The sequence below is a fragment of the Roseomonas sp. TF40 genome (assembly GCF_057219975.1).
In genome coordinates, this window is the sequence record NZ_JBXVVR010000001.1 from 679,203 (window position 1) to 1,129,483 (window position 450,281).

The 450,281-nt window shown below is 70.4% G+C and carries 410 protein-coding genes, 4 tRNA genes, 1 other RNA gene and 1 pseudogene (2 of these 416 cut by a window edge); 158 read left to right on the forward strand and 258 right to left on the reverse strand.

Annotated elements, in window-relative coordinates:
• A protein-coding gene (locus AC2D9U_RS02795; protein ID WP_484746268.1) for an IclR family transcriptional regulator domain-containing protein crosses the window boundary here: on the forward strand, nt 1–88 show its end. It extends 743 nt beyond the left edge of the window; 88 of the gene's 831 nt are visible here — the last part of the coding sequence; the start codon falls outside the window, past its left edge; the stop codon is at nt 86–88.
• On the opposite strand, the gene AC2D9U_RS02800 is transcribed toward AC2D9U_RS02795, so the two are convergent.
• The 11 genes from AC2D9U_RS02800 to phnD (AC2D9U_RS02850) all read right to left on the reverse strand — a co-directional run bounded on the left by AC2D9U_RS02800 (nt 89) and on the right by phnD (AC2D9U_RS02850) (nt 12,547).
• Complete coding sequence (locus tag AC2D9U_RS02800; protein ID WP_484746270.1) at nt 89–1,225, reverse strand: NAD(P)/FAD-dependent oxidoreductase; 1,137 nt, start codon at nt 1,223–1,225, stop codon at nt 89–91.
• Entirely contained in the window at nt 1,222–2,910 is a 1,689-nt protein-coding gene (locus tag AC2D9U_RS02805) for an FAD-dependent oxidoreductase (RefSeq protein WP_484746272.1), read from the reverse strand. The genes AC2D9U_RS02800 and AC2D9U_RS02805 overlap by 4 nt, the downstream gene beginning before the upstream one ends.
• Nucleotides 2,907–4,469 (reverse strand): aminomethyl-transferring glycine dehydrogenase subunit GcvPB, encoded by a 1,563-nt coding sequence (gene gcvPB / locus AC2D9U_RS02810; RefSeq protein ID WP_484746274.1) that lies wholly within the window; start codon nt 4,467–4,469, stop codon nt 2,907–2,909. Before gcvPB ends, AC2D9U_RS02805 begins: the two co-directional genes overlap by 4 nt.
• Complete coding sequence (gene gcvPA / locus AC2D9U_RS02815; RefSeq protein WP_484746276.1) at nt 4,466–5,866, reverse strand: aminomethyl-transferring glycine dehydrogenase subunit GcvPA; 1,401 nt, start codon at nt 5,864–5,866, stop codon at nt 4,466–4,468. Before gcvPA ends, gcvPB begins: the two co-directional genes overlap by 4 nt.
• 12 nt (nt 5,867–5,878) lie before the next feature.
• On the reverse strand, nt 5,879–7,012 hold the full coding sequence (locus tag AC2D9U_RS02820; RefSeq protein WP_484746277.1) for an ATP-NAD kinase family protein: 1,134 nt from the start codon (nt 7,010–7,012) through the stop codon (nt 5,879–5,881).
• A gap of 49 nt (nt 7,013–7,061) precedes the next feature.
• A complete protein-coding gene (locus AC2D9U_RS02825) occupies nt 7,062–7,394 on the reverse strand; it encodes a hypothetical protein (protein WP_484746279.1) in 333 nt (110 codons plus the stop codon).
• Between the two features lie 64 nt (nt 7,395–7,458).
• On the reverse strand, nt 7,459–8,937 hold the full coding sequence (gene glpD, locus AC2D9U_RS02830) for a glycerol-3-phosphate dehydrogenase (protein ID WP_484746281.1): 1,479 nt from the start codon (nt 8,935–8,937) through the stop codon (nt 7,459–7,461).
• Nucleotides 8,934–9,734, reverse strand: a complete 801-nt coding sequence (gene phnE / locus AC2D9U_RS02835; RefSeq protein ID WP_484746283.1) for a phosphonate ABC transporter, permease protein PhnE — start codon at nt 9,732–9,734, stop codon at nt 8,934–8,936. The genes glpD and phnE (AC2D9U_RS02835) overlap by 4 nt, the downstream gene beginning before the upstream one ends.
• Before the next feature lie 8 nt (nt 9,735–9,742).
• The gene (phnE, locus tag AC2D9U_RS02840) at nt 9,743–10,531 is read right to left on the reverse strand and encodes a phosphonate ABC transporter, permease protein PhnE (protein WP_484746285.1); all 789 of its coding nucleotides are present in this window, start codon (nt 10,529–10,531) and stop codon (nt 9,743–9,745) included.
• 157 nt (nt 10,532–10,688) lie between these two features.
• Nucleotides 10,689–11,447 (reverse strand): phosphonate ABC transporter ATP-binding protein, encoded by a 759-nt coding sequence (gene phnC / locus AC2D9U_RS02845; RefSeq protein ID WP_484746286.1) that lies wholly within the window; start codon nt 11,445–11,447, stop codon nt 10,689–10,691.
• 11 nt (nt 11,448–11,458) lie between these two features.
• A complete protein-coding gene (phnD, locus tag AC2D9U_RS02850; protein WP_484746288.1) occupies nt 11,459–12,547 on the reverse strand; it encodes a phosphate/phosphite/phosphonate ABC transporter substrate-binding protein in 1,089 nt (362 codons plus the stop codon).
• A 149-nt stretch (nt 12,548–12,696) separates the two neighbouring features.
• Here phnD (AC2D9U_RS02850) and AC2D9U_RS02855 point away from each other — a divergent pair, with 149 nt between their 5' ends.
• Together AC2D9U_RS02855 and AC2D9U_RS02860 are read left to right on the forward strand one after the other, a co-directional pair.
• Nucleotides 12,697–14,331, forward strand: a complete 1,635-nt coding sequence (locus AC2D9U_RS02855) for a gamma-glutamyltransferase family protein (protein ID WP_484746290.1) — start codon at nt 12,697–12,699, stop codon at nt 14,329–14,331.
• Nucleotides 14,332–14,382: 51 nt separating this feature from the next.
• The gene (locus AC2D9U_RS02860; RefSeq protein ID WP_484746292.1) at nt 14,383–14,727 is read left to right on the forward strand and encodes a hypothetical protein; all 345 of its coding nucleotides are present in this window, start codon (nt 14,383–14,385) and stop codon (nt 14,725–14,727) included.
• Nucleotides 14,728–14,793: 66 nt separating this feature from the next.
• On the opposite strand, the gene AC2D9U_RS02865 is transcribed toward AC2D9U_RS02860, so the two are convergent.
• Nucleotides 14,794–25,611 (reverse strand): SdrD B-like domain-containing protein, encoded by a 10,818-nt coding sequence (locus AC2D9U_RS02865; protein ID WP_484746294.1) that lies wholly within the window; start codon nt 25,609–25,611, stop codon nt 14,794–14,796.
• A gap of 266 nt (nt 25,612–25,877) precedes the next feature.
• Here AC2D9U_RS02865 and AC2D9U_RS02870 point away from each other — a divergent pair, with 266 nt between their 5' ends.
• The 7 genes from AC2D9U_RS02870 to phnE (AC2D9U_RS02900) all read left to right on the forward strand — a co-directional run bounded on the left by AC2D9U_RS02870 (nt 25,878) and on the right by phnE (AC2D9U_RS02900) (nt 33,809).
• Nucleotides 25,878–26,906 carry a putative 2-aminoethylphosphonate ABC transporter substrate-binding protein gene (locus AC2D9U_RS02870; protein ID WP_484746296.1) on the forward strand — a complete coding sequence of 343 codons (1,029 nt, stop codon included), beginning with the start codon at nt 25,878–25,880 and terminating at the stop codon, nt 26,904–26,906.
• Nucleotides 26,907–26,914: 8 nt separating this feature from the next.
• Nucleotides 26,915–28,039, forward strand: coding sequence for an ABC transporter ATP-binding protein (locus AC2D9U_RS02875; protein ID WP_484746298.1), 1,125 nt, complete (start codon nt 26,915–26,917; stop codon nt 28,037–28,039).
• On the forward strand, nt 28,032–29,783 hold the full coding sequence (locus AC2D9U_RS02880) for a putative 2-aminoethylphosphonate ABC transporter permease subunit (protein WP_484746300.1): 1,752 nt from the start codon (nt 28,032–28,034) through the stop codon (nt 29,781–29,783). The genes AC2D9U_RS02875 and AC2D9U_RS02880 overlap by 8 nt, the downstream gene beginning before the upstream one ends.
• An 85-nt stretch (nt 29,784–29,868) precedes the next feature.
• Nucleotides 29,869–31,254 carry an esterase-like activity of phytase family protein gene (locus AC2D9U_RS02885; RefSeq protein ID WP_484746302.1) on the forward strand — a complete coding sequence of 462 codons (1,386 nt, stop codon included), beginning with the start codon at nt 29,869–29,871 and terminating at the stop codon, nt 31,252–31,254.
• Nucleotides 31,255–31,276: 22 nt separating this feature from the next.
• Complete coding sequence (gene phnD, locus AC2D9U_RS02890; RefSeq protein ID WP_484746303.1) at nt 31,277–32,188, forward strand: phosphate/phosphite/phosphonate ABC transporter substrate-binding protein; 912 nt, start codon at nt 31,277–31,279, stop codon at nt 32,186–32,188.
• The gene (phnE, locus tag AC2D9U_RS02895) at nt 32,185–33,048 is read left to right on the forward strand and encodes a phosphonate ABC transporter, permease protein PhnE (protein WP_484746305.1); all 864 of its coding nucleotides are present in this window, start codon (nt 32,185–32,187) and stop codon (nt 33,046–33,048) included. The genes phnD (AC2D9U_RS02890) and phnE (AC2D9U_RS02895) overlap by 4 nt, the downstream gene beginning before the upstream one ends.
• A complete protein-coding gene (gene phnE / locus AC2D9U_RS02900; RefSeq protein ID WP_484746307.1) occupies nt 33,045–33,809 on the forward strand; it encodes a phosphonate ABC transporter, permease protein PhnE in 765 nt (254 codons plus the stop codon). The genes phnE (AC2D9U_RS02895) and phnE (AC2D9U_RS02900) overlap by 4 nt, the downstream gene beginning before the upstream one ends.
• A gap of 1 nt (nt 33,810) precedes the next feature.
• Here phnE (AC2D9U_RS02900) and AC2D9U_RS02905 read toward each other — a convergent pair whose 3' ends face one another.
• From AC2D9U_RS02905 to AC2D9U_RS02920, 4 genes are all read right to left on the reverse strand, one after another.
• Nucleotides 33,811–36,246 (reverse strand): cellulase family glycosylhydrolase, encoded by a 2,436-nt coding sequence (locus AC2D9U_RS02905; protein WP_484746309.1) that lies wholly within the window; start codon nt 36,244–36,246, stop codon nt 33,811–33,813.
• A gap of 142 nt (nt 36,247–36,388) precedes the next feature.
• Nucleotides 36,389–37,843, reverse strand: coding sequence for a M81 family metallopeptidase (locus AC2D9U_RS02910; RefSeq protein WP_484746311.1), 1,455 nt, complete (start codon nt 37,841–37,843; stop codon nt 36,389–36,391).
• Nucleotides 37,840–38,571 (reverse strand): aspartate/glutamate racemase family protein, encoded by a 732-nt coding sequence (locus AC2D9U_RS02915; RefSeq protein WP_484746313.1) that lies wholly within the window; start codon nt 38,569–38,571, stop codon nt 37,840–37,842. The genes AC2D9U_RS02910 and AC2D9U_RS02915 overlap by 4 nt, the downstream gene beginning before the upstream one ends.
• A gap of 3 nt (nt 38,572–38,574) precedes the next feature.
• The gene (locus AC2D9U_RS02920) at nt 38,575–39,558 is read right to left on the reverse strand and encodes a TauD/TfdA family dioxygenase (protein WP_484746315.1); all 984 of its coding nucleotides are present in this window, start codon (nt 39,556–39,558) and stop codon (nt 38,575–38,577) included.
• Nucleotides 39,559–39,620: 62 nt separating this feature from the next.
• Here AC2D9U_RS02920 and AC2D9U_RS02925 point away from each other — a divergent pair, with 62 nt between their 5' ends.
• Nucleotides 39,621–40,760 carry a M20/M25/M40 family metallo-hydrolase gene (locus tag AC2D9U_RS02925; RefSeq protein WP_484746317.1) on the forward strand — a complete coding sequence of 380 codons (1,140 nt, stop codon included), beginning with the start codon at nt 39,621–39,623 and terminating at the stop codon, nt 40,758–40,760.
• A 73-nt stretch (nt 40,761–40,833) separates the two neighbouring features.
• Entirely contained in the window at nt 40,834–41,310 is a 477-nt protein-coding gene (locus AC2D9U_RS02930) for a hypothetical protein (protein ID WP_484746318.1), read from the forward strand.
• A 74-nt stretch (nt 41,311–41,384) separates the two neighbouring features.
• Here the strand turns inward: AC2D9U_RS02930 and AC2D9U_RS02935 are convergent, their stop codons facing one another.
• Both AC2D9U_RS02935 and AC2D9U_RS02940 read right to left on the reverse strand, forming a co-directional pair.
• A complete protein-coding gene (locus AC2D9U_RS02935; protein WP_484746320.1) occupies nt 41,385–42,140 on the reverse strand; it encodes an SDR family NAD(P)-dependent oxidoreductase in 756 nt (251 codons plus the stop codon).
• Nucleotides 42,137–43,198: a ketopantoate reductase family protein gene (locus tag AC2D9U_RS02940; protein ID WP_484746322.1), complete on the reverse strand. Its 1,062-nt coding sequence runs from the start codon at nt 43,196–43,198 to the stop codon at nt 42,137–42,139. Before AC2D9U_RS02940 ends, AC2D9U_RS02935 begins: the two co-directional genes overlap by 4 nt.
• A gap of 125 nt (nt 43,199–43,323) precedes the next feature.
• Here AC2D9U_RS02940 and AC2D9U_RS02945 point away from each other — a divergent pair, with 125 nt between their 5' ends.
• Both AC2D9U_RS02945 and AC2D9U_RS02950 read left to right on the forward strand, forming a co-directional pair.
• Nucleotides 43,324–44,187, forward strand: a complete 864-nt coding sequence (locus AC2D9U_RS02945; protein WP_484746324.1) for a DMT family transporter — start codon at nt 43,324–43,326, stop codon at nt 44,185–44,187.
• Nucleotides 44,184–45,104 carry a DMT family transporter gene (locus AC2D9U_RS02950; protein ID WP_484746326.1) on the forward strand — a complete coding sequence of 307 codons (921 nt, stop codon included), beginning with the start codon at nt 44,184–44,186 and terminating at the stop codon, nt 45,102–45,104. The genes AC2D9U_RS02945 and AC2D9U_RS02950 overlap by 4 nt, the downstream gene beginning before the upstream one ends.
• Here AC2D9U_RS02950 and AC2D9U_RS02955 read toward each other — a convergent pair.
• Nucleotides 45,035–45,454 (reverse strand): gamma-glutamylcyclotransferase family protein, encoded by a 420-nt coding sequence (locus tag AC2D9U_RS02955; protein ID WP_484746328.1) that lies wholly within the window; start codon nt 45,452–45,454, stop codon nt 45,035–45,037. The genes AC2D9U_RS02950 and AC2D9U_RS02955 overlap by 70 nt on opposite strands.
• A gap of 47 nt (nt 45,455–45,501) precedes the next feature.
• Here AC2D9U_RS02955 and AC2D9U_RS02960 point away from each other — a divergent pair, with 47 nt between their 5' ends.
• The 5 genes from AC2D9U_RS02960 to AC2D9U_RS02980 all read left to right on the forward strand — a co-directional run bounded on the left by AC2D9U_RS02960 (nt 45,502) and on the right by AC2D9U_RS02980 (nt 50,632).
• Nucleotides 45,502–46,896 carry an L-lactate permease gene (locus AC2D9U_RS02960; protein WP_484746330.1) on the forward strand — a complete coding sequence of 465 codons (1,395 nt, stop codon included), beginning with the start codon at nt 45,502–45,504 and terminating at the stop codon, nt 46,894–46,896.
• A 107-nt stretch (nt 46,897–47,003) separates the two neighbouring features.
• Nucleotides 47,004–47,978, forward strand: coding sequence for a DctP family TRAP transporter solute-binding subunit (locus tag AC2D9U_RS02965; RefSeq protein ID WP_484746332.1), 975 nt, complete (start codon nt 47,004–47,006; stop codon nt 47,976–47,978).
• 94 nt (nt 47,979–48,072) lie between these two features.
• The gene (locus AC2D9U_RS02970) at nt 48,073–48,681 is read left to right on the forward strand and encodes a TRAP transporter small permease (protein ID WP_484746334.1); all 609 of its coding nucleotides are present in this window, start codon (nt 48,073–48,075) and stop codon (nt 48,679–48,681) included.
• Entirely contained in the window at nt 48,678–49,955 is a 1,278-nt protein-coding gene (locus AC2D9U_RS02975; protein ID WP_484746335.1) for a TRAP transporter large permease, read from the forward strand. Before AC2D9U_RS02970 ends, AC2D9U_RS02975 begins: the two co-directional genes overlap by 4 nt.
• Nucleotides 49,956–50,041: 86 nt before the next feature.
• On the forward strand, nt 50,042–50,632 hold the full coding sequence (locus tag AC2D9U_RS02980) for a DNA-3-methyladenine glycosylase family protein (protein WP_484747321.1): 591 nt from the start codon (nt 50,042–50,044) through the stop codon (nt 50,630–50,632).
• Here the strand turns inward: AC2D9U_RS02980 and AC2D9U_RS02985 are convergent.
• Complete coding sequence (locus AC2D9U_RS02985) at nt 50,619–51,797, reverse strand: FAD-binding domain-containing protein (RefSeq protein ID WP_484746336.1); 1,179 nt, start codon at nt 51,795–51,797, stop codon at nt 50,619–50,621. The genes AC2D9U_RS02980 and AC2D9U_RS02985 overlap by 14 nt on opposite strands.
• 39 nt (nt 51,798–51,836) lie before the next feature.
• On the opposite strand from AC2D9U_RS02985, the gene AC2D9U_RS02990 reads away from it, so the two are divergent.
• On the forward strand, nt 51,837–52,739 hold the full coding sequence (locus tag AC2D9U_RS02990; protein WP_484746337.1) for a metallophosphoesterase: 903 nt from the start codon (nt 51,837–51,839) through the stop codon (nt 52,737–52,739).
• Here the strand turns inward: AC2D9U_RS02990 and AC2D9U_RS02995 are convergent.
• From AC2D9U_RS02995 to AC2D9U_RS03005, 3 genes are read right to left on the reverse strand one after another with little or no spacing between them, the layout of a single operon-like run.
• The gene (locus AC2D9U_RS02995) at nt 52,708–53,181 is read right to left on the reverse strand and encodes a (2Fe-2S)-binding protein (RefSeq protein WP_484746339.1); all 474 of its coding nucleotides are present in this window, start codon (nt 53,179–53,181) and stop codon (nt 52,708–52,710) included. The two genes, AC2D9U_RS02990 and AC2D9U_RS02995, sit on opposite strands and share 32 nt — an antisense overlap.
• Nucleotides 53,178–53,918 carry an FAD binding domain-containing protein gene (locus tag AC2D9U_RS03000; RefSeq protein ID WP_484746340.1) on the reverse strand — a complete coding sequence of 247 codons (741 nt, stop codon included), beginning with the start codon at nt 53,916–53,918 and terminating at the stop codon, nt 53,178–53,180. The genes AC2D9U_RS02995 and AC2D9U_RS03000 overlap by 4 nt, the downstream gene beginning before the upstream one ends.
• The gene (locus AC2D9U_RS03005; protein WP_484746341.1) at nt 53,915–56,212 is read right to left on the reverse strand and encodes a xanthine dehydrogenase family protein molybdopterin-binding subunit; all 2,298 of its coding nucleotides are present in this window, start codon (nt 56,210–56,212) and stop codon (nt 53,915–53,917) included. The genes AC2D9U_RS03000 and AC2D9U_RS03005 overlap by 4 nt, the downstream gene beginning before the upstream one ends.
• A gap of 61 nt (nt 56,213–56,273) precedes the next feature.
• Here AC2D9U_RS03005 and AC2D9U_RS03010 point away from each other — a divergent pair, with 61 nt between their 5' ends.
• Entirely contained in the window at nt 56,274–57,431 is a 1,158-nt protein-coding gene (locus AC2D9U_RS03010; RefSeq protein ID WP_484746343.1) for an NADH:flavin oxidoreductase/NADH oxidase, read from the forward strand.
• Between the two features lie 12 nt (nt 57,432–57,443).
• Here the strand turns inward: AC2D9U_RS03010 and AC2D9U_RS03015 are convergent, their stop codons facing one another.
• From AC2D9U_RS03015 to AC2D9U_RS03030, 4 genes are read right to left on the reverse strand one after another with little or no spacing between them, the layout of a single operon-like run.
• Nucleotides 57,444–58,472 carry an ABC transporter substrate-binding protein gene (locus AC2D9U_RS03015; protein WP_484746345.1) on the reverse strand — a complete coding sequence of 343 codons (1,029 nt, stop codon included), beginning with the start codon at nt 58,470–58,472 and terminating at the stop codon, nt 57,444–57,446.
• Nucleotides 58,473–58,521: 49 nt separating this feature from the next.
• Nucleotides 58,522–60,237, reverse strand: a complete 1,716-nt coding sequence (locus tag AC2D9U_RS03020; RefSeq protein WP_484746347.1) for a cation:proton antiporter — start codon at nt 60,235–60,237, stop codon at nt 58,522–58,524.
• 50 nt (nt 60,238–60,287) lie between these two features.
• Nucleotides 60,288–61,826, reverse strand: a complete 1,539-nt coding sequence (locus AC2D9U_RS03025) for an amidohydrolase family protein (RefSeq protein WP_484746350.1) — start codon at nt 61,824–61,826, stop codon at nt 60,288–60,290.
• Between the two features lie 33 nt (nt 61,827–61,859).
• Entirely contained in the window at nt 61,860–63,512 is a 1,653-nt protein-coding gene (locus tag AC2D9U_RS03030; RefSeq protein WP_484746352.1) for a GMC family oxidoreductase, read from the reverse strand.
• Nucleotides 63,513–63,751: 239 nt separating this feature from the next.
• Between AC2D9U_RS03030 and AC2D9U_RS03035 the strand changes: the two genes are divergently transcribed.
• The 3 genes from AC2D9U_RS03035 to AC2D9U_RS03045 all read left to right on the forward strand — a co-directional run bounded on the left by AC2D9U_RS03035 (nt 63,752) and on the right by AC2D9U_RS03045 (nt 66,026).
• A complete protein-coding gene (locus tag AC2D9U_RS03035) occupies nt 63,752–64,177 on the forward strand; it encodes an FAD synthase family protein (protein ID WP_484746354.1) in 426 nt (141 codons plus the stop codon).
• Nucleotides 64,167–65,450, forward strand: coding sequence for a LicD family protein (locus AC2D9U_RS03040; RefSeq protein WP_484746356.1), 1,284 nt, complete (start codon nt 64,167–64,169; stop codon nt 65,448–65,450). The genes AC2D9U_RS03035 and AC2D9U_RS03040 overlap by 11 nt, the downstream gene beginning before the upstream one ends.
• An 84-nt stretch (nt 65,451–65,534) precedes the next feature.
• Nucleotides 65,535–66,026, forward strand: a complete 492-nt coding sequence (locus AC2D9U_RS03045; RefSeq protein ID WP_484746357.1) for a GlcG/HbpS family heme-binding protein — start codon at nt 65,535–65,537, stop codon at nt 66,024–66,026.
• A gap of 27 nt (nt 66,027–66,053) precedes the next feature.
• Here AC2D9U_RS03045 and AC2D9U_RS03050 read toward each other — a convergent pair whose 3' ends face one another.
• The 4 genes from AC2D9U_RS03050 to AC2D9U_RS03065 form a co-directional block, all read right to left on the reverse strand.
• Nucleotides 66,054–68,450 carry a cytochrome c3 family protein gene (locus tag AC2D9U_RS03050; RefSeq protein WP_484746359.1) on the reverse strand — a complete coding sequence of 799 codons (2,397 nt, stop codon included), beginning with the start codon at nt 68,448–68,450 and terminating at the stop codon, nt 66,054–66,056.
• A gap of 16 nt (nt 68,451–68,466) precedes the next feature.
• On the reverse strand, nt 68,467–69,345 hold the full coding sequence (locus AC2D9U_RS03055; RefSeq protein WP_484746361.1) for a porin family protein: 879 nt from the start codon (nt 69,343–69,345) through the stop codon (nt 68,467–68,469).
• A 19-nt stretch (nt 69,346–69,364) separates the two neighbouring features.
• Complete coding sequence (locus AC2D9U_RS03060; RefSeq protein WP_484746363.1) at nt 69,365–71,857, reverse strand: sulfatase-like hydrolase/transferase; 2,493 nt, start codon at nt 71,855–71,857, stop codon at nt 69,365–69,367.
• A 121-nt stretch (nt 71,858–71,978) separates the two neighbouring features.
• Nucleotides 71,979–72,947: a helix-turn-helix transcriptional regulator gene (locus AC2D9U_RS03065; RefSeq protein ID WP_484746365.1), complete on the reverse strand. Its 969-nt coding sequence runs from the start codon at nt 72,945–72,947 to the stop codon at nt 71,979–71,981.
• A 197-nt stretch (nt 72,948–73,144) separates the two neighbouring features.
• Here AC2D9U_RS03065 and AC2D9U_RS03070 point away from each other — a divergent pair, with 197 nt between their 5' ends.
• From AC2D9U_RS03070 to AC2D9U_RS03090, 5 genes are all read left to right on the forward strand, one after another.
• Nucleotides 73,145–73,972 carry an ABC transporter permease gene (locus AC2D9U_RS03070; protein ID WP_484746366.1) on the forward strand — a complete coding sequence of 276 codons (828 nt, stop codon included), beginning with the start codon at nt 73,145–73,147 and terminating at the stop codon, nt 73,970–73,972.
• 4 nt (nt 73,973–73,976) lie between these two features.
• A complete protein-coding gene (locus AC2D9U_RS03075; RefSeq protein WP_484746369.1) occupies nt 73,977–75,032 on the forward strand; it encodes an ABC transporter ATP-binding protein in 1,056 nt (351 codons plus the stop codon).
• A gap of 33 nt (nt 75,033–75,065) precedes the next feature.
• Entirely contained in the window at nt 75,066–76,109 is a 1,044-nt protein-coding gene (locus AC2D9U_RS03080; RefSeq protein ID WP_484746371.1) for an extracellular solute-binding protein, read from the forward strand.
• Nucleotides 76,109–76,981, forward strand: coding sequence for an ABC transporter permease (locus tag AC2D9U_RS03085; protein WP_484746373.1), 873 nt, complete (start codon nt 76,109–76,111; stop codon nt 76,979–76,981). Before AC2D9U_RS03080 ends, AC2D9U_RS03085 begins: the two co-directional genes overlap by 1 nt.
• A 603-nt stretch (nt 76,982–77,584) precedes the next feature.
• Nucleotides 77,585–79,807, forward strand: coding sequence for an ATP-binding protein (locus AC2D9U_RS03090; RefSeq protein WP_484746375.1), 2,223 nt, complete (start codon nt 77,585–77,587; stop codon nt 79,805–79,807).
• A gap of 4 nt (nt 79,808–79,811) precedes the next feature.
• On the opposite strand, the gene AC2D9U_RS03095 is transcribed toward AC2D9U_RS03090, so the two are convergent.
• On the reverse strand, nt 79,812–80,765 hold the full coding sequence (locus AC2D9U_RS03095; RefSeq protein WP_484746377.1) for a DNA cytosine methyltransferase: 954 nt from the start codon (nt 80,763–80,765) through the stop codon (nt 79,812–79,814).
• A gap of 117 nt (nt 80,766–80,882) precedes the next feature.
• Here AC2D9U_RS03095 and AC2D9U_RS03100 point away from each other — a divergent pair, with 117 nt between their 5' ends.
• Nucleotides 80,883–81,146 (forward strand): hypothetical protein, encoded by a 264-nt coding sequence (locus AC2D9U_RS03100; protein ID WP_484746379.1) that lies wholly within the window; start codon nt 80,883–80,885, stop codon nt 81,144–81,146.
• 362 nt (nt 81,147–81,508) lie between these two features.
• Here AC2D9U_RS03100 and AC2D9U_RS03105 read toward each other — a convergent pair whose 3' ends face one another.
• A complete protein-coding gene (locus AC2D9U_RS03105; protein ID WP_484746381.1) occupies nt 81,509–81,814 on the reverse strand; it encodes a hypothetical protein in 306 nt (101 codons plus the stop codon).
• A 9-nt stretch (nt 81,815–81,823) separates the two neighbouring features.
• Between AC2D9U_RS03105 and AC2D9U_RS03110 the strand changes: the two genes are divergently transcribed.
• The 7 genes from AC2D9U_RS03110 (at nt 81,824) to AC2D9U_RS03140 (ending at nt 87,978) form a co-directional block, all read left to right on the forward strand.
• Nucleotides 81,824–82,303: a very short patch repair endonuclease gene (locus AC2D9U_RS03110; protein ID WP_484746382.1), complete on the forward strand. Its 480-nt coding sequence runs from the start codon at nt 81,824–81,826 to the stop codon at nt 82,301–82,303.
• Nucleotides 82,304–82,440: 137 nt separating this feature from the next.
• Nucleotides 82,441–83,925, forward strand: coding sequence for a DNA cytosine methyltransferase (locus AC2D9U_RS03115; RefSeq protein ID WP_484746384.1), 1,485 nt, complete (start codon nt 82,441–82,443; stop codon nt 83,923–83,925).
• Between the two features lie 91 nt (nt 83,926–84,016).
• Complete coding sequence (locus AC2D9U_RS03120; protein ID WP_484746385.1) at nt 84,017–84,313, forward strand: hypothetical protein; 297 nt, start codon at nt 84,017–84,019, stop codon at nt 84,311–84,313.
• Nucleotides 84,314–84,396: 83 nt separating this feature from the next.
• Nucleotides 84,397–85,701 (forward strand): protein NO VEIN domain-containing protein, encoded by a 1,305-nt coding sequence (locus AC2D9U_RS03125; protein ID WP_484746387.1) that lies wholly within the window; start codon nt 84,397–84,399, stop codon nt 85,699–85,701.
• 125 nt (nt 85,702–85,826) lie between these two features.
• Nucleotides 85,827–86,795, forward strand: a complete 969-nt coding sequence (locus AC2D9U_RS03130; RefSeq protein WP_484746389.1) for a hypothetical protein — start codon at nt 85,827–85,829, stop codon at nt 86,793–86,795.
• Nucleotides 86,796–86,806: 11 nt separating this feature from the next.
• Entirely contained in the window at nt 86,807–87,586 is a 780-nt protein-coding gene (locus AC2D9U_RS03135; protein WP_484746391.1) for a hypothetical protein, read from the forward strand.
• Between the two features lie 71 nt (nt 87,587–87,657).
• A complete protein-coding gene (locus AC2D9U_RS03140; protein WP_484746393.1) occupies nt 87,658–87,978 on the forward strand; it encodes a hypothetical protein in 321 nt (106 codons plus the stop codon).
• Between the two features lie 12 nt (nt 87,979–87,990).
• Here the strand turns inward: AC2D9U_RS03140 and AC2D9U_RS03145 are convergent, their stop codons facing one another.
• Together AC2D9U_RS03145 and AC2D9U_RS03150 are read right to left on the reverse strand one after the other, a co-directional pair.
• Nucleotides 87,991–88,824, reverse strand: coding sequence for a pPIWI-associating nuclease domain-containing protein (locus tag AC2D9U_RS03145; protein WP_484746395.1), 834 nt, complete (start codon nt 88,822–88,824; stop codon nt 87,991–87,993).
• 214 nt (nt 88,825–89,038) lie between these two features.
• Entirely contained in the window at nt 89,039–89,749 is a 711-nt protein-coding gene (locus AC2D9U_RS03150) for a hypothetical protein (RefSeq protein ID WP_484746397.1), read from the reverse strand.
• A 437-nt stretch (nt 89,750–90,186) separates the two neighbouring features.
• Here AC2D9U_RS03150 and AC2D9U_RS03155 point away from each other — a divergent pair, with 437 nt between their 5' ends.
• A complete protein-coding gene (locus AC2D9U_RS03155) occupies nt 90,187–90,420 on the forward strand; it encodes a hypothetical protein (RefSeq protein WP_484746398.1) in 234 nt (77 codons plus the stop codon).
• Nucleotides 90,421–90,753: 333 nt separating this feature from the next.
• Nucleotides 90,754–91,056: a hypothetical protein gene (locus tag AC2D9U_RS03160; RefSeq protein ID WP_484746400.1), complete on the forward strand. Its 303-nt coding sequence runs from the start codon at nt 90,754–90,756 to the stop codon at nt 91,054–91,056.
• Between the two features lie 123 nt (nt 91,057–91,179).
• Here AC2D9U_RS03160 and AC2D9U_RS03165 read toward each other — a convergent pair whose 3' ends face one another.
• The 6 genes from AC2D9U_RS03165 to AC2D9U_RS03190 form a co-directional block, all read right to left on the reverse strand.
• A complete protein-coding gene (locus AC2D9U_RS03165; RefSeq protein WP_484746402.1) occupies nt 91,180–91,311 on the reverse strand; it encodes a hypothetical protein in 132 nt (43 codons plus the stop codon).
• A gap of 103 nt (nt 91,312–91,414) precedes the next feature.
• Nucleotides 91,415–92,095 (reverse strand): hypothetical protein, encoded by a 681-nt coding sequence (locus AC2D9U_RS03170; protein ID WP_484746404.1) that lies wholly within the window; start codon nt 92,093–92,095, stop codon nt 91,415–91,417.
• Between the two features lie 688 nt (nt 92,096–92,783).
• Nucleotides 92,784–94,931: an AAA family ATPase gene (locus AC2D9U_RS03175; protein ID WP_484746406.1), complete on the reverse strand. Its 2,148-nt coding sequence runs from the start codon at nt 94,929–94,931 to the stop codon at nt 92,784–92,786.
• 126 nt (nt 94,932–95,057) lie between these two features.
• Nucleotides 95,058–95,408, reverse strand: coding sequence for a hypothetical protein (locus AC2D9U_RS03180; protein WP_484746407.1), 351 nt, complete (start codon nt 95,406–95,408; stop codon nt 95,058–95,060).
• A 71-nt stretch (nt 95,409–95,479) separates the two neighbouring features.
• Nucleotides 95,480–95,881 carry a hypothetical protein gene (locus AC2D9U_RS03185; protein ID WP_484746409.1) on the reverse strand — a complete coding sequence of 134 codons (402 nt, stop codon included), beginning with the start codon at nt 95,879–95,881 and terminating at the stop codon, nt 95,480–95,482.
• A 751-nt stretch (nt 95,882–96,632) separates the two neighbouring features.
• Complete coding sequence (locus tag AC2D9U_RS03190) at nt 96,633–96,809, reverse strand: hypothetical protein (protein ID WP_484746411.1); 177 nt, start codon at nt 96,807–96,809, stop codon at nt 96,633–96,635.
• Nucleotides 96,810–97,447: 638 nt separating this feature from the next.
• Here AC2D9U_RS03190 and AC2D9U_RS03195 point away from each other — a divergent pair.
• On the forward strand, nt 97,448–99,475 hold the full coding sequence (locus tag AC2D9U_RS03195) for a hypothetical protein (protein WP_484746412.1): 2,028 nt from the start codon (nt 97,448–97,450) through the stop codon (nt 99,473–99,475).
• A gap of 285 nt (nt 99,476–99,760) precedes the next feature.
• Here the strand turns inward: AC2D9U_RS03195 and AC2D9U_RS03200 are convergent, their stop codons facing one another.
• A complete protein-coding gene (locus tag AC2D9U_RS03200; RefSeq protein WP_484746414.1) occupies nt 99,761–100,282 on the reverse strand; it encodes a hypothetical protein in 522 nt (173 codons plus the stop codon).
• Between the two features lie 494 nt (nt 100,283–100,776).
• On the opposite strand from AC2D9U_RS03200, the gene AC2D9U_RS03205 reads away from it, so the two are divergent.
• Nucleotides 100,777–101,100, forward strand: a complete 324-nt coding sequence (locus AC2D9U_RS03205) for a hypothetical protein (RefSeq protein WP_484746415.1) — start codon at nt 100,777–100,779, stop codon at nt 101,098–101,100.
• Nucleotides 101,097–101,741: an IbrB-like domain-containing protein gene (locus AC2D9U_RS03210; RefSeq protein WP_484746416.1), complete on the forward strand. Its 645-nt coding sequence runs from the start codon at nt 101,097–101,099 to the stop codon at nt 101,739–101,741. Before AC2D9U_RS03205 ends, AC2D9U_RS03210 begins: the two co-directional genes overlap by 4 nt.
• Before the next feature lie 61 nt (nt 101,742–101,802).
• On the opposite strand, the gene AC2D9U_RS03215 is transcribed toward AC2D9U_RS03210, so the two are convergent.
• The 8 genes from AC2D9U_RS03215 to AC2D9U_RS03250 all read right to left on the reverse strand — a co-directional run bounded on the left by AC2D9U_RS03215 (nt 101,803) and on the right by AC2D9U_RS03250 (nt 106,530).
• A complete protein-coding gene (locus AC2D9U_RS03215) occupies nt 101,803–102,450 on the reverse strand; it encodes a hypothetical protein (RefSeq protein ID WP_484746418.1) in 648 nt (215 codons plus the stop codon).
• Between the two features lie 123 nt (nt 102,451–102,573).
• A complete protein-coding gene (locus tag AC2D9U_RS03220; RefSeq protein ID WP_484746420.1) occupies nt 102,574–103,263 on the reverse strand; it encodes a phosphoadenosine phosphosulfate reductase domain-containing protein in 690 nt (229 codons plus the stop codon).
• Nucleotides 103,260–103,937 (reverse strand): hypothetical protein, encoded by a 678-nt coding sequence (locus AC2D9U_RS03225; RefSeq protein ID WP_484746422.1) that lies wholly within the window; start codon nt 103,935–103,937, stop codon nt 103,260–103,262. Before AC2D9U_RS03225 ends, AC2D9U_RS03220 begins: the two co-directional genes overlap by 4 nt.
• Nucleotides 103,934–104,896 (reverse strand): hypothetical protein, encoded by a 963-nt coding sequence (locus AC2D9U_RS03230; protein WP_484746424.1) that lies wholly within the window; start codon nt 104,894–104,896, stop codon nt 103,934–103,936. The genes AC2D9U_RS03225 and AC2D9U_RS03230 overlap by 4 nt, the downstream gene beginning before the upstream one ends.
• Before the next feature lie 22 nt (nt 104,897–104,918).
• Nucleotides 104,919–105,221: a hypothetical protein gene (locus AC2D9U_RS03235; RefSeq protein WP_484746426.1), complete on the reverse strand. Its 303-nt coding sequence runs from the start codon at nt 105,219–105,221 to the stop codon at nt 104,919–104,921.
• Between the two features lie 48 nt (nt 105,222–105,269).
• Nucleotides 105,270–105,395: a hypothetical protein gene (locus AC2D9U_RS03240; protein ID WP_484746428.1), complete on the reverse strand. Its 126-nt coding sequence runs from the start codon at nt 105,393–105,395 to the stop codon at nt 105,270–105,272.
• The gene (locus tag AC2D9U_RS03245; protein ID WP_484746429.1) at nt 105,395–105,742 is read right to left on the reverse strand and encodes a hypothetical protein; all 348 of its coding nucleotides are present in this window, start codon (nt 105,740–105,742) and stop codon (nt 105,395–105,397) included. The genes AC2D9U_RS03240 and AC2D9U_RS03245 overlap by 1 nt, the downstream gene beginning before the upstream one ends.
• A complete protein-coding gene (locus AC2D9U_RS03250) occupies nt 105,742–106,530 on the reverse strand; it encodes a hypothetical protein (RefSeq protein ID WP_484746431.1) in 789 nt (262 codons plus the stop codon). The genes AC2D9U_RS03245 and AC2D9U_RS03250 overlap by 1 nt, the downstream gene beginning before the upstream one ends.
• 362 nt (nt 106,531–106,892) lie before the next feature.
• Between AC2D9U_RS03250 and AC2D9U_RS03255 the strand changes: the two genes are divergently transcribed.
• The gene (locus tag AC2D9U_RS03255) at nt 106,893–107,387 is read left to right on the forward strand and encodes a hypothetical protein (protein WP_484746433.1); all 495 of its coding nucleotides are present in this window, start codon (nt 106,893–106,895) and stop codon (nt 107,385–107,387) included.
• Nucleotides 107,388–107,414: 27 nt separating this feature from the next.
• Here the strand turns inward: AC2D9U_RS03255 and AC2D9U_RS03260 are convergent, their stop codons facing one another.
• From AC2D9U_RS03260 to AC2D9U_RS03305, 10 genes are all read right to left on the reverse strand, one after another.
• Nucleotides 107,415–107,924, reverse strand: a complete 510-nt coding sequence (locus AC2D9U_RS03260) for a hypothetical protein (protein ID WP_484746435.1) — start codon at nt 107,922–107,924, stop codon at nt 107,415–107,417.
• Nucleotides 107,924–108,184: a hypothetical protein gene (locus AC2D9U_RS03265; RefSeq protein ID WP_484746437.1), complete on the reverse strand. Its 261-nt coding sequence runs from the start codon at nt 108,182–108,184 to the stop codon at nt 107,924–107,926. The genes AC2D9U_RS03260 and AC2D9U_RS03265 overlap by 1 nt, the downstream gene beginning before the upstream one ends.
• A 1-nt stretch (nt 108,185) precedes the next feature.
• Complete coding sequence (locus AC2D9U_RS03270) at nt 108,186–108,443, reverse strand: hypothetical protein (RefSeq protein WP_484746438.1); 258 nt, start codon at nt 108,441–108,443, stop codon at nt 108,186–108,188.
• Nucleotides 108,443–108,772: a hypothetical protein gene (locus AC2D9U_RS03275; protein WP_484746440.1), complete on the reverse strand. Its 330-nt coding sequence runs from the start codon at nt 108,770–108,772 to the stop codon at nt 108,443–108,445. Before AC2D9U_RS03275 ends, AC2D9U_RS03270 begins: the two co-directional genes overlap by 1 nt.
• 231 nt (nt 108,773–109,003) lie before the next feature.
• Nucleotides 109,004–109,342: a hypothetical protein gene (locus tag AC2D9U_RS03280; RefSeq protein ID WP_484746441.1), complete on the reverse strand. Its 339-nt coding sequence runs from the start codon at nt 109,340–109,342 to the stop codon at nt 109,004–109,006.
• Between the two features lie 14 nt (nt 109,343–109,356).
• Nucleotides 109,357–109,566, reverse strand: coding sequence for a hypothetical protein (locus AC2D9U_RS03285; RefSeq protein ID WP_484746442.1), 210 nt, complete (start codon nt 109,564–109,566; stop codon nt 109,357–109,359).
• Nucleotides 109,563–110,132: a DUF1937 family protein gene (locus AC2D9U_RS03290; protein ID WP_484746444.1), complete on the reverse strand. Its 570-nt coding sequence runs from the start codon at nt 110,130–110,132 to the stop codon at nt 109,563–109,565. Before AC2D9U_RS03290 ends, AC2D9U_RS03285 begins: the two co-directional genes overlap by 4 nt.
• 1 nt (nt 110,133) lies before the next feature.
• Complete coding sequence (locus tag AC2D9U_RS03295; protein ID WP_484746445.1) at nt 110,134–110,322, reverse strand: hypothetical protein; 189 nt, start codon at nt 110,320–110,322, stop codon at nt 110,134–110,136.
• The gene (locus AC2D9U_RS03300) at nt 110,322–110,714 is read right to left on the reverse strand and encodes a hypothetical protein (protein ID WP_484746447.1); all 393 of its coding nucleotides are present in this window, start codon (nt 110,712–110,714) and stop codon (nt 110,322–110,324) included. Before AC2D9U_RS03300 ends, AC2D9U_RS03295 begins: the two co-directional genes overlap by 1 nt.
• Before the next feature lies 1 nt (nt 110,715).
• Complete coding sequence (locus AC2D9U_RS03305; RefSeq protein ID WP_484746449.1) at nt 110,716–111,009, reverse strand: hypothetical protein; 294 nt, start codon at nt 111,007–111,009, stop codon at nt 110,716–110,718.
• A gap of 165 nt (nt 111,010–111,174) precedes the next feature.
• Between AC2D9U_RS03305 and AC2D9U_RS03310 the strand changes: the two genes are divergently transcribed.
• The 5 genes from AC2D9U_RS03310 to AC2D9U_RS03330 all read left to right on the forward strand — a co-directional run bounded on the left by AC2D9U_RS03310 (nt 111,175) and on the right by AC2D9U_RS03330 (nt 114,788).
• Nucleotides 111,175–112,020 (forward strand): helix-turn-helix domain-containing protein, encoded by an 846-nt coding sequence (locus AC2D9U_RS03310; protein ID WP_484746450.1) that lies wholly within the window; start codon nt 111,175–111,177, stop codon nt 112,018–112,020.
• A 159-nt stretch (nt 112,021–112,179) separates the two neighbouring features.
• Nucleotides 112,180–112,425, forward strand: coding sequence for a hypothetical protein (locus AC2D9U_RS03315; RefSeq protein ID WP_484746452.1), 246 nt, complete (start codon nt 112,180–112,182; stop codon nt 112,423–112,425).
• Between the two features lie 68 nt (nt 112,426–112,493).
• Nucleotides 112,494–112,973, forward strand: a complete 480-nt coding sequence (locus AC2D9U_RS03320; protein WP_484746454.1) for a hypothetical protein — start codon at nt 112,494–112,496, stop codon at nt 112,971–112,973.
• 151 nt (nt 112,974–113,124) lie between these two features.
• The gene (locus tag AC2D9U_RS03325) at nt 113,125–113,757 is read left to right on the forward strand and encodes a helix-turn-helix domain-containing protein (protein ID WP_484746455.1); all 633 of its coding nucleotides are present in this window, start codon (nt 113,125–113,127) and stop codon (nt 113,755–113,757) included.
• Nucleotides 113,676–114,788 carry a tyrosine-type recombinase/integrase gene (locus AC2D9U_RS03330; protein ID WP_484746457.1) on the forward strand — a complete coding sequence of 371 codons (1,113 nt, stop codon included), beginning with the start codon at nt 113,676–113,678 and terminating at the stop codon, nt 114,786–114,788. The genes AC2D9U_RS03325 and AC2D9U_RS03330 overlap by 82 nt, the downstream gene beginning before the upstream one ends.
• 10 nt (nt 114,789–114,798) lie before the next feature.
• Here AC2D9U_RS03330 and AC2D9U_RS03335 read toward each other — a convergent pair whose 3' ends face one another.
• From AC2D9U_RS03335 to AC2D9U_RS03345, 3 genes are all read right to left on the reverse strand, one after another.
• Nucleotides 114,799–115,680 (reverse strand): hypothetical protein, encoded by an 882-nt coding sequence (locus tag AC2D9U_RS03335; protein ID WP_484746459.1) that lies wholly within the window; start codon nt 115,678–115,680, stop codon nt 114,799–114,801.
• Nucleotides 115,681–115,852: 172 nt separating this feature from the next.
• Nucleotides 115,853–115,944, reverse strand: a tRNA-Ser gene (locus tag AC2D9U_RS03340).
• 83 nt (nt 115,945–116,027) lie between these two features.
• Complete coding sequence (locus tag AC2D9U_RS03345; protein WP_484746461.1) at nt 116,028–116,657, reverse strand: glutathione S-transferase family protein; 630 nt, start codon at nt 116,655–116,657, stop codon at nt 116,028–116,030.
• Nucleotides 116,658–116,772: 115 nt separating this feature from the next.
• On the opposite strand from AC2D9U_RS03345, the gene AC2D9U_RS03350 reads away from it, so the two are divergent.
• From AC2D9U_RS03350 to AC2D9U_RS03360, 3 genes are all read left to right on the forward strand, one after another.
• Nucleotides 116,773–117,057, forward strand: coding sequence for a hypothetical protein (locus tag AC2D9U_RS03350; protein ID WP_484746463.1), 285 nt, complete (start codon nt 116,773–116,775; stop codon nt 117,055–117,057).
• A gap of 366 nt (nt 117,058–117,423) precedes the next feature.
• Nucleotides 117,424–117,912, forward strand: a complete 489-nt coding sequence (locus AC2D9U_RS03355; protein ID WP_484746465.1) for a putative pterin-binding protein — start codon at nt 117,424–117,426, stop codon at nt 117,910–117,912.
• Nucleotides 117,913–117,921: 9 nt separating this feature from the next.
• Nucleotides 117,922–120,255, forward strand: a complete 2,334-nt coding sequence (locus AC2D9U_RS03360; RefSeq protein WP_484746467.1) for a putative bifunctional diguanylate cyclase/phosphodiesterase — start codon at nt 117,922–117,924, stop codon at nt 120,253–120,255.
• 12 nt (nt 120,256–120,267) lie between these two features.
• On the opposite strand, the gene AC2D9U_RS03365 is transcribed toward AC2D9U_RS03360, so the two are convergent.
• The 5 genes from AC2D9U_RS03365 to AC2D9U_RS03385 all read right to left on the reverse strand — a co-directional run bounded on the left by AC2D9U_RS03365 (nt 120,268) and on the right by AC2D9U_RS03385 (nt 125,594).
• Complete coding sequence (locus tag AC2D9U_RS03365) at nt 120,268–121,140, reverse strand: dioxygenase family protein (protein ID WP_484746468.1); 873 nt, start codon at nt 121,138–121,140, stop codon at nt 120,268–120,270.
• A gap of 69 nt (nt 121,141–121,209) precedes the next feature.
• Nucleotides 121,210–122,178: a tripartite tricarboxylate transporter substrate binding protein gene (locus tag AC2D9U_RS03370; RefSeq protein WP_484746470.1), complete on the reverse strand. Its 969-nt coding sequence runs from the start codon at nt 122,176–122,178 to the stop codon at nt 121,210–121,212.
• Between the two features lie 11 nt (nt 122,179–122,189).
• The gene (locus AC2D9U_RS03375; RefSeq protein WP_484746472.1) at nt 122,190–123,764 is read right to left on the reverse strand and encodes a sulfatase-like hydrolase/transferase; all 1,575 of its coding nucleotides are present in this window, start codon (nt 123,762–123,764) and stop codon (nt 122,190–122,192) included.
• Nucleotide 123,765: 1 nt separating this feature from the next.
• Nucleotides 123,766–124,713, reverse strand: coding sequence for a Bug family tripartite tricarboxylate transporter substrate binding protein (locus tag AC2D9U_RS03380; protein WP_484746474.1), 948 nt, complete (start codon nt 124,711–124,713; stop codon nt 123,766–123,768).
• A gap of 5 nt (nt 124,714–124,718) precedes the next feature.
• Complete coding sequence (locus AC2D9U_RS03385; protein WP_484746476.1) at nt 124,719–125,594, reverse strand: fumarylacetoacetate hydrolase family protein; 876 nt, start codon at nt 125,592–125,594, stop codon at nt 124,719–124,721.
• A gap of 58 nt (nt 125,595–125,652) precedes the next feature.
• Between AC2D9U_RS03385 and AC2D9U_RS03390 the strand changes: the two genes are divergently transcribed.
• On the forward strand, nt 125,653–126,300 hold the full coding sequence (locus tag AC2D9U_RS03390; RefSeq protein ID WP_484746478.1) for a GntR family transcriptional regulator: 648 nt from the start codon (nt 125,653–125,655) through the stop codon (nt 126,298–126,300).
• Nucleotides 126,301–126,363: 63 nt separating this feature from the next.
• Here the strand turns inward: AC2D9U_RS03390 and AC2D9U_RS03395 are convergent, their stop codons facing one another.
• Together AC2D9U_RS03395 and AC2D9U_RS03400 are read right to left on the reverse strand one after the other, a co-directional pair.
• The gene (locus AC2D9U_RS03395) at nt 126,364–127,365 is read right to left on the reverse strand and encodes a Bug family tripartite tricarboxylate transporter substrate binding protein (RefSeq protein WP_484746480.1); all 1,002 of its coding nucleotides are present in this window, start codon (nt 127,363–127,365) and stop codon (nt 126,364–126,366) included.
• Nucleotides 127,366–127,443: 78 nt separating this feature from the next.
• Complete coding sequence (locus AC2D9U_RS03400) at nt 127,444–128,610, reverse strand: diaminopropionate ammonia-lyase (RefSeq protein WP_484746482.1); 1,167 nt, start codon at nt 128,608–128,610, stop codon at nt 127,444–127,446.
• Between the two features lie 64 nt (nt 128,611–128,674).
• On the opposite strand from AC2D9U_RS03400, the gene denD reads away from it, so the two are divergent.
• Both denD and AC2D9U_RS03410 read left to right on the forward strand, forming a co-directional pair.
• Nucleotides 128,675–129,661 carry a D-erythronate dehydrogenase gene (gene denD, locus AC2D9U_RS03405; RefSeq protein WP_484746484.1) on the forward strand — a complete coding sequence of 329 codons (987 nt, stop codon included), beginning with the start codon at nt 128,675–128,677 and terminating at the stop codon, nt 129,659–129,661.
• A gap of 104 nt (nt 129,662–129,765) precedes the next feature.
• On the forward strand, nt 129,766–130,728 hold the full coding sequence (locus AC2D9U_RS03410) for a tripartite tricarboxylate transporter substrate binding protein (protein WP_484746485.1): 963 nt from the start codon (nt 129,766–129,768) through the stop codon (nt 130,726–130,728).
• A 3-nt stretch (nt 130,729–130,731) separates the two neighbouring features.
• On the opposite strand, the gene AC2D9U_RS03415 is transcribed toward AC2D9U_RS03410, so the two are convergent.
• From AC2D9U_RS03415 to AC2D9U_RS03440, 6 genes are read right to left on the reverse strand one after another with little or no spacing between them, the layout of a single operon-like run.
• On the reverse strand, nt 130,732–131,154 hold the full coding sequence (locus AC2D9U_RS03415; RefSeq protein ID WP_484746487.1) for an acyl-CoA thioesterase: 423 nt from the start codon (nt 131,152–131,154) through the stop codon (nt 130,732–130,734).
• 10 nt (nt 131,155–131,164) lie between these two features.
• Nucleotides 131,165–131,554, reverse strand: coding sequence for an acyl-CoA thioesterase (locus tag AC2D9U_RS03420; RefSeq protein ID WP_484746489.1), 390 nt, complete (start codon nt 131,552–131,554; stop codon nt 131,165–131,167).
• Nucleotides 131,554–132,723, reverse strand: a complete 1,170-nt coding sequence (locus AC2D9U_RS03425) for a M20 family metallopeptidase (RefSeq protein WP_484746490.1) — start codon at nt 132,721–132,723, stop codon at nt 131,554–131,556. The genes AC2D9U_RS03420 and AC2D9U_RS03425 overlap by 1 nt, the downstream gene beginning before the upstream one ends.
• Nucleotides 132,724–132,727: 4 nt before the next feature.
• Nucleotides 132,728–133,699 carry a tripartite tricarboxylate transporter substrate binding protein gene (locus tag AC2D9U_RS03430; RefSeq protein WP_484746492.1) on the reverse strand — a complete coding sequence of 324 codons (972 nt, stop codon included), beginning with the start codon at nt 133,697–133,699 and terminating at the stop codon, nt 132,728–132,730.
• Between the two features lie 23 nt (nt 133,700–133,722).
• Nucleotides 133,723–134,607 carry a fumarylacetoacetate hydrolase family protein gene (locus tag AC2D9U_RS03435; protein WP_484746493.1) on the reverse strand — a complete coding sequence of 295 codons (885 nt, stop codon included), beginning with the start codon at nt 134,605–134,607 and terminating at the stop codon, nt 133,723–133,725.
• Between the two features lie 11 nt (nt 134,608–134,618).
• Nucleotides 134,619–136,046: an amidase gene (locus AC2D9U_RS03440; RefSeq protein ID WP_484746495.1), complete on the reverse strand. Its 1,428-nt coding sequence runs from the start codon at nt 136,044–136,046 to the stop codon at nt 134,619–134,621.
• 91 nt (nt 136,047–136,137) lie between these two features.
• Between AC2D9U_RS03440 and AC2D9U_RS03445 the strand changes: the two genes are divergently transcribed.
• Genes AC2D9U_RS03445 through AC2D9U_RS03455 form a run of 3 tightly spaced genes read left to right on the forward strand, consistent with a single transcriptional unit; the run spans nt 136,138 to nt 138,909 of the window.
• Entirely contained in the window at nt 136,138–137,034 is an 897-nt protein-coding gene (locus AC2D9U_RS03445) for a polysaccharide deacetylase family protein (RefSeq protein WP_484746497.1), read from the forward strand.
• On the forward strand, nt 137,031–138,527 hold the full coding sequence (locus AC2D9U_RS03450; RefSeq protein WP_484746499.1) for a TRIC cation channel family protein: 1,497 nt from the start codon (nt 137,031–137,033) through the stop codon (nt 138,525–138,527). Before AC2D9U_RS03445 ends, AC2D9U_RS03450 begins: the two co-directional genes overlap by 4 nt.
• Nucleotides 138,528–138,555: 28 nt before the next feature.
• Complete coding sequence (locus tag AC2D9U_RS03455; RefSeq protein WP_484746501.1) at nt 138,556–138,909, forward strand: hypothetical protein; 354 nt, start codon at nt 138,556–138,558, stop codon at nt 138,907–138,909.
• Nucleotide 138,910: 1 nt separating this feature from the next.
• Here AC2D9U_RS03455 and AC2D9U_RS03460 read toward each other — a convergent pair whose 3' ends face one another.
• The 22 genes from AC2D9U_RS03460 to AC2D9U_RS03565 form a co-directional block, all read right to left on the reverse strand.
• Nucleotides 138,911–139,552, reverse strand: coding sequence for a GOLPH3/VPS74 family protein (locus tag AC2D9U_RS03460; RefSeq protein WP_484746503.1), 642 nt, complete (start codon nt 139,550–139,552; stop codon nt 138,911–138,913).
• A gap of 70 nt (nt 139,553–139,622) precedes the next feature.
• The gene (locus AC2D9U_RS03465) at nt 139,623–140,615 is read right to left on the reverse strand and encodes a Bug family tripartite tricarboxylate transporter substrate binding protein (protein WP_484746504.1); all 993 of its coding nucleotides are present in this window, start codon (nt 140,613–140,615) and stop codon (nt 139,623–139,625) included.
• 119 nt (nt 140,616–140,734) lie between these two features.
• The gene (locus tag AC2D9U_RS03470) at nt 140,735–141,379 is read right to left on the reverse strand and encodes a GOLPH3/VPS74 family protein (RefSeq protein WP_484746506.1); all 645 of its coding nucleotides are present in this window, start codon (nt 141,377–141,379) and stop codon (nt 140,735–140,737) included.
• On the reverse strand, nt 141,376–142,944 hold the full coding sequence (locus AC2D9U_RS03475; RefSeq protein WP_484746508.1) for a gamma-glutamyltransferase: 1,569 nt from the start codon (nt 142,942–142,944) through the stop codon (nt 141,376–141,378). The genes AC2D9U_RS03470 and AC2D9U_RS03475 overlap by 4 nt, the downstream gene beginning before the upstream one ends.
• An 11-nt stretch (nt 142,945–142,955) precedes the next feature.
• A complete protein-coding gene (locus tag AC2D9U_RS03480) occupies nt 142,956–143,897 on the reverse strand; it encodes an SLAC1 family transporter (RefSeq protein ID WP_484746510.1) in 942 nt (313 codons plus the stop codon).
• Nucleotides 143,894–144,775 (reverse strand): PhzF family phenazine biosynthesis protein, encoded by an 882-nt coding sequence (locus tag AC2D9U_RS03485; RefSeq protein WP_484746512.1) that lies wholly within the window; start codon nt 144,773–144,775, stop codon nt 143,894–143,896. Before AC2D9U_RS03485 ends, AC2D9U_RS03480 begins: the two co-directional genes overlap by 4 nt.
• Entirely contained in the window at nt 144,772–145,587 is an 816-nt protein-coding gene (gene thiD / locus AC2D9U_RS03490; protein WP_484746514.1) for a bifunctional hydroxymethylpyrimidine kinase/phosphomethylpyrimidine kinase, read from the reverse strand. Before thiD ends, AC2D9U_RS03485 begins: the two co-directional genes overlap by 4 nt.
• Before the next feature lie 2 nt (nt 145,588–145,589).
• Nucleotides 145,590–146,981, reverse strand: a complete 1,392-nt coding sequence (glmM, locus tag AC2D9U_RS03495; protein WP_484746515.1) for a phosphoglucosamine mutase — start codon at nt 146,979–146,981, stop codon at nt 145,590–145,592.
• 9 nt (nt 146,982–146,990) lie between these two features.
• On the reverse strand, nt 146,991–148,061 hold the full coding sequence (gene folP, locus AC2D9U_RS03500; RefSeq protein ID WP_484746517.1) for a dihydropteroate synthase: 1,071 nt from the start codon (nt 148,059–148,061) through the stop codon (nt 146,991–146,993).
• An 86-nt stretch (nt 148,062–148,147) separates the two neighbouring features.
• Nucleotides 148,148–150,070 carry an ATP-dependent zinc metalloprotease FtsH gene (ftsH, locus tag AC2D9U_RS03505; RefSeq protein ID WP_484746519.1) on the reverse strand — a complete coding sequence of 641 codons (1,923 nt, stop codon included), beginning with the start codon at nt 150,068–150,070 and terminating at the stop codon, nt 148,148–148,150.
• Nucleotides 150,071–150,179: 109 nt separating this feature from the next.
• Nucleotides 150,180–151,382 (reverse strand): tRNA lysidine(34) synthetase TilS, encoded by a 1,203-nt coding sequence (gene tilS / locus AC2D9U_RS03510; RefSeq protein WP_484746521.1) that lies wholly within the window; start codon nt 151,380–151,382, stop codon nt 150,180–150,182.
• Nucleotides 151,383–151,437: 55 nt separating this feature from the next.
• The gene (locus tag AC2D9U_RS03515) at nt 151,438–152,283 is read right to left on the reverse strand and encodes a tetratricopeptide repeat protein (RefSeq protein WP_484746523.1); all 846 of its coding nucleotides are present in this window, start codon (nt 152,281–152,283) and stop codon (nt 151,438–151,440) included.
• 55 nt (nt 152,284–152,338) lie between these two features.
• Nucleotides 152,339–152,818: a peptidoglycan-associated lipoprotein Pal gene (gene pal, locus AC2D9U_RS03520; RefSeq protein ID WP_484746525.1), complete on the reverse strand. Its 480-nt coding sequence runs from the start codon at nt 152,816–152,818 to the stop codon at nt 152,339–152,341.
• A gap of 124 nt (nt 152,819–152,942) precedes the next feature.
• Nucleotides 152,943–154,307, reverse strand: a complete 1,365-nt coding sequence (gene tolB, locus AC2D9U_RS03525; RefSeq protein ID WP_484746526.1) for a Tol-Pal system beta propeller repeat protein TolB — start codon at nt 154,305–154,307, stop codon at nt 152,943–152,945.
• Complete coding sequence (locus AC2D9U_RS03530; RefSeq protein ID WP_484746528.1) at nt 154,304–155,473, reverse strand: hypothetical protein; 1,170 nt, start codon at nt 155,471–155,473, stop codon at nt 154,304–154,306. The genes tolB and AC2D9U_RS03530 overlap by 4 nt, the downstream gene beginning before the upstream one ends.
• A 4-nt stretch (nt 155,474–155,477) precedes the next feature.
• Nucleotides 155,478–155,951 (reverse strand): protein TolR, encoded by a 474-nt coding sequence (gene tolR / locus AC2D9U_RS03535; RefSeq protein ID WP_484747323.1) that lies wholly within the window; start codon nt 155,949–155,951, stop codon nt 155,478–155,480.
• 19 nt (nt 155,952–155,970) lie between these two features.
• Nucleotides 155,971–156,729: a protein TolQ gene (tolQ, locus tag AC2D9U_RS03540; protein ID WP_484746531.1), complete on the reverse strand. Its 759-nt coding sequence runs from the start codon at nt 156,727–156,729 to the stop codon at nt 155,971–155,973.
• 46 nt (nt 156,730–156,775) lie between these two features.
• Entirely contained in the window at nt 156,776–157,210 is a 435-nt protein-coding gene (locus AC2D9U_RS03545; protein WP_484746532.1) for a YbgC/FadM family acyl-CoA thioesterase, read from the reverse strand.
• Nucleotides 157,207–158,253: a Holliday junction branch migration DNA helicase RuvB gene (ruvB, locus tag AC2D9U_RS03550; RefSeq protein WP_484746534.1), complete on the reverse strand. Its 1,047-nt coding sequence runs from the start codon at nt 158,251–158,253 to the stop codon at nt 157,207–157,209. Before ruvB ends, AC2D9U_RS03545 begins: the two co-directional genes overlap by 4 nt.
• Complete coding sequence (ruvA, locus tag AC2D9U_RS03555) at nt 158,250–158,873, reverse strand: Holliday junction branch migration protein RuvA (protein ID WP_484746536.1); 624 nt, start codon at nt 158,871–158,873, stop codon at nt 158,250–158,252. The genes ruvB and ruvA overlap by 4 nt, the downstream gene beginning before the upstream one ends.
• A 130-nt stretch (nt 158,874–159,003) precedes the next feature.
• Entirely contained in the window at nt 159,004–159,528 is a 525-nt protein-coding gene (ruvC, locus tag AC2D9U_RS03560; protein WP_484746537.1) for a crossover junction endodeoxyribonuclease RuvC, read from the reverse strand.
• 163 nt (nt 159,529–159,691) lie between these two features.
• On the reverse strand, nt 159,692–160,441 hold the full coding sequence (locus tag AC2D9U_RS03565; protein WP_484746539.1) for a YebC/PmpR family DNA-binding transcriptional regulator: 750 nt from the start codon (nt 160,439–160,441) through the stop codon (nt 159,692–159,694).
• A 185-nt stretch (nt 160,442–160,626) separates the two neighbouring features.
• Here AC2D9U_RS03565 and AC2D9U_RS03570 point away from each other — a divergent pair, with 185 nt between their 5' ends.
• Nucleotides 160,627–162,387, forward strand: coding sequence for a putative bifunctional diguanylate cyclase/phosphodiesterase (locus AC2D9U_RS03570; protein ID WP_484746541.1), 1,761 nt, complete (start codon nt 160,627–160,629; stop codon nt 162,385–162,387).
• 9 nt (nt 162,388–162,396) lie between these two features.
• Here the strand turns inward: AC2D9U_RS03570 and ada are convergent, their stop codons facing one another.
• Genes ada through glcF form a run of 4 tightly spaced genes read right to left on the reverse strand, consistent with a single transcriptional unit; the run spans nt 162,397 to nt 166,233 of the window.
• Nucleotides 162,397–163,482 carry a bifunctional DNA-binding transcriptional regulator/O6-methylguanine-DNA methyltransferase Ada gene (gene ada, locus AC2D9U_RS03575; protein WP_484746543.1) on the reverse strand — a complete coding sequence of 362 codons (1,086 nt, stop codon included), beginning with the start codon at nt 163,480–163,482 and terminating at the stop codon, nt 162,397–162,399.
• Between the two features lie 48 nt (nt 163,483–163,530).
• Entirely contained in the window at nt 163,531–164,112 is a 582-nt protein-coding gene (locus AC2D9U_RS03580) for a tetratricopeptide repeat protein (RefSeq protein WP_484746545.1), read from the reverse strand.
• A gap of 31 nt (nt 164,113–164,143) precedes the next feature.
• The gene (locus AC2D9U_RS03585; RefSeq protein ID WP_484746546.1) at nt 164,144–164,914 is read right to left on the reverse strand and encodes a class I SAM-dependent methyltransferase; all 771 of its coding nucleotides are present in this window, start codon (nt 164,912–164,914) and stop codon (nt 164,144–164,146) included.
• Nucleotides 164,914–166,233, reverse strand: coding sequence for a glycolate oxidase subunit GlcF (glcF, locus tag AC2D9U_RS03590; RefSeq protein WP_484746548.1), 1,320 nt, complete (start codon nt 166,231–166,233; stop codon nt 164,914–164,916). Before glcF ends, AC2D9U_RS03585 begins: the two co-directional genes overlap by 1 nt.
• 115 nt (nt 166,234–166,348) lie before the next feature.
• Between glcF and AC2D9U_RS03595 the strand changes: the two genes are divergently transcribed.
• Nucleotides 166,349–167,173 (forward strand): bestrophin-like domain, encoded by an 825-nt coding sequence (locus tag AC2D9U_RS03595; protein WP_484746549.1) that lies wholly within the window; start codon nt 166,349–166,351, stop codon nt 167,171–167,173.
• Nucleotides 167,174–167,392: 219 nt separating this feature from the next.
• The gene (locus AC2D9U_RS03600; RefSeq protein ID WP_484746550.1) at nt 167,393–167,602 is read left to right on the forward strand and encodes a hypothetical protein; all 210 of its coding nucleotides are present in this window, start codon (nt 167,393–167,395) and stop codon (nt 167,600–167,602) included.
• Nucleotides 167,603–167,610: 8 nt separating this feature from the next.
• Here the strand turns inward: AC2D9U_RS03600 and AC2D9U_RS03605 are convergent, their stop codons facing one another.
• Both AC2D9U_RS03605 and AC2D9U_RS03610 read right to left on the reverse strand, forming a co-directional pair.
• Complete coding sequence (locus AC2D9U_RS03605) at nt 167,611–168,303, reverse strand: SDR family NAD(P)-dependent oxidoreductase (protein WP_484746552.1); 693 nt, start codon at nt 168,301–168,303, stop codon at nt 167,611–167,613.
• A 65-nt stretch (nt 168,304–168,368) separates the two neighbouring features.
• Nucleotides 168,369–169,058: a glutathione S-transferase N-terminal domain-containing protein gene (locus AC2D9U_RS03610; protein WP_484746554.1), complete on the reverse strand. Its 690-nt coding sequence runs from the start codon at nt 169,056–169,058 to the stop codon at nt 168,369–168,371.
• Between the two features lie 154 nt (nt 169,059–169,212).
• Between AC2D9U_RS03610 and AC2D9U_RS03615 the strand changes: the two genes are divergently transcribed.
• Nucleotides 169,213–170,514: a M20 family metallopeptidase gene (locus tag AC2D9U_RS03615; RefSeq protein ID WP_484746555.1), complete on the forward strand. Its 1,302-nt coding sequence runs from the start codon at nt 169,213–169,215 to the stop codon at nt 170,512–170,514.
• Nucleotides 170,515–170,547: 33 nt separating this feature from the next.
• Nucleotides 170,548–171,000: a large conductance mechanosensitive channel protein MscL gene (gene mscL, locus AC2D9U_RS03620; protein WP_484746556.1), complete on the forward strand. Its 453-nt coding sequence runs from the start codon at nt 170,548–170,550 to the stop codon at nt 170,998–171,000.
• On the opposite strand, the gene AC2D9U_RS03625 is transcribed toward mscL, so the two are convergent.
• Complete coding sequence (locus AC2D9U_RS03625) at nt 170,997–171,890, reverse strand: BMP family ABC transporter substrate-binding protein (protein WP_484746558.1); 894 nt, start codon at nt 171,888–171,890, stop codon at nt 170,997–170,999. The two genes, mscL and AC2D9U_RS03625, sit on opposite strands and share 4 nt — an antisense overlap.
• Before the next feature lie 2 nt (nt 171,891–171,892).
• Complete coding sequence (locus AC2D9U_RS03630) at nt 171,893–172,867, reverse strand: Bug family tripartite tricarboxylate transporter substrate binding protein (RefSeq protein WP_484746561.1); 975 nt, start codon at nt 172,865–172,867, stop codon at nt 171,893–171,895.
• A gap of 422 nt (nt 172,868–173,289) precedes the next feature.
• Between AC2D9U_RS03630 and AC2D9U_RS03635 the strand changes: the two genes are divergently transcribed.
• From AC2D9U_RS03635 to AC2D9U_RS03675, 9 genes are read left to right on the forward strand one after another with little or no spacing between them, the layout of a single operon-like run.
• A complete protein-coding gene (locus AC2D9U_RS03635) occupies nt 173,290–173,643 on the forward strand; it encodes a hydroxyisourate hydrolase (RefSeq protein ID WP_484747325.1) in 354 nt (117 codons plus the stop codon).
• The gene (locus AC2D9U_RS03640) at nt 173,640–174,578 is read left to right on the forward strand and encodes a polysaccharide deacetylase family protein (RefSeq protein WP_484746563.1); all 939 of its coding nucleotides are present in this window, start codon (nt 173,640–173,642) and stop codon (nt 174,576–174,578) included. The genes AC2D9U_RS03635 and AC2D9U_RS03640 overlap by 4 nt, the downstream gene beginning before the upstream one ends.
• On the forward strand, nt 174,575–175,297 hold the full coding sequence (locus AC2D9U_RS03645) for an aspartate/glutamate racemase family protein (RefSeq protein WP_484746565.1): 723 nt from the start codon (nt 174,575–174,577) through the stop codon (nt 175,295–175,297). The genes AC2D9U_RS03640 and AC2D9U_RS03645 overlap by 4 nt, the downstream gene beginning before the upstream one ends.
• Nucleotides 175,298–175,349: 52 nt before the next feature.
• On the forward strand, nt 175,350–176,318 hold the full coding sequence (locus AC2D9U_RS03650; RefSeq protein WP_484746566.1) for a Bug family tripartite tricarboxylate transporter substrate binding protein: 969 nt from the start codon (nt 175,350–175,352) through the stop codon (nt 176,316–176,318).
• A complete protein-coding gene (locus AC2D9U_RS03655) occupies nt 176,318–177,991 on the forward strand; it encodes a gamma-glutamyltransferase family protein (protein ID WP_484746568.1) in 1,674 nt (557 codons plus the stop codon). Before AC2D9U_RS03650 ends, AC2D9U_RS03655 begins: the two co-directional genes overlap by 1 nt.
• A gap of 1 nt (nt 177,992) precedes the next feature.
• The gene (locus AC2D9U_RS03660; RefSeq protein ID WP_484746570.1) at nt 177,993–179,282 is read left to right on the forward strand and encodes an MATE family efflux transporter; all 1,290 of its coding nucleotides are present in this window, start codon (nt 177,993–177,995) and stop codon (nt 179,280–179,282) included.
• A gap of 30 nt (nt 179,283–179,312) precedes the next feature.
• Entirely contained in the window at nt 179,313–180,437 is a 1,125-nt protein-coding gene (locus tag AC2D9U_RS03665) for an acyl-CoA dehydrogenase family protein (RefSeq protein WP_484746572.1), read from the forward strand.
• Nucleotides 180,434–181,201 (forward strand): 3-ketoacyl-ACP reductase, encoded by a 768-nt coding sequence (locus AC2D9U_RS03670; RefSeq protein ID WP_484746573.1) that lies wholly within the window; start codon nt 180,434–180,436, stop codon nt 181,199–181,201. The genes AC2D9U_RS03665 and AC2D9U_RS03670 overlap by 4 nt, the downstream gene beginning before the upstream one ends.
• Nucleotides 181,198–181,644: a MaoC/PaaZ C-terminal domain-containing protein gene (locus AC2D9U_RS03675; protein WP_484746575.1), complete on the forward strand. Its 447-nt coding sequence runs from the start codon at nt 181,198–181,200 to the stop codon at nt 181,642–181,644. The genes AC2D9U_RS03670 and AC2D9U_RS03675 overlap by 4 nt, the downstream gene beginning before the upstream one ends.
• Here AC2D9U_RS03675 and AC2D9U_RS03680 read toward each other — a convergent pair.
• The 3 genes from AC2D9U_RS03680 to AC2D9U_RS03690 are packed head-to-tail and all read right to left on the reverse strand — an operon-like array spanning nt 181,635 to nt 184,121.
• On the reverse strand, nt 181,635–182,378 hold the full coding sequence (locus AC2D9U_RS03680; RefSeq protein ID WP_484746576.1) for a DNA alkylation repair protein: 744 nt from the start codon (nt 182,376–182,378) through the stop codon (nt 181,635–181,637). The genes AC2D9U_RS03675 and AC2D9U_RS03680 overlap by 10 nt on opposite strands.
• Nucleotide 182,379: 1 nt before the next feature.
• Nucleotides 182,380–183,396 (reverse strand): Gfo/Idh/MocA family protein, encoded by a 1,017-nt coding sequence (locus AC2D9U_RS03685; protein WP_484746578.1) that lies wholly within the window; start codon nt 183,394–183,396, stop codon nt 182,380–182,382.
• Entirely contained in the window at nt 183,393–184,121 is a 729-nt protein-coding gene (locus AC2D9U_RS03690; protein ID WP_484746579.1) for an enoyl-CoA hydratase/isomerase family protein, read from the reverse strand. The genes AC2D9U_RS03685 and AC2D9U_RS03690 overlap by 4 nt, the downstream gene beginning before the upstream one ends.
• A gap of 64 nt (nt 184,122–184,185) precedes the next feature.
• Between AC2D9U_RS03690 and AC2D9U_RS03695 the strand changes: the two genes are divergently transcribed.
• The 6 genes from AC2D9U_RS03695 to AC2D9U_RS03720 all read left to right on the forward strand — a co-directional run bounded on the left by AC2D9U_RS03695 (nt 184,186) and on the right by AC2D9U_RS03720 (nt 190,943).
• Entirely contained in the window at nt 184,186–185,730 is a 1,545-nt protein-coding gene (locus AC2D9U_RS03695; protein ID WP_484746581.1) for an acyl CoA:acetate/3-ketoacid CoA transferase, read from the forward strand.
• The gene (locus AC2D9U_RS03700) at nt 185,727–186,155 is read left to right on the forward strand and encodes a MaoC/PaaZ C-terminal domain-containing protein (RefSeq protein WP_484746583.1); all 429 of its coding nucleotides are present in this window, start codon (nt 185,727–185,729) and stop codon (nt 186,153–186,155) included. The genes AC2D9U_RS03695 and AC2D9U_RS03700 overlap by 4 nt, the downstream gene beginning before the upstream one ends.
• 85 nt (nt 186,156–186,240) lie before the next feature.
• Nucleotides 186,241–187,239, forward strand: a complete 999-nt coding sequence (locus AC2D9U_RS03705; RefSeq protein WP_484746585.1) for a TRAP transporter substrate-binding protein — start codon at nt 186,241–186,243, stop codon at nt 187,237–187,239.
• 71 nt (nt 187,240–187,310) lie between these two features.
• Nucleotides 187,311–187,826 carry a TRAP transporter small permease gene (locus AC2D9U_RS03710; protein ID WP_484746586.1) on the forward strand — a complete coding sequence of 172 codons (516 nt, stop codon included), beginning with the start codon at nt 187,311–187,313 and terminating at the stop codon, nt 187,824–187,826.
• Nucleotides 187,826–189,145, forward strand: coding sequence for a TRAP transporter large permease (locus AC2D9U_RS03715; RefSeq protein WP_484746587.1), 1,320 nt, complete (start codon nt 187,826–187,828; stop codon nt 189,143–189,145). The genes AC2D9U_RS03710 and AC2D9U_RS03715 overlap by 1 nt, the downstream gene beginning before the upstream one ends.
• 37 nt (nt 189,146–189,182) lie before the next feature.
• A complete protein-coding gene (locus AC2D9U_RS03720) occupies nt 189,183–190,943 on the forward strand; it encodes an ABC transporter transmembrane domain-containing protein (RefSeq protein ID WP_484746588.1) in 1,761 nt (586 codons plus the stop codon).
• On the opposite strand, the gene AC2D9U_RS03725 is transcribed toward AC2D9U_RS03720, so the two are convergent.
• From AC2D9U_RS03725 to AC2D9U_RS03735, 3 genes are all read right to left on the reverse strand, one after another.
• Nucleotides 190,936–191,859: a LysR substrate-binding domain-containing protein gene (locus AC2D9U_RS03725; RefSeq protein ID WP_484746589.1), complete on the reverse strand. Its 924-nt coding sequence runs from the start codon at nt 191,857–191,859 to the stop codon at nt 190,936–190,938. The two genes, AC2D9U_RS03720 and AC2D9U_RS03725, sit on opposite strands and share 8 nt — an antisense overlap.
• A gap of 61 nt (nt 191,860–191,920) precedes the next feature.
• Nucleotides 191,921–192,226: a P-II family nitrogen regulator gene (locus tag AC2D9U_RS03730; RefSeq protein WP_484746591.1), complete on the reverse strand. Its 306-nt coding sequence runs from the start codon at nt 192,224–192,226 to the stop codon at nt 191,921–191,923.
• 8 nt (nt 192,227–192,234) lie between these two features.
• Nucleotides 192,235–193,206, reverse strand: a complete 972-nt coding sequence (locus AC2D9U_RS03735; RefSeq protein ID WP_484746592.1) for a sodium-dependent bicarbonate transport family permease — start codon at nt 193,204–193,206, stop codon at nt 192,235–192,237.
• A 93-nt stretch (nt 193,207–193,299) separates the two neighbouring features.
• Here AC2D9U_RS03735 and AC2D9U_RS03740 point away from each other — a divergent pair, with 93 nt between their 5' ends.
• The 4 genes from AC2D9U_RS03740 to AC2D9U_RS03755 are packed head-to-tail and all read left to right on the forward strand — an operon-like array spanning nt 193,300 to nt 197,252.
• The gene (locus tag AC2D9U_RS03740; protein WP_484746594.1) at nt 193,300–194,265 is read left to right on the forward strand and encodes an aminotransferase class IV; all 966 of its coding nucleotides are present in this window, start codon (nt 193,300–193,302) and stop codon (nt 194,263–194,265) included.
• Nucleotides 194,262–195,284 (forward strand): extracellular solute-binding protein, encoded by a 1,023-nt coding sequence (locus tag AC2D9U_RS03745; protein ID WP_484746596.1) that lies wholly within the window; start codon nt 194,262–194,264, stop codon nt 195,282–195,284. Before AC2D9U_RS03740 ends, AC2D9U_RS03745 begins: the two co-directional genes overlap by 4 nt.
• Before the next feature lie 4 nt (nt 195,285–195,288).
• Nucleotides 195,289–196,473 carry an ABC transporter permease gene (locus AC2D9U_RS03750; RefSeq protein WP_484746598.1) on the forward strand — a complete coding sequence of 395 codons (1,185 nt, stop codon included), beginning with the start codon at nt 195,289–195,291 and terminating at the stop codon, nt 196,471–196,473.
• Nucleotides 196,474–196,475: 2 nt separating this feature from the next.
• Complete coding sequence (locus AC2D9U_RS03755; RefSeq protein WP_484746599.1) at nt 196,476–197,252, forward strand: ABC transporter permease; 777 nt, start codon at nt 196,476–196,478, stop codon at nt 197,250–197,252.
• A gap of 1 nt (nt 197,253) precedes the next feature.
• Here the strand turns inward: AC2D9U_RS03755 and gloA are convergent, their stop codons facing one another.
• From gloA to rpsB, 15 genes are all read right to left on the reverse strand, one after another.
• Nucleotides 197,254–197,649 (reverse strand): lactoylglutathione lyase, encoded by a 396-nt coding sequence (gloA, locus tag AC2D9U_RS03760; RefSeq protein WP_484746601.1) that lies wholly within the window; start codon nt 197,647–197,649, stop codon nt 197,254–197,256.
• On the reverse strand, nt 197,646–198,524 hold the full coding sequence (locus AC2D9U_RS03765) for an LpxI family protein (RefSeq protein WP_484746603.1): 879 nt from the start codon (nt 198,522–198,524) through the stop codon (nt 197,646–197,648). Before AC2D9U_RS03765 ends, gloA begins: the two co-directional genes overlap by 4 nt.
• Entirely contained in the window at nt 198,521–199,363 is an 843-nt protein-coding gene (lpxA, locus tag AC2D9U_RS03770; protein ID WP_484746605.1) for an acyl-ACP--UDP-N-acetylglucosamine O-acyltransferase, read from the reverse strand. The genes AC2D9U_RS03765 and lpxA overlap by 4 nt, the downstream gene beginning before the upstream one ends.
• 14 nt (nt 199,364–199,377) lie before the next feature.
• A complete protein-coding gene (gene fabZ / locus AC2D9U_RS03775; protein WP_484746607.1) occupies nt 199,378–199,860 on the reverse strand; it encodes a 3-hydroxyacyl-ACP dehydratase FabZ in 483 nt (160 codons plus the stop codon).
• A 76-nt stretch (nt 199,861–199,936) separates the two neighbouring features.
• Entirely contained in the window at nt 199,937–200,956 is a 1,020-nt protein-coding gene (gene lpxD, locus AC2D9U_RS03780) for a UDP-3-O-(3-hydroxymyristoyl)glucosamine N-acyltransferase (RefSeq protein WP_484746610.1), read from the reverse strand.
• Between the two features lie 3 nt (nt 200,957–200,959).
• A complete protein-coding gene (locus AC2D9U_RS03785) occupies nt 200,960–201,736 on the reverse strand; it encodes an OmpH/Skp family outer membrane protein (RefSeq protein WP_484746612.1) in 777 nt (258 codons plus the stop codon).
• 22 nt (nt 201,737–201,758) lie between these two features.
• Nucleotides 201,759–204,098, reverse strand: coding sequence for an outer membrane protein assembly factor BamA (gene bamA, locus AC2D9U_RS03790; RefSeq protein WP_484746614.1), 2,340 nt, complete (start codon nt 204,096–204,098; stop codon nt 201,759–201,761).
• 175 nt (nt 204,099–204,273) lie between these two features.
• Nucleotides 204,274–205,383 (reverse strand): RIP metalloprotease RseP, encoded by a 1,110-nt coding sequence (gene rseP, locus AC2D9U_RS03795; RefSeq protein WP_484746615.1) that lies wholly within the window; start codon nt 205,381–205,383, stop codon nt 204,274–204,276.
• Between the two features lie 74 nt (nt 205,384–205,457).
• A complete protein-coding gene (gene dxr / locus AC2D9U_RS03800; RefSeq protein WP_484746617.1) occupies nt 205,458–206,627 on the reverse strand; it encodes a 1-deoxy-D-xylulose-5-phosphate reductoisomerase in 1,170 nt (389 codons plus the stop codon).
• Between the two features lie 30 nt (nt 206,628–206,657).
• Nucleotides 206,658–207,518: a phosphatidate cytidylyltransferase gene (locus AC2D9U_RS03805; RefSeq protein ID WP_484746619.1), complete on the reverse strand. Its 861-nt coding sequence runs from the start codon at nt 207,516–207,518 to the stop codon at nt 206,658–206,660.
• Nucleotide 207,519: 1 nt separating this feature from the next.
• Entirely contained in the window at nt 207,520–208,266 is a 747-nt protein-coding gene (gene uppS / locus AC2D9U_RS03810) for a polyprenyl diphosphate synthase (RefSeq protein ID WP_484746621.1), read from the reverse strand.
• A gap of 25 nt (nt 208,267–208,291) precedes the next feature.
• A complete protein-coding gene (frr, locus tag AC2D9U_RS03815; protein WP_484746623.1) occupies nt 208,292–208,864 on the reverse strand; it encodes a ribosome recycling factor in 573 nt (190 codons plus the stop codon).
• A gap of 13 nt (nt 208,865–208,877) precedes the next feature.
• Nucleotides 208,878–209,600, reverse strand: a complete 723-nt coding sequence (gene pyrH / locus AC2D9U_RS03820) for a UMP kinase (protein ID WP_484746625.1) — start codon at nt 209,598–209,600, stop codon at nt 208,878–208,880.
• 142 nt (nt 209,601–209,742) lie between these two features.
• Nucleotides 209,743–210,651: a translation elongation factor Ts gene (gene tsf / locus AC2D9U_RS03825; RefSeq protein WP_484746627.1), complete on the reverse strand. Its 909-nt coding sequence runs from the start codon at nt 210,649–210,651 to the stop codon at nt 209,743–209,745.
• Between the two features lie 111 nt (nt 210,652–210,762).
• Complete coding sequence (gene rpsB, locus AC2D9U_RS03830) at nt 210,763–211,566, reverse strand: 30S ribosomal protein S2 (protein ID WP_484746628.1); 804 nt, start codon at nt 211,564–211,566, stop codon at nt 210,763–210,765.
• A gap of 222 nt (nt 211,567–211,788) precedes the next feature.
• On the opposite strand from rpsB, the gene AC2D9U_RS03835 reads away from it, so the two are divergent.
• Genes AC2D9U_RS03835 through AC2D9U_RS03845 form a run of 3 tightly spaced genes read left to right on the forward strand, consistent with a single transcriptional unit; the run spans nt 211,789 to nt 217,360 of the window.
• A complete protein-coding gene (locus AC2D9U_RS03835) occupies nt 211,789–214,119 on the forward strand; it encodes a glycosyltransferase (RefSeq protein ID WP_484746630.1) in 2,331 nt (776 codons plus the stop codon).
• Nucleotides 214,116–215,273 (forward strand): glycosyltransferase, encoded by a 1,158-nt coding sequence (locus AC2D9U_RS03840; RefSeq protein WP_484746632.1) that lies wholly within the window; start codon nt 214,116–214,118, stop codon nt 215,271–215,273. Before AC2D9U_RS03835 ends, AC2D9U_RS03840 begins: the two co-directional genes overlap by 4 nt.
• Nucleotides 215,270–217,360 (forward strand): DUF6212 domain-containing protein, encoded by a 2,091-nt coding sequence (locus tag AC2D9U_RS03845; protein ID WP_484746633.1) that lies wholly within the window; start codon nt 215,270–215,272, stop codon nt 217,358–217,360. The genes AC2D9U_RS03840 and AC2D9U_RS03845 overlap by 4 nt, the downstream gene beginning before the upstream one ends.
• A gap of 53 nt (nt 217,361–217,413) precedes the next feature.
• Here the strand turns inward: AC2D9U_RS03845 and AC2D9U_RS03850 are convergent.
• From AC2D9U_RS03850 to thrS, 12 genes are all read right to left on the reverse strand, one after another.
• A tRNA-Arg gene (locus AC2D9U_RS03850) sits at nt 217,414–217,490 on the reverse strand.
• Nucleotides 217,491–217,560: 70 nt separating this feature from the next.
• The gene (gene leuB, locus AC2D9U_RS03855) at nt 217,561–218,673 is read right to left on the reverse strand and encodes a 3-isopropylmalate dehydrogenase (protein ID WP_484746635.1); all 1,113 of its coding nucleotides are present in this window, start codon (nt 218,671–218,673) and stop codon (nt 217,561–217,563) included.
• A gap of 130 nt (nt 218,674–218,803) precedes the next feature.
• The gene (gene leuD, locus AC2D9U_RS03860; RefSeq protein ID WP_484746637.1) at nt 218,804–219,415 is read right to left on the reverse strand and encodes a 3-isopropylmalate dehydratase small subunit; all 612 of its coding nucleotides are present in this window, start codon (nt 219,413–219,415) and stop codon (nt 218,804–218,806) included.
• A complete protein-coding gene (gene leuC / locus AC2D9U_RS03865) occupies nt 219,415–220,830 on the reverse strand; it encodes a 3-isopropylmalate dehydratase large subunit (RefSeq protein WP_484746638.1) in 1,416 nt (471 codons plus the stop codon). The genes leuD and leuC overlap by 1 nt, the downstream gene beginning before the upstream one ends.
• A 63-nt stretch (nt 220,831–220,893) precedes the next feature.
• Nucleotides 220,894–221,274, reverse strand: a complete 381-nt coding sequence (gene rplS / locus AC2D9U_RS03870) for a 50S ribosomal protein L19 (RefSeq protein ID WP_484746640.1) — start codon at nt 221,272–221,274, stop codon at nt 220,894–220,896.
• Between the two features lie 27 nt (nt 221,275–221,301).
• Nucleotides 221,302–222,057: a tRNA (guanosine(37)-N1)-methyltransferase TrmD gene (trmD, locus tag AC2D9U_RS03875; RefSeq protein WP_484746641.1), complete on the reverse strand. Its 756-nt coding sequence runs from the start codon at nt 222,055–222,057 to the stop codon at nt 221,302–221,304.
• Nucleotides 222,054–222,560 (reverse strand): ribosome maturation factor RimM, encoded by a 507-nt coding sequence (gene rimM / locus AC2D9U_RS03880; RefSeq protein WP_484746643.1) that lies wholly within the window; start codon nt 222,558–222,560, stop codon nt 222,054–222,056. The genes trmD and rimM overlap by 4 nt, the downstream gene beginning before the upstream one ends.
• 41 nt (nt 222,561–222,601) lie before the next feature.
• Nucleotides 222,602–222,934 carry a 30S ribosomal protein S16 gene (gene rpsP, locus AC2D9U_RS03885; RefSeq protein WP_484746645.1) on the reverse strand — a complete coding sequence of 111 codons (333 nt, stop codon included), beginning with the start codon at nt 222,932–222,934 and terminating at the stop codon, nt 222,602–222,604.
• A gap of 21 nt (nt 222,935–222,955) precedes the next feature.
• Complete coding sequence (ffh, locus tag AC2D9U_RS03890) at nt 222,956–224,341, reverse strand: signal recognition particle protein (protein WP_484746647.1); 1,386 nt, start codon at nt 224,339–224,341, stop codon at nt 222,956–222,958.
• A gap of 175 nt (nt 224,342–224,516) precedes the next feature.
• Complete coding sequence (locus AC2D9U_RS03895; RefSeq protein ID WP_484746648.1) at nt 224,517–225,413, reverse strand: class I SAM-dependent methyltransferase; 897 nt, start codon at nt 225,411–225,413, stop codon at nt 224,517–224,519.
• A gap of 63 nt (nt 225,414–225,476) precedes the next feature.
• Nucleotides 225,477–225,989: a translation initiation factor IF-3 gene (gene infC / locus AC2D9U_RS03900; RefSeq protein WP_484746650.1), complete on the reverse strand. Its 513-nt coding sequence runs from the start codon at nt 225,987–225,989 to the stop codon at nt 225,477–225,479.
• A gap of 93 nt (nt 225,990–226,082) precedes the next feature.
• Complete coding sequence (thrS, locus tag AC2D9U_RS03905; RefSeq protein WP_484746652.1) at nt 226,083–228,026, reverse strand: threonine--tRNA ligase; 1,944 nt, start codon at nt 228,024–228,026, stop codon at nt 226,083–226,085.
• Between the two features lie 119 nt (nt 228,027–228,145).
• On the opposite strand from thrS, the gene AC2D9U_RS03910 reads away from it, so the two are divergent.
• Nucleotides 228,146–229,717: an NYN domain-containing protein gene (locus AC2D9U_RS03910; protein ID WP_484746654.1), complete on the forward strand. Its 1,572-nt coding sequence runs from the start codon at nt 228,146–228,148 to the stop codon at nt 229,715–229,717.
• Here AC2D9U_RS03910 and AC2D9U_RS03915 read toward each other — a convergent pair.
• From AC2D9U_RS03915 to speB, 12 genes are all read right to left on the reverse strand, one after another.
• Nucleotides 229,704–230,594 (reverse strand): glycosyltransferase family 9 protein, encoded by an 891-nt coding sequence (locus tag AC2D9U_RS03915; RefSeq protein WP_484746656.1) that lies wholly within the window; start codon nt 230,592–230,594, stop codon nt 229,704–229,706. The genes AC2D9U_RS03910 and AC2D9U_RS03915 overlap by 14 nt on opposite strands.
• Entirely contained in the window at nt 230,591–231,712 is a 1,122-nt protein-coding gene (locus AC2D9U_RS03920; protein WP_484746657.1) for a glycosyltransferase family 4 protein, read from the reverse strand. The genes AC2D9U_RS03915 and AC2D9U_RS03920 overlap by 4 nt, the downstream gene beginning before the upstream one ends.
• Before the next feature lie 7 nt (nt 231,713–231,719).
• Entirely contained in the window at nt 231,720–232,652 is a 933-nt protein-coding gene (locus AC2D9U_RS03925) for an isopenicillin N synthase family dioxygenase (protein WP_484746659.1), read from the reverse strand.
• Between the two features lie 32 nt (nt 232,653–232,684).
• Nucleotides 232,685–233,575: a carbohydrate ABC transporter permease gene (locus AC2D9U_RS03930; RefSeq protein ID WP_484746660.1), complete on the reverse strand. Its 891-nt coding sequence runs from the start codon at nt 233,573–233,575 to the stop codon at nt 232,685–232,687.
• Complete coding sequence (locus AC2D9U_RS03935; RefSeq protein WP_484746662.1) at nt 233,572–234,510, reverse strand: carbohydrate ABC transporter permease; 939 nt, start codon at nt 234,508–234,510, stop codon at nt 233,572–233,574. The genes AC2D9U_RS03930 and AC2D9U_RS03935 overlap by 4 nt, the downstream gene beginning before the upstream one ends.
• Nucleotides 234,510–235,847, reverse strand: a complete 1,338-nt coding sequence (locus AC2D9U_RS03940; RefSeq protein ID WP_484746664.1) for an extracellular solute-binding protein — start codon at nt 235,845–235,847, stop codon at nt 234,510–234,512. Before AC2D9U_RS03940 ends, AC2D9U_RS03935 begins: the two co-directional genes overlap by 1 nt.
• A 99-nt stretch (nt 235,848–235,946) precedes the next feature.
• The gene (locus AC2D9U_RS03945) at nt 235,947–236,687 is read right to left on the reverse strand and encodes a FadR/GntR family transcriptional regulator (protein WP_484746665.1); all 741 of its coding nucleotides are present in this window, start codon (nt 236,685–236,687) and stop codon (nt 235,947–235,949) included.
• Nucleotides 236,688–236,738: 51 nt separating this feature from the next.
• The gene (locus AC2D9U_RS03950) at nt 236,739–237,617 is read right to left on the reverse strand and encodes an alpha/beta hydrolase (RefSeq protein ID WP_484746667.1); all 879 of its coding nucleotides are present in this window, start codon (nt 237,615–237,617) and stop codon (nt 236,739–236,741) included.
• Nucleotides 237,614–239,230, reverse strand: a complete 1,617-nt coding sequence (locus AC2D9U_RS03955; RefSeq protein ID WP_484746669.1) for an ABC transporter substrate-binding protein — start codon at nt 239,228–239,230, stop codon at nt 237,614–237,616. The genes AC2D9U_RS03950 and AC2D9U_RS03955 overlap by 4 nt, the downstream gene beginning before the upstream one ends.
• Nucleotides 239,231–239,288: 58 nt before the next feature.
• Nucleotides 239,289–240,707 (reverse strand): homospermidine synthase, encoded by a 1,419-nt coding sequence (locus AC2D9U_RS03960; protein ID WP_484746671.1) that lies wholly within the window; start codon nt 240,705–240,707, stop codon nt 239,289–239,291.
• A gap of 28 nt (nt 240,708–240,735) precedes the next feature.
• Nucleotides 240,736–241,899: a type III PLP-dependent enzyme domain-containing protein gene (locus tag AC2D9U_RS03965; protein WP_484746672.1), complete on the reverse strand. Its 1,164-nt coding sequence runs from the start codon at nt 241,897–241,899 to the stop codon at nt 240,736–240,738.
• A gap of 602 nt (nt 241,900–242,501) precedes the next feature.
• A complete protein-coding gene (gene speB, locus AC2D9U_RS03970) occupies nt 242,502–243,404 on the reverse strand; it encodes an agmatinase (RefSeq protein WP_484746674.1) in 903 nt (300 codons plus the stop codon).
• Between the two features lie 114 nt (nt 243,405–243,518).
• Between speB and AC2D9U_RS03975 the strand changes: the two genes are divergently transcribed.
• The 6 genes from AC2D9U_RS03975 (at nt 243,519) to AC2D9U_RS04000 (ending at nt 251,364) form a co-directional block, all read left to right on the forward strand.
• A complete protein-coding gene (locus tag AC2D9U_RS03975) occupies nt 243,519–245,225 on the forward strand; it encodes a methyl-accepting chemotaxis protein (RefSeq protein WP_484746676.1) in 1,707 nt (568 codons plus the stop codon).
• A gap of 170 nt (nt 245,226–245,395) precedes the next feature.
• Nucleotides 245,396–246,481 carry a TRAP transporter substrate-binding protein gene (locus AC2D9U_RS03980; protein ID WP_484746678.1) on the forward strand — a complete coding sequence of 362 codons (1,086 nt, stop codon included), beginning with the start codon at nt 245,396–245,398 and terminating at the stop codon, nt 246,479–246,481.
• Between the two features lie 3 nt (nt 246,482–246,484).
• Nucleotides 246,485–246,988 carry a TRAP transporter small permease subunit gene (locus tag AC2D9U_RS03985; protein WP_484746680.1) on the forward strand — a complete coding sequence of 168 codons (504 nt, stop codon included), beginning with the start codon at nt 246,485–246,487 and terminating at the stop codon, nt 246,986–246,988.
• 7 nt (nt 246,989–246,995) lie between these two features.
• Nucleotides 246,996–248,321 (forward strand): TRAP transporter large permease, encoded by a 1,326-nt coding sequence (locus AC2D9U_RS03990; protein ID WP_484746681.1) that lies wholly within the window; start codon nt 246,996–246,998, stop codon nt 248,319–248,321.
• 78 nt (nt 248,322–248,399) lie between these two features.
• A complete protein-coding gene (locus AC2D9U_RS03995; RefSeq protein WP_484746683.1) occupies nt 248,400–250,298 on the forward strand; it encodes a hypothetical protein in 1,899 nt (632 codons plus the stop codon).
• Between the two features lie 70 nt (nt 250,299–250,368).
• Nucleotides 250,369–251,364, forward strand: a complete 996-nt coding sequence (locus tag AC2D9U_RS04000; protein WP_484746684.1) for a quinone oxidoreductase family protein — start codon at nt 250,369–250,371, stop codon at nt 251,362–251,364.
• A 6-nt stretch (nt 251,365–251,370) separates the two neighbouring features.
• Here the strand turns inward: AC2D9U_RS04000 and AC2D9U_RS04005 are convergent, their stop codons facing one another.
• From AC2D9U_RS04005 to AC2D9U_RS04045, 9 genes are all read right to left on the reverse strand, one after another.
• Nucleotides 251,371–252,234: an isocitrate lyase/PEP mutase family protein gene (locus AC2D9U_RS04005; RefSeq protein WP_484746686.1), complete on the reverse strand. Its 864-nt coding sequence runs from the start codon at nt 252,232–252,234 to the stop codon at nt 251,371–251,373.
• Between the two features lie 75 nt (nt 252,235–252,309).
• A complete protein-coding gene (locus AC2D9U_RS04010) occupies nt 252,310–253,755 on the reverse strand; it encodes a class I adenylate-forming enzyme family protein (protein WP_484746688.1) in 1,446 nt (481 codons plus the stop codon).
• On the reverse strand, nt 253,752–254,618 hold the full coding sequence (locus AC2D9U_RS04015; protein ID WP_484746690.1) for an amidohydrolase family protein: 867 nt from the start codon (nt 254,616–254,618) through the stop codon (nt 253,752–253,754). Before AC2D9U_RS04015 ends, AC2D9U_RS04010 begins: the two co-directional genes overlap by 4 nt.
• A complete protein-coding gene (locus tag AC2D9U_RS04020) occupies nt 254,615–255,751 on the reverse strand; it encodes an acyl-CoA dehydrogenase family protein (RefSeq protein ID WP_484746692.1) in 1,137 nt (378 codons plus the stop codon). Before AC2D9U_RS04020 ends, AC2D9U_RS04015 begins: the two co-directional genes overlap by 4 nt.
• A complete protein-coding gene (locus AC2D9U_RS04025) occupies nt 255,748–256,566 on the reverse strand; it encodes an ABC transporter permease (protein WP_484746693.1) in 819 nt (272 codons plus the stop codon). Before AC2D9U_RS04025 ends, AC2D9U_RS04020 begins: the two co-directional genes overlap by 4 nt.
• A gap of 2 nt (nt 256,567–256,568) precedes the next feature.
• Nucleotides 256,569–257,363, reverse strand: coding sequence for an ABC transporter ATP-binding protein (locus AC2D9U_RS04030; RefSeq protein WP_484746695.1), 795 nt, complete (start codon nt 257,361–257,363; stop codon nt 256,569–256,571).
• The gene (locus tag AC2D9U_RS04035) at nt 257,356–257,985 is read right to left on the reverse strand and encodes a cysteine hydrolase family protein (RefSeq protein ID WP_484746697.1); all 630 of its coding nucleotides are present in this window, start codon (nt 257,983–257,985) and stop codon (nt 257,356–257,358) included. The genes AC2D9U_RS04030 and AC2D9U_RS04035 overlap by 8 nt, the downstream gene beginning before the upstream one ends.
• The gene (locus tag AC2D9U_RS04040) at nt 257,985–259,004 is read right to left on the reverse strand and encodes an ABC transporter substrate-binding protein (protein ID WP_484746699.1); all 1,020 of its coding nucleotides are present in this window, start codon (nt 259,002–259,004) and stop codon (nt 257,985–257,987) included. Before AC2D9U_RS04040 ends, AC2D9U_RS04035 begins: the two co-directional genes overlap by 1 nt.
• A gap of 70 nt (nt 259,005–259,074) precedes the next feature.
• Entirely contained in the window at nt 259,075–260,190 is a 1,116-nt protein-coding gene (locus AC2D9U_RS04045) for an NAD(P)/FAD-dependent oxidoreductase (RefSeq protein ID WP_484746700.1), read from the reverse strand.
• 151 nt (nt 260,191–260,341) lie between these two features.
• On the opposite strand from AC2D9U_RS04045, the gene AC2D9U_RS04050 reads away from it, so the two are divergent.
• Nucleotides 260,342–272,743 carry a beta strand repeat-containing protein gene (locus AC2D9U_RS04050; protein ID WP_484746701.1) on the forward strand — a complete coding sequence of 4,134 codons (12,402 nt, stop codon included), beginning with the start codon at nt 260,342–260,344 and terminating at the stop codon, nt 272,741–272,743.
• Between the two features lie 141 nt (nt 272,744–272,884).
• On the opposite strand, the gene AC2D9U_RS04055 is transcribed toward AC2D9U_RS04050, so the two are convergent.
• The 3 genes from AC2D9U_RS04055 to gltS form a co-directional block, all read right to left on the reverse strand.
• Nucleotides 272,885–274,270, reverse strand: a complete 1,386-nt coding sequence (locus AC2D9U_RS04055; protein ID WP_484746703.1) for a L,D-transpeptidase scaffold domain-containing protein — start codon at nt 274,268–274,270, stop codon at nt 272,885–272,887.
• Between the two features lie 687 nt (nt 274,271–274,957).
• Complete coding sequence (locus tag AC2D9U_RS04060; protein ID WP_484746704.1) at nt 274,958–276,418, reverse strand: TAXI family TRAP transporter solute-binding subunit; 1,461 nt, start codon at nt 276,416–276,418, stop codon at nt 274,958–274,960.
• A 5-nt stretch (nt 276,419–276,423) separates the two neighbouring features.
• The gene (gltS, locus tag AC2D9U_RS04065; protein WP_484746706.1) at nt 276,424–277,605 is read right to left on the reverse strand and encodes a sodium/glutamate symporter; all 1,182 of its coding nucleotides are present in this window, start codon (nt 277,603–277,605) and stop codon (nt 276,424–276,426) included.
• Between the two features lie 113 nt (nt 277,606–277,718).
• Between gltS and lhpI the strand changes: the two genes are divergently transcribed.
• From lhpI to AC2D9U_RS04100, 7 genes are all read left to right on the forward strand, one after another.
• A complete protein-coding gene (gene lhpI, locus AC2D9U_RS04070; protein ID WP_484746708.1) occupies nt 277,719–279,458 on the forward strand; it encodes a cis-3-hydroxy-L-proline dehydratase in 1,740 nt (579 codons plus the stop codon).
• A 99-nt stretch (nt 279,459–279,557) separates the two neighbouring features.
• Nucleotides 279,558–280,466 carry an aminotransferase class IV gene (locus AC2D9U_RS04075; RefSeq protein ID WP_484746710.1) on the forward strand — a complete coding sequence of 303 codons (909 nt, stop codon included), beginning with the start codon at nt 279,558–279,560 and terminating at the stop codon, nt 280,464–280,466.
• A complete protein-coding gene (locus AC2D9U_RS04080; RefSeq protein ID WP_484746712.1) occupies nt 280,463–281,161 on the forward strand; it encodes a GntR family transcriptional regulator in 699 nt (232 codons plus the stop codon). The genes AC2D9U_RS04075 and AC2D9U_RS04080 overlap by 4 nt, the downstream gene beginning before the upstream one ends.
• Nucleotides 281,158–282,135, forward strand: a complete 978-nt coding sequence (locus AC2D9U_RS04085; RefSeq protein ID WP_484746714.1) for a Bug family tripartite tricarboxylate transporter substrate binding protein — start codon at nt 281,158–281,160, stop codon at nt 282,133–282,135. Before AC2D9U_RS04080 ends, AC2D9U_RS04085 begins: the two co-directional genes overlap by 4 nt.
• Before the next feature lie 10 nt (nt 282,136–282,145).
• Nucleotides 282,146–283,363, forward strand: a complete 1,218-nt coding sequence (locus tag AC2D9U_RS04090; RefSeq protein WP_484746715.1) for a metal-dependent hydrolase family protein — start codon at nt 282,146–282,148, stop codon at nt 283,361–283,363.
• A 76-nt stretch (nt 283,364–283,439) separates the two neighbouring features.
• Nucleotides 283,440–283,658 carry a hypothetical protein gene (locus tag AC2D9U_RS04095; RefSeq protein WP_484746717.1) on the forward strand — a complete coding sequence of 73 codons (219 nt, stop codon included), beginning with the start codon at nt 283,440–283,442 and terminating at the stop codon, nt 283,656–283,658.
• A 233-nt stretch (nt 283,659–283,891) separates the two neighbouring features.
• Nucleotides 283,892–285,247, forward strand: coding sequence for a tyrosine-type recombinase/integrase (locus AC2D9U_RS04100; protein WP_484746719.1), 1,356 nt, complete (start codon nt 283,892–283,894; stop codon nt 285,245–285,247).
• Nucleotides 285,248–285,260: 13 nt separating this feature from the next.
• On the opposite strand, the gene AC2D9U_RS04105 is transcribed toward AC2D9U_RS04100, so the two are convergent.
• The 5 genes from AC2D9U_RS04105 to AC2D9U_RS04125 all read right to left on the reverse strand — a co-directional run bounded on the left by AC2D9U_RS04105 (nt 285,261) and on the right by AC2D9U_RS04125 (nt 295,998).
• Entirely contained in the window at nt 285,261–287,483 is a 2,223-nt protein-coding gene (locus AC2D9U_RS04105) for a GmrSD restriction endonuclease domain-containing protein (protein WP_484746721.1), read from the reverse strand.
• A gap of 526 nt (nt 287,484–288,009) precedes the next feature.
• Nucleotides 288,010–290,913: a DEAD/DEAH box helicase gene (locus tag AC2D9U_RS04110; protein WP_484746723.1), complete on the reverse strand. Its 2,904-nt coding sequence runs from the start codon at nt 290,911–290,913 to the stop codon at nt 288,010–288,012.
• Nucleotides 290,895–292,184: an EH signature domain-containing protein gene (locus tag AC2D9U_RS04115; RefSeq protein ID WP_484746725.1), complete on the reverse strand. Its 1,290-nt coding sequence runs from the start codon at nt 292,182–292,184 to the stop codon at nt 290,895–290,897. The genes AC2D9U_RS04110 and AC2D9U_RS04115 overlap by 19 nt, the downstream gene beginning before the upstream one ends.
• 152 nt (nt 292,185–292,336) lie before the next feature.
• Nucleotides 292,337–293,626, reverse strand: coding sequence for a hypothetical protein (locus AC2D9U_RS04120; protein ID WP_484746726.1), 1,290 nt, complete (start codon nt 293,624–293,626; stop codon nt 292,337–292,339).
• Nucleotides 293,627–293,628: 2 nt separating this feature from the next.
• Complete coding sequence (locus AC2D9U_RS04125) at nt 293,629–295,998, reverse strand: hypothetical protein (RefSeq protein WP_484746727.1); 2,370 nt, start codon at nt 295,996–295,998, stop codon at nt 293,629–293,631.
• 64 nt (nt 295,999–296,062) lie between these two features.
• Between AC2D9U_RS04125 and AC2D9U_RS04130 the strand changes: the two genes are divergently transcribed.
• From AC2D9U_RS04130 to AC2D9U_RS04150, 5 genes are all read left to right on the forward strand, one after another.
• Nucleotides 296,063–297,088 carry a hypothetical protein gene (locus AC2D9U_RS04130; protein ID WP_484746729.1) on the forward strand — a complete coding sequence of 342 codons (1,026 nt, stop codon included), beginning with the start codon at nt 296,063–296,065 and terminating at the stop codon, nt 297,086–297,088.
• A 168-nt stretch (nt 297,089–297,256) separates the two neighbouring features.
• Complete coding sequence (locus tag AC2D9U_RS04135) at nt 297,257–297,769, forward strand: hypothetical protein (RefSeq protein WP_484746731.1); 513 nt, start codon at nt 297,257–297,259, stop codon at nt 297,767–297,769.
• Between the two features lie 125 nt (nt 297,770–297,894).
• Complete coding sequence (locus AC2D9U_RS04140; protein ID WP_484746733.1) at nt 297,895–298,383, forward strand: hypothetical protein; 489 nt, start codon at nt 297,895–297,897, stop codon at nt 298,381–298,383.
• A 424-nt stretch (nt 298,384–298,807) separates the two neighbouring features.
• Nucleotides 298,808–299,536, forward strand: a complete 729-nt coding sequence (locus tag AC2D9U_RS04145) for a hypothetical protein (protein WP_484746735.1) — start codon at nt 298,808–298,810, stop codon at nt 299,534–299,536.
• Nucleotides 299,493–299,858 carry a MerR family transcriptional regulator gene (locus AC2D9U_RS04150; RefSeq protein ID WP_484746737.1) on the forward strand — a complete coding sequence of 122 codons (366 nt, stop codon included), beginning with the start codon at nt 299,493–299,495 and terminating at the stop codon, nt 299,856–299,858. The genes AC2D9U_RS04145 and AC2D9U_RS04150 overlap by 44 nt, the downstream gene beginning before the upstream one ends.
• 83 nt (nt 299,859–299,941) lie before the next feature.
• On the opposite strand, the gene AC2D9U_RS04155 is transcribed toward AC2D9U_RS04150, so the two are convergent.
• Nucleotides 299,942–300,085, reverse strand: a complete 144-nt coding sequence (locus AC2D9U_RS04155) for a hypothetical protein (RefSeq protein WP_484746738.1) — start codon at nt 300,083–300,085, stop codon at nt 299,942–299,944.
• 45 nt (nt 300,086–300,130) lie between these two features.
• On the opposite strand from AC2D9U_RS04155, the gene AC2D9U_RS04160 reads away from it, so the two are divergent.
• Nucleotides 300,131–300,469 (forward strand): hypothetical protein, encoded by a 339-nt coding sequence (locus AC2D9U_RS04160; RefSeq protein ID WP_484746740.1) that lies wholly within the window; start codon nt 300,131–300,133, stop codon nt 300,467–300,469.
• Nucleotides 300,466–303,171, forward strand: coding sequence for a DUF927 domain-containing protein (locus AC2D9U_RS04165; RefSeq protein WP_484746742.1), 2,706 nt, complete (start codon nt 300,466–300,468; stop codon nt 303,169–303,171). The genes AC2D9U_RS04160 and AC2D9U_RS04165 overlap by 4 nt, the downstream gene beginning before the upstream one ends.
• 353 nt (nt 303,172–303,524) lie before the next feature.
• Here the strand turns inward: AC2D9U_RS04165 and AC2D9U_RS04170 are convergent, their stop codons facing one another.
• The 14 genes from AC2D9U_RS04170 to def all read right to left on the reverse strand — a co-directional run bounded on the left by AC2D9U_RS04170 (nt 303,525) and on the right by def (nt 317,438).
• On the reverse strand, nt 303,525–303,848 hold the full coding sequence (locus tag AC2D9U_RS04170) for a hypothetical protein (RefSeq protein ID WP_484746744.1): 324 nt from the start codon (nt 303,846–303,848) through the stop codon (nt 303,525–303,527).
• Between the two features lie 18 nt (nt 303,849–303,866).
• Complete coding sequence (locus tag AC2D9U_RS04175; RefSeq protein ID WP_484746746.1) at nt 303,867–304,616, reverse strand: hypothetical protein; 750 nt, start codon at nt 304,614–304,616, stop codon at nt 303,867–303,869.
• 90 nt (nt 304,617–304,706) lie between these two features.
• Nucleotides 304,707–306,599, reverse strand: a complete 1,893-nt coding sequence (locus AC2D9U_RS04180) for a restriction endonuclease subunit S domain-containing protein (protein ID WP_484746748.1) — start codon at nt 306,597–306,599, stop codon at nt 304,707–304,709.
• Nucleotides 306,596–308,074 (reverse strand): class I SAM-dependent DNA methyltransferase, encoded by a 1,479-nt coding sequence (locus tag AC2D9U_RS04185; protein WP_484746749.1) that lies wholly within the window; start codon nt 308,072–308,074, stop codon nt 306,596–306,598. Before AC2D9U_RS04185 ends, AC2D9U_RS04180 begins: the two co-directional genes overlap by 4 nt.
• The gene (locus AC2D9U_RS04190) at nt 308,071–308,619 is read right to left on the reverse strand and encodes a hypothetical protein (RefSeq protein WP_484746751.1); all 549 of its coding nucleotides are present in this window, start codon (nt 308,617–308,619) and stop codon (nt 308,071–308,073) included. The genes AC2D9U_RS04185 and AC2D9U_RS04190 overlap by 4 nt, the downstream gene beginning before the upstream one ends.
• Nucleotides 308,619–312,179, reverse strand: coding sequence for a type I restriction-modification system endonuclease (hsdR, locus tag AC2D9U_RS04195; protein WP_484746752.1), 3,561 nt, complete (start codon nt 312,177–312,179; stop codon nt 308,619–308,621). Before hsdR ends, AC2D9U_RS04190 begins: the two co-directional genes overlap by 1 nt.
• A gap of 257 nt (nt 312,180–312,436) precedes the next feature.
• Nucleotides 312,437–312,512: transfer RNA gene (locus AC2D9U_RS04200), tRNA-Phe, on the reverse strand.
• A 247-nt stretch (nt 312,513–312,759) separates the two neighbouring features.
• A complete protein-coding gene (locus tag AC2D9U_RS04205) occupies nt 312,760–312,942 on the reverse strand; it encodes a hypothetical protein (protein WP_484746754.1) in 183 nt (60 codons plus the stop codon).
• A 12-nt stretch (nt 312,943–312,954) separates the two neighbouring features.
• Entirely contained in the window at nt 312,955–314,403 is a 1,449-nt protein-coding gene (locus AC2D9U_RS04210) for a DEAD/DEAH box helicase (RefSeq protein ID WP_484746755.1), read from the reverse strand.
• Between the two features lie 309 nt (nt 314,404–314,712).
• The gene (locus AC2D9U_RS04215) at nt 314,713–314,988 is read right to left on the reverse strand and encodes an acylphosphatase (protein WP_484746757.1); all 276 of its coding nucleotides are present in this window, start codon (nt 314,986–314,988) and stop codon (nt 314,713–314,715) included.
• Nucleotides 314,985–315,689 carry an ATP12 family chaperone protein gene (locus tag AC2D9U_RS04220; RefSeq protein ID WP_484746758.1) on the reverse strand — a complete coding sequence of 235 codons (705 nt, stop codon included), beginning with the start codon at nt 315,687–315,689 and terminating at the stop codon, nt 314,985–314,987. Before AC2D9U_RS04220 ends, AC2D9U_RS04215 begins: the two co-directional genes overlap by 4 nt.
• On the reverse strand, nt 315,686–316,192 hold the full coding sequence (locus tag AC2D9U_RS04225; protein WP_484746759.1) for a hypothetical protein: 507 nt from the start codon (nt 316,190–316,192) through the stop codon (nt 315,686–315,688). Before AC2D9U_RS04225 ends, AC2D9U_RS04220 begins: the two co-directional genes overlap by 4 nt.
• 143 nt (nt 316,193–316,335) lie before the next feature.
• Nucleotides 316,336–316,920, reverse strand: a complete 585-nt coding sequence (locus tag AC2D9U_RS04230) for a COQ9 family protein (RefSeq protein WP_484746761.1) — start codon at nt 316,918–316,920, stop codon at nt 316,336–316,338.
• Entirely contained in the window at nt 316,917–317,438 is a 522-nt protein-coding gene (gene def, locus AC2D9U_RS04235; RefSeq protein WP_484746763.1) for a peptide deformylase, read from the reverse strand. Before def ends, AC2D9U_RS04230 begins: the two co-directional genes overlap by 4 nt.
• Nucleotides 317,439–317,629: 191 nt before the next feature.
• Here def and rpsU point away from each other — a divergent pair, with 191 nt between their 5' ends.
• Complete coding sequence (gene rpsU / locus AC2D9U_RS04240; protein ID WP_482000301.1) at nt 317,630–317,833, forward strand: 30S ribosomal protein S21; 204 nt, start codon at nt 317,630–317,632, stop codon at nt 317,831–317,833.
• 205 nt (nt 317,834–318,038) lie between these two features.
• Here the strand turns inward: rpsU and AC2D9U_RS04245 are convergent, their stop codons facing one another.
• Genes AC2D9U_RS04245 through AC2D9U_RS04255 form a run of 3 tightly spaced genes read right to left on the reverse strand, consistent with a single transcriptional unit; the run spans nt 318,039 to nt 321,006 of the window.
• Entirely contained in the window at nt 318,039–319,445 is a 1,407-nt protein-coding gene (locus tag AC2D9U_RS04245; protein WP_484746764.1) for an NAD(P)(+) transhydrogenase (Re/Si-specific) subunit beta, read from the reverse strand.
• A 4-nt stretch (nt 319,446–319,449) separates the two neighbouring features.
• The gene (locus tag AC2D9U_RS04250; RefSeq protein WP_484746766.1) at nt 319,450–319,848 is read right to left on the reverse strand and encodes a proton-translocating transhydrogenase family protein; all 399 of its coding nucleotides are present in this window, start codon (nt 319,846–319,848) and stop codon (nt 319,450–319,452) included.
• 12 nt (nt 319,849–319,860) lie between these two features.
• A complete protein-coding gene (locus AC2D9U_RS04255; RefSeq protein WP_484746768.1) occupies nt 319,861–321,006 on the reverse strand; it encodes a Re/Si-specific NAD(P)(+) transhydrogenase subunit alpha in 1,146 nt (381 codons plus the stop codon).
• 113 nt (nt 321,007–321,119) lie between these two features.
• Here AC2D9U_RS04255 and AC2D9U_RS04260 point away from each other — a divergent pair, with 113 nt between their 5' ends.
• Together AC2D9U_RS04260 and AC2D9U_RS04265 are read left to right on the forward strand one after the other, a co-directional pair.
• Nucleotides 321,120–321,890: a DUF3891 family protein gene (locus AC2D9U_RS04260; RefSeq protein ID WP_484746770.1), complete on the forward strand. Its 771-nt coding sequence runs from the start codon at nt 321,120–321,122 to the stop codon at nt 321,888–321,890.
• Between the two features lie 6 nt (nt 321,891–321,896).
• Nucleotides 321,897–322,751: a class I SAM-dependent methyltransferase gene (locus tag AC2D9U_RS04265; RefSeq protein WP_484746772.1), complete on the forward strand. Its 855-nt coding sequence runs from the start codon at nt 321,897–321,899 to the stop codon at nt 322,749–322,751.
• Nucleotides 322,752–322,761: 10 nt separating this feature from the next.
• Here the strand turns inward: AC2D9U_RS04265 and AC2D9U_RS04270 are convergent, their stop codons facing one another.
• The 3 genes from AC2D9U_RS04270 to AC2D9U_RS04280 are packed head-to-tail and all read right to left on the reverse strand — an operon-like array spanning nt 322,762 to nt 325,485.
• Nucleotides 322,762–323,739, reverse strand: coding sequence for a tripartite tricarboxylate transporter substrate-binding protein (locus tag AC2D9U_RS04270; RefSeq protein WP_484746774.1), 978 nt, complete (start codon nt 323,737–323,739; stop codon nt 322,762–322,764).
• A 20-nt stretch (nt 323,740–323,759) separates the two neighbouring features.
• Nucleotides 323,760–324,629 (reverse strand): substrate-binding domain-containing protein, encoded by an 870-nt coding sequence (locus tag AC2D9U_RS04275; protein ID WP_484746776.1) that lies wholly within the window; start codon nt 324,627–324,629, stop codon nt 323,760–323,762.
• Nucleotides 324,622–325,485, reverse strand: a complete 864-nt coding sequence (locus AC2D9U_RS04280; RefSeq protein ID WP_484746778.1) for an amidohydrolase family protein — start codon at nt 325,483–325,485, stop codon at nt 324,622–324,624. Before AC2D9U_RS04280 ends, AC2D9U_RS04275 begins: the two co-directional genes overlap by 8 nt.
• A 94-nt stretch (nt 325,486–325,579) precedes the next feature.
• Here AC2D9U_RS04280 and AC2D9U_RS04285 point away from each other — a divergent pair, with 94 nt between their 5' ends.
• Nucleotides 325,580–326,404, forward strand: a complete 825-nt coding sequence (locus tag AC2D9U_RS04285) for an IclR family transcriptional regulator (protein ID WP_484746779.1) — start codon at nt 325,580–325,582, stop codon at nt 326,402–326,404.
• On the opposite strand, the gene AC2D9U_RS04290 is transcribed toward AC2D9U_RS04285, so the two are convergent.
• From AC2D9U_RS04290 to AC2D9U_RS04325, 8 genes are all read right to left on the reverse strand, one after another.
• The gene (locus AC2D9U_RS04290) at nt 326,365–327,399 is read right to left on the reverse strand and encodes a beta/alpha barrel domain-containing protein (RefSeq protein ID WP_484746781.1); all 1,035 of its coding nucleotides are present in this window, start codon (nt 327,397–327,399) and stop codon (nt 326,365–326,367) included. The genes AC2D9U_RS04285 and AC2D9U_RS04290 overlap by 40 nt on opposite strands.
• Nucleotides 327,400–327,478: 79 nt before the next feature.
• Nucleotides 327,479–327,811, reverse strand: coding sequence for a cupin domain-containing protein (locus AC2D9U_RS04295; RefSeq protein ID WP_484746783.1), 333 nt, complete (start codon nt 327,809–327,811; stop codon nt 327,479–327,481).
• Nucleotides 327,808–328,767 carry a Bug family tripartite tricarboxylate transporter substrate binding protein gene (locus AC2D9U_RS04300; RefSeq protein WP_484746785.1) on the reverse strand — a complete coding sequence of 320 codons (960 nt, stop codon included), beginning with the start codon at nt 328,765–328,767 and terminating at the stop codon, nt 327,808–327,810. Before AC2D9U_RS04300 ends, AC2D9U_RS04295 begins: the two co-directional genes overlap by 4 nt.
• The gene (locus AC2D9U_RS04305) at nt 328,767–329,477 is read right to left on the reverse strand and encodes a class II aldolase/adducin family protein (protein WP_484746786.1); all 711 of its coding nucleotides are present in this window, start codon (nt 329,475–329,477) and stop codon (nt 328,767–328,769) included. Before AC2D9U_RS04305 ends, AC2D9U_RS04300 begins: the two co-directional genes overlap by 1 nt.
• Nucleotides 329,474–330,439 (reverse strand): Bug family tripartite tricarboxylate transporter substrate binding protein, encoded by a 966-nt coding sequence (locus AC2D9U_RS04310; RefSeq protein ID WP_484746788.1) that lies wholly within the window; start codon nt 330,437–330,439, stop codon nt 329,474–329,476. Before AC2D9U_RS04310 ends, AC2D9U_RS04305 begins: the two co-directional genes overlap by 4 nt.
• A 30-nt stretch (nt 330,440–330,469) precedes the next feature.
• The gene (locus AC2D9U_RS04315; protein ID WP_484746790.1) at nt 330,470–332,032 is read right to left on the reverse strand and encodes a hydantoinase B/oxoprolinase family protein; all 1,563 of its coding nucleotides are present in this window, start codon (nt 332,030–332,032) and stop codon (nt 330,470–330,472) included.
• Nucleotides 332,029–334,119: a hydantoinase/oxoprolinase family protein gene (locus AC2D9U_RS04320; protein ID WP_484746792.1), complete on the reverse strand. Its 2,091-nt coding sequence runs from the start codon at nt 334,117–334,119 to the stop codon at nt 332,029–332,031. The genes AC2D9U_RS04315 and AC2D9U_RS04320 overlap by 4 nt, the downstream gene beginning before the upstream one ends.
• A 104-nt stretch (nt 334,120–334,223) precedes the next feature.
• A complete protein-coding gene (locus AC2D9U_RS04325; protein ID WP_484746793.1) occupies nt 334,224–335,204 on the reverse strand; it encodes a hydroxyacid dehydrogenase in 981 nt (326 codons plus the stop codon).
• A 137-nt stretch (nt 335,205–335,341) separates the two neighbouring features.
• On the opposite strand from AC2D9U_RS04325, the gene AC2D9U_RS04330 reads away from it, so the two are divergent.
• A tRNA-Glu gene (locus tag AC2D9U_RS04330) sits at nt 335,342–335,417 on the forward strand.
• Between the two features lie 270 nt (nt 335,418–335,687).
• Here the strand turns inward: AC2D9U_RS04330 and AC2D9U_RS04335 are convergent.
• Together AC2D9U_RS04335 and AC2D9U_RS04340 are read right to left on the reverse strand one after the other, a co-directional pair.
• Complete coding sequence (locus AC2D9U_RS04335; protein ID WP_484746795.1) at nt 335,688–336,077, reverse strand: HEPN domain-containing protein; 390 nt, start codon at nt 336,075–336,077, stop codon at nt 335,688–335,690.
• Nucleotides 336,078–336,092: 15 nt separating this feature from the next.
• Entirely contained in the window at nt 336,093–336,302 is a 210-nt protein-coding gene (locus tag AC2D9U_RS04340; protein ID WP_484746797.1) for a hypothetical protein, read from the reverse strand.
• 92 nt (nt 336,303–336,394) lie between these two features.
• Here AC2D9U_RS04340 and AC2D9U_RS04345 point away from each other — a divergent pair, with 92 nt between their 5' ends.
• Together AC2D9U_RS04345 and AC2D9U_RS04350 are read left to right on the forward strand one after the other, a co-directional pair.
• A complete protein-coding gene (locus AC2D9U_RS04345; protein ID WP_484746798.1) occupies nt 336,395–336,547 on the forward strand; it encodes a hypothetical protein in 153 nt (50 codons plus the stop codon).
• Between the two features lie 17 nt (nt 336,548–336,564).
• Nucleotides 336,565–339,918, forward strand: a complete 3,354-nt coding sequence (locus AC2D9U_RS04350; protein ID WP_484746799.1) for an AAA domain-containing protein — start codon at nt 336,565–336,567, stop codon at nt 339,916–339,918.
• Nucleotides 339,919–339,955: 37 nt separating this feature from the next.
• Here the strand turns inward: AC2D9U_RS04350 and AC2D9U_RS04355 are convergent, their stop codons facing one another.
• Genes AC2D9U_RS04355 through AC2D9U_RS04365 form a run of 3 tightly spaced genes read right to left on the reverse strand, consistent with a single transcriptional unit; the run spans nt 339,956 to nt 342,080 of the window.
• The gene (locus tag AC2D9U_RS04355) at nt 339,956–340,303 is read right to left on the reverse strand and encodes a hypothetical protein (protein ID WP_484746801.1); all 348 of its coding nucleotides are present in this window, start codon (nt 340,301–340,303) and stop codon (nt 339,956–339,958) included.
• Entirely contained in the window at nt 340,300–341,628 is a 1,329-nt protein-coding gene (locus AC2D9U_RS04360) for a recombinase family protein (protein ID WP_484746803.1), read from the reverse strand. Before AC2D9U_RS04360 ends, AC2D9U_RS04355 begins: the two co-directional genes overlap by 4 nt.
• The gene (locus tag AC2D9U_RS04365; protein WP_484746804.1) at nt 341,625–342,080 is read right to left on the reverse strand and encodes a DUF2924 domain-containing protein; all 456 of its coding nucleotides are present in this window, start codon (nt 342,078–342,080) and stop codon (nt 341,625–341,627) included. Before AC2D9U_RS04365 ends, AC2D9U_RS04360 begins: the two co-directional genes overlap by 4 nt.
• Between AC2D9U_RS04365 and AC2D9U_RS04370 the strand changes: the two are divergent.
• The 4 genes and pseudogenes from AC2D9U_RS04370 to AC2D9U_RS04385 all read left to right on the forward strand — a co-directional run bounded on the left by AC2D9U_RS04370 (nt 341,994) and on the right by AC2D9U_RS04385 (nt 350,134).
• Nucleotides 341,994–343,351 (forward strand): annotated as a pseudogene (locus AC2D9U_RS04370) (IS3 family transposase). The gene AC2D9U_RS04365 and the pseudogene AC2D9U_RS04370 sit on opposite strands and share 87 nt — an antisense overlap.
• Before the next feature lie 263 nt (nt 343,352–343,614).
• The gene (locus tag AC2D9U_RS04375) at nt 343,615–344,934 is read left to right on the forward strand and encodes a DUF6361 family protein (RefSeq protein WP_484746806.1); all 1,320 of its coding nucleotides are present in this window, start codon (nt 343,615–343,617) and stop codon (nt 344,932–344,934) included.
• The gene (locus AC2D9U_RS04380) at nt 344,931–346,916 is read left to right on the forward strand and encodes a hypothetical protein (RefSeq protein ID WP_484746807.1); all 1,986 of its coding nucleotides are present in this window, start codon (nt 344,931–344,933) and stop codon (nt 346,914–346,916) included. The genes AC2D9U_RS04375 and AC2D9U_RS04380 overlap by 4 nt, the downstream gene beginning before the upstream one ends.
• On the forward strand, nt 346,913–350,134 hold the full coding sequence (locus tag AC2D9U_RS04385; RefSeq protein ID WP_484746809.1) for a hypothetical protein: 3,222 nt from the start codon (nt 346,913–346,915) through the stop codon (nt 350,132–350,134). The genes AC2D9U_RS04380 and AC2D9U_RS04385 overlap by 4 nt, the downstream gene beginning before the upstream one ends.
• Nucleotides 350,135–350,223: 89 nt before the next feature.
• Here AC2D9U_RS04385 and AC2D9U_RS04390 read toward each other — a convergent pair whose 3' ends face one another.
• From AC2D9U_RS04390 to AC2D9U_RS04410, 5 genes are all read right to left on the reverse strand, one after another.
• The gene (locus tag AC2D9U_RS04390) at nt 350,224–351,825 is read right to left on the reverse strand and encodes a hypothetical protein (protein WP_484746811.1); all 1,602 of its coding nucleotides are present in this window, start codon (nt 351,823–351,825) and stop codon (nt 350,224–350,226) included.
• A 243-nt stretch (nt 351,826–352,068) separates the two neighbouring features.
• Nucleotides 352,069–353,340 carry a hypothetical protein gene (locus AC2D9U_RS04395; protein ID WP_484746813.1) on the reverse strand — a complete coding sequence of 424 codons (1,272 nt, stop codon included), beginning with the start codon at nt 353,338–353,340 and terminating at the stop codon, nt 352,069–352,071.
• Between the two features lie 337 nt (nt 353,341–353,677).
• Entirely contained in the window at nt 353,678–354,112 is a 435-nt protein-coding gene (locus tag AC2D9U_RS04400) for an acyl-CoA thioesterase (RefSeq protein ID WP_484746815.1), read from the reverse strand.
• Nucleotides 354,099–355,337 carry a thiolase family protein gene (locus AC2D9U_RS04405; RefSeq protein WP_484746817.1) on the reverse strand — a complete coding sequence of 413 codons (1,239 nt, stop codon included), beginning with the start codon at nt 355,335–355,337 and terminating at the stop codon, nt 354,099–354,101. The genes AC2D9U_RS04400 and AC2D9U_RS04405 overlap by 14 nt, the downstream gene beginning before the upstream one ends.
• Nucleotides 355,334–357,133: a feruloyl-CoA synthase gene (locus tag AC2D9U_RS04410; RefSeq protein WP_484746818.1), complete on the reverse strand. Its 1,800-nt coding sequence runs from the start codon at nt 357,131–357,133 to the stop codon at nt 355,334–355,336. The genes AC2D9U_RS04405 and AC2D9U_RS04410 overlap by 4 nt, the downstream gene beginning before the upstream one ends.
• Nucleotides 357,134–357,293: 160 nt before the next feature.
• On the opposite strand from AC2D9U_RS04410, the gene AC2D9U_RS04415 reads away from it, so the two are divergent.
• The 3 genes from AC2D9U_RS04415 to AC2D9U_RS04425 are packed head-to-tail and all read left to right on the forward strand — an operon-like array spanning nt 357,294 to nt 359,331.
• On the forward strand, nt 357,294–357,782 hold the full coding sequence (locus AC2D9U_RS04415) for a MarR family winged helix-turn-helix transcriptional regulator (RefSeq protein WP_484746819.1): 489 nt from the start codon (nt 357,294–357,296) through the stop codon (nt 357,780–357,782).
• Nucleotides 357,782–358,570: a crotonase/enoyl-CoA hydratase family protein gene (locus tag AC2D9U_RS04420; RefSeq protein WP_484746820.1), complete on the forward strand. Its 789-nt coding sequence runs from the start codon at nt 357,782–357,784 to the stop codon at nt 358,568–358,570. The genes AC2D9U_RS04415 and AC2D9U_RS04420 overlap by 1 nt, the downstream gene beginning before the upstream one ends.
• Nucleotides 358,571–358,572: 2 nt before the next feature.
• Nucleotides 358,573–359,331 carry an SDR family NAD(P)-dependent oxidoreductase gene (locus tag AC2D9U_RS04425; protein ID WP_484746822.1) on the forward strand — a complete coding sequence of 253 codons (759 nt, stop codon included), beginning with the start codon at nt 358,573–358,575 and terminating at the stop codon, nt 359,329–359,331.
• A gap of 4 nt (nt 359,332–359,335) precedes the next feature.
• On the opposite strand, the gene AC2D9U_RS04430 is transcribed toward AC2D9U_RS04425, so the two are convergent.
• A complete protein-coding gene (locus AC2D9U_RS04430; RefSeq protein ID WP_484746824.1) occupies nt 359,336–360,535 on the reverse strand; it encodes a mandelate racemase/muconate lactonizing enzyme family protein in 1,200 nt (399 codons plus the stop codon).
• Between the two features lie 64 nt (nt 360,536–360,599).
• On the opposite strand from AC2D9U_RS04430, the gene AC2D9U_RS04435 reads away from it, so the two are divergent.
• The 6 genes from AC2D9U_RS04435 to lexA all read left to right on the forward strand — a co-directional run bounded on the left by AC2D9U_RS04435 (nt 360,600) and on the right by lexA (nt 365,617).
• A complete protein-coding gene (locus tag AC2D9U_RS04435; RefSeq protein ID WP_484747326.1) occupies nt 360,600–361,190 on the forward strand; it encodes an anthranilate synthase component II in 591 nt (196 codons plus the stop codon).
• Nucleotides 361,187–362,215: an anthranilate phosphoribosyltransferase gene (trpD, locus tag AC2D9U_RS04440; protein WP_484746826.1), complete on the forward strand. Its 1,029-nt coding sequence runs from the start codon at nt 361,187–361,189 to the stop codon at nt 362,213–362,215. Before AC2D9U_RS04435 ends, trpD begins: the two co-directional genes overlap by 4 nt.
• Complete coding sequence (trpC, locus tag AC2D9U_RS04445) at nt 362,212–363,027, forward strand: indole-3-glycerol phosphate synthase TrpC (protein ID WP_484746827.1); 816 nt, start codon at nt 362,212–362,214, stop codon at nt 363,025–363,027. The genes trpD and trpC overlap by 4 nt, the downstream gene beginning before the upstream one ends.
• A gap of 1 nt (nt 363,028) precedes the next feature.
• A complete protein-coding gene (moaC, locus tag AC2D9U_RS04450) occupies nt 363,029–363,505 on the forward strand; it encodes a cyclic pyranopterin monophosphate synthase MoaC (RefSeq protein ID WP_484746829.1) in 477 nt (158 codons plus the stop codon).
• Nucleotides 363,505–364,722, forward strand: a complete 1,218-nt coding sequence (locus AC2D9U_RS04455) for a molybdopterin molybdotransferase MoeA (protein WP_484746830.1) — start codon at nt 363,505–363,507, stop codon at nt 364,720–364,722. Before moaC ends, AC2D9U_RS04455 begins: the two co-directional genes overlap by 1 nt.
• Nucleotides 364,723–364,873: 151 nt before the next feature.
• The gene (gene lexA, locus AC2D9U_RS04460; protein ID WP_484746833.1) at nt 364,874–365,617 is read left to right on the forward strand and encodes a transcriptional repressor LexA; all 744 of its coding nucleotides are present in this window, start codon (nt 364,874–364,876) and stop codon (nt 365,615–365,617) included.
• Between the two features lie 47 nt (nt 365,618–365,664).
• Here the strand turns inward: lexA and AC2D9U_RS04465 are convergent, their stop codons facing one another.
• Together AC2D9U_RS04465 and AC2D9U_RS04470 are read right to left on the reverse strand one after the other, a co-directional pair.
• A complete protein-coding gene (locus AC2D9U_RS04465; protein ID WP_484746835.1) occupies nt 365,665–365,811 on the reverse strand; it encodes a hypothetical protein in 147 nt (48 codons plus the stop codon).
• A 59-nt stretch (nt 365,812–365,870) separates the two neighbouring features.
• Nucleotides 365,871–368,090, reverse strand: coding sequence for a ComEC/Rec2 family competence protein (locus AC2D9U_RS04470; protein ID WP_484746837.1), 2,220 nt, complete (start codon nt 368,088–368,090; stop codon nt 365,871–365,873).
• A gap of 119 nt (nt 368,091–368,209) precedes the next feature.
• Here AC2D9U_RS04470 and gltX point away from each other — a divergent pair, with 119 nt between their 5' ends.
• The 3 genes from gltX to AC2D9U_RS04485 all read left to right on the forward strand — a co-directional run bounded on the left by gltX (nt 368,210) and on the right by AC2D9U_RS04485 (nt 376,868).
• Nucleotides 368,210–369,604: a glutamate--tRNA ligase gene (gltX, locus tag AC2D9U_RS04475; RefSeq protein ID WP_484746839.1), complete on the forward strand. Its 1,395-nt coding sequence runs from the start codon at nt 368,210–368,212 to the stop codon at nt 369,602–369,604.
• 115 nt (nt 369,605–369,719) lie between these two features.
• The gene (locus AC2D9U_RS04480) at nt 369,720–370,427 is read left to right on the forward strand and encodes a hypothetical protein (RefSeq protein ID WP_484746841.1); all 708 of its coding nucleotides are present in this window, start codon (nt 369,720–369,722) and stop codon (nt 370,425–370,427) included.
• A gap of 111 nt (nt 370,428–370,538) precedes the next feature.
• The gene (locus AC2D9U_RS04485) at nt 370,539–376,868 is read left to right on the forward strand and encodes a hypothetical protein (RefSeq protein WP_484746843.1); all 6,330 of its coding nucleotides are present in this window, start codon (nt 370,539–370,541) and stop codon (nt 376,866–376,868) included.
• 54 nt (nt 376,869–376,922) lie between these two features.
• Here AC2D9U_RS04485 and AC2D9U_RS04490 read toward each other — a convergent pair whose 3' ends face one another.
• A complete protein-coding gene (locus AC2D9U_RS04490) occupies nt 376,923–377,615 on the reverse strand; it encodes a hypothetical protein (protein WP_484746845.1) in 693 nt (230 codons plus the stop codon).
• 102 nt (nt 377,616–377,717) lie between these two features.
• On the opposite strand from AC2D9U_RS04490, the gene AC2D9U_RS04495 reads away from it, so the two are divergent.
• On the forward strand, nt 377,718–378,692 hold the full coding sequence (locus AC2D9U_RS04495) for a Bug family tripartite tricarboxylate transporter substrate binding protein (protein ID WP_484746846.1): 975 nt from the start codon (nt 377,718–377,720) through the stop codon (nt 378,690–378,692).
• Nucleotides 378,693–378,702: 10 nt separating this feature from the next.
• A complete protein-coding gene (locus AC2D9U_RS04500; RefSeq protein ID WP_484746848.1) occupies nt 378,703–379,296 on the forward strand; it encodes an HD domain-containing protein in 594 nt (197 codons plus the stop codon).
• Here the strand turns inward: AC2D9U_RS04500 and AC2D9U_RS04505 are convergent.
• The 6 genes from AC2D9U_RS04505 to AC2D9U_RS04530 all read right to left on the reverse strand — a co-directional run bounded on the left by AC2D9U_RS04505 (nt 379,274) and on the right by AC2D9U_RS04530 (nt 384,275).
• Nucleotides 379,274–380,038 (reverse strand): alpha/beta fold hydrolase, encoded by a 765-nt coding sequence (locus tag AC2D9U_RS04505; protein WP_484746850.1) that lies wholly within the window; start codon nt 380,036–380,038, stop codon nt 379,274–379,276. The two genes, AC2D9U_RS04500 and AC2D9U_RS04505, sit on opposite strands and share 23 nt — an antisense overlap.
• A complete protein-coding gene (locus AC2D9U_RS04510; RefSeq protein WP_484746852.1) occupies nt 380,035–380,898 on the reverse strand; it encodes a DMT family transporter in 864 nt (287 codons plus the stop codon). The genes AC2D9U_RS04505 and AC2D9U_RS04510 overlap by 4 nt, the downstream gene beginning before the upstream one ends.
• An 82-nt stretch (nt 380,899–380,980) precedes the next feature.
• The gene (locus AC2D9U_RS04515) at nt 380,981–382,333 is read right to left on the reverse strand and encodes an NAD(P)H-dependent oxidoreductase (RefSeq protein WP_484746854.1); all 1,353 of its coding nucleotides are present in this window, start codon (nt 382,331–382,333) and stop codon (nt 380,981–380,983) included.
• A gap of 13 nt (nt 382,334–382,346) precedes the next feature.
• Nucleotides 382,347–382,544 carry a hypothetical protein gene (locus AC2D9U_RS04520; protein WP_484746856.1) on the reverse strand — a complete coding sequence of 66 codons (198 nt, stop codon included), beginning with the start codon at nt 382,542–382,544 and terminating at the stop codon, nt 382,347–382,349.
• On the reverse strand, nt 382,541–383,254 hold the full coding sequence (locus AC2D9U_RS04525; protein WP_484746857.1) for an SDR family NAD(P)-dependent oxidoreductase: 714 nt from the start codon (nt 383,252–383,254) through the stop codon (nt 382,541–382,543). Before AC2D9U_RS04525 ends, AC2D9U_RS04520 begins: the two co-directional genes overlap by 4 nt.
• 19 nt (nt 383,255–383,273) lie before the next feature.
• Nucleotides 383,274–384,275: an NAD(P)H-quinone oxidoreductase gene (locus tag AC2D9U_RS04530; RefSeq protein WP_484746859.1), complete on the reverse strand. Its 1,002-nt coding sequence runs from the start codon at nt 384,273–384,275 to the stop codon at nt 383,274–383,276.
• Nucleotides 384,276–384,420: 145 nt separating this feature from the next.
• Here AC2D9U_RS04530 and AC2D9U_RS04535 point away from each other — a divergent pair, with 145 nt between their 5' ends.
• On the forward strand, nt 384,421–385,656 hold the full coding sequence (locus AC2D9U_RS04535; RefSeq protein WP_484746860.1) for an ABC transporter substrate-binding protein: 1,236 nt from the start codon (nt 384,421–384,423) through the stop codon (nt 385,654–385,656).
• Nucleotides 385,657–385,940: 284 nt separating this feature from the next.
• Here the strand turns inward: AC2D9U_RS04535 and AC2D9U_RS04540 are convergent, their stop codons facing one another.
• On the reverse strand, nt 385,941–386,888 hold the full coding sequence (locus tag AC2D9U_RS04540) for a 4-hydroxy-tetrahydrodipicolinate synthase family protein (RefSeq protein ID WP_484746862.1): 948 nt from the start codon (nt 386,886–386,888) through the stop codon (nt 385,941–385,943).
• 98 nt (nt 386,889–386,986) lie between these two features.
• Between AC2D9U_RS04540 and maiA the strand changes: the two genes are divergently transcribed.
• The 3 genes from maiA to AC2D9U_RS04555 all read left to right on the forward strand — a co-directional run bounded on the left by maiA (nt 386,987) and on the right by AC2D9U_RS04555 (nt 389,723).
• Nucleotides 386,987–387,637: a maleylacetoacetate isomerase gene (maiA, locus tag AC2D9U_RS04545; protein WP_484746863.1), complete on the forward strand. Its 651-nt coding sequence runs from the start codon at nt 386,987–386,989 to the stop codon at nt 387,635–387,637.
• Nucleotides 387,638–387,690: 53 nt separating this feature from the next.
• The gene (locus tag AC2D9U_RS04550) at nt 387,691–388,662 is read left to right on the forward strand and encodes a Bug family tripartite tricarboxylate transporter substrate binding protein (RefSeq protein ID WP_484746865.1); all 972 of its coding nucleotides are present in this window, start codon (nt 387,691–387,693) and stop codon (nt 388,660–388,662) included.
• A 71-nt stretch (nt 388,663–388,733) separates the two neighbouring features.
• Nucleotides 388,734–389,723: a substrate-binding domain-containing protein gene (locus tag AC2D9U_RS04555; RefSeq protein WP_484746866.1), complete on the forward strand. Its 990-nt coding sequence runs from the start codon at nt 388,734–388,736 to the stop codon at nt 389,721–389,723.
• Nucleotides 389,724–389,729: 6 nt separating this feature from the next.
• On the opposite strand, the gene AC2D9U_RS04560 is transcribed toward AC2D9U_RS04555, so the two are convergent.
• The 5 genes from AC2D9U_RS04560 to AC2D9U_RS04580 form a co-directional block, all read right to left on the reverse strand.
• The gene (locus AC2D9U_RS04560) at nt 389,730–389,936 is read right to left on the reverse strand and encodes a hypothetical protein (protein ID WP_484746867.1); all 207 of its coding nucleotides are present in this window, start codon (nt 389,934–389,936) and stop codon (nt 389,730–389,732) included.
• A 214-nt stretch (nt 389,937–390,150) separates the two neighbouring features.
• Nucleotides 390,151–390,837, reverse strand: a complete 687-nt coding sequence (locus AC2D9U_RS04565) for an SCO family protein (protein WP_484746868.1) — start codon at nt 390,835–390,837, stop codon at nt 390,151–390,153.
• Between the two features lie 63 nt (nt 390,838–390,900).
• The gene (locus AC2D9U_RS04570; RefSeq protein ID WP_484746869.1) at nt 390,901–391,971 is read right to left on the reverse strand and encodes a ribonucleotide-diphosphate reductase subunit beta; all 1,071 of its coding nucleotides are present in this window, start codon (nt 391,969–391,971) and stop codon (nt 390,901–390,903) included.
• Nucleotides 391,972–391,995: 24 nt separating this feature from the next.
• Nucleotides 391,996–392,193, reverse strand: coding sequence for a hypothetical protein (locus tag AC2D9U_RS04575; protein ID WP_484746871.1), 198 nt, complete (start codon nt 392,191–392,193; stop codon nt 391,996–391,998).
• Complete coding sequence (locus tag AC2D9U_RS04580; RefSeq protein ID WP_484746873.1) at nt 392,190–394,046, reverse strand: ribonucleoside-diphosphate reductase subunit alpha; 1,857 nt, start codon at nt 394,044–394,046, stop codon at nt 392,190–392,192. The genes AC2D9U_RS04575 and AC2D9U_RS04580 overlap by 4 nt, the downstream gene beginning before the upstream one ends.
• Before the next feature lie 372 nt (nt 394,047–394,418).
• Between AC2D9U_RS04580 and AC2D9U_RS04585 the strand changes: the two genes are divergently transcribed.
• The 3 genes from AC2D9U_RS04585 (at nt 394,419) to AC2D9U_RS04595 (ending at nt 396,497) form a co-directional block, all read left to right on the forward strand.
• Entirely contained in the window at nt 394,419–395,423 is a 1,005-nt protein-coding gene (locus AC2D9U_RS04585; RefSeq protein WP_484746875.1) for a Bug family tripartite tricarboxylate transporter substrate binding protein, read from the forward strand.
• Between the two features lie 134 nt (nt 395,424–395,557).
• Nucleotides 395,558–395,941: a hypothetical protein gene (locus tag AC2D9U_RS04590; protein ID WP_484746876.1), complete on the forward strand. Its 384-nt coding sequence runs from the start codon at nt 395,558–395,560 to the stop codon at nt 395,939–395,941.
• 58 nt (nt 395,942–395,999) lie between these two features.
• Nucleotides 396,000–396,497 carry a cupin domain-containing protein gene (locus AC2D9U_RS04595; RefSeq protein WP_484746877.1) on the forward strand — a complete coding sequence of 166 codons (498 nt, stop codon included), beginning with the start codon at nt 396,000–396,002 and terminating at the stop codon, nt 396,495–396,497.
• A gap of 4 nt (nt 396,498–396,501) precedes the next feature.
• Here AC2D9U_RS04595 and AC2D9U_RS04600 read toward each other — a convergent pair whose 3' ends face one another.
• Entirely contained in the window at nt 396,502–397,482 is a 981-nt protein-coding gene (locus AC2D9U_RS04600) for an NAD(P)-dependent alcohol dehydrogenase (RefSeq protein ID WP_484746879.1), read from the reverse strand.
• A gap of 87 nt (nt 397,483–397,569) precedes the next feature.
• On the opposite strand from AC2D9U_RS04600, the gene AC2D9U_RS04605 reads away from it, so the two are divergent.
• Nucleotides 397,570–398,481 (forward strand): LysR family transcriptional regulator, encoded by a 912-nt coding sequence (locus AC2D9U_RS04605; protein WP_484746880.1) that lies wholly within the window; start codon nt 397,570–397,572, stop codon nt 398,479–398,481.
• 52 nt (nt 398,482–398,533) lie between these two features.
• The gene (locus tag AC2D9U_RS04610; RefSeq protein ID WP_484746881.1) at nt 398,534–399,508 is read left to right on the forward strand and encodes a tripartite tricarboxylate transporter substrate binding protein; all 975 of its coding nucleotides are present in this window, start codon (nt 398,534–398,536) and stop codon (nt 399,506–399,508) included.
• On the opposite strand, the gene AC2D9U_RS04615 is transcribed toward AC2D9U_RS04610, so the two are convergent.
• The 7 genes from AC2D9U_RS04615 to AC2D9U_RS04645 are packed head-to-tail and all read right to left on the reverse strand — an operon-like array spanning nt 399,509 to nt 406,153.
• Nucleotides 399,509–400,372, reverse strand: a complete 864-nt coding sequence (locus tag AC2D9U_RS04615) for a CoA-binding protein (protein WP_484746883.1) — start codon at nt 400,370–400,372, stop codon at nt 399,509–399,511.
• Nucleotides 400,369–401,496 carry an ATP-grasp domain-containing protein gene (locus AC2D9U_RS04620; protein ID WP_484746885.1) on the reverse strand — a complete coding sequence of 376 codons (1,128 nt, stop codon included), beginning with the start codon at nt 401,494–401,496 and terminating at the stop codon, nt 400,369–400,371. Before AC2D9U_RS04620 ends, AC2D9U_RS04615 begins: the two co-directional genes overlap by 4 nt.
• The gene (locus tag AC2D9U_RS04625; RefSeq protein ID WP_484746886.1) at nt 401,493–403,100 is read right to left on the reverse strand and encodes an AMP-binding protein; all 1,608 of its coding nucleotides are present in this window, start codon (nt 403,098–403,100) and stop codon (nt 401,493–401,495) included. Before AC2D9U_RS04625 ends, AC2D9U_RS04620 begins: the two co-directional genes overlap by 4 nt.
• Nucleotides 403,100–403,846: an enoyl-CoA hydratase/isomerase family protein gene (locus AC2D9U_RS04630; protein WP_484746887.1), complete on the reverse strand. Its 747-nt coding sequence runs from the start codon at nt 403,844–403,846 to the stop codon at nt 403,100–403,102. Before AC2D9U_RS04630 ends, AC2D9U_RS04625 begins: the two co-directional genes overlap by 1 nt.
• Entirely contained in the window at nt 403,843–405,039 is a 1,197-nt protein-coding gene (locus tag AC2D9U_RS04635; protein WP_484746889.1) for a CaiB/BaiF CoA transferase family protein, read from the reverse strand. The genes AC2D9U_RS04630 and AC2D9U_RS04635 overlap by 4 nt, the downstream gene beginning before the upstream one ends.
• Nucleotides 405,036–405,671, reverse strand: coding sequence for an enoyl-CoA hydratase/isomerase family protein (locus tag AC2D9U_RS04640; RefSeq protein WP_484746891.1), 636 nt, complete (start codon nt 405,669–405,671; stop codon nt 405,036–405,038). The genes AC2D9U_RS04635 and AC2D9U_RS04640 overlap by 4 nt, the downstream gene beginning before the upstream one ends.
• Nucleotides 405,668–406,153: a MarR family winged helix-turn-helix transcriptional regulator gene (locus AC2D9U_RS04645; RefSeq protein WP_484746893.1), complete on the reverse strand. Its 486-nt coding sequence runs from the start codon at nt 406,151–406,153 to the stop codon at nt 405,668–405,670. The genes AC2D9U_RS04640 and AC2D9U_RS04645 overlap by 4 nt, the downstream gene beginning before the upstream one ends.
• A gap of 80 nt (nt 406,154–406,233) precedes the next feature.
• On the opposite strand from AC2D9U_RS04645, the gene AC2D9U_RS04650 reads away from it, so the two are divergent.
• The 3 genes from AC2D9U_RS04650 (at nt 406,234) to AC2D9U_RS04660 (ending at nt 408,696) form a co-directional block, all read left to right on the forward strand.
• The gene (locus AC2D9U_RS04650; RefSeq protein ID WP_484746895.1) at nt 406,234–407,172 is read left to right on the forward strand and encodes a hydroxymethylglutaryl-CoA lyase; all 939 of its coding nucleotides are present in this window, start codon (nt 406,234–406,236) and stop codon (nt 407,170–407,172) included.
• Nucleotides 407,169–407,978, forward strand: coding sequence for an alpha/beta fold hydrolase (locus AC2D9U_RS04655; protein WP_484746897.1), 810 nt, complete (start codon nt 407,169–407,171; stop codon nt 407,976–407,978). Before AC2D9U_RS04650 ends, AC2D9U_RS04655 begins: the two co-directional genes overlap by 4 nt.
• 76 nt (nt 407,979–408,054) lie before the next feature.
• Nucleotides 408,055–408,696 (forward strand): M35 family metallo-endopeptidase, encoded by a 642-nt coding sequence (locus AC2D9U_RS04660; RefSeq protein ID WP_484746899.1) that lies wholly within the window; start codon nt 408,055–408,057, stop codon nt 408,694–408,696.
• 10 nt (nt 408,697–408,706) lie between these two features.
• Here AC2D9U_RS04660 and AC2D9U_RS04665 read toward each other — a convergent pair whose 3' ends face one another.
• Nucleotides 408,707–409,681, reverse strand: coding sequence for a Bug family tripartite tricarboxylate transporter substrate binding protein (locus AC2D9U_RS04665; protein ID WP_484746900.1), 975 nt, complete (start codon nt 409,679–409,681; stop codon nt 408,707–408,709).
• A 124-nt stretch (nt 409,682–409,805) separates the two neighbouring features.
• Between AC2D9U_RS04665 and AC2D9U_RS04670 the strand changes: the two genes are divergently transcribed.
• Entirely contained in the window at nt 409,806–411,143 is a 1,338-nt protein-coding gene (locus AC2D9U_RS04670) for an MmgE/PrpD family protein (RefSeq protein WP_484747328.1), read from the forward strand.
• Here AC2D9U_RS04670 and AC2D9U_RS04675 read toward each other — a convergent pair.
• Nucleotides 411,140–411,574: a hypothetical protein gene (locus tag AC2D9U_RS04675; RefSeq protein WP_484746902.1), complete on the reverse strand. Its 435-nt coding sequence runs from the start codon at nt 411,572–411,574 to the stop codon at nt 411,140–411,142. The two genes, AC2D9U_RS04670 and AC2D9U_RS04675, sit on opposite strands and share 4 nt — an antisense overlap.
• Complete coding sequence (locus tag AC2D9U_RS04680; protein WP_484746903.1) at nt 411,571–412,308, reverse strand: DUF7168 domain-containing protein; 738 nt, start codon at nt 412,306–412,308, stop codon at nt 411,571–411,573. The genes AC2D9U_RS04675 and AC2D9U_RS04680 overlap by 4 nt, the downstream gene beginning before the upstream one ends.
• Before the next feature lie 45 nt (nt 412,309–412,353).
• Here AC2D9U_RS04680 and ggt point away from each other — a divergent pair, with 45 nt between their 5' ends.
• Together ggt and AC2D9U_RS04690 are read left to right on the forward strand one after the other, a co-directional pair.
• Nucleotides 412,354–414,048, forward strand: coding sequence for a gamma-glutamyltransferase (gene ggt, locus AC2D9U_RS04685; protein WP_484746905.1), 1,695 nt, complete (start codon nt 412,354–412,356; stop codon nt 414,046–414,048).
• A 14-nt stretch (nt 414,049–414,062) separates the two neighbouring features.
• Entirely contained in the window at nt 414,063–415,025 is a 963-nt protein-coding gene (locus AC2D9U_RS04690; protein WP_484746907.1) for a 2-hydroxyacid dehydrogenase, read from the forward strand.
• Nucleotides 415,026–415,115: 90 nt separating this feature from the next.
• Here AC2D9U_RS04690 and AC2D9U_RS04695 read toward each other — a convergent pair whose 3' ends face one another.
• From AC2D9U_RS04695 to AC2D9U_RS04715, 5 genes are read right to left on the reverse strand one after another with little or no spacing between them, the layout of a single operon-like run.
• Complete coding sequence (locus tag AC2D9U_RS04695; RefSeq protein ID WP_484746909.1) at nt 415,116–415,928, reverse strand: creatininase family protein; 813 nt, start codon at nt 415,926–415,928, stop codon at nt 415,116–415,118.
• Nucleotides 415,929–415,944: 16 nt separating this feature from the next.
• Nucleotides 415,945–416,910 (reverse strand): oligopeptide/dipeptide ABC transporter ATP-binding protein, encoded by a 966-nt coding sequence (locus tag AC2D9U_RS04700; RefSeq protein ID WP_484746910.1) that lies wholly within the window; start codon nt 416,908–416,910, stop codon nt 415,945–415,947.
• Nucleotides 416,907–418,721, reverse strand: a complete 1,815-nt coding sequence (locus AC2D9U_RS04705) for a dipeptide/oligopeptide/nickel ABC transporter permease/ATP-binding protein (protein ID WP_484746912.1) — start codon at nt 418,719–418,721, stop codon at nt 416,907–416,909. Before AC2D9U_RS04705 ends, AC2D9U_RS04700 begins: the two co-directional genes overlap by 4 nt.
• Nucleotides 418,718–419,668, reverse strand: a complete 951-nt coding sequence (locus tag AC2D9U_RS04710; RefSeq protein WP_484746914.1) for an ABC transporter permease — start codon at nt 419,666–419,668, stop codon at nt 418,718–418,720. Before AC2D9U_RS04710 ends, AC2D9U_RS04705 begins: the two co-directional genes overlap by 4 nt.
• Complete coding sequence (locus AC2D9U_RS04715; protein ID WP_484746916.1) at nt 419,668–421,197, reverse strand: ABC transporter substrate-binding protein; 1,530 nt, start codon at nt 421,195–421,197, stop codon at nt 419,668–419,670. Before AC2D9U_RS04715 ends, AC2D9U_RS04710 begins: the two co-directional genes overlap by 1 nt.
• Nucleotides 421,198–421,352: 155 nt before the next feature.
• On the opposite strand from AC2D9U_RS04715, the gene AC2D9U_RS04720 reads away from it, so the two are divergent.
• The gene (locus AC2D9U_RS04720) at nt 421,353–423,095 is read left to right on the forward strand and encodes a ShlB/FhaC/HecB family hemolysin secretion/activation protein (RefSeq protein WP_484746917.1); all 1,743 of its coding nucleotides are present in this window, start codon (nt 421,353–421,355) and stop codon (nt 423,093–423,095) included.
• Here the strand turns inward: AC2D9U_RS04720 and AC2D9U_RS04725 are convergent.
• Nucleotides 423,092–424,468: an ABC1 kinase family protein gene (locus tag AC2D9U_RS04725; RefSeq protein ID WP_484746920.1), complete on the reverse strand. Its 1,377-nt coding sequence runs from the start codon at nt 424,466–424,468 to the stop codon at nt 423,092–423,094. The genes AC2D9U_RS04720 and AC2D9U_RS04725 overlap by 4 nt on opposite strands.
• A 4-nt stretch (nt 424,469–424,472) precedes the next feature.
• Entirely contained in the window at nt 424,473–426,269 is a 1,797-nt protein-coding gene (locus AC2D9U_RS04730) for a M3 family oligoendopeptidase (protein ID WP_484746921.1), read from the reverse strand.
• Between the two features lie 93 nt (nt 426,270–426,362).
• On the opposite strand from AC2D9U_RS04730, the gene AC2D9U_RS04735 reads away from it, so the two are divergent.
• Nucleotides 426,363–428,078, forward strand: coding sequence for an AMP-dependent synthetase/ligase (locus AC2D9U_RS04735; RefSeq protein ID WP_484746922.1), 1,716 nt, complete (start codon nt 426,363–426,365; stop codon nt 428,076–428,078).
• 9 nt (nt 428,079–428,087) lie between these two features.
• Here the strand turns inward: AC2D9U_RS04735 and AC2D9U_RS04740 are convergent, their stop codons facing one another.
• The 5 genes from AC2D9U_RS04740 to AC2D9U_RS04760 form a co-directional block, all read right to left on the reverse strand.
• The gene (locus AC2D9U_RS04740) at nt 428,088–428,780 is read right to left on the reverse strand and encodes an SDR family oxidoreductase (protein ID WP_484746924.1); all 693 of its coding nucleotides are present in this window, start codon (nt 428,778–428,780) and stop codon (nt 428,088–428,090) included.
• On the reverse strand, nt 428,777–429,457 hold the full coding sequence (locus AC2D9U_RS04745) for a flavin reductase family protein (RefSeq protein ID WP_484746925.1): 681 nt from the start codon (nt 429,455–429,457) through the stop codon (nt 428,777–428,779). The genes AC2D9U_RS04740 and AC2D9U_RS04745 overlap by 4 nt, the downstream gene beginning before the upstream one ends.
• Nucleotides 429,426–429,719 carry a DUF2312 domain-containing protein gene (locus AC2D9U_RS04750; RefSeq protein WP_484746927.1) on the reverse strand — a complete coding sequence of 98 codons (294 nt, stop codon included), beginning with the start codon at nt 429,717–429,719 and terminating at the stop codon, nt 429,426–429,428. The genes AC2D9U_RS04745 and AC2D9U_RS04750 overlap by 32 nt, the downstream gene beginning before the upstream one ends.
• A gap of 69 nt (nt 429,720–429,788) precedes the next feature.
• Nucleotides 429,789–430,094, reverse strand: coding sequence for a DUF1244 domain-containing protein (locus AC2D9U_RS04755; protein WP_484746929.1), 306 nt, complete (start codon nt 430,092–430,094; stop codon nt 429,789–429,791).
• 38 nt (nt 430,095–430,132) lie between these two features.
• Nucleotides 430,133–431,212 (reverse strand): tartrate dehydrogenase, encoded by a 1,080-nt coding sequence (locus AC2D9U_RS04760; protein ID WP_484746930.1) that lies wholly within the window; start codon nt 431,210–431,212, stop codon nt 430,133–430,135.
• Nucleotides 431,213–431,266: 54 nt separating this feature from the next.
• Between AC2D9U_RS04760 and AC2D9U_RS04765 the strand changes: the two genes are divergently transcribed.
• The 3 genes from AC2D9U_RS04765 (at nt 431,267) to AC2D9U_RS04775 (ending at nt 434,813) form a co-directional block, all read left to right on the forward strand.
• Nucleotides 431,267–432,565: a glycerate kinase type-2 family protein gene (locus AC2D9U_RS04765; protein ID WP_484746931.1), complete on the forward strand. Its 1,299-nt coding sequence runs from the start codon at nt 431,267–431,269 to the stop codon at nt 432,563–432,565.
• Nucleotides 432,566–432,856: 291 nt separating this feature from the next.
• Nucleotides 432,857–434,290 carry a pyruvate kinase gene (gene pyk, locus AC2D9U_RS04770; protein WP_484747330.1) on the forward strand — a complete coding sequence of 478 codons (1,434 nt, stop codon included), beginning with the start codon at nt 432,857–432,859 and terminating at the stop codon, nt 434,288–434,290.
• Between the two features lie 37 nt (nt 434,291–434,327).
• Entirely contained in the window at nt 434,328–434,813 is a 486-nt protein-coding gene (locus AC2D9U_RS04775; RefSeq protein ID WP_484746933.1) for a hypothetical protein, read from the forward strand.
• 9 nt (nt 434,814–434,822) lie between these two features.
• Here AC2D9U_RS04775 and AC2D9U_RS04780 read toward each other — a convergent pair whose 3' ends face one another.
• From AC2D9U_RS04780 to AC2D9U_RS04800, 5 genes are all read right to left on the reverse strand, one after another.
• On the reverse strand, nt 434,823–435,644 hold the full coding sequence (locus tag AC2D9U_RS04780) for a TIGR00282 family metallophosphoesterase (RefSeq protein ID WP_484746935.1): 822 nt from the start codon (nt 435,642–435,644) through the stop codon (nt 434,823–434,825).
• Nucleotides 435,641–436,207, reverse strand: coding sequence for a 5-formyltetrahydrofolate cyclo-ligase (locus AC2D9U_RS04785; RefSeq protein WP_484746936.1), 567 nt, complete (start codon nt 436,205–436,207; stop codon nt 435,641–435,643). Before AC2D9U_RS04785 ends, AC2D9U_RS04780 begins: the two co-directional genes overlap by 4 nt.
• A 239-nt stretch (nt 436,208–436,446) precedes the next feature.
• A non-coding RNA gene (ssrS, locus tag AC2D9U_RS04790) (6S RNA) lies at nt 436,447–436,603 on the reverse strand.
• Between the two features lie 9 nt (nt 436,604–436,612).
• Entirely contained in the window at nt 436,613–436,942 is a 330-nt protein-coding gene (gene zapA / locus AC2D9U_RS04795) for a cell division protein ZapA (protein ID WP_484746937.1), read from the reverse strand.
• A 2-nt stretch (nt 436,943–436,944) separates the two neighbouring features.
• Nucleotides 436,945–437,184 carry a hypothetical protein gene (locus AC2D9U_RS04800; protein ID WP_484746939.1) on the reverse strand — a complete coding sequence of 80 codons (240 nt, stop codon included), beginning with the start codon at nt 437,182–437,184 and terminating at the stop codon, nt 436,945–436,947.
• 80 nt (nt 437,185–437,264) lie between these two features.
• Here AC2D9U_RS04800 and AC2D9U_RS04805 point away from each other — a divergent pair, with 80 nt between their 5' ends.
• Nucleotides 437,265–437,711, forward strand: a complete 447-nt coding sequence (locus tag AC2D9U_RS04805; protein WP_484746941.1) for a hypothetical protein — start codon at nt 437,265–437,267, stop codon at nt 437,709–437,711.
• Between the two features lie 55 nt (nt 437,712–437,766).
• The gene (locus AC2D9U_RS04810; RefSeq protein WP_484746943.1) at nt 437,767–438,687 is read left to right on the forward strand and encodes a class I fructose-bisphosphate aldolase; all 921 of its coding nucleotides are present in this window, start codon (nt 437,767–437,769) and stop codon (nt 438,685–438,687) included.
• Nucleotides 438,688–438,745: 58 nt separating this feature from the next.
• Here AC2D9U_RS04810 and AC2D9U_RS04815 read toward each other — a convergent pair whose 3' ends face one another.
• Complete coding sequence (locus tag AC2D9U_RS04815; RefSeq protein WP_484746945.1) at nt 438,746–439,906, reverse strand: aminotransferase; 1,161 nt, start codon at nt 439,904–439,906, stop codon at nt 438,746–438,748.
• A gap of 173 nt (nt 439,907–440,079) precedes the next feature.
• Between AC2D9U_RS04815 and AC2D9U_RS04820 the strand changes: the two genes are divergently transcribed.
• Nucleotides 440,080–441,891 carry a calcium-binding protein gene (locus AC2D9U_RS04820; protein ID WP_484746946.1) on the forward strand — a complete coding sequence of 604 codons (1,812 nt, stop codon included), beginning with the start codon at nt 440,080–440,082 and terminating at the stop codon, nt 441,889–441,891.
• Between the two features lie 2 nt (nt 441,892–441,893).
• On the opposite strand, the gene AC2D9U_RS04825 is transcribed toward AC2D9U_RS04820, so the two are convergent.
• Complete coding sequence (locus tag AC2D9U_RS04825; protein WP_484746948.1) at nt 441,894–442,559, reverse strand: DNA-3-methyladenine glycosylase family protein; 666 nt, start codon at nt 442,557–442,559, stop codon at nt 441,894–441,896.
• Nucleotides 442,560–442,790: 231 nt separating this feature from the next.
• On the opposite strand from AC2D9U_RS04825, the gene AC2D9U_RS04830 reads away from it, so the two are divergent.
• The 3 genes from AC2D9U_RS04830 to AC2D9U_RS04840 all read left to right on the forward strand — a co-directional run bounded on the left by AC2D9U_RS04830 (nt 442,791) and on the right by AC2D9U_RS04840 (nt 445,732).
• Nucleotides 442,791–443,519 carry a response regulator gene (locus tag AC2D9U_RS04830; protein ID WP_484746950.1) on the forward strand — a complete coding sequence of 243 codons (729 nt, stop codon included), beginning with the start codon at nt 442,791–442,793 and terminating at the stop codon, nt 443,517–443,519.
• The gene (locus AC2D9U_RS04835; protein ID WP_484746951.1) at nt 443,516–444,871 is read left to right on the forward strand and encodes an ATP-binding protein; all 1,356 of its coding nucleotides are present in this window, start codon (nt 443,516–443,518) and stop codon (nt 444,869–444,871) included. The genes AC2D9U_RS04830 and AC2D9U_RS04835 overlap by 4 nt, the downstream gene beginning before the upstream one ends.
• A 195-nt stretch (nt 444,872–445,066) precedes the next feature.
• Entirely contained in the window at nt 445,067–445,732 is a 666-nt protein-coding gene (locus AC2D9U_RS04840) for a DUF4189 domain-containing protein (RefSeq protein ID WP_484746953.1), read from the forward strand.
• Here the strand turns inward: AC2D9U_RS04840 and AC2D9U_RS04845 are convergent, their stop codons facing one another.
• Nucleotides 445,733–445,942 (reverse strand): hypothetical protein, encoded by a 210-nt coding sequence (locus tag AC2D9U_RS04845; protein WP_484746955.1) that lies wholly within the window; start codon nt 445,940–445,942, stop codon nt 445,733–445,735.
• A 118-nt stretch (nt 445,943–446,060) separates the two neighbouring features.
• On the opposite strand from AC2D9U_RS04845, the gene AC2D9U_RS04850 reads away from it, so the two are divergent.
• The gene (locus tag AC2D9U_RS04850; protein ID WP_484746957.1) at nt 446,061–446,720 is read left to right on the forward strand and encodes a hypothetical protein; all 660 of its coding nucleotides are present in this window, start codon (nt 446,061–446,063) and stop codon (nt 446,718–446,720) included.
• Here AC2D9U_RS04850 and AC2D9U_RS04855 read toward each other — a convergent pair.
• The 4 genes from AC2D9U_RS04855 to AC2D9U_RS04870 all read right to left on the reverse strand — a co-directional run.
• Complete coding sequence (locus AC2D9U_RS04855) at nt 446,707–447,324, reverse strand: cysteine peptidase family C39 domain-containing protein (RefSeq protein WP_484746958.1); 618 nt, start codon at nt 447,322–447,324, stop codon at nt 446,707–446,709. The genes AC2D9U_RS04850 and AC2D9U_RS04855 overlap by 14 nt on opposite strands.
• A complete protein-coding gene (locus AC2D9U_RS04860) occupies nt 447,306–448,340 on the reverse strand; it encodes an ABC transporter ATP-binding protein (RefSeq protein ID WP_484747331.1) in 1,035 nt (344 codons plus the stop codon). Before AC2D9U_RS04860 ends, AC2D9U_RS04855 begins: the two co-directional genes overlap by 19 nt.
• Nucleotides 448,341–448,351: 11 nt before the next feature.
• Nucleotides 448,352–449,335, reverse strand: coding sequence for an ABC transporter ATP-binding protein (locus AC2D9U_RS04865; protein ID WP_484746960.1), 984 nt, complete (start codon nt 449,333–449,335; stop codon nt 448,352–448,354).
• Nucleotides 449,336–449,477: 142 nt separating this feature from the next.
• Nucleotides 449,478–450,281, reverse strand: partial view of an ABC transporter permease gene (locus AC2D9U_RS04870; protein ID WP_484746961.1) — the 3' portion only. 120 nt of this gene lie beyond the right edge of the window; only the last 804 of its 924 coding nucleotides appear in the window; its start codon lies off the right edge, out of view; its stop codon occupies nt 449,478–449,480.

Consider the following 450,281-nt stretch of genomic DNA (forward strand, 5'->3'; position numbering starts at 1 on the left):
CAGCCGCGTGCCGATCGAGGATCTGCGCACGCGCTTCGTGGCCGAGATGCTCGATGCCGCCGCGCGGATCCAGGCTGCGCTCGACTGATCAGGCGAAACGCGCGGGCGTGAATCGCGCGATGTCGAAGCCCCCGTCGCGCCCGAGCAGCGCTGAGGCCGCCAGCCGGCCGACGAGCGGGCCGAGCGTGTAGCCGGCATCGCCCGGCACGGCGAAGAACAGGCCGCGCTGCTGCGGCGATTCGCCCAGGATGCACTGCCCATCGGCGGTCGTGTTCACGCCCGCCCAGCTGCGGATCAGCCGCAGACGCCCGACCTTCGGCACCAGATGCTGCGCAAGCCCCAGATTGCCGAAGAGGCTGCTCGCCTCGACCTCCGGATGGCCGTCGCCGGGCGCCAGTCGCGCGGGCCAGCCGCCGCCGATCACCACCTGGCCGGCGGCGAGCTGCTTCATCGTGATCATGCGCTCCGCATGCTGCACGAGATGCGTGACCAGCGGCGCCGTCGCCTCCGTCACGTTCATGTGCAGCGGCTCGGCCACAGTGGGCACGGTCAGGCCGAGCGGGGCGACCAGCGCGCCCGTCCCCGCCCCTGCCGCCACCACGACGCGCCCGGCGCGCCACGTCTCGCTTGCCGTCTCGACAAGCCATCCGCCCCCCTCGGGCGCGAGCCTCGTGACGCGCGTCTCGGGGCGATGCACCACGCCGGTGGCGATCATCGCGCGACGCACCGCCTGGTTGGCCAGCAGGGGGTTGAGCTTGCCTTCGTGCTCGCACAGTTCCGCACCGATCACGGCCGGGCCGAGATAGGGCGCGATGCGTTCCAGCTCGGCGCGGCGCAGCATGTGCACACGCAGGCCCAGCGCGGCCTCTCGCGCGCATTTCGCGCTCAGGAAGGCGAAGGCCGTCTCATCCTCCGCCACCATCAGCCCGCCGCTGGCGCGCAGCTCGAAATCCGCGCCGAGATCGGCCGCGAGTTCCGCCCAGAGCGCCGCGGCGGTGACATACATCGGCAGCGAGGCCTCGAGCCCCGGCACCTGCTCGGGGTACATACGGATGAAGCGAGACTGCATCTGCACATGCAGGCTGCCGGCATTCGCCGTGGTGCCACTGTGCCGGCCGTCATCGAGCACGACCACGCCCCGCCCCGCCCGGGCGAGGTCGAGGGCAGTGCACAGACCCACGATGCCGCCGCCGATGACGGCGACATCCACCTCCTGCCGCCTCATCGCTGCCCGAGCGCCACGATATCCGCGATCGCGATGGGCTTCACCGGTGCACGCGGCGCGAAGAGGGCACGGTCGTCGAGCGGGCGGCCCTGCGCCTCGGCCAGCCATTCGGCCAGTACGGGTGCGCAATAGCGGCCCTGGCAACGGCCCATGCCGCAGCGCGTGCGCCGCTTCACCTCGCCGATCGCGGGGTCGCCATCGGCCAGCACGGCGGCGATCTCGCCCTTCGTCACCTCCTCGCAGCGGCAGATCAGCGTCGCCTCATCCGCGAGCGAGAGACCGGGACGTTGGGCCGCGAAGAAGCGCCACAGCGCCGCCTGGAAGCGGCGATGCCGGAGGAGACGCGCGCGCGCCGCCGCTTCCTGCTGCGCCAGATCGGGCGGAATCGCCTTACCGAGGCGGCGTGCAGCGGCCAGCGCGGCGATCACGCCCTCTTCACGCGCGGCCGGCGCACCGCCGAGCCCGGCGCAATCGCCGATGGCGTAGACGCCCGCGAGCGTCGTCATCATGTCGGCGTCGCGGCGCATCACCAGATGCCCGCGCGCGGCATCGTGATCCGCCGCCGCGCCGAGCGCGCGCAGCACCTCATTCGCCGGCAGGAAGCCATAGCCCATCAGCACCGCATCGACGCCGAAAACCTGCTCGCCCCGCGCATCGCGCAGCGTGGCGCGCAGCCCCTCGCCTTCCTGCGCCACGCGCACAAGCTGCGCGCCGCGCCGCAAGGCGATGCCATGCCGGCGCAGCGCGGCGAGGTAGCCCAGGCCGCGCAACGCCAGCGCCGGATCGGCCGCCGCCATGCCGATGGAGGCGCCGAGGTCGCGCATCGGCGCGGCCTCCGCAACCGCAACGACCTTGCAGCCGGCCTCCGCCAGTTCGACGGCCACCTGCAGGTTGAGCGGGCCATTGCCCGCCACCAGCACGCGCTGGCCCGGTGTCGTGCGGTAGCTGCGCCAGAGCGTCTGCGCCGCACCCACCGTCATCACGCCCGGCAGCGTCCAGCCGGGCAAGGGCAGGCCACGCTCCTGCGCGCCGGTGGCGACGATCAACGCGCGCGGTGCGACCAACCTCGTGGTGTTGCCATCGAAGATCGCGAGGCTGTCGGGGGCGAAGGCGGCCCACAATTCCGCGCCGCGCAGCAGCCGCGCGCCGGAGGCCTCGGCCGTGGCGACCAGAGCGGCGCCCTCCTGCTGCTGCGCGTCCAGCGGCGCGGCGGCGAGGCCCGGCGCGGCCTGCTTGTAGTACTGCCCGCCCGCCGCGCTGCGCTCATCGATGAGCAGCACCTCGAGCCCCGCGCGGCGCGCGGTGATGGCGGCGGTGAGTCCCGCCGCGCCGCCGCCCAGGATCAGCAGATCCACCGCCTCGACCGAAGGCATGGTGGGCGCTTCACCGGGCGGAATCGCGGCCTCGCGCGGCAAGGCGGGCGCGCCGGGGAAGGCCTGCTGCGCGACCTCGAGGCCGGGCTTCGCCTTGGTCATGCAGGCGCGCTGGTTCGGCTCGCCCTCGACCACGACGAGGCAATCCTGGCAGACGCCCATGCCGCAGAAGACGCCGCGGCCGGGCCCCGCGCGCCGCGTCTCACGCAGCGTGCGGATGCCCGCCGCGGTGAGCGCGGCCGCGATGCTCTGGCCCTCGCGCAGCGGCACCTCCTGCGTGCCGGCCGCGCTGGTCCATCGGAAGCTGCTCACTCCGCCGCCTGGCGGGCGGCGTCGCCATGCTTGCGCTGGAAGGCGCGCCAGGTGGTGGCCCAGCGCGCGGGATCCTCGCAGCCCTCGGCCAGCACCTTGCCGATGGCGGCGTGGTGCGGCGCGTTCTTCACGATCTCCGGATCGCTGTAGGCTTCCTCGCAGACCTTGGCGACGACGGCGACCCAGGTGTCGATATCCTCCTTCGACCAGAGTTCACCGGCCTCGGGCGTGAAGGGCTCGGGCACCACCCAGGGCTCATGCGAGAGCCAGGGCGCGTCGATGCCGTAATCGGTCATGCGGTTGCCCAGTTCGACCACGCCGATGCCGGTGTCCTGCTTGAGCGGACCGACGCCATAGCGCGTCATCTCCATGCGCGGGCCCGCGACATCGGGGTTGGAGACGGCGACGCCGCGAATCGCGCTCAGCCCCTTCTGCATGTAGTTGTTGGCCAGCACCGAGAGGTCCGAGGCCTCATGGATGCCGGCCGCGCCCATGCCGCGCGCCCAGGCATAGGCGCGCATCACGATGTGCACATTGCCGAGGAACTCCCGCACCTTGCCCACGCTCTGCGCCGGCACGTCGAGCCCGAAGCTGCCATCCGCCTGCTTCGTGACCAGCGGCTTCGGCAGGAAGGGTTCGAGCTCGGCCGAGCAGCCATAGGCACCGACCGCCGGCCCGCCGCCGCCCTTCGGCCCGCCGAAGGTCTTGTGCAGCATGAACATGCAGGCATCGAAGCCGAGGTCGCGGGCGCGGATCTTGCCCATCACGCCGTTGAAATTGGCGTGGTCGTAGAAGGCGAGCGCGCCGGCCTCCTTCGTCAGGCGCACCCACTCCTTCATCTGCGGGTTGTAGATGCCCATGTCGTCGGGGTTGTTGATCATCAGCGCCGCGGTGCGCGGGCCGAGCGCGGCCTTCAGCGCCTCCAGGCTCGGATAACCGCCCTCCTCGAGCGGCAGGGTGATGACCTTGAAGCCCGCCGCGGCCGCCGTGGCAGGGTTGCAGGGATGCGCCTGGATGGAGGTCACGATCTCATCGCGCACGCCGAGTTCGCCGCGTGCCGCCAGCCAGCCGCGGGTGACGCAGACATGGGTATAGGCCGCATCCGCCCCGCCCGCCGCCTGGAAGGTGAAGCGATCCATGCCCGAGAGCGCGCGCAGGATCTGGTCGAAATTCCACAGGATCTCGAGCACGCCCTGCAACGTCGAGGGATCCTGAAGCGGATGCAGCGCGGCCATCTGCGGGCGCAGGCCGAGCGCTTCCGACATGCGCGGATTGTACTTCATGGTGCAGGTGCCAAACAGGCTGATGCCGACCATGCCGAGGATCTGCTGCGACAGGCGCAGATAGTGGCGCAGCGTGTCGTGCTCGGTCATCTCGGGCAACGCCGGCGCGCTGCGGCGGCGCATGCCGGCAGGCACCAGCGCGGCCGCATCGCCCACGGCCGCGACCTGCGGCTCGACTTCGGGGAAGAGGATGCCGCGGCGGCCCGGCGCGCCGAGCGCCATCACCACGGGTTCATGCCAGCTCGCCTGGCGATAGAGCTTGGGCGCGGGGCTCATGCCACGATCTCCGTCAGCGTGGTGGCGAGGCGCTGCACATCCTCGGCCGTATGGATCTCGGTGAAGGCGTAGAGGGCGCAGCCCGCGAAGCCGGGCATGTCGGACAGGTCGCGCCCGCCGAAGATGCCCCGCATCAGCAACGCCTTGTTGATGTCGGCGACGCTCTTCCCTGTCGCGGTGAAGTCGAAGACCACTTCCTTGAAGAGCCCCTGGGTGAAGCGCGGCCGCACGCCCTTCACGCCGCCGAGCAGCTTCGCCGCATGCGCCGTGCGCTGCAGGATGCGCTCCCCGATCTCGGCGAAGCCCTGCGGCCCCATCAGCGTCATGTAGGCGCTGGCGGCGATGGCGTTGAGGTAGACGGAATTGCCCGTCCAATCCTTGCCTTCCTCCCGCATGCCGTAGCTCGACTGGTGCGCGAGGCTGAGCGCGAAGCCCCACTCGCCCGCATTCACGGTGGGCGCGATGGAGATGTTCAGCGTCGGGTATTCGCGCGCATAGCGTTCCTCATCGCGCGAGGCGATGAAGCCGCCCGCGCCGCCGCCGCAGCTCATATGCACGCCCAGCGTCTGGATCGTGCCCACCACCATGTCCGCGCCGTAGTCGGCGGGCGGGGCGAGCACGCCGAGCGAGATCGGGTCCACGCCCACGATGCACTCCGCCCCCACTGCGCGCGCCAGCGCGGAGATCGCCGCCCCTTGCGTCTCGATCACGCCCAGGAAGCCGGGATTCTCGAAATAGACCGCGCTGGTCCGCTCGGAGATCTTGCTTTTCAGGTCGGCAAGATCGAGCAACCCGGTCGCCGCATCGAAGGCCACCGTCACCACCGCGATATGCCCGCCCGAGCCTTCGGGCTCGGCATATTGCCGCAGCACGTCGAGGCGTTCCGGATCCATGCTGGCGGGCACCAGCACCTCGCGCCGCCCGTTCATGCGCGCGGCCATGCGCACCGCGTAGCCGATGGCGCAGCCCCAGGAATAGACGGGCAGTCCCACGAACTCCATGCCGATCAGCTCGCCAAGCTGCGAGCAGAATTCGAACCAGGCCTGGTTGCGGCCATGGTCCGACATCGGCGTGCCCCAGACATTCGTCAGGAACTCGCTGCGCCCGGCGATCTCATCCACCACCGCCGGCACATGGTGCTGCCAGATGCCCGCGCCGAGGAAGGAGAGGTTGGTCTCGCAATCCGCGTTCTTCTTGAGCAGGCCGAGCATGTGTCGCTTCAGCGCGACCTCCGAGGTCAGCGCCGGCGGCAGGTCGAGCGTGCCGCGGAAGCGGTGATCCTCCGGGATCTGCGCGAAGAGGCTCTCGATGCTCGGCGCGCCGATCGCGCGCAGCATCGCGGCCTTCGCCTCGGGCGTTGAATTCGCCATCCATGGATGCGCGCTCTCGCCTGCCATCGGTCTTTCTCCCTATGCGATCTTCATCATCATCCGCTGGCCCGGCGCGGTGTGCACGCCGATATAGCCCGCGAGTTCACGGTCGAGCTCGGCATCGCCGGTATCGACATGCAGCACCGGCGGGTCGAGCGCGATGAGCTTCTGCGCGCCCGTCACCACCATGATGTTCGCCCGACCGACGCGGCGCAGCACCGCGGCGCTGATCTGCTGGTTGCCGCGACCGAACAGGAAGCCCTGCCCGCCCGTCGCGCTGACCACGATGGTGGCCTCGGCCCGGTCGAGCAGGTTGAGCAACTGGCTCTCGGTCGCATCGGCCGCGATCAGCCGCCCGCCGAGCACGACATCGACGCCGAGCAGCGTGCCCTCGATCCCCATGGCGCGCTTGAGGCGGCGCGTCGTGGTGCCGCAGCCGAAGATCAGCAGCCGGTCCGCCGGCCATTCGCGCGCGAGGCGCCGGGCGAGGGCCTCCAGCGCCTCCTCGTCGCCGGGCATGGCGGGGCCCTTGCGGCACTGCACGCCGCGGCGCGCGCGCGGCACCATCGCCGTGCCGAAGAGCCGCGCGGCCACACGGCCCTGGCGCAGCGCCTCCTCATCCAGGTCCATCACCTCGGCCTCGGTGAGGCCCGCCCCCGCGCGCAGGAATTGCGCGGCGACCTCGCCGGCCGTCTCCGGCGTGGTGGCGAAGACCGCGGAATGCATCTTCACCCCCGTCGGGATGCCCAGGATCGGCACGCGCGTGCCGAGCGTGGCGACCAGATCCCGCGCCGTGCCGTCGCCCCCGGCGAAGAGGATCAGTTCCACCCCCGCCGCCTGCATGCGCGCGGCCGCCTTGCGGGTCTCGACGGCGGAGGTCTCGGCCGGAGGCGTGCCGGGCAGGGTCTCGAAGGCGAGGCCGGCGCCGCGCAGGGCGGATTCGCCCATCGCCCCCGGCGCGGCCAGGATGGCGCCGGCATCACCCAGGCGTTGCAAGGCCCGGATGGCGCGGCCTTCCGCCAGGGGCTCGGCGCCCAGCGCCCGGGCGCGCGCGAGCGTGGCGGCGCCGTCGGTGCCCTTGAGCCCGACCCGCCCACCCATGCCCGCGATGGGGTTCACGATGACCCCGACCCGCCCCTGCACGCCATTCTCCCGTGTCCGCGATGCGAACATGATGTCGCCTCGCGCACAGTCTAGGGGCTAGATCGATGCGCGCAACCGGTCAGCTCACCGGGGGGCCGCAGCGCCGCCAGACGGGCTCGATGGTGCCGGCGCTGGCCTGGGCGCGCACCAGCGTGTCGCCCTGCAGGCGCAGGCTGACGCGCCCGCCCGCGCCGGGCTCGCCCGCCGGCGCGTCATAGGCGAAGCCGTGGCGGTCGTAGTCGCCGGTCAGGTTGCGTCCGCCGGGCGAGACCAGGCGCGGGCCCTGGATGGTCAGGCGCAGCCCGCCTTCGGTGCACCAATGCCCGTCGATCGCGTCGGCCCGCGCGGCGGAAGGTGCCAGCCAGGCCACCGACCCGACCAGCAATGCCGCTGCCAGAAAGCGTGTGCCCATCATCCACCCTTCCCCTCGATGCGGCGGGAAGGCTAACGCGCAGCGCGCGGGGAGCGCCAGTTTTTCACGCGCCCATCGCATCGGCCACCGCCGCCCGCTCGGCCATGCTCATGTGCAGGCCAAGCCGCGAGCGGCGCCAGAGGACATCCTCGGCCGTCTCGGCCCATTCCTCGCGCCGCAGCCAATCGATCTCGCGCGCCGTCAGCCCGGCGCCGAAATCGCGGCCGAGATCCGCGAGGCCCTGCGCATCGCCGAGCAACTCCGCCGTCTCGGCGCCATAGGCGCGCAGCAGGCGCGCGCGCAGGGAGGCGGGCAGCCACGGGTAGCGGGTGGCGAAGCCGGCCTCGACGGCGGCAAGGCTGCGGCCCGCGAATTCGCCGCCGGGGAGCGGCGGGCTGTCGGTCCAGCTTCGGCCCGCCCGGCCCAGCGCGGCGCCGAGCTTGCCCACCGCCTCCTCCGCCAGCTTGCGGTAGGTGGTGATCTTGCCGCCATAGACCGAGAGCACCGGCGCGGCCTCGGTATCGAGCTTCAGCACATAGTCGCGCGTGACCGCCGAGGGGTTGTCGGCGCCATCGTCATAGAGCGGGCGCACGCCGGAATAGGACCAGACGATGTCCGCGGGCGTGATCGGGGTGCGGAACTGCTTCGAGACGGCGTCGCACAGATAGGCGGCCTCCTCGGCCGTGCAGTGCGCGGTGCCGGCATCGCCCTCATGCGGCACGTCGGTGGTGCCGACCAGCGAGAAGCGGCCCTGATAGGGAATGACGAAGACCACGCGCCGGTCGTCATTCTGCAGGATATAGGCCTGCTCCCCGGCATAGAGCGCGGGCAGCACGATATGGCTGCCGCGGATCAGCCGCACACTGCCGGCGGGGCGCGCATGGGCGGCATCCTGCGCGCCGAGCACCCAGGGACCGGCGGCATTGGCCAGGGCGCGGGCGCGCAGCGTGCTCTCCTGGCCCTGCGCGTCGCGCAGCCGGCAGGTCCAGCCTTCCGCGTCGCGCTCGGCGCCGATGAAGGCGGTGCGGGTGCGGATGCTGGCGCCCCGCCGCAACGCATCCTTGGCGTTGAGCACCACGAGGCGCGAATCCTCGACCCAGCAATCGGAATAGGCGAAGCCGGCGGTAATGGCCGGGCTGAGCGGCGCACCATAGGCATGGCTGCGGAAATCGATGCCCTCCGCCCCCGGCAGGCTGACGCGGCGCGCGAGGTGGTCATAAAGGAACAGCCCGGCGCGGATCATCCAGCGCGGGCGCATCTCGGGCCGGTGCGGCAGCACGAAGCGCATCGGCCAGACGATGTGGGGCGCGATGCGCAGCATGACCTCGCGCTCGGCCAGCGCCTCCCGCACCAGGCGGAACTCATACTGCTCCAGGTAGCGCAGCCCGCCATGGATGAGCTTGGAGGAGTTGGAGGAGGTCGCGCCGGCCAGATCCCCGCGCTCGACCAGGCAGGTGGCGAGCCCCCTGCCCTGCGCGTCGCGGGCGATGCCCACGCCATTGATCCCGCCGCCGATGACGAGAAGGTCGTAATGGTCGGTCATATCAGCCGCGTGCGGATCCGCGTGACGACGATCTCGGCCACCACCACGACGGCAAGGATGGCGAGCAGCACGGTCGCCACCCGGTCCCATTGGAAGAAGTTGATCGCATCATCCAGCACCACGCCAATGCCCCCGGCGCCGACCAGCCCCAGCACCGCACTCTCCCGCACATTGATGTCCCAGCGGAACAGCGCAATCCCCCAGAAGGCGGGCTGCACCTGCGGCCAGACCGCCTTGAGCATCTTCTGCGGCCAGGGGGCGCCGGCGGCGGTCAGCGCCTCGACCGGCCCGGCACTGGTCTCCTCCAGCGCCTCGGCCAGCAGCTTGCCGACGAAGCCGATGCTGCGGAAGGCGATGGCAAAGGTGCCCGCCGCGGGGCCGGGGCCGAAGATCGCCACGAACATCAGCGCCCAGACCAGCGAATTGACCGAGCGCGAGGCCACCAGCACAAGTTGCGCCGCCGCATTCACCGCGCGGTTGCGGCAGATGTTGCGCGCGGCGAGCAGCGCCACCGGCACCGCCAGCACCAGAGAGAGGATGGTGCCCAGCGTTGCGATGTGCAGCGTCTCGATCAGCGCTGCATGCACCGAAGGGTAGTAGTGGCCGGCATCGGGCGGCCACATGCGGATCAGCAGGTCCGCCATCTGCTCCGGCGCATCGGCCAGGAATTCGGGGATGATGTCGATGCTGCGCACGGCCCAGATCGTGGCCGCGACCACGGCGAGCCAGACCAGCCAGCGCCCGATCGCCTCGCCCGGCGTGTGGCGCTGCCATTCCCGTGCCAAGGCCGTGCTCATCGCCCCACTCATCGCAGAGCCGCCCGGATCCGGCCCGAGACCAGCTCCGCCACGAAGATCAGTGCGATGATGGTCAGCAGGATGGCGCAGACGAAATCATAGTCGAAGCGCTTGAAGGCGGCGAAGAGCGTGCCGCCGATGCCGCCCGCGCCCACGATGCCCACCAGCGTCGAATTCCGCAGGTTGGAATCGAGCTGGTAGAGCGAGAAACCCACGAAGCGCGAGGCCACCTGCGGCAGCACGCCATAGAGCAGCACCGCCCCCGGCCCCGCCCCCGTCGCGCGGATCGCCTCCACCTGCTTCATCGAGATCTCCTCGATGGCCTCGGCGAAGAGCTTCGCGACGAAGCCCATGGAGGCGATGGTCAACGCCGCCACCCCGGCCAGCGCGCCGAAGCCGATCGCCTTCACGAAGAGGATCGCGACGATCACGTAGTGCAGGCTGCGGCAGACCGCGATGAAGCCACGCACCGGCGCGCTGATGATCGCCGGCGCCAGGTTGCGCGCCGCGAGCAGGCCGAGCGGCAGGGAGAGCAGGATGCCGAGCACGGTGGACAGCACCGCGATCTGCAGGCTCTCGAGCATGCCTTCCAGCAGCAATTCCCAGCGCGTGAAGTTCGGCGGGAAGAGCCGCGCGATGAAGCGCGCCCCCTCCCCGATGCCGACCGAGAGCCGCGCCCAGCCGAGGTCGAGCTGCGCGGCCGCGTAGGCCGTGTAGAGGGCGACCGCCCCCAGCGCGGCGCGAGCCTGCCAGTTCGGCGCGAAGGCGCGGCGCGCGGCCTCCTGCGCCCCGCTCATGCCAAGGGTCACTTGCCGTGACCCTTTGGCATGTTGTCTTGGGCCTCAAACGCCGGCGCGCCATCCGGCGCTTGGCTTGCGCGCCACGGGGCGCGGCGGCCATTCGGCCGCTCGGCCAGCTTCGCTGGCCGCAGCCCCGTCAATCCGGGCTTCTGTCTCACAGCCAATCCTCCCCGCCATAGATCTGGCGCAGATGGTGCGGCTGCAGCGCCTCGGGCGGGCCGTCGAAGACCACCGAACCGCTCTCCATGCCGATGATGCGCGTGGCGAAGCGCTTCGCGAGCTCGACATTGTGGATGTTGACCACCACCGGCACGCCGGCCGCGCCGGTGAGGCGGGCGAGGAGTTCCATCACCTCCACCGCCGTCTTGGGGTCGAGCGAGCTGGTGGGCTCATCGGCCAGCAGCAGGGCGGGGCGCTGCATCAGCGCGCGCGCGATGCCCACGCGCTGGCGCTGCCCGCCGGAGAGGGCATCGGCGCGGCGCGTCGCATGGTCGGGCAGGCCGACCGCGTCGAGCAGTTCGAAGGCGCGGGCGATGTCCTCGGCCGGGTATTTCCGCAGCCAGGCGCGCCAGAGCGGCACATAGCCGAGCCGGCCGGAGAGCACGTTCTCCATCACGCTCAGCCGCTCGACCAGGTTGTATTCCTGGAAGACCATGCCGATGCGCCGGCGCGCGAGGCGCAGCGCCTGGCCGCGGATGCCGGTGAGGCGGTGGCCATCGAGCGTGATCTCGCCCTTCGTTGGCTCCACCAGGCGGTTGATGCAGCGGATCAGCGTGGATTTGCCGGTGCCGGAGGGGCCGATGACGGCCGTCATCCCCTCCGGCGCCAGGTCGAGGTCGATGCCGCGCAGCACGGGCTTGCCCGGCACGTATTCCTTGGTCAGGCCGCGGATCGAGAGGCCGCGGCCGTTCAACGCACCATCCCTCACTGCGTGCGCGGCGGCGTGGCCGGGGCCTGCTGCTGCTGCTGCTGCTGCTGCTGGCGCTGCTGGTTGCGGCGCTGCTCGGCCTCCAGCTCGCGGCGGCTCTCGGCGTCGAAGGCGGCGCGGTTGTAGGGCGCGTTCACGGCATCGGCCACGGCACGCACCGGCGCCCAATCCTGCGCGTAGGTCGCGGGCCAGAAGCGGTCATTGCCGCCCAGGTCGCGGCGCATCGCCTCGGGGAAGCGGAAATCGTAGAAGCACTGGCGGATGCGCTGGGCGAGTTCGGGGCGCAGATCATGCGCGAGCGCGAAGCTCGAGGTCGGGAAGGGATCCGACTGCCAGATGACGCGGAAATTCTCCCGCCGCACCTGGCCGCGCGCGATCATGCGGTTGAACACGTCCGAGGCCACGGGCGCGGCGTCGTAGTCGCCGGAATTCACGCCCATCACGCTGCGGTCATGCCCGCCGGAATAGACCACGCGGTAATCGGTATCCGGCGTCAGCCCCTGGCCGGGGAAGAAGGCGCGCGGGGCCAGGTTGCCCGAGTTCGAGGTGGCGGAGGTATGCGCCACGCGCTTGCCCTTCAGGTCGGCCAGCGTCTGGAAGGGGCTGTCGGCGCGCACGATGGTGACCACGCGATAGCTCTCATAGGCCTCGGGCCCGCCCTTCACGGCGAAGGGCACCGCGCCGGCGAGATTGACCGCGAAGGCGGTGGGGCCGGTGGAGAAGCCGCCGATATGCAGCCGGCCCGAGCGCATCGCCTCGACCTGCGCGGCATTCGAGGTCACCTGGAAATACACCACGCGCTTGCCGGTGCATTGCGTCAGATGGTCCAGCAGCGGGCGGAACTGCGTGGCGTAGAGGGCGGGGTCCTCGACCGGCGTATACGCGAAGACGAGCGTCGAGGGGTCGCGCAGCCGCGCCGCATCGCGCGGCGCATCGGCCACCATGTCCCGATTCTCGTCGCAATAGCTGTCATCGAGCGAACCGCGGAAGCTGCAGGCAGCCTGCGCCTCGGCCTGCTGCGTCCAGGGCATGGCGGCCATCAGCGCGGCGGCGAAGCCGATCGCGGGCACCAGTTTACGCACCATGGCGATGTTCTCCCTCTCCGTTCTTGTGGCGGGCTGTGACGCCCCGCCATGAATCTGTCAAATCTGGCGCTTTCGGGCCGGCGCGTCCACCGCCCGGCTCGCCGGCTCGGGCGCGGCGGGTATAGCCTCGGGCCGAGGAGACCGCCGCCATGACACGCCCGCCCCGACGCCTGCCCAGCCCCCGCGCCATGATCGTCGCCCCCCAGCCGGAGGCCGCCGAGGCCGGCGGCGCGGTGCTGGCGGCCGGTGGCAGCGCGCTGGATGCGCTGCTCGCCTGCGCCCTCACGCAGGGGGTGGTGGACCCGCTGATGTGCGGCATCGGCGGGCTCGGCGTGCTGCAGCTGCACGACCCGCGCAGCGGCCAGACCACGGTGCTGGATGGCCTCTCCACCTGCCCCGCCGCCTGCACGCCCAGGATGTGGGAGGCCGCCTTCCAGCGCGAGGCCGCGGATGGCTACGGCTACATCCTCGCCAACCGGGCCAATGAGATCGGCCACAGCGCCGTGACCACGCCGGGCATCCTGCGGCTCTTCGCCACGGCCCATGCCCGCTGGGGGCGCCTGCCCTGGCAGAGCCTCTTCGCGCCCGCGATCGACTTCGCGGAGAGCGGCTGGATCATCCGCCCGCATGTCCACACCATGATGACGGCGAACGAAGCGGCCTATGGGCGCCTCGACTTCACGCAGAAGCTGGCCTTCACGGCGGAGGGTGCCGCGCTCTACCTCCGCCCCGACGGCACCCCCAGGCGCCCCGGCGAGGCGGTGCGCAACCCGGCCCTGGCGACGACGCTGCGCGACCTGGCACGGGATGGGGTGGAGAGCTTCTACACCGGCGCGCTGGCGGCGCGGATCGTGGCCGAGATGCAGGCGCAGGGCGGGCTGCTTTCGGCGGCGGACCTCGCCGGGTTCCGGGTGAGCGAAAGCGCGCCGCTGCTGATCCCCTATCGCGGCTACACCGTCTCGCTGCCCGCCCCGCCCTCGGGCGGCATCGTCATCGCGCAGATGCTGCGAATCCTGGCGCAGTTCGACCTGGTGGGCATGGGGCACAACAGCGCGGCCTATATCCGCACCCTCGCCGCCGCCATGCGGATCGCGCTGGCGGATCGCGAGGCGCATATCGGCGACCCCGCGCTGCAGCCGCCGCCGCTCGACTGGCTGCTGGGCGATGCCTATGTCGCCGAATGTGCGGCGCGCATCCGCGCCGGCACCGCGCTGCCCATGCCCGCCCTGACCGCGACGGCGAAGGACACCACCACCATCTCCTGCATCGACGCCGAGGGCATGGTGGCGAGCCTGACGCATACGCTGGGCGTGCCCTCGGGCGTGATCGTGCCCGGCACCGGCTTCATGCTGAACGGCGCGATGAACTGGTATGATCCGCGCCCGGGCCGGGCGGGCTCCATCGCGCCGGGTAAGAAGCGCTTCTCTTCCATGGCGCCGACCATCGTCTTCCAGGAAGGCAGGCCCGTGGCCACGCTCGGCGCGCCGGGCGGGGCGTGGATCGGCATCGCCCTGCTGCAGACGCTGGTGAACATGCTGGATTTCGGCATGGGGATGCAGGAAGCCGTGCAGGCGCCGCGCTTCGCGGCAACGGGGCCGGCCATCGACATCTCCAACCGCATCCCCCGCGCGGTGGAGCGGGAACTGGTCGCGCAGGGCGAGACGGTGCGCCGCGCCTTCCACTCCTACCCCTTCGCGGCCCCGCACGGCATTTCCGCCTGGGGGGGCGCGCTGGAAGGCGGCGCGGATCCACAGCGCGATGGCATGGCCGTGGGCATCACCTGAAGCGCGGCCCCCACCCCTCCCCGCGCGCGCGGCCCGTGCTACACCGCGCGCATGGAACTCACGAACGACCAGGTCCGCGCCGCGCGCGCCGCGGGCTGCACCTTCATCGCCGCCACCCCCGACCAGGTGGCCCGCCTGACCATGCAACGCCGGATCTTTCTCGTCGACGGCACGCCGCATCTGGTGCGTCGCCCCGGCGCGGGATTCTTCGAAACCTATGGCACGCTCGCGCCCCTGATCGCCGGCGCACCGCCACCGCCGCTGGAGACCCCGCAGGAAGCGGCCGAGGCCGATGCCAGCACGGCGCGGGAGATGGAAGCCGAGGGCAACGTGGTCCGTGGCGGCGGCGGCGCCAAGGTGGTGCGGCGCGGGAGGCCGCGGGTGACCCGCGTCTGATTGCTCAGCGCAGGCCACCCGCGGGATAGGACCGCCCACCGCCCCCGCGGCAGGCGGCCCTAGTCTTCAAAGAACGAAGTCGCCGGCCACGAGGCTGTGCAGCCCGACGAGGCGGATCACCGCCTCGGCCGCGCCGCCATTGCCCTGGTCGATCTCGATCATCGTATCGCCCGCGTTGTGCGTGGTGCGGATCGAGCCCTGCCCGCCCCCGGCGAAGGCTGCGCCGCCGACGAATAGGAAGGCCTGGTCACCGGCCAGGGCGAGGTTCGCATCGATCCCCGACAGGTCGATCCGGTCACCCTGCGCCCAGGCGAAATCGGCGATCGCATCCGGCGCGGCCACGGCGCTCTCGGACAGCGCGCCCCAGATGAAGCGATCCGCCCCCAGGCCACCGGTGAGCGAATCCTGGCCCGCGCCGCCAAGCAGCTGGTCGTCCCCCGCCCCGCCCAGGATCGTATCCGCGCCGGTGCCGCCGACGATGCGGTTCGCGGCGCCATCGCCGGTGAGGCGATCGTCGAAGTTCGAGCCCACAAGGTTCTCGACATCGATGATCACATCGCCGGCGGCGAAGGCGCCCGTAGCCGGCCCGCCCGCCAGGGAGACGACAACCGCGCCCGTGGCGTTGTTGTAGCTGACCGCGTCGATGCCCGCGCCGCCATCGAGCACATCCGCGCCCAGACCGCCGAAGAGCCAGTCATTGCCCGCATCGCCGCGGAGCGTGTCGGCGCCGGCATTGCCGACCAGCGTGTCGTTGCCCTGCATCCCCTCGATCAGGTCGTTGCCCGCACCGCCGACGAGGCTGTCCGCGCCGACACCGCCCATGATCGCGCCGCGCTCGGCGGGGATCTCGGGTGCGGCCAGCGTGCCGGGCACGAAGGTGATGCCCGGGAAGGGCCCCGCCAGGCTTGTCGCCGGATAGGGCTGGTTCAGCACGATGGCGCTGTTCACGCCCAGATAGAGCACCGTCTGGCCGTTCAGGGTCTCGAGCGCCGCGAAGCCGGCATGGCCGTAGATGGTCAGCGTGTCGCCGGTCAGCGGGTTGAAGTCCGGCAGCCAGTCCACGCCGTCGCCGCGCTGATAGATGAAGCGGTCGGCGTCGCCGTCACCGAACACGGTGTCGCCGAGCACGAGACCGCTGATCTCGCCGCCGAGCAGGCTGACACGGCCATTGTCGGTCCCGCCGCCGATGACGTCATTGCCCTCATGCCCGGACACCGTGTCGTTGCCCGACCCGCCGAAGACCGTGTCATTGCCCTGGTTGCCGACGACGATGTCGTCGCCCGCCCCGCCGAGCACCACATCGTCGCCGGCCTCGCCCTGCATGTTGTCGTTGCCGGCCCCGCCTTCGAGCCAGTCATTGTCGTTGCCGCCCTCGATCACGTCATCGCCGTCGCCGCCGAAGATGTGGTCGCGCCCGTCATTGCCATGCAGGTTGTCGTTGCCGCGGCCACCCTGGATCTTGTCGTTGCCGTCATGGCCGTTGATGGCGTCGTCGCCGTCATTGCCGATCAGGCAGTCATCGCCGCCAAGCCCGTGGATGTTGTCGTGGCCCGCCAGGCCATCGACATGGTCGCCTGCCGCGGTGCCGCTGTAGCCGTCATTGGCCGGGGTCAGCAGCGTCGTCGGCAGGTCGCAGGTGCCCACCACATCCGGCACGAAGCCGGCATCGACGGTACGCACATGCTGGCCTGCGCTGAGCGAGATCACGGTGGTCCGGCCACCCGCCGCCGCATCGCTGTCGGTCGCATCGGCGCCGATATTCGCGACGGTGGGCGTGTGACCGGCGGGCGTGACGAACTCCACCACATAGCCGGCCGGGCGAAGGTCGCCGAAGCTGTAGAAGCCCGAGGCATCGGTCGTGGTGGTTGCCACAACCGTGGTGCCCTCGCGGTTCAGCAGGCGCACCGTGGCGCCGGCGATGCCCGGCTCCTCCTCATCCTGCTGGCCATCGCGGTCCCGATCGGCCCAGACACGATCGCCGATCGAGGCGCCGATGATCAGGCCGGCATCGAGCGTGCTGTCGATCTGGCCCGAGGTCAGCGTGACCTGCGGGGTGCGGCCCGTGGTCATGTTGGCGTCGCTGTCGGCGGCATCATCGGTGCCGCGGTTGTGCTGGGTGAAGACCGTGCCAATCGGGGCGACGAACTGCACCGCATAGCTGCCCGGCAGCAGGTCGCGGAACATGTAGGCGCCGCCGAGATCGGTGACGGTCGTGGCGATCTCCTCGCCATCCGCATCCAGCAGACGCACCGTGACGCCGCGTGCGCCCGTCTCGGTCGAGTCCTGCACGCCGTCGCGATCCGTATCCAGCCAGACCCGATCGCCGATCTGCACACGCCGGAACAGGCCGGCGTCCAGATCCGTGCGCGCATCGCCCGAGAAGAGCATGGTCGGCGCGATCACGCCGGCGCTGTTCGCATCGCTGTCGCGCGCCTCATCCGCCGTGCGGTCGCGCTGGGACAATTCGAAGCCCGTGGGGCGCAGCACGCGCACCCCATAGGAGCCGGGTGCGAGATCGCCGAAGCCGTAGAGGCCGCTGGCATCGGTGGTGTCCGTCGCCAGCACCGTGACGCCATCGGCCGCCAGCAGCTGCACCGTGACATCGGCAAGGCCCGGCTCATCGCCATCCTGGATGCCATCGGCATCGAGGTCATGCCACACGCGGTCGCCCAGCGAGGCCGGCACATAGACGCCCGCATCCACGTCGCGCGTCGTCTCCGCCGGGAAGACCGAGACGAGCCCGGTGATGCCCGCGCTGCCGGTCGGATCGCTGTCGATGGTCTCATCGCCGGGGACGTTGGGCAGGGTCAGCTTCAGCCCCGGCGGGATCACGAACTCGACGCGGTAGTCGCCGGCGACGATGTCCTCGAACAGGTAGACGCCATCCGGACCGGTGCTGGCGGTCCGGCCGGTGAAGCTGCCATCGGCGTTGAGCAGGCGCACCTCGATGCCGGCGCGGGAGGCTTCGCCGGCCTCCTCGCGGCCATCGCCGTCGCGATCGACCCAGACGCGGCCGGTAAGGTCGCCGAGTTCGACGATCGCCGCATCCACCGTCTCATCCGTCTCGCCGGAGACGAGGGTGACGACACCTGTGCGGCCCTGCGCGTTCACGTCGCTGTCGGCGTCGTCCGCCGCCTGGTCCTGCTTGCCGAAGGCGCGGTTGGCGGGGGGAATGAACTCCACCCGATAGTCGCCAGGCGCGAGATTGCTGAAGCCGTAGAGACCGTTCGGCCCCGTCACGGTGGAAAGCCCCGTCGGCGTGCCATCCGCCCGCAGCAGGTTCACCGTGATGCCGGCAAGGCCCTCCTCGCCCGGATCCTGGAACCCGTCATTGTCGGCATCGAGCCAGACCCGGTTGCCCAGCGCGGCCGGACGATAAAGGCCCGCATCAACCGTGTTGTCGGTCTCGCCCGAGATGAGGTTCACCACATCGGTGCGACCATCCGTGCCGATGTCGCTGTCCACGCCATCGGCCGCCGCATCGCGCCGCGTCGGCGTGAAGCCGGGGCGCGTGACCTCCACCCGGTAGTCGCCGGGGGCGAGGCCGGTGAAGGCATAGGCGCCATCGGCACCCGTGACGACGGGACCAACACCCGAAACCGCCGTGCCATCGGCATTGAGCAGGCGGACCGTGGCGCCGGCAAGGTTGCCCTCGCCCTCATCCTGCCGGCCATTGCCGTTCACATCTTCCCAGACGCGATCGCCGATCGCGGCGGGGCGGTAGATGCCCGCATCCAGGCTGCGGTCATCGCCACCGCTCGTCAGCGTCACCTGCTCCGTGCGGCCGGTGCCGGGGTTGGCGTCGCTGTCCTGCTCGTTGCTCGGGCCGATATTCGCCTTGGTGAAGGGCGTGGCCGCATCGGGCACGAAGCGCACCGAATAGGTGCCCGGCGCGAGCGTATCGAACAGGTAGTTGCCCTCGGCGTCGGTGATGGCGGTGCGCCCGGTCGGGTTGCCCGCGCTGTCCAGCAACTCGACCAGCCGGCCGGAGACGCCGCCCTCGCCGGGGCCGCCCTGCAGCCCATCGCCATTCACATCCTCGAAGAGCGTGCCGCCCAGCCTGGCCCCGCGATAGAAGCCGGCATCCACCCGGCTCTCACTCTCGCCGCTCTCGAGGTTGAAGGTGTCGCTGCGGCCGTTCACATTGACGTCGCTGTCCGTCGCCTCATTGGCGTTCGCGCCGACATTGCGCTTCGTCGCGATGTAGCCGCCGGGCGGCACGCTGATGGAATAGTCGCCCGGCACCAGCCCGGTGAATTCGTAGAAGCCATCCGCCCCCGTGACCGTGCGCGTCACCTCATTGCCGAGAGCGTCGAGCAGGCGAACGGTGATGCCGGCGATCCCCGTGGCGCCGTCATTCTGCAGGCCGTCGCCGTTCATGTCCTCCCACACCCGGTCGCCCAGGCGCGCGAGCTGGTAGAAGCCGGCATCGACGTTGCGCACATTGTCGCCGCTGGCGAGCGTGTAGACGCCGGTGATGCCGCTGCCCTGGTCGGCGTCACTGTCGGTGGTGTCGAGGCCGACATTGGCGAGGGTGCGCTCATTGCCGCCGACCTCGTCGAAGCGGACGCGATAGCTGCCGGGGATGAGGTCGTCGAACAGGTAGCTGCCATCCGGGCCAGTGACCGCGGTGAAGCCCGTGGGCGTGCCATCGGCGTTGAGCAGCGTCACCGGGATGCCGGCGAGCACCGTGTCACCGGCCTCGCGCACGCCATCGCCATCAACGTCGCGGAAGGCGATGCCGCCGAGCGAGGCGCGCACCACCGTCACCGCCTCATTCTCGGTCACCGTCGTGGCGGAGGAGCCGGGTGTCACGCCGTAGACATTCACCGGCGCGGCCGAATCCACCGCGCCCACATTGGTCAGCACCTTGCCGGCCGTGTTGCCGGCGATGTCGGCCACCTTCGCGACCACGCGGAACACCACCTGGTCGGCGGCGTTGCTGATGTTGTCGAAGGGGTTGGTGATGTCGCCCAGATTGAAGGAGAGCGTGCGCGTGCCGGCGTCATAGACACCATCCGCGCCGATCGCGAGCGCCGAGCCGGTGATGCCGCCAAGCGAGACCAGTTCGCTGTCCACGAAGTCGAGACCCGTGGGCAGCACGTCGCGCAGCACGATGCGCTGCGCGCCTTCGCCCAGGGTCGCGGTGACCAGGAAGGTGACTTCCTCGCCAATGCCGACCGCGCTGCCGATGGTGCCGAGGAAGCTGGTGCCCTCCAGCGTCTTCACCACGCTGTTGACGATGTCGGTGGTGACCGTGGCGGGATCGCTCTCGGTCGTGGAAACACCCAGCACAGGGGCGGAGCTGTAGGTGACCTGCGCCGTGTTGGTGATGGACTGGCCATCGACGATGTTGCCCGCGAGGCGCGCCTGATAGGTGATCGTCACCGGCGGCGCGCCCAACAGGAACTGGTTCAGCGTGAAGCCGATGGTCCCGCCGCTCTCGGTGATCGTGCCGGCCGAGGCCTGGGCCGAGCCGGCCACCAGCGTCACGCCCGCGGGCAGGATGTCGGAGAGGTTCACCAGATAGGCGGGCGCGGTGCTGCCCGCCGCATGGCTGAGCGTGACGGTATAGGTCACGAGGTTGCCCGCATCCCCGGCCGCGCCCGGCGCCGCATCCTTCACGATGACGAGGTCGGGCCGCACCACATCGATCTTCGCGTCGTCGGTCACCGTGACCAGGCCCGGCTTGCCGCCGCCGGGGGCGAAGGTCTCGGCCTGCGCCGTGTTCGTCAGCGTCGTCCCCGCCGTCGCGGTGGTGGCGACGCGGCCGGTGACGAGGATGGTCACCGTATCCCCGGCGTCGCGGTCATTGTCGCCGGCATTCACGATGGTGCCGAAATCGAAGCTGTAGGCGCCGCCCGAAACCGAGGTCGCCGCCGCGCCGACCGCGAGCGAAGAACCGGTGATGGTGGCCCCGATGCTCTCGACAGTCGCGCTCTGGAGGATCAGGCCGCTCGGCAGGCTGTCGGAGACGATGAGGCGCTGCGTGCCCTCGCCCACCGTCACCGTCAGGCGATAGGTCACCGTCTCGCCGGGCGCCGCATCGGGATTTCCGGCATTGACGAAGCCGCTGGCCGTATTGCTGTCACCCGTCGCGATCACCGATTTGTCGATGGTCGGCGCCAGCGCGACCGTGCGCGTCTCGGTGTCCTGCGCGGCGTAGCTGCGGCTGGCGAGGTCCTCTTCCGCGGTGGGGTTGAGCGGATCCACCGGATCGGCCGGGTTGCTGTCATAGACCAGCCGCGCGGTGTTCGAGAGCAGCTGCGCCGGCGTCACGCTGTCGAGCAGGCGCGCCTGGTAGGTGATGGTCACCGCCGGCGCACCCAGCAGATACTGGTCCGCGCGCCAGGCGATGGCGTTGCCGATGTGGCTGATGGTGCCGGCACTCGCGAGCAGCGTGCCGGCGACCAGTTCCATCCCCGTGGGGATGAGATCGGTCAGCGCGAGGTCATAGGCCGGCGCGTCCGAATTGCCGCTGTGCTGGATCCTGATCGAGTAGTTCACCAGCGCACCGGCATCCAGCGCCGCACCGCCGACGATGCTCGAGGATTTGTCGATGGTCAGGTCGGGTTCCACCACATCCACGCGCACGGTGTTCGTGCCAGTGGTGGCGGGCGTGCCGGTGGTGCCGGTGTCGTAGCGGCCGGTATTGTCCAGCACGTCGGCGTCGTTGTTCTGCGCGAGGTCGTTCACCACCGCCTTCAGGCGGATGACGATGAACTCCTCGTTGTTCGCCGGATCATAGGCGATTTCGCTGTTGTTCGTGCTGTTGCGGACATCGCCGAAGTTCAGCACCACGCGGTCGTTGTTGGCGAGGCCGCCGGCATTGTCCACGACCGGCGTGGGCGTGGGCAGCGCGGCCCCGGTGAAGGTCTTCAGGTTGCTGCCGATCGAGACGATCTCGACCGAGCCCGGGATGAAGGTGAGCGAGCCATTGCCCGCCGAGTTCAGATCCTCGAGCAGGTCGGTGATACGCAGGTTCGGGCTGTCGCCCTCCGGCAGGCGGACGCGGATCTCGTAGGTGACTTCCTCGCCGATGCGCAGATCCACATTGCCGCCGTGGCGATTGGCGGGCCCCGTGCCTTCGCTGCTCGGCCCGCGGGTGTTGGGGTCGGAGGTTGCGACGATGACCTTGCTGACGCTGGGCGAGGCGATGGTCACGCGCTCATCATCGGCATCGCTCTTGACGCGATCCCACGGGTCGGTCGGCGTGGCGCCAGGGCCATCCAGCGTGCTGCCCTCGACCGTCGCCCGGTTGTCCAGCCGCTCACCCGCATCGGCGTCGGCGTCGATCACGACATCGAGGGTGATGGTGATCTTCTCGCCCGGATCGAGGTAGTCGATCAGGAAGTCGACATCCTTGAGGCTGCCCGGCGTCACGTCGGTGATGCGCCCGGCGCTGACGCCGCTGATCGTCACATTGCCGGTGACGGTCGCATCCAGCAGCACATCGGCCAGCAGGTCCTTGATGCTGACATCCCAGGCACGGGCGGAGAAGTTCGCATCCGCCCCGGCGCCGGGCACGCCCTTGTTCTCGACCGTGATGGTGTAGCGCACCGTATCGCCCGCATCGGCGCTCACCGGCGCGCTGCCGGCGGTGGGGGCGATGCGCGCGGCCGTCTTGATGATGTCGAGGTTGGGTTCCACCACCTCGATGTCCACGCTGGCGCGGCTCTCCACCCGCCCGCCCGGCGCATCGGGATCGGCGGCGCTGACGACCACGGTGTTGGTGAGCCTGTCACCCGCGACATTCGCCGCGTTGTTGTTGACCCGCGCATCGATCTCGAGCGTCACGGTCGCGGGCTGGGTGGCGGTGGTGTTGGCCGTGTTCAGCACCGTGCCGAAGTCGAAGCGGGCGCGGTCATTGCCGTTGAGCCCGTCGCTGTCGATCAGCGTGATCACCGGCGTCGTGTCGAAGACGCTGCCGCCGCCCAGGCCGGTCACGCCGACGAAGCGCGCCGCCAGCATGGTCATCACGCCACCACCGGCGGCGTTCGAGGTCGGCAGCCAGTCCTCCACGCGGAAGTCCGTCATCGCGCCTTCCGGCACGGTCACGGTGATGGTGTAGGTCACCGTCTCGCCGATGGTGAGGTCGGTCAGGCCGTCATTGCCCGCCAGCGTGCCGGTATGCGCCTCGCTCGTGGCGGTCACGACCTTGGCGGGCGTGGGCGCCTGGGTGCGGACGAAGGCGGTGTCGGAGAGATCGCCGGCCGGGGTGTAGGTGGTGCGGTCGATCCCGCCTTCCATCGCGGCGAAATGCTCGATGGTCGCCGTATTGACCAGATCGGCGCCGAAGGCGGCGACGGTGTCGATCAGCTCGAGGTCATAGGTGATGACGACGATGTTGTCGCCGCTGGTGGCGCTGTAGGCGCCGATGGCGCCGCTGTTGGTCGCATCGCCCAGCCGGATGCCGCCGGCCGGGTCGAAGATCGAGCTGCCCTCGATGGTGAAGGGCAGCGCATGGCCCGCACCATCGGTGACGCGCAGGTTGAGCCCGCCTGCCGGGATCTCGAAGCCGGGGGGCAGCGTGTCGCGGATCAGCACGTCGAAAGCGCCCCGCAGCGAGCTGCCCGTGTTCTCCACGACAATGGCGAAGGAGACGCGGTCCCCGGCATCGGCGCCGGTCAGGTCGGCATCGATCAGGCGGGTGTCGAGCGCGTTGGAGCTGATCGTGCCGGTGAAGCGGTTGCCCGCACTCCCCGGCGCCGTGAAGGTGATGCCGGCCGGGCCGACAGCCGTCGTCGGGTTCGCGTTCGGGTTGCTGTCGGCGATCACGCCCTTGGTGATGTTCAGCTCGGGCTCGCCGAGCACGAACTGCACGATGGCATTGTCCTCGGAGATGTCGCCGAAGCTGTTCGTTTCGGTGCTGGTGACCTGGTTGGTCAGCAGCAGGCCATCGCCGAATTCCTCATCCTGCACCACCACGGTGAAGAGCAGGTCGATGCGCGAGGAAGGGTTGCCCGGCGCCACCGCATCGCCGAAGTCGAATTTCAGGGCGTTGCTGACCGGATCGAAGGAGATCGCCGGCGTGGTTGTGGGGTCGCCCGAGCTGTCGAAGGTCGCCCCGGGGCCCCACTTCGCCTGGTTCGCGCCCGGCGCGGCGGCGCTCACCGTATCGGTGAAGCTCATGCCCGCGATGGCCTTGAGCACCGGCAGCGGCAGGAAGTCGCTGAGTGCCACGTCATGCGCGCCGGTCAGCGGCATGTCGAGGGTGAGGCGGAAGGTGATGGAATCCCCGGCCGCGACCTGCACCATGCCCGGCGGCAGCACGGTGCTGCCGTTGATCGCGTAGATGCTCTTGCCCACCGTGCTGACCGGCAGGGTCACGCCCGCGGCGCTGTCATCGGATTTCGCGTTGTCGTGCTCGTCCACCACACCGCCGAAGCCGACGTCGTTGACCAGCGGGTCGCCCTGGTCCACCAGCGGTTCGTTCGACGGCGCCGGATTGGTGGCGAGGTAGCGCTCCTCGATGGTGGACTGGAACCTCACCAGCACCGTCGCCTGGTTCTCCACCCCGCCGGGGCGGCCGTTCAGCACGTCATCGATGCCGCGGTCGCGCATCTCCTTCGAGATGTCGAAGCGGATGGTGGAGATGCCGGTCAGCGGATCGCGCGTGACGCTGATGTTGGCGGGGTCGATGGTGCCGCTGAACAGCGTGGCACCGCCCTCTCGCATCGTGATGGTGACAGGCACCGTGCTGTCGAAGACCTGCCCGTCGCCGAGCGTGTCGATCAGCTCCAGGTCGTCCATGTTGAAGTAGTTGGAGACCTGCCCGTCCAGCGTCCATTGCAGGTTCTCGCCGGCCTTCAGCGTCGTGACCGGCGAGACCGATTTCTGCACCGCGATGGATTTCGCGGTGATGATGTCCTCCGGCCCGGCGGGGTCGATGGCGAAGACCTCGACCGGGTCGCGCCCGTCCAGGGGGGTCCAGGTGGCGTCGAGGCGCGCTTCGTTCTCGAGCACGCGGAAGGCGCCGGTCACCGGGTCGAGCACCGGGGTCACGCCGTCGCGCAGGAATTCCGGGACATAGAACTCGATCTTGAGCGTCGGCGCGCCGCCCACCCCGCCCGTATAGCTGCCGGTGAAGTTCGCCTCGACCAGGCCGGTCGCGTTGTCGAAGCTGGTGGTACCGGTGCCGTTCACGATGGCGACGGATTTGATGAAGGTGCCGTCCGGCATCACGTCGGTCAGCTTGAGGCCCGTCACGGTCTGGCCATCGGCGATCAGCGCCTTGACCAGCCATTCGCGCGGATAGGAGGGGCCGGTCGCCGTCTCCTGCTCCGGGCCGACATAGACCTTGTCCAGTTCGATGACGGTGGGCGTGAGCGTCAGCGTGGTGGAAGGGCCGAAGACCGGGGCGTCGGCGACGGGGTTGAGCAGCGGGTCGCGCCCATAGGCGAAGCCGCCACTGGCCTGGAGCGTCAGCGGCGTGCCGAGATCGGCGAGGTCCGAGACCTCGAGCCGCACTTGCACATCCGCCGCCGTCTGGCCCTCGGTGAAGCTGCCGAAGGGCAGGCGCAGCACCACCAGCGTCTCGCCCGGCGTGCCGGTGACGACCACCGGATTGCCGAGGGCATCGGTGGTGAAGGGATGCGTCACCTGGCCCGAGGCCGGGAATTCCAGCACCCAGTGCTGCAGCGCCACGCCGAGATAGGTCGCACCCAGGAAGGCCACGCCATCATTCGGCACCGCATTGCCCGCGCCTGCGCCATCCGCGCCATTGGTCGGCAGGATCAGGTTCACATAGGGCGAATAGCCGACCGAGCCTCCAGGACCGGCATCGGGGATGTTGTCGAAGCGCAGGGTCAGGCTGCGTTCGCCGCCGATGGGGGCGCTCAGCGCGGCGCCGTCCAGGAAACTGACGATCGGTTGGGCAGACATTCTTGAGGCGTCTCCTGCGGGCGGCCGCGGGGGCGACCGGGGGGATCCCGCTGCGCTCACATTCGCGTGATTTCGATACGCAGGCAAGCGGAATTCGCCTTTACATCACATTTTTTTATTTTTTGGACAGCCCCGGCCTTCCATCCACCACCTTGACGCCAAACCGAAACGCAATCGTCACACCACCGTCGCCGAGATCGGGCATTGCTCCGCCCCGGCGCCGTGTTCCCGCGGCGCAGGACCAACCGGCGAAAGGCTTCCCCCCGATGGAACGACGCGGCCTGGCGGCGCTCTGCCTCTCTTTGCCCCTCCTGCTCGGCGCCCTGCCGGCCGAGGCGCAGCCGCGCACCCGGCTCACCGTCTACACGGCGCTGGAGAATGAGCAGCTCGCCCCCTTCAAGCAGGCCGCCGAGGCGGCGCTGCGCGATGTCGAGATCGCCTGGGTGCGCGATTCCACCGGCGTCATCACCGCCCGGCTGATCGCCGAGCGCGCCAACCCCCGCGCCGATGTCGTCTGGGGCCTCTCGGTCTTCTCGCTGCTGCAGATGGAGGCGCTCGACATGCTCGAGCCCTACACGCCGCGCGGGGCGGAGGCGCTGCGCCCCAACATGCGCAGCGCCCGCAGCCCGATGACCTGGACCGGCATGGACGCCTTCGTCTCCGCCGTCTGCTTCAACACGGTGGTCGCGCAGCAACGCAACCTGCCGAGGCCCTCGACCTGGGCGGACCTGCTGGACCCGCGCTTCCGCGGCCAGATCGTGATGCCGAACCCGAATTCCTCCGGCACCGGCTTCCTCACCATCGCCGGCTGGATCGGCGCGCAGGGCGAGGCCAATGCCTGGACCTTCATGTCCCGCCTGCATGAGAACATCCAGCAATACACCCATTCCGGCAGCGCGCCCTGCAACAACGCCGCGCGCGGCGAGTTCGCCGTGGGCCTGTCCTTCGACATGCGCTCGGTGACCCTGAAGAACCAGGGCGCGCCGATCGACATCATCATCCCCACCGACGGCGTGGGCTTCGACCTCGAGGCCACGGCCATCCTGCGCGGCACCCGCAACCTCGAGGCCGCGAAGCGCCTCGCCGACTTCACCGTCTCGCGCGCCGCCGCCGAGCTGTATGGCCGCTACTACGCCATGCTCGCCCTGCCGGGCGTGGAGCCCTCGGTGCGCGGCTACCCGGCCGAATTCGCCCAGCGCCTGGTCAACGCCGATTTCGCCGAGATCGCCGGCCAGCGGGAGCGCATCCTGCGCGAATGGGCCGCGCGCTTCGACGGCAAGTCGGCGCCGCGCTAAGGCCAGGCATGTCCACCGCCCTCGACTCCCTGGCCGAGGGCGGCGCGCGCATGCCCGGCAGGCCCGGCGCCTTTCTCGACATCGTCGCGCTCGGCAAGGTCTTCGGCACCTTCACGGCGCTGAAGGATGTCTCGCTGAGCATCCAGGAAGGGGAGTTCGTCTCCTTCGTCGGCCCTTCGGGCTGCGGCAAGACCACGCTGCTGCGCGCCATCGCGGGGCTCGACCCCGCGACCACCGGCCTGATCACCCAGGCCGGGCGCGAGATCACCGGCCTGCCGCCGGCGGCGCGCGATTTCGGCATCGTCTTCCAGTCCTACGCGCTCTTCCCGAACCTCAACGTCACCGAGAATGTCGGCTACGGGCTGCGCGGCCCGGCCTGGCCGGCGCCCCGGCGCCGCGCGCGGGTGGATGAGCTGGTGCGGCTGGTGGGCCTTGCCGAGCATGCGCACAAATACCCCGCCCAGCTCTCCGGCGGGCAGCAGCAGCGCGTGGCGCTGGCCCGCGCCCTGGCGCCCGAGCCCGGCCTCCTGCTGCTCGATGAGCCGCTCTCGGCGCTGGATGCCATCGTGCGGCTGCATCTGCGCCAGGAGATCCGCGCCCTGCAGCGCCGCCTGGGCGTCACCACCATCATGGTGACGCATGACCAGGAGGAGGCGATGGGCGTCTCCGATCGCCTGGTGGTGATGAGCCGCGGCCGGGTCGAGCAGGTCGGCACGCCAGAGGAGGTGTATCGCCGCCCCGCCAGCGCCTTCGTCGCCGGCTTCGTCGGCCGCTCCAGCGCCTTCGACGCGGTGGTGGAAGCAAGCCCCGGCACCATCCGCGCCGGCGGCCACCTGCTGCCGGCCGAGGCCGCGCGCGGGCAGCTCTATGGCACGGAGTTGCGCGTCTTCGTCCGGCCGGAGGATGTGCGCCTGGGTCCCGCCGCGGCCGGCCTGCCGGGCGCGCTGGAGATGGAGGTGGTGCATCTGGAATTCCTCGGCGCCACCTGCCGCATCGCGCTCGAGGCGCCGCGGCTGCGGCTGGAAGCCGAGGCCGCGCCCGACCGGGTGGCGGCGCTGGGCGCGCTGCCCGGCACGCGGCTGCCGGTGGCGGTGCCGGCGGACCGGCTGATGGTCTTCAGGGCCGATGTCTGACGCGGTGCTGGGCGAGCGGCTGGAAGCACCGGGCCCGCGCCGCGGCGCGCCGCTCGGCCAGCCGGTGCGGCTGCACGTCTCGCTCGACCAGCGGCTGATGCAGGCAGGGCTCGGCCTTGCTTTGGTCTTCCTGGGCGTGGCGCTGGCGCTGCCCATGGGCGTGCTCCTGCTGCGCGCCTTCGAGGATGCGCGGGGCGACTTCGTCGGCCTGGCCAATTTCGCCGCCTATGTGACCACGCCGGCGCTGCTGCACTCGGCCTGGAACAGTGTCTGGACGGCGGGCGTCACGACGGCGCTGGTGGTGCCGCTGGCCTTCGCCTACGCCTATGCCCTGACGCGCGCCTGCATCCCCGGCAAGGCCTTCTTCCGCGCGGTGATGCTGCTGCCGATCCTGGCCCCCTCGCTGCTGCCGGCGCTGGCGCTGATCTACCTGTTCGGCAACCAGGGGATGCTGCGCTGGCTGCTGCCGGGCGAGAACATCTACGGCGCCCCGGGCATCATCGTGGCACAGGTCTTCTACACCTTCCCCTCGGCGGCGATCATCCTGAGCGTGGCGCTGGCCACCGCCGATGCACGGCTCTACGAGGCCGCGGAGGCGCTGAAGGCCGGCCGGGCGCGCATCTTCGCCACCGTCACGCTGCCCGGCGCGCGCTTCGGCCTGGTATCGGCCGCTGTCGTCGTGTTCACGCAGGTGGTCACGGATTTCGGCATCCCGAAGGTGATCGGCGGGCAGTTCCAGGTGCTCGCCACGGATGTCTACAAGCAGGTGGTCGGGCTGCAGGATTTCAACATGGGCGCCGTGGTGGGGCTCGTGCTGCTGCTGCCCGCGCTCGGCGCCTTCGCCCTGCAGCGCTGGGCCGAGGGCAAGCGCAGCTTCACCCTCACCGGCCGCGCCGTGCCCTATGTGCCGCGCCCGCGCCGGCAGCGCGACCTGCCGCTGCTGGCGCTCTGCCTGCTCACCGCGGGCGCGCTGCTGGGCATCGTGGGCGTTGCGGTCTGGGGCTCGCTGATCCGCTTCTGGCCCTATAATCTCAGCCTCACGCTCGACAATTACGATTTCGCCCGCTTCGACAGCGCGGGCTGGGGCGCCTTCCTCACCTCGCTGCAGATGGCGGGCCTCAGCGCCTGCCTGGGCACGGTGCTGATCTTCGTCATCGCCTATGTGCTGGAACGCGGCCCGCGGCTTGGCCGCACGGCGCGCTGGCTGCGCGGCGCGGTGGGGCTGCTGGCCACGGCGCCGCTGGCGATCCCGGGTCTCGTGCTCGGCCTCGCCTACATCCTGTTCTTCAATCACCCGGCGAACCCGCTGGGCTTCCTCTACGCCACGCTGGGCATCCTGGTGCTGAATTCGCTGGTGCATTTCTACACGGTGGGCCACCTGACGGCGACCACCGCCATCCGCCAGCTCGACCCGGAGTTCGAGGCCGTCTCGGCCAGCCTGCGCGTGCCCCTCTGGTCCACCTTCGGCCGCGTGACGGTGCCCATCTGCCTGCCCGCGATCATGGAGGTCTGGGTCTATCTGTTCGTCAACGCGATGACGACGGTGAGTGCCGTGATCTTCCTCTACGGGCCCGACACCAAGCCGGCCTCGGTCGCGGTGGTGCACATGGATGAGGCCGGGCAGGCGAGTGCCGCCGCCGCCATGGCCTGCGCCCTGCTCGCGGCGACGGTGACGGTGAAGCTCGCGCAATTGCTGCTCGCGCGGCGGCTGGACAGGCTGACCCAGCGCTGGCGCCAGCGCTGACGCAAGACCGTCACGGCACCGTCAAGCGCGCGCAATGACGGGGCGTTAAGGGCAGGCCGTGACCAGCCCAGGGAATCCCCCGACCATGCGCGCCTTTCTGCTTTCCGCCTGCGCCGTGCTTGCGCTCTCCGCCGCCGCGCGCGCCGACCAGCGCCTGGAGGCCACCCTCGCCGGCCATGCCATCCTGCCCGCGCTGACCCTCGCCCTGCCGCCGGCCGATGCGCCGCGCGATGCGCTGGTCTCGGGCAAGTTCGCCGGCCCCGGCAATCTGCGCAACGACCGCCCGGGCAGCGTCATGGGCGACACCGGCCCGCTGCATGGCAGCCGGCCCACGGGCATCGCCTTCCCCTTCATCGGCCAGGCGGTGCAGGGCTTCTCGGGCATCAAGCCCGTGGCCGGCGCGCCCGGCGAATTCTGGGTGCTGACCGACAACGGCTTCGGCAACAAGCGCAACTCGCCCGACAGCCTGCTCTTCTTCCACCGCATCCGCGCCGATTTCCGCACCGGCACGGTCAGCGTACTCGCCACCACCTTCCTCACCGACCCGGCCCGCCGCGTGCCCTTCCGCATCGCGCATGAGGGCACCGAGGCGCGCTACCTGACCGGCGCCGATTTCGACCCCGAGAGCCTGCAGCCCCTGCCCGATGGCAGCTTCCTGATCGGCGAGGAGTTCGGCCCCTTCCTGATCCATGTGGATGCGCAGGGCCGCGTGCAGCGCGTGGTCGAGACGCGCCTGGGCGAGGAAGCGATCATGTCCCCCGACCACCCGGCGCTGCAGGTCGCACCCTCCCCCACCGCGCCGGTCGCCTATCGGGCGCGTCGTTCGGGCGGCTATGAGGGCATGGCCCTGACCCCCGATGGCCGCACCGCCTGGGCGATGCTGGAGCAGCCGCTCTTCGCCGCCGGCTCCAACCAGCCCGAGGGCGCCTTCCTGCGCGTGCTCGAATTCGATGTCGCCCGCATGGCCTGGACCGGCCGGCATCTTCGCTACCGGCTCGAGCCGGGTGCCACCGCGATCGGCGACTTCAACATGGTGGACGCCACGCGCGCCCTGGTGATCGAGCGCGACAATGGGGAGGGCGACCCCGGCCTCGCCTGCGCGCAGGGCGTGGCGCCCAGCGCCGCCGCCCCCTGCTTCCCGCTGCCCGCGCGCTTCAAGCGCATCTACCTCATCGATCTCGCCCAGGCCGATGCCGAGGGGCATGTGCGCAAGATCGCGCATATCGACCTGATGAACATCCGCGACCCCGAGGGCCTCGCGCGCCTGCGCGGCGACCTGCCGGCGAACGCGCCGCCGGGGCGCTTCACCTTCCCCTTCTTCACCATCGAGAACGTCGCGATGGTGGATGACGACCACATCATCGTCGGCAACGACAACAACCTGCCCTTCAGCGCCGGCCGGCACTTCTTCCAGGCCGACAACAACGAGCTGATCCTGCTGCGCGTGCCCGAATTGCTGCGCGCGCGCTGATCGAGCGGAAAGGAGACCCAGGATGATCACGCGCCGCACCGCGCTGCTCGCCAGCGTCGGCCTGCTCGCCACCCCGGCCATGGGCCTGGCCCAGGCCGATTGGCGCAGCCGCTTCCGTGAACTCCGCTACGGCGTCATCGGCGCGGAGAATGAGCGCGACGCGATCGCGCGGCTGCAGGGCCTCTCCGCCCATGCCGAGCGCAAGCTCGGCGTGCCGATGCGCATCTTCCGCGGCACGGACTACGCCGCGGTGGTCGAGGCGCTGCGCGCCGAGCAGCTCGAATTCGCGCATCTCGGCCCGGCCGCCTATGCGCTGGCGCGGCGCGCGATGGGCGAGGGCGTGGTGCCGCTGCTGCGCCATCAGAGCAACGATGGCGCCGAGGGCTACTACTCGGTCGTCTTCGTGAAGGCCGACAGCCCCTTCCAGTCGCTGGCCGACCTGCGCGGGCGTTCCTTCGCCTTCGCCGATCCCAACTCGGCCTCCGGCTTCGCCGCGCCGAGCTACTTCATGCGCAAGGAAGGCATCGACCCGTCGCGGCATTTCGGCCGCACCGGCTTCTCGGGCAACCATGAGCAGAGCGTCATCGCCGTGCTGAACGGCACCTACGACGCCGCGGCGACCTTCTGGAACAATGAGCGTTCGGGCAACATCCAGCGCATGATCGAGAAGGGCATGATCCAGCCCGGCACGACGCGCATCATCTGGCGCAGCCCGCTGATCCCGAACTCGCCCACCGTCACCCGCGCCGGCGTGCCGGCCGATCTGCGCGCCGCCTTCGTGCAGATGATGACGAACCTGCATGTCGAGGCGCCGGAAGTGCTGGCCCAGATCAGCACCAACACCGCCCGCTTCGTGCCCGCGCGGCATGAGGACTATGCCGACGTCATCGCGATGACCGAGCAGAACCAGGCCCAGCGGCGCAACCGCTCTTGAGCCTGACCGCCGAGACCGTCGCCGCCCGCTGGCGGGCCGAGCGCCGCGCCGGGCGGCAGCGGGCGCTGTTCTGGGGGGTGCTCTTCCTCGCCGCCACCTGGCTCGCCGCCTGGGTCGGCCAGGTGGATGCCGCGCGGCTGCTGGCCGGACTGCCGCGCGCGGCAGATTACGTCGCGCGCACCCTGCCCACGCTGCGCCTGGACAGCTTCGTCGCGGATCTCGCCGAGTGGTTCTGGGGTATCGATGTCTGGCTGGCGCTGCTGCTGGACACGATCCTGATCGCCTATGCCGGCACGGTGCTGGGCGGTGCGGCGGCGCTGCTGCTGAGCTTTCCTGCAGCCGCGACCCTGGCCCCGCCCTGGATCGTGGCCGTCGCGCGGCGCGTGGCGGAATTCGCGCGCACCGTGCCCACGCTCGTCTTCGCGCTGATCTTCGTCTACGCCTTCGGCCTCGGCCCCTTCGCGGGCATGCTGGCGATCGCGCTGCATACCTTCGGCGCGCTCGGCAAGCTCTTCGCCGAGGTGCATGAGAATGCCGACCTGCGCAGCGTCGAGGCGGTGCGCGCCGCCGGCGGCACCTGGGCCGAGGGCATGCGCTATGGCGTGCTGCCGCAATCGCTGCCGGGCGTGCTCTCCTTCAGCCTGTTGCGCTTCGAGATCAATGTGCGGGAGGCGAGCGTGCTCGGCATCGTCGGCGCGGGCGGCATCGGGGAGGAACTGTATCTCGCCGTGCGGCAGTTCGAATACCCGGACATCTCGGCCATCCTGCTGCTGATCCTGCTGACGGTGACGCTGATCGATGCGCTGACCACGCGGGCGCGCCATCGCATCCTCGGCGCCGAGAGCATGACCGCGACATGACCCTGTCCCGCACGCCACTCCTCTTCGCGGGCGGCCTCGTGCTGCTGCTGGTCGGGCTCTGGCGCGTCGATGCCACGCCCGCACGGCTGCTGGAGGGGCTGGGCAAGCTCGGCTGGCTGGTCGCGCTGATGTGGCCGCCCTCACCGGGCGGCGCGCTGATGGAATTGCTGCATGCCCTGGCCGAGACGGTGGCCATGGCCTTCTTCGGCACGCTGCTCGCCGCCCTTATCGCGCTGCCGCTCTGCTTCCTGGGCGCGGGCAATGTGGTGGCCAGTGCGCTGCTGCGCTTCACGGTGCGGCGCAGCTATGACGGGCTGCGCGGCATCGACAGCCTGGTCTGGGCGCTGATCTTCGTCTCCGCCGTCGGCATGGGTCCTTTCGCCGGCATCCTCGCCCTGGCGGTGCCCGATATCGGCCTGCTGGCCAAGGTCTTCTCCGAGGCGCTGGAATCAGCCGACCGGCGGCAGGTGGAGGGCGTGCGCGCAAGCGGCGGGTCACGCCTGCACGCCATCCGCTTCGGCCTGATCCCGCAGGTGGCGCCGCTGATGCTCTCGCAGATCCTCTACACCTTCGAGAGCAACACCCGTAGCGCCACCATCCTGGGCGTGGTGGGGGCGGGCGGCATCGGGCTTGCGCTCGGCGATCGCATCCGGCTCAACAACTGGGACGAGGCCGCCTTCATCGTCCTGCTGATCCTGCTCACCGTCGCGGTGATCGACAACCTCAGCCGGCGCATCCGGCTGCGCCTGATCAGGGCCTGAGTCAGAACGCCCAATCGTTGCCGAGCCGCGCCGACACGCCGTCATCGTCGAGGATCTGCGCCACACCCAGCCGGTCCGCGAAGACGGCGCCCTCCACCGTGGTGAGCTGCACCGAGAAGCTCTCCGTCGCCTCGGCGATGTCGTCGGGGCGAAGCAGGATCTCCACGGCCTTGCGCGTCTCGCCCGGGGCAAAGGTCAGCGTGCCGGTGGCGGCGACGTAATCCTCGCCCGTGGCCGTGCCGGCGACCGTGCGCCAGCCCACCGTCACCGCCGCCGCCGAGGCGGCGTCGAGCGTCACCTCGAAGGAGACCTGGCGCGGCGCCTCGGCCTCGTCGGGCAGCAGCGGCTCGAGGGCGGCGATCTTGTTCGTCAGCACCGTGCGCCAGTCATCGGCCAGCAGGCCGCCGGTGTCGGAGGAATTCGGGTTCCACGACCACCAGGCGAAGGAAGGTCCGATCTCGGCATGGTCGATCGTGCCGTTGTTGTCGGTGTCGCCCTGCAGGTAGCTGCGCAGCGCCTCGAACCAGGCGATGTCCTTGGGCTGGGTCATGCGCGTGCCCCACTCGCCCAGCAGCACGGGGGCGATGTTCTCGCTCCAGAGATAGCCCCAGAACTTGTCGAAGATTCCCGGCATGTTGTTGGGGAAATCGGCCGCGTAGAAGAAGGGCTGCGGGTAGATCGAGTTCGGGTAGTCGTGCGGCGAATAGACCAGCTTGTTGTCGAGGATCAGGTCCACCGGCCGGTCGCGCGCGCCGATCAGGTTGCCGCCCCACCAATAGGACTGCCCGGCATGGGAGGAGACGCCCTCGACCACGATCAGCCAGTCGGGATTGACGGCGAGGATGGCATTGCCCGCGCGCTCGGCCGCACTCGCCCAGGCGTCCCAGCTCGCGGCATGGGGTTCGTTCTGCAGGTCGGCGCCGATCACGGTGGGGTTGCCGCGGTAGCGCAGGGCGAGGTCCTCCCACATGTCGATCCAGCGCGCCTCGGTGAAGCGGCCATCATACCACAGCCCGTTGCCGTTGGGCCCGTCGCCGGCGAAGCTGCGGTGGTGGTCGAGCAGGATGCGCAGCCCGATCTCCCCGGCATAGGCGATGATCTTGTCCATCAGCTGCAGGGAGTTCAGCCCGACGAGGTCGGGGTTCAGGTGGAAATCGATGCCGTTGGGCGTGCCGTTCTCCAGGATCGCCTGGCCGGAGAAAGGCAGGCGGATGGCGTTGAAGCCCTGCTCCGCCATCTGGTTCATCATGTCCTTCCAGTTGCGCGTGTGCAGCCCGTGCGGCGCCATCGTCGCCGTCTCCAGGCCGAACCAGTTCACCGCGGCGATGCGCACCGGCGTGCCGGTGGCGTCGATGATCTGGTTGCCGCGCGTGGACAGCACGCCCTGCATGGCGTGGCCCTCACCCGGGTCGCCTTCCGTCACCGGCTGGGCGTCGGCGATGCTGATGCGCGGCAGGTCGTTGTTGCGGATGGTGCCCTGCGCCTCGCCATCGGCGATGACACCGCGCACGGGGTCGTGCAGCCGCACGAGGAAGGTCTCATCAGCCTCGGCCAGCCGATCGCCGCGGATGGCGATGGATATGGTCTTCTCCACCTCGCCGGCCGCAAAGATCACGCCACCGACGCGCCCTAGATAGTCGCTGCCCGACAGGGCGGTGACATCGGCGGTGCTGAACTTCACGCCGACGGAGGTCGTGACGGCGTGCGACAGGCTGAGCGTGAAGCGCAGGATGGCGGTGCCGGTATCGCCCTCGATCATGGCGGCATCGGCGATGCTGATGCGCGGCGCATCGTCGTCGATGATCGTGCCCAGGGCGAGCGGGTCGGGCGCGGTGGCGCCGGTCACCTCGCTCAGGCGCAGGGACAGCTGCTCGCGGCTCTCGATCGCCGCATTGTCCACCAGCGCGACGCGGATCTCCTTGCGCGTCTCGCCCGGCGCGAAGGTGAAGATCTGGTCGAGCGCCAGGAAATCCGCGCGCACCCGCGCGGTGCCCGCCTCGGTCACGGCGCGGAACTGCACCGGCGTGGCGCTGGCATGGGAGAGGGTGACGACGAAGGTGAGAAAGCCATCAGCCTCGGTTGCCGTCGCATCGGCGAGCGCGATGGCCGGCAAGGCCGGCGGCAGGGGGGGTTCCTCGATGATGCCGGGATTGAGGACGAAGCCGGTGGGATCGGCCGCGCTGCCGGCGTAATTCGCCTGGAAGCCGAAGCTGACGCTGCCCGAGGCAGCGACCTGCGCCGTCCAGTCCAGGCTGCGTACAACATAGCGCGTTCCGGTGTGGCTGACGATCTGCGCGCCCCAGATGTTCACGATGTCGAAGCTGGCGTCGAAGGCCAGGGTCCAGCCGGAAAGTGCGGCGTCGGGCGTCAGGGTCACATAGCCGACCAGGCCATGTCCCCAATCATCGGCGCGGCGGAAACGGAAGCTGGTGGCCATCGATGAGCCTCGGTGATCAACACTCTGTTAACGACTGATCTCATCTCACGCAGCGATTCATCCGGTCAAGCGACTGATTCCGCACGGAATGTCTGCTTTTGTCATCCGTCCGGCGACACAGGGCGACAATCCGGGCGCGAAGCTAGCCCCGGCGCCAGTCCAGCGGGACGTGGCGGAAGGGCAGCCCCGCCAGATCTAGCGCCGCCGGGCCGGGGCAATCGGCCTCGATGATCGCGCTGCATCGCCCGGCGAAGGCGGCCCGGAAATGGTTCTTCGCCTTGTTGGCGAGCAGCCGCGTGGCGCCGAGATCGATGCCATGCAGCGCGAAGAAGGCCGGGTCCACCGCCGCCTCCTTGCGGCTGGTGACGATGATGGCAAGCCGCCCCGCGCGCAGCACGCAGCTCGGCCCGAGATCCACCGGCGCGCCGCGCTCCATCGGGCCTTCGTTCACGAAGCGCCCCTCGGTGAGGCGTTCGACCACCGCCTCCAGCGCCACGGGGGGGCCGAAGGCAGCGGTGCTGCGCCCGCCAAGTCGGAAGGCCGCGCGCCCGCCCTGCCCCGTCGCCACCGCCCGCGCCACCGTCTCGGGGTCGTGCAGGAAGGCGAAGACCGTCTCCACCGGCGGGCCGGCCGCAACCAGGGTGCGCAGCAGGCCGGGCGTATCGGCGACGCCGCCCGAGAGCGGGTTGTCCGCCGGGTCGAGCAGCGCGACCAGGCCGGGCGGCGCGGCCAGCGCCGCGGCGAGTGCGGCCTCCGGCCCCGGCAGCGTCACCGCGAAGCGCGCCCGGCGCGCCGCGATGGCCGCCGCGATGCGCCCCGCCGCCGCCTGCGCGGCCGCCGCCGTGCGTGCCCAGGCCATGCCGGAGGGGCCGGCATGGGGGGTATCGCCCCAGGCGAAGCCGCCGAAGGGGGCCGCTTCCAGCACCGTGTCATCCTCGAGCGCCGCGGCTTCTGCCCAGACCTCGGCCATCGGGCCCGCTGCCGAGCGCATGTGGAAGGAATGCAGCACCACGGGCAGTTTCACGAGGGCGCCGTGCAGCGCCTCACCGGCAAGACGGCGCTCCAGCAGGCGCAGCGCGCGCGTCGCCGTCTCGGCCATGTCGAGATGCGGATAGCTGCGATACACGCTCGCGCCATCCAGCAGCGCCGCGATCTCGGGCGCCATGTTGCCGTGGAAATCGAAGCTCGCGACCAGCGGCGTGGGGCCGATCGCCGCACGCACGGCGCGAAGGATGGCGAGGTCCGCCGCCGGCTCGCCCACCGCCACGCAGGCGCCGTGCAGCGACAGATACACGCCATCCCACGGTGCGCCCGCGCGCAGCCCCGCCAGCACCTCGGCCAGCCAGCCGCCGAAGGCGGCCTCGGTCAGCGGCCCGCCGGGCTGGGCGGAGGTGCAGCGCAGAATGCTCGCCTGCCAGTGCGGCCGCTCGGCCAGGAAGGCGGCCAGTCCGCCGAGTTCCGTCGCCGTGCCGGCATAGCGCGCCAGCATCGCCGCGCCCTCGCCCCATTCCCGGGACTGCAGTTCGGGCAGGCCGGTCAGGCTGGGGGAGAAGGAATTGCCCTCGAACCACAGCCGGGCGACGGCGATGCGCGTCATGCGCCCTTCAGCAGCGCGCCCAGCGCCTCGGACAGGCCGAGCGCGCTGCGGCCCTGCGGCGGGGCGTAGCTGCCCGCGCGCGGCTTGGGCGCGCCGAGGCCGACCAGCATCTCGGCCAGCTTCACGCCGCAGGCGATGCCATCGAGCAGCGGCAGCGCCGCGCGGTCCTGCAGCACGCGGTCCATGCCGGCCAGCACCGCACCCGCCAGCACCACGCTGTCGCAGCGCGCGGCCATCGTGCCGATCGCCTCCAGCAGCGCGCGCGCGGCGCCGTCGGGGTCTTCCAGCACCTGCGGCGGGGCGATGGGCAGGCCGCGCACCTCGGCGCAGCGCGCGCTCAGCCCGTGCCGCGCCACCAGCTCCTCATAGGGCGTGACCTGGCCCAGGGTGAGCACGCCGAAGCGCCCTCCGAGCAGGCAGGCGGTGAGGCAGGCGGCCTCGGTCATGCCGACCACCGGGCAGGGCATCATCTGCCGTGCGGCCTCCAGCGCCGTGTCGTGGCTGACGGCCAGCACCACGGCATCGACGCGCCCGGCATGCTCGGCCAGCGTCTCGAGCAGCGCGTGGCCCGCAATGGCGTTCTCCACGCGGGTCGAGATCACGGACGGGCCGAAGCTCGGCGTCGCGCCGACGATGACCGTGCCGATGCCCGCCGCCTGCCGCGCGGCCGTCACGCAGGCCTGGGTGATCGCCTCGGTCGTATTCGCATTCGCGACAAGGATACGCATGCGCTAGCCCCCCACCATGCCCGGGGAGGTGCCGGGGGCCGCGGCGGCCTCCGGCGCTTCGCCCAGCGTCACCAGCCCGCCCGGCAGGGCGCGCGAATTCGTCGTCAGCAGCATCAGCCGCAGCGCCTGGCGCATCGGCGCGTCGCCCTCGGCCTCGCCGGCCGCCTCGGCGCGGCGCTTCCAGACCTGCAGCGGGTTGAACAGCAGCACGTCGCCTGGCCGCACCTCGAGCCGCAGGGCGAGGCCAGGCTCGGCGCAGATGGCATCGAGCAGGTCGAGCGCCTCGACCTGCGCGGCGGTGAGGCGCGGTGTCTCCGGCAGGCGCTGCGCGGCCTCGATGGCGTCGCGCGCATAGCGGCCGATGAAGGCGCCCGAGGCCGAGGAGAAGACGGGCAGATCCACCACCCCGGCCGCGCCGGGCACGGCATGGGGCAGCGGGCGATGCAGCACGTCCAGCGCGGCGCGGTCGCGCTTCATCATCTCATTGTGAACGGAGGCCGCGGCGACGAGCATGGCCGGGTCCACCTCGCTGGGCTGGCGCAGCACCAGCAGGGCCACGATGTCGGCCGCATCGGCATGGAAGCGCCAGCGCAGCGCACCGCCGGCCGGGCTGTCCAGCCGCTGCACGAGGCCCTGGCCCTGCGGTGCGACGGCGCGGCCGAGATGCGCGCCGAGCGCGCAGAGCACGCCCTCCAGCCGCTCCTCACCCAGCCGCTCCAGCGGCAGGCCGCGCAGCAGCACCAGCCCGCGCCCGCTATCGAGGCGCTGGCCGGCATCGCGCAGCACGGGCGCAAGGCTGGGCAGCGGCGCCTCGGCCACCTGCATCGGCGCGCGGCCGCCCAGCGCGGTGAGCGCGGCCTCCAGCTCCGCCGCATGTTCGGCGCCCAGCGGCACCATCCAATCGGCCGGGCGCAGATCGGCGGCGCGCCAGGCGGCGGGACCGGCCTGGGGCACCAGGCGCGGGCGGGGGGGTGTGGTGCCACTCATCGCCCCTACCCTAGCAGGCATGGCGCGCTGTGCCACACTGCCGCCAGACACGGAGACCGCCCATGGATATCGCCGCCCTCAACCTGCCCTTCGACCGTGAGGCCATGCTGGCCGGGCTGCGGGTCTGGGTGGAGTGCGAAAGCCCGACCTTCGACACGCCGGCGGTGAACCGGATGATGGACATCGTCGCGCGCGACCTCGCGATGATGGGTGCGCGGATCGACCGCATCCCCGGCCGCATGGGGCTTGGCGATTGCGTGCGCGCGAGCCTGCCGCATGCCGCGCCGCCGGGCACGCCGGGCGTGCTGATCCTGGCGCATCTCGACACCGTGCATCCCATCGGGACGCTGGCGAAGCTGCCCTGGCGGCGCGAGGGCGGGCAGTGCCGCGGCCCGGGCATCTTCGACATGAAGGGCGGCACCTACCTCGCCGTCGAGGCCGCGCGGCAGATGCTGCGCGCCGGCCTGCCCACGAAGCTGCCCGTCACCTTCCTGTTCACCTCGGATGAGGAGATCGGCAGCCCGTCCACGCGCGACCTGATCGAGGCCGAGGCGGCGCGCGCGCGCTGCGTGCTGGTGCCCGAACCGGCGCGCCCGGATGGCGGGGTGGTGACCGGGCGCTATGCCATCGCGCGCTTCAACCTGCGCACCGTCGGCCGCCCCAGCCATGCCGGCGCCACGCTGTCGGAGGGCCGCTCCGCGATCCGCGAGATGTGCCGCCAGGCGCTGGCGATCGACGCCATGACGACCGAAAGCTGCACCTTCTCGGTCGGCGTCATCCAGGGCGGGCAATGGGTGAATTGCGTCGCCACCGAATGCCGGGCGGAGGTGCTCTCCATGGCCAAGCGGCAGGCCGATCTCGACGCCGGGGTGGCGGCGATGCTCGCCCTCGCCCCGGGCAGCGGCGATGTGGTGCTGGAGGTGAGCCGCGGCGTGACGCGGCCGGTCTGGGAGCCCGATGCCGGCACCATGGCGCTGCACGCCCAGGCCGCCGCGCTGGCCGGGCAGCTCGGCTTCGCCCTGCCGCACCAGAGCTCGGGCGGCGGGTCGGACGGCAATTTCACGGGGGCGATGGGCATTCCCACCCTCGATGGGCTGGGCGTGGCCGGGGCCGGGGCGCATACGCTGGACGAGCATATCCTGGTGGACAGCCTGGTGCCGCGCGCGCGGCTCTTCGCCGGGCTGCTGGCCACGCTGGCGTGACCCGCGCAGCCGGCGCTTGCATCCGGGGCCCCGACTTCACACCATAGGCGTAACCGATCCGAGGAATGCCCCCATGCGCCGACTCGCGCTCTCTGCCCTCGCCCTGTTGCTGCCCAGCCTGGCGCTGGCGCAGAGCAACCCGACCACCGGCTTCAGCTCCGGCGTGGTGCATGGCCAGCGCCCCGACATGCGCCAGGACCTGCACAACGCGCCGGGCGCGCCCACGGCGGGCGGCGGGCCGAACACGCCGCAGGCGCCCCAGACCCGCACCCAGCAATTGCGCCAGCGTTCGCAGACCACCGAGCAGCAGCGCCGCACGGCCCAGCAGCAGCAGCGCCGTGCCGCGCAGCAGCAGCGCCACGCCCAGCAGGGCCAGGCGGCCCGCGCCCAGCGCACCGGCGGCGGCACGCCAGCCGGCCGCACGCCCGATCCCATCGCGGCCCAGGAAGCCCGCATGGCCGAGGCGCGGCGCCGCCAGGCCGAGGCCCAGCGCCAGGCCGCCGACGCGCAGGATGGCGTGGCGCTCGGTCGCCGGCCGCTCGGGCAGTAGGGCCGGCAGGCGTTCGCGGCCGCCATAGGCGGCCGAGGCGCCGAACGGCGCCCGGCGCTTGCGGGCAGAGAAAGCTAGGTCCCGCCGTCCACGGGCAGGATCTGGCCCGTCACCCAGCCGGCGAGCGGCGAGGCGAAGAACAGCACGGCATTGGCGATGTCCTCCGGCTGGCCGAGCCGGCGCATCGCGATGCCTTCCAGCATCACGCGCTGGCCTTCCGGCCCGTAGCTGTCGAACTGCTTGATCGAGGCCGGGTTGGACAGCACGAAGCCGGGTGCGACGGAATTCACCGTCACGCCATGCGGGCCGAATTCGCGCGAGAGCTGGCGCGTGAGCCCCACCAGCGCGTGCTTCGCCGAACAATAGGCCTGGATGCCGGTGCGGCTGGCCTTCAGCCCCGCGCCGCTGCTGATGGTGATGATCCGCCCCGCCTTGGCCTTCTTCATCCCCGGCGCCACGGCGCGGGCGAGGGCGAAGGCGGCATGGGTGTTGATGTCGAAGATGGCGTGCCAATCCTCGATCGGCACCTCCTCGATCGGCCGGTTCACCTGCCCGCGCACGCCGCCCGCATTGCAGACCAGCACGCCGACGGGCCCGCCGGTCTGCTGCTCGATCCCCGCGATCCAGGCCGCGGCGGCGCCCGGCGCCGTCAGGTCGAAGGCGCTGGTCGCGATGGTGGTGCCGCGCGCCGTCTCGGCCAGTTCCTCGGCCGAGAGGTCGCAGGCGAAGACGCGCCCGCCAAGGGAAGCGAAGCCCTGTGCGATGGCGCGGCCGAAGCCATGCCCTGCCCCCGTGACCGCCACCGTCACGCCGTCGAAACGCAGATTCATCGCATCAACTCCAGGAGATTGTCGTCCGACATGGCGCGCACCCCGCGCTCACATTCGTGGATCATGGCGATCAGGCGCTCGAGGGTCGGGCAGGCCAGCCCATGCGCACGGCCGATCGGCGGCACGGCGCCGATCTGCGCATCCGCCGGCGTCGCGCGCTTGCGCACCCACAAATCGCGCCAGATGCCCGAATGGGTCTTCGCATTGGGCCGGTTGAAGGCCTCCATCGCGATCATCGAGGCCCGCGCCGCGGCCTCGCTGCCCGTGGCACCGAAGGCAGCGGGGTCGAAGCCGTTGAAGCCGAGCGGCGTGACCCCCTCGGCGCGCGCGACATCGATCACCTCGCCGCACAGCGCACGCACCAGCGGCAACAGCTCGGGCCGGGCGAGCGTGTCCGCGATGCCCTTCGCCGCCAGCCCCTGCGCGTAGAGCAGGCTGGAATAGGCCAGCTTTCCCCAGAGATAGCCCCAGATATTGGGGGTCAGCACGGCATCGGGCTCGAAGGTCTCGCGCAGCAGCGCGTGCAGCGCGGCGAGGCGCGGCGTGGTCGCGCCATCCAGCTCACCCACCACCACCGCGCCGCGATTGCCGTAGAGGATGCGCCCGGGCTCCAGCCAGTCCGCGCCGAAATTGACGAAGGCGCCCATGGTGCGGCCGGTGCCGCAGACCTCGGCGATGGTCCGCTCGCACAGCCCGTTCTGCAGCGACAGCACATAGCCGTCGGGGGCGAGATGCGGCAGCAATTGCCGGCAGGCGGCCTCGGTATCGTGCGTCTTCACGCAGAGGAAGATGCGGCGGAACACGCCCTGCAGCGCGCCGGGCAGGAAGGCGGGGGCGACCACCTTCATCTGCGCGACCGGGCCCTCGATCGTCAGCCCGCGCGCCGGATCGGCGATGGCGGCCACATGCTCGGCCACGACATCGACGAAGACCACCGCATGGCGCGCCCGCACCAGATGGGCGCCGACCGTGCCGCCGATGGCGCCCGCGCCCCAGATCAGGATCGGTCCGCGATCGACGGCTTCGCGCGCCGCCGCCTGCTCGGCTTCCTTCGCCACCTGTGATCCTTTCCACAACCCGGCCATGCAACAATGACAGCTTGCGCCCAGGCCCGGCACGCGCCCACCCTGCCCTGCACGCTAGCCGGGACACGCGCAGGGTCAATGCGCCCAACGAGATCGTTTTGAACACGAAGCCCGACAATCTGCGTGGCGCGGCCCTGATGGCCGCCGCCGCGCTGATCTTCGCGCTGGAATTGCTGTTCATCCGCTGGATGAGCGAACGCGGCATCCCCACCGAGGTGCAGGTGACGGCGCGCGCGGCGGGGCAACTCGTCTGGGTCGCCCCCACCATCCTCGCCACCGGGCTCGCCGTGTTCCGCACGAAGCGGCTCGCGCTGCACCTGCTGCGCGGCGGCTCCTCGCTGCTCACCTGGGCGCTCTACTACTTCTCCTTCACGCGGCTCGACCTCGCGACGGGCACGGTGCTGTCCTTCACCAATGTGATGTTCACCACCATGCTCGCCGGCCCCCTGCTGGGCGAGCGCGTGGATCGCTGGCGCTGGGCGGGCACGCTGGCGGGGCTTGTCGGTGTCGCGGTGATGCTGCGGCCGGGCAATACGCTCGACCCCATCGGCGCGGCGGCGGCGATCGGCGCGGCGGTGGCGTGGTGCGGCATCACGCTGACCAGCCGCGTGCTGACCGCGACCGAGAGCACGCGCACCGTCATCGCCTATGTCGGGCTGGTGACCACCGCGGGCGCGCTGCCCTTCGGCGTGATGGCCTGGGTGCCGCTCGATCTCGCATCGTGGCTGCTGCTGATCGCCTTCGGGCTGATGGCGCCGGGCATCATCTACCTGGTGACCGAGGCGCTGCGCTTCGGCGAGGCCAGCGCCATCGCGCCCTTCCAGTATCTGCGCCTCGTCGTCGTGGCGGCTGCGGGCTGGCTGATCTGGGGCGAGGTGCCCGACCTCTTCGGCTGGATCGGCGCGGCCATCATTCTCACCGGCGCGTTGATCATCACCATCGCCGAGGCGCGCAAGCGATGAGCCAGATGGTCCGCGCCGTGCTGCTCGCCGTCGCCGCGGCCTTCTGCTTCACGCTCGAGACCATGGCGGTGAAGCTGATCACCGAGGTGCCGCTGGCCACCATCGTGCTGGCGCGCGCACTCGGCCAGTTGCTCTGGACGGCGCCCGCCTTCGTGGCCGACCCCATCAGCGTCATGCGCACCCGCGTGCTGCCGCTGCAATTGCTGCGCGGCCTGCTCTCCATCACCGCCTGGTATCTCTATTTCTTCGCCTTCGCGGGCCTGCCGCTGGCGACCGGCACGGTGCTGTCCTTCACCTCGGTGCTCTTCGTCACCGCGCTGGCCGGGCCGATCCTGGGCGAGCGCGTGCGGCTGCGCCGCTGGAGCGCGACTCTGGTCGGTTTCGCCGGCGTGGTTGTGATCCTGCGCCCCGGCGGCCTGCCGCTGGACTGGGCGGTGGCGTCGAGCATCAGCGCGGCGCTGATGGGGGCGGCGATCCTGCTGCTGACCAAGATGCTCTCGCGCATCGAGCGCACCGAGACGATCATGTTCTACATCGGCGTGGTCGCCGTGGCGGTCTCCCTGCCCATCGCCCTGCCGGGCCTCGCCTGGCCGGGCTGGGGCAATCTCGGCCTGCTGGTGCTGGCGGGCCTCTGCGGGCCGCTGGCGATGCAGTTCTGGATCACGTCGCTGCGCCTGGCCGATGCCTCCTTCCTCGCGCCCATCAGCTATGTGCGGCTGGTCTTCGCGGCCGGCTTCGGTATCGTCCTGTTCGATGAGATGCCGGATTGGGGGCTGGCGGTCGGGGCGTCGCTCATCATCGGCAGCGCGATCTACATCACGCGGCGCGAAGCCCAGTTGGCGCGGGTTCAGCCGCGGAAGCCGGACTCCGCGATCACGGCCTCCAGCACCGACGAATCGAACCCGAAGGCGCGATAGCCTTGCCGCAGATGCGCGACATAGGCCGCGCCGGGCGGCCCCGGCCGGTCCAGCGCCTCGACATAGGTCCAGGCCTCGCCGCCTTCGGGAAGGGTGATGCGCAGGCGCCGATAGGCCCCCAGCGCCACGCCTTCCGCCCGGTCGAGCGCGGCGAGATGCGCGGCATTGATTCGCCACAGGCCGAGCGGCACCTGCGCCCCCGCCGCCTCGACGATGCTGGCGTAGCGGCGCAGGCGCAGTCGCCAGCCGGGCAGCATCGCGCCGCCGATCGGCTCGGCACCGAAGCAGCGCGCGCGCATCCGCGTGGGGTCGAGGTTGCTGCCATAGGCGGCATAGGGAATATCGAGCATCGCGCCGCAGGCTGGCGCGCCGCGCGGCTTGGGGCAAGGAGGCACCGTTGATCCTGCTGGTCCAGGCCGCGCCGCTGGTGCTGCTGCTGGCGCTGCTGCTGAGCGGGCGTGCCGGCCCCGTGCCGGCCGTGCTGGCCGCCCTTGTGCTCGCGGTGCCGGCGGCGCTGCTGAGCCTGCCCCAGGCGGTCGCTGGCCTGCCCTTCCTGGTCGAGGAGACGCTGCGCGGCGCCTTCCTCGCGGCCAAGCCGATCGGCGTGGTGGTGGGCGGGATGCTGTTCCACGCCGCCGTCACGCGCCCCGCCACGGCCGCGCCGCGCGCGCCGGAGCCGCGGCGGATCTTCGCCGCCACGTTGCTCGCCGGCACCTTCCTGGAAGGGGTGACGGGCTTCGCGGTGGGGGCGGTCTTCGCGCTCTCGGCGCTGCGCGGCATGGGCCTCGGTGGCGCGCCGGCCGGGGCGCTGGCGCTGCTTGCCCTCACCATGGTGCCCTGGGGCGGGCTTGGGCCGGGCACGGCGCTCGGCGCGGCGCTGATCGGCCAGCCGGCCCAGGCGGTGGCGGCCGCGACATCATGGCCGAACGCGGTGTGGCTGCTGCTGCTCGGCCCGGTCTTCTGGCGGCTCTGCGGGGCCGCCGGCGTGGCGGTGCCGGGGCGCGAGAAGGCCATCCAGATGGCCATCCTCGGCGTGATGGCGGCGCTGCTCGTCGCCGGTCACCGCGTGCTGCCCTTCGAGGTGGTGGGGCTGGTGGCGGCGGGCATCCCGCTGCTTGTGGTGCTGTGGTGGCTGGACCCGCCGCGCGACGCGCCCGGCTGGCGCGCGGCGCTGGCGCGGCTGGCGCCCTATCTGGGGCTGACGGCCGCGCTGCTCGGCGCGCGACTGATCCCCGGCGCGCCAAGCTGGACACCCTTCGCCGACCTGCCCGGATTCGCCCTGACCCATGTGGCCGTGGTGCTCTGGGTGGTGGCCATCGGCCTGCTGGCCCGCCGCCCGGATGGCGCGACGGCCGCGCGGGCGGCCTTCGCGCGGGCGAGGCGGCCGGTCCTGGCCATGCTGCTCTACGTCATCCTGGCGCGCTGGATGGCGGGCTCGGGCGCCTCGGCCGCGCTGGCGGAGGCGGCGGCAGGCGGGCTGGGCGACCTCGCCCCCTATGCGGTGCCCGTCCTGGGGCTGGTCTCGGGGCTGGTGACGGGGAGCAATGTGGGCTCGAACGCCGCGCTGATGCCGGTGCAGGCCGCGCTGGGCGTGGCGGCGGGCCTGCCGGCGCTGGTCGCGCCCGCGCTGCACAACTTCGCGGGCTCGGCCGGGGCCGGCATGTCGTTCGCGGTCACGGCGCTGATCTGCGGGCTGCTGGCCGACGGCACCCGCCCGGCGCAGCTCTGGCGCCTGCTCGCGCCCGCCCTGGCCGGCGTGCTGCTGGTGGGCTGGATGATGCTGGCACTGTGATGAGCCACGCCTCCGGCAGGACCGCGCCCCGGCGAGGCCACCCGGATTGCCCGCTTCCCGTTACCTCGCCTACAAGCAGGGTCCAACCAAAAGGGGAGCAAGCTTCCATGTCCATTGCACGCCGCCTCGCACTCGGCACGGCGCTCGGCCTCGGCCTCGCCGCGCCTGCCCTGGCGCAGACCCAGGTAACATTCCAGCACCCGATCGGCATCAACAGCCACTACGGGGCCGGCACGACCGCGTTCAAGGAAACCTTCGAACGCATGACCAACAACCGCTTCCGCGTCGTCTATCAGCGCAACGACAATGAGCGCGAGACGATCGAGGCGGTGCAGATCGGCACCATCGAGTGCACGATCACCTCGACCGGCCCGGTCGGCAATTTCGTGCCCGAGACCCGCAACCTCGACGTCCCCTTCCTGTTCCGCGACACGGCGCATGCCCGCGGCGTGCTGGACAGCCAGATCGGCCAGGACATGCTCGGGCGCTTCCCGGCGCGCGGCATCACTGCGCTCGCCTGGCTCGAGAACGGCTTCCGTCACATGACCAACAGCCGGCGCGAGGTGAACACCCCCGCCGATGTGCGCGGCCTGAAGGTCCGCACCATGGAAAACCCGGTGCATATGCGCGCCTTCCAGACGCTCGGCGCGCTGCCGACGCCGATGGCGTTCTCGGAACTGGTGCCCGCCCTGCAGCAGGGCACGGTGGATGGCCAGGAGAACCCGATCCCGGTGATCCTGAACAACAACCTCAACCAGGTGCAGCGCTTCCTGACCCTGACCGGCCACGTCTATTCGCCGGCGCTGCTGCTGTGCAACCCGGGCTTCGTCGGCCGGCTGAACGCCGCTGACCGCGCCGCGCTGACCCAGGCGGCGCGCGACGCCGCGGTGGCGAACCGCGCGCGCGTGACCTCCGACGAGCAGACCGGCGTCGAGGAACTGCGCCGCCGCGGCATGACCGTGGTGACGCAGGTGGACAGCGCCGCCTTCCAGGCCGCCCTCGCCTCCGGCTCCGCGCAGATCGAGGCGGGCCTCGACAGCGCGCTGATCCGCCGCATCCGCGAGTGGCGCCCGGGCAGCTGAAGCCCCGCCTCTGGGACGGACAGGGCGCGCGGGGGCATAGCCCCCCGCGCCCTTCTTTTTTCAGCCCCCTCCCCGTTTTCGGCCAGGAGACGCCATGAACGCGATGAACGTCATGCCCCTGCAGGTCACGGTCGCCGCCACCGCCGTCGCGGTCGGCGTTGCGCTTTGGGCCGGCAGCGGGGATGCCCAGGGCCGCGGACCGCGCGCGCTGCTGCGGCGGGTGGTCCTCGCGGCCGATCGCATCTCCACCGAGATCGCCTCGATCATCGCCTGCCTCGCACTGGCGGTCGCGGTCTCCGCCGGGGCCTGGCAGGTCTTCTCGCGCTTCGCCACCAACACGCCCTCCCCCTGGTCGGAGGCGCTGGTGCGCGTGGCGCTGATCTGGATGTGCTATCTCGGCGTCGCGGTGGCGCTGCGCGTGGGCGCGCTGGTTTCCATCGACGTGCTGCATCGCTACGCCCGCGGCGCCCTGCGCCGCGCGGTGGAGGCGATGATCCTGGCCTTCGTGCTCTCCTTCATGGGGGTGATGTTCTGGTTCGGCTGGTCGATGACCGAGCGCGTGCAGTTCCAGACCATCGCGGGCCTCGAATTCTCGATGGCCTATGCCTATGCCGCCATCCCGCTGGGCGCGCTCTTCGCCATGCTGGGCGCGGTGGCGAACTTCCTCGACCGGCGCGCCGAAGAACTGGAGAACGCGGTATGAGCGGTGCCATGCTCACCGTGATGCTGGTGCTATTCGCCGCCAGCATCCCTGTCGCGGTCGCCATCGGCGTGGCCGCCGTGGTCGGCATCGCCGGCTACACCAATTTTCCGCTGATCGTTGCCGCGCAGCAGCTCTTCGTGGGCATCGACCGCTTCCCGCTGGCCGCCATCCCCTTCTTCATCCTCGCGGGCAACCTGATGGATGTGGGCGGCATCTCACGCCGCCTGGTGGATTTCGCGAAATCCATCGTCGGGGGCATCCAGGGCGGCCTGCCCGCGACCTGCGTGCTGACCTGCATGATCTTCGCCGCCATCTCCGGCTCCTCGGTCGCCACCACCTTCGCGATCGGCGCCATCATGATCCCGGCCCTGGTGCGGGCGGGCTATCCGGTGGGCTTCGCCGCGGCGCTGCAGGCCACGGCGGCGGAACTGGGCGTGATCATCCCGCCCTCCATCCCGATGATCCTCTACGGGGTCAGCACCCAGACCTCGATCCCGGAGCTGTTCATCGCCGGCTTCGGCCCGGGCATCCTGATCTCGGGCACGCTGGTGACGACGGTGCTGATCTGGTGCCGCCTCAGGGGCTGGGGCAAGCGCGATGGCGAGGGCCGCCTGCCCTTCCTGGTGGCGACGAAGCAGGCGGGCTGGGCGCTGCTCATGCCCGTGGTCGTGCTGGGCGGCATCTATGGCGGCATCACGACGCCGACCGAGGCCTCGGTCGTTGCGGTGTTCTACGCGATCTTCGTGGGCATGCTCATCCATCGCGAGATCGGGCTGCGGGATCTCTACCCGATCTTCCGCAAATCGGTGATCAGTTCGGCGGTGATCATGTTCATCATCGCGGCGGCGACGCTGTTCTCCTGGCTGCTCAACCGCCAGGGCGTGCCGGACCTCGCCGCCGAGTGGCTGGTGGAGGCCTTCGACAGCGCGGGCTGGTACATGCTGGGCGTGAACCTGTTCCTCTTCGTGGTGGGCATGTTCGTCGAGACCTCGGCCTCCATCATCGTCCTCGCCCCCATCCTGGCCGAGGCTGCCGGGCGGCTGGGCATCGATGGCGTGCATTTCGGCACGATCATGGTGGTGAACCTCGCCATGGGCATGATCACGCCGCCCTTCGGTGTGAACCTCTTCGCCGCGGCGCAGGTGGCGGGCACCAGCATCGACAAGATGATGCGCTACCTGCCGGTGTTCATCGGCGTGATCTTCGCCTGCCTGCTGGTCATCAGCTACGTGCCCTGGATCGTGCTGGCGCTGCCCAACCTGGTGTTCAGGTGACGCCGCCCGCGCTCTCGCCCCGCACCCCCCGCCCGGCCCCCGTGGTCGGCGGGGCGGCGGCGATCGCGCATCTGCGGCGCGATCCGATGTTCAAGACCATCATCCGCGCCGCCGGGCCCTGCACGCTGCGCCCGGTGCGGCGCGAGCCCTATGAGGCGCTGGTGCGCGCCATCGCGCACCAGCAGGTGCATGGCCGCGCGGCGGAGGCGATCCTCGGCCGCTTCATCGCGCTGTTTCCGGGCCATGACTTCCCCCCGGCCGAGGCGGTGCTGACCGCCCACGCCGAGGCACTGCGCGGCTGCGGGCTTTCGGGCAGCAAGGTCGCCGCGATCCGCGACATCGCCGAGAAATCCGTGGGCGGGCTGGTGCCCACCCGCAAGCTCGCCGCGCGCATGGCCGATGAGGCGCTGATCGAGCGCCTGGTGCAGATCCGCGGCGTCGGGCGCTGGACGGTGGAGATGTTCCTGATCTTCACCCTCGGCCGGCCCGATGTGCTGCCGGTGGACGACTTTGGCGTGCGCGAGGGGTTCCGGGTTTCCGCCGGACTCGAGGAACAGCCGAAGCCGCGTGACCTGGCGACGATCGGCGAGGCCTGGGCACCCTATCGCTCCGTCGCCGCCTGGTATCTCTGGCGCGCCGCCGATGCGGCGAAGGCGAGCAGGTTCAAGCCGCAATAATGCGGCAGAGGTCCGGGATGCCGGCCTTGAAGGGGAAGAACCCCTTGGTCGCGCGCGGCCAGCAGGCGCTGTCCCAGTCGCGGCGCAGCCGCAGCAGCTTCGCCCCGGCCAGGGCTTCCGCCGTCCAGCCCACAGGCGCCCAGGGACTCACCACCGGCACGGATTGCTGAGCGATCCAGCCCGCGACCTCGCGGGGCGTGAGCAGCGTCGTGGGCGCGTTGAAGTGCGCGCCGGCACGCGCCAGGCCATCGCCGAGCGCCGCGCGCACATAGGCCGCGACGCGCTCCGAACAACCGAGCGGCGAGCGTGCCTCCGGCACCGCGACACCGGCGATGGCGGCCACAGGCGTGCCGGGCGGCAGCAGGCTTTCGGGATGCAGGTCATCCTCATGCAGCAGCAGCGCGACGGGGCCCGCCGGCAGCGCATCGGCCGGGCGCAGCGGGCGGAGCGGCGGCAGGGGCGGCGCTTCGAGCGGCAGCGGGTTCTCGTCCAACTCGCCCGCCGGATCGAAACGTCCATTGGTGTAGCGGGCGATGTTCTCGGCCCGCGCGACATAGTGCTTGCCCGCCGTCTGCATGCCCGCGACCCAGCGCCAGGAGAGCGTGTTGGAGGCCGCATCGCCATCCAGCAGGTGCCGCAGGAAGAGATCCGCCCCCAGCGTCCAGGGCAGGCGCAGGGTGAAGATCCAGATGCTCGCGAACCACATGCGCGCGTGGTTGTGCAGCCAGCCCGTCTCGCGCAGTTCCGCCATCCAGGCGTCGAAGCAGGCGATGCCGGTCTGCCCCGCCTCGGCACGCTCGACCGCACGGCGCAGCCCGCCCTGCGTGCGCAGGCCCATCAACGTGTCCGCCAACGCCGCCTGGTAGCCGGTCCAGAGCCCGGGGCGGAGTTCGAGAAACCCCTTCCAGTAGCTGCGCCAGAAGACCTCCTGGATGAATTTCTCGGCGCGATCCAGGCCGTGCCGCTCAAGGGCGAGGCGCACCACCTCGGCCTCGGTCAGCAGCCGGTGGCGCAGCGCCGGTGAGAGGCGCGAGACATCGGGGCGCTGGCCCGGCCCGGCATCGGTGTTGCGCCCGGCGGCATAGTGGGGCCCCATGCGCGGGGCGAAATCGGCCAGCCGCCGCAGGGCGTCGGCACGATTGTCGGCAAAGGTTTCGAGGCTCATGCCACGCAGATCGTGTGGCGCGGGAGGAAGGCAAGCGAGATGGCAACACGGCGGCTGTTCCTGAAGACCCTGGGTGGGCTGACCGTGGTGGGTGCGGCGGCCGGCGCCTATGGCTTCTGGTTCGAGCCCGCCTATCGGCTCTCCATCGCCGAATACCGCCCGCGCCTGCCGCTCTGGCCTTCCAGCACGCCCATCACCATCGCGGCCCTGGCCGACATCCACGCCAACGAACCCTACATGCCGCTCGAGCGCATCGCGCAGATCGTCGAGGCGACGAATGCGCTCAACCCTGATCTTGTCGTGCTGCTCGGCGATTATCCCGGCACCGGGCACATGATCACCCGCGCCATCCCGGTGGCGGAGACGGCGCAGGTGCTGAAGGGGCTGCGCGCGCGCCATGGCGTGCACACGGTGCTCGGCAACCATGATTGGTGGGACGACGCGCAGGTGCAGCGCTTCCGCCGCGGCGTGCCGCGCATCGCGCAGACGCTGGCGAATGCCGGGCTCTCCGTGCTGCACAATGCGGCGACCAAGACCGGCTTCCGCGGCCAGGGCTTCTGGGTGGCGGGCTGCGGCAGCCTCTGGGCCTTCAATGAGGGGGGCGGCAACTACCTCGGCGCGAACAACCTCGAGCGCACGCTCGGCGCCGTACAGGACCGCGACCCGGTGATCCTGCTCTGCCATGAGCCGGACATCTTCCCGAGCGTCCCGCGCGAGCGCGTGGCGCTGACCATCTGCGGACATACGCATGGCGGGCAGGTGCGGCTGTTCGGCTGGTCGCCGATCGTGCCCTCGGCCTACGGCAATCGTTTCGCCTACGGCCACATCGAGGAAGAGGGCAAGCACATGATCGTCTCGGGCGGGCTCGGCACGGCGATCCTGCCGGTGCGCCTGGGCGTGCCGCCGGAGATCACGCTGATCCGGCTCGGCGGAGTCGCTTAGCCGCCCGCAGTATTGCGGCGACAATGCCGTCATAGCCCGTGCAGCGGCAAAGCTGGCCCGAAAGACCGGCGCGGATCTCGGCCGCATCGCGCGCCCGTCCGCGCAGGATCAGGTCGCGCGCCGCGATCAGCATGCCGGCCGTGCAATAGCCGCATTGCAGCGCGTGTTTCGCCTGGAAGGCCTCACGCAGCGCGACCATCACGGGGTCGTCGCGCATCCCTTCGAGCGTGGTCACGGGCCGCCCCTCGGCGAGCGGCGCCGGCACGAGGCAGGCGCGCGCCGGCTCACCGTCCAGCAGCACGTTGCAGGCACCGCAACTGCCCTGCGCGCAGCCGACGCGCGTGGCGTGCAGGCCAAGCCGCTCGCGCAGCACATGGGCGAGGCTCTCGCGGGGCTCCGCCGGCACATCCTGCTCGTTGCCATTCACGATGAGGCGGATCATGCGGCCGCTGCCTCCGCCCGGCGCAGGGCGGCCGCGCGCAGCCGTGCGAGGTAGGGGTCATCCGGCTCGGCTGCCGCCGCGAGAAGCCGCGCGCCCCTCGGAGAGGTCACGGCGATGCGCGGCGCCGCACCCGGCACGCGCAGCACGGCCGCCGCGGCCTCTGCGAAGGCGCCGGGCGCGGGGGCAAGCTTGCACCAGCCGAAACGTGCCCCGGCCACGGGCCGGGGAATCTCGACGGCCGCCAGCACCTCGCCGGGCTCGAGCGCGGTCGCGAAGGCATCGGTCAGGAAGGCATCGAGCCGCAGCCGGCGCACCGCCGCACCGCGCCGCAGCGCCACCACGGCGCCAAGCGCCAGCAGCGCCACCGGCCAATCCGCGGCCGGGTCATGCAGCGCGAGGCTGCCACCGACCGTGCCGCGATTGCGGATGGGCCGATAGGCGATGCCGGACGCCACATGCGCGAGCCAGCCGCGCAGCGGCTCGGCCCCGATTCCGTCCTCCAGCGCCGCATGCGTCACGCCGGCGCCGAGCCGCAATTCGGCGCCGGCGGCATGGCTGGAGCGGAAGCCGGGCAAGGCATCCAGCGCGACCAGTAAGGGCGGTTCCGCGACCCGCAGCGCCAGCATGGGCATCAGCGATTGCGCACCCGCCACCGGCATCGCACCCGGCGCGGCGAGCAATTCCGGCAATTCCTCCCACGCCGTGGCGCGGCGGAAGGCGAAGGGCGCCGGCGTCATGGCAGCAGCCCCAGCAGGCGGCGCGGCGTGATCGGCACGGCGTCGATCTTCACGCCGAGATCGCCCAGGGCCTGTTCCACCGCCGAGGCGATGGCGGCGGGCGGCGCGATGGCCCCGCCCTCCCCCACCCCCTTCGCGCCCTGCACCGTGCCGCGCGCGGGGGTGACCAGATGCCGCACGCGGATCTCGGGCAGGGCGCTGGCCTCCGGCAGGTGGTAGTCGGCGAAGGTGGTGCAGAGCGGTTGCGCCTGCGCATCGAAGCGCAGCTCCTCGGTCAGGGCCGTGCCGATGCCCTGCGCCACGCCGCCCTTCACCTGGCCATCGACGATCAGGGGGTTGATCATCGTCCCGCAATCCTCCGCGACGCAGTAGTCGAGCAGCGCGACCGCGCCCGTCTCGGGATCGACCCGCACCACCGCGGCATGGGCGGCGTAGCTGAACACCCCACCTTCATCCGGCGGCGCGTAGGTGACATGCGCCTCGAGACCGGGGGGCTCGCCGGCCGGCAGGCGTTCCTGACGCAGCAGCGCGGCATGGGCGAGATCGACGAGCGGGATGGAGGCAGGGCCGGCATGCGCCGCGCCGTCGCGCAGCACGATGCCGCTGGCCTCGGCCTGCAGGAAATGCGCGGCGAGGCGCTTCAGCTTCGCGCCCAGTTCCCGCGCCGCCTTCTCCGCCGCCCCGCCCGCGAACACCAGGCTGCGCGAGGCGAAGGTGCCGAAGCCGAAGGGCGAGAGCGCGGTGTCGCCATGGCGCACGGCGATGCGGTCCGGATGCAGGCCGAGTTCCTGCGCCACGATCTGCGCCAGGCTCGTCTCCAGCCCCTGGCCGTGGCTCTGGATGGCGGTCAGCAGCGTCAGCGACCCATCGGGATGCATCCGCAGCGTCGCCGATTCATGACCCGGCACCACGCGGTTGCGTCGCCCGGCCCATTCGCTTGTGCCATGCCCGGATTGCTCGGTGTACATCGCGACGCCCACGCCGATGCGCTCGCCCCGGGCGCGGCGGGCGGCGATGTCGGCGTCATCGACCATGCCCTCCACCAGGTCGAGCGCGGCGCGATAATCACCGCTGTCGAGCTGCAGCCCGGCCACGTTGGTCAGCGGCAGCGCATCGCGCGCGATGAGGTTGCGTCGGCGGATCTCGCTGCGGGAAATCCCGGTTTCATCCGCCAGCGCATCGAGCAGCCGCTCGATGGCGAAACACGCGCCCGTGCGGCCCACGCCGCGATAGGGCCCCATGGGCGGCTTGGTCGTGGCGATGGTGTGGTGCCGCACATCGACATGCGCGATGGCGTAGGGGCCGCAGATGTTGCGCGCCGCCATGCCGGCCTCGGCGAAGGCGCCGGTCGGCCAGAGCGCATAGGCGCCCGCATCCACCCAGAGCTCGCCCGAGACACCCAGCGCGATGCCCGCGCGCGTGGCGTGCAGCGTCAGGTCGTAGAGATGTTCACGGGCCTGGGCGCCGGCCATCAGATGCTCGCGCCGATCCTCGACCCAGCGGATCGGGCGGTCGAGGCGCAGCGCCAGCGCGCAGGCCACGACTTCCTCGGGCATCAGCCGGTTCTTCGCGCCAAAGCCACCCCCCACATCCGGGGCGACGACGCGCAGGCGCGATTCCTCCAGGCCGAGCATCGCCGCGAGCGCATGGCGCAGCGTGTGCGGCCCCTGGCTCGAGATGTGCAGCACCAATTCGCCCGTGCGCCGATCCGGCACGGCGAGCATGGCGCGGGGTTCCATCGGCGCCGCGGATTGCCGGCCCAGGCCGAGCCGGCGGCGCAGGCGCAGCGGCGCGTCGAGGCCGGCGATGTCGCCCCCCTGCACGCGCCCGCTGCCATAGGCGTTGTGGGCCCAGCCCGGATGCAGGATCGGCGCGCCAGGCGCGAGCGCGGCCGGCACGTCGCGCAGTGCCGGCAGGGTGTCGATCTCGGCCTCGCAACGCGCCACCAGATCCTCGGCGGCGAAGCGGCTTTCGGCGAGGCAGGCGGCGATGGGCTGGCCCACGAAGCGCACCACGCCCTCGGCAAACGGCGGATAGGGCGCCTGCCGGAAGCCGGGCATGTCCGGCCCCGCGGGCAGCAGCGTGACCGGCCCGATCTCATCGGCCGCGAAGACCATCGCCCCCGCCGGGCGATGCAGCGCCGTGATCCGCCCATGCGCGACGGGGCTGCGCAGGAAGGCGAGTTCCAGCATCCCCGGCGCGGTGAGGTCGCCGGCGAAGACGCCCTGGCCGCGCAGATGCCGCGCATCCTCGCGCCGCGGCAGCGCCGCGCCGATCCAGCCTGTGGTTTCCATCGCACGCATCTTGCATGCTGGCCGCAGGCGCCGAAAGCGGCGCGCCCATCCGGAGCCTTGCATGTCAGACCAGCCCACGCCCCTTCTGCTCACGCCCTATGCGATGCGTGGCGTCACCTTGCGCAATCGGATCGTCGTTTCGCCCATGTCGCAATACAGCTCCGAACCGGGGGGCATCGTCGGCGACTGGCACCTCGTGCATCTGGGGAAATTCGCGCTGGGTGGCGCGGGGATGGTGTTCTGCGAGGAGACCTCGGTCTCCGAACGCTCGCGCAAGACCTATGACTGCCCGGGCATCTACACCGATGCGCAGGCCAAGGCGTGGAAGCGCGTCACGGATTTCCTCCGCGCCCATGGCGCCGTGGCGGCGATGCAGATCGGCCATGCCGGCCGCAAGGTCGCCACCCGCGCGCCCTGGGATGGCTTCGCGCCGCTGGGGGCCGAGGACGCCGCGAAGGGCCGCCCGCCCTGGTCGGGCCTGGCGCCGAGCCCCATCCCCTTCAAGGAAGGCGCGATGGTGCCGAAGGAGATGGATGCGGACGACATCCGATACGTCATCGCCCTGCATGTGGAGGCCGCGAAGCGCACGCTCGATGCCGGCTTCGACGTGCTCGAGGTGCATGCGGCGCATGGCTACATCATCCAGCAATTCCTCTCGCCCGCGACCAACCAGCGCAAGGATGGCTATGGCGGGGATCGTGCCGGGCGGATGCGATTCGGGCTCGAACTGATCGAGGCGGTGCGCGACGCCTGGCCGGCCGACAGGCCCCTGCTGGTGCGCGTCTCCTGCGTCGATGGCGGCGGCTGGACGCTGACCGACACCATCGCGCTGGCCGCCGAGTTGAAGGCGCGCGGCGTGGATCTGCTGGATTGCTCCTCCGGCGGGATCGAGGGGCCGCTGACGCTGCATCTGGTGCCGCGCGTGCCCGGCTATCACGTGCCCTTCGCCGAGGCCGTGCAGAAGCAGACCGGCCTGCCCACCATGGCGGTCGGCCTGATCACCGAGGCGAAGCAGGCGGAGTCCTACCTCCAGGCGGGCTCCTGCCAGCTCATCGCCCTGGCGCGGGAGATGATGTGGAACCCGAACTGGCCGATCCACGCGGCGGCCGAACTCGGCGGCGACCCCCTGCCCCTGATGCCCGAAAGCTATGCCTGGTGGCTGAAGCGGCGGATCGAGGCGCGCAAGCTCTACCCGACCGGGCTGGAGGCCGCGGAGTAGCGCGGCAACCGCTCAGGCAAGGCGGAGCCGGCGCTCCGCCGCGCTGGGCATCACGTTCGGGTTGAACACCTGCTCCACGCTCGGCGCGGTGGCGAGTTCGAAGCCATCCTTCACCATGGCGATCGATTCCGCCACGCGCTGGGCGCTGATGTAGCCCAGCCCCTCGGCGCGGGTGCGCGGCGTCACGATCAGATTGTCGCGGATGAAGGTGATGCGCTCGGCCTCGATGCCCTCATCCAGCAGGGGAAAGAGCCGCTTGAGCTCGGCCGCGGCCTGCGCCGGGTTGGCCATCACCTCATGCCAGCAGCGCGTGCTGGCGGCGGCGAAGCGGCGCACCACGTCAGGCTTCTCGGCCAGGAAGGCGCGGCCGGCGATGATGCCGTTGCCGGGCAGATCCATGCCGAAATTCGCGTAGCGCATCATGCGGATGGTGTCCGGGGCCACGCCATTGGCCTTGAGGTTGAAGAACACCGTCTGGTCGAAGCCGGTCACGGCATCCACCTGGCGCGTCAGCAGCATCTGGTCGCGCAGCGCGGGCGTCACCTGCTGGCGGCTCATCGAGGCCATGTCCACGCCGTTGATGCGGCAGAAGGCGGGGAACATGCGGCTGGTCGCATCCGCGGCCCCCTGGCCGATGCGCTTGCCCACCAGGTCCTGCGGCCGGTTGATGTTGGAATGCGCGAGGCTGATGATCGCCTGGGGCGAGACATCGTGCAGCGCGGACACGAAGACCGGCGCGGAGGCCGGGTTGCGCGTGTAGAACTCGACCAGCGTCGAGAGATCCGCCGTGCCGATCTGATACGCCCCCGAGGCCGTGCGCGTCACCGCGTCGCCCGACCCGCCCGAGCCGTCGATCGTGACCTCGAGCCCGACCTCGCGGAAATAGCCGCGCGAGAGCGCCAGCAGGTAGCCCGCCGTGCCGCCATCCTGGCGGAAGTTGAGGATCACGCGCAGCCGCTCCGGCGCCTGCGCATGAAGCAGGCCGGGGGCGGCAAGGCTGCCCATGGCGGCGGCAAGAAGGGTCCGGCGGGCGAGCGTCATGCGTGGATCTCCCAGCGTCGTTCGCCCGGGCCAAGCAAGCGCGGTGCCATCACCCGCCGCGGCGCAGCCCTTCCACCGTGCGCGCCGCCAGCGCCAGCGGCACGCCCAGCGCCGTCAGGCTGTAGCCGGCGATGCCGAGCGCGATCTCGCGCTCGCCCATCACCACGAGGCCCATGCCATCCTGGCCCTCCAGCGCCGCCGCGGCCTCCGCATCATGCGCGCGGGCCGCGGCGAGGATGGCGGGGTTGGCGGCGCGGGCGAGCTCCAGCGCGCGATGCCCGGCGGCGACATCGGGCGTGGCGAGGATGATCAGCCGCGCATGCTCGGGCCGCGCCGCCTGCATCACCTCGGGGCGCGTCGCATCGCCCCAGACCACCGCAATCCCCTCGGCGCGGATCGCCTCGGCCAGGCGATGATCGGCCTCGATCGCCACATGCGCCTGGCCATGCGCGCTCAGCGCCGCGCCGACGAGCCGGCCCACCCGCCCATAGCCGACGATGATCACATGCTCCCGCAGCCCCGCCGGCAGGGCGGGCCAGGCGCGCGCGCCACCGCGCCGCGCCTCCCAGGCGCGGAAGCGCCGCTGGCCGGTCACCCAGCGCGCCAGCCGGTCGGCCAGGGAGAGGCAGAAGGGCGTGGCGACGATGGTGCACACCGCCGCGGTCAGGATCGGCCCGCGCACCTCGGCCGGCAGGATGCCCTGGCGGATGGCAAGTTCCTGCAGCACGAAGCTGAACTCGCCGATCTGCGCCATGCTGCCCGCGACCGTCGCGGCCGTCGGCAGGTTCACGCGCAGCAGCGTGAGCAGGACAAGGATGGCGATGCCGGTGCCCAGCAGCACGACAGCCAGGGTGGCCAGCGACAGCAGCGGGGTCGCCAGCACCACCAGCGGGTCCACCATCATGCCGACGGAGACGAAGAACAGCGCGACGAAGATGCGCTGCAGGGGCACCGAATCCGCGGCCGCCTGATGGCCCAGATGGCTCTCCGCCAGCAGCACGCCGGCGAAGAAGGCGCCGAGCGCGGGCGAAACGCCGAACAGCAGGGCCGAGCCGAAGGCCGCGCCCAACGCCGCCATCACCACGGCGAGGGTGAACAATTCGCGCGATCCGGTGCTGGCGACCAGCGCGATCAGGCGCGGCAGCAGCACGCGCCCGACAAGACCCATGGCGATCAGGAAGGCCACGAGTTCGCCCACCGTGCGCAGCACTGCCGCGCCCAGCCCGCCCGCATCGGGCGCGCCGGCACCAAGGGCCGGCACCAGCACCAGCGCCAGCACCACCACCAGGTCCTGCATCACCAGCCAGCCGAGGGCGAGCCGCCCGGCCTCACCCGCCAGCCGGCCGCGCTCCTCCAGCGTGCGCGTGGCGACGGCGGTGGAGGAGATCGCGAGCGCGAGGCCGAACACCAGCGCCGGGCCGAGGGCGAGGTCGAAGGCGAGCCGCCCCAGCGCACCGCCCAGCACCGTGCCGGCGAGGATCTGCGCCAGCGCGCCGGGCACGGCGACCCGCCAGACCGCCAGCAGGTCGCGGGCGCGGAAATGCAGGCCGACGCCGAACAGCAGCAGGGCGACGCCCACCTCGGCCATCGCCGCGGTCATGCCCGGATCGGCCACGAAGCCCGGCGTGTGCGGCCCGATGGCCAGGCCCGCCAGGATGTAGCCCAGCAGCGGCGGCAGGCGCAGCAGCCGCGCCGCCAGCCCGAAGACGAAAGCGAGCGTCAGGCCGATCACCAGGGTGGCCAGCGGCAGCGGCATGTCGTGCATCGGCCGAGCCTAGGCGCGGGCCACAGGGCGGGCGAGAGCGGCGGCGCCGCTCACCGCAGGCGCGGCAGGCGATCGATGTCGATCGGCGCCTCGTCCATCATCGCCTGCGCCGTGTCGAGCCAGGGCTGGAGGCGGGCGATGCGCGCGGTGATCTCGGCGAAGTCGCGCCGGAAGCCGGGCATCACCGCCTCGACCTCCGCGAAGAGCGCGGCCTCATCCACCGTGGTCACGCGCCGGTCGCGCAGGATGAAGCGGCCATCGACCATCACATGGCGCACGGCGCGCCCGGCCTCGATGTTCACCAATTGGCGCGCCGCGCTGTTCAGGGGCACGAAGCTGGGATCGGCCAGATCGAGGAAGGAGAGATCCGCCCTGTAGCCCGCCGCGATGCGCCCGATCTGGTCGCCAAGCCCCACGGCCGCGGCCCCGCCTTCGGTCGCGGCCTTCAGCGCGGGGATGGAGGGCGGCGGGCCCTTCATCACGTCGCTCACCGTCGCCAGCAGCGAGAACAGCTTCATCGAGGCGAACATGTTCTGCGCGTCCGAGCAGGAGCAATTGTCGCAGCCCAGCGCGATGCGCACGCCCGCCTTCATCATCTGGCGGATCGGCGGGATGCCGCACTTCATCTTCAGGTTGCCCTGGAGATTGAGCACCGTGCCCGCGCCCGTCTCGGCCAGCAACGCCACCTCCTCCGGCGCCAGCCAGACGCTGTGGGCGAAGTTCATCTCCGGCCCGAGTGCGCCTTCCGCATGCAGCCGGCGGATCAGCGAGCCGCCATATTGCGCCAGTTCGTGCCGCGCCTGCAGCGCCATGCCCTTCGATTCATAGAGATGCGAGAAGACCGGGATGCGATGCCGGCGCGCCATGTCCATGGTGCGCGCCATGAGTGCGGGCGTGCAGCGCTCGGGGGCGGAGGGGCCGAGCGCCCAATGCACGCGCGGGCGCGGCGGCGCCTTCAGGCAGGTCGCCTCGAAATGGCCGAGCAGGTCGAAATTCTTCTCGGGCTCGGCGGCGGAGGAGAGCAGGCCATGCAGCTCGGGCGGAAAGACCTCCTTCCAGAAGGGCACGGTGTCGAGCCCCTTGCGGTCGCCATATTGCAGGGCGAAGACCACGCGGATGCCAAGCTGCTCATAGGTCTCGAGCACCACGTCGAGATTGCCCGGCTCGAAGGGATAGAGCGTGAGCATGTCCTGCACCGTGGTCATGCCCGAGCGCAGGCATTCCAGCGCGCCCAGCATGGTGCGCGCGCGCAGTTCCGCCCTGGAGCGCGGCGGGTATTGCGCGGGCAGCGCGTAGAGCCGCCATTGCTCGAGCGGCACCTCCTCCAGCGTGCCTTTCGCCAGCACGTCATGCGAGTGGTAATGCGCGTTGACGAAGCCGGGCAGCACCAGCAGGCCGCGCGCCTCCAGCGTCTCGGGCGGCGCGCGACCCGCGGCGGGCGCATAGGCCGGCGCGCTGCCCAGGATGCGATCGCCGCCGATCGCGATGTCGGCGATCGGCGGGTGATGCCAATCGGCCTCAGGCAGCAGCACGGCCGCGCCCTTGATAAGCAGGGTGGTGCCTTCGGGCAGGGGCGCGGGGGCGTGCATCAGGAATGGGGCCTTTTCGTCTCGGCGGCGGTATCAGGACTCGGCGGCGCTCTCCCGGCCGCGGATGAAATCCGCCCCGCGCTCGGCGATCATCATCGTGGTGGCATAGGTATTGGCCGAGGGCATGCTCGGCATGATCGAGGCATCGATCACGCGCAGCCCCGCCAGGCCATGCACCCGCAGCCGGTCGTCGACGACCGCGGTGGGATCGGTCTCGGGGCCCATGCGCGCCGTGCCGATCAGGTGATAGGTCGTGCTGCCGTTGCGCTTGGCGAAATCCAGCAACTCGTCGTCGCTCTGCGCCTGCGGCCCCGGCAGCGTCTCGCCCTCGAGCATGCGGGAGAGCTCCGGCGTGCCGAGCATCCGCCGCAGCAGGCGCATGCCGCCCAGATGCACGCGCACATCCATCGGGTCCGAGAGGTAGTTAGGATTGATCTCCGGATCCTCGAAGACATTGGCGCTGCGCGCGCGCACCCAGCCCGTGCTCTCCGGCCGGTGCTGCCAGGCGCCGGCGGTCACCCCCGGATAATCGTCCAGCACATAGACCTTGCCCTCGGCATAGGAGCCGGGCGTGAAGACGCATTGCAGGTCGGGCTGATCGAGCCCCTCGAAGCTCTTCCAGAAGACATGCACATGGGAGGGCGTGGTGGCGAGGATGTTGGGCCGGCCCACCGCCCAGCGCGCGATCTGCGCGCCGAGCTTCAGCCCGCGCGACAATTCGTTCAGCGTCTCCACCCCCTTGCGCGCGCGCATGACGAAGCGCGAGGCGTAGTGGTCGCGGAAATTGGCGCCCACGCCGCGCAGCTCATGCACCACCGGCACGCCGAGGCGGCCCAGCAGATCGGCCGGGCCGATGCCCGAGACCTGCAGCAGCCGCGCGGTGTTGACCGTGCCGGCGGAGACGATCACCTCGCGCCGCGCGCGCACCTCACGCCCCGGATCGCCGGGGGCGCCGACATAGCGCACGCCGACCGCGCGCCGGCCTTCAAAGAGGATGCGGCTGGCGCGCGCCTCGGTCCGCACCTCGACATTCGGGCGCGCCATGGCGGGCTTGAGGAAGGCGCGCGCGGCGGAGACGCGCCGGCCCTTGTGGATGGTGCGCTGGTAATAGCCCACGCCGGCCTGCTGGCCGCTGTTGTAGTCGGGCGCGCGGGGAATGCCGAGGCCGAGACAGCCCTGGATGAAGGCCTCCGACACCGGGTTGATCCAGTCCATGTCGGTAACCGGGATGGCGCCCTCGTTGCGGCCGCGCGTCTCGCCGACCGCCGCGCCATCGCCGGCCATGCGGTTCTCGCTGCGCCGGTAATAGGGCAGGCAATCGGCATAGCCCCAGCCGCGATTGCCGCGCTGCGCCCAGGAATCGAGATCCGCCGGCTGGCCGCGATTGTAGATCATCCCATTGACGGAGGAACCGCCGCCGATGGTGCGCCCCTGGGTGGTGCTGATGCGCCGCCCGCCGGTCATCTCCAGCGGCTCGGTCTTGAACTGCCAGGTCACGCCGGGATCGGCCAGCGTCTTGATGAAGCCGGCGGGGATATGGATGAAGGGGTTGGTGTCCCTAGGCCCGGCCTCGAGCACGCAGACGGTGACGGAAGGGTCGGCGCTGAGCCGGTTCGCCAGCACCGAACCGGCCGCGCCGGAGCCGATGATCACGTAGTCGAAACTGTCCGGCGTGGCCGCGGTCATGGTCTGCCTTTCCAGGGTGGGCGCCGCGCAGACTACGAAGGGCGCGACCTGGCCGCCAGTCGCCGGCGGCATGCGCAGGCCATCGGGGCAGACGGGGCGAGATCGCACGGGGGCAGGAACGTATAAAAATTGACTTGAAGCCATCTAAAAATTTACTTATTTCTGTATTCTTGTTGTAACCTGCGCGCCATGATTCCTGCTGGCGAGAGACAGGGCGGCGACACGAAAGGCAGCGGCGCATGGGCATCCGGGTCGGCTACACCGCAGGCGTCTTCGACATGTTCCATGTCGGCCACCTCAACATCATCGAGCAGACCCGCGCCCTGTGTGACCACCTCATCGTCGGGGTCGCCTCCGACGCGCTGGTCATGCGCCTCAAGGGCAAGACCCCGGTCATCGGGGAGCTGGAACGCATGGCCATCGTCACCGCCATCCGCGGCGTGGATGAGGTCGTGCTGCAGGAACACACCGACTACATCCAGGACTGGCACGCGCTCCGCTACGACATCCTGACCAAGGGCGACGACTGGAAGGGCACGCCGAAATGGCTGGCGATCGAGGCCGAACTGGCCACCTTCGGCGCGCGCGTGGCCTTCATCCCCTACACGCGCAACGTGTCCAGCACCCTGCTGCGCCGCGCGCTCGAGGATGTCCATGGAGCGTAGCCTCACGCTCGGCCGGCGCGAGCTGTCGGCCATGCTCTCCCGCGCCAACGCCCATGCCAGCGTCTTCGACTTCGAGACCGCCGAAGTCCTGGCCCGCACCATCGACCTGCTCACGCGGGAGTTGCCGGAGCTCGACTGGCACCGCCGCAGCGCGGGGCGCCTGCTGGATGCGATCCGTCACAACCGCGGCAGCCACCTCCATGCCATCGCCCAGCGGCATGGGGCGCCGCGCCATGCCGGCGGGATCGACACGCCCCCCGCCCTCGGCGGCTACTTCAAGGTCACCGAGACGCGCAGCCGGATGGTCGTGTCCGGCGTCGTGACGGAGGGGCGAGAACGCGTCTTCGTCTTCGTCCACGACCTGCTGCTGGGCATGGTCGCGACCGAGCCTGGCACGAACCCGCTGCTGCACGGGCTACGCCGCTTCCGCTTCGAGATCGCCGCCAGTGCGCTGAAGCTGTTTCCCAAGGCCGAGAAGCTGCGCATCGGCCTTTCCACCGGCGACCGCCTACTGGCGCAAAGCCAGGGTGACATCTGCCACTGGTATGCGAACCCGAACGGCCAGGGCGGGATCGAGCAGGCCATCCGGTCCGGCGCGGTGCTGACCTCGCATGGCGAGATCGGCGGCTCGACCGATCCCGGGATCGTTGCGCGCTGGATGCTCTCCTACCAGACGCTGCGTCGCCTCACGCAGCGCGCCACATTGCCGCAGCCGATGCTCTTCTACGGCTCCCTGCTCGGTGCGGTGCGCGAGGGCCGTGCCATCGCGCATGATGACGACCTCGACGTGGTGCTCAACCTTGGCCGCCGCACGCCGGGGGAGGCGAAGGCCGAGATGAAGCGCCTCATTGCCACGTTGCTGATCGCCGATCGCTGGATCTCGATCGAGCTGATGGGCTGCTTCTTCAAGTTCCGCGCGCCCGATGCGGGCGACATCGACGTCTTCCCGGCCTGGCATGACGGCACCAACCTGTGGTGCCCGCGGACCACCTGCCTGCCCTGCGACGAGACACTGCTGGACAAGGCCGTGGAAACCGGTTTCGGCGAGGACATCGTGCTGGTTCCCAGCCGCGCGGAGACCTTCCTTGAGCTGAAATACGGCCATGGCTGGCGCGTGCCCGACCCGACCTACCGCCCGAAGGCGCGCGACGACATCCAGTGTCCCTTCGAATCCATGCGCTTCACCGACGCGGATCTGGCCGAAATCCAGGCCGAGGCCATCGCCCGCGCCGCCGGCGGGCCCTGCGGCACGCTGCGCTTCCACGGGCGCTGACGCAGGCGGCGGATGGACAGCGCCGCGGCTGCGGACGCATCCTTCCCCCGGGGCGCAGCAACGACGCCCCGGAGGAACACGCCCATGTCGACCCGTCACGCCCTCGCCGCTGCGGCGGCGCTGCTCTGCCTCGCCCCCGCGGCGCAGGCCCAGCCCCTCACGGAGCGCAACATGCCGCTCTCCATCGCGCAGACGATCGCCGCCGGCGCGGTGGAGGCCTGCGCGGCGCGCAACTTCAACGTCACCGCCACGGTGGTGGACCGCGCCGGCATCGTGCGCGTCATGCTCCGCGCCGACCGCGCCGGGCCGCATACGGTCGAGGCCTCGCGCCGCAAGGCCTTCACCTCGGCCTCGGCGCGCGCCCTGACCTCGGCCATGGCGCAGAACGCCGCGGACAATCCCGGCGCACGCAACCTGGTGCATATCGATGGCTTCCTGCTGCTCGGCGGCGGCGTGCCCGTCCGCGCGGGTGAGGAGGTGATCGGCGCGGTCGGCGTCGGTGGCGCGCCCAGCGGTGCGATCGACGAGGAATGCGCCAATTCGGGCATCGAACGCGCCCGCGCGATGCTGCAATAGCTCCGCTTCGGCCTGGGCCGCGCGGCGTCAGCGCCGCGTGGTCTGGGCCAGCAGCGCCGCGGCCTCCCGGTCCGCGGGATCGAGCGCAAGGGCGGCGCGCGCCAGCGCCGCCGCCTCGGCCATGCGGCCGCGATCGCGTTCGAAGGTGGCGGCGGCGATCAGGCTGTCGCGATGCCGCGGATGGCGCGCGAGCACGGCCAGCGCCGCATCCACCCGCCCCTGGCGATGCAGCGCCAACGCCTGGGCATAGGCATAGCGTGGCTCCTCCGGGGCAAGCCGCACCGCGGCCGCGAGGCTCTCGCCCGCCTCGCCCAGCCGGCCCCGCCGGACCTGCAACAAGGCCAGCGCATAGAGCGGCTCGGCCTCGGCCGGATGGGCGGCGACGGCACGGCGCAGCAGCGCCTCGGCCGCCTCGGGCCGGCGCCGGGCCTCCTCGAAGGCGGCCTGGTTCACCAGGGCGGGCAGGAAGGCCGGGTCGCGCGCCAGGGCGTCGCGATAGGCGGCCTCGGCGCCCGCCTGGTCGCCGCGCTGCGCGAGCAGGGCGGCGATGTTCACATGCGATTCCGGGCGCTCCGCCGCCACGCGCTCGCTCGCCAGCAATTCCGCCCAGGCCTGCGCGAAGGCCGGGCGCGCGGCCTCGGGCAGTGAGGCCAGGGGCACGGGGGCCAGGGCGCGTGCGGCCTCGATGCGCACCAGCCGGACCTCATCGGCCAGCAGACGCGCGGCATGCAGGCGGTTTGGCGCCGGCAGCCCCTCCAGCGCGCGCAGTGCCGCGGCGCGGACCAGGGGTGCGGGGTCGAGCAGCGTGCCGCCGATCGCCTCCCCCACCGCGCGGGTCGGCGGGCTGGGCAGCAGGGAGAGCGCGGTGGCGCGCAGGATGGCCGGCTGCGCGGCATCCAGGGCGAGGCGCGCGAGCGCCTGGTCGGCCCCGCGCAGCCCCTCCCGCCCCGCATGGATAGCGAGTGCCGGATGCGACCCGCCGCGCGGCGGGCCGTGCCAGGCGGCGAGGTGCGCGGCGGCCCAGCCCTGGCTCTGGTCGGCATGGCAGGCGGTGCAGGTATCGGGCGCGCCGATCGCCGCCGCCACATCCGGGCGGGGGGTGCTGAAGGCGTGGTCGCGCCGGCGATCCACGCCCATATAGGTCACGGCCGGCATGTGGCAGGACACGCATTGCGCGCCCGCACTGCCCGGGGCGTGGCGATGGTGTTCGGGCGCCTCGAAGCGGGCCGGCAAATGGCATTGGGCGCAGACCGCATTGCCCTCCGCGCGCAGCGTCCCGCTATGAGGGTTGTGGCAATCGGCGCAGGTCACGCCGGCGCGCTGCATGCGGCTCTGCGCGAAGCTGCCCCATTCGAAGACCTCGCCCTGGATCTGGCCATCGGCGTGGTATTCGCCGCGCAGCAGCAGCAGCGGCGCATGGGTGTCGAGGAAGCGCGCCCCGGGCAACGGGTCCGCCACCAGCGGGCGGGCACGGGCATGGCAGGGCGCGCAGCTTTCGACCTGCGCGGCGGCGCTGCGCCGGGGCGGGCCCTCCCAGCGCGCGATGCCGCGCGGATCCTCGGGGGCGAAGCGCCAGGCGCCGCCCGAAGCGTCGCGCAGCGCCACGGTGAGGCCGCGATAGGCGAGTTCGGCGCGCACGCCGCCCTGCGCCCAGGCGACATGCGCCGCACCGGGCCCGTGGCAGGATTCGCAGCCGACGCTGATCTCGGTCCAGCGCGTGTCGTAGCGGTCGCGGACCGCGTCATAGCCACGCTCCAACCCGGTGGAGTGGCAGGAGGCGCACATGAAGTTCCAGTTCTGGTCTCGCCCCGTCCAGTGCAGTGGATCGCCGGCCCTGAGCGCGGTGTCCGCCATCAGGTGATACCAGCGCTGCCCGCCGGCCTCGCGCGGGCGGGAATCCCAGGCCCAGGGCAGCGGCTGGCGCCGGCCATCGGGAAACAGCACCAGATATTGCTGCAGGGGGTCGGCGCCGAAGGTCTCGCTGACCTCGAAATCCGCCACCACGCCACCGGGGCCATCGGTGCGGATCAGGAAGCGCGCGCCCTCGCGCAGGAAGGTGGCGCTGTGGTGCCCATCGGTGACGCTGACGCCGGAGAAGTCGCCAAGCACGCTGGCCGCCGTGGCCGGGGCCATGGCGCGGGCATGGTCGCTGCCACGCCACTCGGCGGCCTCCGCCGCGTGGCAGCCGGCACAGGTGGCGGAGCCGACGAAGCCGGGCCGCGCGGCCTCCCGCGCCACGCCGCCGGTGCCGCCGAAGAGCAGCGCCGCCAGCAGGAAAGGCAGCGCGATGAGGAGGCAGAGCCCGCCCAGCAGCCCGCCGCGCCGCAGGGCGCCTTGCCTGGAGCAATGTGCGTTCAGATGGAAACATCTGAACGCATTTCTTGCTCTAGACTCAATAACTTCCAGAGCACGAGCTGCGTTCATGAGAACGCAGCGTGCTCTAGAAACGGAAATTCGCGGCGAGGTAGGCGCCGCTCATGGTCACGTCCTCCACCAGCGAGCGGCTGCCCTGCTCATAGGTGATGTGCCGCCAGCCGGCCTGCACGGCGCCCCAGCTGGTGCGGTAGCCCACGCCCCCGAAGGCCTGCCAGGTCAGCTGCGAATCGCCGCCGCCCGCATCGACGTAGAAGGGCACGAAGAAGTTGGAATTCGGCACGTTGAGCTGCCCGCGCAGGCCCACGATGCCGTTCCAGAAATCCTCGCTCGCGGAGAGCCGGCCGCGCCCGCCGAAGCTCGGGCCGGCATTGCCGAGCGGCCCCTGCAGCGTGACGCTGAGATTGTAGTCGGTGCGCGCCTCGACGCCGAGAAAGCGTACACCGGCCAGCACATCGAGATTGCCCCACGCCCCGTCGGCCAGCGTGATGCCGCCCGCGAGCGTCCAGAGCGTCATCTTCAGGTTCGTGTCGGTCGAGGTATTGGCGGTGCTGGAGATCGGGTTGCGCCCCACCCCCGCGATATCCACCGCCTGCACCCGGCTGCCGTCGATATCGGCCGAGACATACAGGATGTCGCTCATCAGGCTCAGCCGGCCGTGGCGCACCACGCCGGCCAGGAGCAGGGCAGCGTTGAGGCTATCGGTGTAGTCGCCGGCATCGGCCTTCACATGCGCCGTGCCGCCGAGGCCGGGCGGCAGGCTGTAGCGCAGGTTGCCGCTGACCGCGGGCAGCCAGAGATAGGGCGCGACATCGAAGCTCCAGCCCGGGCTCAGCCCCTGGCCGGGCGCGGGGTCCGGCGCCGCCTGCTGCGCGGCCGCGCCGCTGCCTGCCCCGATCGCGATCAGGGCAGCGAGGGCGCCGGCCTGCCAGGTCTTCATGCTCATCCGTGTGTTTCTCATGCTCTCAGTTGCGCGGCGCCGCGGCGCCCTGCCGGCGGGCCATTTCCTCCTGCAGGAATTGCAGGGCGGCGGGGGTGATGGTGCTGTCGCCCAGATCGATGGTCAGCCGGACGATCCGCCCCGTGAAGGGGTTGGGCGAGGTGTAGTCGCGGTCATCCACGCCGGTGCCGGTGTCGAGCCCGACATCGAAGGTCTCGTCCCAGGCCACGGTGAAGGGCAGCGTCTGCGGCAGCGCGTGCTGCGCCACCTGGGTGCCGTTGACGCTGAGCGTGCCGGTGCCGCCGCGGCCGAAGGGCATGCCCTGCGGCTGCATCTGCCAGTCGAAGACCAGGGTGTGCCGCCCGGGCGGCAGCGCGGCCGGGCCTTCCCAGCGATGGCGCGCGACGTTGAGGAAGTTCCAGGTGAAGACCGGCCGGCCCTGCTGCAGATAGAAGCCATAGCCGGCGAAGCGCCCGCCCTGCGTCACCAGCACGCCATTCGCGCCGCCGGCCGGCACCTCGATCTCGGCGGTGATGCGGTAGGAGCGGTTGAGCAGGCTCGGCGCCGCGCTGCCCTGGATGGAGGCGACCGGCCCGGTATAGGTGAATTGCCGCCGCCCCGCCGCCGGCCCCGGCCGGGCCGAGATCAGCCGCGTGAGAGAGGAGTTGTCGAGCGGCAGGACCTGATAGCGGGTGGCCTCCATCAGGAAGATCTCCTGCATCATGCGCAGCCTTGCGGGCTCGCGCGCCGCCAGGTCGTTCATCTGCGTCGGATCCCGGGTGAGGTCATAGAGTTCCCAGGTGTAGCCGTTCAGCACGTCGGCCGGCTTGGGCGACTGCGAATCCCAGGGCGGCGCGGGCGGCGTGGTGCTCGCCATCCAGCCCTCATGGTAGAGGGCGCGATTGCCGAGGATCTCGAAATACTGCGTCCGCCGGCGCGACGGCGCGTCGCGGTTCGCCGCATCGAAGGTGTAGGCCATGCTCACGCCCTCGATCGGGCGCTGGGGCACGCCATTGACCATGGCCGGCGGCGTGATGCCGGCGGCTTCGAGGATGGTCGGCACCACGTCGATGACATGATGGAACTGGTGGCGGATGCCGCCACGGTCGGTGATGCGCCGCGGCCAGGACATCGCCATGCCGTTGCGCGTGCCCCCCAGATGCGAGGCGATCTGCTTCGACCAGCGATAGGGCGTATTCAGCGCGAAGGTCCAGCCGATCGACATGTGGTTGTAGGTCTGGTCGCTGCCCCAGGCGTCGATCGCGGGCATCATCTGCTCGGCGTTGAAGAGCAGGCCGTTGAACCAGGCGACCTCATTCACCGTGCCGTCCGGCCCGCCCTCGGCGCTGCCGCCATTGTCGCCGCTGATGTAGATGATGAGCGTGTTGTCGAGCTGCCCGGCATCCTCCACCGCCTGGATCACGCGGCCGATCTCATGGTCGGTGTAGGCGAGGAAGGCGGCGTAGATCTCCATCTGCCGCGCGTAGAGCCGCCGCTGGTTGTCGGTCAGGCTGTCCCAGCGCGGGATGAAATCGGGCAGCGGCGGCAGCACGGCATTGGCGGGCAGGACGCCCAGGCGCTGCTGGTTTTCGAAGATGCGCCGCTGCAGCACCTCCCACCCCGCATCGAACTGGCCGCGGAAGCGCTGCGCCCATTCGCGCGTGGGGTGGTGCGGCGCGTGGGTGCCGCCGGGCGCGTAATGGATGAACCAGGGCCGGTTCGGCGCGACGGAGGTGTTCAGCCGGATATGGTCGATGGCGTCATCCGCCATCGCGGTGGTCAGGTTCCAGTCCCGCTGGCCCAGATTCGGATGGATCGGCGTGGTGTTGCGGAACAGGTTGCCCGGCTGCCACTGGCTCGTGTCGCCGCCGACGAAGCCGTAGAAATAGTCGTAGCCCTGGCCCGTCGGCCAATTCTGGAAGGGCCCGGCCGGGCTCGCTTCCCAGGTCGGCACATTGTGGTTCTTGCCGAACCAGGCTGTCGCATAGCCGTTCAGCCGCAGCGTCGCCGCGACATGCGCGGTCTCGGGCGGGATGATCGAGTTGTAGCCGGGGAAGCCGGTGGTGAGCTCGGAGATCACGCCGGCGCCGACCGAGTGGTGGTTGCGCCCGGTCAGCAGCGCCGCGCGCGTGGGCGAGCACAGCGCGGTGGTGTGGAACTGCGTGTAGCGCAGCCCCGCCGCCGCCACCCGGTCCAGCGCCGGAGTCGGAATGACGCCGCCGAAGGTGGACGGCGCGCCGAAGCCGACGTCATCCGTCAGGATCACGAGCACATTGGGCGCGCCCTCGGGCGGCATGGTCTGCGGCGGCCAGGCGACCTGGCTGTCCGCGGCATTGGGCATGATCACGCCGCTGAAGGGCTGTGTCGGTGCGGGCAGGCTGAAGGGGTTGGGCGTCATCACCGCATTCGGCGCGCCCGGCGTGCCGCGGATCTGCTGCGCCATGGCCCCGGCCGCCGGCACCCCCATCGCGAGGAGAACCACCGCGAGGAGACGCCCTGCCCTGCCCCTGATCCCCATGCCTGCTCTCCCCTTCGCGTCGTCGCGTGAAGCCGCGCCGACCATGCAGCCTTTACAGCAGGATCGCGCATCGCAGTCCTGGCAGAAGCCTGCTCGCACTATCCCGAATGGGCAAGTTGATTCAGACAGGCATCCGGCGCTCGCCCAGGCGCGTGACGGTCTGCGAGGGCAACTCGCCGAACAGCGCCCGATAGTCGCGCGCGAAATAGCCCAAATGCCAGAAGCCATGCGACAGCGCGACGGCCTTCACGAGCATCCGCGAGCCATCGCCCGCGCGCAGCGCGCGGCGCGCCAGCACCAGCCGGCGCAGCTTGAGATAGGCGGGTGGGCTCATGCCCACCACGGCGATGAAGGCATCATGCAGCTTGCGGCGCGAAACGCCGAGTGCCGCGCAGAGATCGTCGCGATAGATCGGCCGTTCGAGATGCGCGCGCAGATAGGCCTCGGCCTCGCGATGCACGCGCATCGCCTCCCGCGCGGCGCGGCCGGGCGCGATCGCCGCCATGCCGGGGGTGAGCGCGCCGAGCAGCGTCTCGCGCAGCGCGGCCGCGAGGCTGGCGGCGGCCTCCGGAGTCGCGGGCAGGTCGATGGCGCCTTCCGCCATCTGCCCGGCCACGGCGATGGCGCCCGAAAGTGCGGCGAAGCCTGCGCCATCCAGGCTGAGCCGGCCGGCCGCGCCGTGTCGGAACGGCACCCCGCCGAATTCCTGCAGTTCCTCCACCATCGTCATCGGCAAGGCCAGCGCGCCCCAGGATTGCGGCTCGGGGCAGGCCACGGTCACGGCCGCCCCGCCGGGCAGCAGCAGCGCCTCTCCCGGGCCGACCGCCATGCCATTCGCACTGGGCGGGCGGGCCGGCTCGCCCAGTTGCAGGATCACCCCGAGCAGGCCGGGCTGCATCGCCGCGCGCGTGACATGCGCCGAATCATTGGCCTGCTGCACCACCACATCGCCGAGGCGCAACAGGCGCAGCGTCGCGTCGAAGGGCTGGCCGGGCATGGGCAGGTATTCGAAGCTGCCCCCAAGCAGCGCGCCGGCGAAGGCGTCCGGATCCTCGAAGCGCCGTGTCGCGCTCTCTGCATGCTCGCCCATCCGCCTCAGCATCGCGCCCTCCCTGGCGGGACAGGGTTCCGCAAATCGGCGGCCACCGCAAAGGGTATCGGCCGCAGAGGCCGGCAGGACGGGCTTGCGCGTTTTTCTTGCGCGACCCCATGCTGGCGCATGGATCGAACCTCGTACCCCCGCGGCCCCGCCGACACAACCATGCCCCAAGGCGGCATGAAGGGCGCATGAGCGCAGCGGGCCTTCTGTCTGCCCGCGCGCTGCGGCGGGGCGCGCTGCGTGGTGCGGCGGGGGTGGCACTCGGCATCATCGTGCTGCCGCTGCTGCTGGTCGCCTGGCTCGCCTTCTTCCGGCAGGAGATCCCCTCCTTCCCGCCCACCGGCTACACGCTGCGCTGGTTCGCCGCGATCCCGGACAATCGTGCCTTCGCCAATGGCTTCGTCGTCAGCCTGCAGGTCAGCGTGCTGGCCACCGCCATCGGGCTGGCGCTGGCCGTGCCGGCGAGCCTCGCGCTCGTGCGCAGCGGGCTGCCGCTGAAGCCCATCCTCAACACGCTGCTGGTGCTGCCGCTGGTCGTGCCCGGCGTGGTGCTCGGCGCGGCCTTCTATGTGGGGGAGCTGGAGCTGGAACTCGCCACGGAATGGCCGCTGCTGGGCTCCTTCACCGGCCTCGTCGGGGCGCATGCGCTGATCGTCATCCCCTGGGCGGTGCGGCTGGTGACGGCGAGCCTCTCGATGCTCAACCCCACCATCGAGGAAGCGGCGCTGAACCTGGGTGCGACGCCCTGGGTGGCGTTCCGCCGCATCACGCTGCCGGCGATCCGACCCGGCATCGTCGCCGGCGCGCTGTTCGGCTTCGTCACCTCCTTCGGCAATCTGGAAGCCAGCATGTTCCTTGTAAGTCCGGGCCAGACCACGCTGCCCATCGCGATCCTGCAATACCTGGCCTGGAAGATCGACCCGACGGTGGCCGCCGTCTCGCTGGTGCAGATCCTGGTGATCGCGGCGGCGATGCTGGTGACCGACCGCTTCGTGCGCCTCTCGCGGGTGGTGTGAGGCGATGGCCCGGCTCGAGATCGCGAACCTCTCCAAGCAGTATGGCGCATTGACCACGGTGCGCGACGTCTCGCTCGACGTGGCGGATGGCGAGTTCCTGGTGCTGCTCGGCCCCTCGGGCTGCGGCAAGACCACCACGCTGCGCATGGTGGCGGGCTTCGTGGAGCCGAGCGCGGGCAGCATCCGCCTCGGCGGGCGGAACATCACCCATGCGCCGCCCTGGCACCGCAACACCGGCATGGTGTTCCAGAACTACGCGCTGTTTCCGCACATGACGGTGGCGGAGAACGTCGCCTTCGGGCTCGAGATGCGCCGCGTGCCCAAGCCCGAGCGCGAGGCCCGCGCGCTGGAGGCGCTGCGCATGGTGCGGCTCGAGCCCTATGCGGGGCGGCTGCCGCGGCAGATGTCGGGCGGGCAGCAGCAACGCGCCGCACTTGCCCGCGCGCTGGCCATCCGCCCCGACGTGCTGCTACTCGATGAACCGCTCTCCAACCTCGACGCCAAGCTGCGCGAGGAGGTTCGGATCGAGATCCGCCAATTGCAGCGCGAACTCGGCCTGACCACCATCATGGTCACACATGACCAGGAAGAGGCGCTGACGGTCGCCGACCGGCTTGTGGTGATGGCCGAGGGCGCGATCCGCCAGATCGGCAGCCAGCAGGACCTGTACGAGCGCCCGGTCGATCGTTTCGTGGCCGATTTCGTCGGGCGCTCCACCTTCCTCACCGGGCGCGTGGCCGCGCCGGGGCAGTTCCGCAGCGCCGGCGGGCTGGACTTCGCCGTGGCCGAAGGGGTTGCCCCCGGCCCTGCCGTGCTCGCCATCCGGCCCGAGGCGATCCACCTCGATCCCGGCCCGGCCGAGGAGAACCGCCTGCCGGGAGAGGTCACCTTCGTCTCCTATCTCGGCGCGGTGATCGAGGTGCATCTGCGCCTCTCGCCCGAGGAACGCGTGATCCTGCACCTGCCCAACCGCGCCGGCGCGCGCCTGCCCGCGCTGGGCGAGACGGTGACCATCGGCTGGCCCCGCGCCGCCGCCATGGTCTTCCCCGAGACGGCCTGACCCCCCGTGACCCCCAACAGAGGAAGCAAAGCCATGAGCCTCAAGACCTTCTCCCCCACGCGCCGCCAGGCGCTGCTCGGCGCCGCCGGGGCGCTCGGCCTCGGCGCGCCGGCCGTCCACGCCCAGGGGCGCGGGCGCATCGTGGTCGGCACCTGGGGCGGCGACTATGCGCGCCTGCTCACCAAGAACATCGAGGACCCGATCCTCAAGCCCCGCGGCTGGGAGGTGGTGCAGGACCAGGCCTCGGACGCGCCGCGCCGCGCCAAGATGGTGGCCGAGCGCCGCCTGCCGCGCGGCACGGTGGACATCCAGGGCTTCTCCGCCGCCAACATGCATGAGATGGGCGAGGTCGGCGTGGCGGAGGAGATCGACTATTCCCGCCTGAGCAATGCCGGCAACCTCATCCCCGCCATGCGCTACCGCTACGGCGTGGGGCACATCTATTCGGGCAAGGTCGTGCTCTACAACCCGAAGCTGATCAGCGCGCCGAGCGGCTTCCGCGAAGCCATCGACCCGCGGCACGGCAACAAGATCGGCTTCATCGACATCCAGTACCAGTTCGTGATGATCGCCGCCGCGCTGGCCGCCGGCGGTACGGTCTCCAACATCGAGCCGGGCAAGGAATTGCTGCTCGCCGCCAAGCGCGCGGGCGCGCGGCTCTATCCGACCAACGAGGCCTTCGCGGCCGCCATGCAGGCCGAGGAGATCGGCGTGGGCATGATGTGGAAGGCGCGCGGCGTGCAATGGCAGAATGCCGGCATCCCGGTGCAGTCGATCGCTCCGATCGAGGGCGTGCCCATGTATGTCTCGGGCTTCTCGATCCAGAAGAACGCGCCGAACAAGGCCGGCGCCTATGCCTATATGGACGCGATGCTCGAGCGTTCGGCGCAGGAGGCCTTCGCAGTGGACATGGGCTTCAACCCCACCGTGACGAACGCCGTCGTCGCACCCGAGCTCGCCGCGCGCATCGGCTTCACGGCCGAGGAGCAGCGCCGCCTGGTGGATCTCGACTACGCCTATCTGGCGCGCGAGAACTCGGCGATGAAGGATTGGTGGGACCGGGTGTTCAAGGCCTGATGACGCCGCAGCAGGCCTCGCGCCGCCGCGCCACCTTCGGCGCGGCGGGACTGGTGGCGCCGGCCACGATCTTCGTCGTGGCGGCGCTGCTGGTCCCGCTCGGCCTGCTGTTCCGCTACAGCCTCAACGCCTTCGTGCCCGGCCAGTTCATGGTCGATGCGCTGACCATCGAGAACTACGTCCGCTTCTTCACCGATCCCTACTACACCACGATCCTATGGCGCACCGTGCGCATCGCCGCGGTGGTGATGGTGATCTGCCTCGTGCTCGGCTTTCCGCTGGCCTATGTGCTGGCGCGCACGCAATCCCGCTTCAAGAACCTGCTGCTGATCGCCGTCGTGCTGCCGCTCTTCGTCGGCAATGCGGTGCGCGCGGCGGGCTGGATGGTGGCCTTCGGGCCGCGCGGGGTGATCAATGCCTCGCTGATGGGGCTCGGCCTCACCGATGCGCCCATCGACATCATGTTCACCGAACCCGCCGTCATCATCGGCATCACCGCGGTGAACCTGCCCTTCATGGTGCTGAGCCTGCAGAGCGTGATCGAGGGCATCGACCGCTCGGTGGAGGAAGCCGCCTTCAACCTCGGCGCCCCACCCGCGCGCATGTTCTGGCGCGTGCTGCTGCCGCTCGCCATGCCGGGCGTGCTGGCGGGCGGGGTGCTGACCTTCATCCTGGGGATGAACGCCTATGCCACGCCGGTGCTGATCGGCGGGCCGCGCTTCCAGATGATGGGGCCGCTGGTCTATGGCCAGTTCATCGAGCAGAACAACTGGCCCTTCGGCGGCGCCATCGCCTTCGTGCTGATGGCCTCGACGCTCGTGCTCACCGCGCTCGCGCATCTGCTGGCGCATCGGCGCCTTGCGGGGCGGTAGAGCGCGACCCTTGGCCTGCCAGGGGTGTCACAGGCATCTGCCGGCCGAGGCGGCTGGAGGAGGGGAAGGGATTCGAACCCTCGATAGGGTTTTACCCCTATAACGGTTTAGCAACTCGTTTTCAGGCCCTCTTGTCCCAAAGGCCGTTTCGCGGAAGTCAGTGTTTTCAACAGCGTATGTGGCGCATGTGGCGAGCCTGGCGCGCCCACCGCACAGGGGTTGTCCCACATGTTGTCCCATCCGGACGGGTTTATGTTCCCCTTATGTTCTCAGATCGACCGCCCCGTGGCAGGCAGCCCGGATGTCGCCCTACCCTCTCGACGGCACACCCGCGCCAAGTGCCCGCATCGGCTGGTGCCTGGACTGGAGCCTGCGTATCGCCTGCAGGTGCGGCCGGTCAGGTGACCTGCGGATCGCCGACCTGGTGACGGTGCTCGGCCTGCCGCCGGAGACCCCGCTCTGGCGGGTCCGGGAGAGACTGCGCTGCTCGGACTGCGGCGGCCCGCCGGTGGGCGTCGTGCCGGTGCGGCCGTAGGCTGCGCTCGCGGGTCCGCCCCGAATCATGCCAGCGTGCGCTTACAGGGTCTACGCGAGGAAGCCACCGTGACTGCACCAGCCACCGACGCCAGCGGCCGCCAGATCGAGTTCACCATGACCATCCAGGGCGGGATGCTCGAGGCGCTGGGCATCAACATGTACACCACCCTCGGCAAATGCTTGGTGGAGTTCATCGCGAACGCCTACGATGGCGAGGCCACACAGGTCCGGATAGACTTCCCGGTAGACGCCATCGAAACCGCCCGGAAGGCGGTCAGGGCAGCAGCGAAAGTCCAGCTTCAGGCGTCAGGGCAGCCCGGCGACCGGTTCAAGATCCTCCTGGCGCCGCTCCCGCACGGCATCACCGTGGTGATCTCGGACGACGGGCACGGAATGACCTGGCACGAGGTCCGGGACAAGTTCCTTCCCCTGAACCGAAAGCGGCGCGCCGACGCGGCTGGCAACGAGAGCCAGAACAAGTCCGAGACCGGGAAGCGCTTCGTCATGGGCCGCAAGGGTCTGGGCAAGCTCGCGGGTTTCGGGGCGGCCGAGCAGGTCGTGATCCGCACGAAGCGGAAGGGGGAGACGTTCGCGACCATCGTCACCATGGACGACCGCGTCCTCAAGACCTCGTCGAACGTCACCGAGGTCCCCATCCCGGCGACCTACGAGGACGGCCTGCCTCCCGACGAGCACGGCACAACCGTCACCCTGTCGGGCCTGAAGGCCGACGCCGTGAAGGAACGGGAGGAGACCATTGAGGGCGTTATCCTTGAGGCGTTCAACGCGCTTCGCCCGGAGGAGATGGCGATCGTCCTAAACGGGCGGCAGCTGGAGCCGAAGCCGCGGGACTACGAATTCATCTACCCCGAGGACCGCGACACGCGCGGCTACGCGTCGGACGTGGTCTCCATCGACGACGTAGGCGACATCGCCATCAAGTACTTCGTCGGCTTCACCAAGCGGAAGTCCCACCTGGGCACACGGGAGCGCGGCGCCCGCATCTACTGCAACAACCGCCTTGCGGCCGGTCCGTCGCTGTTTGGCATGCCGACCGGCATGCACAGCTTCCACAGCACCGACTACATGGACTGCGTCGTCGAGGCGGACGCGCTGGACCGTGAGGCCGTGGACCTCATCAACACCAACCGCACCCAGCTCCGCGAGGACAACGAGGTCGTGCGGAGCCTCATCGCCAAGGTAGTCACCATCATGACAGCGGCGGTGAAGGCGCACGGCAAGTTCAGGGACGAGCGCGCCGAAGAGGACATGAAGAACGACCCGACCGGCAAGGTGCTGAACCAGTTGGTCGGCACGCTGCCCGCGAAGACGCGCGTCCCGGCCGGGAAGCTGCTGAAGGCGATCGCCGTCAACGTCGGCGTCGGGACCCCGGAGTTCGACGAGCTGGCCCCCGCGTTCATGAACTCGCTGAACGCCACGGAGGTCCTGCTCAAGCTCATCAGGCTCAAGACGTCGCCGGAGACCCTGGCGCGCGTCGCTGGCCACCTCCGCGAACTGAGCGAGATGGAGAAGAAGGACGTCCTCAAGCTCTACAGAGCCCGGAGGCACGGCATCGGCGCGCTCCAGCTGCTGGTCGAGCGCGGCGAGAACGAGGAGTGGAAGAAGGTGGGCCGCGAGAAGGAGCTGCACACGCTCCTGAAGGAGTGCCCGTGGCTCATCCGGCCCGAGTTCTCGAACTACACCACCAGCGACAAGAACCTGAACATCGTGGCCTCCAAGCTGGCCGAGCACATGGGCGTCGATGCCTTCGCCCTCATCAAGGACGGCGAGGAGAAGGACAAGACCAGGCCCGACCTCGTGTTCCTGATGTCGGACATCCCCTACGGCCCGCACGTCATCAACATCGTGGAGCTGAAGTCTCCAACGCTGCCCCTCGAAATCGACCACTGGAACCAGCTCGACCGGTACCTCTTCCAGGTCCGCGCTTGGTGCAAGTCGCACGTCTCCCACCCGGTCAACATCCGCGGCTTCCTGGTCGGTGCCATGCCGAAGTCCGATGGCACCGCGGTGGCCCAGATGCAGTTGCGCGAGAAGTACGAGAAGCAGGGGGCGACGGCGGAGATCCGCATCCTTGGCCTGCAGGAGATGCTGAACGACGCTTGGACTGTCCACGGTGGGGCGATCCGCGCGCTGGAGGCCGATCTCGCCGGTGAGGCACCAGTGCCGGAGGAGCCGGAGGAGGAACAGGAAAGCACGGAGGAGGCGGACGCCGAGGAGCAGGCCCCCGCCGAAGGCGTCACTTCTAGCGAGGATCCCGCTGCCGCGTAGCCTGCTACCGCATAGCCTGCCTGACGCGTCGCGCCACGGCCTCGGCCAGGGGCACGGGTACGCCGTTCCCGATCTGGCGGGCGACGGGGTAGTGCCCCCCGATCAGCACCCAGTCGTCGGGGATGCCCTGTAGCCTGGCCCCCTCCCGGAGGGAGATGACCCGGTTCTCGGTCGGGTGAAGGTAGCGGCCCTTCGACGGGTTTTGGAACGTGCAGCGGATGGTGTTCGCAGGCGCGTCGGGGTCCATGCGCCCGTAGACGTCGGTCGCGTTGCCGCCGACCTTCTCCCATGAGGGCGGGCACAGGTGCGGGGCAAGGCGCAGGATGTCACGCTTGTCCCCCTTGGGCGGGACCAGCGCGATGCGCTGCGCGGCGACGCCGACATGCACGGGCCAGCGATGCATGGGGTCGCGCCGGGCAGCATCGTCATCCAGACCGGCGAACACCTTCCCCGCCTCGCCGCCGGTCGAGCGCTTCTGAGGCGGACCGATGGGCCCTATGCGGCTGGCAACCGTGAACGAGCGCCGCCTACGTTGGGGGACGCCGAAGTCGAGCGCGTCGAGCTCCCAAGTCTCCACCGTCATCCCAGCACGCTTCAGGGCCCGGGCCATGCTCTTCCACTGGGGAGACTGCAGGAAGGGCGGCACGTTCTCCACCACCACCACCTTCGCGGCCGCCAGGCGCGCCCACCGCACCACGTCATGGCAGAGCGCGTTGCGCTCGTCCTTCGGGTCTCGCCTGCCCAGCGTGGAAAAGCCCTGGCAGGGCGGCCCGGCGATGACGACATCGACGGGCCCGAGTGGTGCATGTTCCCTAACGGTCCCGTGGACGACCTCGGTACCGACGTTCCGCCGGTAGCTCTCCACCGCATAGGCGTCGAGCTCGATGGCGCCGACGCCCCGGAACCCGGCCGCGACGAAGCCCCGGCTGAACAGCCCGGCACCGGCAAACAGATCCACGAACGTTGGCCGCAAGATTGCCCTTCTCCATCTCTATGCGAATATGTCAGCATTCGGAGCATGATTGCAAGCTCCGAAGACGACCTCCGACGTCTGGCTGAGGGTCTTCAGGCCCTAATGGCGAAGGGCGACTACACGCAGATCCAAATTGCCAGGGAGCTCGGCGTCGATCAGCCACTGGTTTCGAGGGCCATGAGAGGGCAGTTGCGGCGGATGACGGCGAAGTCGAGACGCCTGCTCGACTATGTTAATATGCGCCTTCAGGGCCAAGCGCTGCCGGGCCCGGTGACCGATGCCGCGCGGGCCTACCTGGCAAGCGGGGGAGATCCTGGAGTTCTGGCGCAGACAATCAAGCTGATGCTCGCGGTGCGGACGTCGTAGCGTGCCTGGCCGCCGAGCATGCGGGCTCCGAGGCCGCGCGGCCTGGAGTTTGCGCTCTTGACTAACTCGCGATTACAACATGTTACGACCTAGGCGCCGTGTATATGTTAGTACCAATGTGACCGTGCGAGCTCATGCGCGACCGAGTGCGTCACGCGCGTGCGAGGGGCTGAGCCTGGAACCTGAAGTCCTCCGCAGATGGCAGGCGTGCCGCATGGCTGTCCAAGCGACGTAGGCGCTGGAAGGCTGGCAGGGAAGCGATCCGCCGTGACCTGGAGGCCGCCGCGACTGACAGTTCAGAAGCAGCGCAATATACGCCGTGGATTGAGGGCAGCGCATTGAATTTGCTGAATGATGTTGTGTCAGCCGCCCTCGATGGCCTCCCGCTTGGTGCGGATCGCGGCAATGCAGGCGGCCGCCGCCGCGGCAAACGCCCCGGCTGGGGATGCCAGGGCGCGGACCTCTATCAGCACCGGAACGCGGCCGACGTAGGGGTTCCCCTGCATGACCGCCAGCCAGCCGCCGAGCCCCTGCGAGCGCAACGCCTCCTCGGCGGCCAGGATCTCCGCTTCGGTGGGATCGGACGCGCGGCCGAGCGTGACCCACCGGCCGTCAGCGCAGACCACTACCCAGCGGCGTTCCCGGCTGCGATCCTCTGTCGTAGACATGACTGCACCATGGCGCAGTCCCCCCGCCCCAGGAAGAGCCCGCCGCTTCCGGCCTTCGACGACGTGCCGGAGGCTCGCCGCCGGAACATGGCATCGGTCCGCGGCAAGGACACGGTACCCGAGATGGCGGTGCGCCAGGCGCTGCACGGCATGGGCTATCGCTACCGGTTGCACGACCGGCGCCTTCAGGGACGACCAGACCTAACATTCCCGAGGCGGCGCGCGGTGGTCTGGATCCATGGATGCTTCTGGCATTCGCACCCCGATCCAGCCTGCCGCAACGCCGTTATTCCGAAGACCCGGCGCGAGTGGTGGACGCAGAAGCTGGCTGCCAACCAGGCGCGGGACGCGGCCGCGGTGGCAGCGCTGGGTGCCGCTGGCTGGCGATGTGAGATTGTCTGGGAGTGCGAGACCCGCCGAGACCTTCCGGCCGTCCTCGACCGCCTGCGCGGCTTTCTCGGGCCGCCCGGACCGGCGAAACCGGAATGAGCATCACACGCTCCGGCCAGAGGACGGGCTCCCAGGCGGCCGTGCGCGTGGTAACCCACCCGTCATGCATCCTGGCCAGACTCGGTCTTCGTAGCGCAGGGTGCCCCGAGAGGGGTCCGGAATAGGAGGACAGCTGGATGGACATGCGCGTTGACCCGTTGGCGGCCGATCCGGCGCTGGCCGCAAAGGTTCGGCGCCTTGCCGCCGGTGCTCAGCCGCGCGTTGTAGACGTGTTCGCCGGGTGCGGCGGAATCAGCCTCGGCTTCCACCGTGCGGGCTTCGCCATCGCGGCCGCCGTCGAGATGGATGAGTTGGCCGCGCGGTCGCACGCCCGGAACTTCCATGGCAACGACAAGGATGTCTTCGAGGCGCACGCCCAGCACCGGGACATCACCAAGATCGAGCCGGAGCAGCTCTGCGAGGAACTCGCCCTCGGTAGTGCGGACGGCGCCGTGGACGTCCTCGTCGGCGGCCCGCCATGCCAGGCGTACGCCCGCGTCGGTCGCGCCAAGCTGCGCGAGGTTGCCGACCATCCGGACGCCTACAAAGTGGACCCCAGGCGGAACCTGTATCTCCGCTACGTAGAGTGGGTACGGCGGCTCAAGCCGCTCGCCCTTCTCATGGAAAACGTCCCGGACATGCTCAATCAGGCGGGGCACAACGTCGCGGAGGAGGTCGTCGAGCTACTCGGCGAACTCGGCTACGTGGCGCGATACAGCCTCATCAATACGGCATTCCACGGCGTACCGCAGATGCGAGACCGGGTGTTCCTCATCGCCTACCGCAAGGAACTCGGCATCCGGCCGACGTTCCCTAAGGCTACGAACCACATGAAGCTGCCGCCCGGCTACGCAGGCACCCGGGCCGTTGCGCTGAAGTTCATCGCGCCCGACGACCTGCTGGGAGGCTCCACCTTCGAATTTGCGGACCTGGGTGACGCCAGTCTTCCCTTTGCCGTGACTGCCCCCGAGGCGATCGATGATCTGCCTTCCATCCAGGGTAACAGCGTGAAGCGCGGTGCCCGCCGATTCGGACCCGACACCTTCGTGGCTTACCGCCAGACCAACGATCTCTCGGCCTACGCCGTGCAGATGCGTGAGTGGCCCGGCTTCGAGAGCAAGGGCGGCGTGATGGACCATGCCATCCGCTATCTGCCCCGCGACGGCAACATTTTCCGTGCCATGCCCGAAGGCGCCGAGTATCCCGAGGCGCACCGGGTAGCGGCGCGGCTCTTTGAGGAGGAGGCTAGGCGTCAGGGCCTGACGCCGCGGATGAAGGCGTGGGCAGAGCTGGAGCGCGCGATGGTGCCGCCCTACGACCCGACCAAGTTCCCGAACCGCTGGTGGAAGCTGCGCCGCGACTTTCCGGTGCGGACGCTGATGGCGCACATCGGCAAAGACACCTACAGCCATATCCACTACGATGGGCGGCAGGCCCGCACGATCAGCGTGCGCGAGGCCGCCAGGCTTCAGTCCTTTCCGGACGGCTTCGTCTTCGAGGGCTCGATGAACCCCGCGTTCAAGCAGATCGGGAATGCTGTGCCGCCACTGATGGCGTACGAACTCGCCAAGGTCATGCGGGCTTCGCTGAACGCGGCTGTCGGCAGGCTGGCACCCAAATAGTTGGTGTCCGGGGCCGGGGTCGTTCCGACCTCGATTGCGGTGCCCAACCGTGCGTGCTCCCCTCTTCCTCGCGCCGAAAACGGGGGGCCTCATGGACGACCGAAAGCTGTTGAAAATCGCGATGGTGTCGCCGCTCGTGGTCGGTGCTGTCGTGGCCATACATCTCGACATGCTGTTGCCGGGGATCATGTTCGCCGATGGTCTTGGCTTCTTCTGCCGTGCCGTGGGCTCCCTGATCGAAAACTTCCTCGGGGAGAAGCTAACCGCGCTGCTAATCCTGGGCATTGTCGGAGTGGCGGGCGTTTACGCGCTGGATTCCAAGCCCCACAACTGGCGAGGCGGTGGCACCATAGGCTGCATTGACGACCGTTACGGTAGGTGCCGATGACCGCCACGAGGCGCGAAATGCCCTTCACGCGCCGGTGAAATCGTGATCGCCTATGGATCCTTTCATGGCAGGGATGCGGGGGCGTGCCGGACCACATAGCCGTCAAGCTACTGACCGAGAAATCGGACCTGGGCTGGTTCAGGTCCATTTTCGAGCGGCGGGGCCTCGCCGGAAAGCAGAAGGGCATCACGCTCGGCTCCGACGTGTTCCGTCGGTTCTACCCAAACCTGATCATCCGAATGTCCGCCTACCGCCATGCCAAGGAACAGCAGAAGGCGGCGAAGGAACAGCGGCCGCCGGATCAGCGAGCCTTCGAGCGCGCCAAGGCCGCCGCCAAGGCAGCGGGTACAATCCCAGTGATCACCACGATCTACGGTCCGGCCGCCAAGGAGCCGTTCACCCGCGAGCGGGTCATTGCCCTGCAGGACAAGAACTGGCGCCTCAACGGCAAGTTCGTCCTAGACCCCGACGACGACCCTGACCGCTTCGACCCGATCCTCCAGGACGAGGACATCGCGGTGATTGGCTTCGAGGGCGGGGAGCAACCGACCTCCGTGTCCGTGCTCCTGCTCGCGGCCGGGAGCCGCACGGATCTCCGCATCCACGCCGCCCTTCGCCCGCTGCTCTCGAAAGGCGCGGGCTCGATGATCGCCATGGAGCCGGAGCGCCTTGCGGCCCTCGCGGACGACCTCGGGCTGGCCGATGATCACCCGCTTCGCGCGCTGGCCACCGACACCGCCGTCCAGCGCGACATCGAGGAGGCAGCCCGGGGGAGCACACGCGCGGCCGACAGAGTGCGCCGACGCCGCAAGGGCCGCCCGCTCACTCCCGAGGAACTCGCCGCTGGCCGGGTGGCGGCCGAACGGAACGGCGCTCTCGGGGAGGAACTTGTCAACCACTGGCTCGAGGATCGGGCGGATGGCGGCGATCCCGTCCACAAGTGGGTGTCCAGCACGGTGGCGAACTCGCCCTACGATTTCGAGCTGCTGGACGCCGATGGTGCCGTCGCCTCCGTGGTGGATGTGAAAACCACGAGCTCCGGCTTCTCGGCGGAGTTCTTTGTCTCGCTAGGTGAACTAGAGCACGCGGCCGCTAGCAAGGTCCCCTACTACCTCTGGCGCGTCTACGAGGTTGGGACGACCGGTGCTTGGCTGGTCCGGTCCGGGGACTTCCGCGCCTTCGCAAAGGAGCTCACCGACACAGCCGCCGCCTTCCCGCACGGGACACGACCATCAGTCGTGGCCATCTCCCCGGCGCGCGTCGGATCGCCAGCCCACGACCCAAAGCTCACCTGGGGTCGCCGCGTCCGCCTGCAGCCGCTTGTGCCGCTCGCCCCGTCCGAAGAGGACCTCGGCGAGGATTACGACGACGAGGACGAAGAGGAGTGAATTCACCGCCACAGCGTTCTGCACAAGCTCGCTTGTTCCTCGCCCCTCAAGGCTCCTACTTCATAGGGGCCACAACCCATGCCTGGGGCCCTGCCCCGGCGACCGAGTGGACGAGGAGGTCCCCGATGAGGCTGACGGTGACGGGCGGAACGCTGTTCGTTGCGCAGGCCACGCGCGAGGAGCAAGAGATCCCGAAGGCGGCCGGATTCCGCTGGAGCCCGGACGCGAAGCTCTGGTGGACTGCCGAAAGGACCATCGCCGCCCGCCTCGTCCAGTTCGCCGACGAGGCGGCGATGGCGGCCCTGGCGGAGGTCGAGGCCGCCCCGGTGACCCTGATGGCCTCGTCGCACGTGATCTTCGCCGAGCTCGATTGGGTGCCCGGCAACCTGTCGCAATGCGAGGACCGGGCGCACCGCATCGGCCAGCGCGACAGCGTGCTTGTGCAGCACCTCGTGCTCGAGGGCTCGATCGACGCCCGCATGGCCAAGGTGGTTACGGGCAAGCACGCCGTCCTCGACCGAAGGCTGGACCGCGAGGAAAGCACGGCCGCCCGCGAGGCCCGCCACGCCGCCGAGCAGGCGCTGGTCGACGCAACGGCCAACCGTGCGGACCGCGCCTGGGAGGCCCGAGCCGGTGTCGGCGCCCGTCACCTGGCGAGCGCCTGGGACGCGGCGTCCCGGGCCGGGGAACAGGCCAGCCGGGAAGAGGATCGCCAGCGCACGTCGCAGGCGGAACGAGAGGCGCGCCAGACGGGCACGCTGAAGCGCGTCGGAGACCGCGCGACAACCCGAGAAGCGACGCCCGACCAACTCGCTCAGGAAGCCAAGCAGATTTCGCCCGAGGCGATCAGGGCCGTCCATGCGGCGATCCAGACCCTCGCTGGGATGGACCAGGACCGGACGGCCGTCCGGAACGAAGCTGGCTTCAGCAAGGCCGACAGATACGTCGGCCACGCGCTGGCACCCCGCGAGGCCCTGACGGCAAAGCAGGCCGCACCCGTTGCCCGCCTCGTCCGCCGCTACTGCGGCCAGCTGCCGGATGACCTCGTGCGGGCGGCTCTGGCGCGGCCCGGCGCCCTCCAGCCTGCGGCATGAAGGGGAACGGGATGCTGTACGGAAGCACGATCCGGCTGGGCGATGTCCCGGCCGATGTCACCTACGCCGAGCGAGGCAATGACGCGGAGATCTGGATCCCGTTTTCGCCGGGGGGTGTCGAGGCAATCGCGGCGCTGCCGGGGGCGCGGTTCCGGCGCTTCGGGAGCGACGCCGAGGGTGGGACTTGGACCATCCACCGACCTCTGATCCCGAAGCACGCCGAGCAGGTGCTGGCGGCGCTCCGCACGGCGTCCGAGCAGGCAGATGCATGGACGCACGGCGACTTCACGGCATGGATGGAGGTAGCGGACCTGAGTCGCTGGCCGGGCGGATACCTGGGTTCGTGGGCCAAGAGGTCAGAGCGATCGAGGAAGGCGGCATCCAAGGCGGAGGAACACGACCTCGGCAGCCTCCGTGGCAGGAGCCTCGGGGACGGGTGGGAGCACTGGCGGTCGCTGCTGACAACACGAAGCGATGCCACAAAGCTCATGGCGCGGCCCGGCAAGGGAAGCGCCGACCTGATGGTTCCCGACCACGATGGCGAAGGGTACGCCCGGAAGCGTCGGTCGGTCGCAGTTGGCGACGTGATGGTGGTCCCGCACCCGGACAACCAGACGCGGCAGGTCCACGTCACCGTTGAGGCGCTCGGGAAGCCGTGGGACGAAACCCGCGGGCACTGGCTGCGTCGCATTCCTGACAAGCTTCGCATCAGCGGGGCGAGCTTCAAGGTGCGCTGGGCCTACTGGCGCTACGCCGAGGACGACGAGATCTGCCGCTACGAGGCCGCGTAGGGTCCGGCACCGGACCTGTCGTGGCTCGACGCCTACAGCAACCAGATCGCGGCCTTCACTGAGTACAAGCCATGACGGCACCCGAAGAGCGCCTTGCCATCGTCCGGCGCGCTGCCGAGGCCGTCTGGGGCGACGGATGGCAGCGGCCGCTCTCCCTCGCGCTCGGACCCATGTGTCCCCAAGGGCCGCGCGACCCACTCGACAACCGCCTGGTGCGTCGCTGGGCAGCAGGGGGAAAGCAGATCTCGGCGTGGGTGCCCGCCGCGGCGGTGCGTGTGCTGGAGCAGGAGGCGGCGCACTTGCGCAGCCGGAGTGAAGCGCTGGCGTGGCTGGCAAGCGAACTCGACACCAAGTTGGTCAGCCTAGAGCCACCTACCAACGACGGAGCGTAGCCTCTGTCATCGTCAGTCGTCGTAGTAGCCGTCCCACCAGCTGGTGGTGTCAACCGACGCGGTCACATCCTCGAACCTGGTGACCTCATCCACGGGCGACCACATAGTCACGGTAAACGGGAAGCCGAGCTCAATGACATGGCCGTCCCCGCGGCGAACGTCCGAGTTGGAGCCCCATTGGAGGTCAACGCTAACCGTGCCGTGGATCTTGAAGTCCACTTGAACGTCCGTAATGCTCGTCACCAGCATCTCCTCGACGCAGACCTCCTCGATGCTGTGGTGCGACGCGATCTCGTCCAGTTCCTGAATGGTGTCCGAGATGAGGGCGTCCACCACTGAGCGGTCTATGTGGTCGAAGATCGCCTCCGTGACCTCGCGGCGGCACTGGTCGAATGACGCAAGCAGCCCCTCTAGGGCGGACAGCGCATCGCGCACGAACGCATCAATCTCGACCTGGTCAGTGACGATGACCCCTGGTCGGATGTGGGTGAACTTATTCAGCCTCTCTACAGCCCGGATCGCCTCACTGTGGAGGTCATTGACGTCGATACCTGCTTCCTGAATGAACGTGTCAGGAAGGCCTCCCTGCGTCGCGTACTTCGCGCGCTGTCGCCGGGTGGGACCGTTGGTATTAGGCTCGGGCGTAAACCAGGAGCACGCGGCCACCTTGGCGTCTGGGGCCAAGCGATGCAGGAGGTGACCAAAGATCTCCCGCACACCGGCGGCGAAGAAGTTCAGCCTGACCGGGTTTTCTTTGTCCTCCACAACACGCTGGCAACCCGACAGGACCGTCTTTTCGAACTCGTCCAGCGAGGTCTTCTCCAGGTTAGGCGGATTGATGGTCATTGAGCGGGCTCGGCGGCGTGGATGGAGACGGTGCACGCCTGATACCACGCCTCCACCGATTCCGAGGACTTACACAGCGCGCAACGGCCGGGAAGCGGGTTTACCCGCCTCCCGACGCTCCAACCCGCCTGCTCCATCCGTCGGGCCGACATGAAACGCCCACGTACAAAATGCGCGTGTGTCTGTATGCGCCCGTTTCAGAGTCGGCCGACCCTCAGCCGTCGCTCCCATCGTCCCACCACCTCTTCCCGTCGTCATTCCGGCTAGTCATGCCGCCGGTGCGCCGGTTGACCGATGGCCTGCGCGGCGTCTCTGGGCGCGGCCCGGCGACGGCCTTCCGCAAATCCTCGTCCCGGGCGCGCTGGGCATTAGCCTCGGCCCGCTTGTGCTCTTCGTAGCGGCGGTCGATGTGCCGGATGCGCAGACTGTCCTCGGCGGCGCATCGGATCGCGATTAGGTCGTGCGCTGCGGACTCCACAATCCCGGCGGCACCCGCGAATGCCAGGGGCACCGACTCGTAGGGCGGGCTGGTGAGGTCCGGCCTGAGGGATCTCGCAGGCTTCCCGTCGGATGCCGGGGCGGCACGGAGCTCGGCCGCCAGCACCTCGAAGATCGGCTGCAGCGCCGCGGCGCGCACCTCGAACGCCAGGAGGTCCGCTGCCCGGGGCTTCCGCGGGGTCGGATCGCGCCAGCCGAGGAACACGTGAGGGTAGACGCCCGGCCCGACCTCAGACTGCTGCTTCAGGAACCAAGCCCAGTCCACAGCAGCACCCGCATCCCCGGCCGCCATCGCGTCGCGGATCAGGCCCACGACGCGCTCCAGAACCTCCCGGGGCCCGCACCACAGCAGGTTGCGGTGGCTGTCGCGGTACGCCTCCGGCAGCCTGGCGTGCTGCCACCATGCCTCGCCAACCCGCTCCGTCATCGAACCGACCCCGCCTCGTGATTCGCGACGCATGCTACCAGGGCGGCGATTGCCGCGTCCCGGTGTGGCAGAGTGCTGAAGACGTCCAGAGGCAAGCAGCCCAAGTGCTACGCGACGACCGATAGCCGAACGCACTGAGGGCGGGCTGCTCGACGTCAACGACGAGGCAGCCAGCGAGGGCGATGCGGCGCGTGGCCATCATGCCCTCAAGGGCTATAGGCGGACCGGACCGATCTGCACCTTTGCGCGCCGCGGATTGCTGATCTGCACCTCGAAGGCGCGGGACAGGCGGTGCTTCTTGTGGACCTGGACCGGGCAGTAGTGCTCGCGCGAGGAGCGCGTCTTGCGAGCGGCGATAGCGTGTTCCCGGGTCAACTGGGTCTGGATGGCAGCGCCGGAGATGCTGTAGTGCTCGAATGAATAGACAAGGGAAGCCGATGGGCACCGCAGAACTCTACCAAGTTTACCTCAAGCGGCGGGACGAACTGCTGAAGGACACCGAGGACTTCGCCAGGGAACTGGCGCGGCACGCGGAGTTCAACCGGCAGGCGGGCGCCCCGTCCAAGGAGCACCTCAACAAGGAGCGTCAGCGACTCGCGCAGCACCGGCAGCACATCGAGGAACTCTCGCGCGCGATCGACGAAATTGAGCGGCTCGCTGGAGGTGGGTAACAACCCGCCCTAGACCCCTAACAAAGCGGACAGCGGCACATCGAGAAGGCCGCAGCGCCCGCGGCGGCCAGGCGAACACGTGGGGGCGCGCCTCCTGTGCAATCGGAGAGGGCGGCGGCCGGTTGGTGGCCCGGCCGCCGCGAGGTTGGAACGCGCTGTCTCTTGGAAGCCCGACGCAGCGCGCCGAGCAAGTATCGAGGGTCAGTCCAGGCTCAGCGAAAGTCAATCCTCATTTACGTATAATAAGCACAAATCTGTTGACATGAGGGTTTGGAACCCCATATGGATGATGGGCAGGTTCTGCCTCGATGCCGCTAGCAAGGAGACGACGAGATGAACGGTTCCCTGGTCAGTTCGGTCGGCAACCCGATCGCGACGATGGCGTTCGCGGTGCTCGATGGCCTGCGCAGCGCGGCGGCTACCGAGAACGCCCGGCGCGCCGAGGGCTGGCAGAACTACCACGCCGAGCGCGCCATCGGCCGCGAGCAGGCGCTGTGGATTGCCGTCGACCAGCTGCGGGCTGCGATGGCGCTGAAGGACGCCCAGATCGAGGCCCTGCGCGATCAGGTCGCCGAGCTCGTCGAGGAGAACAGCGACCTGCACGAGGAATTGGCTGAGGTCCGCGAGCTCGCCTGACCGGCAGCGACTGGGCAATGAGACACGAGGGGAGCGGTCCCGGCAGGGGGCCGCCGTCTCCTACTTAGGCCTGCTCGCGGGCGGCTACGCGGCGACCACGAACACGACTGCAAGACCGCGCGCCTAATCGATGCAGCAGTCGCCGACCTCGGGAAGGGCCCCGAGCACGTCGTAATCGATCTTTTCCGCCGTCAGCCCGGCGGCCGCCAGGGCGGCGACAATGGCCAGAACGCGGCCGTCCATCGCGTCGTCCATGTCGCCTCGCACCTCGATGCCTCTGAACACGAAACCGCCGCACCCCACCTTGCTGAGGGGCGGCGGTTTCGCACGGGATCACTGCCGGGGAATCAACCGGCGCTCAGGCGGTGACTGGCTCCCGGCCGGGGTGCCGCACGCGCCGGTCAGCCCCCGGCATGTGCTCCGGGCGACGGGATCGCCATGCCTCGATCACGCGGGCGGCGCCGATCGCCTCCGGCTGGCAGCCAAGGCGATCCGCCTCAGCGCCCTGTTCCAGGGTCGGCAGGCCTGGCACGAGGTCCCTACCGGTCAGGTGCGCGACCAGCGCCCCTGCCTCGGTCCGGGAGGCCGTCTGCAGCCGTGGCACGTCCAGCGAGCGTAGCCAAAGCTGCCAGTCGCGCGGCAGCCGCCCGACGATGCCCTGCAGCCGCGCCGGATCGGCGCCGTCGGCCAAGCGCTTACACAGCGACCGCAGCCGGTCGCCGTGGACGGCCAGTTCCGCAGCTTCCCGGGCCTCCGGTGTCTCGGCCGCGAGCTTCCGGTGGACCTCGTCGTGGCCCTCGACGCGTCCCTTACCCTCGGCCGGTGCACGGTCGGTGGTCGCCCTGAAGGGTGCCGTCGCGTGCGCCAGCAGCCAGCCCGGCGTCTGCACGGCCACCGACGCGACCGCGACGCTCGTGTTGCGGCAGACCTCCCAGACCCAACGGCCGCCGCGCCTGATCCGCTTCAGCACCGGCTTCGCCGCGGCCAAGGCCGCCTTGATGGCCTCCCACGCCGCCGACAGCATCTCACCGATCCGCATGGACAACCATCCCGGAGGCACCACCCCCACGCCGGAAGCCTGCAGCGACGGCTCGCAAGCCAGAAGAGGCTCGACATCCCCGACGTCTAACGGATGCTAGAATGTCTATTCAAATCCACAACCTACGCCTAACTCGCGGCGTATATCATGCTGCTTCTGAACTGCCCGTCGCGGCGTCATCCAGGGCCGCGGCGGATTTCCCCCTGCACGGCCTTCCAGCGCCTGCGGCGATCGGCCTGCCATGCCGCGCGCCTGCCATCGGCGGCGGACTCCAGGTTCCAGGCGCAGCTCCTCGCACGCGCGTAGCCCGCACGGTCACGCGCATGCGCGCGCGTACAGGCACCTAAAGTTACGCTAAACGCCGTGAACATACCGTAATCTGTTGTTCTGATTGGCGAAACAAGTCCGTTGACAGCCGCCCGGATGGCCGTGCCGCGGAACCCGACAAATGCGATCCATAACCCTGGCTGGCGTGCTTCACGACCCCGGCTTCCGTGATTCAGAACCGGGGCAGATGTGCGACGGCTCCCGCTGGATGTGCTCCGCCTTCCGCGTCGCGTGCGGCGGCTTCCGGTGATTCACGGCCGACGCGGCCCGTTGCCTCGCGTTCCGGCGGGCGCGTTGGACGCCCTGCCGAGGCAAGGCCACAGCGATCGGCGGGGCACCTCGCGGGCTTGCCGCCCGAGCCTCACGGGTCTTGCGCGGCGTGGCCTGCATCCGGGGCCTCAGGGCGCGGCCGCGGGCGCGGTGCCTGGCGGTGGCGCGCAACGATGCGCTCGACCTCCTCGCCGGCGAGAGCGCCGCGGGCGACGAGTGCCTCCGCGATGGCCTCCAGCGCCGGACGGTGATCGCGGACCATGCGTTCCGCGATGCCGAGTCCCTCCCGCACAAGGCGCTCGGCGTCGCGGGCGAGATCGGGCCGGGCCATGGCGGCAGCTAGGCTGCGCGGCTCGCCCGCCCACAGCAGCCGGTCACCCAGGCCCCACGAGCCCGCCGCGGCCCACGCGAGTTCGGTCGCCTGGGCGAGGTCGCTGCTCGCCGGGCCGCCTGCGCTCGCCGAGGGCTCGCCGAGGACCCCCTCCTCGGCCGCGCGGCCGCCGAGCAGGTACGCCAGGGACTGCCGCAGCACGGTGGGCGTCATCGCCCGCTCGCCGCCGCCCGTGACGACGGCGCGCCCGCCCGAGCCGGGGCGCTGGTGCAGGTCCACCTGCCGCAGGCGGCCGGGCATCAGGCGGGCGGCGACAAGTGCGTGCCCCGCTTCATGGACGGCGGCCCGGTGCAGAATCTCGGGCGGCAGCGGCTCGGGCTCCGGCCCCCGGATCTCGATCGCCAAGTCGTCAGCCGTCACGGGACGCCCGGCATCGCGGGCGCGCCGCCGGGCGCCTCGCACCCACCGCTCGCAGTCCGCGCCGGTGGCGCCTGCCTCGGCGGCCATGGCCGCCGCCGCCGTGAGGTCGCCGCCCGGCAGGTCGTCCGCGCCGAGGTGAACGCGCAGGATGGCGGCCAGCGCGTGGGCGTCCGGCAGCGGGATGCGGATCGTCCGGTCCAGGCGCCCGGACCGCACCAGCGCCGGATCGAGGTTCGTCGGGTCGTTCGTCGCCGCGATCACGACCACGCCTTCCCGGCCGCCTACGCCATCGAGGCACTCGAGCAGGCAGGTCGTCACCGCCCGCCAGTAGTCGTCGTGCTCCCGGCTGCCGCCGCGCGACGGGATCGTGTCCACCTCGTCGATGAAGAGGATGCAGGGTGCCGACCGCCGCGCCCTGTCGAACTCCTCGCGCATGGCCTTCAGCAGATCGCTCAGGTAACCGCGGCCCGAGGCGGTGTCCCAGGCCGCAAAGGACGTCGCCAGCAGCGGCAGGCCGGAGGACCCGGCGAGCGCACGGGCGAAGGTCGTCTTGCCGGTGCCGGGCGCCCCGGCGAGAAGCACGCCCCGGTCCACGGCCGACCACGGCAGGCGGCCGCGCGCGTAGTCGGCGAGGTCACGGCAGAGGTCCCGGCCCCAGGCAACCGCCTCGTTGGCGCCGTGCAGCTGGTCAAGCGTCATCACCGGGCGGTCCGGCGCGGCGGGCAGCGACAGGCTCAGCACCCGGCCGATGAAGTCGTCTGCAGCCTCGCCGACGCGTACCGCCAGCCGTAGATCGGCGGGCTGCACGCGGGCGGCCTCCTCGTCGGTCACGGCGGCCGTGGCGCGGCTGCCGGTCAGGAGCTCGGCCACCTCGCGCAGGAGCCGGGGCATCATCGGCTGCGCCGCGAGGCGATGGTCGGCCGCGCGGACGAGATCCCGGTGCAGGAGGCGATCGGGGGCGTGCGAGATGCCGACCACGCCGCGCCCCCGTCGAAGGGCCGCGGTGATGCCCTGCGGCGCACCCGCGCCCCGGAGCGACCGCTCACCATCCGCGGGCCCGCCATCGGCCGACACGCGCAGCCAGACGGCGTCGTCCTCGGCCGCGCCGAAGCCCCGCTTCTTCGGCTTCTCGGACTGCCCGGGGACGACGTGCGGCCACGCCTCCATCAGCGCCGAGCACCAAGCCGCGGAGGGCGCCTCGACGATGACGAGGCCCGGCCGATCCTCCAGCGCCTCGCGGCGGCCGGGGACGGCATCCAGCGCCGTCCAGAGCATCGCAGCCGCCGCCATGCGTGCGGGGTCCGGCAGGTCGCGGCGCTCGGCCACTGCGCTGGCGGCCGCCTCGACCTCCTCCATCAGCTCGTCGAACGCGTCGGCCGCCATCGGCTCGGAGAGCTCGGCCTCAGCGATCGATTTGGCGATGGCGGCCTCGACTTCGGGCGCGAGCCGCATGGGCTCGCCATCGGCGGGGGGGTCCTGGTCGGACATAGGGAACCTCACAAGCGGGGGACACGGGCGGGGCGTCAGGGCGCCGACGGTATCCGCTTGGCTGTCATGAGGTCCGCGAACATGAGGCCCGTATGCCTCATATCCTCGATGTTGGCAAGGGCCGCGTCAGGTGGAGTAGGAGAAGTAGCCGCCTGCCCCGTAGTCGTAGACCTCGGCGCTATTGCCGTTGACCTTCACCTCGAAATGGGAGCCTGTGCCGTAGTCGTAGCCTTCGTACTTGTCTCCGTTGAACTTGAAGTCGATGTGGGCACCCTGCCCGTAGTGATAGAGGCCCGGCATGTCGCCGCCGAAGTGGCCGCTGTTGGTGTAGTCGTAGCCTTCCACGCGATCGCCGCTCACCTTGACGGAGACGTTCACGTGGCTGCTCTTCGAGTAGTCGTAGACCGACGACAGACTGCGACGCTGCGCGTGACTGAGCGCAATGGCCGCGATGGCGGCCCTCACTTCGGGCTTCATGTTGTCTCTCCGATTTCGTGGCCACCTCAGGTGGCTTGCGGCCCGGCCACGTTCAACCGGCGTCGGAACGACTACGCGGCCCCCGGCGGTCGCAGCGCCTGCCAGGCGTCGTTCAGGTGGTCGCCAGCATTGCGCAGGATCGCCCGCAGCGCGGCACCTACGCAGTCGTCGGCCGCCTCCGGCACGACGCGCTCCAGGGCCAAGGCGCAGCCCTCGACGGGCGCCAGCGCGTCCCGCGTCTCCATCCCCCGCCAGCAGCCGTCCTCGATGGCGGCGGCGAGCTCGCGGCAGGCGTCACGGTCGTGGGCCACCAGCGCCGGGTGCCGGTAGTCCGGGACCGCCATGCACGCGGCTGCGGCGGCCGAGACGGCGTCCAGAAAGCGGTCCATCGAGGCCGAGGGTGCCGGGATAAAGGCGGCCGGGCCGTTGTGGCGCACCCGGCCGGACGGGAACTCGATGACCGTGGCGGTCATCCATCCAGCTCCTCGAACTCGTCCAGGGACGACAGGATGAAGTCTGCCATCGCGTTGGCGGCCTCTTCCGCGTCTCCGTAGAAGGCCACGGCCGGGTCGTCCCAGTCGGTGCTCATCCCCTCGTCGCACAGCCGCCAAACCTCATCGCTGAACGCTTGCGCGACACCGTAACCCCGTTCGTCCGCAGGACCGCGTAGCCGTCCAGCCCATGACCATCGCAGGACAACGTCGCGTATCGATCGCTGTCCGGGGAGTCCTCGTCCCGGCGGAACGCAGAGATGCCGCGCCGACGAGCTGATCGCCAACCCGGCGGCGGGACGACATTGCCCGGCGGCGGAGCTCCTGCCGGATCTCCTCCCGGCGGGCAGACTCCTCGCGCGCCAAGCGCTGCCGCCACTCGGCCGCATCCACCCGGTCGAGGACAAGCCCGGCCTCCGGGACGATGCCGCAGGCCGCCTCGGCGCAGCGCCGCAGTCCGGCAGGCAGCGCGGCTGCCCGGTCCTGGGCTTCCCGGCGCCTGGCGGCCGCGTAGGGGTCTTGCACCTCCTCGGCGGGTGCCATGGCGGCGTCGCAGATCTCGGCCGCGCGTCGGGCGTCCCGCCCTCCAGCGCCTCGCCGACATTCAAGCCTCCTCCAGGCGCTCGGCGACCTTCAGCACCGACACGCCCTCGCAGCAGAAGGCAACGAGGAGCATCTCGCCCTGCATGCCGACCGCCTGCACGGCCTCGCGGTACTCCCCGACCGCGGCGACCTAGGCGACCATGCAGCCGTCCCGCGACAGAGACTGCGGCTTGCAGATGCTGATGCTCCGGGCCTCGGACGCCCCGTGCACTCCCCACTCCCAGGCGGTGCGGAAGCGGTTCGCGGCGGACTCCGTTTCCGCCGTCACCCGGCCGGACGCGATCAGTTGCCGCAGCCCGGTGGCCATGTGCTGCACCCGAGGTCCGCCGTGCTCCACCGGGCGGCGCTACGGCTCGGCCAAGTGGCCCGCTCAGCGCTCGGAGGGCGCTGTGACGACGTGAACCGGGTCGCGCGGCTCCCCCAGGACGGACGACTTCTTCGCTGTCTTCTTGCCTATCGCGCTCATCCCCTGGGCTAGGCGGCCTCATACAGGGGTGTGCAACCGGGCGGCGAGGCGCATGCCTGAACGGGAAATTTGCAGCAGGAACAGAAGCTTGCCCGTTATGCGCGGCGTATATCGTGTTGCTCCTGAACGACCCTGCCCTGAAGCCTGCCATCGCGGCGGACGACCTCTCGGCGGCCTGCCTCGCCTGCGGCGCTGTGAGCTTCCGGTCGGTGATCTTCCAGCGGCAGGCGGACTCCAGGCGTCCTAGGCGAATCCCTCTCGCGCGCACGCATGCGGGTGCGCGCACGCGCGCGATACTAGAGTACTTAATTTACGCTATACGCCGCGACATGGCTATAAGGCGCTGAAATTAGGCTGTTTTCCCATCTAGGCTTGCAGGCGGCGGCAGAATGGCTTATAGTAGGTTTACGAGCCTTATATGGCTCGCGCTCTGGTGGGGGGCGTTCATGGGTGTGTCCTGGCAGCGGCGAACGCCGCGCGTGAAGTCGATCGTGCCGTCCAGGACCCCGGCCCGCGAGGCGTCCGGGACCGAGGATGTGCCGGAAGCCGCGCAGGCGCAGTCGCCGGGCGGCGGCACCGGGCTCAAGGACTTCTCCGCGAAGCTGAACCCGGCCGGGCTGCTCGACGACTGCCCCGGCGGCTGGCCGCGGGAGTTGCTGGCCCTGAACGCCCTGTTCGCCGGGCTATGGGTCCTCGGCCACCGTGACGTGGGCCTCGCCGAGGTCCTGGAGCTCACCGGGCTGCGGCGCTGCGACGTGCTGGCCGCCCTCGGGCCGATCGAGCGCCGGGGCCACGGGCATCCGCAGGTCGTGCTCCGCCGGGACCGGCTGGTCGTCGTGAAGGCCGACAACCGGCTGACCAGGCCGCCGATCTACCGGTGGATCCGCGTGGCCGACATCCTCGCCGCGCCGGACGAGGTGATGGTGCGCTGCTGGCTGGCCTTCGAGCTCGCAGCCGCGCGGCGCGGCGGCGACTACGAGTGGTCGCAGGAGCCGGTGGAGCCCGGTCCGCGCCGGAAGGCCCGCAGCGCCGAGGACGAACTCAGGCGCCGCCTCGCCCTGCCGGATGAAGTCGGGCCCGAGCGCGTGCTCCGGAAGTCGATGCTCTGGGTGACCGAGCGCATGAAGGGCTGGAAGCCCGAGCTCGGACTGTCGCCGGACGGGATGCGCCTCGTGATCCGCTGCCGCCCCACTGAGTGGCGGTCCCGCTACGTGCCGGAGCATGTGAAGTGGATGCTGTCGTGCGACGATGGCTACTCCGATGGTCAGCCTCTCCGGCTCGGCTGGGTGGACGCCTCCCGCGCGCTCGAGGAGGCCCAGATGCGAGGCGGCCTGCGCGCCGAGGCATGGGAGATCCGGCCGCTCTGGCTCGCGGCGGCCGCGTGGCTGGTGGGCGGCCTGAAGCAGTTTCCCTTCCCTTGCGAGTACCTGCCGCCAGGGGAACTCCGGCGTGAGTTCGGCCGTGGCGGCGCGGCCGCCGCCTACCGCCGCCTGCTTCAGGGGGTGCGCGACTGCACCGGCGCGACGAAGGCGTCACCCTCCGGTTGCCCGTGGACCTTCGGCGAGGACGACCGCGAGACGCTGGAGGAGGCCCGTGCGGCGCGCCGGTCCGGCGCCACCCTCGTCGTCGAGCAGGTGCAGCTGGTGCGGCAGGACCCCGAGCGGTGGATCGAGCGCGAGCGCAGCGGCCTGATCCGCGTGACGGCCGCCGAGATCGTGGCATGCCTTCCGGAGGGTACCCCGGCCGCTCTCGCCGCCATCGCGGAGGCGGGCGCGGCGATGACCGGCGATGACATCCGCCGTCTCGGCAGGTGGCACGCGGCTGACGGCGGCGACTTTCTCGCTCACGCGGCGAACGCAGCGGCGCTGCGCGCCCTGGAGGCCGAGGAGAAGGCAGGCGGCGACCGGCCGCTCCTCGCCGCCCTGCGCGCGCTGGACGAGCACGAGGACGGTAGCTCGCTTTGGGAAGCCGCCGGGATCGTGGGGGCCGCCTGGCGCGAAGCTGTCGAGGGCAAGCGGCGCCTGAACCCGTTGGCGGTCCACGAGCGGCCGGTTCCGCGTCCGGCTGTCGTGGTGGCACCGCAGCCGCCAGCGCGTAACGCCGTCCCCGGGCCGGTCGCGGCCGCCCGGCTGCCGCAGCCCCAGGAACCGCCCCGTCCCGGCTCCAACGCCGGTCCCTGGGAGCGCAGCCGTCGCCGTGACCTGGCCTGGGACCTCGTGGGTATCGAGGGGCGGCGCCAACTCGACATGATCCACGAGGCCCAACTCATGGAGGACGGCAGCGTGCGGATCGTCGGCCTGCTCGGCTTCATCGACGAGGGCGTCGTCGCGGCGGCGGCACGCTCCGGCTTCGCGCGCATCGTGCTGCAGCGTGCGGGCTACAACCGCAGCACGACGCCGGTCATCGACACCGGCGACGAGTGCTGGACGTCCGAGCCGCACGACCACGACGCGCTGGACCGTTTTCTCGCGGCGTGGGACCAGCGCGACGCCCTACGCGCAGCCTGAAGCCCGCGGTGCCAGCACCGCACCGGCACGGCATCCGCACGGCAGGATACCGTCACCGCACCGTGCAATCCTGTCGATAACCAGCCCGACAAATGTGATTCACGACTTTGGAAAAGGAATTCCGAAGTCGCCGGATGTAATTCGGAAACCGTCAGTAAGGGGGGGACTCCGATCCACGCGAACCCCGTCCGATGCCCGAGCTCCGCGCCAGTGAGGTGGCGCGCGGAGTGGACAATCCGTTGACGCTTGGCTCGGCGTGGGTGGCCAGCCAAACACCATCAACGATCAGGGCTGAGTGCCGTCGTCGAATAGCTCCCGCAAGCAGGCCAGCACGATGCGGGCGTTGCCTTGCAGGATGTCCTGCCGAGCCATCAGGTTGATGTCGAAGCGGAGCGCGTGGAGCCCTAGCGCGAGCTTCCTGCCGATCCGGACATCCGCCACGACGCCACCATCGGTTTGCGTCAGCAGCACCTCCAGAGCGCCGAGCGGCTCGATCACGTCGCCGGAGCACGCCATGGCGTAGTCCGTATCCGAGAGGTAGCGGACCGCATCCCGCACCGCCTGAACCACCGACGCGCGCGGCAGGCTGCTTCCCGCGAAGGGGGCCACACCGTAGAGCTGCCACTCCCAGTCCTCGATTACCCGATCGGGGTCGTCCCGCAGCGCCGCCGCCGAGAAGGCGAGGCGAGCGGCGTCGATGTTCAGGTCCGTCCAGCCGAACCTGACGTCGCCGTCGAACTCACCGACGATGACCGCATCCGCCTCATCCGGCGGCACCAGCCTGCCGTCCAGCACGTCACTCCGCATCCCGGATCTCCTGCTGTAAGCCTGCGGATAGCAGGCACGGCGCCCAGGTATGATCGGCCGAGCCCGAAACAAGCAGTTATCCAATAAAGTCCCCACTTTTTCCGGAGCGTGCCCAATGTTGACAACGCGCCGACCTGTTCTCTGACACCAGCGCATACACTTTCGTCCGGGAGTGTATGCGTGTGTGTCGGGATGCCGGTTTTCCTGTGAGAAGCCCACGATCTTCCTTGCGATCGGCCAGCGGGCTCCGCACTCCTGTTGCATGGGGCAACGGGAGGCTGGCGAGGGCGGCATGGGAGACGGCGGGCTCAGGGAGGCGGTGACCGAGGCGCGGGCGGCCGGTTGGACGGCAGCCAGGTTCGCCTCGGCGCTCGGCGTGCGGAGGGAGACGGTGTGGCGCTGGCTCACCGGCGCGAGCCCGATGCCGCGCTGGCTGCCGGTCGCATTGGCCGCCGCGCTGCCGCAGATCCGCGCCGCACGGGAGGGCCGCTGACATGGCGATAAAGACCTTCATCGACGCCGACGTTCTGTCAGCGGCACTCCAGCGCATCTCGCACGCGCTCGACCGCTGCCCCCGGGGCCTACGTGCCCTTCAGCGGCGCAAGGACAGCGCCGTGCTCCTGCACCTCGTTGCGGACGAAGCCTGCAGGCGAGGCCGCTGCGCGGGCGTGCAATTCATCGACTGGGAGGCGCAGTTCAAGGTTACCGTCGAGCATGTCGCCGAGATGCTGGCGACCTACGCCGACGTGCTGGAGGCCTACTGGGTCTACGCCGAGGCCCGCGAGGTCGCCGCCGAGGTCAGGGGGACGGCAGGATGACGGACGACAGGACCGCGGATCTCGTGGAGCGCGCGAGGGCGCTCTTCGCCGAGGTGGACGCGCTGCCCGAGGACCGGCGGATGGACGCGGTGAACGCGCTGCCCCTCGCGCTGCGGGAGCACAGCCCGATGAAGGCCGAGCCGGTGGACTGCGTGGTCTGGATGGACCAGGCCGCCGTCCACGTCAACGACTACAACCCGAACAGCGTGGCACCGCCGGAGATGCGGCTGCTCCAGCTCTCCATCCAGGCGGACGGCTACACCCAGCCCATCGTCGCCATGGCCGAGGAGGACGGTCGCTTCGAGATCGTGGACGGCTTCCACCGCAACCGTGTCGGCCGGGAGGTCGGGGCGGTCCGCAAGCGCGTGCAGGGGCGCCTGCCGGTGGCAGTCATCAACGCCGGGCGGGCGTCGAAGGAGGACCGGATGGCCGCGGCGATCCGGCATAACCGGGCGCGGGGGAAGCACTCGGTCGAGACCATGGCCGAGATCGTGGTGGACCTGCACCGGCGCGGCTGGGGCGAGGAAAGGATCGCCGCCGAGCTCGGCATGGACGCCGACGAGGTACTCCGTCTGCGCCAGGTGACCGGGCTGGCGGCGGCCCTCGCGGACCGGGCGTTCAGTCGGGCGTGGGAGGCGTGAGGCGAGAACACATGTCGACAGGTGGACGGGGGCCCGTGAGGCCCCCGTTCGATTCTGGGCATCAGACCACCGGGCGTCCTCGGACCAGCAGCAGGACCAGGAAGGTCGCGGCGATGGCCAAGCATATCTGGCTAGGGTCGTAGGACACGAGATTCAGGGTTCCGTGGCCCAACACCTCGAGCGGCAAGGTAATCTTGACTCCGTGGATCGTCAGGAAATCCTTGAGCGACGGATTGTAGCGGGCGATGGTCGGAAGCCGGACGATGAAGAGCTCGTGCCCGATCGTGAGCGCCGACAGGTAGAGCAGCAGCAAGCCGTGGTACCAAACCAGCGCGTTCCGCTCCCGCCGGTGCAAGAGGGTCTTTTTGACGGCGAACGGCAGGAAGATGCAGGCCACGATGATGAAGTCGAAGAAGCCGTGGTCGCCACCCCAGTACTCCAGCCGCATATTGAACAGGTAGCGGGCGCTCTCGAACGACTGCTCGCCCGCGTTCAGCGCGCCGCAGTAGGCGGCCGGATCGGCGGCCTTGCACCTTCCGATCTCGGCGGCCCCGTCCATCATCATCCCTTCCCAGCGGAACCGGTTCAGCCACAGGAACAGGGTCGCGTAGGCGGAGCCCACCACGTAGAAGAGGTGCGGACCGAGGCGGAACACCTCGCGGACCGGATGCCGGGCGCGCCCCCAGGCACGGCGAAGAATCGTCAGCATTCTGTAACCATCGCATGGCGCGGAATTGCTGTCCCAGCTCCTGTGCGAGGCCCGAAACCGAGCGGCCCGATCTCACCAGGCGTTCCAGTCCCGGCGGCGCATCTTCGCCGCCTGCCCGGTGCGTCAGCATTCGTAGGCGAGCCAAGTCTCCTCGGACCGTTCCCAGCACCGATCGTCGGCGTCGTCGTAGCGCGCCAGCCACGGCAGCCCGGCCGCCTGGATGCGTGCCCAGACGTCGCGGGCCGACCAGTCGTAGATGGGGCAGCAGGTCATGGGTCGCCCGTCCTGCGTGCGGTATAGCCAGCCCTTCCGCTTGAACACGGTCCGGTGCTTCAGGCTCTCTTCGGTCCGCATGCCGATGAGGACGCCCGCCCAGCCGCGGGCGATCTGGTGATCGGCGGCCTGGCGCTTGTAGGTCCGCTCCATCCAGCGGACCGCCTCGTGCTCCTCGGGGGTGGCGGGCGTGGCGAAGAAGTGCCCGACGCGGTTGAACGCGTCCCAGGCACCGACCACGTCGCACATGTCCACCGCCAGCCCGTGGAGACCCGCGAGGCGACGGACGTGCTCCACGTTCTCCTCCGGCGTCGCCCGGTAGCGGAACAGGAACACGGGTCCGCGCCACCCGGCCGCCACGGCCACCGACAGCACCGCCGTCGAATCCTTGCCGCCGGAGCAGGCGCAGGCCCAGGCGCCCGGCGATGCGGCCAGCGCCTCGCGCACTCTGGACACCGCCTTCTCCACAGCGCGCCGGTGGGACGGCAGGCGCGCGTGCAGGCGCGCGCCCTCCATCGAGAACGCTTGGACCCGGCTCACGCGACCCGTCGCAGGTCGTTTACTGCGCTCATGAAGGGGTCCATCTCGTCCGGCAGGATGCACATGACCCGGTTCTCCGCGAGATGTGCTGGCGGCCGCAGTGCGGCGATCAGCCGCGTGCCGGTGATCCCGCGCTCCTCGGCGAACGCCACCGGCACGGGCCGCCGGATCGTGACGGCCTCCACCTCCTCTACGGTCCACCTCGTGACGCGGCCGAGGCCCCGGCTCCATCCGCTGCCGATGCTCGGGATGCCCGCGAGCAGGCGCCGGACTTCGGCGGCGTCGCCGATCGCCTGCCATGTCACCGCGCGGGTGACGGTGAAGTGGCGCGGCTTCCGCATCGCCTTGTACGGCCCCATCGCCGTTTGGACCTTGCTCACACCCGGCACCAGGCGCTCGGCGTCGAGGACGTCGAACCGTCGGTGGATGAATCGGTCGAACTGCCGGATGGGCTCCACCTGCGGCACTCCGGCGGCGTACCACCACTGCCCGCCGTGGCTCTCCACGGCCAGCGGCAGGTCCTCGACGGGGCGAAGGTCGATGTTGGTGCCCATGTCCGGCCCCAGCCGCTCGCGCATGAACGCGTAGGCCAGGATGCCGTCGAGGGTGGGCGACCAGGGATCCCCGGCCGCGTAGCCCGCCGGGGTCTCCGCGGTGATGACGAGGGGCCTCATGCGGCGATCCTGAGGACCGTGCGGATCTCGGCGGCCGAAGCCAGCATGTGCTCGCGGAACTCGGCGACGAGCTGCGCCGCGAACGGCGACCGGACGCACTGGCCCGCCTCCGCCGTCACGCACTCGTCGTCCCGCCAGCCATCGACCTCCATGGCGTAGGCCAGCGTGGCGAGGCCGTGGCCCCGGTTCGCCTGGCCGCCGATGAAGGGCGAGAAGGCGAAGTCGGAGAGCGACCGCAGCAGGCAACCCAGCTCCACGCGGGAGACGTGGTTGGCGTGGATCTCCGTGTACAGGACGGTGCCCGGCACCACGAGCTCGCTGCCCATGCGAAGCTGCTGCTCGTTAGTCTTCCCGGCCTTTTTCGGCTTCTCCTCATCCGGGGCCGCCGCCAGCCAGTCGTCGCCGTCCCGGGTGCGGCTGTCGTCGCGGCGCGAGAACTCCTTCTCGTACGTCAGCGTCCCGTACCGCACACGGCGCGCCTGCTCGTGAAGGTGCGCCGGGAGAACGGGGATCGCCTCGCGGCACACCGGGTAGGAGTTGAAGACCCGCATCTTCCCGGCCAGCAGCTGCGTGCCGATCCCGCCGCCGAGCAGGGCAACCATCGGCAGGGCGGCGCGGATCGAGCGCGCCCCCGCTAGGTCCACCTGCTTCTCCTGGCCGTCCAGGCGCCCGCCGCTGAACAGCAGGTGGAAGCTGTCCAGGGGCAGCCTGCTCCCGGCCGTCTCGGCGACGCGGCGGGCCATCATGTCCCTGATCTGCCCGCGCCAGGCGTTCCCCGAGTAGCTGAAGACCTCGGCCACAGTGCCGTCGGGCTGCACGATCGGGTCCTGGACGAGGTAGCCCGTCGTCGAGACGGACTCCCCGATGTGCGACAGCGGGCTGCGGAGCGTGAACGTGCCGGTCAGGCGGACATGCTCGAAGATGTCGGCACCGGATGTGTCGTCGGTCGTGTCGGTCATGGTCGTTCTCCTGTGATCGGGTTCAGGCGGCCGGGGCGGCCGCGAAGAGGTCGTCGGCCGCGATCTGCAGCATCCGGGCGCGCCAAGGCTTCCGGGGCGCGTCGTCTCCGGTGTCGTCGGCCTCCTCGGCCGCGCGCTCCCGCTCGATCCGGTCGCGGACGAGGAGCACGCACAGCGAGGTCTCGCGGTAGAGGGCGCGCAGCACGGCGGCGGGCTCGGCCAGCGGCCTTGCCAGGAGCCCGGTGACGAAGGCGCGCCCGCCGTCTTCCGCCTCGCCGACGGGCCGCAGGGTGTCGCAGCCGAGCCGGGGCTTCAGGCGTTCCACGAACTCCGGCAGGGTCGCGGCGCGCTTGGCCGCACCCTTCGTGAAGCGCTAGATGCGGCCCCAGAAGTCGGTGTCGACCTTCAGGCGCCGGACGTCGCGGCTGGCGTAGACCGCGTGGATCAGGGTGGCGGCCGTCGCGGCCGCCCGGTCCTGGGTGTCGTAGCCGAGAAGCATCACATGGCCTCCCCTCGGGCGAACAGCTGCCACGCCTGGACGAAGGCCATGATGGCGGTGTCGGCCTCCTCCCGCTCCCCGCCAACCAGCATCGCGCCGATCTCGTCGGCGGCAGGCGCCCAGCTGACGAGCAGGTCGGCCGCCTGCTCCGCCGTCACGCCGAAGCGCGAGGCCATGCTGCCCGGGCCGACGGCACGCCACAGCCCGTCCGGCACGTTCTCGATGCCGTAGCTGCCGTTCGGCCCGTAGTAGCCGTCGTTCGTCGCCCGCAGGCCGAGCGCGTCGGCGACCTGCCGCAGGCGGTCCGCCGGGTGGGGAGCGGTGGCGGTGTTCTCGATGGCGTGCATCACGCGGCTTCCTTCTGTTCGGTCGTGTCGGTGTCGCGCGCGGGACCGCGGGCGACGGCATGGGCGAGGCGCAGCAGCCGCAGCCGGGCGTGTCGGTGCGTAGCGATCAGCGCCTCGATCTCGAGCCAGCGGGTGATGCCCACCCGCATGATGGCGGCGGTCGGGTAGTGGCCGCTGAGCAGGGCATCCCGTCCGAGGCCAGACGCCAGCGCGGCCTCGAAGTCGGCCAGGACCGCGGCGAACTCGGAGCGCCGGATCCAGACCGTGTCCTCCTCGACGAGGACCGGGAACACCTCGCGGTCCCGGGCGATGGTCGCCCGGTGCATCAGGTTCTTCGCCCCGGCGGTCGTCATCACCGGCAGGAACGGCGGCTCGGGCGGCGACAGGAGGAACGCGCGCCAGTCCTCGCGGCGCGGCACGAGGTGCCCGGGCGCGCCGCCGAAGATGTGGCTGTACGAGCGCCACGCGGCGTTGAACCAGAGCTTCACCGGCAGCCCGCGCTCGCGGACCACGGCCTGGAACGTGGCCCCCACGGCGAAGAAGGCGCAGGCCCCGCAGGCGGCCAGGCTGTCCGGGGCGGCCAGCGTCTCGGGCGGCGCGAAGCTCTCCGCGATCACGCGCTCGGCCTTCCACGGCGTGCCGTGGGCCGCCGCCGGTGCGCCGCTGACGCGGCACGGGACGTCGGTGCCGTGCCAGGCGTGGCGCATCGTGGGCGGCCCGTGCGGCGGGCGGCCCAGAGCCGAAAGCGCGAAGGCCGTCGGCGTCAGGTTGTCGAGTGGATGCTCCATGTGGGCTCCTTGAGGTGATGGCATTGCCCCCAAGGTGCCGCCCAACAGCACGCAATCAACAAGAAAATGAAGAAAATTCGCGTCCTAACGCTCGTTAGTGCTTTCCCGATCACGTTGTATACATTGTTTTCAGATAAAAATCGACACTATGTTGCTTTTGGCTTCAGCGCAATTCATGGCCCACGCTCGATTTCAGCGAACCCGGCATGTTCAGGGGCTTCGAGCCTGCTGGTCTTTACAGTACCGGAAGGCGTCATCAGATGACGGCTACGAGGCACATTTCCGGAGAGCACGCGTGAGCACGCGTGAGCACGGATCGGGGCAGAGGGCGGCCGAAAGAGGAACCCTTGCAATGGACGGCCTTGAAACAGCTGGAATACGGAGCCGCATGGGTAGCTCACATCGCGGCGACAACGGTAGGCGCTGCCGCCTTCGCCGCCATCGGCTTCTTCTTGATCATGTTCCTTCTGGACACGCGGAGCCTGGTCGCGCGCCTCGCACTCGTCGCCGTGCTGGCGTTCGCGACACAGGCGTTCCTGGGGTTTGCACGCTGGTGCGACCACTACCTCAACAGCATTCGCCCGAAGCCACCGAGCCGCGACCCGCAGTGGCCACCTTTTGACGCCACCTTCAGCACCCAGCACAGGGTAGATCTCCGCAGCTTGGCGGATGAGGTGAAGATGATGACTTCAGACCTGATGGAAAAGCAGGATGCCCGCTTCAGAGACCTTCTCGATGAGCAAGAGCGCCGTACCACTTGGCGTGACGTCTACATCGGCTTCATCTTCTTTGTCATAGGGGCCTTATTCAGCGAACCCTTCAAGAAGCAATGGGATCGCGTCGTCCCCGGCTTCTGAGGTGCTTGACCTTTGGGATCAGTCTCTTCAGGCGGCGTCACCGGCCGCCTTCATCCCGGACACAGGAGCGCCATCACGCAGGACCGCCGTTGGAGCGGAGCCCGCGCGGATCACGGCCAGCCACTCCTCGTAGGTCGCCGCCTCGTCTGCGAACGCCAAGGCCGTGTTCACCGTGAGCCAGCGTGCCAGGGCCTCAGCCGTGGCGCAGACCGGCGAGATCGGCGTGCCCTCGGTCGTCGCCTCGTACATCTGCCAGCCCGTGCGCTCGGCATCCGGCCAGTCAGGTGTGTAGGCCGCCAGATCGGGGGGCGGTCCGTGCCAGTCCTCGAACGTGTAGGCGGCCACCGTTTCCGGGTCCGGACGCCATGCTCCCGCAGCGTAGTCGAAGGTCTCACCCCGCAGCCAGGCGGCGTGGTGCTCCTCCCAGAGAGTGGCCCGCCCCGCGAACTCACGCCCATCGTGCAGCGGGATGAAGGCACCCGCCGCATCGGTCGGGTGCCGCCATCCGATCGGCACGCGCCGGACCTCGCGGCTCATCAGTCCACCTCCCGCAGCTGCTCGCCGGGCTCCACGTCGTCGGCCTCCTCGCCCCAAGGATGCGGCGAGGCGAACTCCGCGTCGATGCGATCCCGGAGTTGGGCCACCTTGTCGCGCACGAGCTCGGCGGTGTCCTCCTGCGAGGACAGGCACTCGTAGCCGTCCGAGAGCCGGAACACGGAGAACCACATCATGCGCATTGGGTCGGCGCGCCCGGCCGTCTCGACGCTGATCTCGTGGCCGCGATGGATGACCTTCACCTCATGCCTCCTCGCGGATGGGCCTCGGGTCGAAGGCGGAGCCGAAGCGCTCAAGGCGACGATCCCTGAAGCCGCGGTCGGCTGGCGTCCAGTACGCCGCCCGGCCCTGCCACCAGACGGAGTCACCGGGCACCGGCATCTCCGGCGCCTCGCGCACGTGGATCGCCAGCTCGTCGTTGAAGCCGTGGGTCGCGTCCAGCACCCATAGCCTCGTGGCGTCGCCCATCGTGCGGACGTCGATGATCCTGCCGCCAACCATCAGCCTGCCTCCCCGAACTCGTCCATCCCTTCCGCGCCATCGGTGCCCAGCGGCTCCCGGCTGGTCCGCACGCGGCGGATCTCCGACGCGAGGGCGGCAACGCAGATCTCCTCGAAGTCCCGGCGCATCGCGGCGCGCAGGCCGCTGTCGGATGGTGCTTGGACGGCACCAGCACCAGCGGTGGACTCCTCGTGGCGACACGCTGCGCACAGCCATGTCCCGCCAGCGATGCCGAGCCAGTTGTCCTCCCGGCATTCCGGGCACCGGTTGGCCCGTCCGCGCGCCACCCCGATCGGCACGCCGACCGAGAAGCAGGCATCCTCACGCATCGCGCGTCCTCCCCCTACGGCGCGCGATTGCCTCGCGTCGTCCTTCCAGCTGATACGTCTTCGGCGCGCCACGTCGGGCGGCCTCCCAGTTAACGGCCTGGCTGACCGTGCTTCTGTGGCACCCGAGCATGTCGGCCGCTTCGCGCAGCATCAGCCCGCGTTCCCGGACGAGGTGCCACGCGGCACCCACGTCGATCAAGAAGCCTGGCCTGCGACCGGGGCGCGCCATGGTCAGCCCTTCGTCGTCGGGGTGCGCTGCATGGCCGCGAGGCGGCGTCGAGCCTCGCGGTTGGGCTGCACAGTTGCCGATAGCGTCCCGCCGACCGCGGCAGCGAGCCGGGCCTGCTCGCGCGCGGCCGCGGCCCTGGGCGCATCGAGCTTCGCGGCCCGTCCCTGGATCTCGCGGATATGGTGGCTCGCCGCGTCGGCGATGACGGCAGCAAGCGAGCCGGAGATCTCCGACATCACCTCCTCGTCCACCTCACTGAGCGCGTCACCGATGCCGCAGCGGCCGGACAAGCCGTCGAGGACGCCCGCGACCGCAGCGCGCACCCACGCCGTCTCCGGCATGACTGGTGAGGCAATCATCTCGGCTCTCCTCGAATGGCGCAGGCAGCCGCCGCGCTTTCGGCGCCACGCACGGCGTGTGCTGCCATCTGCACCTCAGCGCGAGCGGCATCCCGTTCGGCCCGGGCGTCCTGGACGGCCGCCAGCATCAGTACGCCGACCGGCACCTGAAGGGCGGCGATGCCCGCATTCACGCCCAGAGCGAGGCGGAGCATATTCGGCGTCATACCGCTCTCCGCCAGTTCACCTGGATAGCGCGGACAGTCGCGTGGACCTTGGGCAGGTTGTCGCTGAAGTGCTCCTCTTCGTAGGAGAGAACAGCGAGGACACGGCCTGCTTCGTCTCGCACGGATACCTCGACGAACGAAGGCTGGCACTGCTGGCCAGGCAGGAACCTGATGAACCCGCCAAGAGCCTTAATCCGCTCCGCCCACGTGCCGAGCAACGATGCTGGGACGTCGCCGGACTCTGCAAATAGGACCGGCTTACCGGCCGCCCTGAACGCCTCGATCTCCATGGCGATGCCCTTGGACAGCTCCCACGTGGGCAGCTTCACCGCGATCAGGCCAACCGCACCGCGCATCAGCGGCTCGTCTATCGGCATCCAGATGTCGTGGTCGTACGGGTCGATGCCGCCCAGCGCGGCGATAGGATGCTTGTGCGCGATGGGCGACACGACGGCGACACCCAGCTTCACGTAGAGCGCTGCCTCGCGGGCGGCTGCCTCGAACGCGGCCTCGATCCCGCCGGGGAACTTCGAGTAGGGCGTCGCCAAGTACCAGTAACCGTCCATGTCAGACGCCTCCCTTCTTGCTCTTCTTCGCGGAGCGCGTTCCCGCAGCGGCGGTGACCATATCGGCTATGGCGGCATCGAAGCGCCGGTTGAACTCGGCCCGGTACTCGTCCTCTGACCAGTCCGGGTGCTCGGCGCGGATGTCGTCCATGCTCGCGGCCAGCTTCCAGCCGTTCCCCTCGGCACCCATCACGCTGCCTCCCCGATCACGGCGGCTTCTTCGGCGAGCCTCTTCTCCCTGCGCTGCAGGGCGTACCGGACGCCCTCGACGGAGCAGCCGACCTTGGCGGTCGCCAGCGACAGGCTCAGGCCCTCGCCGTGCACCATGCGGTGCAGCCGCTCGGCGTCGAGGCGCGGCCTGGGCCCAACCCGGCCGGGGCCGATCGGCAGCCGTGACCTGGCCTCCGCCATCGACGGCAGGCCGAGCAGCCTGGCGACCCTGTTGACCGAGCGGCTCACCGCCCCCGCCGTCACGCCGAGCGCGGCAGCGGCCGCCTCGACGGACTGCCTCTGCTCGCGGACCAGCCGCCACGCCGCTGAGGGGTCCACAGGCCTGCGGCGCCTCTGCCTGCGCGCGGCCATGTCAACGGCCCTCCGGAGCGTCGGTCGCGCCCTCGGCGGGCACCCCGGCCTGCGGGGCCGACCGGCGGGCGCGCTCTTCGTCCATGAAGCGCTCTACCCGGCGGATGACGGCCAACGTGCCCCAGACGTCGCCCCTCCGGAGCCGATGCACGAGGCGGCAGTTGCCGGTCGCCCGGACACTGAACTCCCACGAGCCCATGCCAGTCTCGGCGAGGAACTTCTCGATCTCGTCCAGGAACGCGACCTGAGTGAGGCCCTCCGTTTTCCCGTGCATCCCGGCCTCCCTTGGGCTCATGAGCCTCATCATGCTTGCCTGAGAGAGGAGTGCGGAGCTAAACGACGAGGCGCAAGCCCAAACTGGCTCGAAGGAAGGAATCAGATAATGCCCAGAGGCGTCCGCCGCCCTATCGAGCAGCTCAAAGCAGAAGGCGGGGCTCTGGGTAGCCGCATCCTGGAGCTCATGCACGTCAGGGGCTTCAGTGCGAGAGGATTGTCGCTGGCCAGTGGGCTGGCGCCGGATGCCGTCAGAAATATAACGCGAGGGAAAGCCAAAAATCCGACGCTTCCTTCTTTGCGTGCATTGGCGACTACTTTGAACGTTCCCCTGGAAGCGCTAGAGAACCCGACATCGCCGCTGCCGGAACTCAGCGCGCCGCTTCCCGGACCGCCCGCGGCGCAGGCCGCCATCGTGATCGTGCCGTCGGTTGTCGAGGTGCCGGAGGTGGACCTGGGAGCCGTGGATCCCGGAAGGCCCGGTGGCCTCCTGGCGCTGCCCGCTGTGACCACTTGGCGCCTGCCTGCCGACCTGTTCCAGGAACACGGCGGCGCAAGGCCCGTGGCCCTGCTGTCGCCGACCGATCTGCTGTTCTTCCTGGGCATCCGCCCCGGCGACCGGATCATCATCGACGCCGCCGCCGTGCGGTTGGTGCCTGGTCAGTTCTTCCTCGTGTTCGACGATGGCCTCGGCGGCGCCGTCCTCGGCCGGATCGAGCACGATCTCGGCGGCAAAGACAGCGCGCCGAGGAAAGCACCACTGCCCGCGTCGAACCCCGACAAGCACGAGTTCCTCTGCGTGGTCCCCGGCCAGGAGGGATTTGCCGTCCGGATCAAGCACGACGATCCCCGAGTCCTCGGGCGGTTCATGGGCCGACTGGAGTTCGTGGGCAGCCGTCCCCTCCAGATGCGGACGAGAGCGGCGGCCGAGAGCGCGCGGACACCAACCGGGGCGGGAACGTCACCGGCCTCGCCAGGGCGCAGCCGCAGGTTCGACCCAACTCCGGGCCAGGTAGCTGGGGAGGACGAGTAGGCCAGGGGGTGTGATCGGCGGATCACACCGATAACCAGATTTTACCCATTATGCTTATTGGGCTCGACAGCCCACTTTGAATGAGTCAGAAGGCCTCTGCTCGAAGGCGCGCAGCCCTGGGTCCGGGCATTTCCCGGCCCTGAGAACGGAGAACCTGAGATGTCTAACCGCACCAAGGGTCGTGATGGCGGCCTGACGATGAACGAGTTCCTGCTGGAGGTCGCCCGCCTGGGTGCCTCCGAGGGCAAGAGCCTCGGCGAGATCGCCCGGGAGTGGGGCACGACCCGCGAGGCCATCTCGCGGGCCCTCCACTGGGCGCGGAAGATGGGCCTGCCGAACGTGCCCTACTTTAAGGGCTACAGCTTCCCGCCGGACCTCGGCGGCCCCACCGACGACCTCGCGTGATCGCCAGGGCGGCGGGGCAGTCCCCGCCGCCCGCTCCCGAAGACAGCCCCCAATACGGAGATGCCGTCGTGGCCGATCAGACCTCTCTTATCCCGACAATCCTGCCGGAGAGCGCCATCAGCGGCTGGCTGAAAGCGAACCAGAGCCCGGCCGACTTCCGCCTCGCCAGCAGCTTCGCGCTTGGCGACTATGGGCTGGAACGCCTCTCCCCCCTCTTGGAGGCTGTCGCGGAGGCGGTCCGCGCGGCGGAGCCGGACGTCGCGCCCCTGCGCGTGGCCGCCCTCTACGGCCGCCTCAGCAAGGCGGCAGCCAGCGAGTGCGCCGCCCCCATCTACCTCCGTGAGGCCGAGCGCAGCGTGACGCGCGTGCTCGACGAATGCACCGCCCACCCGGGCGTGAAGAGCTTGGTGCGCGAGGCGCGGCAAGATCGGGGCGCCTCTTCGCCGTCGCCGCGCCTCCTGATCTGCGCCGCCCGCCTGACGGTCCTGGCCTTCGAAGGCCGCATCGCGACTGCCGTCTTCGGCCTGCTTACGCGCCGCCTCCAGTAAGCCGCGTAGGCCACCTCAGAAAGGCCGCCCGCACCGGCCAAGGATCCAGCCCGAATACTTGGCCTCGAAGCCTTATTAAGGTTCGTGAGCCCCATCAGATGGACAAAGTCCTCAGGGACCGTTATGTGGGCTTCTCTGCCGGAGTGCCGTCGTGGACCACCCCGTTTCGTCCGATCAGTCCAGCTCGGAACCCTCCGCCGACGGCCAGCCGCAGCCGCCGGTGCTCGTCATCGTGGAGGACGGCGAAGGCGCGCTGCTGGGCCGCATAACGGCGCTCCAGGCGCCGACGGTCGAGGCGTTCCGGGAGGCTTCGCTGGAGTGGCTGGTCGGCCCAATCAACCCGGCCGCCAAGTCGGTGGTCGATCTCCGGCTGGCCAAGGAAGACCGGCGGGCGCGGCGGCAGCGGTCCGCCGAGGAGCGACCCCGGGCCGAGTTTCTACGCGCCGAGGACGTCGCCCGCATCCTGCCGATCAGCGAGCGCCAGGTGCAGGCCATGGCCGCCAGCGGCGAGCTGCCCGCCAGGAAGCTCCCCGGCTGCGACATCTGGATCTTCGACGAAGCGGAGATCCGCGCCCTCGTCGCCAACCCCGCCCCCACGAAGCCGAGCAAGCCATGCCGCCCAAGCAAGCCGCCCAGCGTCCCGCGAAGCCCGACCCGAACCGCAACCTCCTCTGCCGGGGCGGTGTCTGGTACGTCCGCTACATGCTCGGCGGAAAGCCGCAGCGGCAGTCGCTTGGAACGACTGATGTCCGCAAGGCGCGGGCGGAACGCGACAAGATCCTGAAGGACGTCGAGGCCCGCCGCGATGGGCGGGTCATCGAGCGCGAGAAGACTTGGCAGGACGCCGTGGACGGCTACCTCGCCCACCAGGAAGCCAAGGTGACCGCGGGCGACCTCTCGCAGGACACCGCCAAACGCTACGCCTGCTCGATCGTGCAGGTCACGTCGGCCCTCGGATGGGAGCCGGGCGATGGCGCTGACGGCTTGCCTAAGCGGGAAGTCCCGCTGTCGGCGATCACCAAGGCGACCATCGTCGAGTTCGTCGAGGCCCGCCGGGACGAAGAGCGCGCGACCAGCACGATCCTGAACGACCTGACGGCCTGGAGCCGTGTGCTTGCCCACGCCGCCCGGATGGACTGGATCGAGGGCAACCCAGTCTCCCTGGTCGACCGCAACGAGGTGGCCGGGAAGCGGCGCCAGCGGCTGCGACCGCCGACCGACGAGGAGGTAGACGCCCTGATCCGTGACGTCGGTGCTTGGTCCGCTGACATCGCTAGGCTGCTGCGGTGGCTGCGCGAGACGGGCATGCGCCTGGGCGAGGCGCTGAACCTCCGCGCGCAGGACGTCCACCCCTGCGGCACGAAGGCCACCCTCAGCCGCGGCGTGAAGCGGGGCCTGACGCGCACCATCGACCTCGGCCGCGCCGCCGCGATGCTGGCCGACATGCCGACGAAGGGGCGGCTGTTCGCGGGGCTACCCGCCGACAGCGCCGTGGTGTCCACGCGCTACGGCCAGTGGCGGCGTCAGCGCCAGGGCCGGGAGGACCGGGCGGCCGCAGCGGCAGCACGTGAAGCCGCCATCCTCGACGTCTTCCGGCTGCACGATCTCCGGCACGCCTTCGCCTGCGCGTCGCTCGTGGATGACGACACCTGCATCTACCGGCTGTCGTTGCACCTGGGGCACACGATGGTGCAAACCACGGAGATCTATACGGCGCACCTCCGGAAAGATGGGGCGATGTGGGCCTACGGGCGCCGCACGGACCTGTTCGGCTCGCTGCCCCCGGCCGACGGCAAGGCGGCGCGGGCGGCCTGAGCGGCCGCGCTTAGAACAGAGACATCGCTGCCTGGGCCCAGGTCACCACCGCCTGCGTCACCTGGTCGATGAGCGGCAAGACCATCGGTGCGGCCGAGGCCATGGCCTCGGTAAGTGCCAGGGTGGGCAGCGCGAGGATGGCAGCCGAGATAGGCGTCTCGACTGCCTTCTCTAGCCCTTTGGTCCACCGCTCGCCCATCCACTTTCCGAACCGCGCCAGCCGGGAGGCGGCCACAACCACAACCGCGGCTTCGGGTTGAGGCCTGGCCAGTTCCTGGCGGATCTCGCCGACAGCGGCGATCGCGTCACCGACAGACGTCCCGCCCTCCGCGCGCTCGTCGTCAACGACAGGCCCACCGTTGTGGCCGATGCCTGGCGGCTGCGCTTTGAGAGACGCGAGGCGGACCTCAATACCGTCCAAACGGTCGAGAATGGCCTCGCGGTCCCGGCGCTCCTCTTCCGTACCGTAGCGGATCTCCTCGCCCCGGCGCAGGCGGCGCAGGATCTCGGCCAACGCCTGCTCAACAGGTGTCTGGTCGGCATGCTCGTCCATCACCTGATCGTCTGCGGCCTCGCGATCCGGGTGATGTCTGGATGGCGCCCAGTCGAAGATACCGTCAGACTGAACGTCGCGGATCGCCTCCTCCATGCGTTCGAACGGCACGATGTCGCCGAACTCGCCCTGGATGGCGTCGCTGGCGTCGTAGGGACCGCCCCAGACGAAGAGGAACTCCCCGTCGTCCCGTGGGGTCTCGTTTGTCGGGTCTTCGTAGTGGTGGTGGAACCACGCAGTTATGTAGGCGACTTGCTTCCTGCGCCCCATGCGCTTCAGCTGCGAGGGCGTCACTCCGTAATCGTCATCGCTCAGAAAGTAACGCTTCCCGCGCGCCATCCGCTCCCCCGTCGCCGCCGCACGCCGTCCTGGGAGCCTAGCGGCAGCCGCGGAAAGCTGTCCCACCGGAGCAGGGTTGTCCCACGACCTGTCCCACAGGCCCGAAAACCCTTATACTGCTCGACGGTCTCTACTGTAGCCTGCGGCAAAAAATCTCATGTTTACAGAGAAGTGGAGGAGGGGAAGGGATTCGAACCCTCGATAGGGTTTTACCCCTATAACGGTTTAGCAAACCGTCGCCTTCAGCCACTCGGCCACCCCTCCTCAGGGTGTTGAAGTCACACGACGTATGCGAGCGCCCTCATAGCCTTCCCGCTCCGTGGGGGCAAGCGTGCCACGCCCGGCCTTCAGGAGAGCGCCACATCGAAGCCCCGCGCCACCGCCGGGCGGGCCATCATGCGGTCATACCAGGCCGCGACATGGGGCAGGTTGTCGAAGGGCACCTGGTGGCGCTCATGCCGCCAGGCCCAGCCGAGGATGGCGAAATCCGCGATCGAGGGCTCGCCCTCGGTCGCCACGAAATCGCGGCCCGCAAGGCGCCGGTCGAGCACACCGTAAAGCCGCTTGGTCTCGGTATGGTAGCGCGCGAAGCCATAGTCGCGCGCCGGGCCCTCGGGCTGCATCAGGAAGTGGTGCACCTGGCCGGGCATGGGGCCGAAGCCGCCCATCTGCCACATCAGCCACTCCATCACGACCGTGCGCGCCCGCAGCGGCTTGGGCAGGAAGCGGCCGGTCTTCTCGGCCAGGTAGACCAGGATCGCCCCCGATTCGAAGACGCTGATCGGCTGCCCGTCCGGCCCCTCATGGTCGATGATCGCGGGAATGCGGTTGTTGGGCGAGAACTTCAGGAAATCCGGGTTGAACTGCTCCCCCTTCGAGATGTCGACCGTGCGCACCGTGTAGGGCAGGCCCATCTCTTCGAGCGCGACGCTGATCTTGCGGCCATTGGGCGTGTTCCAGCTGTAGAGGTCGATCATCGTCCATCCATCCTTCGGGCTGCGGGGGGCTGTCTGATCCCACGCCCGCGCGGGAGGGAAAAGGGCCCGCAGCCGCCGCTTGACCGGCGGGGGGCGCATTTGCGAGGAAGAGGGGGTGCAGACCATCGTCAGCGTCGGGCCGGCCTCCGACGACACGCTCTGGGCCGTGATCGCCACCGCGGGGCGGCAATCACGGGTGGCCAATATTTACCGCAGCCGCCATGATGCCCTGCAGGACCGCGAGTGGCGCGCCCAGCAGGTCTCCGCCTATGAGGATTTCCTGCGCCGGTCGCACCAGCCGGTGCCGCACTACTCCGTCGCGCCGATCCGCCGCACCGACCTGCCGAAGAAATGGAGCCCGCTGCCGGCGCTGGGCTTCCTGCGCGGGCAATTCATCTGATACCCATCGCACAAAGGTTTCACCTTTGTGCCCCTCAGACGCCGGGCGGGCCGCATCCGCGGCCCTTGGCTTCGCGGCATAAGCCGCGGCGCGCCTTCGCGCGCTCGGCCCTTCGGGCCGCAGGTCGGAACTTCCTGCGCTTGGTATGAGGCAGCGACACGCTTTTTCGTGGCGCCAGGCCCGCATAGCACTCGCTTAACCTCTCCCCGGCACATTGGCTTCGCGCAGCGGCAGACATCCGCCCTGCCCTGACGCGGGCGCTCCCCGCCCCGCCGGCACGCCCCGGCGGCGGGCCGCCCTGTTTCGACGCCAGTGGGGATGGGCCGGATCCCGGCCCCGCCCCATGCCGCAGCCGGAGGCTACCTCATGCGACGCCGTGCGCTGATCCTCACCCTTCCCTTCGCCGCCCTCGCCGCCACGCCACGACGGGGCGCCGCCCAGGCCGGCGGCCGCACCGTGCTCAGCGTCTCCGGCCGCATCGCCGGAGCGACCCGGCATTTCGACCTCGCGGCGCTGGAGGCGCTGGGCCGCACCGATCTCGCCACCCGCACCAGCTGGACCGGCACGGCGATGCAGCACTTCTCCGGCGTGCCGCTCGCCAGGCTGCTGGCCGAGGTGGGCGCCGAGGGCGGCATGCTGCGCGCCGTCGCGCTCAACGACTACGCGGTCGATGTGCCGGTGCAGGACGCCACGCGCGGCGCCTTCCTCGCCACCCGCGCCGAGGGCGAGCCCCTGCGCGTGCGCGACCGCGGCCCGGTCTGGCTGGTCTATCCCTGGACGCAACACCCGGAGCTCGACGTGCCGACCTTCCGCGAGAGATCCATCTGGCAACTGCGCCGAATCGAGGTGCGCTGAGCACCGGCGGTGACCCGCCGGCGGGTAAGGGATGGCCGCGCGGCACCCAGCGGGCGCCCGGGCACGCCATGGCTGGCGACGCCGCTGGTGCTGGTGCTGTCGGCCCTCATCCTCACCGTCTCGCTCGCGGCGGTCGGCTTCCGCGCGCGCCAGCAATTGAAGCTGGATGAGCAGAGCCAGCGCGTCTCGGTCTGGTACACCACCCAGGCGCTGGTCGAGCTGCACCGCCTGCGCAGCGCGCTGCTGCTGCGCGAGCGGGGCGACGGCGCGGCGGATCAGATCGATGTCGGCGAACGCTACGACATCCTGCTCAGCCGCCTGCCGCTGCTGCTGCAGGGCGAGGAAGCCACCGCCGAGGCGCTGAGCGACCGTGCCGACATGGTGCACGGCATCATCGACATGCTGACCGCGATCGAGCCCGACATGCTGGCCTGGACGCCGGGGGCCAAGGCCACCAAGGCGCGCATCGAGGCCACGCTGCAGGAGGCGGAGGCGCTGCTCACGCAGCTCAACCTCGCGCTGCATGCCGAGCGCCAGGGCGCGGTGGTGGCCGCGCGCGCCCATGCGGCGGAGCTCAACCTCGCCGGGTTGGGCGGCATGGGCGGGCTGGTGCTGGCCGGCGCGATGGTGCTCGCGCTGCTGCGCCGCCATGCCCGCCGCGCCCTGGCGGCCGAGGCCATGCTGCGCGCCCTGATGGATGCACTGCCCGTCGCCGTCAGCGCCTATGACCGCGACGGGCGGGTGACGCTGATGAACCGCACCAGCCTCAGCCTGCTCGGCCATGCCGATGAAGCCGCGGTGATCGGCCGGACCGCGCAGGAGGTCGGCGCCGCCGGCGCGGCCATGGCGGAAATCGACCAGGCGCTGCGCAGCGGCGAGGTGCTGCCGCCCACCGAGACGGTGCTCGATCTGCCCGACGGCACGCAGCGCCACCTGCTGGTCACCACCGCGCCGGTGCTGGGCGCGGGCAGGCTCGCTTGCCTCGTGCGGGTCGGGCTCGACATCACCGAGCAGCGCCGCGCGGACCATCGGGCCCGGCATCTCGAGGAGCACGACCCCCTCACCAACCTCGCCAACCGCGCGCGATTCGGGGCGCTGCTCGGTGCCGCGCTGGCCGAGCTGGCGGAAGGCGAAATGCTGGCGGTGCATTGCATCGACCTCGACGGCTTCAAGCAGGTCAACGAAAGCCTCGGCCACGCGACGGGCGACCGGCTGCTGCTCGCCGCCGGTGCCCGCATCCAGGGCACGCTGCGCGAGGGCGACCTGCTCGCGCGCTTCGGCGGGGACGAATTCGCCGTCATCCAGACCCGGCTCAGCGGGCGGGGCGAGGCCGAGGCGCTGGCCAACCGGCTCTGCCGCGTGCTGGCGCGTGCCTATCGCATCGAGGGCCAGACGCTGCGCAGCGGGGCGAGCATCGGCATCGTGCTGGCACCCGAGCACGGGCTGGCGAGCGAGGCGCTGCTCAGCCGCGCCGACATCGCCCTGCGCGCGGCCAAGGCGGCCGGGCGCGGGCGCGCCAAGGTCTTCGATCCGGCGCAGGAGAGTGGGCTGAAGGAACGCCTGGAAATCGAGGAATGCCTGCGCAACGCGCTGAGCGAACGCCAGCTGCGTCTGGCCTACCAGCCGAAATTCAGCGCCGCCAGCGGCGCGCTGCATGGCTGCGAGGCGCTGCTGCGCTGGTACCACCCGAGCCGCGGGCCGATCCCGCCCTCGGTCTTCATCCCCGTGGCGGAAGCCGCCGGGCTGATGGAGGAGCTGACGCGCCAGGTGCTGGACATGGCCTGCCGCCAGGCCGCCGCCTGGGCGGAGACGGGGCTGCACCTGCCCATCGCGGTGAACCTCTCGGGCGGGCAGTTCGGCGCCGGCGAAGGCGTGGCCATGCTGCGCGCCGCGCTCGACGCCAGCGGCTGCCGGCCCGATTTGATCGAGGTGGAGGTCACCGAGGGCGTCTTCCTGCAGGACCAGGCCGCGGCCGGGGAGAGCTTCGCGGCGATGCGGGCGCTCGGCGTGCGCATCGCGCTCGATGATTTCGGCACCGGCTTCTCCTCGCTCGGCTACCTGCAGCACCTGCGCTTCGACGTGATCAAGATCGACCGCAGCTTCGTCGGCGGCATCGAGCATGGCGGCGCGGGGCGGCGCATCGTGGACGCGATCGTGCGCCTCGCGCATGGGCTGGGTGCGGAGGTGGTGGCCGAGGGCGTGGAGACGGAGGCGCAGCTCGCCACGCTGCGCGCGCTGGAATGCGACGTGGTGCAGGGCTATCTGCTGGCGCGGCCGATGCCGCCCGAGCAGGTGGCGGCGCTGCGCGCACCCCCGCCCGCCGCCATGCCGCGCGTCGCCTGACGGCCTGCGCTCTCAGCCGCGCCGCGCCATCCGGATGATCAAGGGCGCGTGCAGCACCGTCTCGGGCAGCTTGTCGCGCGCCACCAGATGCGCGGGCGTGTCGGCCTTCGCCATGGAGCCCAGCGGCACCACCAGGTCCTGCCGCACCCCGAACACCGCATCGGTGTCGAGATAGGGGTCGTCCTCCAGGAACAGCTCCGTCACCAGCGGATGGTAGCCCGCGGCCTCGGCGATGACATGCAGATGCGCCGGCCGCCAGGCGTCGCGCTTGAGCGCGCGCAGCATGTCCCCCGCCGGGCCGTCATAGGGCACGGTGTAGGGCTGCTGGCGCGTGGTCGAGAAGGCGAAGCTGCCATCGGCGGCGCAGGTCAGCAGGCCGTGGTAGTTCTTCGGCGCCTGCGCGGAATCCTGCGCGGCGTAGAAGCCGTTGTCGGCGTTCTGCCACATGTCGAGCGTCGCCCCCGCCACGCCCTCCCCGGTCGCGGCGTCCAGCACCCGGCCGGTGACGACCATCACCTCGCCCGGCTGGCCCTTCCACAGATCGCCGCCATCGGGCAGCGGCGGGGCGCCGCGCTGGTGGAAGGGGCCGAGATTGGAACAGCTTGTCGCACCGGGCGGCGTGTTCACCATGTCCACCAGCGCCGAGACGCCGAAGAGATCGCTGAACAGGATGAACTCGTTGCGCTCGGGCGAGGTGATCTCGCCCGCGCGCGTCAGCGCCATCAGGCCGGCCATCCATTCCGCATGCGTCAGCTTCGTCTCCTTGACGAAGGCGTGCAGGTGCTTGGCCAGCGCGCAGAGCACCTCCCTGGTGCGGGCGTCCTCGGCCTTCGCGGCGTAATCCGCGAAGGTCTGTGTCAGCGTCTCGGGGGTTACGTTGCGCATGAAAATCCCTTTCTGAGCCGGCCGATTCAGACCTTCGGGGCCTTCGCCCCGCCGGTCATCGGGCGGCTGTCACTCCACCGTCGCGCCGGAGACGCGCACGACCTCGGCCCATTTCGTAACTTCCTCACGCAGGAAGGCGGCCAGCGCCGGCCGGCCGCGCGGGTCGGGCGCGAAGCCCATGCTGTCGAGCCGCGCCTTCAGATCGGGCGCCGTCAGCGCGCGATTGACCTCGACATTCATCCGCTCGGTGATCTCGGCGGGCGTGCCGGCGGGGGCGAAGAGCGCGAACCAGGTCAGCGCCTCGAAGCCCGGGAAGCCCTGTTCGGCCACGGTGGGCGCATCCGGCAGGGAGGGATCGCGCTGCGCGGAGGTCACGGCGATGGCGCGGATCCGGCCCTCGCGGATCAAGGGCAGTGCCGGCGGCAGGCTGGTGGAGCCGATCGGCACCTGCCCGCCCACCACCGCGGTGACCGCCTGCGCCGGGCCGAAGGGCACGTGCTGCACCTCCACCCGCGCGAGCGAGCGGAACAGCAATTCGAGCCCGAGATGCGTCGTCGTGCCGATGCCCGAGGAGCCGTAGTCGAGCCGCCCGCCGCGCGCCGCCGCGATCAGTTCGGGCAGGGTGCGCACGTTCAGCCGCTCGGGATTCACCGTGATGACGTTGGGCGTGCTGGCGAGCAGCGCGACCGGCTCGAGATCCGTCAGCGCATCATAGCCGGCATTGCGGTAGAGGCTGGAATTCACCGCATAGGCCACGGAATGCGCCAGGAAGACCTGGCCATCGGCCGGGCTGCGGCGCACGGCAACGGTGGCGATGTTGCCGCCCGCGCCGGGCCGGTTCTCCACCACCACGGGCTGGCCGAGCACGGGGCTCAACGCCTGCGCCAGCGCGCGGCAGAGCACATCCGTGCTGCTGCCCGGCGGGAAGGCGACGACGATGCGCACCGGGCGCTCCGGCCAGGCGGCACGCGCCAGGCGTGGCGCGGCGAGCAGGCCGAGCGGGGTGGCGAGCGCAAGGCGACGCGTGAGCTTGTGCATGTCGTTCTCCCTTACCATTCGCCGATGATCACGCCGTTCGCGCGCGCGCCATCGGTTCTTTTCTCCACATCGGCATCGCTGACCGTGACGCGGTTGCGCCGGTCCGCGAGGCGCCTGAACAGCATCTGATGCAGTTCGGCGCGGATCGGCGCATGCGCCGCGCTCTGGCCGAGATCCTCAAGCTCGTCCGGGTCGTTCTCAAGGTCAAACAGCTGCGCCCGGTCGAAGGCCTTGAAGGCGATGTATTTCCACCGCGCGGTGCGGATCATCCAGCAGCGCGCCTGCTGCACGTCGAGCCCCAGCGTGAGTCGCGCCTTGTAGAAGGCGAAGTCGAGCTCGCTGAACACGCCATCCCGCCAGGGCGGCGCCTCGCCATGCAGCAGCGGGCGCAGGGAGCGGCCCTCGAGCCGATGCGTCGGCAACTCCTGCCCGAGCAGGTCGAGGAAGGTGGGCACGAGGTCGATCGCCTCGACCAGCCGATGCTCCACCGTGCCGCGCGTCGCATCCGCCGCCGCCGAAGGATCGACGATGATCAGCGGGATGCGCACGGAGCATTCGTGGAACAGCTCCTTCTCGCCCATCCAGTGATCGCCGAGATAATCGCCATGATCGGAGGTGAAGACGATCACCGTGTCATCCAGCCGCCCGGCTTCCTCCAGCGCGGCGACCACGCGCCCGACATGGTCGTCGATCTGCTTCACGAGGCCCATATAGGCGGGCAGCACATGCGCGCGCACCTCGTCGCGCCCGAAGGCCTGCGCGGCATCCATGGCCATGAAGGCGCCATAGACCGGGTGCGGATCGGCGCGCTCGGCCTCGCTCTTGACCACCGGCAGCAGATCCCTTGCGCCATAGAGCGCGTGATAGGGCGCGGGCGCGATGTAGGGCCAGTGCGGCTTGATGTAGGAAAGGTGCAGCAGCCAGGGGCGCTCGCCGCTCTCGCGGATGAAGTCGATGGCGCGGTCGCTCATCCACGCCGTTTCGCTGTGCTGCTCGGCGACGCGCGCGGGCAGATGCGCGTGCCGCAGCGACCAGCCGGAGAGCACCGCGCCATCCGGCCCCGCGGCCGAATTGGCCCAGGAATGCCAGGGGTTGTCGCCGTCATAGCCCTGCGCGCGCAGATACTGGTTGTAGCGAAGCGAAGGCCCCGTGCGCTTGTCCGGATGCTCGCCATCGTCGCGCTCGAAGGGCGCGAAGCCGCCTTCCGCGATGGACATGCCGAGCTCGGTCTCGCGCGTCAGGCCGACACGCGCCATGCCCTCATTGTCGGCGAAGATGTGCGTCTTGCCGGCCACCGCCACGCGCAGGCCGGAGGGGCGGAGATAGTCGCCCAGCGTCATCTCGCCGATCGGAAGTGGGACGAAGTTCCAGGTCGCGCCATGCGAATTCACCGTGCGCCCGGTGTAGAAGCTCATGCGCGAGGGGCCGCAGACCGGCGATTGCACGAAGGCGCGGTCGAAGCGCAGGCCGCGCTTCGCCAACGCATCGATATGGGGCGTGTGCAGCGCCGGGTGCCCGGCGCAGGAAAGGTAATCCCAGCGCAGCTGGTCGGCCATGATGAAGAGAATGTTGCGCGGCCGTGCCATCTCAATCGGCCGTCGCGCCGGAGGCACGCACCACCTCGGCCCAGATGCTGGCCTCGCGCTGCACGAAATCCTGCGCCGCGGCGCCGGTGAGCCTGCCGGGCGTGAGGCCCGCGGGGGCGAGGCGCGCGCGCATCTCGGGCGCGGCCAGCAGCTTCGCGCATTCGGCCTCGAGCCGCGCGATCGCCTCGGCCGGCATGGCGCGCGGCACGAAGAGCGCGTTCCAGGCGCCGACATCGAAGCCCGGGAAGCCCTGCTCCGCCACGGTCGGCGCTTCCGGCAGCAGCGGGTCGCGCTGGGCGGAGCCCACGGCGATCACGCGCAACTGCCCGCCCCGCACCAGGCCCATCGCGGTCGGCAGCGCCACGACGGCGAGCGGCACATGGCCCGAGACCACCGCCGTCACCGCCTGGGCCGGCGGGAAAGCCACATGCTGCACCTCCACCTGCGCGAGGCGACGGAACAGCAACTCCGCCCCGAGCCGCGGCACCGTGCCCGCGCCGGAGGAGGCGTAGTCGAGCGGCCGCGCCCGTGCAGCCGCGAGCAGGTCCGCCAGGCTGCGGATCGGCCCCTCCGCCTTCACCACGAAGGCCGCGGGCGTCGAGCCGAGGATGGCGATGGTGCGGAAATCCGCGATGGCGAAGCCGGGATTGGCATAGAGAGCGGGGTTCACGGCGAAGGCCGCGCCATGCACCAGCCCGGTATGCCCATCCGTCGCGTTGCGCACCGCGACGGTGGCGATGTTGCCCGACGCCCCGCCGCGATTCTCCACCACCACCGGCTGGCCGAGCGGGCTGCTCAGCGCCTCGGCGAAGGCGCGCGCCGCGATGTCGGTGGCACTCCCCGGCGGGAAGGCGCAGAGCAGCCGCAGCGCGCGCTCCGGCCAGGCCGCCCGCGCCACGCCGGGGATGGCAAAGCCAGCGGCGGCCAGCAGCGCGGTGCGGCGATGCATCCTCGTTACGCCGCGAAGGCGGGATCGTCGGCGATGGTGTTGCGCAGCACGCCCACACCCTCGACCTCGATCTCGACCACCTTGCCCGGCGCCAGGAACAGCGGCGGCTTGCGCGCATAGCCCACGCCCGAGGGCGTGCCGGTGGCGATCACATCGCCGGGCTCGAGCGTCATCACCTCGGAGAGGATCGCGATGCAGCGCGCGACGGAGAAGATCATGTCGCCCGTGGTGCTGTCCTGCACCGTCTGGCCATCGACGCGCGCGGTGATGCGCAGCGGCGCCGCGCCGGGGGGCAGTTCGTCGGCGCTGACGATCTCGGGCCCGAAGGCGCCTGTCGCGTCGAAATTCTTGCCCATGGTCCATTGCGTGGATTTGCGCTGGTAGTCGCGCACCGATCCGTCGTTGAACAGCGAATAGCCTGCGACATGCTTCAGCGCATCGGCCTCGCTGACGCAGCGCGCGCGCGACCCGATGATGATGGCGAGTTCGGCCTCATAGTCGAACTTGTCCGAGCAGCCCGGCCGCAGCATGGGCTGGTTCGGCCCGACCAGGGAGGATTGCACGCGCAGGAACACCGCCGGGTAGTCGGGGATCGGGTTGCCGCCCTCCTTGGCGTGCAGCGCGTAGTTCAGCCCGATGCAGATCACCTTGCCCGGCACGGGGATGGGCATGCCCAGCGTCAGCGAGGCCAGCGGGCGATGGGTCGAGGCCGGCGCGACCTTGGCGGCGGCTTCGAGCCGGTGCAGCGTGTCGCCGCCGGCGGCCAGCAGCGCCAGGGCATCGTTCGGGAAGCCCGCCAGGGCCGAGACGGGGACGACCTGGTCACCCAGCCGCACACCGGGCACGAAGCGCCCCTGATCCTGGAAACTCAGCAAACGCATCGGACGTCCCTCTCGACATTAGTAGCGCGGCATCGGTTTTATCGATAGAATGAGAGCCATGCAAGCGAACACCGACGAAAGCCTTACCACACAGGTCCATCGCCGCCTCCGCGACGATCTGCTGCGCGGCGTGCTTGCGCCAGGGTCCAAGCTGAAGGTGCAGGCGCTGGCGGAGAGCTACGGCGCGGGCGCGAGCCCGGTGCGCGAGGCGCTATCCTCGCTGGCGGCCGAGGGGCTGGTGGAGCGGTTGGATTCGCGCGGCTTCCGCGCCGCCCCGGCCAGCCTGCCCGATTTCGACGAGCTGGTGCGCGCGCGCTGCTGGCTGGAAGAGGTCGTGCTGCGGGAGAGCATCGCCGCCGGCGACCTGGCCTGGGAGGAAGCGCTGGTGCTGGCGCGCTGGCGGCTCAAGCGCCTGGCGCGGGCGGATCCGGCCTGGGAGGGCGCGCATGCCGCCTTCCACCAGGCGCTGCTCGCCGCCTGCCCCTCCCCCACCCTGCGCAACATGGCCGAGCAGCTGCGCGAGCGGGCGGAACGCTACCGCGCCATCGCGCGCAGCGTGGCCTATCCGGGCCGCGATGTGGGCGCGGAGCATGAGGCGATCGCCGATGCGGCGCTGGCGCGCCACATCCCGCGCGCCATCCTGCTGCTGCAGGAACACTACCGCAGCACGGCAGGCTTCCTGCGGGACGCGCTGGCGAAGCGGTGATCGCTGCCTGAATGGCCCGACGCGGCTTCGGCCCGCCTGACATCAGGCGGGCCGCCTTTCCGATCAGCTCGCGGTGATGCCCGCCGCGCGGACCAGCGGCTCCCACACCCCGATCTCGCTGCGCAGATATTCCGCGGCCGAGGCCGGGGTGCTGTTGCGCACCACCTGCATGGCGAGGCCGGTCAGGCGCTCCTGCACATTCGGCAGGGCGACGGCGGCGTTCACCGCGGCGTTGATGGCGTTCACCACCGGCATCGGCGTGCCCGAGCGCACCAGCACCATGTGCCAGGTATAGGCCTCGTAGCCGGCGACCCCCTGCTCGATCATGGTCGGGATGTTCGGCGCCAGCGAGGAGCGCTCGCGCGTCGAGATGCCCAGCGCGCGCAGCTCGCCCGAGCGCGCATAGGGCAGCGCCGAGGCGGCGATGTCGAAGATCATCGGGATGCGGCCGGCGATCACTTCCGGCAGGGCGGCGGAGGAGCCGCGGAAGGGGATGTGGTTCACCTTCAGCCCGCCCGCGGCATGCATGAACAGCTCGGTCGCCAGATGCACCGCGCCGCCATTGCCCGAGGAGGCGTAGTCGTACTTGCCGGGGTTGTTGCGGATCTCGGTGATGAATTCCTGCAGGTTGCGCGCCGGGAAGTTGTTGTTCACCAGCAGGATCACCGGCACCTGGCCGACCAGCGCGACGGGCGTGAAGTCGCCGATCGGGTCGAAGGGCAGGCGCGGGAACATCGCGCGCGTCACGGCATGGGCGACGGTGGTGTAGAGGATGGTCGAGCCATCCTGCGGGCCCTTCGCCACCAGATCGGTGCCGATGACCACGCCCGAGCCGGTGCGGTTCTCGACCACCACGCGGTGCGGCAGGGCCTTCGACATCTCATCGGCGATCAGGCGCGCGGGGATGTCGGTGGGCCCGCCCGCGGCGAAGGGCACCACCATGCGCACCGGCTGGCTCGGCCAGGACCCCTGCGCGGCGGCGGGGCGCAGGCCCAGCGCGGGGGCGGCGAGCGCGCCGGCGCCCAGCGCCAGCAGGTTGCGACGGGGGGTCAGGATCCTGGTCATGAAACGTGTTCTCCCTGCGGCGCGCGATCCGGCCGCCCTTGCTTCTGCCCTAAGCGATGCGGCGTGCCGCGCGGCACGTCAAGCGCCCGGCTGCGTGAGCTGCGCGTAGAGCGCCGGGTCGGTCGCCCCTTCCGTGCCCAGCAGCAGCACCCGGCTGCCCGAATCGAGCCCGAGCATGGCGCGCGAGAAGGGGTCGGCGGCCGCCATCAGGAAGGCGGCGAGCACCGGCGCCGCGCTCTCCCCGGCCACGATGGGCGGGGTGCGGCCGGCCAGAAGCCGCATGCCATCCACTGCCGAGGCATCCTGCAGCGCCATGAAGGCGAAGGCGCCGCGCTCCAGCTCCTGCCAGGCGAGCAGGCTGGGCTCGCCGCAGGCAAGGCCCGCCATGATGGTGTCGAGCTCCCCGGGCACGGTGGTCGGCGCGCCGGCCTCGCCCGAGGCGAGCAGGCAGGCCGCGCGCTCGGGCTCCACCACGATCAGGCGCGGATCGGGCTCGACCTGAGTGCGCAGCTGCACCGAGGCCGCCGCCGCCACCCCGCCCACGCCGCCGGGGACGAAGGCATGGGTCGGCGGCGCGGGCATGGCCGCGACGGCTTCCTCGGTCAGCAGCCGGTAGCCCTGCATCACATCCCTTGGCACCTCCGTATACCCCTCCCAGGAGGTGTCGGAGACGATGAACCAGGCCTCGCGCTCGGCGGTGTGGGTGCAGGCGCGCACGGCGTCGTCATAGGTGCCGGGCACCACGCGGATCTCGGCGCCGTATTTCGCGATGGCGTCGCGGCGCCCCTGGCTGACCGTCTCATGCACGAAGATGACGCAGCGCGCGCCGAAGCGCTGCGCGCCCCAGGCGACGGAGCGGCCGTGATTGCCATCCGTCGCGCAGGTGACGGTGATCTGGCGCACGGCGTCGCGATGCGCGCCGGCCTCGAGCTCGGTGGTGGTGGCGGCGTTGGTCACACCCCGGCGGGCAAGCTCGGCCACCAGCAGCCGGGCCACGGCATAGGCCCCGCCGAGCGCCTTGAAGCTGCCCAGGCCGAAGCGGCCGCCCTCATCCTTCCAATGCACGGCCGCGACGCGCGCGGCGGTGGCGATGTCGGGCAGGTCGATCAGGGGCGTGGGGGCATAGCCGGGCCAGCCCGTGATCTCGGCCTTGGCGCGGCGATACCCGCCCTCGGGCAGCACGACCACGCCGGGCGTGCCGTGATGGCGGTTGAGCAGCAGGCGGTAGGGGCGTGTGGGGATCATGGGGGTAGCTTGGCTTCCTCGGGCGATGGCGGCAACGTGCCACGACGAAGCGGGGGGCGGGTTGATGCAGGTCACGATCCTGGGCGGGGGCGGTTTTCTCGGGCGCAAGCTGGCGGCGCGGCTGGCGGCGGCGGGGGCGGTGGGCGGCAAGGCGATCACGGGGCTGACCCTGTTCGACCTCAACGCGCCCGCACCGCTGGCAGCCCCCTTCCCCGTCCGGCTGCTGGCCGGCGATGTGGCCGATCCGGCGACGGTGGCGGCGGCGATCCCGCCCGGTACGGGGCTGGTCGTGCATCTCGCCGCGGTGGTGAGCGCGCAGGCCGAGGCCGATTATGCTCTCGGCATCCGCGTGAACATCGCCGGCACCCAGGCGGTGATCGAGGCGTGCCGCGCCTTGCCTGCTCCGCCGCGCGTGGTGTTCACGAGTTCGGTCGCCTCCTTCGATGGCGGGCAGGCGGCGATGGTGCCCGATGACGGGCGCCAGATGCCCACCAACAGCTACGGCGCCCAGAAGGCGATCGGCGAATTGCTGCTGGCGGATGCCACGCGGCGCGGCTTCCTCGATGCCGTCTCCATCCGCCTGCCCACGGTGATGGTCCGCCCCGGCCGGCCGAATCGCGCGGCGAGCAGCTTCGTCTCCGCCGTGCTGCGCGAGCCCCTGCTGGGGCTGCCGGCGCAATACCCCGTGCCGGCCGATTTCCGCGTCTGGGTCTGCTCGCCCCGCCGGGCCATCGACTGGCTGTTCCATGCCTGCGGGATGGATACCGCCCCTCTCGGGCGGGATCGCGGCATCAACCCGCCCGGCCTCTCGGCCAGCATCACCGAGATGCTCGACGCCCTGGAGCGCGTCGCCGGCCCGGCCGCCCGCGCGCTGGTGCAGCGCGTGCCGGATGCGGAGGTGGAGGCCATCGTCGCCGGCTGGCCGGCCGCCTTCGCGGCGACGCGCGCGCCGGGCCTCGGCTTCACGCGATCCGAATCCCTGGAGGAGATCATCCAGGCCTTCATCGCCGATGACCTCGCGGCGACGAAGCAGGATCGCGGCATGGCCTGAGCCGTTCTGCCCCACAGAACGGATTTCGCAAGCGAATCAACCGCTTGCGCCCCCTCCCCCGGCTGCGCCATGCTGGTGCAAACACGTCCTGGGAGGGACATGCCATGACCACCCGCCGCCTTCTGCTGGGGGCCGTTGCCGCCGGCCTCGCCGCGCCGCGCATCGCCCAGGCCGCCTGGCCCGCCGACCGCGCCATCGAGGTGATCGTGCCCTTCCCGCCCGGCGGCGGCGTGGACAACATGGTGCGGCCCATCGTGCATTTCGTGACGCCGCGCCTGCCCGGCGCGCGCTTTGCCATCGTCAACCGCCCCGGCGCGGCCGGGCAGCTTGGCTTCGAGGCCTTGTTCAACGCCGCGCCCGATGGCTACACGCTAGGCGCGCTGACCAACACCGCCATGCACGCCATCGCCGTCGAGCGCCGCCCCCGCTACCGGCCGGAGGATTTCACCTACATCGCGAACGTCGTCGATGATCCGGGCGGCTTCTGGGTGCGCGCCGATAGCCCCTGGCGCACGCTGGACGATCTGAAGGCGGCCGCCCGCGCCAAGCCGGAGGAAATCGGCGTCGGCACGGCCGGCATCGGCAGCGACGACCATCTGCTGCAACTGGGCTTCGAGGAAGCCGCCGGCGTGCGGCTGCTGCACGTGCCCTATAACGGCACCGCGCCGATGCTGCGCGACGTGCTGGGCGGGTCGCTGCCCATCGGCAGCCTCAACATGAGCGAGGGCCTGCCCCTGATGCGCGAGGGGCGCATCCGCTGCCTCGGCCAGGGCGGGCCGCAGCGCTGGGCCCCGACCGGCACCGTGCCGACCTTCCGCGAGCAGGGCTATGACGTGCTGGGCGGCAGTGCGCGCGGCATCGGCGCGCCGCCCGGCCTGCCGGACGAGATTCGCCTCCGGCTTGAGGCGGCGTTCCGCGAGGCGATGGCGGATCCGGCCTTCATCGCCGATGCCGAGCGCACCGGCATGCCGACGCGCCCGCTGGTCGGCGCCGACTACCGCGCGATGATGCGCGAGGACCACGCGGCCATCCAGGCGCTCTGGCGCAAGCGCCCCTGGCGCGTGTGAGGGTTACTCCGCGCGCGCGCCTTCGCTGAGCAGCCGCGCGCGGAGCTCCTCCCAGAGCGGCACCTTCTCGCCCGTATCCTGGCGCGTCACCACGCAGACGGCGTGGCCGACGCAGCACGCCTCGCCATCCTTCCACAGCGCGTATTCATGGATGAACGACGTGCGCCGGAAGCTCACCGGGCGACAGGTGAGCAGCACCGCATCGCCGAAGCCCGCCGCCTTGAGGAACCGCGCATCCAGCGAGGCCACGACCGGCCCCGGCACGGCGGGCGAGATCGGCGCGCCGCTCAGCGCCTCCCAATGCGCAACGCGCAGGTCCTCGAAGAGGGTGAGGTAGGCGGCGTTGTTGACGTGGCCGTAGAGATCGCATTCGGACCAGCGGATGCGATGCGGCACGCGCAGCGACCAGGGCTCGTCGAGGGTCATGCGGGCTTCCTCATGCGGGCGGCACTTCGCGCGGCTTCCGCTCGGCATCGATGGCGACGAAGGTGAAGACCGCCTCCGTCACCTGGTTGGAGGCATCCTCGGACATCTTCCGGCGCCAGGCCTCGACCTCGATGCGCATCGAGCTGCGGCCCACCTTCACCACCTTCGCGAAGATGCTGACCTCATCGCCGACCAGCACGGGCGAGTGGAAGACCATGCCCTCCACAGCAATGGTGGCGACACGCCCGCGCGCTCGCCTTGCGGCGGCATTGCCGGCGGCGAGGTCCATCAGCCCCATCAGCCAGCCGCCGAAGATGTCGCCCGACGGGTTGGCATCGGCCGGCATGGCGACGGTGCGCAGCTTCGGCGCCTCATCCGGCGGCGCGCTGCGCGTCGACATCACAGCCCCGCCGCGTCGAGCTTCAGGATGGCGCGCGCGACGGCCTGGGCGCGCGGCACCAGGCTGTCGAGTTCGAGGTATTCCTCCGGGCTATGCGCCTTGCCGCCAACGGGCCCCACCGAACACAGCGTCGGTGCGCCGACCGCGGCGGTGAAGCCGCTATCGGCGCAGCCACCGGAGAATTCGCCGGAGGGGTCGAAGCCCGTCTCCTGCGCCGCGCCGCGATAGAGGCGGTAGAGCGCGGCCGCCTCGGCCGATTGCGTCAACGGCAGGAATTCGCCGCGGATGGTGAGCGTGGCGCGCGTGCCGGGGATGAAGCTCTTCGCGACGATGGCTTCGATCTTGCCCACGATCTCGTCGCGATCGGCGGGCTCGACATAGCGCAGATCGATCTGCCCCTGCGCCCAGGGGGCCACCGTGTTCACGCTCTGCCCGCCGCTGACGAGCCCGACATTGAGCGTGATGCCGCGCGGCAAATCCGTCAGCGCATGGATCGCGGTGATCTTCGCGGCGAGTTCACCGATCGCGGTGATTCCGGCCTCGAAATTGCCGCCGGAATGCGCGGCCTTGCCCTCGATATCCATCGCCATGAACACGCCGCCCTTGCGGCCGGTGACGATGCCGCCATTGGGCCGGCCGGGTTCGGAGTTGAACACCACGCGCGCGCTGCGCGCCTCGGCCTCGATCACCGGTCGGCCCTCGGGCGAGCCGATCTCCTCGTCACCCGTGAAGAGCCCCACCAGCGGTCCCGGCGCGCCGCCGAATTTCCGGAAGGCGGCCAGCAGATACATGTTCATCACGAGCCCGGCCTTCATGTCGGCCACGCCGGGGCCGAAGGCGCGGTTGCCCTCGATGGTGAAGGGCCGGCGCGTGGGCTCGCCCTTCGGGAAGACCGTGTCGCGATGGCCCATCAGCACGATGTTCTGCCGGGCATTGCCACGCGCGGCCTCACCGCCCTCGACCACCGCGCGCAGGCAATCGCCGTATTTCGATTGCGGCAAGGTCTGCACGGGGATGTCGTGCTCGGCCATGAAGCGCGCGACGATCGCCCCCACGGCATCCACACCTGCCTTGTCGTAGCTGCCGCCATCGGTATCGACCATGGCGCGGAGCGTGGCGACCATGGCGTCGTGCTGCCCGGCGAGCCAGGCGGTGATCTGCTGTTCCATGGGGCTACTCCACGCGCCCGATGCGCTGCACCGCGCGCAGCAACCGCGCCGTGTCCTCGGCGAAGAAGCGGGCGAAATCGGGCTGGTCCATATAGGCCACCGGCGCGCCGGCCGTGGTGAAGGCGCGGATCAGGTCGGGGTCCTGCGCCGCCGCGCGCATCGCCTCACGCAGGCGGAGGATGATCGGCGCGGGTGTCGCGGCGGGGGCGAAGAGGCCGGCCCAGATGTAGAACTCCACATCCGGGAAGCCGCGCTCGATGAAGGTCGGCACGTTCGGGAAGGCCGCCACGCGCTCCTTGCCCCAGCAGCCGAGCACGCGGATCCGCCCGCTCGCCGCATGCTGCGTCAGCGTGCCCGGCGCGGAAGCCAGCGCCTGGATCTGCCCGCCGAGGAGTGCGGTGATGGCCGGCCCCGCGCCGCCGAAGGGCACATGCAGCAGCCGCACGCCCGCCGCCGCGGCCAGCATCTCCATCGCAACATGCAGCGTGCCGTAGGTGCCGGACGAGCCATAGGGAATGCTGCCGGGATTGGCGCGCGCGGCGGCGAGGAATTCCTCCAGCGTCTGCCAGGGCGCATTGGCCGGTACCGCCAGCATCGTGGGGTCCGCGTTCATCAGCGCGATCGGCGTGAACTGGTCCATCGTGTAGGGCGGCGGCCGGTTGAACAGCTTCTCGGCCTCCGGGATCACCGCGATGGAGGAGAGCGCCATCAGCAGCGTGTAGCCATCCGGCGCGCTGCGCGCGACGAAGGCATTGCCCAGCGCGCCCGCCGCACCGCCGCGATTCTGCACCACCACCGGCTGGCGGAAGATTTTTTCCAGCGCCGCCGCGGTCGGGCGCGCGGCGAGGTCGGCCTGGCCGCCGGGTGGGAAGCCCACCACCATGTTGATGGCGCGGGACGGGAAATCGGCCTGCGCCTGCGCCGCGCCCGCGAAGGGCAGCGCGGCGGCGGCGGTCAACAGCGTGCGGCGATCCATTGTTCGTTTGCTCCCTTTGTCGTTCAGGCGACTTCGTTCTCGAGCACGCCGATGCCGCTGACCTCGATCCGCACCACATCGCCCTTCTTGAGGAAGACCGGCGGCGTCTGGCCGATGCCCACGCCGGCCGGCGTGCCGGTGGCGATCACATCGCCGGGCTCGAGCGTGATGGCGGCGCTGATCGCCTCGATCAGCGTCGGGATGTCGAAGATGAGGTCCGCGACCGGCGCGTGCTGGCGGCGCTCGCCATTCACCCAGGTGGTGAGCACCAGCCTGGTGGGGTCGGGCACCTGGTCGGCGGTGAGGATCGCCGGGCCCATCGGGCAGAAGGTGTCGAGCCCCTTGCCCAGGATCCACTGGCTGTGGCGCTTCTGCAGATGCCGCGCGGTGACGTCGTTGACGATGGTGTAGCCGAACACATGCTTCAGCGCGTCGGCCTTCCTGATGCCGCGCCCGCCATGGCCGATCACCACGGCCAGCTCACCCTCGAAATCCAGACCACCGGTGGGGTCAAGCTCGGAAAGGATCTTCTCGCCCGTCGCGATGATCGCGGTGTGCGGCTTGGTGAAGACCACGGGATAGGGCGGCACCACATCCTTCGCCCCGCCATCGAAGCCCGAACCCGCGAATTCCTTCGCATGTTCATGGTAGTTCTTGCCGACGCAGAAGATGTTCTTGGGCGTGCGCGGGATCGGCGCCATCAAGCGGGCATCGGCCACCTTCGGCGCATGCGGCAGCGCGGCGCGCAGCCTGGCGATCAAGCCCGGCTCGGCGGCGGCGAGGCTCAGCATGGTCTGGCCACGCAGCACCGGCTCGGCCGCGGCGAGGTCCAGCACCGACCCATCATCGGCGAGCGCGCCGACTTCCTGTTGCACCCTGCCCGCGCGCGTGAAGGTCACCAGCCGCATCGATAGTCTCCTCAGTTCAACGGTGCGCGCATCTGCCCGGTTTCGGCCGGATTTGCCAGAGGCAGGCTGGCCGCGCGTTCCAGCGCCGCCGCGGCGCGGAAGGCGAGGTCGTCGCGATACAGGGCGGCCGCCACCTGCACGCCGCGCGGCATGCCATGCTCGTCGAGCCCGATGGGCACGGCGATGGCGGGTTGGCGGGTCAGGTTGAAGGCGAAGGTCCAGGGCGCCCAGTCGCGCCACAGCGCCTCGGCCGGCTTGATCGTGGGCGCATCGGCATCGAAGGCGGCGGTGGGCGTGGCGGCCGTCAGCAGCACATCGTAGCGCTGGTGGAAGCGCGCCATCACATGCCCGCACTCGACGCGCAGCATGTCGGCGGCGAGGAATTCCGAGGCCGGCATGGTGCCCATGCGCCGCGCCACCTCCTCGATGCCCGCATCGAGCAGCCCGCGCTTCTCCTCGGCCGTATTGGCGAAGACCCGCGCCATGGCCACCCCCCAGACGCGGCCGAAGATGGCGCGCGTGTCGGGCAGTTGCGGGTCGGCCTCCTCGACGATGGCGCCCTGTTCGGCCAGCAGCTTCGCCGCGACCTGCAGCGCGGCCTCCCCTTCCTCGTCCAGCGGCGGCTCGAAGCCCAGCCGCCGCACCACGGCGACGCGCAGCCCCGCCACCCCAGCCTCGAGGCCCCGGCGCCAGTCGCGGGGGTCATCGGGCAGGCTGACCGGGTCGCGCAGGTCGAAGCGCGCCATGGCCGACATCATCAGGGCGGCATCGCCGACGGAGCGTGTCATGGGCCCCGCGCAGGCCACGGCCGAGAAGGCGCCATGCGGCCATTGCGGGATGCGCCCGTAGCTCGGCTTCACCCCCACCAGCCCGCAGAAGGCCGCCGGGATGCGGATGGATCCCCCCGCATCGGTGCCGATATGCAGCGGCCCGAAACAGGCCGCCCCCGCCGCCCCCGCACCGGAGGAAGACCCGCCCGGCGTGCGGTTCGGGTTCCAGGGGTTGCGCGTGACGCCATGCAGCGGGCAGTCGCCGGGCGATTTCCAGCCGAATTCCGTGGTGGTGGTCTTGCCCAGGATCACCGCGCCCTCGGCCTTGAGGCCGAGCACCGCCGGCGCATCCTCGCTGGCCGGCGTCGCCTCGGTGGTGCGGCTGCCGCGCCGTGTGGGAAAGCCCGCCAGGTTGAGCAGGTCCTTCACCGTGCAGGGCACGCCATCCAGCATCCCCATCGGCCGGCCCGCCGCCCAGCGCGCCTCGCTCTCGCCGGCCTCGCGCAGGCTGCGCGGGTTCATGGTGGCGAAGGCGTTGACCCAGGGGTTGTAGCGCGCCACGCGCTCGGTCACCGCCTTCAGCGCCTCCACCGGGCTCAGCGCCCGGCGCGCATAGAGGCCGAGCAGCTGCTCGGCGGTCATCAGGGCAGGGTCGGTCGGCAGGCTCATGCACAGGACTTCCGAAGGGCGGCGGAGGCTGCCAGCATGAGGCTTCGATGGCCAAGGTGGAACCCTTGGACCACGAGGGAGCACGCTGGACATGGCCGACCGCACACCACCCTGGGAATGGCCCGAGGCCGAATGGCGCAAGATCGTGGGCCGCGCCCGCGCCGGGCGCAGCCTGCGCCCCAGCTCCTGGCCGAATGGCGCGCGCTGCTGCGTGACGCTCAGCTTCGACGCCGACCACGAGACCATCCCGCTGCGCGATTCGGATGAGAGCCCGATGCGCATCAGCCAGGGCCAGTACGGCAACCGCCAGGGCATCCCGCGCATCCGCGCGCTGCTCGACCGCCACGATGTGCGCGCGAGCTTCTTCTACCCCGCCGTCTCCGCGCTGCTGCACCCCGAGGAGGTCCGCGCCGTGGCGCAGGAGGGCCATGAGATCGGCATCCACAGCTGGATCCATGAGGCCAACACCCAGCTCCCGCCCGGCGTGGAGCGCGAACTCACGCTCCGCGCGGCCGAGACGCTCGAGAAGGTCTCCGGCCAGCGCCCGGTGGGCATCCGCACGGCGAGCTGGGATTTCTCGGTCGATACGCTGTCCATCATCCGCGAGATGGGGCTGCTCTATGACAGCTCCCTGATGGCCGATGACGATGCCTATGAGCTGCTCGACCAGGGCGAGCCCACCGGCATCGTCGAGCTGCCGCCGGAATGGATCCGCGACGATGCGCCCTATTTCAACTTCGTCCGCTTCTCCGCGCTGCGCCCCTACACCGCGCCCTCGGCGGTGGAGGAGATCTTCCGCGCCGAGTTCGACGGCGCCTATGCGGAAGGGGGCATGTTCCTGCTGACCATGCACCCGCATGTCATCGGCCATCGCAGCCGCGTCGCCCTGCTCGATCGGCTGGTGGCCTACATGAAGGGCAAGCCCGGCGTGTGGTTCGCCACCCATGCTCAGGTCGCCGCCTGGTGCAAGGCCAACGCCGCCGCATGATCCGCCGGCTGCTCGCGCTGCTGCTGTTGCTGGCGGGCATGGGGCCCGCCACGGCGGCGGAGCTGCGCAGCGGCTGGTATGCGGGCGAGCCGCAGCAATTCGTCCAGCGCCGCGACGGGCGCGAGCGCCTGACCGGCGTGGATATCGAGATGGTCCACGCCATCGCCGCGCGGGCCGGGCACAGCGTGCGCTTCGCGCCGATGGCCTATCCGGACCTGATGCGTGGGGTGACGCGCAACGAGCTCGAGCTCGCCACCGGCATCGCCGACACGGCCGAACGCCGCGCCACCGGGCAGTTCAGCCGGGCCTATCGGCACGACATCAACGTGCTGATCATGCGCCGGGGCGAGGCCGCGCGGATGCCGGCCGCCGACGCGCCCGCGCTGCTACGAGGCCTGATCGCGGACCCGGCGTTCCGGCTCGGCGTGCGGGCCGGATTTTCCTATGTCGATCCCGCGCTCGACGCCTTTCTCGCCGCCCCCGAACAGGCCGGGCGGATACGCACCGCGGGCGACAGCGCGACGAACCTGCAGCGGCTGCTCGCGGGCGAGATCGACGGCTTCCTGGCCGAACGCCTCTCCATCGCGATGCTGATCGGCCAGAGCGGCGCGCGGACCCTGGTGAAGGAGGCGCCCTTCCGGCTGGCCGTGCCGCTGCACCTGATGTTCGCCCCCAATGTGCCGGAGAGCACCGTCCAGGCCTTCGACCGCGCCATCGCGGCGCTGGAGGAAGAGGGGCGCCTGGGCGCCATTGCGGGCCGATTCCGCGCGCCGGTGCTGCTGGCCATCACCCTGGGCAGCGAGTGGCTGTTCCTGTTCGAGGTGCTGGGCACCGGCAATTCCGCCCTGGCGGGCTACCTCGCCGCACGGCTCTCTCAGTTCAGCCTGTTCGGCGCGCTGGTCCTGGCGACCATCAATGGCAGCGGCGGCGGCGTGCTGCGCGACCTGATGCTGGGCCGCCAGCCGATCGGCTTCATGGCCAGCCCGCTGAAGATGTTCATCATCATCGGCACGGTGGCGGCGGCCTACGCGGCGGGCCAGATCTGGAACCTGCTGCGCGGGCGGCTGCTGCTGGCCTTCACCCTGGCGCAGGGCTTCGCCTGGGTGCGCCGGCGGCAATTGCACAATTTCACCTTCGAGGTCGTGGACGCCGTGGCGCTGGGCCTGCTCACGGCGACGGGCGTCGCCGTGACCTTCGGCATGGCGGCGACGCCGCTCTGGCTCTGGGGCTCCGTGATGGGCACGCTGACCGGCGCGGGCGCGGGCATCATGCGCGACATCGTGCGCGGCGGCGGCGTGCGCAACCTGCGCGATGGCCTCTATGCCGAGGTCGCGCTTGCCTGGTCGCTGGCGCTCAGCCTCTATCTCGGCTGGCGCAGCCCGGTGATCGAGGAGCAGGAGATGGTGACGGTGGTGATCGTCACCATCATCGGCGTGGCGGCGACGCGCATGGCGGTGGTGATCTTCGGCTGGCGACCGCTGCGGCTGCCGTGATAGGGGCGCCGCCAAGGAGCCCCGCCGCATGACCTCGACCCCCGCCATCCTGATCCTGCTCGCCACGCTGGCACTCGGCTTCGTGGCGGGCGCGCTGCATCTGCAGAAGCTGCACAAGCCGGCGGTGGTGCGGGCGCATCTGGTGGCCGCACTCGCCGCGCTCGGCGTGGTCGCGCTGACGGTCCTGACCGCGCCGCGGCCGACCAACGGCCCCTCCGGCTGGCTGGTCCTGGCGCTGCTCGGCCTTGCGGTGGCGGTGGGCTATGGCGCCTTCCGCCTGGGCGGCGTGGGGCGCGGCGGGCGCCAGGCGATGCTGATCGGCCACCTCGCCATGGGCATCGCCAGCTTCTTCGTCTTCCTCGCCTGGGCGAAGAATTTCTGACTCAGATCACAGCGCCCTGGCGCAGCAGCGCGGCATAGACATCGTGCGTCGCGCTTGCCAGCGAGCGCGACAATTCCTCCAGCGCCGCGATCTGGTCGACCCGCGGGCCGACGCGCGCGACCTCCTCCTCGCTCAGCAGCAGCGCCACCAGCCCCGTGGCGCGCGCGAGGCCGATCAGCAGCGCGTCGCGCGGGTCGGGGATGTCGTCATCGAGCAGCACGCCGCGCAGGCGCTGGCGCACCTCGGCACTTTCCTCACGCCCCTCGGCCTTGGGGTAGCGCCGATCGGGAAAGACCCAGAGGAAGCGGTCCTCGACCGGGCGCAGCACGCCGCCCGCCACCAGCCGCTCCAGCACCTGCGCGCGCAGGTCGGGGCCGTGCTCGGCGATTTCCTGGATCCAGAGCGTGCTTGGCCGCGGCGCCTGAGCCGCCACGATCCGCGCGAGCACGGGGTCGAGCAGCGCATCGCCCACCGGGCGCCCATCCACCAGGATCAGGCTCTTGAGATCGGTGTCGATCCGCCCCGCCAGGGCGAGTTCCATCAGGATGGCGCCGGCGAGGGCAAGGTCCCCCGCCGGGCCGGGCAGGCCCACGGGCCGGCCGGTCTCGTCATCGAGGAGAAGCAGCAGGATCTCCTCAGGCATCGTCAGCGACATGGCAGGCCCCCCCAATGGGGCGAGCCTGCCACGAAACGATGCCGCCGTCAGCGCGACTTCAGCTGACGGAGATGTTGAACTGCCGCGCCACGGCGGTCCACTCGGCGATCTCCTGGCGCATGATCGACACGAAGGCGTCGCCCGTGGGCACGGTGGCGCGCGGCATGGTCTGCAGCGCGGTGAAGCGTTCCATCAGCTCGGGCCGTGCGAGGATCTGCGGCACGAGGGCGGTCAGCCGCTCGACGATCGGCGCCGGCAGGCCCTTGGGCGCCGAGAGGCCCAGCCACTGGCCTGAGGTCAGCTTGGGGAAGCCGAGTTCGGCGAAGGTCGGGATGTTCGGGAAGGCCGTCAGGCGCTGCGGCGTGGAGATGGCGAGCGCGCGGAGCGAGCCGTCCCGCAGCTGCTGCACATTCGTGGTGATCGGATCGACCATCGATTCGATGTTGTTCGCCAACACGTCCTGCATGGCCGGGGCGCTGCCGGCATAGGGGATGTGGTCGAGGTTCGGCGCGCGCGCCTCGGCCGAGAGCATCGCCCCCAGCAGGTGCGGCGCCGAGCCGATGCCCGAGGAGCCGAAGCGCACGGGCCGCGTGCGCGCCGCGGTGATGTACTGCTCCAGCGTCTGGAAGGGCGAATTGGCGCGCACCAGCAGGATGTTCGGTGCCTCGACCATGTGCACCATGTGGGTGAAATCGCCGATCGGGTCGAAAGGCAGGGTGGGGCGCGTCGCGGTGGCGAAGACATGCACGGAGGCATGGCTGACCAGCAGCGTGTAGCCATCGGCCGGCGCCTTCGCGACCACATCGGTGCCGATGATGCCGCCCGCGCCGGGGCGGTTCTCGACCACCACGTTCTGGCCGAGCGCCTGGGAGAGGGGCGGCGCGAGCAGGCGGGAGACCGTGTCCACCAGCCCGCCCGGCGGGAACTGGGCGATCAGGCGGATCGAACCGCGCGTGGGCCAGGCGCCCTGGGCGCGGGCCTCGGAGGTCCACAGCGCCGGCGTGGCGAGACCCGCGGCCGTCAGGCCCAGAAGTTGACGACGATTCAGCATGCATGCGCTCCCAGCGTTCACACTGACGGGAAGATGCCCAAACTTCGTGCAACATCCTTGCGCGAAGAACATCCCACCGCCCGATGATGGGAGGCTTGGCAATCCGTGTGCCGCGCCGCTCAGGACCCGACGCGCATCGCCCGCACATCCGCCACCGCCGTGCCGAGCGAGCGGTTGAGGCTCTCGATCCGCGTCACCACCGCCAGCCAGGGCTGGACCTGCGCCAGCTCCTCGGCCGAGAGGATCGCCGGCAGCAGCCCCGCCGCGCGGGCGAGGCCGAGCAGCAGCGCGTCGCGCGGTTCCGGGATCTCCTGGCCGAGCAGCGTGGCGCGCAGCCGGGCACGGGCATCGGCGGCCTCGGCGCGGCCGGGCGCCTTGGGGAAGCGACGATCGGGGAAGACGAAGAGCACGCGCTCCTCCACCCGCTTCAGCACGCCCGCGGCGACGAGGCGCGCCAGCAGCGCCTCCCGCGCCGCGCTGGCCTCGCGCGCCAGCAGCGGGATCAGCCCGCGCGCATCATGGGGGGCGCCAGGGGCCGCGAGGCGGGCGAGCGCCGCATCGGCCACGGCATCGCCGGTGGGGGTGGCGTCCACCAGCACCACCCGGTCGCGATCCGTGTCGATCCGCCCGGCCAGGGCGAGGTCCATCAGCAGCGCCCCGGCCAAGGCGAGGTCCGGCGCCATGCCGGCCCGGCCCAGCGGGCGGCCGGTGGCGTCGTCCAGCGAGAGCAGGACGATCTCCTCCGCGAGGCTGGGCGCGCTCATTGCGCGAGGGCGGCCGACCAGGGCGACATCACGTCGGTGATGCCCTGGCGCGTGCCATCCGGCGCGATGGCGATCAGGTTGGGGCAGGCGAAGTTCACCGGCAGCACGGCATGCTCCACCACCTCGAGCGGGCCGAGCTCGGCCAGGGCGGCGAGCGTGGCTGCCGGCAGGCGGCGATCGGCGGTCGCCCCCTCGGGGCCGGAAACGTCGAGGCGCGGGAAATGCGCCGCCGCTTCCGGCGACAGGCCGAAGCCCGCCGTCAGGGCCAGCATCTGGAACACCGCAGCCAGGATCCGACGCCCGCCCGAGGCGCCCAGCGCCATGCGCGGCGTGCCATCGGCATCGGCCACGATCACCGGCGACATGTTGGTCAGCGGCCGCTTGCCCGGCGCGATGGCGTTGGGCGAGCCCGGGCGCGGGTCGAACCACATCACGCCATTGTTCATCAGCACGCCCGAGCCCGGCAGCACCACGCGCGAACCCATGGAGGAGAGCAGCGTGGTGGTCATCGCCACCATCATCCCGTCCTGGTCGCAGACCGTCAGATGGGTGGTGCAGCTATCGGCACCCTTGGGTTCCGCCTCGCCCAGGCCTTCCAGGCGCTCGGCATAGGCGGTCTGCATCGCCTTGGCGAAGGCGAGATGCCAGGCGGTACCGGGCGCCGCGCCGGACCAATCGGCATCCTCCATCAGCGCGGCCACACGCTTGAAGGTGGGCGTGGCGGTGAGGCCGTTGGACAGGTGCAGCGTGCGCCCGCGCCAGGGCAGCGAGACGGCCGGCAGGAAGCGCGCGCGGCAGCCGGCGAGATCAGCGGCCGAGAGCACGCCGCCCATGCCGGCGACATCGGCCACGATCTGGGCCGCGACCTCGCCTTCGTAGAAGTCGCGCAGCCCGGCGGTTTGCAGCCGGGCCAGCGTGTCGGCCAGCGCGCCCTGGCGCAGGAAGCCCGGCGTGCCCTGATAGGGGGCAACGGGCGGCAGGCCGTTCGGCAGGTAGATGCGCGCCGATTCCGCGTAGAGCTTGAGGGTCGCCGCCGCATTGGCGACCTTGAGCGTGGTGAACCAATCCTGAGGCAGGCCGCGCCGGGCGAGGGCCACGGCCGGGGCCAGCACCTCGGCGAGGGGCAGGCGGCCATGTTTCTCATGCAGCGCGGCATAGCCCGCCACCGCCGAGGGGATGACGAAGCTCAGCGGGCCATGGATGTTGCGATCCCCCACCACCTCCGGCCAGGCGAAGAGATCCTGCTTCATCCGCCCCGTGGTGGGGAAATCCGCCGGGTTGAGCCCGGCCGGGGCGACGGGGCCGAAATCCAGCGTCTCGGCGGGCTGGCCGGGGGCCGCGACCTGCGCGAAGCCGATGCCGCCCAGGCCGGAATTCCAGGGCTCCTGGCTGGCCAGGGCGAAGGCCATCGCGACCGCCGCATCGGCCGCATTGCCGCCGGCCTCGAGCACCGCGAGCCCCGCCTCGGCCGCCGCGCGCGACTGGCTGGCGACCATGCCGCGCCGGCCGGTGGCGGCGGGCTTGGTGACCTGCCAATGCTGCGTCGTGTGGGGGGAAAGGCTCATGGCCGTCTCCATCAATGCGATTCGGGCCGCAGGAACACCCCGGCCTGGGCTGCGCGGAGGGTGCGCCAGGCGACGAAGCCCGTCAGCCCCGTGGTCAGGGCCAGCGCGCCCCAGGCCAGGGGCGCCGGGCCGCCGAACGCCATCGCCATGATGGCGAAGGCGGCCGTGGGGAAGGTGAAGCCCCACCAGGCGGGGCCGAAGGGCACGGCCACCAGCTCCTTCGCCAGGGAAACCAGCACGGCCGCCACGAGCAGGGCGAGGCCCGCCAGCATCAGCACCGGGCCATGGGTCGTCCCGGTCAGCGCCGCCAGCGCCAGGGCCCCCACGGCCGGCGGCGCGAGGAAGATCGCCAGCGAAGGCCGCAAGGGCGGCGGCAGGGCCGGGCCCGCGAAGAGCCGGTGCAGCAGCAGCGGCATCACCAGCAGCCACAGCAGCAGCCCCACCCCGAACATCATCCAGGAGGCATCGAGGAAACCCATCCGCACGCCAAAGACCGGGGCGAGGATGTTGCCCACGAAGGGGATCAGCAGCGGCGGCGCGAGCATCGCGGCCTCGCCCCGCCCGCCGATGACACGGCGCAGCAGCAGCATCGCCACCAGCAGGTGCAGCGGCACCGCGACGGCCCAGAGCAGCGCCCCGGCCTCGGGCGCATAGGGGAACAGGCCGGCGGAGAGGATCATCAGCCCGATCGTGGGCGCCGCCGCGAAGGCGACGCGCACCGGGTGGCGCAGCTCGGCCAGCACGGCCTCCGTATGCCGCAGCGCGCGCAGGCCATGCAGCGCGACCAGGCCGAGCCAGGCGAGCGCGGTCAGCAGCAGGATCGCCTCCCCGATCGCCGCGGGGGCGCCCAGCACGCGCGCGGCTTCCCGCCAGGCAAGGCCGACACCGCCCGTGCCCATGGGAATGGCCAGCAGCGGCAAGGGCAGATGGGCCAGGCTCGGCTTCACACTCACAGGATCGCTTCCCCTTCGAGCACCTTCACGCAGCCGCCACCGACGGTGGCGCGGATGCCATCGGGGCCACGCCGGGCCGTGGTGCGCAGCAGGCTCAGCCGGCCCATCTCCACGCCCTGCAGGATGTCCCAGGCCCCCGTCTCGGCCGTGCCGAGGGAGAGCAGCAGGGCCGCGAGCGGCGTGGCCGCGCTGCCTGTCGCCGGATCCTCGAAGGTGCCGCCCAGGGGGGCGAACATGCGCGCCCGCACCCGCGCCCCGTCAGGCGCGTAGAGATACAGGGCGAGCCGACCGCCCAGCACCGGCCATTGCCCCAGGGTGCGGCGGAACTCGCCCAAATCGGGGGCGGCGCGGGTCAGCGCCTCGGGCGTGACCTGCATCAGCACGAAGGGGTTGCCGGTGCCCGCCATCACGGGCGCATGGCGTTCCGTCACCACCTCCCAGGGATCGATCCCGGCGCAGGCGGCGAGCGCGACCGGCGGCAATTCCGCCCCGAGCGTCAGCGGCTGCGGGGCGGCGATGGTCGCGCCGAGCAGCCCCCCCCCGCTGTCGCGCTCGACCTTCACCTCGACAAGGCCGGCAATCTCCTCGAACCGCAGCGCCCCCTGGACGGCGCGATCGGCCAGCACGTAGCCGGTGCCGACATTGGGGTGCCCGGCGAAGGGCATTTCGTATTTGCGGGTGAAGATGCGCACGCGCGCGGTGTTCGCGGGATCCGCCGGCGGCAGCACGAAGGTGGTCTCGCTGAGGTTGAACTCGGCCGCCAGGGCCTGCATTTCCGCATCGCTCATCCCCCGCGCATCGGGGAACACCGCCAGCGGATTGCCGCCGAAGCGCGTGTCGGTGAACACATCCACCGTGACGAATCTGTAGCGCCTCAAGGCAGATTCTCCAGCCGCGCGGGATCGAGGGTGACACCGTGGCCGAGCGGCCCATGGCCGGCGCCGAAGCCGGGCGCGGCGAGCATCGCGGCGCGCACATAGGCGCGCCCGCGCACCACCGCTTCGCGCAGCCCCAAGCCCTGCGCGATGCCGGCGGCGATGGCGGAAGCCAGCGTGCAGCCCGTGCCATGGGTATGCCGGGTGGCGAGGCGCGGGCTCTCGAAGGTCTCGATCCCCTCTTGCGTGGCGAGCAGGTCGGTCAGCACCGCGCCGCTGCCATGCCCGCCCTTGAGCAGCACGGCGCGCACGCCCGCGCGCAGCAGCGCCTCCGCCGCGCGGTGCATGTCGGCGACGGTCGCGATGGTGAGACCCGTCAGCGCCTCGGCCTCGGGCATGTTGGGCGTGATGAGCGCGGCGCGCGGCAGCAGCAGGGCGCGCAGTGTCGCCACGGCCTCCTCGGCCAGCAGCGGATGCCCGCCCTTCGCCACCATCACCGGATCCGCGATGAGGGGAATGTCGGGATAGGCGGCCAGCGCCTCGATCACCGCGGCGATGGTCACGCTGTCGGCCAACATGCCGGTCTTGATCGCATCCGCGCCGATATCGTCGAGCACGACGTGGATCTGCAGCTTGATGAAATCGGGCGCCACGCCGACCACGCCCTGCACGCCCAGCGTGTTCTGCGCCGTCAGCGCGGTGATGGCGGTGGCGGCGAAACCGCCCAGCGCCGTGACGGATTTGATGTCCGCCTGGATGCCGGCGCCGCCCCCGGAATCGGAGCCGGCGCAGATCAGAACCCGCCCCTGAGGCATCGCTACGCCGCCGTCCCCGCCTTCTGCACCATCATGGCCGCGGCGCGGGCGCGGATCAGGCTGGCCAGCGCATCGACGGTGGCGTGCATCTGCGTCTCATCCTCGGCCTCCGCCATCACGCGGATCAGGGGCTCGGTGCCGCTGGCACGCACCAGCACCCGCCCCGCCTTGCCGAGCTTCGCCCCCGCTTCCTCGATGGCCCGCATCACCTCCGCATCGCCCATCGGCGACGCGCCCGCATAGCGCACATTCTCGATCCGCTGCGGCAGCGGCGTGAAACGGCGGCAGACCTCGCTGGCCGGCCGCTTCTCCTCCACCAGCAGTGCGAGCACCTGCAGCGCCGCCACAAGCCCGTCGCCGGTCGTGCCGATGTCGGAGAGGATCACATGGCCAGATTGCTCGCCGCCCAGGTTGCACCCGCTCTCGCGCATCCGCTCGCCGACATAGCGGTCGCCGACCTTGGTGCGATGCAATGCCAGCCCGAGCCCCGCCAGGTAGCGCTCCAGGCCGAGGTTGGACATCACGGTCGCCACCACGCCCCCGCCCGCGAGCCGGCCGCTGCGGTGCCAGCACGCGGCGATGGTCGCCAGGATCTGGTCGCCATCGATCACCTGGCCAAGCTCATCCACCAGCGCCAGCCGGTCCGCATCGCCATCCAGAGCAATGCCCAGATCCGCCCGGCGCTCCCGCACCAATTCGGCAAGACGGCCCGGCGCGGTCGCGCCGCAATCGCGGTTGATGTTGAAGCCATCGGGGCTGACGCCGGTGCTGACCACCTCCGCCCCCAATTCCCACAACACGGTGGGCGCGACCTTGTAGGCCGCGCCATGCGCGCAATCGACGGCGATGCGCAGGCCCTCCAGGCTCAGCCCCTTCGGGAAGCTCGCCTTCGCGGCCTCGATATAGCGGCCCGGCGCGTCCTCCAGCCGGCTCGCGCGGCCGAGCTTCTGCGGGCGGACCAGCGATTCGGAGAGGTTCGGCGCCTCCATCAGCGCCTCGATCTCGGCCTCCTGCGCGTCCGACAGCTTGAGGCCATCGGGGCCGAACAGCTTGATGCCGTTGTCCTCATAGGGGTTGTGGCTGGCCGAGATCATCACGCCGAGATCGGCGCGCAGGCTGCGGGTGAGCAGCGCGATGGCCGGCGTGGGCAGCGGGCCCACGATCATCACATCCATGCCCGCGCCGATGAAGCCCGCGGTGAGTGCGGGCTCCAGCATGTAGCCCGACAGGCGCGTATCCTTGCCGATCACGACGCGGTGCCGATGCGTGCCCCGGTTGAAGAACCTGCCGGCCGCCTGGCCGAGGCGCAGCGCCGTGCCGGCATCCATCGGCGGCGTATTCGCCTTGCCGCGAATGCCGTCCGTGCCGAAATGCTTGCGTGTGGGCTTGGTCATGGCGGGGAGCTACGCTTCCTCGGGTTCGGCGTCCACCGGCGGGTCGAAGCGGCCCTCCTCGCAGGCGAGGAAGACGCGCAGCGCCTGCGCCGTCTCGGCCACGTCATGCACCCGCAGGATCGCCGCGCCGTTGCGCGCGGCAGCGAGCGCCGCGGCGAGCGAGCCGGGCATGCGCTCGGCCGCCGTCTCGACCGCCGCGATCTCGCCGATGAAGCGCTTGCGGCTGGCGCCGAAGACGATCGGGCAGCCCAGGCCCGCCAGCAGGGGCAGGCGCTCGACCAGGGTCAGGTTGTGCGGCAGGCGCTTGCCGAAGCCGATGCCGGGATCGATGGCCAGCCGCTCGCGCGCGATGCCCTGGCGCGTCACCCAGTCGAGCCGCGCGGCGAGGAACTGCGCCACCTCCAGCGCCACGTCGCCGTAGCGCGGGTCGCGCTGCATGGTGCGCGGATCCTCGCCCAGCATGTGCATCAGGATGATGCTGGCCTCGCTGCGCGCCAGCACGCGCGCAGCCGCCGGGTCATGGCGCAGCGCGGTGACGTCGTTGACGATCTCAGCGCCCGCTTCGAGGGCGGCGAGCATGGTCGCGGCATTGCGCGTATCGACGCTGACCGGCGCCGCCTTCGCCAGTTCGCGGATCACCGGCAGGATGCGCCGGCATTCCTCCTCCGGTGCGACGGGCGTCGCCCCCGGGCGCGTGCTCTCGCCGCCGATGTCGAGCAGGTCGGCGCCGGCTTCCAGCATCAGATGGCCGGCCGCGATCGCCGCCCCGGCATCGAGATGCCGCCCGCCATCGGAGAAACTGTCCGGCGTGACGTTGAGGATGCCCATGATCAGGGGGCGATGCGCCGGCAGGCCCGCGAAGGCGGGCACGGGTTGCGCCAGCGCGACGACACGGGGCTGCCAGGCTTCCGGCACATCGGCCAGCGGCAGCACGCCCGGCGGCGCGCCGGGGCCGATCAGCCGCACCAGGGTGAAGGCCGACGGCCCGCCGGCGAGCGGCAGGGCGATGTCGGCGGCGATCGCGGCCTCGGCGTCTCGCCCGCGCAGCAGGCCGAGCGGCTCGACCCAGGTTTCGGTCACGACTCGGGAACCCCTGAAACAGCAAGGGCGGGGACCATGCCCCGCCCCTGCGCCAGCGAAAAGATGAAAGCGTCAGCCGCTGCGGATCACGTCCCCGGCGCCGGGGCGAAGCCGCCCGGGCTGGGGCGGGGGTTGGGCCGGCCGGAGCTCGGCACGGAGCCGCGGCCCTGGTTCACCGGCTCATCCGGACGCTCGCGCACCAGGGGTTCGCCCTTGATGATCTGCTTGATCTCGTCGCCGGAGATGGTCTCGTACTCCAGCAGGCCCTTCGCCAGCAGGTGCAGCTCGTCCATGTTCTCGCTGAGCGTCTTGGTGGCTCGGGCATAGGCGGCGTCGATGATGCTGCGGATCTCGGCGTCGATCTTGCGCGCCGTCTCCTCCGACAGGTTCTTCGATTGCGTCACCGAATGACCCAGGAAGACCTCCTGGTCGTTCGAGCCATAGGCGATCATGCCGAGATTGTCGCTCATGCCCCATTCGGTGACCATGCGCCGCGCCTGGTCGGTCGCCATCTTGATGTCGCCCGAGGCGCCGTTGGAGACCTTGTCGGCGCCGAAGATGAGTTCCTCCGCCACGCGCCCGCCCATCGCCATGGCGAGTTCCGCCTTCAGCTTGGACTTGTGCTTGGAATAGCGGTCGCCCGCGGGCAGGGACATCACCAGGCCCAGCGCGCGGCCGCGCGGGATGATGGTGGCCTTGTGCACGGGATCGCATTCCGGCTCATGCATCGCCACCAGCGCGTGGCCGGCCTCGTGATAGGCGGTCATGCGCTTCTCATCCTCGGACATGACGAGCGAGCGGCGTTCCGCCCCCATCATAACCTTGTCCTTGGCCATCTCGAATTCCTGCATGCCCACCGTGCGCCGGCCCGAACGCGCGGCGAGCAGCGCGGCCTCGTTCACCAGGTTGGCGAGGTCGGCACCCGAGAAGCCCGGCGTGCCGCGCGCGATGGTCTTGGGATCGACGTCCGAGGCCAGCGGCACCTTGCGCATGTGAACTCGGAGAATCTTCTCGCGCCCGTTCACATCCGGGTTCGGCACCACGACCTGCCGGTCGAAGCGGCCCGGGCGCAGCAGCGCGGGGTCGAGCACGTCGGGGCGGTTGGTCGCCGCGATGATGATGACGCCCTCATTGCTTTCGAAGCCGTCCATCTCGACCAGCATCTGGTTGAGCGTCTGCTCGCGCTCATCATTGCCGCCGCCCAGGCCCGCGCCGCGATGGCGGCCGACCGCGTCGATCTCGTCGATGAAGATGATGCAGGGCGCGTTCTTCTTGCCCTGCTCGAACATGTCGCGCACGCGCGAGGCACCCACGCCCACGAACATCTCGACGAAGTCGGAGCCCGAGATGGTGAAGAAGGGCACATTCGCCTCGCCGGCGATGGAACGCGCGAGCAGCGTCTTGCCGGTGCCCGGCGGGCCGACGAGCAGCACGCCCTTCGGGATCTTGCCGCCCAGGCGCTGGAACTTCTGCGGGTCGCGCAGGAAGTCCACGATCTCTTCCAACTCGGCCTTGGCCTCGTCGATGCCGGCCACGTCCTCGAAGGTCACGCGGCCCTGCTTCTCGGTCAGCAGCTTGGCCTTGGACTTGCCGAAGCCCATGGCGCGCCCGCCGCCGCCCTGCATCTGGCGCATGAAGAAGATCCAGACGCCGATCAGCAGCAGCATCGGGAACCAGGAGATCAGGATCTGGAAGAGCGGGTTGACGTCGCTCTCCTCAGGCCGCGCGACCACGCGCACGCCGCGATCGGTCAGCTTGCTGATCAGCGTCGGGTCTTCCGGCGTGAAGGTCTGGAAGCTGCGGCCATCCGAGAGCTGCCCGGTGACGATGCGCCCCTGGATGGTGACGTCGCGGACATGGCCCGCATTCACCTCGTTCAGGAAGTCGGAATAGGCGACCTGCTGCGCGGTCCGGGTGCTGCCGCCCGAAGGCTGGAACAGGTTGAAGAGCGCCACCAGAAGCAGCGCCACGATCACCCAAAGCGCGAGATTGCGGCCGAAATTGTTCACCGTGTCGTCCCTTGCCTGTCGCCTGGTCGCCGCTCAGTCCCGGCGCCTGGCCTCTAGATAGGGTGTCCGCGCCAGCCTTCCATCCGGGCTCGTGCGGAACCTTTTCGCCTCAACCCGACAAGGCCCGAACAGCCACGCCGGCACCAAGCGCCGCCCCGCCGGGCGCGAAGCGCAGCCGGAGGCCCGGCACCGGGCCAAGGGGAGCGTAGCCGAGCGCCGGCACCGCGACCAGCATTCCTTGTGCGCGCAGGGCCGGCAGCCCCTGGCGCACCCGGGCCGGCATCCAGGCCGGGCCGGCCGGCCCCTCCCTGGCGGGGCCAAGCGGTCCGATCTCGAGCCCCGGCGGGGCGGCCTCGACCAGCCAGCGCCCATCCCAGAGCAGGCCCGGCCGCGCGGCCTCGGCCGGCGCCAATGCTGCGACCTCGCGCGCCAGCACGCCATCCGCGCCGAGTTGCACGCCCTGCAAGGTCCCCGCCCCCTGGCGCAGCAACTGCCGCAGCGCCGCCATGCCCGGCGCATAGGCCGCGCCACCGACCAGCCGCAGCGCCTGGCCGAGGGCGGCCAGCGCCACCGGGTCGTGGCCGAGCGCGGCGAGGTCGATCCGCGCGAAGCCCTCCGGATGGAGCGTCAGGCAGCGCCCGAGTCGCGCCGCCTGCGCGGCCTCGGCCGCGGCGCGCTGCGTGGCGAAGCGGCCCGCGGCCCGGCCGAGCGCCGCCTCGGCCGCCGGGGCCTGGGCCAAGGCGTGGCGAAGGCGGATGCGGGTGAAGCGCGGATCGGCGTTGGAGGGGTCACGCACCGGCACGAGCCCTGCCGCTGCCACCACCGCCTCGAGCCGCGCCGCCGGCACGCCGAGCAGCGGCCGCAGGATCACCGCTGGCCCGGCCGCGCGCCAGGGCGCCATGCCGGCGAGCCCGGAGGGGCCGCTGCCATCCCCGGCGCGCAGCAACAGCGTCTCCGCCTGGTCGCCGGCATGGTGGCCCAGCGCCAGGAGGGGCACGCCCCGCGCCGCCGCCTCGCCGAGCAGTGCGGCGTGGCGTGCCTCACGCGCCCGCGCCTGCAGGCCTGAACCACCGGACAGCCCGAGCGGGAGCACCACCGGCGCCATCCCCTGCCCCGCCAGCAGCGCCGCAACGTGGCGGGCCTCGGCCGCGCTGTCGGCGCGCAGCCCGTGCTCGACCACCACCGGCAGGCAGGCGCCGCCGCGCGCACGCGCCCAACGATGCAGCAACAAGGCGAGGGCGAGGCTGTGCGGGCCGCCGGAGACGCCGGCGAGGATCTCGGGAGAAGGCCCGAAGGGACCTAGCGGCGCCATCAGCGCCGCGAATGCCGCGTCCGAAAGCGCGGTCAGCGGCCTGCCGGCCCAGGGATCAACGGCATTGCGCGCGGCGCCGGGCATCGGCCACGCGCTCGGCCAGGGGGCCGGAGAGGTTCGGGCTGCGGCTGCGCAGATCATTGAGCTGCGCGCAGGCGTCGCGGTTGTTGCCCAGGCCGATCAGGGCATTGGCCACGCCCAGCATCGCCTCGTTCGAGCGCGCCCCCTGGGGCGAGCGGCGGAAGGCGTCGTCATAGGCCACGGCGGCGGCGCCGAAATCGCGCTTGCCGAACAGCGCATCGCCCAGGAGCATCTGCGCATCCGCCTGCCGCGGCGCGTCGCGGGAGGCGATGACCTCCCGCGCCGCGGCCTCGGCGGCGGCAAAGTCGCGCCGGCCGAGCGCGGCCTGCCCCTCGGCCAGGGCGCGCTGCGGTGGGCGCGGGCCCGCGGCGGCGGGTGCGGCAGCCGCGGCGCCAGCCGCGCCAGCGGCGGGCGCGGCCGGGCGGGCGGGGGCGGCGCCGCTGCGCTGGCCCTCCAACGCCTGCAGGCGGAAATCGATGTCGCCTTCCAGCTTCTCCACCCGCTCGCGCGTCTGGCGCTCGCGGAATTCGGCCTGCTCGGCGCGGCCGCGCATCTGGCGGAGTTCTTCCTCAAGCCGGGTCACGCGGTCGAGCAGCTGCGGCACGAGTTCGCCCTGCGCCCCGCTCGGGCGCGGTGCGACGGGCACCGGGGCGCTGGGCGCGGGCAGCCCGCCGCCGCGGCGCAGCGCCTCGACCTCCTGGCGCAGCTGCAGGATCTGGTTCTGCAGCGCGATCCCCTCCCGCGTCTCCACCTGCGCGGTGGCGAGGCCCGGCAGACCGAGCAACCCGATGCCCACAATGGCGGCGCGCAGCAGGCGCATGGAGGGGATTCCTTGCAGCGATCGGGCCGGGGCTCAGCCCCCGGCCCGTTCGGGTTCAGCGAACGACGGTGACGGCGCGGCGGTTCTGCTGCCACGCATCCGGCGTCGAGCCCAGCGCCGCCGGGCGGTCCTTGCCGTAGGAGATGGTCTGGATGCGGCTGCCCGCGGCACCCGAGGCCACCAGCACGTCGCGCGCCGCATTGGCGCGGCGCTGGCCGAGGGCGAGGTTGTACTCGCGCGTGCCGCGCTCATCGGCGTGGCCTTCGACCGTCACCTGCACCTGCGGATACTGCGCGAGCCAGGCGGCCTGGCGCTCGAGCACGCTGCGCTGGTCGGCGCGGATGTTGCTGCGGTCCGTGTCGAAGAAGACGCGGTCGCCGACATTGGCAACCAGGTCTTCCTGGCTGCCCGGGCGCGGCGCGCCGGCATTCGCCCCCGCACCCGCGCCACCCGCAGCACCCGTGGCATCGGTGTTCGAGCAGGCGGCGAGCAGGGTGAGTGCGGCGAAAGCGCCGAGGATCTTGGTGTTGCGCATCGGAAAGTCCTTCATGAAGTCTGCGTTTGACGGCGGGTGGGTAGCCGCAGCACGGCCGGAGGGTCAAGATTCGCCGCGGAGTCGCAGCGGCTTCGGCATCACGCCGGAACAATCGGCCGCGATGTCAGCTCAGCAGCGGGCTCCAGGCGGGGTCGGAGGCGTCGGTGGGTGTCACCATCTGCCTCTCGTTGAAGCCCGCGATGTCGATCTGCGCGAGGCGGGAGGTGTGGCCCGCCCCGCGCGCATCGCGGGAGGGGGTTTCGCGGTGGAAGGCCAGGACACGGCCATTCGGGGCGAAGGTCGGCCCCTCCATCGACCAGCCCTCGCTCAGGATCCGCTCGCCCGAGCCATCGGGGCGCATCACGCCGATGCCGAACTGGCCCGACGAGATGCGCGTGAAGGCGATCAGGTCGCCACGCGGCGACCAGACCGGCGTCGCGTAGCGGCCCTGGCCGAAGGAGATGCGGCGCGCATTCCCGCCATCGGCGCTCATCACGTACAATTGCTGGTCGCCGCCGCGGTCGGAGTTGAAGACGATCTGCGTGCCGTCGGGCGAGAAGCTCGGCGAGACATCGAGCGAACTGCCGCTGGTCAATTGCCGCTCGCGCCGGCTGCCGAGATCGACGACATAGATGTTCGCATCGCCGCCGCGCATCGCCGCCAGCGCCACGGAACGCCCATCGGGCGAGAAGCGCGGGCTGAAGGTCATGCCGCCGAAGCTGCCCAGCACCTGCTGCTGCTGGGTGTTGAGGTCGAAGAGGTAGACCCGCGGCTCGTTGCGGAAATAGCTCATGAAGACGATCTGGCGCTGCGTCGGGTGGAAGCGCGGCGTCAGCGCCTGGAAGCTGCCATCGGTGAGGAAGCGGTGGTTCTCGCCATCCTGGTCCATGAGCGCGAGGCGGCGCGTGCGCCGGTCGCGCGGGCCCGATTCCGCGACATAGACGATCTGCGTGTCGAAATAGCCCTTCTCGCCCAGCAGGCGCTCATAGATCACGTCGCTGATCAGGTGGGCGATGCGCCGCCACTGCGCCGCGGGCGCGGTGAAGGCGGTGCCCTGCAATTGCTGCTCGGGCAGCACGTCCCAGAGGCGGAATTCGACGCGCACGCGGTCCGAACTGGCCTCGACGCGGCCCGTGGTCAGCGCCTGCGCGCCGATCACGCGCCAATCCTGGAAGCGCGGGCGCTCGGCCGCGGCCTCGGGGCTCTGGATGAAGGCCTGGCGCTCGACCGGCCGGAACAGGCCGGAATTGCGCAGGTTGGCCTGGATGACGCGGGCGATGTCGCGGCCCAGGCGCTGCGCCTCGGGGGTGGCGCCGGCCATGTCGGGCACGGCGATCGGCACCGGATCGGTGCGCGCGCGCGTCACGTCGATGACGGTGGTCTGGTTGCCCTGGGCCGCCAGGCTGTCCGGCAGCAGGGAGGCCACCACGCCACCGCCTGCCCCCAGGATCAGGCTGCGACGACCGAAACCGGTTTCCGGCAGGCTCATCGGATGAATCCTCTCGGCGAGAAATTGAACTGGAAGCGGTTCTGGTCCGCCGTAAGCCGGCCGGGCGGGACCGGCAACGGCGAGCAGGCGGGGTCGAGCAGCGCCCGGCGGGCGCGTTCATACAGGCTTTGCGCCCGCGGGTCGCGCGGCACGCCCTCGGGGCCGGGCAGCACGTTACGGATCACCCCGCCGCGATCGACGATCGCGATCAGGCTCACGCGCATGTCGGCCAGGCCCAGCATCCCCGGATCGACGCGCCAGCACTCGCCGATGCGCTCGCCGATGGCACCGCGCTCGCCGGCATTGAGCAGATCTGTCCCGGTCGGCGCACCACCACCCTGGGCAGGGCGGCCGGCCTGCGGGTTGGGCCGGCCGGTGGGCGGGGTCTGCTGCTGCTGCTGGGCGCGCAGGCGCTCGAGCGTGTTCTGCACGCTGGTGCTGCGTTCCTCCGGCCGGGCGACGGGCGGGGTCTGGCCGGTGCCGGGGGTCTGCGCCGGCACGGGCGGCGGCGGTGCGGGCGGCGGGGGCAGCGGCAAAGCGGGTTCGGGCCGCGCCGGGGTGGCGGCGGGCGGCGTGGGCGTGGCCGGGCGCGCCGGGGCGGGCGTCGGCGGGCTGGGCGCGGGGGTCGGCGTCGGCGCAGGCGGGGTCGGCCGCGGCACCGGCGGGGCGGGCGGCGGCGGCGGCGGCAGCGTACCATCCGGCACCACGGGCACGGGCGGCGCGGTGGGCCGCGCGGGCGTGGGCGGCGCCGGGGCCGTCACGGGCGGGGTCGCGGGGGGGCTTGCGGCCGGCGGGGTCGGTGTCGGCGGTCGCGGCACCGCGACCGGCGCGGGGGCCGGCGGCGGGGGCGGCGGCGGCGGCGCGGGCTGCGGCGGCTCGGGGCGCGGCGGCGTGGGGGGCATCGGCGCGGGCGCGGGCTCGGGCGGGGCGGGCACCGGATCAGGCGTCGGGCCGGGGCGCTCGCCCTGGGCCTGGGAGGGCGGCTCGGGCGAGGCGAACTCGACCGCCACGGGGCGCATCTCCTCCGGCTCCGGCAGCGGGCGGACGGCGCCGTAGATCAGCCCCGCGATGGCCAGCAGCAGATGCAGGGCGAGCGAAATGCCGAGCCAGACCTTCAGGTCCGGCCCGCGCTCCGCCTCCCCGCCATAGGCCAGCGTCGCCGACACGATCCTACCTGCGCGGCGGCTGGGTTGGGGCGGGCGGGGTCGCAGGCCGCGCGGCGGGGGTCGGCTGCTCGGCCAGCAGGGCCACGCGCTGGAAGCCCGCGCTGCTCACGATGCCCATCACCTCCATCACCCGGCCATAGGATATGGCGCGGTCGCCGCGCACGAAGATGCGCCGCTCCGGCGCGCCGGCGGGCTGGTTGCGCAGGATGGCCTGGAGTTGCGGCACCAGCGCCTCGGCCTGGACTTCCTCATTCTGCAGGAAGATTCGGCCCTCAGCGTTCACGCTGATCGTCAGCGGTTCCTGCTCCTGGTTGAGCGCCCCGGCCTGGGTGCGGGGCAGGTCCACGGGCACGCCGGTGGTCATCATCGGCGCGGCCACCATGAAGATGATGAGCAGCACCAGCATGACGTCCACGAAGGGGGTCACGTTGATCTCGCTCATCGGGCGGTAGCGCCCGCGCGGGCCCTTGCCCCCCATCAGCTGCCCGGCCACCGGACTACTCCCCAACCGGCGCGGCGGGGCGCGGGGCGCGCGGGGCCTCGCTCGCCGCCTCGGACTGGCGGGAGAGGATGGCGCCGAATTCGGCCGCGAAGGCCTCCATCCGCCCGGCGAGGCGGGCAAGGTCATTGGCCAGCTTGTTGTAGGCGATGGTGGCCGGGATGGCGGCGACGAGGCCGATGGCGGTGGCGAAGAGCGCCTCGGCGATGCCCGGCGCCACCACGGCGAGGGAGGTGTTCTGCATCCCCGCGATGGCGCTGAAGCTGTTCATGATGCCCCAGACCGTGCCGAACAGCCCGATGAAGGGCGCGGCCGAGCCCGTGGTGGCCAGGAACACCATCCAGCGTTCCAGCCGCTCCATCTCCCGCTGGATCGCCACCGACATGGCGCGGTCCACCCGTTCCTTCAGCCCCGTCACGGCGAGGTCGGAGGTCGGCATGCGCGCCGCCGAGCGCTTCCACTCGCGCATCGCAGCCCCGAAGACGGCGGCCATCGGGTGGGCGGGCTGCTCGCCCTCGCGGCTGTAGAGCTCATCGAGGCTGCCGCCGGACCAGAAACGCTCCTCGAAGGCGTCGGCCTCGCGCCGGGCGCGGCGGAGCGAGACGGTCTTCTCGAAGACGATCGCCCAGACCCAGACGGAGGCGAGCAGGAGCGAGATCATCACCCCCTTCACCACCCAATCCGCCATGAGGAAGAGGGACCACAGCGACAGATCATGCGCCGCCGGGGCGAGAGCGGTGGCGGTGACGTTGCCCAAGGCACTTCTCCTTCAGCACCGGATGGCAAGCCAACCGGGTAAGACTTCAGGAGGACGGGGCCCCGTCCTCCACCAATTCCGCCAGGCGGCTGCGCCAGGGTTCGGGCAGCCGCGCGGCGCGCATTCCTTCGGCCCGCACGCAGACCAGCCCGACCTTGAGCCGGGCGAGCACGGCCTCATCCGCCTCCCGCATCACGACCTGGATCAGGTCGAGGGTGGCGGCGCCGATACCGGCCACCCGTGTCTCGACCCACAGGGCCTCATCGAGTCGCGCCGGGCGGACATACTCCACTTCGATGCGCCGCACCACGAGCATCAAATTGTGACGCTCCATCATAAGTGCATGGGACAAGTGCATGGCACGCAAGGATTCGGTCCGGGCCCGCTCGGCCCATTTCAGGTAGTTGGCGTGATAGGCGACGCCCCCCGCATCCGTATCCTCGAAATAAACGCGGACCGAAAAACGGTGAAACCGTGTCATTCTTGCGGGTCCGTGGTCCCCGCCAGCAGATCGAGCTGCCCGGAGAAGCCCGAAGGGGGCGTCAGGCCGAGATGCCGCCAGCCCGGCTCGCCCAGCATCCGCCCGCGCGGCGTGCGCAGCACCAGCCCCTCCTGGATCAGGAAGGGCTCGACCACCTCCTCCAGCGTGTCGCGGCTTTCGGCGAGTGCGGCGGCCAGCGTCTCCACCCCCACCGGGCCGCCATTGTGGTGCTCGGCGATCCGCCGCAGGTAGCGGCGGTCCTGCGCATCCAGCCCCAGCCGGTCCACCTCCAGCCGTGAGAGCGCCGCATCCACCATCGGGCGGTCCGCCAGGCGGCCGGAGACGAGGGCGAAGTCGCGGATCCGCCGCAGCAGCCGCCCCGCCACGCGCGGCGTGCCCCGCGAGCGCCGCGCGATTTCCAGCGCCCCTTCCTCGGACAGGGCGAAGCCCAGCTTCTCCGCCCCGCGCCGGACGATCAGCAGCAGTTCCGCCACCTCGTAGAATTGCAGCCGAAGCGGGATGCCGAAGCGGTCGCGCAGCGGTTGGGTGAGCAGCCCGGCGCGCGTCGTGGCACCGACCAGGGTGAAGGGCGGCAAATCGATGCGCACGGTGCGTGCCGCCGGCCCCTCGCCGATGATGAGGTCGAGGCAGAAATCCTCCATCGCGGGGTAGAGCGTTTCCTCGATCGCCGGCTGCAGCCGGTGGATCTCATCCACGAAGAGCACGTCGCGCGGCTGGAGGTTGGTGAGGATGGCGGCGAGGTCGCCCGATTTCTGCAGGATCGGGCCGGAGGTCGCGCGGAAGCCCACGCCCAGCTCGCGGGAGACGATCTGCGCCAGCGTGGTCTTGCCCAGGCCGGGCGGGCCGAAGAGCAGCACATGGTCCATCGCCTCGGCGCGCTGCCGGGCCGCGCCGATGAAGACCTCGAGATTCTCGCGGATCGTCTTCTGGCCGATGAACTCCTTGAGGTTCTGCGGGCGCAGGCTGCCCTCGACGGCGTCCTCCTCCTGGCGCGTGCCGTCGGTCATGCGCGGTTCGCTCATGGCGTGGTTCCCCTGGGGGCCATCTCCCGCAGCGCCTCGGTGATCAGCGCGTTGAGGTCGGCCCCCTCACCCAGGCGCTTGGCCGCGCGCGCCACGGCCGCCGCCGCCTCGGGCCGCTTCCAGCCGAGATTGGTGAGCGCCGAGGCCGCATCCGCCTCCGGTCCGGCGGGCACGAAGGCCGGCAGCGCCACGCCGCCCACCCCATCGGCCTCGGGCATGGCGCGGCCCACCGCCCATTTCTGCATCGCGGGCTCATCGACGATGCGGTTGGCGGTGGCGGCACCGAGGCCCTTCACCTCCGACAGCCGCTTCCTCTCCTTCGCCGCGATGACGCGGGCGAGTTCAGGGGGCGTGAGGCCGGAGAGCACCATCAGCGCCTTCTGCGGGCCCACGGTCTTGACCTCGATGAGGGCCGAGAAGGCCTCGCGCTCCGGCGCGTCGAAGAAGCCGTAGAGCGTGATCGCGTCCTGGCTCACGCGCGTCTCGATCAGCAGTTTCTGCACGCCCTCGCGCGCCGTCAGCTTGTCGAGCGTCTTGCGCGAGCAGGCGACGAGATAGCCCACGCCATTCACGTCGAGCACGCAGCCATGCTCATGGACCGATTCAACGAAGCCTTTCAATGACCCAATCATGATCTTTGTGCCCTCAAGCGCCGGGCGGCCGCGTCCGCGGCCTTGGCTCGCCGCATAGGCGGCGGCGGCCATTCGGCCGCTCGGCCCGCTTCGCGCGCCGACGGGCGCATGACAGCCGTCATGCGCCCGCCCTCGCCACAGCAGCGGAAAAGGCGTTGCGCGTGCTGCGGTGATGCGCGTGGCAGATGGCGATGGCGAGCGCATCGGCCGCGTCGGCGCGCTTGAAGGTCACACCGGGCAGCAGATGGCGCACCATCGCCTGCACCTGCTCCTTCGCGGCGTGCCCGTTGCCGACCACGGCGCGCTTCACCTCCATCGCGCCATATTCGCGCACCGGCAGCCCGGCGATGGAGGGGGCGAGCAGCACCACGCCGCGCGCCTGGCCGAGCTTGAGCGCGCTCTCCGGATTGCGCGCGACATAGGTGTGCTCCACCGCCGCCTCATCCGGGGATTGCTCGGCGATGACGCGGGCGAGGCCCTGGTGCAGCACCAGCAGCCGGTGCGGCAGGTCATCGGCCGCATCGGTGCTGATCACGCCCTCGGCGCAGAAGCGCAGGCGGAAGCCGTCATGCTCCACCAGCCCCCAGCCCGTGTGCTGGAGGCCCGGGTCGAGCCCGAGGATGCGAATCGGGGGCCGGGTCATGCCCCGTATTACATCAAATCTGCCGGGATGGCGGGCCGGCTGCTTTGGCCGGCCCGAGGCCGCGAATGCGGCCCGCGCACAAACCGGTCGCGCTGCACAGCACAACAGCCGCCTGCGCGAAGGCAAGCGCGCGGAGCGCGCGCCCGCCATCTGAGGGCACAAATCAAACGCTGAGGCGTTCCATGGCGGCGGCATCGACCTCGAAATTCGCATAGACGTTCTGCACGTCGTCATGGTCGTCGAGGATGTCGAGCAGCTTCAGGATGTCCCGCGCCCGCTCCTCATCCAGGTCGATGGTCGTGCTCGGCCACCATTCCAGCTTCGCGGCCTCGGCCGTGCCGAATTTCTGTTCCAGCGCGTCGCGCACGGCGGCGAAATCCTCGACGGCGCAGGAGACCTCGTGGCCCTCCGCGTCGCTTTCCACATCCTCCGCCCCCGCCTCGATCGCGGCTTCCAGCATGGTGTCGGCATCCCCGGCCGCAGCCGGGTAGCGCAGCACGCCCTTCCGCTCGAACTGGAAGGCGACCGAATTGGTCTCGCCCAGCGCGCCGCCGCCCTTGGCGAAGATCGAGCGCAGATCGCCGCCGGTGCGGTTGCGGTTGTCGGTCAGCGCCTCGACGATGATGGCGACGCCATAGGGGCCGTAGCCCTCGTAGCGGACCTCCTGGTAGTCCTCGCCCTGCAGGCCTGAGGCGGCGCGCTTGATGGCGCGGTCGATCGTCTCGCGCGTCATGTTGGCGACGAGCGCCGCCTTCACCGCCGCGCGCAGGCGCGGGTTCATCGCCGGGTCGGGCAGGCCGAGCTTGGCGGAGACGGTGATCTCGCGGATCAGCTTGCCGAAGGCGCGCGCCTTCTTGGCACCCTGGGCCGCCTTGCGGTGCATGATGTTCTTGGCGTGGGAATGGCCGGCCATGGCCCTGTGGCTCCAAGCTTGGGGCGCCGGTGCAATCCCGGCGCGCGCGCCCCTATAGCGGCGACGCGCGGGAAACGCCAAATCCGAGCGGTTGCCTCAACTTCCGGTTCATATCTGCGCGGCAGTATGCGCCCATGGCGTCCCCCGGCTCCCCTGAGCCTCCCCCTCTTCGATCGGGCCTGCGGTTGCCGGCATTGCTGCTGGTGGCCGGGCTTGTCGTCATCCTTGCTGCGATCCTGGCCAACCACCTGTTGGCGGAGCGATTGCTGGCGAAGGATACGCAGGCCAGGGGCCAGGAATTGCTGTCCCAGATCGCCCAGGGATCGCCCATGCTCACCCTCCCGGCCGGCGTGCTGACCTGGCGCCTGCTGGATTCCGAGGGGCGCGAGATCGCCGGCCAGGGGACACCGCCCGCACCCGGCACTGCCCGCAGCGACATGCTCACCGCGCTGCGACTGCCGCATGGCCAGGACGGGCAGACGCTCGAGGCACTGGTCGACCAGACCGAGCGCCGCGCGCAGTATCGGGAAGCCTTCTTCCTTGCCGAGCTTGCCATCGCCGTCTTCGGCGTCGCGGCGGGCGGGCTGTTGATCTGGGCCGGGCTGGGCGGCCAGCGCAGCGAGGCGGCCGAGGCCCGCGCCCTCTTCTTTCGCCGCCACGACGCCCTCACCGGCCTCGCCACCCATGCCGAATGTCGCGAGCGGCTGGATGCTGCCCTCGCCCTCGCCCAGCGCCAGGGATTCGGCATCGGCGTGCTGGTGCTGGACCTGCGCCGCTTCCGTGACGTGAACGATACGCTCGGCCGGGCCGGGGGGGATGCGGTGCTCGGCGTCATCGCCGCGCGCCTGAGCGGGGCGGTGCGGCGCGAGGACACGGTGTCACGCCTCTCGGCCGACCGCTTCGCCGTGATCCAGAGCGGCATCTCCGGCGTGCCCGGCGCCACGCGCCTCGCCGAACGCCTGATCGCCCTGGTGGGCGAGCCGGTCGCCATCGCGGACGGGGAGGTGATTTGCGCCGGCGATATCGGCATCGCCGTGGCGCCGCAGGATGGCGCCAGCGCCGAGATCCTGCTGGCGCGGGCCGAGGCCGCGCTGGGCGTTGCGCGGGCCGGGCTCGAGCCGGGCATCAGCTGTTTCGAACCCGGCCAGGACGCCGCCCTGCGCCAGCGCCGGGAGACCGAGCGCGACCTGAAGCGCGCCCTGGCGGAAGGCCAGTTCACCCTGCACTGGCAGCCGCAGCGCAACATGGCCGACGGAAGGCTGACCGGCTTCGAGGCGCTGGTGCGCTGGCACCACCCCACGCGCGGCCTGGTGCCGCCCAATGACTTCATCCCGGTCGCGGAAGCCTGCGGCCTGATCGTGCCGCTCGGCGCCTGGGTCCTGCGCGCCGCCTGCGCCGAGGCCGCGACCTGGCCGGGCAGCTTCCGGGCGGCGGTGAACCTCTCGCCCGCGCAGTTCCGGCATGGCGCGCTGGTCGCCACCGTGGCGGAGGCACTGGCCAGCACCGGCCTGGCACCGGGGCGCCTCGAGCTCGAGATCACCGAGAGCCTGCTGCAGCACGACCCCGAAAGCGTCGTCGGCCTGCTGCGCGAGCTGCGGGGCCTCGGCGTGAACATCGCCATGGATGATTTCGGCACGGGATGGTCCAGCCTTGCGCATCTCTGGCGCTTCCCCTTCGGCAAGCTGAAGATCGACCGCGCCTTCGTGAAGAACCTGGCGCGCGACCCCAAGGTCTCGGCCATCGTCGCGACCATCGTGGGCCTGGGCCGCACGCTCGACATGCAGGTGATCGCCGAGGGCGTGGAGACCGAGGAACAGGCCCGGCTGCTGCTCGCCAAGGGCTGCGAGCACGGCCAGGGCTGGCTCTACGGCAAGCCCCTGCCCGCCGAGGCCGCCCGCGCGCAGATCGCCGCCGAGATGCAGGAACGCGCGCACAGCGCCGCCTGAGGGCGGCCGCTACGCCTTGCGCCCGGCCGCGCGCCGCTCCCCGTCCAGCAGCGCGGCCTTGCGCGGCACGCCCCAGCGATAGCCGGTGAGGTCGCCACTGGCCCCCACCACCCGGTGGCAGGGCACGAGGAGCGAGACCGGGTTGCGGGCGCAGGCCCGCGCCACGGCGCGCGTCGCGCTCGGCTGGCCAAGTTCGGCGGCGAGGCCGGCATAGGTGCGCGTCTCGCCCAGGGGAATCGCGCGCAGCGCCTCCCACACCCGGCGCTGGAAGGCGGTGCCGCGCAGGTCGAGCGGCAGGGCGAGTGCGGCCGCGGGCTCGGCCAGGAAGGCGCAGATCTCCTGCACCGCCGCCGCCAGCGCCGCCGGCGCGGGCTCGATGCGGGCCTTCGGGAATCGCGCGCGCAGATCGCCCTCCAGCGCCGCCGGCGGCTCGGCGAAGCCGATGAAGCAGATCCCGAGATCGGTGGCGCCGACCAGCAGCGGGCCCATGGCACTCTCGGCATGGGCGATGCGGATCACCTCCCCGGCCCCGCCACGCCGGGCCGCGCCGGGCGTCATCCCGAGATGCCGGGCCGTGTCCTCATAGACCCGGCTTTCGGAGCCGAAGCCGGCCCCCGCCACGGCCTCCGCCACGCGATCGCCGGCGGCGAGCGATTCCTGCAGCCGCCGGGCGCGCACCCCTTCGGCGTAGGAGCGGGGCGTGACGCCGGTGATGTCGCGGAACAGGCGCAGGAAATGGTGCCGCGCATAGCCGGCGCGGGCGGCGAGCGCCGCGAGGCTCGGGATGGTCTCGGCCGTCTCGATCATCCGGCAGGCGGCGGCGACGGCCTCGGCCTGGAGTGCGACGCGCGCGCCCTTCGGGTCGCAGCGCTTGCAGGCGCGAAAGCCCGCGGCCTCGGCGGCGGGCGCATCGGCGAAGAAGCGCGTGTTGCGCCGCAGGGGCGGGCGGGCCGGGCAGCCGGGGCGGCAGAAGATCCCCTGCGTCGTCACGGCATAGAGGAAGGGGGCGCCGGCGAGGTCCGGGTCGCGCGCCAGCACGGCCTGCCAGCGCAGCGCATCGGGATCGGGATTGGGGGGTGTCAGGGCATCGGGCATGGCGGCAGGGTGCGGCGGCGCCGCGGCGCGCGCCATCCGCGCGTTGCGCTACAACGCATCGCCTTCCGCCTGGCGCGCCAACTCCCGCCGCCGCTCGGCCCCGCCCGGCATCTTCGGGTGCAGCGCCAGCGCGGCGTCGAAGCTGCGCAGCGCGCCGGGCAGGTCGCCGGCCTCCTGCTGCAATTCGGAGAGTTGCACCAGCGCGCCGAAATGCCGGGGTTCGAGGCGCAGCGCCTCCCGCAGATCACGCGCCGCCGCCGCGCGGTCCCCCAGCGCGGCCAAGGCGCGCGCGCGCAGCAGCCAGGCGTCGGCAGCGCCGGGGTCGAGCACCAGGGCGGCGTCGAAATCCTCCAGCGCCTCGGCGGCCTCGTTGCGCTGCAGGTTGCGGATGCCCCGGCGCAGCAGCAGCCCCGTGGCCGGCGAGGCCGCCTGGCCCCAGACGGCGCGGATGCGCGCCTCCACCATCTGCCCGCCCTGGGTGTCCGGCGCGCTGGCCAGCGCCTCGAACAGCCGGTCGAGCTCCGCCTTGCGGGCCTCGGCGCTGCCCGGCCGCGGCGCCTGGGCGGCGGCAGCGCCGCAGAGCAGCAGGGGTGCGACAAGGCCCAGCGACAGCAGGGTACGTCGGATCATGCGTCCATGCTCGGGCATGCGCGGCGGCGGATCAACGCCGAAATGGCCAGATGCCGCGCCGCTTCGGCTTCCGGGGCGGCCGGGGCGTCAGGTCCTGCAGCCGCGCGCCGAGCGCGTGGAAGATCTCCCGCAGCCGGACCGCATCCCCCGCCGATGCCTCGAAGAGCGGGCGCAGCCCCTCGGGCGTGGTGTCGCCGACAGCCAGCACGCCCAGCCCCGCGCCGTGCTCGAAATGGAAATGCGGCCGGCTGGCGCTGACTTCCGCCCAGAGCTGCCACACCCCAAAGCCGCGGTCGCGCACCGCGGTGTCGTGGAACAGGATCACGCCCCGCGGGGACATGCGCGGCAGCCAGGTCTCGAAATCGGTGCGCACGGCGTCGTAGGTATGCAGGCCATCGATGTGCAGCAGGTCCACGCCGCCGGCAGGCTCCTCGGCGGCCGCGGCCTCGAAGGTGCCGACGAAGAGGCGGGAGAAGGTGCCATAGCGCGGGTCGTGATGCGCGCGCAGCTCGGCGAGCACCCCGCCATCATACTGCCCGGCGTGATCGTCCCCCGCGAAGGTATCGACGCCGAGGCAGGTGCAGGCCAGGGCCTCGCGCTGCACGGCCTCGGCAAAGGCGCAGAAGGAGACGCCGACATGCACGCCCAGCTCCACGATGCGCCGCGGCCGGGCCGCCGCCACCAGCCAGGCGGCGAAGGGCAGGTGCATGGTCCAGGCCGATCGGTGGTCCAGGCGCGTCGGCACCTCCAGCGGAAGATGCGCGGCGAACAGCGCCGCGGGCATCCCCTCCAGCCGCGCCATCAGCCGCGCCGCGCCGCGGCCACACCGGCCGGCTCCGGCCCGCCGGCCATCCAATCCAGCAATTCCACCGTATGCACCGTGGGCATCCGCCCACCGCTGAGCTGCGTCAGGCAGCCGATATTGCCCGCCGCGATCAGATCCGCCCGCGTGCGGTCCAGGTTGCCGAGCTTGCGCTCCCGCAACTGCCCGGCGATGTCGGGCTGCATCAGGTTGTAGGTGCCGGCAGAGCCGCAACACAGATGCCCCTCGGCCGGTTCCTTCACCGTGAAACCGGCGCGCTTGAGCAGATCCTTCGGCGCGGTCGTGATCTTCTGGCCGTGCTGGAGAGAGCAGGCGGCATGATAGGCCACGCTCAGGCCGGGCTTTTCCCGGGTCGGCGCGTAATCGTAGCGCAGCAGCAACTCGGAAATGTCCATGGTCATGGCGGAGATGGCGGCGGCGCGCGCCGCCCAGGGCGCCTCCTCGGCGCGGAACATGAAGCCGTAATCCTTCACCGTCGTCCCGCAGCCCGAGGCGTTGACCACGACCGCGTCGAGGCCCTCGCGCTGCATCTCCATCGTCCAGGCCTCGATATTGGCGCGTGCGAGGCGCATGGCCGGGTCGTGGTGGCCCATATGGTGATCGAGCGCCCCGCAGCAGCCCTGCTGCGCCGTCACCACCACGTCGAGGCCCATGCGCGTGAGCAGCCGGATCGTCGCCTCGTTGATCGAGGGCGCGAGCACCTGCTGCGCGCAGCCGGTGAGCAGCGCCACGCGGCCGCGGCGCGGGCCGATGGCGCGGTAGGTGCCCGGCCGTTCCACGCTGCTCGGCGGGTCGAGGCGCTGGGGGGCGAGCTTGAGCATGGCACGCAGACGCTTGGCCATCATCGACTGGCCCGGGATCAAGCGCGCCAGCGGCCGGCCCAGCCCGGCGCCGAACAGGGCGAGGCGGAAGCGCGCCGGATAGGGCAGCAGGAAGGAAAGGACCCGACGCAGCAGCTTCTCCGGCCCGGGGCGGTCATAGGTCTCCTCGATATGCCGGCGGGCATGATCGACGAGGTGCATGTAGTTCACGCCCGAGGGGCAGGTGGTCATGCAGGAGAGGCAGGAGAGGCAGCGATCGACATGCTGCACCACCTCCGGCGTGGCCGGGCGGTCATTCTCCAGCATGTCCTTGATCAGGTAGATGCGCCCGCGCGGGCTATCCAGCTCATCGCCCAGCAGCAGGAAGGTGGGGCAGGTGGCGGTGCAGAAGCCGCAATGCACGCAGGTGCGCAGGATGCGGTTGCTCTCCGCCATGTCCGGGTCGCGCAATTGTTCGAGCGTGAAGTCGGTCTGCATCCTGGGTCTCCCGGCCGCCGCCAAGATGGGGGTTTCGCGGGCGAAGCGGAAGAGCAGGCGCATTGCAGACCGCCCTGCCGGGCGCCATGCTGCCCCGCGGGAAGGGGGGGCCGCCATGCACGCCTTGGTCGAGATCGCGCGGGTCCACCTGCTACTGCTGGGCGTCGTCGTGCTCGGCTGTCAGTTGATCGGCCTGTTCATCGGCTGGCGCCTGGGCCTCGCGGTGCGCCGCCGCGCCGCCGAGCACCAGGAGGTGGCGGAAGGCATCGGCGTGGTGGTGGGCGGCCTGCTTGGCCTGCTGGCCTTCATCCTCGGGTTGAGCCTCAACATGGCGGAGGGCCGCTACCAGGAGCGCCGGCAGCTTGGGCTGCAGGAGGCCAACGCCATCGGCACGGCCTGGCTGCGCGCCCAGGCGGTGGGTGGGCCGGAGGGCCGGGCCATCGCCGCGGAGCTCGAGAGCTACACGCGCCAGCGGATTGCCTGGGTCGTCTCGGCCCGGCGGGCGACGGAGCTGGCGGCCCTGAACGCCGAGACCGGCGCGGCCCAGGCGCGGATGTGGGGCCAGGCCACCGCCGTCGCCCGCGCCAAGCCCGACGCGCTCTCGGTGTCCCTCATCAACGCGCTGAACGAGACCTTCGACCTCGCGACCAGCCAGCGCTACGCCTTCGAGAGCCGCATGCCCCCCGAACTGCCCTGGCTCCTGCTCGGGCTGACCGTGCTGGGGGTGGGCGCCATCGGCTACCAGGGCGGGGTGCGCAACAACCTGCAGCCCTCGGTGACCCTGGTGCTGCTGACCGCCTGGAGCGCCTGCATCATCCTGATCGTGGATCTGGCATCGGCGCGCGCCGGCCTCGTGCGGGGCGACCCCGCCCCCTATGAGTGGACCCTGCAGGGCTTCTCAAGCGGTCTCGTCCTGCCCCCGGGTGCCGCCCCGCGCTGAATTCTGCCTGGCACGCCGCTTGCGCCCTTCCTCGTGTCCACCGCGAGGAATCGCAAGATGCAATGCATGCCGCAACACATTGGGCGCCGCCCCCGAGGCCTCGATGTCCAGCCGCGCCGCCCCCGAGGCGTCCTGGCGGCGCGCATTGCGTCCCGCGCAATCCTCTGCGGTGGCCCGACCGCCATGCGCGCCACCCTCCCCCCGATCAGGAGTCGCAAGATGCGAAACGTCCCCTCCCAGCCGGACACGACGCCCGTGCAGAGCCTGTCCTCCCCCTCGCGGCAGCGCGGTTGGCTGGGCGCGGCGGAGTTCGCCCGCCAGCAGGCGCTGCTGCGCACGGGCCGCGCGGCGCTGCTGCCGCAACCCGGCACTCCCGAGCGCCGCCGCGCGCCGCGGCCGCTTCACCGGGCGTTGCCGACGGTGCCGTAACTGCTGGTTCAGGCCAGCGCCTCGAACCGGCAATTCACGGCGAGTTCGCCGACGGTCGCGGTGTTGGGCAGGCGCAGCACCGTGTCCACCAGCACGGCGATGTCCTCGGGCCGGCTCATCGCTTCGCGCGGGAAGCGGGCCTTGGCCGTCATCTCGGTGGCGACGAAGCCGGGGCAGAGTGCGGTGGCGCGGATGCCATGCTCCCAGCCCAGGCGCCGGACCTCCTGCGTCAGGGCGATGACGGCGAATTTGCTCATCGCATAGCCGAGATTCTCATTGGCCACGCGCTTGCCCGAGAGCGAGGCGATGTTCACCACCCGCCCCTCGCCGGCCGCCATCAGATGCGGCCAGGCGGCGCGGATGACGCGCATCGGGCCCTTCACATTCACCCGCCACATCGCGTCATGCGGCGCCTCATCGGCGTCGAGCAGCCCGGCCATGGGGTTGATGCCGGCGGCGTTCACCACCGCGTCGATCCGCCCGAAGCGGGCCAGCGTGGCGGCGACCCAGGACTCGGCCGCGCCCTCCTCCTCGGCTTCGTAGCGATGCGCCATCAGGTCGGGACCGGCCGAGATGCGCAGCGGGCCGCGTGCGCCCGCGCTGACGAACCAGCCCGAGCCATGCAGGCGGCGCAGCACCTCCCGCCCGATCCCGCGTGAGGCTCCGCTGACCATGACGACGCGACCGACCGGATCGAGCATGGGCGTATTCTCCTGGCTTGGCGGCCAGCCTGCCGCGCCCGCCCAAGGCCATCAAGGCCCGGCGATCAAGGCCAGGCGGCGCAGGCCTCGAGGCTGATCTCACGCGCCTGGGCGAAGGCGGCCTCGACCCACTCGACCACCAGGGGATGCGCCAGCACCGCATCCGCATAGGCCTGCGCATCGGGGGCGAGCGGCACGGAATAGGTGCGGAAGCGGCTCGCCATGGGCGCCCACATCGCATCCGCGAAGTTGAACTCGGCGCCGAAGAGATAGGGCCCGCCCGCGCCCCAGGCGGCACGGGTCTGGCGCCAGCTTTCCTGCACCCGCGCCACCTGCGCCTCCACCCCCGGCCGGCCGAGCAGCTTGGCGTTGGAGGGGATGCCCGCGGCGATCGGCCAGCGCTTGACCAGGTTCATCGGCATCGCGGCGCGAAGTTCCGCGAAATGCGCGTGCATCTCGCTCGCCGACATGCGCGCGGCCGTGCGCGCCCGCAGTTCCTGCGGCCAGATCGCGCTGCGGGGCGCCAGTTCCCAGAGGTATTCGGCGATCGCCATCGTGTCGGTGACGGTGAAATCGCCATCGCGCAGCACGGGGATCAACCCGGTGGGCGAGGCAGCGGCAAGCTTCGCCTTGCTGTCGGCGCGCGACAGGAACAGCGTTTCCGCCTCGAAGGGCAGGCCCGAGAGCCTACAGGCCAGCCAGCCCCGCATGGTCCAGGTCGAGGACCATTTGGCGCCGATCACCAATCGCATCATCCATGGGACCTCCCCAGATCCCGGCCCCGGAACTGCCGCCCCGACGCCTGGAGATTTGTTGCACGCCCACCGGGCGGCGCAAAGCCCGTTGGTTGACGCGCCGCCCGCCCGCCGCGACCATCGCTTCTCTGGGGCAATAGAGGATCGGTTCGGCATGGATGTCGCGACACGGGTGGAACAGGCGGCGCAGGCATCGGGGGCAGAGTCCCTGGCCTTCCTGCGCGAGCTGATCGCCCTGCAAAAGCAGGGCGAGGCGGCCGTGCAGGCGCATGTCGCCGCCGCCTTCGCCGCGCTGGGCTGCCAGGTGGAGAATCGCCGCTACCGTCCGGCCGACGTCGTGCTGCGCGAGGAATTCGCCGCCGAGGCCGCCATGGCGGCGGAGGAGCGCGAGGCCGTGCTCGCCCGCCTGCCCGGCACCGGCGGGGGCCGCAGCGTGATCTTCTTCGCCCATCCGGATGGCGAGGCCTTCCAGCCCAATCACGGCTGGAAGCACGACCCCTTCGCGGGCGAGATCGCCAACGGCCGCCTGCATGGCTGGGGCGTGTCCGATGACCTCGCCGGCGTGGCGACGATGGTGGCCGCGCTGCGCGTGCTGCACGCAGCGGGGCTCAAGCCCAAGGGCGAGGTGATCTGCGCCAGCACACCCTCCAAGCGCCATGCGCGCGGGGTGCATGCGCTGCTGCATGGCGGTGTCACGGCCGATGCGGCCGTCTACCTGCACCCGGCGGAATCGGGCATCGGCATGCGCGAGGTGAAGGCGCTCGCTTCAGGCCAGCTGGTGTTCCGCATCATCGTCCCCGGCCGCCTGCCGCCCACGCAAGAGCCGGGTCATGCGGCCTTCGCGCATCTGGCGGTGAACCCGACCGACAAGGCGATGGTGGTGCTGGCAGCGCTGCGCGCGCTGGATGCGCGCCGCGCCGCGCGGGTGCATCACCCGGCACTCGACGCCGCGGTCGGGCGCAGCACCAATCTGCTCGTGGGCGACATCCGCAGCCTGGGCGATGGCCGCGCGGCGCGCGTCGCCCCCGCGCTGCAACTTTCCTGCGCGCTCGCCTTCCCGCCGGGCGAGAAGCTCGCCGATGTGCAGGCCGAGTTGCTGGCGGCGATCACCGAGGCGGCGCAGGCGGATGACTTCCTGCGCGACAACCCGCCCCGCGTGGAGATGCTCTCGGGCGTCACGGGCGCGGAGGTCACGCTCGACCATCCGCTGTGGATCGAGACAAGTGCCGCGGTGCTGCGCGGCACCGGCACCGCACCCGAGATCAACCCGCTGCACACCTCCTCCGACATCCGCAACCCGATGGTGCAATCGGGCATTCCCTGCGTCGGGCTCGGCCCGCTCTGCGGCGACCTGACGCAGAATGGCGGGCGCGACGAATGGGTGGATGTGGCCGACTACCAGCGCGGCGTCGCCGTGGTCGCGGCGCTGATCGCCGGCTGGTGCGGCGCGGCATAACGCTTCAGGACCCTCGAAGAACAGGAGAGCAGGATGCAACCGCCGATCAATATCCCGATCAAGGAGCCCGCGTGGCTGCGCGAGTTCAAGGCCTTCATCATGCGGGGCAACGTCATCGACCTCGCCGTGGGCATCGTCATCGGCGCGGCCTTCACGGCGATCGTGGGCTCGCTGGTCGAGGACCTGATCAACCCGATCATCGGCCTGCTGATCGGCGGCATCGATTTCTCGAACCTGTTCATCGTCCTGAGCGGCGAGCGCAAGCCCTCGCTGGAGGCGACGCGCGCCTCGGGCGCGGCGGTGCTGGCGATCGGCATGTTCATCAACGCGATCATCAAGTTCCTGATCGTGGCGATGGCGATCTTCTGGCTGCTGCGCGTGCTGACGACGCTGAAGCTGAAGGACACGACGCCCAAGGCCCCGACCCCGACCGAGGCCCTGCTGGCGGAGATCCGCGACGAGTTGAAGGCGCGGCCTAAGGTCTAACTCGGCGCCCACTCGGTGCCCGACCAATGCTCGGGCACGCGCACCTCGCCGGCGATGATGGCCGCGCGCAGCGTCTCCAGGCGCTGCGCGAGGGCCGTGGGCACATCGGCGGCGAGCGCCAGGCGCACCGCCTGCGGCGTCTCCAGCCCCAGGCGCTGATCCTCGAAGCGCTCATCGCGGAAGGCGTCGATCGCGGCCTCCATCGCCACGCCATTGTCGGCGATGGCGGAGGCAAGGAACACGTCATCCTCGCGCGTCCAGTCGCGCACATTGCCGATGCCCCGGATCCCCGCAGCGCGTGCCGCCGCGATGGCGCCGCTGCGCCCGGCATCGAGCATGGTGAACTGGATCTCTGCACCCGCTCGCGCCTGCGCCGCCGTCCAGGCCTCGGCCAAGGCGGGGTCATGCTGGTCGCCGCAGAAACCGGTGAGCAAGGTCGCGTCCGGCTTCGCATAAGCGAGCCCCGCGGCGAAGCCCGCGCGGCCACGCAGGCCAGGGGCGACCTTCTCGCCCGAGAGATGCGCGGCGATGCGCCCCTGCATCCACCACCCTGCCAGCGCGCCAGCGAGGAAGGCGGAGTGTTCCTGCAGCACCTCGAAGCCGGCGATGTTGGGGCCCGTGATGCGCCCCTGCGTCACCGCGAAGGCCACGCCCGGGAAACGCGGGGCCACTTCGGCCACCGCCGCCTCGCCCTGCCCGCCATGCGCGATCAGCAGGTCGGCCCGCGCGGCAGCGGCCGCCACGGTCTCGGTGCGCCGCGCGGGGATGGCTTCCCACACCACCTCCGGCGTCAGGCCGAGCCGCGCGGCCGCGCGCTCGAGCCCTGCCACGCCGGCGGCGTTGAAGGCACCCCCGCCCGGCTTGCCGAAGAAGACGGCGACGAGACGCATGCTCAACCCGCCGTGATGCCGAGGCGACGGATGGCGCCGCCGATCACCTCCACCTCCCGGGCGACGAAGGCGGTGAACTCGGCCGGCGTCATGGCGCGGGTGGCCACGCCGAGTTCCTCGAGCCGCGTCTTCATCATCGGCGTCTGCATCGCGGTCACGATCTCGGCATGCAGGCGCGCGACCAAAGCGGGCGCCATGCCGGGCGGGCCGGCCACGCCGATCCAGTTCTCGCTCAGCAGGTCCGGATAGCCCCCCTCCGCCGTGGTGGCGACCTCTGGGGCCATGGCATGCCGCCCCGGCGCGGCGAGCGCGATGGCGCGGATGCGGCCCGAGCGGATGTTCTCCACATTCTGCGGCAGCGGATCGAAGGCGATGGGGATGACGCCGGCCAGCAGATCCGCCTGCATGGGCGAGGAGCCGCGATAGGGCACGTGGTTGAGCGGCGCGCCGATGCGCGTCTGCAGCACCTCGCCGAAGATGTGGGCGATGGAGCCCGCGCCCGAACTGCCATAGCCGGGGGGCGTGGGCTGCGCCTTGATCCAGGCGATCAGCCCCGGCAGGTCGGTGGCCGGCACCAGGCGCGGATTGGTGATGATCACCAGCGGCGCGGCGCCGATATAGGCGATGTGCGTCAGCCCCGTGACCGGATTGTAGGAGATGTTCGGATAGAGCGGCGGCGAGGTGACGATGGGCGCGGTGTTGGACATCAGCAGCACCGTGCCGTCGGGCGGCTGGGCGGCGACATAGCCCGCGCCGAGCGTGCCGCCCGCACCGGGGCGGTTGTCGATGATGGGCCGCGCCGGCAGCCGCGCGCCCAGCGCCTCGGCCAGCACGCGCCCGACGATGTCGGAGGATCCGCCGGGCGGGAAGGTGACGACGAGGCGGATCGGGCGCGTCGGCAGATCCTGCGCCTGCGCGCGGTTGCGCCAGGGAAGCAGGGCGGATGCCGCAAGAAGCGGCAGGTGGCGGCGGCGCATGGCGATCTCCTCGCAATCCGCCCAGGCTTCGCAAGGATCATGCCGCGCGGCCCGGCCGGCAGGGCGTTTCGCCGGATGAGGCGGGAAGCCTTTCTGCCGTCGTTATCCAGAAAAAGAAGAATCTTTCGCGTTCATCCGGCCGCACCCAGATACCTCTGGCGTGTGGTCGTCAACGGTCCTACAACCTATGGGCTTGCCGGGGCCCAAGTCTTCGGCGGGATGCCGGTCTTCCGGTCACAGCCGAATCCCCTGCCGCGCGAGATGGCATGGATTTCGCCAATACGCTTCTCGCGACGCGGTTTTTGCCAAGAGCCTTCGCAGAAGAGGCTCTCGCTGCCAAGGTTGAGACAAGGCTGGCGTTGGGGCGCGGCGGGCACCAAAAGGGTGTCGGCTGGTCGCTTCCAAACCGGAAGGTACGCGTTATGGCTGGCGGAATTTCTGTGCACGCCGTGGATGTGGCCCATGGCCGCCCGGGCACGGGCATGAGGGTTGAGGTCCACCGCATTCTCGAAGACGGCTCCCGCCGCGTGCTGGCGGATGGCCGGCTCTCCCCCAACGGCGCGCTGGACCACCCGATCACCACCGGCGAGGGGGTCGAGGCCGGGATGCATGAGGTGCTCTTCCATCTCAGCGAATTCTACGCCGGCCATGAAAGACCCCCGCCGCCCTTCCTGGAGGTCGTGCCCTTCCGCTTCCGGGTTTTCGACGAACACCTGCACTATCACCTGCCGATCAAGTTCACGCCCTGGGGCTTCTCGTTGTATCGGGGGGCGTGAGCCACACCCCCCTCCCCCCCCTCCCCCTGGGCGGCATGCCGCCCGCGTCGCGCGACCTAGTGGGTCGCGCCGGCGCCTCCCCTGCCTGGCGCTGGCCCAAAGGCGCCGGGCTCGCGATCTCCTTCGTCGTCAATGTCGAGGAAGGGGCGGAACTGTCGCTCACCAGCGGCGATGCGCGCAATGAAAGCGTCTATGAGGCGCGCGAGGAGGTGGTCGGCCATCCCGACCCCTGCATCGAGAGCCACTTCGCCTATGGCAGCCGCGTGGGGCTGTGGCGCATCCTGGATCGCTTCGACGCGCATGGCGTGAAGGCGACCTTCTCGTCCTGCGGGCGCGCCATCGCCGCCGCGCCGATCCTCGCCCAGGCCGCCCATGCACGCGGGCATGAGATCTCCGCCCATGGCTGGCGCTGGGAGAGCCATGCCGGCATGGCGGAGGCGACCGAGCGCGCGGTGATCGCCGCGACCGTCAAGGCCATCACGGATGCCACGGGCGAACGCCCCGTCGGCTGGCACACGCGCAGCGCCTCTTCCGTCAACACGCGCCGGCTGCTGCTGGAAGAGGGCGGCTTCCTCTACGACAGCGACTGCTACGATGACGACCTGCCGCGCAGCACGCCGCGGCCCGATGGCGCGCCGCATGTCATCCTGCCCTACGCCTTCGACACCAACGACATGCGCTTCTCGCCGGGCGGCGGCTTCATCCAGGCGGAGGATTTCTCCCGCTACTGCCTCGGCGCCATCGACTGGATGCTGCAGGAATCCGTGACGGCCCCACGCATGCTCTCGATCGGGCTGCATCTGCGCATCATCGGCCGGCCCGCGCGCATGGCGGGGCTGGAGCAGGTGCTCTCGCGCATCGCGCGCGACCCGCGCATCTGGATCGCGCGCCGACGCGATATCGCCCAACACTGGCTGAAGGTCGCCGGCGCATGAGGCTGCTCGTCGTCAATTCCAACACCACCGACAGCGTCACCGCACGCATCGAAGAGGCCGCGCGCGCCGCGGCCTCGCCAGGCACGGCGATCACCGCCATCAGCGCGCCCTTCGGCCTGAAGCTGATCGTCAGCCGCGCCGATTGGCTGGTCGCCGGCCCCGCGACGCTCGCCGCACTCGGCGCGCATCGCGGCAGCTACGACGCGGCCATCATCGCCTGTTTCGGCGACCCCGGCCTGGATGCGGCGAAGGAATTGCTCGACGTGCCGGTGCTCGGCATCAGCGAGGCCGCCTTCCACGCCGCCTGCCTGCTGGGGCGGCGCTTCGGCATCGTCAGCTTCACCGCCGCACTCCGCCCGATGTTCGAGGATGTGCTGGCGCATCATGGCCTCGCTGGTCGCTGCGCGGGCTTCCGCATGGGCCCGGCCTTCAGCGGCGACCCCGGCCGGGTGGCGGAGGAACGCGCCGAACTGCTCATCGATCTCTGCCGCCAATCGGTGGAGCAGGATGGGGCGGAGGTGGTGATCCTGGCCGGCGGGCCGCTCGCCGGCCTCGCGCCCGTGCTCGCCCCGCGCGTGCCCGTGCCGCTGATCGACGGCACGGCGGCGGCGGTGCGGCTCGCCGAGGCGATGGTCGGCCTCGCTCCCGCCCCGCGCCCGCACCGCGCCCGCGACCTCACCGGCTTCGCGCCCGACATCGCGGCGCTCTATCGCGGGTGACGCGCGCGCCCGGGGCTGGCAGCATCATGGCCCCGACCGAGGAGGGTTCGTGATGCCCCGCCTGTCCCGCCGCGCGCTGCTCGCCCTGGCGCTGCTGCCGCCCCTGCCCGCTTTGGCCCAGGCCTGGCCGACGCGCGCGGTGCGCATCATCGTCCCCTTCCCGCCCGGCGCGGGGACGGACCTGCTGGCCCGCGCCTATGCGCAGCGGCTCTCCGAACTCTGGGGCCAGCCCGTGGTGATCGAGAACCGCGCCGGCGCCGGCGGCGTGATCGGCACCGAGGCCGCCTCGCGCGCCGCGCGCGATGGCTACACGATCCTGATGGCGAATTCCTCGGTGCTCGCCATCGCCCCGGCGCTGAGCGCCACCCTCCCCTATGACCCGGTCGGCAGCTTCGATCCCATCGCGCTGGTCGGCGCCAACGACAATGCGCTGGTGGTGCGCGCCGCCTCGCCCTTCCGCTCGGTGGCCGAGGTGCTGGAAGCCGCGAAGGCGCGCCCGGGGATCCTGACCTATGCCTCGGCCGGCACCGGCACCTCGACCCATATGGCGGCCGAGTACTTCAAGCAGGTGGCAGGCGTGGACATCACCCATGTGCCCTATCGCGGCAGCCCGCAGGCGCTGACCGACACGCTGGGCGGCCAGGTGGACATGAACTTCAACACCATCAACGCCGTGCTGAGCGCGGTGCGCAACGGCCAGGCGCGTGCCCTCGGCACCACGGGGGCATCGCGCGACCCGCTGCTGCCGGATGTGCCGACGCTGCAGGAACTCGGCTTCCCGGCCTATTCCGCCAGCGGCTGGCTCGGCTTCGTCGTGCCCGCCGGCACGCCGGGCGAGATCATCGCGCGGATCAGCGAGGGCATGCGCCGCGTCGCCGCCGAGCCGGGCTTCGCCGAGCGCATCGCCGGCATCGGCATGCGCCCGACCATCAGCACGCCGGAGGAATTCCGCGCCCTGCTCGCCCCCGAGATCGCGCGCTGGACGGAAGTGGCCCGCCGCGCCGGGCTCAAGGCCGAGTGATGCAGACGCGCGAGACGGTCTGCGGCACGCGCCACGCGATCTCGGCCGGGCATTACCTGGCGAGTGCGGCGGGCTTCGCGATTCTCGAGGCCGGCGGAAACGCCACCGATGCCGGCTGCGCGGCGGGCCTCGCACTCGGCGTGCTGCACCCCGATCTGGTGAGCATCGCGGGTGTGGCGCCGATCCTGCTGCGCAGCGGCAAGGGTCCGGTCGAGAGCATCGCCGGCGTCGGCCCCTGGCCGCGCGCCACGCCGGCGGATCACTTCCAGAAGCACCATGGCGGGCGCATGCCGCCGGGGATGCTGCGCACCGTGGTGCCGGCCGCGCCCTGCGCCTGGATCACCGCGCTGCAGCGCCATGGCACGATGGATTTCGCCACCATCGCCGAGCACGCCATCCGCTTCGCGGCCGAGGGCTTCGCCGTCTATCCGTTGCTCGCGCAGAACATCGCCGCCCATGCCGAGGATTACGCGCGCTGGCCTTCCAACGCCGCGATCTTCCTGCCCGGCGGCGCCCCGCCCGCGGCCGAATCGCTGTTCGTGCAAAGCGATCTCGCGGCCACGCTGCGCTTCATGGTGGATGAGGAACGCGCCGCGCGCGCCCGCGGGGCGGATCGCGTGGGCGGGCTGGAAGCGGCGCGGGAGGCCTTCTACCGCGGCGAAATCGCGGCCCGCATGGTTGCCTTCACGCAGGATCAGGGCGGCTGGCTGGCGGCCGAGGACCTCGCCGCGTTCCGCTGCCCCATCCTGCCGCCCGCGCAGATCGCCTGGCGCGGGCACAGCATCATGACCGGCGGGCCCTGGTGCCAGGGGCCCACGCTGCTGCAGGCGCTGCTGCTGGCCGAGCAGGCGGGGCTCGCGCGCCACGCGCATAATTCGCCCGACTACCTGCACCTGCTGGTCGAGGTGCTGAAACTCGCCTTCGCCGATCGCGAGCACTTTGTGGGTGACCCGGATTTCGTGGGTGTGCCGCTCGCGCATCTGCTGTCGGCGGAACACATCGCCGCCCGTGCCGCGCGGATCGACCCGGCCCGCGCCTATCCCGGCCTGCACCCGCCGGGCATCGCGGCGAGCCAGGACGAACCGCCGGTCGAGGCCGGGACCTCCTATGTCGCGGTGGTGGATCGCTGGGGCGGGGCCTTCAGCAGCGCGCCCTCCGACGCCTCCTGGAGCAGCCCGGTGGTGCCGGGCCTGGGCTTCGTCATCTCCAACCGCGGCTCGCAGAACCGCACCGACCCCGCGCACCCGGCCGGCCTCGCGCCCGGCAAGCGGCCGCGGCTGACGCCGATGCCCGCAATGGCGATCACGCCCGAGGGCGGCGTCATGCCCTTCGGCACGCCGGGCAATGACGTGCAGCCCCAGGCGCTGCTGCAGGTGCTGATGAACCTCGTCGTCTTCGGCATGACGCCGCAGGCGGCGGTGGAGGCGCCGCGCGTGGCGAGCTACGCCTTCCCCGGCAGTTCCCACCCCTATGAGATGCACCCGGCGCGGCTGAACGTGGAGTCGCGCATCGCGGAAGCGACGCGCGCGGCCCTCTCCGCACGCGGCCACGACGTGCGGCTCTGGCCCGAGCGCACCTGGCTCGCCGGCTGTGTCGAGATGGTGCGCCAGGAGGGGCCTCTGCTGCGCGCCGCCGCCGATCCGCGCCGCCCGGCCGCCGCGATCGCGCTCTAGGGTGAACCGCGCCCGCGCCATCCTCGCTTTGGCGGCGCCGACCGCGCTCGGCTCGCTGCTGCAGGCGGCCGCGCAGCTCGCGGAGATGTGGATCGCGGCGCGCCAGGGCACGGCGGCGCTGGCGGGCTGGGCTGTGGTGCTGCCCTTCGCGCTGCTCATGCAGATGATGTCGGCGGGCGCCATGGGCGGCGGCGTCGTCTCGGCCATCGCGCGCGCGCTGGGCGGCGGGCGGCGGGAGGAAGCCTCGGCGCTGGTGGTGCATGCGGCCTGGATCGCGCTGGCCGGCGGCCTGCTCTTCGCCCTGCCCCTCGCCCTGGCGCCCCGCGCGATTCTGGGCCTGATCGGCGGCGCCGAGGCGGCGGAGGGGGCGGCGCTCTACGCCACCTGGCTCTTCGGGCTGGGGGCGGTGCCGGTCTGGCTGATGAACACGCTCGCCTCCGTGCTGCGCGGCGGGGGGCGGCACGCGCTGGCCGCACGGGTGCTGGTGGTGGCCTGGGGCGCCTATCCGCTGCTCGCCTGGCTGCTGGCGGAACCCTTCGGCATGGGCCTGGCCGGGCTGGGCGCGGCGCTGGGCACGGTGTTCTGGATCGCGACGGCGGTGCTCGCGCTGGCCGTGCTGCGCGGCGGCGCGGGCTTCCTGCCGAACCTCGCGGTGCGGCCCTCGCGCACCATGTTCTGGCGCATCCTGAAGGTGGGGCTGGTGGCCTGCCTGCTGGCCACGCTGTCGAACCTCACGACCATCCTCGTCACGGCGCAGCTTGCGACGCGCGGGGCGGCGGTGGTGGCGGGCTATGGCATCTCGGCGCGGCTCGAATTCCTCATCATCCCGCTCGCCTTCTCCATCGGCTCGGCGCTGACGGCGCTGGTCGGGCGCGCCGTGGGCGCGGGCAATTGGGCGGAGGCGCGGCGCATCGCCTGGACGGGCGGGGGCATGGCCTTCGTCTTCGCCGGCGGCATCGGCCTCGTCGTGGGTTTCTTCCCGGTGCAGTTCGCGCGCGCCTTCACCGACGACCCGGCGGTGGTCGAGATCGCGGCGCGGGCGCTGGGCATCATCGGGCCGGCCTATGGCGCCTTCGGGCTCGGCATGGCGCTGTATTTCGCCTCGCTCGGCGCGGGGCGGATGCGCTGGCCGACGGCGGCGGCGCTGGCGCGGCTCGGCTGCGCGGTCGGCGGCGGGTGGGTGCTGGGGCAGTTCTGGGAGCTGGAGGGGCAGTTCCTTGGTGTGGCGCTGGGCCTGACCGCCTATGGCGCGGTGCTCGCCACCTCCATCCGCCCTTCCGTGTGGCGCTGAGCCGCGCCATGCTGCGGCCTGGAGGAAAGCATGGGCCAGGAGTTGGAGGCGCTGCGCGACACCGTGCGCCGCTTCGCGGAAGCGGAGGTCGCGCCCCGCGCCGCCGCGCTCGACGAGCGTGAAGAGTTCCCGCGCGACATCTACGAGAACCTCGCGCGGCTCGGCCTGCTCGGCATCACCGTGCCCGAGGCGATGGGCGGCGCCGCGGCGGGGGTCGAGGCCTATGCCATCGTCATGGAGGAACTCTCGCGCGGCTATGCCAGCGTGGCCGATCAGGTCGGTCTGGTGGAGTTGCTCGCCACCTTGCTCAGCGAGCACGGCACGGAGGCCCAGCGCGCGCAGTATCTGGCGCCGCTGCTGCGCTACGAACTCTCCTGCGCCTATGCGCTGACCGAGGCCGAGGCGGGATCCGACCTTGCCGCGCTGAAAACCACCGCTCGGCGCGATGGCGCGGATTGGCTGCTGCGCGGCGAGAAGCTGTGGATCCACATGGCGCCGCGCGCCGATTTCGCCGCGGTGCTGGCGCGCACCGACCCGGCCGCGGGGCATCGCGGCATGTCGATCTTCCTGGTCGATCTGCACGCGCCGGGCGTCACCCGGCTGCGCGCGGAGCACAAGATGGGCCAGCGCGCCTCGCCCGTCGGCGGCCTGCTCTTCGAGGATGTGCGCCTGCCTGCCGGGGCGCTGCTGGGGCCGGAGGGGCGCGGCTTCCACATGATGATGTCGGTGCTCGACAAGGGGCGCATCGGCATCGCGGCGCTCGCGCTCGGCATCCTGCAATCCGCGCTGGAGGAAAGCGTGCGCTACGCCAAGGCGCGCGTGCAGTTCGGCCGCCCGATCGCGGAGCAGCAGGCGATCCGCTTCATGATCGCGGACATGGCGAAGGATGCGCAGGCCGCGCGGCTGCTGGTGCAGGACGCCGCGCGCAAGATGGATGCCGGGGAGCGCGCGACGCTCGCCGCGAGCATGGCGAAGTGTTTTGCGAGTGACGCCGCCGTGGCGCGCACGGCGGATGCCGTGCAGATCCACGGCGGCAGCGGCTTCATCCGCGGCGTGACGGTGGAGCGGCTCTATCGCGACGCGAAGATCACGCAGATCTACGAAGGCACGAACCAGATCCAGCGGGTGATCATGGCACGGGAGATTCTGGGATGAGCCGGCCGGTGGTTCTGGTGACGGGCGCGCGGCGGGGGATCGGGCGCGCCATCTGCGTGGCCCTCGCCGGCGCGGGCTATGACGTGCTCGGCTGCGATGTGGAGCGCGAGGGCGCGGCCGAGACGCAGGCGGCGGTGGAGGAAGCGGGCGGCTTCTTCGCCTTCCGCCTGGCCAACCTGGCGGAGACCCACGCCATTCCGCCGCTGGTCGAATGGGCCTGGGCCACGCGCGGCGGGCTCGAGGCCGTGGTGAACAATGCCGGCGTGGGGGCCATGGTGCGCGGCGATGCGCTGGCGATGACGCCCGAAAGCTGGGACCGCGCCATGGCCGTGAACACGCGCGCGCCCTTCTTCGTCACGCAGGAGGTGGCGAAGCGGATGGTGGCGAAGGGCGCGCCGATGCGCGGGCCGCGCGGGGCGGTCTTCATCTCCTCCGCCAACGCCACCATCGCCAGCCCCGAGCGCACCGAATACAGCGCGAGCAAGGCGGCAGTCAGCATGGTGGCGCGCTGCCTGGCCTTTCGCCTCGCGGAAGATGGCATCCCGGTCTTCGAGATCCGGCCCGGCATCATCCGCACCGACATGACCGCGCCCGTCGCCGAGCGCTACAGCGCGCGCATCGCCGAGGGCATCACGCCGATCCGCCGCTGGGGCGAGCCGGCGGATGTGGCGAAGGCCATCGCGGGGCTGCTCACCGGCGCCATTCCCTTCTCCACCGGCGATGCTTTCCACATCGACGGCGGCCTGCACCTGCACCGGCTATGAAGCTCGACCCCGCGCTGCTGCGCTACGGCCAGATCGCCGATGACCTTGCCTATGAGACGGGCGGGATCGTGGTGACGGAGGCGCATATCGTCGCCTTCGCGGGCCTGACCGGCGATTTCTACGACATCCACATGGATGACAGCTACGCGCAGGCGCTGGGCTATCCGGGCCGCGTCGCGCATGGGCTGCTGGGCCTCGCCCTCTGCGACGGGCTGAAGAACCGCGCACCGGTGCGCTTCGCCGCGATCGTCTCGCTCAACTGGCGCTGGTCCTTCACCGGCCCGATCCTGGTGGGGGATCGCATCGCCGCGCGCATCCGCGTGCTCGGCAAACGGCTGACGAAGAACCCCGCGCGCGGCATCGTCACGCTGGGGTTCGAACTGGTGAACCAGAAGGACGAGGTGGTGCAGAAGGGCGAGAACGACCTGATGGTTCACGCCTGAATCGAACGCAGGCCACGCTTGCAGATGCGCGCGGTCGCCGCGCCGGGGCTTTCGCGCCGCCAGCGCGCACAGAGCGCCTGCGCCCAATCGGGCCGGTCCTTCGCCGCGTCGTTGATCCAGTTCGCCACGGAATCCTGCACATAGCGCGCGGGGTCGGCGCGCAGCGGCTCCAGGATCGCCTCGCCCCGCGCGGGATCCTGGCGCAGCAGCGGCAGATGCGCGGCCCACACGCCGCGCGGGCGCGTGGCCTCGCTCGCGAAACGACGCAGATTTGCGGAAGGTTCGGCAGTCCAGGGCGTGAGCAGGCGAAGGGCCTCCTCCGTCTGCGCGAAGATGGCCGGGCGCAGCGCCAGCCAGGCCCATTCGCGCACGCCGGCATTGGCATCATCCGCGAGCGGGCGCATGGCCACGAGGCGCGCGGCAAGATCGAGCGGCGCCGCGCCGATCACATGGGCCGCCCAGCCGCGCACCGTATCCGAAGGATGCGCCGCGAAGCCCGGCAGCGCCGCGTATCCGACCTCGCGCAGCAGGAAGTCCCCCATCGCGGCCATGCGCCGCGTGATCCCCTCCCCCGCCGCGACGGGTTGCGGCGATCTGGCGAGGTCGGGCCGCACCGCGCGCAGCAGCGCCCCGTGGTCGATGGCGAGCATCTCGACCAGCGTCCGAGCCTCCGCCACGCCGGCATTCAGCGCCGCAAGCCGCTCCGGCGCGATATCCGCACGGCGCTGCGCCATCTCAGCCGACCGATTCGAACCGGCCCGACGCCGCGCTCGCCAGCACGGCATCGATCAGCCGCAGCACCGGCAGGCCGGTGACGCCGGCATGGCTGGGCGCGCGGTCCTCGCTGATGGCGTCGAGCATCTCGGCGAGCATCGCGCGGTGCGGGCCGTGGTCGAAGGCCATCGGGTCCGCCCCGCCGCCGCCCGCCGCGCCGCGATCCAGGATCTCCACCGGCTGGCCCTTCACATGCAGTTCCAGCCGTTCCGCCACCAGTAGCGCGCTGCCGCCGGTGCCGGCGATCTCGATGCGCTCGGGGAAGCCGGGCTCGGCCACCGTGGTCGCATCCAGCACACCCATCGCGCCAGACGCGAAGCGCAGCGTGGCGGCGGCGATGTCCTCGGTGTCGATGGCGCGCAGGCCGGAGGTCCGCGCGAAGGCACCAAGCTGCGCGACGGGGCCAGCCAGGTGCAGCAGCAGGTCGAGCGTATGGATCGCCTGCGTCAGCAGCACGCCGCCGCCGTCACGCGCCTTCATCCCGCGCCCGGCCTGGGCGAAATAGGCGGCGTCGCGCCACCAGCGGATGCTCGCGGAGCAGGAGAGCAGCGTGCCGAGCGCCCCGCCCGCGATCGCCGCCTTCAGCCGCAGCGCGGCCGGGCGGAAGCGGTGCTGGAAGACCACGCCGAGTTGCACACCCGCCGCCTGCGCCAGCGCCACCAGCGCCTCGGCCCGCGCCGTGGTGATCTCGAGCGGCTTTTCCACCAGCAGATGCCTGCCCGCCTTCGCCGCGGCCTCGGCAACGGGCAGATGCGCGCCGGGGGGCGTGAGCACCAGCACCAGGTCGCTGCTGGCGAGGAGCGGGTCGAGCGCGCCGAAGACCGGCGCCTGCCAGCGGGCGGCGAAGGCCTCGCGCCGCGCGGCACTCGGCGCGTAGCCCCCCATGAGGCGCAGGCGCCCCGCCTGCTCCAGGTCACGGATCGCGAGCATGTGCGGCTGCACCGCCATGCCGAGACCGACGATGCCGAGGCGGATCATGGCCGCGCGCCCTCCCGCAACGCCGCGAGGCAGAGCACGTTCATCTCGTTCTCATAGGCAAGCCCGGCGCCCAGCGGCGCCTCCAGCGAATGCCGCACCGCCGCCTTCACGGCCTGCACCGCGACAGGCGGCAGCGCGGCGAGGCGCGCGCACAGCGCCTCCGCCGTCGGCAGCAGCGCCTCTTCCGCCACCACCTGCTCGACCAGGCGCAGCCGCAGCGCCTCGGCCGCATCGATCTGCTCGCCCGTCAGCAGCAGCCGCATCGCCTGGCCGAAGCCCGCCACGCGCGGCAGCATCTGCGAGGCGCCGCCGCCGCCGACCCAGCCGCGAGTCACCTCCGGAAAGCCGATGCGCGTGCTCTCGGCGGCGATGCGGATATCGGCGGCCAGCGCGAGTTCGAACCCGCCGCCCAGCGCCCAGCCGCGCAGCGCGGCCACCACCGGCTTGCGGAGGCTGCGCACGGCACCGGGATAGTCCGGGCGGTGGCGGAAATCCCAGGCGGTGGCGAAGGCCTCGATGGCGCGCAGATCCATCCCCGCGCAGAAGGCGCGCGCCCCGCCACCCCGCAGCAGCACCGCGCGGATGGCAGGATCGGCATTGATGCGGTGCGCATGCGCCGCCAACTGCCCAGCCATCGCATTGGTGATGGCATTGTGCTTGGCGGGACGATCCAGGGTGAGCGTCGCCACGCCATCGGCGACCGCCAATGTCACCTCGCCATCCATGGCTCTTTCCTCCGCGCCGTTGGCGGATAGAGTAGCGCGAAGAAGGGTCGAGGAAACGGGCAGGATGCGGAAGGTAAGCGCGGCGGAGGCGGCCTCGGTGCTGCGGGATGGCGACACGCTGCTGATCGGCGGTTCGGGCGGCGGCCATGCCGTGCCGGATGCGCTGCTCGCGGCGCTGGGCCAACGCTTCCGCGACCAGGCGAGCCCGCGCGACCTCACCCTGCTGCATCCGGTGGGCCTGGGCGACGGCAAGGAACGCGGCACCGGGCATCTGGCGCAGCGCGGCCTGGTGAAGCGCAGCATCGCCGGCAGCTATGTGAACAGCCCGCCCATGGGCGCGATGGCGCTGCGCGACGAGATCGAGGCCTGGTCCCTGCCGCAGGGCGCGCTCAGCCAGTTGATGCGCGAGATGGCGGCGGGCCGCGCGGGGCTGCTGACCAAGACCGGCCTGCACACCTTCGTCGATCCGCGGCTGGAGGGCGGGCGGCAGAGCCCCTCGGCGCGCGAGGAGCTTGTGCAGCTGGTGACCTTCGCGGGCGAGGAGATGCTCTTCTACAAGCCCTACCATGTGGACGTCGCCTTCCTGCGCGGCACCACGGCCGATGAGGATGGCAACATCTCCATGGAGCAGGAGGCCGTGACGCTCGAGATGCTGAGCGAGGCGCAGGCGACGAAGCGCTGCGGCGGCGTGGTGGTGGTGCAGGTCAAGCGCGTGGTGCGGCGCGGCAGCCTGCACCCGAAGATGGTGAAGATCCCGGGCATCCTGGTCGATCTCGTCGTCGTCGTGCCGGACCAGGCGCAGACCTTCGCCACGCCCTATTCGCCCGCCTATTCGGGCGAGTACCGCATCCCGCTCGACGACATCCCGGCGCTGCCGCTCGATGCGCGCAAGGTGGTGGCGCGGCGCGGCGCGCTGGAACTGTATCCCGGCGCCGTCTGCAATCTCGGCTCGGGCATCTTCACCGGCATCGCCAATGTCGCGGCGGAGGAAGGCTGCCTGGACGCCATCTGCCTGACCAATGAGCAGGGCAATGTCGGCGGCGCCCCGGCCAGCGGGAATGAGGCGGGGGCGGCGATGAACCCCGATGCGCAGCTCGACCAGCCCTACCAGTTCGATTTCTACGATGGGGGGGGGATCGACCTCGCCTTCCTCTCCTTCGCGGAGTTCGATGCGCAGGGCAACGTCAATGTCAGTCGTTTCGGGGACAAGCTGATCGGGCCGGGCGGGTTCATCAACATCTCCCAGAACGCGAAATCCGTGATCTTCGGCGGCACGCTGACCGCGGGCGGCAAGCCCAAGGCGGTGGCGCAGGTGGAGCAGGTGACCTTCTCCGGCCGCTACGCCGCGCAGCGCGGCCAGCCCGTGCTCTACGTGACGGAAAGCGCCGTGTTCCGGCTCGGCGCGGAGGGGCCCGAGATGATCGAGATCGCGCCGGGCCTCACGGTGGAAAGCGTGGTCGCGCGCATGGGGTTCCGCCCGGCGATCTCGCCCGAGCTGCACATGATGGACGCACGGCTCTTCGCCGCGCCGCGCATGGGGCTGGCGGCCGAGTTGGCGGCGAAGCCGGGCAAGGCCCGCTCGGCGCGCCTCGCCGCGCTTTTCGGATGAAGCTCGGCCTGGCAGCCGGCGCGGAGGCGCGCTTCCGCAAGACGTTGACGGAGCGTGACTTCCTGCTGACCGCCGAGGTCACCGGCGACCACGACCCGCTGCATGTCGATGCCGCCTATGCGGCGAAGACCGCCTTCGGCCAGCGCATCGCGCATGGCGCGCTGGTGCTGGGCCTGCTCTCCTCCACCGCATCCGCCATCGCGCACCGCGCCATCGCCGCGGGCGCCGAGGGCGTGCCGGTCTCGCTCGGCTATGATCGCGTGCGCTTCCTCGCCCCGGCCTTCATCGGCGACACGCTGGAGGCGATCTACCGGGTCGAATTGCTGGACCCGGTGCGGGGCCGGTCCGAGGCCGTCTGCGAGGTGCGCAAGGCCGATGGCACGCTCTGCCTCGCCGCCCGGCACCTGATGAAATGGGTCGGGTAACTGGGTGGTTTCCAAACGCCCCGAAGCCGCGCTAGCCTCTCGCCGCTCCCGGGCGCAGACCCGGGCCTGATAGGGGAAGATGTCCATGGAACGTCGCGTATTGCTGGGCGGCCTCGCCGCCGCCTCCGGCCTGCTTGCCGCCCCCAATGTGGTGCGCGCGCAGGCCCCGATCACGCTGAACGGCGCAAGCCAGTTCAACGACGACCACGTCTTCAACCGCTGCATGACGCGGTTCGAGGAGCTGGTGAAGCAGTATTACGGCCGGCCCGTGAACTTCGTGATGCACAAGAACAGCTCGCTCGGTCTCGAGAAGCAGTTCTTCGAGTACATGTCGGCCGGCCGCGCGGTGGACTACGCCATCGTCAGCCCCGCGCACATGTCCACCTTCAGCCGCGCCGCGCCCTTCATCGATGCGCCCTTCCTGTTCCGCGACCTCGCGCATTGGAACCAGGTGCTGGAGGCCGACCTGCTGAAGCCGGTGGCCGATGAGGTCGAACGCCGCGCGCGCGTGGCGCTGATCGGCTATGCGGGCGGGGGCGTGCGCAACATCTTCTCCAACCGCCCGGCCCGCAACATGGCGGAGCTGCGCGGCCTGCGCGTGCGCGTGCAGGGCGCGCCGATCTGGAGCCGCACCTTCCAGGCGATCGGCATGGCGCCGCAGGTCATCGCCTACAACGAGGTCTACAACGCCATCCAGAACAACGTCATCGAGGCCGGCGAGAACGAGGCCGCGGGCGTCGAGCAGATGCGCTTCTATGAGGTCGGGCCGAACCTGCTGATGACGCAGCACGCCATAACCATCCGCCCGCTCTGCTTCTCGGTGCAGACGCTCGCCCGCCTGCCGCGCGAGCTGCAGGACGCGATCAGGCGCGCGGGCAAGGAGGCCGGCACCTTCGGCCGCGTCACCGAGAGCACCGAGGATGAGCAGAAGGTCACGGCCCTCGAGGCCGCGGGCCGGCTGCGCCGCGTGCCCTTCACCGAGCGCGCGGCGATGAACGCCGCCGTGAACCCGGTGATGGCCGCCTATGCGCGCGAGATCGATGCCGAGGGCATCTACAGCCGCATCAATGCGCTGACCTCGTGACGGCGCGGGCGGGGTGGCCGGCGCCACCCCGCCCCTTCCCGTTTCTTCTTCCGCTGCAAGGATATTCCCGCATGGCGCCCCATGGCGCGCGTGGCGCCTTTCGTCGCATCACCGAGATCTATGCGCGGCTGCTGGACCTGCTGCTGGTGCTGACGGTCGCCGTCATCATCATCCCGGTCTCGATGCAGATCTTCTCGCGCTTCACCGAGTTGCTGCCGCGCTACATCTGGACGGAAGAAGCCTCGCGCTTCCTGCTGGTCTGGATGGTGATGATCGGCGCCATGCTCGGCGTGCGCGAGGGCACGCACTTCACCGTCGATCTCTTCGACAAGCTCAGCGGGCGCACCAAGGCGGCGATGGACATCCTCGCCGGGCTCGCGGTGCTGGGCTTCGCGGTGATCTTCGTGATCTATGGCTGGGAATTCACCGACACCGCCTGGTACCGGATCAGCGAACTGGCGGAACTGCCGCTCTGGACCATCCACATGGCCTGGCCGATCGCGGGCGTCACCTGGCTGATCTTCGCGGGTGAGCGCATGTACGACGATGTGCAGATCCTGCTGCATGGCGAAGGCGGGGCGCGCTGATGGGCGGCAACATCCTGGGCACGGGCGACGCCGCCTGGCTGCTCTTCGGCGTCTTCTTCGTGCTGCTGGCGCTGCGCGTGCCGGTCGCGGTCGCGCTCGGCCTCGCCTGCCTGCCGCCGCTGCTGATCGAGGACCGGCTCTGGCCGATGATCCTGGTGCAGGAGACCTTCAACTCCTACAACTCCTTCATCCTGCTCGCGGTGCCCTTCTTCCTGCTCGCGGCCAACCTCATGACGGCGGGCGGCATCACCGACCGGCTGGTGCGATTGTCGCGCTCCCTGGTCGGGCATCTGCCCGGCGGGCTTGCGCAGATCAACGTCGTGCTCTCGGTCTTCTTCGCCGGCATCTCCGGCAGTTCCACCGCGGATGCGGCGAGCCAGGGCAAGCTGTTCATCGAGGCGCAGCGCAAGGAGGGCTATGACGACAGCTTCTCCGTCGCCATCACGGCGGTCTCCGCCGTGCTCGCCGTGGTCATTCCGCCCTCGATCCTGATGATCGTCTGGGGCGGGGTGCTGACGGTCTCGATCGGCGGGCTGTTCCTGGCCGGCATCCTGCCCGGGCTGCTGCTCGGCCTGGTGCAGATGGCGACCGTGCATGTCTATGCGAAGCGCCGCGGCTACCCGACCTATCCCAAGGCCACATGGGGTGAACTCGGCCACGCATTGTTCATCTCGATCCCCGCGCTGATGACCCCTTTCATCATCATCGGCGGCAAGATCTTCGGCTGGTTCACCGCGACCGAAGCCGCCTGCATCGCCGTGCTCTATGCCGGCGTGCTGTCGCTGGTCGTCTATCGCGAGCTCGACCTGAAGGGCCTCTACAACGCCTTCAGCGAGACCGGGCGCTTCGCCGCCATCACGCTGTTCTGCGTCGGCACGGCAAGCGCCTTCGGCTGGCTGCTCGCCTTCTACAAGATCCCCGAAGGCCTGCTGGCCGGCGTCTCCAGCTGGGAGATGGGGATCATCGCCACGGGCTTCTTCATCGCTGCCGTGTTCCTGATCGTCGGCTGCTTCCTGGATGCGATCCCGGCGATCATCATCGTCGGCACCATCCTGCAGCCGATCGCCGCGGCAGCCGGGATGCACCCCATCCACTTCGCCATGATCAGCATCGTCTCCCTCGCCTTCGGGCTGGTGACGCCGCCCTACGGGCTGTGTCTGCTGATCTCCTGCTCCATCGCGGGCATGCGGGTGGTGGATGTGCTGAAGGACACCTGCATCATGCTGGTGCCGATGCTGGGCGTGCTGGCGCTGCTGATCCTCTGGCCCGACATGGCGCTGCTGCTGCCCCGCCTGCTGGAGCCCGATTTCCTGAAGTAGCCTTGCCGGGCGCCCGGCGCGGCGCCACCTTCGCGCGGTGAAGAGCCCTTCCCCGCGCGCCCCCATCCTCTCGCTGCGGCTGCTGCTGCCGCAGCTTCGCCCCTACCTCGCCCGCGCGCTTGGCGCGGGCGCGGCGCTGCTGCTGGCGGCCGGCCTCACCCTCATGCTCGGCCAGGGGCTGCAGCGGCTGATCGATGAAGGCTTCGCGGAGGGTGCCCGAGGTCTCGATTCGGCGGCGCTCTTCATGGGCAGCGTCGTGGCGCTGCTCGCGCTCGCCACCGCCACGCGCTACTACCTCGTCTCCTGGCTCGGCGAGCGTGTGGCCGCGGATCTCCGCCAGCGCGTCTTCGACCATGTGCTGAAGCTCTCGCCCAGCTTCTTCGAATCCGCGCGCACCGGCGACATCCTCTCCCGCATGACGGCCGATGTGGGGCTGCTGCAATCGCTGATCGGCTCGGCGATCTCGATGGGGCTACGCAACGCCATCACCGGGCTCGGCGCGCTGACCATGCTGCTGCTGACCAGCGCGAAGCTCGCCGGCATCGTGCTGCTGGTGCTGCCGCTGGTGGTCGTGCCGCTCATCGTCTTCGGCCGGCGCGAGCGCAAGCTCTCCAAGCTGGCGCAGGAGCGCGTGGCGGACCTGTCCGCGACGGCGGAGGAGATGCTGAACGGCATCCGCATCGTGCAGGCCTTCACGCATGAGGCGCAGGACCGCGCGCGCTTCGGGCGCGAGGTCGAGGCCTCGGTCGGCGCCGCACTCAAGCGCATCGCCACGCGCGCCACCCTGGTGCTGATCGTGATCCTGCTCGGCTTCGGCGCCATCACCTTCGCGCTGTGGGTTGGCGGGCATGACGTGATGGCGGGGCGCATGACGGGGGGCGAGCTGACCGCCTTCGTCTTCTACGCCGTGCTGCTGGCCTCCTCCGCCTCGACGATGAGCGAGCTCTGGGGCGAGATCCAGCGCGCGGCGGCGGCGGCCGACAGGCTGCTCGACATCCTTGCCGCCCAGCCGGCCATCGCCGCGCCGGCGGCCCCGCTCACGCTGCCGCAGCCCGCGCGCGGTCGCGTCTGCTTCGAGGGCGTGCGCTTCACCTACCCGACCCGGCCCGAGACGCCCGCGCTGGACGATTTCTCCCTGACCATCGAGCCGGGCGAGACGGTGGCGCTGGTCGGCCCCTCGGGTGCGGGCAAGACCAGCGTCTTCCAGCTGCTGCTGCGCTTCTACGACCCGCAATCGGGGCGCGTGAGGGTGGATGGCGTGGATATCGCGGCGGTCGACCCCGCCGCGCTGCGCGCGCGAATCGGCCTGGTGCCGCAGGAGCCCGCGATCTTCTCCACCACGGTCGCCGAGAACATCCGCTATGGCCGGCCCGAGGCCAGCGATGCCGAGGTCGCCGCCGCGGCCGAGGCCGCCGCGGCGGATCGCTTCATCGCCGCCCTGCCGCAGGGTTTCGCCACACATCTCGGCGCGCGCGGCGTCACCCTCTCCGGCGGGCAGCGCCAGCGCATCGCCATCGCGCGCGCCATCCTGCGCGACGCGCCGATCCTGCTGCTGGACGAGGCAACGAGCGCGCTGGATTCCGAGAGCGAGCAGGCCGTGCAGCAGGCGCTGGAGACCCTCTCCCGCAACCGCACGACGCTGGTGGTGGCGCATCGCCTGGCGACCGTGCGCAAGGCGGACCGCATCGTGGTGCTGGAGGCCGGGCGCATCGTCGCCACCGGCACGCATGAGGCGCTGGTGCGCGAGGGCGGGCTCTATGCCCGGCTCGCCGCGCTGCAGTTCTCCGAGGCTATTTGAGGATGGTCGCCACCTTCACCGCGCTCTGCTCCGCCAGGATGTCGCGGATCGCCTGGCGCAAAAGCCGCGCATCGCGGATGCGGCTGAAACCCGAGCGGTGGAACAGCGAGATCTCGCGCCCGATCGCGCCGTCATCGATGCGCCGATAGGCCACCATGTCGTCCAGCAGCGCGCCGATCTGCACGGCAAGCTGCGGGATGAAGGAGACGCCCACGCCCGCCGCGACCATCTGGCGCAGCGTCTCCAGGCTCGCCGCCTGCAATTCCGGGCGGTCCTCCCCCACGCTGCCACCGCACACCGCCAGTGCCTGGTCGCGCAAGCAATGGCCCTCCGAGAGCAGGATCAGGTCGGTCACCGGCACGTCGGGCAGGCGCACGCGCTCCACCGTCGCCAGCGCGTGGTCGCGCGGCACGGCGAGCACGAATTCCTCGCGGAACAGGCGCAGCTCCGTCAGGTCCACGCCGGTGAGCGGCGAGGCGGCGAGGATGGCGTCCAGCTCCCCTTCCTCGACCTGGCGGGCCAGCTGGCGCGTCATGCCCTCGCTCAGCATCAGCTTCAGGCGCGGGAATCGCTCGCGCAACGGCTTGAGCAGGAAGGGCACGAGATAGGGGCCGAGGGTGGAGATGACACCGAGGCGGAAGCCGCCCTCCATCGGCCCGGCGCCAGCGGCCGCGACCTCGAACATCCGCCGCGCCTCGGCCACCACGATGCGCGCCTGGGCCACCACCTCGGCGCCGCGCGTGGTCAGCAGCACGCCGCGGGGCGTGCGTTCGAACACCTCGACATGCAGCAGGTCCTCGACCTTGCGGATCTGCGCGGAGAGGGTGGGCTGGCTGACGGAACAGGCCTGCGCGGCGCGGCCGAAGGCGAGGTGCTCCGCCACGGCCAGCAGGTATTCCAGGTCCCTCAGGGACAATCCGGCCAGGGTCATGGGGGGCTCCCGCGCTGCACCCGCGCAGTATGGCGCGTGCGGCCGCTCAGGCGAAGTGATCCGGCCGCAGCACCATGCAATCGCTGATCGTGACGATGGCGGGGCGCGCGCCGAGCAGTTCCTCCTGCCGTTCCACCACGCGGGCGGCGACCTCCGCCGAGGTAATGCACAGGATCACGACATTGTCGAAGATCCCGCCCGGCGCCCCGGCGCGGCGCAGCCCCTGCCGGCCGCGCCCGGCGCTGACGGGCAGCACCGTCCAGCCCTTGGCCCCCAGATTGTCGAGCCAGGCGGTGACCTGCTCGGCCCGCACCGCCTCCATCACGATCTCGATCCGCTTGCGCGCGTGCATGTGTCGCCTCACCCCATCAGTTTTCTTGCGGCCGCGATCCAGAGCGGGATGCCGAGGATCACGTTGACCGGGAATGTGACGGCAAGCGAGAGGGTGACATAGATGCCCGCATCGGCGCGCGGCAGCGCCATGCGCATCGCGGCCGGCACGGCGATGTAGCTGGCGGACCCCGCCAGCACCGCCATCAGCGCGACGCCGCCGGTGGAAAGCCCCACCAGCCAGCCGCCGAACAGGCCGCTCAGCCCGCCCAGCAGCGGCATCACCACCCCGAAGCCGATCAGCCGCGCATCCAGCCCGCGCGGCGCGGCCTGCAACTGCCGCACGGCCAGCAGCCCCATCTCGAGCAGGAACAGCGCCAGCACGCCGGGGAAGAGGCCCTCGACGAAGGGGGCGAATTGCGCCTTGGCCTTGGCGCCACCCGCCCAGCCGATGAAGAAGGCGCCCAGCAGCAGCACGATGGAGCCCGAGAGCAGCACCTCGCGCAGCAGCTTGCCCAGCGCGGGCGGCGCGCCCGGCCCCTTCTCCGCCACGCCGCCACCGGCCCGCGCGAGCAGCAGCGCGGTGACGATGGCGGGGGTTTCCATCGCGGCCAGCACGGCGGGCATGAAGCCCTCGGATGGCATCTGCGCGGCTTCCAGCGCGCCCACCGCGGCGGCGAAGGTCACCACGCTGACCGAGCCGTAATGGCCCGAGACCGCCGCCGCCGTCTCGCGGTCCAGATGCGAGGCCGCGCGCAGCAGGCCGAAGGCCAGGACCGGCAGCAGGAAGGACAGCGCGATGCCCACCGCCAGCGCACCGAGCAGCCCCTCGCTCGCGCCCGGAGTCGCGATGGCGGCCCCGCCCTTCAGGCCGATCGCGACCATCAGGTAGACGGAGAGCGCCTTGGCCAGCGCATCGGGCAGATGCAGGTCCGAGCGCAGGGCGGCAGCCAGCGCGCCGAGGGCGAAGAACAGGACGGGGGGTGGGATCAGGTCGAACACGGGGCGGCGCTTACGATGCCGCCACAGCCGCCGCAAGCGCGGGGTTTGACCCGCGCCGCGCGGGGCCTATCGTGGCTCACCAAGGAGTGCCGGATGGTCGAGGAAATGGAGGTGCCCACGCACCTCACGGTCGAGAACGCGGATTTCAGCCGTGCCCTCGGTTACGTGGACGGCGCCGTGGTGCCGCTGGACGAGGCGCGGATTCCGGTACGCGATCTCGGCCTGATGTATGCCGACATGACCTATGATGTCGTGCACAGCTGGCGGGGCGGATTCTTCCGGCTGGAGGACCATCTCGACCGCTTCTTCGCCTCCATGGCCGGGCTGCGGCTGGACCCCCGCCTGACGCGGGCAGAGGTGCGCGCGATCCTCGCGCGGCTGGTGCGGCAGAGCGGGCTGGACGATTCGTTGGTCTATTTCGCCTGCACGCGCGGCCAGGCCGTGCCGGGCACGCGCGATCCACGCCTGTCCAAGGCGCGCTTCTTCGCCACCTGCACGCCGCTGATCCTGCGCGGGCAGCCGGCGCAGATGCGGCGCGGGCAGCATGCGCTGATCGTGCCCGAGGTGCCGCGCATCGCCGCTTCCTCGGTGAACCCGGTGTGGAAGAACAGCCATTGGGGCGATTTCCTGCGCGCCACCTTCGCCGCCCAGGATGCGGGCGGCGACGTGCCGATCCTGCTGACCCATGCCGGCGACGTGGCCGAGGCGCCGGGCTTCAACGTCGTCGCCCTTGTGGACGGCACGCTGGTCTCGCCCGATTCCGGCGTGCTGCCGGGCATCTCCTGCCGCTCGATGTTCGACATCGCGACCGAGCTCGGCATCCCCGCGCGCTACGGGCGGTTGACGCCGACCGAGTTGCGCGGGGCGCGGGAAGTGTTCCTCACCGCGACCTCCTGCGGGCTGTTCCCGGTGACGCGTATCGATGGCGCGCCAGTCGGCGAAGGCACGCCGGGACCGGTGACGATTCGCTTGCTCAACACCTACTACCGCAAGAAGAATGCCGGCTGGCACATCACGCCAGCCGCAGCAATCACCGAGACAGGGGAATGGCAGAGATGAGGAAGTGGATCACTGGGCTGGCCGGGCTGCTGCTCGGCGGCGTCATGGCGGTCACGCCGGCCGCAGCGCGGGACCTGACCATCGTGGCCGGTGGCGGCGCGCTGCAGGACCACATGCGGCGCACGCTGTTCTCGACCTTCGGGCAGCCCGTGGTGGACAGCGCCTATGACTACAATGTCGGGCCGATCCGCGCGATGGTGCAGGCGCGCAACGTCACCTGGGACGTGGTGATGGTCGAGGCGCCGGACCTGATCCGCGGCTGCGAGGACGGCATCTTCGAGCGCATCGACTGGTCCGTGGTCAACCGCGCGAAATTCCTGCCCGGCGGCACCAGCACCTGTGGGGCGGGGGCGATCGGCTGGGGCGTCTCCGTGTTCTGGGACACGGCGCGCCACGCGAATGGCCCGTCGAATTTCCAGGAATTCTGGGACACGCAGCGCTTCCCGGGCCGGCGCACGCTGCGCCGCGGCGCGCGCATGACGCTCGAGATCGCGCTGATGGGCGATGGCGTGCCGGCGGCCGATGTCTATCGCGTGCTCGCCACCCCGGCCGGCCAGGCGCGCGCCTTCGCGGCGCTGGACCGCATCCGCCCGAGCCTGCATTTCTGGACCGGCGGGCAGCAGCCCATCGAGCTCGTGAACAGCGGTGAGGTGGCCTATGCGGTGGGCTTCGTGGGGCGTACGGCGAACGCGATCCGCGGCGGGGCACGCTACAACCTCAACTGGAACACGCTGCTCTTCGCCTTCGACTATTGGGCGGTGGTGCGCGGTTCGCCCAACGCGGCGGCGGGCATGCGCCTGATCGAGCACATCACCAATCCGGCGCCGCTGCTGGAACTGACCAAGGTCTGGCCGATCAACCCGGTGACGGCGGCGGTGGCGAACGACCCCGAGGTGCGCGCGCGCAACCCGCTGATGATGAGCAACCATCAGGCCGGCGGACTGCAGATCAGCACCGAGTTCTGGCTGGAGAACGGCCCGGACCTCGAGCAGCGCTTCGCCGCCTGGCTGAACCGCTGAGGGCATGATCGCGCGCAGGAACTGGCTGGCGGCGGCGCTGGTCGCGCCGCTGCTGCTGCTGATCCTGGGCGCCTTCCTGCTGCCCGTCGGCGTCACGCTGGGCACGGCGCTCCGTGACCCGGAGGTCGCCACCACCCTGCCCGCCACACGCGCGGCGCTCACGCGCTGGGACGGGCAGGACCTGCCGGGGGAAGAGGCCTTCGCCGCCATCGCCCGCGAATTGGCGGCGGCCCTTGAGGAGCGGCGGATCGGTGACCTCGCCGCGCGGCTGAACTTCGAGCGCACGGGCATGCGCACGCTGCTGCTGCGCGTCGCCCGCGCGGGCGACAATCTCCAGGCGCCCTACAAGCCCGCGCTGATCGCCCTCGACGCCCGCTGGGGCGAGGCGGAGACCTGGCGCCTGATCCAGCGCGCCGGCGGGCCGGTGACCTCGCTCTACCTGCTGCGCGCGCTCGACCTGACGCGCACGCCCGAGGGCGCGATCCGCGCGGTGGAGCCCGAGCAGGCGCTCTACCGCACGCTGTTCTGGCGCACGCTCTCGGTCAGCGTCATCGTCACGCTGGCCTGCGTGCTGCTGGCCTATCCGGTGGCGGCGACGATCGCGCGGCTCTCCGCGCCCTGGTCCTCCCTCGCGCTGACGCTGGTGCTGATCCCCTTCTGGTCCTCGGTGATGGTGCGCAGCACGGCGTGGTTCGCGCTGCTCAGCCGCGAGGGGCCGATCAACGACGCGATGGTGTGGGCCGGCATCCTGGACGCGCCGATGCAGCTTGTCGGCACGCGTTTCGCGGTGCTGCTGGCGACCATCCATGTGCTGCTGCCGGTGGCGATCCTGCCGATGGTGAGCGTGATGACGCGGCTCGACCGTGCCTATCTGCGGGCCAGCGCCTCGCTCGGCGCGGGGGGCTGGATGACCTTCCGCCGCGTATGGCTGCCCCTCACCCTGCCCGGCGTGCTGGCGGGGGGGGCGATGGTGTTCCTGCTCGCCGTCGGCTTCTACATCACGCCGGCGCTGGTGGGCGGCGAGCGCGACCAGCTGGTCGCCTGGTTCATCGCCTATTTCATGAATCGCGAGGTGAATTGGGGCATGTCGGCCGCACTCTCGGTCTATCTGCTGGCGATGACGGGCGCGGTGCTGGCCGTCGCGCGCGTGCTGACCGGCGGCGTGGCCATGCCGGGGGCGCGGCTGTGAGGGTGGCGCTGCCGCTCGTCACCGGGCTGATCCTCGCCTTCCTGATGCTGCCCATGCTGGCGGCGATGTGGTTGAGCTTCTCGCCCACCGAACTGATGGCCTTCCCGCCGCAGGGTTTCTCGCTGCGCTGGTATCAGGATTTCTTCACCAACGGCCGCTGGGTGCTGGCGACGAAGAACAGCCTGGTCGTCGCCGCCCTCACCATGGTGGTGGCGACGCTGCTCGGCACCATGGCGGCGATCGGGTTGCATCTCGGGCGCTTTCGCGGGCGGGGCGTGCTGGTGGCGCTGCTGACGCTGCCGATGGTGACCCCCTTCATCGTGACGGCGGCGGCGATGTTCTTCGCCTTCTCGCTGATCGGCATCGCCGGCACGCTGCCGGGGCTCGTGCTGGGGCATACGGTGATCGCCGTGCCCTTCGTCGTGGTCTCGGTGCTGGCCACGCTGCAGACCTTCGATGCGAATCTGCTCCGCGCGGCGGCCTCGCTCGGCGCGTCGCCCTGGCTGGCCTTCCGCCGCGTGCTGGTGCCGCTGATCTGGCCGGGCATCGCAGCCGGGGCGATCTTCGCCTTCGCCACCTCGCTCGACGAATTCGTGATCACGCTATTCCTGGCGGGGCCGGGGCAGTTCACCCTGCCGCGCCAGATGTACGCGAATGTGCGCGAATACATGACGCCGACGATCCTGGCGGCGGCGTCGCTGCTGTTCGTCTGCTCGCTGGTCTTCCTCGCCCTCAGCGAGGCGTTGCGGTTGCGCGCGAAGCGGCGCAACCGCGCGTGATTCACTTCCGCTCGATCAGTTCGATCTTGTAGCCATCGGGATCTTCCACGAAGGCGATGACCGTGGTGCCGAACTTCACCGGCCCCGGTTCGCGCGTGATCTTGGCCCCGGCGGCGCGCAGCGCGTCGCAGGTCGCGTAGATGTCGGGCACGCCGACGGCCAGATGACCGAAGCCGCCGCCGAGGTCGTACTTCTCGACACCGTAATTGTAGGTCAGCTCGATCACCGCGGCCCCGGTGCTCTCCTCGGCATAGCCGACGAAGACCAGCGTGTACTTGCCCTCCGGCACATCACGGCGGCGCAGCTCCTTCATGCCGAGCGGGCCTGTGTAGAAGGCGACGCTCTTCTCGAGGTCACCGACGCGGATCATCGTGTGCAGCATGCGAGGCTGGCTCATGTCGATTCGTCCTTGTTGAAGTCGGCAAGAAACTGATCCGGCTGGATCGCCACCAGGAACAGCCCGGCGGCCTCCGCGGCGGCGACGGTGACGTCGCGGTCGATCACGATGGTGCCCGATTGTCCGTTGCGGCCCTCGATCGCGATGCCGCGCAGCCCCGCGGCCGCGGCGGCGCGGATGGTGTCGGGGCCGATGACCGGCATGTCCACGCGAATATCCTGGCGCGGCTTCATCAGCTTCACCAGCACGCCGCCCGGGCCTTCGCGCTGCAACTCGCCGCAACGGGCCAGCATCGCATCCGTGCCCTCGATCGCCTCGAGGCCGAGCACCATGCCCTGCTGCACCACGCATCCCTGCCCGACATCGGCATTGCCCAGCGCGCGCACCACGCCGATGCCGCGCGCGATGTCGGCGCGCGCCTGGTCATCGGGCTGGATGCGCGTCAGCGGCCCTGGCTCGACCAACAACTCGGCCAGGATCTCCTGACCACCGAGCGGATTGAAGCCTTCCTCGCGCATCAGGGCCACACAGGCGGCGAGAAGGCTGTCGTCGCCACCAAACAGCGCACGGCGACCCAGCCTTGCCGCGATCTTCGCGCCTTCGGCATCGAAGCGCAGCGACAGGAAGGAAGGCCGCTTCACCTTGCCCGCCAGCACCAGGTCGCGCGCCCCGGCGCCACGCAGCTTGCGCTGCATCCGCCCGACATGGCCGATCGGGATCACCTCCGCGCCCGGGAAACGGCGGTAGTCGCGCGGCTCGGCGAAGCCTTCGAGCAGGATGATGCACAGGCTGCGCCCGGCCTTCGCGGCGGCGTCTGCGATGCGGATGGGGTACATCCCGCCGCCGGCGACAAGGCCGAGCGGTTCGCCACTCATGCGGCCTCTCCCGCGTCCTCATCCTCGGGGTTCGAGCGGCCGAAGGGCACCAGCCCGTGCTTGCCGCGCTCGGCCGCGAAGCCCAGGATTTCCTGCAGCAGCGCATCCTCGGGGTGCTGTGCGGCCATCCCGGCCGCAGCTTCATCAGGCCGAGGGGCGCGGTAGAGTTCGTGCACCACGCGCGCCACCGCCATCACCCGTTCCTTGGACAGGCCAAGGCGCCGGCGCATGGCGATGGTGTTCAACCCGTAGAGCTTCGCGCGATAGCCCTTGGCCCGGCCATAGGGCAGCACGTTGCGCTCCACGCCGGACATGCCCGCGACCATCGCCATGCGGCCAACCCGCACGAATTGCTGGATCGCGGCGCCGCCCGAGATGACGGCGAAATCGCCGATCGTGACATGCCCCGCGAGCATCACGTTGTTCACGAGGATGACATTGTTGCCGATGGTGCAGTCATGCCCGACATGCACCACGCACATCAGCAGGCAATCCGCCCCGATTCGCGTCACGCCGCTGCTGCCGGTGCTGCCGCGATGGATGGTCGCGTGTTCGCGCACCTGCGTGCGGGCGCCGATCTCCACCGAGGTCGGCTCGCCCTTGTACTTCAGATCCTGCGGCGGCAGGCCGATGGTCGCGAAGGGGAACACCTTCACGCCGTCGCCCAGCACCACGCGGCCATCCAGCACCACATGGGCGATCAACTCGACATCGGCGCCGAGCACGGAGTCGGCGCTGACGATGCAGCCCGGACCGATGTGGCAGTTCGGGCCGATCCGCGCACCCTGCGCGACATGGGCGGCCGGGTGGATGACGGCCGTGGCATCGATGAGGGACAAGCCCGGCGCCCCGCTCACTTGTCGAGAATCATGGCGGCGTAATTCGCCTCGGCCACGACCTTGCCATCGACCTTGGCCTCGGCGTTGAACTTCCAGATGTTGCCGCGCGACTTCTCCTTCACGACATGCACGCGCATCTGGTCGCCCGGCACCACCGGCTTGCGGAACTTCGCGTTGTCCACGGTCATGAAGTAGACCAGCTTGCCCTGGGCGCTCGGCCCGAGCGTCTCCACCACCAGCACGGCGGCGGTCTGGGCCATGCTCTCGATGATCAGCACGCCGGGCATCACCGGGTGCTGCGGGAAATGCCCCTGGAAGAAATTCTCGTTGATGGTGACGTTCTTGATGCCGACGGCCGAGACGTTGGGCACCACATCGACCACGCGATCCACCAGCAGGAAGGGGTAGCGATGCGGGATCGCCTGCATGATCCGGCTGATGTCATAGGCCTCCACCGTCGCGGCTGGTGGCGTTGCTGCAGGCTCCTGCTCCGTCATATCGACCCCCCGGGCTTCTTGCGGCCCCTGTCGTAATCCAGACGCGCGCGGAGGGGAACCACGCGGGGCTGCGGGATCATCCGGGCTTCTGGGCCAGGCGGCGCAGCGTCGCGAAGGCACGCAGCGTCTCGCGCGCCGGCCAGGCGGGGCTGCCCACGATCCGCGCCCCAGGCTCGACATCGCCCATCACGCCCGATTGCGCGCCGATCTGCGCGCCATCGCCGATGCTCAAATGGCCGGAAGTGCCGGCCTGTCCCCCCATCTGCACGCCATGGCCGAGCGTGGTCGAGCCCGCGAGGCCCACCTGCGCGACCAGGACGCAGGACTGTCCGGTGCGGACATTATGCGCCACCTGCACGAGGTTATCGAGCCGCGTGCCCGGGCCGAGCACGGTGTCACCCTGGCTGCCACGATCGACGCAGGCGTTGGCGCCGATCTCCACCCGGTCGCCCAGCAGCACACGGCCAAGCTGGGGCATGGTCTCGAAGGCGCCCTCGGGGGTCACGGCGAAGCCGAAGCCCTCCTGCCCCACGCGCGCGCCGGGGTGCAGCACCACGCCGCGGCCCGCGATGCAATGGCTCAGGCTGGCATGGGCGCCAATGCGGCAGCCCTCGCCGAGCACCACGCCCTCCCCCACCACGGCGCCAGGGCCGATGAGGCAGCCCGCCCCGATTTCCGCCCGCGCGCCGATCACGGCCAGCGGACCGACCTCGACGCCCTCGCCCAGCACGGCCGTGGGATCGACGACGGCGGAAGGATGGATGCCGGGCCGGGGCGCGGGTGCGGGATGCAGGCGGGCCAGGATGCGCGCGAAGCCGAGATAGACACGCGGCGCGACGATGGCGGCGCAGCCTTCCGGCAGCCCGGCCAGAAGATCTGCGGAGAGCACCACGCAGGCCGCACGTGTCGTCGGCAGCAGCTTGGCGTAGCGGCGGTTGTCGAGGAAAGAGATCTCCTCCCCCGTCGCCTCCTGCAACGGGCCGGCGCCGCGGATCAGGCGGGCGGGATCGCCGCGCAGTTCGCCCCCGGCAATCGCCGCCGCCTCACCCAGGCTGAGCGGCACGCCGCCCGGAAAGAAGCGCGGATCGGCGCCCACGCCTCAGTTCCGCCGCGGCGGCTGGGCGGGCTGGGCCGGAGCGGCGGGGGGCGTGGCCGGACGGGCGGCCGCCGCGGGCGCGGGGGCGGGCGCATCCGTGGGCGGGGCGCCTTCGGGCGGCAGGTTCACGGTGCGGAGCACGCGATTCATCTGCGCCGAGACCTCGTCGGTGATGTCGAAGCCGGCCTCGTTGAACACGACAAGCGGGCGCGGCAGCACCATGTTCACGCCGCGCGAGGCCGCGACCTGGCGGATCACGGCGCCGAGCGCCTGCTCGATCTGCTGCAGCCCGGCCTGCGTCGCCTGGTCGATGGCGCGCGAACGGTCGCGGAAGATGCGCTGGGCGTCGGTGATGCGGTCCTGCAGCTCGCGCTCGCGCGCGCGCAGCGTCTCGGGCGGCAGGGTGGCGCGGCCGGCGGCCAGCGTCGCCTGTTCCTCACGCCAACGGGTCTGCTCGCGCTGCAGGTCGTCGTTCAGCCGGGCGCGGCGGCGCTCGATCTCCTCGCGCACCTGGTTGAAGGCGGCGGAGAGGCGCTGCACCTCGGGGATGTCCACGATGGCGATGACCGGCGCGGGCGGGCGCTGGCCGGCGGCAGGCGGGCGCTGCTGGCCTTGCTGGCCGCCCTGGGGCGGGCGCTGCTGGGCCTGACCCTGCGCCCCCCCTTGCGGGCGCTGCTGGCCAGGGACGAACCATTCGGGGTTCTGCTGCTGGGCGCGCACAGGCTCCACCGTGAACAGGAGAGCCGGCAGGAGGGCGGGCAGCAGGAGGCGAAGACGCATCGTCAGAAAATCCCGGAAGGAGCTAGAAGCGGGTGCCGAAGCCGAACCGCACGAGCTGCGTTTCGTCATAGTCTTTCTTCACGACAGCCTGCGCGACATCGATGTTGATCAGGCCGACCGGCGTGCGCCAGGACAGGCCGACACCCATGCCCACGCGCGGGCTGCTTTCGTCGACCACGCCCACGCCGCTCACGGGCGTGTCGTAGAGCGCGCCGACATCGACGAAGGCGCGGCCGATCAGGCCGAGTTCCTGCGGCAGCGGCAGCGGGAAGCGCAGCTCCGTCGTCTGCGTCCAGATCATGCGGCCGCCGAGCGGGTCGTTCGTCGTGGTGTCCCGCGGGCCGGCACCGGCGAGAGCGAAGCCGCGGAGGTTGTCGCCGCCGAGGAAGAAGCGGTCGATGATGCGCTCATCGCCCTTGTCGCCCCAGGGCGTCAGCTGCCCGCCACCCAGGGTGAGGACCAGCACATAGTCCCGGTCGCCCAGCACGCGCTCGAGCGGGATGTAGCCGGCGATGTCGCCGCGCAGGCGGATATAGGCGACATCGCCGCCGAGACCCGCGAAATCACCGCCGATGCGCACCACGTAGCCGCTGCGCGGATCGATGCGGCTGTCGCGCCGATCGTAGGAAAGCGTGGTGCTGACCTGGCTGAGCAGCGTGGTGCCGATCTGCTCGCGGATGAAGCGGCTGGCATTCGGATCCACGTCGTAGATCTCGCGCTGCACCAGGCTGTAGGACCAGGACTGGCGCAGCCGCTCGTTGATCTCGTATCCGGCGCGGATCGCGGCACCGGCGCGGCGCTCGGAGTAGCCCGAGGTGTCCTGCAGGTTGCGCGTGACGTAGAAGATGTCGAAGCCCGCGGCCAGGTTGCGGTCGAGGAATTGCGGGTCGGTGACCGAGAAGTCGAATTGCTGGCGCCGTTCGGCCAGCAGCGCCTGGACGCGGGCATCGACGCCGGAGCCGAGGAAGTTGCGCTCGCGGATGCCGAAATCCGCCAGGAAGCCGGCATCGGTCGAGAAGCCGCCGCCCACGGAGACCTCGCCCGTCGCACGTTCCTGGATCTGCGTGTTCAGGATCACGCGGTCAGGGGCGGAACCGGGCTGGGGCGTGATCTCGGCGGCCGCGAAATAGCCCAGGTCGCGGATGCGCTGGCGCGAGCGGCGCACCTGGGAGGCGTTGAAGGCGTCGCCCTCGGCCAGGCGGAACTCGCGGCGGATCACGCGGTCGGCGGTGCGGTTGTTGCCGTTGATGTCGATACGCTCGACGAAGGAGCGCGTACCCTCCACCACCTCGAAGGTCACGTCGACGACGCCGCTCTCCCGGTCACGGGAAACGCGTGGACGCACTTCGACGAAGGGAATGCCGCGCTGCCCGAGGCTCTCGGTCAACGCCTCGACCGTGCGCTCCACGGCGTCGCCGTCGTACCAGCCGCCTTCGGCAATCAGCAATTCCCGGCGGAGCGAGGCGGCATCGACGCCGCGCACCGTGCTGGTGAGTTCCACCTTGCCCACGCGATAGCGGCGGCCTTCGTCGATCGTGTAGGTCACGAAGAAGCCACTGCGGTCGGGCGACAGTTCGGCGGTGGCGCTGAGGACCTGCATGTCCGCATAGCCCGCTCGCAGGTAGTAGCGGCGCAGCAATTCGCGGTCGAAATTCAGCCGCTCGGGGTCGTAGACGTCGGAGCTGGACAGCAGGCGGTACCAGGCCTGCTCGCGCGTGGCGACAACGTCGCGCAGGCGGCTGTCGGAATAGGCCTCGTTGCCGACGAAGCTGACGCGGCTGACCAGCGCGGCCGTGCCTTCCTCGATCTCGAAGACCACGTCGACGCGGTTCTGATCGAGCTGGATGATCTTCGGCTCGACCCGCGCGGCGAAGCGGCCGCGCCGCGCGTAGATCTCCAGGATGCGCTGGCGGTCGGCCTGCGCCGCCTGTGGCGTGAAGACGGCGCGCGAGCGCAGGGTGAGTTCGGGGCGGAGATTGTCGTCCGAGACCTTGGAATTGCCCTCGAAGGCCACGCGGTTGACGATCGGGTTCTCCTCGACCTGCACGCGGATCCGATCGCCATTGCGTGAGACCACGACATCGCGGAACAGCCCGGTGGCGAACAGGGTGCGCAGGCTGCGGTCGAGCCGATCGGCATCGAATCGATCGCCCGCCTGCAGAAGCATGTAGGAACGGATCGTGTCGGCCTCGATGCGCTGGTTGCCCTCCACATCCACGCCACGGATGATCGGCCCCTGCCCGGGCGGGGGGGCGACAACGGCGGGGGCACGCGGGGCGCGCTGCTGCGCCTCCGCCGGCAGCACGAGGGCCACGGGGATCAGGCAGGAGGCGGCGAGCAGAAGGAGCCGATGGGCGACCAAGGCTTCTATCCCAATACGATCCCCTGGCGGGAGGGCCCGAGGCAGGCCCGAGTCAGGGTGGTGGCAAGGCGGCGGACACTAGCCGAGCCGCCCCTCCCCCGCCACCCCTGGGCTTTCGCGGAGCAGCCCTAGCCCGCGAAAATGGCGCCCGCAAGGCGCCGCCCTGACGCCGCGCTCAGCCGAAGAGGCCCGCCGCCCAGCGCACGAAGCCAAGCTGCGACAGGTCGTTCCAGGTGGCGAAGACGAACAGCGTGATGAGCAGGGCGAAACCGGCGCGATACCCGTATTCCTGCGCCCGGGCGGGCAGCGGCCGGCCGCGAATCGCCTCCGCCGCGTAGAACATCAGGTGGCCGCCATCCAGGACGGGAATCGGGAAGAGGTTGATCAGGGCGAGGTTCACCGAGAGCACCGCCATGAAGGAGACAAGGCTCGCCACCCCCATCTCCGCCACCTGGCCTGACATCTGCGCGATGCGCAGCGGCCCGCCCAGATCCTCCGCCCCCCGGCCACCGGCGATCATCTGCCAGACCGCCGCCAGCGTCTGCACCGTGATGTCCCAGGTCTGCGCGGTGCCAGCCCAGAGCGCTGAGAAGGGGTCCATCCGCTCGAACTGGGCGGGTCCGGCGCCAATGCCCAGCACGCCATTCGTGCGATCGCCCGCCACCCGGGCCTCGGGCACCGCGGCGATGTCGCGCTGCTGGCCGTCGCGGATGATCGTGACCTGCACGCTCTGGCCGTGGCGCGGCTGGATGTGGCGCTGCACCTCCTCGAAGCGGGTCACGGGCGTGCCGTCGAGCGCGATGATCCGATCGCCCACCACCAGCCCCGCGCGCGCGGCGGCGGAGCCTTCCTGCACCGTGCCGATCGCCGTGGTGGAGGCCGGGCGGCCGACGGCCATGTAGAGGCCCGCGAACATCAGCGCCGCGAGAAGGAAATTCGCGGCCGGGCCGGCGGCCACGACGATGGCGCGGTCGCGCACCGGCTTCTCGTGGAAGGTCTGCCCCTCACGCCAGCCCGCACGCACCTCGTCGGCCACGTCCTCGGGCTGCTCCTGGCCGTGCAGCTTCACATAGCCGCCGAGCGGCAGCCAGCCGACGCGCCACTCCGTGCCGCGCTTGTCGGTCCAGTTGGCGATGGCGCGCCCGAAGCCCACCGAGAACCGCTCGACATGGATGCCGCGCCAGCGCGCGGCGAGGTAGTGGCCGAGCTCATGGAAGAACACCAGCACGCCGAGCACGACGACGAAGGCCAGCACGGTGCGAAAAGGTTCGGGCAGGAAGTCCAAGGTCGCCTCCAGAGCCGCGCGCCTTGCGCGCGGCGTCATTCACCAGTTCAGGCCGCGCGGTCAGGCGCGCGGCGTCAGCTCACCAGCATCCGTCGCTCGGCATGCGCCGCCGCGGCCGCCCGCGCCGCGGCGTCGAGGGCGAGGATCGCCTCCATCCCCTCGGCCCGCGGAGCGGCCAGCCCGGCCAGGGTTTCCTCCACCACCGTCGCGATGTCGAGGAAGCCGAGACGACGCTCGAGGAAGCGGGCCACCGCCACCTCATTCGCCGCGTTCAATATGGTTGGCGCGCCACCCCCCGCCTGCAAGGCCTCCCGCGCCAGGCGCAGCGCCGGGAAGCGGACCGGGTCGGGAGCGAAGAACTCCAGCTTCGCCAGCGCCGCGAGGTCGAGGCGCGGGATCGCCACATTCATGCGCGCCGGCCAGGCCAGGGCATGGGCGATGGGGGTGCGCATGTCCGGCGTGCCGAGCTGGGCGATCATCGAGCCATCGGCGAACTGCACCATGCCGTGCACGGCCGATTGCGGATGCACCAGCACCTCGATCCGCTCGGCGGGCAGGGGAAACAGCCGTGCGGCCTCGATCAGCTCCAGCCCCTTGTTCATCATCGTCGCGCTGTCGACGCTGATCTTGGCCCCCATGGACCAGACCGGGTGCGCCACCGCCTGCTCCGGCGTGGCGCGGGCCATGCGTTCGATCTCCCAGGCGCGGAAGGGCCCGCCCGAGGCGGTCAGGATGATGCGCTCGGCGCCCTTCGCATCCTCCCCGTTCAGGGCCTGGAAGATGGCGTTGTGCTCGGAATCGACGGGCAGCAGGGTGGCCCCGCCCTGGGCCGCGACGGCGAAGACCAGCTCGGCCGCGCAGACCAGGCTCTCCTTGTTGGCCAGCGCCAGCGTGCCGCCGCGCGCCAGGGCGGCGATGGTGCTGCGCAGCCCCGCCGCGCCGACGATGGCGGCCATGGTCCAGTCGGCGGGCCGGGCGGCGGCTTCCTCCACCGCCGCCGGGCCCGCGGCCAGCGTGATGCCGGTGCCGCCCAGCGCCGCCTTCAGCTCACCCCAGGCGGCGGGGTCCGCCACCACGGCGCAGCGCGCCTTGAAGCGCTGCGCCTGCGCGGCGAGGGTCGCGACGTCGCGATTGGCGACCAGCGCCTCGATGCGAAAGGCACCGGGGGGGGCGGCCTCGATCAGCGCGAGGGTGGAGCGGCCGACCGAGCCCGTGGCGCCGAGGATGGAAACGCTGCGAGTCATGGCAGGGAGATGCTCCGCATCATGGCCTGCTCATCCCCAGCCCCAGAGCGGGCGCCCATAGCCCAGCGCAAAGGAGAGCAGCGCCGCCACGGGCGCGGCCGCCAGCACCCCGTCCAGCCGGTCCAGCAGCCCGCCATGGCCGGGGATCAAGGAGGAGGTGTCCTTCACCTTGAAGTGGCGCTTGATGCCCGATTCCAGCAGATCGCCCGCCTGGCTCGCCACGCTCAGCAGCGCGGCGACCGCGACCACGGCATGGATCGCCGCCCCGGGCGTGAAGGCCAGCGCACAGGCGAGGCCCACCAGCACCGCCGCCGCCAGCCCGCCCAGCGCCCCCGACCAGGTCTTGTTGGGCGAGATGGCGGGCGCGAGTTTCGGCCCGCCGAGCAGCCGCCCCGCCATGTAGGCGCCGATATCCGAGGCCCAGACGATCAGGAAGAGGAACAGCACATTGGCGCGCCCGGCCTCGGTATCGTGGCGCAGTTCGATCAGCGCGATGCCGGCGATGCCGATATAGAGCACGCCGAGCGCAAGCCGCCGCGGCGAGGGCACGCCGCCCTCCTGCATCCGATGCGCGAAGATCCAGGTGACGACGAAGCCGACCAGCAGCACGCTGAGCGCGATCCGCACATGGTCCAGCACCGCGAAGCTGCCGGCGGCGAGCACCACCAGCGGCACCACCAGCCCCGGCATGGCGCGGATCCGCCGGCCGCACAGATGCACCCATTCCCAGGTCAGGATCGCGCCGCCCAGCGCCATCATCGCCGCGAAGGGGTTGGCGCCGAGCCAGATGCAGGCGACGGCCGCCGGCAGCAGCACGGCGGCCGAGAGCGCGCGCTTACGCAGATCGTTCCAGCGCTTGGCCTCACCGGGGGTGGTCAGCACCGTGCTCACGTCATCCGGCCGTGCGCGCGCCGAAACGCCGCTCGCGGCGCGCGAATTCGGCCGTGGCGGCGGCGAAATGCTCGGCGCCGTAATCGGGCCAGAGCACGTCCTGGAACACCAGCTCCGCATAGGCCGCCTGCCAGAGCAGGAAGTTGGACAGGCGCTGCTCGCCGCTGGTGCGGATGATGAGGTCCGGGTCGGGCATGCCGGCGGTGGAGAGCAGGCGGCCGAACAGGCCTTCATCCAGGCTGGCGGGGTCGAGCGTGCCGGCGGCGGCGCGCCGCGCCACCTCGCGCGTCGCGGCCAGGATCTCGGCCCTCGCGCCATAGGACAGGGCCACGTTGAGGTTGAGCCGCGTGCCTGCCTCGGTCGCCGCCTCGGCGGCGTTGATGGCGCGCACCGTGTCGGGGCCGAAGCGGTCGCGGTCGCCGATGATGCGCAGGCGCACGCCTTCCTTCACCAGCGTGCCCACTTCCGACTTCAGATAGAGTCGCATCAGCCCGGTCAGGTCGCGCACCTCATCGGGCGGGCGCTGCCAGTTCTCGGAGGAGAAGGCGAAGAGGGTGAGCCAGCCCACGCCCGCTTCGGCCGCGGCCTCGATCACCCGGCGCGCCGCCTCGACGCCTGCCTTGTGGCCCAGCGAGCGCGGCAGGCCGCGGGCCGCGGCCCAACGGCCGTTGCCATCCATGATGATGCCGACATGGAGCGGGGTCGCGCCCTCTCCCTGCCCGGTCAGCGTCTTGGCCACGGCGCTCATCGGGTGCGTGCCGAAATCCCCTGCCTCAGCTGGTGCGGATGTCCTTTTCCTTCTCGACCAGCGCGGCATCCACGGCCTTGATCTGCTGATCGGTCATCTTCTGGATCTCGTCGGTCCAGCGCTTCACATCGTCCTGGCTGGCCTCGGACTTCTTGTCCTTCTCCCAGCCCTTCACCGTCTCCATGCCGTCGCGGCGCACGCCGCGGATGGCGACGCGCGTCGCTTCCGCATATTTCGCCGCCGTCTTCACCAGGTCGTTTCGGCGTTCCTGCGTCAGCGGCGGCAGGGGCACGCGGATCACCTGCCCCTCGCCCTGCGGGTTGAGGCCGAGGCCCGAGTCGCGGATCGCGACCTCCACCGCCTTGACCACCGACTTGTCCCAGACCTGCACGCTGAGCAGCCCCGGCCCCGCGACCGAGATGTTCGCCACCTGCGCGAGCGGCTGGTTGGTGCCATAGGCCTCGACGCGGATGGGCTCGAGCAGCGCGGGGCTGGCGCGGCCGGTGCGCAGGCCGGCGAATTCCTTCTTCAGCGTCTCCATCGCGGAGTCCATGCGGCGCTGAAGGTCACGCTTGAAGGCCGGGAAATCGGCGGGCATCGGCGGGCTCCCGTTACGGATCGACAACCGTGGTGAACTTCCCATCGCCCAGCATGACGGCGGTGAAGGCACCCGGTTCGTGGATGTTGAAGACGACGATCGGCAGCTTGTTCTCGCGCGCGAGGCTGATGGCGGCGGCATCCATCACGGCCAGGTCGCGGGAGAGCATTTCGAGGTAGGTGAGCGTCTCATAGCGCTCGGCATCCGGGTTCTTGCGCGGGTCGGCGGCATAGACGCCATCCACCTGCGTGCCCTTCAGCAGCGCGTCGCAGCCCATCTCGGCGGCGCGCAGCGCTGCGGCGGTATCGGTGGTGAAGAAGGGGTTGCCCGTGCCGGCGGCGAAGATCACCACCCTGCCCTTCTCCATGTGCCGCATGGCGCGGCGGCGGATGAAGGGCTCGCACAGGCTCGCCATCGGGATGGCGCTCTGCACGCGGGTCTGCACGCCGATCTTCTCGAGCGCGTTCTGCATCGCCAGCGCGTTCATCACGGTGGCGAGCATGCCCATGCCATCGGCCTGGGTGCGGTCCATGCCCGCCGAGGCGCCGGCGACGCCGCGGAAGATGTTGCCCCCGCCGATCACCATGCAGACCTCGACGCCAAGCTTCACCACCGAGGCCACGTCATCGGCGATGCCGCGCAGCGTGCCGATGTCGAGCCCGTAGTCGCGCTTGCCCATCAGCGCCTCGCCCGAGACCTTCAGCAGGACACGCTTGTAGATCGGGGGGCGGCTCATTGTGGTGCGTGTCCGGGGCTTCTGGCGGTTCAGTGAAGTCTAGGCGCCGGGTCGTGGCGCTAGCAAGGCAGGCGGTGGCAGGGCAAGCAAACGGCGGCATTCCCGGGGGAAAGCCGCCGTTTTTCCTGGCCTTGGGGCTGGATCAGCCCTTGGCGGCGGCCGCGACCTCGGCGGCGAAGTCGGAAGCCGCCTTCTCGATGCCCTCGCCCAGGTGGAAACGGGCGAAGTCGACCAGGTTGCCGCCGGCCCTCTGCACCACCTGCTTCACGCGGCTCTCGCCGTCATGCACCCAGACCTGCTCCAGCAGCACCACTTCCTCGTAGTACTTGCGGATGCGGCCCTCGATCATCTTCTCGACGATCTCGGGCTTCTTGCCCGAACCCGCCGCCTGCTCGCGCAGCACGGCCTTCTCGCGCTCCAGCGCCGAGGGGTCGACGGCGGAGATGTCCAGCGCCTCGGGGCGGGTCGCCGCCACATGCATGCCGATCTGGCGGCCGAGCTGCTCCAGCGCCTCGATCTCCGAGGCCGCCTCGAGCGCGACCAGCACGCCGATCTTGCCCAGGCCCGGCTTCACGGCGTTGTGCATGTAGGTCGCGACCGTGCCGCTCTCCACGCGCAGCACGCGCACGCGGCGGATCGACATGTTCTCGCCGATCGTGGCGATCATGCGGGTCAGTTCTTCCTGGGTGGAATGCGTCGTGCCCGGGAAGGTCGCCGCCTTCAGCGCCTCGAGGTCCTCGCCCACAGAGAGTGCGAGGCCCGCGACCTCGGCCACGAAGTTCTGGAAGGTCTCGTTGCGGGCGAGGAAGTCCGTCTCGGCATTGACCTCGACCATCGCGGCCACCTTCGGGCCGGAGGCGACGGCCACCAGGCCCTCGGCGGCCACGCGGCCGGACTTCTTGGCGGCGGCGGAGAGGCCCTTGGCGCGCAGCCAGTCGATCGCGCCCTCCATGTCGCCGCCCGATTCCACCAGCGCCTTCTTGCAGTCCATCATGCCGGCGCCGGTCTTCTCGCGCAGGTCGCGCACCATCGCCGCGGTGATCTCGGCCATATCCGTTGCTCCATATCCACGATGGCCGCGCCAGGGAGGCTCCCCGGCACGGCCCAGAAACGCGTTCAGCCGGTGCGGCCGCGGCGGGATGCGCCACGGCCGGACCCGTGATCAGGCGGCGGGCTGCTCGCCCTCGGCGGCGGCCTCGGCGCCCGGGATCTCGATCTCGGGCAGCGCCTCGACCGGCAGGTCGGCCTGCGCGCCGAGATCGGCGCCGCTGCCGGCCATCTCGGCCGAGATGCCGTCCAGCACCGCGCCCGCGATCATGTCGCAGTAGAGGTGGATGGCGCGGATCGCGTCGTCATTGCCGGGGATCGGGAAGGCGATGCCGGAGGGGTCGGCATTGCTGTCCACCACGGCCACCACGGGGATGCCGAGCTTGTTGGCCTCCTCGATCGCCAGCTTCTCCTTCACCGTGTCGATGACGAAGATGATGTCGGGCAGGCCGCCCATGTCCTTGATGCCGCCGAGCGCGCGGTCGAGCTTCTCCTTGTCGCGCGTCAGCATCAGGACCTCTTTCTTGGTCAGGCCCTGGATGCCGCCGGCAAGCTGCTCTTCCATCTGCTTCAGGCGCTTGATGCTGCCCTGGATGGTCTTCCAGTTGGTCAGCATGCCGCCCAGCCAGCGGTGGTTCACATAATACTGGCCGCAGCGCGCGGCGCTCTCGGCCACGTAGTCGGCGGCCGCCTTCTTCGTGCCGACCAGCAGCACGCGCCCGCCGCCGGCGACCACGTCGCGCACGGCGCGCAGCGCGCGGTCCATCATCGGCACGGTCTGCTGCAGGTCCAGGATATGCACCTGGTTGCGCACGCCGAAGATGTAGGGCGCCATCTTCGGGTTCCAGCGGCGCGTATGGTGGCCGAAATGCACGCCGGCCTCGAGCAGGCCGCGCAGGGTGACGTCGGGCATCGCCATCGGCGAGTTCCTTCCAGCTTCCAATGGTCCGGTTGGCCTCCGCGGCGCCGCCCCCGCCCTTGAGACCGAGGGGAGAGGACCGGACCCTTCACCCCGGGCTGGGGCTGGAAGGGTGCACCGCGTGCGGATTTGCCGGGCCGGGACATCCGCCCCGGACCGGCGCGCCGCATATGCCCCACCGGCGCGCTTGCCGCAAGGCCGCCCCGCTCTATCCTGCCCGCCATGCGCATCCTGGTGATCTCGCCGACCCCGACCCACCCGCAGGACGCGGGCAACCGCGCGCGCATCCATGCCGTGCTGCGCGGGCTGAAGGCGGCTGGCCATGCCGTGCATCTGTGCCTGCTGCTGCGGGAGAACCCCGGCGACGCCGCGCTCGCTGCCATGCGCGAGGCCTGGGACGAGGTCATCCCGATCCCGCATGACCGGGCGCGGGAGGCGCGTAGCCTCGGCGCCCTGCAGGGCCTGGACGACTGGATCCTGCCCGAGGCCGAGGCCGCCTTCGCTGCCCTGGCCGCCCGCGATCCGGGCTTCGACGCGGTGCTGGTCGAATACGTCTTCCTCTCCCGCGCGCTGGACTTCTTCCCCGCCGGCACGCTCAGGCTGCTGGACACGCATGACGTCTTCGGCGGGCGGGCAGAAAAGCTCGCGGCGCTCGGCCTCGAGAACCGCTTCTTCGCCACCACCCCGGCCGAGGAGGCGCGGGGGCTGGACCGCGCCGACCTCGTGCTCGCCATCCAGGAGCAAGAGCGCCGGGTCCTGGAGCGGCGGACGCGCCGCCCGGTGCGCACGCTGGGCCACCTGCCGGCCGACCTGCCCCCGCCCTTGCCGCCGCGCAGCCCCGATGGCTGGCTGGCGCTGGGGTGGATCGGCAGCGCCAACCCGCTCAACACAAGGGCGCTGCGCCGGCTGCTCGACGCCCTGCCCCCGGCCGAGATCGCCGCGGCGGGGGGGGAGTTGGTCCTGGCCGGCAGCGGGGCCGCGGCGCTGGGGCTGGCGCCGGGCCCGGGGCTGCGGCTGCTCGGCCCGGTGGCGGAGGCCGATGCGCTCTATGCCCAGGTCGATCTCGTGCTGAACCCACATGAGGGCGGCACGGGGCTGAAGATCAAGACGGTGGAGGCCCTGGCGCGCGGCCGGCCGGTGCTCGGCACGGCGGATGCCTTCGCCGGCCTGCCTGCCATCGCGCCCTGCCACACCGCCCCCGACGCCCCGGCCCTGGCCGGGCAGATCCGCCGCGCGCTGCGCGACCCTGCCTACCGGGCGGAGGTCGAGAGGGCCTCCGCCGCGCTCTTCGCCAGCTACGCCGCCACCACGCGCAACGCCGCCGCGCTGCTGGCCAGCCCCATGGCGCTGGCCGCCGCCCTCGATCCGCCCACGGCGCTGCTGGTCACGGATGTCCCCTGGTGGCGGGGCACGCTGGGCAACCACCAGCGCATCGCCGCCGTGCTGGACGCGGCGCGGGGGGAGATGGCGCTTTCCGTCTTCTTCGCCGGCGACCTGCCGGAGGCGGAGCGCGAAGCCGCCCAGGCCGCCCTGCCGGCCGGCGTCGCCCTGATCGTGCCTGAGGCCCTGCCGCCCGCCGAGATCCCTTGGGGCCTGACCCCCTTCGAGCGCTCACGCTTCGACGGCGCGCTCTACGCCGCGCTGGCGGCGCATCTCGCGCGCGCTCCGGTGCGGATGCTGATCATCGAGTATCTGCGCCTGTCCTGGCTGCGCCTCGCCCCCACGCAGCTGCCCCCCTACCTCGCCTTGCCGGCCGGGGCGGCGCCGCTGCTCGTGCTGGATACGCATGACATCATGTCGCTGCGTGCGCAGAACTTCGCCCGTTTCGGGGAGGTGCACTTCATCCAGATCAGCACCTCCGAGGAGCTGAAGATCCTGTCTTCCTTCCACCAGGTGCTGGCGATCCAGGGGGAGGAGGCGCGCTGGCTGGAGGCGCTGCTGCCCGGCCGCGTCATCCTCGCCCCCCATGCCGAGCCCGCCTGGCCGCGGGCGCGGGGCAGCGCGCCGGGCCAGGCGCTGCGCGTGGGCTTCATCGGCGGCGACAGCCCGATGAACCGCGACGGACTGCGCTGGCTGCTCGACCAGGTCTGGCCCGCCATCGCGCCCCTGGGGGCGGAGCTGCATGTCGCGGGCGGGGTGTGCGAGTCCATGCCGAAAGACCGCCCCGGCGTGGTGCTGCAGGGCGAGGTCGCCGATGCGGGCGGCTTCCTCGACACGCTCGACATCGCGGTGAACCCGGTCTTCTACGGCGGCGGTCTCAAGATCAAGACGGTGGAATACCTCGCCCGCGGCCTGCCCAGCGTGCTGAGCGCGGAGGCGCTGTTCGGCATCGCCGGCGGGGCGGGCCACGCCTATGCCCTGGCCGCCACCCGCGCCGGCTTCATCGACGCCCTGGCCCGCCTGGTGCTGGACCCCGCGCGCCGTGCGGCGATGGGCGAGGCCGCGCATGCCTTCGGCCGCGCGCATTTCGGGCCGGAGGCGCTGGCCCCCGCCATGCGCCTGCTCGCCGGCCTCGCGCGCGGCGTGCCCGCGCCGGTGGGCGAGGTCGCGTGACCGCGCTGCGCCTGCGCCGGCTGCTGCTGCTGCTGCCGGGCGTCCAGCCTGGCGGCACCGAGCGCCATGGCCTGGACCTCGCCGCCCGCCTTGCCGCGCGTGGCCTTGCGGTGACGCTGGCAGGGGAGGCCGCGATGCTCGCCGGGCTGCCCGCAGCACCCGGCGTGACGCTGCGGCCCGCCCCGATCGGCTGGGAGGAGGAAGCGCCGGCGGCGGCGAACATCGCCCGCCAGGCCGAAGCCCTGCCCGCGCTGCTGGCGGAGACCGCGCCCGACGCCGTGCTGCTCTCCCTGCCCTGGCCCAATGCCGGGCTCGGCCTGCAGATGGCGCTGGCGGAGACGCGTCTGCCGCGGCTGGTGCTGTTCCATCTCGCGCCCCCCGGCGAGGCCCCGCCCGGCCTGGCCGAAGCAAAGGGGCGGCTCGGGATCGAGGCCAGCCAGCTTGCCGCCGTCTCGGCGCCGGTGGCCGGGCGCGTCGCGGGCTTCCTCGGCTGCGATCCGGCGCGCATCGCCGTGTTGCACAACCCCGCCCCGCCCGCCCTGCGCCAGGACCGCGCCGCGGCGCGCCGGGCCATCCGCCAACGCCTGGGCCTGCCCGATTCCGCGCCCGTCCTGCTCTTCCTCGGCCGGCTGGAGGAGGCGAAGGGGGCGGATCTGCTGCCGGCGATCGGCGACCGGCTGACCCTGACGCTCGCCATCGGCGGCGCGGGCAGCCTGCGCGGGATGCTCGAGGCCCGCGCCCTGGCCGACCCGCGCGGCCTGTTCCGCGTGCTCGGGCCGCTCGATGACCCGCAACTCTGGCTGGCCGGGGCGGATGCGCTGCTGCTGCCCTCGCGGCTGGAGGGCGCGCCGCTGGTCTTCCTCGAGGCCGCGGCGCAGCGCTGCCCGGTGATCGCAAGCCCCGCGGCGCTGGAGGCGCTGGGCCCGGCGGCGGCGGGCATGGCGTGGCTGGTCAGCCCGCCCGAGCCGGCCGGCTTCGCCGCGGCGGCGCAGGCGCTGCTCGCCACCCCCGCCGCCGCCCGACCGCTGCTGAACCGGGCCGAACAGCATGCGCGCGCCCGCAGCCCGGCGGCTGCGCTCACAAACACCCTCTTCCTCCTGCGCGCCGCCATGCTACGCGCCAGCCTCGCTTCGCCTCAGGAGACCATCGCGTGACCACGCTGCAGATCTGCGCGGCCAGCCTCGACTCCGGACAGCCGCTGGTGCTGCTCAGCACCCGCCATCCCGCCGGCCCGACCCTCGCCGCGGCGGGGCTGCTGCCGCTCGAGCGCAGCGGCGATGCACTGCACCGACCCGGGCAGGCTGCGGCGCGCCTCGTCCCCCTGCCCGGCGACGCGCCCCTGCTCGCCCTGCTGGCCGAGGATCCCGGCGCCGCCGCCGGCCTCGCGCAGGGCCTGCCGCCGGGCCTGCCGCGCCTTGGCCCCGGCGATCCGCGCCCGGCGCTCTTCCAGCTGCTCGCCCAGCGCCTGACGCAGGAGGTGCTGCGCCACCGTGCGACGGCGCAGGCGCATGGGCTGGCCCTCCGCGCCCTGGGCGCGCTGCCGCCTTCGGCGCCGCAGCTGGTGCTGGACCACCCGCCCGCGGGCGAGGGCATGGTCATGCCCGCGCGGCTGCGCCAGCCGCTGGGCCGCACGGCGGAAGGGCTCTGCACGGTCGAGCTGCATCTGGCCACGGCCGGCCCGCGCAGCCTGCTGCGGGCCTGGCTGAGTCTCGGCGGGCGCGTGGTCGGCGCCTGGGCCGTGCCCGGGGCGGCGCTGGCGCCGGGCTGGCTCGCGCTCGACCTGCCTACCCCCCTGCCGCCGAGCGACTCCGCCGTGCTGGACGTGGCGATCGAGGCGGCGGAGGGCGAGGCCACCGTGCTGTCGGCCGGACGGGCCGAGGGTGGCCCGGCGGCCCTGGCCTTGCGCCTGCACGCCGCCCCGCCCGGCCGGCAGGTGCTGCCGCTGTTCTTCGACTGGGCGGCCACGGGCCAGCCCATCCTGCCGGGCGTGCTGCATGCCCTGCCCGAGGGCGCCATCGCCGCCGCCAAGCTCTCCGGCGCGCGGGGGCGGCTGGTGGCGGCGGGCGCCGAGCCGCCGCGCATGCTGCTGGAAATGCCGGCCGGCGGCACGGCGGACCTGCTGCTGCCCGCCATGCCCTGCGGCGTGGCGGACCTCGTGCTGCTGGAGCTGACCTGCCCGGAAGGGCCGGCCGAGTCGCTGGAGGCCACGCTGATCGCCGGCCCGCCCGAGGCCGCCGCGCCGCGCCGCTCCCCGCCGCAGAAGGCCGATGCCACCGGCGCGCTGCGCCTGGCGCTGCCGCTGCCGCCCACGCCGGGCGGCACGGTGCGGCTTGGCCTGCGGCTGCGCCACGCCGGCTCGGCGCCGCTGACGGTGGAGGTGACGAAACTCGGCCTGATGCTGGGCGCGCTGGGCGAAGCCCGCGCCGCGCCCGCCGAACCGGCCGCGCCGGAGCCCCCTGCCCCGCCGCCCGAGCCCCCGGCCCCGCCGGCCGAGCCCCCGGCCCCGCCGGCCGAGCCGCCGCCCTCCCCGGAGGCGCCCGCCAGCGTCGCCCTGCCCGAGACGCCGCCGCCGCCGCCCCCCGTGGCCGAGGCGCCCCCTGCGGCGGAGGCGCCCCGGGCGGTCGCGCTGCCGGATAGCCTCCCTGCCGCCGCCGCCGAACAGGCCCCCGCCTTCCGCAGCGCCCCGCCGCAGCCGCCGCTGGTCGCCACCGCCCCGCCCGCGCCCGAGCGCCCGCCGGTGACGGCGAAGCCCGGCGCGGATGCCAACGCCACCGCCTATCGCGACCTGCGGCTGCACCAGCACATGGCCAATCCCGAGGGCACCTATCGCCACCTGGAAGTCACGCTGAGCGGCCTTGTTTCCTCTGCCGGGCTGTGGCGGCAGGTGCGCTTCAAGCTGTTCGACCGACGCGGCGTCATCGGCCTCGAATTCCGGGACCTGAAGGGCTGGCCGCAGATGTTCGACATCTGGCCGCCTGGGCGCAGCGACAAGTTCGGCCCCTTCTGGCGCCTGGAGACGGAGGACGCGACAGCGGCGCTGCTGCAGCTCGCCACGCCGCATGACCGTGCGCTGGTGCATGCGCTGCTGGACGTGCTGCCCGATGTGGCGCGGCGCGGCGCGGTGGAGGCGCAGCTTCCGCCCGAGGAGCAGGAGGCCTGGATCGGCCGGGCGGAGCGGCTGGTGACGACCACGGTCGCGGGCCTCGCCGGCACCATTCCCGGCGGCCCGCCGGGGTCATAGGAACGAAAAAGCCCCGCATCGCTGCGGGGCTTTTCGAACTGCGGAAGAAACCCTGGCGGACCCGAAGGGACTCGAACCCCTAACCCCCAGATTCGTAGTCTGGTGCTCTATCCAATTGAGCTACGGGTCCGCGTTGGGAGCCGCGATTTAGCCGAGCATCCGGGGGGGCGCAACCCTCCCCGGCGCGCATTTCACGCTATTTACGCTGCGAGCTTGTCGAGCTCGCGCAGCACCGCCTCACCCATCACGCTCGTGCCCACGCGCGCCATGCCCGGCGACATGATGTCGGCGGTGCGCAGCCCGCCCGCCAGTACCTTCTCCACCGCCGTCTCGATCAGCTTCGCATCCTCATCCATGCCGAAGGACAGGCGCAGCAGCATGGCGAAGGAGAGGATCTGCGCGGAAGGATTCGCGACCCCCTTGCCCGCGATGTCCGGCGCGCTGCCATGAATCGGCTCGTAGAGCGCATGGCGCTTGCCCGAGGGCTGCATCGCGCCCAGCGTGGCCGAGGGCAGCATGCCGAGCGAGCCGGTGAGCGCGGCGGCGAGATCGCTGAGCACATCGCCGAAGAGGTTGTCGCCCAGGATCACGTCGAACTGCTTGGGGCGCGACGCCAACTGCATGGCGCAATTGTCAGCGTACATGTTCTCGAGCTCGACATCGGCGTATTCGGCCTTGTGCACCTCGCCCACCACGGCGCGCCAGAGGCGGCCCGACTGCATGACATTCGCCTTCTCGACGGAGGTCAGCTTGTTGCGGCGCTTGCGTGCGAGGTCGAAGGCCACGCGCGCGACGCGGGCGATCTCGTCCTCATGGTAGATCTGCGTGTCGAGGCCGGTGCGCTTGCCATCAGCCCCCACGGTCACGCCGCGCGGCTCGCCGAAATACACGCCGCCGGTGGTCTCGCGCACGATCATGATGTCGAGCCCGCGCACCAGCTCGGGCCGCAGCGCCGAGGCGTCGGCAAGCGGATCCAGCACCACGGCCGGGCGCAGATTCGCGAAGAGGCCGAGATCCTTGCGCAGGCGCAGGATGCCAAGCTCGGGGCGCTTGTCGAAGGGCAGGCTGTCCCACTTCGGACCACCGACCGAACCGAACAGAACGGCATCGGCGGATTGCGCCGCGGCCACCGTCTCATCCGGGCAGGGCGAGCCAGTGGCGTCGAGCGCGATGCCGCCGACGAGGCCTTCCTCGATCTCGAAGGTCACGGCGCGGCGGTGATCCATCCAGTCGATGATGCGGCGCACCTCGCGCATCACCTCGGGGCCGATGCCGTCGCCCGGCAGGATCAGCAGCTTCTTGTTCGCGGGCATGTCGGAGGCTCCAGATGCGGATCGCGCTGGCGATCCGGGATCGCGAAGAAGGCCCGGCGCGGCGGCGTGATGCGCAAGGCACGCAGGCGCGGCGACGGGCCGGAACGGCGCCGGCTGGCGCCGGGTGGAATCAGGCGTAGAGCCAGGGCTGCGCGGCGCGTTGCTTCGCCTCGAAGCCGTCGATCGCCGGCGCGTGCTGCAGCGTCTGGCCGATGTCGTCCAGGCCGTTCAGCAGCAGATGGCGGCGGAAGCTGTCCACCTTGAAGGGGATCTCCTCGCCATTCGGGCGCACCACGACCTGGCGCTCGAGATCCACGGTCAGCCGCGCATTGCCGCCGAGCCGCGCATCCTCCATCAGCTGCTCGCAGATCTCGCGCGGCAGCGCGACCGGCAGCACGCCGTTCTTGAAGCAGTTGGAGTGGAAGATGTCCGCGAAATCGGGCGCGATGACGCAGCGGATGCCGAAATCCAGCAGCGCCCAGGGCGCATGCTCGCGCGAGGAGCCGCAGCCGAAATTGTCGAAGGCGATCAGGATCTCCGCCTTGCGGTAGGGCTCCTGGTTCAGCACGAAATCCGGCTTCTCGCTGCCGTCCTCGTTGTAGCGCATGTTGGCGAAGAGCGACTTGCCGAGACCCGTGCGCGCGATGGTCTTGAGGAAGCGCGCGGGGATGATCTTGTCGGTGTCGATGTTCGCCGCCGGCATCGGCGCGGCGACGCCGGTGAGGGTCGTGAAGGGCTTCATCACAGGATCTCCAGCTTGCGCACATCGGTGAGCCGGCCCGTGACGGCGGCCGCGGCCGCCATCGCCGGCGAGCAGAGATGCGTGCGCCCGCCGGGGCCCTGGCGGCCCTCGAAATTGCGGTTCGAGGTGCTGGCCGAACGCTGGCCCGGCTTGAGCTTGTCGGGGTTCATGCCGAGGCACATGGAGCAGCCCGCCTCACGCCATTCGAAGCCGGCCTCGAGCAGGATCTTGTCCAGCCCCTCGGCCTCGGCCGCCTGCTTCACGAGGCCCGAGCCCGGCACGACCAAAGCGCGCACGCCCGGCGCCACCTTGCGGCCGCGCGCGATGGCGGCGACGGCGCGGATGTCCTCGATGCGGCTGTTGGTGCAGGAGCCCACGAAGACCACGTCGATCGGCAGGCCTTCCAGCGCCTGGCCGGGCTTGAGGTCCATGTAGTCCAGCATCCGCGCCATCTGCGCGCGGCGATCCTCATCCGCCACCTGGGCGGGGTCGGGCACCTGGCCGTTGATCGGCAGCACGGCCTCGGGGTTCGTGCCCCAGGTGACCTGCGGCGCGATCTCGGCGGCGTCGAGCACCACTTCCTTGTCGAAATGCGCGCCCGGATCGGAAGGCAGCGTGGACCACCAGGCGACGGCGCGGTCGAAAGCCTCGCCCTTCGGCGCGAAGGGGCGGCCCTTCACGTAGTCGAAGGTCGTCTGGTCGGGTGCCACCATGCCGGCGCGCGCCCCGGCCTCGATCGACATGTTGCACAGCGTCATGCGCCCGGCCATGTCGAGCGCGCGGATCGCCTCGCCGGCGAATTCGATGACATGGCCCGTGCCGCCCGCCGTCCCGATCTTGCCGATGATGGCGAGCACGATGTCCTTCGCCGTGCAGCCGAGCGGCAGCTTGCCGTCCACCGTCACGCGCATGTTCTTCGCCGGCTTCTGCAGCAGCGTCTGCGTGGCGAGCACATGCTCGACCTCGGAAGTGCCGATGCCGAAGGCGAGCGCGCCGAGCGCGCCATGGGTCGAGGTGTGGCTGTCGCCGCAGACCAGCGTCATGCCCGGCAAAGAAAGACCAAGCTCCGGCCCGATCACGTGCACGATACCCTGGCGCGGATCGGTGAGCGGGATGTAGGGCACGCCGAACTCGACGACGTTCTTCTCGAGCGTCTCGACCTGCTGGCGGCTCTCGGGGTCCTCGATGCGGCCATAGCGGCTGGAATCGGTGGCGATGTTGTGGTCCACCACGGCGATGGTCGCATCCGGGCGGCGCACCTTGCGGCCGGCCATGCGCAGGCCCTCGAAGGCCTGCGGGCTGGTGACCTCATGCGTCAGGTGCTTGTCGATGTAGAGCACCGCCGTGCCATCCGGCAGTGTCTCGACGACATGCGCGTCCCAGATCTTGTCGAACAGCGTCCGCGGCTTCGCCATCGCGCTTTCCCCCTTAGTGAAGTCAATGACGCCCGACCCTCACGGACCGGGCGTCGGTAGCAATCAGGCCGCGGTCTCGACCTTGGCGCGCGCGCGCTCCTCGATGCGCGCCGACTTGCCGGTGCGGCCACGCAGGTAATAGAGCTTCGCGCGACGCACCTTGCCGCGGCGCACGACGATGATCTCGGCGACGTTGGGCGAGTAGAGCGGGAAGATGCGCTCCACGCCTTCGCCGTAGGAGAGCTTGCGCACCGTGAAGTTGCTGTTCACGCCGCGGTTGGAGCGCGCGATCACCACGCCCTCATAGGCCTGGGTGCGGATGCGCTCGCCTTCCACGACCTTCACCATCACGCGGACGGTGTCGCCCGGCGTGAATTCCGGGGTCGGGCGGCTGGCGGAGAGGCGCGCCTGCTGGGCGGCCTCGAACTGCTGAAGCAGGTTCATCTTCGGGGTTCCTTCTCGGTGATTGATCTAGGCGGCGGCCGGCTGGCCGTCCAGCCGCGCGGGTTTCGTGGCAGCCCCTTCCGCCTGGCGGCGGAGGAAGCGTTCATAGAGGTCGGGCCGGCGCGTGCGCGTGGCGGCTTCCGCCTGCGCGCGGCGCCAGCGGGCGACCTCGGCATGATGGCCGGAGAGCAGCACCTCCGGCACGGCGCGGCCCTGCCATTCGGCGGGCCGCGTGTAGTGGGGGTATTCGAGCAGGCCCTCGGCCCCGAAGCTTTCCTCCTCGGCCGAGGCGGCAGCGCCCATGACACCGGGCAGCAGCCGCACGCAGGCGTCGAGCAGCAGCAGCGCCGCCACCTCGCCGCCCGAGAGCACCACATCGCCGGCCGAGACCTCGACCATGCCGCGCGCCTCGATGACGCGCTGGTCGATGCCTTCGTAGCGGCCGCAGAGCAGCACCACGCCCGGCCCGGCCGCGAGATCGCGCACCATCGCCTGGTCGAGCACGCGCCCGCGCGGGGTGAGGTAGATCAGCGGCGCGCCGGGGTTGTTCCGGATTGCCGCCTCGCAAGCCGTGTCCAGGACATCCGGGCGCATCACCATCCCCGCCCCGCCGCCGAAGGGCGTGTCGTCCACGGTGCGATGCCTGTCGGTGGCGAAGCCGCGGATGTCCAGGGCGTCGATCGACCACCGCCCCTCGCGCAGCGCACGGCCGGCGAGCGACAGGCCGAGCGGGCCCGGGAACATGTCCGGGAAGAGCGTCAGGATGCTGGCCTGCCAGGTCATGCCGCTTCCTCCCCGGGCCGGGGCGGAACGACCACCTCGGCGGGTGGTGCGACCACCACGCGCCCGCCCGCCACATCCACCACCGGCACCGCGGCGCGGGTGAAGGGGATCAGCACCTCGCCCGCCGGGCCGTCGATGACCAGGAAGGGGCCGGCGCCGTGATCCTCCACCGCGCGCACCACCCCGAGTGCCGCGCCCGCCTCGTCGAAGGCCGCGAGGCCCTCGAGGTCCACGAGCAGGAACTCATCCGGGTCGGCGGGTGGCGGCAGGGCGCTGCGCTCGACATAGAGCTTGGTGCCGGTCAGGCGCTGCGCGGCGTCGCGATCCGCCACACCCTCGATCCGCCCCAGCCCATCGGGCAGGGCGGTGATGGCGAAGGAACGCGTGCCGGTGGCATCCGTCAGCGGGCCGTAGCTGCCGATGGCGCGCGGATCGGCGGTGAAGGCGTGCAGGCGCACCAGGCCCCGCACACCGTGCGGCCGCCCGATCTCCCCCACAATCACGCGCTTTCCCGGCATCGCTGATCAGCCCTGGCGGTGCTGGCTCAGCCGGCCGCCGCGGCGGCGCGTTCCTGCGCCTTCTTCTTCGGCGCGGACTGCTTGGGCTGGTCCTTGAACACGGGCATCGGCGCGAGGCCGGCATGGCCGAGGAACTTCGCCACGCGCTCGGTCGGCAGCGCGCCCTGCGACTTCCAATGCGTGATGCGCTCGGCAAAGAGGCGCACGCGCTCGGGGTGGTCGGAGGGCAGCATCGGGTTGTAGCTGCCCAGCTTCTCGATGAAGCGGCCGTCGCGCGGGCTGCGGCTGTCGGCCACCACGATGTGGTAGTAGGGACGCTTCTTGGCGCCGGCGCGGGCGAGGCGGATCTTGAGGCCCATGAGGAATGCTTCTCCTGGTTTCTAGAAGGGTCGTTTGTTGCCAAGGCCCGGGATCAACGAGGCGAGCCCGCCGCGCATCAACCCTTTCTGGCCCATCTTGTTCATCCGCTTCATCATCGCGGACATATCGTCGAACTGCTTCAGCAGCCGGTTGACTTCCTGCACCGTGGTGCCCGAGCCCGCCGCGATGCGCCGCTTGCGCGACGCCTTCAGCAGGTCCGGCATCCGCCGTTCCTTCGGCGTCATGGAGGAGATGATCGCCGCCTGACGCTTCAGCATGGACTGGTCGAGATTGGCGTTCTCGATCTGCGCCTTCATCTTGCCCACGCCCGGCAGCATGCCGAGGATGCCCGAGAGGCTGCCCATCTTGTTGATCTGCTTGAGCTGCTGCGCGTAGTCCTCGAGGTCGAAGGACCCCTTCTGCATCTTCTTGGCGAGCTTTTCCGCCTCGGCCTGGTCGATGGTCTCCGCGGCCCTTTCGACCAGGGAGACGATATCGCCCATGCCCAGGATCCGGTTCGCGATGCGATCCGGGTGGAAATCCTCCAGCGCGTCGAGCTTCTCGCCCGCGCCCAGCAGCTTGATCGGCGCGCCGGTGACCGCGCGCATGGAGAGGGCCGCACCGCCGCGTGCATCGCCATCGACGCGCGTCATCACCACGCCGGTGACACCCACCTTCTCGTTGAAGGCGCGCGCGGTGTTCACCGCGTCCTGGCCGGTCATCGCATCGACGACGAGCAGCGTCTCATGCGGGCGGACGAGGGCCTTCACCTCGGCCACCTCGGCCATCAGCGCCTCATCGATCGAAAGCCGCCCGGCGGTGTCGAGGATGACGACGTCGTAGAGCTCGCGCTTCGCGACATCCAGCGCGCGCTCGGCGATCTCGCGCGGGCGCTGGCCGGCGATGATGGGCAGGCAGGCGACTTCGGCGCGCACGGAGAGCTGCTGCAACTGCAATTGCGCGGCCGGGCGGTGCACGTCGAGCGAGGCGAGCAGCACCTTCTTGCGCTCGCGCATCCGCAGGCGCAGCGCGATCTTGCCCGAGGTCGTGGTCTTGCCCGAGCCCTGCAGGCCGACCATCAGGATGGCGAGCGGCGCCGGCGCGTTGAGGTCGAGGCCCCGCTTGCCGTCACTGCCCTCGCCGCCACCGAGCGCTTCCACCAGCGCGTCATTGACGATCTTGATGACCTGCTGCGCCGGCGACACGGAGCGGATGACCTCCTGCCCCACGGCGCGCTCGCGCACGCGGGTGATGAGGTCCTTGACCACCGGCAGGGCGACATCGGCCTCCAGCAACGCCACGCGCACTTCGCGCAGCGCTTCCTGCACGTCGTTGTCGGTCAGCGCGCCGCGGCGGCGCAGCTTGTCGAAAACGCCCGTGAGCTTGCTGCCCAAAGCCTCAAACATCGCGTGCCTTGACCAAGGCGGGAGGGTCCTTCCAAAGGTTGCGGCGTCCCCAAACGAAAACGCGCCGCTGCGCGAGTCTTCGCGGAGCGGCGGAGCCGACCCGCCTGGCGCGGGCCGACCTGCATGTCAGGGGACACCTGACGGCAGCTTCCCTACTGCCACCGGGGTGTCATGGTCAAGCGGCCTGGCCCCCCGGGCGCGGCTTCCGCCCCACCACGACAAGGTTCCGCAGGGCATCCGCCGGCAGCCGCGCCGCGTCATCGGCACTGTCCCAGCAGGCGGAATACTGTGCTACCTCAAGGGTAAGCCCGGCAGCGAGCATGGCGTCGAGCAGTTCTGCCATGGTGTATTCGCGGACGTGGTGGTGGAACCGGTCCTCCGGACGGTAATCCCCGCGAAACATGGGCTGCGGGTTGCGCCCGGCGAGGATCAGCGCACGACAGCCCTGGCGGAGGAAATTCGGGGTCGTCACATACAGGACGCCGCCCGGCCGCAGCGCCCCCGACAGGGCCCGGAACAGATTGGCCGGATTGACCAGCAGGTGTTCCAGCACCTCGCACAGCATCACCATGTCGAGGTCACGCACCGCCTCGCCCGGAACCACGAGTTCAGCCGCGGCACGCAGATCCAGCTTCTCGAGGTCCAGTTGCACCGCACGTTCCACCACCCCGTCGAGCTGGCTGTGGCGGAACAGGCAGGCGGAGGTCAGGCGCAGCGCCGGAAAGGCCTCATGGAAGAGCATCGGCGTGATGGAGGAGCCGATTTCCATCACCCGGGCGCCGGGCCAACCGGGCTCCGCGGAGAGCAGGGTCTCAATGGCGAAGAGTGCCTCGGCGAAGCGCAGGCGATGGGACGTCGCGTAGCGCTCCTGGTCCGGCCGCAGCCGACCGGCCCGGACGAGGCCGGCCAAGGCCTGATCGAAAAGGCCGACATGGGCATGGCAGGCCGCGGCATAGGCGGCTGAACGCGCCTGGAGCCCCGGATCGGACGCCAGCGGCGCCGGAATGGGAACCGGGAAGGGCACGGCGGCAAGGTCGCCGGAATCAGGCGCCTTGCTGTCGCCGATCGCCAAGAACCGACGGATGACGCCGAGCATGACGGCCTGGCCCCCTGGCTGCCGCGCCGCCGGCGACCGTTATTTCGGCGCCAGGACCATGATCATCTGGCGGTTCTCCAGCCGGGGCATGGATTCCACCTTGGTCAGTTCGGCCAGCTCCGTGCGGATCCGGTCCAGCACCTTGATGCCGAGATCCTGGTGCGCCATTTCGCGGCCGCGGAAGCGAAGGGTGACCTTCACCTTGTCGCCCTCGCCGATGAATTCCTTCATCTGGCGCATCTTCACCCCGTAGTCATGGTCGTCGATGTTCGGGCGGACCTTGATTTCCTTCAGCTCGACGACCTTCTGGCGCTTGCGCGCCTCATTGGCCTTCTTCTGCTGCTCGTATTTGTACTTGCCGTAGTCGAGGATCTTGCAGACCGGCGGGACGGCGTTCGGGCTGATCTCGAGCAGGTCGAGGCCGACATCGTAGGCGCGCAGCAGCGCTTCGCGCGCGCTCATCACCCCGATCATCTCGCCATCCTGGTCGATCAGGCGGACCTGCGGAACGCGGATATCCTCGTTCACCCGCGGGCCGTCCTTGGACGGCATCTGGGCGGGCATGGGGCCTCGGGCTATGGTCGGCTCTCCTGTCGTGGTTCGTCAGCAACTTATCTTATGGCGATCCGGCGCCGCGCGTGCAAGTCAGCCCGCGCGCGCTGCCAAATCGGGGGGCGTTCCCTCGCCCAGCAATTGGGCAATGGCATCCGCCAGGGGCAGGGTCTCCTGCGCCTGGCCTGGCAGGCGGCGCAGCACCAGGGAACGCGATTCGGCCTCACGCCGCCCGATGATGGCCAGGATCGGCACGCGGGCGTTGATGTGGTCCGGCACCTTGCGGTTGATCTTCTCGTTCCGCAGGTCGAGTTCCACCCGCAGCCCCGCCTTCGCCAGGGCGGCCGCGGCCTCCCGCGCGAAATCATCGGCATCCGAGACGATGGTCGCCACCACCACCTGCACCGGCGCGAGCCAGAGCGGGAAGCGCCCCGCATGCTGCTCGATGAGGATGCCGAGGAAGCGCTCGAAGCTGCCCAGGATGGCCCGGTGCAGCATGACCGGGCGCTTGCGCGTGCCGTCCTCGGCCACGTATTCGGCCTCGAGCCGCTCGGGCAGCACGAAATCCACCTGCAGCGTGCCGCATTGCCAGTCGCGGCCGATCGCGTCGCGCAGCACGAATTCCAGCTTCGGGCCGTAGAAGGCGCCCTCCCCCGGGTTCAGCTCGAAGCCCACGCCGGCGATGGCGCAGGCGTCGCGCAGCGCGCCCTCGGCGCGGTCCCAGGTCGCGTCCGTGCCGGCGCGCACCGCCGGGCGGTCCGAGAACTTCACGCGGAAATCGCTGAAGCCGAGGTCGCGGTAGATCGAGGACAGCAGCGCCACGAAGCGCACCGTCTCATCGGCGATCTGGTGCTCCTCGCAGAAGATGTGCGCGTCATCCTGCGTGAAGGCGCGCACGCGCATGATGCCGTGCAGCGCGCCCGAGGGCTCGAAGCGGTGGCAGGCGCCGAACTCGGCCATGCGCAGCGGCAATTCGCGGTAGCTGCGCAGGCCCTGGTTGAAGATCTGCACATGGCAGGGGCAGTTCATGGGCTTCAGCGCGTAGATCCGCCCGGCCTCGTCCTTGTCCTCGACCTGGGCGAGGAACATGGCGTGGCGGAATTTCTCCCAGTGGCCGGAGGCCTCCCAGAGCCGCCGATCCACCAGCTGGGGCGTCTTCACCTCCTGGTAGTCGGCGCCATCCAGGCGGCGGCGCATGTAGTCCTCCACCGTCCGGTAGAGCTTCCAGCCCTTGGGGTGCCAGAAGACGCTGCCGGTGGCCTCTTCCTGCAGGTGGAACAGGTGCATCTCGCGCCCGATGCGGCGATGGTCGCGCTTCTCGGCCTCTTCCAGCTGCAGCAGATAGGCGTCCAGCTCCTTCTGGTCGCGCCAGGCGGTGCCGTAGATGCGGCTGAGCACGGGGTTGTCGGAATTGCCGCGCCAATAGGCGCCCGCCACCTTCATCAGCTTGAAGGCCGTGCCGATGTCGGAGGTGGCGCGCATATGCGGCCCGCGGCAGAGATCGATCCACTCGCCCTGGCTGTAGAGGCTGATCTCCTCGTTCGCCGGCAGGTCGCGGATCAGTTCGACCTTGAAGGCCTCGCCCTTGCCCTCGAAGAGCGCGATGGCCTCCTCGCGGGAGACGACGCGGCGGCGGAAGGCCGCGCCGCGCGCGACGATCTCGCGCATCTTCGCCTCGATCGCCGGGAAATCCTCGGTGGTGAAGGGCGCGTTGCGGCTGAAATCGTAGTAGAAGCCGTTCTCGATCGAGGGGCCGATCGTCACCTGCGTGCCGGGGAAGAGCTCCTGCACCGCCTCGGCCAGCACATGCGCGCAGTCATGGCGGATCATCTCCAGCGCCTCGGGGTCGCGGCGCGTGATGAAGCGCAGCGCGGCGTCGGCGGCGATCTCCTCGGAGAGATCGCGCAGCTTGCCGTCCACCTGCATCGCCAGCGCGGCCTTGGCCAGGCCCGGGCCGATGCTGGCCGCGATGGTCGTGCCCGTCACGGGCCCGTCGAAGACGCGCACGGAACCGTCGGGCAGGGTGATCGCGGGCATGGGGGGCTGAGCCTCCGGAAGGGCTGTCGAAAGGGCGCGGACCATGGCCAGCACCGCGTCCCGCCGTCAAGGCGTGCCGGTATGGCATACTGTCCGGCCCTGCCGAGTCGGAAGGTCGCATGTCAGGATCCGCTTCGCCGCCGCGCGCTGCCCTCTACGTCGATTTCGACAACGTCTTCATGGCCCTGCTCCGCTGGGACGAACGCGCCGCCTATGCCTTCGGCGAGCGCCCGGACGCCTGGCTGGCCTGGCTCGAGGGACGGGTGGAAGGCGGGCCGCCGACCCAGCGGCGCACGCTGGTGCGGCGCTGCTACCTCAACCCCGGCGGCTTCTTCGACTTCCAGATGGGCCGCCCCGTGGCGCGCTACCGCGCCCTGCGCGACCTGCGCAACCGCACCTATTTCGGAGAGTTCCGCGGCGCCTTCGTGCAGGCCGGCTTCGACGTGGTGGATTGCCCGCCGGTGGCGCACCTCAAGAACGCCGCCGACATGAAGATGGCGCTCGACATCCGCGAGGCGCTGGACCACCCGACGCGCTTCGACGAATTCGTGCTGCTCTCCGGCGACAGCGATTTCCTCCCCGCCCTCGCGCGGCTGCGCGCGCATGACCGGCGCATCACCATCCTGGCGCAGAACACCGCCAAGCCCGCCTATCTCGCCGCCGCCGATGTGGTGGTCGGGCTGGATGACTTCGCGCATGAGGGCATGGGCAATCTGCCCATCGCGCAATTCGGCGCCGCCCCCCCCGTACTGGCCCAGCAGGCCGCGCCGCGGGCCGAGGCCGCGCGGGGGCCGGACCTCACCGGCCTGCGGGAGGCCGCGCTCGCCTGGCTGCGCGAGGCGCTGTCCCGCAGCCCGGCCGGTGCGCTGCGGCTGACCGAGGTCGGCGCGGGCATCGGCCGCGCCCTGCCGGCGTTGCGTGGCACCGCCTATGCCGGGGCCGGCTCACTGGGCGCGCTGATCGAGGAAGCGCGCGATCCGCGCCTCTCCCTCTCCGGTCCTCCGGACCGGCGCTGGGTCTATGATTCCGAACGCGGCGCCCCGCCCGGCGACCTGCCGCCCGGGGTGGAGGAGGTGCCGGAGGCCGAGGAAGTCGCGCCAGCCGAGGCCGAGGCATCGCCTGTCCTGCCCGACGCCTCGCCCGCCGAAGCCACGCCGGAACCGGACCCCATCCCCCTGCCCGCACCCGAACCTCACCCGGAACCGGCACCTGAAGCCGAGGCCGAGCCCCCGCCCGCCGGTCCCTCCCGCGGGGAACTGATGGCCGAGGCCGCGCTTCTGGTGCGCGACCTGCTCTGGGGCACACGCGATGGGCGCAACCTCGCCCAGGACCTGCCCGCCTTCACGCCGGCCGAGATCGGCTTCCTGCTCGGCGCCATCGCCGCGCGCCAGCCCCTCGACCCGGCGGAACAGACCGCCCTGCCCGCCGCCCTCGCCGCCGAGGCCGCCGGCCAGGGGCTGCATGTCTCGGCGCGCGAGGCGATGGCCCTGCTGCGCTGGCTGATCCGCGGCTATGCCAAGCTGGCCGAGCCCCCGGCCCCCGATGGCGCCGCCTACCTCGCCCGCGTGCTCTACGCCACGCTGGTCGCGGCGGTGCGCGCCGCCGGCGAGCAGTTGAGCGAGGCGGAGAAGGATGCGCTGAAGGGCTGGAGCCAGGGTGGGGTCAGCAGCGCCGGCCTCAGCGAGGGCTGATCGCCGCCAATACCTCCGCCGGCGTGATCGCGCCGATCGGCTGGCGGCGCAGCACCTGCACCGCCGGCCCGCGCGGGGCGCAGAGCGCGGGGTCGCTGTCTTCACCGAACAAGGCGAGGGTCGGGCAGCCGCTGGCCGCGATCAGATGGGTGGGCCCGGTGTCGTTGCCGAGCGCGAAAGCCGCGCGCCGGGCCAGCGCGGCGATGGCGGGCAGGCTGGTGCGGCCCGTCAGGTCCCGCGTGCCGGGGGCGAGAGCCAGGATCTCTGCGGCGAGCGGCGATTCCGCGGCGCTGCCGATCACCACGCAGGGCAGGTCGAGGGCCGCCGCCACCGCGCCGAACTGCGCCGCCGACCAGCGCTTCGCCGGCCGCAGGGGCGAGGCGCCGGGCACCAGCAGCACGAAGCGCTGCGGCAGCTCGAAGGGCGCAAGGTCGGCGGTGAGCCAGGACAGGTCCGGCGCGGGAAACGTCGTGATGCCCGCCATCTCCAGCTGCTCGCGCTGGCGCTCGATGGTGTGCATCCGGTCGCGATCCGGATTGGCATGGGGGTGGGAAGCACCGCGCGCGATGCCCGACCACTCGGCCCCGCGCAGCAGCCAGCGATAGCGGGAGGAACGGGAGGAGGTCTGCAGGTCATAGACGCGGTCGAAGCCGCCCCCGCGCAGCCGCCGCGCCAGCGCCGGCAGGCCGCGCCAGCCCGGCCGGCCGTCATCCCAGATCGCGTCGAACCAGGGGCTCGCCGCCAGCAGTTTCGCGAAGGGCGGCGTGGTGAGCAGGGTGATGCGCGCGCCGGGGTGATGCGCGCGGATCGCCGCGAAAGGCCCGAAGGACTGGATGACATCGCCCAGGGCGCCCAGCCGGATCACCAGGATGTTCACGGCAGAAGCTCGCGATAGACGGCGATGGTACGGGCCTGCATGGCGGCGGTGCTGTTGTCCCGCAGCACGGCCTCCCGCCCCGCCTGGCCAATGGCGTGGCGCGCGGCCTCAGGCATGGCGAGCACCTGCCCGAGCCGGGCGGCGAGCGCGGCTGGGTCGCCGGGTGGCACGCGCCAGCCGGTGATGCCCTCCGCCACCGTCTCGCGCGGCCCGCCGAGATCGGCGGCGATGACGGGCCGTGCCATGGCCTGAGCCTCGATGACCGTGCGGCCGAAGGCCTCGGGCTCGGTGCTGGCATGGAGCACGACATCGGCCGCCATCAGCACCGCCGCCATGTCCTCCACCTGGCCGATCAGGCGCAGCCGCTCCGCCACGCCCTGCCGGGCCGCCAATTCCTGCAACTCGGCGGCGAAGGCCTCATTGCCGCCACCCGCCAGCACGCCGATCACGCCCGGCAGGCGGGCCAGCGCCTCGACCAGCACGGCAGCGCCCTTCCAGCGCGTGAGCCGGCCGGGCAGCACCACCACCGGCGTGCTCGGCGCCGCCCCCCAGGCCTCGCGAAGGGCGACGATGCGCGCGGGCGGGACGGTGCCGGGGTCGAAGCGGCGCGGATCGACACCGCGCGGGATCAGGCGGATGCGCGCGGGGTCCGTGCCATGCGTGGCCTGCACATGCTCCGCGATGAAACGGCTGATCGCGATCACCCGCGCGCCGCGCGCCATGACCGAATTGTAGAGCCGCTTGCCCGGAAAGCCTTCATTGTAGGTGCCGTGATAGGTGGTCACGAAACCCGCCCCCGTGCGCCGCGCCGCGAGCAGCGCCGACCAGGCCGGGGCGCGGGAGCGCGCATGCAGGATCGCGATCTCCTGCGCGCGCACCAGCGCCGCGAGCGCGCCGGCATTGCGCAGGATCGCGAAGGGATTCTTCGTCGCGAGCGGCAGCTCGACATGCACGGCGCCGAAGCGGGCGAGCTCCGCCGCCATCGGCCCGCCGGCAGAGGCGACGAAGGCGCGGTAGCCGGCCGCGATGATGGCCTCGGCGATCTCGATGGTGCCGCGCTCCACCCCGCCCGAGACGAGCGCGGGCAGCACCTGGAGGATGGCGGGGGGGCGGGACATGAGCGCCTTACTGACGATGCGCGTAGGTCTCGTCCAGCTTCTCCCGCAGATAGGCCGCACCCGTGATGGGCGGCCAGCGCGGCGGATTGCCGGGCCCGGTGCAGGAAGGCAGCGCCGCCACCACCGCATCCGGGTTGGGGTCGAGGAAGAAGGCGGCCGAGAAACGCTCCGCCGCCGGCGCGCGCACGCGGTGCGGCGTGCTGGCATAGGCGCCGTTGGTCCAGCGCATCAGGCAATCGCCGATGTTGCAGACGAAGGCGCCGGGGATATGCGGCACATCCTCCCACCCCCCGCCGCGGCGCTTCACCTCCAGCCCCGGCACGCCATCGGTGGCGAGGACCGTGACATTGCCGTAGTCGGTATGCGCTCCTGCGCCGAGATCCCGCCCGCCCGGCGGGTAGCGCAGCAGACGGAGCGTGGCGAGCGGGCGGTCGAGCTTGTCCTCGAAGAAATCCTCCGCGAGGCCGAGGTCGCGGGCGAAGCCGCGATGCAGCAGCCGCCCCAGCGCCCAGGCGGCGTCGAAATGCGCCATCACGGCGGCGCGGAAGCCGGGCAGGCCGGGCCAGAGATTGACGCCGCGGAAGGGCACGCCGGCGAGGATCTCGGGGTGATCGGCGGGCAGGTCGAGGCCGATGTTGAAGGCCTCCTTGCAATCGGCCGGCTGGGTCGGGTCGAGCTGCTCCTCGGCCAGGGCGACATAGCCGCGATTATGCGGCGAGCGGCGGATGGAGAGCGCGTCCTTCGCGCCCTGGTCCTGGCCGAAGAAGGCGCGCGCGGCGGCGAAGAGCCCGGCGGTGGTCGCGGGCGGGATGCCATGCCCGGTCACCAGGAAGAAGCCCGCCCCCCGGCAGGCCGCGCCGAGAGCATCGGCCACGGCCTGCCGGGCAGCGGGGTCCGGGGAGCGCAGGCCCGCGACATCGAGGATCGGTACGTCGGTCATGCGCCGATCCTGCCAGCCGCGCGCGTGCCGCGTCAGCCCCCCTTCACGCCGCCCTGGGTCAGCCCCGCCACGATCTGCTTCTGGGCAACCAGCGTCAGCACCACCACCGGCAGCGTGACCAGCAGCGCCGCGGCCGAGAGCGGGCCCCAGGCAATCTGCTCGAAGGTCAGCATGTTGTTGACCGCGACCGGCAGGGTGCGCGTCTCGCGCCCGGCCAGCACCATGGCGAAGATAAAGTTGTTCCAGGAGAAGATGAAGGCGAGGATGGTCGCCACCGTGATGCCCGGCCGGGCCAAGGGCAGCGCCACATGCCGGAAGGCCTGCCAGATGGTGGCGCCATCGACCAGCGCGGCTTCCTCCAACTCCGGCGGCAGGCCTTCGAAGAAGCCGATCATCACCCACACGGCGATGGGCACCGTCAGCACCAGATGGGTGATGATGATGGGCCAGATCGTGCCCGTCAGCCCGATCCACTGGAACAACAGGAACAGCGGGATCAGGTAGGACAGGCCCGGCGTGATGCGCGCGATCAGGATCAGCACGGCCGCCTTGTTGGCGCGCATCTTGGCGATGCCGTAGCCGGCCGGGATGCCCACCAGCAGCGCGATCCCGGTGGCGCCGAAGCTCACGATCACGCTGTTCAGCGTCTGGTTGAGGAAGTCGTTGCGCTCGAACACCGCGCGGAAATTATCCAGCGTCGGCGGGCTCGGGATGAAGATCGGCGGGAAGGCGATGTTGTCGATCTCGGTCTTGAGCGAGAGCGAGAGCATCCACAGGAAGACCAGCGCGGCCGGGGAGACCAGCGCGATGACCGAAAGCCCGAAGGCCAGGTCGTGCAGCCTTCGCCTGAAGGGCTTTGCCCTTTTGTGCGGCCGATTCGGCTCTCCGCGCCCTGCGGCGCTACGATCATCGGACGCACTCACCGCACATTGTCCTTGAAGCGTTCGCGCGACCACAGCAGCAGCAGCGCAAGGCCGATGATCAGCACGAAGAACACCACCACCACCGCGCTCGCATAGCCCATGTTGTAGTAGGCGAAGGCGTTCAGGTAGAGAAAGATGTTGATCGTCTCGCTCGCCGTGCCGGGCCCGCCCTGGGTGATGACGTAGATCGTGTCGAAGGCCTTCAGCGCATCGATGGTGCGGATGATCACCGCCACCATGATGAAGGGGGCGAGCAGCGGCAGGGTGATGTAGCGGAAGGCCTGCCAGCTGGTCGCGCCATCGATCTTCGCCGCCTCATAGGGATCGACCGGCAGGGACGCCAGCCCGCCCAGCACCAGCAGCATCACCAGGGGCGTCCAGTGCCAGACCTCGACCATCACCAGGGTCGGGATCACCGTGTCGGCGTCATAGACCCACATGCTGGGCGGGATGCCGAACTGGCTGAGGATCCAGTTCAGCACGCCGAGCTGGGGATGGAACATCATGGTCCAGACCAGCGCGACCGCCACTGGGGTCGCCATCATCGGCAGGATGAAGATGGTGCGCGCGAGGCCGCGCAGCGGGAACTTCCGGTTGAAGGCCAATGCCGCGGCCACGCCCAGCACCACCGGGATCACCACGGCCAGCGCGGTGAAATACAGCGTGCGCCAGATCGAATCATGGAAGCGCGCATCGCTGAACAGGCGCTCGTAATTCGCGAGGCCCACGAAGCTGCGGCCCGCGCCGAGCTTCCACTCCTGCAGGCTCATCCACAGCGTGAAGGCCCAGGGAAAGACGATGACCGCCACCACCACCACGGCGGCGGGCACCACGAAGGGCCAGTAGTGGCGCGCATAGGCGCGCTTGCGGCGCGCCGTGTCGGCGGCGGCGCCCGAATGCGCCGCCGCTGCTGTCGTTGCCGCGCTGTCGGGCATCAGGTCGCGCGCTCGGACTGCTCCAGGATCGGGCGGAAGGCCTCCGTCGCGCGCCGCAGTTCCGTCGCCACATCGGCGCCGCCGATCGTGTTGGTCAGCGCCGTGCCGAGCGTGTCGCGGAACTCCGTCACCGGCACGATCTCGGGCAGGCCGGGGCGGGCGATGCGCGCGCTCTCGATCAGCGTGGTGAAGTAGTCGCGCCCGAAGCGGCTGGCGCGGATCGCCTCCTCGTTCCGGTAGGGGCTCTGCCGCGCCGGCGCGCCCGCGCCGGAGGTGAGGAAGCGCAGCTGGTTCTGCTTGTTCATCGCCCATTGCAGGTAGAACCAGGCCGCGCCGCGCTTGCGCTCGTTCGACGCCGCGCTGATGCCAAGCCCCGTGCCGAACAGGCAGCAATGATGATGCGCGGGCCCGCGCGGCACCACCGCATAGCCGACCTTGCCCGCGACGCGCGAGCGCGTGGGATCCTCGAGCGGCGCGGCGAAGCCCACGCCATCGAGCCACATGGCCGCGCGCCCCTGGGCGAAGGTGGTCTGGCTCTCATTCCAGTTGAAGCCGGCCACACCCGGCGGCGCGGCATCGCGCAGCATCTTCTTGTACATCTCGCCGGCCCAGACGGCGTCGGGCGTATCGGTGATGAGGCGCATATTGGCGTCCACCGTGTCGCGCTGCGCGGTGCCGAGCAGGTAGCTGGTGTAGAGCACCACATTGGCGTTGCGCACGCCGCGACCGACGAAGCCGAACTGGCCGGCGCGCGCATCGGTCAGGCGCTTCGCCGTCTCGTACATCTCGTCATAGGTCTCGGGCACGCGCGCATTGGCGCGGGCGAAGATTTCCTTGTTGTAGTAGAGGATGAAGTAGTCGGTGAACTCGGGCAGCGTATCCATGCGCCCATCGGCCTGGGTGGAATAGGCCACCGCGCCGGCGCCGAAATCCGCGAAGTCGAAATCGGGCGCGGTGAGCGAGGCGTCGGCCATCATCGGCTTGATGTCCGCCGTCCAGCGCGCGCGGCCGACCTGGCGCTTGTTCACATGCAGGCTGATGCCGATGACATCGAAGGAAGGCCGGCCGGAGGCGAATTCGATGACGAACTTCTGGCGGTGCTGCTGCTCGGGAATCGCCTCGGAGCCGACGCGGATGCCGGTGAGTTCCTCGAACTCGCGCTGGTTCTGGATCAGGATCTGGCTGCGCGGATTCGCGGTGAGGCTGACCTCGATCCGCTCGCCCGCGAAGCGGCGCCAGTTGAACGCGCCCTGCGCGTCCACCTGCTGCACCAGGGCCGGCGTGGCCAGCAAGCCCGCCCCGCCCGCCAGCGCCTGACGGCGCGTGATCTGTGCCATGCGATTTGTCCTTCCCTTGACCTGGTCCTTGACCCGGCCCTTCGATGAGGCCGCTCGGCGCGATGCTCGACCCAAAACGCGGCCGAGGGCAAGGGGCGGTTACGCCTCCAACTCGGCGGCGAGACGGCGATAGCGCTCGCGCGCGGCCTCCAGATGCGCGCGCATGGCCTGCCGCGCGGCCGGCGCATCGCCGGCCCGGATCGCCCCGATCACCTGCGCATGCTCGGCGCGCACCTGCGCGAGATAGGCCGCGCGTTCCGCCGCGTCACGCTCCTTCAGCCCGAGCGCGCGGCGCGGGATGGCGTGCCGGCCGATGCCCTCCAGCAGGCGCAGGAAATGCGGGTTGCCGGTGGCCGCGAAGATGGCGCGGTGCAGGGCGAAATCGGCCTCCGCCGCGTCACCGCCCTCGGCGATCGCGGCGGCGAAGGCGGCATCCGCCTCGGCGAGCGCGGCGAGGCCCGACGCATCCCGCCGCTCGGCGGCCAGGCCCGCGGCCTCGACTTCGAGCGCGAGGCGCAGTTCCAGGATGTGGATCACCTGCTGCAGCCCGGCGGCCTCGGCCGGGGTCAGGCGGAAGATGCCCTCGCCGGGGCGTTCGGTGACAAAGGCGCCAACGCCCTGGCGTGTCACCACCAGGCCCTCGGCCCGCAGCGCGGCCACGGCCTCACGCACCACGGTGCGGCTGACGCCGGCCTCGCGCATCAACTCCTGCTCGGTCGGCAGGCGCGCGCCGGGGGCGAGGCGCCCGGCGCGGATCTCGGCGGCAAGTCGATGCACCAGCGCGCCGGTGAGGTTCGCCGGCGGGCGCAGCGGCGCCATGCCGAGGCTACGGCGGGTCATGGGGGAGCGGCTCAGTCATCATATGACATGATGACCCCAGCGCGCGGCCGGTTACAAGACCGCCCTGCCCGCCCCTGCCCCGGCCTCGGCCGCGCTGATCAGCCGGTTCTCGAACCACAGCGCCGCGGCGACGCGCGACATCGCCGCCCCGTCATGGCCGATGCCCGCCACCGGCACGAGCCGCCAGGCGCAAGCCACGCCGCGGCGCGCCGCCGCCGCCCGCCCCGCGGCGAGATAGTTGTGCGCACGGGCGAAGCGATGCGGCCCCTGCGCCAGCGCGCCCGGCCCGCTGGGCAGCGAGGGGCCGGAGGTCTCGATATCCTGATCGCCGGCCAGGATCGTCATCGGATAGGCGAGCAGGCGCAGCACCTCCGCCTCGCCAAGCCCGATGCCGCCCAGCCCATCGGGAAAGGGCAGGTCGAGCGTGGGCAAGGAATACCAACCGGGATTGCCGATCGTGACCTGCTCGAACAGGTCATGCGGCTGGGTGGACATCAGGCGATGGCCGAACTGCCCGCCCGCGGAATGGCCGAAGAAATGCGCGCGCGGGCGGCGCGTGATGCCCGCCTCGCGCAGCGCGGCGAAGACGCGCAGCGGGGTGGCGTAGGCCCAGGAGTCGCGGGGCCGCACCGCGCCCTCCGCCGCCAGGACGAGGCCGTTATTGTAGGCCTCCGCCCCCGGCCAGGATTCGGCGCCGAAGGTGGGGGCGATGATGATCAGCCCGTGGCGCTCGGCGGCGTCGATCCAGAAATCCCGATACTCGTCGCCATTGCGCCCCATGCCATGGCTGACCAGCACCACCGGCGAGTCGGGCGTGGCGGCGGCGGCGCGATAGCCGTGCAGCGTCAGCGGCCGCGCCGGATCGCAGGCGGCATCGACCCACGGGATGGCGCAGCGCCCGACGGCGCGCAGCGAATCGAGCACGCTCATTCGGGGCGGATCTCCTGCGCCAGGGTCTGCTGGTCCATCCGCCCGGCATAGGTCAGGCCTCGGCGGAAGGCCCAGACCGCGCTCTCGAAATGGATGGGCAGCACCGGCATCTGCTCCAGCGCGCGGGCCGAGGCGGCGCGCAGCAGGGCGGCGCGCGCGGCTTCGTCTATCGTCGTCAGGGCACGCACCGCATCGGCGTCGAAGGCGGGGTCGGACCATTCCGAGTAGTTGGAAGTGCCGAGACCACGCTCGCGATTGAGCGTGGTGACCCAGGTGCGGAAGAACAGCAGCGTCTCCTCCGCGCTCGCCGCCCAGCCGCCCATCGGCACCGAGAATTCCTTGCGCGCCCGGCGGCCGAAGAAGACGTTGGAGGGCATGGCATCGACCTCCGTGCGCACGCCGATGCGCGTGAAATACTGCGCCAGCGCCTGGGCCACGCGCGCATCGTTCACATAGCGGTTATTGGTGGCGTGCAGCGTGATCGAGAAGCCGTTCGGATAGCCGGCCTCGGCCAGCAGCGCCCGCGCGCGCGCCGGGTCATAGGGCAGCACGGGCAGGCCGGGGATGGTGCCGGTCATGCCCTCGGGCAGGAATTGCGTGGCCGGCGTGGCGAGGCCATCCATCACGCGGCTGGCGATGGCGTTGCGATCGATGGCGAGCGAGAGCGCCTGACGCACCCGCGCATCGCGCAGCGGGTTCGCGCCGTCGTTGTTGTTCACGAAGGGCGCGGGCTGGCGCTGGTCGAGCTGCAGGAAGATCAGCCGCGTCGTCGGCGCAACAGCGAGACGCATGGCGGGGTTGGCGCGCAGGCGGGGGATGTCCGCGGTGCTCGGCGCCTCCACCACGTCATGATCGCCCGAGAGCAGTCCCGCAAGGCGCGGTCCCGGCGCGGTGACGGGCTGCAGGCGCACCGCCTGCCAATGCGGCTTCTCGCCCCAGTACTCGTCGTTGCGCGTGAGTTCGGTCACACCGCTGCGGCCGAAGCTGCGCAGGCGGAAGGGGCCGGTGCCGATGGCCGCACTGCCCTCATTGAACTGCGCGAGCTGCGGCCAGCCGGCCTCCCGCCCGCCGCAGCCGCCGGCCTCGTCGAAGGTGACGGGCCGCGCGGGCACCAGGCTCGCGGTGATCATGCGGATGCTGGCGAGGTCGGAGGGCAGGAGCGGCTCGGGCTCCTTCGTGGTGATCACCACGCGATGCGGCGTCTCGCTCACCACCCGGCGCAGCCGGCGCACGGTGGAGGAGAAGCTGGAGGCGAGCTCATTCTCGTTCAGCACGATGCGGCAGAGCGAGAAATGCACGTCATTCGCGGTGAAGGGCGCGCCATTGTGGAAGCGCACGCCCGGGCGCAGCTCGAACACCCAGGTCAGGTCGTCGCGCCGCGACCAGGAGAGGGCGAGCGAGGGCTGCGCCTTCAGCCGCGCATCGAGCTCGACCAGGCTTTCGAAGATGTGGTCGTGCAGGGTGGAATTGGGCGCGGCCGCGTAGTGATGCGGATCGGCGGAGGTCGGCTCGGCCGCCATGGCGATGCGCAGCGTCTGCGCCGCGCTCTGGGCCTGTGCCCCGCCGATGCCGAGCATCAGGCCGGCGAAGCCGGCGAGAAGAAGTCGCTTCATGGATCTGCCTCCGCTTCGCCCGGAGTGTGCCCCGAGCGAAGCGGAAAGCAAAGCAGCGTCAGGTCACACGGAAATTGCTGAACTGCCAGGGGTCGGTGCTGTCCACCGCCTCGGGGAAGAGCACGCCGCGGCCCTGCAGCGGCGTCCAGTCCGAATAGACGCCGACCACATCGCCCAGATAGGGCGCGCAGATCTCGAGGATGCGCGCATGGTCGATCTCATCGGATTCCACCACGCCGCGGCGCGGATTCTCGATCGCCCAGATCACGCCCGCCAGCACCGCCGCCGTCACCTGCAGCGAGGTCGCGTTGTTGTGCGGCACCACGCGGCGGGCTTCCTCGATGGTCAGGCGCGAGCCGTACCAATAGGCGCCCTTCGCATGGCCCATCAGCAGCACGCCGAGCTCATCCATGCCGCTGACGATCTCATCGGTCATCAGCCGCTTCTCGGGCTGCATCACCCAGTTCTTGCCCGCCAGCTCATGCACCGAGAGCACCGCGTCGTCGCAGGGGTGATAGGCGTAGTGGGCGGTCGGCCGGTAGCGCACGGCGCCCGACGCATCGCGCAGCGTGTAGTAGTCGGCGAGCGAGATCGATTCATTGTGCGTGATGAGGAAGCCATGCATCGGCCCCTCCAGCGGCGTCCAGCTGCGCACGCGCGTGGAGGCGCCCGGGCGCATCAGGTAGATCGCCGCATCGCAGCCGAAGCCGTGGCGATGGCCATCGGCGGGCAGCGCCTTCTCATGGCTGCCGAAGCCGAGCTCGGCGGGCTGGCTGCCCTCGCCCACGAAGCCATCGACCGACCAGGTGTTGACGAACTCGCCCGGCTTCTTCGGGCGGTCCGCCACCTGGGTGTCGCGCTCGGCGATATGGATCACCTTGATGCCGAGCCGCTCGGCGATCGCGGCCCAGGCCGTGCGGTCGGCGGCCGGCGGCGGCGTTGCGATCGGCGCGCCCGTGTCGCGCGCGATGTCGAGCAGCGCCTGCTTCACGAAATGGCTGACCAGGCCCGGGTTCGCGCCATGCGCCGTCACCGAGGTCGGCCCGCCGGCGAAGGCACCGCGCAGCGCGATCGCCTCCTCCCGCATCGCGTAGTTGGAACGCTGCGAGGGCGTGAGCGAGGGGTCCGTGTAGCCGCCCGGCCAGGGTTCGACCACCGTGTCCAGGTAGAGCGCGCCGAGCCGGTGGCACAGCTTCATCAGCGCCACCGAGGAGACATCGACGGAGAGGTTCAGCAGGAAGTCGCCCGCGCCCAGCAGCGGCGAGAGCAGCGCCTCGAAATTCTCGCGCGTCGCCGCCTGCAGGATGAAGCGGATGCCGTATTCGGCCGCCACCTCCTGCCCGCGTTCCTCGGCGGTGACGATGGTGATGCGCTCGGGCGCGATGTCGACATGGCGCAGGAGAAGCGGCAGCACCCCCTGCCCGATCGAGCCGAAGCCGAGGATCACCAGCCGGCCGCCAAAGGCAACGTGTTTCATCGAAGCGTCACTCCAGGATCACGGGAAGTCAGGCGGCCAGGGGCAGGACATGGCCAGGGGTGGCGAGCATCGGCGGATCGTCCACCTCCACCATGCCGGCGCGATCGAAACCATTGAAGCTGGTGCGAAGGCAAGCCCCATAGGCGCCGAGCTGGCCGATCTCGATCCAATCGCCCTCGGCGATGTCGTCCGGCAGCAGGAAGGGGCCGCGCATCACATCGGCGCTGTCGCAGGTCGGGCCGAAGAAGCTGAAGGGCCGCAGCGGCGCCGCCCCCGCCACGCCGATGCGGCGCACCGGGAAACGGAAGGCGGGCGCGCCGGCATCCGACAGCGCGCCATAGACGCCGTCATTGATGAACAGCGCCTCGCCCCGGCGATGCTGCACCTGCACCACCACCGAGGCACCGGCGGCCACCAGCGCGCGGCCGGGCTCGGCCCAGAGCTGCGTGCCGGGAAGCGCGGCCGCGGCGAAGGCCTGCGCGATCGCCGCCGTGAAGGCGGAGAGCGGCGGCGGCACCACATCCGGATAGGCGACAGGAAAGCCGCCGCCGACATCGAGGATCTCGACCGGCACGCCGGACTCGCGGATCACCGCGGCGGCCCGTTCGATGGCGCGCGCATAGGCGGCCGGCTCCAGGCATTGGCTGCCGACATGGAAGGACAGGCCGAGCCGTGCGGCCTGCGGCCGCGCCGCGCGCAGCAGCGCCACAGCCTCCGCCGCCTCCGCGCCGAACTTGCCCGAGAGATCATAGACCGCCCCACCCTTCGGCAGGGCGAGGCGCACGACGAGGCCGAGATCGGCGCCGCCCGTCTCCTCGATCACCTTCGCGAGTTCCTCGGCGCTGTCGATGACGAAGTCGCGCACGCCATGCTGTGCATGGGCCTCGCGGATCGCGCCGCGCGCCTTGATGGGGTGCATGAAGTGGATCTCGGCCGCGGGAAACAGGGCGCGCACCAGGCGCACCTCGCCCGCGCTCGCGCAGTCGAAGTGGCGAATGCCGCCCGCCCAGAGCGCGCGCAGCACGGCGGGCTCGGGGTTGCATTTCACGGCGTAGAGCACCTCCCCCGCGAAGGTCGCGCGGAAGGCACGGGCGGTGGCGGCGATGGTGGCGGGGCGCAGGCAATGCAGCGGCTCCTCCGGCCGCAGCGCGGCGACCAGCGCATCGACCGCGCGCGGCAGCGGCGCCGCCATGGCCCGTCCTTCAAGGAGGGGGCGGCGGAGCGGGGTGGCGGCGACACGGCGGCGAAGCTGGTTCATCGAAGCACTCCGGCAAGGGCAAGGCGGGCACCACACCCCCGCCGCCGCGCCGGCCCTTGGGGGGCGGCGCAGCGGCGGGGCCAGAGGGAGCCAGGCGTGCCCTGCGGGCCTTCAGCGCGCGCCAGGGGTCGCGTCACGGCACGCCGCCCGGCACTCAAGCCGGCGAACGGGACGCGAAGGCGACCGGCCCCGTGAAGTGGGCCGATGGCGCGTCAGCGATGAACGGGGTGCGTTCTCGCAGCGCGGCGGGCAGGCAACACAAACGGCTCCCTCGAACCGTCCGGCGTAGGGGGGCCGGCGCGAACAAAGGACGCGGTCCGTCGTTGCTGTGCCCTCACCGGGGGTCTCACCCCGCCGGATCGGGCTCGCGGCACGTGCGATTTGCGTCTGTAGGCGGCGGCTTTCCTGGAGGTCTGCCGCCGCGACGGGAGAAATAGTGGTGCTTGCTCAGAACTGCAAGCGAAAAATATGGCCCCTGCGATGATCGGCGCGCATGACTGCCGGAGATCTCCCGAAACGCCCGGAAAGCTTCGCGTTCAAGCCGGCGAAACCCAGGGCTGGCCTGGCAGGCAGAGATATTCCCAGGCCATGGTGGCCGCCGCCAGCGCCGTGATCTCCGCCACATCATAGGCGGGCGCGACCTCGACCACGTCCATGCCGCGCCAATCCAGCCCGCCGAGGCGCCGCAGCACGCCCTGCGCCTGCCAGCTTGCCAGCCCTCCGGGCTCGGGCGTGCCGGTGCCGGGGGCGAAGGCCGGGTCCAGCGCATCGATGTCGAAGCTGAGATAGGCGGGGGCCTCGCCCACCACGGCGCGGGCCTCAGCGGCCACAGCTGCGGGCGTGCTCTCATGCACCTGCTGCGCGGTCAGGATCGTCACCCCCTGCCCCAGCGTCCAATCCCAGACCTCGCGCGAGACGGGGGAGCGGATGCCGATCTGGATGGTCCGGCGCGGATCGACCAGCCCCTCGCGGATCGCGTGCCAGAAGACCTGGCCGTGGCCGAATTCCTGCCCGAAGCTGTCGGGCCAGGTGTCCACATGCGCGTCGAAATGCACCAGCGCGAGCGGCCCGCCGCAGCGCGCCGCCAGCGCGCGCAGCAGCGGCAGGGTGATGCCGTGCTCGCCGCCCAGCGCCACCAGATGCCCCGCCCCGCGCGCCTGCGCCTCGATCCGCGCGAGGCTGCCGGGCAGGTCGCCCATGGCGATGGCGAAATCCCCCGCATCGGCCAGCGGCAGCCTGGCGGGATCCACCCAATGCTGCGGATGGGCGCCATCGACCAACATGCGCGAAGCCGCGCGGATCGCCCGCGGGCCGTCGCGCGTGCCGGCGCGGTTGGAGGTGCCGAGGTCGAGCGGCACGCCGATCACGCTCACCGCGCCCTCGCGCCGCGTCGTGCCGAGGAACCCCGGCGGCGTGGCGAAGGTCGGGATCTCCGTCATGCGCGAAGCGATCGGCACGAAGACCGAAATGTGACAGGCAGCCGGCAACGTTTCGGTAATGGACTCATCCTAGACCGGTCCCTGCCTCGAAGCCCGAAAATCGCGGAGCGCCCCATGACGTTAGACGCCTTCAGGATCACCGGGAAGATCTCGGTGCTGGCGACCGCGCTGTGCGCGATCATCTTCGGCATGGCCGGTATCGGTGCCTGGAAGGCAGCCAATACCTCGACCATGGTGCAGCGCGGTGCCGCCGCGAATGAGGGTGTTGCGCTGGCCATGCAGATGCAACACGCGGCCCTGACGATGGGCTTGGCCCCGACGCAGCTCGCCAATGGCTTCTCGATGACGCGCCTCACCGAGATGCGCCGGCAGGTCGTGGCCGCGAAGGAGGCCTTCACCCGCGACGCCGCCGCAATCGAGGCCCATGGCGGCGAGCGGCGGCTGCAGGCGCTGGCCGAAGTGCGCAGGCAGCATGCCGAAGTGGCGACACGGCTGGAGGCGATCCTGGCCCTGACGGCCGCCATCCAGCGCACGGAAGACTGGACCGAGGCGCGCCGCGGCCAGCTCCTGGCCGCGCTGCAGGCGCAGGATGCAGCACTCGTCCCGCTCAAGGCCGCACTTGGCCGGCTGAGCACGGTGGCCGACGAGATCGCCGATGCCGCAGAAGAATCAGCGCTGAGCGATGCGCGCCAGCTGATCCTGACCATGTCGATCCTGGCCGCGCTGGGCCTAGGCCTTGGCGTGCTGCTCACCTGGCTGATCGGCCTGCGCGCCCTGGCCCAGCCGCTCGGGCGAAGCATTGCGCGGCTGCGCAGCCTCGCCGCGGGCGACACGGCCGCGCCCATCCCCGGCCAGGAGCGGCGCGACGAGATCGGCGATATCGGGCGCGCCATGGTCGTCTTCCGCGACAACCTCATCGCCAGCCGCGCCGCCCAGGCCGCGCAGATCGCCGAGGCCGAGGCCAAGGCGAAGCGTGCGCAGCACCTCGCCGCGCTGGCCTCGCGCTTCGAGGTCGAGACCGCGGGCGTGGTGAAGACCGTCGCCAGCGCCGCGACCGAGATGGAGGCCACGGCCACCGGCATGGCCGCCGGCGCCAGCAGCACGGCGCGCGAGGCCGCGACGGTGAAGCAATCCGCCAGCGAGGCCAGTGGCAATGTGCAGATGGTCGCCGCCGCGGCCGAGCAGCTCGCCGCCTCGGTCGCCGAGATCGCGCGACAGATGGCGGAGAGCAGCCGCATGGCTGCGGAGGCCGTGGCCGAGGCCGGGCGGACGGGCGAGACGGTGCAGGCACTCTCCCAGAAGGCGCAGCGCATCGGCCAGGTCGTGCAGCTGATCAACGCCATCTCGGGACAGACCAACCTGCTCGCGCTCAACGCGACGATCGAGGCCGCGCGCGCGGGCGAGGCCGGGAAGGGCTTCGCCGTCGTCGCCTCCGAGGTGAAGAGCCTGGCCAGCGAGACCGGCCGCGCGACGGAAGACATCGCCGCCCAGGTCCAGGCGGTGCAGACCGAGACGGCGCGCGTGGTGCAGGCGATCGAGGCGATGGGCAGCGTGATCGGCCGGCTCAACGAGATCGCAACCGGGATCGCCGCCGCGGTCGAGCAGCAGGGCGCGGCCACCACGGAGATCGCGCGCAACGTGCAGCAGGCGGCGGCGAGCACGGCCTCGGTCAGCAGCACGATCCTGGCGGTGGATGAGGCCGCGCAGAGCTCGGGCGCGGCGGCCGCGCAGGTGAAGGCCGCCGCCCAGGAACTCAGCCGCGGCGCGGAGACGCTGCGCGGCCAGGTGGATCGCTTCCTGCACGAGATGAAGGCGGCCTGAGGCGCGGGCGGGGCGGCGGCCGCGCTGCCCAAAGCGCAGGCATTCCACCGGGAGAACCCGCCGCGCAGCCTTCGTGCGGGCGGGCGCACCACTTGGCATGAGGATTGCTGACACCCCGGCGCCGAAGCGCGGCCGCACGTCGCGCACGGGCCAAACAGCCGGGGGCCAACATGCAACGTCGCAATCTCATCTCCTCCGCCGCGGCGGGGACGGCCGGCGTGCTCGCCGCGCCCGCGGTCGCCACTGCGCAGACCACCTTCAACTGGCGCATGACCAGCTTCTACGGCCCCCAGGCGGCCTTCTACTCGACCGGGCCTGGCTCGGCGCGCGACCTGATCGACCGCATCCAGCGCATGTCGAACAACCGCATCCGAATCCAGTTCTTCGGCGCGGGCGAGCTGATTCCGGCCGGCGAGGGCTTCGATGCCGTCAGCAGCGGCATCGTCGAGATGAACTACGCCAACGCCTATTTCTGGACCGGCAAGACCTTCGCCGCGCAGTACTTCACCGCCGTGCCCTTCGGCCTGAACTTCCAGGGCCTGAATGGCTGGATGTATGACGGCAACGGCCTCGAGCTCTGGCGCGAGGTCTATGACCGGTTCAACCTCGTGCCCTTCCTCTGCGGCAATACCGGCGTGCAGATGACCGGCTGGTTCCGTCGTCCGATCGAGAAGGTGGAGGATTTCCGCGGCCTCAAGATGCGCATTCCGGGCCTGGCGGGGCGTGTCTATCAGCGCCTTGGCGTCGATGTGCGCCTGCTGCCGGGCGGCGAGATCTTCCCCGCGCTGGAGCGCGGCGTGATCGACGCGGCCGAGTTCGTCGGCCCCTTCCTCGACCGCCAGCTCGGCCTGCAGCGCGTGGCGAAGTTCTACCACACCACCGGCTGGCATGAGACGGCCACCGCCTCCGAGCTCATCATCAACAAGGCGGCCTGGGCGCGGCTGCCCGCCGACCTCAAGGCGATCGTCGAGAATGCCGTCGCTGCCTGCAACGTCATCAGCGAGGCCTGGTGCCAGAAGAACAATGCCGATGCGATGGAGGACCTGATCCGCAACCAGGGCGTCACCGCCCTGCCGCTGCCCGACGAGGTGGTCGCGCGGCTGCGCACCGAGACCAACGCCGTGCTCGAGGAAGCCATCGCGCGCGATCCGGTGACGCGCCGCGTGCATGAGAGCTACATGGCCTACAAGGCGAAGTTCGATGCCTGGTCGGGCTACAGCGAGAGCATCTACCACAGCAAGATCCGCCAGGCCTGAGACGTGGCCCGGCTGACACGCGCCGCCGATGCCATCGATGAGATCGTCGATGTCATCGGCCAGCTCTCCGCCGTGGCCGTCGCCGCGCTGGTCGTGGTGATGGCGAGCAACGTGCTGCTGCGCTACGGCTTCTCGCTCGGCAGCGTCTGGGCGCAGGAGCTGGAGTGGCACCTGCTGGTGCCGATCTCGCTGTTCGGCGCCGCCTATGCGCTGCGCCATGGCGAGCATGTGCGCGTCGATGTGCTCTATGCGGGCTTCTCGGCGCGCAACAAGGCGCTGGTGGATGTCTTCGCCGGCCTTGCCGGTCTGGCGATCAGCCTGCTCGTGATCCAGCTTTCCTGGCGCTATGTCGGGCAGTCCTTCAGCCAGGGTGAAGGCTCGGCCAATCCGGGCGGGATTCCCTATCGCTACGTCCTGAAGGCCATCATCCCGGCCGGCTTCGCGCTGCTCGCGCTGCAATTCACGGCAGAGACCCTTCGCTCCATCGCGCGCCTGCGCAGCGCCTGAGATCCCCATGCCGATCACGGAAATCTACGCCATCCTCATGCTGGTGGCGTTCTTCGGGCTGCTCATGCTGGGCGTGCCGGTGGCGCTCACCCTCGCCGTCTCCGGCTTCGTCTTCGGCTGGCTCGGCTTCGGGCCGATGCTGTTCAACCTGCTGCCCGCGCGCATCTATGGCGTGGTGACCAGCTATTCGCTGCTGGCCATCCCGCTCTTCGTCTTCATGGGCGTGGCGCTGGAGAAATCACGGCTCGCGGAAGACCTGATGGAGGTGGTGGGCCGCCTCTCCGGCGCACTGCGCGGCGGCCTGGGCCTGGGCATCGTCTTCGTCGGCGTGCTGATGGGTGCGACCACCGGCATCGTCGGCGCAACGGTGGTGACGCTCGGCCTGCTCACTCTGCCGGCGCTGCTGCGGCGCGGCTATGATCCGGGCCTGTCCTGCGGCGTGATCTGTGCCTCGGGCACGCTCGGGCAGATCATCCCGCCCTCGCTGATCCTGATCCTGCTTGCCGACATCATGAACCTCTCCGTCGGCACGCTCTTCGCCGCGGCGATGATCCCGGGGCTGATGCTGGCGGGAATCTACTGCACCTACATCCTCGTGCTCGGCATCCTGCGGCCCGAGATGGTGCCCGCCGTCCCGGCGGAGGAACGCGCGCTGATCTCCACGCGCGAATTGCTGAAGAAGCTGGTGAAGGTCATCGCCCCGCCGCTCGGCCTCGTTTTCGCGGTGCTCGGCTCGATCATCGCCGGCATCGCCGCACCGACCGAGGCGGCGGCGATGGGCGCTCTGGGGGCGCTGATCGTCTGCGCCATCGGGCGGCGCTTCTCGGTCTCGCTGGTGGTGGAGACGCTGCGCAGCACCGCGCGCATCACCGCGATGATGATGTTCATCCTGATCTGCGCCCAGGTCTTCGCACTCTCCTTCCGCGGCCTGCAGGGCGAGCAGCTGGTGCATGACCTGTTCGAATTCCTGCCCGGCGGCATCGCGGCCGACATCTGGTTCATGCTGATCCTGGTCTTCGTGCTGGGCTTCTTCCTGGAATGGATCGAGATCAGCTACATCGCCGTGCCGCTCTTCCTGCCCATCTTCCTCGCCGCCGGCGTGGACCAGGTTTGGCTGGCGACCCTCATCTGCGTGATGCTGCAGACGAGCTTCCTCACGCCTCCCTTCGGCTGGGCGCTGTTCTTCCTGCGCTCCGTCGCCCCGCCCGAGATCACCACGGGGCACATCTATCGCGGCGTTGTCCCCTTCGTGCTGATGCAGCTGCTCGCCGTTGTGCTGGTCTTCGTGGCACCGGGTCTCGCCACCTGGCTGCCGCGCGCCATCGGCTGGTAGGGCGCACGCAGGGCGCGATGGACGCCCTGCCCGCTTTCGGCTTTCCTGCCCCGGGGATCGCCCCCCGGGGAGGATGGCATGAGCAGCACGGTCCGCGGTTTTCTCCTGGGGCTCGCACTCGCCCTGCCGCTGGGCATGGCGGCCCCCGCCCAGGCCTTCCTCGCCACGGTCGAGCCCGCGCGCGATGCCGGCGTCACGCCGCGCCGCACCCAGGTGCTCGATGCCGCGATCGCGCGCCCCGTGGTGGCGCCCGACTGCGCCGCGGCGCGTGAGGGCAACAATGCCTGCGTCTGGGGCCAGGCGACGCTCGCCATGGCGCTGCTCGCGCGCGGCGGCGACGCCGCGCGGGCCAACGCCCTGCTGCGGGAGGCTGCCGCCACCCTGCCCCGCCGCGCGGGCTGGAAGCGGCGCGAGGACCCGATGGATGCCGAGGGCTCGGCCCGCACCCGTGCCGGGCAGGATTTCTATTTCGTCTCGGCCACGCTCCTGTTCCAGGCGATGGGCCTGTTCGGCCAGGGCCAGCAGGGCCCCGACCAGCCGCTGACGGCGGAGACACGCAGCGCCATCCGCGCGCTGTTCTGGGACTGGGCGAGCACCGAATGTCGCCTCGCCGACGCCGATGCCGCGCTGATCTGGCGCCCCTGGGGCAGCGAGAACCACGACATCCAGCGCGTCCATGCCTGCTGGGCCGCGGCCGAGCTGCTGCGCGCCGACCCCGCCACCGCGAACCGTGCCTATGCCGATCGCTCCACGCCGACCACGCAGCTCGCCGCCTGGAACGCCTATCTCAAGGCCTTCCTCGCCTCGCGGGCGGGCGCGGGGCTCTCCATCGAATTCTTCTCGCCGACCTATTCGAAATACTTCCTCGCGCCGCTCCACAGCATGCTCGACTTCGCCTCGGATGCCGAATTGCGCGGCATGGCGGAGAGCGCGGTGACGCTCTGGTGGGCGATGTGGGCGCAGGAGCAGATCAACGGCCATCATGGCGGCGCCCGCGCGCGCAACTACCCGCCCGCGATCGAGCCCGGCCTGCCGATGGATGCGATGGTCTGGGTCTATTTCGGCATCGGCCAGCGCGCGCGCGGCGCGGCACACCCGGCGCACATGGCCATGCTGCTCTCCCGCTGGCGCCCGCCCGCGACGCTGGTCGAGATCGCAACCGGCACGGCAAGGCGCGCGCCCTTCGAGGTCTGGACGCGCCACCCCGGCTTCTCCGCCGGCGGCGTGGTGGCCGAGCGCACGCAGATACAGCCCAACACCGCCGCCGTGTCGCGCTATGCCTGGGTGACGCCCGATTTCGTCATGGGCAGCGCCATCGGCCCGCGCCTGCCGGTGGCGCAATGGGCGCCGATCAGCAGCCAGAATCGCTGGAGCGGCGTGACGCTGGCCGATGGCACGCAGGTGCACGCGAGCGCGCAGCAGGCCCAGCGCTCCAGCTACAACGCGCTCGTCGCGGCCCAGCTGCGCGGCACGCAGATCATCGCCCGCGTGATGCCGCCGATGAGCCGCAACACCGGCGACCTCGCCATCATCTTCGAACGCCCGCTGCGGCCGCAGGAACGCGGCGGCTGGCTCTTCGTCGAGGGCTCGGCCCATGTCGCCGCACGCGCCGCCTTCGGCGGCCATGGCGCGGGGCAGGAGGGACGCTATCCGGTCACGGACCAGCGCGCGCCGGTGATCATCGTCGCCGCCCCGCGCACCGCCTATCCCAACCATGCCGCCTTCCAGGCCGCGGTGCTGGCCGCCCCGCTGCGCGTGACGCGTGAGACGGTGGAGTTCGAAGGAATCGATGGCGGCGGCCGGCTGCGCTTCTTCCTCGATGGCGAGAAGGTGGCCGAGGCGAATGGCCGCGCGTTGCTGCCGCCGGCGGACTCCACGCTGCACAGCCCCTTCCTGCAGCAGGCGCGCGGCGCCACCGCGGCCGAGCTGCGCACGCCGCAATCGCGGCTGAGCCTGACTTTCGGGCAGCGCCGCTGAACCCTTCGCGCCGCGCCGTCCCCGCCCTATAGCCGGTGCGAGAATCGCCACCGCACGGAGGAGCATACCCATGACCGAGACCATGCTGGCCGCCATCGTCACCGATCACGGCGTCGCCGTGCAGCGCATGGCCCGGCCGGTGCCGGGACCCGAGCAGGTGCTGGTGCGCGTGCGCGCGGCTTCGCTCAACCGCGCCGATCTCGGCGTCGCGGCGGGGCATGCGCATGGCGCGATGGGCGGGCCGGGCACGGTGCTCGGCATCGAATTCGCGGGCGAGGTCGTGGCCTGCGGGGCGGGCGTGGCGGCGCTGGCGCCGGATCTCGTGCCCGGGGCGCGGGTGATGTGCTCGGGCTCGGGCGGCTATGCGGAATATGCGGTGACCGATCTCGGCCGCGCCATGCCGCTGCCGGACAGCAACCTCTCCTGGGAGCAGGCGACGACGCTGCCTGTCGCCCTGGCCACCATGCATGACGCGCTGGTGAGCAATGGCGGGCTCGTGGCCGGCGAGGCAGTGATGATCCTGGGCGCGAGTTCCGGCGTCGGGCTCGTGGGCCTGCAGATCGCGAAATTCCTCGGCGCGGGGCTGGTGATCGGCACCTCGGGCGATCCCGCGAAGCGCGCGCGCCTCGCCGAATTCGGCGCCGACCGCGCCGTCGATACCTCCCAGCCCGGCTGGCAGAAGCAGGTGCTGGAGGCGACCGGCGGCAAGGGCGTGGCGCTGGTGATCGACCAGGTCTCGGGTGCGACGATCAACGCCGCCATGGCCGCCACCGCGATCCGCGGGCGCATCGTGAATGTGGGCCGGCTCGGCGGGTCGCGCGCCGAATTCGACTTCGACCTGCACGCCAATCGCCGCCTGACCTATATCGGCGTCACGCACCGCACGCGCAGCGTGGCCGAGATCCGCGAGGAGGTGCGCGTGATGCGCCGCGACCTCTGGGCCGCCGTGCAGCAGGGCCGCTTCCGCCTGCCGATCGACCGCGTCTATCCCCTGGCGCAGGCCCCCGAAGCGCTGGCCCACATGAAGGCGAACCAGCACTTCGGGAAGATCATCCTGGCGACCTGAAGGGCATCAGCCCGGCAGGCGATAGGGCTTCGCGGCCACGTCGTAGTCGGGATAGCCCAGCGTGGCGCGCAGCACGGCCGGGGGCTGCGCGCTCGCGGCCTCGGCGCCGCCGGCCAGCAGCGCGTCGAGCCCCGCCTGGATGCCGGCGATGGAAGGCGAGAGCATGCCCGTGGGGTAGGTCGCGATCTTGTAGCCCAGCGCCTCGGCTTCCGTGCGCGAGGGGCAGGCACGGGCACCACCCGGGGAGAGCACCGCGAAGGTCGGCTTGCCCGCGGCAGCCACCATCGAGCGACGGATCTCCTCCTCATCTTTCGGGCTGTCGAGGAAGAGGATGTCCGCACCTTCCTCGACATACATCTCGATGCGCGCGAGCGCTTCCTCGATGCCCTGGGTCGGGCGGCAATCGGTGCGGGCGAGCACCAGGATGCCGGATTCCTTCGCCGCCGCCACGGCTGCGCGGATCTTCATGCGCGCTTCCTCGCGCGGCAGGCAGGGCTTGCCGGCGGAGGTCAGTTCGCGCGGCGTGATCTTGTCCTCGATCAGCACCGCGGCGGCGCCGGCGCGACCATAGGCGGCCACCGTGCGCTGCACGTTGAGCGCATTGCCATAGCCATGGTCGCCATCGGCCAGGATCAGAGTCTCGGGTGCCGCGTTGCGGACCATCGTGAAGCTGTCGAACATCTCGCCGAAGGAGACGAGGTCAAGGTCCGGCCCGCCGAGGCGGCTCGCCGCGACGCAGGAGCCCGAGAGGAAGGCGGTCTTGTAGCCGGCGCGGGCGGCGAGCTTGGCGCTGATGCCGTCCCAGACGGCGGGCATGACGATCATGCCGGGCTCGGCGAGCAGGGCGCGCAGGCGATCAGGGGGGGTCATGGCAGATCCTCGGACGTGAAGAGGGTGCGAGGCTATCGCCACCGCCCGGCCCTGGCCAGCGCCCCTCTCCGCAGATCAGAGTTGCGGCGGGCTGAGCCTTTGCGCGAGATCGCGCTTGAGCACCTTGCCGCCGCTGTTGCGCGGCAGGTCCTCGAGGATGAAGACCGCGCGCGGCCATTTCGGGCGCGGCAGATGCGCGCGCGCATGGGCGAGCAGGATTTCGGGATCGCAGGGCGCAGCGAGGCGCACGAAGGCCGCGATCTCCTCGCCGAACTCGCGCGAGGGCCAGCCGAGCACGGCACTCTCCGCCACGGCGGGATGCGCGTTCAGCACGGCCTCGACATCGCCCGGATGGATGTTGATGCCGGCGCGGATGATCATGTCCTTCGCCCGCCCGCGCAGCGTGACGAAGCCATCGGCGTCGAGCGAGGCGAGATCGCCCGGATAGAACCACCCCTCGCGAAACGCCTCGCCCGAGGCTTCTGGGTCCCGATGATAGGATGTGGCGCAGGCGGGGCCGCGATAGCGCAGCAGGCCGGTCTCGCCAGGCGGCAGGGGATTGTCCTGCGCGTCCACCACCTCGACCTCCACGGCGAAGACGGGGCGACCCACCGTCTCGCCATGCGTGGCGATGTCATCGGGCGTGAGGAGGGAGACGCCGCCGCCTTCGGTCGAGGCGTAGTATTCGAAGAAGTGCGGACAGAGCCGGTCGCGGATCGCGACACGCTCCTCGGGCGCGAGCGGCGCGCCGGAGGAGAACAGCAGGTTCAGCGCGCGCAGCGGCGCGAGCGTGGCGTCATCCAGCGCCAGCAGCCGGCGGAACTGCGTGGGCACCAGGAAGAGGCTGGTGGCGCGTTCGGAAGCGACGCAGGCGACAAGGTCTTCCGGCGTGCAGGGCGGCGGCTTGAGGATCAGCGTGCCGCCGGAGAAGAGCACCGACATCGCGAAGGTCCGCCCGCCGCCGAAATAGAGCGGCGTGGCGCAGACGAAGCGATCGCGCCCGTTCAGGCCGAGATTGATCCAATGCGTGCGGAAGCGCGCGAGGAAATGCCGATGCGCGATGAGCGGCCCCTTCGGCCGCCCCGTGGTGCCGGACGAGAGCGAGAGGACGAAGGGCGCCTCGGGATCCGAGGCGAAGGCGATGCCGGCCTCCTCCGCCTCGTTCGGTTGGTCGCAGCGCAGGCCCGGCAGCGGCGGCATGTCGGGCTCCGCCAGGACCAGCGAGGCGCCGAAATGCGTGGCGACGTTGCGCTGTTCCTCGACCGTCCAGCGCGCATCCATCGGCAGGATCGCGATGCCCGCGCGCGCCACGGCGTAGAGTGCGACCACATGCTCGGCCGTGTCGCGCAGGCAGATTCCCACGGGCCGGTCGGCGGGCAGGCCGAGCCCCAGCAGCCAGGCCGCCATGCGCCGCACGCGGCGTGCGAATTGCGCATGGGTCAGCGTCAGCGCGCCTTCGATCAGCGCCGGATGGCTCGGCCTTGCCCGGTCGTGGATGTCGAGCGCGTCGGCGAGGTTCATGCGGCGCCGTTGAGCTTGTAGATGCGCTCGACATTGGTGCGCAGGAATTTCGCGCGCACCGCCTCGGGCAGGTTCAACTCGTCGATCTCGGCCATGGTGCGCGCGAAGTCGAGCACCGGGAAATCCGTGCCGAAGATCACCTTGTCCTGGCCGTAGCTGCGTATGTAGTGCTTGAAGGAGTCCGGCCAGTAGCGCGGGCTGTGCGCGTCGGAGCCGATGAAGACATTGGCGTGCTTCCAGGCCATCGCGATCATCTCCTCGGTCCAGGGGATACCGACATGGATGCCGATGATCTTGAGTTCGGGGAAATCGCAGGCCACGGCGTCGAGCGTGATGGGCCGGCCGACAGAGCGCAGCGGATAGGTGGGATCATAGACCATCGACTGCCCGACCTGGAGCTGCACCGGCACGTCGAGGTCCACGCATTTCGCGTAGAAGGGATACCACTTCGCATGGTCGGGCGGCAGTTCGAACCAATGCGGGTAGAAATGCGCGCCGATGAAGCCGTATTCGGTGACAGCTCGTGAAAGCTCACGCACGCCCTTCATGCCCTCGGTCGGGTCGAGACCGGCGAGGCCATAGAAGCGATCCGGATGCGCCTGCACCGCATCGGCCACGAGGCGATAATCGACATGGTAGCAGGCAGGGTGCCCGAGCCGCCCGACCTTCGCGGCGATCAGGAAGGCCTTCTCGATGCCGGCGGCATCCATGCGCGCGATCATGTCCTTCAGGCTCATGCCTTCGAAGATCTCGCGCTTCACGCGCATCTTGGCGGTGTAGAAGCCGGTGCGATCCGGCCGGCCGGCCAGCGCCTCCGGCGTCCAGATGTTCACCACCGCGTCGATCGCCCGGATGCCGCTCACGCCCCTGCCCCCAATCCCAGATCGCGCGCGACGGAATCGCGCAATACCTCATTCGCGCCTTCGCCGAAGGTGTAGAGGCGCGAATCCCGCCAGAACCGCTGCATGTCGCTCTCGGCCGCATAGCCGGCACTCGCCAGGATCTGCATGCCGGCATCGGCCACGTCGCGCAGCGTCTCGGTGGCGATGATCTTCGCCTGCGCGGCCTCGCGCCGGCAGGGCGCGCCCGTGCTGATGAGTCGCGCCAGATGCTCGACCAGGAGGCGGGAGAGATCGACGCGCATGCGCAGATCCGCAAGGCGATGTGCGATGGCCTGGTTCCGCCCGATGGGGCGGCCGAACTGCACGCGATCCGTCGCATGGGCGAGTGCGATCTGCAGCGCCGCCTCCGCCGCGCCGGTCACCGTCGCCGCCATCGAGGCGCGCGAATAGTGCAGCGTGGACATGAGCTGCGCGAAGCCGCGCCCTTCCACGCCGAGCAGCGCCTCCGCCGGCAGATCGACATCCTCGAGGCCGATGTCGAAGCTCGGCATGCAGTTGTTGCCGACCTTCGGCAGCGGCGTCATGGCGACGCCGGGCGTGTCGGTCGGAATAAGGAAGAGCGAGATGCCGCGATGTCCCTCCGCCTCGCTGCCCGTACGCGCCGGCAGGATCAGCCAGCGCGCCTGGCGTGCATCGCTGATCCAGCTCTTGCGGCCCCGCAGGCGCCAGCCGGTGCCCTGACGCGTTGCGCGCGTGCGAAGCGCCGCCGCATCGCTGCCCGCTTGCGGTTCGGAAAGCGCCAGCGCGCAGAAGGCCTCGCCCGCCATCAGGGGCGGCAGCAGCAGGCGGCGCTGCGCCTCGCTCGCATAGCTCAGCGCGGACATGATCCCGAAGCCGACGACGCGGTTGAAGATCGAGGCGACCATGTAGGCATGCTCGCCAAGCTTCAGCTGCACCTGCGCGATGGTGGTCCAGGCCGCGCCCAGCCCGCCCAGCGGCTCCGGCACCGCCAGCGCGAAGAGCCCCATGGCGCCCATTTCCGGCATCAGGTCATAGGGGGGCACATGCCCGGCATCGCGCCGCCGGATCTCCGCCGGCGGCAGGCGGCGGTCGAGGAAAGTGCCGAGGCTGTCGAGGATCGCCGCGTCGCTCATACCCGCAGCCGTGCGGAGGCATGCCAGGGCACCAGCATCTTCCGCAGCGCGCCGATGGCGAAGTAGAACAGGAAGCCCAGGATCGACATGTGGATCAGCACGGCGAACATCTGGTCCGTCTCGAAGGCGTTGAGCCGCGCGATCAGCAGATGCCCCAGCCCCGCATTGCCGCCGAGATACTCGCCCACCACGGCGCCGATGATCGCCAGCACAATGCCGATCTCGAGCCCCGTCAGCATGTAGGGCAGCGCGGAAGGGAATTCGAGCCGGCGGAACACCTGCCAGCGCGTCGCGTTCAGCGAGACCATCACGTCGCGATGGCCCTCATCGATGGATTTCACGCCCATCGCCGTATTGGTCAGGATCGGGAAGAAGGCGAGCACGGCGGCGACGATCACCTTCGAGCTGATGCCGAAGCCGAACCACAGCACGAAGAGCGGCACGAGGGCGACCTTCGGGATCACCTGCGTGGCCACGATGAAGGGGTTGAGCGTGAGTTCCAGCCAGCGCAGCCGCGCGATCAGCACGCCGAGACTCACGCCGATCACGGCGGCATAGCCGAAGCCGGCCAGCGTGGCGTAGACCGTCATCCAGGTGTGGTGCCAGGCGCGACGGTCCTGCAGCATCTCGAGCCATGCGCTCGCCACCGCGCCGGGGCGCGGCAGGATCAGCGGCGAGACTCCATAGGCGCGCACATAGGAATCCCAGATCAGGATCAGCAGCCCCAGCAGGATCGGCGTGGTGATCCAGGGCAGCGCGCCATCACGCGTGAGGCGCCGCTTGGCGAGGGAGGCCGGGGGTTGGGGATGCGCCATCGTCAGCTGATCTCGTTCAGGCGCTGGCGCAGCTGGCGCACGATGGCCTGGAATTCGGGCGTCGATTGCAGATCGGGCTCGCGCGGCCGCGCGAAGGGCACCCGCACCTCCATGTCCACGCGCCCCGGGCGGGGCGAGAGCAGCAGGATGCGGTCGCCCAGGAACACCGCCTCGGCGATGGAATGCGTGACCAGCACGATGGTCTTTCGGGTTGCCAGCCAGATGCGCTGCAGTTCGAGGTTCATCGCCTCGCGAGTCATGGCGTCGAGCGCCCCGAAGGGCTCGTCCATCAGCAGGATGCGCGGGTCATAGGACAGCGCGCGCGCGATGGCGGCGCGCTGGCGCATGCCGCCGGAGAGTTCGCGCGGCCAGCGCTTCTCGAACCCTTCGATGCCCACCAGCTTCGCAAGCGCGCGCGCGCGTTCGCGCCGCGCGGCCTTCGGCGCGCCCTTCAGCTCCAGCGGCAGGGCGATGTTTTCCTCGATGCTGAGCCAGGGAAAGAGATTCGCCTCCTGGAACACCATGCCGAGATCGGCGAGTGCGGGCGCCTGGCGCTCGCCACGCTGCCACAGGCTCTGTCCCTCGATCGCGATCTCGCCGGCGGTGGGCGCGATCAGCCCACCGATCATGCGCAGCATCGTCGTCTTGCCGCAGCCCGAGGGGCCGAGCAGCACCAGGAACTCGCCCGGCGCCACGGCGAGATCCGTGGCGGCAAGCGCATGCACGGGCTCATCGCGCGTGCCGTACCACTTCTCGACCTCACGAAAGCTGATCGCGGGATGGTCTGCGTCAGCCATGGGGGAACTCTGCCTCGCCAGCAGCGATCGCCTCCATCGCCTGGTTCGCACCGATGATCCGCGCGAAGCCGAATGCCATGGCGGCGAGTGAGGCCTCATGCCGTGCGGCATCGAAATCCGCCACCGCGTCGCGCACCACGAAGGTGCGGATGTCGCGCTGCGCGGCGTCGCGCACCGAGGTCTCGACGCACATGGAGGTGGTCACACCGCCCACCAGGAGAGCGCGGATGCCACGCGCGGCCAGCAGCACATCGAGCGGCGTGCCGAAAAAGGCCGAGTAGCGCGGCTTGTCGATCACCGCATCTTCCGCCGCCACACCGGCCTCCGCGGGGATCTCGATATCCGCGCTGCCCGCGGCCAACGCGCCGATCTCGCCCAGGCGCGGGCGCAATTCGGTGGTGAGCAGCCCGCCATCGGCATGATCCGCGCGCAGCACATGCCGCGTCCAGATCACCGGCATGCCCACCGCCCGCGCCGCGGCGGCCAGCGCATAGCCCCGCCGCGCCGCCGCCGCGCAGGCCGAGACATCGCGCCCCTGAAGTGCCACGAAACCCTGGTCATGCAGGAAGCCGCGCTGGTAATCCACCAGCAGCAGCGCGGCCTCGGCGCGACGAAAGCGCATCAGGCGCGGGCGCGATCGACGAATTCGTTCGTGAACAGCGTATCCGCCCGCACGCCGGCCGGCGCGAAGCCGGCGGCGGCCATCAAATCATAGCCGCGCTGCCAATGCTCCGGCACGTTGCGCAGCAGGTTCTCGCGGCCCGAGGTCAGCCAGAACTGCATCTCGTTGCGCAGGATGGCGGGCGCCAGCGCGGCGTTGCGCATCTCGGCGATCTCGAACTCGCGCAGATTGGCGAGCGTGCGCGTGAGGTCGGTGTCGGCGAGCATCGCATCCAGCGAGAGCTTCACCGCACGCAGGAAGCGCACCACCACATCGCCGTTCTGCGCCAGGGTCTGGCGCCGCGCGATGTAGCACTGGCCCGGGATCGGCGCGACCGTGTCGGTGTTCCACGAGACATGCGGCGTGTTCGCCGCCTGCAGCGCCACCGGCACGCCGGCCGAGACGATGTAGGCGTCGATACGCCCCTGCTCGATCAATTGCAGCCCGGCGGGCGAATTGGGCGCGGTCTGGCGGGCGACGCGCGCGCGATCCACCCCGCGCGCCTGCAGCATCACGTCGAGCACGATCTCGGTGGCCCCGCCCACCGAGAGGATGCCGATGGTCTTGCCCGCCATCTCCTCCGGCGTGCGGATCGGCTTGGCGACCGTGCTGATGACGTAGAAGGGCGAGCCCTGGCTGATCGTGCCCACCGCCACCAGTTCATTCCCGCCGGGGCGCGAGGAGGCGCGGATATGGTCGCCCACGCCGGTGCGCGAGAGCAGCGCGCCGCCGCCCAGGATCTGCTGCACCGCCATGGCGGAACCGCGCCCCTGCTCGATCGTCACGTCCAGGCCCTCACGCTCGAAGAAGCCACCGCCCTTGGCGTGCAGCACGTCGGCGAAGGCAAGGATGTGCGAGAAGGGCGTCACATAGGTCATGCGGCGCGGCGTCTGCGCGTGAAGATCCTTGATGGTGCAGGCAAGGACGCCCGCCCCCCCCAGGGCAAGGGCATGGCGACGCGAGAGGCTCGGGCTGTTCATGGCGCGTTTCTCCGGGCTGTTCGGCGAAGAGTGCTGCCGGCCCGGCGCTGCCGTCAATGCGGCTGCGCCCTCAACCGCACGCCACGGCGCGCACTTCCTCCGCCAGGGCGAGCGAGGCGGTCAGGCCTGGGCTCTCGATGCCGAGCAGGTTCACCAGCCCCGGCACGCCATGCGTGGCCGGACCCTGGATGACGAAATCCTGCGCCGGCGCGCCCTTCGGCACGGTCTTGGGACGGATGCCCGCATAGCCGGGGGCCAGCGCGCCATCCGGCAGGCCTGGCCACCAGCGGCGGATGGAGGCGTAGAAGCCCTCACCGCGGCGGGGATCGACATCGTAGTTGATCTCCTCGATCCACTCGACATCGGGGCCGAAGCGCGCCTGGCCGCCAAGATCGATGGTGAGGTGCGTGCCCAGCCCCCCCGGCACCGGCACCGGGTAGATCAGCCGCGAGAAGGGATTGCGTGTGGTCAGGCTGAAATAGTTGCCCTTGGCGTAGTAGCTGCCCGGGATGTGTGCCTCCGGCATGCCGGCGATGCGCCGCGCCAGCGCGGGGGCGTGCAGCCCGGCCGCATTCACCAGCAGCCGGCAGGCGAGCGCCATGGGCTCCGCGCCGCCGACCTCGAGTTCGATGCCGGCATCGGTGGCGCGGCCGCGCAGCACCGGGGCGCGGAAGGCGAAGAAGGCGCCGGCATTCTCCGCATCGCCCTGCAGGGCGAGCATGTAGGCGTGGCTGTCGATGATGCCGGTGGAAGGCGAGACGAGCGCCGCGGTGCAGGCGAGTTCGGGCTCGATGGCGCGCGCCTCGGCGGCGCTGATCAGGCGCAGATCCTCCACGCCATTGGCGGCGGCGCGCAGGCGGATGCCCTCAAGCTGCTCGGCCTCGGCGGCCGTCGTGGCGACGATGAGCTTGCCGCAATTGCGCGCCGGCACGCCGCGCTCGGCGCAATAGGCGTAGAGCATCTTCTTGCCGGCCACGCAGGTCTTCGCCATCAGGCTGCCGGCGCGGTAGTAGATGCCGGCGTGGATCACCTCCGAATTGCGCGAGGAGGTCTCGGTGCCGATGGCCTCCGCCGCCTCGAGCACCAGCACGTCGCGGCCTGCGAGCGCGAGCGCGCGCGCCACGGCGAGCCCGACCACCCCTGCCCCCACCACCACGCAATCCACCTGGTCCATCGCCATCCCCATGCCTGGGGGGGCTGTATGGCAAAAGCCGGGCCGGGGCGGGAGGGGGCTGCTTTCCACCGTGGTAAGTTTCCAGCAATCCTTTATGGTCGCGGAAGGAACCGCGCCAGAAACCGGCGCGCTGCCCCACCCGAGCCGGGAAAGTGTGCCTCCGATGCTGCTGACCGACCTCGAACCGGACGTGACCTTCGCCGAGAACACGGTGAATGCCGGCCCGCAACTGCTGGATGCGGATGTCACCTTCACCGCCGCCACCGCGCTGGCGGGCGGGCGGCTGGTGGTGAGCGGTCTGCTGGCGGAGGACCGGGTCTCGATCCTGGCGGAGGGCAGCGGGGCCGGGCAGATTGATGTCTCGGCCGGGACGATCAGCTTCGGCGGCACCGTGATCGGCACCGCGAGTGGCGGGGTGGGCGGGGACTTCACCGTGACCTTTGCCGCCGGCGCGACGGAAGCGGCGGTGGATGCGCTGATCCAGCGGCTGGCCTACCAGAATGTCAGCGACGCGCCGACCGCGACGCGCCGCCTGGTCATCGATGTGGTGGATGGCGCGGGGCTGGGGCTGGGTGATCGGGAGATCGGCACGCTGACGGCGCTCAGTGGCGGCGCCAATCCCTTCAACGGGTTCGATCTGGGGGACCGCAGCACGCCCACCTTCGTGGATCTGGACGGCGATGGCGATCTCGACCTCGTCGCGGGCGCGCTGGATGGCACGCTGCGGGCGTGGCGCAACACGGGCCCGGCCTCGGCGCCCGTCTTCACCGCGCTCAACGGCAGCGCCAATCCCTTCAACAACCTCGATGTGGGGAGCAACAGTACCCCCGCCTTCGTGGATCTGGACGGCGATGGCGATCTCGACCTCGTCGCGGGCGCGTCGAATGGCACGCTGCTGGCGTGGCGCAACACGGGCACGGCCTCGGCGCCGGTCTTCACCATGCTCACCGGCAGCGACAATCCCTTCGGCAACCTCGATGTGGGGACCAGCAGCACCCCCGCCTTCGTGGATCTGGACGGCGATGGCGATCTCGACCTCGTCTCGGGCGCGGCGGGTGGCACGCTGCTGGCGTGGCGCAACACGGGCACGGCCCCGGCGCCGGTCTTCACCACGCTCACCGGCGGCGCCAATCCCTTCAGCGGGTTCGATGTGGGGGGCAACAGCACCCCCGCCTTCGTGGATCTGGACGGCGATGGCGATCTCGACCTCGTCGCGGGCGACCTGAACGGCATTCTGCATGCGTGGCGCAACACGGGCACGGCCTCGGCACCCGCCTTCACCACGCTCACCGGCGGCGCCAATCCCTTCAATGGCCTCAATCCGGGTTACAACAACGCCCCCGCCTTCGTGGATCTGGACGGCGATGGCGATCTCGACCTCGTCGCGGGGGAGCACATCGGCAGGCTGCTGGCGTGGCGCAACACGCCACAGCCCGGCATCACTGTCACCGCCACGGCCGAGAATGATGGCGCGCCCTCCGTCACCTCCGCCGCCGCGGCCGGTTTCGCGGAGAACGGGACGGGCATCGTCTATCAGGCCACCGCCACCGATCCCGATGGCGTGCTCGGCCTCACCTGGTCGCTCGGTGGCGCCGATGCCGGCCTGTTCACCATCAACGCGGCAACCGGCGCCGTCACCTTCAACAGCGCGCCGGATTTCGAGGTCCCCGCCGATGCCGGCGGCAACAATGTCTATGACATCACCGTCACCGCCTCCGATGGCCAACTCAGCAGTGCGGCCCAGGCGGTTGCCATCACCGTCACCAATCTGTTCGAGGCGCCGCGCCTGACGGGCTTCGGCCCGAGCCTTACCCTGCTAGAGAACACCGCGAATGCCGCCCCTCAGTTGCTGGATGCGGAAGTGACGTTCGGCAGCGACACGAGCCTGAATGGTGGGCGCCTGGTGGTGTCGGGATTGCTGGCGGAAGATCGGATCTCGATCCTCGGCCAGGGCGATGGCACGGCTGAGATTGGCGTCGCGGGCAGCACGGTCAGCTATGGCGGGCTCGCCATCGGCTCCGCGACGGGCGGCGAGGGCGGCAGCTTCACCGTGACCTTCAATGGCAACGCCACGCTCACAGCGGTGGATGCGCTGATCCAGCGGCTGGCCTACCAGAATGTCAGCGACGCGCCCACGGCCACGCGCAGCCTGGTCATCGACGTGGTGGATGGCGCGGGGCTGGGGCTGGGTGATCGGCAGATCGGCTCGCTGACGGCGCTCAGTGGCGGCGCCAATCCCTTCAACGGCTTCGATGTGGGGAGCAACAGCACACCCGCCTTCGTGGATCTGGACGGCGATGGCGATCTCGACCTCGTCTCGGGGGAGTACGACGGCATCCTGAACGCGTGGCGCAACACGGGCCCGGCCTCGGCGCCGGTCTTCACCGCGCTCACCGGCACCGACAATCCCTTCAACGGGATCGATGTGGGGCTCAAAAGCACCCCCGCCTTCGTGGATCTGGACGGCGATGGCGATCTCGACCTCGTCTCGGGGTTGAGCGTCGGCAGGCTGCGGGCGTGGCGCAACACGGGCACGACCTCGGCGCCGATCTTCACCACGCTCACCGGCAGCGACAATCCCTTCCACGGGTTCGAAGCGGGGTTCGACCTCGCCCCCGCCTTCGTGGACCTGGACGCCGATGGCGATCTCGACGTCGTCTCGGGCGCGTCGAATGGCACGCTGCTGGCGTGGCGCAACACGGGCACGGCCTCGGCCCCGGTCTTCACCGCGCTCACCGGCAGCGCCAATCCCTTCAACGGCTTCAATGTGGGGAGCGACAGCACCCCCGCCTTCGTGGATCTGGACGGCGATGGCGATCTCGACCTCGTCGCGGGGGAATTCGACGGCATTCTGAATGCGTGGCGCAACACGGGCACGGCCTCGGCGCCCGTCTTTACCGCGCTCACCGGCACCGCCAATCCCTTCAACGGGTTCGATGTGGGGAGCAACAGCACCCCCGCCTTCGTGGATCTGGACGGCGATGGCGATCTCGACCTCGTCTCGGGCGCGGGGGGTGGCACGCTGCTGGCGTGGCGCAACACGCCGCCGCTGACCAGCATCACCGTCACGGTCACGGCCGAGAATGACGCGCCGGTGGTGACCTCCGCCGCCGCGGCCGGTTTCGCCGAGAACGGGACGGGCATCGTCTACCAGGCCACCGCCACCGATCCCGATGGCGCGGCCAGCTTCACCTGGACGCTCGGCGGCGCCGATGCGGGCCTGTTCACCATCGATGCGGCGACCGGCGCCGTCACCTTCAACGCCGCACCGGATTTCGAGACTCCCGCCGATGCGGACGGCGACAATGTGTATGACATCACCGTCATTGCCCGTGACGGCGCGGCCGACAGCGCGCCACGGGCCGTCGCCATCACGGTCAGCAATGTCGTGGAAAAGGGCATGCTGAGCGGCCTGGCCGGCAGCGTGACCTTCGCCGAGAACACGGTGAATGCCGCCCCGCAATTGCTGGATGCGGATGTCAGCCTTAGCCCGGGCGAGGCACTCGACGGCGGTCGCCTGATGGTCGGCGGATTGCTGACGGAAGACCGGGTCTCGATCCTCGTGCAAGGCAGCGGCGCCGGGCAGATCAGCCTCTCAGGCAGCGATGTGCTGCATGGCGGGGTCATCATCGGCAGTTTCGCGGGCGGGGTGGGCGGGGACTTCACCGTCACCTTCAACGGCAATGCCGATGCTGCGGCCGTGGAGGCGCTGATCCAGCGCCTTGCCTACCAGAACATTGCCGACACGCCGACCGCCAGCCGCAGCCTGACGCTCGATGTGGTGGATGGCGCCGGCCAGATTCTCCCCGGCATCGGCATCGGCCCGCTGACAGCGCTCAGTGGCAGTGCCAACCCCTTCAACCCGATTTCGATCGGCAGCCCGGGCCCGCCGGCCGTGGTGGATCTGGACGGCGACGGCGATCTCGACCTGGTCTCGGGCGAGACGTTCGGCACGCTGCGCGCGTGGCGCAACACCGGCACGGCGGCGGCACCGGTCCTCACTGCGCTTACCGGCACCGACAATCCCTTCAACGGCTTCGATGTGGGATACCGGAGCACGCCCGCCTTCGTCGATCTGGACGGCGACGGCGACCTCGATCTCGTCTCGGGCGAGAGCAACGGCACGCTGCAGGCTTGGCGCAACGCGGGGACTGGCTTTGTCACCCTCAGCGGCAGCGACAATCCCTTCGCCGGGATCGATGTGTCGTTCAACAGCGCACCGAGCTTCGTCGATCTGGACGGCGATGGCCTTCGCGATCTGGTGCTGGGCGCCGATGACGGGACGCTGCGGGTCTGGCGCAACACGGGGAACGCCACAGGGCCGATCTTCACCGCGCTGAGCGGCAGCGACAATCCCCTTGACGGGATCGATGTGGGGCGCGTCAGCGCGTCAGCCTTCGTGGATCTGGACGGCGATGGCGATCTCGACCTCGTCGCGGGCGAGCGCTACGGCAGGCTGTATGCGTGGCGCAACACGGGCACGGGCGCGGCCGCGGTGTTCGAGGCGCTGACCGGTGCTGCGAATCCCTTCAACGGCCTCGACGTCGGAGACTACAGCAAGCCCGCCTTTCTTGACCTGGATGGCGATGGCGACCTCGACCTCCTCTCCGGGAACGGCGCTGGCAGGCTGCTGGCGTGGCGCAACACGCCGCCGCGGCCCACCATCACCGTCACCGTCACGGCCGAGAACGACGCGCCCGTCATCACCTCCGCCGGCACGGCGACCTTCGCCGAGAACGCGACCGGCACCGTCTACCAGGCCACGGCGACCGACCTCGAGGGCACGACCAGCTTCACCTGGTCGCTCGGCGGGCCGGATGCGGGGCTGTTCGAGATCAGCGGCACCGGCGCCCTCACCTTCCGCGCCGTCCCGAATTTCGAGACGCCTGCTGACACGGGCGGCAATAATGTCTACAATGTTAACATTGTTGCCAACGACGGCGCAGCCGTCAGCGCGCCGCTGGCCGTTGCCATCACGGTCACGAATATCGAGGAACGCACCATGCTCACCGGTTTCGGCCCCAGCGTGACCTTCGCCGAGAACATTGTGAATGCCGGCCCGCAATTGCTGGATGCCGCTGTCGTCTTCACCGAGGGCGATTCGCTGGATGGCGGGCGGCTGGTGGTCTCCGGGCTGCTGGCGGAGGACCGGGTCTCGATCCTGGCGGAGGGCAGCGGGGCCGGGCAGATCGGGGTGTCGGGCAGCAACGTGCTCTTTGGTGGCGTGACCATCGGCAGCTTCACCGGCGGCGTGGGCGGGGACTTCACCGTTACTTTCAATGCTGCAACGGATGGTGCCGCCGTCGATGCGCTGATCCAGCGCCTTGCCTATGCCAATGTCAGCAGCACGCCGACCGCAACGCGCAGCCTATCCATTGATGTGATCGATGGGGCCGGCGACGGACTGCCGCGGCTTGGGATTGGCACGCTGACTGCATTGCCCGCCAGCGCCAACCCCTTTGACGGGATCGACGTTGGATCAAACAGCGCGCCAGCGCTCATTGATCTGGACGCAGATGGCGATCTGGATCTCGTTTCTGGCAATGCCTCCGGTAGAATTCTTGCTTGGCGCAACACCGGTACGACCAGCGCGCCTGAGTTTTCGGCCATCACTGGCACAGAAAATCCGTTCAATTTTATTTTAGCTTCTACTTACACAAAGCCCGCTTTCCTAGACTTTGACAGCGATGGTGACCTTGATCTTGTATTGGGTGATGCCAGCACCACAATCCGGGCTTGGCGAAACGTCGGAATTTCTACGGCGCCTGTTTTCACTGAATTGTCTGGCGCAGAAAATCCATTCTTCGCAATTTCGAGCCCCGGCGTAATTAATGCGCCAAGCTTTTTTGACATCGACGGAGATGGTGATCAGGACTTAGTTCTTGGCTTGTTTTCCGGAACAGTGCGTGTGTGGCGCAATACCGGCACAACCACCGCACCGTCATTCACCGCCATTACCGGGACAGGAAATCCCTTCGCAAGCATAAATGTCAATGTGAATGCAGTGCCCGCCTTCGTGGATTTCGATGCAGACGGCGATCTTGATCTAGTACTTGGTAGGGAGACCGGATTTCTGCCTGCTTGGCGCAATGACGGACCGAGCACGGCCCCCGTTTTCGTCGCAGTAACTGGTACAGCCAACCCGTTTGACGGCAGTTTCGGTGGCCTTTCGATCACCCCGACTCTTGCCGACCTGGATGGCGATGGAGACCTCGATCTGGCGGTCGGCAGACAAGACGGCACCATCCGAACCTGGGCCAATGCGGCAACCGCACTACCCACCATCACCGTCACCGTCACGGCCGAGAACGACGCGCCGACCGTCACCTCCGCCGCCACCGCCAACTTCGCCGAGAATGGCACCGGCACCGTCTATCAGGCCACGGCGACCGACCCCGAGGACACCACCAGCTTCACTTGGTCACTGAGCGGAGCGGATGCGGCGCTCTTCGCCATCGACAGCACCGGCGCCCTCACCTTCCGCGCCGTCCCGAATTTCGAGACGCCTGCTGACGCGGACGGCAATAATGTCTACAATGTAAACATTGTTGCCAACGACGGCGCAGCCGACAGCGCGCCGCTGGCCGTTGCCATCACGGTCACGAATATGGAGGAACGCACCATGCTCACCGGTTTCGGCCCCAGCGTGACCTTCGCCGAGAACATTGTGAATGCCGGCCCGCAATTGCTGGATGCCGATGTCGTCTTCACCGAGGGCGATTCGCTGGATGGCGGGCGGCTGGTGGTCTCCGGGCTGCTGGCGGAGGACCGGGTCTCGATCCTGGCGGAGGGCAGCGGCGCCGGGCAGATCGGGGTGTCGGGCAGCGACGTGCTCTATGGCGGCGTGACCATCGGCAGCTTCACCGGCGGCGTGGGCGGGGACTTCACCGTCACCTTCAACGCCAATGCCGATGGCGCTGCGGTGGACGCGCTGATCCAGCGCCTTGCCTACCAGAACACGTCCGACACGCCGACCGCGAGCCGGAGCCTTGGTCTCAACGTCATTGACGGGGCGGGCCGGGGATTGGACGCGGGAATCTCTGGTCTCACCGTGCCGAGCAGCACGGCGAACCCGCTGGATGGGCTGAGCAATGGCGGGTTCAGCACGCCAGCCTTCTTCGATTTCGATGGCGATGGCGATCGCGACCTCGTCTCGGGGCTCAGCACCGGCGGCTTCGTCGCTTGGCGCAATACGGGGAGCGAGGCAGCGCCGACCTTCGTGGCGGTCAGTGGCACCGAGAGCCCCTTCAGCACGCTCACCGGCACGAATTTCAGTAACCCGGCCTTCGTGGATCTCGACAGCGACGGCGACCTGGACCTCGTCGCTGGCAACCTCAACGGGCAGCTTGCGGCGTGGCGCAACATCGGCACGGGCGCCACTGCAGCCTTCGACCCATTGGTCGGTGTCGCCAGCCCGGTGTCCGGCATCCAGGTTCTCCTCAGCAGCGCGCCAGCCTTCGTGGATTTCGATGGTGATGGCGACCTTGACCTCGTCGTGGGCGACAATACGGGAGGCTTCCTGGCCTGGCGCAACGTGGCCACCGGCGCCACCGCCAGCTTCAGCGCGGTCACGGGAAGCGAAAACCCCTTTGACGGTCTCAGCGCGAGCTATCGCAGCACCCCGGCCTTCGTCGATCTTGACGGGGATGGCGACCTCGATCTGGCCTCAGGCAATTTCTACGGACAGATGCTGGCATGGCGGAATGACGGCACAACCGGCATCTCGAACCTTGTCGCACTGACGGGCACGGACAACCCCTTCGCGCTGGTGAGCCCATTCGGGCCGTTCAGGCCCGCCTTCAAGGATCTGAACGGCGACGGGGGGCTCGACCTGGTCGTGGGCAAGAATGACGGCACGTTCGGGGTCTGGTTCAACGCGAGCGCGCCGCTGAAAACAGTCACCGTCACCGTCAATGCCGAGAACGACGCGCCGGTCATCACCTCCGCCGGCACGGCCAACTTCGCCGAGAACGCCACCGGCATCGCCTATCAGGCCACGGCCACGGATCCCGAAGGGCAGGCCATCACCTGGTCGCTCGGCGGCGTGGATGCGGCGCTGTTCGAGATCGACAGCCTCACCGGCGCGGTCAGCTTCCTCGCCAGCCCGGATTTCGAACTGCCGGATGATGACGGCGGCAACAACGTCTACGACATCACCGTCATCGCCGATGACGGCGCCGACACCGTCGAGAGCGCCGTCGCCATCACGGTGACGAACGTGACCGGCCGGCCTTCCCTCACCGGCTTCAACGCGGCCGTGACATTCGATGAGAATGTCCTCAACGCCAGCTATGTGCTGCTCGATTCCGATGTTGTCTTCACCTCGGGCGAGTCGATGGCGGGCGGGCGCCTGGGCGTGTTCGGCCTCGTCGCGCAGGATCGGATCGCGATCCTCGCGCAGGGCGATAACGTGGGCGAGATCAACGTCTCCGCCACGCAGGTGAGCTACGAGGGCGTGATCTTCGGCGATTGGGAAGGCGGCGAGGGCGTCGATTTCCTCGTCCGCTTCAACGCCAATGCGACAGCCGAAGCGGTGGATGCGCTGATCCAGCGCCTGGGCTACTCCAATGTCAGCAACCTGCCCGACACACGCTTCGCCCTGACGCTGGTGATCCAGGACAGCCTGGGCCAGGACATCGGCGGGGTCGGCATCGGCAACATCACCATGATGACCGGTACCGCCAGCCCCGTCGCGACCATCGATGTCGGGACCTACAGCGCGCCCGCCTTCGTGGACCTCGATGGCGATGGCGATCTGGACCTCGTGGTGGGCGGGGAAAGCGGCGACTTCATCGCCTTCCTGAACACGGGCAGCGATGGCGCCCCGGTCTTCGAGCAACTCACCGGCACATCCAGCCCCTTCGACGGCATCAATGCGGGCGCGCTGAGTGCGCCCGCCTTCATCGATCTGGATGGCGATGGCGACCTCGACCTCGTCTCGGGCAATGCCGACGGCATGCTGCGCGCCTGGCGCAATGAGGGCGACACCAGCTTCCCGGTCTATGTCGAGCTGCTCGGCACCGAGAACCCCTTCGAGGGGATCGACATCGGCTATCTCAGCAGGCCCGCCTTCGTCGATCTGGATGGCGATGGCGACCTCGACCTGGTGGTCGGCTGCGATTGCGGCTTCTTCAACCCCTGGCTGAATACCGGCAGCGGCGGCGTCGCGGCGTTCACCGAGTTGACCGGGACCGCGGACCCCTTCGCCAATGTTTTCCAGCCCAACACCTATGCCGCAGCGCCGGTCTTCGTGGATGTGGACGGGGATGGCGACCTCGATCTGATGTCGGGCTCGGCCTATGGCGATCTGCTGCTGTGGATGAATACCGGCACCGCCTCCGCGCCGCGCTACACGCCCTACGGCACCGACAGCAGCGGCAACCCGGATGCGTATCTCACGGATTACCCGATCGACGACCTTACGCCCGCCTTCCTGGACATGGACGGCGATGGCGACCTCGACCTCGTGCTGGGCAATGGCGATGGCCGGCTCTACGTCTTCCCCAATCTGCGCGACATCATCATCAACATCAACCGGCAGAACGATTTCATCGAGATCGCCTCCTCCGACACCAGCTTCGTGATCGAGGCCGTTGGCGGCATCGCCTATCGTGCCCTCGCAGACGGGGTGGAGGACGCGACGACTTTCCGCTGGACGCTCTCCGGCACCGATGCGGCGCTGTTTGACATCGACAGCATCACCGGCGCGGTCAGCTTCAAGGTCGCCCCCGATCATGAGGCGCCCGGTGACGCCAACGGCGACAATCTCTACGAGATCATCGTCACCGGCAGCGACGGCGTGTTGACCGACGACCTTGCCGTCTCGATCGATGTCGGCAACAGGATCGAGGGCCCGCGGCTGAGCGGCCTGCGCAGCAGCGCCACCTTCACCGAGAATGCCGCGAACGCGGCACCGCAACTGCTCGATGCCAGCGTCACCTTCACCGCCGAGACCGACCTGAACGGCGGCAGCCTCGTGGTCAGCGGCATGCTGGCGGAGGATTTCGTCTCGATCCTGCCGCAGGGCAGCGGTGCGGGGCAGATCGACATCGACGGCAACGCCGTGCGCTACGGGGGCGTGACCTTCGGCTTCTTCAGCGGCGGCGAGGGCGCCGACCTGATCGTCAACTTCAACCCGGAGGCGAGCACCGAGGCGGTGGAGGCGCTGATCGAGCGCCTTGCCTACCAGAATACCTCGGATTCGCCGACGGACACGCGCGACCTCACCATCGAGGTGGTGGATGGCGCGGGCAGCACGATCACGGTGCGGGGCATCGGCCAGCTCACCGCGGTGATGGGCAGCGCCAATCCCTTCGCCGGCATCGATGTCGGCTCGGGCGCCGCGCCGAGCTTCGTGGATCTGGATGGCGATGGCGACCTCGACCTCGTCATCGGCAACAGCGCGGGCACACTGCAGGCATGGCGCAACGTCGGCAGCGGGGGCGTCGCGGCCTTCACGGCGATGACCGGCAGCGACGATCCCTTCGAGGGGATCGATGTCGGCGCCGAGAGCAGGCCGGTCTTCGTGGATCTGAACGAGGACGGCGCGCTCGACCTGTTCATCGGCAATTCGGCCGGCACATTCCGCACCTTCTTCCGGGTCGGCGCCAGCGATACGCCGGCCTTCACGACGGGTTCGGGCTCCGGCTCTTCGCTCGACCTGCTCGATGCCGGCTCCGATGCGTCCCCGGCCTTCTTCGACCTCGATGGCGACGGCGATCTCGATCTGGTCGTGGGCATCGGCACCGGCGAGATCCTGGCCGCACGCAATGAGGGCTTCCTCTCCGGCGCACCGCTCTTCACCGCGATCCCGAGTGGCATGAATCCCTTCGAGGCTCTCGCCTATGGCCCAAGCGGCCGGACGACGCCGAGCTTCGTGGATCTCGACGGTGATGGCGACCTTGATCTGATCGCCGGTCCCTATGATGGCGGCCTTGGCGCCTGGCGCAACACCGGCACCGTCGAAGCGCCGGTCTTCGTCCCGATCACCAGCAGTGACACGCCCTTCCTCGGCGTGCAGACCGGGGCTTACGCCGCGCCCGCCTTCTTCGACATGGACGGTGATGGCGACCTCGACTTCGTGGCCGGCGGCGTCGATGGCACGCTGCAGGTCTGGCGCAACACGACGGTCGCGACGCCGCGCATCACGGTGAACGTCACGGCCGAGAACGATGCGCCGCGCGTCACCTCCCTGGGCGTGGCCACCGCCGCGGGCAATGGCAGTGGCATCGCCTATCAGGCCACCGCGAACGACCCCGACGGCACCACCAGCTTCACCTGGACCCTGGGCGGCGCGGACGCAGCGCTCTTCGCCATCAGCGGCACGGGTGCGGTCACCTTCCGCGCCCCGCCCGACCTCGATGCGCCCGGGGATGCGGATGGCGACAACATCTACCGGATCACCGTCACCGCCAATGACGGCACGACGAACAGCAGCGCGCGGGCGGTGGCCATCACGCTCACCCAGGTGAACGCGCGGGGCACAGGCGCGCCGGAACTCCTTTACGGGTCGTTGTTCAGCGACAGGCTTGTGGGGGATGGCGGCAACGACACGCTGGTCGGCGGCGCGGGCAATGACAGCCTGATCGGCGGCCGCGGCGCAGACAGCCTCGTGGGCGGTGCAGGCGATGATGACTACACCATCGACGACCTGACTGACATCATCCTGGAACTGCCCGGCGGCGGCGTCGACCGGGTCATCGCCACGGTTGACTGGACCCTTGGGGCAGAGATCGAGCACCTCGTCCTCAAGGGCAACGACGATCTGCGGGGCACGGGCAATGCGCTGGGCAACCGCATGGAAGGCAATGCCGGCGCGAACCTGCTTGACGGCGCGCAGGGCAACGACACGCTGATCGGGGGCGGCGGCAACGACACGCTTCTGGGTGGTGCCGGCGCCGACACGCTGAACGGCGGCGGCGGCGCGGACAGCATGGTGGGCGGTGCCGACAACGATACCTACATCGTCGATCATGCCGGGGACATCACCCTGGAATTGGCCGCAGGCGGCTATGACGAGGTCATCGCGAGCCGCAGCTGGACGCTGGCGGCCGAGATCGAGCGCCTTGCCCTTGTCGGCAGCGGCGGGTTCAGCGGCACGGGCAATGCGCTGGACAACCGGATCGAAGGAAATGCTGGCGCCAACCTGCTGCAAGGCGGCGACGGGCACGACGTGGTCCTGGGCAATGAGGGCAACGACACGCTGCAGGGTGGCACTGGCGCCGACACGTTGCGCGGCGGCCTCGGCACCGACAGTCTCGAGGGCGGGCTCGGGGCCGACCGTTTTCTCTACGACCGGGTGGACCACGCCGTGGGCGATATCCTGGCGGATTTCAACGCGCTCGAGGGCGACCAGATCGATATGCGCCCGATGGACGCAGACAGCACCCTCGCCGGCAATCAGGCCTTCACCTGGATCGGCACTGGCCTCTTCAGCGGCCAGGCAGGCCAGTTGCGCTTCAGCGGCGGCGTTCTCTCAGGCGATGTCGACGGCAATGGCCGCGCCGATTTCGACATCTCCCTGATCGGCGTGAGCACGCTGGGCGCGTCCAACATCCTGCTCTGATGCCAACGGTCACGTTCAGCGACCCGTTGGACCTCTCTTTGTTTCAGGTGACGGGCGCGCCCATGCGAACCCTCGCCCAGCCATGCTGGCCGCGGGATAGGCGGGAGGTGCAGGACGGCCCGGTGAGGTTGCTGCCGCCGGTCAACGCCGGCGTGGGGTTGGCCCCGGCGCGTTCGCCGGCTGGATGACACGCCGCGGCGGCCCTGCGACCGGCGCCAAGCGCGCCACAGCCGGCGCGATCGCCTCCGGCGGGCGCTTGTAGAGCCGACGCCAGATCATGGCATCGCGGCCATAGAAATCCGGGCGGGTCTCAAGCTCGCCATCCGCCGAAGCGAAGGCGGTGTGGTAAAGCACGAAGACCGGCACCGGCCTGGGCAGCGGCTTGCGCACGGTCCCGCCGGCGGCAACCTTCGCCTGGATCGAATCGATCGGTTCCTCCATCAGCAGCGCGGCGAACTCCAGGGGGTTGTGAACCCGGATGCAGCCATTGCTGATGCGCCGGTTCTCCCGCCCGAAGGCATCCCGGTCAGGGGTGTCGTGCAGATAGACATCGAAGCGGTTGGGCATGTCGAACATGATCACGCCAAGTCCGGCCTGCGGACCAGGCGCCTGCTCGGCCTCGCCATTCGGCAGCAGGGTGATGTTGTAGCGGGTGAGGAAGCCGGGGTCGCGCTCCAGTCGAGGCAGGATATCCGCCGCCACGATGTCCCGCGGGATGATCCAGGGCGGGTTGAAGAAGGCCCCCTCGATGAGGGTGCGGAATTCCGGGCTCTGCTTGCGCTCCATCTCGTCGCCCACCACGACGCGGGTGGTGAAGACGGGGCGATGGTCCCGGTAGAGCACCAGGCGCTGGTCGGCGACATTCACCCAGACCCGGTCCGCCGGCAGATTGCGTGGCAGCCAGCGCTGCCGCTCGAGATTCGCCTCGATCCGGCGCAGCCGGTCCGGCGGCAGGATTTCGCCCGGGTCACCGCGGCGATGGCCCTGCAGGGCTTCACGTAGCGCCCGGTAGGTCGCCGTGCGCGGCGCAAGCGCCTCGATCGCCGCCACCGGATCGCCAGCCTCGAGCCCTGCATCGAGCACAGCCGTGACATCCACCGGCTCGGCGGCCAGGGTCTCGTTCGCCATGCGCCGGGCAAGGGGAACAGCGCCGAAGGCCAGGGCCTCGGCATAGGTCAGCGCGGCATGGGAGAGCAGCAATTCCTGCCGAAGCGGCGGAAACATGCCGATCCGCTGCACCAGCGAGCCATGGAACATCTCGGGGTCAAGGCCATGGCTGGAGGCGTGCAGCACGGCCTCGGCCATGGCTTCGGCCGCGGCGGGGCGATGCGACCATACCGGAACGTAGCCGCGGCGGTGGTAGAAGCGGCGCAGCAGCGTGCCGTCCAGCGTCTCCCCCGCCACGATGGGGTCGCCGCCTTCGCGCAGCCGCGCGAGATCATCCTGGCTGCCCCGGACCTGTTCGGGTTCGGGCTCCAGACCGCCGGTCTGCAGGGCCTCTTCTTCCGGCACCGCGCAGGCGGCCAACGACCATGCCAAACCGAGGCCGAGCACCCCCCGCCCCAGGGCCGCGCGCCGGGAAAGCCGCGCCGGAGCGCAAGCGGAAGAGGGGTGGCAGGGCGAATCGGGGCGGTCCCCGGCCTCGCGCGCGCGCTGCGCTTCAGTTTCCTTGCAGGTCATGCAACCAACAGTTTGACAAAGCGGGAAAAAATGCCATTGAATTGGTCTGCGGCCACGAGTCGAAGCGAAAGGACCCTGCCCAATGACCACCGAGACCAAGGTAATGACCCGCCACGCGCTGATCCGCAAGGCTGCCATGGTTGCCGCCCTGGCGCCCGCGGCGATGCTCGCCGCCTGCGCTCAGGACGCGCCGCCCCCGGCCCCGGTCCAGGCCGCCCCGCCGCCGCCGGCCCCGGCCCCGGCCCCTGTTCCGCGGGCCCGCGGCTAAGCAGCCCCACTTGGCGGGCGGCCCTCTTCGGGGGGCGTCCGCCAGGGTTGCAACAGGCTGCAAGGCTCTGTGAAAGCCGCCCCCCCGGTCGTACCGCATGCAATGGCGGTTCGACCGGGGGTGCGGTTTTTTCATGTCTGCCCGGCCAGCCCGCCCTCACGGTCTGGTCTGATCGCACGGCGAGATGAAACCGGGCTTTTTGCTGTGCTTCCAATGGTCGTAACGCAAGAGCCCGATAGGATCAGCCCGGCACGTCAAACGGGGCTCTATGAGGGCCCCAGGCCAAGGAACTGACGCGCAGCCGGGTGAAAGGGCAGCGGTAGCGGGCCGCGGGCCGTCTCGCGCCGGATCATCAGCGCGGCAGGCCCGCCATTGGCCGCAAGGCCCGGCGCGTCGAAGAGCTTGGTCAGCAGGGTGGCGATCTCTGCCGGTGTGGGCCCCTCACCCGCGACCAGCGCCGCCTGCGTCGCCACGCTCGGCACAACGGATGCCTGGCCAGGATAGGTGCCAGCCGGAATGGCGAAGGGCATCAACGGCCCTACGCCACGGGTCAGCGCTGCCACCGCAGCGTCGCTCAGCGGCAGAAAACGTAGGGGCATGGCATCGGCCAGCCGCAGCGTGGCCTGCGCGGGAACAAGGCTCACGGTTATCGCTGCGGCGACGCGCCCGCTCGCCAAAGCCTCCGCCACCTCCTGCGGCGCGAGCGGAACGCGCGGCGCTGCCGCGGCGTCCAAGCCATGCGCCAGCAACACCTCCTCCGCGGTCACCCGGGCGCCTGACCCGATGGCGCCGACTCCAACAGGTCGGCCCCGCAGACCGTCCATGTCGCGCAGTGCCGAGGCCGCAGGGACCACGACATGGACCGCCTCGGGGTAGAGCCCGGCCAAGGCGCGCAACCCCGGCAATGACGGCACGCCCCATTCCGCTGCCCCGCCGCGCAGCGCCAACATGGCGACATCGGCCTGCGCAATGGCGACCAGGGCCGTTCCTTCGGCAATCAGGCGCAGATTATCGACGCTGCCCGCCGAAGGCAGGGCCAGGATCTGGCCCAGCCCTGCCCCCGGTGGCAGCCGAGCGGCGGCCTCGGCAAGGCGGGCATACTCCGACCCGGAAGCACCGCCGGCCAAGGGCAGGCCCTGGCGCAGCCGCGCCTGGCGGGCCTCGATGTTGCGCCAGGCATGGGCGAGTTCCTGCTCGATCACCGGTGTCATCCGCCCGCCTGCCGCCTGCTCGCCGGCGCTGAGCGCGGTGGCGATGGCACCGAGCAATTGCTGCGCGCGTCCGGCCTGGCCCTGGAAGGCGGTCACCGGTGTCTCCTCCGGCGCGGCGGCGAGAGCGACCCATCGCCCGGCCTCCTCGCGCAGCCGCAGCGCGCCGTTGACGCGCAGGACATCGCCCGCCCGATTGCCCTCCCGGCTCGCCCCAGTGATGGCGCGTGGCCCGGCACCGAGCGCGGCGGCCAGGGCCTGAAGATTGCGCCCATCCCAGGCACCGAACTGGTGATCGCGCGTGAGGCGCAGCTGGGCCGCGAAATAGGCGATGCGCGCCCCGCCCGCCGGATCCGGCGCCTGGCCCATGCGGCGGAAGGCCACGACCTCGAGCAGCGCCGGTCCGGCGGCCTCCGCCAGGCGCGCCTCGACCATGCCGCGCAACGCGCCCGTGTCGGGCAGCGCCTGGGCAGGGGCGCTGGCAAGCAGGGAAAGCAGAAGCAGCAGCAACCGCAGCATGGCGCTCACTCCCCGAAGACCGGCAGCGAGATGGCGCCGGTGAGCACGAGGGCATTGGCGAGGTCGATGAAGAAGGCGCCGGTCAGCGGCACGACCAGGAAGGCGACAGGCGCCGGGCCGTAGCGGTTCGAGACCGCCTGCATGTTGGCGATGGCCGTCGCCGTCGCGCCCATCGAGAAGCCAAGGAAGCCTGCCGTCGCCACCGCCGCCTCGTAATCCCGCCCCATCACGCGGTAGACGACGACGACCGCGTAGAGCATCGCAAAGAGCGCCTGGGCAGCGACGATCGCCATCAGGGGCCCGGCCAGCGCCGCCAGTTCCCACAGCCGGATCGTCGCCATGGTCATGGCGAGGAACAGCGCCAGGGCGGTACTGCCGACAAGGTCGATCGAGGCGTCGGACAGCGGCAGTCGCAGCGCGGGCGCAACCGCATTGCGCACGAGCACGCCGGCGAAGAGGCACCACAGGAAGTCCGGCAGCGCGACCGGCAGCCCCTGTGTCAGGGTGGCGAGCCAGCCACCGAGCAACAGGCAGAACAGCACCATGCAGGTGGTGAGGATGGCGCCCTCGGTGGTCGCGGGTTCGGCCTTCTCCATGGTCACCGAGGAGGAGCCCGGGCTTGCCGCCGCGCGGCCCCGCAGGAGGTATTGCGCGACCGGCCCGCCAACAACGCCCCCCAGCACGAGCCCTATCGTCGCGGCTGCCATCGCAAGGCCCATCACGCCGGCGAGGCTGTGCGTCTCCTCGAAGATGCGCGCATAGGCGGCGCCGGTGCCATGCCCGCCGATCAGCGTCACGGAACCGCCCAGCAGCCCGACCAGCGGATGCTGGTCCAGCAGGATCGCCGCCGTGGTGCCGACCGCGTTCTGCAGCATCAGGAAGGGTACGACGCAGGCCAGGAACAGCACCAGCTTCGGCCCGCCCTTGCGCAGCCGGCCGAGATCCGCCGAGAGGCCCACGCTGGCGAAGAAGGCCAGGAGCAGGGGCGGGCGCAGCGAGGCCGAGGTCTCCACCACCAGCCCCGACCAGGCATGCAGCGCCGCGGCCAGCAACGCAAAGGCCAACCCGCCCGAGATCGGCTGCGGGATGTTGTAGCGCGCCAGCGGCGCGAGACCGGCATTGAGGAAGCGTCCTGCCAGCAGGATCGCCGCGGCCAGCGCGAGCGTCCCGGTCGAATCGAGCGTCATGGCCAGCCCCTCCGGCCGCCATCATGCATCACCGCCCGCGCGTTGCGGCAAGCCCGAAGTCGCGTCACGGTGGCGGCATGCCTGGGCACAGCGGCAACAACACCGGAGACCACATGCACGATGTCACCCTCCCCGGGCGCTCGCTTGTCCCCGGCACGGCCGCAGGGCCCCTGTTGCATGCCGATCTCGGCCTGAGCTTCTGGGGCGGGATCTGCGCGCAGACGGGGGTGGTCATCGACAGCCAGCACCCGCTGCATGGGCACTGCGTGAGCGGCGCGGTGCTCGCGATTCCGAGCGGTCGCGGTTCCTGCACGGGCAGCGCGGTGCTGCTCGAACTGATCGTGAAGGGTGCCGGCCCCGCCGCCATCGTGTTCAGCGAGGAGGAGACGATCCTGCCCCTCGGCGCGCTGATTGCCGAAGCGCTGTTCGACCGAAGCCTGCCGATGGTGCGCCTCGATCGCGACAGCTTCCGGCTGCTGGGCACAGCCCGCCATGCGTTGGTCCGGGACGGGGTGGTGACAGCCCTCGGCGCCGCGGCGATGCGGCCGTCCACCGGGCTGCCCGCAGCGCCCGACGTCGCGCTCGCGTTGACGCCGGAGGATCACGCGATGCTGGAAGGTGCGGAAGGTCCCGCCCGGCAATTCGCCATGCGCATCATCATCGCCATGGCCCGGCTCGAAGGCGCGCCCCGGCTGATCGACGTCAGCCAATGCCACCTCGATTGCTGCATCCATACCGGGCCTGTCAGCGTCGCCATCGCCGAGCGCCTGCGCGACCTTGGTGCCCGGGTGAAGGTGCCGACCACGCTCAACGCCATCTCGATCGATCGCAACCAGTGGCGCATGCTGGGCATCGCACCGGACCGTGCGGCGGAGGTCGAGCGGCAGACAGACGCCTATCTGGCGATGGGTGCCCAGCCCAGCTTCACCTGCGCCCCCTACCTGCTCGACACAGCGCCCGGTCCTGGCGCGCATATCGGCTGGGCAGAGTCGAACGCGGTGGCCTTCGCCAACAGCGTCCTCGGCGCCAGGACGGGCAAGTATCCAGACTACCTCGACCTCTGCCTGGCGCTGACGGGCCGCGCGCCCTTCAGCGGCTGCCATGTCCCCGCGCGGCGCAAGGCTCAGCGGCACATCCAGGTGGCGCTTCCCGCTGGCGCGGAGGATGCGCTCTTTCCCCTGCTGGGCTACCTGGCCGGCAAGCTCTCGCCACACGACATCCCCGTGCTGACGGGGCTGGAGGCAAGCGCACCGTCGCGAGACGATCTGAAGGCCTTCGCCGCCGCCTTCGCCACCACCTCCGCCGCGCCGATGTTCCATATCGTCGGCGTCACGCCAGAGGCGCCGGACCTCGCTTCGGCGCTCGGCGAGGCGGCCATCGCAGACCCCCTGCCGATCGGCGGGGCCGAACTCCTGGCCGCGTGGCAGGAACTGAACGGGGCGGAGATCGCCCCGATCGCCTGTGTGGCAATCGGCAACCCGCATGCCTCGCTCGAGGAACTGGGCCGGATCGCGCAGCTATGCCACGGGCGCCACAGATCCGCAGGCACGGCAGCGATCATCACCACGAACCGCATGGTGCTCGCGCAGGCGCAGGCGGTGGGCGTGGCCCAGGCCCTGGAAGACTTCGGCTTCCGGCTGGTGACCGACACCTGCTGGTGCATGATCGAGGAGCCGGTGATCCCGGCCGGCGGTGGCGACCTGCTGACCAATTCGGGCAAGTACGCCCATTACGGGCCCGGCCTGACCGGACGGCGTGTGCGCTTCGCGGGCCTTGCCGCCTGCGTCGAGGCCGCAGCGACCGGCATCTTCGCCGGCACGCCCCCGGCCTGGCTCGCGCCCGGGCGGGCCTGATGGCGGGCGGCGTGATTGACCGGCCGCATCCCCGCTGCCTAATGTCGACAGCCGCCAGTCGTTCGAAGGATCCCATGGCCCCCTTCCACCCGCACCGCCATGGCCGGTAGCCAGGATTTCCCCGCCGACCCGCGCAATGCGGGCGTGCGCATCTTCGTCAACGGCGCGCTGGTGCCGCGCGACGAGGCCCGGGTCTCGGTCTTCGACGCCGGCTTCGTGCTGGGCGACGGCGTCTGGGAAGGCGTGCGGCTGCACAAGGGCCGCCTTGTCTTCCTCGACGCGCATCTGGACCGGCTGTTCGAGGGCGCGCGCGCCATCGACCTCGATATCGGCATGACCCGCGCCGGCCTTGTCGCCGCGCTGCAGGAGACACTGGCCGCGAACGGCATGGAGGATGGCGTCCATCTGCGCCTGATGGTCACGCGCGGCCTGAAGAAGACGCCGAACCAGGATCCGCGCCACACCATCGGTCCCGCCACCATCGTCATCGTGGCCGAGTGGAAGTTGCCGAACCCGGCGCTGCAGACGCGCGGGCTGAACCTGTTCACCTCGACCATCCGCTGCTCGCCGGCCGACATGTTCGACATGCGGCTGAACTCGCACAGCCGGCTCAACCTGATCACCGCGCTGATCCAGGCGATCAAGGCCGGGGCGGATGAGGCACTGATGCTCGACCCGCACGGCTTCGTCTCCTCCTGCAACGCCACCAACTTCTTCTTCGTGCGCGGGGGCGAGGTCTGCACCTCGACCGGCGACTACTGCTTCAACGGCATCACCCGCGGCAACGTCATCGCCTTGTGCCGTGACAACGGCATTCCGCTCCGGCTCGGCAATTTCGCGCTCAAGGATGTCTATGCCGCAGACGAGGCCTTCGTGACCGGCACCTTCGGCGGGCTGACGCCGGTCAGCGGCATCGATGGGCGCGCGCTGCCCGCGGCCCTTCCCGGGCCGATGACGCGGCGACTGGCCGATCTCTACGCCGCCCTCAAGGATCAGGCCGCCGCATGAGTCTGCCCGCGCGCGTCGCCGATGCCCCGCTGGTGCGCGTCACGCTGCGCGAGGGCGCGGCGGATGCGCTGCGCGCGGCGGTGCTGTCGGGCCGCCTGCCGCCCGGCGCCCCGGTGGTGGAGGTTGCGCTGGCGCGCAGCCTCGGCATCTCCCGCGCGCCGCTGCGCGAGGCGATCCGCGAATTGCTCGAGGAAGGCCTGCTGGTGCAGCAGCGCGCCTGGGGCGGGGTGAGCGTCGCGCCACTCGACGCCGTGATCGCGGACGAGCTGTACACGCTGCGGACCACGCTCGAGATCTTCGCCTTCGAATGTGCCTGGGACCGCCGCGACGCAGCCTTCCGCACGGCGCTCACCCAGCGCCATGAGGCGCTGGGCGCGGCGATCGACGCCGGGGACGACGAGGCCAGCATCGCAGCCGAGCTCGCGCTGCACAGCGTGGTCTATGACCATGCGGGCCATGGCCTGCTGCGCCAGGCCTGGGGCGCGATCCGGGGGCGGCTGAGCCTCTACTGGGCGGCGCATCACCGCGCGCATGGCCGGCCGGGGCCGCGGCGCGACGCGCATGATGCCTATCTGCGCTGCGCGCTCGGCGACGATCTGGACGCGATGCGCGCCGAGCTGCGCGAGCACATGCAGCGCGGCCTGCTCACCGTGCTGCGCTTCATCGAGGATCGGAAGAAGGAAACCCCGCCATGACGATCGCCCCCACACGCCGCGCGCTTCTGGCCGCCGGCGCGTTGCTGCCGCTCGCGCGCCCCGCCCTGGCGCAGACCTTCCCGAGCCGCCCGATCCGCTTCATCAACCCCTACCCGGCCGGTGGCATCGTCGATCTCGTGATGCGCACGCATACCGAGGAACTCGCCGCCGAGCTCGGCCAGCCCGTGGTGATCGACGTGCGCACCGGCGCGGGGGGCGTGATCGGCTCGCAGCAGCTCGTGCAGGCCGCGCCCGATGGGCATACCTGGATGATGGCCGCGCTCGGCAATCTGGTCGGGCCGATGCTCACGCCCTCCGGCTTCCATCCTGTCGATTCCGTGCAATGCCTCACGCTCGTCTCGCACAGCGTCTCGGTTGTGGTCGTGCGGGGCGACAACCCGGCCCGCAGCATGGAGGAGTTCGCGCAGCAGGCCCGGGCGCGACCCGGCCAGCTCAACTACCTGCGCGCGGGCAACGGCACCTTCACCCACATCGCGATGGAGCTGATGCAGCAGGCGATGGGCTTCCAGGTGACGGCGGTGGATTACCGCGGCCTCCCGCCCGGCATCCTCGACCTGCTCGCCGGGCGGCTCGACGTGGCGGTGCTGAGCACCGGGTTGGTGAAGCAGCACATCGCGGAGGGCCGGATGCGCGCCCTGGCGGCGATCGGCTCCACCCGCTCGCCCGACTTCCCCGATCTGCCGACGCTGAGTGAGATGGGCCTGGCCGCGGCCAACCTCGATTCCTGGTACATCGCCATGGCGCCGCGGGGCCTGCCAGAGCCGGTTCTCGCCCGTCTCCATTCGGCCTATGTGAAGGTGCTGTCCACGCCTGCGGTGCAGCAGAAGCTGCGTGCCGTCGGCACGATCCCCGCGCCGAGCCTGCCACCGGCTGCGGAGGTGCAGGCGATGCTGGCGCGCGAATACGCCAAGTTCGAGCGCCTGATCCGCGACGCCAATATCCGCGCCGGCTGAGGCAGCCGCGATGCGGACGCTGCTGCGCGGCGGCGCGGTGCTGGATGTGGATGCCGGCGTGCTGCGGCGCGCCGACGTGCTGCTGGATGGGCAGCGCATCTCAGCCCTCGGGCCCGGGCTCGCCGCCGGTGATGCGCGCGTGATCGAGCTTGGCGGACGCACGATCATGCCCGGGCTGATCGATTGCCACGTGCATGTCTGCGCCGATGGGATGGTGCCCTACCCGTCCCTGTTCCCCTCGCTGGTCACGGCGCGCGCCGCGCGGCTGCTGCAGGAGACGCTGCTGCGCGGCTTCACCACCATCCGCGACATGGGCGGCGCGGATGCCGGGCTGCGCCGCGCTGTGGAGGAAGGGCTGTTTCCGGGGCCGCGCCTGTTCGTCTCCGGACGGCCGCTGAGCCAGACCGGCGGGCATGGCGACATGCGCAACCCCGCCGATGCCTGCCCCGGCTGCGCATTGCGCGCCGAGGCCAATATGATGGTCGTGGCCGATGGCGTGGAAGGCGTACGTCGCGCCGCGCGCGAGGAGATCCGCCGCGGCGTCGACCAGATCAAGATCATGGCTTCCGGCGGCGTCTCCAGCCCGGCCGATCCGGTCGACTACGACCAGTATGCGCTGGAGGAGATCGCGGCCGTGGTCGATGAGGCCACGCGCGCCGGCAAATACGTCGCCGCCCATGCCTACACGGCCAGCGCGATCGCGCGTGCGGTGGGATGCGGCGTGCGCACCATCGAGCACGGCAACTTCCTGGACGAGAGCGCCGCCGCGCTGATGGCCGCCAGCGGCGCGATCCTGGTGCCGACACTCGTGGTTTACCGGCGGGTCGTGCAGCACGCGGCAGAGGTAGGCATCTCGGCCTTCCATCTCGAGAAGGCGCGGGAGGTCCTGGCCACCGGCACACGCTCGCTCGAGATCGCGCAGCGCGCGGGCGTTCGCATGGCGCTGGGCACCGACCTGTTCCGCGCCCCCAAGCAATATCAGGCAGAGGAACTGCTCATTCGCGCCGAGGCGCTGCCGGCGGCGGAAGTGCTGCGGCAGGCGACCATCCATGGTGCGGAGGTCGTGCGCATGCAGGGGCGGCTCGGCCGGGTCGCTGAGGGATACCTGGCGGACCTGCTGGTTGTGGAAGGCGACCCGCTGGCCGATCTGCGCGTGCTGCAGGACCAGGGCGCGCGGATCGCCATGATCATCAAGGATGGTGCCTTCGTGAAGCACGGCCTCGTTTGATACCAGGTCCAGGAAGGCCAGGGCCTTTGGACAATTGGGCCGCGGGCGGCTCCTGTGGCAGCGTCAGGCCGGCCAGTTGCCCCCCTTCGCCGGCGACAACAACGCCGCGCGCGACGCGACCAGGCTGGTGCTGCTGGAGGAGGTGCGCGGGCCGCATCTGGAGATGACGGTGGAGCGCGCCGCGCCGAACCAGCCCGCTGCCGAGGGCGTCATCCGCGTGCCCTTGGCGATGGAGCGCGACGTTCTGGTGCGCGGCGGCGAGGTCGTGCCGGTACGCCTTCCGGCACGGCGATGAGGCGCGGAAACCAAGACTGCAATCTAGGGGGAAAATGGTGCCCAGGGGCGACACCATCCTCCACATTCACAGTGGAGCAGGCTGGAGCATCAAGGGCCTAAAAACCGAATATAAATCTTATGTTTACCGATCAACACGCATCAACTCAACCCAGGCTGGCGCATAGAATTTGTGGGGGCTATTGTGGGGGCCAGGAATTCCACCCCCACACTCGAGACCGCCCCGAAGCGCCCATGAACAATCTGGACGTCAAAACCATCGAAGCGCTGAAGAAGCGGGGTGTGACCTATCGCGTCTCGGATGGAGGCGGGCTGTTGCTAGAAGTGAAACCCTCCGGCGCGAAGGTCTGGTTGTGCCGCCTGACGGTCCACGGCAAGCGCCGCGACATGGGATTGGGGGGCTGGCCGACCATCACCCTGAAGGCGGCCCGCGAAGCTGCGGCGGCTGCACGCAGGCAGGCCGAAGCCGGCATCGATCCCATAGCCGTCCGCCAGGCGGAGGAGGCCGCGCGGAAGGCCGCTGCAGAGGCAGCCGCAAGGGCGGCAGAACAGGCGCAAAATCAGACCTTCAGCGCCGTCGCCGAAGCGTGCATCAGCTCACTGGCACCCGGTTTCAAGAACGCTCGCACCGCCGACATGTGGCGCGCCAGCCTGAAGATGCACGCCGCGGCACTCTCCGCGATGCAGGTGGCCGAGATAGATCGGTCCGCGGTGCAACGCGCGGTTGAAGTGGTCTGGCGCGAGCGCCCTGGCATGGCCGCAAAGGTGCTCCGCCGGATCGGGACCGTTCTGCGCTTCGCCGCGGCACATGGGATGCGGGCCAATGACAACCCGGCCGACCCCAAGATGCTGCGCCACGCTGGACTGCCGGCCCTGGCCGGTGGGCGCAAGCAACCCTCCCTCCCCTGGCAGCGCGTGCCTGCCTTCATGCAGGCCCTTGAGCAGATGAGCGGGCTCGCTCCGTTGGCGCTGCGCTTCTGCGTCCTGACCGCGCTGCGCTCCGGCGAGGTGCGAGGCGCGCGGTGGTCCGAAATCAGCTTCGATGGCGCCTTCCCTGTTTGGACGATCCCGCCTGAACGCATGAAGGGCAAGAAATCGGTGGAACAGGTCGCGCACCGTGTTCCCCTCTCCCAGGCCGCGGTTGATGTCCTGTTGGGCGCCTATCATGCCATTGCTGGCATGCCGGTGACGGCCGAGGACCTACCGCGCCGGACTGCATTGCGCGGCGACACGCTGATCTTCCCGAGCGCGAAGCTCACCACGCCTTTGAGCGACATGGCGTTGAGCGCCGTCATGCGCCGCATGAACGCAGATAGGCCAAAGGGGACGCCGGCGCCCTGGCGCGATCCGGATGGGCGCGACGCGGTGCCGCATGGCTTCCGGGCCAGCTTCTCGACCTGGGTGGACGACACCCGGCCGACTGAGCGAGAGGCCGCGGAAAAGGCGCTGGCGCATGAGGTACAGAACAAGGTCTCCGGCGCCTATCGACGGTCCGACCTTCTGGAGCGCCGCGCCATGCTCATGCGCGAATGGGCAATGCATTGCACGAAGCCCCTGGCCGAAGTGGTTGCCCTGAACGCAGCCGGCTGACCTTGAAGTAGGCCTACTTGAACCTCTGAGACGTGTAGTCGACGATTGCTTGGCCACTGAGCTCCGTAGTTGCGTTGGCCCCCCGAACATAAAAGCGGTGCGTTCCACCTTCCTTGACGAAGGCCGGTTTCGGGCCGCGCTCGCAACGCACACTCAGCACCCGGGCGCCATCTTGATCGACAAACTCAGGGTGGATGTAGGGGAGAAAAAGGTCACCGATCCGATCCCTCACCAAGTTGACGAGATGAAGGCTCATCTTGTCCTCGTTGGGGAAGCTATCGGCTTGCACACCGACCACTGAGCCGTCGTCAGCGACACCAATAAGCAATGTGCCACCGCCCGCATTGAGGAAAGCGGCTAAAGTCTTCAGAACCGCCAGGTGCATCTTCTCGTCGGGCTGGTTTGTGTGCAGGTTGGTGCGCAAGGTAGACTTGAACTCAACGCCTTCTGTTTCTCCACCCGCTATCAACTCGGCGGCGGTTAACGGTGCGGCCTTCATGCTCCCCGTTTTGCCGCAGAGGCGTTCCCAGGCAGCCTGAATGACTTGCGCAATGAGCTGCCGGCGAGCAGTCAGAAAGGCGTCGTACGGTAGTGTCCACCAAGCCGAAGGCAGCCCGTGATGGAAACGATCCTCTTTCGAGAGGGAGACATCGAGCGTCGGCGCATACTCGGCCGGCGCTGACGCGCCAATCTTCACGTTATCCGGCCATTCAAGAAGAGCGTAGTTTGCGATCTGGTTCACTTGCTTGCGCTCGGTCAGGCCCAGGCTAGCCAAATAGGCACGCGCAAAAAGGTGGTGTCCTTCAAGTGTGGACCTCGTACCTGAGACGGCAGGATCGAGAGCGGCGGCAACCTTAACCGGCGAGAACAGCACCCTCGCATCGAGCACCACCAATGCAGCGTAATAAGCCATCCGCGAAGGCGTCTTGGCCCCAGACGATGCTAAGCTGTCAGGCAGGGAAATTGACCAAAAATCGTCTGTAAGCTTGAGCTCACTTAGTCGCCTGAGACGCGCCAAGAAATCGGCAGGGCCGCCGGTCGTGCTCAACGCGGCGAGATCGGCTTCGAAGCGCGTCTCGCCGGATAGGGCATACCGCGACGTCATTGCCGCCATGAAGAAGAACTCTGAGATCGCTTGGCGCATGCGAGGCAACTCTACACCTACATCTTCCACGCCGATGAGAAAGATCGCGTAGGCATAAAGGAGCGCCTGCTCCGATGTGATCATCCGGCGTGAGCGATACCCAGCGAGCGGCAGCGCCCCCAAAAAGTAGTGCCATCGGTTGACGTTAAGGGCCGCGTCGCGGGCACTCTTCAAGCGCAAAAATCCGGCGTCGCGGCGAGCGGGATCAATGATGCCGGTAGTCGGCACCCTGCCCCGCAAAGCAGAGTAGACAGCGTCGAGCTTGCCCCTCCGGAGACCAAGCCCGACCATCACGCGTAGCATCTGATCAGCCGAGGGCTCGATGAAATAGTTTTTCGGGCTTGGCTTTCCGTCTGGAGGCCCGGCTGCGGCTCGGGCAAACGCTTCCAACTCGTTGCGCCCCTCCTCCCAAAAGACTGACATGAGCGTCAGGATAAAGTCGGCTTGGCTAAGCTTAGCACCTTGACCGTTGATGCGGACAAACACCTCAGCTACCGTTTCCACGGTAGCCTCCGAAGTCAGCACCAGAGCATCGAACGGATGCTGCGAAAGATTCAAAAGGCGACCGATGGCCGACTGAATGCGATTGGTCTCATCCGCGGTCAACTCGCGCACTAACCCGAGCTCGGCTAGGTAATTGCCAGCCATCTTGAACACATTGGCGCCAGGCTTCCACATCTCTGAAATGTCGGAGATGAAGGCGCGATCTTGCGCGGTGGCTGCATTGGCCACCTCAAAGCGTTCTGATAGCGGATCAAAGGCGATCCTTATGCGCTCGCGCGAAAAATCTGAGCGTATGACTTCCGATCCCGTCATCACCGCATACAGCGACGTCAGCCGCTGCTGACCATCGACAATTGCGATACCTGGCGTCTCTTGCTTGCCATTGGTGCCGATGCCCTTGAGATTAACTCCAGTTTCCCAGAGCAGCAGGAAGCCACAAGGGTAGCCCCGATAGAGCGAGTCGAAGAGATCTCTAATCTTTGCGTTGGGCCAGACAAACGGGCGTTGCAGTTCGGGAAGCCCGATCGCGCCGCTTTTGATATCGTGTACTAAGGTAGCAAGCGGATAGGTAGTTGATCGGTAAAGCATGGGTCAGGCCGTTCCGTCGTCTTTAAGGAATGCGTTTGTAGCGGTGCTGGTAGCTCGCGCTCCGGGCGATGTGTAGACGCCGATCGAGTGTTGTAGCGTCAAGTCATGCCTGAAGTCGGCAACCTGTATATGGAGAAGGCGCATGGACCGAGACCGCTGGTTGGCCGTGGCTGTGTTTGGCCATGAGACCCATGGCAGTTCCCGAGAGACGAAAGCCGCATCGACGCAGCAGATCGCATAAGCGAAGCTCTTTGCAATCGCTCTCACGTGCTCCACCGAATGATTTGGCGCCTCGACCTGTCCAAGCGCCCTAGACTACGATCTCTTCGATCCGGAAGCTTACCGAATGTAACTAGCGTTGCAATAGTGGAGCGGTCCCGATTGACCATACCCTCAGAATGTCCTCGTTCATGGCCAGACTCTGTTCTCCGTACGAGCCTGTCTGGGGCAGGCCCCAAAGACGTTGGGCTTGAGCCCAATCAGGCTCGCGTGCGCAAGAGCGCAACGAGCAGCACGAGGACGGCGCTCAAACTCCCCGCCGCGAAGATGCTTCTGAATAGCTTGGCGCTGCGCGAACCGTCTGTGCAAAAAGTTCCGTAGCCTCGCCCTCGCTCGGCTCGGGCGGCGCCAGTGTCTGCTCCATCAGAAGACGTTTGCGTTCCAGCAGGCGGTGCAGGTTCTGGTCGAATGCGCTGTCGCCCTCGGGCAGCACCGCCATGGGCAAATGCACATGGACTTCGCGCCGTTGGCCGATGCGGAGCGCGCGACCCGTGCACTGGTCCTCCACCGCCGGATTCCACCAGCGGGACAAATGGATGACGTGGTTGGCGCGCGTGAGCGTCAGACCGACGCCGCCGGCCTTGGGGGAGAGCACCATCACCCCAAAACCGGATGCCGCCTGGAACCGGTCCACCATGGTTTGGCGGGCCGGGCCCGCCACCGCACCGCTGATGATGGCGGGTGGGGCCAACATCCGGTAGCGGCGCTGCAGCAGGGTTGCGAGGCGCGCCTGGATGTCGCGCTCCTCCAGGAAGATCAGCGCAGCCTCACCCTTGGCCTGCACCTCGTCGAGAATGCGGAAGCATTCGGCAATCCGCGCGGAGGCCGCAATGAAGGAGGCGTCGTTGCCGGACATGTCGGGGGCGGGGTGCAGGCACGCCTTGCGGAGGCGTTGCAGGGCAATGAGCGCCTGGCTGCCGTCGCCCTGCCGGGCAAAGGCCAGGATGTCCTCATAGGCCTCCAGCTGCGCCGCTGGCATCGGCACCTCCCGTTCATGCTGATGAAGTGCGGGAAGGTCCTTCAGGCGTTCTCGCCGCAGGCGACGGAGCAGGATGCCGGGGGCGCCACCGAAGGGGGCCTCTAGGCGCTTCTTCAGGGCCGCCAGGCGGTCTTCCGTCACCTGCGGGCCAACATAGGTCTGGCTGAACTCCTTCAACTCCTTGAGGAATCCGGAGTGGATAGTGTCCACGATGCACCAGAGGTCGACCAAGTGGTTTTCCACCGGAGTACCGGTCATTGCTACCTTGAAGTCGGCGCGCACGCCCTTCGCCGCGTCGGTGATGCGGATAGCGGGCGTCTTCACTTTCTGCGCTTCATCCATCACCACGGCGGCAAAATGAATCTCGCCAAACTCGGGAAGATGATCGCGCAGGGTTTCGTAGGTCGTGAGCACCCAATCCGCTGTGGCGATGCGGGCGGTATCCAGGCGCGGCACGCCATCGGCATCACGCAGGCGGATATCAGCGAGACCCTTGCCATGCGCGGGGAGGAGCCGGCCGAGGCCGGGGACGCGTAGGTGGATTTGGTGTTCCGCCTGCCAATTGGCCAGCAAGCCGGTCGGCGCGACGATCAGCACAGGCGCGCGCGGCAGAATGCCACCTTCCATGGCTTCCCGCAGCCAGGCGAGGAAGACCAGCCCCTGAAGCGTCTTCCCAAGGCCCATGTCATCCGCGAGCAGTACGCCGGGCCGGCCGGCGAGCCAGCACCGCATCAGCCATTCCAGCCCTTCCTCCTGGTGCGGCTTCAGCTGTGATCGGAGGCTGGCCGGAAGCGTGGTCGGCAGCGACGCACGGGGAACGAACTCGTCCTCGTGGTCCAACGATTCCAGATTGGGTTTAATCAGAAGCGTCTGGCGTTCGGGCTCCGGCGCCTTGGGTTCGCCCGGCGCCTTCGGACGCTGTGCGGCAGCAACGGCGCGAAGATCGGCCTCCACCGCCTCGGAGGTCTCAATGCGCCGCGTCGATCCGTCGGGCATCTGGCACTCGACGCTTGCTTCGCCGCGGGTACGCGCAGCCCTGACCGAATCGGCGAGGGCATCCGCCTCGTCAGGCTTCAAAGGCAGGCGCTGGCCATCAATCTCGATGCCGCCGATCTCGGCCGTCTCGCCCTCAGGTCCAAACCACTGCGTGGACGGCTTCTGAAGCCACGGAATGGGCCGCTTGGTCCATAGGCCGAGGCCAAGCACACGGTCCGACCAAGCCGGGGTCTCTACGACGACATCCTCGACGCGGTCAACCAGAGTCGGGTCGTCGGTCACCTCGAAAGCCTCAGTCAGGAAGCGGCGCGGCTCCGCGAGGAAAGCACGGCGACGACTTGCTGGGGCCGCGAGTTGTTCGCGCACCACCTGCAGCGCGCGGCGTAACACGGGGGTGACGAAGACGAAGACGTTGCCTGGCAGGGCGTAGAGCGGGCGTGCGTCCTTGAAGCCACCAAAAAGGGAATCCGCAAAAGCTGCCTGCGCAGACCCCTCCAGCAGCGGCTCGGCGGTCCCCGCTCGGTGGAGGATTGGACGGATCCGAGGGTCACGCGCACCGCCACCGGCATCGAGCGAGAAGGCGTCCGCTTGCAGCACGGTGATGGAAGCAGCGATGCCGCCGCCCGAGGCCGCACCGTTGGCCAGCGCGCCAGGCAGCACTTCCTGCAAGCGGATCAGGGCCTGCATCCGGGCAGTGTCGTCCGGCGCAGCCGCAAGCGCATCCACCGATTCTGCAATGGCAAAGAGAGGCGCGGACAGCCGTCCCTCACGGCCACCGATCCGCAGCCACGCACCTGTGCGATTCGGCTGCACGATCGCCTGACCGTTCGGTCGGCACCATTGCAGCGCTGCTCGGAAATCAGGGCGGTTGATGAGGCCACCCGTGGCTATTCGCGCGACAGCATCCGCCAGCGGCGGCAGGTCAAGGAAGGCCGCTTCGGCGGCCGAAAGCTCGGCCACGGCATCGTGCTGGACCAGCGCCACCTGGTCTTCGGCGATCGCCTTCCCCGCGGCGATGAGTCGCTGGATTGTGGAGATGCCCGGCAAGGCCGTGTCCGGCGCCTCCAGAGCCCAACTGTCGAAAGGAATTGAGGCCCCGGCAAACTCGAGCCGGAATTCGGTTCCGGCGGCCTCGGCCCGGTAGATGAAGCGGTGGGTCACCGGCGGGCTTGCCATTCATATTCCTCGATGATGAGACCCTCGTTCAACCTGAGGAACTCGGCCACACGGTGCCGCCAGGTGGCAGCATTGTGAACCAGCCCATCGTGGCCAGTCGGGTCCAGATCTCCGCGATACAAGGGTGCCGGGAAAGTCAAACAGAACCCTTTGAGCTGCGAAACCGGGTAGTAACCGCTGTTGAACATGCGTGGCGCGCGTGAGTCATTGTGCCGCCAGACGCGGAGCTTCCCGTTGTGGCTCCATTCTGCGAAGACATGCTGCCCGATGGTCATCAACAGAACGGAGTGGTTGGCATCCGCGCCGCCCTGGATCAGGCCATAGCTTCCTGCGATATCGCGGATGCTGCGGATGTGGTGCTGCACATTGTCTCCCACCACGACCCAGCTGTCATTGATGAAGTTCTTCCTGAGACAGGCTCGCCAGAACGCTTCGCGATCGGCCCATTGATGTTCGAGACCCGCCTGCATCGAAAAGCGACCAATGGTTCGGAAGAAAGCGTCCAGCGTAACGGCTGCCAACCAGGATCTGATGGTCTGCTGCGTCCTCGTACTGGCTCGTTCCCAGTGCTGCTTGTTGACGCGCGGATCACCGAGATGCTCGCGCAGGAAAGCCAGCACCCGGCTTCGCAAAGCGTCGGGCGGCGCGGGGGTACCGAGCCATGCCGAGACGAGCCCATCAGCGATACGTCCACGCAATTCGGGTTCGGCGAAACGCAATGTGCGCCCTGAAACGAGGAAGGCTTGAGCACGATCAAGCAGAGCCCCGCCATCGAGTTTGGCAAGCCCGCGACCGACCTCCGCCGCGAGAGCGATGGTCACGGCACGCATGTAGCCGCCTTTGGCCAGAAGGGGCATATCGAGTGACGCTTCCGCGATAGCGGCATCGCCCTGCGCCAAGACCCTCTGCGCCACCAGCGTCGGCCCTAGACTAGCATCAAAAAGGGCGAAGCGGTCGTGCGCCGCCCTCCAGCCACCAAGAAGGCGGGACGACGATCGCGCCAGCAAGCCACCGATTTGCCGCCCTGGCTCTGTTGCAGGCATCTCGAAGTCGAAACCAGACAGCCACACCAGAGCGAGGCGCTTCAACATCCGATCATCGTTTGCAGCCAGACTCATGGCCGCATCAAGGAATCCAGGTATCGCCTCCGCCTGACCTCCGTCAGGGGCCCACAAGGTCCAGGCGGCTTTGCGAAGCGTCGGCGCAGGCAGCGAGAGCAGCGGCCGTCCGGCAGCAGCAGCGGCCCGCACTTCACGCAGGGCGGCTTCCACGCCACCAGCTTGGCGTGGGCCAGGCAGACGCCCGCTCTGCTTCCGCAACCGCTCGACCATCAAGTGAGCGGGGTTACGGTCCTCCGGCGGTAGAAGGGGACCAGCCGCGAAATGCGCGACCAAGCCACGGAGATCTAACAGCGACTGTCGCATCACCGCCGCCCTTGCAGTGCATCGAGGCGTGCCCGGATTTCACCGACCCGTGCACGTAGAGTGGCAAGATTTTCGGCGCTTGGTGCAGCGAGGAGGAATCGCATTTCGATGCGGCGATTTCGCGCATCGGTCCCCGCGATGCCTGGCAAGGTTCGGGATTCGCCATATCCGGCCAAGCCGATCAGCGGCTGATCGGCGGCGTTCCGCAATTCCCTCAGTCGCGCCAATGGACCCACCATCAGGTCAAGCACTGCCAGGGCTCGGCTTGTGGAGAGGCGCCAATTGTCGCCTGGAATGGTGTCCGTATGGCCTTCAATGAGGATGGTTTCGAATAATGGAACGGGATCCGGACAAATGTCCGATACACTGCCGCCACGCGCAAAGCAGGGAAGCTGCGTCGCGACCTCCTCCAGCAGCCGGAGCGCCCGGTCACGCCCCGTCGGCGTGAAGGTCGGGAGGCCGAGCACGAACAATTCTTCACTCGGGAGACGGAGGACATCGTACTGGGGAGAAATCTGCACTTCGATGCGATGGCTTCTCAAGCGTACCTGCAAGCGTTCGAGAAGGTCTCGGCGCAGACGCTGCAACCGACCTTCATCGCTCAGGTTGGTCAGTTCGCGCTCGATAACCAGGAGGTCGCTCAGCAGCTCCCTGAAGAGCTCACGCTCCCTTGGGTTTACCAGAGCCATCAAACGTTCAAGCTGTGTCCGTAAGCTCAACGTTTCCGCGGTTATGGCGGCGAGCTGCTGCTCCAAGGCGACCGCACGAGCACGGGACTCGCTTAGTGCTCGCCCCTGCGCGAGCAGTTCCGCATGAAGGCGCGCGATCTCCACGAGGGCTGCTTCGAGGTCGCGGCTCAGAACGGCGGCGCGGGCACGTTCCTGTGCCAGATCCGAGAGCGCCTTGGCTCTTTCATCCGTCAGAACAAGCACTCGGGCCTGCAGCGTCGCCACGGCGCGAAGAAGGCGATCAACTTCGGCGGTCAATCTGGCCACTTCACGCTGTGACGCATCCAAAGTGACGGTAAGGACAGCCGATCGACTCCGTTCGGTGTTCAGAGCAGCCACCGTCGTCGCCAAATCGTCGCGAAGCTTGTCACGCTCAGACTCTAGCTGCATGATCCGCTGGCGCATCGCAGCAGCGTCATTCTCCGCAACCGGGTCGCTGTATGCCAGGGCAAAGACCGCCAGCATCAGCAAAAACACGAACAAAATGCCGACCATAAGGTCGCTCACCGAGGCGAAGTAACCGTCCCCGCCTTCCTCCTCTTCAGCCGAACGCATGGCCATGGCTATTGCGACCCGGCCTTAACGTCCGCGATGGTTTGGCGAAGTTGCTGAATTAGGTCAGGAAGAATTTCCTTGAGCTCCTCGATGGTCGCCGCCAGCTCAGTTGCACCGGTCGCCATGTGGTCGCTTGTGCTCTTCGCATAGCTGGAAATCTGGTTCGCAAAGCCCTGCAACCCAGCCTGCAGCGCTTCTAGCGTCGCATCCAACTCATCCCCAACTCCGCCGAAGCCTCGCGTTGTAACCTCCAAGCCCTGGGCGAGCGTCTGGACCGCAGAAATGGCCTCCTGCATCCGAGCGGACGCTGCCTGTACGTCCTGGCCCGCGGAAGAGGCCTGCTGCGCTGTCGCTTCGAGTTGCTGCACCGCGTTGACCGCTATCTTGCCCATCACCTCCCAGTGCTGCGCCGCAGCTCGCAGCGGCTCGCCGGCGCCACGCGCATCCTCACTCATCGCGAGCACCGCATCTCGCAACGTCTCCGCGGCCGCCCGCAGTTCACCTATCCTAGCCGCCGCATCGCGAGATTGACTCATCAGAACGTCACCCCCCGCGACGAGGGACCGGGAGGCAGCTTCTGCCCCCTGACGCAACAGTTCGGAAGCGCCGTTGATACCGGAGCTAGCAGTCGCTCCCCCGTGCTCCAGGCTAGAGCCTGCCTTGCGACCACCTTCCTCAAGCGACAGCGCCGCATCGCCGGCACCCTTGCGCAATGTGGCCACGGCATCGAGGAGCATTGTAGTGAGTCGCTCCACGCCTTCCTGTTGGCGCTGGGCGGCACGTTCGCCCTCCCCGGCCATAGCGGCGCCTGCCTCGCCAATGATTCGTTCCAGCGCGCCGCGCACTTCATCGACCGCACCAATGAGGCGACCAGCCGCCTCGCTTCCACCTTGCCCCATGGCATCCTTCAGCGCATCGGCGGCGCCCCGCAGTGCGGTCGCGGCATGGTCGAGACGCTGCGCCGCTTCGCGACTAGCAATATCACCCTGTTCCCGCGCGGCGTCTCCCACGGCTCGAAGCTGATCCAGCATTTCGGCGAATTGCTCCGACAGCTTCCGGTTTGCTGTCGCGGCCTCGAGGCCCGAGGTGGCGACCAATGCGGCAATGGCTTGGCGGAGTTCTCCGGCCATTTCCCCAGCGGCATTGCGGAAGCCACTCGCCGCCTCGGCGATGCCGCGCGCAGCTTGCTCAAAGGTTGCGGTGCTTGAGGAACGGGCCTGTCGGTCGACCTCTGTCAGGCGTTCCACGAGAGTATCGACCTGCTGAGAGACGCGCGCCAGCGCGGCTGCAACCTCGGTCCCGGCCTGTGCTCCAATCTGACCGGCGGCAGAAACCAAGCCGTTAGCGGCCCCTGTAAGCCCGACCTGCAACTCGCCTAGCGCGGCCTGCGTGCCCTGCAGGCTCACAGCGACAGCTCCAAGCTCACCCTTCGCGCCGCCGTCGAGACGCTTGAGGAAGTCTTCCAGCATCTGGGAAAGCGCTTCCTGGTTCTGCGTTCCAATGGTCGTCACCAAGCCTTCGATCGCCTCTCGCAAGGGACCGATGTGATCACCAAGCCGGGTATCGAGTGCATTGTCCACCGCCTTGCCGATGCTGGTGGCGAGGGTCTGGTTGAAGATCTCGAGCTGGCTTTGGGACTCGCGGAGAATCGCGTTGGCCTCGGCCTGAAGCGTGGCGCTGGTCGCCAACGGTACGCGTTCCTCCAGCGCTGCGAGGAAGGCATGCACGGCGCGCTCCGCACGCTGCATCCGGCTGCCGCGCCACACGGTGTAGAGCAGGGAGCACAGCAGGCCCGCCAAAGATGTCGCGAATTTCGCGGAGGCCCCGTTGAGTAGCTTCTGTAGTTCCACTGCACGTCGGGTCGCACTCGCAGAAGGACTGGCGATCTCACCGGCAGCCATTAGTGCGACGATGAGACCGACGAAGGTCAGCAGGAGACCGACGCCGACCAGCAGGTTCGGCATCGCCGCATGCAGGCGCGGATTGATTCCGCATTCGCGAAGAAGGTCCAGGCCGAAATACTCTCCAGGCCGGATCGTCGACTGCACCGGCCGGTTCTCGACCGATGGCGTGAGCAGCGTAGCCGCCCAGTCCCGCCAGGCAGGACCGATAACCTGAGCATCGCGGAGCGTGCCGTTCGCCTCTTCATAATGCGCGGCGAAATCCACGCTTCGTGATGGCGTGGCCTCGAGGGTGACGCGGGCCTTATCGAAGGCTGCGACGAACCGTCGTGTGCCCTGCCAGAAACGCCACCCGGCCACCAAGCCCCAGACGACGATCATCGAACAGACGACGCTGATGACGATCCAGTTGCCTATGAACGCCGGCAAGTCGCCGGCGATGTAGGCGTCCGAAAGCTGTTGCCACTTACCCATCATCGAGCCCAATTATTCCCTAGGAGCGGCCCTTGCACCAACGGTGGAGGTCTGATCCGCTTGCGTCTTGGAGGACGCCATTCTGGAAAAGCCAACCGCTGACGCCCACGAATCGATCATAGTGCAGCATTCAGGCGCGGAACATGCGCGCCTTGCAACGGTTGATATCCTGAGGCTTCCCGACGGCCGCCGGGGTGTCGCCTGGGGCGGCGCGGTTTTCCCCCTGCTTGATGGCAATCGCATCGAAGAAACAGGCGAGGCCTTTCCTCCATCGCTTTGCCGCCCCTTCATCGCCGATACGGTACCCGCCCATCTAGTGGCGCTGGAGCAGGCTGGCGAAGCGTACCTTTTCCTGGATGGAAGCGCTGCCGAGCGTGACCGAGTATCCCGTGCATTGACCGTGTTGGGGGTCATGGTGGTCCGCTCCGGACCCAACGGGAGCGACCACCCCGGAGACTGGTTCCTCCGACTCGCCGGCATGAACGAGGCGCTCCAGGCCAGTGTCGTTTCACTGATCGAAGATGGCCAACCAGCGCAGGCACCTACTGCTGCCGGTATACGGGAAGCTCTGCTCTCACAGTCACTGCGTTCCGCCATGCGGCAACAAAAGGAACTCGCCGCGCGCATGCATGAGGCCCTAACGGCCAGCGCCGCCGAGCGAGCTCAGGCTGCGGGCCTGCTGCGCGAAGTCGCCTCCTTGCAAGCTCAGCTTGACATGCTGGCAAGGTCGGCTGATGCGCGACGCGCGAAGTCAACGCCCCGTGCCGGCCGTCTGTTGCGCGATGAGGTGGCGGGCGTTGCGGCGGCGCTGCTGCCGCGAGTGCGTTTGTTGGGCAGCAGCCTGGACTTCATGGCTACGGAGCTGAGCGATCGCGGCCCCGTATGGCGCGCGCTTGGAGAACTGGATCGAATCGCCCAGGGCATGCCGATCGGATGGAAGGGGGTAGCCGGCAAGCAAGGCTGGTGGGAGCGCCACTTTGCAACCGGGCAGGATAACCAGGGGCGCCTCTACGCACGCCTAGCCGGTGCGGTATGGGTAGTGCTCGTGTCCCACAAACAGGGACAAGCCGCGGATATAAGGAACCTTGACTGAGCGGTCCGGTCACACATGCCTAATGCAGGCGAGCGCGATGCGCGAGTAGATGATTGGAGCTACACACAACCTCTGACCTCGAAAACCGATGGGCCGAATCCTCCGTTAGTCAAACACCACCGCTGTCGCAAAGCATTTGACGAGGGAAAGGCTGGGGTAAAGACGCGCATGAGCAGTGCTGATTTTCACCGGACACTTGCCGCACTCGCCGATGCTCGCATCGCTCAACTGATCAATCCAGTGCGACACGCCGCAAAGCGAATCGACGCAGGTCTGGTGCCATACGATGACTGTGGCGGGAACGACCTCTGGTCAGGCTTCGCGGCCATTTGCAGCGGCAAGGACTACCCGCTCTTCGACGAGGCGGAGGACATGATCCGACTGATCATCCGTGAAGTCGTGGCAGCCATTCCGCCCTACGAGCTCATGATCCTGGGATGGCGGGCACGATCGCTGGCGGACAAAGAAGTTGACGACGAGGATTGGCCCGAAGCGGATCTTCCATCCGTCGGCGTCCTGCGGGACTGGGTCGAAAGAGTTCTTTGGACGGTGATTTACGAGGCAGCCGACGGAGATGGTCAGCGCTTCGACGAGGAGCAAGAACGCGACGATGACAGCGACGAAGATGACGAAGACGTAGACGCCGAGGAGGATGAATCGAGTGCCGACGAAGAGACTTAGCGGAGCGCTGGAGCCATCCTCGCTTTGCCGCAACAGGCGGCACGAGTCTGCGCGCCTGCCCGACTGCACGGTGTCTCGCCTGACGAACTGCCTCAGCGGAGGCAGCGCTGACATTGTTCCGGGCTGTGGCAGTTTTGCTGGAGCAGAGCGTGTCGGGCGCTGACGACAGCCTCGGCGCCTTCACTCGCTCCCTGATGCATGAGTCCCTGTCCGCGCTTGTGGGCGCGGTGCGCAACCGCGCGTCCTCGATCCCCGGCGGGGGGGTGCCAGAGCACCTCGGCCAGACCGACGATCTCTGGGTAGCCTTTGCCTTCTCGTGCGCCGGCGCCGACGTGCTTCACCAGGACATGTGCGAGTCCATGATTCGGATGGTGATGGCCGAGGTCGTCCAAACGCTCCCACTGGTCGAACTCGCACTACTCACCCGACTGCACTGGGACGGCCCAGCGGACGAGTGGGAGGACGACTGGCCCGAGCAGGGTATCCCTCATCCGAGCACGCTGCATCGCTGGCTCGCCCAGGCGCTTTGGCCGATCCTGCAGGACGCGGCGCGCAAGGATGGACAGCACATGCTCCATCCGACGAGAGTTGGCCGCCGTCGCAGCGGGCGATGAGGCGTTTGCCGCAGACCGGTGACAGGCCAGGAAGTGCGGCTGTAGGTTCAGCCTTGGCTGGCTTGGGCTCCGAAATCGACAGGGTTCAGGTCTCGCAGCCGAATCCTATTGCCGATCATGGGTTTGCGCCATGTTCGCCAGCCCTGATGAATTTTCCGGGCTAGGCTGTCGGCATGACCGGAGACGAGCGCCGATGACCACTAAGCACGAACCGCCCGCCTGGTGGATGGCTGCCGAGGCATTGGTATGGATCGCCTTCAGGCAATTCGTGCCTGGCGGCGCTTGGCCCGACCTACCCGCGTACAGGCCGAAACGTGACTGGCATGTAGGACCGCGAGCCAAGTACCCGATGGGCATCTCTGTCCCATTATGGCGGACCTCGGCTCCGCACCTGCTCACGGCCCTGGAGCGGGCTCCTGACCCCGTGGCCGACATCGGCAAGCCATCTGTGCAGGCGGCGCAGCGCCTGATGCTGGAAAGCGGCTTAAGCGGTCCCGCGTTGGCGGCGGAACTGCGCGACGACATCAACCACATGGCGCAGGCTGAAGCGGAGTTGGAGTCAGCGTCGCGCGCCCTGACGGAGAGGCTTGGTGCCGAGACGGTGCGGGCTGAGGGGAAGCGCGTACTTGGCTACACTGATGAGCCTCTCCCCGGCCCAGCGGTCGTCATCCCTCCCCAATTCTTTCGCGGCAGCCACCCGCTCTTCATCGACATGGAGGGCGCGACCTCGCCAGTGGCGTGGCAGATGGAAGCCTATCTCTCGAAATCCATGGATAGCGAGGAAGGCCTGTTGTGGGCCGCCATTAGGCTTCGCGGCGAAGACGTGATGAAGGCCTTTCCGGCAAGCGATGGGCCTGCGACCGCATTGGCGGATGCACCAGCGCCGCCATCGTTCCCGGAGCCGGCTCTAGCAACGCCGGCTCGAGTGCAAGTCGTGTCCATGATCGGGGCCGAGACGCGCCTTGAGGCGTGGCTCACGAAGATGATGAAGGCCAACCCTGGCAATCCGCAGGGCAAATCGGCCATCGTGGATGCTGCGGCGTTGGCTGGGCACAAAGTGTCAGTTCGCGGATTCAAGCGCGCCTGGGCGAATGCTGTGCGAGCCGCTGATGCACCTGCTTGGTCTGCGGCAGGGCGGAAATCGAAGCGCTGAATCGAATCACCAAATAAATCGTGTCGCCTATTTACTGCTCCTGAGCAACGGAAGTTTCGCGTCAGAAGCGAGCAACCCGCGTCGCTTCATTGCCGGGAGCTTCACCGTGACGCACAGCGCCAATCCGAAAAAGGAACGCCCCGCCCCGCTGCCGGGCGCCCTTGCCTATACATTGCCCGATGCCGCCCGCCTGAGCGGCCTGAGTATCGCCACCCTGCGCCGCAGGGCTGCGGAGGGGCTCTTGCGGTTGTTCCGGGTGGGTGGGCGCACCCTCGTGGACGCCGCCACGCTGCGCCGCCTGCTGGGCAACGAGGGCAAATAGAAACCGCCGGGCGCATGGTGTGCGGCCCGGCGGCGAGGCGGAACAAAGCGGTCTCGACACCCGCAAACTACCTTTCGCGCGCCTCAGATGCCAGCACGGATGCGCTCGGTTCCAATCATGGAGCCGAACATGCTTTCCACTTTCTCGATGCGTGCGCTGCGGTCGAATTCCGAAGACCAACCACGCGCCCGCGCCACCATCCAGGCCGGGTCCTCGCCCTTGGCCAAACCCGCCCCGGCGCTGACCGCCGATCATGCCAAGGAGGCTGTGCAATGGTCGATTTGACCGGGTTCACGAAGCGCCCGGCAGCGAAGCCGGGTCGCGTCGATTTCTCCTACATCAACGCCGCGGCGCTCGCCTCGCTGCCGCAGTTGCTGGCGCGCTGGCTGCCCGATGGTCGGGTCCATGGGAACGAGTTCACGGCGCGGAACCCGCTCCGGCAGGACCGGAACCTCGGCTCCTTCACCATCAACCTGCGGACGGGGAAATGGGCCGACTTCGCCTCGGATGCGCGCGGCGGCGACCCGGTCAGCTTGGCCGCCTATCTGTTCAATCTGTCGCAGGCGGAGGCCGCGCGCCGCCTCTCGGCCATGCTGAGGATCGATCGATGAACGACGAAGTCAGCCTGGATACGAATGCGCCGCCGGACATCGTTGACTCCACGGGTTCTGGGGGTTCCACGGGTTCCACCACGCCCGATGTCACGGAATCCTTGGGGGTTGATGAACCCAAGCACGCCCCCCCCAGCGACGGCGATGGGGGTTCCACGGGTTCCAACGATCCGCAGGACACCGCCGATCCGTTCTCGCCGATGAATGACGAAACGAAGTCCGACACCAGCGGCGAGGCGCCGCGTGCCGCGCCCGTGGATCATCTGGAGTTGATCCCGTGCCGTGAGCAGCATCCGCCCGCCCGGCGCTTCCGCCACTACATCCACGGCGAGCCGTCCTCCTGCTGGATCTACAGAAACGCGGAAGGCGCGCCGATCGCCGCTGCCGCGCGATATGACCACGTCCAAGATGACGGGTCGCCCGGAAAGCAAGTGCTGCCCTGGAGCCATGGCCGGCGCGTCTGGACCGACAAGAAGGGCGTGCCGCGGGACATCACTGGCTGGCATTGCAAGGCGCCGCCGGAGCCCCGCCCGCTCTATGGGCTCGAGCGGCTCACCGCTGAGCCCGATGCCCCGGTGCTTGTGACCGAGGGCGAGAAGGCCGCTAAGGCGGCCGCGCGCCTGTTCCCGGACCATGTTGCCATCACCTCCCTGGGCGGCAGCGGGGCGCCCCGGAAGGCGGATTGGGCACCCTTGGCTGGTCGCAAGGTGACCATCTGGCCCGACCAGGACGAGCCCGGCACCAGCTATGCCATTGCTGTGGCGGATCAAGCCAAGCAGGCAGGATGTGCGTCAGTCCGTATCGTCGACGTGCCGACCGACTGGCCCGCGAGTTGGGATCTCGCCGACGATCTGCCCGATGGCGTGACCGCCCAGCAGCTTCGGGACATGTTGGATGACGCCCCCGACGGTGCGCCCGTCGAGATGCCGGAAGGCTTCGTGATGACGCGCGCCGGATTGATGTTTCGTCCGCCGCCCACGGAAAAGAACGGCGAGCCGGACCCCATCTGGGTTGCCGCGCCGTTTCGTGTCGTTGGCGAGACCCGCACCGACATCGGCGACGGCTGGGGGTTGCTGCTGAAGTGGAGAGATCGCGAGGGTGCCACCCACCAATGGGCGATCCCGCGCCGCCTGATCCATAGGCCGGGCAACGAGATTGCGGAGGAATTGGAGCACAACGGCCTCACCTGCGGCATCAGCTCGTCCGCGCACCAATTGCTGAAATCGTTTGTCGGCTCCGTTCGCGCGCCCCGTCTGTTGCGCTGCGTCTCGCGCAGCGGCTGGCACCGCGCGGACGCAGGCTCCGTGTTCGTCATGCCCTCCGGCGACACCTTCGGACGCGGCGCATCGGACTTCACGTTGCAGCACGAGGCGGCGAGCGCGAATGTCGCGTTCCGTACCGCCGGCACGCTGCCGGACTGGAAGGCCAAGGTCGCGGCGCTGGCGGTCGGCAATGATCGCATGGCGCTGTTCATGGCGGCGGCCTTCGCCGGTCCGCTCCTTGATGTGCTCGGCGAGCCGTCAGGCGGGTTCCACCTGGTGGGTGACAGTCGCACCGGAAAGTCCACCGCGGCGATGCTCGGCGGGAGCGTCTGGGGCAAACCGTCCTCAGACGCCCAGATGCGTTCCTGGCGCGGCACCGCCAATGGCCTTGAGGGCGTGGCGGCGGAGACCTCCGATGCGCTGCTGATCCTCGACGAGATGGGGCAGGCAGATGCGCGCGAGGTCGGCGATGTCATCTACATGCTTGCCAACGAGACGGGTAAGCAGCGCGCATCCCGTACTGGCGCCGCACGCCGTCGCCAGTCCTGGCGCACCATGTTCCTCTCGACGGGCGAGCTCACCCTCGCCGCAAAGATGGGAGAGGCCAACAAGAAGGCTGCGGCGGGGCTGGACGTTCGGCTGATCAGCCTGCCCGCCGACGCTGGAAAGGGCTGGGGCGCGTTCCAGAACCTGCATGGCCGCGCCAGTTCGGCAGCGCTGGTCGACGAGCTTCGCCAGGCAGCTTTGGCCAGTCACGGTCACGCTGCGCGCGCGTTCCTCGCAAGGCTTGCCTCCGACCGTGGCGAGGATGCCGCGGCCCTGTCGAGCGGGCTGGATGCCCTGCGCGCACGCTTCCTGGCCGAGAACGTGCCCGCCGGCGCTGCGGGGCAGATTCGTTCCGTTGCGGGTCGGTTCGCCTTGGTCGCGGCAGCGGGTGAGGTTGCCTGCGCTTACGGGGTTCTGCCTTGGCCGCCGGGCGAGGCGACGCGGGCTGCTGCTTCCTGCTTCAATGTCTGGATGGCCCAGCGCGTCGGCAATGGGCCGGCGGAGGCCACCGCGGCCCTGGCACAAGTCCGGCAGTTTCTTGAAGCGCATGGGGAGGCGCGGTTCACGGCGCTGACCGATGGCCCCGAGCCCTCGGCCCCAGAGGGGAGCCGCACCCTCCACCGCGCTGGCTTTCGGCGCCGGATTGGGGCCGGGAATGACGAACGTTGGGAATACCTCATTCTGCCGGAGACTTGGTCCAGCGAGGTCTGCCGGGGCCTGGATGCAAAGCGTGTCGGCGACTTGCTGATCGCGCGCGGCTGGATGAAGGGCGGAACGGAGCGGCACCGAGCAGCAAACGTGAATATCCCCGGCGAAGGAAAGCGCCGGGTGTACATCGTCAGCGGTGCAATCCTGGCAGGCGACCCGGACGAGGAAGCCCATGGCGCTGGCTGACCTCCTGTCGCAGCTCGCCGCCTTGGCGGCGTCCTCGACACCCCCTGGAACCCCTGATGCCAACCCGGGGGTTCCGAGGGCCGAGGCGGCGAAGCTCGGCCAGGATCAAGGCGTTCGCTCCGGTGGAACCCCCAGAACCCCTGGAACCCCTCAAAAGCACCATGCCGAAGATGAACAGCGGCGGGATGGTCGACATGCTCCGCTGCCCTGGCGCCCGAAGAACCACGCAGCGCTGCCCGCGCCCCCACGCGCGCCACCGCCGCCCGACGCCACCTCCGCGACACCGGCCGAGCGGCTTGCGCAGCTTTCGCAGCGGCTCGATGCCGTTCGACCGCCGCGATTGTGGGGCGACTTCACGGATCTGCTGAGGCTCGAGGGATGGCGTGCCCGGCAGGCGGCGGCGCGGGCGAGATGGGCGGAAGCAGAAATCGATTCAGCACGCTGAACAGGTCGCCGCCAAGGCCATGCTCGCCGCCGTGCCGGAGTCGTTCGGCAGCATCGACAATGGCCGACATCGGCTGGAGTTTCCGGACTCGTAACGCGCGCGCGCGCGAGAACGTTGCGATGATCGCGAATAGGCCGCTGTGCTGCACCACATCACCGTGCATTGAACATCGCCTCTGCCGCACGGTGAATACCGCGGCGGTGATGCGCCGGGGCGTGAAGGAAAATCCCACTCCGTCAAAGGTGAAGTCTCAGCCGGGCGAGGCAGGTTCCTCTGGCTCGGCTGGGTATTTTGATGGCACGTGCCGCAGCATGCGATCGATCATCCAGCGCAGCAGGGCGCCATCATAGGCGTCGTCCGTCACACCCCATTCGCGGGGGTCACGGTTGGCCGTGGCGTAGTCGAGATACAGGCGATCGCCACGCCATTGGGTGTGGACCGTGTAGATCAGCAAGCCGGTCCAGCTGCGCCGGAAGTGCAAGGCGCCGTCCTTCGCATAGATGAACCACTTGTGCTCCATCTGCTGCGGGATGAAGCCGCGCCAGATCAGCCAGCTTTCGAAGGGGTCGGGCGTAGCGTTCAGCATCAGATGCGCCCGCTGCTCCGGCATCGGCGGCCGGGGACACTCGAAGCTGTCTTCGGTGGCGCCGTGCAGGATGCGGTCCTCGCCTTCCCCGAACAGGAGGCGGGCATATTCCTGGCCGCTGAGCGCCGCGGCACCCGCAGTGTCCCAATAGGGGAAGAAGGCCGCCGGTGGCAGGCGGGATTCCAGAAGCGAGCAATGCTCGCGCACCCACGCCACCGTCAGCGGCGAGATGACCACCAGGCGGTGTTCGGAGGTAAGGTCAAAGGGGGTGCAGAGCAGGAATTCAGGGGTGCGTTGCAGCACCTTCAGGCGGATGGTCTGCCGTCCCCCGGCCATGGGCTGGAAGGGGCGGATGAACTCCAGGTCCAGAAGGCCCTTGCCACTCTTCAGCGGCGTGATGGCAGTGATCAGCACGGGGCTGGGCGGCCAGCCTTCATGCCGGGCCGGGATGTCCTGCCAGCCGAACCACTGCCGCTCGGCCAGCGTCAGGGGTGGGGCGGCCATTCAGATGCGCCTCAGCATGCGGCCATCGCGTTCCAGGCGGTCCTGGCGGATCAGGGTGCGGATGGTGGCTTCGGCGGCGTCGGTGATGGCGGGGCCGGTGCGGCGGAAGCCGAGCCAGCGGGCGAAGGCCTGGATGGCCTCGTCCTGGTCGGTCCAGGCGCGGCCACCGAGGGCGGCGAGGAAGAGGGTCTGCAATTCCTCCCGTTCATAGTCGCCGATGCCGCGGGTCAGCAGGCGAAGTACATCGCCGGTGTTTTCCAGGATGCGGCGGCGGACGGCCATGATCAGGGCGCCGTGCATGCGTTCCTCGATCTTGGCGCCGAGGCGGCGATGGCCGAGGGCCTGGGCGAGGTCGCGCATCGCCCGGTCCCGAGACCGGGCGATGCCATCGGCGAAGAGGGCGCGGATGGCGCAGGCGATGTCGGTCTCGTCCACCGCCATCGGCGGGGGCGGTGCGGGTAAGGCGCTGGGGGCGGCCGCAGGGCGGCTGGGGCCGGTCGGCGCTGCCTGTGGCGGCGGTGGCGCGGCCGAGGGCGCGGCGGGGCTGGGCGGGCTTGCCGCGGCCTGCCGTGGTGGGCGGCCCCGGCCAGCGGGCCTGGAGGTGGCGGGCTGGGACTGAGCGCGGGCCAGGGTGATGGCGGCGGGTTCGTCGCTGGGGTTCTGGGGTACGAGTTCGCCGCGGAAGGCGCGGGTCAGGATACTGCGTTCCAGGTGGTCGAGCAGGGCAAGGGCGCGTGCGGCTTCGCGGCCCATGACGCCAACACCTTGGTAAGCGTGGTCAATACTGCGAACGGCCGCTCGCTGCTCATCAAGACTTGGAACAGGAACATGGATCGCAGCAATATCGGACCCACGCACTGACGGCACCGCAGTGGCCACCGCTAGTGGAGACAAGTCGATTGTCAGCATAAAGCGATGCAGGAAATCTGGATCGATCACTCCCTGCTTCGGCACCAAAGCCATGCAGTTGTTGTCGATCAGCATCGCGCACGATGTGATCGCGCGACGATTAAGGCGAAGGCCTTCACCAATCTTCGCAAAGACAGTAGATTTTTCTGGGACAGGTCGGATTCGAAGAGTTCGAAGATCGCCAGCATCGAGATAGTTGCTGGCTCGATTGAGTACCCCACCAGACTCAGCAACCGCCAACGATATGTCGCGCACTTTCGCGAATGGGAAATCCCCCGACGCTTTTCCCTGCCACTCCTTCGGAAATCCGTACCCAGAAGCAAGATCGGCGACGGCGTCGATCCGAAGTTGCCGCGCCTCTGTAGCGAACGCTTTGAATAACACCTTCTCGCGATAACGCTTGGCTAGCGGCGCGATGCGGAGAAGGTCGGCGCGGGCTTGGCGGGTGCGCGCGAACAGAGCCTCGATCCGCGCCACGATCCGGCGCTGCTCGGCGAGTGGGGGAACCGCCAGGAGAAAGCGCTTTAGGTTGCCTCCGGATACTCGTTGCCGCGTGGTCCCGCTTGCCAGCGCCGCCAACTCGTTGCGGACGGGGGGGCTATTGATGATGTGCATCAGCCAGCGCGGGTCAGCCGCGCGCGTTCCGGGTCGCCAAACGCACACATCAACGGCTGTCACCGCCATCTGGGCTAATCCCGGAAAGACACAGGCCCTGCCAAGGGGGTCAGGCATCCGCGCGATCAGCACATCGCCAGCTTGGAGGTAGGTGCAGCGCAGGCGGGCGGCCGCCGCTTCAGTGAGGAAGCGCGACGAGCGATCGAGGAATATGCCGTCACCAATGTCGGCCAACTGAATTAACCGAACGCCGCCTGAAGGATCCTGATCCTTGCTCTCGATCCAGTCGCCGTCGGTCATCAACCCGTCGTCACCAGCGAGTTGCTCGATGGTGAGTGTTGCCCACCCCGGCGGCAGTTCCTCACTCACTCCGCAGCCTCCGCGCGCGCGCCATCGGACGCGAACTCACCGGCCAGCGCCTCGACCTCCACCATCGCCCGCGCCAGATGGGTGCGGATGGCTTCCAGGATGTCCTCCGGTTCCTCCAGCGCCTCTTCCGCCGCCTCGTCGCTCGCGCGCAGCCAGGCGATGTCCAGATTCTCGCCGCGGGCCGTGATCTCCTCCCGCGTGAAGCGCCGGAACCTGCCCTCCGCGCCTTCATCCTGGCGCGCGGCAGTGCCGTTCGGGTCCGCGCCATAGGCAGCCTCAAACGGGGCAAAATCCTCCACGCGGAGGGGGCGCGTCTTGCCATAGGCGGGCTGGCCGGCGCGCAGATCATAGACCCAGACGGCGTTTGTGTTGCCCCGCGGCGCCGTGCCGCGGCGCAGGAACACCACATTGGTCTTCACCCCCTGGGCGTAGAAGATGCCGGTCGGCAGGCGCAGGATGGTGTGCAGATCCGCCACCTCCATCATCCAGCGCCGCAATTCCCGCCCCACCCCATCGGCGAAGAGCACATTGTCCGGCAGCACGATGCCGGCGCGGCCGCCCGGCTTCAGGGACCGGACGATGTGTTCCACGAAGGCCAATTGCTTGTTGGAGGTGTCGGCGGTGATGGTGAAATCGCTGCGCACCGGACGCCCGCCGCCCTTCTTGGTGCCGAAGGGCGGGTTGGACAGGATCAGGTCCGCCTGGCCCAGCGCCTCCCCATCCGGCCCCAGCGCATCGCCGCCGCGCACGCCATCGGGCTCGATGCCGTGCAGCAGCAGGTTCATCATCAGCAGGCGGTGCGTGCCGGGCACCAGTTCCAGGCCGCGGAAGGCCTGGCGGCGCTGGAACTCCTGCTGCGGCTGCGGCAGGGCGAAGAGGTCATCGCTGCGCGCCTTCACATAGGCATCGGCGGCGACGAGGAAGCCGCCCGTCCCGGCGGCGGGGTCCTGCACCACCTCCCCGGGCTGGGGTTGCAGCAGGCGCACCATGCAGTCGATCAGCGCGCGCGGCGTGAAGTACTGGCCGGCGCCGGATTTCTTCTCGTTCGCGTTCTTCTCCAGCAGACCTTCATAGAGGTCGCCGAGGCCTTCCTCCTTCGCTGAATACCAGTCGAGCTTATCCAGCGCGCCGACGAGTTCGCGCAGGTTGGTGGGCTTGCGAAGGCTGGTCTGGGCGTTGTCGAAGATGGTGCGGATGCCCGCATGGCCAGAGGTACCGAGCTTCAGCAGCGTGGCGCGGTAATGCGTCAGCAGCGCATCCCCTTCCCGCGCCGTCAGGCCAGCCCAGCGGCAATCCGCCGGCACCAGCGCCTCCCGCCCCGTCTCGGCGAGCATCTTGAGGAAGAGCAGGTAGGTGAGTTCGGTGACGTAGTCCTGATAGGTGATGCCGTCATCGCGCAGGATGTTGCACAGGCCCCAAAGGCGCTGGACGAGGTTGGAGGTGACAGCGCCGCGCTGGGCGGTGGTCGTGTTCATGCACGCACTTCCTCGATGTCACGTTCCGCCCGTTCGGCGACCCGCATAGCATCCACCGAGTTCGCAATGCCGGTCATCTCCCAGATGAATTCGTTGGCGACCCAGGTGCCGAAGCTGACCATCTTGGCGTGAGTCAGCGTCAGAGAATCCTTGCCCCACGGGATGACGAATCCCATCAAGACCGGGAGCCCTTGGGTTTCGGTGAGGCGGTTGAGGGGCTTCACCGATCGGCCATCACCATGGGCAACGCCATTGCGTATCGCGACCAGCACATCCGCGACGCTCTTGGTGGGCGGTGCGCCATTGATGGCTGGTAGATCGAAGCCGGTGAAGGGGGTGCGGTCCATCCGCTTCAGGAAACGTTGCGCTGCCAGATCCTGATCGGTGTGGCCTTCGCAGCGCATACGCTGCACGACCCAGCAGATAAGCGTCGAGAAGGCGGCAAAGGCCAAAGTGACCTCATGCTGATGGCGCGGACTGTCGCGCAGCGTGTCTCGCAGGCGGGCGATTACGGCCCATTCGACATGATCCTCGGTGATCTGCATCAGGCGGCCTTCCAGACTTCCTCGTTGATGTCGCCGAGCAGCGACGCAAGCTGCCCGCCGAAGACGGTGTTGAGGCGCTTCATGCCGCCGTTCTGGCCGAAGAGTCCTTCGTCGAGAAGGGCGGGGTCGGCGACCCCCATCTCCTTCACCAGCCCGCCCAGGCGATCGAGCCATTGGCGCTGCGGCGCCGTCCAGGCCTGCCGGGCGCGCAGCCGCGCCATCGCCCGGTCCACCCGCACCGGCCAGGGTTCCAGCGCATCGCCCAGCGCGGCCTGACGGACGAAGCCGATCAGGCCGGCGGCGATGTCCTGGTTGGTGGAGTCACGCCACGCGGTTCGGAGCGCGACCTCCGTGAATTGCTGCGCCTGGAGGGCCATCGCGAGTTCCTTCAGCGCGGCACGCGTCATCTCCCGCGGGCGGGTCAGGACGGTGTTGAGGGCCGCGAGGGTGTTGCCGTTCTCCCGCAGGAAGGTGGCGAAGGCGGAGAGGTAGTCCTGCGGCCGGCCGGCGGCGCCATAGCCGATGGTCGTGCTGTGATGGCTGTCGGCGTGGGTGGACACGGCGATGGGGATCGGGCGCCCGCCTTCCGGGTTCCAGTCGAGGATCGGGCCGAGGCTGGGGCGGGCCTTGACCCACGCGGCCAGGTCTTCGGGCGTGGCCGCCTGGGCGCGAATCAGGGTTGCGGCGGGGGTCTCGCCGGTAGCGTTCTCCCAGGCCTCGGCGGTTTGCGGGGACAGCTTGCCGATGCGGCGGCGCAGGCGGACCAGCAATTGGTCCCGCACGGCAGCACGGAAGGCTGGGTCCGTCGCCTCGGCAAGTTCGGCGAGCAGCTGCTCGAAAGAGAGGCTGGGGCTGACCACCACGGGCTTCATCTCGGTGAAGGCCTGGATGGCATCGTACTGGCGGACGGCGTCGAAGACACGGAAGGTCTCCTTGCCGATGGCCGGGCATTGGCGCGTGGCACGGCCGATCATCTGGTCATAGAGGATGCGGCTGTTGACGCGGCGCAGGAACACCAGGTTGACGATGGAGGGCACGTCCACGCCGGTCGTCAGCAGGTCCACCGTGACGGCCACCGTGGGCAGCGCGTCATTGCGGAAGCGCCGGATCATCAGGCCGGGCTTGTCGATGCTGCCGGTGATCTTGGCCACCGCCCCGTCATCGATGGCGCCATAGGTCTTGGCGAAAGCCTTCTTGAGCGCCGCCACGACGATGTCCGCATGCGCATCCGAGGCCGCGAAGACCAGCGTCTTGCCGGGAAGGCTTGGGTCGATGTGCTGAGCGAGTTCCTCGGCCACGACGCGGTTGAATTCCGCGGTGATGACGCGGCGATTGAAGCTCTCCACCTCGAAATCAACATCGTCGGGCGCGGTGGTCAGGTCGATCGTCTGGGTCAGGGGATCGAGGAGGGGAAGTTCCTCGCCGCGCTTGAAGTGGATGCCGGCCTGGGAAAGGGCCGTCTCGATCCGGATCGGCGGTTCCTGGTCGATCAGGAAGCCGTCGATCACCGCCTCCCGCAGGCCATAGGTGAAGACGGGGCGGCCGAAGATTTCGGTGGTGTGAAGCGCGGGCGTGGCGGTCAGGCCGATCTTCACCGCGTCGAAATGCTCGAGGACCCGGCGGTATTTGGAGACGTAGTCGGCCTCGCTGCGGAAGCCGAGTTCGGCGTCGCCCAGCTCGCGGTCGAGCGTGTAGCCGCGGTGGCACTCATCGACGACGATCAGGTCGTAGAGGTCCACCGATGGCACATCCTCCGGCGCCTCGGCGTAGAGGATGCGCTTGACCAGGGATTGGATGGTGCAGATGTGCACCTTGGTGGCCTCGTCCGGCGCGACCTCGTTGAGACCCTTCAGGCCGAAGGTATCGGCGAAGGTGTTGGCGCCAACGACGCGGGTGGTGCGGAACTCGCCGCCGGCCTGGTCGCCGAGCGAGGTGCGGTCAACCACGAAGCAGACCCGCCGGAAGCGGCGCGTGGCAAGCAGGCGGTAGAGCATGGCGATCGCCAGCTTGGTCTTGCCGGTGCCGGTCGCCATGGCGAGCAGCAGCGTCCGGCAGCGGTCATCGGCCAGGCTGCGCTCCACCGCTTCGATCGCACGGCGCTGGTAGGGGCGCAGGTCAAAGCCGAAGTCGAAGGGCTTCTCCGCCAGTTCCGCCTGCGCCTTCGGCTGGTCCTGGCCGAGCAGGGCAAGCAGGCCCTCGGGCGTGTACCAGTCCAGCAGGGCGCGGCGATGGTTGGTGGGCGCGCGGGCGTCGCGGAACCAGATGCCGGACTGGGTCTCGATCTGCTTCAGGTAGCCGCGGCCGTTGGTGGCAAAGAGAAAGGGCACGCGGTAGGGCGCGGGGCTGGCAGCGCCGCTCTCGGCCGGCCAGGGGCCACCGGCGGGGACCGTGAAGGCTGCATCCCCAGTGATGCCGCGGGCGTAGCGCCCGGCCTGGTCGATCGCAGCGGAGACGTTCTTCCGCTTGCGCTTGGCCTCGACGACGCCGACGCAGGTGGTGCCGATGAAGAAGGCATAGTCGGCAGGGCCGCTGGCGGTGGGCCATTCGGCGATCGCCATGTTGCGGCCCTTCGCCGGTCGCGTGCCGGCAGCGTGGCGTAGGGCTTGGCTGTCGGCCTCCCAGCCCAGGGCGCGAAGGCGCATGTCGATGATGGCCCGGGTCGCCGCTTCATCGAGGTCGATGCCGACCGCGGCTTCTTCGGCGGCGGTCTTCGTCTGCGCCTGCTCGGCATTGGACGCCCCATCCGCGGCGGCCTGTAGGGCCGCTAGGCGATCAGCCAAGGCAGCCTGGGCGGCTTCGGTCTCGGCTGCGTAGCGTTCCCAGAAGGCGCGGTCCATGGCAGCCGACGCGGCCTTGGCTTCGGCTTCCGCCGCCCGCCGCTCGGCGGCGGTCAGCTTGGCATCATGCTCGGCACGCAAACGCTCGATTTCGGCTTGTAGGGCGGGCGTGGGATCGGCAGGCGGGGCCGGCGGCATGAATGGACCCGCCTTGAAACTGCGATCGCCGAAGGTTCTGTGGAACCAGATACCCAGCGTCCGTGCGATCTTCAGCGCGTTGAGCGCGCCGGCGTGATCCCCCGTGTGTTCGTGGACGGCGTCGTTTCCGAATCGGCGGAGGTTGTGAAATAGGTCCAGGACCTCCTTCGGGTAGCCGGCTTCGGTCCGTAGGCGCCGGAGCAGGTCCGCCTGGGGCTCCTCGCGCGAAGTGAATACGCCGGCCCGAGCCGCGACCTGCTGGGCGAGCAGCTCGCCGAACTGGCGAAGCTTGATGAGGGCCGTGCCAGGATCGTCGGAGAAGTACCTCTCGGCCAAGCTGGCCACGCGAACGAGGACCCCATCGTAGCGGGCCAGAAAGGCGAAGTTTGGCGTCTCCGGTAGCGCGGTACGGGGCGCGTTCATGGCCGAAACATTAAGCGCAACGGGCTGCGAGAATACAAGCGGCCCACTCTCAGATTCGAAACGAATAGAGAGAGCGCAGGTGTCGGTTCGCCCGCTTTGGACCGCATATCGCGTGTCGGCCCACCGCCAGCAAACAGGCGCCGGCGCTGTGGCGGAGATCAAGACCTCTCAGATGGCAGGCTCTGTGGGGCAAGTTCGCCAATGCGATGGGCGACTACCCTACCGGCTCAGCCCGTTCCGATAGAGGCCCACCGCAATCAGGCCAGACATCATCCGAAGGCAGGCGAGGGGGCCACCCTGATTATGGTGGACCTGAAGCCCACGCACTGCGGGCTATGTGCCAGCGATCGCCGGGTGTGGGGGCTATCGTGGGGGCCAGCAAGAATGCTGGAGAAATCATCAATGAAAACAATAGGAAGTGGTGCCCAGGGGCGGAATCGAACCACCGACACTGCGATTTTCAGTCGCATGCTCTACCAACTGAGCTACCTGGGCCCAAGCCACGGCGCCGGTGAAGCGGCGCCGCGTGGTGAGGAGGCGGGAGATAGCGGAAGGGCCTGGGGCTGTCCAGACGGGGGCCGGCACAAACCATCCGGAGATCGCGGTCGACCCTGAAGGGTTCGGTCGAGCGAGGCACCGGCAGGCCCGGCGCCCGGCCGGATCCGCCGGATCCCCTGGGCAGCTTCCGATCAGAGAGACTCATCCGATCGGAATTCGCGCTCCGGAAGCAAGGAATCGTGCCCTAAGGCCCGTCCTCCTCCACCTCCCAGCCCAGCGCCAGATACCGGGCGAGGATGGCTTCGTGCTGGTCGTCCTTGTGCGACTCCAGCACCTCTTCCTCCTCGTCCAGCACCTCCGTGCCGGCGGCGGTGGTGACGATCACGATCGTCGCCACCTCCCCCTTCATCAGCACCGTCTCGCGCACGCCAGGACGGGCCTAGCGCTTGCGGAGGAAGGCCGGCGCCGAGCCGGCGTCCCGGAAGTCGCCATCGCGCCAGGCGCGGTCGCGCTCGCCACCGGCCGGGCGGCGCACCGGGGCGTCGCCGCCGCGGGCCGCGGGAATCGCGGCCACGCGCGGGGCCTCGCTGCGCTCGCGCGCCGGCTGCGCCGGGCGGGCGCCGCCACCGCCGCCCCCGCGACGCTGCTGCTGGCCGCCGCGGCCGCGATTCGCCCCACCACCCGCCGGCTTGCCGGCGGGCTTGATGGCGTCGGGCCGGCCCGTGGTGCGGTGCATCGGCACGCTCACATCCAGCCGCTCATCGGTCACGGGAATGGCGAGGCGGATCAGCTTCTCCACCTGCCACAGCTTCTCCCGCTCATCGGGCGCGCACATCGCGATCGCGATGCCGCTGGCCCCGGCGCGGGCCGTGCGGCCGATGCGGTGCACATAGGCCTCGGGCGTGTCGGGCATCTCGTACTGGATGACATGCGTCACGCCATCCACGTCGATGCCGCGCGCGGCGATGTCGGTGGCGACCAGCACGGGGGCGCGGCCCGACTTGAAGTCGGCCAGCGCGCGCTCCCGCTGCCCCTGGCTCTTGTTGCCATGGATGGCGTTGGCGGAGATGCCATCGGTCTCCAGGTTCTTCACCACCTTGTCCGCACCGTGCTTGGTGCGCGTGAAGACAAGGGCGCGGCCCACGCCCTCCCCGCGCAGCAGCTCGGCGAGCTTGCCGCGCTTGCGGCCCTGCTCGATGTAGATCAGGCGCTGCGCCACGCGCTCGGCCGTGGTGGCCACGGGGGCGACCTCGACGCGCACGGGCTCCTTCAGGATCTCGCCGGCGAGCTTCGCCACTTCGGCGGGCATGGTGGCCGAGAAGAACATGGTGTGCCGCGGCTTGGGCAGCTTGGGCAGGATGCGGCGGATGGCGGGCCAGAAGCCCTTGTCGAGCATCTGGTCGGCCTCATCCAGCACCAGCGCCTGCACCATGTCGAGCCGCGCGGTGCCCTCATCCATGTGGTCCTGCAGGCGGCCGGGCGTGGCGACGAGGATGTCGATGCCATTGGCCAGGGCGCGGCGCTGCGGGCCATGCGGCACGCCACCGAAGATCACGGAGACGGTCAGCCCCATGTGCCGGCCATAGGCCTTCAGGCTGTCGGCGATCTGGCTGGCCAGTTCGCGCGTGGGCGAGAGGATCAGCGCGCGGCAGCCGCCCCGCGGCGGGCGGCCCTTCGATTCGTTGAGCAGATGCAGCAGCGGCAGGCCGAAGGCGGCGGTCTTGCCGGTGCCGGTCTGGGCGATGCCCAGGATGTCCCGGCCCTTGAGCGCGTGCGGGATGGCGTCGCGCTGGATCGGGGTGGGGGTGGTGTAGCCTTCCTCGGTCAGCGCCTGCAGCAACAGGGGCGACAGGCCAAGCGCGGCGAAGGTCACGGTTTCGGTCGTCATGAAAGGTGCAATATCCAGGTATCCGCCCGACGATGCGCGGGCGGTTGAGGGCGGTGGGCCTGCCCGCGTGACGGGGAAGGCCCGATGTTGTCCGCAGAGCCGCGATCCTGCCGGAAAAGGTGGGATCCGCGCGGCTGCACCCCGGTCCGGGAATTCCTGCGTCGGGACCATCCAGTCTTTGGACAGCGACGCCAAACCCGCTCACGCGGCCGGGGCGCGGCGGGCCAAGAACCCGCCGACCGGGCCCAGATAGGACAGAATCACGAACCGAACAAGGAATTTCGGCGGTGCAGCATGAAACGGTCTGTGTCAGCCCGTCGGCAGGCGCCGGAAACCGGGCTCCGCCGGCGCCTCGGCCGGGACGTGCTCGAGCCGCGTGACATGCGCCGCGGGCGGGCCGTGCCGGCAGGCCGTGATGAAGATGTCGAGCGCCAGGGCGGGGCCGGCCGCCAGGACCTCAACGCTGCCATCGGGGCGGTTGCGGACATGGCCGCTGAGGCCGAGCCGCTCCGCCTGCCGGCGCGCCCAGTCGCGATAGCCCACGCCCTGCACCCGGCCCTCGATGCGGATGAGCCGCGCGCTCATCCCCGCAGCAGGGCGAAGAGCCGCCCGGCGAGGGCCACGTCGGCGGCCGCGGCGTCGCGCCGCGCCGTGGCATCGGCATCCGCGCCCCAGAACTCGGCCTGGAAATCCTCTTCCAGCACGGAGAGCCGCAGCGCCTCCGCCGCCGGCAGGCGCCCCTGCGCCAGGGCAAGGCCAAGCACCAGGCTGCCCAGCGCCGGCACCGCCACGCCAAGCGCCGCGAGTTCGAGCGGGCCGTGCCGCGCCACGGCGGCCCGCAGCGCCGCCAGGGCCGAGGCCGGCTGGGACACGGGCATGATGCCGGTCGTGACCATCAGCGGCGCATCGAGGTCCTGCGCCGCCCAGCGCAGCCAGGGGTCCCACCCCTCCCCTTGCCGGGCGGCGAGGCGGCGATCCTCGGCGCGGTAGCAGAGCAGGTCCGTCTCGCCATAGCGGGCGAGGGCCGCGATGGTCCCGGCCGGGTCGGGGGCGATCCGCTCGGCCGCGGTGCCGACCAGGCGGGTCAGCGGCACATCCTCGGGGCGCATGGTGCCGCCCTTGGCCCCGCCCGCCTGCTGCCATTCGGCAGCGATGGCCTCGGCCAAGGCGGGCTGATCCACGCGTAGCGGCCCGCCGCCCGGCAGGCGCACCGGGCGCCCATCGAGCAGGATGCCGAAGCCGCCCGCTGTGGAGGCGGCTTCAGCCGCCTCCCAGAAGCGCTTCACCGACGATTGGCGCTGCGCGCCGGCGCGGCGGCCGGGCGATCGGGGCAGACCGGGGATTCGACCGGGTTCAGCACGTTGCGCTCGATCACGAGGTCGGCGAGTTCGGCCGCGGTGCGCTTGGCCATCGCCGCCTGGAAGAGCGGCGTGATGTTCGGGCAGAAATGGCTGCCCTGGCGGATGCCGTCCTGCGAATGCGCGTTGGCCAGCTGGGTGATGTACTGGTCGAGGTTGCGCTGCCCATTGGCGCCGCCACGGCGGTAATGCGCCTGGATCGTGTTGTAGGACCCGGCCAGGTCGCTCTGGAACTTGCGGACGAAGGCGTTGTAGGCGTTGTCCTGGTTGCAGGAGAGGGCCGCGACCATCAGCTGGCTCTGCAGCGCGCGGACCTCGAAGGCCACGTGCTCGGAAGGCTGCACGCAGGATTGCGCGATGGCGGGGCCGGCGATGGCCACGGCGCAGAGCGAGGCGACGGTCAGCCGGAACTTGGAAAGGCGCGAGGCCATGGTGGATCTCTCCCCTGGGCGCTGCCGCGGCGGCGCCGATGTGACGTTGCAGCGCCAGAACCCCCCTGGGTCCGGCGCACCCCTGCCCATCGGATAGGCGGTCCGCCCGCGTCGGGGCAAGGGGCGATTCGCGGCTTTCGCGGTCACGCTGCCTTGGGCGAGGCGGGCTTGCGGCGCTGCATCTTCGCCAGATCGGCCAGGCGCCGGTCCAGGAAGGCGGCGGTGCGGGGGAAGCCTTCCTCATGGTCCTGCAGCCAGAAAGCGAGCGTCGCGCCATAGACCCCGGCCAGCGTCGCGCGCCGCGTGTACCAGGAGAAATCGGCCGAGGTGTCGCCCGCCGCGGCCCAGATCGCATCCGCCGTGCGGGCCACGGTGCGCAGCGCCGAAGACACATTCCAGGGCAAGGATTGGTGGCCGAGTGCCAGGCGGATCGCCTCGCGGTGCGGTTCCGCCTGGGTCAGGCGCAGCAGGATCAGCCGGCGGATGCGCGCGGGGATCCTGAGCGCGGAGAGGTCGCCCGCCGCCTCCTCCATCCGCCGGTCGGCCAGGTCGCACCAGACCTCGATAGCCTCCACCGGGCCGCGCGGGAACAGCCATTCCTGCTCCAGCGGGTCCTGGCCCAGGTCGCGCAGCCCGGCGGCCAGGGCGGCGCGGGTCCAGCCCAGGGCGGGCACATGGGCCAGGGCGGCCTCGACCGCCGAATCGCGTTCCGCGCTGCGCTCGATCACGACTTGCTCTCCTGGTGGCGGACCATGGCGGCCGCGCGTTGCAGATCCTCGGTGAAGCCGAAGAGGGAAAGGTCGGGCATGCGCATCGGGTAGAGCACGCCGTCCAGATGGTCGGCCTCATGCTGCATCACCCGCGCGGCGAGGCCCGTGGCCTCCCCCTCGAAGGCCTTGCCCTGGATGTCGAGGCCGCGGAAGCCGATTCGCGTGGCGCGCGGCACGCACCCGCGCAGGCCGGGGATGGAAAGGCACCCCTCCCACCCCTCCTCGCTCTCGGGGCCCAGCGGCTCGATCTCCGGGTTGATGATGGCGAGGATGTTGCCCGCGCCCCCGCGCCAGACGAAAAGCCGGAGGCTGGCATGGACCTGCGGCGCGGCGAGGCCGAGGCCCGAGGCATCCTCCATGGTCTCGGCCATGTCGGCGACGAGCTGGCGGATCTCGGGGGCGGTCGGGTCGTCCACGGGGCTGGCCGCGCGGATCAGGACGGGGTGGCCCATGCGGGCGATCTTCAGGATGGCCATGTGGTCGTGCGGATCCGCTGCTGACCGCCCTTAAGTAATGCGTTCCGCGGCGCGCGGGAGGGCCTTTCGCATCACCCGGAAGCCATGCTATGGCTCCGCCCCTCGCAGCGGCAGAGTCGGGCAACCGGCGCGCGTCGCTGCACGCCCATTGCCCAGACCATCCCTCAGCCCGAACCAGGAGGTTCCACCGCGTGCAGGTCGTCGTCCGCGACAATAACATCGATCAGGCCCTCAAGGCCCTGAAGAAGAAGCTTCAGCGCGAGGGTGTGTTCCGCGAAATGAAGCTCCGCCGCCACTACGAGAAGCCGTCCGAGCGCCGCGCCCGCGAGGGTGCCGAGGCCGTTCGCCGCGCCCGCAAGGTGGAGCGCAAGCGCCTGGAGCGCGAGGGCTTCTGAAGCCCGTTGCCCCCCGCCGGCACGGCGAGGGGCCTCGACGAAGATCCGGATAGGCCGCGCCGCGGGGTTGCCCCCCGTGCAGCGCGGCTTTCTGCGTTTGCGCCGCGCCAGGTCGGGGAAGCCCCGGCCATGCATCCCCTTCCCGCCTGAAACGAAAACGGGGGCCCGAAGGCCCCCGTTCCCAGCCCGGCGCTGAAAGCGCGGGTTACTTCTGCAGGCTCTGGACGATCTGCTGCGTCACCTTCTTCGCGTCGCCGAACAGCATCATCGTGTTCGGGCGGAAGAACAGCTCGTTCTCCACGCCGGCATAGCCGCTGGCCATGCCGCGCTTGACGAAGAACACGGTCTTGGCGCGCTCCACATCCAGGATCGGCATGCCATAGATGGCCGACGACTTGTCGGTCTTGGCGGCCGGGTTCGTCACGTCGTTCGCGCCGATCACATAGGCCACGTCGGCATCGGCGAACTCCGCGTTGATCTCCTCCAGCTCATGCACCTCGTCATAGGGCACGTTCGCCTCGGCCAGCAGCACGTTCATGTGGCCGGGCATGCGCCCCGCGACGGGGTGGATGGCGTAGGAGATCTCCGCCCCTTCCTTCTTGAGCAGGTCGGCCATCTCGCGCACCACCTGCTGCGCCTGCGCCACCGCCATGCCGTAGCCCGGCACGATGATGATCTTCTGCGCGTTCTTCATGATGTAGGCGGCGTCCTCCGGCGAGCCGGCCTTCACCGGCGCGCGGTCAGCCGCGGCACCGCCGGCGGCGGCCGCGCCGCTCTCGGAGCCGAAGCCGCCCAGCAGCACGTTGATGATGCTGCGGTTCATGCCCTTGCACATGATGTAGGACAGGATGGCACCCGAGGCACCGACCAGCGCGCCCGTGACCACCAGCAGCAAATTGCCGATGGTGAAGCCGATGCCCGCCGCCGCCCAGCCGGAATAGCTGTTCAGCATCGAGACAACGACCGGCATGTCCGCACCGCCGATCGGGATGATCAGCAGGAAGCCCAGCACGAAGGACAGGATGGCGATCAGCCAGAACAGCACCGGCGAGCCGGTGATGACGAAGAGGATCACCAGCAGCAGCAGCAGCGCGCCGAGGCCCGCATTCAGCATGTGCTGGCCCTTGAAGATGATCGGCGCGCCCGACATGCGCCCGTCCAGCTTCGCGAAGGCGATGACCGAGCCCGAGAAGGTGATGGCGCCGATGGCGAGGCCGAGCGACATCTCGATCAGCGAGGCCGCCTTGATCGCCCCCGGCACGCCGATGCCGAAGCTGGCCGGCGCGTAGAAGGCCGCCGCCGCCACGAAGACCGCCGCCATGCCGACCAGCGAGTGGAAGGCCGCGACAAGCTGCGGCAGCGAGGTCATCTGGATGCGCTGCGCCAGGATCGTGCCGATGGTCCCGCCGATGGCGAGGCCCGCGAGCACGATGGCGATGCCGCCGAAGCCCATGCCCGGCTTGAGCAGCGTCGCCGCGATGGCGATGCCCATGCCGACCATGCCGTAGAGGTTGCCCTGGCGGCTGGTCTCGGGGTTGGACAGGCCGCGAAGGGCCAGGATGAACAGGACCGAGGCGACCAGATAGGCCAGCGTCGAGAGGGTCTGTGCCATCGCCTCAGCTCCCCTTCTTCTTGAACATGGCGAGCATGCGCCGCGTCACCATGAAGCCGCCGAAGATGTTCACGGCGGCGAGTGTCACGGCAAGGAAGCCGAAGATCTTGGCGGCGATGCTGTCCGACAGGCCGGTCGCCAGGATGGCACCCACCACGATCACCGAGGAGATCGCGTTGGTGACGCCCATCAGCGGCGAGTGCAGCGCCGGGGTCACGTTCCACACCACGTAATAGCCCACGAAGCAGGCCATCAGGAAAATGGTGAGGAGGTAGAGGAAGGGCTCGGCGGCGGCGGCCACGGGGGCCGCGGCCATCACCAGGCCGCGGGCGGAATCCGCCAGCATCGCCGCGCGGTCGGCCAGCGCGGCAGCCTCATTGGCGATTTGCTGTGGGGTGCTCATGGCGGGCTCTCCTCAGGCGGCCAGCGAGGGATGAACGACGGCGCCGCCGCGGGTCACGGCGACACCCTTCACGATGTCGTCTTCCGGGTTCAGCACGGGCTTCTTGCCTTCCTTGTCCCAGAAGGTGCTCAGGAAGGTCAGCAGGTTGCGGGCATAGAGGGCGGAGGACGCGCCGGCGATGCGGCCCGGCCAGTTGCGGAAGCCCAGCACCTTCACGCCATTCTCGGTGACGACCATCTCGCCCGGCACGGTCACGGCGACGTTGCCGCCCGCATCGGCGGCGATGTCCACGATCACGGAGCCCGCCTTCATCGAGGCCACCATCGGCGCCGTCACCAGCGTCGGCGCCTTGCGGCCCTGCACCAGCGCGGTGCAGACCACGATGTCCTGCTTGGCGATATGCGCGGCCACGACCTCGGCCTGCTTGGCGTAGAAATTGGCGGAGAGCTGCTTGGCGTAGCCGCCCGCGGTCTGCGCCGCCTTGCTCTCCTCATCCTCGTAGCCGACGAAGGTCGCGCCGAGCGACTTGATCTCCTCCTTCGCCGCAGGGCGCACATCGGTGGCGGAAACCCGCCCGCCGAGGCGCCGTGCGGTGGCGATGGCCTGCAGACCGGCCACGCCCGCGCCCATGACGAAGACATTGGCGGCGGGGATGGTGCCGGCCGCCGTCATCAGCATCGGGAAGCCGCGGTCGAAGGTGGCCGCCGCCTCGATCACCGCGCGGTAGCCCGCGAGGTTCGCCTGGGAGGAGAGCACGTCCATCGACTGCGCGCGGGTGATGCGCGGCAGCAATTCCATGGCGCAGGCATCGATGCCGGCCGCCGCATAGGCCTCGGCCGCCGCGCGGTCCGCCGCCAGGGTGGCGATCAGCAGGGCGCCGCGGGGAATGAGCGACAGCTCATCCACCTCGCCCTCCCCGGCCGCGAGCGGCGCGCGCACCTTGAGCACCAGCGCCGCCCCGGCCAGGGCCGTGGCCGCATCGGCGACGATGCTGGCGCCCGCCTCGGCATAGAGGCTGTCCGGCAGGCCCGAGGCCAGGCCAGAACCGGTCTCCACCGCGACGGTGCAGCCCATGCCAATCAGTTTCTTCGCGGTTTCCGGCGTCGCGGCCACCCGCGTTTCGCCACCCCGCCGTTCGCGCAAGACCGCAACGCGCATGAAATAGACCCCCATTCGAGGCTGAAGCCGGCGCCATATGACTGCGCTGATCCCATCTGGCAAGGATGCCATCCGGCGTTCATCTTCACCGGTCCGCGCGAAAGAGGCCCCCGATGCTGTTCCGAGACCTGCCCGACGGTTCCTGGCTGGCCGTGAGCCAACCCATGCACGCCCTGGTCTCGGGCCAGATGCTGCGGGCCTGGGGCGCGCCCGGCTTCGCCCTGCCCGACCCGCTGGAGGATGTCGCCACCGCCTGCGCGCAGCACGATGTCGCCTGGATGGGCTGGGAGGCCGCGCCGAGCTTCGACCCCGCCACGGGCCGGCCGCATGTGTTCCGCGCCGTGGGCGCCCGGTACCACGCCCCCATGTGGGCCGAGGGGGTGGAGCGTGCCCTGGCCAGCTGGGGACCGCTGGTAGGGCTGTTGGTCAGCCGCCATGGCAGCCTGATCTATTCGCACTATGACGACCGCCACCAGGACCACCCGGAGGATGGCCCCGCCGCGCGCCACTACCGCGAAAGCCAGGCGGTGAAGCAGGCCGGGCTGATCGCCGCCCTCGGCCTGCCGATGCGCCAGGTCGAGACCGCCTCGGCCTTGGTCGCGGTGACGGATGCGCTGAGCCTCGCCGTCTGCGGCGGCATCGTCACCATGGGGGGCATTGGCCGGGCGCCGCGCGCCGACGGCACGCTGGCGGAGCTTGCCCTGGCCGAGCGCGAGGGCGAGCTGGCCATCGCCCCCTGGCCCTTCCGCCTGCCCCGCGTCGAGCTGAGCTGGCGCGCGCGGCACTTCGCCCCGGGCACGCGCTGGGCCGATGCGGCGGCGATGCGCGCCGGGCTCGCCGCCGCGCCGGACCGTCGCTGCACCGCCACGCTGGTGCCGGGCTGAGGCATCGTGGCGGGGCTGCATGACCTGGTCACCCGGCTGCGCGCCAGCGGCTCCGGCGCGCGGCGGGCCTGGGTGAACCGCCTGATGTATGAGGTCATCTACGCCCTGCCCCCGGTCGCGCGCGGCGGTTTCTTCAATGGCGGCTTCCACCCGCCCGCCCCCGGCGCCATCGCCGCGCCGGGGCTGGAGGCGGCGGTGGAACAGGCCGCCATGTATGATTTCGCGCTGCGTGCGCTGCCCCTGGAGGTCGCACCCGAGGCCGCCGAAAGGCCGGTCGGCAGCCTGCTTGACATCGGCTGCGGCGCCGGGGGCGGGCTGCTCTACGCGGCGGCCGCCTTCCCCGGCGCGCGGCTCGCCGGGCTCGACGCCTCGGGCTCGGCGATCCGCCACGCCCGGCGCTGGCTGCGCGCCCTCGCCCCCGAATTGCGGCGCGGCTCGGCGGACCGCCTGCCCTTCGCCCCGGCCCGCTTCGACCGCGTGGTGAGCATCGGCACGCTCAACTACGTGGATCACCACGCCCTGATGGCCGAGGCCGCGCGCGTGCTGGCCCCGGGCGGGCTGCTGAGCCTGACGGGCGGGTCCACCGACACGCCCATCGGCTGGACACGCCAGCGCCTGGATCGGGCAGCGATCCGGCAGGGGCTGGTGCCGCGCGGCTTCCGCAACATCACCGAGCCCTGCTTCGCCGCCTTCACCCGCCAGGCGCCGCGCAACGCCGCGCTGGCCGCGCGCCTGCCCTGGTTCCTGCGCGAGAGCGCGCGCGAATGGGCGGTGCTGCCCGGCAGCCAGCGCCACGCCCAGTATCTGGAAGGGCGCAAGCGCGAATTCGCCGCCGTTTACGAAAAGCCCCTGCCCGGCTGAGCTACGCCCCTCAGTCCGGCCGGATGCGCCCGTCGCGCACCACCTGCGCCCAGCGGCGCAGCTCATTGTGGATCGTCGCCTCGAATTCGGGTTGCGGCCCGCCCGTGGCGACCATGCCCTGCGCCTGGATGGCGGCCTGCGTCTCGGGCCGGGCCAGCCAGGCGTTCAGACCGGTGTTGATGCGCGCCACCAGTTCCGCCGGCAGGCCGGCCGGGCCGTAGAGGCCGTAGATGATGGTGTTCGTCGCCGCCGGATAGCCGGATTCCGCCAGGGTCGGCACCGCCGGCAGATCGGGCAGCCGGTTGGCGGAGGTCACGGCCAGCACGCGGATCTGTCCCTCCCGCGCCAGGGGCAGCGCCACCGCCACGGGCAGCACCATCGCCGCAATGCGCCGGCCGAGCAGGTCCTGCAGCGCCGGTGCCGTGCCGCGATAGGGGATGTGATTCAGCTCGATCCCCGCCGCGAGCATGAACAGCGCCATGCTCATATGCGGCGCCGTGCCATTGCCCGGCGAGCCGTAGTCGAGATCGCCCGGCCGCGCCTTGGCCAGCGCCACGAAGGCCGCGAGGTCCGCCGCCGGCAGATCCGGCCGCACCGCCAGCACCGAATTGCCATCCGCGATGTGGATGATCGGGATGAAGTTGCGCACCGGATCATAGGGCAGGTTGGCGATCAGCGGCGGGCTCATCACGAAATTGGCGCCCTGCATCAGCAGCATCCGCCCATCAGGCTGCGCCCGCGCCACCGCGCCGGTGCCGATCACGCCCGAGGCGCCGGTGCGGTTCTCCACCACCACGGCCTGGGCGAGGATCTCGCTCAGCGTCGGCGCCAGCAGCCGCGCCAGCGTGTCCTGCGCCGTGCTCGGCGTGACCGGCACGATCAGCGAGACCGGCCCGTTCGGCAGCCGCGCCGGCTGCGCCAAGGCGGGGCCGGCGAGCAGCGCGGCGGCACTGCCGAGCAGGAAGCGGCGGGTGAGATCCTGGGTCATGGTCTTCCTCCCTCGGCGTTTCACGCGAGGCCCAGCGCCCGCGCCGGCGCGAAGACCTCGGCGGGGTCGAGGCGGCGCGGCAGCAGGCCCTGGGCGTGGCAGGTCTCGAGCAGATGCGCGAGGGAATGGGCCATCGCCGCCTCCCCCATCGGCAGCAGGTCCGGGTTCGCCGCCGGCTTGGCGGCAATGAGTTCGGCGACCAGCGCGCGCAGTTGCGGCGCCTGCGTCGTGGCGACATCGGCGCGCGCGACCAGCACATGGTTGATGGGCACCACGCCCGTGCGGGCGAACCAGGCCCGCGCGGCCTGCTCGGGCGCGTCGAAGACGGGCGCGAAGATCGGGTCGTCGGGCAGGTCGTTGCCGAGGATGGCGGCGTCGATCTCGCCCGCCGCGAGCAGCGCGGGCAGCTTCGCACTCTCCGCCACGCGGGTGACGAAGGGCGGGTCCGCATATTCGGCGACATGCGCGCCTTCCTGCGTGAACCAGCGCGAGTCCGACGCGGCGAGGCCCACCGCCTCTGCCAGCAGGGCGCGGATCCACATGCCCGTCGTCTGGGTATAGGCACGCACGCCGATCCGCTGGCCCGCCAGCGCCGCCGGCGTGATCTCCGGCCGATCGGCGCGGCGGATGATGCAGCGATGCTGGAAGCGCGCCGCGATGGTCACCGGCAGCAGCACGATCGGCTTGCCATAGGCCAGCGCCTGCAGCGCGGTGACGATGGCCATCTCCGCCACGTCGTAGCGCTGCTCCCGCGCCATCGGCGCGAAGGCGCGGTGGATGGGCGAGACGGCGGGGAAATCGATGGCGGTGCCATCGGCCAGCGCCCCCGCTTCGCGCAGCGGGCGCACCATCGGATGGTCGCCGATGGCGAGGCTGAGGCGCCTATCCATGGAAAGGGGCGAGCCCCGGATAGACGCGCCGCGCCGTGCCGCCGAGGATCTCGGCCCGGTCGGCGGCGTTCAGGTGATCCAGCGCGTGCAGGCTGCGGCTGAGCAATTCCTGCAGCGTCCCTTCGGCGGCGGGGAAGTTGGACCCCCACATGATCCGCTGCGCGCCGAATCGCCGCAGCAGCACCTCAAGCAGCGCGGCGGAGGAAGAGGCACCGACCTCCGACAGATCCAGGGCGCGCGTGGTCAGCTTGAGGATCACCTGCGGATGGTCCGCGAGGCTCCATAGCGGGGCCGCATTGGCATAGGGCGGGCCATCGGAGAGGTCGGGTCGCGCCAGATGGTCGAGCAGCATGGTCACGCGCGGGAATCGCGACATCACCTCGCGCAGCAGCGGGATGCCCTTCGCCGTCATCTGCAGACAGACCGGCAGGCCAAGCTCCTGCGCCAGCGCCCAGGCGGGGAAGGAGCGCGGGTCATCCAGCCAGGTCTGCTGCCCCGGCATGGTCGTGCCCGTGGTGAACAGCCGGAAGCCCGCGAAGCCGCGCCCATGCCAGTGGCGGATTCGCTCGCAGGCACCAGGGGCGAGGACATCGACCGAGAAGACGCCCGCGAAACGGCCCGGATGCGCGGCGATCGCCTCCGCCGCGTAGCTGTTGTCATGGCCATAGGCGGTGGAGGCCTGCACGACGATGGCGCGGTGCACCCCGGCCGCATCCATCGCCGCGACCAGCGCCACATGCGGTGTGGGGCGTTCCGCCGACCAGTCCGACTGCTTGCCGCCCAGCGGCGCCATCGGATGCGCCACGCGGTCGGGCGAGATGACGTGGGTGTGGGTGTCGATGATCTCGGTCGTCATTGGAGTCTCCCTGCCCTCCTTCTGCCATCGCGCGCGCGCCCGCGCCACCGCGCACGCCGTTTCCCCTGATGCGCGTTCGCGCTAAGCCTTGCGCATGCAGGACGATCACGACACAGCGCCGGAAGGCACCGCCGCCGTGCGCTCCGTGCTCATGGCGGTGCGGGTGCTGGAAGCCCTGGCCCTGGCGGGCGGGCCCATGCGCCTCGCCGATCTCGCGCGCGGGCTCGATGAGCCGAAGGGGCGCGTGCATCGCCACCTGGTCACGCTGCGCCAGGCCGGGCTGGTGGCGCAGGAGGAAGCAACGGAGCGCTATCACCTCACCTGGCGGATGTTCCAGATCGGCCAGGCGGCGGGCGAGCAATTCGACCTCAAGCGCCTCGCGGAACCCGCGCTGCACCGGCTGCGCGACGCGGTGGGGCAATCCGTGCTGCTCGCCGTACCGACCGGCGCGGAGCCGCTGGTGGTGCATGCGCTGGAGGCGCCGAACAAGGTCTCCATCACCGTGCAGCCCGGCAACCGCCCGGCCGCGCATTGCTCGGCACAGGGGCGCGTGATGCTGGCCTTCGCGCCGGAGGAGAGCGTGGCCCGGCTGCTCGCCGGCAAGCTGGAAGCGCCCACGCCCGCCTCGCTGACCGACCCGGCGGCGATCCGCGCGCGGCTTGCCTTGGTGCGCGAGCGGCTGTGGGAGGGCGCGCCCTCGGAATCGCTGCTCGGCGTGAATGTGCTGGCCGCGCCGATCTTCGCCACGGGCGATGTGCTGGTGGGTTCGATCGGCGTGGTGGGGTCGGTGCAATTCGTCACCGACCCGCCACCGCCCGCCATGCTGGCCGCGCTGCAGGAAGAGGCCGCGGGGCTCAGCGCACGGCTCGGCAGCCAGCGTTACGAACGCGACTCCGGCGGCACGAAGTCGCGCCAATAGCCCGGCCGGTCGGGCTGCGCGCCATAGGCCAGCTGCCGGTCGGCGGCGAGGCCGATGAGGTCCTGCGCCGTCCCACCCGTGCGAAGCAGGTAGGCCTCGATCTCCGCCACGGCGTCCGTCGCGCGCACGAAGCCGCCCGCCATGATGGCGCTGGTCATCTCCACCGCCGAGGCGCCGGCCAGCAGGAAGCGCACGACATCGAGCCCCGTGCGCGCGCCATTGGTGCCGAGCAGCGGGAAGTCCCGCCCCAGCTTCTTGCGCGACTGCGCGAGCCAGCGGCAGGTCAGCGCCAGGGACCACGGCCCGCCGATGGCGCCCGCCGTGCCGAGCATCGGTGCTCGGGTTTCGATATCGGGCACGAGCGCCATGAAGCGGCCCATGACGATCACCGCATCGGCGCCGCCATCGCGCGCCGCGGCGGCGAGGCTCGCGACATCCTCGCTCTGCCCGGTCAGCTTGATCCAGAGCGGGATGGTGACGGCCGCGCGCAGCCGCGCCGTGATCTCGCGCACGCGATGCGCGGCGCGTTCCTGGATGATCGCCCCCGCCACGGCCTCATCGCCATGCGGCGCGCCGATGTTGAGTTCCAGCACGCGGATGCCGGCATCCTGCATCTGGCGCGCGAGGTCGCAGGCGATGTCGAGACTGGCGAGGATGATCGAGCCGATCACATAGCGCCCGCTCGCCGCCGCCTCGCGGTCCAGCCGTGCGACCACCTCGATCCAATCCGCGCTCGGCGCCTGGTGCAGGCCGGAGCGGCCGAAGACCATCGCATCCGCGGGCGGGTCGAAATCCCAGGGGATCGGGTTCCAGCGGCTGTCGAGCAGCACATGGTCGGAGCCGTCGAGCTGGCGCTTCGCGGCCTCGCTCTCATTGATCGACTTCGCCACCACCGCGCCGGCGCCCGAGGCGAGCGCCGCCCGCAGCGCGCCTTCGGTCATCACATGGTCGCCCGAGCCGATGATGACCGGGTTGGGCAGCGTGATGCCGCCCACACGGATGCGTGTATCCGGCGCAGCGGATTCACGCTCCGCTCCTCGCTGCGCTGCGGGGTTGCGCGATCCGATGCGCGGATCAGGCATATTCCGGCCTGGCCGGCGTGAAGACATCGAGGTTCAGCACCGGCTCATCGCCCACCACCACGCCGTGATGCATGGCGTTCGGCGGCACCACCAGCAGCCCGCCGGGGCCGAGGCGGATCACCTCGCCCTCGATATGGAAATCGATGGTGCCGGCGAGGATGTAGACCACCTGCTCGAAATGATGCTTGTGCGGCTTTGGCTCATGCCCCGGATGCAGCCGGTGCAGCGCGAGCGTGGCCCCCGCCCCGGTGAAGCCCTTGCGCTCCACGCCAGGGCGCACGGGGGTCCAGGGGATGGCGTTCCAATCGATGGTCGGAATGGTCATTGTTTGGGAATCCCAGCAGCGGTGATGACGCGGCCCCAGAGCTCGGTCTCGGCCACCAGCAGCGCGCGCAGCGCCTCGGGCGTGCCGGGCGCGGGCTCGACGCCGAGCGGGAGAAGCCTCTCACGGATCTCGGGCAGCGCCATGACGCGCGCGACCTCCGCGTTCAGCCGGTCGATGATCGGCCGCGGCGTGCCGCGCGGCGCGGCCATGCCGTTCCAGGTGATGACCCTGTAGTCGGGCAGCCCGCTTTCGGCGACGGTGGGCACATCCGGCAGCACGCTCGCGCGCGTCGCGGAGGTCACCGCCAAAGCGCGCATCCGCCCGCCGCTGATCTGGCCGAGCGTGGTCGCCGCCACCTCCATCGCCGCGGTGACATCGCCGGTCGCGGTCGCGTTCAGCAACTCGCCGGTCGAACGATAGGTGACGATCTCGGCCGGCAGCTGCCCCATGGAGCGGAACAGTTCGAGCGAGAGATGCAGCGCCGTGCCGACGCTGACCGAGCCGAGATTGACCCGCCCCGGATTGGCCCGGGAATAGGCCATCAGATCCTGCAGGTTGCGGTGCGGTGAATTCGCCGCGACGACGATGGCGTGCGGAAAGCTCGCGATCTGCGAGACGAAGGCGAAGTCGTCGATCGGGTGATAGGGCAGCGTGCGGAACAGGTGCGGCGCGGTCGCCGCCGTGGCGGTGACGAGCAGCAGCGTATGCCCATCGGGGGCGGCGCGCGCCACCGTCTCGCTCGCGAGGATGCCGCCGGCCGAGGGGCGGTTCTCGATCACCACGGGCTGGCCAAGACTCTCGGCGAGCTTCGCGCCGACGAGGCGCGCCGTGGTGTCGCCCACCCCGCCCGGCGCGAAGCCGACGATCCAGCGGATCGGGCGATTGGGGAATTGCGTCTGCGCCATCGCGGGCAGCGCCGCGCAGAGCATCAGGCCCGCAAGCAGTATCCGCCGCATCACACCTCTCCCAGGAAGGGCCGTGCGCGCGCGATCTTCCGCTTCAGGAAGTCCCAGCGCAGGCCGAGATTGTCGGGATCGAGCAGGAATTTCTTCGATTGCGCGGCGGCCGCCGGATCAAGCTTCTGCAGCGGGCCCGCCGCGGCGGCGCGCAGCTGCACATCGGCCGCCCATTCCAGCACCGTCATGCCGATGCAGGCCTCCGCCACCGAAGCGCCGACGACGAGCGCGCCGTGATTCTTCAGCAGCAAGCCGCGCCGCGGGCCCAGTGCGGCGGCGATCGCATCGCCCTCATCGGTGTCGAGCACGATGCCGTGGAACTCGTCGAACAGCGCGATGTCGTCGTGGAAGACCGCGCCGGTCTGGGTGATGGGCTCGAGGCTCATCCCCGCGCAGCCGAGGGCGACGCCCGCCTTGCCGTGGGTGTGCACGATGCAGGTCACATCGGGCCGCGCGCGGTAGATGCGCGTGTGGATGTGCAGCGTCGGGTTCACCCGCCCTTCCCCGCGCAGCGTGCGCAGGTCGAAATCCGCCTCGATCAGCCCCTCGGCGCGGACCTCGTCGAAGCCCACGCCCCATCGGTGCGACCAGAAGCGATCCGCGCCGGGCAGCCGCGCGGTGAGATGCCCGGCGATGCCGCTCGCCTGCCCATCCGCATCGAGGATGTGATAGGCGTGCAGCAGATCGCGCTTGAGCGCTGCCTCGTTCACTGCTTCTCGATGCCCGCGAGCTGCGCCATGCGGCCCCAGGCCGCGACCTCGGCCGGGATCATGGCGGCGAGTTCCTCGGGGCTGCTCGCCTCGGGCAGGCCGCCGAGCTCGATCAGCCGGTTGCGGATCTCGGGCACGCCGAGCGCGCGGCGGATGCCGCGATTCATCGCCTCGACCAGTGGGCGCGGCGTGCCGGCGGGGAAGACGATCGCGTTCCAGCTGCGCACGATGTAGTCGGGCAGCCCGGATTCGGCACTGGTCGGCACGTTGGGCAGGGTGGGGAAGCGCGTCGGCGCGGTGACGGCCAGCAGCTTCACCCGCCCGGCCTGCACCTGCGGCAGCAGGGGCGCGAGCAGTTCGCCCGCCACCTGGATCTCGCCCGTCGCCAGCGCGTTGATCAGCTCGGGCGAGGAGCGATAGGTCACCGTCGTCATCTGCACCTGCGCCATGGCGCGGAACAGCTCGACGCCCAGATGCTGCGCATTGCCCACCGCGATGGAGCCGATGTTCATCTGCCCCGGCCGTGCGCGCGCATGGGCGATCAACTCGGTGAGGTTCGAGACCGGCAGCTGCGGGTTGGAGGCGATGACGTGGTCGTACCAGACCATGCGGCCCACCGGCGTGAAGTCGCGCGTCACGTCGAAGGGCATGGTGCGGTAGAAGGCGGGCGCGGCCATGTTGCTCGTGGTCAGCAGGTACATGGTGTGGCCATCGGGTGCGGCGCGCGCCACGGCCTCCGCGCTGACGATCCCGCCCGCACCCGGGCGGTTGTCCACCACGATGGGCTGGCCGATCTCGGCGCTGATATGGGGGGCGAGCATGCGCACCGTGATGTCGCCCGCGCCCCCGGCGGCGAAGCCGAGCACGAAGCGCACGGGCCGGTTGAACAGGGCCTGCGCGCGCGCGATCGCGGGCGTGGCCAAAAGCGCGGACGCGCCGAGCAGCATGCGGCGTGTGATCATGTTTCTTCGTTCCCCCCAACCTTCTTCCGGTCAGCCAGCGCTACCGTAGCCGCCGCCGCCGGGTGTTTCCATCAGCACTTCGTCGTCCGGCGCCATGGCCATCTTCCGGGCCTCGTTCACCGGGAGTCCGTTCACCCTGAAATGGCCCGGCGCGCCGGGCGCACCGCCCTCCAGACCCTCGGGGCCAAGTTCCGTGCGGCTGGCCACGACGTTCAGCAGCCAGGGATCCTTCGTCAGCATCCGAAAGCCGATGACCTGACCATCGCCGCCCGGCTGCCGCCCCGCCCCGCCCGAACCCGGCCGGAGCTCCTTGCGCGTGAAGGCGATGGGCATCGCCGCCTCCAGCACCTCGACCGGCACGGCGGCGACGCCCGTGGGATAGCAGGTGGCGGAGAGGCCGGGCTTCTCGCGCCGCGCGCCCATGCCGCCCGAATAGTTGAACATCGAGGAGGTGAAGGGCGCGCCGTCGCGGTCGCGCCCCTGGATCTGGATCGTCCAGACCGCGCCCGAGCCCTCGGCCAGCACGCGATCCGGCATCACCTGGTGCAGCGCCTTCAGCACGGGCATGGGCACATACATGCCCACCACATGCCGCGCATTCACCGGCGCGGGGTAGCGGCAATTCACGATGCTGCCCTCGGGGGCGACCACGCGCACCGGCAGGAGCGAGCCGAAATTGTTCGGCAGATCCGGGTCGAGGCAGGCGCGCACGGCGAAATTCGCATAGGCCGCGGTGTAGTTCAGCACCACGTTGATGCCGATCGGCGCCTCGGGCGAGCTGCCGGTGAAATCGATGATGAGCTCGCCAAGATCCGCATCCACCGTGACGGCGGCCTTGAGCGTGACGTTCATCCCGCCCGGCACGTCGAAGGTGCTCGCGCCGTGATAGGTGCCGGGCGCGAGCTTGCGGATGCTCGCCCGCGTCGCCTCTTCCGAGCGTTGCAGGATGGCCGCGGCCAGCGCCTCGATATCGGCGAAGCCGGCGCGGTCGCACAGCGCGTTCAGCCGCTCCGCGCCGACGCGCCCGGCCGCGACCTGCGCGGCGAGGTCGCCCGCGACATGCTCGGGCGTGCGGACGTTGCGGCGGATGATGTCGTGCAGCAGCGCATTGGCCACGCCCTTCTCGTAGAGCTTGGCCAGCGGGATCCACAGCCCTTCCTCATGCACGTCGCGCGCGCCCGCGCCCACGCCGTAGCCGCCGATGTCGGTGTGGTGGATGGTGCTGCCGAAGAAGCCGATGCAACGGCCGCTGCGGAACACCGGCGTCATCACCGTGATGTCGAAGAAATGCCCCGCGCTGAGCCAGGGATCATTGGTGATCAGCACATCGCCCGGATCGAGCGTGTCCGGCGGGAAGGCGCGGACGAAATGCTGCCCCGCCGCGGCCAGACTGTTGATGTGGCCCGGCGTGCCGGTCACGGCCTGCGCCACCATCCGCCCCTGCCGGTCGAAAAGCGCGGTGGCGAGGTCGCCGGCCTCGCGCACGATCGGGCTGAAGGCGATGCGCTGCAACGCGCGCGCCTGCTCCGTGACGGTCGCGATCAGGTTCGACCAGAGGATCTCCAGCGCAATGCCGTCCAGCTGTGTCGTCATGGCGCGCGCTCCGCGATCACCGCGCCCGTGGGATGCACCGCGGCCACCCAGCCGCGCAGCACCACCAGCGTGGTCTCCCGTTCCTCGATGATCGCCGGGCCGACGACGCGCTGCCCGATGGCAAGCGCGGCGCGGTCGAACACCGGCAGCTCCGGCGCGGCGGGTTCCACCGCAACGCGGCGATGCGTGCGCGGCGCGCTCGGCGCGCCATCGGCGGGCGGCGGCGGGGTGGCGGCCGGCAGCGGGCCACGCGCGGCCAGGCGCCAGGTCACCACCTCGACCGGCACTTCGGGCAGGCGGATGCCATAGAGCGCCTCATAGCCCGCCTCGAAGGCCGCGCGCAGGGCGGCGGCATCGCCCTGTTCCAGCACCGCCAGCGGCAGCGCCGCGGTGACCTCGTTCTGCTGCCCGCGATAGCGGCAATCCACCGCGAGTTCGAGCATCGCCGCGCTGGCCGGCACGCCGGCCTCGGCGAGCGCGGCGCGGCCTTCCTCGGCCATGCCGCCGACCAGCGCGCGCACGCCGTGCCAATCCAGGCCCGCGAGCGGCGCCAGCGCCGAGCGCACCAGGTCAAGGCGCACCGGCGAGACCAGTGTCCCGAAGGCGGAGAGCACGCTCGCCATCGGCGGGAAGATCACCTGCGTGCATTCCAGCAGTTCCGCCACGCGGCAGGCATGGACCGGCCCCGCGCCGCCGAAGGCGAGCATCGGCAGGCCGCGCCAGTCGATGCCGCGATCCGTCGCATGCGCGCGCGCCGCGCCGGCCATCTGCTCGCACACCACCTCGAAGACGCCCCGCGCGGCGGTGAGGGCATCGACGCCGAGCGCCGCCCCCAGCCTGCCCAGCGCGGCCTCCGCCCCTGCCCTGTCGAGCTTCATGTCGCCGCCCAGAAACCGCTCCGCATCGAGCAGGCCGAGCACGACATCGGCATCCGTCACGGTGGGCTGCGTGCCGCCGCGCCCGTAGCAGACCGGCCCCGGCTCGCTGCCCGCGCTGCGCGGGCCGACCTTGAGCAGGCCGAGAGTGTCGATGCGCGCGATGGAGCCCCCACCCGCGCCGATCTCGATCATGTCCACGGCCGGGATGGTGATGGGAAAGCCGCTGCCCGGCTTGAAGCGGTAGCGGCGATCGACCTCGAACTCGCCGGCGATGTGCGGCTTGCCGTCCACGATCAGGCAGGCCTTGGCGGTGGTGCCGCCCATGTCGAAGGAGAGGAGTTTCTCGAGGTGCAGCAGCTCGGCGAAATGCGTGGCCGCGAGCGCGCCGGCCGCGGGCCCGCTCTCGATCATGCGCACGGGAAAGGCGCCGGCGAGGTTGGTGCCGACAACACCGCCATTGGAGAGCATGATCAGCGGCCGGTTGGGAAAGCCGCGCCGATGCAACTCCGCCGCCAGCGCGGCGAGATAAGGGGCCACGATGGGCTGCGTATAGGCGTTCATCACCGCGGTCGAGGCGCGCGGATATTCGCGGATCTGGGGCGAGACCTCGGAGGAGAGCGTGATGGAAAGCCCCGGCAGCACGGCGCGGATCGCCTCGCGCGCCGCGCGCTCATTCGCCCCGTTGCGATAGGCGTTGAGCAGGCAGATGCCCAGGCCCTGCACGCCCGCCGCCTGCAGGGCGCGCGCCACCGCGGCGGCTTCCTCGGCCTGCACGGGCTTCGCCACGGCGCCATCGGCATGCACGCGCTCATCGAGGGTGAAGACCAGGCGGTCGGGGACCAGCGGATCGGGGTATTCGATCTGCGGGTCGAACATGTCGTAGCGGTGCTCGTTGCGGATGCGCAGCACGTCGCGGAAGCCCTGGGTGGTGAGCAGCGCGGTCGGCGGGCCGCGCCGCTCGATCACCGCATTCGTCACCAGCGTGGTGGCGTGCACCGTCACTTCCGTCACCGCCGCCGGGCCGATGCCCGCGCGCCCGAGCGCGAGATCGACGGCGCGGAAGAAGCCCTCGAGCAGATTGCCGTGGGTGGTCAGCGTCTTGTCCGTCACCGCCGCGCCGGAGGCATGGCGCAGCACGACATCGGTGAAGGTGCCGCCGATGTCGACGGCCAGCGCATAGCCGCCGCTCGCGGGCTGGGCCTCTGGCAAGCTTCCGTTCCTTCCCTCGCTGCGCCCAAGGCGCTCGTCCTGTATTGCAGGACGCCGTCTTGCGTTACGCCGAGAGTGCCAAGCCAGCTCCGCCCCGTCAACGCCTATCCGCGGCGGCGCCCCTCCCAGGCTTCGGGGTTGACCAGATGCGGCGGCCGCCGGCCGGCCAGCACATCCAGCACCTGCTGCGCGCATTGGAGCGCGGTCTCGCGCATCGCATCCTCGGTCACGCCGGCGATATGCGGGGCGAGCAGCGTGCGCGGCGTGGAGAGCAGCGGGTCCTCGGCCCGCTTCGGCGGCTCGACCCGGAAGACATCGAGCGCAGCGCCGGCGATGCGCCCGGCATGGAGGGCGGCGGCCAGGGCATCGCCATCGATCAGCTCGGCGCGGGCGGTGTTCACCAGCAGCGCCGTCGGCTTCATGCAGGCAAGGGCCGCGGCATCGATGCAGTGGCGCGTATCGGGCCGCAGCGGCCGGTGCAGGGAGACGACGTCGGCGGCCGCGAGCAGCGCGTGCAGCGTGGTCGCGCGCTCGGCCCCGGCTTCGGCCAGCGCCGAATCGTCGCTGCCCGGCGAGAAGACCATCAGGCGCATGCCGAAGCCCTGCCGCGCGATGGCGCCCGTCATGCGCCCGATCGCGCCGAATCCGACCAGGCCGAGCACCTTGCCGTGCATCTGCTCCATCCGCGCCTCATAGCGCAGGCGCCAATCCTCCCCGCGCACGGCGGCATCGGCATCGACCACGCGGCGCGCGAGGGCGAGCATGAGGGTGATGGCGTGCTCGGCCACCGAGCGGCCATTGGCGGTGGGGGTGTTGACCACCGGGATGCCGAGCGTCGTGGCATGCGCGACATCGATGGCGTTCATCCCGACACCATGGTTGCAGACCACCCGCAGCGCCGTCCCGGCCTCGATCTCGGGGCGGCGGAAGCCGGCATTGCGGGTGATGACGCCCGCCGCGCCGCCGATCTCGCGGATCACCGTGGCCGGGTCATGCGCCGAGGCGAATCGCGGCGTGACCCCGCCCTGGCGGAGCAGATCGACGCCGGCCGGGTGGATGGGCTGGACGATGAAGCATTCGGTCATGGCATTGGGCCCGTGTGCGCGAGGAAGACCGGCATGGTGGCCTGTCCCCGCCCGCGACGGGAGGTCCCCTGCCGCTCGCGCGTGCCATCCCCCAGGGGTTGACCGGCGCGCGCGCTGCCGTCATACGCCCTCGCACTGTCCCGTTCGTCTAGAGGCCTAGGACACCAGCCTTTCACGTTGGCAGCACGGGTTCGAATCCCGTACGGGACGCCACTTCCGTACACTCCGACTGTTGTCTCCGCCGGTGGGGTTCGCCCAGAGCCGCAGGTCCCCCGCCATTCCTGCGAAGGGGCTGGCGGGGTCGAAAACGAGACGGCGCGGAAAGGCCTCTCTCCCCGGCCCCAGTTTCTCCCGACCTGGCGACTTGCGTGATCAGGCAGCCGGCCAGAAAGCCTTGCACATCCTCGGATTGCGACACCGCGACGCGGTCGCGGTTGGCGAAGCGCATGGGGGAGCAAGCGCGGGCCGCGGATCGTTGATCCGTCAGCCGCGCGCCCCGGCGCCGCCCATCGTGGCAAGGGCCTGCCTCACAGCCGCCCCGTCCCCGGCCATCAAGCCTGGCGCAAGCTCCGCCAGCCCCCGCGTGATCGGCGCCATCGTCCGACGCAGGTGAAGTAGATCGACATGCGCCTCGGACGGGATCGGGCTGAACCCGCGGCTCTGCCTGGGCCGGACCTGGCTGTAGCGGAACGCGATTACGGCTGGATCGTAACCAGCGAACTCGGCGATCCGCGCCTGCGCGATGGCCGGCAGATCGGCGTCGTGCTCGCGCCGCAGCCGCGCCGTCAGGGCCTGCAGCAGGACATCAAGCTCATGTCCATGCGGCGGGGGCACCAGGCACGCCTTCAGAAGCAGCTCCAGAGCGTGCCGCATAAGGTGCAGGACAGGTTAGGAGATCTCGTAATCCCAGACACCGCGCGCCTCGACCCGGTCGAGGAGCACCTCAGCTGCCTTCAGGTACTGCGCGCCGAGGGTCGCAAAGGGCGCATTTGCCATGCCGCCGAGCAGGAAGCCGGGGGGACCTTCTTCAGGCCCGTCCCGCTCCAGCGCCTCGGTCGGTTCTTCGAAAATGGGGCGCGGCGGCGGCGGGTCGTTCATGGCCCTATCCTGGACTCGTTGCTTGGGTGACTGCTGCCATTGATCGCACAAATCCGTATGCTGCCGCAGGTTGAGCAGTCCGGGCGAGGTTCATGGCAAGTCGCAAGCAAAGAATTGGGGAGGAGGAGCGCGCGCCGCCGGTCGAGGCCTATCGTCATGCAGGGGCCACCCGCCCCAAGAACCCGCCCGCGGCGCTCGCCGCCGGGGCGAGCACGCCGGCATCGCCGCGCACCAGCTACGCATAAGGGACAGCCGGAGCAGAATGGCCGAAGGACTGGACGAGCGAATCATTGAAGCGCTGCGCGCCAAGCCGGGCCAGAGCGCGGCCGAGCTTGCGCGCGCCCTTGGCCTTGATCGCTCTGCGATCAATCAGAGGCTCTACGGCTTCCTCAAGAACCGCGTGCAGCAGGATTCGTCCTATCGTTGGCAACTTGCGGCCAGGCCGACGCACGACGAGCCCGACGCGAGCGGAAGCGAGGCTGGCCAATTCACGAACACAGATCTCGCGAAGCTGGCTCGATACTACCTGGCATGCCTCGGCTTCGACGACACGGGCGTATCCACCTTCCTGACATCGCGCTACGGCGATCTCGACTACGCTGAGCTCGCCACGCTCCCGAGCAGCCCGACGGCGTTCGCAGACAGCAGCGCCGCCCGTCAGCTACTGGGGCGCAAACGCACAGAACGCGCGCGCTACGGCCTTTACTTCGGTTATCCGACATCGATCGCCCGCATCCGCTCCCGTCGGTCGTCCTGGGAGGGGCTCATGGTTGAGCCTATCCTGCTCTTCCCTGTGGAGCAGGATCAGACAACCGGCCGCCTGACGCTCGACCTTAGCTTCCCGATCATCAATCAGAAGCCGTTCCGGGCATTCACGAATGCCGAGCCAGACGCGGTCATGAACGAGCTCGTGCAATTGGAGCAGGAGCTCGGCCTTGGCCGAGAGGGGGAACTCCCCGAGCTCGATGAGCTTGCGATGCGGCTGCAGTCTGTGCGGCCGGAATGGCCTTGGCGTGAGCCGATCGATGCCGGCGGCCTATCAGGCCCCCAGGGCCCCATCAGTGAGATTGTGGAGCCGGGCATCTACAACCGCGCCGTTCTCATTCTCGCGGAGAAGTCGCCGTTCACCCAGGGTCTGGAGCAGGAACTGCGTGACCTTGGTCGCCTTCCCGAGACGCGGTATCGCGAGACGGCGCTCGGCCGCTGGCTCCGGCAGCCCGACGAACCGGCAGCACCAGGCGAGGCTCCGCCTCCGGTGCCCTTGCTTGAAGTGCTGCCGATGAACTCGGAACAGCGTGAGGCTGTGACCGCCGCGCTGACGCGCCCGATGACGGTGATCACCGGACCACCTGGTACCGGGAAGTCTCAGGTCGTCACCAACCTGCTGATCAACGCGGCATGGATGGGCAAGCGCGTCCTGTTCGCGAGCAAAAACAACAAGGCGGTGGACGTCGTCGAGACACGTGTGAACGCGCTTGGGCCGCGGCCCATTTTGCTGCGTGTCGGCTCGAAGGCGTATCAGGCGAGGCTTGCCGAGTACGTGCTCGCGCTGCTGGCGGCCTCGTCGACTGCTTCCGAGAAGGAGGATTTCGGGGAAGCCAAGCAGGTCCACGAGCGCCTGCTGCACGAGTTTCAAGACCTTGAGGAGGCGAGTCGATCCCTTGTCGCGCTCCGCAACGAGGTTGACGCTCTTGAGCAGCAGGTAGAAGCCGCCCGCGGTCGCCTCCCGCCCGCCTTGTTTGCGCGCGCGTCCGAGATCGATCCGGCGGACATGGAACGGCAAATCGCCTCGCTGGCCACGGCAGCAGACAGAGCCGACCGGGACAAGGCTCCGTTCCTCACGCGCATTTTCTGGTCGCTCAGCCGAAAAGCCCGTGTGAGCGCACTCGTCGACTCGTTTAGATCGGCTGAATCCGCAATCAGCAGCCTTGGCATTGAGAAGGCCCGGGTCGATGCCGGCGAAACGGGTGTCGCGCACGCGCGTGAGATTTGCGCTGTTGCCCGCGCCCGCGTGGCAGATGTGCGCGCTGTAGCGCGGTACCGGGATTCTCTTCAGCGCCTCACCCAGGCGCGCTCTCTCGAAGAGATCGCGAGACAGCAGGCGGGACTGCAGGACAGGATCGCGAAGAACTCTCTTCAGCTCTGGCAGCTATGGCTCCGGCTTCAGCCGTCGCGCATGCTGCCGGCGCAGCGGCAGCGCCTCGGGAAGTACTCCGCTGTGCTGAAGATGGTGATCGAGGCCGGCACCGATGGAGAGCTGTCGAGAAGTGCCTGGGCCGAGTACCGCAGCCTGTTGCGGGAGGTCGCGCCGCTGCTTCCGTGCTGGGCCGTCACCTCGTTGTCCGCGCGCGGCAGGATCGAGTTCGATCCGGGCTTGTTCGACATCGTCGTGTTCGACGAGGCCAGCCAGTGCGACATCGCCTCCGCCCTGCCGCTGCTCTATCGAGCGAAGTCCGTCGTCGTGATAGGCGATGCCAAGCAGCTTTCGCACATCAGCGGATTGCAGCGTGGGCAGGACCACGCGCTCATGGAGAAGCACGGCCTGTTTCCTGACTTTGCTGAATGGGCCTACGCGCACCAGTCGCTGTTCGCGCTCGGCGCGACGCAGGTCGCCGCCGAAGATATCGTGACCCTTGTCGACCACCACCGCTCCCACGCGGACATCATTGGCTTCTCCAACAGGGAATTCTACGAGCAGCGGCTGCGTGTCGCTACGCGGTACGATCATCTCAAGACGCCAAGCAAGGGGGAGCCTGGCGTCACGTGGATCGATGTCCAGGGGCACGCCGGGAGGCCCGCGACCGGTGGTGCCGTGAACATGGTCGAGGCTCGCGCCGTGGTCGACACGTTGCGCGATCTGATGTTGTCGAAGGGATACGCAGGGACCGTCGGTGTAGTCACGCCGTTCCGGGCCCAGGCCAACGCCATCACTGAGGCGGTCAATGCTGACGAGGCGCTCTCGACCGCGCTCCTGCGAGCGGAGTTCCTGGCCGATACGGTGCACAAATTCCAAGGCGACGAACGCGACGTCATGGTGTTCTCGTCGGTAGTCTCTTCGAACACGCCGGATGGCGCGCTCGGGTTCCTGCGAAGCAATCCAAACTTGTTCAACGTGGCGATCACCCGGGCGAGGGCGCAGCTCATCGTCGTCGGGGACCGCGCCGCGTGCATGAGGAGCGATGTCGGCTACCTCTCGCGATTCGCCCAGTACACGGCTTCCCTCGGCGTCATTAGCGGCGATGACATCGAGGCAAGGCTAGCAGCGGTAGGACCAGAGTATCCGCCGGTTGCGAGGCCGGAGCTCGTTTCCGATTGGGAGCGCGTCTTCTACAGCGCGCTGTTCGCCGCGGGGATTCGCCCGGTACCGCAGTACCCTGTCGAGAAGTATGTGCTGGATTTCCTCGTGGTCGCTGGCGACCGGAGGCTGGCCATCGAGGTGGATGGCGAACGCTATCACCGGAATTGGACCGGCGAGCTTTGTCGGCGAGACCAAATCCGGAATCAAAGACTCTTTGAGCTCGGGTACGACGTTCGGCGGTTCTGGGTCTACGAGATCCGCGACGATCTCCAGCGCTGCGTGCGCGATGTCGAGGAATGGCTTCGGAAGCGATCCTGATGGTAATCGTACCGCTCCTGCTGCCGCCCCACTGCGCCTACGTCGGCCGGAGGAGATCAGAAAGGCTGAGCGCGGGAGACTGCCGTCCATCCAAGATCGCTTCCACCATCTCAGGAGGCAGCAGCGTTAGGCGCAACCGTCGGCCGACATAGGCGCGGTCCACTGCCTCCTTCGCGGCGAGTTCGCGAATCGAGGCATACCGTCCCTCCTCCAGCATCCGTCGCCACCGGAAGGCCCGTGCGAGCGCCTTCACCAGCGCCGGATCGCCCTGCGTCTCGCCCGCGTCGCCGCTGGCGCGAACTGGTGCCCCATCCGGCCCGATGATCCGCTTCCGCCCGCCGCGGCGCCGGATCGCCATCGGCACGACCACCGTCATGCTGCTCATGCCGCCAACGCCTCCCGCTTCGCCGCCAGGTCCCGCGCCAGCCCGGAAAGCCCTTCCAGGTTGAACCGGATCTCGGCCCCGGCCTCGCCGACCGTGACGCGCTCCACCAGCAGCCCGACAATTCGCTCCTGCTCGGCGGGGAACATCTCGTCCCAGAGCGGATCGAGCCGGCCCAACGCCTCGCGGACCTCGGCCTCCGTGATGCCGGGGTCCTCCAGCCGCGCCGCGCGCCAAGTGCCGACCACCACCTCCGGCTGGCGCAGAAGGGCGCGGACCTGCGCCATCACCAGCCCCTCGATCTCGCCGGCCGGAAGGCGTCGGTGGAGCGCGTCGTTCGCCCCGCCCTGCAGCACGGCCTGGCTGACGTAGTAGCGGTAGAGCCGGCCTTTCTTCCGGGTGTGGCTAGGCGACATGGCCCGCCCGTCCGGGCCGAACAGCAGGCCCCGCAGCAGCGCCGGCGCCCGCTGGCGCGCCTGCGCCGCGCGGACCCGGGGGCTCTCGGTGAGGATGCCGTGAACGCGATCCCATAGGTCCCGCGGGATGATGGCGTCATGCTCGCCGGGGTAGGCCGTCCCCTTGTGCACGGCCTCGCCGATGTAGACCCGGTTCACCAGCAGCTTGTAGAGCGCGCTCTTGTCGAAGGGCCGGCCTGTCTTCGTGACGTGCCCTTCCGCCAGCAGGATCGGAAGCAGGCGAGTGCCGGAGCGAATCTCGGCGAACCCCTCGAACACACGGCGGACTGTCGCCGCACCTGCCTCGTCGACCAGCAGCTTGCGGTTCTCGACGCGGTAGCCGAGCGGCACCGGCCCGCCCATCCACATCCCTCGCGCGCGCGAGGCGGCAATCTTGTCGCGAACCCGCTCGCCGATCAGCTCGCGCTCATACTGCGCGAAGCTCAGCAGCATGTTCAGCGTCAGCCTGCCCATACTCGTGGTGGTGTTCAGCGACTGCGTGATGGCCACGAAGGTAACGTCGTGCGCTTCGAAGATCTCGACCAGTTTTGCGAAGTCCATCAGCGACCGCGACAGCCGATCGACCTTGTAGACCACCACGACATCGACGAGGCCGGACTCGATGTCGGCCAGCAGGCGCTTAAGCGCGGGACGGTCGAGGGTGCCGCCCGATACGCCGCCATCGTCATAGCGGTCGTGCACCAGAACCCAGCCCTCGGAGCGCTGCGAGGCGATATAGGCCTCACACGCCGCGCGCTGCGCCTCGAGCGAGTTGAACTCCTTCTCCAGCCCCTCGTCGGTGGACTTCCGCGTGTAGACGGCGCAACGGAGCTTTCGGAGCTTCGCCGGCATGGCGGCATCGCGGCGGCTCATGCGCCGGGCTTCCGCAGGCCGAAGAAGACCCAGCCGTTCCAGCGCGTGCCGGTGATGGCGCGCGCGATGGCGGAGAGCGACTGATAGGGGCGGCCCTGGTAGCTGTAGTCGTCGCGGGTGACGGTGACGACGTGCTCGACGCCCTGGTACTCGCGGATCAGCCGCGTGCCCGCGATCGGACGCTGGTCATGGCGGATGCGGCGCAGCGTGATGCTCCGCCCGTCGAACTGCTCGCCCAGCGCCTCGAGGCGCTCCAGCGTCTCGCGCTTCAGGCCGCCGTGTCCGACGTCAGCACCCTTGAGACAGGCAGGCGTGGTTGAGTAGCGGAGGATTTCTGGCTCATCGTAACCCCCAGGAGAGTGAAGATGAGCCAGAAATCCTCCGCCCCCGCCGCCAAGCCGCCCGCCGAGAAGCTGGTACGCGACATTCGCCGCGCGACCCGCAAGCACCATTCGGCCGAGGACAAGATCCGCATCGTCCTCGAAGGACTGCGCGGCGAGGAGAGCATCGCAGCCCTGTGCCGCCGCGAAGCCATCGCCGAGAGCCTGTACTACGCCTGGTCCAAGGAATTCCTCGAAGCCGGCAAGCGCCGCCTGGCCGGCGATACGGCGCGCGCCGCGACCACCGACGAGGTCCAGGCGCTCCGCCTCGAAGCCCGTGCCCTGAAAGAGGTCGTCGCCGAACAGGCGCTTGAGTTGCGCCCGCTCAAAAAAAGCATGATCGCGGCTGGGGACGACCGCATATGAGATACCCCGCCGCCGAGAAGCTCGAGATCATCCGTCTGGTCGAGCAGTCTCACTTGCCCGCGCGGCGCACGCTGCGCCAGTTGGGCATCCCGCCAGCCACCTTCTATCGCTGGTATGACCGCCACCAGCGTGGCGGCCCAGAAGCCCTGGCTGACCGGCCTTCGCGCGCAGATCGCGTCTGGAACCGCATCGCCGAGGACAAGCGCGGGCAGATCATCGACCTCGCCCTGGCCGAGCCCGAACTCTCGCCGCGTGAACTCGCCGTCCGCTTCACTGACGAGGCCCGCTATTTCGTCTCCGAGGCTTCGGTCTATCGCCTGCTCAAGGCGCATGACCTGATCGCCAGCCCAGCCTACATCGTGGTCAAGGCGGCCTAGGAATTCCACACCAAGACCACCGCGCCCAACCAGCTGTGGCAGACCGATTTCACCTACCTCAAGGTCATCGGCTGGGGCTGGTTCTACCTCTCCACCGTGCTCGACGATTTCTCCCGCTACGTGATCGCCTGGAAGCTGTGCACCACCATGGCCGCCAGCGACGTCACCGACACGCTCGACCGGGCGCTGGCCGCCTCAGGCTGCACCAAGGCCCGTGTGCGCCACCGACCGCGCCTGCTCTCCGACAACGGGCCTTGCTACATCGCCGGCGAGTTGGCGCAGTGGCTCGACAAACAGGCCATGGACCATGTCCGCGGCGCGCCCTGCCATCCCCAGACACAGGGCAAGATCGAACGGTGGCACCAGACACTCAAGAACCGCATTCTGCTGGAGAATTACTACCTGCCCGGCGATCTTGAGGCACAGATCGAAGCCTTCGTCGCTCACTACAACCATCGGCGCTGCCACGAGAGCCTGCGCAACCTCACCCCGGCCGACGTCTATTTCGGCCGCGGCCAGACCATCCTGCTCGAACGCGAACGCATCAAGCGCCAGACCATCCAGCAGCGACGCTTGATCCACCAGCAACTCGCCGCCTAACCTCGCAAGCCGATGGGCCAGACCCTCCGCTAACCAACGGCGCCCGCTGTCTCAAAGCAATCGACGACGGACAGGCCCATCAAGATATGTCGGAGCGTGGCAAAATAACGATATGCTCCAACTATGTGTCCGAACTTCCAAGTCCGAGGCCCTATTCCGGGTCCTCCGCCTGGTGCTCCTTCTGAAACCCCGCATCCGGGGCATCGCGCGGCTCGCCCTATCCAATTCGACGTTTGCTTGTCCGCTCTCGGGCCTGCGCACCGATGAAGGCCAAAGCCCGGCCCCGATCGACGGCGGCGCGGAGCGACTCCCGAGGTCCAGCCGCTCCATGGATCGGCTGGACAGCCCTTACCCGCGACGACCTCGTGCAGGCCCAGCAGCTGCTTGAGCCCGAACTGCGAGGCATGCGCGATCCGCTTGGGCTGAATGCCCTGCACACCCTCTACGCGGATCGCTTTTTCCCCGGCACATCGACGCAGATGACCAGGCTGCGGTACGTGCTTTTGGTCGCCGCGGCATACGAGAGTCTCCGGCGCCGCGACGTATCGATCGACCTTGAGCTACCCCGCCTCGAGCAGATCACCGCGCTGCAGCTGCTCGCCGGCCTGCGCGAAGGCGACAACCCTCGCGGCATCATCGGGCGCACCATCGTCCGGGCCAGGCCGCCGCAAGTGCTACCGAGCATGTCGTACTGGACGGCGCTCGCGCATTGGGGGCTGCTGGCGACCGACCCCGCGACAGGAAGGCGCCCGTCCAGGAGCGTCGCGCATTCACGTTGGGATTTGTACCGACGCCGCCACGCTGGCCTCCACGCGGAGTTTGAAGAGGGTCGCCCTCTCTTCGCGGCTGCACTGGAGGAACGTTGGCGCGACGGGGTCCGCGAGGCATCACTCCGCAACGTCGGCGATCTTCGGCAACCGCTCACGCTCGAGATTCAGCCCTGGGAGCGTGACCTTCTGCTCCAGCACCTGACCTCCCCAATCGGTGCCGGATCATCGTTCCTTGGCGCCCTAGCCGCGCATGCCAACGCAGCCAAGCCTTGGAAGGCTCCAGCTCCGTGGCACGGACCCATCCGCCGATACGCACCCGAGGCGGACCGCAAGACGCTCGCGGACGCCGAAAGGCTGGCTCACCTCGGGTTGGCCGCGCGGGCCGTATACGATGTCCTGGTGGCGCGCCTCGCCCGAGAGCAGGACGGGATCGAGATCGACACGACGCCAGAGGCGCGCCTCGAGCAGGTCACCGCGCTGGGCTCCGCAGAGCTGCAACTTGCGCTCGCAGCACCGCTCCCTGGGGACGACCCCTCAGGCCCGCAACCCGATATACCTGCGTCTCTAGGACGCTTTCTGCGCAGGTTGCGCGAGTGGCTGCACGTCCGGAGCAATCCAGAGGACTTGCGCCCCCTCTTTGCGTCTAGGGAGCTCGAACTCAAGAAGGACGGGCGGAGGACCCGTCTTCACCGCGCCCTAGGACGGGAGCAGCGAGGCGAGTGGCACAAGCTCTACGACGAAGCGCAGCCTCTCAATTACCGTTGGCCCATCGTCCAGCAGTTGCTGGCCGACCTAGTCGGTGAGCGCCAGTGAGCAAAGAGCCCTTCCATCGGCGCGAGGAGCGCTCGCTGGCAGCAGAGCTTCGCCCACCGCCGGGCTGGGAGGCCGTCGGAGCGGCGCTCTCCACATACTCACTCGATCTGACGGCACTGCTAGCCGTGCTGCTCTCGCTCTCCGGCCATGGCCGCTCCGAAGAGAGCGCGAGTATACGCGCTACCCAGCGCGCAATCTTGCGTCTGGCCAAGCAGGTGGTCGTCGTGTCGCAGCGAGGGCGGACTACTGTGCCACAGACACGCGGCCGTGCCCGCGTCCTCGCCGCTCTGGATCGCTGCCTTGCTGAGCAGGCGTTCGACGAGCGACGGCACAGCTGGCACGCCAAGCTCGTGCTCGCGGGCTACCGCCCGGCCGGTACGCGCGTGCATGCAGACCTCTGGCGCCTCTGGATTGGCAGTCGCAACCTGACGCGCAGCCTCGACCTGGACACGGGAGTTATGCTCGTCGGGCGTCGTCGATCGGACGACTCGGGGGGCGGTGGCACGGTGACCGGCCTCGGCGACACGCTCTCGGCGGTGCTCCGCCCCGTTGCAGGGCGCGTGCCAAGGACGCTGTTCCCCGAAGTCAGACGAGTTGGCCGCTATCCCGTTCAGGCCGACCCTTTCGCGGCACTGTGCCGAAGTCTTGAGCGCGAGGTGGAGTGGGAGGCTCCGCCAGGCGTCGAAGTGGTGGCGGCGGCAGCGAGCGACGGCACAAATATATGGAGCGATGTGACCGGGCCGCCGGCTGCGCACGAGGCGAGACGCTCAATCATCTTCGCGGCCCCCTTCGTGGACGCGAAGGGGCTCGAGCGGCTCGCAGCTTGGCGTCGCGGTGTCCCCGGCGACCGGTTGACGGTCGTCTCCTCTGCGGAGCAGCTCGCCACTCTTCCGGCGGATGCAGTCGTAGGCTCGGAACTACTCGCTCTAGGCCGCGAGCCGGACTTCGAGACTGCCGCCGACTGGCCAAGTGCCGACGAGGATACGCCGGCCGTGGACGGTGAGCCGCGCGATGAGGGTCATGTCGGGCGCGGTCTACACGCCAAGATCCTGCTTTCGCGCCCCTTGGGACGAGCGAAGGCGACACTTGTTATGGGCAGTCCCAACCTGACTCGACGGGGTCTGGTGCAGGTCGGTGCAGGCGGCAACACGAACATGGAAGTCGCTCTGCGGCTGCGGATCGCACCGGCTATCGCCGACGCCATCGACGGCGCCCTTCGTTCACTCACCGACAGCTACAACGAGCCGCCGCGCCTGAGCGAAGCCGAGGTCGAACAGGCGAGGATTGCCGAGCGGCTCGAGGCGGCCCGCAAGACGGTGCTCGGCGGATTCAATGCACAGCTTCGAATCAACTCGGGCGGTCTTGAAATATGGGCAGCGAAGCCGCCAGAGGTTCCCTCCGGCTTCGCACTCCATGTGGCGCTCCAGTCGCGGCCGGCCGACAATCGCCCCTGGCCGCCTGCGACCAGCGTGGTGCTGCTTGCTGAGAGGCTGCGGCAGGACGAATGGACAGAACTCGTGCTCTTTCGCCTCGAAGAAGCCGCGTCTGGGCAGGCGGTCTCCTGGGCACAGGTGATCCCTCTAGCTCTCGACCCTACCGATGACTGGCGCGACGACCGCGACGCAGCGCTCGCCGCCCGACTGATGTCGCTTGACGAACTTCACGCCTTGATCGCTGCGGAGCTCACGGCAGAAGGCGGGAGCGGCGGAAGGACCTGGTACGTGGCGGGCGCAGGCATCCGGCCCGACACTCTGGAGGCCGTCGAAATGGGCCTCCACCTAGAAGGACTGCTTCGGCTCCGAGCGCGACGCCCTGAGGCATGGAGTTCGGCCATGACGGAGCGGATTTCAGCCATCCTCGATGCCTCTGAGGCCGACACCTCGCTTTCGGAAGATCACCGCAAGGCGCTTGACCGGCTTCGCTCCCTCTGGCGGATCGTCGCTAGCGCCTTCACGCCACGCGAAGACGGGACGGCCGCGTGACCCGCCTTATGCCATTCCAAGAAGCGACCGTGCGGGCTGCCTGCGGAATTCTGAGCTCGACGGACGGTCCGCGACGCTTCCTCGTTGCCGACGAGGTGGGGCTGGGCAAGACAGTGGTCGCCAGGGAGATCATTCGGCGGCTGGCGCAGCGGTCAGGAGGCCAGAAGACTGGGCTGACAGTATTCTACTTCGCCAACTCTCTCGGTCTTACAACCCAGAACGGCGACTCCCTGGCCAAGCTCAGTGCTGCAGGGATGACGATCGCCCGCTTCAAGAGAGACCGGCTCGGGCTTGCTGCGACTTGGCAGCCCGGCCCTGCCGACGTGCGCCTTTTCGTGCTGTCACCACTCACAAGCCTTCCGGGATCTCGCAGTCATGGCGGCACGAGGAAGGAACGAGCGCTTGCATTGGCCATGGCGGCGGCCACGTTTCCTGGTGTGTTGCGGGGCGAAGTCCGCGACGAAGTGCTCGGCACGTCCGGTCTTCGTCATCTGATCGCGGAGCAGCTCCGTGAACTCAGGCGGACGTTTGGTTCGCTAGCGATCCGGCGGGGTATGACGCGCGCCTTCGCATCCGCGCTGTGTGGACGTCTCGGAACGAGGCACAGCTCTGGTGACTTTCGCGAGTGGGTGAAAGCCTGGAGAGCTCTGCGAAACTCCGACCCGCGCGAGCACAAGCATCGTAAGCGCATCCTTATTGATGGGCTACGCGAGGCGCTCTGCTGCGCGGCACTGGCGCGACACGAGGTGCGTCCGGACCTCGTCGTCCTGGATGAGTTCCAGAAGTACGCATGGCTGATGAAGCAGGGCGCGGGGATTGCGCCGCGAATCATCGACGCGGGTTCGGGTACAGGGGTGCTGCTCCTCTCAGCAACGCCGTTCGAAGAGCACCGGAATCAGTCGGAGCCCCCCGTCGTCGGCCTCGCGCGGTTCTTGCACGGCCCTGCGCGCGGCGAGGCGAGAGCGAACGAGTTGCGCCTGGCACTGCAGGACCATGCGGCGCTGCTGCGCGGCTTCGACCCGGCGGCCTCCCCGGAACGCACTGCTTCCTGGCGCGAGCGTGTCGCCGAGGCGAAACAGCGTGTCGAGGCCGTCCTGCGGCCTGTCATGGAAAGGACCGAACGCAAAGACGATCCGGCCCTGGATCTGGGGCGGAGCGGCTCAGGGTGTACAATGGACTCGCTGGCCGAGCTTGCAGTCGACGATCTGCGCGTCTTCGACGATTTCGCCGGTCGCCTGCGTGGACTGCGGGGCAAACGTGAGCGAGCGATGCGTGCAATTGCGCTTAGCCAAGTCACACCTCTGTGGCTCTCTGTCCCGTACCCTGTTGCTACACTGCCTTCGACCTACGTCGCGGGCAGAGCCCTGGAGCGCTCGGTCGGAGGCGGGGTGCGCGGGGTCCCGTCTCTACAACCTCCGAGACCAGATCTGCCCCCACGCGCTCAGCATCAGGCCGTGCAGCACCCGAAGCTGCGACGATTGATCGGAACCACCTCGCCAGATCCAGGTGCAGTCTGCACCTCGCTGGGGCTGCGGCTTCCGTGGCTTCCGCCCTCGCTGCCTTGGTGGCCTCTCGAAGGCGCATGGGCCGATGCGGCAGATGCTTCCAAGGCGCTCGTCTTCGCCCAGTTCCGTGCGTCGCCAGCGGCAATCGCTGCGCTTGTGAGCAGAGAGACGGAACGCCGTCACGGGCCCCAGAAGTCTGCTTGGTCAAACGTCGTTCGTGTGCCGCGCCAAGGCTTCCGCGAAGCAAAAGGGCGGAGCGGCAATTCGGTCCTATCGGCGCTGTTCCACCCCTGGCGCGAGTTGATCATTGCATTTGATCCGGCCACGGCTAGTCGGACGCGGGCGGGCATGCTGGCGGTAGCCCGACGGGCGGCGGCTCGTCTCCTAACGCATGAGCGAGGCTTCTGTTCGAGCAAGCGCGGCGCGTCGCTGCCCGAGGTGCTCCGACAACTGGACCAGCTACCAAAGCCTGGGGGCGCGCTGACACCGGTGAGCAAGGGCACCATCGAAGAGGTGGCGAAGCTCATGGCGGCGGGACCTGGCGTGGTGCTCGGGCGGACACTGCGACGTTTCGATCGGGAGGCGCTCGAAGGGGATGCCGCTAAGCCGGAGACACCATACGGGCGTCTCTGCGAGGTGGTGCATAGGCAGCTACGAACATACCTAGCGCACCAGCATTTCGAGGAGACGCTCGCCGGTCCGCGCAGGCGGCAGGTGAGGCGGCAGCACGGGCGGTCAGCTCGTCGGGGAACCCTCTTGCCGGCGCACGAAGCGCTGCTTGATGCCATCTTGGACGGGAATCTCGAATCTACGCTCGATGAGACGATCTTCACTTGGCTGCGGGTCGGCGTCGTGGATCCATCGCGCCGTGGCCGTTCCACGATCGACCAGCTTGCGCGAGTATTCCGCGTACATGCTGGCTCGCTGCAGCTTCGCGGAAACCGCCGAGGAAAGCGCGCCGAGTCTCGGCAACAGCGCGCCCATGTTGCCCTCGCACTGACAGGGCACGACGCCGATGCTGCAGACGCAGGTGAGGGGCCACCGCGTCCCGACACGCTCCGCGTCGCGTTTAACGGGCCATTCTGGCCGCATGTGCTGACGACGACTGCTGTGGGTCAGGAGGGGCTGGACCTGCACCTTTGGTGCCAAACAGTCATTCACTGGGATCCGCCGCCAGACCCGCTAGCGCTGGAGCAGAGGGAGGGGCGGATTGACCGCCATGCGGGCTTGTCCGTGCGCCGCGCGATAGCAGCCGACCTGGGTGCGGCGGCGCTCATTGCGTGCAAGCCGCATAGGAGCCCCTGGTTGGAGCTGTCGGCCCGCGTGGACCGCGACTACGCGGGCAGGGCGGCCGGGGCAAGCGGATTGGCTCCTTGGTGGGTCTATCCAGGCGCGCAGCTGCGCAGGGTCGCCCTGGCGCCTCGCCTCAGCGAGCAGGAGCAGCGGATCGCGCGCCTCCGCGATCGGCTCGACATCTACCGGCTCGCAATGGGTCAGCCGCATTCGGTCCGCGAGGCGCTCGCTGACCAACTCAGCGGATCGCTCGGCTCGACGGACCTACGTGCTCTTGCAGTTGACCTCTCGGCCGGGAGGCTACGGGAAGGGCCAGTTGCCACAGACCCCGCGGCTCGTGCGAGCGACACCGCGGTCGGCAATCACGTCCGGACAGCCGGCACAGATTCGATTCGCGAGGAGCTACATGCAGGTGGCTGATGCCCTTGACCCGCTTGGCTCCGATCGGCGCCCATCGATCGTGGACGCGCAGTTCTGGGGTAAGGCGGCTTTCCTTGGAACTACGACGATCAGGTAGCGCCGGTTCTGCGGTGCGCAGGCATATCCGCGACGACGATCTGCTGCGTGGATTCATCCCAGGCATAGTAGATGCGGAGACATCGGCGGGGCTCGCGAGTGTTGCCGCCGTTCTTGATATGCCAATCGGCATCCAGGCGACGGCCTTGGAAGTCGAAGCGAAAAGTGTCCGCTCCGCAAGGAGCGTTCTCAATTGCCTGTTCGATCGGAACATTGGCAAGGCTCCCGCCGCCGTTCATTCGGCGATCGCGGCAGTCGCTCGAGAGCCACAGCAGACAGCGCGCTGCAAGAGCGATGTCCTCGAAGTCGGGCTTCTTGATCCCCTTTCGTGCGGCGGGCGCGAGCACGAGGCGGCCGATGAGCTGTTGATCGCACCATTCAGCAAACTCGTCCCAACTCTCCGGGACGCTGACCTCTGTGTCTGGGTCGTGTCCACGGCGTGCGACCTGCGCCTCAAGCTGGCGGATTCGCTCGCGCGAGTAATACAGCTGCGTCTCAGCAAGCTTTGCCCGCTCTTCCTCCGCATGGGCGAGCTCGGCGTTCTGCTCAGCTTCCCCCTGGGACTCCTCCAGTTCCGCCTCGAGAGCTTTAACGCGCGCCAGCGCATCGTCGAGCCGGTCGGCTGCACTCGTCCGTGAGGGCGCCTTGACCTCCTGCTCGATCTGGAGGGCGGCACTGCGCACCGCGGCAAAGGCGAGGACGTCCGTTCCAAGCCGGACACGCCGCAAGCTCTCCCTGGCTGCGAAACCCCGAAGTTCTGCCAGAGTCGCGCCTGGATCGCGCCTGACCTGCTCGCCAAGGACGAGCGGGTGGTCGTACGGGTCGGCGGAGGAGTCAAAGCCTGGCCGGTAGGCGCGGACCGCCCCGTGGTAGCAGGATCGCTGCTTGCCGAACGCATCGGACAGAGCGTACGTGAAGCGTGCGGGGACTATGGCGACATGAGCGAGTCCGGTCATCACTCGCGCCAACTCGTCCGCATTGATTTGCGGGGCGTCCGGATTGGCGGCCCGCTCGTCACCAGCGGCAACTATGACCGGCAGCCGCCGATCTGGCGCCTCAATAAGGGCGATCAGCTCCTCAACGTCATTGTCGGACTGAATCCGCAGCGGCGCGTCCGTGATCGCGAAGCCACCTGCCGCCAGGCCGCACTCCTTGGCGATCTGGCGGATGAGGCCCGGAACGGCGGGGTCGAAAGCTGGGTCCTCCTCCGGCGAGGCAACCAGAAGCCGCAGGCTGAAGTGCGGAGTCTTCCCTCGGTGCCACCCAATCGCCACCTCGGTGGTCCAGATGCGACCTGGCACGGTCTTGTCGGGATCGTCGCCGCGTAGCGCCCAGAGGTCGACGGCCTCATGGGTCAGACGAACCCCGAGCGTGGTGCGCCCGGCGGAGATGTAGTCGAACTTCTCACCCTCCCACGCCCGCTTCGGCAGGTTACCGCCGCAGCGCCGCTGCGCCCAGGCGAGCACCTCACGGCGTGCGCGCTCAAGGGCGGCCTGTGCATTGGACGCTCCAATGTGGGCGGTGATCCGCAGCACTTCGCGCTCCCGAATCGCGCGGCCAAAGCGCGCACGGAGCGGCGCTAGCGCCTCGGCCATTGGCCCGCTCATGGCTGTGTCCTCCTGACTGACGTGTTGGCGAGCACTGATTGCTCGGTCGGCGCTTCGTTTCTCCGCCCCGGCGGCACGCTCAGAACACGTCCTCTTGGGTCTATGCGACTGCGCGGCGCTCCTGCGTGACGTGTCATGCCATTCAAGTGCTCTTGCGTTCGGATGAACGACGCCCCGGCGCCGGACACTGTGTCGACGGCGCGGCCCGTCATCATGGCGGGGCTCCTGTCCTCATCTCGAGTGCGTCCCGGGCTGGGGCAGCGTGCCTGCAATCAGATCCGGTAGGCGCGACAGCGGGTGGCCGCCGAAGACCTCGAGTACCTGCTTCACAACGCCCGGCGACACGACCGGTCGATTGCCCGGCAGGTGAATGTTAGGCGCGTTCGGCTTCACGAGCTTCACGTGGGACCCCTTGCCGCCGCGTGCCTGCGAGTAGCCGTAGTGGCGAGTAAGGGCCGAAGTCAGCTGCGCGGTCGAAGCGGTCGCGCCCGGATCGATGCTGCCGGCGCGGAAGATTGGACGAGCTCCTACGGGCAGGATGACGTAGATGTCTGCGTCAATGCTCATCAGCGACGTGATGACGTCCGGTGCGACCGACCAGTGCGCGGCCGGGGTTGTCAGAGTCAGCGCTCCGTCGAGGACCTGCGACTGTACGGTGTAGAGGCCCTTTCGATAGGCGGCCTCGACCAGGTAGTTCATGCCCTGTGCGTAGCCTGGCGGCTGCCGAGGGATCGACCGGGCGAGGTACGCGTGCACTGCCTCCAGCATTGGGGGCGCGTGGCGCTTCTTGTATCGCTGCTCGTTCAGGCGCCGGTAGCTTTCCGCATTCGCGAGGCTCTCTTCCAGGCAGGTCGCCTTCAGGAAATTCGGGCGATAGACCTTCGTCTTGTAGGGCCTGTAGCGGTCGGAGCCGGTGGTGACGAGCAGGCGGAAACCGAGGCTTTCGACCTTGTGGTGGAACTGCTCGTGCAGGAAGAAAACGTAAAACGCGCTGCGCAGGAGCTGCCGCACGATCTCTGCTGGCCGCAGGCCCAATGCCTTGACTGTTGCCCAATCCACATGAGCTGCAATGTCGAGGGCGACGTGAAAAATGCAGCGCTCTCGGATGTAGATGCCCCAGCCGTGCCCGAAATAGTGGATCGGGCAGTACCAGGCGCAGAGCGGCTCGGGCGCCTCATAGGTGTCCCTGTCACGAGGGCGCCGGCTGAACAATGGTCCGTCCTGACCTTCACGGGCGCGGATGATTTCCCGGATCTCGCGCCACCATTCCCGCAAGCGTTCGTCGTCGGTGTCCGGCTCCCACCATTCCCACTCAGGGGCTACACCCTCTGGTGCTTCCGTGGGTTCCTCGCGGAAAATCTCTTCCAGCGATGTCGAGTAGACCGTCTCGCCATCCTCAATCGTCCCGACTCCTGGCAGATCCGGCGCTTCGTCGTCGGACTCGTAGGGATCGATGCCGTGGGCACGCAGCACCGCCAGGGCGTGGTCCACCGCTTTGCTCAAGCCCCCAGTTCCTCCGGATCTTCGGATGAGCAACGATACTGCAAAACCGCCTTCTGCGAAGGCCTAGCCGATCGCCGACTGCTTTGTAGCCGTCGAGGAGATGTGGTTGTCGGCAGGGAGCGCCGATGCGCCGCGCGTAAGGCCAAGCTGCGCGCGTGGGACCTGGACAGACGCACAATCGCAGTGGGACGAACAATGGCGAAGACGTGCGAGAGACGTTTCGGTGTGGGTTTACAGTCCTACGCCACTCTCCCTACCAGGTCTGCGATGCCTCTCCCATGGGCCGAGCCCTGTGGCAGGGCGTTACCGACTCTCCGGCGCGCAGGCCGCAGGCTCATCAGCCGAATGCCGCCATCACCTCGGGCGGAATGGCCGCAGAGCGAATGCGCCCGCCCTCGGCCTCGCGCACCGTCCAGACGCGGGTCTCGAAGCCCTCGACGGCGAGCGCGCCATCCGGCTTGAGCAGCCGGTGCTCCACATCGAAGGAGGAGCGGCGGAAGGCGCTGACGCGGCTTTCGATCACCACCTCATCGCCATAGGCGGAGGGGATGTGGAATTTCGCCCGCGTATCGACCATCGGAATGCCGAGGATGCCGTAGCGGCGCGTCCAGGCGATCTTCGGCACGCCCAGCGCCGCCTGGAACAGCGCAGCGGTCGAGGTGTCGAACATCGCGAAGTAGCGCGGGTAGAAGACGATCCCAGCGGGGTCGCAATCGCCCCACTCGATGGTCAGGGCGCGGCGATGCGAGAGGGTCGGCTCAGGCGGTTGCATCGGGATTCTCCAGCAGCAGCGCGATCCCCTGCCCGCCGCCGATGCAGGCGGAGGCGATGCCATAGCGCGCGCCGCGCTGGCGCAGCGCGCGCGCCAGCGTGACCGCAAGCCGCACGCCGGTGGCGGCCAGCGGATGGCCGATGGCGATCGCCCCGCCATGCACATTGAGCCGCGCCTCATCCAGGCCGAGCTCGCGCGCACAGGCCATGACCTGCGCGCCGAAGGCCTCGTTGATCTCGACCAGCGCGATGGCGTCGAGCGTAAGGCCCGTGCGCGCGAGCAGCGCGCGGATGGCGGGCACGGGGCCGATGCCCATGATCTCCGGCGGGCAGCCCACCGCGGCCCCGGCGACAAGCCGCGCGAGCAGCGCGCGCCCCTTGGCCTGCGCGCCCGAGGCGATGATTGCCGCCGCCGCACCATCGACCACGGCCGAGGAATTGCCGCCGGTCTGCACGCCGCCAAAGGCCGGGCGGATCTTCGCGAGCTGCTCGACCGGGGAGGGCCGGGGATGGGTGTCGGCCGCCACGCTCTCCACGCGGCGCGGCAAGGCGATGCCGCGATCGTGCATCCCTTCGCGCGCGAAGGTCTCGTTCACCACGGGCACGATCTCCTCTTCGAAGAAGCCCGCTTCGCGCGCCGCCAGCGCACGGTCGAAGCTGCGCGCGGCGAAGGCATCGACCTCGGCGCGGGTGATGCCGTGGCGCCGCGCGAGTTCCTCCGCCGTGCCGCCCATGGTCAGCCCGCAGCCGGGGTCGAGCAGCGCCTCCCACAGGAAATCCTTGAAATCGACGGGCGCCCCCAGGCCGAAGCCGCCGCGATGCGTGTAGGCGGCGATGGGGTTGCGGCTCATGCTCTCCGCCCCCACGGCCAGGGCGAAGCCCACGCCCTGGCGCTCCACCGCGCTCGCCGCCTGGATGATCGCCTCGATCCCCGTGCCGCAGACGCGCTGCACGAGCAGCGCCGGCACGGCCTGGGGCACGCCGGCATAGAGGCCGATGTGCCGGGGCAGCATGTAGGCGTCGAAGCTCGCCTGCGCGACCGAACCCGCGACGACATAGCCGATCTCCGCCCCGCTCAGCCCGGCCTTGGCAAGCGCGCCACGCGCCGCCCGGATGCCGAGATCGATGGGCGAGACGAGGCCGAGCGGCCCGCCGAGATCGGCGAAGGGCGTGCGCGCGCCAGCCAGCAGCCAGGCGTCCTCCCAGCTCGTGTGCAGCGCGCTCATGCGGGGTCTCCGACGCAGATGATGTGGGGCGGCGGGGCGGCCGCGTAGAGATCGGCGACCAGCCCCGTGCGGCGCGTCAGCACCGCGCGCTGGTTGATCGAGGCCTTGTCCGTCACCTCGCCGGCCTCGAGCGAGAGCGGGTCGGTCAGCAGCGTCGCGCGGACGATTCGCTGGCTGCTGGCGCTGGCCTGCGCGGCGAGGGCGCGCAGCCGCTCGGCGAGCAGCGCGCGCAGCCCGGCATGGGTCGCGGCATCCGCGCCCGGCGGCACCAGGGCCGCGATCGCCTCCGGCTCGGGCACCAGGATGGCGGTCAGCATGTCGCGATCCGGTGCGGCGATCACCGCATCCTTCACGAAGGGCGCCAGCGCGGCGACCAGGCGCGCGCGCAGCGGCCCGACACTGACCCAGGTGCCGCTGGCAAGCTTGAAATCCTCGCTGATGCGCCCGTCGAAGCGGAAACCCTTGTGCAAATCGGTGGGATCGAGCGGCACCAGCGCATCGCCGAAGCGATACCAGCCCTCCTCGTCGAAGGCGGCGGCGGTGGCGGCGGGGTCGCGCCAATAGCCGGGCGTGATGGACGGCCCGCGCACGCGCGCCTCCATCTTGTCACCGACCGGGGCGAGCTTCAGTTCCACCCCCGGCACCGGCAGGCCGACCGCGCCGGTTTCGGAAAACTCCTCCCGCACGCAGAGCGCGAAGGGCGCGGTCTCGGTCGCCCCAAGGCCCGTGATCATCGGGATGCGTTCGCCACGCTCGGCCAGCGCCAGCGCATCGAGTTCGTTCCAGATGTGCTGCGGCAGGCCGGCGGCGGAGTAGAACATCATGCGCAGGCGCGAGAAGAAGATGCGCCGCAGCCCCGCATCGGCCTTGAGCGCCTGCACCAGTTCGGTGAAGCCGAGCGGCACGTTGAAGTGGATGTGGGTGGCGATCTCGGCGAGGTTGCGCAGCGTCTCGCCATAGCGCCCCGCCACCGGCCGCCCGTCATCCATATGGAGCGTGCCGCCATTGTAGAGCACGAGGCCGAGATTGTGGTTGCCGCCGAAGGTGTGGTGCCAGGGCAGCCAGTCGAGCAGCACGGGCGGCTCCTCGGCCAGGAAGGGGAAGGCCTCCCGCAGCATCTGCTGGTTCGCGCAGATCATGCGCTGCGTGTTGATCACGCCCTTGGGCATGCCGGTCGAGCCCGAGGTGAACAGGATCTTGGCGGGTGCATCGGGATCGATGGCGGCCGCGGCGCGATCCACCGCCGCGCCGGGCGGGGTGGCGAGGAGGTCCGCGAACAGGCTCGCCGCGCGCCCGGGCGGCGGGTTGTGCGAGACGATCAGCGCGGCGTCCGGCGGGCAGGCGGCGGCGATGGCCTCGGCGAAGCGCGCGCCATCATCGGCGAAAACGAGGCCGGGCTGCACCAGGCCCAGGCAATGGCGCAGCTTCGCGAAATCCTTGGCGAGCAGCGCATAGCTCGGCGAGATCGGCGCCACCGGCACGCCCACATGCAGCGCCGCGAGCGTCAGCACCGCCTGGTCGAGGCAATTGCCCGAGAGGATCGCCACGGGCCGCGCCGCGCTGGCACCGCGATCGAGCAGCGCCTGCCCCACCGCGCGCACCGCCTGGAGCATCTGCGTGTAGGTGATGCGCCGCCACGCCCCGCCGAGTTCGGGGTCGCGCCGGGCGATCAGCGTGCGCTCGGGCGCGACGGCCGCCCAGTGCACGAGCCGCTCCGTCAGGTGGCGCGGATAGGCGCCGAGCTGCCCGCTGGGGGTGACCAGCAGCGCGCCATCGGCCCGCCGCGCGATCGCCACGGGGCCGGGGCCGAGCGGCCTGCGCCCTGGCGGCGCCGAAGGGGCCGCGGCCCCGCTCCCTGATGCCATCGATCCCCTCCCGTGCGTCGGATGCTTATGGCATATAATTATGCGGCATAACACCATTGCCAAGGGGCCGGCCCTGCCGCATATCAAAGGCATGAGCATCGGCGTCCGCCCCGCCAGCAAGACCCGCGCGCCCCAGGCCGCCGATACGCCTGCCCTGCCCGCCGCCGGGCCGCTCGACGACCGGCTCGGCTACTGGCTGCGGCTGGCGCAGATGGCGGCCTTCGAGGGCTTCAACCAGGCGATGGCGCCGCTCGACCTCACGCCCGGCCGCCTCGGCGCGCTGCTGCTGATCGAGGCCAATCCGACCGCGCCGCAATCCGCCCTGGCCGAGGCGCTGCGCGTGAAGCCGCCCAACATGGCGGTGCTGCTCGCGCGGCTGGAGCAGGATCGGCTGGTGCGGCGCGATGCCGACCCGGCCAATCGCCGCGCCAATATCTGGCGCCTCACCCCGGCCGGCCGCGCGCTGCTGCGCCGCGCCAAGGCGCGGGAGGCGGTGCTGGAAGCGAAGCTCGCCGCCGGCATGGACGCCCGCGAGCGCGCAGCACTGCTCGCCGCGCTGCGGCGGATCGCGGAGGGATGATGTCCGAAAGCCTCGTTACCCTGGAGACGATCGGCCCGGTCGCGCTGCTCGGCCTGAACCGGCCCGCCAAGCGCAACGCGATCAACGACGCGCTGCTCGCCGAACTCGAAGCCCGGGTGATCGAAGCGCAGCGCACGGCGCGCGCCATCATCCTCTTCGGGCACGGCCCCGGCTTCTGCGCCGGGCTCGATCTGTCGGAGCATCGCGCCCGCACGGCGGAAGAGGTCTTCCACCACTCGCGCGGCTGGCACCGCGTCTTCCGCACCCTGCGGGAGGGCGCGGTGCCGGCCATCGCGGCGGTGCATGGCGCCTGTGTCGGCGGCGGGCTGGAACTCGCCGCCGCCTGCCATATCCGCGTCGCCGACAGCAGCGCGGTCTTCGCCCTGCCCGAGGGCACGCGCGGCATCTTCGTGGGCGGGGGTGCCACCGTGCATGTCGCGCGCCTGCTCGGCGCGGCGCGGATGGCGGACATGATGCTCACCGGCCGCACGCTCGACGCCGCGGCCGCCGAACGCTGCGGGCTGATCACCTATGCCGAGCCCGAGGGCGGCGCCCTGCCCCGCGCTCGGGCGCTGGCCGCGCGCGTGGCGGAGGCTGCGCCGCTCACCGTCATAGGCGTGCTGCAGGCCCTGCCGCGCATCCAGGACATGGCGGAATCCGATGGCCTCTTCGTCGAGAGCCTGGTCGCCGCCCTGGCCCAGACCGCGCCCGAGGCCGAGCGGCGGCTGACCGCCTTCCTCGACAAGCGCGCGCCCAAGGCGATTGCACCGCATCAGGGAGGGGAATGAGCATGGATCTCCATGGGGCTTCGGCCCTCGTCACCGGCGGCGGCTCGGGCCTGGGCGCCGCCACGGCGGAAGCGCTGGCCCAGGCCGGGGCCAGGGTCGTCGTGCTGGACATCGATGCGGCGAAGGCCGAGGCGGTGGCCGCGCGCATCGGCGGTGTCGCCATCGCTGGGGATGTGGCGGCCGAGGCGCCGATGCAGGCGGCGGTCGCGGCCGCCTCCGCGCTCGGCCCGCTGCGCATCGCCGTGGCCTGTGCGGGCATCGCGCCCGCGGCGCGCGTCGCCGGTCGCAACGGGCCGCATGACCTCGCGCTGTTCGAACGCGTGGTGCGCGTGAACCTCATCGGCAGCTTCAACCTGTTGCGCCTCGCTGCCGCGCAGATGACCGGCCTGCCGCCGCTGGCCGATGGGGAGCGCGGGCTGGTGGTCTGCACCGCCTCCATCGCCGCCTATGAAGGACAGATCGGCCAGGCGGCCTATGCGGCCTCCAAGGGCGGCGTTGTCGGGCTCACCCTGCCGGCGGCGCGCGAGTTGGCGCGCTTCGGCGTGCGCGTGATGACCATCGCGCCCGGGCTGGTGCACACGCCGCTGATGGACACGCTCACCCCCGAGGCGCGCGAGGCGCTGGGCCGCCAGCCGCTGTTTCCCCAGCGGCTCGGCCGGCCGGCGGAATTCGCCGCGCTGGTGCTCGCCATCGCCGCCAACCCGCTGCTGAATGGTGAGACGATCCGCCTGGACGGCGCGCTGCGCCTGCCGCCCGCCTGAACGCTCAGCCGCGACTTTCCCGGGTACTGGCACGCGCGCGGGTTTCGGGCAGCAGGGCGGTGCCGAGGCCCGGGCCCGTCATGGCGTGGCAATAGCCGCCCTCGACCCGCGGCAGCGCCGTGACCAGTTCCCGATACCAGGTGGCCAGCGTGGCGCGCACCACCTCCTGGAAGATGGCGGTCGAGGCGTGCAGCGCGAAATGCAGGCTCGCCACCAGCGTGACGGGGTCGGTGCAGTCATGCGGCGCGATGGGCCGGGCATGGGCCTCGGCCAGGGCGGCGATCTTGCGCGCCTCGGTCAGCCCGCCGCACCAAGTGAGGTCGAGCATGACGAAATCCGTCGCCCCCGCGGCGAGGATGTCGCGGAAGGCGACCTTGCCGCCCAGCGTCTCGCTCGCGCAGATCGGCGCCCCCGGCACCGCGCGGCGGAGCTCAGCCAGGGAGGCCGCGTCATCCATCTTGCACAGCGGATCCTCGACCCAGAAGGGGCGGATCGGCGCCAGCGCCTGGCAGATGCGGCTGGCGGCGGGCAGCGACCAGAGGGAGTGCAGCTCCGCCATCACCTCCATCCGATCGCCCACGGCGCGGCGGATCTTCTCGAAGGGCTCCAGGCCACGCCTGATCTCCTCCAGCGTGATCATCTGCCCGCCCGAGCCAGCGGCGAAGGGATCGAAGGGCCAGATCTTCATCGCCGTGAAGCCCTCGGCGAGCAGGGATTCCGCCAGCGCCCCGGCATCGCGGGTGAAGGCCAGCTGGTCGTCATAGGGGCCGGCCGGGGCTTCCTCACCCACATCGCGGCGGCTGCCGCGGCTGTTGTAGTCATAGCCCGCGCAGGTGTTGTAGGCGCGGATCGCCGGGCGGGAGAAACCGCCCAGCGCCTCCGCCACCGGCACGCCCAGGCGCTGGCCCTGCAGATCCCACAGCGCGATGTCGATGGCCGAGGCGGCGCGGATCTCGGCCGAGGCCGCGCCGAAGCCGACATAGGGCGTCATCAGGTGGCGATGGATCGGCTCGATCTGGCGCGCGTCGCGGCCGAGCAGGAAGGGCGCGCAGAGTTCATGCACCTGCGCCTCCACCGCCTGCGCGCCCCGGAAGGCCTCGCCCAGGCCGCGCAGTCCCTCGGCGGTCTCGATCTCAACCCAGAGGATGTTCGGGCGTTCCGGCACGCGCAGCGTGCGGATGCAGGTGATGCGGCTTTGGGTCATGGAAGGCTCCAACAAGGCCGCCATGCTTGATTCCAAACGCGCCCGGGACAAGGATCGGCGCATCATGATCCTGCTGATCGACAACTACGACAGTTTCACCTTCAATCTCTATCACTTCCTCGGCGATCTTGGGGCGGTGGTCGAGGTTCGGCGGAATGATTCCCTGTCGGTGGACGAAGCCCTGGCCCTGCGGCCGGAGGCGATCGTCCTCTCGCCCGGCCCCTGCACGCCCAATGAGGCGGGCATCTGCCTCGATTTGATCGCCGCCGCGGCGGCCGAGCGGGTGCCCCTGCTTGGCGTCTGCCTCGGCCATCAAGCCATCGGCCAGGCCTTCGGCGGGCGCGTGGTGCGCGCCCCCGAGCCGGTGCATGGCAAGGTGTGGGAGGTGAACCACGGCGGCACCGACATCTTCGCGGGCCTGCCCTCGCCCTTCAGGGCCACGCGCTACCATTCCCTGGTCGTCGAGGACCTGCCGGAGACGCTGATCCCCACCGCGCGCACCGCCGATGGCCTGGTGATGGGCCTCGCGCACCGTGACCTGCCGATCTGGGGCGTGCAGTTCCACCCGGAGAGCATCGCGAGCGAGCACGGCCACGATCTGCTGCGCAACTTCCTCTCCCTCGCCGCGCGCCGCAACGCCTTCGTGCCCGCATGAAGTCCATCCTGGCCCGGCTCGCCCAGGGCGAGCGGCTTGCCGAGAGCGAGGCCGAGGCCGCCTTCGGCCTCATCATGGCCGGCGAGGCCACGCCCGCGCAGATCGCGGGCCTGCTCATGGCCATGCGCGTGCGCGGCGAGACGGTGGCCGAGATGACCGGCGCGGTGCGCGCCATGCGCGCGCGCATGATCGCCGTGGAAGCGCCGCCCGACGCGATGGACATCGTCGGCACCGGGGGCGATGCGGCCGGCACGCTCAATATCTCCACCGCCGCCGCCTTCGTGGTGGCGGGGGCGGGGGTGAAGGTCGCCAAGCATGGCAACCGCGCGCTGTCCTCGCGCTCGGGGGCGGCGGATGCGCTTGGCGCGCTCGGCATCCCGGTGATGGACACGCCGCTCGAGGCCCTGCCGGGCATCCTGGCCGAGGCCGGGATGGTGTTCATGATGGCGCCCCGCCACCATTCGGCCCTGCGCCACGCCGCGGGGCCGCGCATGGAGCTCGGCACGCGCACCATCTTCAACCTGCTCGGGCCGCTGGCGAATCCGGCGCGGGTGAAGCGGCAGATGACCGGCGCCTTCGCCCCCGAATGGCTGCGCCCCATGGCGGAGACGCTGGGGCGCCTCGGCACGGAACGCGCCTGGCTGGTGCATGGCATGGGGCTCGATGAACTCACCCTCGCCGGCCCCTCCCAGGTGGTGGAGCTGGATGGCGGGCGGATCCGCGAATTCCAGATCACGCCGGAGGATGCGGGCCTTCCCCGCGCGCCGACCGAGGCGCTGCGCGGCGGCGACCCGGCGGAGAACGCCGCCGCGCTGCAGGCACTCCTCGAAGGCGCGCATGGCGCCTATCGCGATTGCGTATTGCTCAACGCCGCCGCGGCCCTTGTGGTGGCGGGGCGGGCCGCGGATATACGCGCCGCCGTGCCGATCGCCGCCCAGGCCCTCGACAGCGGCGCGGCGATGGCCGTGCTTGCGAAACTCCGCGCGGCGGCCGCGCCGCCCCCCGAACCCGAGTCCCCCCGATGAACGCCCCCACTTCCGTCATGTCCGACACCCTCGCCCGCATCCTCGCCGACAAATACGCCGAGGTGCGGGAGCGTTCGGCCGCCGCCCCCCTGGCCGAGATGGAGAAGCGCGCCCGCGACGCCGCCCCGCCCCGCGACTTCACCCGCGCGCTCTGCGACGCCGTGGCCGAGGGCCGCGTCGGGCTGATCGCCGAGATCAAGCGCGCCTCGCCCTCCGGCGGGCTGATCCGCGACCCCTTCGAGCCGGCTGCCCTGGCCCGCGCCTATGAGGAAGGGGGGGCGGCCTGCCTCTCCGTCCTGACCGACGGCCCCTGGTTCCAGGGCGACATGGCGCACATGATCGAGGCCCGCGCCGCCTCCGCCCTGCCGGTGCTGCGCAAGGATTTCATGGTCGATCCCTGGCAGGTCTTCGAGGCCCGTGCCGCGGGCGCGGACGCCATCCTGCTCATCATGGCCGCCCTTTCGGACGAGCAGGCGACGCTGCTGGAGGATGTCGCGCGTTCGCTCGACATGAGCGTGCTGGCCGAGGTGCATGACCGGCGCGAGCTGGACCGCGCCCTGGGCCTGGAGACCCGGCTGATCGGCGTCAACAACCGCAACCTCAAGACGCTGGTGACGGACCTCGCCACCTCCGAGGAGTTGGTGCCGCTGATCCCGGCGGACCGCATCCCGGTCGGCGAGAGCGGCATCCGCACGCCCGACGACGTCCGCCGCATGGCCGCCGCCGGCACGCGCTGCCTGCTGGTGGGCGAGCACCTGCTGCGCCAGCCCGATGTGGCGGCGGCGGCGCGCGAGCTCATTGGCGCGGTGTGACTTGACCAGCCCCCTCACCCATTTCGACGCCGCCGGCCAGGCGGCGATGGTCGATGTCTCGGCCAAGCCGGCGACCACCCGCACCGCCATCGCGCGCGGGCGGATCGTGATGGCGCCCGAGACCCTCGCCCTGATCCGCGACGGGCAGGCGGGCAAGGGCGACGTGCTGGGCGTGGCGCGCCTCGCCGGCATCATGGGGGCGAAGCGCACGGCGGAGCTGATCCCGCTCTGCCACCCCCTGGCGCTGTCCAAGGTGGCGGTCGATTTCACCTTCGCGCCGCCGGACGCCATCGAGATCGAGGCGCTGGCGAAGCTCACCGGCCAGACCGGCGTGGAGATGGAGGCGCTGACCGCCGTCACCATCGCGGCACTCACCATCTACGACATGGTCAAGGCCGCCGATCGCGGCATGCGGATCGAGGCCGTGCGCCTGGTGCACAAGGATGGCGGCAAGTCCGGCGTCTTCGAGGCCGCCTGATGATCCCGCTCGAGGAAGCCCGCGCGCGAATCCTCGGCGCCCTCACCCCCACCCCGGTCGAGACGGTGCCGCTCAGCGCCGGCTGGGGCCGCGTGCTGGCCCGGCCGGTGCTGGCGCGGCTGACCCAGCCGCCCGCCGATGTCTCCGCCATGGATGGCTATGCCGTGCGCGCGGCCGATGCCGGGCTGGGTGCGAAGCTCGCCCTGATCGGCGCGGCGCCAGCCGGCCACCCCTTCCCCGGCACGCTCGGCCCTGGCGAGGCGGTGCGCATCTTCACCGGCGCCTTCGTGCCGCCGGGCGCGGATGGCATCCTGCTGCAGGAGGACGCAGCCGAGGCCGATGGCATGGTCGAGGTGCGCGAAGCCGTGCAGCCCAAGCGCTGGATCCGCCGCCAGGGCCTGGATTTCGCCATGGGCGAGGTGCTGCTTGGGGCCGGGCGCAAGCTCACCGCGCGCGACATCGGCCTCGCCGCAGCGGCCAACCACGCCTGGCTGCACGTCCATCGCCGCCCGCGCATCGGCATCCTCGCCACGGGCGATGAGATCGCCCTGCCCGGCGAGCCGATTCCCGCCGGCGGCATCGTCAGTTCCAACGCCCATGCCCTGGCCGCGCTGGTCGCCGCCGGGGGGGGCGAGCCGGTGGTGCTGCCCATCGCCCCGGATGACCGCGACGCCATCGCCGCGGCCGCCGCCGCCGCCCATGCCTGCGACATGCTGGTGACCACCGGCGGGGCCAGCGTGGGCGAACATGACCTGGTGCAGAAGGCGCTTGGGGATGATCCGTCCCTTGGAGGCTTCGCGCTGGATTTCTGGAAGATCGCGATGCGGCCGGGCAAGCCGCTGATCTGGGGCCGGCTCGGCCGCACGCCGGTGCTGGGGCTGCCGGGCAACCCGGTCTCCGCCCTGATCTGCGCCGTGCAGTTCCTGTTGCCGGGCCTTGCCGTGATGCAGGGCCTGCCCGGTGGCGCCCCGCCCACGGTGCGGCTGCGCACGGGCGCGGCGCTGGCGGCCAATGACAAGCGATTCGACCATCTGCGCGCGAGCCTCGCGACTGATGCGGCCGGGCAGCGCATCGCCACCCCCTTCGCGCTGCAGGATTCCTCCATGCTCAAGACCCTCGCCCGGGCCGAGGCGCTGATCCTGCGCGCCCCTTATGCCGAGGCCCTGCCCGAAGGCGCCGAGGTGGAGGCGATCCTGCTGGCTGATCTCGGAATCTGAGATCACGCCTGTGGAAAAGATTTGACGCGACGCGGAGAACCTTCATAGAACACCGGGGCTGGTTGCTTGTTTGTTCGTCGCACCCCGGGTGCGATGGGCTTTCCGGGTGCAGGGGTGCCCGGGCGGCAGGCGATCAGGGCCGGAGATTGCCATGCTCACCCGCAAGCAGCTTGAACTGCTCACCTTCATCGACCGCCATCTGCGCGCCACCGGCTTCTCGCCCTCCTTCGAGGAGATGAAGGAGGCGCTGCAACTCAAGTCGAAATCCGGCATCCACCGCCTGATCACGGCGCTGGAGGAGCGCGGCTTCCTGAAGCGGCGCGCGCATCGCGCCCGGGCGCTGGAGGTGCTGCGCCTGCCCGAGAATGCGGCGCCGCGGCGCAGCGAGCAGCCGATGATGCCGCCGCCCATCGCCGTGCCGAGCGGACCCGCGCCCAACGTCATCCGCGGCAATTTTGCCACCGGCCCGCTCGCCACGCCGGCCGGCATGGGCAAGCCGGCGAATGAGGGCGCGGCGGTGGCCCTGCCGCTCTATGGCCGCATCGCCGCCGGCCTGCCGATCGAGGCGATGCGCGACAGCGGCACTTCGGTGGAGGTGCCCGCCGCGCTGCTCGGCGGGGGCGAGCACTACGCCCTGGAGGTCGCCGGCGATTCGATGATCGAGGCCGGGATCCTGGATGGCGACACGGTGATCATCCGGCGCGGCGACACGGCGGAGAACGGCGCCATCGTGGTGGCGCTGGTCGATGAGAATGAGGTGACGCTGAAGCGGCTGCGCCGGCGCGGCAATTCGGTGGCGCTGGAACCCGCGAACCGCGCCCATGAAACCCGGATCTTCGGCCCGGACCGGGTGCGGGTGCAGGGGCGGCTGATCGGCCTGCTGCGGAAGTATTGAGCCGGCGCCCCCCCCCCGCCGCGCGGGCGGGGGGAGTGCCCTGGATCTCAGTAGGGATCCCACTCGGCGAGGCGCGCCTCGCGCCGCGCATGCAGGCGCTGCCAGACCCCGACCAGGGTCGCGCCCAGGATCAGCCCGGCCCCGAGCCAGACGGCATCGGTGATCACGGCAGGCAGCCAGTTCACGACGGGCATCGCGCATCTCCTTCTGTGTGGCGCTGCCTCGATCCTGACTCCGAGAGATTAATGCTGGATTAGCGGCCCGCCGCGCGCGGGCCCGCGCCGCCGGGGTCGAGCGGCGCCAGGGGCAGTGCCTCCGGCCGGCCGGGCATGGGCACAGGCGGCACCCAGGGTCGCTCGCCGCGCCAGCCGCGATCCGAGACCACCTGCACCCCGCCTGCCAGCCAGGCCGACTGCGCGCCCTCGCGCCAGACGGTGAAGCGGTCGATGCTCACCCCCTGCGGACAGCGCGGGCGGATCGGCTCCGTCGCCACCAGCAGCCCGGCCTGCCCGCAGGCGGCGGCAAGGGCCATGGCATCGACGGGCACGCCCTGCCGCGCCGCGCCGCGCGGCGGCGGGGCCGTGCGGAGCAGCACCGCCTCGGCCGCCGCCGCCCGCGGGCGGAAGCGGCAGGCGGCGGGCGTGCAGGCGATGGCCCCACCCGCCACCTCGCCCTGTTCGGGCAGGGGCAGGAAGCCGGGGATGGCGAAGTGGCGCGCCCAGGCCTCGCGCGTGAAGGCCGAGGCGCCGGGCATCTGGTGCAGATAGACCCCCTGCTCCGTGCGCAGCGCCACCAGCCGCCCCTCGGCCGAGACCAGCAGATCCGGCGGGCTGGCCCAGAGGGCGGGGGTGAGCCCCGCCAGGATCATCGGCAGGCCGAGCAACCGCAACCGCGCCCGCCACAGGCAGAGCCAGCAGAAGCCGAAGGCCGCCAGCGCCAACCCCACGCCCGGGATCGGCGGCAGGGCCGGCGCCGCGCCAGGCCAGGCGGCGACGGCGCGGGCGATCGCCAGGATCCCCGCCACCCCCCAGCCCATCGGCACCAGGGCGAGGTCCTCCAGCCCCAGCGGCAGCAACAGCATCGCCGCCAGCCCCGCCGGCATCACCAGGAAGGAGGTCAGCGGCACCGCCAGCGCATTCGCCGCGATGCCATAGAGTTGCAGCCGGCCGAAATGGTGCAGCCCGAAGGGCGCCGTCGCTGCCCCGGCCAGGGCCGAGGTCAGCACGAGGCCCGCCAGCACCACCGCGAAGCGCCCCAGCCACCCCGGATGGTCCTGGCGGAAGCGCGTGAGCGCGCCGCGCCAGGCCTCATGCCCCGCGATCAGCGCCAGCACCGCGGCGAAGGACATCTGGAAGGAGGGGCCGAGGATCTCGGCCGGTGCCACCAGCAGCACGGCGGCGGCGGCGAGCGCGATGGGCCGCAGCGCCAGCGCCCGGCGCCCCGTCAGCAGCGCCAGCGTCACCAGCGCGGCCATGGCGAAGCAGCGCTGCATCGGCACCTGGCTGCCGGTCAGCACCATGTAGAAGAAGCCCGCCGCCAGTGCGGCCAGCGCCGCCACCGGCTTCCCGTTCAGCCGCAACGCCACGAAGGGCACGGCGGCGAGCAGGATGCGCAGCGCGCCGAACACCACGCCCATCACGATCGCCATGTGCAGGCCGGAGACGGAGAGCAGATGCGCCAGCCCCGAATCCCGCATCGCCACCATCTCGGCCGGCGGGATGGCGCTCTGCGTGCCGGTCAGCAGCGCCGCCGCCACCGCGCCGGCCGGCCCCGGAATGGCCGCCGCGACCCGCGCATCGAGATCAGCGCGCAGCCCCGCAAGCGGCGGCGCCACCCCCGCGCCGGGCAGGATCTCCGCCGGGCCGAGGGCGAAGCCCGAGCCCCCCTGGCCGGCGAAGAAGGCGCTGCGCTGGAAATCCCAGGCCCCGGGGAAGGCGGGCGCGCCGGGCTCGCGCAGCAGGGCGCGCACGCGCAGGGCATCGCCCGGGCGCGGGATCGCCGGGTCATCGGCGCGCAGCCGCACGCGCAGGGTTCGCGGCAGCGCCGCGCCCTCCCCCAGCCTGGGCTCGGCCAGGGTGACGCGCGTGCCCTCCGGCAGGCGCTGCACCTCCGCCACCACGCCCTGCAGCACCACCTGCGTCGCGGGCAGCATCAGGGGCGGGGGCAGGCGCGCGGCGTGCCAGGCGGCGGCGCCAAAGCCGAGCAGACCGGCCGCCACCAGCCCCAGCGCCCAGCCGGCAGTGGGGTGGCGCCGCCCCAGCGCGAAGGCCAGGAGGATGAGCGGCAGCGCCGCCCAGAGCGCGCCCGTGCCCGGCTCGCGCCCCTGCTGGAAATAGGTGAGCACCCCGGCGCCCAGCGCCACCGCCAGCCAGGGCGCGAGCCTGCCCTTCTGCGGCGCAAGCCCCGCCATCGCCCAGGCGCTGAGGCGCGCCGGCAGGCTGAGCCGCGGCACGGGGGCAAGCGAGACGCTCATCTCAACCCAAGGTGGTGCTTTCCAGCGCGTTGCGCAACGCCCTTCTGCGCCGGCCGCCGGTTCCGGCACCGGTCGATCCGGGCTAGGTAGGCGCAAACCGCTCTCAGACTGGAACCACGATGTCGGTCCGCACGCGCTTCGCCCCCTCCCCCACCGGCTACCTGCATGTCGGCGGCGCCCGCACGGCGCTGTTCAACTACCTCTTCGCGCGCCGCCATGGCGGGCAATACCTGCTGCGCATCGAGGATACCGACCGCGCGCGCTCGACCCCCGAGGCGGTGCAGCAGATCATCGACAGCCTCGCCTGGCTCGGCCTCAGCCCCGATGAGCCGCCGGTGATGCAAAGCGCGCGGGAGGCCCGCCATGCCGAGGTGGCACGCGAGCTGCTGGCGAAGGGCCGCGCCTACCTCGCCTATGACACGCCCGAGGAACTGGCCGCGATGCGCGCCGAGGCCGAGGCCGCCAAGCGCCCCTTCAAATACGATGGCAGCCGCTGGATCGGCCTCGACCCCGCCAAGGCGCCCGCCATCGCCCCGGTGATCCGCATCAAGGCGCCTTCGGGCGGGGAGACGGTGGTGGCGGACCTCGTGCAGGGCGAGGTGCGCGTCGCCAATGCCGAGCTGGACGACATGATCATCCTGCGCAGCGACGGCACGCCCACCTACCTGCACGCGGTGGTGGTGGACGACCACGACATGGCGATCACCCATGTGATCCGCGGTGACGACCACCTGACCAACACCTTCCGCCAATGCATGGTCTATGACGCGATGGGCTGGCGGCGGCCGCATTTCGCGCATATCCCGCTGATCCACGGCGCCGACGGGGCGAAGCTCTCCAAGCGCCACGGCGCGGTCGGCGCGCTGGATTTCGCCGAGCAGGGCATCCTGCCCGAGGCGCTGTGCAACTATCTGCTGCGGCTGGGCTGGGGGCATGGCGACACCGAGATCATCGCCCGCGACGAGGCGGCGAGGATCTTCGACCTCGCCGATGTCGGCCGCGCCGCTTCCCGCATGGATTATGCCAAGCTCAGCCATCTCAACGGCGTGTATCTGCGCGCCGCCGAGGATGACCGCCTGGTGCGCGAGGTGCTGACCCGCTTCGGCAAGCGGGGCATCCTCTTCGGCACCGACGCCGCGGCGCGGGTGCGCGCGCTGATGCCAGACCTGAAGGAGCGCGCGAAGAACCTCGAGGAGTTGACCGGCGCGGCGGTCTTCGCGGTGACCGACGGCGCGCCGCCGATGGAGCCCAAGGCGGCGGCGATGCTCACCCCCGAGGCCAAGGCGCGGCTCGCCGACCTCGCGCAGTTCCTGGGCGACGCGCCGTGGGAGCGCGCGGATCTGGAGGCCTGGCTGCGCGACTATGCGGAGGTGAAGGGGGTGAAGCTCGGCCAGGTGGCGCAGCCGCTGCGGATCGCGCTGACGGGCAGCACGCAAAGCCCGCCGATCGACGCGGTGCTGGTGGCGCTGGGCCGTTCGGAGGCGATCGGGAGGATCCTCGCGGCGGCCACCTGACGGGATTTCGTCTCAATTTGGAGATTTTGCGCGATTTATCTTGCGCTCCCCGGAGAGGAAGGTCTAAAAATTTGCTTAACGCACCGCTATTGGTGCGTTGAGACGGGACAGTTCCATGCCCAACACGTCCAAGACCTTCTACTGGGCCGCCGCTTCCATCGGTGTCGTCGCCTGGACCGGGGCCATCATCGGCGTCACCACCCTGCCCCTGATCACCGAACTCGCCCTCGGCGCCATGGGCGTCGTCGGCGCCATCTGGGGCCACTCCGTCCTTTTCCCGCGGGAGCGGCCGCCCGGCTCCGTGGCCGGCCCGGGTGGCGCCAGCCGCGAGGAAGTGCTCTCCGCCATGGGTCTCGAGGCGAAGGCCGCTGCCGCCGCCCCGGCCCGCCCGCGCGCCAACCTGCCGCTGCACGTCAACAAGGCGGCGCGCGAGGAGGCCCTGCGCCTGTCCGAGGCGCTGAACGCCGTCGGCCTGTTCGGCCCCGTTTCGGTCCGCATGGAGCCGGGCGGCACCGCCCTGATCGCCCCGGTGCAGGAAGGCGAGCCGGTGCGCGTCTCCGCCGCCCTGGTGCAGCATTTCGCGGCCCGCGCCCTGGCCGCGCCGGAGGCGGTCGCCGATCAGCTCGCGCAGAGCCCCGCCTGGCCCGGCCGGGAGCTCGCCGCCACCCTCGCGGCGCATATCGACATGCTGGAGCGCCAGGCCCCAGCCCAGCCCCCCGCCCCACCTTCCGCGCAGGGCCGCCGGCCGGCCATGCCGCAGGCCGAAGAGGGCCGCATCTGGCCCGCCAATGGCGGGCTCGATATCCAGACGCGCAGCGCCTGAGCCAAGCTGACCGACCCCGGCTGCAACCTGATTGCAGCCGGTAGTGCGTTGCGTTACGGCCAAACTCGCCATAAGTCGTAAAGCTGCGGTTAACCCGGAGCGACGGCGAGCATGGCCACCATCAACGGCACGTCTTCTGGCGATGTGATCACGCCGGGCTTTGTCTCCGGCGGCGTTGCAGGCGGCGTGCCCAGCGGGGCCGATGACTTCATCTTCGCCGTCGGCGGGGATGACACCGTCGATGCCGGGGCCGGCAACGACCAGATCTTCGCCGAGGCCGGGGCCGACAGCCTGATGGGCGGCGACGGCGCCGATACGATCTTCGCCAACAACGACAATGACGTGGTCAGCGGCGGCGAGGGCGATGACAGCCTGTTCGGCGAGGATGGCGCCGACAGCCTCAATGGCGGCGGGGGCGCCGACACCGTCTTCGGCGACGCCGGGGCCGACACCGTGGAGGGCGGCGCCGGCGACGACAGCATGTTCGGCGGCGACCAGGATGACCGCGTCATCGGCGAGGATGGTGATGACCGCCTCGCGGGCGGCTTCGGCAATGACTACCTGGAAGGCAATGCCGGCAACGATATCCTGAGCGGCGACGACGGCGACGACACCCTCGATGGCGGCGAGGGCAACGACACGCTCAACGGCAATAGCGGCAATGACCGGCAGATCGGCGGGCTGGGCAATGACCAGCTCAACGGCCTCGGCGGCAATGACACGCTGATCGGCGGCGCCGGCGCCGACGAGATCTTCGGCAATGAGGGCATCGACACCGCCGATTTCGCGGATATCGGCGTCGGCCTGACCATCGACCTCGTCGCCTCCCTGGTCACCGGCGACCCCTCGGGCACCGACACCATCTCGGGCGTCGAGCACATCACCGCCACCGCCCAGGCCGACAGCATCCGCGGCAGCGTGGACGGCAATTTCATCCAGGCCGGCGGCGGCAACGACACCGTGCTCGGTGAGGGCGGCGCGGATACGCTGCGCGGCGGCACAGGCGCGGACAGCCTCTCGGGCGGCGACGGCGCCGACAACATGGAGGGTGAGGCCGGCGCCGACACGCTGCATGGCGGCGAAGGCAACGACCTGCTGCTCGGCGGCAGCGAGGCCGAGGCGCTGTTCGGCGAAGGCGGCAATGACAGCCTGATCGGCGGCGCGGGCAATGAGCTGCTCGATGGCGGCGCCGGCAATGACTATCTCGTGGGCGCGGGTGGCGCCGACACCCTGGTCGGCGGCGATGGCATCGACACCGGCGACTGGTCGGCGGTCGGCTCCGGCCTCGTGATCGACCTGTTCGGCGGCACCGTGACCGGCGACCCCGCTGGCACCGACAGCGTCGCAAGCCTCGAGAACGTGACCGCCACCGCCAGCGCCGACAGCATCCGCGGCAGCGCCGAGGCCAACCAGATCCTGGCGGGCGGCGGCAATGACACGCTGCTGGGCGGCGAGGGCAACGATACGCTGCGCGGCGAGGCCGGCGCGGACACCCTGCTCGGCGAGGGGGGCGCCGACAATATCGGTGGCGGTGACGGCGATGACCGGGCCGAGGGCGGCGCGGGCGACGACACCATCCTGGGCGAGGCCGGCAACGACACCCTGCTGGGTGGCGAAGGCGCGGACAACCTCCAGGCGGGCGACGGCGCGGATTCCCTGCTGGGCGAGGGTGGCGCGGACTACCTCGCGGGTGGCACCGGGGCCTCCACCCTCGACGGCGGCGCGGGCAACGACACGCTCGCGGGCGGCACGGGCAATGAGCGCCTCGTGGGTGGGCTCGACAACGACCAGATCAATGGCGGTGAGGGCAACGACACGCTCGCCGGCGACGATGGGGCCGATACGCTGCGCGGCGAGGCCGGCGCGGACAGCCTCTCGGGCGGCGAGGGCGCGGACAATCTCGGCGGCGGCGACGGCAATGACCGCCTGCTCGGCGATGCCGGGGACGACATCCTGCTGGGCGATGCCGGCGCCGACACCCTGCTCGGGGGCGCTGGCGACGACAATCTCCAGGCCGGTACCGGAAATGACCTGCTGCGGGGCGAGGCGGATGACGACTACCTCGCTGGTGGGTCGGGCGCCTCCACCCTCGATGGTGGGACGGGCAACGATACGCTCGCCGGCGGCAGCGGCGCCGAGCGCCTGCTGGGTGGCGACGGTGCGGACCAGGCGACCGGCGATCTCGGCAACGACACCATCGCGGGCGGCGAGGGCGCGGATACCTTGCGCGGGGAGGCCGGGGCGGACAGCCTCTCGGGCGATGGCGGCGATGACGACCTCGGCGGCGGCGAGGGCGATGACATCCTGCTCGGCGGCCTGGGCGACGACACGGTGCTGGGCGAGGCGGGCGCGGACACGCTCGCGGGCGGCGAGGGCGACGACAACCTCCAGGGCGGCGACGCGGCCGATTCCATTGCCGGCGAGGCCGGGAACGATTTCCTCGACGGCGGGGCCGGGAACGACACGCTGCTCGGTGGCGAGGGTGCCGATACGCTGCGCGGCGAGGCCGAAAACGACAGCCTCTCGGGCGGTGCCGAGGCGGACGATCTGGGCGGCGGGCTCGGCAATGACACGCTCGATGGCGGGCTCGGCGCCGATACGCTGCTCGGCGATGAAGGGGCGGATACGCTGCTCGGCGGCGAGGGTGCGGACAGTCTCTCGGCCGGCGATGGCAACGACCTGCTCGCGGGCGGGGCGGGCAGCGACCGGCTCGATGGCGGGCTGGGCACCGATACGGCCAGCTTCGCCACGGCGGCTGGGGGCGTCACCGCCAGCCTGCTCACCGGCACGGCGAATGATGGCGATGGCGGCACGGACACGCTGATCGCGATCGAGAACCTCACCGGCTCGGCCGCGGGGGATGCCTTGACCGGCAATACGGCAGCGAACCGGCTGGAGGGCGGCGGCGGCGCCGATACCCTCACGGGCGGGGCGGGCAATGACACGCTCGATGGCGGGGCGGGCACGGACCGGGTGATCCTGTCCGGCAACCGCGCCGACTACACCGTCACCGCCATCACGGGCGGCGTCCGCCTGGTGGACAACCGCGGCGGCAGCCCCGACGGCACGGATGACGTGCTGAACGCGGAGACCTTCGCCTTCGGCGACACGGTGCTCTCGGCCAGCGAGTTGCTGCCGGTGGCGGGCCTCAATCTGGTGGGCACGCCCAATCCGGAGACCCTGGCCGGCGAGGGCGGCAACGACACGATCAGCGGGCTTGGCGGCCCCGATACGCTCACCGGCGCGGCCGGGGCCGATTCCATCAATGGCGGCACCGGCAATGACCGGATCGACACCGGCACCGGCAACGATACCGCGCTGGGTGGTGATGGCGGCGACACCATCCTCTCGGCCGGCGGCGATGACCGGCTGCAGGGCGAGGCCGGCGACGACAGCCTGCTCGGCGCCGATGGCGCCTCCACGCTGGAAGGCGGGGCGGGCAATGACACGCTGGCCGGTGGCGCGGGGGCGGAGAGCCTTTCGGGCGGCGACGGCAATGACCTGCTCTCGGGCGGGGCGGGCAGCGACAGGCTCGATGGCGGGGCGGGCACCGATACCCTGACCTATGCCGCCGCCGGCTCGGCCGTGTCGGTCAATCTCGGCACCGGCAGCGCGAATGACGGCGCCTTCGGCACCGATACGCTCAGCGGCTTCGAGGTGCTGATCGGCTCCGCCAATGGCGACACGCTGACCGGCGACGCGCAGGGCAACGCGATCGATGGCGGCGGGGGCGCGGACACGCTCTCCGGCGCCGCGGGCGACGATACGCTGATCGGCGGCACGGGCGCGGACCGCCTGCTCGGCGGCGCGGGGAATGACAGCATCACCGGCGGGGCGGATGCGGACAGCGTCGTGCTGACCGGCAACCGCGCCGACTACACCATCACCGCCATCAGCGGCGGCTTCCGCCTGGTCGATAGCCGCGGCGGCAGCCCCGACGGCACCGACAGCGTCTTCGGCGTGGAGAGCTTCATCTTCGCCGACACGGTGCTCGGCGCCGATGCGCTGATCCCCGGCGCGGCGGGGCTGCTCCTGATCGGTGACGACAACCCGAACGACATCGCCGGCGATACCGGCGCGGACACCATCCTCGGCCTTGAGGGCAATGACACGCTGAGTGGCCTCGCCGGCGCGGATACGCTTTCGGGCAGCAGCGGCGATGACCGGCTCGATGGCGGCGAGGGCGCGGACACGCTCTCGGGCGGCACGGGCGCGGATACGCTCCTGGGCGGGCTCGGCGACGACCTGCTCGATGGCGGGACGGGGGCCGACAGCCTGCTCGGCGGCGCGGGGGCGGACAGCCTCTCGGGCGGCGAGGCCAATGACCTGCTCGATGGCGGGGCGGATGACGACACGCTCACGGGCGGCCAGGGTGCGGACACGCTGCGGGGCGGCGAGGATGACGACCGCCTGGATGGCAGTTCGGAAGCCGACAGCCTGCTCGGCGAGGGCGGCAACGATACGCTGCTCGGCGGCGATGGCGATGATGTGCTCGAGGGCGGGACGGGCGCGGACAGCCTGGCCGGTGGCGGCGGCGCGGATACGCTGAACGGCGGCGAGGGTGCGGATGTCGCGACCTTCACCGGCAACCGCGCGGACTACACCGTCACCGCCATCACCGGCGGCTTCCGCCTGGTGGACAACCGCAGCGGCAGCCCCGACGGCACGGATACCGTGCTGGGGACGGAAAGCTTCGTCTTCGCCGACACGGTGCTGGGGGCGGATGCGCTGATCCCGGTGGTCGCCGGGCAGTTGCTGGTCGGCACGGATGGGCCGGACAGCATCACCGGCGATACCGGCGCGGACACCATCCTCGGCCTCGAGGAGAATGACACGCTGAGCGGCATGGCCGGCGGCGATTCCCTCGTCGGCAGCAGCGGCGACGACCGGCTCGATGGTGGCGAGGGCGATGACACGCTGCTCGGCGGCACGGGTGCCGATACGCTCACCGGTGGCGCGGGGGCGGACAGCCTCACCGGCGGGGCGGGCGATGACCGGATCGAGGGCGGGAGCGACGCCGACATCGCGCGCTTCACAGGCAACCGTGCCGATTACGAGGTCACGGCCATCGCCGGCGGCTTCCGCCTGGTGGATCTGCGCAGCGGCGCGCCGGATGGCGCGGACAGCGTCTTCGGCGTGGAGAGCTTCGTCTTCGCCGATACCGTGCTGGGCGCGGATTCCCTGCTGGGCGCCAGCGGCGACCTGCTGGTCGGCACGGACGGCCCCGACAGCATCGATGGCGGCGCCGATGCCGACACCATCCTGGGCCTGGAGGCGAATGACACGCTGAATGGCCTGGGCGGTGCGGACACCATCGCGGGTGGCAGCGGCGATGACCGCATCGATGGCGGCGCGGGGGCGGATTCGGTCAGCGGCGGCGGGGGCGCGGATACGCTCATCGGTACCCAGGGCCGCGACCACCTGACCGGCGGCGCCGACAACGACACCTACTACGTCGATGAGCAGGAGGACCTGACCTTCGAGTTCGACGGCGGCGGATCGGCCGACCTCGCGGTGAGCACGGCCAGCGTCTATCTCTGGCCCTTCGTCGAGAACCTGGAACTGCAGGGAACCGCGCAGTTCGGCGTCGGCAATGACCGGGCCAACGCCATCACCGGCAATGCCGGCGACAACCTGCTGATTGGCGGCCTGGGCGATGACACGCTCTCGGGCGGGGATGGCGATGACAGCCTCTGGGGAGAGGCCGATGACGACCTGCTCTACGGCAATGGCGGCGAGGACATGCTGGTCGGCGGCCAGGGCGATGACGGGCTGGATGGCGGCGCGGGCGCCGACAGCCTGTTCGGCGAAGATGGCGACGACTACCTGAACGGCGGTGCGACCGACGCCGCCGCCGACACGCTGGTCGGCGGGGCGGGCAATGACAGCCTCGATGGCGGGGCCGGGCGCGACTGGATGTATGGCGGCACCGGCAACGACCTCTACCTGGTGACGCAGCAATCCGACCTGGTGTTCGAGCAGAATGGCGAAGGCACGGACACCGTGATCGCCGCCAGCAGCGACGGCTTCTACCTCTATGACAACATCGAGGTGCTGCAGCTTGCCGCCGGCACGCCCTTCGGCGTGGGCAACGGCCTCGCCAACGCCATCACCGGCAGCGCGGACAACAACACGCTGCTCGGCGGCGCGGGCGATGACACGCTCGATGGCGGGGCGGGCACGGATGTGCTGTTCGGCGAGGCGGGGGCGGATGACTTCATCATCCGCGCCGGCGGCGGCTTCGAGACGATCGGCGACTTCGCGCCGGGCCAGGATGCGCTGGTGCTGGTCGGCACCGGGCTATCCAGCGTGGCGCAGGTGAAGTCGCTGATGGTGCAGCATGGCGCCGACATCGCGCTGAACCTCGGCGGCGGCGACGTGGTGCATATCCGCGGCGTGCAGATCGCCGACCTGAACGAGACGAACATCCAGTTCGGCTGAGCGTGATGGCCGTAGGTGCGAAGGCACCGAAGGGCTGAATCACGCGAACAAAGACTACCCGCCGAAGCGCCCCTGCCCCGGCGCTTCGGCCCAGGCCTGGAAGGGGGCGGAGGCTGTCACCCCGCCGGCCCGGATCAGGCCGAGCCAGACCTCGGTCGCGCGCACGAAGGGGTTCACCCCGCGCGGCCAGATGGTGAGGCTCATCGCCTCGGCGATGCAGGGCTCGGGCACGCCGAGGCCATAGGCGGCCGCGATCTCCGCCGCGAGGCCGAAGGGCTCGTCGCAGGCGGTGTGGATGGCGATCAGGGCGAGCCGCGCATCGCCCTCCGCCAGCGGGCTGCCGGCCAGCAGCGGGCGCAGCCCCGCCACATAGGCCTCGGCCGCCGGCACGCCGGGGAACAGCGCCTGCCAATGCTGCGCGAGGCACGCATGGCGCCGCGCCCCCGCCGCCCAGCCGACCAGGCGGAAGATCGCCGCCGCCATCGCCTCATCCCCGCCGGCGGCGCGGAACTTCGCGACGTGATGCGTGCCCACCGGCTCCTCGCAGGCGGCCAGGATGGCGACCCAGACGATCTCCTTCTGCAGCGGGCTCAGATGCCGCTGCTCCAGCGTCAGGGCGCGATACATCGCCTCATAGGCCGCGTGCAGCTCGGGCAGGGCGGCGGCCAGCGCGCCGTGATGCGGCAGCACGAAGCCGCGCGCGGCGCGGATCCTCGCGATGGTGTCGCGCACATGCTCAGGGGTCATGCGCGATGCTGGTCCGGCCCCGCGCGACGGGTCAAGCGCCGGTGGCTGGCAAGGCCGGCGCAACGTGCTTCACTTGGCCGAACACGATAACGGGAGGCCCCCATGCGCCGTCGCCACGCCCTCAGCCTGCTCGCAGCCCCCTTGCTGCTGCCGCGCATCGCCACCGCACAAGCTGCCTGGGCGCCGACCCGCCCGGTGACGCTGGTGGTCCCCTTCCCGCCCGGCGGGCCGACGGACCTCGCCGCGCGCGTCATCCAGGCGGGGATGCAGGCGGCGCTCGGCCAGCCGGTGGTGGTGGACAACCGCCCGGGCGCGACGGGGGCCATCGGCAGCCGCTTCGTCGCCGCCGCGCCGGCCGATGGGCACACGCTGCTGGTCGCCGCCAGCGGCACGCTCACCATCAACCCGGTGGTGATGCGCAGCCCCGGCTATGACGTGGAGCGCGACTTCACCCCCGTCACCCTGGTGATGACCGCGCCCAACATGCTGGTGGTCCACCCCTCGGTACCCGCGCGCAGCGTGGCGGAGGTGGTGGCCTGGATGAAGGCGCAGCCGGGCGGCGCCAACTACGCCTCCTCCGGCGTCGGCTCCTCCGAGCAGCTCGGCATGGAGCTGTTCCGCCTGCGCACCGGCACCGAGGCCAATGCCGTGCCCTTCGCCGGCGGCCCGGCGGCGGCGACGGCGGTGATCCAGAACACGGCGCCCATCGCCATGCTCAACGCGGCCACCATCGGCCCGCATGTGCTCTCGGGCGCGGTGCGCGGCATCGCCATCGCCGGGCCGCGCCGCTTCCCTGCCCTGCCCGACGTGCCGACCATGACCGAGCAGGGCCTGCCCGAGATCGTCAGCGGTTCCTGGACCGCCATCGTCGCCCCGGCCGCCACGCCCGAGCCGGCGCTGGCGCGGCTGAACGAGGTGATCGTCGCCGCGCTGCGCACCCCGGAGGTGACGGAGCGCCTGGCCCGCGTCGGCTTCGCGGTGGATGCCACGCCGCGCGCCGATCTCGGCCGGCTCATCGCCGCCGACCTCGCGCGCTGGCGCCAGGTGGTGCGCGATGCGCGGATCGAGGTGAACTGAAGCAGCGGCCATGACGGATGCGGCGGTCGCGGGCTGGCTCGCCTTCCTCCGCACCACGGAGCGGCTGAAGGACACGCTGCGCAGCGGCCACACCGCCGGCGGGCGGCAGGAGAGCACGGCCGAGCACAGCTGGCGGCTTTGCCTCTTCGCCCTGCTGCTGGGTGATGCGCTGCCGGGCGTGGATGCGGCGCGCCTGATGCGGATCTGCCTGGTGCATGACCTGGCGGAGGCGCTGACCGGCGACATTCCCGCCCCCGCCAAGGACAGCGCGCCCGACAAATCCGCCGCCGAGCGGGCCGCCATGCAGGCGTTGACCGCGCCCCTGCCGGCGCCCGCCCGCGCCGAGATCCTCGGCCTGTGGGAGGAATACGAGGCCGCGACGACGCGCGAGGCGCGGCTCGCCAAGGGCCTCGACAAGCTGGAGACGATCCTGCAGCACAGCCAGGGCCGCAACCCGCCCGGCTTCGACCTCGCCTACAACCTCGGCTATGGCCGGGCCGAGACGGCGGTGGAGCCGCTGCTGGCGCGGCTGCGCGAAAGCCTCGATGCGGCGACGCGCGCGCGCCTGGCCGAGGACGCCCTCAGCCCGCCAGGAACGCCCTGACTTCCTCCAGGAAGGCCGCCGGGTTCTCGGCATGCAGCCAATGCCCCGCCGCGATGGTGGCGAAGCGCACCGCCGGGAACAGCGCGCGGAACAGCGCGTGGTGCTCGGGGCGGATATAGGGGGAATGGCTGCCGGCCAGCACCAGCGTCGGCCCGGCATAGCGCCCCGCGAGCGCCGGCCAGCCGGCGATCTCGGGCATGCCAGCGGCGATCTCGCCGATGCCGATGCGCCAGCGCGGCACCTCCTCGGGGAAGACCAGGTTCTGCAGCAGGAAGGCGCGCAGGGCGGGCACCGGCACGGCCAGGGCGAGCGCCGCATCGGCCTCCCGCCGCGTCAGCCCCGGCGCCAGCGGCATGGCGCGCATGGCGTTGAGGTATTCGGCGAAGAGCGGCGCGGGATAGGTCACCGGCGCGATATCCGCCACGATCAGCCCTGCGATGCCCTCGGGACGCGCCAGGGCGAGGGCCATCGCCACCTTCCCGCCCATGGAATGGCCCAGCACCGTGGCCGGCCAGGCGCCCAGGCCCTGCAGCGTCTCCGCCACATCGGCCGCCATGTCGGGATAGGCCATGCCGGTCGCGTGCGGCGAGGCGCCGTGGTTGCGCAGATCGAGCGCGATCACCCGCCAGCCATCGCCCGCCAGCGCCTTCTGCACCGCGCCGAAATTCTGCCGCGCGCCGAACAGCCCGTGCAGCAGCACCAGGGGCGGGCCCTCGCCCAGCTCTGTGACGGCGAGCTTCATCCGAAGGCCGCCAGCACGACCGAGGCCACGATCAGCAACCCGCCGACGATCACATCCCAGCCCAGCGGTTCCCCCAGCCAGAGGGTGGAGACCAGCACGCCGAAGGCGGGCACCATCAGGAAGCCCACCGAGGCCACCGCCCCGGGCAGCTTCCGCCCCGCCTCGATCACGCACCAGGTGCCGATGGGGGCGGCGATCAGCCCGATATAGGCCAGCGGGATCCAGCCCCCGGGGCCGACGCCACCATCTGGTTCGAACCACAGGGCGCAGGGGATGAGCACCAGCGTGCCGATGCCGAAGCACCAGGGCAGCAGGTCGAACATCGGGGTCTTGGGCGGCCATTTGCGGCTGGCGATGATGGCGAAGGTCCAGAGCAGCGCGGCCAGCACCAACAGCAGATGGCCGACCAGCGCCTCCCGCTCCTGCCAATCCACTGCCCAGGGACCGATCAGCACCGCAGCCCCGGCCAATCCCATGCCCGCCGCCAGCCAGCGTCGCGCCGAGACCTTCTCGCCCAGCACCAGCACCGAAAGCGGGATCAGCCAATAGGTCACGACGTTGGAGAGCACCGCGGTGCGCCCCGCCGGCACCATCGAGACGGCGACATGGGTCAGCGCGAAGAAGCCGCCGAGCTGGAAGACGCCCAGGAACAGCACCGCGATGCGATCCTCCGCCGCGGGCAGGCGCAGCCGGCCAAGCGCCGCCAGCAGCAGCGCCGCCACCAAGGCGGCCAGCCCGGCGCGCCCCGTGCCGAACCACAGCGGCGTGGCGTCGTCGAGCGCGAATTTCGTGATCGGCCAGGCACCGCCGAACAGGATGACGGCTGCGAAAAGCAGCCGAAAGGCGGAAGCCATGGGCATGCCGGCAGGCTATACCCTCGGCAGGCGCCGGGGAAAGCCGCTTGCCGTCACCATCTTCATGAAGTTCACGAAATCGTGAGCCTCAGCCCGGAAAACCCGCCAGCATCGCCGCCCGGATGGCCAGCGCCTCGGCCGCCGCGCCCTGGGGGGTGCGGGGCTGGAGGTCGGACTCGGTCAGCATCGCGCCCGCCGCCACGTCGCGCGCCAGCGCCACGCCATGGGCCAGGCCGATCGGCACCGCGGCCTCGGCCCGCGACCGCGCGGCCGGGATGCACTTGCCCCAGACGGTCGAGCCCCCCTCCCCGTCCAGCATCTCGCCGCGCCGGAGCGGGCGCTTCGCCACTGCCACGCAATCCGCCGCCCAGGTCTCGGGACTGCCGGTGGCCTCGCGCCGCAGCGCCGCCGAGGCGACCGACACGCCTAGCTCAAGTCCGATGAAGTGATAGGGCCGCCACAGCGCCGCGTAGCGACCGGTGGAATCGGTGGCGACGCCGTATTCGGCGAAGCAGCGCCGGGCATACTCGGTCTCGCCCTCGAACACCGCATAGACGCCCCAGCGGAGGTTGTCGGGGATCTCCGCGCCGTCCCGCGTGAGGGAGGAGATCACCTCCACCACGCCCTTGCGCGCCAGGATGCCGCCCTCATTGTGCGGGCGCAGCAGGTCGGGCAGGCCGGCGGTGCCGCAGGGCGGGAAGGCAAGGCCATCCTCGGGCGGCGCAAGGCCCGTGCCATTGGCGATCGCCGCCATCTCGATGCCTGACTTCGTGCCATCGAGGAAGGAGTTGAACATCCGCGGGTTCATCCCCCCGGCCTCGGCCTGGGCGGCGCTGAGGCCGTAGAAGTCCCACACCGTCTCGGGCGTGCTGGCGTGATAGGCCGGCAGGTACTTCGTGCCCTTGCCGGCGGCGATCACGCTGAATCCGCCGGCGCGCAGCGTGTCCACCATCTCCGCCACCAGGGCCGGCTGGTCGCCATAGGCCATGGAGTAGACAAGGCCCGCCGCCGCGGCCTCGCGCGCCAGCAGCGGGCCGGCCAGGACATCGGCCTCGACGTTGACCATCACCACATGCTTGCCGTGGCGCAGCGCGTGGCGGGCATGGATCAGGCCATGGGCAGGGTCGCCGGTGGCTTCCACCACCACCTCGACCTGGGGCGATTCGATCAGCGCCCGCGAATCCTCGGTCAGCCAGGTCGCCCCGGTGGCGCAGGCATGGTTCGCGTCGCGCGCCTGGCCGGCTTCCTCGGGCCAGTGGATGCGCGCCAGCGCCGCGCGGGCGCGGGGGATGGAGAGGTCGGCGATGCCCAGCACATGCAGCCCCGGCGTGCGCCGCGCCTGGTGCAGGAACATCGAGCCGAACTTGCCCGCGCCGATGACGGCGACGCGCACCGGCCTTCCCTCCGCTGCCCGGCGGGCGAGCATCCGATGCAGGTTCATGGTGCGGTCTCTCTCAGGGTTGGTACCAGCGGCGCTGGCGATAGCCGGGCAGCGGCCAGGCCGAGCCGGGACGGCGCAGCAGCAGGATGGTGCCCGCCGCCGCGCCGAGCACCGCCGCGCCCTGGGAGCCGGCCCGCAGCCAGGGATCGCCCAACCGCCTGCCGCGCCAGGCGATCAGCAGGGCCAGGGCGATCAGCGGCAGGCCGATCATCGGCGCCAATGCGCCCCTTCGCCGATCCCGTCATCCACCGGCAGGATCACGCCGTTGATGTGGCTGGCCAGGGGGCTCGCCAGCAGCAGCACGGCACCGGCCACCCCTTCCGCCAGCGCGCCGCGCGCGCCGCCCGGGACATCCGCCTTGGCCGGCACGGGGCGTGGCGCCACGCCATTCACACGAAAGCCCCGCAAGGCCATCTCGCGCGCCTGCGCGATGGTGAAGTCCCGCGCATAGCCGCGTGCCCCGGCCAGGGAGGGGTGCGGCACGGCGCCGGGTTGCTCGGCGACCGGCAGGATGTTCACAACTTGGCCCTCGGGCCGCAGGAACCTGGCGGCTGCGCGATTGACCAGCACCATGATCTCCACGGATTCGCGCAAGCCCAGGCGCCAGGCCGCCTCGTCGCCTTCATCCTTGGGCCCGTCGAGGGTGAGCGAAGTGCCGGTGACGACAATATCGACGCCGCCGAGTTGGTCGCGGCCCATCTCGAAGGCGGCATCGACCTGTGCCGGATCCCGCAGATCGAGCTTCGCGAACACCACCCCGGCGGCACGGCGCAGGCGCGGCCGCAACCGGGTGAGCGGCGCCTGGGCAGGGTCCACCAGCAGCAGCGAGGCGCCGTAATCGGCGAACATGCCCGCCACCGCGAGGGGCAGCGCCCCCGACGCGCCGCTGAGCAGAACGGTCTTGTCCTCGAAATCCAGCACCCGCCCTCGCTTCTGAGTCTCAGAATGTCAGCATGATCTTACCGATATGCGCGCTGCTTTCCATCAATCGATGTGCTTCGGCCGCGCCTTCGAGCGGGAAGGTCGCGTGGATCACCGGCCCGGCCTGCCCGGCTTCCAGCAGGGGCCAGACCTTGGCCGCCAGCGCGGCGGCGATCGCCCCTTTCTCGGCCGTTGTGCGCGGGCGCATCGTGCTGCCCGTCACCGTCAGGCGCTTCACCATGATGGGGCGCAGATCCACGCTCTCGGCCACATGGCCGTTGAGGAAGGCGATCATCACCAGCCTTCCGTCCAGCTTCAGGGCGCGGATGTTCTTCGCGAAATAGGGCGCGCCGACCATGTCGAGCACGACATCCACACCCTTGCCGCCGGTTGCCTGCTTCACCGCCTCGCCGAAATCCTGGGCGCGGTAGTCGATCGCCACATCGGCGCCGAGCTTCAGGCAGGCCGCCACCTTCTCCGGACTGCCCGCGGTCGCCAGCACCGTGGCGCCGAAGGCCTTGGCCAGCTGGATGGCCGTCACACCAATGCCCGAGGTGCCGCCATGGATCAGCACGCTCTCCCCGGCCGCGAGGCGCCCATGGCCGAACAGATTGGCCCAGACGGTGAAGTAGGTCTCCGGCAGGGCGGCGGCGCGCAGCGCGTCAAAGCCCCGCGGCCAGGGCAGCGCCTGCGCCTCGGGTGCGACGCAGTACTCGGCATAGGCGCCGCCATTGGTCAGGGCGGTCACCTTGTCGCCCAGGCGGTAGCGCGTCACGGCCGCGCCCAGCGCCACGACCTCGCCGGCACATTCCAGGCCGAGCAGCGGACTGGCGCCAGGCGGCGGCGGGTAGCTGCCGCTGCGCTGGGCGACGTCGGGGCGGTTCACGCCCACCGCCTCGACCCTGATCAGCACCTCATCCGCCCCGGGCTGCGGCACCGGGCCGGTGGCGAGGGTCAGCACCTCGGGCCCGCCGCCCGCGCCATGGGCGATGAATCGCATTGCCGCCGGGATGGCCGCCATGATCCGCTCCGTATCCTGTTGGCCGGCAGGGACCATGCGGGGCCGCGCGTCGTCAACCCGCGCCCGGTTGCACAGGCCCGAGGCTTGCACGCCTGTCGCGCCGCGTGGGACCCTGCCGCACGGTTTCGCGAGGACAGGAGAGGGCATGCCGCGGATCGGCCGCAGGGCCGTGCTGGGAGTCGGGCTTGTGCCGCTGGTCGCGGGGCCGGCGGGCGCGCAGGCGCCGGCCGAGCTGCGGATCGGCGGGCTTTTCCCGGTCTCCGGCCCGCTCGGCTTCCTCGGCGATGAGAGCTTCCGCGGCCTCGAGCTGGCCGTGGAGGAACGCCAGGCGGCGGGCGGGCTGTTCGGCCGGCCCTTGCGCCTGCTGCGCACCGACGCGCCGGACGAGATGACCGCCGCCACCGAGGCGCGGCGCCTGCTGGCCGGCAATGACCGGGTGGCGGTGCTGTTCGGCAGCTTTGCCTCGGCCATCGCCCTGCCGGCCAGCCAGGCGGCGGAGCTGGCGGGCGTGCCCTTCTTCGAACTCGCCGCCCTGGCCGATGCGGTGATGGATCGCGGCTTCCGCTTTCTCTTCCGTGCCTCGCCGCGCGCCGCGGATTTCGCCGAGACAACGCTCGGCGCCGTGACCGGGCTGCTCGCCCCTGCCTTCGGCCGGGCCGCGGACCAACTGAAGCTCGCCATCGCGCATGAGGAGGCGGCCGGGGGCCAATCCGTGGCCACCGCGCAGGAGGCGATGATCCGCGCCCAGGGGCTGAACCTGGTGGAGCGCGTGGCCTATGCCTCGCGCGCGGCGGATCTCGGTGCGGTGGTTCAGCGGCTGCGCGGGCTTGAGGCCGACATCGTGCTGCATGCCGGCGCGCCGGGCGATGAGGTGCTGCTGTTCCGCGCCCTGCGCGAGGCCGGCTGGCGGCCACGCATGGTGATCGGCACGGCGGGCGGCTACGGCGTGACGGAGAATGCGCGCAGCCTGGGCGATGCCTTCCTCGGCGCGATGAGTGCGGATTTCACGCCCTTCGCCGTGCATGAACGCCACGCCCCCGGCGCGCCGGCCTTCGCCGAGACCTATCTGCGCCGCTACGGCGCTGAGCCGCGCTCGGGCCACAGCCTCGCCGCCTGGGTCGGGGCGCGCTGGTTCCTCGAGGCGCTGGCGCGCGCCGGCTCGACGGAGCGCGACCGGGTACGCGCGGCGGTGCTGGCGCTCGATGTGCCCGAGGGCGGGAGCGCGACCGGCTGGGGCGCGCGCTTCGATGAGCGCGGGCAGAACACGCGGGCGAAGCCGGTGCTTTGCCAGTGGCAGGCGACCGCGCAGGGACCGCGCCAGATGGTGGTGGGGCCGAGCGCGGCCGCGACGGCGGAGCTGGTGCCCCGCCTGGGCCCCTAGGGCCTGTGGACAATTGGTTTACGGGCGCATCCGGCGGCGCTTTTTCGCGCTGGGTGCGTTGGCCATGCTCGCCGATGGATAGCCATCGGCTCCGCTGTCCGCCTTCCCAGCGCAAAAAATCCCTCGCCGGCCGCATCCCGGCCCCAACTGTCCACAGGCCCTAGAGCAGGCTGCGTTCTGATCAACGCAGCTCGTGCTCTGGAAATCATTGAATCTAGAGCAATAAATGCGTTCAGCGTCGCGGCAGTGCCGCGACCCATCTGAACGCATATTGCTCCAGAGGTTTACTCCGCCGCCATCGCCAGCGGGCTGCCCGGCAGGCGCCAGCCATACTGCTTGTCGAGGCCCAGCGCCTGCACGATCGCCACGCCGCGCGCCAGGTGATCGGGCTTGAGGCCCGTCAGCGGCCGGCGGAGATCGCCCGCCGGCAGGCCCACCGCCTTCATCAGCGACTTCACGGCGACCGGGTTGATGGCGCTGTAGGTGAAGTGCAGCAGCGGCAGCAGGCGCAGATAGGTCTCCCGGAACACCACGGATTGCGCCGGCGTGGTCCAGGGCGTGGAGAGTCGCGCCATGCCGGCGGGGTCGATGTTGCCGGTCATGTTCGCCGTGCCGTGGCCGCCGAGCGACATGGTGGGCACGACCAGGCCGAGGTTCGGGCTGTCGCAGCACATGATCGTCGCATCGGGCGCGGCGGCGCAGACCTGCGCCACCTGGCCGACGCGGGTGGTGCTTTCCTTCAGCACGACGATGTTGGGGTGCTTCATCAGCCGCAGCAGATGGTCCCAATGCAGGTCGGACTTCACGCGCGGCGGGTTGTTGTAGATGCCGATGGGGAGTTCCACCGCATCGGCGCATTCGGCGAAATAGGCCTCGATGTCGTCCTCGGGCGCGCAGATATAGGCGGGCGCGGCCAGGATCGCGCCATCGGCGCCCGACGCCTTGGCGTGCTGGAGATACTTGATCGTCGCCGCCGTCGAAGTGCCGGTGCAGCCATAGAAGAGCTTCATGCGGCCATCCTTCATGGCCGCCGTGCGCTCGACGATCTCGCGCCGTTCCTCCGGCGCCAGCATCGAGACCTCGCCGGTCGAGCCCATGATCAGCACGGCCGAGGTGCCGTTCGCCGCGTGCCAGTCCAGCAGCGTGCGGAAGGCGCCGAAATCGACGCTGCCATCGGCGTTGAAGGGGGTGATGAGGGCGACGAAGGACCCCTCGATCCGCATCTTCGACATCAGGCTGCTCCGCGTTGCGTGCCCAAGACCTAGCAAAGCGCCGCGCCGATTGACAGGGGATGCAGCGCGCCGCGAGATCAGGCGAGGGAGACCAAGGCATGACCGAGAGCTTGCTGCTGCACGGCTATTTCCGTTCCTCCGCCGCCTGGCGGGTGCGGATCGCGCTGAACCTGAAGGGTGTGGCGCATGCCCACGCCTTCCGCCATCTGCGCAAGGGAGAGCAATCCGCGCCGGATTTCATGGCGCTGAACCCGCAAGGGCTGGTGCCGGCGCTGGAGGTGCCGGGGATGGGTGTGCTGACGCAGTCGCTGGCGATCCTGGAATGGCTGGAGGAAACGCAGCCGGGCGCGAAGCTGCTGCCCGCGGATCCCTGGGGCCGGGCACGGGTGCGCGCGCTGGCGCAGATCGTGGCCTGCGACATCCACCCGATCCAGAACCTGCGCGTGCTGCAATACCTCAAGCACAGCCTGGGTCAGGAGCAGCCGGCGATCGACGAATGGGTGCGCCACTGGGTCGGCCTCGGCCTCGCCGCCCTGGAGGTGCGTCTCGGCGAGGCGCAGACGGGCCGCTTCTGCCATGGCGACACGCCGGGGCTGGCGGATTGCTGCCTGGTGCCGCAGCTCGGCAATGCCCGGCGCTTCGGCACCGACCTCAGCGCCTATCCGCGCGTGCTGGCTGTGGAGGCGGCATGCAACGCCCTGCCCGCCTTCGCCGAGGCGGCGCCCGGCGCGCAGGCGGACGCGGAGTAGCCCTCGCCCGCCCTGCGGCGTAAAGCTGCGCGAAACCGCCGGAGAGAAAGCCCATGACCACCCGTCGCAGCCTTATCCGTGCCACCGCCCTGCTGCCGCTCGCCGCCCCCGCCTTGGCCCAGCCTGCATGGCCGTCGCGCCCCATCACCATCGTCGTCCCCTTCCCGCCTGGCGGGTCGAACGACCTGCTGGCGCGGCCGCTGGCGCAGAAGCTCCAGGCCGCCCTCAACGGCCACCCCGTGGTGGTCGAGAACCGTGGCGGCGCCGGCGGCACGGTGGGCGCGGCCGCGGTGGCCCGCGCCACGCCGGATGGGCATACGCTGATGTGGGGGCATGTCGGCACGCTCGCCGTGAACCCCTTCATCTACCCCAACAACCCTTATGACGTGCTGCGCGACTTCGCGCCTGTCGCGCTGGTGGCGACCCTGCCCTCGGTGCTGGTGGTGCACCCCTCGGTCGAGGCGCGCACGGTCGAGCAGTTCATCGCGCTCGCCAAGGCGCGGCCGGGCACGCTGGAATACGGCAGCGCAGGCAATGGCGCGGCGTCGCACATCACCATGGCCGCCTTCGCCGATGCGGCCGGGATCGAGCTGACCCATGTGCCCTATCGCGGCAACGGGCTGATGCTGGCGGATCTTTTGGCGGGCCGCGTGAAGTGCAGCTTCGCCGGCGCGCCGGTGGTGCTGCCCGCGGCGCGCGACGGCAAGCTGATCGCGCTCGGCATGAGTGCCGCCGGCCCCTCCGCCGCCCTGCCCGGCATCGCCCCGGTGGCCGGCGCGCTGCCCGGCTTCGAGATGGTGCAGTGGCACGGGCTGGTGGCCCCCGCCGCCACGCCGCGTGAGGTCGTGGTCCGCATCAACACGGCGGTGAACGGGCTGCTCGGCGATGCGGAGCTGACCCAGCGCCTGACCATGGAAGGTGCCGACGCCGCCCCGCGCACGCCCGAGCAGTTCCGCGCCCTGATCGCCGCCGAGCTCGACCGCTTCCGCGTGCTGATCGCGCGCGCCGGGATCAAGGCGGACTGAATGCCGCCGATGACGGAAGGGCGCAGCCGGCGCTGCGCCCGCGAGCGCCGGACGTCTGAATCGGCGGCGCCATGACAATCACCATCACGCTGGCCTGCGGCGCCTATGACCGCGTCGTTCCCCTCCTCGATGGCCGTGTGGCGGTGGCGGGGGCGCGGGTGATCGCGGTGCCGATGCCCTCCGAACAGAGCTTCCCGCGCGCTGTCACGCGCGCGGAATTCGACGTGACGGAACTCTCGCTCAGCTCGCAGATCCTCCAGGTCTCGCGCGGCGAGGGCGCCTATGTGGCGCTGCCGATCTTCGTCGCGCGCGCCTTCCGCCATGGCTGCATCTATCTGCGCGCGGATGCGGGCATCGCCACGCCGCGCGACCTGGAAGGCCGGCTTGTGGGCATCCCGGAATACCAGATGACACTGGGGCTGTGGCTGCGCGGCATCCTGGCCGACGACCATGGGGTGGCGGTGAACGCCATCCGCTACCGCACCGCCGGCACCAACCAGGCCGGGCGGCGGGAACGCCTGCCGCTGGAACTGCCGCCGGAGATGGATGTGGCGCCGCTGCCGCCGGGCAGCACGCTCAATGCCGCGCTGCTCGCGGGCGAGATCGACGCGATCTTCTCCCCCACCCCGCCCGAGGCCTTCACCGCGGGCGACCCGCGCGTGGTGCGCCTGTTCCCGGATCCGCGCGCGGCCGCCATCGCCTTCCACCGGCGCACCGGCTTCTTCCCGATCATGCATGTGATGGGCATCCGCCGCGACGTCCTGGCGCGCGACCCCGGACTGGGCACGGCGCTGCTCGCGGCCTTCTCGGAGTCGAAGCGTCTCGCGCTGGCGGAATGGCGGGCGAAGCTCTCCTCATCCTCGCCGGCCACGGTGCTGCCCTTCCTGGCGGAGGAATGGGCGGCGATGGAGGCGATGCTCGGCCCCGAGCCCTACCCCTATGGGATGGCGGCGAACCGGGCGGAGCTGGCGGCGATCTGCCGCTGGTCGCACGCGCAACACCTGTCGCGCCGGGCTGTCACGCCGGAAGAGCTGTTCGACCCGGCGACGCTGGAAAGCTGAAGGCGCTCAGGCCTCGTTGGTGTCCGGGTGGCGCAGCAGCCAGAGGCGCTCATGTGCCGCGACCAGGCTTTCCATGTTCTTGCGGCGGTTCACATCGGGGGCGACAGGGCGGCGGGTCAGCATCATCTCGAGGATGCGCAGAAGCTCCTCGGCGACCTCATAGTCGCCCTGGTCGCAGGCATGGTGGAAGGCGATCAGGATCTTGTCGGACAAGCGGCGCGTATGCCGAGGAGGCGTGCCGCCCGCGCGTCCACCATCCCGGCCTCCGCTGGAGTCACGATCCTCGTCAGACATCGACAACACAACCCCTCTGCGCGACTCGACGCGCTTTTCGATCCTACCATAACCGGGCCTTGGCTTGCCCGAAACCCTCACCAAACAACAAGCCATGAAGAGGGCCTGATTCGCCACACCAGGGCGCGCCCCTCTATCCCGGGCGGCCTGCACGCAACTGGCCGCGCACCGTCTCCGCGATCGCCTCGGGCGAGGTCTCGGGCCGGAACAGCGCGCGCACGCGCCCCTCCGGCCCCACGAGATAGATGAAGGAGGAGTGATCCATCAGGTACTGGGTCATCTCCGGGCGCTGCACGCGGGCGTAGAAGACACGATAGGCACGGGCGACGGCGGCGATCTGCGCCTCGGTGCCGGTCAAGCCGATCATGCGCGGATGGAAGCGGCTGACGTAATCCGCCAGCGCCTCGGGCGTATCGCGCTCGGGATCGATGGTGATGAGGATGGGCGTCACCCGCTCGCCCTGCTCTTCCAGCACGTCGAGCGCCGCGGCGACGATGCCGAGTTCGGTGGGGCAGACATCCGGGCAATAGGTGAAGCCGAAATAGACCAGCAGGAAGCGACCGGCGAAGTCGCGTTCGGTCACGGCGCGGCCGGTGTGATCCGTCAGGCTGAAGGGGCCGCCAAGCGTCATCCCCTGGGGCAGCTGCACCCCCCCGGCGGAGGGCGCGGCCGGCGCATCGCCGCCGAAGACCATGGCCGTCTGGCGCAGGAAGGCATCTGCCACGCTCTCACCCTCGGCGCGGCCGAACCAGGCGAAGCCCCAGGCACCGCCAAGCAGCAGGATGAGCAGGAGAGCGAAGGCGCGGATCAGGATCAGCATGATGCGCGCGAGATAAGCCGCCCCGCCCGCGCCGTCCATAAGGCACGGGCGGGGCGTGCCATCTCAATGTCGCGAGAGCGTGATTTCACCCTCGGGCTGGGCGGTGGAGAAGGTGGAATCCCCGAAGGCCTCTTCCCAGGTGCCGGTGGTGCTGGCGCGCGAGTATTCGGTGGCGCGGTTCTCGAAGAAGTTGGTGTGCTCGATGGCGTTGAGCATCTCATCCAGCCAGGGCAGCGGGTTCTTCTCGATCCGGTAGAGCGGTTCGAGGCCGAGCTGCGTCAGGCGGCGATCCGCGATGAAGCGGATATAGGCCTTGGTCTGAGCGGCATCGAGGCCCTGCACGCCGCCGAGTTCGAAGGCGAGGTCGATGAAGGCGTCCTCATGGTCCACGATGGTCGAGCAGATCAGGTAGAGGTCGCGCTTCAGCTCCTCGGTCCAGATCTCCGGATTCTCCTGCACGAAGGTGCGGAAGAGGCGGATGACGGAGAGGCAGTGCAGCGTCTCGTCGCGCACCGACCAGGAGACGATCTGCCCCATCCCCTTCATCTTGTTGAAGCGGGGGAAGTTCATGAGGATGGCGAAGGAGGCGAAGAGCTGCAGGCCTTCCGTGAAGGCGCCGAAGGCGGCGAGCGTCTTGGCGATCTCGGTCTTGTTCTCGACCGAGAAGGAATGCATGTAGTCGTACTTGTCCTTCATCTCCTTGTATTTGAGGAAGGCGGTGTATTCGATCTCCGGCATGCCGATGGTGTCGAGGAGATGCGAATAGGCGGCGATGTGGATCGTCTCGGTGTTCGAGAAGGACGACATCATCATCAGCACTTCGGTCGGTTTGAAGACCTGGGCGTAGTGCTTCATGTAGCAGTTGTTCACCTCGACATCCGCCTGGGTGAAGAAGCGGAAGATCTGGGTGAGCAGGTTGCGCTCGCTGGCCGAGAGATTCTTCTGCCAGTCCTTCACATCGTCGGCGAGCGGCACTTCCTCCGGCAGCCAGTGGATGCGCTGCTGCTGCAGCCAGGCCTCATAGGCCCAGGGATAGCGGAAGGGCTTGTAGACCGGGTTCGCGGTCAGCAGGTCGAACTTCACCGGCAGTTCGAGGGGCGAGAGCTGCCCCTTGGGGATCGAATCGTCAGGCATTGTCGGTCTCGGCTTGGAAAGTGTTCAGGTTTCGCGCGCGTCGGGCGCGCGCAGGGTCTTGGCGAGATCCTCGGCGATCCGGTCGAGGTCGGCGACAAGCCGCCGCACCTCGGTCACCGGGCCGCGCAGGTCCAGCAGCAGGTCGAGCTGACGCTGCGCGGCGCTTTGCCGCGCGGCCAGCAGCTGCACCTTCGCATGTGAGGAGGCCTCGAGAAGATTCATTGGCAGGCGAGGCATTCTTCGTAGTTGTTGGAGGTCGCCGGCGGCGGGGTCAGGTTCAGCTGGCGCGGCGCATCGTCCTTGTGCGCCGTCATCACATCGCCCTGGCCGACCACCTTCTCGCTGATCGTGTCCGCGCGCTGGATGGACAGGCTGCGGCAGTAGTAGAGCGACTTCACGCCCTTCTTCCACGCCATCATGTGGATCTGGTGCAGGTCGCGCTTCGAGACGTTGGCGGCGAGGAAGACGTTCACGGATTGCGACTGGCACACATAGGGCGTGCGGTCCGCGGCATGTTCCACCACCCAGCGCTGGTCGAGCTCGAAGGCGGTCTTGAAGGTGTCCTTCTCCTGCTGCGTCAGGAAATCGAGGTGCTGCACGCTGCCCTTGCTGACGGTGATCGAGGTCCAGGTCTCCTCATCGTCGCGGCCATGCTTGGCCAGCACGCGCTTGAGGTGCGGGTTGCGCACGATGTAGCTGCCCGAGAGCGTCTTGTGGTTGTAGACATTGGCCGCGATCGGCTCGATGCCCGGGCTCGCGCCGCCGCAGATGATGCTGATCGAGGCCGTCGGCGCGATCGCGATCTTGTTCGAGAAACGCTCCATGATGCCGTATTCGGCGGCATCCGGGCAGGGCCCGCGCTCTTCCGCCAACTGGCGGGAGGCCGCATCCGCCTGCTCGCGGATGTGCTTGAACATCTTCTTGTTCCACACCTTCGCGATCGCGCTCTCGAAGGGCACGTTCAGCGCCTGCAGGAAGGAGTGGAAGCCCATCACGCCCAGGCCCACCGAGCGCTCGCGCATCGCCGAATAGCGCGCGCGCGCCATGGAATCGGGCGCGGTGTCGATGAAGGACTGCAGGACGTTGTCCAGGAAGCGCATCACGTCCGGGATGAACCGCGGATCGTCCTTCCACTCGAACCAGGTCTCGCAGTTGAGCGAGGAGAGGCAGCACACCGCGGTGCGCTCCATGCCGTGCTGGTCGATGCCGGTGGGCAGCGTGATCTCGGAGCAGAGGTTCGAGGTCTTGACCTCCAGCCCCGCCAGCTTGTGGTGCTCCGGCCGGGCGCGGTTCACATGGTCCGAATAGACGATGTAGGGCTCGCCGGTCTCGATGCGCGCCGTGAGGATGCGGATCCACAGGCTGCGCGCGGAGACCTTGCGCATCAGCGCGCCATCCTTGGGCGAGACCAGCGCCCATTCCTCGTCATTCTCGACCGCGCGCATGAAGGCGTCCGAGAGGAAGACGCCGTGGTGCAGGTTCAGCGCCTTGCGGTTCGGGTCGCCGCCGGTCGGGCGGCGCATCTCGAGGAATTCCTCGATCTCGGGGTGGTTCACCGGCAGGTAGCAGGCGGCCGAGCCGCGGCGCAGCGAGCCCTGGCTGATGGCGAGAGTCAGGCTGTCCATCACCCGGATGAAGGGGATGACGCCCGAGGTCTTGCCGTTGCGGCCCACCTTCTCGCCGATGCCGCGCAGATTGCCCCAGTAGCTGCCAATGCCCCCGCCCTTGGCCGCCAGCCAGACATTCTCGTTCCACAGGCCGACAATGCCCTCCAGGCTGTCATTGGCCTCGTTCAGGAAGCAGGAGATCGGCAGCCCGCGCGTCGTGCCCCCGTTGGAGAGCACCGGCGTGGCCGGCATGAACCACAGCTTCGAGATGTAGTCATAGATGCGCTGGGCATGCGCCGCGTCGTCGCCATAGGCCGAGGCCACGCGCGCGAAGAGATCCTGGTAGGATTCGCCCGGCAGCAGATAGCGGTCGTCGAGCGTGGCCTTGCCGAAGTCGGTCAGCGCGGCGTCGCGCGACCGATCGATCCGGACCTGGCCATGGCCTTCAAGCTGAACTGCATCAAACACGACGAACCCCCTCATGCGGCCCCGAAGCGGGGCGACTCCCCCATGCGGCGGAGAATGCGCCGGCCTGGGTCACCGCTACAAGATGTAGTGTTGCAACACTCGCCTGCACACCACATCGGCCATGCATATCGCCTGTTGATTTTTTCCGCGGAAGTTGTCCACAGCCACGGAGTTCCGGTTTCGTTCATGAGCGCCGGGTAAATGCGCCCGCCGCCCCTTCACGACAAGACCAGTCTTGGGGCCGCCTGAAGCGGCGTGAAAGCCCCGATTTGCCGCCATCCCCGCTGTCCACATGATCCACAGGCAGAGCCTTCCGCCCAGGCCCGGATGGACGCATCATCCCTGCTCCGCCGCAGGAAAAAGACAGCCGCCATGACCCTGACCCGCCCCACGCGCCGCCACCTGCTCACCGCCGGGCCGGCCACGCTGCTCGCCGCCCCGGCCCTCGCCCAGGTGGCCACGCCCGGCAGCGCCCCCTGGCCCAGCCGGCCCATCCGCATCGTCGTGCCCTTCGGCAGCGGCGGCGGCACGGATGTGACCACCCGGATCCTCGCCCCCAAGCTGGCCGAGATCCTGGGCCAGCCCGTGGTCATCGAGAATCGCCCGGGCGCGGGCGGCGTGGTGGGCAGCGACTATGTGGCCAAGCTGCCGCCCAATGGCGATGTCCTGCTGCTGACCACCCTCTCGCCGCTCGGCCTCGCCCCGGGGCTCTCGGCGCCGATGCCCTTCGACCCGATCCGCGACCTGACGCCGATCGCCCCCACCGTCTTCGTGCCGATCTGCATGGCCATCACCCGGCGCGGCGTGGCGGCGACCACGGCCACCGAGTTCGTCTCCCTGCTGCGGGCGAATCCGGGGCGCTTCCAGTTCGGCTCCTCCGGCGTGGGCAGTTCGGGCCATATCGCGGCCGCCACCTTCGCGCTGAAGGTGGGGGCGGAGGTGGTGCACGTGCCCTATCGCGGCGGCGGGCAGGTCTTCGCCGCGCTGCAATCGGGCGAGATCCACTACTGCATGGACATCCCTGCCCTGCTGAAACCCTTCCATGAGGGAGGCACGGCGCGAATCCTCTTCACCGCCACCGATGAGCGCTCGGCCATGATCCCGGACATCCCGACCGCCGCCGAGGCGGGCGTGCCGGGCTTCAAGGCCTATTCCTGGTATGGCTTCTTCGGCCCCGCCGGCCTGCCGCGCGCGATCGTGGACCGCATGGCCGCCGCGACCGAGCAGGCGCTGGCCGACCCCGCCGTCGCCACCCGCTTCGACGCGCTCGGCACACCCGCCATGCGCGGCTGGACCCCCGAGCGTTTCGCCACCTATGTGCGCGACGAGAACGCCACCTGGGTACCGCTGGTGCGCAGCCTGAATATCCGGGAATAGACACCTTTCGGCAGCGTTCTTGCCCTAGGGGAGGGGCTCCATCCAGGAGCCCCCGGGGTGAAACAGACGAAACATGCCGACATCAAGGTGCAATCCCGCTGTCCTAGCGTGCCGGTGCTGAAGGAGCCCCGGCCATGCCGCAAGCTGACCCTTCCGCCGCGCTGCTGCGCGGCTTCCTGCTGGCCGCGGCCGTGATCGCGCCTGCCGGCCGGCTGAAGCTGATCCCCGAGGCGACAGCGCAGATCCGCCTGTTCCGCCTCGTGACGATGCGCGCCGATGTCGTGCTGGGCCTCACCCCCGGCGAGCTGGCCGCGCTGGGGCAGGGTCCGGACCTGGACCGCCTGGCGCGGCAGATGGCCGAGGCCGGGGAGCTGGTCGCCTGGCGTTATGTCCAGGCCCGTGGGCCGGATGGCGCCACGCGGCTGGCCGCGCGCGGTCGCATCGCGGTGCCGGGCTGCGATGCCCTGTTGATCGAGCGATTCGTCCCCTCCCTGCCAGTGCTGCCGCCACCGGCATAGCCGCGGCGCCGCTTTGGCGCTTTGATGGGCGGGTCACCTGCATGGAGGACGCCCCGCAATGCCGCATGACGGCCATGAGCATCACCACGCCCCGCCCGATGATGGCTGGAAGCACACCGGCGTGCGGGTGATCCCGGGCCACAGCCTGGACACCAACACGGCGCAGACGCCGGGCATGAACCGCGCCGCCGCCATCAACTTCGCCCGCGTCGGCGCGCAGAAGATCTGGGCCGGCACGGTGCACATCCACGCCAATGCCAAGACCGGCGCGCATCACCACGGCGCGCTCGAGAGCGTGATCTATGTCCTGCGCGGCAAGGCGCGGATGCGCTGGGGCGAGAAGCTGGAATATGTCGCCGAGGCCGGGCCGGGCGACTTCATCTTCGTGCCCCCCTATGTGCCGCACCAGGAGATCAACGCCAGCACCGATGAGACGCTGGAATGCGTGCTCGTGCGCTCGGACAATGAGGCGGTGGTGGTGAACCTCGACATCGAGCCGGTGGAGAAGCCCGAATCCGTGGCCTGGGTGGACCCGATCCACAAGGCGCCGGGCTGAGCCTTCAGGCGCCCTCGATCGTCAGCACCAGGGCGCCGCGCTTGCGCCCATTCTCGACCAGGCGATGCGCCGCCACCGCTCGCTCCAGCGCGAAACGGTGGCCGATCACCGGGCGCAGCACGCCCGATTCCGCCAGCCCGGCAATCTCGCGCAGCCCCGCGGCACGGCCGGGCGAGAAGCCACAGAGCACGCGCCGCCCGCCGCCGAAGGGCCGCCAACTGCCGAGCATCGCCAGCAACTCGCGATGCCCGAAGCTGAGGAACACATGCCGCCCGCCCGGCGAGAGCACGCGCCGCACCTCCGCCGGGCGCGTCACGCCCACCGTGTCCAGCACCAAATCATAGGCCTCCTCGCCCGACCAGATATCCGTCCGCGCGCGGTCCAGCACCCGCGTGGCGCCCAGCCCCGCGACGAGGTCGAGATTCGCCGCGCTGCACAGGCCCGTGACCTCGGCGCCGACATGCCGGGCGAGCTGCACCGCCGCCACGCCCACCGCCCCGGCCGCGCCCACCACCAGCACCCGTTCGCCCTGCCGCACCCGCGCCACGTCGCGCAGGAAGTCCAGGGCCGCGAGGGCGCCGAAGGGCAGCGCCGCCGCTTGCTCGGCCGTGAGGTTGCCCGGCCGGGGGGCAATGGCCGCATCCTCGGCGATGGCGAGGAACTCGGCATTCGCCCCGCCCAGCGCCATCCCGAACACCGCCTCACCCAGCCGGAAGCGCCGCGCCCCCGCGCCGAGTGCGACCACCTCGCCCGCAAATTCCATGCCCATCACCGGCTGGCGCAGCCGGCGCAGCCCGAAGGCGAGGCGCAGCGGCAGCCAGAAAAGCGCCGGGCCGCGAAAGCCGCGGATGCGCGCATCGCCCGAGGTCACGGTGCTGGCCGCCACGCGCACCAGCACCTGCCCCGGCCCGGGGCGGGGCACCGGCAGATCCTCGATCCGCAGCACATCGGGCGGGCCATAGCGGCGGCAGGTCACGGCGCGCATCGGGGTCTCCTTCGGGATGGCCCCGTCTAGCCATGCGAAAACAGCCGGGACACTGGCGAAATCCGGCCATCACCCATACATGGACGCATGGATCCCCACGCCGCCCGCCTCGACTGGAACCATCTGCGCGCCTTCCTCGCCACCGCCGAGGCCGGCTCCCTCTCCGCCGCCGCACGCCGGCTGGGCCTGACCCAGCCCACCCTCGGCCGGCAGATCGCGGCCCTCGAGGCCGATCTCGGCCTCGCCCTTTTCGAGCGCGCCGGCCGCGGCCTGGTGCTGACGCCCGCCGCCGCCGCGCTGCTCGCCCATCTGCGCGGCATGGGCGAGGCGGCGGAGCGCCTGGCCCTGGCGGCCTCGGGCCATTCGCAGGTGCTGGCCGGGCCGATCCGCCTGACCGCGAGCGAGGTCTATGCCGCGCATATCCTGCCGCCGATCATCGCCCGGCTGCGCGCCGCCCATCCCGGCATCACGGTGGAGATCCAGGCCACCAACCGCACCGCCGACCTGCTGCGCCGCGAGGCCGACATCGCCATCCGCAACTTCGAAACGCGTGAGCCGGAACTGATCGCGCGCAAGCTCGGCGAGGATCGGGGGCGGCCCTATGCCACCCCCGCCTGCATCGCGCGGCTGGGGGCGCCGCGCAGCTGGGCGGAACTGGCCGCCGCCGACTTCGTGGCCTTCGGCCCGCCCGCCGAATTCCTGCAGGGCATGCGCGCCTTCGGGCTCGACCTCACCGCCGCGCAGCTGCCGGTGCAGGCCGACAGCCACCTGGTGCATTGGGAGTTGGTGAAGCAGGGCCTGGGCATCGGCTTCATCACGGAGGCGCTGGGCGATGCCGAGCCCGCCGTGCGCCGCGTGCTGCCCGAGGCGCCGCCCATCACCTTTCCCGTCTGGCTCGCCACGCATCGCGAACTCCACACCAGCCGCCGCCTGCGCGTGGTCTTCGACCTGCTGGCCGAAGAGCTTGCCGGGATCCTGCGGCCACGCGGTATTGGTTGACTGCATCAACCACTTCTGTGACCCTCCCGGCAACGAGCAAGGGAGATGAAGCATGGCGTCCTGGACCCCCGCGCGGCGGCATCTGCTCGGCCTCGGCGGCGCGCTGGCGCTGGCCCCGCGCGCAGCGCGCGCCCAGGCCTGGCCGAGCCGCCCGGTGCGCTTCATCATCCCCTTCGCCGCCGGCGGCCCCGTGGAGGTGCCCGGCCGCTTCCTCGCCGACCGGCTCTCGCAATCCCTGGGCCAGCCCGTGCTGGTCGAGACGCGACCGGGCGCGGGCGGGTCGCTCGGCATCCAGGCGGTGCTGGCGGCGAATGACGGGCATACGATGCTCTTCACCACCTCCTCCGTCGTCATCCTGCCGGCGCTGATGCGCAACCCGGGCTTCGACCCGATCGCGGACCTCATCCCCGTCAGCCTGATCTCGGATGCGCCGATGGCCCTGGTCGCGCGCACGGATTGGCCGGTGCGCGATTTTTCCGAACTGCTGCGTCAATCGCGGGCGCAACCCGGCAAATTCTCCTTCGCCTCCTCCGGTGCCGGCTCCACCACCCATCTGGCAGGCGAGTTGCTGAAGGTGCGCGCGGGCATCGACATCCTGCACGTGCCCTATCGCGGCGCCGGCCAGGCGGTGAACGCGCTCTATGCCGGCGACACGGATCTGCTCGTCACCGGGCTGATCGAGACGCTGCGCCATGTGCGGGAGGGTCGCCTGCGCGCCATCGCCGTCACCTCCGCCACGCGCAGCCCCGTGCTGCCCGATGTGCCCGCCATCGCGGAACTCGTGCCGGGCTACGACATGTCGATCTGGTACGGCATGTTCGCGCCGCGCGGCACGCCGCCCGAGGTGGTGCAGCGCCTGGCCGCTGACCTCGCGCCGCACCGCAGCGGCAATCGCCTGGCCGAGCAGATGGCGGCCTCGGGTGCTGCGCTGCTGCTCGACGGCCCGGCCCCGCTCGCCGCGCGCGTGGCGCGGGAGGTGCCGCAATGGAAGGCACTGGTGGCGCAGGCGGGCATCCAGCTCGAATAGCTACAGCAGGCGCCGAAGGATCTCGATCGCCTCATAAGGGGTGGCGGCGGTATGCGCGCCCGCCGCGCCCAGCGCCGCGAGCTTCGCGGCCGCACTCTCGCGCGCGCTGCCGATCAATGCGCCGGCATGGCCCATCTGCCGATCCGCCGGCGCGTGGCGGCCGACCAGCGTCGCCACGACAGGCTTCGGGAAGGCGGCCAAGGCCTCGGCCATCGCGTATTCCTTGTCGCCGCCGATCTCGCCGCAATAGAGCACCGCGCGCGTCGCCTCATCCTGCGCGAGGGCCGCGAGATATTCATGCGGGTTGCGCCCGATCACGGCATCGCCGCCGATATGGATGGCGAGGCGCTGGCCCAGCCCCGCGCGCGTCATCAGCCTGGCCGCGGCCAGCGTCAGCGTGCCGCTGCGCCCGATCAGCGCCACCGGACCCGGCGCGCAGAAGGCCGGCGCCACGGAGCCCAGCAGCCCCTGCCCCGGCACGCAGAGCCCGAGCGTGTTCGGCCCCACCAGCCAGCTGCCGGCGGCGCGCGCGGCCTTCGCGGCCGCGAGCGAATCATGCAGGGCCACATATTCCGCAGCCGCGACGATGGTCGGGATGCGCGCGGCGGCACATTGGCGGATGGCATCCGCCGTGCCTTCGGGCGGCGTGTAGAGCACGGCCGCATCGGGTGGCGCGGGCAGGTCGGCCAGGCGATCGAAGAGCGGCAGCCCTTCCTGCACGCTGCCACCGCGCCCGAGCGCGATGCCGCCGAGCAGCTGCGTGCCGGCCTCGCGCATGCCCGCGATCTGGCGTGCGGCATAGGCGCCCGAGGCGTTGAAGATCACGACGCGGCGCGGGAACTCCCGCAGGAAGGGCAGGCTCATGCCAGTGCCTCCGCCGCGGCGCGGACCAGGGCGCGCGGATCCTCCTCCAGCGCCGCGATGCCGGCCGCGCGCAGCCGCACCATCGCCGCCGCCACATCGAAGCCGCGCGTGGCCGAGGGTGCGGCGGCGAAGCCGACGAAGAGCGGCTTGGGTGCGGGCTGCTTCGCGAGGAAGGCCAGCAGCCCGTCGATGCGATCGCTGAGCGGGCGCGAGGCCAGCGTGGTGTAGAACAGGATGCCCTTCACCTCCGGCCGGGCCGCGAGTTCGAAGGCCGCCGTGAGCCGCGCCTCGGTGGTGTCGGCCGGGCCGCCATGCAGATTGTCCATGAAGCAGGCGGCGCGCAGCCCCGCATCGGCGAGCAGGTCCATCAGGAACATCCCGAGCCCCGCCCCGGCCGAGACCAGCGCGATGTCGCCCGGCATCTCCACCAGCGCGAAGCCGCCCTGCCGCGCGCGCCGTTCCAGCGGCGTCAGCGTGGCATCTTCCAGCAGCGCGCTCATCGCCGGCGTGTCATGGCGATAGCCCGCGACATCGTCGCGCAGGATCTTGGCGTCACAGGCCAGCAGACCGCCGCGCGTGACGGCCAGCGGATTGATCTCGAGCAGCGCGAGATCCTCCGCCCGCGCAAGGCGCGCCAGCCGCTGCGCAAGCCGCGCGACGCGGGCGGCGAGTTGCGGCGGCAGGTCGTCGCGGAGCGCGGCATGGACGGTCTCGGCCGTGTCGGGTGAGTCGGCGTCGATCGGGATTCGGCGCAGCGCCGGGCTGGTCTCGATCTCCACGCCACCCTCGGCGCAGAACAGCACTTCCTGCGTCTGGCGCGTGCCATCCACATGCAGGGCGAGGTAGAGCTCGCGCTCGATCGCCACCTGTTCCTCGACCAGCACGGCCACGGGCCCGGCGATGGCGGCGATGGCCTGGCGCGCCTCTTCCAACGTCCCGGGTGTCGCGAGGCGCACCAGCCCGCGCTTGCCGCGCCCGCCCTCCAGCACCTGCGCCTTCACGACGAGTCCGGGCCAGCCTGTGAAGTCGGGCGCGGGCGCATCGGCCGCCAGCACGACACCGCGTGGCATCGCGATGCCATGGCGCGCCAGCAGCGCCTTGCCATCCGCCTCGGTGAGCCTCATGGCGCGAGGCCCAGCAGCTTCACGGCATGCGCCGCCAATTGCTTCTTCTGGATCTTGGAACTCGCGGTCATGCCGATATCCTCGAAGCCCTGCACCAGGCGCAGGTGGCGCGGCAGCTTGAAGCCGGCCATGTGCGCCTTCGCCCAGGCGAGCAGCGCGGCCTCATCCGCCGTCGCGCCCTCATTCAGCACCACGAAGGCGCAGGGCACCTCCATCAGCCGCGGATCGGGCACGCCGACGACGACCGCCTGCTTGATGGCGGGGTGGCGATGCAGGATGTCCTCGATCTCGGCCGGCGCCACGTTCTCGCCGCCGACGCGGATGATCTCCTTCGCGCGGCCGCAGAATTCCAGCCAGCCTTCCGCATCGAGCCGACCGAGATCGCCGGTGGCGAGCCAGCCCTGCGCATCCAGCGCCGCCGCGGTCTCCGCGGGCTTGTCGAAATAGCCCTGCATGATCGACCAGCCGCGCACCATGATCTCACCCGCCACACCGGCCGGGCAGTCTTCGCCGGACTCGAGATCGCGGATGCGCACTTCGATGCCCGGCTGCGGCCGCATGCGGGCGGCGGCGCGCACCGCCTCATCCTCCCACCAGCAGGATTGCGACACGTTGGGCGAGGCTTCGGACAACCCATAGCCCACCACGCATTCCCGCGCGCCGAGTTCGTCGATGATGCGCCGCACGATGCTCGCCGAGGCCGCCGCCCAGGCGCCGCGCAGCACCAGCTTGCGCGCGGGCCGATCCGGGTGGTTGAGCAGCATCAGCGCCATGGTGTCATTGCCGGAGAAATGCGTGCAGCGCTCGGTCTCCATCAGGCGCAGCGCCTCGCCGGCCTCGAAGCGATCCATCGTCACCAGCGTCGCCACATGCTGCAGGCAGGCGAGGATGGAGAGCGTGGTGCCCGCGACATGGAAGAAGGGCCGCGCCGAGTGGAAGCGATCCGCGACGCGCAAACCCATCCGCCCGCCGGAGAAGAAGCCGTTCGCGCACATGCTCCGATGCGTCAGCAGCACGCCCTTGGGGAAGGCGGTGGTGCCGGAGGTGTATTGCATCAGCAGGATGTCGTCCGGCGTGCAGCAGGGCGCGACGTCCGTTGTTCCCGCTGTAAGAAACGCCTCCCAGCCCATGGCGCCCGCGGGGGCGACGCCGCCGACGACGATGACCTTGGCAAGGTCGGGCAGCGCCGGGTCGGGGAGCGCGTGGTCCACGCCCGGGCAGATCTCGCGCAGCATGGCGAGGAAATCGATCTTCAGCACCTGGGCCGCCAGGATCAGCAGGCGCAGGCGCGACTGGCGCAGCGCATAGGCCATCTCCTGGCCCGTGAAGCGCGTATTCACCGGCACCGTCACCGCGCCGAGCGAGCCGATGGCGAGGAAGATCGCGACCCAGCGCGGGCCATTGCCCATGCACAGGCCGACATGGTCGCCACGCCGCACCCCCGCCGCCGCCAGCGCCGCGCGCAGCCGCGCAACCTCCTGCGCCAACCCGGCGAAGGTGATGCGGCCTTCGGGCGCGACGATGGCCTCGACCTCAGGCGCGATGGCGACCGCGCGCGCCAGCGCGTCCTCGGTGGTGATCGGGCAGATGCGCGCGAGGTCCATCACCCGCCGAACCCCGCCATGGAGCGCCGCCACTCGGCCGCGGCGAGGCTTTCCTCGATCGCCATGAGTTCGGTGGCCAGCGCGCCGCGCGGGTCGCGCTCGAGCCCTTCGTCGATGCAGCGTTTGGCGAGTGCCAATGCGCTCGGCGGCGCCTTGACGATGGTCGCGGTGATCTCGGCGAGTGTCGCCTCCAGCGCCTCGGGGGCCAGGATGCGCGTCACCAGCCCGGCCTCGCGCGCTTCCGCCGCGGTGAGCGTGCGGCCGGTGAACATCATGTCCTTGGCCAGCCGCTTGCCGAGGATGCGGGGCAGGCGCTGCGTCGCCCCCACCGTGCCCCACAGCGCCTCGGGCGTGCGGAAGCTCGCCGCCGGCGTGGCGAGGATGAAGTCGCAGGCGGCGGCGATCTCGCAGCCCGAGCCGATGGCCGGGCCCTCCACCACCGCGAGGGCGGGCATGGGCAGGCGCTCGATCGAGTCATAGGCGGCGAAGGCCTTCACGCGGCGCGCGCGCACCGCATCGTCGCTCATGCCCTTGCGTTCCTTGAGGTCCGCGCCCGCGCAGAAAACCGGACCCGCGGCGCGGATCACCACGAGCTTCGCCGCATCCGCCACCGCCTGGCGCGTCGCGGCGAGCAGCGCCTCGCACAGCGCGACGTTCAGCGCGTTGCGCGCAGCGGGGCGATTGAGTGTGAGCGTCGCAACACCCTCCGCGTCCAGCGTGTAGATCGCGGCCTGTTCCTCGCTCATATCGCGCCTGCTTCCTTCAATGCCTCGATGCGCGCCGCATCATAGCCGAGCCGTTCGGCCAGGATCTCCGCCGTGTGCTCACCCAGCAGCGGCGGGCGCGCGACCGCCGGCTGGTCCCAGCCCTCGAATTTGAACGGCAGGGGCAGCGCGGGAAATTCGCCGAGCAGCGGATGCGCGAAGCCACCCACCATGCCGCGCGCCTGCACCTGCGGGTCCGCCATCACCTCATCGAGCGCCAGCACCGGCCCGTTCGGTACATCCGCCGCATCCAGCGCCGCCACCGCCTCAGCGCGCGTCAGGGACGCGAGCGCGGTGGTCAGCGCCGCCATCACCTCGGCCCGCCGCGCCAATCGCCCGGCATTGGTCGCGAGCCCCTCATCGGCGGCGAGCCCCTCGAGCGCGAGCGCGCTGCAGAGCGGGCGCCAATGCTGGTCGCTGCAGGTGATGTGGAGGAAGCGCCCATCCTTGCAGCGGAAGCTCGCCGTCGGCACGCGGCCCGGATGTTCGGTGCCTAGGCGCGGCGGCACCTCGCCCAGCGCGAAGAACCGCGCCGCCGCGATGGTCAGCAGCGAGACCTGGCCGTCCAGCATCGAGAAATCGACATGCCCGCCCTGCCCCGTCGCCTCGCGCCCGCGCAGCGCCGCGAGGATCGCGATCGCCACCCAGAGGCCCGAGGTGAGGTCCGCCACCGGCAGCCCCGGCTTCACGGGCCCGCCGCCGCGCTCGCCGGTGAGGCTCATCAGGCCGCCCATCGCCTGGAAGACCGTGTCGTAGCCCTTGCGCTGCGCATAGGGCCCCGTCTGGCCGAAGCCGGTGCAGGAGAGGTAGATCAGCCGCGCATTCACATCGCGCAGCGACGCGAAATCCAGGCCCCGGCGCTTGAGCGTGCCGACGGGGAAATTCTCCACCAGCACATCGGCCTGCGCGGCGAGGCCGCGGATGATCGCGCGGCCTTCCGCATGGCGCAGGTTCACCGTGATGCTGCGCTTGGCGCGGTTGCAGGCCATGTAGTAGCCGCTCACGCTACCCCCTGGCCCTTGCGCGAAGGGCTCGAAGCCGCGGGTCTCATCGCCGCTGCCGGGCTGCTCGACCTTGATCACCTCGGCCCCCAGTTCCGCGAGGATCATGCTCGCGAAGGGGCAGGCGAGCACGCGCGACAGGTCGAGGATGGTGAGGCCCGCGAGCGGCTTCATCGATGCACCAGGCGCTTAAGCTGCGCCATCGCCTCGCGCGGCAGGAGTGCCGCGGCCAGCGCCAGGTCGCAGGCGCTGTCGAGCAAGGTCGCCGCGGGCACGATCCGCGTGGCGAGATGCAGCGCCAGCGCCTCCGCCGCGCTCACGCTGCGTCCGGTGGCGAGCAGGTCGAAGGCCGGCTTGGGGCCGAGATGGCGCAGCAGCACGGGGGCGACCAGACGCGGCAGCATCGCATGCTTGGCCTCCGGCCAGCCGAGGCTGGCATCCTCGGCCATGACCACGCCGTCGCAGGCCAGGGCGAGCGACGCCCCCGCGCCCATCGCCACCCCCTGCACCGCGGCGATCACGGGCTTGGGCACCAGCGCCGGCGCGTCCATCAGTGCGACCGTGAGCGCCGAGCGCGCCGCCCGTGCCTCGCCCGCCAGCGCCTGCATCTCCGCGAGGTCGGCGCCGGCACAGAAGGCCGGGCCATGGGCCGCGAGCACGATGGCGCGCACGGCCGCCGCCTGCCCCGCGGCGCTCAGCGCATCGAGCAGCCCCTGGGTCATCGCGCCATTCAGCGCGTTGCGCTTCGCGCCCCGATCGAGGCGGATGATCCGCAGCCCGTCGTCGCGGTCCTCCAGGGTGATCATGCGTCCTCGCCTGCCAGCAGGGCGACCTGGCGCCGTGCCTCGGCTTCCAGCTTGCGGATGGCGCGTGTCAGCACCGCCTCCTCCTGCGGCGTGAGGCAGGCGTTGAAGGCGGCATCGCGTTCGAGGGCCGCGCGCATCAACCCCTGGTGCAGCCGCTGCCCGGCGGCGGTGAGGCGCAGCGCCACCTCCCGCCCATCGGCGCGGCCGGGCGCGCGCAGTACGAGGCGGCGCGCCACCAGCCCGGCGACCGCGCGGCTCGCGAGGCTCTTGTCCAGGCCGCTCTGCTGCGCCAGCGCCTTCAGCGTCATCGGTGCGAAGCCGCCCAGCAGCGCGAGGATGCGCCACTCCATCAGGCTGACATCGAATTCCTGCCGGTAGCGCAGCGCCGCGCCGCGCGAGAGCGCATTGGCAAGGCGATGGATGCGGTAGGAGAGCAGGTCCTTGATGGTGCGCGCGGCCCCCGCCGCCGGCTCTTCCGCCATGCTCAGCCCGCTCCGCCGCCCGGATCCGGATTGACCGGGCCGACGGAAATAGTTTACCCGATCAACCAAATCCTGGGAAGGTGCGCGCCATCATGCCGAGCCAGCCGCCGGCGGTCATCCTCTGCGAGTGTTTCGCCCGCGACGGGCTGCAGCATGAAGCGACGGTGATCGCGCCCGAGGCCAAGGCCGCGATGATCAACCGCATCGCCGATGTCGGCTTCCGGCGCATCGAGATCACCTCCTTCTCCCATCCGAAGCATGTGCCGCAATTCGCCGATGCCGATGCGGTGCTGGCGGCCGTGCCGCCGCGCCCGGGCGTGCTGTTCAAGGCCACCTGCCCGAACCCGCAGGCGGTGACGCGCGCGCTCGCTGCCCGCGCGCAGGGCCGCGGGCCGGAGGAGATCAGCTTCCTGGTCTCCGCGGCCGAGGGCCATACGCGCAAGAACCTTCGTCGCACGCGCGCCGAGCAATGGGAGAATGTGGCGGAGATGGCGCGCCTCGCCGGCGATGCCTTCACCGGCGTGGGCACCATCTCGGTCGCCTTCGACTGCCCCTTCGACGGGCCCACCCCGCCCGAGACCGTGCTGGAAGATGCGCAGCGCTTCGTCGCACTCGGCATCACGCGCATCGCCCTCGGCGACACGATCGGCAGCGCCACGCCGCCGCGCGTGCGCGCGCTGGTGCGGCTGCTGCGCGCGGCCCTGCCGCAGGTGACGTTGATCGCGCATTTCCACGACAGCCGCGGCACCGGCATCGCCAATTGCGTCGCCGCGCTGGAGGAAGGTGTCACGCATTTCGACACCGCGCTGGGCGGCACGGGCGGCCACCCGGCCGGCATCGCCTATGGCGAGGGCTTCACCGGCAATGTCTGCACCGAGGATCTGGTGACCCTGTTCGAGGCGATGGGGGTGGAGACGGGCCTCGACCTCGGGAAACTGCGCGCGGCCGGGCTGGCGGCGGAGGCGCTGCTCGGCCGCACGCTGCATTCCAAGGCGCTGCGCGTCGGGGGCGCCGCGTGATCGAGGGCATCGCCCCCCTGCCCGAGGCGGCGCTCGCCTATATCGACACGCAAGGCGCGGGCGAGGCGGTGGTGCTGCTGCATGCCGGCACCGGCAGCAAGGATGTGTGGGAGCATCAGATCGCGCCGCTGCAGGCGGCGGGCCATCGCGTCATCGCCTATTCGCGCCGGGGGCATCGCGGTTCCGCGCTTGGTGCGATGGAACGCCCCGGCACGGGCAGCGGCGATCTGCTGGCGCTGGCGGAGCATCTCGCCCTCGCGCGCTTCCATGCCGTCGGCACGGCGGCGGGGGCGATCGTGGCGATGGATTTCGCGCTCTCGCATCCCGACAGGCTGATCAGCCTGACGCTGGCCTGCACCATCCTGGGCGTGGTCGAGCCCGACTACCTCGCGCTCAGCCAGCGCCTGCGCCCGCCCGGATTCATGGCGATGCCGGCGGATTTCCGCGAACTCGGCCCGGCCTATCGCGCTTCCGACCCCGCAGGCGTGGCGCGCTGGCTGGCGCTGGAACACGCCGCCATCCCCGGCCCGCAGCTGCGCCAGCCCGTGGCGAACGCCATCACCTGGGCGGCGCTGGAAGGGCTCGACCTGCCCTGCCTGCTGCTGACGGGCGATGCCGATCTCTGGGCCCCGCCCCCGGTGCAGCGGCTTTTCGCGCGGCATCTGCGGCGGTCCGAGCAGGTGGTGATCGCCGAGGCCGGGCATTCGGCGCATTGGGAGCAGCCCGAGGCCTTCAACGCCGCGCTGCTGGACTTCCTGCGGCGGCATGGCGAGGGGCCTTACGAAGGCCACAAGACCTCGCCATGATGTGAACAGGGCACGACGCCGGCGGGCGATCCCAGAGTGCGGATCGGCGGGCGGAGCGGGCCCTACGGGCGAGATGATGCGCAACACCCCGGCGGCCGACGCCGCTTCCCGAGGCTGGCGGCTGCTGGCGCCCTTGCTGCTGGTGGGCTTCGTCCTGGCCGGCTGCACCGCCTCGGCCCAGGGACCCCAGGTCAGGCAGGTCCAGGCCCAGGCGCCGCTCGCCATCCCGGATGGCTGCGACGCCAAGCGCGTGGCGGTGGTGCGCGAGGCCTTCACCCTGGCGCAGCGCCAGACCGACGAGGCCATCGCCTTCCTCGCGGCCAATCCGACGCATCCGCACACGCGCACCTGGTTCGGCACCGGCTCGGTGGAGAAGGTCGAGGCCCGGCTGCGGCTGACGCGCTACATGCTGGAGCCGGGGCGGCACCCGGCCTGGCACTGCGGCACGGTCGAGTCCTGTGGCAATCGCACCACCTTCGCCATCGCCAATCTGCGGCAGGGCTCCATCATGCTCTGCCCGCCCTTCTTCGCGGCAGCGAATGAGGGCGGGGATTCGCGCCCGGGCATCCTGGTGCATGAGGTCAGCCACCTCGTCGCCCAGACCAATGACGTGGCCTATGGCCAGCAGGCGGCGCGGCAGCTCGCGGCGAAGGATCCCGAGCGCGCCATCCGCAACGCCGACAATTTCGAGTACTTCGTCGAGTTCCTGCCGCGCTGAGCGGGGCCGCTCAGCTCGGCTCGATCCCGGCGGCGCGGATCAGGCGCTGCCAATTGGCGCTGTCGGCGGCGAGTTGCGCGGCGAAATCCGCCTCGCTCGTCGGGCGCGGCGTCAGGCCGCGGCGGGCGAATTCGGCCTGGATCTCGGGCTCGCCCAGCACCTGGCGGATCGCATCGCCGAGCCGCGTGCGGATCGCCGCCGGGGTCGCGCGCGGCACCAGGATGCCGTCCCAGTTCAGCACCTCGAAGCCCGGCAGACCGGCCTCGACCATCGTCGGCACTTCGGGCAGTTCGGGCGCGCGCGTCCGCGTGGTGACGCCGAGCGCGCGGATCGTGCCCGCGGCGATGTGCGAGGTGACCGTGCCCATCGGCGAGAAGGAGAAGTCGTGCTCGCCCGCCACCAGCCCCAGCATCTGCGGCCCGCCGCCGCGATAGGGCACGGCCACGGTGCGCACGCCCGCGATGCTGTCGAGCAGGATGCCCGAAAGATGCCCGGGCGAGCCGACGCCGCCCGTGCCATAGGTGATGGTGTCGGGCCGCGCGCGGGCGGCGGCGAGGATGTCCGCCACGCTGCGGAAAGGCTTCGAGGCCGGCACCACCAGCACATTCGTCGCGTTGAAGAGCAGCGAGAGCGGCGCGAGGTCATTGATCGGATGGAAGGGCATCTGCCGCACCAGCGCCGGGTTCACCGCGAGCGTGCCGATATTGGCGGAGACCATCGTGGTGCCGTCCGGCGCGCTGCGTGCCACCGCCTCCACCGCAAGGTTGCCGCCGGCGCCGGCGCGGTTGTCGATCACCACGCTCTGGCCGAGCAGTGCCGAAAGCCTGGGCTGGATGATGCGCACCGCGGCATCCGAGGCACCGCCGGGCGGGAAGCCGATCAGCAGCCGCACGGGCCGGTCGGGCGACCAGCCCTGCGCGCGCACCGTGGCAGGCAGGGCGAGGCTCGCGGCAAGGCCGGCAAGCAGGGGACGACGATGCAGCACGGCGAGCCTCCGAATCGATGACCCGCACACCCTAGCAAGCGCCACGCCGGACGGCAGGGCCTGGGCGCGCGGCGGCGGCGCGACTAGCCTCGCGGCGCTGCTGCCCAGGAGAACGCCCTTGTCCATGCCTCTGCGCCGCCTGGCCGAACACGCGGCCTCCTGGCGGGACCGCGCCCTTCCGCCGGCGCTGGAAGGCCATGCGCGGCGTGCGCTGATCGATTGGTTCGCCGCCCTGCTGCCGGGCTGCCGCATGGCGCCGGCCACGCTGATGGCCCCGGCCCTGGCCGAGGCGCGCGGCAGCGGGCGCGCCATCGCCTATGTCGATGGGCAGGCCGGTGCGCTGCGCCACGCCGCGCTGCTCAACGGCGTGGCCGCCCATGCGGCGGAGTTCGACGACATCTACCGCGATGCCGGCTACCACCCCGGCGCGCCCACCATCGCCGCAGCCCTGGCCGCCGCGCAGGATCAGGGCGCCGACATGGCCGCGCTGCTGCGCGCGATCATCGCGGGCTATGAGGTCTCCTGCCGCATCGGACTGGCCGTGCAGCCCAGCCATTACCGCTACTGGCACATCACCGGCACGGTCGGCACCTTCGGTGCCGCCGCCGCCGTGGCGGTGCTGCGCGGGCTGGATGCGACGCAGACGGCGCATGCGCTGGCGAGTGCCGCGACGATGGCGGCGGGGCTGCAGCAGGCCTTTCGCGGCGATGGCATGAGCAAGCCGATCCACAGCGGCCATGCGGCCGAGGCCGGCGCGCTGGCCGCGATCATGGCGGGCGCGGGGGTGACGGGCGCGCTCGATGTGCTGGACGGGCCGGTGGGCTTCGCCGCCGCGACCTCCACCGGCCGCGGCGATTGGGACCGCGCCCTCGCGGGTTTGGACGAGAGCTTCGCGATCGCCGCGATGACCTTCAAGAACCATGGCTGCTGCGGCCACATCTTCGCCGCACTCGACGCCGTGCGGCACCTGCGCCAGGCGCATGGCTTCCTGGCCGACGACGTCGCGCAGATCGCCATCGGCGGCTATGGCCCGACCAAGGACATCTGCGACCGGCCGACGGCGCGCAGCGCCGCGGAGGCCCGCTTCAGCGCGCAGTATTGCGTCGCCGCGCTGCTGCATCTGGGCGGCGTGCGGCTGGCCGCCTTCGAGCCGGCGAATCTCGAAGACCCCGCGATCCGCGCGACCATGGCGAAGGTCAGCGTGGCGCTCGACCCCGAACTGGCGGCGGGCTATCCGGTGCAGCGTGCCGCGCGCGTGGTCATCACGCTGCGGGACGGAAGGCGGCTCGACCATTTCCAGCCGACGCGCAAGGGCGACCCGGAATTGCCGCTGAGCGACGCCGAGCTGGATGAGAAATTCTTCGAACTGGCAGGCCCCGTCATTGGCGACGCCGCGGCGCGCGCCCTGCATGCCACGCTGCGCCACGGCGACGCCCTGCCTGGCGCGCTGCCCCTGATCTAGCGCCCCACAAAAGGCCGCGCCGCCGGGTTCCAGGCGATGCCGGCCTCATCCAGCGAGCGCGCCAGCAGGGCCTCCTCCAGCCGCGCATGGCGCACCAGAAGCTGCACATAGACCCCCACGAAATCCGGCCCATGCCCGGCGCTGCGGCCCTCGACATCGCTGGTCATGGCGTGGGCGAGTTCATGCAGGAGCACCCAGCTCGGCAGGCTTTTCGGCGCCTCGATCACCGTGCGCGTCGCGCGCGCGACGGTGCGTCGTGCCTGGCCCGGCAGGGGTCTCACCTGCGGCGGCCAGCGCAGCCCCTCCGCGGCCCAGACGTGATCGACCAGCGCCTGCAGCCGCGCAAAGGGCACGCGCGCCTTGTCGCAGGGCGCGACCACGCGATCCTCCCAGGCGTAGAGAAGCCTCGCCGCGGCGTCGTGTCGGCTCACTTGCCGCGCGGCAGCGCCGTCGTCACGCCCGCACCGACGGGCCGGTCGAGGCCCACGCGCCCGCCGGCCTCGCGCCCGCGCCCATAGGCGCTGCGGTCGCGCACCACGGTGCGGCGCGTCACGCTGCGCAGCCGGATGCCGAGCGCCTTGAACCCCTCATCCAGCTTCTGCGCCTTCAGCAGCACCAGCGCCGTGCCCGTGGGCTGCGCCGCGCGCGTGGCCTCGGCGGCGCGCTCCTGCGCCTCGGCCATGGCATCGAGGCGCTGCGCGACGCGATCCGCGAAGCCGAGGCGGAAGCTGCGCAGCACCGCCTGGGGCGAGGCCCGGCCCGGCACATAGGCGGGGCTCGCGCGGAAGGCGGCCTCCTCGCGCGTCAGCGCCCCGGCCAGCACCTGCAGCAGCCACTCCGCCATCTGCACATCCGGGTCGAGCCCGAAGAGCACGAATTCCGCCCGCCCCACCGTCCAGCCACGACAGCCGGTGAAGCGCAGCAGCGCAGGGAAGAGCCAGTTGATCGCACCACGGCGCGGGTCGTTGAAGTGCAGGCTGCGCTGCGTGCATACCTCCTCGCGCAGCTCGACCTCGCTCATCGTCAGGCCATAGACGGCGAGCAGTTCGCCCACCTTCTCGGCCGCCGCCATCGCCTCGGCCTCGGAGCAGCCGCGCTCCACCGTGCGCGCCGTGAGCGCGCGGATGCGGGCCTTCACCTTCTGCAATTCGCCGGAATCGGTCATGCCCGGAGGCTACCATCCGGCCGCGGCGCGCGGCAGAGTGCGCGGATGGCACGCCCAGAGACCATCGGCCGCAACGGCTTTCCCCTGATCCTCGAGAAGCAACCCGCGCGCGGCGCCCGCGGCGTGGTCGCCTCCAACCACCCCCTCGCCAGCGCGGCGGGGGCGGAGGTGCTGCTCGCCGGCGGCAATGCGGTGGATGCGGCCATCGCCACGCTCTTCGCGCTGACGGTGGTGGAGCCGATGATGGTCGGCCTCACGGGCGGGGGCGTGTGCCATCTGCGGCTCGCCGAGGGCACGCACCACATCATCGATGGCCTCTCCACCGCGCCTTCCGCCGCCACGCCCGACATGTACACGCCCGATGCGAGCAAGCCGCCCGAGGATCGCGAGACGCTGGGCCGCGCCAATGCGCTCGGCGCGCGGGCGGTCGCCGTGCCGGCCGCGCTCAGGGCCTGGTGCGAGACCCTGACGGCGCATGGCACCTGGCCGCTCGCCGATGTGATCGAGCCCGCGATCCGCCTGGCCGAGCGCGGCTTCGCGGTCACGCCCTATCTGTCGGACGCCATCGCGGATGCGGCCGGCGACCTCGCGCGCGATGCCGACCTCGCCGCGCGATTCCTGCCCGGCGGCAGCCGGCTGCGCGCCGGCGAGAAGCTGGTGCAGGCGGCCTATGGCGCGACGCTGCGCGAAGTGGCGCGGCAGGGCGCGGGCGCGCTGCATGGCGGCGCGCTGGGCGCGATCTTCGCGGAGGCGCAGGCGAAATCCGGCGGTATCATCACCCTGGCCGACCTCATCGCCAGCAGCCCGAAGCGCCGCGCGCCGATCATCGGACAGTATCGCGACGTGGCGGTGCTCGCCCCGCCGCCGCCGGCCTCCTCCGGCGTGCATGTGGCGCAGATGCTCAATGTGCTGGAGGGCTACGACCTCGCCGCGCTGGGCTTCGGCACGGCGGAGGGCATCCATTTGATCGCGGAGGCGCTGAAGCTCGCCTTCGCGGATCGCGCGGTGGCGACGGCGGACCCGGATTTCGTGCGCGTGCCGGTGGAAAAACTGATCAGCAAGGAGACCGCGGCGGCGCGACGCGCGGGGCTGCGGATGGACCGCGCGCAGGATTGGGCGGCGGACCCCACGCTCGGCGAGGGCCATTGCACCACCCATGTCACCGTTGCTGATGCAGCAGGCAACATCGTCGCCACCACGCAGACCATCAACGCGCTGTTCGGCGCGCGCGTGGCGATCCCGGGGACGGGGCTGATCTGCAACAACTACATGCACAATTTCGACCCGCGGCCGGGCCGTGCCTTGTCCATCGCGCCGGGCAAGCGGGTGTTCACCTCCATGTCGCCCACCATCGTGACGCGCGCGGGCCGGCCGATCGTCGCACTCGGATTGCCGGGCGGGTTGCGCATCTTCGGCTCGGCCATGCAGGCGGTGATCAATTTGATCGACCACGGCATGAGCCTGCAGCAGGCACTCGAGGCGCCGCGCATCTGGACGCAGGGCGCGGCGCTGGAGCTTGAGCCCGCGGTGCCCGAGGAGGTCGCGCAGGCGCTCATCGCGCGCGGCCACCGCGTGGCACGCGTGCGCACCATCGGGGGCGGCATGAACGCCATCGCCTTCGAGGAGGATGGCAGCATGACGGGTGCGGCCTGCTGGCGCGCGGATGGGTCCGTCGTCGCGCTCGGCGGCGGGCTGGCGCGCGCCGGTGTGCGCTTCTCGCCCGACGCCCCAACGATCTAGTTCAAGGAGTTCGCATGCCCAAGATCGCCCTGCTGCAGCCCATCGCCGGCGAGATGGAGGCGATCATCGCCTCCCTCCTGCCCGAGGGATTCACCGCGCGCGCCGTGAAGGGACGCAGCGTGGAGGACCTCAAGGCCGAGGTCGCGGATGCCGACTACGCGCTGTGGTGGGACGTGCCAGTGCCGGCGGAGGTGCTGGCCGCCGGGCCGCGGCTGAAGCTGGTGCACAAATGGGGCGTGGGGATCGACAACATCGACCTCGACTATTGCCGCGCCCATGGCATCAAGGTGGCGCGCACCACGGGCAGCAATGCGGCCCCGGTCGCGGATTTCACCATCGGGCTGATCATCGCGCTCTCGCGCCGGCTCATTCAGGCGCACAACAGCACCGCCGCCGGCGGCTGGGCGAAGAACGAGGTGTGGAAGCACTCGCTGATGGTGTCGGGCAAGACCGTGGGCATCATCGGCCTGGGTGCGATCGGCAAGGGGGTGGCGAAGCGCCTGGCCGGCTTCGATTGCCGCGTCCTCTACTACAGCCGCACGAAGCTGCCCGAGGCGCAGGAACAGGCTCTCGGCGTCGCCTATCGCCCGCTCGACCAGTTGTTGGCGGAGGTCGATGTGCTCTCGCTGAACTGCCCGCTGACGCCCGAGACGAAGAACATGATCGACGCCGCGGCCTTCGCGAAGATGAAGAAGGGCGCGCTGCTGATCAACGTCGCACGCGGCGGCATCGTGGTGGAGGCGGACCTGATCGCCGCACTTCGCGACGGCACGCTGCGCGGGGCGGCGGTGGATGTCTTCGACCAGGAACCCCCGCCCGCCGATCATCCGCTGCTGCACATGGACAATGTGATCGTGACGCCCCACTGCGCGAGCACGGCCTATGAGAATTCGCGGCGCAGCGTGCAGCACTGGCTGGGCAACATGCTGCGCGTCGAGAAGGGCGAGGCGATCCCGGAGTCGGACCGGGTGGTGTGAGCGCATCGCCTGCGGTCGCCGCAGGGCGCAGCGCGGAGCGCGAGCACCCGAAGGCGTGAGAGCACCCGAAGGCGTGAATCGCAGGCGCGCTTAAAGCTTCGCGTAGTGGTGGCAGAAGCCCGCGCCGATCTCCGTCAGGCGATCGGCGATCAGCTTGCCGCTCTCCGCGCTGCACAGGCGCGGATCGCCGGTGCCCAACCCGTTCGGGCTGACCGCGTCATACTCCGTCGGCACGGTCACTTCCGCGCCGTTGAAGCTGAGCGAGCCCCAGCCCTGGAAAGGCAGGCCAAGGCCCATCGGCTTGCCGCTGCGCGGCTCGGGGATCAGGTCGTGGCGGATGCGCTCAGGGAAGAGATGCATGCACAGGCTGGTCAGCGGATCCGCGCCGTGGCTGGAGACCGCCTTCGCCTTCTCCGCGCCCAGCAGCTTCGGCATCTCCGCATAGGCGATGCGCCAGAGATAGAGCGCCGGGATCGTCAGGCCCGTGCTGTGCATCACCGCGCGCGTGGCCTCGTTGATCACGTTCACATTGCCGCCATGGCCGTTGATGACCACCAGCTTCGTCAGCTTGTGCCGGAGCAGCTCGGCGAACAATTCATCCAGCACGGCGCGGAAGGTGGCGGCGGAGAGTGCGATACCGCCGATCATCGGGCCGAAGAAGTCGCCCTTGCCGAAGGGCAGCACGGGGGCGACGACGGTGCGCGTGCCCTCGGCCGTGGCGCGCAGCGCGATCAGCTCGGCCATCTTCTCGGCGAGGAAATAGTCGCCCATCGGCGCGTGCGGCCCCTGGTCCTCATGGCTGCCCATCGGCAGCAGGATCACCGGGTTCTTCGGGTAGAGGCTGCGCGCCTCATCGCCGGTGATCTCCCCCATGCGGACTTTCGTTGCGGCGACTTCAGTCATCGAGGCGTTTCCTTCTTCACGAGAGCTCCGCGGCGCGGATGCAGGCGACGCGATGGGTGGGATTGTCCAGCGAGGAGAGCGCGGGCACTTCCGCCGCGCAAGCCGCGACGGCATGGGCGCAGCGCGTGCGGAACACGCAGCCCGAGGGCGGCCTGGAGGGGCTGGGCGGCTCGCCCGGCAGGATGATGCGGGTGCGCCGCCGCGCCGGATCGAGCATCGGCGTGGCCGAGAGCAGCGCGCGGGTATAGGGATGCGCGGGCCGCGCGAAGACCTCCTCGACGCGGCCTTCCTCCATGACGCGGCCGAGATACATCACCAGCACGCGGTCACACAGGTGCCGCACCACCAGCAGGTCATGGCTGATGAACAGCAGCGCGAGGCCGAGGTCGCGCCGCAGATCCGCCAGCAGCCGCACCACCTGCGCCTGGATCGAGACGTCGAGCGCGCTCACCGGCTCATCCGCCACGAGGAAATCGGGCTCGGTCGCCAGTGCGCGCGCGATGCCGATGCGCTGGCGTTGCCCGCCGCTGAACTCATGCGGATAGGCGCCCATGCGCGCGGGATCGAGACCCACCCGCGCGAAGGTGGCGGCGATGCGCGCCTCGCGCTCCATGCCCGACAGGCGCGTATGGATGGCGAGCCCATCGCCCACCTGCGCGCCCACGCTGCGCCGGGCATCGAGGCTGCCGAAAGGATCCTGGAAGACGATGCCCATGCGCGCGCGCAGCCGGCGGAAAGCAGCACTGCCGGGCTTGGGCATCGGCGCGCCGTCGAAGGTCACCCGCCCGGCGCTCGCCGGCAGCAGGCCGAGCAGGAGGCGCCCCAGCGTGCTCTTGCCGCTGCCGCTCTCCCCCACCACGCCCAGCGCCTCGCCACGCGCAACGGTGGCATCCACGCCCGCCACCGCGCGCACCGAAGCGCCACCGAACAGCGCGCGCGCGGCGAAGGTTTTCTCGAGCTTCTCGGCAACGACAAGGCTCATGCCAGGAGTTCCCGCCAGCGGGCGCAGCGCACGGCGTGGCCCGCCTGCTCTTCCAGCGGTGGCGGCGTGGCGCAGGCTGCGGTGGCGAAGTCGCAACGCGGGGCGAAGCGGCAGCCGGGCGGCCAGGAATCCGGGCGCGGCACCACGCCGGGAATGCCCTCGGGCTCCGTATCGCCATCCGGCACGGCCGCCAGCAGGGCCCGCGTATAGGGGTGCAGCGGGCGCGCGAAGACCTGCGCGACGGGGCCGCGTTCCACCACCTGCGCGGCATACATGACCACCACCTCGTCGGCGACTTCCGCGACCACGCCAAGGGAATGCGTGATGAGGATCAGCCCCATGCCTTCCTGCCGGCGCAACTCCGCGAGCAGTTCCAGGATCGCCGCTTGCACCGTCACGTCGAGCGCGGTGGTGGGCTCATCGGCGATCAGCAGGCGCGGCTTGTTCGCGATGGCCATGGCGATCATCACGCGCTGGCGCATGCCGCCGGAAAGCTCATGCGGATAGGCGCGGGCGCGGGCCTCGGGGTCGGCGATGCCGACGCGCCTGAGCAGGGAGACGGCCTCGCGCATCGCCGCCGCGGCCGGCAAGGCGCGATGCGCGCGGATCGCCTCCGCCACCTGCGCGCCGATCCGATGCACGGGATTGAGGCTGCTCATCGGGTCCTGGAAGACCATGGCCATCGGCCCGCCGCGCAGCTTTCGGCGCGCCTCCTCGGGCAGGCGCAGGATCTCGGTTCCCTCGAAGCGCGCCACGCCGGCGCCGACGCGCGCCGAGGGCGGCAGCAAGCCCATGATCGCCGTCGCGGCCAGCGACTTGCCGCTGCCGCTCTCCCCCACGATGGCGAGCGTGCCGCCGGCGCGCAGCGTGAAGCCGACATCCTCCACGGGGCGGATAATGCCCGCGGGCGTCGCGATCTCGACACTCAGCCCCTGCACGTCGAGCAGCGGCACCGCACCGGCAGGCGGCGGGAAAAGGCCCGGCAGCAGGCGATCGACCAGGCGCATCGGGCGCGCGCCCCCGCGCTTGTCCACCGCATCGCGCAGCGCATCGCAGAGCAGGTTCATCGCCAGGATGGTCAGCGTCAGCACCAGGCAGGGGTAGAGCAGCAAGGTCGGCGCCACATCCATGGTCGCGCGCGCGCCGCGGATCATCAGGCCCCAGGAGGGGGTGGGCGGCACCACGCCGAGGCCGAGGAAGCTCAACCCGCTCTCCAGCACCACCGCCGCGGCGACGGCGAGCGAGAGTTGCACCAGCACCGGCCCGGCGATGTTGGGCAGGATGGTGCGCAACAGGATGCGCGGCGTCGGCGCGCCCAGGGCGCGCACCGCCTCGACATAGTCCTGGCTGCGGGCGGAGAGCACCTCGGCGAAGGTCACGCGGATGAAGCCCGGCAGATACAGCAACGACAGCACCAGGATCAGCGTCAGCGTGCCCGGCCCCAGCAGCGTGACGACAAGCAGCGCGAGGAGCACCGGCGGGAAGCACAGGATCACATCCGCACCGCGGATGGTCAGGAACTCCGCCACCCCGCGCAGCCAGCCCGCGAGCAGGCCGAGCGTGGTGCCGATGACGCAGGCGATGATCGAGGCCGCGAAGGCGACGGAGAGCGAGGCCTGCGCGCCCCAGATGATGCGCGAGAGCACGTCGCGCCCGAATTCGTCGCGCCCGAGGGGGCTGCCGGGCAGGTAGGCGACCAGCCGGTTCGCCACATCCTGCTGCACCGGATCGATCAGCGGCAGCAGCGGCGCCGCCATGGCGATGGCGACGATCAGCGCGACCATCGCGCCAGGAAAAATCAGCTTCCTCAAGACCGTGCGATCCGGGGATCGAGGGCGGCGTAGAGCAGGTCCATGAGCAGGTTCAACAGCAGGAACAACCCCGAGACCGTCAGCACGATGCCCACCACCATCGGGTAGTCCCGCCCCTCCACCGCGCGCAGCAGCGGCGTGGAGAGGCCCGGCCAGTTGAAGACGTATTCCACCAGCACCGTGCCCCCCAGCAGCGTGCCCATCTGCAGGCCGAGCACCGTGGTCACGGGGATCAGGGCATTGCGCACCACATGGCGTGTCAGCACGCGCGATCGCTTCAGCCCCTTGGCGCGCGCCGTGCGCACATGGTCGCGCGTGAGCTGGTCGAGCACCGAGGCGCGGGTCATGCGGAACACCGTCGCCGCGAGCCCCTTTGCCACGGCGATGGCCGGCAGCAGCAACAGCAGGAAATGCCGCGCCGGATCCTGCGCGAGGGGCACGTAGCCGCCCGCCGGCATCCAGCGCAGCCATTGCGCCAGCAGCAGGATCAGCAGCGTGCCCAGCACGAAGACCGGCACCGCCTGAACCACCGCCGCGACGGCCGAGCTGGCGCGGTCGAAGGCACCACCCGCATGCACCGCCGCATAGGTGCCCGCCGGCAGCGCCACCGCCACGCCAAGCAGCGTGCCGGCCGCGATCAGCTCCAGCGTGCGCGGCAGGCGCAGCAGGATCTCATCCGCCACCGGATACTCATCGACCAGCGAGGTGCCGAGATCGAAGCGCGCGAGGCGTTCGAGGAAGGCGCGGTACTGCTCCAGGATCGGCAGGTTCAGCCCGAGCTTCTCGCGCAGTTCCGCCACCGCGAAGGCATCCGGTGCGGCGCCGCCGGTGGAGAGCAGGATCTCCGCCGGGTCGCCGGGCACCATGTGCAGCGCGAGGAACACCACCGTCGCCACCACCCACATCAGCAGCGCGGAGGTGGCGAGGCGCCGGAGCAGCCAGAGCATCAACCGAGCGCCGTGGTCTCCAGCATCGCTCCCGAAGACAGGCTCAGCGCGCCCGGCAGCACCGAGAAGCCGCCGATGCGTCGGTCCAGCCCATAGCCCTGCTCGCGCCAGGCGAGGCCGACGATGGGCACTTCCTCCAGCGCCGCGCGCTGCATCTCCTTGTAGATCTCGATGCGCTTCGCCGTGTCGAACTCGGCGCGGCCGCGCGAGAGCGCGGCGACGGTGCGCGGCGTGCGCAGCCCGAAGCTGCGACCATGCGTGGCGGAGAGCGAGGTGTCGAGCACCACGGTGAGCCCGTCGGGATCGTTGAAATCGGCCGAGACGCCGTGCACCGCGATGTCGTACTGCCCGCGCGAGCCCTGGCTGACGCGCGTGGACCAATCGACCAGCCGCAGCTCGGCGCGGATGCCCACCGCGGCCAGGTGCTGCTGCACGATCTCGGCCGTGTCCTTGTGCATGTTGAAGGCCGAGGTGGCGAGCAGCGTGGTGGCGAAGCCATTGCCATGCCCGGCCTCCGCCAGCAAAGCGCGCGACCGCGCGGGATCATAGGCATGGCCGCGCGACAATTCGGCATCCCACCAGGGCGTGCCCTCGACGATGGGCATGCCCTCCAGCACCTTGCCGCGGCCGGAGAAGGCGACGCGCACGATGTCCTCGCGCCGCACGGCATGGGCCACGGCGCGGCGCACGAGGGGGTTGTCGAAGGGCGGGCGCGTGCCGTTGAACAGGATGTCCATGAAGGGTCCGACCGCGCTCAGCAGCCTGAAGCGCGGGTCGGCCTCCACCGCCGCCATGCCGGTCCAGGGCACGAATTCGATCATGTCCGCATCGCCCGCCTGCAGCGCGGCAAGACGCAGATTCTCATCCGCCACCACGGTCATGCGGATGGTGCGGCTGCGCGGCAGGCCGGGCAGGAAATAGTTGGGCGAGGCCTGCAGCTCGATCCAGCTGCCCCGCTCCTGCGCCGCCACGCGATAGGGGCCGCAGCCGATGGCGGCGTTCATGTCACGCGTCGCGCGGCAGACGATGGGCATGTTGTAGTTGGCGAACCACAGCGGCACGGTCGCCAGCGGTTCCTTCATCACGAGGCGCACCGTCAGCGGATCGGGCGTCTCGATGCGCTCGATCTGCTGCATCTGCGCGCGGTAATAGGCGGTGGAGCGCTCACCCGCGACCTGCTCGATGGTCCAGCGCACATCCTCGGCGGTGAAGCGGTCGCCATTGTGGAAGACCACATCGGGCCGCAGCCTGAACACCCAGGCGCCGGCCTCGTCGCGTGACCATTCGCGCGCCAGTTCGGGCCGCAACTCGCCCTTCTCGTCGAAGCTGACCAGGCGGCGATGGGTGAGCATCTTGATCATGCCCGCCGCGGCACCGGTGGAGGGCCAGGGCTGCAGATTGGGCGGCCAGACGGAGAGGCCGAAGCGCAGCACGCCCGGCCGCGGCTGCGCCGCGCCATCGCGCGCGAGGAAGGCGGCGGAGAGGCCGGCGGAGGCGCCGAGCAGCAGGCGGCGGGTCGGGTGCGGCATCACGATCTCCGATGCAGGCGGGGAGCGGATTGCGCGGCTTCACGCGCGGCGAGTCAATCGCAAAAGCCCGAAAACCATCCGGGGCCGCGCCATTGACTCGCTGCCGTGACGACCACCATTGTGCACAACCCGGGGTTGAGCCGATCTTGCCGTTGATGTCCCGCGCCCTGCCGCGCTGCCTGATCGCCGCGTTCCTGGCGCTCGCCGCCCTGCCGCTGCGCGCCCAGACACCGCCGCCCCTGCCCGGCCTGATCGAGCGCCTGACGCCGCCCGAGCCCCCTGCCCTGGGTCCCGCGCTGCTGCCGCCAAGCCCGCAGGCGCGCACCGGCCCCGGCGCGGCGCAGCGCGTGCCGATCGACCGCGCCCGGATCACAGGCGCCACGACGCTGCCCGAGGCCACGCTTCGCCCGCTGGTATCGCCGCTGGAGGGCCGGCCGAGCAGCCTGGCGGAGATCGAGGCCGCGCGCCTTGCCCTGCTCGGCGCCTATCGCGCGGCGGGCTACCCCTATGTCGCCGTCACCGCGAGCCTCGCTGCCGGTGAGGGCGAGGGCCTGGTGCTGCGCTTCACCGTCACCGAGGGGTTCATCGCCGCGCTACGCCTGACGGGCGCCGAGATCGGCCCGGCAGCACGGCAGGTGGAGCGCTTCCTCGCGCCCCTGCTCGACCAGCGCCCCTTGCCGCATGCGGCGCTGGAACGCGCGCTGCTGCTGGCGGGCGACGTACCGGGCGTGAGCGCCCGCGGCACCCTGCGCCCGCAGCCGGGCGAACCGGGCGCGCTGCTGCTGGAGGTTGAGCTGTCGCGCGCGCCGGTCTCGGGTTTCCTCAATCTCGACAATCGCGGCTATGCGCTGACCGGCGCCTGGCAGGGGCTGCTGGTGGGCCAGCTCAACGCCTTCACGCGCTTCGGCGAGCGCAGCGAAGTCGCGCTGGTGCAGTCGGAGTCGCATGGCCAATCCTTCCTGCAAGTCAGCGAGGAGGTCTTCCTCGGCGGCTCGGGGCTGCGCCTGCGCGGCTATGCGGGGGCGGGCCGCGCCGCACCCGGCGCGCCGCTGGCGAGCATCGGCTATGCGGGGGAGACGCGCGTGGCGGGTGCGGCGCTCGCCTATCCGCTGATCCGCAGCCGCCCGTTGAACCTTTCCGCCACCGCGCAATTCGACGCCTTCGAGAGCGTGGTGGAGGCGCGGCCCGGCGCGGGCGAATCGCGCCTGCGCGTCAGCCGCGATGCGGTTCGCGCGTTGCGGCTCGGCCTGGATGGGGCGATGCAGGATGGCTGGCTCGGCACCGCCCCGGCGGCGGCAACCAGCACGGCGCTGCTGCGCCTGCATCGCGGCATCGAGGCGCTGGGGGCGAGCAGCGGCGACGCCGCCGCCACCGCGCGGCTGGGCAGCGATTTCGGCTTCTTCCGCGTGGTGGGCGAGGTGTCGCGATCCCAGCCGCTGCTGATGCCGATCGAGGGCTGGCTGCTCTCGGCCTATGCGCTGGCGGCGGCGCAATGGTCCGATGACGTGCTGCCGCCGGCGGAGAAATTCTATCTCGGCGGCAACCGGCTGGGGCGCGGCTTCTATGCCGGGCAGGTCTCGGGCGATCGCGCGCTGGCCTTCACGGGCGAGTTGCAACTGGCCTCGCAGCGCCCGCTGCACCTGCCGGGCCGCGCCGCGCCCGTGCTGCTGGGCACGCAATTCTACCTGTTCCGCGACGCGGGCGAGGCCACCGACAACGGCCCCGGCGAGGGCACGCGGCGGCTGTCTTCCTGGGGGGGTGGCGTGCGGCTGCAAGTCGATGAGCGCGTGCAACTCGACCTGGAGGCCGTGCGTCGGCTGACCCGCACGCCGGATGGTTCCGGCATGCGGGAGCTGGATGCGAACGCGCTCTACGGGCGCGTGCTGGTGCGCTTCTAGCGGTCGGCTTCGCTCGGCGGCACGCCGGCCGCCGCGACGGCGGCGGCCTGGCGCTCGGCGATGGCCTGTTCGGAGAAATCATGCACCAGCTCATGGAACAGCCGGTGCCAGTTCGCCTGCGCCTTGAGCCGGAAGAACACGCTGCCCAGGCCGATCGCCGCACGGTCCATCAGCGGGAATTCGCGGGGGATCTTCACGCCGCCCGTGCGCTTCAGCCCCTCATGCACCTGCATCGCCACGCTGCGCCCGTAATTGGGATCGTCGGAGGGCGTGATGGAGCGCACGCGATCCTCCACCAGCGGCTCATAGAGGAAGCGCGCCCAGAGGTTCAGCACCTCCATCGTGTCCTTCGAGAGGTTGCGGAAGCCCCAGATTCGATAGGCCTCCGCCGCCTTCTCGCGGTTGTCGTCGCGCACGGCCTCATAGAGCATGATCACGCCGGTCACGAAGCTGGCCGGGAAGATGCGGATCACGCCGAAATCGAGCAGGTTCACGCCGAAGCCGGTCTCTGCATCCGGGCGGACCTGGTAGTTGCCCAGATGCGGGTCGCCATGGATCACGCCGTAGCGGTAGAAGGGCACGTACCAGGCACGGAACAGCGCCTTGGCGTATTCGTTGCGCTCTTCCTGCGGCGGATCCTCCTCGAGCCGGCGCAGGATCGGCCGGCCCTCGAGCCAGCTCATCGTCAGCAGGCGCTTGGTGGTGAGTTCCGGCACGGCGGTCGGCACGGCCACGCCCGGCGTGTGCGCGAGCATCGCGCCGTAGAGCCGCATATGCGCAGCCTCGCGCGTGTAATCCAGCTCCTCGCGCAGCCGGGCGGCGAGCTCCGCATAGGCTTCCTCATTGTCGAGGGTGGAATCCATGCGGCGATAGAGACTGAGCGCCATCTTGAGCTGGCGGAGATCCGCCTCCACCACGCTCGGCATGTCCGGATATTGCAGCTTGCACGCGACCTCGCGCCCATCGAGCAGCGTCGCGCGATGCACCTGCCCGAGGCTGGCGGCGGCGGCGGCTTCCTGGCCGAAGGTCTTGAATTGCTGCTGCCAGGCCGGGCCCAATTCGCCCTGCATGCGCCGGCGCACGAAGGCCCAGCCCATGGGTGGCGCGTTGGACTGCAGCGTGGCGAGTTCCTGCGCGTATTCCTCGGGCAGTGCCTCGGGCACGGTGGCGAGGAACTGCGCCACCTTCATCAGCGGGCCCTTGAGCCCGCCCAGCACCGCCTTCAGCCCTTCGGCATGGGCGGATTTGTCGGTCTTGATGCCGAGGAAGCGCTCCCCCGCCACGCGCGCGGCGATGCCGCCCACGGCGCCGGAGGTGCGCACCATGCGTCGCACCTCGCCGAACAGCGTCGATTCGCTCCGGTCCTCGGCCATGGCGCTATTCCGCCTTCTCTAGTTCATCGATGAAGCCGGAGATGACATCGAGCCCCTTCATCCAGAAGGCCGGATGCGAGGCATCGAGGCCGAAGGGCGCCAGCAATTCCTTGTGCCGCTTCGTCCCGCCCGCCTTCAGCATCTCCAGGTACTTCTCCTGGAAGCGGGGATGGCCCTCGCGGAACACGCCGTAGAGCGCGTTCACCAGGCAATCGCCGAAGGCATAGGCGTAGACGTAGAAGGGCGAGTGCACGAAGTGCGGGATGTAGGCCCAGTAGACGCTGTAGTCCGGCGTAAAGTCGAAGGCCGGGCCGAGGCTCTCGGTCTGCACCTGCATCCAGAGCTCACCGATGCGCTCATGCGCCACCTCGCCCTTGCGGCGTTCGTCGTGCAGAAGGGTCTCGAAGCGGTAGAAGGCGATCTGGCGGACCACCGTGTTCAGCATGTCCTCGACCTTGCCGGCGAGCAGCATGCGGCGCTTCTTCGCATCCGTCTCGGCATCCAGCACGGCGCGGAAGGTCAGCATCTCGCCGAACACGCTCGCCGTCTCGGCCAGCGTCAGCGGCGTGGAGGACATCAGGTAGCCCTGCTGCGCCGCCAGGATCTGGTGCACGCCATGGCCGAGCTCATGCGCGAGCGTCATCACGTCGCGCGCCTTGCCGTGGTAGTTCAGCAGCAGATAGGGATGCGCCGAGGGCACAGTCGGGTGCGCGAAGGCGCCACTTGCCTTGCCCGGGCGCAGCGCCGCGTCGATCCAGGGCTTCTCGAAGAAGGGGGCGGCGATGCGCTCCAGCTCCGGGCTGAAGGCGCCATAGGCGGCGCGCACGCGGCTGACGGCATCGGCCCAGGGGATGGTGCTGTCCTCGTCATTGGGCAGCGGCGCGTTGCGGTCCCAATGCATCAGCTTCGGCAGGCCGAGCCACTTCGCCTTCATCGCGTAGTAGCGATGCGACAGGCGCGGGAAGCTGGAGCGCACGGCGCTGACCAGCGCGTCCACCACCTCATCCTCCACCATGTTCGCGCGGTTGCGCGAAGAGGTCGGGCGCGGGTAGCGGCGCCAGCCGTCGATGATCTCCTTGTCCTTCGCCAGCGTGTTCGTGATCAGCGAGAACAGGCGGATATTGTCGCCGAAGGCCGCGGAGACGCCCTTCGCGGCCGCCGCGCGCACATCGCGGTCGCGGTCGGAGAGCTTGTTCAGCGCCCCCGAGACGGTCAGCTCCTCGCCCGCCACGGTCACGCGCATATTCGCCGTGGTCTCGTCGAACAGGCGGTTCCAGGCGGAGCGGCCCGTGACCTCCTTCTCATGCAGCAGCTTCTCGAGCTCATCGGAGAGCTGGTGGTCGCGGAAGACGCGCAAATCGCGCAGCCAGGGCTTCCAGCGGGTGAGCGCGGCGGAGCCCGCGTATTTCTGCTCGAGGGCGGCTTCTTCCAGCCGGTTGATCTCCAGCGTCAGGAACAGCAGGTGGCTGCTGATCGCCGTCACACGCTCCTGCACCGTCTGGTAGAAGCGGCCATTGGCCGAGGATTGCGCGTCGCCCGAAAAGACCAGCTGCGCGAAGGACATCGCGCGGCCGAGCACTTCCTCGATCGCCTCATAGGTGGCGATGGCGGCGGCGAGCTGGTCCCCGCTCAGCCCGGCCAGCTTGCCGGCATGGCTGGCATTGAAGGCGCGCGAATCGGCCTCGGCCTTGTCGAGATCGGCCGCGAGCCGCGGATCCTCGGGCCCGGCATAGAGGTCGGAGAGGTCCCAAGCGGGCAGGGCCTCGGGCAGAGCTTCGGCGGAATTGTCGGGAATCGTCACGGTGTCTCTTGCATCCAGCCTCGTTCATCACTGGATATAGCCCGGCAACGCCCCAGGCCAAGGCGGGGTGCGTCGGGAAGGGACGTTGAGCGCATGAAGGACGGGGCTCGGACAGGCTGGACCAGCCTGCCGCAGATGATGCTGGAGATCGCCCGGGCACGTCCCGCGCGGCCCATGTCCCGCTTCTGGCAGGGTGGCGGCTGGCGTCAGGTCAGTTGGGGCGAGTTCGGCAGCCGCGTTGCCGCCGTGGCCGAGGGGCTGCGCCAGGCCGGCATCGGGCCTGGGGACCGCGTGCTGCTGGTCAGCGAGAACCGGCCCGAATTCGTCATTGCCGATACCGCGGTGATGGCCATCGGCGCCGTGACCGTGCCGACCTACACCACCAATGCCGCGACGGACCACGCGCATATCCTGCGGGATTCAGGCGCGAGAGCCGCCATTGTCTCGACCGCCGCCTTCGCCCGGCGGGTGCTGGAGGGCGCCGCCCTCGCCCAGGGTCTCGACCTGCTGGTCCTGATGGAGGACACGCCGGTCGAAGGCGCGCCCCGGCAATGCGCCTGGTCGGCGCTGGAGGCCACGCCCGCCTCGCTCGACGCGCTGGCGGCGGAGGTTGAGCACATTCCCGAAGGGCGCCTCGCCTGCCTGGTCTATACCTCGGGCACCGGCGGCGCGCCCAAGGGCGTGATGCTGCCGCACCGCGCCATGCTCGCGAACCGGGAAGGGGTGGCGCGCATCGCGACACGGCTCGAACTGGACGGCAAATCCTATCTCTCCTTCCTGCCGCTCTCGCACAGCTATGAGCACACGGTGGGCGGCTTCCTGCTGCCCTCGCTGGGCCTCGAGGTGGTGTATTCGCGCGGCGCGGATCGCCTCGCCGCCGAGTTCCAGGAGATCCAGCCCGCCGTCATCACCGCCGTGCCGCGCCTGTTCGAATTGCTGCGTGGGCGGATCGAGGCCGGCGTGGAGAAGGAGGGCGGCTTCAAGGAGAAGCTGTTCCGCCGCGCCCTCGCCCTCGGGCTGAAGCGGCTGGATGATCCCGATTTCGGCCTGCTCGACCGGCTGCAATGGCTGGTTCTGGACAAGCTGGTGGGCGAGAAGATCCGCGCCCGCTTCGGCGGGCGCTTGCAGGCGCTGGTCTCGGGCGGCGCGCGGCTGGACCCGGATCTTTCGGGCTTCTTCCTCGCCTTCGGCCTGCCGGTGATCCAGGGCTATGGCCAGACCGAGGCCGGGCCGGTGGTCAGCGTGAACAAGCCCTGGGCCAACCGCCGCCACACGGTCGGCGAGCCGCTGCCCGGGGTGGAGATGCGCCTCGCCGAGGATGGCGAGCTGTGCGTGCGCGGCCCGCTGGTGATGGATGGCTATTGGAACGACCCGGAGAGCACCGCCCGCGCGCTGATCGATGGCTGGCTGCACACCGGCGACGTGGCGGTGATCGAGGACGGCTACATCCGCATCACCGACCGCAAGCGCGACTTCATCAAGACGCTGGGCGGGGACATGGTCAGCCCCTCCAAGATCGAGGCGCTGCTCACCGCCGAGCCCGAGATCGCCCAGGCCGTGGTGGCGGGCGAGGGCCAACCCGGCATCGTGGCCCTCATCGTCCCGGCCGAGGGCATGGCCGAGCGTGTGGGCGCGGCCGTGGCGCGGGTGAATGGCAGGCTCGCCACGATCGAGCGCATCCGCCGCCACGCCACCGTGCCCGCCTTCACGCCGGAGAACGGGCAATTGACCCAGACGATGAAGGTCAAGCGCCGCGTGGTGGTACAGGCGCATGCTGAGGTGCTGGAGGGCCTATACGGCCCTCGCTGAGCGCCCGGGTCAGACGTGCTTGGTCAGCCCGCCATCAACGCGCAGGCTCTGCCCGGTGACGTAACTGGCATCCGGCGAAAGCAGGAAGGCGACCGCGCCGGCGATCTCGCGGGCCTGCGCGTAGCGCCCGGCGGGGATGCGCGCGCGGCGGGCCTCCTTCTCCGGCAGGCTGTCCACGAAGCCGGGCAGCACGGCGTTCACGCGCACGCCCTCCGGCGCCAGGGTATCGGCGGCGAGCTTGGTCCAGGCGCCGAGCGCGCCGCGCAATGTCGTCATCGGGAAATCCGATTCCGGCTCCAGCGCCGCATAGCTCGAGAGGCTGACGATCGCGCCCTGGCTCGCCTTCAGATGCGGCAGCGCGAGGCGCGTGGCGCGCACCACGCTCAGCAGCACCATCTCGAACCCGGCCTGCCATTGCGAATCGGTCAGGTCGAAGAGCGGCGCCTTGGGCGGGTGGCCGGCATTGTTCACCAGCGCGTCCAGCCGCCCGAACCGCGCCACCGTGCCGGCGACGAGGCGCTCCAGATCAGCAGGCTCGGTGACCGAACCGGTGACGCCGAAGGCAGCCGGCAGGCTCGCTGCCAGCTTCTCGGCATTGCCGGAGGGCGACATGAGGCCGAGCGCATAGCCATCGGCGGCGAGGCGCTGCGCGACGGCGGCGCCGATGCCACGGCCGGCGGCCGTGATGATGGCGACCTTCATACCCGGTCGCTCGTCTCGGGGGTGAAGGCGCCGCGGTCGTTCGGGCGGAGGGCCTCGAACATCTCGGTCACCTGCGCGTAGTCGCGATAGCCGCAGCGCGCGATGGATTGCGCGGCGACGGCATCGAAGCGGCCATTCACGATGTAGCGCTCATCGATATGGATGCCCACGACCTGGCCCATCACCATGAAGCCGTCGGTCGGCTTGCCGTCGAGGTCGCGCAGCTCCATCCACTGCAGCACCTTGCATTCCATGCTCGCCGGGCTCTCCGCCACGCGCGGCGCCTTGACGACGTTGCAGGGCGCCATGGTGAGGCCGGCGGCGAGGAACTCGTTCTCCCCTTCCGCCAGCGCGGCGGAGGAGGCGTTCATCGCATCGAAGAGCGGGCGCGTGACCAGGTTGAACACGAATTCGCCCGTGGCCACGGCATTCGCCGCGCTGTGCTTCAGCCCCTCGGAGCCGAACACCAGGATCGGCGGCGAGCCCTGCACGAGGTTGAAGAAGCTGTAGGGGGCGAGGTTCGGCCGCCCCTGCTTGTCCAGCGTGGACATCCAGCCGATCGGGCGCGGGGCGACGATGGCCTTGAGCGGATCATAGCGAAGGCCGTGGCCGGCCTTGCCGTGCTTCGGATCGTAGAACACGCCGTCACATACCCAGCGCGCGACGGTAAAGGTCAAGAAGGGTTTCCTGCTCCTCGACCTCGGCGGGCTCCTTCTTGCGGATGGAGATGATCTGGCGGATCACCTTCACATCGAAGCCGGCCGACTTCGCCTCGGCGAAGATGTCCTTGATGTCGCCGGCGAGCGCCTTGCGCTCTTCCTCCAGCCGCTCGACGCGCTCGATGATCGAGCGCAGCCGGTCGGCCGCGATGCCGCCGACCTCGCTCTCGGGGTCGTCCTTCTGGCGCTGGCGGCTGGCCGCGGCGTCGATGTCGCTCATGGGGTACTCCGGTCCGGCAAAGAGCCGCGCCCTATACTAGCCCAGACGATCCCCGCAAAGGGCCGGTGGCTAGTGCCCCGGATTGGCGGCGGCGAACTTCGCCTTCTGCTCGGCCGTCGCTTCCTTCTGGTGCAGCGCCTGCCATTCCTTGTAGGGCATGCCGTAGATGATCTCCCGCGCCTCGGGGTCGGTCATCTCGATGCCCTTGGCCCCCGCCTCGGCGCGGTACCATTTGCTGAGGCAGTTGCGGCAGAAGCCGGCCAGATTCATCAGGTCGATGTTCTGCACGTCGCTGCGGGTGCGCAAATGCTCGACCAGGGTGCGGAAGGCGGCGGCTTCCAGTTCCAGGCGGGTCTGGGCGTCGATCTCGGGCATGGGGGCTCTCCTTCGGGGCTCAGATGGGGGGGCGAGGGTCAGGGCGCCAGATTGTCGCCGGCGATGGCGCGGCAGACGGCAGCGGTCACCTCGGCGGTCGTCGCGGTGCCGCCGACATCGGCGGTGCGGATCCCCGCGGCGCAGACGCGCTCCACCGCATCCATCAGCAGCCGCGCGGCCGCGCCCTCGCCCAGATGCTCCAGCATCATCACGGCCGTCCAGAAGGTGGCGACGGGGTTGGCGATGCCCTTGCCGGCAATGTCGAAGGCCGAGCCATGGATCGGCTCGAACATCGAGGGAAACTTGCGCGACGGGTCGAGATTGGCCGTCGGCGCCACGCCGAGGCTGCCCGCCACCGCGCCGGCCAGGTCGCTCAGGATGTCGGCGTGGAGGTTGGTGGCGACCACGGTGTCGATGCTGCCGGGCTTGCGCACCATGCGCGCGGCCATCGCATCGACAAGCTCCTTTTCCCAGGCAACGCTGGGGAATTCTCGAGAAACCTCGGCGGCGATCTCGTCCCAGAACACCATGCCGTGCTTCTGGGCGTTGGATTTCGTCACCACCGTCAGCAGCTTGCGCGGGCGCGCAGCGGCGATGGCGAAGGCGGTGCGCATGATGCGGGTGACGCCGGCGCGGGTGAAGATCGCGGTCTCGGTCGCGACTTCCTCCGGATGGCCGCGATGGGCGCGCCCGCCATGGCCGGCATATTCGCCCTCGCTGTTCTCGCGCACGATCACCCAGTCGATGTCGCCGGGCTCGACGGCGCGCAGCGGGCTGGTCAGGCCGGGCAGGACGCGGGTGGGGCGGATATTCGCGTATTGGTCGAAGCCCTGGCAGATCTTGAGCCGCAGGCCCCAGAGCGTGATGTCGTCGGGCAATTCCTTGTCGCCCACGGCGCCGAAGAAGATGGCGTCGAAGCGCTTGAGCGTCTCCAGCCCATCCTCGGGCATCATCCGCCCGGTCGCGCGGTAGTAGTCGCTGCCCCAGGGGAAGTCCTCGACCGCCAGGGTGAAGTCGCCGCAGCGCGCGGCCAGGGCGCGCAGCACCTCCAGCCCGGCGGGGATGACTTCCTGCCCGATGCCATCGGCGGGGATGGCGGCGATCCTGTGGGTGCGCATGGCGGTCTCCTGAGCAAGGCTGGCGGGTGATAGCCGCGCGCGGCATCATGCGCCATGCCCCAGACCTCGATCCCCTGGACCGATGAGCGCGCGCGTGCCGCGCTGCGCCACATCTTCGACGCCGCCATCGCCAGCGCCGATCCGCGCGTGGTGCTGGCCCGGCATCTGCCCGAACCGCCGCGCCAGGGCCGGGTGGTGGTGGTGGGTGCGGGGAAGTCCGCCGCCGTGATGGCCGCGGCGCTCGAAGAGGCCTGGCCGGAGGTGCCGCTCTCCGGCCTCGTCGTCACGCGCTACGCCCATGGCTACCCGACGCGCCGCATCGCGGTGCTGGAGGCGAGCCACCCCGTGCCCGACGCCGCCGGCGCGGCCGCCGCGCAGCGCATCCTGGAGACGGTTGCGGGGCTGACGGCCGAGGACCTCGTGCTGTTCCTGGTCTCGGGCGGGGGCTCGGCGCTGACCACCCTGCCCGCCCCCGGCCTGACGCTGGAGGATCTGATGGCGGTGAACCGGGCGCTGCTGGCCTCCGGCGCCACCATCAACGAGATGAACTGCATCCGCCGCCATCTCTCGGCCTTTTCGGGCGGGCGGCTGGCGCTCGCGGCGCATCCGGCGCGGGTGGTGACCCTCGCCATCTCCGACGTGCCGGGCGACGACCCCACCGCCATCGCCTCCGGCCCCACCGTGCCGGACCCGACCAGCTTCGCGGACGCCCGCGCGCTGGTGGCGCATTACCGCATGGTCCTGCCGGCGGCGGTCACGGCGCATCTGGCGGCAGCGGCAGAGGAGACGCCCAAGCCCGGCGATCCGCGCCTGGGCGTGATCGACTACCGCTACATCGCCACGCCCATGATGGCGCTGCAGGCGGCGGCCGAGGCGGCGCGGGGGCTGGGCCTCACGCCGCTGATCCTGGGCGACGCGCTGGAGGGCGAGGCGCGCGGCCTGGGCCAGGCGCTGGCCGGCATCGCGCTCTCCGCCCGCACCCATGGCCAGCCTTTGCCCGCGCCCTGCGTGCTGCTCTCGGGCGGGGAGACGACGGTGACCATCGGCGCCGAGGGCCATGGTCGCGGCGGGCGGAACAGCGAATCCTTGCTCGGCTGCGCGGTGGCCCTGGCCGGGGCGCCGGGGATCTGGGCGCTGATGGGCGACACGGACGGCATCGATGGCTCGGAGGACAATGCGGGTGCCATCGCCACGCCCGACACCCTGGCCCGGGCCCGCGTGGCGGGGATGGACCCGCGCGCGGTGCTCGCCCGGCATGACAGCTACAGCCTGTTTGCCGCGCTGGGCGACCTGGTGGTGACGGGGCCGACGCTGACCAATGTGAACGACCTGCGGGCGATCCTGATTACTTAGCAAAAGTAAGCGAAAAACTCTTCACTTGGCGATAAACTTAAAGTCGCTAAGGTAAGCGCCATGCGCGACCCTGCCCTCGAAGCCCTTCTCCTCCAGCGTGGTGCCGTCACCCGGATCGCCACCGCGCTGGGCATCTCCACCGCCGCCGTCAGCCAATGGAAGCGTGTCCCCGACGACCGGGTCGGCGAGGTCGCGCGCGCGCTCGGCGTGCCGCCCACCGTGGTGCGCCCCGACGCCGCCAGCCTGCCCGACCCCAGCCCGCCCGCCCCGCGCGAAGGAAACGCCCCCCGCATGGCCAATCGAATCCCGCTGCGCCGCCGCCGCCGTACCAAGATCGTGGCGACGCTTGGCCCGGCCTCTTCCACGGCCGAGGTGATCGAGCGGCTGTTCCGCGCCGGCGCCGACGTGTTCCGGCTGAATTTCTCGCATGGCAGCCACGAGGACCACGCCGCGCGCATCGCCATCATCCGCGCGCTGGAGAAGAAGGTGGACCGGCCCATCGGCATCCTCGCCGATGTCCAGGGCCCGAAGCTGCGCGTAGGCAAGTTCCAGGCGGGGCGCATCTCGCTGCAGACGGGGCAGAGCTTCCGGCTCGACCTCAGCCCCACGCCCGGCGATGTGCGCCGCGTGCAACTGCCGCACCCCGAGATCATCGCCGCCGCGCATATCGGCACCACGCTGCTGCTCGATGACGGCAAGCTGCGCCTGCGCGTGACCAAGCAGCGCGCCGACCATCTGGAGACGGAGGTGGTCGTCGGCGGCCCGCTCAGCGACCGCAAGGGGGTGAACGTGCCCGATGTGGTGCTGCCCATCCCGGCCCTGACCGAGAAGGACCGCAAGGACCTCGACTTCGTGCTGGAACAGGGGGTCGAATACATCGGGCTCAGCTTCGTCCAGCGGCCCGAGGATGTGGCCGAGGCCAAGGCGATCGCCGCGGGGCGCGCCTGGATCATGGTGAAGATGGAAAAGCCCCAGGCGGTGGAGAACCTGGATGCGATCCTGGACCTCGCCGATTGCGTCATGGTGGCGCGCGGCGATCTCGGCGTGGAATGCCCGCCCGAGGAGGTGCCGCTGATCCAGAAGCGCATCGTCCGCGCCGCGCGCACGCTCGGCAAGCCGGTGGTCGTGGCCACCCAGATGCTCGAGAGCATGATCAGCGCCCCCGCCCCCACCCGCGCCGAAGCGTCGGATGTCGCGACCGCCGTGTTCGACGGCGCCGATGCGGTGATGCTCTCGGCCGAGACGGCGGCCGGGCAATACCCCTTCGAGGCGGTGAACATCATGGACCGCATCATCGCCCGCGTGGAGCAGGACCCCGGCTGGCGGACGCTCACCGATGCCGAGCGCCCCGCCCCCGAGCGCAACTCGGCGGGTGCGATCGCCGCCGCCGCGCGCCAGGTGGCCGGCACGATCGAGGCCGAGGCCATCGCCACCTTCACCTCCACCGGCTCGACCACGCTGCGCGTGGCGCGGGAGCGACCGGGCAGCCCGATCCTGGGCCTGACCTCCTCGCTGCAGACGGCGCGGCGCATGGCGGCGGTCTGGGGGGTGCACCCGATCCTTTCGGTCGAGCCGCACTCCATGACGGACATGGTCGCAAAGGCGATCCGCGCCGCCAGCCAGGAAGGTTTCGCCAAGGCGGGCGACGAGGTGGTGGTCACGGCCGGCGTCCCCTTCGGCACGCCGGGCACCACCAACGCGCTGCGGGTTGCCATCGTGAAGTGAAGGCGGCATGGAGGCCCGCGTGACCGGGAGAAGATCCATGCCGATGCGCCGCCTGATCGCCGTCCTGCTGCTCGCCCTCGGCCTCGCCGCGCCGGCGCGCGCGCAGCAATCCGGGATCTATGACGTGACCGGGGTGAACCTGGACGGCACGCCCTATACGGGGCTGGCGCAGATCCGCCAGTCGGGGCTGGCCTCCTTCGCCATCATCTGGCGGATCGGCAGCGACGTGATCGAGGGCGTGGGCTTCGCCTCCGGCCGCACCATCTCGGTCGCCTATGGGCTGGCGCAGCGGCCGGGCATCGGCATCTACCAGCTCAACCCCGATGGCAGCATGGAAGGCGAGTGGACCATCATCGGCGCCCCGGCCATCGGGCGGGAGCGCCTGACGCTGCGCGGCGCGCCGGCCACCGCGACGCAAGCCGCACCCGCTGCCCCGGCGGCCGCCCCGGCCCCCGCGCCAGCCGCCACGCCTGCCCCCGGGCCCGCACCCGCCGCCGAAACCCCGGCCGCGCCGCCGCGCTGAGCCCGCGCGTCAGGCGCGCGGCATCGCCTGGCTGAGCCGCCCGCCCAGGCGCAGCGGCTCCACCCGCCGTGCGAGACCCGTGGTGTCGTCGGTCTCGACGAAGAGGCCGCAGACCGTGGCCGCGCCCTCGGCCGGGGCGAGCTTCTCGCCCGGCACCTTCTTCCAGAAGCGCAACGCAGCCGCGCCCTTCTGCATGCCGATGACGCTGTCATAGTCGCCGCACATGCCGGCATCGGTCATGTAGGCGGTGCCGCCCTCCAGGATCTGGTGGTCGGCGCTGGGCGTGTGGGTATGCGTGCCGATGACGAGCGAGACCTTGCCATCGAAGCTGTGCGCCAAGGCGAGCTTCTCGGAGGAGGCCTCGGCGTGGAAATCGACGATGATGGCCTGCACCGTGCCCTCGGCGCCCATGCGATGGCCGATCAGGGCGGCCTGGACGCCGCGGAAGGGATCATCCAGCGGATCCATGAACAGCCGCCCCATGGCCTGGATCACCAGGGCCCGCCGCCCGTCGCGCAGCACGGCGACAACGCTGCCATGGCCTGGCGTGCCGGGCGGGTAGTTCAGCGGGCGGATCAGGCGCGGCTCGCCCTCGATATAGGGAATGATCTCGCGCCGGTCCCAGGCGTGGTTGCCCAACGTGATGACATCGGCGCCGGCGAGGAACAGCGCCCGCGCCATCTCGGGCGCAAGGCCGAAGCCGTGGCTGGCATTCTCGGCATTCACCACGACGAGGTCGAGGTCGAGCGCCTTGCGCAGCTCGGGAATGGCCGCGCCGGCCGCATCGCGGCCTGAGCGACCGACGAGATCGCCGAGGAACAGGAGTCTCAAGAGGTGGCGGCTCCGCAGAAGAGAATGCCGCCTTCGGTGGCGATGGCGTGCAGGCGCGCGTCCTCCTCCCCGGCGGGCACTTCGTCAAGCGCCTGGCAGGCATAGGCGCAGCCGAGGCGCTGGGCCTGGGGGTAGAGCGGCAGGGTGCGGTCGTAATAGCCCCCGCCATAGCCCAGCCGCCGCCCGGCCGCATCGAAGGCCAGCAGCGGGATTAGGAAGAGGTCGGGCGTGAGGCGTTCGGCCTGCGGGGCGGGCTGGGCGGTGCCCATCGGGCCGGGCTGCAGCGGCGTCGCGGGGGTCCAGCGATGGAAGGTGAGCGGGTTGCCGCGCGGGGGCGTGATCGGCAGGGCGATGGGATGGCCGCGATCGTGCAGGGCGTGGAGCAGCGGGCGGATGTCGATCTCCGGCCCCATCGGCCAGAACCCCGCCACCACGGCCCCGGGCGCGATCGGCCAGTCGCGCAGCACATGGTCAGCAAGCGCGGCGCCGAGCGCCGGATCCTGCCCCGCCCGCCGCATCCGCGCCGACCGCCGCGCCGTCAGCTTGCGTTCAGCGAGGGTCACGGGCACCCCCTCTTCTTCTCCGGGCCGGGAAGGCGGCCCCGCGCGCAGAGGGCGCTGCCCACCCGCACACCAGCGCGTCGGCGCGAAGCCAAGGCCGCGGATGCGGCCGCCCGGCGTCTGAGGGCCGAGGCATCTCGGCCCCGCGCACAGCGCACCCTGATCACCGGCGCACCAGCGCGTCGGCGCGCAAGGCAAGCGGCCGGATGGCCGCGCCCGCCGCTTGAGGGCAAAGAAAGAAGCACGGAGCCGCCATGGCCGTGGGCGTGATAACCCTCCTGAGACCTGCTGGTGCAGGTGGGTGCCGGATACCCGGACCACGGTCCGGACAGCGCCAGCCCCCGGAGGATGCTCATTGGCCCCGGGGGTTAAGTTGCCTCACCAACCTGGCAGCCCCGCCCCACCAACCTAGGGACGGTCGAGGGTCTGGGCAATGCCCTCGATGCGATCGGCGATGCGGGCCAGCCGCTCGGCGAGCCTGGGATCGGCGACCGGCGTGGCCACGGCCTGCCCGGCCCGGGCCTGGGCGAGCGCGACCTTGAGGTCATGCACCTCATCGGCCAGCAGCAGCGCACCCAGCAGCAGCAGCCGGCTCTCGCCGAACTGACCGCCCATCGCCTTGATGGAGGAGACGCGCTTGTCGACCTCGGCGGCGAGGGAGACGAGATGCGCCTCCTGCCCGTCCTCGCAGGAAACGGGGTGGCTGTAGCCGCCGATGCGGACGGTGACCTGGCCCATCGCTAATTCTCCTCGCCCAGGGCGGCGCGCAACCGCGCGATGGTTTCGTCCAGACGGTCCGCGATGGCGGCCACCGCGGCGCGGGGCACCATGTCGGCGGTGCCGGCCTCGATGATGATGGGCTCGGGCGCCGGGCGCGGCCGCGCGGCCGCCTCGGCCAGCCGCTCCACCGCCGCCTCGAGCAGCGCCAGCGCGCGCCCCGTGGGGTCAGACCCCGAATATTCCCCGCGCGTCCCGGACACTGCCCGCCGAAGCCCCCGTTCTGCCTGTAAGCCTTGCCGCTGCTTGCCGCAGCGCACCCTGTCATGCTGCAACGCTTTGCATGGGCGACGCAAAGGGTCAACGGTTGCGCGCGGGCCGCGCCGTGCTCGTGCTGGATGCGGACCAGGCGCGCGCGGCGCTGGCGGCGGGGCCGGCCCTGCTGCTCTCGGCGGAGGGGGCGGCGGGCACGCTCGGCCCCCTTCTCTGGCGCGCGATGATCGCGGAGGCCGCCGCGGGCCGGGCGGTGGTCGATGCGCTGTGCTGCGCGGCGGCGGCGGGCGATGCGCTGGCCGCGCTGCGCGCCGGGTGCCGGCTGATCGTGCTGCGCGGCGATTGCCCGGGCTTCGCGCGCGTGGCGGCCATCGCGGCCGAGCTTGACGCCACGGTGCTGCCGGAGCGGCCCGAGGCGCTGGACCTGCGCGGGCTCGACCTGCGGCGGCCGGCGGGGCGCGCGATTCTGGCGCGCTGGCTCGACACCGACAACGGCACCCCCAAAGGCACCCCATGACAGGCCAGCGCACCTGCGCTACACGCCGCGCCATCCCCTTGATGAGGAACGACCCATGCGCCTGACGCCGAAGGTCCAGGAAATCCTGTCCTGGTATGAGAGCGACAACCCCGGCACGAAGGGCAACCTCGCCCGCATCCTGATGACCGGCAAGCTCGGCGGCACGGGCCGCATGGTGATCCTGCCCGTCGACCAGGGCTTCGAGCACGGCCCCGCGCGCAGCTTCGCGCCCAACCCCGCCGCCTATGACCCGCGCTATCATTTCGACCTCGCCATCGAGGCGGGGCTGAACGCCTATGCCGCGCCGCTCGGCCCGATGGAGGCCGCGGCCGCCACCTATGCCGGCTGCATCCCGACCATCCTGAAGGTCAACAGCTCCAACTCGCTGTCCACCACCAAGGACCAGGCGGTGACGGCGACGGTGGCGGATGCGCTGCGGCTGGGCTGCTCGGCCATCGGCTTCACCATCTACCCCGGCAGCGAATACCAGTTCGAGATGATGGAAGAGCTGCGCGAACTGTCGCAGGAAGCGAAGTCGGTCGGCCTCGCCGTCGTGACCTGGAGCTACCCGCGCGGGCCGATGCTGGACAAGGTGGGCGAGACGGCGCTCGACATCGCCGCCTATGCCGCGCACATCGCGGCCCTGACCGGGGCGCACATCATCAAGGTGAAGCCGCCCTCCGACGCGATCTTCCTCGACGCCGCCAAGAAGACCTACCAGTCCCACCCGGTCGAGGTGGCGGATGCCGCGAAGCGCATCGCGCATATCGTGCAGGCCTGCTTCGCCGGCCGGCGCCTGGTGGTGTTCTCGGGCGGCGAGGCGAAGGGTGCCGATGCGCTGCTCGCCGAGGTGAAGGCCATCCATGCCGGCGGCGGCAATGGCTCGATCGTCGGCCGCAACGCCTTCCAGCGCACGCGCGCCGAGGCGCTGAAGCTGCTCTCCGACATCATCGACGTCTACAAGACGCCGGTCTGAGACCTCGCCTGAGGTAGCGGCAATAGGCCCGGGGCGGGAACGTCCCGGGCCTTTTGCGTTACAGGGCGGCGAGGCGGGCCGGCACCTGCGCCAGCACCGCCTCCCCCGCATTGGCGAAGGCGAGACGCAGATGGCGTTCCTGGCCGGGGCCGAAGAAGGGGCCGGGGAGCGTCATCAGCCCCTGCTCGGCGGCAAGGATTTCCGCCGCGCGCATCGCCTCCGGCGCGCCTTCGGGCAGGCGGAGATAGGCGAAATAGGTGCCCATGGCGTCCAGCCGCCAGCCCGGAAGCTGGCTCACCTGCTGGCGGAAGAAGCCGGCGCGCGTGGCCATCATCGCGCGGTTTCCCTCCCGCCACTCGGCCAGGGCCGGGATGGCCCAGGCGATCACGGCCTGCGCCGGGCGGGCGGGGCAGATCTGCAGCGTGTCGAGCGCCTTGGCGAGCTCGGCCTGGAAGGCCGGCCCGGCGATGACGGCGCCGAGCCGATGGCCCGGCACGCAATAGGCCTTCGAGAAGCTGTAGAGATGCACCAGCACGTCGCGCCACTCGGGGTCCTGGAACAGCAGGTGCGGCGGCGCGGGATCGGCGAGGAAATCGCGATAGGTCTCATCCAGCACAAGCGCAGCGCCGTGCCTGCGGCAGATCGCCGCCACGGCCGCGATGACAGCGGGCGGATAGACCGCGCCGGTCGGGTTGTTGGGCGAGACCAGCACCACGGCGCGCGCGCGGTGTTCCACCAGCAGCGCCTCGACCAGGGCCGGATCGGGCACGAAGCCATCCTCGGGCCGGGTCGGGAGCGGGATGGGAAGCGCGCCCTGCAGGGTGAGGGTCATGTGGTGGTTGAAGTAGTAGGGGGTGGGCAGCAGCACCGCCTCCCCTTCCGCCGCCAGCGCGGCCATGACCATGGCAAAGGCGAGGTTGCACCCGGCGGTGATCGCGACCTCGGCAGGCGCGATGGGCGCGCCGTAGCGCGCGGCGACATCGGCGGCGAGGGCTTCGCGCAGCGCATCATCGCCCGCGATCGGCCCATAACCCGCGAAGGCCGCGCTGCCGGCCGCGGCACCGAGACGCGCCAGCAATTCGGGCGGCGGCGGATAGCCCGGCACGGCCTGCGTCAAATCGAGCGCCGGGCCGGCGCGTCCCTCATAGCGGGCGGCCCAGGCGCGGGCGGCGGGGATGGGCGGGGCGGCGGTGGCGCGCAGGCGGGGGGAGAGGATCATGGCGGACAGTCTTGCCCGCCTTTCGTGCCGCGCCCAGGGGTAGCCTGACACCCGAGACGCCGCGGCTTGCGCTCTTTTCTGTCCTGAACGAACCTCCCACCGCATCAGATGGTGCGGGCCAGGGATTGGCCAAGCCTGAGGCCCTCGCACCGAGCCGGTGGGAGATCGCCACAATGCCGAGCAGAATCGTCACGACCACCGAACTGGACAGCGTGCTCCTCGATGGCACGTCGCAATACCTCTACGTGTCCTCGACCGGGGACCTGCGCTTCACCGGCGATACGGTCGTCTCTTCCGGTATCGGCACCCTCGGAACCTCGATCATCAATTACGGCTCGATCGTCTCGCTGGTGGAGGGCGTCGGCCAGGCCGCGGTGCGCTACACCGCCGGCTTCGGAACACTGCAGAATGAGGGCTTCATCTCCAGCACCGGCGACGGCGTGCTCATCGGCCGCGACGCGGGCGCCAAAATCAACAATGGCGGGACCATCTTCGGTGCCGAGGTCGGGATCAACGTAGTCAACACAGTCGCCTGGATCACCATCGTCAACTCGGGCAGCATCTTCGGCGCCAATGGGATCATGGCCAATGGTCAGGTTTCCCTCGTCAATACCGGGGTGATCAGCGGCGAGTGGGTCGGGGTGCGGGGCTTCAACTCGGCGATCCAGGTGAACAACACCGGCACCATCTCGGCACGCGCTGGATACGCGGCGGTGGAAGGTGGCGGTCAAGGCGACACCGTCACGAACAGCGGCCGCCTGCTGGGCGCTGTGCTGCTGGGCAGCGGCAATGATCTCTATGACGGACGCCTTGGTATCGTGACCGACATGGTCTCGGGCGGCATGGACGCGGATACGATCCTGGGCGGGGCCGGCGCCGAGACGCTGATCGGTGGCGAGGACGATGACGAGATCCGCGGTGGCGGCGGCGACGACCTGATCATCGGCGGTCACGGTGCGGACCTGCTCGATGGCGGTGACGGCTTCGACATCGTCGGTTTCACCGAATTGCTGGAGCCGCTGCTGGTCGATCTGCAGAACAGCTCGCTCAACCTGGGTGACGCCGCCGAGGACGCCCTGCTGAACTTCGAGGGCGCGCAGGGCACTTCCTTTGCCGATACCCTGCGCGGCAGCGCCGCCGGCAATGAACTGCGCGGCGGGGCGGGCAACGACCTGCTCGATGGCCGCGCCGGGCCGGACACGCTGCGCGGCGGCCAGGGCGACGACCTGATGCTCGTGGACAGTGCGGGCGACCGGGTGGTCGAAAGGGCCGGCCAGGGCGCCGATACGGTGGTCGCTTCCGTCAGCTACCAGCTCATGGCGGGGTCGGAGGTGGAGTTCCTGGTCACCTCCGACGCGGCCGCGCTCACGGCGCTCAACTTCACCGGCTCCAACACGGCGAACACGCTGGTGGGCAATGCCGGCGCCAACCGGCTGAACGGGCGCGATGGCGCCGACATGCTGCGCGGCGAGGGCGGGCTCGACACGCTCTATGGCGGCAGTGATGGCGATACGCTGCTGGGCGGTGGCGGCAACGATCAGCTCTTCGGCGAGAGGGGCGAGGATTCGCTCGAGGGCGGCGAGGGCAATGACCGGCTGACCGGCGGCGAGGACAATGACGTGCTGACCGGCGGCGCCGGGCAGGATCAGTTCATCTTCGACAGGCCGGCCTTCTGGTCCTTCGGTCCGCTCAGCTTGGTGAACCGCGACACGATCACCGACTTCAACCCGGTGGACGACACGATCCGCATCTCCCTGGCTGCCTTCCCCGAACTCGGCGTCGCGGGCGCGCTCCAGGCGGGTGCCTTCCTGAACGCGGTCGGCGGCGGGGCCACGCTGACGAGCCACCGCATCATCTACGACCCGGCAACCGGGATCATCTGGTACGATTCCAACGGCAGCGACCCCTCCTTCCCCGTGCAGATCGCGGTGCTGGAGAACCTACCCGCCAACGTCACCGCCGGCGATTTCGTCATCATCGCCTGAGGCTACTCGAAAGCGAGCCGACCGGTGACGTGGCGCCAATAGTGCCACAGCAGCCGCGCGGCGAGGCTGCGCCAGGGCGCCCATGCCTGGGCGAGATCCACCAGCTCTTTCGTCTTCGGCCGCACCTCCCACCCGCGCAGATGCGCGAGTGCCGCGGCCAGCGCCACGTCGCCGGCCGGGAAGACATCCGCGCGCTGCTCGGCGAAGAGCAGATGCACCGCCGCCGTCCAGGGGCCCAGGCCGCGCACGGCGCTCAGATGCGCGATGGCCTCGGCATCGTCCATCCCGGCCAGCGCCCCGAGCCGCAGCGTGCCGTCCTGGATGGCCGTGGCGAGCGCGCGCGCATGCGCCGCCTTGGGCCGCGAGAGGCCCGCCACGCCGCACAGCGTCGCATCGTCCAGGGCGAGAAGCCCGACCGGATCGAGCGCGCCCGGAATGGCGGAGAGCCGCCCCCAGATCGCCCCGGCGGCGGCGTTGGAGATCTGCTGGCCGCAGATGGTGCGCAACAGGCCCGGAAAACCCGGCGCGCGCGTGCGCCAGGGCAAGGGCCCGGCCAGGGGCAGGATCCGCGCGAGGTCGCCATCGCGCGCCGCCAACTCGGCCAGGCCGCGATGCGCCCAATCGGGGGGGGCGGGAAAAGACGGCGGGGATGGGGGAGAAGTGTCCATCCCCGCCGCCCTACAGCAGACCACCCGGATGGTGCAGTGGGGGGGGTCTCGCGGCGAGGGGAAGTGGCCGCGCCGGGTGGTCCGTCGTGTTTCGCAGGATGGGGAGCCAAGGTTACGGCCCCAAGGGGCGATGCGTCAGGAAGTGCAACGCTGCGTTGCAGGCGGCCCGGCGGTTACACAGCGCAACATCGCCGCCCCCCAAACCCGCCGCTTCGCGCTATGTTACACGGCATGGACAGCAACGCCCCCCATATCCTCGTCGTCGATGACGACCGCGAGATCCGCGACCTGCTCGGCAAGTTCCTCGAGAAGCAATCCTTCCGCGTGACCGCCGCGCGCGATGCGCGGGAGGCGCGGAAGCTCTGGCCGCTCGGGCGCTATCACCTCGTGGTGCTGGACCTGATGATGCCCGGCGAATCGGGCCTCGACCTCGCGCGCTGGCTGCGCAGCCAATCCGAGGTGCCGATCGTGATGCTGACCGCGATGGGCGAGGAGACGGACCGCATCGTGGGGCTCGAGCTTGGCGCCGATGACTACGTCGCCAAGCCCTTCAACCCGCGCGAGCTGCTCGCGCGCATCCGCGCCGTGTTGCGCCGCGCCACCGCCGACAGCTCCACCGATCCGGGGCGCGAGCCACCGGCCAAGGTGCTGCGCTTCGCCGGCTGGGTGCTGGAGCCCACGCGCCGGCGCCTGCTCAACCCCGATGGCGCCGAGGTGCCGCTGACCGGGGGCGAATATGAACTTCTGATGGTGCTGGTCGAGCGCCCGAACCGGGTGCTGACGCGCGACATGCTGATGGACCTGCTGCGCGGACGACAGGCCGGGCCCTTCGACCGCGCCATCGATGTCGCCGTCTCCCGACTGCGGCGCAAGCTTGAGGATGACGGGCGCAACCCGCAGGTCATCAAGACCGTGCGCGGCGGCGGCTATGTGCTCTCCGCCACGGTGGAACGCGGTTGAGACCCTTTCGCTGGCTCGGCTGGTTCTGGCCGCGCAGCCTCGCGGGCCGGACCGCGACGGTCCTGCTGGTGGGCCTGGTGCTGGTGCAGGTGGCGGGGCTGACCATCCATGCGCTCGACCGCGTGGATCTGCAGCGCTTCCAGCAGGCGCGCGATGTCTCGCAGCGCGCCTTCACGCTCTGGCGCACCCTCGCGCAGACCCAGGGCGAGCGGCGCGGGGCGATGCTCGCCGAGTTCGACCTGCCGCCGGGCCTGCGCGCGGAGCTGGGCGACGAGCCCTCGGCCAGCCGCCGCTACCCGCCCCCGCCCCCGCCCCTGATGCGGCTGTTCCGCACCGAGGCGATCATGTCCGCCCCGCCGCGCTTCCGCCCGCGGGAGATGGAGGTCTCGGGCGGGTCGCGGCCGGGGGTGATGCATGTCAGCCTGCGCTTCGCGGATGGCCACTGGCTGAACCTGCGCGTGGAGTTGCCGCCGCCACGGCCCTGGCATTCCGAGACCTTCCTGATCTCCTTCCTGCTGATGACCGTGGCCGCGGCCGGGCTGACGCTCTGGGCGGTGCGGCGGATGATGCGCCCGGTGCGCGATCTGGCGGCGGCGGCGGACCGGCTGGGGCGGGACGTGAACGCCGCCCCCCTGCCCGAATCCGGCCCCGCCGAGGTCGCCACCGCCGCGCGCGCCTTCAACACCATGGCCGAGCGCATCCGCCGCTACGTCGCGGACCGCACGCAGATGCTCGCCGCCATCGGCCATGACCTCAAGACGCCGATCACGCGCCTCAAGCTGCGCGCCGAATTCCTCGACGATGACGAGCAGCGGCGGAAGATGCTGGCGGACCTCGATGAGATGGAGGCGATGATCGCCGCCACCCTCACCTTCGCGCGCGACGATTCCGCGGCCGAGCCCTCGGTGCCCGTGGATCTCGCCGCGCTGTGCCGCACCGTGCTGGATGAGGCCGCCGATGCCGCGGATGCGGAGACGGCCGAGCGCATCGCCTATGCGGGGCCGGAGCACCTGACCGTCTCGGCAAGGCCGGTGGCGCTGAAGCGCGCCCTGGCCAATCTGGTAGGCAATGCGGTGGCCTATGGGGGTGCGGCACGGCTGACGCTCACCCCACCCGCCACGGGGGTGCTGCGCATCAGCGTCGCGGATGACGGGCCCGGCGTGCCGGAGCACGAGTTGGAAGCCGTGTTCCAGCCCTTCCGCCGGCTCGAGACCAGCCGCAACCGGGAGACAGGCGGCACCGGGCTCGGCCTGCCGATCGCACGCAACATCTTCCGCGCCCATGGCGGCGATGTGGTGCTGCGCAACCGCCGTGAGGGCGGGCTGGAGGCGGTGGCGAGCCTGCCGGTTTAGAGCACTATGCGTTCAGATGGGTCGCGGCGCCGCCGCGACGCTGAACGCATTTCTTGCTCTAGATTCAATGATTTCCAGAGCACGAGCTGCGTTCACCAGAACGCAGCGTGCTCTGGCGACCGGGCTGGCATGCAGCCTGCAAACCTTCCCTGGCAGAGCAGTCTGACGGGGAATTTTTGCAAAATGCATTGCCACTTGCAGGTTCGACGGTGGGTCCTTGCCGGTGTGGTGATCCTGGCCTCGCTTCTTGCAACGCCCCCTGCCCTGGCGCAGTCGCCGGCCGAGCAGCAATGCCGCGCCGCCTGCGCGGCCCTGCCGCGCGATGACCGGGCGCGGCTGCTTTCCTGCCTGTCGCGCTGCGGCGTCGCGGTGCAGGGCGCCCAGGCGCAGCCGGCGCGCAGCAATGCCCGCCAGCCGACACAGCCCCAGCCGCGGCTGGTGGCGGGCAATGGCTATGGCCGGCCGGTCGCGAGCCTCGGCGTCCCCACCGCCCAGGCCGCGCAGGTGGCCCTGAACGCCCCACCGCGCACGAATACGCCGCAAAGCTGGGGCGCGATCTACGCCGCGCCGGCGCCGCATCCGGGCCTTGGCATCGTCAGCGGCCAGCGCGATCGGCTGCAGGCGCATGGCCGGGCCGAGACTGCCTGCGCCGCCCGCGCCAATGGCCAGCCCTGCCGGATGCTGGTGGAGTTTACCTCCGGCTGCGCCGCCGCCGCCCGGGCGGAGCGGGGCGACCGCGTGGCCTTCACCGCGGCCGAGACGGGCAGCACGCGCGCCGCGGCGGAACATGCGGCGATCGGCGCCTGCCAGACCCGCAGCCGGGATTCCTGCCGCGTGGTGCAGACGGTCTGCGCGGGCTGATCAGAAGCCCGCGAGCCAGAGCGCCACTTCACCGGCGACGAGGCTTGCGCTCAGGCCGATGACGGTCCAGCGCATCGCCTCCCGCCAGGCGGGTTCGGCCGGGCGGGCGCGGCGCATGGCGCGCGGCGGGCTGGGGATGCCAAGGTCGGCCAGGCCGAACCGGGTGGTGAAGGGGCCGGCCGAGCCGGCGGCACAGGTCGCGCTTCTCATGGGCTGAGAAGAACATAAACAGAACATCGACGCAAGCGGGAAAGATGTCGCCGCACCGACGTGCCCCTTGCGGCATCGGTCGCAACGCCCGACCATAGGATGAACGAAGGAGCGCCGCATGACCACCGCATCCGATCCGCGCCTTGCCCGGCGCCTGCTTGTGTTGCGCCTGGCGGCCCTCGGTGGCGCGGCCGCGGTGCCTGTCGCGGCCTCGGCCCAGGGCACGAAGTCGGGCGGGGGCGGTGCGCCCGGCGGCAAGGGCGGCACCGCGCCGCCGCCGCAGCGCAGCGGCATCACCGATGCCGATCCCTCCGACGCGCCCGGTCAGGGGCGCAACACCCGCCCGCCGACCGGCCTGACCGACTCCGACCCAAATGACGCCCCGGGCCAGGGCCGCGGAGGCAACCGAGGACAGCAGGGGCCGAGCGATTCCGACCCTTCCGACCCGCCCGGGCGTGGCCGCGGCGGCAACCGGCAGCAGACGGGCGTCAGCGATGCCGATCCCTCCGACCCGCCGGGTCAGGGCCGTGGCGGCTCGCGCGGCCAGCAGGGCCAGGGCCCCAGCGACTCCGACCCTTCCGACCCGCCCGGGCGCGGGCGCGGCGGCAACCGCCAGCAGACCGGGGTGACCGACAACGACCCCTCCGACCCGCCGAATGGCGGGCGCGGCGGCAATCGCGGCCCGCAGGCGCCGGCCGGGCCTTCCGACAGCGATCCCTCCGACCCGCCGGGGCGCGGCCGCGGCGCCTCGCCGCGCGGCGACATCAAGCGGACCTGAGCAAAATCCCGCGCCCGGAGAAGAACTCGCCGAAGGTGCCTGGCGCGAGGCGCTGGTCGATGCGCGTCGCGCCGGTATCACCCGAGGGGTTGTGCAGGCGCAGCGCGCCTGCGGCGGTGACGCCGAAGACCAGCACCAGATGCCCGCCGCGGCTGGGCGGCGGCATATCGGGCCGGCGAATGCCCGGATGGACCGAGGCGATGAACAATCCGCCGTCGGCCACCAGCGGCGGGATCGCCGCGGCGTCGATATCGAGCAGGGTCTCGGCTGCCAGGCCGAGCCCGTTCAACCAGGCCACGGCGCCGGCATAGATGAGGCCGCGGATCGCGCCATCCGGCTGCTCGACATAGCCGCCCAGCGCCTGCACGGCGCGGCGGATGTCATGGATGGGCGGCACCGCCCGCCCGCGCGCGCCAAGCGCCATCTGCAGGCAGGCGCAGCCGCAGAGATGCTCCGCCCAGCGCGCATATTCGGCCGCGCTTTCCGCCCCGCTCGCTGGCCAGAGCGGGTCCGTCGCCGCATCGCGCCCGGCAAGGAATTCGGCGACCAGCGCCGCGCTTTCCCACTGGGCGCGATAGGGCGGGATCAATCGTTCAGGTGGCACGCGCTGCGATGGGCGGCGCCGATGGTCTTGAGCTTGGGCACCTCCACCCGGCAGCGGTCGAAGGCCAGCGGGCAGCGCGGGTGGAAGTGGCAGCCCGGCGGCGGATTCAGCGGCGAGGGGATCTCCCCCTTCACCGTCGCGAAGGCGCGCTTGCGGTTGCCGATGCGCGGCACGCTATCCAGGAGCGAGCGCGTATAGGGGTGGCTGGCGCGGGCGAAGACCTCCTCGGTCGGCGCTTCCTCCACCACGCGACCGAGATACATGATCACCACGCGGTCGCTCAGATGCTCCACCACGCCGAGGTCGTGGCTGATGAACAGATAGGTGAGGTCGAGCTCGCGCCGCAGCCGCATGAACAGGTTCAGGATCTGCGCCTGGATCGAGACGTCGAGCGCGGCCACCGCCTCATCGCAGACGATGAAGTCGGGCTGCACGGCCAGCGCACGGGCAATGCCGATGCGCTGGCGCTGGCCGCCCGAGAACTGGTGCGGGTAGCGGCGCTTGAAGGTGGGGTCGAGCCCCGCGCGGCGCATCTGGTCATCGACATAGGCGTCGAAGCCGCTGCGCTTGACCAGGCCATGCACCAGCGGCGCCTCGCCCACGATGTCGGCCACGCGCATGCGCGGATTGAGGCTGGCATAAGGATCCTGGAAGATCATCTGCCGGCGCAGTTTTCCGAGTTTCGCCGCCTCGCCCTGCAGCGTGGCGACGTCGGTCCCGTTCCAAAGCACCTGGCCCTCGGATTGCGGCAGGATGCCCGCGACGATGCGCCCGAGCGTGGATTTGCCGCAGCCGCTCTCGCCGACCAGGCCCACCACCTCGCCCTTGCGCACGCGCAGATCGACATTGTCCACCGCGTGCACGACCTCCTCGCGCACATCGGCGCCGAGGCGCCGGGCGAGCTTCGCCGCGATGTCGAGCTTCTTGGCGAAGCGGCGGGAGACGCCGCGCAGCTCCACCATCGGCACTTCGCTGTCCGCAAAGCTGCGGGTGGCGTGGGTGGCCCCCTCCTTCATCCCAGCTTCGCTCATGCCACATACTCCGCTTCGAGGTGCGGACGGTGGCAGCGCGCCATGCGGGCCGGGCGCCACTCGCGCAGTTCCGGCATCTCGGCGCAATCGGTGCCGGCGCGCGGGCAGCGCGTGCGGAAGGCGCAGCCGGGCTGGAGGCCAAGCAAGGAGGGCGTCATGCCCGGGATCTGGCGCAGCGGCTCGCCGCGCTTGTTGCGCGAAGGCACCGAGCCGATCAGCCCATGCGTGTAGGGGTGCAGCGGCAGGTCCAGCACCTCTCCCACATCGCCGTATTCGACGATCTTGCCGGCGTACATCACCGCGATGTCGTCGGCGAGGCCGGCGACGACCGAGAGGTCATGCGTGATCCAGATCATCGAGGTGCCGGCGTTCAGGCACAGCTTCTGCACCTCGGCGAGGATCTGGCCCTGGATCGTGACGTCGAGCGCGGTGGTGGGTTCATCCGCCACGATCAGCTCGGGGCGGTGCAGCAGCGCGATGGCGATGGCCACGCGCTGTCGCATGCCGCCGGAGAACTGGTGCGGGTAGGATTTCAGCCGCTCCTCCGGGCTCGGGATGCCGACCATGCCGAGTGCATCGCGCGCCCGGGCGCGGGCCTCGGCCTCGGGCACCTTCTCATGCGCCAGCACCGTCTCGATCATCTGCGTGTCGATGCGCAGGACCGGGTTCAGCGTCATCATCGGGTCCTGGAAGATCATCGCGATGCGGTTGCCCCGCAGGGCGCGCATCTCCTCCTCGGAACAGGTCGCGAGGTCGCGGCCCTGGAACAGGATCTGCCCGCTGACGATGCGCCCCGGCGGATCGACCAGGCCCATGACGGAGAAGCCCGTCACGGTCTTGCCAGAGCCGCTTTCGCCGACCAGGCCCAGCACCTTGCCGCGGCCCACGGTGAAGGAGACATCGTCCACCGCGCGCACCACGCCGGCGCGGGTGAAGAAATGCGTGCAGAGGTTGCGGACCTCGAGGGTGGGTGCCGTCATCGCGAGAAACCTTCGCCAATCCCCGGCCGCAATGCGGCCGGCGCGCGCAGGGCGACATGGTCACCCGAACCACAATGCGTCGGCGCGCAAGCCAAGCGCGCGGAGCGCGCGCCCGGCGCCTGAGGGCACAAGAAACCGAGGCTCACTTCTTGAGCCTCGGGTTCAGCACGTCACGCAGATGGTCGCCGACGAGGTTGATCGAGACGATGGTGATCAGCAGCGCGATGCCCGGATAGAAGCTGATCCAGTACTTGCCCGAGAGCATGTACTCATACCCGTTCGCGATCAGCAGGCCGAGCGAGGGCTCGGTAATCGGCACGCCCAGGCCGAGGAAGGAGAGGGTCGCCTCCAGCGCGATGGCGCGCGCGACCTGCATCGTGCCGATGACGATCAGCGGCGGCAGGCAGTTGGGCAGGAGATGGCGGAACAGGATGCGATGCGTGGGCAAAGCGAGGCATTGCGCGGCCTCGATGTATTCGCGCCGGCGCTCGACCAGTGCGGTGCCGCGCACCGTGCGCGCGTAATAGGCCCATTCGACGATGACGATGGCGATCACCACATTGGCGATCGACTTGCCCAGGAAGGCCAGGATCATCAGCGCGACGAGGATGGCGGGGAAGGACAGCTGCAGGTCGACCACGCGCATGATGGCGCTGTCGGTCTTCCCGCCCGCATAGGCCGCGAGCAGGCCGAGCGAGGCGCCGACGAGGCAGGCGATCAGCGCCGAGCCCGCGCCCACGGTCAGCGAGATGCGCAGCCCGTACATGATGCCCGAGAGCATGTCGCGCCCCTGGTCATCGGTGCCGAGCCAATAGGTGATGGTCCCGTCGCCGGATTTCGACCCAGGTTCGAGCCGCCCATCCATGATGTCCAGCACCGCGAGGTCATAGGGATTCTGCGGCGCGATGAAGGGCGCCAGCAGCGCGACCAGCACGATGACCGAGAA

Bases quoted from the DNA above. Each gene is read 5' to 3' on its own strand.
- AC2D9U_RS04005 (WP_484746686.1), bottom strand. From the start codon at position 252,234: ATGACCCCCCCTGATCGCCTGCGCGCCCTGCTCGCCGAGCCCGGCATG.
- AC2D9U_RS03685 (WP_484746578.1), bottom strand. From the start codon at position 183,396: ATGATCCGCCTCGGCATCGTCGGTCTCGGCATGGCGGTGCAGCCGCAC.
- tilS (WP_484746521.1), bottom strand. From the start codon at position 151,382: ATGGCGCCGCTAGGTCCCTTCGGGCCTTCTCCCGAGATCCTCGCCGGC.
- AC2D9U_RS03385 (WP_484746476.1), bottom strand. From the start codon at position 125,594: ATGCGTTTGCTGAGTTTCCAGGATCAGGGGCGCTTCGTGCCCGGTGTG.
- def (WP_484746763.1), bottom strand. From the start codon at position 317,438: ATGGCCATCCTGAAGATCGCCCGCATGGGCCACCCCGTCCTGATCCGC.
- phnD (WP_484746303.1), top strand. From the start codon at position 31,277: ATGATCACGCGCCGCACCGCGCTGCTCGCCAGCGTCGGCCTGCTCGCC.
- mscL (WP_484746556.1), top strand. From the start codon at position 170,548: ATGCAACCGCCGATCAATATCCCGATCAAGGAGCCCGCGTGGCTGCGC.
- AC2D9U_RS03625 (WP_484746558.1), bottom strand. From the start codon at position 171,890: ATGCGTCTCGTCGCCGTCTTCTTCGGCAAGCCGGGCGGGGGTGCCTTC.
- AC2D9U_RS04215 (WP_484746757.1), bottom strand. From the start codon at position 314,988: ATGAGCGCGCGGCTCATCCGCATCGAGGGCCGGGTGCAGGGCGTGGGC.
- gltX (WP_484746839.1), top strand. From the start codon at position 368,210: ATGTCGGTCCGCACGCGCTTCGCCCCCTCCCCCACCGGCTACCTGCAT.
- AC2D9U_RS04660 (WP_484746899.1), top strand. From the start codon at position 408,055: ATGCGCAACACCCCGGCGGCCGACGCCGCTTCCCGAGGCTGGCGGCTG.
- rplS (WP_484746640.1), bottom strand. From the start codon at position 221,274: ATGAACCTGCTTCAGCAGTTCGAGGCCGCCCAGCAGGCGCGCCTCTCC.
- AC2D9U_RS04825 (WP_484746948.1), bottom strand. From the start codon at position 442,559: ATGGACACTTCTCCCCCATCCCCGCCGTCTTTTCCCGCCCCCCCCGAT.
- AC2D9U_RS03440 (WP_484746495.1), bottom strand. From the start codon at position 136,046: ATGAGCCTGCCGACCGACCCTGCCCTGATGACCGCCGAGCAGCTGCTC.
- AC2D9U_RS03610 (WP_484746554.1), bottom strand. From the start codon at position 169,058: ATGATGCGATTGGTGATCGGCGCCAAATGGTCCTCGACCTGGACCATG.
- AC2D9U_RS04595 (WP_484746877.1), top strand. From the start codon at position 396,000: ATGCCGCATGACGGCCATGAGCATCACCACGCCCCGCCCGATGATGGC.
- AC2D9U_RS02990 (WP_484746337.1), top strand. From the start codon at position 51,837: ATGGCAACACGGCGGCTGTTCCTGAAGACCCTGGGTGGGCTGACCGTG.
- AC2D9U_RS04530 (WP_484746859.1), bottom strand. From the start codon at position 384,275: ATGGCGGCCATCCCGGCGGCAATGCGATTCATCGCCCATGGCGCGGGC.
- AC2D9U_RS03225 (WP_484746422.1), bottom strand. From the start codon at position 103,937: ATGAGGCCCCTCGTCATCACCGCGGAGACCCCGGCGGGCTACGCGGCC.
- AC2D9U_RS03075 (WP_484746369.1), top strand. From the start codon at position 73,977: ATGGCCCGGCTCGAGATCGCGAACCTCTCCAAGCAGTATGGCGCATTG.
- AC2D9U_RS03645 (WP_484746565.1), top strand. From the start codon at position 174,575: ATGAGGCTGCTCGTCGTCAATTCCAACACCACCGACAGCGTCACCGCA.
- AC2D9U_RS03050 (WP_484746359.1), bottom strand. From the start codon at position 68,450: ATGAACGCAGCTCGTGCTCTGGAAGTTATTGAGTCTAGAGCAAGAAAT.
- AC2D9U_RS04490 (WP_484746845.1), bottom strand. From the start codon at position 377,615: ATGACCCCTGAGCATGTGCGCGACACCATCGCGAGGATCCGCGCCGCG.
- AC2D9U_RS03710 (WP_484746586.1), top strand. From the start codon at position 187,311: ATGGCGCCCCATGGCGCGCGTGGCGCCTTTCGTCGCATCACCGAGATC.
- ggt (WP_484746905.1), top strand. From the start codon at position 412,354: ATGGCACGCCCAGAGACCATCGGCCGCAACGGCTTTCCCCTGATCCTC.
- AC2D9U_RS04365 (WP_484746804.1), bottom strand. From the start codon at position 342,080: ATGGTGCTTGCGGGTCGCGCGGCGAATGTCGCGTACCAGCTTCTCGGC.
- zapA (WP_484746937.1), bottom strand. From the start codon at position 436,942: ATGGGCCAGGTCACCGTCCGCATCGGCGGCTACAGCCACCCCGTTTCC.
- AC2D9U_RS03370 (WP_484746470.1), bottom strand. From the start codon at position 122,178: ATGCACAAGCTCACGCGTCGCCTTGCGCTCGCCACCCCGCTCGGCCTG.
- AC2D9U_RS03040 (WP_484746356.1), top strand. From the start codon at position 64,167: ATGGAGCGTAGCCTCACGCTCGGCCGGCGCGAGCTGTCGGCCATGCTC.
- AC2D9U_RS03615 (WP_484746555.1), top strand. From the start codon at position 169,213: ATGGATGTCGCGACACGGGTGGAACAGGCGGCGCAGGCATCGGGGGCA.
- AC2D9U_RS02825 (WP_484746279.1), bottom strand. From the start codon at position 7,394: ATGGGCACACGCTTTCTGGCAGCGGCATTGCTGGTCGGGTCGGTGGCC.
- rpsB (WP_484746628.1), bottom strand. From the start codon at position 211,566: ATGGCGATGCCCGACGTCACCCTGCGCGGCCTGCTCGAGGCCGGCGTG.
- AC2D9U_RS04520 (WP_484746856.1), bottom strand. From the start codon at position 382,544: ATGATCGGCCTGCCGCTGATCGCCCTGGCCCTGCTGATCGCCTGGCGC.
- ffh (WP_484746647.1), bottom strand. From the start codon at position 224,341: ATGTTTGAGGCTTTGGGCAGCAAGCTCACGGGCGTTTTCGACAAGCTG.
- AC2D9U_RS04090 (WP_484746715.1), top strand. From the start codon at position 282,146: ATGCGGACGCTGCTGCGCGGCGGCGCGGTGCTGGATGTGGATGCCGGC.
- AC2D9U_RS04455 (WP_484746830.1), top strand. From the start codon at position 363,505: ATGATCCCGCTCGAGGAAGCCCGCGCGCGAATCCTCGGCGCCCTCACC.
- AC2D9U_RS03335 (WP_484746459.1), bottom strand. From the start codon at position 115,680: ATGGCGCGCGGGAAGCGTTACTTTCTGAGCGATGACGATTACGGAGTG.
- AC2D9U_RS03420 (WP_484746489.1), bottom strand. From the start codon at position 131,554: ATGTCGACGCGCAGCGCGCCGCCGGATGAGGCGCCGAAGCTGCGCACC.
- AC2D9U_RS03695 (WP_484746581.1), top strand. From the start codon at position 184,186: ATGCGGAAGGTAAGCGCGGCGGAGGCGGCCTCGGTGCTGCGGGATGGC.
- AC2D9U_RS03065 (WP_484746365.1), bottom strand. From the start codon at position 72,947: ATGGGCGAGCATGCAGAGAGCGCGACACGGCGCTTCGAGGATCCGGAC.
- AC2D9U_RS04300 (WP_484746785.1), bottom strand. From the start codon at position 328,767: ATGCGGCGGATACTGCTTGCGGGCCTGATGCTCTGCGCGGCGCTGCCC.
- AC2D9U_RS02980 (WP_484747321.1), top strand. From the start codon at position 50,042: ATGTTCAAGACCATCATCCGCGCCGCCGGGCCCTGCACGCTGCGCCCG.
- AC2D9U_RS03110 (WP_484746382.1), top strand. From the start codon at position 81,824: ATGGCGCAGTCCCCCCGCCCCAGGAAGAGCCCGCCGCTTCCGGCCTTC.
- AC2D9U_RS04750 (WP_484746927.1), bottom strand. From the start codon at position 429,719: ATGAGCGACATCGACGCCGCGGCCAGCCGCCAGCGCCAGAAGGACGAC.
- AC2D9U_RS03055 (WP_484746361.1), bottom strand. From the start codon at position 69,345: ATGAGCATGAAGACCTGGCAGGCCGGCGCCCTCGCTGCCCTGATCGCG.
- AC2D9U_RS03940 (WP_484746664.1), bottom strand. From the start codon at position 235,847: ATGGCACAGATCACGCGCCGTCAGGCGCTGGCGGGCGGGGCGGGCTTG.
- AC2D9U_RS03425 (WP_484746490.1), bottom strand. From the start codon at position 132,723: ATGGAACAGCAGATCACCGCCTGGCTCGCCGGGCAGCACGACGCCATG.
- lexA (WP_484746833.1), top strand. From the start codon at position 364,874: ATGCTCACCCGCAAGCAGCTTGAACTGCTCACCTTCATCGACCGCCAT.
- AC2D9U_RS04425 (WP_484746822.1), top strand. From the start codon at position 358,573: ATGGATCTCCATGGGGCTTCGGCCCTCGTCACCGGCGGCGGCTCGGGC.
- uppS (WP_484746621.1), bottom strand. From the start codon at position 208,266: ATGAGCGCCGTGGCCAAGACGCTGACCGGGCAGGGAGAGGGCGCGACC.
- ada (WP_484746543.1), bottom strand. From the start codon at position 163,482: ATGCCCGATGCCCTGACACCCCCCAATCCCGATCCCGATGCGCTGCGC.
- AC2D9U_RS04420 (WP_484746820.1), top strand. From the start codon at position 357,782: ATGTCCGAAAGCCTCGTTACCCTGGAGACGATCGGCCCGGTCGCGCTG.
- AC2D9U_RS03205 (WP_484746415.1), top strand. From the start codon at position 100,777: ATGGCGATAAAGACCTTCATCGACGCCGACGTTCTGTCAGCGGCACTC.
- AC2D9U_RS04570 (WP_484746869.1), bottom strand. From the start codon at position 391,971: ATGCCTGACGATTCGATCCCCAAGGGGCAGCTCTCGCCCCTCGAACTG.
- AC2D9U_RS04615 (WP_484746883.1), bottom strand. From the start codon at position 400,372: ATGAGCCTGCCCTTCCTGCGGGAGTTCCCGCGCCGCGTCGTGATCTTC.
- AC2D9U_RS03955 (WP_484746669.1), bottom strand. From the start codon at position 239,230: ATGAAGCGACTTCTTCTCGCCGGCTTCGCCGGCCTGATGCTCGGCATC.
- AC2D9U_RS03455 (WP_484746501.1), top strand. From the start codon at position 138,556: ATGACCTCGACCCCCGCCATCCTGATCCTGCTCGCCACGCTGGCACTC.
- AC2D9U_RS04315 (WP_484746790.1), bottom strand. From the start codon at position 332,032: ATGACGACACAGCTGGACGGCATTGCGCTGGAGATCCTCTGGTCGAAC.
- pyk (WP_484747330.1), top strand. From the start codon at position 432,857: ATGGCCAATCGAATCCCGCTGCGCCGCCGCCGCCGTACCAAGATCGTG.
- AC2D9U_RS03990 (WP_484746681.1), top strand. From the start codon at position 246,996: ATGCCGATCACGGAAATCTACGCCATCCTCATGCTGGTGGCGTTCTTC.
- AC2D9U_RS04645 (WP_484746893.1), bottom strand. From the start codon at position 406,153: ATGGCGGAAGAGCCGGCGGCGGGGGCCGCGCGCACCATCAAGGACCTG.
- AC2D9U_RS04765 (WP_484746931.1), top strand. From the start codon at position 431,267: ATGCCCCAGACCTCGATCCCCTGGACCGATGAGCGCGCGCGTGCCGCG.
- AC2D9U_RS03105 (WP_484746381.1), bottom strand. From the start codon at position 81,814: ATGTCTACGACAGAGGATCGCAGCCGGGAACGCCGCTGGGTAGTGGTC.
- AC2D9U_RS03390 (WP_484746478.1), top strand. From the start codon at position 125,653: ATGCAAGCGAACACCGACGAAAGCCTTACCACACAGGTCCATCGCCGC.
- AC2D9U_RS02995 (WP_484746339.1), bottom strand. From the start codon at position 53,181: ATGATCCGCCTCATCGTGAATGGCAACGAGCAGGATGTGCCGGCGGAG.
- AC2D9U_RS03175 (WP_484746406.1), bottom strand. From the start codon at position 94,931: ATGTCCGACCAGGACCCCCCCGCCGATGGCGAGCCCATGCGGCTCGCG.
- AC2D9U_RS03130 (WP_484746389.1), top strand. From the start codon at position 85,827: ATGAGGCTGACGGTGACGGGCGGAACGCTGTTCGTTGCGCAGGCCACG.
- pal (WP_484746525.1), bottom strand. From the start codon at position 152,818: ATGCGCAACACCAAGATCCTCGGCGCTTTCGCCGCACTCACCCTGCTC.
- AC2D9U_RS02905 (WP_484746309.1), bottom strand. From the start codon at position 36,246: ATGGCCACCAGCTTCCGTTTCCGCCGCGCCGATGATTGGGGACATGGC.
- AC2D9U_RS03655 (WP_484746568.1), top strand. From the start codon at position 176,318: ATGCAGACGCGCGAGACGGTCTGCGGCACGCGCCACGCGATCTCGGCC.
- AC2D9U_RS02925 (WP_484746317.1), top strand. From the start codon at position 39,621: ATGGATATCGCCGCCCTCAACCTGCCCTTCGACCGTGAGGCCATGCTG.
- AC2D9U_RS03960 (WP_484746671.1), bottom strand. From the start codon at position 240,707: ATGAAACACGTTGCCTTTGGCGGCCGGCTGGTGATCCTCGGCTTCGGC.
- AC2D9U_RS04725 (WP_484746920.1), bottom strand. From the start codon at position 424,468: ATGGCCGAGGACCGGAGCGAATCGACGCTGTTCGGCGAGGTGCGACGC.
- AC2D9U_RS04405 (WP_484746817.1), bottom strand. From the start codon at position 355,337: ATGAGCGCGCTGCACACGAGCTGGGAGGACGCCTGGCTGCTGGCTGGC.
- AC2D9U_RS04590 (WP_484746876.1), top strand. From the start codon at position 395,558: ATGCCGCAAGCTGACCCTTCCGCCGCGCTGCTGCGCGGCTTCCTGCTG.
- AC2D9U_RS03400 (WP_484746482.1), bottom strand. From the start codon at position 128,610: ATGATCCCCACACGCCCCTACCGCCTGCTGCTCAACCGCCATCACGGC.
- AC2D9U_RS04245 (WP_484746764.1), bottom strand. From the start codon at position 319,445: ATGGCACAGACCCTCTCGACGCTGGCCTATCTGGTCGCCTCGGTCCTG.
- AC2D9U_RS04850 (WP_484746957.1), top strand. From the start codon at position 446,061: ATGACCACCGCATCCGATCCGCGCCTTGCCCGGCGCCTGCTTGTGTTG.
- AC2D9U_RS03945 (WP_484746665.1), bottom strand. From the start codon at position 236,687: ATGACCCGCCGTAGCCTCGGCATGGCGCCGCTGCGCCCGCCGGCGAAC.
- fabZ (WP_484746607.1), bottom strand. From the start codon at position 199,860: ATGACGGAGCAGGAGCCTGCAGCAACGCCACCAGCCGCGACGGTGGAG.
- AC2D9U_RS04630 (WP_484746887.1), bottom strand. From the start codon at position 403,846: ATGAGCGAGGAACAGGCCGCGATCTACACGCTGGACGCGGAGGGTGTT.
- AC2D9U_RS03670 (WP_484746573.1), top strand. From the start codon at position 180,434: ATGAGCCGGCCGGTGGTTCTGGTGACGGGCGCGCGGCGGGGGATCGGG.
- AC2D9U_RS03150 (WP_484746397.1), bottom strand. From the start codon at position 89,749: ATGACGGAGCGGGTTGGCGAGGCATGGTGGCAGCACGCCAGGCTGCCG.
- AC2D9U_RS04160 (WP_484746740.1), top strand. From the start codon at position 300,131: ATGGTCGATTTGACCGGGTTCACGAAGCGCCCGGCAGCGAAGCCGGGT.
- AC2D9U_RS04775 (WP_484746933.1), top strand. From the start codon at position 434,328: ATGCCGATGCGCCGCCTGATCGCCGTCCTGCTGCTCGCCCTCGGCCTC.
- AC2D9U_RS03715 (WP_484746587.1), top strand. From the start codon at position 187,826: ATGGGCGGCAACATCCTGGGCACGGGCGACGCCGCCTGGCTGCTCTTC.
- AC2D9U_RS03630 (WP_484746561.1), bottom strand. From the start codon at position 172,867: ATGCGCCGCCGCCACCTGCCGCTTCTTGCGGCATCCGCCCTGCTTCCC.
- phnE (WP_484746307.1), top strand. From the start codon at position 33,045: ATGACCCTGTCCCGCACGCCACTCCTCTTCGCGGGCGGCCTCGTGCTG.
- trpD (WP_484746826.1), top strand. From the start codon at position 361,187: ATGAAGTCCATCCTGGCCCGGCTCGCCCAGGGCGAGCGGCTTGCCGAG.
- AC2D9U_RS03745 (WP_484746596.1), top strand. From the start codon at position 194,262: ATGAGGAAGTGGATCACTGGGCTGGCCGGGCTGCTGCTCGGCGGCGTC.
- infC (WP_484746650.1), bottom strand. From the start codon at position 225,989: ATGCCGTCCAAGGACGGCCCGCGGGTGAACGAGGATATCCGCGTTCCG.
- glcF (WP_484746548.1), bottom strand. From the start codon at position 166,233: ATGCAGACCGACTTCACGCTCGAACAATTGCGCGACCCGGACATGGCG.
- denD (WP_484746484.1), top strand. From the start codon at position 128,675: ATGCAGGTCACGATCCTGGGCGGGGGCGGTTTTCTCGGGCGCAAGCTG.
- AC2D9U_RS02970 (WP_484746334.1), top strand. From the start codon at position 48,073: ATGAACGCGATGAACGTCATGCCCCTGCAGGTCACGGTCGCCGCCACC.
- AC2D9U_RS04075 (WP_484746710.1), top strand. From the start codon at position 279,558: ATGGCCGGTAGCCAGGATTTCCCCGCCGACCCGCGCAATGCGGGCGTG.
- AC2D9U_RS04435 (WP_484747326.1), top strand. From the start codon at position 360,600: ATGATCCTGCTGATCGACAACTACGACAGTTTCACCTTCAATCTCTAT.
- AC2D9U_RS03700 (WP_484746583.1), top strand. From the start codon at position 185,727: ATGAAGCTCGGCCTGGCAGCCGGCGCGGAGGCGCGCTTCCGCAAGACG.
- AC2D9U_RS03910 (WP_484746654.1), top strand. From the start codon at position 228,146: ATGTCAGGATCCGCTTCGCCGCCGCGCGCTGCCCTCTACGTCGATTTC.
- AC2D9U_RS03085 (WP_484746373.1), top strand. From the start codon at position 76,109: ATGACGCCGCAGCAGGCCTCGCGCCGCCGCGCCACCTTCGGCGCGGCG.
- AC2D9U_RS04165 (WP_484746742.1), top strand. From the start codon at position 300,466: ATGAACGACGAAGTCAGCCTGGATACGAATGCGCCGCCGGACATCGTT.
- AC2D9U_RS03035 (WP_484746354.1), top strand. From the start codon at position 63,752: ATGGGCATCCGGGTCGGCTACACCGCAGGCGTCTTCGACATGTTCCAT.
- AC2D9U_RS04080 (WP_484746712.1), top strand. From the start codon at position 280,463: ATGAGTCTGCCCGCGCGCGTCGCCGATGCCCCGCTGGTGCGCGTCACG.
- trpC (WP_484746827.1), top strand. From the start codon at position 362,212: ATGAACGCCCCCACTTCCGTCATGTCCGACACCCTCGCCCGCATCCTC.
- AC2D9U_RS03605 (WP_484746552.1), bottom strand. From the start codon at position 168,303: ATGCTCGATCCGGTCGGTCGCGTCGTCATGGTCAGCGGAGCCTCACGC.
- AC2D9U_RS04505 (WP_484746850.1), bottom strand. From the start codon at position 380,038: ATGAAGCTCGCCGTCACAGAGCTGGGCGAGGGCCCGCCCCTGGTGCTG.
- AC2D9U_RS04865 (WP_484746960.1), bottom strand. From the start codon at position 449,335: ATGACGGCACCCACCCTCGAGGTCCGCAACCTCTGCACGCATTTCTTC.
- AC2D9U_RS02985 (WP_484746336.1), bottom strand. From the start codon at position 51,797: ATGAGCCTCGAAACCTTTGCCGACAATCGTGCCGACGCCCTGCGGCGG.
- AC2D9U_RS03705 (WP_484746585.1), top strand. From the start codon at position 186,241: ATGGAACGTCGCGTATTGCTGGGCGGCCTCGCCGCCGCCTCCGGCCTG.
- AC2D9U_RS03980 (WP_484746678.1), top strand. From the start codon at position 245,396: ATGCAACGTCGCAATCTCATCTCCTCCGCCGCGGCGGGGACGGCCGGC.
- AC2D9U_RS03750 (WP_484746598.1), top strand. From the start codon at position 195,289: ATGATCGCGCGCAGGAACTGGCTGGCGGCGGCGCTGGTCGCGCCGCTG.
- AC2D9U_RS04430 (WP_484746824.1), bottom strand. From the start codon at position 360,535: ATGACCCAAAGCCGCATCACCTGCATCCGCACGCTGCGCGTGCCGGAA.
- AC2D9U_RS04540 (WP_484746862.1), bottom strand. From the start codon at position 386,888: ATGTCGAAGATGCGGATCGAGGGGTCCTTCGTCGCCCTCATCACCCCC.
- AC2D9U_RS03950 (WP_484746667.1), bottom strand. From the start codon at position 237,617: ATGAGCGTGCTCGATTCGCTGCGCGCCGTCGGGCGCTGCGCCATCCCG.
- frr (WP_484746623.1), bottom strand. From the start codon at position 208,864: ATGCCCGCCGATTTCCCGGCCTTCAAGCGTGACCTTCAGCGCCGCATG.
- AC2D9U_RS04355 (WP_484746801.1), bottom strand. From the start codon at position 340,303: ATGAGCAGCATGACGGTGGTCGTGCCGATGGCGATCCGGCGCCGCGGC.
- rpsP (WP_484746645.1), bottom strand. From the start codon at position 222,934: ATGGGCCTCAAGATCCGCCTCGCCCGCGCCGGCGCCAAGAAGCGTCCC.
- AC2D9U_RS04020 (WP_484746692.1), bottom strand. From the start codon at position 255,751: ATGAGCGACGCGGCGATCCTCGACAGCCTCGGCACTTTCCTCGACCGC.
- AC2D9U_RS03185 (WP_484746409.1), bottom strand. From the start codon at position 95,881: ATGACCGCCACGGTCATCGAGTTCCCGTCCGGCCGGGTGCGCCACAAC.
- AC2D9U_RS04755 (WP_484746929.1), bottom strand. From the start codon at position 430,094: ATGCCCGAGATCGACGCCCAGACCCGCCTGGAACTGGAAGCCGCCGCC.
- AC2D9U_RS04640 (WP_484746891.1), bottom strand. From the start codon at position 405,671: ATGATCACCCTGGAGGACCGCGACGACGGGCTGCGGATCATCCGCCTC.
- AC2D9U_RS04120 (WP_484746726.1), bottom strand. From the start codon at position 293,626: ATGGCCATGCGTTCGGCTGAAGAGGAGGAAGGCGGGGACGGTTACTTC.
- AC2D9U_RS04760 (WP_484746930.1), bottom strand. From the start codon at position 431,212: ATGCGCACCCACAGGATCGCCGCCATCCCCGCCGATGGCATCGGGCAG.
- glmM (WP_484746515.1), bottom strand. From the start codon at position 146,981: ATGACCAAGCCCACACGCAAGCATTTCGGCACGGACGGCATTCGCGGC.
- AC2D9U_RS02935 (WP_484746320.1), bottom strand. From the start codon at position 42,140: ATGAATCTGCGTTTCGACGGCGTGACGGTGGCGGTCACGGGGGCAGGG.
- AC2D9U_RS04125 (WP_484746727.1), bottom strand. From the start codon at position 295,998: ATGATGGGTAAGTGGCAACAGCTTTCGGACGCCTACATCGCCGGCGAC.
- AC2D9U_RS04060 (WP_484746704.1), bottom strand. From the start codon at position 276,418: ATGCTGCGGTTGCTGCTGCTTCTGCTTTCCCTGCTTGCCAGCGCCCCT.
- thiD (WP_484746514.1), bottom strand. From the start codon at position 145,587: ATGCCTCAGGGGCGGGTTCTGATCTGCGCCGGCTCCGATTCCGGGGGC.
- leuC (WP_484746638.1), bottom strand. From the start codon at position 220,830: ATGGCGAAGCCGCGGACGCTGTTCGACAAGATCTGGGACGCGCATGTC.
- AC2D9U_RS04860 (WP_484747331.1), bottom strand. From the start codon at position 448,340: ATGAAGGAGGGGGCCACCCACGCCACCCGCAGCTTTGCGGACAGCGAA.
- AC2D9U_RS03595 (WP_484746549.1), top strand. From the start codon at position 166,349: ATGCACGCCTTGGTCGAGATCGCGCGGGTCCACCTGCTACTGCTGGGC.
- AC2D9U_RS04575 (WP_484746871.1), bottom strand. From the start codon at position 392,193: ATGAATCTTCTCGAGGCCTCCTCACATGCGAAGGTGCAGCTGCTGGCC.
- AC2D9U_RS04025 (WP_484746693.1), bottom strand. From the start codon at position 256,566: ATGGCGCATCCCCAACCCCCGGCCTCCCTCGCCAAGCGGCGCCTCACG.
- gcvPA (WP_484746276.1), bottom strand. From the start codon at position 5,866: ATGGCAGGCGAGAGCGCGCATCCATGGATGGCGAATTCAACGCCCGAG.
- speB (WP_484746674.1), bottom strand. From the start codon at position 243,404: ATGACGGAGATCCCGACCTTCGCCACGCCGCCGGGGTTCCTCGGCACG.
- AC2D9U_RS04270 (WP_484746774.1), bottom strand. From the start codon at position 323,739: ATGACCCAGGATCTCACCCGCCGCTTCCTGCTCGGCAGTGCCGCCGCG.
- AC2D9U_RS04085 (WP_484746714.1), top strand. From the start codon at position 281,158: ATGACGATCGCCCCCACACGCCGCGCGCTTCTGGCCGCCGGCGCGTTG.
- AC2D9U_RS04260 (WP_484746770.1), top strand. From the start codon at position 321,120: ATGCTGTTCCGAGACCTGCCCGACGGTTCCTGGCTGGCCGTGAGCCAA.
- AC2D9U_RS04820 (WP_484746946.1), top strand. From the start codon at position 440,080: ATGCCGAGCAGAATCGTCACGACCACCGAACTGGACAGCGTGCTCCTC.
- AC2D9U_RS03920 (WP_484746657.1), bottom strand. From the start codon at position 231,712: ATGTCCCGCCCCCCCGCCATCCTCCAGGTGCTGCCCGCGCTCGTCTCG.
- AC2D9U_RS04510 (WP_484746852.1), bottom strand. From the start codon at position 380,898: ATGCCCATGGCTTCCGCCTTTCGGCTGCTTTTCGCAGCCGTCATCCTG.
- AC2D9U_RS03690 (WP_484746579.1), bottom strand. From the start codon at position 184,121: ATGGATGGCGAGGTGACATTGGCGGTCGCCGATGGCGTGGCGACGCTC.
- AC2D9U_RS03015 (WP_484746345.1), bottom strand. From the start codon at position 58,472: ATGACGCTCGCCCGCCGGACCCTTCTTGCCGCCGCCATGGGCAGCCTT.
- AC2D9U_RS03140 (WP_484746393.1), top strand. From the start codon at position 87,658: ATGACGGCACCCGAAGAGCGCCTTGCCATCGTCCGGCGCGCTGCCGAG.
- AC2D9U_RS03730 (WP_484746591.1), bottom strand. From the start codon at position 192,226: ATGCACGCGCGCAAGCGGATCGAGATCGTGATGGAGGCGGTGCGGGCC.
- AC2D9U_RS04390 (WP_484746811.1), bottom strand. From the start codon at position 351,825: ATGGCCGAGGCGCTAGCGCCGCTCCGTGCGCGCTTTGGCCGCGCGATT.
- AC2D9U_RS04415 (WP_484746819.1), top strand. From the start codon at position 357,294: ATGAGCATCGGCGTCCGCCCCGCCAGCAAGACCCGCGCGCCCCAGGCC.
- AC2D9U_RS04325 (WP_484746793.1), bottom strand. From the start codon at position 335,204: ATGACCGAATGCTTCATCGTCCAGCCCATCCACCCGGCCGGCGTCGAT.
- AC2D9U_RS03330 (WP_484746457.1), top strand. From the start codon at position 113,676: ATGCTCGGCGGAAAGCCGCAGCGGCAGTCGCTTGGAACGACTGATGTC.
- AC2D9U_RS02865 (WP_484746294.1), bottom strand. From the start codon at position 25,611: ATGTCTGCCCAACCGATCGTCAGTTTCCTGGACGGCGCCGCGCTGAGC.
- AC2D9U_RS03835 (WP_484746630.1), top strand. From the start codon at position 211,789: ATGCGCATCCTGGTGATCTCGCCGACCCCGACCCACCCGCAGGACGCG.
- AC2D9U_RS04635 (WP_484746889.1), bottom strand. From the start codon at position 405,039: ATGAAGCCGCTCGCGGGCCTCACCATCCTCGACCTGTCGCGCGTGCTC.
- AC2D9U_RS04340 (WP_484746797.1), bottom strand. From the start codon at position 336,302: ATGAACGACCCGCCGCCGCCGCGCCCCATTTTCGAAGAACCGACCGAG.
- AC2D9U_RS03585 (WP_484746546.1), bottom strand. From the start codon at position 164,914: ATGGCGCGGCTGGAGGGGATGCCCGCGGCGCTGTTCGCCGCGCATCTT.
- AC2D9U_RS04555 (WP_484746866.1), top strand. From the start codon at position 388,734: ATGACAATCACCATCACGCTGGCCTGCGGCGCCTATGACCGCGTCGTT.
- AC2D9U_RS03925 (WP_484746659.1), bottom strand. From the start codon at position 232,652: ATGACCGACGTACCGATCCTCGATGTCGCGGGCCTGCGCTCCCCGGAC.
- tolB (WP_484746526.1), bottom strand. From the start codon at position 154,307: ATGAGCCTGCCGGAAACCGGTTTCGGTCGTCGCAGCCTGATCCTGGGG.
- AC2D9U_RS03380 (WP_484746474.1), bottom strand. From the start codon at position 124,713: ATGCATCGCCGCACCGCGCTGCTGGCCGCCGCTGGCTTTGCCATCCCC.
- AC2D9U_RS04050 (WP_484746701.1), top strand. From the start codon at position 260,342: ATGCTGCTGACCGACCTCGAACCGGACGTGACCTTCGCCGAGAACACG.
- maiA (WP_484746863.1), top strand. From the start codon at position 386,987: ATGACCGAGAGCTTGCTGCTGCACGGCTATTTCCGTTCCTCCGCCGCC.
- AC2D9U_RS03100 (WP_484746379.1), top strand. From the start codon at position 80,883: ATGGCGAAGGGCGACTACACGCAGATCCAAATTGCCAGGGAGCTCGGC.
- AC2D9U_RS02855 (WP_484746290.1), top strand. From the start codon at position 12,697: ATGACACGCCCGCCCCGACGCCTGCCCAGCCCCCGCGCCATGATCGTC.
- AC2D9U_RS03475 (WP_484746508.1), bottom strand. From the start codon at position 142,944: ATGAGCCTTTCCCCCCACACGACGCAGCATTGGCAGGTCACCAAGCCC.
- AC2D9U_RS03170 (WP_484746404.1), bottom strand. From the start codon at position 92,095: ATGCGGATCGGTGAGATGCTGTCGGCGGCGTGGGAGGCCATCAAGGCG.
- AC2D9U_RS03460 (WP_484746503.1), bottom strand. From the start codon at position 139,552: ATGCCTGAGGAGATCCTGCTGCTTCTCCTCGATGACGAGACCGGCCGG.
- AC2D9U_RS04700 (WP_484746910.1), bottom strand. From the start codon at position 416,910: ATGAGCCTTGTCGTTGCCGAGAAGCTCGAGAAAACCTTCGCCGCGCGC.
- AC2D9U_RS04805 (WP_484746941.1), top strand. From the start codon at position 437,265: ATGGGCGACGCAAAGGGTCAACGGTTGCGCGCGGGCCGCGCCGTGCTC.
- AC2D9U_RS03120 (WP_484746385.1), top strand. From the start codon at position 84,017: ATGGACGACCGAAAGCTGTTGAAAATCGCGATGGTGTCGCCGCTCGTG.
- AC2D9U_RS04280 (WP_484746778.1), bottom strand. From the start codon at position 325,485: ATGACGACCGAGATCATCGACACCCACACCCACGTCATCTCGCCCGAC.
- AC2D9U_RS04110 (WP_484746723.1), bottom strand. From the start codon at position 290,913: ATGGCAAGCCCGCCGGTGACCCACCGCTTCATCTACCGGGCCGAGGCC.
- AC2D9U_RS04535 (WP_484746860.1), top strand. From the start codon at position 384,421: ATGCCGCGGATCGGCCGCAGGGCCGTGCTGGGAGTCGGGCTTGTGCCG.
- AC2D9U_RS04830 (WP_484746950.1), top strand. From the start codon at position 442,791: ATGGACAGCAACGCCCCCCATATCCTCGTCGTCGATGACGACCGCGAG.
- AC2D9U_RS03680 (WP_484746576.1), bottom strand. From the start codon at position 182,378: ATGGCGCAGCGCCGTGCGGATATCGCGCCGGAGCGGCTTGCGGCGCTG.
- AC2D9U_RS03305 (WP_484746449.1), bottom strand. From the start codon at position 111,009: ATGAGCCCAAGGGAGGCCGGGATGCACGGGAAAACGGAGGGCCTCACT.
- AC2D9U_RS04815 (WP_484746945.1), bottom strand. From the start codon at position 439,906: ATGATCCTCTCCCCCCGCCTGCGCGCCACCGCCGCCCCGCCCATCCCC.
- AC2D9U_RS04345 (WP_484746798.1), top strand. From the start codon at position 336,395: ATGGCAAGTCGCAAGCAAAGAATTGGGGAGGAGGAGCGCGCGCCGCCG.
- AC2D9U_RS04335 (WP_484746795.1), bottom strand. From the start codon at position 336,077: ATGCGGCACGCTCTGGAGCTGCTTCTGAAGGCGTGCCTGGTGCCCCCG.
- trmD (WP_484746641.1), bottom strand. From the start codon at position 222,057: ATGACCTGGCAGGCCAGCATCCTGACGCTCTTCCCGGACATGTTCCCG.
- AC2D9U_RS03450 (WP_484746499.1), top strand. From the start codon at position 137,031: ATGATCCGCCGGCTGCTCGCGCTGCTGCTGTTGCTGGCGGGCATGGGG.
- AC2D9U_RS03410 (WP_484746485.1), top strand. From the start codon at position 129,766: ATGACCACCCGCCGCCTTCTGCTGGGGGCCGTTGCCGCCGGCCTCGCC.
- AC2D9U_RS04550 (WP_484746865.1), top strand. From the start codon at position 387,691: ATGACCACCCGTCGCAGCCTTATCCGTGCCACCGCCCTGCTGCCGCTC.
- AC2D9U_RS04400 (WP_484746815.1), bottom strand. From the start codon at position 354,112: ATGCAACCGCCTGAGCCGACCCTCTCGCATCGCCGCGCCCTGACCATC.
- AC2D9U_RS03210 (WP_484746416.1), top strand. From the start codon at position 101,097: ATGACGGACGACAGGACCGCGGATCTCGTGGAGCGCGCGAGGGCGCTC.
- AC2D9U_RS04500 (WP_484746848.1), top strand. From the start codon at position 378,703: ATGACGGATGCGGCGGTCGCGGGCTGGCTCGCCTTCCTCCGCACCACG.
- AC2D9U_RS04495 (WP_484746846.1), top strand. From the start codon at position 377,718: ATGCGCCGTCGCCACGCCCTCAGCCTGCTCGCAGCCCCCTTGCTGCTG.
- AC2D9U_RS04030 (WP_484746695.1), bottom strand. From the start codon at position 257,363: ATGGCTGACGCAGACCATCCCGCGATCAGCTTTCGTGAGGTCGAGAAG.
- AC2D9U_RS03295 (WP_484746445.1), bottom strand. From the start codon at position 110,322: ATGGGTGCCGAGGGGAACGGCTGGAAGCTGGCCGCGAGCATGGACGAC.
- AC2D9U_RS04010 (WP_484746688.1), bottom strand. From the start codon at position 253,755: ATGAACCTCGCCGACGCGCTCGACATCCACGACCGGGCAAGGCCGAGC.
- AC2D9U_RS04515 (WP_484746854.1), bottom strand. From the start codon at position 382,333: ATGAACCTGCATCGGATGCTCGCCCGCCGGGCAGCGGAGGGAAGGCCG.
- AC2D9U_RS04710 (WP_484746914.1), bottom strand. From the start codon at position 419,668: ATGCTCTGGCTGCTCCGGCGCCTCGCCACCTCCGCGCTGCTGATGTGG.
- AC2D9U_RS03355 (WP_484746465.1), top strand. From the start codon at position 117,424: ATGCGACGCCGTGCGCTGATCCTCACCCTTCCCTTCGCCGCCCTCGCC.
- AC2D9U_RS03145 (WP_484746395.1), bottom strand. From the start codon at position 88,824: ATGACCATCAATCCGCCTAACCTGGAGAAGACCTCGCTGGACGAGTTC.
- AC2D9U_RS03260 (WP_484746435.1), bottom strand. From the start codon at position 107,924: ATGAGCCGCGAGGTCCGGCGCGTGCCGATCGGATGGCGGCACCCGACC.
- AC2D9U_RS04715 (WP_484746916.1), bottom strand. From the start codon at position 421,197: ATGCCGCACCCGACCCGCCGCCTGCTGCTCGGCGCCTCCGCCGGCCTC.
- AC2D9U_RS04350 (WP_484746799.1), top strand. From the start codon at position 336,565: ATGGCCGAAGGACTGGACGAGCGAATCATTGAAGCGCTGCGCGCCAAG.
- AC2D9U_RS02820 (WP_484746277.1), bottom strand. From the start codon at position 7,012: ATGTTCGCATCGCGGACACGGGAGAATGGCGTGCAGGGGCGGGTCGGG.
- AC2D9U_RS04275 (WP_484746776.1), bottom strand. From the start codon at position 324,629: ATGGATAGGCGCCTCAGCCTCGCCATCGGCGACCATCCGATGGTGCGC.
- AC2D9U_RS03785 (WP_484746612.1), bottom strand. From the start codon at position 201,736: ATGCGTCTTCGCCTCCTGCTGCCCGCCCTCCTGCCGGCTCTCCTGTTC.
- AC2D9U_RS03250 (WP_484746431.1), bottom strand. From the start codon at position 106,530: ATGGAGCATCCACTCGACAACCTGACGCCGACGGCCTTCGCGCTTTCG.
- AC2D9U_RS03935 (WP_484746662.1), bottom strand. From the start codon at position 234,510: ATGCCCGACAGCGCGGCAACGACAGCAGCGGCGGCGCATTCGGGCGCC.
- AC2D9U_RS04210 (WP_484746755.1), bottom strand. From the start codon at position 314,403: ATGACGACCGAAACCGTGACCTTCGCCGCGCTTGGCCTGTCGCCCCTG.
- AC2D9U_RS03060 (WP_484746363.1), bottom strand. From the start codon at position 71,857: ATGGGGATCAGGGGCAGGGCAGGGCGTCTCCTCGCGGTGGTTCTCCTC.
- AC2D9U_RS03280 (WP_484746441.1), bottom strand. From the start codon at position 109,342: ATGCCGGAGACGGCGTGGGTGCGCGCTGCGGTCGCGGGCGTCCTCGAC.
- AC2D9U_RS04285 (WP_484746779.1), top strand. From the start codon at position 325,580: ATGCAGGACGATCACGACACAGCGCCGGAAGGCACCGCCGCCGTGCGC.
- AC2D9U_RS03300 (WP_484746447.1), bottom strand. From the start codon at position 110,714: ATGGCCGCGCGCAGGCAGAGGCGCCGCAGGCCTGTGGACCCCTCAGCG.
- AC2D9U_RS03310 (WP_484746450.1), top strand. From the start codon at position 111,175: ATGCACGTCAGGGGCTTCAGTGCGAGAGGATTGTCGCTGGCCAGTGGG.
- AC2D9U_RS03470 (WP_484746506.1), bottom strand. From the start codon at position 141,379: ATGAGCGCGCCCAGCCTCGCGGAGGAGATCGTCCTGCTCTCGCTGGAC.
- AC2D9U_RS04100 (WP_484746719.1), top strand. From the start codon at position 283,892: ATGAACAATCTGGACGTCAAAACCATCGAAGCGCTGAAGAAGCGGGGT.
- AC2D9U_RS03435 (WP_484746493.1), bottom strand. From the start codon at position 134,607: ATGCGGCTGGTGACCTTCACGCGCGCGGGCAGGGTGCAACAGGAAGTC.
- gcvPB (WP_484746274.1), bottom strand. From the start codon at position 4,469: ATGAGCCCCGCGCCCAAGCTCTATCGCCAGGCGAGCTGGCATGAACCC.
- AC2D9U_RS03135 (WP_484746391.1), top strand. From the start codon at position 86,807: ATGCTGTACGGAAGCACGATCCGGCTGGGCGATGTCCCGGCCGATGTC.
- AC2D9U_RS03765 (WP_484746603.1), bottom strand. From the start codon at position 198,524: ATGAGTGGCGAACCGCTCGGCCTTGTCGCCGGCGGCGGGATGTACCCC.
- AC2D9U_RS03650 (WP_484746566.1), top strand. From the start codon at position 175,350: ATGCCCCGCCTGTCCCGCCGCGCGCTGCTCGCCCTGGCGCTGCTGCCG.
- AC2D9U_RS04190 (WP_484746751.1), bottom strand. From the start codon at position 308,619: ATGCAGATCACCGAGGATCATGTCGAATGGGCCGTAATCGCCCGCCTG.
- AC2D9U_RS04565 (WP_484746868.1), bottom strand. From the start codon at position 390,837: ATGCTGATCCTGATCCGCGCCTTCGCTCTCCTGCTCATCCTGCTGCTT.
- phnE (WP_484746283.1), bottom strand. From the start codon at position 9,734: ATGAGCACGGCCTTGGCACGGGAATGGCAGCGCCACACGCCGGGCGAG.
- leuB (WP_484746635.1), bottom strand. From the start codon at position 218,673: ATGCCCGCGAACAAGAAGCTGCTGATCCTGCCGGGCGACGGCATCGGC.
- AC2D9U_RS03240 (WP_484746428.1), bottom strand. From the start codon at position 105,395: ATGCTTCTCGGCTACGACACCCAGGACCGGGCGGCCGCGACGGCCGCC.
- AC2D9U_RS03180 (WP_484746407.1), bottom strand. From the start codon at position 95,408: ATGAAGCCCGAAGTGAGGGCCGCCATCGCGGCCATTGCGCTCAGTCAC.
- AC2D9U_RS04585 (WP_484746875.1), top strand. From the start codon at position 394,419: ATGACCCTGACCCGCCCCACGCGCCGCCACCTGCTCACCGCCGGGCCG.
- AC2D9U_RS02800 (WP_484746270.1), bottom strand. From the start codon at position 1,225: ATGAGGCGGCAGGAGGTGGATGTCGCCGTCATCGGCGGCGGCATCGTG.
- AC2D9U_RS03230 (WP_484746424.1), bottom strand. From the start codon at position 104,896: ATGACCGACACGACCGACGACACATCCGGTGCCGACATCTTCGAGCAT.
- AC2D9U_RS03975 (WP_484746676.1), top strand. From the start codon at position 243,519: ATGACGTTAGACGCCTTCAGGATCACCGGGAAGATCTCGGTGCTGGCG.
- tsf (WP_484746627.1), bottom strand. From the start codon at position 210,651: ATGGCCGAGATCACCGCGGCGATGGTGCGCGACCTGCGCGAGAAGACC.
- AC2D9U_RS03270 (WP_484746438.1), bottom strand. From the start codon at position 108,443: ATGGTTGGCGGCAGGATCATCGACGTCCGCACGATGGGCGACGCCACG.
- AC2D9U_RS03430 (WP_484746492.1), bottom strand. From the start codon at position 133,699: ATGGATCGCCGCACGCTGTTGACCGCCGCCGCCGCGCTGCCCTTCGCG.
- phnE (WP_484746285.1), bottom strand. From the start codon at position 10,531: ATGAGCGGGGCGCAGGAGGCCGCGCGCCGCGCCTTCGCGCCGAACTGG.
- dxr (WP_484746617.1), bottom strand. From the start codon at position 206,627: ATGACTCGCAGCGTTTCCATCCTCGGCGCCACGGGCTCGGTCGGCCGC.
- AC2D9U_RS02950 (WP_484746326.1), top strand. From the start codon at position 44,184: ATGAGCCAGATGGTCCGCGCCGTGCTGCTCGCCGTCGCCGCGGCCTTC.
- AC2D9U_RS03740 (WP_484746594.1), top strand. From the start codon at position 193,300: ATGGTCGAGGAAATGGAGGTGCCCACGCACCTCACGGTCGAGAACGCG.
- AC2D9U_RS03600 (WP_484746550.1), top strand. From the start codon at position 167,393: ATGCGAAACGTCCCCTCCCAGCCGGACACGACGCCCGTGCAGAGCCTG.
- AC2D9U_RS02930 (WP_484746318.1), top strand. From the start codon at position 40,834: ATGCGCCGACTCGCGCTCTCTGCCCTCGCCCTGTTGCTGCCCAGCCTG.
- AC2D9U_RS03030 (WP_484746352.1), bottom strand. From the start codon at position 63,512: ATGACCGCGGCCACGCCGGACAGTTTCGACTACGTGATCATCGGCTCC.
- AC2D9U_RS04845 (WP_484746955.1), bottom strand. From the start codon at position 445,942: ATGAGAAGCGCGACCTGTGCCGCCGGCTCGGCCGGCCCCTTCACCACC.
- AC2D9U_RS03045 (WP_484746357.1), top strand. From the start codon at position 65,535: ATGTCGACCCGTCACGCCCTCGCCGCTGCGGCGGCGCTGCTCTGCCTC.
- AC2D9U_RS04670 (WP_484747328.1), top strand. From the start codon at position 409,806: ATGCCTCTGCGCCGCCTGGCCGAACACGCGGCCTCCTGGCGGGACCGC.
- AC2D9U_RS03515 (WP_484746523.1), bottom strand. From the start codon at position 152,283: ATGCGCCTGCTGCGCGCCGCCATTGTGGGCATCGGGTTGCTCGGTCTG.
- AC2D9U_RS04470 (WP_484746837.1), bottom strand. From the start codon at position 368,090: ATGAGCGTCTCGCTTGCCCCCGTGCCGCGGCTCAGCCTGCCGGCGCGC.
- AC2D9U_RS03445 (WP_484746497.1), top strand. From the start codon at position 136,138: ATGGCCGACCGCACACCACCCTGGGAATGGCCCGAGGCCGAATGGCGC.
- AC2D9U_RS03275 (WP_484746440.1), bottom strand. From the start codon at position 108,772: ATGCGTGAGGATGCCTGCTTCTCGGTCGGCGTGCCGATCGGGGTGGCG.
- AC2D9U_RS02870 (WP_484746296.1), top strand. From the start codon at position 25,878: ATGGAACGACGCGGCCTGGCGGCGCTCTGCCTCTCTTTGCCCCTCCTG.
- AC2D9U_RS02875 (WP_484746298.1), top strand. From the start codon at position 26,915: ATGTCCACCGCCCTCGACTCCCTGGCCGAGGGCGGCGCGCGCATGCCC.
- AC2D9U_RS04255 (WP_484746768.1), bottom strand. From the start codon at position 321,006: ATGCGCGTTGCGGTCTTGCGCGAACGGCGGGGTGGCGAAACGCGGGTG.
- lhpI (WP_484746708.1), top strand. From the start codon at position 277,719: ATGCACGATGTCACCCTCCCCGGGCGCTCGCTTGTCCCCGGCACGGCC.
- AC2D9U_RS04105 (WP_484746721.1), bottom strand. From the start codon at position 287,483: ATGCTTTACCGATCAACTACCTATCCGCTTGCTACCTTAGTACACGAT.
- AC2D9U_RS04610 (WP_484746881.1), top strand. From the start codon at position 398,534: ATGGCGTCCTGGACCCCCGCGCGGCGGCATCTGCTCGGCCTCGGCGGC.
- AC2D9U_RS04000 (WP_484746684.1), top strand. From the start codon at position 250,369: ATGACCGAGACCATGCTGGCCGCCATCGTCACCGATCACGGCGTCGCC.
- AC2D9U_RS04375 (WP_484746806.1), top strand. From the start codon at position 343,615: ATGAAGGCCAAAGCCCGGCCCCGATCGACGGCGGCGCGGAGCGACTCC.
- AC2D9U_RS03245 (WP_484746429.1), bottom strand. From the start codon at position 105,742: ATGCACGCCATCGAGAACACCGCCACCGCTCCCCACCCGGCGGACCGC.
- tolR (WP_484747323.1), bottom strand. From the start codon at position 155,951: ATGGGGGGCAAGGGCCCGCGCGGGCGCTACCGCCCGATGAGCGAGATC.
- AC2D9U_RS04620 (WP_484746885.1), bottom strand. From the start codon at position 401,496: ATGAGGCTCACCGAGGCGGATGGCAAGGCGCTGCTGGCGCGCCATGGC.
- AC2D9U_RS04135 (WP_484746731.1), top strand. From the start codon at position 297,257: ATGAGCAGTGCTGATTTTCACCGGACACTTGCCGCACTCGCCGATGCT.
- AC2D9U_RS04360 (WP_484746803.1), bottom strand. From the start codon at position 341,628: ATGAGCCGCCGCGATGCCGCCATGCCGGCGAAGCTCCGAAAGCTCCGT.
- AC2D9U_RS03580 (WP_484746545.1), bottom strand. From the start codon at position 164,112: ATGATCCGACGTACCCTGCTGTCGCTGGGCCTTGTCGCACCCCTGCTG.
- AC2D9U_RS03315 (WP_484746452.1), top strand. From the start codon at position 112,180: ATGTCTAACCGCACCAAGGGTCGTGATGGCGGCCTGACGATGAACGAG.
- AC2D9U_RS04695 (WP_484746909.1), bottom strand. From the start codon at position 415,928: ATGACTGAAGTCGCCGCAACGAAAGTCCGCATGGGGGAGATCACCGGC.
- AC2D9U_RS03285 (WP_484746442.1), bottom strand. From the start codon at position 109,566: ATGACGCCGAATATGCTCCGCCTCGCTCTGGGCGTGAATGCGGGCATC.
- AC2D9U_RS04720 (WP_484746917.1), top strand. From the start codon at position 421,353: ATGTCCCGCGCCCTGCCGCGCTGCCTGATCGCCGCGTTCCTGGCGCTC.
- AC2D9U_RS03155 (WP_484746398.1), top strand. From the start codon at position 90,187: ATGGGCACCGCAGAACTCTACCAAGTTTACCTCAAGCGGCGGGACGAA.
- AC2D9U_RS04465 (WP_484746835.1), bottom strand. From the start codon at position 365,811: ATGCCCGTCGTGAACTGGCTGCCTGCCGTGATCACCGATGCCGTCTGG.
- AC2D9U_RS03070 (WP_484746366.1), top strand. From the start codon at position 73,145: ATGAGCGCAGCGGGCCTTCTGTCTGCCCGCGCGCTGCGGCGGGGCGCG.
- AC2D9U_RS03020 (WP_484746347.1), bottom strand. From the start codon at position 60,237: ATGCACGACATGCCGCTGCCGCTGGCCACCCTGGTGATCGGCCTGACG.
- AC2D9U_RS03010 (WP_484746343.1), top strand. From the start codon at position 56,274: ATGTCAGACCAGCCCACGCCCCTTCTGCTCACGCCCTATGCGATGCGT.
- AC2D9U_RS04485 (WP_484746843.1), top strand. From the start codon at position 370,539: ATGGCCACCATCAACGGCACGTCTTCTGGCGATGTGATCACGCCGGGC.
- leuD (WP_484746637.1), bottom strand. From the start codon at position 219,415: ATGAAGCCCTTCACGACCCTCACCGGCGTCGCCGCGCCGATGCCGGCG.
- AC2D9U_RS03995 (WP_484746683.1), top strand. From the start codon at position 248,400: ATGAGCAGCACGGTCCGCGGTTTTCTCCTGGGGCTCGCACTCGCCCTG.
- AC2D9U_RS03345 (WP_484746461.1), bottom strand. From the start codon at position 116,657: ATGATCGACCTCTACAGCTGGAACACGCCCAATGGCCGCAAGATCAGC.
- pyrH (WP_484746625.1), bottom strand. From the start codon at position 209,600: ATGAGCCGCCCCCCGATCTACAAGCGTGTCCTGCTGAAGGTCTCGGGC.
- thrS (WP_484746652.1), bottom strand. From the start codon at position 228,026: ATGCCCGCGATCACCCTGCCCGACGGTTCCGTGCGCGTCTTCGACGGG.
- AC2D9U_RS03025 (WP_484746350.1), bottom strand. From the start codon at position 61,826: ATGCACGCCCCCGCGCCCCTGCCCGAAGGCACCACCCTGCTTATCAAG.
- AC2D9U_RS03565 (WP_484746539.1), bottom strand. From the start codon at position 160,441: ATGGCCGGCCATTCCCACGCCAAGAACATCATGCACCGCAAGGCGGCC.
- AC2D9U_RS03160 (WP_484746400.1), top strand. From the start codon at position 90,754: ATGAACGGTTCCCTGGTCAGTTCGGTCGGCAACCCGATCGCGACGATG.
- AC2D9U_RS03395 (WP_484746480.1), bottom strand. From the start codon at position 127,365: ATGACCAGGATCCTGACCCCCCGTCGCAACCTGCTGGCGCTGGGCGCC.
- AC2D9U_RS04625 (WP_484746886.1), bottom strand. From the start codon at position 403,100: ATGGACCTCGCGCGCATCTGCCCGATCACCACCGAGGACGCGCTGGCG.
- AC2D9U_RS03415 (WP_484746487.1), bottom strand. From the start codon at position 131,154: ATGACCCTCGACGAGCCCTGGTCGCTGCGCGTGCCGCATCGCATCCGC.
- AC2D9U_RS02860 (WP_484746292.1), top strand. From the start codon at position 14,383: ATGGAACTCACGAACGACCAGGTCCGCGCCGCGCGCGCCGCGGGCTGC.
- AC2D9U_RS03005 (WP_484746341.1), bottom strand. From the start codon at position 56,212: ATGGAAACCACAGGCTGGATCGGCGCGGCGCTGCCGCGGCGCGAGGAT.
- AC2D9U_RS03545 (WP_484746532.1), bottom strand. From the start codon at position 157,210: ATGACACGGTTTCACCGTTTTTCGGTCCGCGTTTATTTCGAGGATACG.
- gloA (WP_484746601.1), bottom strand. From the start codon at position 197,649: ATGAGCCAGCCTCGCATGCTGCACACGATGATCCGCGTCGGTGACCTC.
- AC2D9U_RS03215 (WP_484746418.1), bottom strand. From the start codon at position 102,450: ATGCTGACGATTCTTCGCCGTGCCTGGGGGCGCGCCCGGCATCCGGTC.
- AC2D9U_RS03080 (WP_484746371.1), top strand. From the start codon at position 75,066: ATGAGCCTCAAGACCTTCTCCCCCACGCGCCGCCAGGCGCTGCTCGGC.
- gltS (WP_484746706.1), bottom strand. From the start codon at position 277,605: ATGACGCTCGATTCGACCGGGACGCTCGCGCTGGCCGCGGCGATCCTG.
- AC2D9U_RS02880 (WP_484746300.1), top strand. From the start codon at position 28,032: ATGTCTGACGCGGTGCTGGGCGAGCGGCTGGAAGCACCGGGCCCGCGC.
- AC2D9U_RS03200 (WP_484746414.1), bottom strand. From the start codon at position 100,282: ATGCGGAGTGACGTGCTGGACGGCAGGCTGGTGCCGCCGGATGAGGCG.
- AC2D9U_RS03635 (WP_484747325.1), top strand. From the start codon at position 173,290: ATGGCTGGCGGAATTTCTGTGCACGCCGTGGATGTGGCCCATGGCCGC.
- AC2D9U_RS04150 (WP_484746737.1), top strand. From the start codon at position 299,493: ATGCACCTGCTTGGTCTGCGGCAGGGCGGAAATCGAAGCGCTGAATCG.
- glpD (WP_484746281.1), bottom strand. From the start codon at position 8,937: ATGACCGACCATTACGACCTTCTCGTCATCGGCGGCGGGATCAATGGC.
- AC2D9U_RS02920 (WP_484746315.1), bottom strand. From the start codon at position 39,558: ATGAGTGGCACCACACCCCCCCGCCCGCGCCTGGTGCCCCAGGCCGGT.
- AC2D9U_RS04250 (WP_484746766.1), bottom strand. From the start codon at position 319,848: ATGAGCACCCCACAGCAAATCGCCAATGAGGCTGCCGCGCTGGCCGAC.
- AC2D9U_RS02915 (WP_484746313.1), bottom strand. From the start codon at position 38,571: ATGCGTATCCTTGTCGCGAATGCGAATACGACCGAGGCGATCACCCAG.
- AC2D9U_RS02965 (WP_484746332.1), top strand. From the start codon at position 47,004: ATGTCCATTGCACGCCGCCTCGCACTCGGCACGGCGCTCGGCCTCGGC.
- AC2D9U_RS03365 (WP_484746468.1), bottom strand. From the start codon at position 121,140: ATGCGCAACGTAACCCCCGAGACGCTGACACAGACCTTCGCGGATTAC.
- AC2D9U_RS04035 (WP_484746697.1), bottom strand. From the start codon at position 257,985: ATGCGCTTTCGTCGCGCCGAGGCCGCGCTGCTGCTGGTGGATTACCAG.
- AC2D9U_RS04040 (WP_484746699.1), bottom strand. From the start codon at position 259,004: ATGAACAGCCCGAGCCTCTCGCGTCGCCATGCCCTTGCCCTGGGGGGG.
- AC2D9U_RS02885 (WP_484746302.1), top strand. From the start codon at position 29,869: ATGCGCGCCTTTCTGCTTTCCGCCTGCGCCGTGCTTGCGCTCTCCGCC.
- AC2D9U_RS04810 (WP_484746943.1), top strand. From the start codon at position 437,767: ATGCGCCTGACGCCGAAGGTCCAGGAAATCCTGTCCTGGTATGAGAGC.
- AC2D9U_RS03290 (WP_484746444.1), bottom strand. From the start codon at position 110,132: ATGGACGGTTACTGGTACTTGGCGACGCCCTACTCGAAGTTCCCCGGC.
- AC2D9U_RS04045 (WP_484746700.1), bottom strand. From the start codon at position 260,190: ATGGGGATGGCGATGGACCAGGTGGATTGCGTGGTGGTGGGGGCAGGG.
- AC2D9U_RS04680 (WP_484746903.1), bottom strand. From the start codon at position 412,308: ATGACCGATTCCGGCGAATTGCAGAAGGTGAAGGCCCGCATCCGCGCG.
- AC2D9U_RS03115 (WP_484746384.1), top strand. From the start codon at position 82,441: ATGGACATGCGCGTTGACCCGTTGGCGGCCGATCCGGCGCTGGCCGCA.
- AC2D9U_RS03190 (WP_484746411.1), bottom strand. From the start codon at position 96,809: ATGGCCACCGGGCTGCGGCAACTGATCGCGTCCGGCCGGGTGACGGCG.
- AC2D9U_RS04185 (WP_484746749.1), bottom strand. From the start codon at position 308,074: ATGAACACGACCACCGCCCAGCGCGGCGCTGTCACCTCCAACCTCGTC.
- AC2D9U_RS04480 (WP_484746841.1), top strand. From the start codon at position 369,720: ATGCCCAACACGTCCAAGACCTTCTACTGGGCCGCCGCTTCCATCGGT.
- ruvC (WP_484746537.1), bottom strand. From the start codon at position 159,528: ATGACCCGGCCCCCGATTCGCATCCTCGGGCTCGACCCGGGCCTCCAG.
- AC2D9U_RS04225 (WP_484746759.1), bottom strand. From the start codon at position 316,192: ATGGCCTCGCGCCTTTCCAAGTTCCGGCTGACCGTCGCCTCGCTCTGC.
- ruvB (WP_484746534.1), bottom strand. From the start codon at position 158,253: ATGAGCGAACCGCGCATGACCGACGGCACGCGCCAGGAGGAGGACGCC.
- AC2D9U_RS03000 (WP_484746340.1), bottom strand. From the start codon at position 53,918: ATGACGCCGGCGCCCTTCGCCTTCCGCCGCGCCACGGCGTGGGAGGAA.
- AC2D9U_RS02955 (WP_484746328.1), bottom strand. From the start codon at position 45,454: ATGCTCGATATTCCCTATGCCGCCTATGGCAGCAACCTCGACCCCACG.
- AC2D9U_RS04690 (WP_484746907.1), top strand. From the start codon at position 414,063: ATGCCCAAGATCGCCCTGCTGCAGCCCATCGCCGGCGAGATGGAGGCG.
- AC2D9U_RS03675 (WP_484746575.1), top strand. From the start codon at position 181,198: ATGAAGCTCGACCCCGCGCTGCTGCGCTACGGCCAGATCGCCGATGAC.
- phnD (WP_484746288.1), bottom strand. From the start codon at position 12,547: ATGGTGCGTAAACTGGTGCCCGCGATCGGCTTCGCCGCCGCGCTGATG.
- AC2D9U_RS02975 (WP_484746335.1), top strand. From the start codon at position 48,678: ATGAGCGGTGCCATGCTCACCGTGATGCTGGTGCTATTCGCCGCCAGC.
- AC2D9U_RS03665 (WP_484746572.1), top strand. From the start codon at position 179,313: ATGGGCCAGGAGTTGGAGGCGCTGCGCGACACCGTGCGCCGCTTCGCG.
- AC2D9U_RS04740 (WP_484746924.1), bottom strand. From the start codon at position 428,780: ATGAAGGTCGCCATCATCACGGCCGCCGGCCGTGGCATCGGCGCCGCC.
- AC2D9U_RS02910 (WP_484746311.1), bottom strand. From the start codon at position 37,843: ATGACGCGCATCGCCGTCGCCCGGCTGTGGTTCGAGGGCAATTCCTTC.
- AC2D9U_RS03465 (WP_484746504.1), bottom strand. From the start codon at position 140,615: ATGCTGAATCGTCGTCAACTTCTGGGCCTGACGGCCGCGGGTCTCGCC.
- AC2D9U_RS04605 (WP_484746880.1), top strand. From the start codon at position 397,570: ATGGATCCCCACGCCGCCCGCCTCGACTGGAACCATCTGCGCGCCTTC.
- AC2D9U_RS03165 (WP_484746402.1), bottom strand. From the start codon at position 91,311: ATGGACGACGCGATGGACGGCCGCGTTCTGGCCATTGTCGCCGCCCTG.
- AC2D9U_RS04310 (WP_484746788.1), bottom strand. From the start codon at position 330,439: ATGATCACACGCCGCATGCTGCTCGGCGCGTCCGCGCTTTTGGCCACG.
- AC2D9U_RS03965 (WP_484746672.1), bottom strand. From the start codon at position 241,899: ATGGCGGCGCCGCTGCCGCGCGCGGTCGATGCGCTGGTCGCCGCGCTG.
- AC2D9U_RS04600 (WP_484746879.1), bottom strand. From the start codon at position 397,482: ATGCGCGCCGTGACCTGCCGCCGCTATGGCCCGCCCGATGTGCTGCGG.
- AC2D9U_RS04735 (WP_484746922.1), top strand. From the start codon at position 426,363: ATGAAGGACGGGGCTCGGACAGGCTGGACCAGCCTGCCGCAGATGATG.
- AC2D9U_RS04295 (WP_484746783.1), bottom strand. From the start codon at position 327,811: ATGACCATTCCGACCATCGATTGGAACGCCATCCCCTGGACCCCCGTG.
- AC2D9U_RS03375 (WP_484746472.1), bottom strand. From the start codon at position 123,764: ATGGCACGGCCGCGCAACATTCTCTTCATCATGGCCGACCAGCTGCGC.